This is a genomic window from Streptomyces sp. NBC_00568 (assembly GCF_026341855.1).
Taxonomy (GTDB): Bacteria; Actinomycetota; Actinomycetes; order Streptomycetales; family Streptomycetaceae; genus Streptomyces.
Window position 1 is genome coordinate 2,766,466 of the sequence record NZ_JAPENW010000001.1, and the last position, 458,236, is coordinate 3,224,701.

At 70.3% G+C, this 458,236-nt stretch carries 399 protein-coding genes, 10 tRNA genes, 6 pseudogenes and 1 riboswitch (2 of these 416 running past the window's edge); of the genes and pseudogenes, 181 read left to right on the forward strand and 234 right to left on the reverse strand.

All coding sequences use genetic code 11. The features are described from left to right. The 12 genes and pseudogenes from OOK38_RS11935 to OOK38_RS11990 form a co-directional block, all read right to left on the reverse strand. Positions 1–56 carry the 5' portion of a DNA cytosine methyltransferase gene (locus tag OOK38_RS11935; RefSeq protein WP_266761042.1) on the reverse strand. Its footprint begins 595 nt before the window's first position, so 56 of the gene's 651 nt are visible here — the first part of the coding sequence; its start codon is at positions 54–56; its stop codon lies beyond the left edge, outside the window. Continuing rightward, on the reverse strand, positions 53–712 hold the full coding sequence (locus OOK38_RS11940; RefSeq protein ID WP_266765782.1) for an SAM-dependent methyltransferase: 660 nt from the start codon (positions 710–712) through the stop codon (positions 53–55). Before OOK38_RS11940 ends, OOK38_RS11935 begins: the two co-directional genes overlap by 4 nt. A gap of 145 nt (positions 713–857) precedes the next feature. Beyond that, positions 858–1,463, reverse strand: a complete 606-nt coding sequence (locus tag OOK38_RS11945) for a hypothetical protein (RefSeq protein WP_266761040.1) — start codon at positions 1,461–1,463, stop codon at positions 858–860. Positions 1,464–1,472: 9 nt separating this feature from the next. Beyond that, positions 1,473–1,661 carry a hypothetical protein gene (locus OOK38_RS11950; protein WP_266761038.1) on the reverse strand — a complete coding sequence of 63 codons (189 nt, stop codon included), beginning with the start codon at positions 1,659–1,661 and terminating at the stop codon, positions 1,473–1,475. Positions 1,662–1,663: 2 nt separating this feature from the next. Continuing rightward, positions 1,664–1,957, reverse strand: coding sequence for a hypothetical protein (locus OOK38_RS11955; RefSeq protein WP_266761036.1), 294 nt, complete (start codon positions 1,955–1,957; stop codon positions 1,664–1,666). Positions 1,958–2,098: 141 nt separating this feature from the next. Next, complete coding sequence (locus OOK38_RS11960; protein ID WP_266761034.1) at positions 2,099–4,303, reverse strand: cell division protein FtsK; 2,205 nt, start codon at positions 4,301–4,303, stop codon at positions 2,099–2,101. Positions 4,304–4,399: 96 nt separating this feature from the next. Further along, a complete protein-coding gene (locus OOK38_RS11965) occupies positions 4,400–4,615 on the reverse strand; it encodes a hypothetical protein (protein WP_266761032.1) in 216 nt (71 codons plus the stop codon). Between the two features lie 28 nt (positions 4,616–4,643). Beyond that, a pseudogene (locus tag OOK38_RS11970) lies at positions 4,644–5,028 on the reverse strand (RRQRL motif-containing zinc-binding protein). Next, entirely contained in the window at positions 5,028–6,008 is a 981-nt protein-coding gene (locus tag OOK38_RS11975; RefSeq protein ID WP_266761030.1) for a DUF2637 domain-containing protein, read from the reverse strand. Before OOK38_RS11975 ends, OOK38_RS11970 begins: the two are co-directional and overlap by 1 nt. Next, positions 6,005–6,658 carry a GGDEF domain-containing protein gene (locus OOK38_RS11980; protein WP_266761028.1) on the reverse strand — a complete coding sequence of 218 codons (654 nt, stop codon included), beginning with the start codon at positions 6,656–6,658 and terminating at the stop codon, positions 6,005–6,007. Before OOK38_RS11980 ends, OOK38_RS11975 begins: the two co-directional genes overlap by 4 nt. Next, on the reverse strand, positions 6,655–6,945 hold the full coding sequence (locus OOK38_RS11985; protein WP_266761026.1) for a hypothetical protein: 291 nt from the start codon (positions 6,943–6,945) through the stop codon (positions 6,655–6,657). Before OOK38_RS11985 ends, OOK38_RS11980 begins: the two co-directional genes overlap by 4 nt. A 215-nt stretch (positions 6,946–7,160) precedes the next feature. Further along, positions 7,161–7,978, reverse strand: a pseudogene (locus OOK38_RS11990) (IS5 family transposase). A 283-nt stretch (positions 7,979–8,261) separates the two neighbouring features. Between OOK38_RS11990 and OOK38_RS11995 the strand changes: the two are divergent. Both OOK38_RS11995 and OOK38_RS12000 read left to right on the forward strand, forming a co-directional pair. Further along, positions 8,262–8,642 (forward strand): GntR family transcriptional regulator, encoded by a 381-nt coding sequence (locus tag OOK38_RS11995; RefSeq protein ID WP_266761024.1) that lies wholly within the window; start codon positions 8,262–8,264, stop codon positions 8,640–8,642. A 158-nt stretch (positions 8,643–8,800) separates the two neighbouring features. Continuing rightward, positions 8,801–10,048: an XRE family transcriptional regulator gene (locus OOK38_RS12000; protein ID WP_266761023.1), complete on the forward strand. Its 1,248-nt coding sequence runs from the start codon at positions 8,801–8,803 to the stop codon at positions 10,046–10,048. 65 nt (positions 10,049–10,113) lie between these two features. On the opposite strand, the gene OOK38_RS12005 is transcribed toward OOK38_RS12000, so the two are convergent. The 5 genes from OOK38_RS12005 to OOK38_RS12025 all read right to left on the reverse strand — a co-directional run bounded on the left by OOK38_RS12005 (position 10,114) and on the right by OOK38_RS12025 (position 15,844). Further along, positions 10,114–10,809 (reverse strand): ribonuclease D, encoded by a 696-nt coding sequence (locus tag OOK38_RS12005; protein WP_323178798.1) that lies wholly within the window; start codon positions 10,807–10,809, stop codon positions 10,114–10,116. Further along, a complete protein-coding gene (locus tag OOK38_RS12010; RefSeq protein ID WP_266761019.1) occupies positions 10,748–11,533 on the reverse strand; it encodes a hypothetical protein in 786 nt (261 codons plus the stop codon). The genes OOK38_RS12005 and OOK38_RS12010 overlap by 62 nt, the downstream gene beginning before the upstream one ends. 337 nt (positions 11,534–11,870) lie before the next feature. Then, positions 11,871–13,691: a DEAD/DEAH box helicase gene (locus tag OOK38_RS12015; RefSeq protein ID WP_266761017.1), complete on the reverse strand. Its 1,821-nt coding sequence runs from the start codon at positions 13,689–13,691 to the stop codon at positions 11,871–11,873. Further along, the gene (locus OOK38_RS12020; protein WP_266761015.1) at positions 13,692–15,107 is read right to left on the reverse strand and encodes a transcriptional regulator; all 1,416 of its coding nucleotides are present in this window, start codon (positions 15,105–15,107) and stop codon (positions 13,692–13,694) included. Between the two features lie 59 nt (positions 15,108–15,166). Then, entirely contained in the window at positions 15,167–15,844 is a 678-nt protein-coding gene (locus tag OOK38_RS12025) for a hypothetical protein (RefSeq protein ID WP_266761013.1), read from the reverse strand. A gap of 794 nt (positions 15,845–16,638) precedes the next feature. Between OOK38_RS12025 and OOK38_RS12030 the strand changes: the two genes are divergently transcribed. Next, a complete protein-coding gene (locus OOK38_RS12030; protein ID WP_266848394.1) occupies positions 16,639–16,866 on the forward strand; it encodes a hypothetical protein in 228 nt (75 codons plus the stop codon). A 211-nt stretch (positions 16,867–17,077) separates the two neighbouring features. Continuing rightward, positions 17,078–17,308: a hypothetical protein gene (locus OOK38_RS12035; protein ID WP_266761009.1), complete on the forward strand. Its 231-nt coding sequence runs from the start codon at positions 17,078–17,080 to the stop codon at positions 17,306–17,308. A 596-nt stretch (positions 17,309–17,904) separates the two neighbouring features. On the opposite strand, the gene OOK38_RS12040 is transcribed toward OOK38_RS12035, so the two are convergent. After that, a complete protein-coding gene (locus OOK38_RS12040) occupies positions 17,905–18,249 on the reverse strand; it encodes a DUF2750 domain-containing protein (protein ID WP_266761007.1) in 345 nt (114 codons plus the stop codon). A 223-nt stretch (positions 18,250–18,472) separates the two neighbouring features. Between OOK38_RS12040 and OOK38_RS12045 the strand changes: the two genes are divergently transcribed. From OOK38_RS12045 to OOK38_RS12055, 3 genes are all read left to right on the forward strand, one after another. Then, on the forward strand, positions 18,473–19,921 hold the full coding sequence (locus tag OOK38_RS12045) for an FG-GAP-like repeat-containing protein (protein ID WP_266761005.1): 1,449 nt from the start codon (positions 18,473–18,475) through the stop codon (positions 19,919–19,921). Positions 19,922–20,375: 454 nt separating this feature from the next. Further along, positions 20,376–20,450: transfer RNA gene (locus OOK38_RS12050), tRNA-Trp, on the forward strand. A gap of 525 nt (positions 20,451–20,975) precedes the next feature. After that, positions 20,976–21,067, forward strand: a tRNA-OTHER gene (locus tag OOK38_RS12055). Between the two features lie 137 nt (positions 21,068–21,204). Here the strand turns inward: OOK38_RS12055 and OOK38_RS12060 are convergent. From OOK38_RS12060 to OOK38_RS12095, 8 genes are all read right to left on the reverse strand, one after another. Beyond that, complete coding sequence (locus OOK38_RS12060) at positions 21,205–23,238, reverse strand: nitrate- and nitrite sensing domain-containing protein (RefSeq protein WP_266761003.1); 2,034 nt, start codon at positions 23,236–23,238, stop codon at positions 21,205–21,207. Positions 23,239–23,925: 687 nt separating this feature from the next. After that, positions 23,926–24,594, reverse strand: coding sequence for a dihydroxyacetone kinase subunit DhaL (gene dhaL / locus OOK38_RS12065; RefSeq protein ID WP_266761001.1), 669 nt, complete (start codon positions 24,592–24,594; stop codon positions 23,926–23,928). Positions 24,595–24,640: 46 nt separating this feature from the next. Further along, positions 24,641–25,633, reverse strand: coding sequence for a dihydroxyacetone kinase subunit DhaK (gene dhaK / locus OOK38_RS12070; protein WP_266760999.1), 993 nt, complete (start codon positions 25,631–25,633; stop codon positions 24,641–24,643). 61 nt (positions 25,634–25,694) lie between these two features. Further along, complete coding sequence (locus OOK38_RS12075; protein ID WP_266760997.1) at positions 25,695–27,380, reverse strand: phosphoenolpyruvate--protein phosphotransferase; 1,686 nt, start codon at positions 27,378–27,380, stop codon at positions 25,695–25,697. Further along, a complete protein-coding gene (gene dhaL, locus OOK38_RS12080) occupies positions 27,380–28,003 on the reverse strand; it encodes a dihydroxyacetone kinase subunit DhaL (protein WP_266760995.1) in 624 nt (207 codons plus the stop codon). The genes OOK38_RS12075 and dhaL (OOK38_RS12080) overlap by 1 nt, the downstream gene beginning before the upstream one ends. A 165-nt stretch (positions 28,004–28,168) precedes the next feature. Beyond that, complete coding sequence (gene dhaK / locus OOK38_RS12085; RefSeq protein ID WP_266760993.1) at positions 28,169–29,167, reverse strand: dihydroxyacetone kinase subunit DhaK; 999 nt, start codon at positions 29,165–29,167, stop codon at positions 28,169–28,171. Beyond that, positions 29,164–29,934: an MIP/aquaporin family protein gene (locus OOK38_RS12090; protein ID WP_266760991.1), complete on the reverse strand. Its 771-nt coding sequence runs from the start codon at positions 29,932–29,934 to the stop codon at positions 29,164–29,166. The genes dhaK (OOK38_RS12085) and OOK38_RS12090 overlap by 4 nt, the downstream gene beginning before the upstream one ends. Positions 29,935–30,292: 358 nt before the next feature. Beyond that, complete coding sequence (locus tag OOK38_RS12095) at positions 30,293–31,072, reverse strand: IclR family transcriptional regulator (RefSeq protein WP_266760989.1); 780 nt, start codon at positions 31,070–31,072, stop codon at positions 30,293–30,295. A gap of 60 nt (positions 31,073–31,132) precedes the next feature. Here OOK38_RS12095 and dhaM point away from each other — a divergent pair, with 60 nt between their 5' ends. From dhaM to OOK38_RS12110, 3 genes are all read left to right on the forward strand, one after another. Continuing rightward, positions 31,133–31,525 (forward strand): dihydroxyacetone kinase phosphoryl donor subunit DhaM, encoded by a 393-nt coding sequence (gene dhaM, locus OOK38_RS12100; RefSeq protein ID WP_266760987.1) that lies wholly within the window; start codon positions 31,133–31,135, stop codon positions 31,523–31,525. After that, positions 31,509–31,808, forward strand: a complete 300-nt coding sequence (locus tag OOK38_RS12105; protein WP_266760985.1) for an HPr family phosphocarrier protein — start codon at positions 31,509–31,511, stop codon at positions 31,806–31,808. Before dhaM ends, OOK38_RS12105 begins: the two co-directional genes overlap by 17 nt. A 76-nt stretch (positions 31,809–31,884) precedes the next feature. After that, a complete protein-coding gene (locus OOK38_RS12110) occupies positions 31,885–32,340 on the forward strand; it encodes an ATP-binding protein (protein WP_266760983.1) in 456 nt (151 codons plus the stop codon). A 433-nt stretch (positions 32,341–32,773) separates the two neighbouring features. Here the strand turns inward: OOK38_RS12110 and OOK38_RS12115 are convergent, their stop codons facing one another. Beyond that, positions 32,774–34,792, reverse strand: coding sequence for a fibronectin type III domain-containing protein (locus OOK38_RS12115; RefSeq protein WP_266760981.1), 2,019 nt, complete (start codon positions 34,790–34,792; stop codon positions 32,774–32,776). Between the two features lie 451 nt (positions 34,793–35,243). Between OOK38_RS12115 and OOK38_RS12120 the strand changes: the two genes are divergently transcribed. After that, the gene (locus tag OOK38_RS12120) at positions 35,244–36,617 is read left to right on the forward strand and encodes a transcriptional regulator (RefSeq protein WP_266760979.1); all 1,374 of its coding nucleotides are present in this window, start codon (positions 35,244–35,246) and stop codon (positions 36,615–36,617) included. Between the two features lie 167 nt (positions 36,618–36,784). After that, positions 36,785–38,785: an NAD-binding protein gene (locus OOK38_RS12125; RefSeq protein WP_266848396.1), complete on the forward strand. Its 2,001-nt coding sequence runs from the start codon at positions 36,785–36,787 to the stop codon at positions 38,783–38,785. Between the two features lie 285 nt (positions 38,786–39,070). On the opposite strand, the gene OOK38_RS12130 is transcribed toward OOK38_RS12125, so the two are convergent. After that, positions 39,071–40,900 (reverse strand): prolyl oligopeptidase family serine peptidase, encoded by a 1,830-nt coding sequence (locus OOK38_RS12130; RefSeq protein WP_266760975.1) that lies wholly within the window; start codon positions 40,898–40,900, stop codon positions 39,071–39,073. A 207-nt stretch (positions 40,901–41,107) separates the two neighbouring features. Between OOK38_RS12130 and OOK38_RS12135 the strand changes: the two genes are divergently transcribed. Next, entirely contained in the window at positions 41,108–41,482 is a 375-nt protein-coding gene (locus OOK38_RS12135) for a nuclear transport factor 2 family protein (protein WP_266760973.1), read from the forward strand. A gap of 49 nt (positions 41,483–41,531) precedes the next feature. Then, positions 41,532–42,356 (forward strand): SURF1 family protein, encoded by an 825-nt coding sequence (locus OOK38_RS12140; protein WP_266760971.1) that lies wholly within the window; start codon positions 41,532–41,534, stop codon positions 42,354–42,356. Between the two features lie 111 nt (positions 42,357–42,467). On the opposite strand, the gene OOK38_RS12145 is transcribed toward OOK38_RS12140, so the two are convergent. The 7 genes from OOK38_RS12145 to OOK38_RS12175 all read right to left on the reverse strand — a co-directional run bounded on the left by OOK38_RS12145 (position 42,468) and on the right by OOK38_RS12175 (position 49,063). After that, the gene (locus OOK38_RS12145) at positions 42,468–43,586 is read right to left on the reverse strand and encodes a hypothetical protein (protein ID WP_266760969.1); all 1,119 of its coding nucleotides are present in this window, start codon (positions 43,584–43,586) and stop codon (positions 42,468–42,470) included. Continuing rightward, entirely contained in the window at positions 43,583–44,158 is a 576-nt protein-coding gene (locus tag OOK38_RS12150) for a SigE family RNA polymerase sigma factor (protein WP_323178842.1), read from the reverse strand. The genes OOK38_RS12145 and OOK38_RS12150 overlap by 4 nt, the downstream gene beginning before the upstream one ends. 530 nt (positions 44,159–44,688) lie before the next feature. Next, complete coding sequence (locus OOK38_RS12155) at positions 44,689–45,750, reverse strand: aspartate-semialdehyde dehydrogenase (RefSeq protein ID WP_266760965.1); 1,062 nt, start codon at positions 45,748–45,750, stop codon at positions 44,689–44,691. Then, the gene (locus OOK38_RS12160; protein ID WP_266760963.1) at positions 45,747–47,039 is read right to left on the reverse strand and encodes an aspartate kinase; all 1,293 of its coding nucleotides are present in this window, start codon (positions 47,037–47,039) and stop codon (positions 45,747–45,749) included. The genes OOK38_RS12155 and OOK38_RS12160 overlap by 4 nt, the downstream gene beginning before the upstream one ends. A gap of 341 nt (positions 47,040–47,380) precedes the next feature. After that, the gene (locus OOK38_RS12165) at positions 47,381–48,040 is read right to left on the reverse strand and encodes a DUF5063 domain-containing protein (RefSeq protein WP_266760961.1); all 660 of its coding nucleotides are present in this window, start codon (positions 48,038–48,040) and stop codon (positions 47,381–47,383) included. Further along, the gene (gene recR / locus OOK38_RS12170; protein ID WP_266760959.1) at positions 48,033–48,632 is read right to left on the reverse strand and encodes a recombination mediator RecR; all 600 of its coding nucleotides are present in this window, start codon (positions 48,630–48,632) and stop codon (positions 48,033–48,035) included. The genes OOK38_RS12165 and recR overlap by 8 nt, the downstream gene beginning before the upstream one ends. Positions 48,633–48,718: 86 nt before the next feature. Further along, complete coding sequence (locus tag OOK38_RS12175; protein WP_266765781.1) at positions 48,719–49,063, reverse strand: YbaB/EbfC family nucleoid-associated protein; 345 nt, start codon at positions 49,061–49,063, stop codon at positions 48,719–48,721. Positions 49,064–49,353: 290 nt separating this feature from the next. Between OOK38_RS12175 and OOK38_RS12180 the strand changes: the two genes are divergently transcribed. Then, on the forward strand, positions 49,354–50,097 hold the full coding sequence (locus tag OOK38_RS12180; RefSeq protein WP_266760957.1) for an SLATT domain-containing protein: 744 nt from the start codon (positions 49,354–49,356) through the stop codon (positions 50,095–50,097). A 15-nt stretch (positions 50,098–50,112) separates the two neighbouring features. On the opposite strand, the gene OOK38_RS12185 is transcribed toward OOK38_RS12180, so the two are convergent. The 4 genes from OOK38_RS12185 to OOK38_RS12200 all read right to left on the reverse strand — a co-directional run bounded on the left by OOK38_RS12185 (position 50,113) and on the right by OOK38_RS12200 (position 55,131). Continuing rightward, positions 50,113–51,645 carry a substrate-binding domain-containing protein gene (locus OOK38_RS12185; protein ID WP_266760955.1) on the reverse strand — a complete coding sequence of 511 codons (1,533 nt, stop codon included), beginning with the start codon at positions 51,643–51,645 and terminating at the stop codon, positions 50,113–50,115. A 184-nt stretch (positions 51,646–51,829) separates the two neighbouring features. Continuing rightward, entirely contained in the window at positions 51,830–53,917 is a 2,088-nt protein-coding gene (locus OOK38_RS12190; protein ID WP_266760953.1) for a serine/threonine-protein kinase, read from the reverse strand. A 78-nt stretch (positions 53,918–53,995) separates the two neighbouring features. Next, positions 53,996–54,499: a MarR family winged helix-turn-helix transcriptional regulator gene (locus OOK38_RS12195; RefSeq protein ID WP_266760951.1), complete on the reverse strand. Its 504-nt coding sequence runs from the start codon at positions 54,497–54,499 to the stop codon at positions 53,996–53,998. Continuing rightward, on the reverse strand, positions 54,496–55,131 hold the full coding sequence (locus tag OOK38_RS12200) for a type 1 glutamine amidotransferase family protein (RefSeq protein ID WP_266760949.1): 636 nt from the start codon (positions 55,129–55,131) through the stop codon (positions 54,496–54,498). Before OOK38_RS12200 ends, OOK38_RS12195 begins: the two co-directional genes overlap by 4 nt. 622 nt (positions 55,132–55,753) lie before the next feature. Here OOK38_RS12200 and OOK38_RS12205 point away from each other — a divergent pair. From OOK38_RS12205 to OOK38_RS12215, 3 genes are all read left to right on the forward strand, one after another. Continuing rightward, on the forward strand, positions 55,754–57,109 hold the full coding sequence (locus tag OOK38_RS12205) for an aspartate aminotransferase family protein (RefSeq protein WP_266760947.1): 1,356 nt from the start codon (positions 55,754–55,756) through the stop codon (positions 57,107–57,109). 175 nt (positions 57,110–57,284) lie between these two features. Continuing rightward, a complete protein-coding gene (locus OOK38_RS12210; RefSeq protein WP_266760946.1) occupies positions 57,285–57,980 on the forward strand; it encodes a GntR family transcriptional regulator in 696 nt (231 codons plus the stop codon). Positions 57,981–58,187: 207 nt separating this feature from the next. Beyond that, positions 58,188–58,838 carry a hypothetical protein gene (locus OOK38_RS12215; protein ID WP_266760945.1) on the forward strand — a complete coding sequence of 217 codons (651 nt, stop codon included), beginning with the start codon at positions 58,188–58,190 and terminating at the stop codon, positions 58,836–58,838. 91 nt (positions 58,839–58,929) lie between these two features. Here the strand turns inward: OOK38_RS12215 and OOK38_RS12220 are convergent, their stop codons facing one another. Next, positions 58,930–59,220, reverse strand: a complete 291-nt coding sequence (locus OOK38_RS12220; RefSeq protein ID WP_266760944.1) for a DUF3303 family protein — start codon at positions 59,218–59,220, stop codon at positions 58,930–58,932. 478 nt (positions 59,221–59,698) lie between these two features. Between OOK38_RS12220 and OOK38_RS12225 the strand changes: the two genes are divergently transcribed. Beyond that, on the forward strand, positions 59,699–59,920 hold the full coding sequence (locus OOK38_RS12225; protein ID WP_266760943.1) for a hypothetical protein: 222 nt from the start codon (positions 59,699–59,701) through the stop codon (positions 59,918–59,920). 119 nt (positions 59,921–60,039) lie between these two features. Here OOK38_RS12225 and OOK38_RS12230 read toward each other — a convergent pair whose 3' ends face one another. Continuing rightward, positions 60,040–61,323 (reverse strand): adenylosuccinate synthase, encoded by a 1,284-nt coding sequence (locus tag OOK38_RS12230; RefSeq protein ID WP_266760942.1) that lies wholly within the window; start codon positions 61,321–61,323, stop codon positions 60,040–60,042. Between the two features lie 191 nt (positions 61,324–61,514). Between OOK38_RS12230 and OOK38_RS12235 the strand changes: the two genes are divergently transcribed. Then, positions 61,515–62,378 (forward strand): diacylglycerol kinase family protein, encoded by an 864-nt coding sequence (locus OOK38_RS12235; RefSeq protein ID WP_266760941.1) that lies wholly within the window; start codon positions 61,515–61,517, stop codon positions 62,376–62,378. Positions 62,379–62,612: 234 nt separating this feature from the next. On the opposite strand, the gene OOK38_RS12240 is transcribed toward OOK38_RS12235, so the two are convergent. Continuing rightward, the gene (locus tag OOK38_RS12240) at positions 62,613–63,110 is read right to left on the reverse strand and encodes a GbsR/MarR family transcriptional regulator (RefSeq protein WP_266760940.1); all 498 of its coding nucleotides are present in this window, start codon (positions 63,108–63,110) and stop codon (positions 62,613–62,615) included. A gap of 103 nt (positions 63,111–63,213) precedes the next feature. Between OOK38_RS12240 and OOK38_RS12245 the strand changes: the two genes are divergently transcribed. Both OOK38_RS12245 and OOK38_RS12250 read left to right on the forward strand, forming a co-directional pair. Continuing rightward, positions 63,214–64,203, forward strand: coding sequence for an ABC transporter ATP-binding protein (locus OOK38_RS12245; RefSeq protein ID WP_266848399.1), 990 nt, complete (start codon positions 63,214–63,216; stop codon positions 64,201–64,203). Beyond that, on the forward strand, positions 64,200–65,813 hold the full coding sequence (locus tag OOK38_RS12250; protein ID WP_266848401.1) for an ABC transporter permease: 1,614 nt from the start codon (positions 64,200–64,202) through the stop codon (positions 65,811–65,813). The genes OOK38_RS12245 and OOK38_RS12250 overlap by 4 nt, the downstream gene beginning before the upstream one ends. A gap of 114 nt (positions 65,814–65,927) precedes the next feature. Here OOK38_RS12250 and OOK38_RS12255 read toward each other — a convergent pair whose 3' ends face one another. From OOK38_RS12255 to OOK38_RS12290, 8 genes are all read right to left on the reverse strand, one after another. Then, complete coding sequence (locus OOK38_RS12255; RefSeq protein WP_266848403.1) at positions 65,928–67,148, reverse strand: cytochrome P450; 1,221 nt, start codon at positions 67,146–67,148, stop codon at positions 65,928–65,930. 202 nt (positions 67,149–67,350) lie between these two features. Continuing rightward, complete coding sequence (locus OOK38_RS12260; RefSeq protein ID WP_266760936.1) at positions 67,351–68,025, reverse strand: response regulator transcription factor; 675 nt, start codon at positions 68,023–68,025, stop codon at positions 67,351–67,353. Beyond that, positions 68,022–69,410, reverse strand: coding sequence for a sensor histidine kinase (locus tag OOK38_RS12265; RefSeq protein WP_266760934.1), 1,389 nt, complete (start codon positions 69,408–69,410; stop codon positions 68,022–68,024). The genes OOK38_RS12260 and OOK38_RS12265 overlap by 4 nt, the downstream gene beginning before the upstream one ends. A 585-nt stretch (positions 69,411–69,995) precedes the next feature. Then, positions 69,996–70,676 (reverse strand): response regulator transcription factor, encoded by a 681-nt coding sequence (locus tag OOK38_RS12270; RefSeq protein WP_266760932.1) that lies wholly within the window; start codon positions 70,674–70,676, stop codon positions 69,996–69,998. Then, the gene (locus tag OOK38_RS12275) at positions 70,673–72,214 is read right to left on the reverse strand and encodes a sensor histidine kinase (RefSeq protein ID WP_266760931.1); all 1,542 of its coding nucleotides are present in this window, start codon (positions 72,212–72,214) and stop codon (positions 70,673–70,675) included. Before OOK38_RS12275 ends, OOK38_RS12270 begins: the two co-directional genes overlap by 4 nt. Before the next feature lie 10 nt (positions 72,215–72,224). Then, on the reverse strand, positions 72,225–73,430 hold the full coding sequence (locus OOK38_RS12280) for an acyltransferase (RefSeq protein WP_266765780.1): 1,206 nt from the start codon (positions 73,428–73,430) through the stop codon (positions 72,225–72,227). Between the two features lies 1 nt (position 73,431). Then, a complete protein-coding gene (locus OOK38_RS12285; RefSeq protein ID WP_266765779.1) occupies positions 73,432–74,358 on the reverse strand; it encodes an alpha/beta hydrolase in 927 nt (308 codons plus the stop codon). A gap of 626 nt (positions 74,359–74,984) precedes the next feature. After that, positions 74,985–76,037, reverse strand: coding sequence for a S9 family peptidase (locus OOK38_RS12290; protein ID WP_266848405.1), 1,053 nt, complete (start codon positions 76,035–76,037; stop codon positions 74,985–74,987). Between the two features lie 193 nt (positions 76,038–76,230). On the opposite strand from OOK38_RS12290, the gene OOK38_RS12295 reads away from it, so the two are divergent. After that, positions 76,231–76,956, forward strand: coding sequence for a TetR/AcrR family transcriptional regulator (locus tag OOK38_RS12295; protein WP_266760927.1), 726 nt, complete (start codon positions 76,231–76,233; stop codon positions 76,954–76,956). 485 nt (positions 76,957–77,441) lie between these two features. Here OOK38_RS12295 and kynU read toward each other — a convergent pair whose 3' ends face one another. The 11 genes from kynU to OOK38_RS12350 all read right to left on the reverse strand — a co-directional run bounded on the left by kynU (position 77,442) and on the right by OOK38_RS12350 (position 88,790). Next, the gene (gene kynU / locus OOK38_RS12300; RefSeq protein WP_266760925.1) at positions 77,442–78,626 is read right to left on the reverse strand and encodes a kynureninase; all 1,185 of its coding nucleotides are present in this window, start codon (positions 78,624–78,626) and stop codon (positions 77,442–77,444) included. A gap of 10 nt (positions 78,627–78,636) precedes the next feature. Then, the gene (locus OOK38_RS12305; protein WP_266760923.1) at positions 78,637–79,482 is read right to left on the reverse strand and encodes a tryptophan 2,3-dioxygenase family protein; all 846 of its coding nucleotides are present in this window, start codon (positions 79,480–79,482) and stop codon (positions 78,637–78,639) included. Between the two features lie 166 nt (positions 79,483–79,648). Continuing rightward, positions 79,649–80,062 carry a DUF3151 domain-containing protein gene (locus OOK38_RS12310; RefSeq protein WP_266760921.1) on the reverse strand — a complete coding sequence of 138 codons (414 nt, stop codon included), beginning with the start codon at positions 80,060–80,062 and terminating at the stop codon, positions 79,649–79,651. 303 nt (positions 80,063–80,365) lie between these two features. Continuing rightward, positions 80,366–81,937 carry an MFS transporter gene (locus OOK38_RS12315; RefSeq protein ID WP_266760919.1) on the reverse strand — a complete coding sequence of 524 codons (1,572 nt, stop codon included), beginning with the start codon at positions 81,935–81,937 and terminating at the stop codon, positions 80,366–80,368. Between the two features lie 73 nt (positions 81,938–82,010). Beyond that, positions 82,011–83,033: a class II fructose-bisphosphate aldolase gene (gene fbaA, locus OOK38_RS12320; RefSeq protein ID WP_266760917.1), complete on the reverse strand. Its 1,023-nt coding sequence runs from the start codon at positions 83,031–83,033 to the stop codon at positions 82,011–82,013. Positions 83,034–83,219: 186 nt separating this feature from the next. After that, the gene (gene pyrE / locus OOK38_RS12325) at positions 83,220–83,768 is read right to left on the reverse strand and encodes an orotate phosphoribosyltransferase (protein WP_266760915.1); all 549 of its coding nucleotides are present in this window, start codon (positions 83,766–83,768) and stop codon (positions 83,220–83,222) included. Positions 83,769–83,778: 10 nt separating this feature from the next. Further along, positions 83,779–84,573 carry an aldose 1-epimerase gene (locus tag OOK38_RS12330; protein WP_266760913.1) on the reverse strand — a complete coding sequence of 265 codons (795 nt, stop codon included), beginning with the start codon at positions 84,571–84,573 and terminating at the stop codon, positions 83,779–83,781. A gap of 45 nt (positions 84,574–84,618) precedes the next feature. Beyond that, positions 84,619–85,698: a carbon monoxide dehydrogenase gene (locus OOK38_RS12335; protein WP_266760911.1), complete on the reverse strand. Its 1,080-nt coding sequence runs from the start codon at positions 85,696–85,698 to the stop codon at positions 84,619–84,621. Positions 85,699–85,765: 67 nt separating this feature from the next. Beyond that, positions 85,766–87,412 (reverse strand): polyamine aminopropyltransferase, encoded by a 1,647-nt coding sequence (locus tag OOK38_RS12340; RefSeq protein ID WP_266760909.1) that lies wholly within the window; start codon positions 87,410–87,412, stop codon positions 85,766–85,768. 177 nt (positions 87,413–87,589) lie between these two features. Continuing rightward, positions 87,590–88,120, reverse strand: a complete 531-nt coding sequence (locus OOK38_RS12345; RefSeq protein ID WP_266760907.1) for a DUF2617 family protein — start codon at positions 88,118–88,120, stop codon at positions 87,590–87,592. Between the two features lie 388 nt (positions 88,121–88,508). Beyond that, positions 88,509–88,790 carry a hypothetical protein gene (locus OOK38_RS12350; protein WP_266760906.1) on the reverse strand — a complete coding sequence of 94 codons (282 nt, stop codon included), beginning with the start codon at positions 88,788–88,790 and terminating at the stop codon, positions 88,509–88,511. A 405-nt stretch (positions 88,791–89,195) separates the two neighbouring features. Between OOK38_RS12350 and OOK38_RS12355 the strand changes: the two genes are divergently transcribed. Beyond that, positions 89,196–90,185 (forward strand): teichoic acid biosynthesis protein C, encoded by a 990-nt coding sequence (locus OOK38_RS12355; RefSeq protein WP_266760904.1) that lies wholly within the window; start codon positions 89,196–89,198, stop codon positions 90,183–90,185. Between the two features lie 125 nt (positions 90,186–90,310). Here the strand turns inward: OOK38_RS12355 and OOK38_RS12360 are convergent, their stop codons facing one another. Next, a complete protein-coding gene (locus OOK38_RS12360; RefSeq protein ID WP_266760902.1) occupies positions 90,311–90,760 on the reverse strand; it encodes a hypothetical protein in 450 nt (149 codons plus the stop codon). A gap of 256 nt (positions 90,761–91,016) precedes the next feature. Between OOK38_RS12360 and OOK38_RS12365 the strand changes: the two genes are divergently transcribed. Both OOK38_RS12365 and OOK38_RS12370 read left to right on the forward strand, forming a co-directional pair. After that, a complete protein-coding gene (locus tag OOK38_RS12365; RefSeq protein WP_266760900.1) occupies positions 91,017–92,228 on the forward strand; it encodes a pyridoxal phosphate-dependent aminotransferase in 1,212 nt (403 codons plus the stop codon). A gap of 130 nt (positions 92,229–92,358) precedes the next feature. Continuing rightward, positions 92,359–93,558, forward strand: coding sequence for a hypothetical protein (locus OOK38_RS12370; protein ID WP_266760898.1), 1,200 nt, complete (start codon positions 92,359–92,361; stop codon positions 93,556–93,558). A gap of 42 nt (positions 93,559–93,600) precedes the next feature. On the opposite strand, the gene OOK38_RS12375 is transcribed toward OOK38_RS12370, so the two are convergent. Both OOK38_RS12375 and clpB read right to left on the reverse strand, forming a co-directional pair. Further along, on the reverse strand, positions 93,601–94,131 hold the full coding sequence (locus tag OOK38_RS12375) for a YbjN domain-containing protein (RefSeq protein ID WP_266760896.1): 531 nt from the start codon (positions 94,129–94,131) through the stop codon (positions 93,601–93,603). A gap of 342 nt (positions 94,132–94,473) precedes the next feature. After that, entirely contained in the window at positions 94,474–97,086 is a 2,613-nt protein-coding gene (gene clpB / locus OOK38_RS12380; protein WP_266760894.1) for an ATP-dependent chaperone ClpB, read from the reverse strand. Between the two features lie 129 nt (positions 97,087–97,215). Between clpB and OOK38_RS12385 the strand changes: the two genes are divergently transcribed. Continuing rightward, positions 97,216–97,629, forward strand: coding sequence for a pyridoxamine 5'-phosphate oxidase family protein (locus OOK38_RS12385; protein WP_266760892.1), 414 nt, complete (start codon positions 97,216–97,218; stop codon positions 97,627–97,629). Between the two features lie 221 nt (positions 97,630–97,850). On the opposite strand, the gene OOK38_RS12390 is transcribed toward OOK38_RS12385, so the two are convergent. Beyond that, positions 97,851–98,186 (reverse strand): hypothetical protein, encoded by a 336-nt coding sequence (locus tag OOK38_RS12390; RefSeq protein ID WP_266760890.1) that lies wholly within the window; start codon positions 98,184–98,186, stop codon positions 97,851–97,853. A gap of 336 nt (positions 98,187–98,522) precedes the next feature. On the opposite strand from OOK38_RS12390, the gene OOK38_RS12395 reads away from it, so the two are divergent. Then, positions 98,523–99,515 (forward strand): helix-turn-helix transcriptional regulator, encoded by a 993-nt coding sequence (locus OOK38_RS12395; protein WP_266760888.1) that lies wholly within the window; start codon positions 98,523–98,525, stop codon positions 99,513–99,515. 36 nt (positions 99,516–99,551) lie between these two features. Here OOK38_RS12395 and OOK38_RS12400 read toward each other — a convergent pair whose 3' ends face one another. The 3 genes from OOK38_RS12400 to OOK38_RS12410 all read right to left on the reverse strand — a co-directional run bounded on the left by OOK38_RS12400 (position 99,552) and on the right by OOK38_RS12410 (position 103,092). Beyond that, a complete protein-coding gene (locus tag OOK38_RS12400; RefSeq protein WP_266760886.1) occupies positions 99,552–100,616 on the reverse strand; it encodes a helix-turn-helix transcriptional regulator in 1,065 nt (354 codons plus the stop codon). 458 nt (positions 100,617–101,074) lie between these two features. After that, positions 101,075–101,731 carry a M15 family metallopeptidase gene (locus tag OOK38_RS12405; protein WP_266848407.1) on the reverse strand — a complete coding sequence of 219 codons (657 nt, stop codon included), beginning with the start codon at positions 101,729–101,731 and terminating at the stop codon, positions 101,075–101,077. Positions 101,732–101,967: 236 nt separating this feature from the next. Beyond that, on the reverse strand, positions 101,968–103,092 hold the full coding sequence (locus tag OOK38_RS12410; protein ID WP_266760882.1) for a sugar ABC transporter substrate-binding protein: 1,125 nt from the start codon (positions 103,090–103,092) through the stop codon (positions 101,968–101,970). A gap of 281 nt (positions 103,093–103,373) precedes the next feature. Here OOK38_RS12410 and OOK38_RS12415 point away from each other — a divergent pair, with 281 nt between their 5' ends. After that, positions 103,374–105,074 carry a PA14 domain-containing protein gene (locus OOK38_RS12415; RefSeq protein WP_266760880.1) on the forward strand — a complete coding sequence of 567 codons (1,701 nt, stop codon included), beginning with the start codon at positions 103,374–103,376 and terminating at the stop codon, positions 105,072–105,074. 53 nt (positions 105,075–105,127) lie between these two features. Here OOK38_RS12415 and OOK38_RS12420 read toward each other — a convergent pair whose 3' ends face one another. From OOK38_RS12420 to OOK38_RS12440, 5 genes are all read right to left on the reverse strand, one after another. After that, positions 105,128–105,583 (reverse strand): helix-turn-helix domain-containing protein, encoded by a 456-nt coding sequence (locus tag OOK38_RS12420; RefSeq protein WP_266760878.1) that lies wholly within the window; start codon positions 105,581–105,583, stop codon positions 105,128–105,130. Positions 105,584–105,590: 7 nt separating this feature from the next. Beyond that, positions 105,591–106,778, reverse strand: a complete 1,188-nt coding sequence (gene dnaJ, locus OOK38_RS12425) for a molecular chaperone DnaJ (protein WP_266760876.1) — start codon at positions 106,776–106,778, stop codon at positions 105,591–105,593. A gap of 33 nt (positions 106,779–106,811) precedes the next feature. Further along, positions 106,812–107,471 (reverse strand): nucleotide exchange factor GrpE, encoded by a 660-nt coding sequence (gene grpE / locus OOK38_RS12430; protein ID WP_266760874.1) that lies wholly within the window; start codon positions 107,469–107,471, stop codon positions 106,812–106,814. Further along, entirely contained in the window at positions 107,468–109,312 is a 1,845-nt protein-coding gene (dnaK, locus tag OOK38_RS12435) for a molecular chaperone DnaK (RefSeq protein WP_266760872.1), read from the reverse strand. Before dnaK ends, grpE begins: the two co-directional genes overlap by 4 nt. A gap of 147 nt (positions 109,313–109,459) precedes the next feature. Beyond that, on the reverse strand, positions 109,460–110,575 hold the full coding sequence (locus OOK38_RS12440) for an MraY family glycosyltransferase (protein ID WP_266760870.1): 1,116 nt from the start codon (positions 110,573–110,575) through the stop codon (positions 109,460–109,462). Positions 110,576–110,841: 266 nt separating this feature from the next. Here OOK38_RS12440 and OOK38_RS12445 point away from each other — a divergent pair, with 266 nt between their 5' ends. The 6 genes from OOK38_RS12445 (at position 110,842) to OOK38_RS12470 (ending at position 120,774) form a co-directional block, all read left to right on the forward strand. Then, positions 110,842–113,133: a heterodisulfide reductase-related iron-sulfur binding cluster gene (locus tag OOK38_RS12445; protein ID WP_266760868.1), complete on the forward strand. Its 2,292-nt coding sequence runs from the start codon at positions 110,842–110,844 to the stop codon at positions 113,131–113,133. Between the two features lie 155 nt (positions 113,134–113,288). After that, complete coding sequence (locus OOK38_RS12450; RefSeq protein WP_266760866.1) at positions 113,289–114,584, forward strand: VCBS repeat-containing protein; 1,296 nt, start codon at positions 113,289–113,291, stop codon at positions 114,582–114,584. 155 nt (positions 114,585–114,739) lie between these two features. After that, positions 114,740–116,137 carry an FG-GAP and VCBS repeat-containing protein gene (locus OOK38_RS12455; RefSeq protein WP_266760864.1) on the forward strand — a complete coding sequence of 466 codons (1,398 nt, stop codon included), beginning with the start codon at positions 114,740–114,742 and terminating at the stop codon, positions 116,135–116,137. A gap of 334 nt (positions 116,138–116,471) precedes the next feature. Next, entirely contained in the window at positions 116,472–117,965 is a 1,494-nt protein-coding gene (locus OOK38_RS12460; protein ID WP_266760862.1) for an FG-GAP and VCBS repeat-containing protein, read from the forward strand. Positions 117,966–118,134: 169 nt separating this feature from the next. Continuing rightward, complete coding sequence (locus tag OOK38_RS12465; RefSeq protein ID WP_266760860.1) at positions 118,135–119,571, forward strand: FG-GAP and VCBS repeat-containing protein; 1,437 nt, start codon at positions 118,135–118,137, stop codon at positions 119,569–119,571. 183 nt (positions 119,572–119,754) lie between these two features. Beyond that, positions 119,755–120,774 (forward strand): Yip1 family protein, encoded by a 1,020-nt coding sequence (locus tag OOK38_RS12470; RefSeq protein ID WP_266760858.1) that lies wholly within the window; start codon positions 119,755–119,757, stop codon positions 120,772–120,774. A 212-nt stretch (positions 120,775–120,986) separates the two neighbouring features. Here OOK38_RS12470 and OOK38_RS12475 read toward each other — a convergent pair whose 3' ends face one another. From OOK38_RS12475 to dcd, 4 genes are all read right to left on the reverse strand, one after another. Then, a complete protein-coding gene (locus OOK38_RS12475) occupies positions 120,987–121,112 on the reverse strand; it encodes a hypothetical protein (RefSeq protein ID WP_266760856.1) in 126 nt (41 codons plus the stop codon). Positions 121,113–121,140: 28 nt separating this feature from the next. After that, positions 121,141–122,094, reverse strand: coding sequence for a DUF732 domain-containing protein (locus tag OOK38_RS12480; protein WP_266760854.1), 954 nt, complete (start codon positions 122,092–122,094; stop codon positions 121,141–121,143). A 163-nt stretch (positions 122,095–122,257) separates the two neighbouring features. Continuing rightward, positions 122,258–122,767 carry a phosphoribosyltransferase gene (locus tag OOK38_RS12485; RefSeq protein ID WP_266760852.1) on the reverse strand — a complete coding sequence of 170 codons (510 nt, stop codon included), beginning with the start codon at positions 122,765–122,767 and terminating at the stop codon, positions 122,258–122,260. 10 nt (positions 122,768–122,777) lie between these two features. Next, the gene (gene dcd, locus OOK38_RS12490; RefSeq protein WP_266760850.1) at positions 122,778–123,353 is read right to left on the reverse strand and encodes a dCTP deaminase; all 576 of its coding nucleotides are present in this window, start codon (positions 123,351–123,353) and stop codon (positions 122,778–122,780) included. A 589-nt stretch (positions 123,354–123,942) separates the two neighbouring features. Here dcd and OOK38_RS12495 point away from each other — a divergent pair. Then, positions 123,943–124,016 (forward strand) — tRNA-Gly (locus tag OOK38_RS12495). A gap of 225 nt (positions 124,017–124,241) precedes the next feature. Here the strand turns inward: OOK38_RS12495 and OOK38_RS12500 are convergent. Continuing rightward, positions 124,242–126,821 carry a hypothetical protein gene (locus tag OOK38_RS12500; protein WP_266760848.1) on the reverse strand — a complete coding sequence of 860 codons (2,580 nt, stop codon included), beginning with the start codon at positions 126,819–126,821 and terminating at the stop codon, positions 124,242–124,244. A 228-nt stretch (positions 126,822–127,049) separates the two neighbouring features. Next, positions 127,050–127,301, reverse strand: coding sequence for a hypothetical protein (locus tag OOK38_RS12505; RefSeq protein WP_266760846.1), 252 nt, complete (start codon positions 127,299–127,301; stop codon positions 127,050–127,052). A 124-nt stretch (positions 127,302–127,425) separates the two neighbouring features. Between OOK38_RS12505 and OOK38_RS12510 the strand changes: the two genes are divergently transcribed. Continuing rightward, the gene (locus OOK38_RS12510; RefSeq protein ID WP_266760844.1) at positions 127,426–127,803 is read left to right on the forward strand and encodes a hypothetical protein; all 378 of its coding nucleotides are present in this window, start codon (positions 127,426–127,428) and stop codon (positions 127,801–127,803) included. On the opposite strand, the gene OOK38_RS12515 is transcribed toward OOK38_RS12510, so the two are convergent. From OOK38_RS12515 to OOK38_RS12525, 3 genes are read right to left on the reverse strand one after another with little or no spacing between them, the layout of a single operon-like run. After that, the gene (locus tag OOK38_RS12515; RefSeq protein WP_266760842.1) at positions 127,738–129,057 is read right to left on the reverse strand and encodes an HTTM domain-containing protein; all 1,320 of its coding nucleotides are present in this window, start codon (positions 129,055–129,057) and stop codon (positions 127,738–127,740) included. The two genes, OOK38_RS12510 and OOK38_RS12515, sit on opposite strands and share 66 nt — an antisense overlap. After that, entirely contained in the window at positions 129,047–129,868 is an 822-nt protein-coding gene (locus OOK38_RS12520) for a DUF5819 family protein (protein ID WP_323178799.1), read from the reverse strand. The genes OOK38_RS12515 and OOK38_RS12520 overlap by 11 nt, the downstream gene beginning before the upstream one ends. A 30-nt stretch (positions 129,869–129,898) precedes the next feature. Further along, entirely contained in the window at positions 129,899–131,269 is a 1,371-nt protein-coding gene (locus OOK38_RS12525) for an ice-binding family protein (protein WP_266760840.1), read from the reverse strand. A 457-nt stretch (positions 131,270–131,726) separates the two neighbouring features. Between OOK38_RS12525 and OOK38_RS12530 the strand changes: the two genes are divergently transcribed. After that, positions 131,727–132,236 (forward strand): VCBS repeat-containing protein, encoded by a 510-nt coding sequence (locus OOK38_RS12530; RefSeq protein ID WP_266760838.1) that lies wholly within the window; start codon positions 131,727–131,729, stop codon positions 132,234–132,236. Then, the gene (locus OOK38_RS12535; RefSeq protein ID WP_266760836.1) at positions 132,137–133,177 is read left to right on the forward strand and encodes an FG-GAP and VCBS repeat-containing protein; all 1,041 of its coding nucleotides are present in this window, start codon (positions 132,137–132,139) and stop codon (positions 133,175–133,177) included. The genes OOK38_RS12530 and OOK38_RS12535 overlap by 100 nt, the downstream gene beginning before the upstream one ends. An 801-nt stretch (positions 133,178–133,978) precedes the next feature. Here OOK38_RS12535 and OOK38_RS12540 read toward each other — a convergent pair. After that, positions 133,979–134,611 carry a hypothetical protein gene (locus tag OOK38_RS12540; protein ID WP_266760834.1) on the reverse strand — a complete coding sequence of 211 codons (633 nt, stop codon included), beginning with the start codon at positions 134,609–134,611 and terminating at the stop codon, positions 133,979–133,981. 683 nt (positions 134,612–135,294) lie between these two features. Here OOK38_RS12540 and OOK38_RS12545 point away from each other — a divergent pair. From OOK38_RS12545 to OOK38_RS12560, 4 genes are all read left to right on the forward strand, one after another. Next, positions 135,295–135,498: a cold-shock protein gene (locus tag OOK38_RS12545; protein WP_103550103.1), complete on the forward strand. Its 204-nt coding sequence runs from the start codon at positions 135,295–135,297 to the stop codon at positions 135,496–135,498. Positions 135,499–135,991: 493 nt separating this feature from the next. Beyond that, complete coding sequence (locus tag OOK38_RS12550; RefSeq protein WP_266760830.1) at positions 135,992–137,488, forward strand: DEAD/DEAH box helicase; 1,497 nt, start codon at positions 135,992–135,994, stop codon at positions 137,486–137,488. A 181-nt stretch (positions 137,489–137,669) separates the two neighbouring features. Then, a complete protein-coding gene (locus tag OOK38_RS12555) occupies positions 137,670–137,957 on the forward strand; it encodes a CBS domain-containing protein (RefSeq protein WP_266760829.1) in 288 nt (95 codons plus the stop codon). A gap of 70 nt (positions 137,958–138,027) precedes the next feature. Further along, entirely contained in the window at positions 138,028–138,342 is a 315-nt protein-coding gene (locus OOK38_RS12560) for an SCO5918 family protein (protein WP_266760827.1), read from the forward strand. Positions 138,343–138,437: 95 nt separating this feature from the next. Here the strand turns inward: OOK38_RS12560 and OOK38_RS12565 are convergent, their stop codons facing one another. Continuing rightward, positions 138,438–138,812, reverse strand: a complete 375-nt coding sequence (locus OOK38_RS12565) for a hypothetical protein (RefSeq protein WP_266760825.1) — start codon at positions 138,810–138,812, stop codon at positions 138,438–138,440. Between the two features lie 441 nt (positions 138,813–139,253). Between OOK38_RS12565 and OOK38_RS12570 the strand changes: the two genes are divergently transcribed. The 3 genes from OOK38_RS12570 (at position 139,254) to OOK38_RS12580 (ending at position 141,374) form a co-directional block, all read left to right on the forward strand. Further along, positions 139,254–139,598: a MerR family transcriptional regulator gene (locus OOK38_RS12570; protein ID WP_266760823.1), complete on the forward strand. Its 345-nt coding sequence runs from the start codon at positions 139,254–139,256 to the stop codon at positions 139,596–139,598. 331 nt (positions 139,599–139,929) lie between these two features. Next, positions 139,930–140,277, forward strand: a complete 348-nt coding sequence (locus OOK38_RS12575) for a hypothetical protein (RefSeq protein ID WP_266760821.1) — start codon at positions 139,930–139,932, stop codon at positions 140,275–140,277. A 95-nt stretch (positions 140,278–140,372) separates the two neighbouring features. Further along, on the forward strand, positions 140,373–141,374 hold the full coding sequence (locus OOK38_RS12580) for an NAD(P)-dependent oxidoreductase (protein WP_266760819.1): 1,002 nt from the start codon (positions 140,373–140,375) through the stop codon (positions 141,372–141,374). Between the two features lie 338 nt (positions 141,375–141,712). On the opposite strand, the gene OOK38_RS12585 is transcribed toward OOK38_RS12580, so the two are convergent. Together OOK38_RS12585 and OOK38_RS12590 are read right to left on the reverse strand one after the other, a co-directional pair. After that, complete coding sequence (locus tag OOK38_RS12585) at positions 141,713–142,825, reverse strand: sensor histidine kinase KdpD (RefSeq protein WP_266760817.1); 1,113 nt, start codon at positions 142,823–142,825, stop codon at positions 141,713–141,715. Beyond that, positions 142,822–143,577 (reverse strand): response regulator transcription factor, encoded by a 756-nt coding sequence (locus OOK38_RS12590; protein WP_266760815.1) that lies wholly within the window; start codon positions 143,575–143,577, stop codon positions 142,822–142,824. Before OOK38_RS12590 ends, OOK38_RS12585 begins: the two co-directional genes overlap by 4 nt. Before the next feature lie 436 nt (positions 143,578–144,013). On the opposite strand from OOK38_RS12590, the gene OOK38_RS12595 reads away from it, so the two are divergent. The 3 genes and pseudogenes from OOK38_RS12595 to OOK38_RS34510 all read left to right on the forward strand — a co-directional run bounded on the left by OOK38_RS12595 (position 144,014) and on the right by OOK38_RS34510 (position 146,852). After that, positions 144,014–144,790 (forward strand): glycosyltransferase family 2 protein, encoded by a 777-nt coding sequence (locus OOK38_RS12595; RefSeq protein ID WP_266760813.1) that lies wholly within the window; start codon positions 144,014–144,016, stop codon positions 144,788–144,790. Beyond that, positions 144,787–145,392 (forward strand): annotated as a pseudogene (locus OOK38_RS12600) (DUF2064 domain-containing protein); the annotation flags it as partial. The gene OOK38_RS12595 and the pseudogene OOK38_RS12600, both read left to right, overlap by 4 nt. A 623-nt stretch (positions 145,393–146,015) precedes the next feature. After that, entirely contained in the window at positions 146,016–146,852 is an 837-nt protein-coding gene (locus OOK38_RS34510; protein ID WP_323178800.1) for a methyltransferase domain-containing protein, read from the forward strand. Between the two features lie 370 nt (positions 146,853–147,222). On the opposite strand, the gene OOK38_RS12615 is transcribed toward OOK38_RS34510, so the two are convergent. Next, positions 147,223–148,506, reverse strand: a complete 1,284-nt coding sequence (locus tag OOK38_RS12615) for a molybdopterin-dependent oxidoreductase (RefSeq protein WP_266760811.1) — start codon at positions 148,504–148,506, stop codon at positions 147,223–147,225. A gap of 305 nt (positions 148,507–148,811) precedes the next feature. Between OOK38_RS12615 and OOK38_RS12620 the strand changes: the two genes are divergently transcribed. Beyond that, positions 148,812–150,389 (forward strand): hypothetical protein, encoded by a 1,578-nt coding sequence (locus OOK38_RS12620; RefSeq protein ID WP_266849333.1) that lies wholly within the window; start codon positions 148,812–148,814, stop codon positions 150,387–150,389. Between the two features lie 51 nt (positions 150,390–150,440). Here the strand turns inward: OOK38_RS12620 and OOK38_RS12625 are convergent, their stop codons facing one another. Then, positions 150,441–151,706, reverse strand: a complete 1,266-nt coding sequence (locus OOK38_RS12625) for a threonine/serine exporter family protein (RefSeq protein ID WP_266760809.1) — start codon at positions 151,704–151,706, stop codon at positions 150,441–150,443. Positions 151,707–152,174: 468 nt separating this feature from the next. Between OOK38_RS12625 and OOK38_RS12630 the strand changes: the two genes are divergently transcribed. The 3 genes from OOK38_RS12630 to OOK38_RS12640 are packed head-to-tail and all read left to right on the forward strand — an operon-like array spanning position 152,175 to position 155,439. Continuing rightward, positions 152,175–153,644: an APC family permease gene (locus tag OOK38_RS12630; RefSeq protein WP_266760807.1), complete on the forward strand. Its 1,470-nt coding sequence runs from the start codon at positions 152,175–152,177 to the stop codon at positions 153,642–153,644. Next, positions 153,641–154,078: a hypothetical protein gene (locus OOK38_RS12635; protein WP_266760805.1), complete on the forward strand. Its 438-nt coding sequence runs from the start codon at positions 153,641–153,643 to the stop codon at positions 154,076–154,078. Before OOK38_RS12630 ends, OOK38_RS12635 begins: the two co-directional genes overlap by 4 nt. Then, positions 154,075–155,439 (forward strand): dipeptidase, encoded by a 1,365-nt coding sequence (locus OOK38_RS12640; protein ID WP_266760804.1) that lies wholly within the window; start codon positions 154,075–154,077, stop codon positions 155,437–155,439. Before OOK38_RS12635 ends, OOK38_RS12640 begins: the two co-directional genes overlap by 4 nt. Before the next feature lie 133 nt (positions 155,440–155,572). Here OOK38_RS12640 and OOK38_RS12645 read toward each other — a convergent pair whose 3' ends face one another. Both OOK38_RS12645 and OOK38_RS12650 read right to left on the reverse strand, forming a co-directional pair. After that, the gene (locus tag OOK38_RS12645) at positions 155,573–156,031 is read right to left on the reverse strand and encodes a (2Fe-2S)-binding protein (RefSeq protein ID WP_266760802.1); all 459 of its coding nucleotides are present in this window, start codon (positions 156,029–156,031) and stop codon (positions 155,573–155,575) included. A gap of 132 nt (positions 156,032–156,163) precedes the next feature. Further along, positions 156,164–158,248, reverse strand: a complete 2,085-nt coding sequence (locus OOK38_RS12650) for a xanthine dehydrogenase family protein molybdopterin-binding subunit (protein WP_266765776.1) — start codon at positions 158,246–158,248, stop codon at positions 156,164–156,166. Between the two features lie 162 nt (positions 158,249–158,410). Between OOK38_RS12650 and OOK38_RS12655 the strand changes: the two genes are divergently transcribed. Then, positions 158,411–159,004, forward strand: coding sequence for a hypothetical protein (locus OOK38_RS12655; RefSeq protein WP_266760800.1), 594 nt, complete (start codon positions 158,411–158,413; stop codon positions 159,002–159,004). Positions 159,005–159,110: 106 nt separating this feature from the next. Then, entirely contained in the window at positions 159,111–159,506 is a 396-nt protein-coding gene (locus OOK38_RS12660) for a molybdopterin-binding protein (RefSeq protein WP_266760798.1), read from the forward strand. 108 nt (positions 159,507–159,614) lie between these two features. Here OOK38_RS12660 and OOK38_RS12665 read toward each other — a convergent pair whose 3' ends face one another. From OOK38_RS12665 to OOK38_RS12675, 3 genes are all read right to left on the reverse strand, one after another. Next, positions 159,615–160,778 (reverse strand): NAD-dependent formate dehydrogenase, encoded by a 1,164-nt coding sequence (locus tag OOK38_RS12665; RefSeq protein ID WP_266760796.1) that lies wholly within the window; start codon positions 160,776–160,778, stop codon positions 159,615–159,617. 103 nt (positions 160,779–160,881) lie between these two features. Further along, positions 160,882–161,817, reverse strand: a complete 936-nt coding sequence (locus OOK38_RS12670; protein ID WP_266760794.1) for a LysR family transcriptional regulator — start codon at positions 161,815–161,817, stop codon at positions 160,882–160,884. Positions 161,818–161,956: 139 nt separating this feature from the next. Then, a complete protein-coding gene (locus tag OOK38_RS12675) occupies positions 161,957–162,454 on the reverse strand; it encodes a molybdopterin-dependent oxidoreductase (RefSeq protein ID WP_266760792.1) in 498 nt (165 codons plus the stop codon). A gap of 219 nt (positions 162,455–162,673) precedes the next feature. Between OOK38_RS12675 and modA the strand changes: the two genes are divergently transcribed. The 3 genes from modA (at position 162,674) to OOK38_RS12690 (ending at position 165,729) form a co-directional block, all read left to right on the forward strand. Next, the gene (gene modA, locus OOK38_RS12680; RefSeq protein WP_266760790.1) at positions 162,674–163,510 is read left to right on the forward strand and encodes a molybdate ABC transporter substrate-binding protein; all 837 of its coding nucleotides are present in this window, start codon (positions 162,674–162,676) and stop codon (positions 163,508–163,510) included. 130 nt (positions 163,511–163,640) lie between these two features. Beyond that, positions 163,641–164,534: an ABC transporter permease gene (locus OOK38_RS12685; RefSeq protein WP_266760789.1), complete on the forward strand. Its 894-nt coding sequence runs from the start codon at positions 163,641–163,643 to the stop codon at positions 164,532–164,534. 112 nt (positions 164,535–164,646) lie between these two features. Next, a complete protein-coding gene (locus OOK38_RS12690; RefSeq protein WP_266760787.1) occupies positions 164,647–165,729 on the forward strand; it encodes an ABC transporter ATP-binding protein in 1,083 nt (360 codons plus the stop codon). A gap of 92 nt (positions 165,730–165,821) precedes the next feature. On the opposite strand, the gene OOK38_RS12695 is transcribed toward OOK38_RS12690, so the two are convergent. Further along, positions 165,822–166,763: an FkbM family methyltransferase gene (locus OOK38_RS12695; RefSeq protein ID WP_266848410.1), complete on the reverse strand. Its 942-nt coding sequence runs from the start codon at positions 166,761–166,763 to the stop codon at positions 165,822–165,824. A gap of 81 nt (positions 166,764–166,844) precedes the next feature. On the opposite strand from OOK38_RS12695, the gene OOK38_RS12700 reads away from it, so the two are divergent. Further along, entirely contained in the window at positions 166,845–167,303 is a 459-nt protein-coding gene (locus OOK38_RS12700) for a cupin domain-containing protein (RefSeq protein ID WP_266760784.1), read from the forward strand. A 182-nt stretch (positions 167,304–167,485) separates the two neighbouring features. Continuing rightward, the gene (locus OOK38_RS12705; RefSeq protein ID WP_266760782.1) at positions 167,486–167,905 is read left to right on the forward strand and encodes an ATP-binding protein; all 420 of its coding nucleotides are present in this window, start codon (positions 167,486–167,488) and stop codon (positions 167,903–167,905) included. Between the two features lie 320 nt (positions 167,906–168,225). Here the strand turns inward: OOK38_RS12705 and OOK38_RS12710 are convergent, their stop codons facing one another. Together OOK38_RS12710 and OOK38_RS12715 are read right to left on the reverse strand one after the other, a co-directional pair. Beyond that, on the reverse strand, positions 168,226–168,429 hold the full coding sequence (locus tag OOK38_RS12710; protein ID WP_020871138.1) for a cold-shock protein: 204 nt from the start codon (positions 168,427–168,429) through the stop codon (positions 168,226–168,228). Positions 168,430–168,709: 280 nt separating this feature from the next. Further along, on the reverse strand, positions 168,710–169,024 hold the full coding sequence (locus OOK38_RS12715; RefSeq protein ID WP_266760780.1) for a MerR family transcriptional regulator: 315 nt from the start codon (positions 169,022–169,024) through the stop codon (positions 168,710–168,712). Between the two features lie 199 nt (positions 169,025–169,223). Between OOK38_RS12715 and OOK38_RS12720 the strand changes: the two genes are divergently transcribed. Next, the gene (locus OOK38_RS12720) at positions 169,224–170,072 is read left to right on the forward strand and encodes a hypothetical protein (RefSeq protein WP_266760778.1); all 849 of its coding nucleotides are present in this window, start codon (positions 169,224–169,226) and stop codon (positions 170,070–170,072) included. 103 nt (positions 170,073–170,175) lie between these two features. Here OOK38_RS12720 and OOK38_RS12725 read toward each other — a convergent pair whose 3' ends face one another. Beyond that, positions 170,176–172,014: an alkyl/aryl-sulfatase gene (locus tag OOK38_RS12725; RefSeq protein WP_266760777.1), complete on the reverse strand. Its 1,839-nt coding sequence runs from the start codon at positions 172,012–172,014 to the stop codon at positions 170,176–170,178. A 100-nt stretch (positions 172,015–172,114) separates the two neighbouring features. Here OOK38_RS12725 and OOK38_RS12730 point away from each other — a divergent pair. Next, positions 172,115–172,522, forward strand: a pseudogene (locus OOK38_RS12730) (TerD family protein); the annotation flags it as partial. 67 nt (positions 172,523–172,589) lie between these two features. Here the strand turns inward: OOK38_RS12730 and OOK38_RS12735 are convergent. From OOK38_RS12735 to OOK38_RS12755, 5 genes are all read right to left on the reverse strand, one after another. Next, entirely contained in the window at positions 172,590–172,811 is a 222-nt protein-coding gene (locus tag OOK38_RS12735; protein ID WP_037614735.1) for a hypothetical protein, read from the reverse strand. Positions 172,812–173,264: 453 nt separating this feature from the next. Continuing rightward, a complete protein-coding gene (locus OOK38_RS12740; protein WP_266760773.1) occupies positions 173,265–174,851 on the reverse strand; it encodes a transglycosylase domain-containing protein in 1,587 nt (528 codons plus the stop codon). Between the two features lie 212 nt (positions 174,852–175,063). Next, positions 175,064–175,801, reverse strand: a complete 738-nt coding sequence (locus OOK38_RS12745) for a hypothetical protein (RefSeq protein WP_266760771.1) — start codon at positions 175,799–175,801, stop codon at positions 175,064–175,066. Then, the gene (locus OOK38_RS12750; RefSeq protein WP_266760770.1) at positions 175,798–176,349 is read right to left on the reverse strand and encodes a SigE family RNA polymerase sigma factor; all 552 of its coding nucleotides are present in this window, start codon (positions 176,347–176,349) and stop codon (positions 175,798–175,800) included. Before OOK38_RS12750 ends, OOK38_RS12745 begins: the two co-directional genes overlap by 4 nt. A gap of 331 nt (positions 176,350–176,680) precedes the next feature. Further along, positions 176,681–177,637, reverse strand: coding sequence for a L,D-transpeptidase (locus tag OOK38_RS12755; protein ID WP_266760769.1), 957 nt, complete (start codon positions 177,635–177,637; stop codon positions 176,681–176,683). Positions 177,638–177,748: 111 nt separating this feature from the next. Between OOK38_RS12755 and OOK38_RS12760 the strand changes: the two genes are divergently transcribed. Both OOK38_RS12760 and OOK38_RS12765 read left to right on the forward strand, forming a co-directional pair. Next, entirely contained in the window at positions 177,749–178,306 is a 558-nt protein-coding gene (locus tag OOK38_RS12760; RefSeq protein ID WP_266760768.1) for a SigE family RNA polymerase sigma factor, read from the forward strand. Beyond that, complete coding sequence (locus OOK38_RS12765) at positions 178,296–179,015, forward strand: L,D-transpeptidase (RefSeq protein WP_266760767.1); 720 nt, start codon at positions 178,296–178,298, stop codon at positions 179,013–179,015. The genes OOK38_RS12760 and OOK38_RS12765 overlap by 11 nt, the downstream gene beginning before the upstream one ends. Positions 179,016–179,135: 120 nt before the next feature. On the opposite strand, the gene OOK38_RS12770 is transcribed toward OOK38_RS12765, so the two are convergent. Continuing rightward, positions 179,136–179,942, reverse strand: a complete 807-nt coding sequence (locus OOK38_RS12770; RefSeq protein WP_266760766.1) for an alpha/beta fold hydrolase — start codon at positions 179,940–179,942, stop codon at positions 179,136–179,138. Between the two features lie 249 nt (positions 179,943–180,191). Here OOK38_RS12770 and OOK38_RS12775 point away from each other — a divergent pair, with 249 nt between their 5' ends. Together OOK38_RS12775 and OOK38_RS12780 are read left to right on the forward strand one after the other, a co-directional pair. Continuing rightward, entirely contained in the window at positions 180,192–180,581 is a 390-nt protein-coding gene (locus OOK38_RS12775; protein WP_266765775.1) for a MarR family winged helix-turn-helix transcriptional regulator, read from the forward strand. Between the two features lie 11 nt (positions 180,582–180,592). Next, positions 180,593–180,871, forward strand: coding sequence for a ribosomal protein L7/L12 (locus tag OOK38_RS12780; protein ID WP_266760765.1), 279 nt, complete (start codon positions 180,593–180,595; stop codon positions 180,869–180,871). Positions 180,872–180,928: 57 nt separating this feature from the next. Here OOK38_RS12780 and OOK38_RS12785 read toward each other — a convergent pair whose 3' ends face one another. Then, positions 180,929–182,272, reverse strand: coding sequence for a helix-turn-helix domain-containing protein (locus OOK38_RS12785; RefSeq protein WP_266760764.1), 1,344 nt, complete (start codon positions 182,270–182,272; stop codon positions 180,929–180,931). 152 nt (positions 182,273–182,424) lie between these two features. Between OOK38_RS12785 and OOK38_RS12790 the strand changes: the two genes are divergently transcribed. Both OOK38_RS12790 and OOK38_RS12795 read left to right on the forward strand, forming a co-directional pair. Further along, on the forward strand, positions 182,425–182,598 hold the full coding sequence (locus OOK38_RS12790) for a hypothetical protein (protein WP_266760763.1): 174 nt from the start codon (positions 182,425–182,427) through the stop codon (positions 182,596–182,598). A 263-nt stretch (positions 182,599–182,861) separates the two neighbouring features. Beyond that, complete coding sequence (locus tag OOK38_RS12795; RefSeq protein WP_266760761.1) at positions 182,862–184,109, forward strand: amidohydrolase; 1,248 nt, start codon at positions 182,862–182,864, stop codon at positions 184,107–184,109. A gap of 13 nt (positions 184,110–184,122) precedes the next feature. On the opposite strand, the gene OOK38_RS12800 is transcribed toward OOK38_RS12795, so the two are convergent. The 3 genes from OOK38_RS12800 to OOK38_RS12810 all read right to left on the reverse strand — a co-directional run bounded on the left by OOK38_RS12800 (position 184,123) and on the right by OOK38_RS12810 (position 187,542). Then, entirely contained in the window at positions 184,123–185,571 is a 1,449-nt protein-coding gene (locus OOK38_RS12800; protein WP_266760759.1) for a hypothetical protein, read from the reverse strand. 124 nt (positions 185,572–185,695) lie between these two features. Continuing rightward, the gene (locus OOK38_RS12805; protein ID WP_266760757.1) at positions 185,696–186,874 is read right to left on the reverse strand and encodes a PP2C family protein-serine/threonine phosphatase; all 1,179 of its coding nucleotides are present in this window, start codon (positions 186,872–186,874) and stop codon (positions 185,696–185,698) included. A gap of 29 nt (positions 186,875–186,903) precedes the next feature. After that, on the reverse strand, positions 186,904–187,542 hold the full coding sequence (locus OOK38_RS12810; protein WP_266760755.1) for an NAD(P)-dependent oxidoreductase: 639 nt from the start codon (positions 187,540–187,542) through the stop codon (positions 186,904–186,906). Positions 187,543–187,746: 204 nt separating this feature from the next. Between OOK38_RS12810 and OOK38_RS12815 the strand changes: the two genes are divergently transcribed. Next, positions 187,747–188,181 carry a hypothetical protein gene (locus OOK38_RS12815; RefSeq protein WP_266760753.1) on the forward strand — a complete coding sequence of 145 codons (435 nt, stop codon included), beginning with the start codon at positions 187,747–187,749 and terminating at the stop codon, positions 188,179–188,181. A gap of 233 nt (positions 188,182–188,414) precedes the next feature. Here the strand turns inward: OOK38_RS12815 and OOK38_RS12820 are convergent, their stop codons facing one another. After that, positions 188,415–188,957 (reverse strand): SH3 domain-containing protein, encoded by a 543-nt coding sequence (locus OOK38_RS12820; RefSeq protein WP_266760751.1) that lies wholly within the window; start codon positions 188,955–188,957, stop codon positions 188,415–188,417. Positions 188,958–189,204: 247 nt separating this feature from the next. Between OOK38_RS12820 and OOK38_RS12825 the strand changes: the two genes are divergently transcribed. The 8 genes from OOK38_RS12825 (at position 189,205) to OOK38_RS12860 (ending at position 201,581) form a co-directional block, all read left to right on the forward strand. Next, the gene (locus OOK38_RS12825) at positions 189,205–190,104 is read left to right on the forward strand and encodes a hypothetical protein (RefSeq protein WP_266760749.1); all 900 of its coding nucleotides are present in this window, start codon (positions 189,205–189,207) and stop codon (positions 190,102–190,104) included. Positions 190,105–190,244: 140 nt separating this feature from the next. Beyond that, complete coding sequence (locus OOK38_RS12830; protein WP_266760748.1) at positions 190,245–191,255, forward strand: endonuclease/exonuclease/phosphatase family protein; 1,011 nt, start codon at positions 190,245–190,247, stop codon at positions 191,253–191,255. A gap of 38 nt (positions 191,256–191,293) precedes the next feature. Next, a complete protein-coding gene (locus OOK38_RS12835) occupies positions 191,294–193,228 on the forward strand; it encodes an FUSC family protein (RefSeq protein ID WP_266760746.1) in 1,935 nt (644 codons plus the stop codon). Positions 193,229–193,473: 245 nt separating this feature from the next. Next, on the forward strand, positions 193,474–195,126 hold the full coding sequence (locus tag OOK38_RS12840; protein WP_266760745.1) for a VWA domain-containing protein: 1,653 nt from the start codon (positions 193,474–193,476) through the stop codon (positions 195,124–195,126). 172 nt (positions 195,127–195,298) lie between these two features. Beyond that, positions 195,299–197,023, forward strand: coding sequence for a methionine--tRNA ligase (gene metG, locus OOK38_RS12845; protein WP_266760743.1), 1,725 nt, complete (start codon positions 195,299–195,301; stop codon positions 197,021–197,023). Positions 197,024–197,211: 188 nt separating this feature from the next. Further along, positions 197,212–197,577: a PH domain-containing protein gene (locus tag OOK38_RS12850; protein WP_266760742.1), complete on the forward strand. Its 366-nt coding sequence runs from the start codon at positions 197,212–197,214 to the stop codon at positions 197,575–197,577. Between the two features lie 226 nt (positions 197,578–197,803). Beyond that, on the forward strand, positions 197,804–200,836 hold the full coding sequence (locus OOK38_RS12855; protein WP_266848413.1) for an FG-GAP-like repeat-containing protein: 3,033 nt from the start codon (positions 197,804–197,806) through the stop codon (positions 200,834–200,836). 268 nt (positions 200,837–201,104) lie between these two features. Continuing rightward, positions 201,105–201,581, forward strand: a complete 477-nt coding sequence (locus OOK38_RS12860) for a hypothetical protein (RefSeq protein WP_266760740.1) — start codon at positions 201,105–201,107, stop codon at positions 201,579–201,581. Positions 201,582–201,613: 32 nt separating this feature from the next. On the opposite strand, the gene OOK38_RS12865 is transcribed toward OOK38_RS12860, so the two are convergent. Further along, positions 201,614–201,796: a DUF397 domain-containing protein gene (locus OOK38_RS12865; protein ID WP_266760739.1), complete on the reverse strand. Its 183-nt coding sequence runs from the start codon at positions 201,794–201,796 to the stop codon at positions 201,614–201,616. Between the two features lie 3 nt (positions 201,797–201,799). Further along, a complete protein-coding gene (locus OOK38_RS12870) occupies positions 201,800–202,651 on the reverse strand; it encodes a helix-turn-helix transcriptional regulator (RefSeq protein WP_266760738.1) in 852 nt (283 codons plus the stop codon). Positions 202,652–202,885: 234 nt separating this feature from the next. Between OOK38_RS12870 and OOK38_RS12875 the strand changes: the two genes are divergently transcribed. Continuing rightward, positions 202,886–203,311: an ATP-binding protein gene (locus tag OOK38_RS12875; RefSeq protein ID WP_266760736.1), complete on the forward strand. Its 426-nt coding sequence runs from the start codon at positions 202,886–202,888 to the stop codon at positions 203,309–203,311. A 47-nt stretch (positions 203,312–203,358) separates the two neighbouring features. On the opposite strand, the gene OOK38_RS12880 is transcribed toward OOK38_RS12875, so the two are convergent. Continuing rightward, positions 203,359–204,312 carry an intradiol ring-cleavage dioxygenase gene (locus tag OOK38_RS12880; RefSeq protein ID WP_266760734.1) on the reverse strand — a complete coding sequence of 318 codons (954 nt, stop codon included), beginning with the start codon at positions 204,310–204,312 and terminating at the stop codon, positions 203,359–203,361. 136 nt (positions 204,313–204,448) lie between these two features. Next, positions 204,449–206,212: an aspartate--tRNA ligase gene (gene aspS, locus OOK38_RS12885; RefSeq protein ID WP_266760733.1), complete on the reverse strand. Its 1,764-nt coding sequence runs from the start codon at positions 206,210–206,212 to the stop codon at positions 204,449–204,451. A 167-nt stretch (positions 206,213–206,379) separates the two neighbouring features. On the opposite strand from aspS, the gene OOK38_RS12890 reads away from it, so the two are divergent. After that, entirely contained in the window at positions 206,380–208,620 is a 2,241-nt protein-coding gene (locus OOK38_RS12890) for a SpoIIE family protein phosphatase (protein ID WP_266760731.1), read from the forward strand. Here OOK38_RS12890 and OOK38_RS12895 read toward each other — a convergent pair. The 3 genes from OOK38_RS12895 to OOK38_RS12905 all read right to left on the reverse strand — a co-directional run bounded on the left by OOK38_RS12895 (position 208,617) and on the right by OOK38_RS12905 (position 211,480). Further along, positions 208,617–209,714 carry an AI-2E family transporter gene (locus tag OOK38_RS12895; protein WP_266760729.1) on the reverse strand — a complete coding sequence of 366 codons (1,098 nt, stop codon included), beginning with the start codon at positions 209,712–209,714 and terminating at the stop codon, positions 208,617–208,619. The two genes, OOK38_RS12890 and OOK38_RS12895, sit on opposite strands and share 4 nt — an antisense overlap. Positions 209,715–209,849: 135 nt before the next feature. Then, positions 209,850–210,821 (reverse strand): pirin family protein, encoded by a 972-nt coding sequence (locus OOK38_RS12900; RefSeq protein WP_266760727.1) that lies wholly within the window; start codon positions 210,819–210,821, stop codon positions 209,850–209,852. 167 nt (positions 210,822–210,988) lie between these two features. Continuing rightward, positions 210,989–211,480 (reverse strand): SseB family protein, encoded by a 492-nt coding sequence (locus OOK38_RS12905; RefSeq protein ID WP_266760725.1) that lies wholly within the window; start codon positions 211,478–211,480, stop codon positions 210,989–210,991. A gap of 143 nt (positions 211,481–211,623) precedes the next feature. On the opposite strand from OOK38_RS12905, the gene OOK38_RS12910 reads away from it, so the two are divergent. The 4 genes from OOK38_RS12910 (at position 211,624) to OOK38_RS12925 (ending at position 217,047) form a co-directional block, all read left to right on the forward strand. Beyond that, on the forward strand, positions 211,624–213,450 hold the full coding sequence (locus tag OOK38_RS12910) for an acyl-CoA dehydrogenase (protein WP_266760723.1): 1,827 nt from the start codon (positions 211,624–211,626) through the stop codon (positions 213,448–213,450). Positions 213,451–213,640: 190 nt separating this feature from the next. Next, the gene (locus OOK38_RS12915; protein ID WP_266760721.1) at positions 213,641–214,936 is read left to right on the forward strand and encodes a M18 family aminopeptidase; all 1,296 of its coding nucleotides are present in this window, start codon (positions 213,641–213,643) and stop codon (positions 214,934–214,936) included. A gap of 131 nt (positions 214,937–215,067) precedes the next feature. Next, on the forward strand, positions 215,068–216,699 hold the full coding sequence (locus OOK38_RS12920; protein ID WP_266760719.1) for a hypothetical protein: 1,632 nt from the start codon (positions 215,068–215,070) through the stop codon (positions 216,697–216,699). A 102-nt stretch (positions 216,700–216,801) separates the two neighbouring features. Further along, entirely contained in the window at positions 216,802–217,047 is a 246-nt protein-coding gene (locus OOK38_RS12925; RefSeq protein WP_266765774.1) for a DUF6458 family protein, read from the forward strand. 6 nt (positions 217,048–217,053) lie between these two features. Here OOK38_RS12925 and OOK38_RS12930 read toward each other — a convergent pair whose 3' ends face one another. From OOK38_RS12930 to OOK38_RS12940, 3 genes are all read right to left on the reverse strand, one after another. Further along, positions 217,054–218,862 (reverse strand): NHL domain-containing thioredoxin family protein, encoded by a 1,809-nt coding sequence (locus tag OOK38_RS12930; protein WP_266760718.1) that lies wholly within the window; start codon positions 218,860–218,862, stop codon positions 217,054–217,056. 105 nt (positions 218,863–218,967) lie between these two features. Further along, positions 218,968–220,503 (reverse strand): FG-GAP and VCBS repeat-containing protein, encoded by a 1,536-nt coding sequence (locus OOK38_RS12935; RefSeq protein ID WP_266760717.1) that lies wholly within the window; start codon positions 220,501–220,503, stop codon positions 218,968–218,970. Between the two features lie 249 nt (positions 220,504–220,752). After that, positions 220,753–221,163 carry a cupin domain-containing protein gene (locus tag OOK38_RS12940; RefSeq protein ID WP_266760715.1) on the reverse strand — a complete coding sequence of 137 codons (411 nt, stop codon included), beginning with the start codon at positions 221,161–221,163 and terminating at the stop codon, positions 220,753–220,755. Between the two features lie 51 nt (positions 221,164–221,214). On the opposite strand from OOK38_RS12940, the gene OOK38_RS12945 reads away from it, so the two are divergent. Then, positions 221,215–222,306 carry a helix-turn-helix domain-containing protein gene (locus tag OOK38_RS12945; RefSeq protein ID WP_266760713.1) on the forward strand — a complete coding sequence of 364 codons (1,092 nt, stop codon included), beginning with the start codon at positions 221,215–221,217 and terminating at the stop codon, positions 222,304–222,306. Further along, the gene (locus OOK38_RS12950; RefSeq protein WP_266760711.1) at positions 222,266–222,760 is read left to right on the forward strand and encodes an LURP-one-related/scramblase family protein; all 495 of its coding nucleotides are present in this window, start codon (positions 222,266–222,268) and stop codon (positions 222,758–222,760) included. The genes OOK38_RS12945 and OOK38_RS12950 overlap by 41 nt, the downstream gene beginning before the upstream one ends. 169 nt (positions 222,761–222,929) lie before the next feature. Here the strand turns inward: OOK38_RS12950 and OOK38_RS12955 are convergent, their stop codons facing one another. Beyond that, a complete protein-coding gene (locus OOK38_RS12955; RefSeq protein ID WP_266760710.1) occupies positions 222,930–223,745 on the reverse strand; it encodes a carbon-nitrogen family hydrolase in 816 nt (271 codons plus the stop codon). Positions 223,746–223,899: 154 nt separating this feature from the next. On the opposite strand from OOK38_RS12955, the gene OOK38_RS12960 reads away from it, so the two are divergent. Then, positions 223,900–224,724, forward strand: a complete 825-nt coding sequence (locus OOK38_RS12960; protein ID WP_266760708.1) for a maleylpyruvate isomerase family mycothiol-dependent enzyme — start codon at positions 223,900–223,902, stop codon at positions 224,722–224,724. 184 nt (positions 224,725–224,908) lie between these two features. Here the strand turns inward: OOK38_RS12960 and OOK38_RS12965 are convergent, their stop codons facing one another. Together OOK38_RS12965 and OOK38_RS12970 are read right to left on the reverse strand one after the other, a co-directional pair. Further along, positions 224,909–226,207: a nitrate/nitrite transporter gene (locus tag OOK38_RS12965; RefSeq protein ID WP_266760706.1), complete on the reverse strand. Its 1,299-nt coding sequence runs from the start codon at positions 226,205–226,207 to the stop codon at positions 224,909–224,911. Next, complete coding sequence (locus OOK38_RS12970; RefSeq protein ID WP_266760704.1) at positions 226,204–226,878, reverse strand: GntR family transcriptional regulator; 675 nt, start codon at positions 226,876–226,878, stop codon at positions 226,204–226,206. Before OOK38_RS12970 ends, OOK38_RS12965 begins: the two co-directional genes overlap by 4 nt. Positions 226,879–227,080: 202 nt before the next feature. On the opposite strand from OOK38_RS12970, the gene OOK38_RS12975 reads away from it, so the two are divergent. Further along, entirely contained in the window at positions 227,081–227,980 is a 900-nt protein-coding gene (locus tag OOK38_RS12975) for a D-alanyl-D-alanine carboxypeptidase family protein (protein WP_266760702.1), read from the forward strand. 94 nt (positions 227,981–228,074) lie between these two features. Here OOK38_RS12975 and OOK38_RS12980 read toward each other — a convergent pair whose 3' ends face one another. From OOK38_RS12980 to pdhA (OOK38_RS12990), 3 genes are read right to left on the reverse strand one after another with little or no spacing between them, the layout of a single operon-like run. Beyond that, positions 228,075–229,535 carry a dihydrolipoamide acetyltransferase family protein gene (locus OOK38_RS12980; RefSeq protein ID WP_266760701.1) on the reverse strand — a complete coding sequence of 487 codons (1,461 nt, stop codon included), beginning with the start codon at positions 229,533–229,535 and terminating at the stop codon, positions 228,075–228,077. A 10-nt stretch (positions 229,536–229,545) separates the two neighbouring features. Continuing rightward, positions 229,546–230,526 (reverse strand): alpha-ketoacid dehydrogenase subunit beta, encoded by a 981-nt coding sequence (locus OOK38_RS12985; RefSeq protein ID WP_266760699.1) that lies wholly within the window; start codon positions 230,524–230,526, stop codon positions 229,546–229,548. Positions 230,527–230,528: 2 nt separating this feature from the next. Next, positions 230,529–231,755: a pyruvate dehydrogenase (acetyl-transferring) E1 component subunit alpha gene (pdhA, locus tag OOK38_RS12990; RefSeq protein WP_266760697.1), complete on the reverse strand. Its 1,227-nt coding sequence runs from the start codon at positions 231,753–231,755 to the stop codon at positions 230,529–230,531. 412 nt (positions 231,756–232,167) lie between these two features. On the opposite strand from pdhA (OOK38_RS12990), the gene OOK38_RS12995 reads away from it, so the two are divergent. Both OOK38_RS12995 and OOK38_RS13000 read left to right on the forward strand, forming a co-directional pair. Further along, the gene (locus tag OOK38_RS12995; protein ID WP_323178801.1) at positions 232,168–232,833 is read left to right on the forward strand and encodes a response regulator transcription factor; all 666 of its coding nucleotides are present in this window, start codon (positions 232,168–232,170) and stop codon (positions 232,831–232,833) included. 79 nt (positions 232,834–232,912) lie between these two features. Next, positions 232,913–233,365: a pyridoxamine 5'-phosphate oxidase family protein gene (locus OOK38_RS13000; protein ID WP_266760693.1), complete on the forward strand. Its 453-nt coding sequence runs from the start codon at positions 232,913–232,915 to the stop codon at positions 233,363–233,365. A gap of 110 nt (positions 233,366–233,475) precedes the next feature. Here OOK38_RS13000 and OOK38_RS13005 read toward each other — a convergent pair whose 3' ends face one another. Next, a complete protein-coding gene (locus OOK38_RS13005) occupies positions 233,476–235,035 on the reverse strand; it encodes a protein kinase (RefSeq protein ID WP_266760692.1) in 1,560 nt (519 codons plus the stop codon). 305 nt (positions 235,036–235,340) lie between these two features. Here OOK38_RS13005 and OOK38_RS13010 point away from each other — a divergent pair, with 305 nt between their 5' ends. Further along, a complete protein-coding gene (locus tag OOK38_RS13010) occupies positions 235,341–236,963 on the forward strand; it encodes a protein kinase (protein ID WP_266760691.1) in 1,623 nt (540 codons plus the stop codon). A 164-nt stretch (positions 236,964–237,127) separates the two neighbouring features. Here the strand turns inward: OOK38_RS13010 and OOK38_RS13015 are convergent, their stop codons facing one another. Then, positions 237,128–237,670, reverse strand: a complete 543-nt coding sequence (locus OOK38_RS13015; protein ID WP_037614800.1) for a bacterial proteasome activator family protein — start codon at positions 237,668–237,670, stop codon at positions 237,128–237,130. A 229-nt stretch (positions 237,671–237,899) separates the two neighbouring features. On the opposite strand from OOK38_RS13015, the gene OOK38_RS13020 reads away from it, so the two are divergent. Continuing rightward, positions 237,900–238,418 carry a hypothetical protein gene (locus OOK38_RS13020; RefSeq protein ID WP_266760687.1) on the forward strand — a complete coding sequence of 173 codons (519 nt, stop codon included), beginning with the start codon at positions 237,900–237,902 and terminating at the stop codon, positions 238,416–238,418. Here the strand turns inward: OOK38_RS13020 and OOK38_RS13025 are convergent. The 7 genes from OOK38_RS13025 to pdhA (OOK38_RS13055) all read right to left on the reverse strand — a co-directional run bounded on the left by OOK38_RS13025 (position 238,415) and on the right by pdhA (OOK38_RS13055) (position 246,975). After that, positions 238,415–239,395: an NAD(P)H-quinone oxidoreductase gene (locus tag OOK38_RS13025; protein WP_266760686.1), complete on the reverse strand. Its 981-nt coding sequence runs from the start codon at positions 239,393–239,395 to the stop codon at positions 238,415–238,417. The genes OOK38_RS13020 and OOK38_RS13025 overlap by 4 nt on opposite strands. Before the next feature lie 30 nt (positions 239,396–239,425). Beyond that, positions 239,426–240,523, reverse strand: coding sequence for a TrkA family potassium uptake protein (locus OOK38_RS13030; protein ID WP_266760684.1), 1,098 nt, complete (start codon positions 240,521–240,523; stop codon positions 239,426–239,428). A gap of 49 nt (positions 240,524–240,572) precedes the next feature. Beyond that, positions 240,573–242,021 carry a molybdopterin molybdotransferase MoeA gene (locus tag OOK38_RS13035; RefSeq protein ID WP_266760683.1) on the reverse strand — a complete coding sequence of 483 codons (1,449 nt, stop codon included), beginning with the start codon at positions 242,019–242,021 and terminating at the stop codon, positions 240,573–240,575. After that, on the reverse strand, positions 242,018–243,166 hold the full coding sequence (locus OOK38_RS13040; RefSeq protein WP_266760682.1) for a DUF6457 domain-containing protein: 1,149 nt from the start codon (positions 243,164–243,166) through the stop codon (positions 242,018–242,020). The genes OOK38_RS13035 and OOK38_RS13040 overlap by 4 nt, the downstream gene beginning before the upstream one ends. A 79-nt stretch (positions 243,167–243,245) precedes the next feature. Beyond that, positions 243,246–244,805, reverse strand: coding sequence for a dihydrolipoamide acetyltransferase family protein (locus OOK38_RS13045; protein WP_266848415.1), 1,560 nt, complete (start codon positions 244,803–244,805; stop codon positions 243,246–243,248). Next, complete coding sequence (locus tag OOK38_RS13050) at positions 244,805–245,809, reverse strand: alpha-ketoacid dehydrogenase subunit beta (RefSeq protein WP_266760679.1); 1,005 nt, start codon at positions 245,807–245,809, stop codon at positions 244,805–244,807. The genes OOK38_RS13045 and OOK38_RS13050 overlap by 1 nt, the downstream gene beginning before the upstream one ends. Then, a complete protein-coding gene (gene pdhA / locus OOK38_RS13055) occupies positions 245,806–246,975 on the reverse strand; it encodes a pyruvate dehydrogenase (acetyl-transferring) E1 component subunit alpha (RefSeq protein WP_266760677.1) in 1,170 nt (389 codons plus the stop codon). Before pdhA (OOK38_RS13055) ends, OOK38_RS13050 begins: the two co-directional genes overlap by 4 nt. A gap of 189 nt (positions 246,976–247,164) precedes the next feature. Here pdhA (OOK38_RS13055) and OOK38_RS13060 point away from each other — a divergent pair, with 189 nt between their 5' ends. Beyond that, positions 247,165–247,650, forward strand: coding sequence for an Lrp/AsnC family transcriptional regulator (locus OOK38_RS13060; protein WP_266765773.1), 486 nt, complete (start codon positions 247,165–247,167; stop codon positions 247,648–247,650). A 304-nt stretch (positions 247,651–247,954) separates the two neighbouring features. Here OOK38_RS13060 and OOK38_RS13065 read toward each other — a convergent pair whose 3' ends face one another. Together OOK38_RS13065 and OOK38_RS13070 are read right to left on the reverse strand one after the other, a co-directional pair. After that, positions 247,955–248,545: a TetR/AcrR family transcriptional regulator gene (locus OOK38_RS13065; protein ID WP_266760675.1), complete on the reverse strand. Its 591-nt coding sequence runs from the start codon at positions 248,543–248,545 to the stop codon at positions 247,955–247,957. After that, on the reverse strand, positions 248,542–250,056 hold the full coding sequence (locus OOK38_RS13070) for a 3-hydroxyacyl-CoA dehydrogenase (protein ID WP_266760673.1): 1,515 nt from the start codon (positions 250,054–250,056) through the stop codon (positions 248,542–248,544). Before OOK38_RS13070 ends, OOK38_RS13065 begins: the two co-directional genes overlap by 4 nt. A 148-nt stretch (positions 250,057–250,204) precedes the next feature. Between OOK38_RS13070 and paaN the strand changes: the two genes are divergently transcribed. Next, the gene (gene paaN / locus OOK38_RS13075; protein WP_266848417.1) at positions 250,205–251,917 is read left to right on the forward strand and encodes a phenylacetic acid degradation protein PaaN; all 1,713 of its coding nucleotides are present in this window, start codon (positions 250,205–250,207) and stop codon (positions 251,915–251,917) included. Between the two features lie 21 nt (positions 251,918–251,938). Here paaN and OOK38_RS13080 read toward each other — a convergent pair whose 3' ends face one another. From OOK38_RS13080 to OOK38_RS13090, 3 genes are read right to left on the reverse strand one after another with little or no spacing between them, the layout of a single operon-like run. Then, entirely contained in the window at positions 251,939–252,688 is a 750-nt protein-coding gene (locus OOK38_RS13080; protein ID WP_266848418.1) for an RNA methyltransferase, read from the reverse strand. After that, positions 252,685–253,917, reverse strand: coding sequence for an HTTM domain-containing protein (locus OOK38_RS13085; RefSeq protein ID WP_266848420.1), 1,233 nt, complete (start codon positions 253,915–253,917; stop codon positions 252,685–252,687). The genes OOK38_RS13080 and OOK38_RS13085 overlap by 4 nt, the downstream gene beginning before the upstream one ends. Further along, positions 253,914–254,960, reverse strand: coding sequence for a DUF5819 family protein (locus OOK38_RS13090; protein ID WP_266848421.1), 1,047 nt, complete (start codon positions 254,958–254,960; stop codon positions 253,914–253,916). Before OOK38_RS13090 ends, OOK38_RS13085 begins: the two co-directional genes overlap by 4 nt. A gap of 262 nt (positions 254,961–255,222) precedes the next feature. Between OOK38_RS13090 and paaA the strand changes: the two genes are divergently transcribed. From paaA to OOK38_RS13120, 6 genes are all read left to right on the forward strand, one after another. Then, positions 255,223–256,263, forward strand: a complete 1,041-nt coding sequence (paaA, locus tag OOK38_RS13095; RefSeq protein ID WP_266848423.1) for a 1,2-phenylacetyl-CoA epoxidase subunit PaaA — start codon at positions 255,223–255,225, stop codon at positions 256,261–256,263. Beyond that, positions 256,260–256,547, forward strand: a complete 288-nt coding sequence (paaB, locus tag OOK38_RS13100; RefSeq protein WP_266760661.1) for a 1,2-phenylacetyl-CoA epoxidase subunit PaaB — start codon at positions 256,260–256,262, stop codon at positions 256,545–256,547. The genes paaA and paaB overlap by 4 nt, the downstream gene beginning before the upstream one ends. Then, positions 256,544–257,263 carry a 1,2-phenylacetyl-CoA epoxidase subunit PaaC gene (paaC, locus tag OOK38_RS13105; RefSeq protein ID WP_266760659.1) on the forward strand — a complete coding sequence of 240 codons (720 nt, stop codon included), beginning with the start codon at positions 256,544–256,546 and terminating at the stop codon, positions 257,261–257,263. The genes paaB and paaC overlap by 4 nt, the downstream gene beginning before the upstream one ends. Beyond that, positions 257,257–257,790, forward strand: coding sequence for a 1,2-phenylacetyl-CoA epoxidase subunit PaaD (gene paaD / locus OOK38_RS13110; RefSeq protein ID WP_266848425.1), 534 nt, complete (start codon positions 257,257–257,259; stop codon positions 257,788–257,790). The genes paaC and paaD overlap by 7 nt, the downstream gene beginning before the upstream one ends. Continuing rightward, complete coding sequence (gene paaE, locus OOK38_RS13115; RefSeq protein WP_266848427.1) at positions 257,790–258,854, forward strand: 1,2-phenylacetyl-CoA epoxidase subunit PaaE; 1,065 nt, start codon at positions 257,790–257,792, stop codon at positions 258,852–258,854. Before paaD ends, paaE begins: the two co-directional genes overlap by 1 nt. Before the next feature lie 434 nt (positions 258,855–259,288). Beyond that, positions 259,289–260,422, forward strand: a complete 1,134-nt coding sequence (locus OOK38_RS13120) for an acyl-CoA dehydrogenase family protein (protein ID WP_266848429.1) — start codon at positions 259,289–259,291, stop codon at positions 260,420–260,422. A 55-nt stretch (positions 260,423–260,477) separates the two neighbouring features. On the opposite strand, the gene OOK38_RS13125 is transcribed toward OOK38_RS13120, so the two are convergent. The 4 genes from OOK38_RS13125 to OOK38_RS13140 all read right to left on the reverse strand — a co-directional run bounded on the left by OOK38_RS13125 (position 260,478) and on the right by OOK38_RS13140 (position 264,391). Beyond that, positions 260,478–260,807, reverse strand: coding sequence for a rhodanese-like domain-containing protein (locus OOK38_RS13125; protein WP_266765772.1), 330 nt, complete (start codon positions 260,805–260,807; stop codon positions 260,478–260,480). A 54-nt stretch (positions 260,808–260,861) separates the two neighbouring features. After that, the gene (locus tag OOK38_RS13130) at positions 260,862–261,920 is read right to left on the reverse strand and encodes a hypothetical protein (RefSeq protein ID WP_266760652.1); all 1,059 of its coding nucleotides are present in this window, start codon (positions 261,918–261,920) and stop codon (positions 260,862–260,864) included. 310 nt (positions 261,921–262,230) lie between these two features. Then, the gene (locus tag OOK38_RS13135; protein WP_266760650.1) at positions 262,231–263,808 is read right to left on the reverse strand and encodes a DUF2252 domain-containing protein; all 1,578 of its coding nucleotides are present in this window, start codon (positions 263,806–263,808) and stop codon (positions 262,231–262,233) included. 211 nt (positions 263,809–264,019) lie between these two features. Beyond that, complete coding sequence (locus OOK38_RS13140) at positions 264,020–264,391, reverse strand: helix-turn-helix domain-containing protein (protein ID WP_266760649.1); 372 nt, start codon at positions 264,389–264,391, stop codon at positions 264,020–264,022. Positions 264,392–264,655: 264 nt separating this feature from the next. On the opposite strand from OOK38_RS13140, the gene OOK38_RS13145 reads away from it, so the two are divergent. Next, entirely contained in the window at positions 264,656–265,309 is a 654-nt protein-coding gene (locus tag OOK38_RS13145; RefSeq protein WP_266760647.1) for an FMN-dependent NADH-azoreductase, read from the forward strand. Positions 265,310–265,564: 255 nt separating this feature from the next. Here OOK38_RS13145 and OOK38_RS13150 read toward each other — a convergent pair. Further along, a tRNA-Leu gene (locus OOK38_RS13150) sits at positions 265,565–265,651 on the reverse strand. Positions 265,652–266,227: 576 nt separating this feature from the next. On the opposite strand from OOK38_RS13150, the gene OOK38_RS13155 reads away from it, so the two are divergent. The 6 genes from OOK38_RS13155 (at position 266,228) to pknB (ending at position 274,379) form a co-directional block, all read left to right on the forward strand. Further along, positions 266,228–267,070 carry a DUF3662 and FHA domain-containing protein gene (locus tag OOK38_RS13155; protein ID WP_266760645.1) on the forward strand — a complete coding sequence of 281 codons (843 nt, stop codon included), beginning with the start codon at positions 266,228–266,230 and terminating at the stop codon, positions 267,068–267,070. A 10-nt stretch (positions 267,071–267,080) separates the two neighbouring features. After that, entirely contained in the window at positions 267,081–267,605 is a 525-nt protein-coding gene (locus OOK38_RS13160) for an FHA domain-containing protein (protein WP_266760643.1), read from the forward strand. Positions 267,606–267,725: 120 nt separating this feature from the next. Further along, positions 267,726–269,264 carry a Stp1/IreP family PP2C-type Ser/Thr phosphatase gene (locus tag OOK38_RS13165; protein ID WP_266760642.1) on the forward strand — a complete coding sequence of 513 codons (1,539 nt, stop codon included), beginning with the start codon at positions 267,726–267,728 and terminating at the stop codon, positions 269,262–269,264. Between the two features lie 26 nt (positions 269,265–269,290). Then, positions 269,291–270,739, forward strand: a complete 1,449-nt coding sequence (locus tag OOK38_RS13170) for an FtsW/RodA/SpoVE family cell cycle protein (RefSeq protein WP_266760641.1) — start codon at positions 269,291–269,293, stop codon at positions 270,737–270,739. After that, the gene (locus OOK38_RS13175) at positions 270,736–272,211 is read left to right on the forward strand and encodes a penicillin-binding protein 2 (protein WP_266760640.1); all 1,476 of its coding nucleotides are present in this window, start codon (positions 270,736–270,738) and stop codon (positions 272,209–272,211) included. Before OOK38_RS13170 ends, OOK38_RS13175 begins: the two co-directional genes overlap by 4 nt. A gap of 170 nt (positions 272,212–272,381) precedes the next feature. Next, complete coding sequence (gene pknB / locus OOK38_RS13180; RefSeq protein WP_266760639.1) at positions 272,382–274,379, forward strand: Stk1 family PASTA domain-containing Ser/Thr kinase; 1,998 nt, start codon at positions 272,382–272,384, stop codon at positions 274,377–274,379. Between the two features lie 251 nt (positions 274,380–274,630). Here pknB and OOK38_RS13185 read toward each other — a convergent pair whose 3' ends face one another. From OOK38_RS13185 to OOK38_RS13210, 6 genes are all read right to left on the reverse strand, one after another. Next, complete coding sequence (locus OOK38_RS13185; RefSeq protein ID WP_266765771.1) at positions 274,631–275,290, reverse strand: class E sortase; 660 nt, start codon at positions 275,288–275,290, stop codon at positions 274,631–274,633. 187 nt (positions 275,291–275,477) lie between these two features. Beyond that, positions 275,478–276,506, reverse strand: coding sequence for a class E sortase (locus OOK38_RS13190; RefSeq protein WP_266765770.1), 1,029 nt, complete (start codon positions 276,504–276,506; stop codon positions 275,478–275,480). A gap of 491 nt (positions 276,507–276,997) precedes the next feature. Beyond that, positions 276,998–277,636, reverse strand: coding sequence for an aminodeoxychorismate/anthranilate synthase component II (locus OOK38_RS13195; RefSeq protein ID WP_266760638.1), 639 nt, complete (start codon positions 277,634–277,636; stop codon positions 276,998–277,000). Further along, positions 277,633–277,794 carry a hypothetical protein gene (locus OOK38_RS13200; protein ID WP_266760637.1) on the reverse strand — a complete coding sequence of 54 codons (162 nt, stop codon included), beginning with the start codon at positions 277,792–277,794 and terminating at the stop codon, positions 277,633–277,635. The genes OOK38_RS13195 and OOK38_RS13200 overlap by 4 nt, the downstream gene beginning before the upstream one ends. Positions 277,795–277,825: 31 nt before the next feature. Next, positions 277,826–278,587, reverse strand: a complete 762-nt coding sequence (locus OOK38_RS13205; protein ID WP_266760636.1) for a class E sortase — start codon at positions 278,585–278,587, stop codon at positions 277,826–277,828. A gap of 68 nt (positions 278,588–278,655) precedes the next feature. Beyond that, on the reverse strand, positions 278,656–279,435 hold the full coding sequence (locus OOK38_RS13210) for a DUF881 domain-containing protein (RefSeq protein ID WP_266760635.1): 780 nt from the start codon (positions 279,433–279,435) through the stop codon (positions 278,656–278,658). 142 nt (positions 279,436–279,577) lie between these two features. Here OOK38_RS13210 and crgA point away from each other — a divergent pair, with 142 nt between their 5' ends. Next, positions 279,578–279,832, forward strand: coding sequence for a cell division protein CrgA (crgA, locus tag OOK38_RS13215; RefSeq protein WP_266760634.1), 255 nt, complete (start codon positions 279,578–279,580; stop codon positions 279,830–279,832). 291 nt (positions 279,833–280,123) lie between these two features. Here the strand turns inward: crgA and OOK38_RS13220 are convergent, their stop codons facing one another. Beyond that, on the reverse strand, positions 280,124–281,029 hold the full coding sequence (locus OOK38_RS13220) for a rhomboid family intramembrane serine protease (protein ID WP_266760633.1): 906 nt from the start codon (positions 281,027–281,029) through the stop codon (positions 280,124–280,126). A 152-nt stretch (positions 281,030–281,181) separates the two neighbouring features. Further along, the gene (locus OOK38_RS13225) at positions 281,182–281,715 is read right to left on the reverse strand and encodes a peptidylprolyl isomerase (protein WP_266760632.1); all 534 of its coding nucleotides are present in this window, start codon (positions 281,713–281,715) and stop codon (positions 281,182–281,184) included. Positions 281,716–282,108: 393 nt separating this feature from the next. On the opposite strand from OOK38_RS13225, the gene OOK38_RS13230 reads away from it, so the two are divergent. Continuing rightward, positions 282,109–282,810, forward strand: coding sequence for a DUF5324 family protein (locus OOK38_RS13230; RefSeq protein WP_266760631.1), 702 nt, complete (start codon positions 282,109–282,111; stop codon positions 282,808–282,810). 486 nt (positions 282,811–283,296) lie between these two features. On the opposite strand, the gene OOK38_RS13235 is transcribed toward OOK38_RS13230, so the two are convergent. Then, positions 283,297–283,369: transfer RNA gene (locus tag OOK38_RS13235), tRNA-Ala, on the reverse strand. A gap of 181 nt (positions 283,370–283,550) precedes the next feature. Here OOK38_RS13235 and OOK38_RS13240 point away from each other — a divergent pair. Beyond that, positions 283,551–284,099: a transcriptional regulator gene (locus OOK38_RS13240; protein ID WP_005482990.1), complete on the forward strand. Its 549-nt coding sequence runs from the start codon at positions 283,551–283,553 to the stop codon at positions 284,097–284,099. A 129-nt stretch (positions 284,100–284,228) separates the two neighbouring features. Further along, positions 284,229–286,337: a serine/threonine-protein kinase gene (locus OOK38_RS13245; protein ID WP_266760630.1), complete on the forward strand. Its 2,109-nt coding sequence runs from the start codon at positions 284,229–284,231 to the stop codon at positions 286,335–286,337. A 158-nt stretch (positions 286,338–286,495) separates the two neighbouring features. Here OOK38_RS13245 and OOK38_RS13250 read toward each other — a convergent pair whose 3' ends face one another. Then, positions 286,496–287,992 carry a hypothetical protein gene (locus OOK38_RS13250; RefSeq protein WP_266760629.1) on the reverse strand — a complete coding sequence of 499 codons (1,497 nt, stop codon included), beginning with the start codon at positions 287,990–287,992 and terminating at the stop codon, positions 286,496–286,498. 287 nt (positions 287,993–288,279) lie between these two features. Beyond that, a complete protein-coding gene (locus tag OOK38_RS13255) occupies positions 288,280–288,408 on the reverse strand; it encodes a DLW-39 family protein (protein WP_003999697.1) in 129 nt (42 codons plus the stop codon). Between the two features lie 327 nt (positions 288,409–288,735). On the opposite strand from OOK38_RS13255, the gene OOK38_RS13260 reads away from it, so the two are divergent. Next, positions 288,736–289,149, forward strand: a complete 414-nt coding sequence (locus tag OOK38_RS13260) for a DUF6344 domain-containing protein (protein WP_266760627.1) — start codon at positions 288,736–288,738, stop codon at positions 289,147–289,149. Between the two features lie 830 nt (positions 289,150–289,979). Here OOK38_RS13260 and OOK38_RS13265 read toward each other — a convergent pair. From OOK38_RS13265 to dnaA, 9 genes are all read right to left on the reverse strand, one after another. Then, positions 289,980–290,053: transfer RNA gene (locus tag OOK38_RS13265), tRNA-Ile, on the reverse strand. A 101-nt stretch (positions 290,054–290,154) separates the two neighbouring features. Next, on the reverse strand, positions 290,155–290,874 hold the full coding sequence (locus OOK38_RS13270) for a DUF3566 domain-containing protein (protein ID WP_266760626.1): 720 nt from the start codon (positions 290,872–290,874) through the stop codon (positions 290,155–290,157). Between the two features lie 18 nt (positions 290,875–290,892). Next, positions 290,893–293,484: a DNA gyrase subunit A gene (gene gyrA / locus OOK38_RS13275; protein WP_266760625.1), complete on the reverse strand. Its 2,592-nt coding sequence runs from the start codon at positions 293,482–293,484 to the stop codon at positions 290,893–290,895. 42 nt (positions 293,485–293,526) lie between these two features. Continuing rightward, complete coding sequence (gene gyrB, locus OOK38_RS13280; RefSeq protein WP_323178802.1) at positions 293,527–295,590, reverse strand: DNA topoisomerase (ATP-hydrolyzing) subunit B; 2,064 nt, start codon at positions 295,588–295,590, stop codon at positions 293,527–293,529. A 742-nt stretch (positions 295,591–296,332) separates the two neighbouring features. Continuing rightward, positions 296,333–296,908: a DUF721 domain-containing protein gene (locus tag OOK38_RS13285; RefSeq protein WP_266760623.1), complete on the reverse strand. Its 576-nt coding sequence runs from the start codon at positions 296,906–296,908 to the stop codon at positions 296,333–296,335. Continuing rightward, positions 296,905–298,029 (reverse strand): DNA replication/repair protein RecF, encoded by a 1,125-nt coding sequence (gene recF / locus OOK38_RS13290; protein WP_266760621.1) that lies wholly within the window; start codon positions 298,027–298,029, stop codon positions 296,905–296,907. Before recF ends, OOK38_RS13285 begins: the two co-directional genes overlap by 4 nt. Positions 298,030–298,159: 130 nt before the next feature. After that, a complete protein-coding gene (gene gnd, locus OOK38_RS13295; protein WP_266760619.1) occupies positions 298,160–299,035 on the reverse strand; it encodes a phosphogluconate dehydrogenase (NAD(+)-dependent, decarboxylating) in 876 nt (291 codons plus the stop codon). Between the two features lie 192 nt (positions 299,036–299,227). Further along, positions 299,228–300,358 carry a DNA polymerase III subunit beta gene (gene dnaN / locus OOK38_RS13300; protein ID WP_107020400.1) on the reverse strand — a complete coding sequence of 377 codons (1,131 nt, stop codon included), beginning with the start codon at positions 300,356–300,358 and terminating at the stop codon, positions 299,228–299,230. A 1,126-nt stretch (positions 300,359–301,484) separates the two neighbouring features. After that, entirely contained in the window at positions 301,485–303,584 is a 2,100-nt protein-coding gene (gene dnaA / locus OOK38_RS13305) for a chromosomal replication initiator protein DnaA (protein WP_266760616.1), read from the reverse strand. A gap of 399 nt (positions 303,585–303,983) precedes the next feature. Here dnaA and rpmH point away from each other — a divergent pair, with 399 nt between their 5' ends. The 9 genes from rpmH (at position 303,984) to OOK38_RS13350 (ending at position 311,084) form a co-directional block, all read left to right on the forward strand. Beyond that, positions 303,984–304,121, forward strand: coding sequence for a 50S ribosomal protein L34 (gene rpmH / locus OOK38_RS13310; protein WP_006381191.1), 138 nt, complete (start codon positions 303,984–303,986; stop codon positions 304,119–304,121). Between the two features lie 21 nt (positions 304,122–304,142). Beyond that, entirely contained in the window at positions 304,143–304,514 is a 372-nt protein-coding gene (rnpA, locus tag OOK38_RS13315) for a ribonuclease P protein component (RefSeq protein WP_266760614.1), read from the forward strand. After that, a complete protein-coding gene (yidD, locus tag OOK38_RS13320) occupies positions 304,511–304,864 on the forward strand; it encodes a membrane protein insertion efficiency factor YidD (RefSeq protein WP_266760612.1) in 354 nt (117 codons plus the stop codon). Before rnpA ends, yidD begins: the two co-directional genes overlap by 4 nt. A gap of 3 nt (positions 304,865–304,867) precedes the next feature. Continuing rightward, positions 304,868–306,169, forward strand: a complete 1,302-nt coding sequence (gene yidC, locus OOK38_RS13325; protein WP_266760611.1) for a membrane protein insertase YidC — start codon at positions 304,868–304,870, stop codon at positions 306,167–306,169. A 15-nt stretch (positions 306,170–306,184) separates the two neighbouring features. After that, on the forward strand, positions 306,185–306,694 hold the full coding sequence (locus OOK38_RS13330) for a R3H domain-containing nucleic acid-binding protein (protein ID WP_266760610.1): 510 nt from the start codon (positions 306,185–306,187) through the stop codon (positions 306,692–306,694). Between the two features lie 205 nt (positions 306,695–306,899). Next, a complete protein-coding gene (rsmG, locus tag OOK38_RS13335) occupies positions 306,900–307,616 on the forward strand; it encodes a 16S rRNA (guanine(527)-N(7))-methyltransferase RsmG (RefSeq protein ID WP_266760609.1) in 717 nt (238 codons plus the stop codon). A 361-nt stretch (positions 307,617–307,977) separates the two neighbouring features. Next, complete coding sequence (locus OOK38_RS13340; RefSeq protein WP_323178843.1) at positions 307,978–309,051, forward strand: ParA family protein; 1,074 nt, start codon at positions 307,978–307,980, stop codon at positions 309,049–309,051. Beyond that, complete coding sequence (locus OOK38_RS13345) at positions 309,048–310,139, forward strand: ParB/RepB/Spo0J family partition protein (protein ID WP_266760607.1); 1,092 nt, start codon at positions 309,048–309,050, stop codon at positions 310,137–310,139. Before OOK38_RS13340 ends, OOK38_RS13345 begins: the two co-directional genes overlap by 4 nt. Positions 310,140–310,466: 327 nt before the next feature. Then, positions 310,467–311,084: a GNAT family N-acetyltransferase gene (locus OOK38_RS13350; RefSeq protein WP_266760605.1), complete on the forward strand. Its 618-nt coding sequence runs from the start codon at positions 310,467–310,469 to the stop codon at positions 311,082–311,084. Between the two features lie 128 nt (positions 311,085–311,212). Here the strand turns inward: OOK38_RS13350 and trxA are convergent, their stop codons facing one another. The 7 genes from trxA to OOK38_RS13385 all read right to left on the reverse strand — a co-directional run bounded on the left by trxA (position 311,213) and on the right by OOK38_RS13385 (position 321,017). Continuing rightward, positions 311,213–311,545: a thioredoxin gene (gene trxA, locus OOK38_RS13355; protein ID WP_266760603.1), complete on the reverse strand. Its 333-nt coding sequence runs from the start codon at positions 311,543–311,545 to the stop codon at positions 311,213–311,215. Positions 311,546–311,588: 43 nt separating this feature from the next. Continuing rightward, positions 311,589–312,554: a thioredoxin-disulfide reductase gene (gene trxB, locus OOK38_RS13360; protein ID WP_266760601.1), complete on the reverse strand. Its 966-nt coding sequence runs from the start codon at positions 312,552–312,554 to the stop codon at positions 311,589–311,591. A gap of 249 nt (positions 312,555–312,803) precedes the next feature. Next, a complete protein-coding gene (locus OOK38_RS13365; protein ID WP_266760599.1) occupies positions 312,804–313,712 on the reverse strand; it encodes an anti-sigma factor in 909 nt (302 codons plus the stop codon). Continuing rightward, a complete protein-coding gene (sigM, locus tag OOK38_RS13370) occupies positions 313,709–314,440 on the reverse strand; it encodes an RNA polymerase sigma factor SigM (RefSeq protein ID WP_266760597.1) in 732 nt (243 codons plus the stop codon). Before sigM ends, OOK38_RS13365 begins: the two co-directional genes overlap by 4 nt. A 68-nt stretch (positions 314,441–314,508) precedes the next feature. Further along, complete coding sequence (locus tag OOK38_RS13375; protein WP_266760596.1) at positions 314,509–316,200, reverse strand: protein kinase family protein; 1,692 nt, start codon at positions 316,198–316,200, stop codon at positions 314,509–314,511. Between the two features lie 118 nt (positions 316,201–316,318). After that, entirely contained in the window at positions 316,319–318,565 is a 2,247-nt protein-coding gene (gene murJ, locus OOK38_RS13380; RefSeq protein WP_266760595.1) for a murein biosynthesis integral membrane protein MurJ, read from the reverse strand. A gap of 46 nt (positions 318,566–318,611) precedes the next feature. Then, positions 318,612–321,017, reverse strand: coding sequence for a DUF6049 family protein (locus OOK38_RS13385; protein WP_266760594.1), 2,406 nt, complete (start codon positions 321,015–321,017; stop codon positions 318,612–318,614). A 222-nt stretch (positions 321,018–321,239) separates the two neighbouring features. Here OOK38_RS13385 and OOK38_RS13390 point away from each other — a divergent pair, with 222 nt between their 5' ends. Continuing rightward, positions 321,240–322,706, forward strand: a complete 1,467-nt coding sequence (locus OOK38_RS13390; RefSeq protein WP_266760592.1) for a CCA tRNA nucleotidyltransferase — start codon at positions 321,240–321,242, stop codon at positions 322,704–322,706. Positions 322,707–322,814: 108 nt separating this feature from the next. On the opposite strand, the gene OOK38_RS13395 is transcribed toward OOK38_RS13390, so the two are convergent. The 4 genes from OOK38_RS13395 to OOK38_RS13410 all read right to left on the reverse strand — a co-directional run bounded on the left by OOK38_RS13395 (position 322,815) and on the right by OOK38_RS13410 (position 326,572). Continuing rightward, the gene (locus tag OOK38_RS13395) at positions 322,815–323,309 is read right to left on the reverse strand and encodes a hypothetical protein (protein WP_266760590.1); all 495 of its coding nucleotides are present in this window, start codon (positions 323,307–323,309) and stop codon (positions 322,815–322,817) included. Positions 323,310–323,421: 112 nt separating this feature from the next. Continuing rightward, complete coding sequence (locus tag OOK38_RS13400; RefSeq protein ID WP_266760588.1) at positions 323,422–324,684, reverse strand: MFS transporter; 1,263 nt, start codon at positions 324,682–324,684, stop codon at positions 323,422–323,424. A gap of 78 nt (positions 324,685–324,762) precedes the next feature. Further along, on the reverse strand, positions 324,763–325,845 hold the full coding sequence (locus OOK38_RS13405) for an inositol-3-phosphate synthase (protein ID WP_266760586.1): 1,083 nt from the start codon (positions 325,843–325,845) through the stop codon (positions 324,763–324,765). A gap of 43 nt (positions 325,846–325,888) precedes the next feature. Continuing rightward, positions 325,889–326,572, reverse strand: coding sequence for a PadR family transcriptional regulator (locus tag OOK38_RS13410; protein WP_266760584.1), 684 nt, complete (start codon positions 326,570–326,572; stop codon positions 325,889–325,891). A gap of 374 nt (positions 326,573–326,946) precedes the next feature. On the opposite strand from OOK38_RS13410, the gene OOK38_RS13415 reads away from it, so the two are divergent. After that, entirely contained in the window at positions 326,947–329,682 is a 2,736-nt protein-coding gene (locus OOK38_RS13415) for a transglycosylase domain-containing protein (RefSeq protein ID WP_266760582.1), read from the forward strand. A gap of 121 nt (positions 329,683–329,803) precedes the next feature. Further along, on the forward strand, positions 329,804–331,312 hold the full coding sequence (locus OOK38_RS13420; RefSeq protein WP_266760580.1) for a glycosyltransferase family 87 protein: 1,509 nt from the start codon (positions 329,804–329,806) through the stop codon (positions 331,310–331,312). A 90-nt stretch (positions 331,313–331,402) separates the two neighbouring features. Here OOK38_RS13420 and OOK38_RS13425 read toward each other — a convergent pair whose 3' ends face one another. From OOK38_RS13425 to OOK38_RS13435, 3 genes are all read right to left on the reverse strand, one after another. Beyond that, entirely contained in the window at positions 331,403–332,434 is a 1,032-nt protein-coding gene (locus OOK38_RS13425) for an alanine racemase (protein WP_266760578.1), read from the reverse strand. Positions 332,435–332,562: 128 nt separating this feature from the next. Beyond that, the gene (gene femX, locus OOK38_RS13430) at positions 332,563–333,684 is read right to left on the reverse strand and encodes a peptidoglycan bridge formation glycyltransferase FemX (RefSeq protein ID WP_266760576.1); all 1,122 of its coding nucleotides are present in this window, start codon (positions 333,682–333,684) and stop codon (positions 332,563–332,565) included. A 163-nt stretch (positions 333,685–333,847) separates the two neighbouring features. Beyond that, positions 333,848–334,159, reverse strand: a complete 312-nt coding sequence (locus OOK38_RS13435) for a hypothetical protein (RefSeq protein ID WP_266760574.1) — start codon at positions 334,157–334,159, stop codon at positions 333,848–333,850. A gap of 288 nt (positions 334,160–334,447) precedes the next feature. On the opposite strand from OOK38_RS13435, the gene rpsF reads away from it, so the two are divergent. The 4 genes from rpsF (at position 334,448) to rplI (ending at position 336,190) form a co-directional block, all read left to right on the forward strand. After that, complete coding sequence (gene rpsF, locus OOK38_RS13440; protein WP_017240415.1) at positions 334,448–334,738, forward strand: 30S ribosomal protein S6; 291 nt, start codon at positions 334,448–334,450, stop codon at positions 334,736–334,738. A gap of 77 nt (positions 334,739–334,815) precedes the next feature. Next, a complete protein-coding gene (locus tag OOK38_RS13445) occupies positions 334,816–335,430 on the forward strand; it encodes a single-stranded DNA-binding protein (RefSeq protein WP_266760571.1) in 615 nt (204 codons plus the stop codon). Positions 335,431–335,488: 58 nt separating this feature from the next. Then, on the forward strand, positions 335,489–335,725 hold the full coding sequence (gene rpsR / locus OOK38_RS13450) for a 30S ribosomal protein S18 (protein WP_003949403.1): 237 nt from the start codon (positions 335,489–335,491) through the stop codon (positions 335,723–335,725). 18 nt (positions 335,726–335,743) lie between these two features. Next, a complete protein-coding gene (rplI, locus tag OOK38_RS13455) occupies positions 335,744–336,190 on the forward strand; it encodes a 50S ribosomal protein L9 (protein WP_266760569.1) in 447 nt (148 codons plus the stop codon). Between the two features lie 152 nt (positions 336,191–336,342). On the opposite strand, the gene OOK38_RS13460 is transcribed toward rplI, so the two are convergent. Beyond that, positions 336,343–337,680: an MATE family efflux transporter gene (locus OOK38_RS13460; RefSeq protein ID WP_266760567.1), complete on the reverse strand. Its 1,338-nt coding sequence runs from the start codon at positions 337,678–337,680 to the stop codon at positions 336,343–336,345. A 459-nt stretch (positions 337,681–338,139) separates the two neighbouring features. Between OOK38_RS13460 and dnaB the strand changes: the two genes are divergently transcribed. Next, positions 338,140–339,615: a replicative DNA helicase gene (gene dnaB, locus OOK38_RS13465; protein ID WP_266760565.1), complete on the forward strand. Its 1,476-nt coding sequence runs from the start codon at positions 338,140–338,142 to the stop codon at positions 339,613–339,615. Between the two features lie 104 nt (positions 339,616–339,719). Here dnaB and OOK38_RS13470 read toward each other — a convergent pair. Beyond that, a pseudogene (locus tag OOK38_RS13470) lies at positions 339,720–340,210 on the reverse strand (dihydrofolate reductase family protein). 354 nt (positions 340,211–340,564) lie between these two features. Here OOK38_RS13470 and OOK38_RS13475 point away from each other — a divergent pair. Next, positions 340,565–341,950 carry a serine hydrolase gene (locus OOK38_RS13475; protein ID WP_266760564.1) on the forward strand — a complete coding sequence of 462 codons (1,386 nt, stop codon included), beginning with the start codon at positions 340,565–340,567 and terminating at the stop codon, positions 341,948–341,950. Positions 341,951–342,120: 170 nt separating this feature from the next. On the opposite strand, the gene OOK38_RS13480 is transcribed toward OOK38_RS13475, so the two are convergent. Together OOK38_RS13480 and OOK38_RS13485 are read right to left on the reverse strand one after the other, a co-directional pair. Further along, positions 342,121–342,573, reverse strand: a complete 453-nt coding sequence (locus OOK38_RS13480) for a GNAT family N-acetyltransferase (RefSeq protein WP_266760562.1) — start codon at positions 342,571–342,573, stop codon at positions 342,121–342,123. A 9-nt stretch (positions 342,574–342,582) separates the two neighbouring features. Further along, on the reverse strand, positions 342,583–343,071 hold the full coding sequence (locus tag OOK38_RS13485) for a MarR family winged helix-turn-helix transcriptional regulator (RefSeq protein ID WP_266760561.1): 489 nt from the start codon (positions 343,069–343,071) through the stop codon (positions 342,583–342,585). 141 nt (positions 343,072–343,212) lie between these two features. On the opposite strand from OOK38_RS13485, the gene OOK38_RS13490 reads away from it, so the two are divergent. After that, complete coding sequence (locus OOK38_RS13490) at positions 343,213–344,421, forward strand: MFS transporter (protein ID WP_266760560.1); 1,209 nt, start codon at positions 343,213–343,215, stop codon at positions 344,419–344,421. 99 nt (positions 344,422–344,520) lie between these two features. Continuing rightward, a complete protein-coding gene (locus tag OOK38_RS13495) occupies positions 344,521–344,943 on the forward strand; it encodes a heme-binding protein (RefSeq protein ID WP_266760559.1) in 423 nt (140 codons plus the stop codon). Between the two features lie 104 nt (positions 344,944–345,047). Here the strand turns inward: OOK38_RS13495 and OOK38_RS13500 are convergent, their stop codons facing one another. Then, complete coding sequence (locus OOK38_RS13500; protein WP_266760558.1) at positions 345,048–345,914, reverse strand: GNAT family N-acetyltransferase; 867 nt, start codon at positions 345,912–345,914, stop codon at positions 345,048–345,050. A 170-nt stretch (positions 345,915–346,084) separates the two neighbouring features. On the opposite strand from OOK38_RS13500, the gene OOK38_RS13505 reads away from it, so the two are divergent. Together OOK38_RS13505 and OOK38_RS13510 are read left to right on the forward strand one after the other, a co-directional pair. Continuing rightward, on the forward strand, positions 346,085–346,717 hold the full coding sequence (locus tag OOK38_RS13505; protein WP_266760556.1) for an HAD family phosphatase: 633 nt from the start codon (positions 346,085–346,087) through the stop codon (positions 346,715–346,717). Between the two features lie 406 nt (positions 346,718–347,123). After that, positions 347,124–348,728: a globin domain-containing protein gene (locus tag OOK38_RS13510; protein WP_266760554.1), complete on the forward strand. Its 1,605-nt coding sequence runs from the start codon at positions 347,124–347,126 to the stop codon at positions 348,726–348,728. A gap of 19 nt (positions 348,729–348,747) precedes the next feature. Here the strand turns inward: OOK38_RS13510 and OOK38_RS13515 are convergent, their stop codons facing one another. From OOK38_RS13515 to OOK38_RS13535, 5 genes are all read right to left on the reverse strand, one after another. After that, on the reverse strand, positions 348,748–349,230 hold the full coding sequence (locus tag OOK38_RS13515) for an NUDIX domain-containing protein (RefSeq protein WP_266760553.1): 483 nt from the start codon (positions 349,228–349,230) through the stop codon (positions 348,748–348,750). A gap of 183 nt (positions 349,231–349,413) precedes the next feature. Beyond that, entirely contained in the window at positions 349,414–350,319 is a 906-nt protein-coding gene (locus tag OOK38_RS13520; RefSeq protein ID WP_266760551.1) for a LysR family transcriptional regulator, read from the reverse strand. A gap of 214 nt (positions 350,320–350,533) precedes the next feature. Next, on the reverse strand, positions 350,534–351,733 hold the full coding sequence (locus OOK38_RS13525; RefSeq protein WP_266760550.1) for a cystathionine gamma-lyase: 1,200 nt from the start codon (positions 351,731–351,733) through the stop codon (positions 350,534–350,536). Then, entirely contained in the window at positions 351,730–352,221 is a 492-nt protein-coding gene (locus OOK38_RS13530) for a low molecular weight protein-tyrosine-phosphatase (RefSeq protein ID WP_266760548.1), read from the reverse strand. The genes OOK38_RS13525 and OOK38_RS13530 overlap by 4 nt, the downstream gene beginning before the upstream one ends. Before the next feature lie 9 nt (positions 352,222–352,230). Further along, positions 352,231–352,614: a phage holin family protein gene (locus OOK38_RS13535; protein ID WP_266760546.1), complete on the reverse strand. Its 384-nt coding sequence runs from the start codon at positions 352,612–352,614 to the stop codon at positions 352,231–352,233. 82 nt (positions 352,615–352,696) lie between these two features. On the opposite strand from OOK38_RS13535, the gene OOK38_RS13540 reads away from it, so the two are divergent. From OOK38_RS13540 to OOK38_RS13555, 4 genes are all read left to right on the forward strand, one after another. Then, a complete protein-coding gene (locus tag OOK38_RS13540; RefSeq protein WP_266760544.1) occupies positions 352,697–353,014 on the forward strand; it encodes a cupin domain-containing protein in 318 nt (105 codons plus the stop codon). Positions 353,015–353,178: 164 nt separating this feature from the next. Further along, a complete protein-coding gene (locus OOK38_RS13545) occupies positions 353,179–353,391 on the forward strand; it encodes a DUF5326 family protein (protein WP_266760542.1) in 213 nt (70 codons plus the stop codon). A 534-nt stretch (positions 353,392–353,925) separates the two neighbouring features. After that, complete coding sequence (locus OOK38_RS13550; RefSeq protein ID WP_266765767.1) at positions 353,926–354,684, forward strand: IclR family transcriptional regulator; 759 nt, start codon at positions 353,926–353,928, stop codon at positions 354,682–354,684. Positions 354,685–354,784: 100 nt separating this feature from the next. Beyond that, a complete protein-coding gene (locus tag OOK38_RS13555) occupies positions 354,785–355,222 on the forward strand; it encodes an SsgA family sporulation/cell division regulator (RefSeq protein WP_266760541.1) in 438 nt (145 codons plus the stop codon). Positions 355,223–355,306: 84 nt separating this feature from the next. Here the strand turns inward: OOK38_RS13555 and OOK38_RS13560 are convergent, their stop codons facing one another. Continuing rightward, entirely contained in the window at positions 355,307–356,824 is a 1,518-nt protein-coding gene (locus OOK38_RS13560; RefSeq protein ID WP_266760540.1) for a YibE/F family protein, read from the reverse strand. Between the two features lie 71 nt (positions 356,825–356,895). Next, positions 356,896–357,052, forward strand: a riboswitch (TPP riboswitch). On the opposite strand from OOK38_RS13560, the gene thiC reads away from it, so the two are divergent. Continuing rightward, positions 357,045–358,865 (forward strand): phosphomethylpyrimidine synthase ThiC, encoded by a 1,821-nt coding sequence (thiC, locus tag OOK38_RS13565; protein WP_266760538.1) that lies wholly within the window; start codon positions 357,045–357,047, stop codon positions 358,863–358,865. Its footprint overlaps the riboswitch before it by 8 nt. Positions 358,866–358,929: 64 nt before the next feature. Here the strand turns inward: thiC and OOK38_RS13570 are convergent, their stop codons facing one another. Next, positions 358,930–359,316 (reverse strand): VOC family protein, encoded by a 387-nt coding sequence (locus tag OOK38_RS13570; protein ID WP_266765766.1) that lies wholly within the window; start codon positions 359,314–359,316, stop codon positions 358,930–358,932. A 5-nt stretch (positions 359,317–359,321) separates the two neighbouring features. Next, entirely contained in the window at positions 359,322–359,684 is a 363-nt protein-coding gene (locus OOK38_RS13575) for a DUF1801 domain-containing protein (RefSeq protein ID WP_266760536.1), read from the reverse strand. A gap of 138 nt (positions 359,685–359,822) precedes the next feature. Here OOK38_RS13575 and OOK38_RS13580 point away from each other — a divergent pair, with 138 nt between their 5' ends. Both OOK38_RS13580 and OOK38_RS13585 read left to right on the forward strand, forming a co-directional pair. Next, positions 359,823–360,710: a LysR family transcriptional regulator gene (locus OOK38_RS13580; protein ID WP_266760534.1), complete on the forward strand. Its 888-nt coding sequence runs from the start codon at positions 359,823–359,825 to the stop codon at positions 360,708–360,710. 241 nt (positions 360,711–360,951) lie between these two features. Continuing rightward, a complete protein-coding gene (locus OOK38_RS13585; protein WP_266760532.1) occupies positions 360,952–362,430 on the forward strand; it encodes a VWA domain-containing protein in 1,479 nt (492 codons plus the stop codon). Positions 362,431–362,730: 300 nt separating this feature from the next. Here the strand turns inward: OOK38_RS13585 and OOK38_RS13590 are convergent, their stop codons facing one another. The 3 genes from OOK38_RS13590 to OOK38_RS13600 form a co-directional block, all read right to left on the reverse strand. Beyond that, positions 362,731–363,594, reverse strand: coding sequence for a hypothetical protein (locus tag OOK38_RS13590; RefSeq protein ID WP_266760530.1), 864 nt, complete (start codon positions 363,592–363,594; stop codon positions 362,731–362,733). A gap of 181 nt (positions 363,595–363,775) precedes the next feature. Continuing rightward, positions 363,776–364,918 carry a metallophosphoesterase gene (locus OOK38_RS13595; protein ID WP_323178803.1) on the reverse strand — a complete coding sequence of 381 codons (1,143 nt, stop codon included), beginning with the start codon at positions 364,916–364,918 and terminating at the stop codon, positions 363,776–363,778. A gap of 199 nt (positions 364,919–365,117) precedes the next feature. Further along, positions 365,118–366,230: a LacI family DNA-binding transcriptional regulator gene (locus tag OOK38_RS13600; protein WP_266760526.1), complete on the reverse strand. Its 1,113-nt coding sequence runs from the start codon at positions 366,228–366,230 to the stop codon at positions 365,118–365,120. 468 nt (positions 366,231–366,698) lie between these two features. Here OOK38_RS13600 and hisC point away from each other — a divergent pair, with 468 nt between their 5' ends. The 6 genes from hisC (at position 366,699) to OOK38_RS13630 (ending at position 377,455) form a co-directional block, all read left to right on the forward strand. Further along, entirely contained in the window at positions 366,699–367,775 is a 1,077-nt protein-coding gene (gene hisC, locus OOK38_RS13605) for a histidinol-phosphate transaminase (RefSeq protein WP_266760524.1), read from the forward strand. A 351-nt stretch (positions 367,776–368,126) separates the two neighbouring features. After that, positions 368,127–369,635 (forward strand): cytochrome ubiquinol oxidase subunit I, encoded by a 1,509-nt coding sequence (locus tag OOK38_RS13610; protein ID WP_266760522.1) that lies wholly within the window; start codon positions 368,127–368,129, stop codon positions 369,633–369,635. Positions 369,636–369,655: 20 nt separating this feature from the next. Next, complete coding sequence (gene cydB, locus OOK38_RS13615) at positions 369,656–370,663, forward strand: cytochrome d ubiquinol oxidase subunit II (protein WP_266760520.1); 1,008 nt, start codon at positions 369,656–369,658, stop codon at positions 370,661–370,663. Positions 370,664–370,723: 60 nt separating this feature from the next. Next, positions 370,724–374,245 carry a thiol reductant ABC exporter subunit CydD gene (cydD, locus tag OOK38_RS13620; protein WP_266760518.1) on the forward strand — a complete coding sequence of 1,174 codons (3,522 nt, stop codon included), beginning with the start codon at positions 370,724–370,726 and terminating at the stop codon, positions 374,243–374,245. Positions 374,246–374,569: 324 nt separating this feature from the next. Next, complete coding sequence (locus OOK38_RS13625) at positions 374,570–376,165, forward strand: GAF domain-containing protein (RefSeq protein WP_266765765.1); 1,596 nt, start codon at positions 374,570–374,572, stop codon at positions 376,163–376,165. A 246-nt stretch (positions 376,166–376,411) separates the two neighbouring features. Then, entirely contained in the window at positions 376,412–377,455 is a 1,044-nt protein-coding gene (locus OOK38_RS13630; RefSeq protein ID WP_266760516.1) for a M23 family metallopeptidase, read from the forward strand. An 89-nt stretch (positions 377,456–377,544) separates the two neighbouring features. On the opposite strand, the gene OOK38_RS13635 is transcribed toward OOK38_RS13630, so the two are convergent. The 7 genes from OOK38_RS13635 to OOK38_RS13665 all read right to left on the reverse strand — a co-directional run bounded on the left by OOK38_RS13635 (position 377,545) and on the right by OOK38_RS13665 (position 384,891). Continuing rightward, a complete protein-coding gene (locus OOK38_RS13635; RefSeq protein ID WP_266760514.1) occupies positions 377,545–378,432 on the reverse strand; it encodes a Cof-type HAD-IIB family hydrolase in 888 nt (295 codons plus the stop codon). A 98-nt stretch (positions 378,433–378,530) separates the two neighbouring features. Then, positions 378,531–379,433 carry an LLM class flavin-dependent oxidoreductase gene (locus OOK38_RS13640; RefSeq protein WP_266760513.1) on the reverse strand — a complete coding sequence of 301 codons (903 nt, stop codon included), beginning with the start codon at positions 379,431–379,433 and terminating at the stop codon, positions 378,531–378,533. Positions 379,434–379,514: 81 nt separating this feature from the next. After that, the gene (locus tag OOK38_RS13645; RefSeq protein WP_266760511.1) at positions 379,515–380,063 is read right to left on the reverse strand and encodes an RNA 2'-phosphotransferase; all 549 of its coding nucleotides are present in this window, start codon (positions 380,061–380,063) and stop codon (positions 379,515–379,517) included. A gap of 242 nt (positions 380,064–380,305) precedes the next feature. Beyond that, the gene (locus tag OOK38_RS13650; RefSeq protein WP_266760509.1) at positions 380,306–381,250 is read right to left on the reverse strand and encodes a MerR family transcriptional regulator; all 945 of its coding nucleotides are present in this window, start codon (positions 381,248–381,250) and stop codon (positions 380,306–380,308) included. Positions 381,251–381,275: 25 nt separating this feature from the next. Continuing rightward, positions 381,276–382,196 carry a metal-dependent hydrolase gene (locus tag OOK38_RS13655; RefSeq protein WP_266760507.1) on the reverse strand — a complete coding sequence of 307 codons (921 nt, stop codon included), beginning with the start codon at positions 382,194–382,196 and terminating at the stop codon, positions 381,276–381,278. An 86-nt stretch (positions 382,197–382,282) separates the two neighbouring features. After that, on the reverse strand, positions 382,283–384,052 hold the full coding sequence (locus OOK38_RS13660) for an SDR family oxidoreductase (protein ID WP_266760505.1): 1,770 nt from the start codon (positions 384,050–384,052) through the stop codon (positions 382,283–382,285). Beyond that, positions 384,049–384,891, reverse strand: a complete 843-nt coding sequence (locus OOK38_RS13665; protein ID WP_266760503.1) for a M24 family metallopeptidase — start codon at positions 384,889–384,891, stop codon at positions 384,049–384,051. Before OOK38_RS13665 ends, OOK38_RS13660 begins: the two co-directional genes overlap by 4 nt. A 252-nt stretch (positions 384,892–385,143) precedes the next feature. On the opposite strand from OOK38_RS13665, the gene OOK38_RS13670 reads away from it, so the two are divergent. The 6 genes from OOK38_RS13670 to OOK38_RS13695 all read left to right on the forward strand — a co-directional run bounded on the left by OOK38_RS13670 (position 385,144) and on the right by OOK38_RS13695 (position 389,444). Further along, positions 385,144–386,160 carry an ABC transporter ATP-binding protein gene (locus OOK38_RS13670; RefSeq protein WP_266765764.1) on the forward strand — a complete coding sequence of 339 codons (1,017 nt, stop codon included), beginning with the start codon at positions 385,144–385,146 and terminating at the stop codon, positions 386,158–386,160. After that, positions 386,150–387,055: an ABC transporter permease subunit gene (locus OOK38_RS13675; protein ID WP_266760501.1), complete on the forward strand. Its 906-nt coding sequence runs from the start codon at positions 386,150–386,152 to the stop codon at positions 387,053–387,055. Before OOK38_RS13670 ends, OOK38_RS13675 begins: the two co-directional genes overlap by 11 nt. Further along, a complete protein-coding gene (locus OOK38_RS13680) occupies positions 387,052–387,963 on the forward strand; it encodes an ABC transporter ATP-binding protein (protein WP_266760499.1) in 912 nt (303 codons plus the stop codon). The genes OOK38_RS13675 and OOK38_RS13680 overlap by 4 nt, the downstream gene beginning before the upstream one ends. Before the next feature lie 10 nt (positions 387,964–387,973). Then, on the forward strand, positions 387,974–388,693 hold the full coding sequence (locus OOK38_RS13685) for an ABC transporter permease (RefSeq protein ID WP_266760498.1): 720 nt from the start codon (positions 387,974–387,976) through the stop codon (positions 388,691–388,693). Positions 388,694–388,821: 128 nt separating this feature from the next. After that, positions 388,822–389,097 carry a hypothetical protein gene (locus tag OOK38_RS13690; protein ID WP_266760497.1) on the forward strand — a complete coding sequence of 92 codons (276 nt, stop codon included), beginning with the start codon at positions 388,822–388,824 and terminating at the stop codon, positions 389,095–389,097. Positions 389,098–389,357: 260 nt separating this feature from the next. Beyond that, positions 389,358–389,444: transfer RNA gene (locus OOK38_RS13695), tRNA-Ser, on the forward strand. A gap of 91 nt (positions 389,445–389,535) precedes the next feature. On the opposite strand, the gene OOK38_RS13700 is transcribed toward OOK38_RS13695, so the two are convergent. From OOK38_RS13700 to OOK38_RS13740, 9 genes are all read right to left on the reverse strand, one after another. Further along, complete coding sequence (locus OOK38_RS13700; RefSeq protein ID WP_266848431.1) at positions 389,536–390,390, reverse strand: HAD family hydrolase; 855 nt, start codon at positions 390,388–390,390, stop codon at positions 389,536–389,538. Next, the gene (gene serS / locus OOK38_RS13705) at positions 390,387–391,664 is read right to left on the reverse strand and encodes a serine--tRNA ligase (protein WP_266760493.1); all 1,278 of its coding nucleotides are present in this window, start codon (positions 391,662–391,664) and stop codon (positions 390,387–390,389) included. Before serS ends, OOK38_RS13700 begins: the two co-directional genes overlap by 4 nt. A 572-nt stretch (positions 391,665–392,236) precedes the next feature. Beyond that, positions 392,237–393,172 carry a prephenate dehydratase gene (gene pheA, locus OOK38_RS13710; RefSeq protein ID WP_266760490.1) on the reverse strand — a complete coding sequence of 312 codons (936 nt, stop codon included), beginning with the start codon at positions 393,170–393,172 and terminating at the stop codon, positions 392,237–392,239. A gap of 56 nt (positions 393,173–393,228) precedes the next feature. Beyond that, entirely contained in the window at positions 393,229–394,539 is a 1,311-nt protein-coding gene (gene efeB, locus OOK38_RS13715) for an iron uptake transporter deferrochelatase/peroxidase subunit (RefSeq protein WP_266760489.1), read from the reverse strand. An 8-nt stretch (positions 394,540–394,547) separates the two neighbouring features. Further along, positions 394,548–396,638 carry a copper resistance CopC/CopD family protein gene (locus OOK38_RS13720; protein ID WP_266760487.1) on the reverse strand — a complete coding sequence of 697 codons (2,091 nt, stop codon included), beginning with the start codon at positions 396,636–396,638 and terminating at the stop codon, positions 394,548–394,550. Between the two features lie 13 nt (positions 396,639–396,651). Then, positions 396,652–397,167, reverse strand: a complete 516-nt coding sequence (locus OOK38_RS13725; RefSeq protein WP_266760485.1) for a copper chaperone PCu(A)C — start codon at positions 397,165–397,167, stop codon at positions 396,652–396,654. Continuing rightward, entirely contained in the window at positions 397,164–397,817 is a 654-nt protein-coding gene (locus OOK38_RS13730; RefSeq protein ID WP_266760484.1) for an SCO family protein, read from the reverse strand. The genes OOK38_RS13725 and OOK38_RS13730 overlap by 4 nt, the downstream gene beginning before the upstream one ends. Positions 397,818–398,060: 243 nt before the next feature. Next, positions 398,061–398,813: a YcnI family protein gene (locus OOK38_RS13735; RefSeq protein WP_266760482.1), complete on the reverse strand. Its 753-nt coding sequence runs from the start codon at positions 398,811–398,813 to the stop codon at positions 398,061–398,063. Between the two features lie 216 nt (positions 398,814–399,029). After that, complete coding sequence (locus OOK38_RS13740; protein WP_266760480.1) at positions 399,030–399,866, reverse strand: hypothetical protein; 837 nt, start codon at positions 399,864–399,866, stop codon at positions 399,030–399,032. A 251-nt stretch (positions 399,867–400,117) separates the two neighbouring features. On the opposite strand from OOK38_RS13740, the gene OOK38_RS13745 reads away from it, so the two are divergent. Together OOK38_RS13745 and OOK38_RS13750 are read left to right on the forward strand one after the other, a co-directional pair. After that, positions 400,118–400,573: an ATP-binding protein gene (locus tag OOK38_RS13745; RefSeq protein ID WP_266760478.1), complete on the forward strand. Its 456-nt coding sequence runs from the start codon at positions 400,118–400,120 to the stop codon at positions 400,571–400,573. Positions 400,574–401,339: 766 nt separating this feature from the next. Beyond that, positions 401,340–402,182: a triphosphoribosyl-dephospho-CoA synthase gene (locus OOK38_RS13750; RefSeq protein ID WP_266760476.1), complete on the forward strand. Its 843-nt coding sequence runs from the start codon at positions 401,340–401,342 to the stop codon at positions 402,180–402,182. Positions 402,183–402,329: 147 nt separating this feature from the next. Here OOK38_RS13750 and OOK38_RS13755 read toward each other — a convergent pair whose 3' ends face one another. The 4 genes from OOK38_RS13755 to OOK38_RS13770 all read right to left on the reverse strand — a co-directional run bounded on the left by OOK38_RS13755 (position 402,330) and on the right by OOK38_RS13770 (position 408,592). After that, positions 402,330–403,817, reverse strand: a complete 1,488-nt coding sequence (locus tag OOK38_RS13755) for an MFS transporter (RefSeq protein WP_266760474.1) — start codon at positions 403,815–403,817, stop codon at positions 402,330–402,332. A 117-nt stretch (positions 403,818–403,934) separates the two neighbouring features. After that, positions 403,935–405,335 carry a PLP-dependent aminotransferase family protein gene (locus OOK38_RS13760; RefSeq protein ID WP_266760472.1) on the reverse strand — a complete coding sequence of 467 codons (1,401 nt, stop codon included), beginning with the start codon at positions 405,333–405,335 and terminating at the stop codon, positions 403,935–403,937. 163 nt (positions 405,336–405,498) lie between these two features. Then, on the reverse strand, positions 405,499–406,944 hold the full coding sequence (locus OOK38_RS13765; RefSeq protein WP_266765763.1) for an aminopeptidase P family protein: 1,446 nt from the start codon (positions 406,942–406,944) through the stop codon (positions 405,499–405,501). 136 nt (positions 406,945–407,080) lie between these two features. Then, positions 407,081–408,592 (reverse strand): PP2C family protein-serine/threonine phosphatase, encoded by a 1,512-nt coding sequence (locus tag OOK38_RS13770; protein WP_266760470.1) that lies wholly within the window; start codon positions 408,590–408,592, stop codon positions 407,081–407,083. A 483-nt stretch (positions 408,593–409,075) separates the two neighbouring features. Here OOK38_RS13770 and OOK38_RS13775 point away from each other — a divergent pair, with 483 nt between their 5' ends. Both OOK38_RS13775 and OOK38_RS13780 read left to right on the forward strand, forming a co-directional pair. Next, the gene (locus OOK38_RS13775; protein ID WP_266760468.1) at positions 409,076–409,741 is read left to right on the forward strand and encodes a bifunctional DNA primase/polymerase; all 666 of its coding nucleotides are present in this window, start codon (positions 409,076–409,078) and stop codon (positions 409,739–409,741) included. Positions 409,742–409,796: 55 nt separating this feature from the next. Continuing rightward, entirely contained in the window at positions 409,797–410,381 is a 585-nt protein-coding gene (locus OOK38_RS13780; RefSeq protein WP_266760466.1) for a hypothetical protein, read from the forward strand. 244 nt (positions 410,382–410,625) lie between these two features. On the opposite strand, the gene OOK38_RS13785 is transcribed toward OOK38_RS13780, so the two are convergent. The 3 genes from OOK38_RS13785 to OOK38_RS13795 form a co-directional block, all read right to left on the reverse strand. Beyond that, on the reverse strand, positions 410,626–411,594 hold the full coding sequence (locus tag OOK38_RS13785) for a DUF5926 family protein (RefSeq protein ID WP_266760464.1): 969 nt from the start codon (positions 411,592–411,594) through the stop codon (positions 410,626–410,628). A 129-nt stretch (positions 411,595–411,723) separates the two neighbouring features. Further along, complete coding sequence (locus OOK38_RS13790) at positions 411,724–412,353, reverse strand: ATP-binding protein (protein ID WP_266760463.1); 630 nt, start codon at positions 412,351–412,353, stop codon at positions 411,724–411,726. A gap of 127 nt (positions 412,354–412,480) precedes the next feature. Continuing rightward, complete coding sequence (locus tag OOK38_RS13795) at positions 412,481–413,290, reverse strand: glycerophosphodiester phosphodiesterase (protein ID WP_266760461.1); 810 nt, start codon at positions 413,288–413,290, stop codon at positions 412,481–412,483. A gap of 257 nt (positions 413,291–413,547) precedes the next feature. Between OOK38_RS13795 and OOK38_RS13800 the strand changes: the two genes are divergently transcribed. After that, positions 413,548–415,044: a S1C family serine protease gene (locus OOK38_RS13800; RefSeq protein WP_266760459.1), complete on the forward strand. Its 1,497-nt coding sequence runs from the start codon at positions 413,548–413,550 to the stop codon at positions 415,042–415,044. Positions 415,045–415,107: 63 nt separating this feature from the next. Beyond that, positions 415,108–415,192 (forward strand) — tRNA-Ser (locus OOK38_RS13805). A gap of 164 nt (positions 415,193–415,356) precedes the next feature. On the opposite strand, the gene OOK38_RS13810 is transcribed toward OOK38_RS13805, so the two are convergent. Further along, positions 415,357–415,929: a DUF4240 domain-containing protein gene (locus tag OOK38_RS13810; RefSeq protein ID WP_323178844.1), complete on the reverse strand. Its 573-nt coding sequence runs from the start codon at positions 415,927–415,929 to the stop codon at positions 415,357–415,359. Positions 415,930–416,092: 163 nt separating this feature from the next. Here OOK38_RS13810 and OOK38_RS13815 point away from each other — a divergent pair, with 163 nt between their 5' ends. Further along, positions 416,093–416,503, forward strand: coding sequence for a hypothetical protein (locus OOK38_RS13815; protein WP_266760457.1), 411 nt, complete (start codon positions 416,093–416,095; stop codon positions 416,501–416,503). A 275-nt stretch (positions 416,504–416,778) separates the two neighbouring features. Here OOK38_RS13815 and OOK38_RS13820 read toward each other — a convergent pair whose 3' ends face one another. From OOK38_RS13820 to OOK38_RS13830, 3 genes are read right to left on the reverse strand one after another with little or no spacing between them, the layout of a single operon-like run. Beyond that, entirely contained in the window at positions 416,779–417,555 is a 777-nt protein-coding gene (locus tag OOK38_RS13820; RefSeq protein WP_266760455.1) for an ABC transporter permease, read from the reverse strand. Continuing rightward, positions 417,552–418,538 (reverse strand): ATP-binding cassette domain-containing protein, encoded by a 987-nt coding sequence (locus tag OOK38_RS13825; RefSeq protein ID WP_266760453.1) that lies wholly within the window; start codon positions 418,536–418,538, stop codon positions 417,552–417,554. Before OOK38_RS13825 ends, OOK38_RS13820 begins: the two co-directional genes overlap by 4 nt. Before the next feature lie 12 nt (positions 418,539–418,550). Continuing rightward, the gene (locus tag OOK38_RS13830) at positions 418,551–419,219 is read right to left on the reverse strand and encodes a DUF4097 family beta strand repeat-containing protein (protein ID WP_266760451.1); all 669 of its coding nucleotides are present in this window, start codon (positions 419,217–419,219) and stop codon (positions 418,551–418,553) included. A gap of 242 nt (positions 419,220–419,461) precedes the next feature. Between OOK38_RS13830 and OOK38_RS13835 the strand changes: the two genes are divergently transcribed. After that, the gene (locus tag OOK38_RS13835) at positions 419,462–420,196 is read left to right on the forward strand and encodes a helix-turn-helix domain-containing protein (protein WP_266765761.1); all 735 of its coding nucleotides are present in this window, start codon (positions 419,462–419,464) and stop codon (positions 420,194–420,196) included. Positions 420,197–420,387: 191 nt separating this feature from the next. Here the strand turns inward: OOK38_RS13835 and OOK38_RS13840 are convergent, their stop codons facing one another. Further along, positions 420,388–421,263, reverse strand: coding sequence for a bifunctional DNA primase/polymerase (locus OOK38_RS13840; RefSeq protein ID WP_266760450.1), 876 nt, complete (start codon positions 421,261–421,263; stop codon positions 420,388–420,390). Between the two features lie 372 nt (positions 421,264–421,635). Between OOK38_RS13840 and OOK38_RS13845 the strand changes: the two genes are divergently transcribed. From OOK38_RS13845 to OOK38_RS13880, 8 genes and pseudogenes are all read left to right on the forward strand, one after another. Continuing rightward, on the forward strand, positions 421,636–421,947 hold the full coding sequence (locus OOK38_RS13845; RefSeq protein ID WP_266760448.1) for a hypothetical protein: 312 nt from the start codon (positions 421,636–421,638) through the stop codon (positions 421,945–421,947). A gap of 360 nt (positions 421,948–422,307) precedes the next feature. Then, a complete protein-coding gene (locus tag OOK38_RS13850; protein WP_266760446.1) occupies positions 422,308–423,504 on the forward strand; it encodes an acyl-CoA dehydrogenase family protein in 1,197 nt (398 codons plus the stop codon). A 62-nt stretch (positions 423,505–423,566) separates the two neighbouring features. Further along, positions 423,567–424,571 (forward strand): annotated as a pseudogene (locus OOK38_RS13855) (bifunctional MaoC family dehydratase N-terminal/OB-fold nucleic acid binding domain-containing protein); the annotation flags it as partial. A 337-nt stretch (positions 424,572–424,908) separates the two neighbouring features. Beyond that, positions 424,909–426,201 (forward strand): acyl-CoA dehydrogenase family protein, encoded by a 1,293-nt coding sequence (locus OOK38_RS13860; RefSeq protein WP_266760444.1) that lies wholly within the window; start codon positions 424,909–424,911, stop codon positions 426,199–426,201. Next, positions 426,198–426,668, forward strand: a complete 471-nt coding sequence (locus OOK38_RS13865; RefSeq protein ID WP_266760442.1) for a MaoC family dehydratase — start codon at positions 426,198–426,200, stop codon at positions 426,666–426,668. Before OOK38_RS13860 ends, OOK38_RS13865 begins: the two co-directional genes overlap by 4 nt. Next, positions 426,665–427,831: a lipid-transfer protein gene (locus OOK38_RS13870; protein WP_266760441.1), complete on the forward strand. Its 1,167-nt coding sequence runs from the start codon at positions 426,665–426,667 to the stop codon at positions 427,829–427,831. The genes OOK38_RS13865 and OOK38_RS13870 overlap by 4 nt, the downstream gene beginning before the upstream one ends. 459 nt (positions 427,832–428,290) lie before the next feature. Beyond that, on the forward strand, positions 428,291–428,884 hold the full coding sequence (locus OOK38_RS13875) for a SigE family RNA polymerase sigma factor (protein WP_266760439.1): 594 nt from the start codon (positions 428,291–428,293) through the stop codon (positions 428,882–428,884). Between the two features lie 112 nt (positions 428,885–428,996). Then, positions 428,997–430,640, forward strand: a complete 1,644-nt coding sequence (locus OOK38_RS13880) for a long-chain fatty acid--CoA ligase (RefSeq protein WP_266765760.1) — start codon at positions 428,997–428,999, stop codon at positions 430,638–430,640. A gap of 129 nt (positions 430,641–430,769) precedes the next feature. Here the strand turns inward: OOK38_RS13880 and OOK38_RS13885 are convergent, their stop codons facing one another. Both OOK38_RS13885 and OOK38_RS13890 read right to left on the reverse strand, forming a co-directional pair. Next, complete coding sequence (locus tag OOK38_RS13885) at positions 430,770–435,050, reverse strand: PAS domain-containing protein (RefSeq protein ID WP_266760438.1); 4,281 nt, start codon at positions 435,048–435,050, stop codon at positions 430,770–430,772. Positions 435,051–435,284: 234 nt separating this feature from the next. Continuing rightward, a complete protein-coding gene (locus OOK38_RS13890) occupies positions 435,285–435,893 on the reverse strand; it encodes an SSI family serine proteinase inhibitor (RefSeq protein WP_266760436.1) in 609 nt (202 codons plus the stop codon). A gap of 158 nt (positions 435,894–436,051) precedes the next feature. Here OOK38_RS13890 and OOK38_RS13895 point away from each other — a divergent pair. Next, positions 436,052–436,142 (forward strand) — tRNA-Ser (locus tag OOK38_RS13895). Between the two features lie 238 nt (positions 436,143–436,380). Further along, positions 436,381–436,453: transfer RNA gene (locus OOK38_RS13900), tRNA-Arg, on the forward strand. A gap of 91 nt (positions 436,454–436,544) precedes the next feature. On the opposite strand, the gene OOK38_RS13905 is transcribed toward OOK38_RS13900, so the two are convergent. The 7 genes from OOK38_RS13905 to OOK38_RS13935 form a co-directional block, all read right to left on the reverse strand. After that, the gene (locus OOK38_RS13905; protein ID WP_266848434.1) at positions 436,545–437,828 is read right to left on the reverse strand and encodes a tyrosine recombinase XerC; all 1,284 of its coding nucleotides are present in this window, start codon (positions 437,826–437,828) and stop codon (positions 436,545–436,547) included. Continuing rightward, entirely contained in the window at positions 437,828–438,010 is a 183-nt protein-coding gene (locus OOK38_RS13910) for a helix-turn-helix domain-containing protein (RefSeq protein WP_031041410.1), read from the reverse strand. Before OOK38_RS13910 ends, OOK38_RS13905 begins: the two co-directional genes overlap by 1 nt. Then, positions 438,007–439,470, reverse strand: a complete 1,464-nt coding sequence (locus tag OOK38_RS13915) for a replication initiator (protein WP_266848436.1) — start codon at positions 439,468–439,470, stop codon at positions 438,007–438,009. The genes OOK38_RS13910 and OOK38_RS13915 overlap by 4 nt, the downstream gene beginning before the upstream one ends. Before the next feature lie 151 nt (positions 439,471–439,621). Further along, positions 439,622–440,320, reverse strand: coding sequence for a DUF2637 domain-containing protein (locus OOK38_RS13920; protein WP_266848438.1), 699 nt, complete (start codon positions 440,318–440,320; stop codon positions 439,622–439,624). Positions 440,321–440,379: 59 nt separating this feature from the next. Further along, a complete protein-coding gene (locus OOK38_RS13925; protein WP_266848440.1) occupies positions 440,380–441,786 on the reverse strand; it encodes an FtsK/SpoIIIE domain-containing protein in 1,407 nt (468 codons plus the stop codon). Next, positions 441,783–441,983, reverse strand: a complete 201-nt coding sequence (locus OOK38_RS13930) for a hypothetical protein (protein WP_266848441.1) — start codon at positions 441,981–441,983, stop codon at positions 441,783–441,785. Before OOK38_RS13930 ends, OOK38_RS13925 begins: the two co-directional genes overlap by 4 nt. Further along, positions 441,980–442,330 carry a hypothetical protein gene (locus OOK38_RS13935; RefSeq protein WP_086749646.1) on the reverse strand — a complete coding sequence of 117 codons (351 nt, stop codon included), beginning with the start codon at positions 442,328–442,330 and terminating at the stop codon, positions 441,980–441,982. Before OOK38_RS13935 ends, OOK38_RS13930 begins: the two co-directional genes overlap by 4 nt. 171 nt (positions 442,331–442,501) lie before the next feature. On the opposite strand from OOK38_RS13935, the gene OOK38_RS13940 reads away from it, so the two are divergent. Continuing rightward, positions 442,502–442,993 carry a GntR family transcriptional regulator gene (locus OOK38_RS13940; protein ID WP_266848443.1) on the forward strand — a complete coding sequence of 164 codons (492 nt, stop codon included), beginning with the start codon at positions 442,502–442,504 and terminating at the stop codon, positions 442,991–442,993. 862 nt (positions 442,994–443,855) lie between these two features. Here OOK38_RS13940 and OOK38_RS13945 read toward each other — a convergent pair. The 3 genes from OOK38_RS13945 to OOK38_RS13955 all read right to left on the reverse strand — a co-directional run bounded on the left by OOK38_RS13945 (position 443,856) and on the right by OOK38_RS13955 (position 445,687). After that, positions 443,856–444,692: a protein kinase gene (locus tag OOK38_RS13945; protein WP_266848445.1), complete on the reverse strand. Its 837-nt coding sequence runs from the start codon at positions 444,690–444,692 to the stop codon at positions 443,856–443,858. Positions 444,693–444,762: 70 nt separating this feature from the next. Next, on the reverse strand, positions 444,763–445,206 hold the full coding sequence (locus tag OOK38_RS13950) for a hypothetical protein (RefSeq protein WP_266848447.1): 444 nt from the start codon (positions 445,204–445,206) through the stop codon (positions 444,763–444,765). Between the two features lie 250 nt (positions 445,207–445,456). Beyond that, positions 445,457–445,687, reverse strand: coding sequence for a hypothetical protein (locus OOK38_RS13955; protein WP_266848449.1), 231 nt, complete (start codon positions 445,685–445,687; stop codon positions 445,457–445,459). 119 nt (positions 445,688–445,806) lie between these two features. Here OOK38_RS13955 and OOK38_RS13960 point away from each other — a divergent pair, with 119 nt between their 5' ends. The 6 genes from OOK38_RS13960 (at position 445,807) to OOK38_RS13985 (ending at position 454,530) form a co-directional block, all read left to right on the forward strand. After that, positions 445,807–446,550 carry an XRE family transcriptional regulator gene (locus OOK38_RS13960; RefSeq protein ID WP_266848450.1) on the forward strand — a complete coding sequence of 248 codons (744 nt, stop codon included), beginning with the start codon at positions 445,807–445,809 and terminating at the stop codon, positions 446,548–446,550. Positions 446,551–446,552: 2 nt separating this feature from the next. Continuing rightward, positions 446,553–447,023, forward strand: coding sequence for an NUDIX domain-containing protein (locus OOK38_RS13965; RefSeq protein WP_266848451.1), 471 nt, complete (start codon positions 446,553–446,555; stop codon positions 447,021–447,023). Between the two features lie 239 nt (positions 447,024–447,262). After that, positions 447,263–450,826 carry a DEAD/DEAH box helicase family protein gene (locus tag OOK38_RS13970; protein ID WP_266848452.1) on the forward strand — a complete coding sequence of 1,188 codons (3,564 nt, stop codon included), beginning with the start codon at positions 447,263–447,265 and terminating at the stop codon, positions 450,824–450,826. A 14-nt stretch (positions 450,827–450,840) separates the two neighbouring features. Further along, complete coding sequence (locus tag OOK38_RS13975) at positions 450,841–452,250, forward strand: restriction endonuclease subunit S (RefSeq protein WP_266849335.1); 1,410 nt, start codon at positions 450,841–450,843, stop codon at positions 452,248–452,250. Next, positions 452,247–453,806 (forward strand): class I SAM-dependent DNA methyltransferase, encoded by a 1,560-nt coding sequence (locus OOK38_RS13980; RefSeq protein WP_266848453.1) that lies wholly within the window; start codon positions 452,247–452,249, stop codon positions 453,804–453,806. Before OOK38_RS13975 ends, OOK38_RS13980 begins: the two co-directional genes overlap by 4 nt. A 73-nt stretch (positions 453,807–453,879) precedes the next feature. Next, entirely contained in the window at positions 453,880–454,530 is a 651-nt protein-coding gene (locus OOK38_RS13985; RefSeq protein WP_266848455.1) for a hypothetical protein, read from the forward strand. A gap of 342 nt (positions 454,531–454,872) precedes the next feature. Here the strand turns inward: OOK38_RS13985 and OOK38_RS13990 are convergent, their stop codons facing one another. Next, positions 454,873–455,151 (reverse strand): hypothetical protein, encoded by a 279-nt coding sequence (locus tag OOK38_RS13990; protein ID WP_266760434.1) that lies wholly within the window; start codon positions 455,149–455,151, stop codon positions 454,873–454,875. A gap of 323 nt (positions 455,152–455,474) precedes the next feature. Between OOK38_RS13990 and OOK38_RS13995 the strand changes: the two genes are divergently transcribed. From OOK38_RS13995 to OOK38_RS14010, 4 genes are all read left to right on the forward strand, one after another. Beyond that, the gene (locus OOK38_RS13995; RefSeq protein ID WP_266760432.1) at positions 455,475–456,116 is read left to right on the forward strand and encodes a signal protein; all 642 of its coding nucleotides are present in this window, start codon (positions 455,475–455,477) and stop codon (positions 456,114–456,116) included. A 159-nt stretch (positions 456,117–456,275) separates the two neighbouring features. Beyond that, positions 456,276–457,190 carry a DUF2797 domain-containing protein gene (locus OOK38_RS14000; protein ID WP_266760430.1) on the forward strand — a complete coding sequence of 305 codons (915 nt, stop codon included), beginning with the start codon at positions 456,276–456,278 and terminating at the stop codon, positions 457,188–457,190. Between the two features lie 116 nt (positions 457,191–457,306). Then, positions 457,307–457,657 (forward strand): antibiotic biosynthesis monooxygenase, encoded by a 351-nt coding sequence (locus OOK38_RS14005; RefSeq protein ID WP_266848457.1) that lies wholly within the window; start codon positions 457,307–457,309, stop codon positions 457,655–457,657. Between the two features lie 97 nt (positions 457,658–457,754). Beyond that, positions 457,755–458,236, forward strand: the 5' portion of a protein-coding gene (locus OOK38_RS14010) for an amidohydrolase family protein (protein ID WP_266849337.1). Its footprint extends 403 nt past the window's final position; only the first 482 of its 885 coding nucleotides appear in the window; its start codon is at positions 457,755–457,757; its stop codon lies off the right edge, out of view.

A 458,236-nucleotide genomic window follows, 5' to 3' on the forward strand; every position in this document is an offset into this window, starting at 1 on the left:
AGGTCGAGCAGGCGCAGGCCGTTCGGGCGGCGCAGAGGCAGCATGCGGGCGTTCATGCCGCCACCCCCAGACGGATGGTGTCGAGGAAGGTTAGGGCGGCTTGGCCGATGTGTTCGGTGTAGGCGGGCGGGATGCACTCGCGGATGCCGTCCCGGTTCATCCACGGCACCCGGAGCACCTGGCGGGCGAGGGGGACTCCGGAGAAGTTGCCGACGAACTGGCCGTAGTGGCCGGGCGGGACGGGGCGGCCCATCTTCGCCTGCGGCACCGTGTGCACGGCATGCGCAGGCTGGACCAGGGTGAAGCCGCCGCCGGTCTCGAAGAACCGGTGCCGGTAGTTGGCCAGCCCGAACATCGTCGCGCACAGCATCACCGGGGCGTGCAGCTTCCGGACCGCGCCCCGGACGTTCTCCATCACCCACGGCCGCCCGGTCACCTCCAGGGCGGCGCGTGTCGGGGCGATCAGGTCGGGGTGTGTGTTGCCCTGGATGCGCTGGCACTCGCTGTCGTGCTGGCACGGCGGCGAGGCGTGTATGAAGTCGAACTCCGCACCGTGCTCGCGGATGAACTCCACCGCTTCGGCTTGGATGAAGGTGAAGGGGTAGCGCGGCTGCGGGTCCTTGTCCACGCCGGTCACGTCGAATCCGGCAAGGTGGTAGCCCATGCCGGCACCGCCTTGGCAGCAAAACGCGTCCAACAGGCGCGAGCGCATTCGCCTATTTGGAATGGCACGGACCGGATGGCCCTCGCCGAACGGCAGTCGTTGGGCCATGCTGAAGGTCTCCAGTTCTGAGAGGGACACGGAGAACCGGGGCGGGCGCAGGCTTGTGGTGAGACGGCGCCCGCCTCGGGTGTAGTTAGGCCGCGTCACGGTGGATCGCGGGCAGCTCGGGCAGACCTGCGGTGTGCAGGGCCTGGGGATCGAACCCCGGGAGCGCGGCGCGGGTGAGCAGGGCGGTGGCGAGCTGTTCCGCGTAGGCGGCGCCGGTGCGGGCTACTTCGATCTGGGCTCCGGCCTTGAGTGCTTCCACCCGTTCGATGTGGGCGTGTTCCTCGCGCTGCTCCCCCATCTGCCGCTGGTGAGCGATGAGTTCGCGGCGGTCGGTGCGCCAGTAGCGGGCGGCGAGTCCGTACGCGGCCGTGGTGGCGAGGACCCACAGCAGTAGAGGCAGGGAGAGTCCGTCGGCGTATCCGGCGACGCCCGCGAGGGCGAGTCCTCCGGTGGCGGCGAATGCGGCTCCGGCGATGACAGGGTCTCCGGCGCGGCCGATGCTCGCGCAGACGCCGGCCGCGCCGGCGGCGAGGGAGAGCGCGGTCATCAGGACGGCGTTGCCGATGCTGTGTTCGGCGCCGTTGGCGTTCCAGATCCGGGCCAGGATCAGCACGGTGGACGTGGCCACGGCGGGCGCGGCTTTGGGGGCGATGATGGCGAGCCAGTGGTGGGCCACGATCTGTTCGTTCACGTCGGTCTCCTAGATGTTGCCGAGGGCGTCGACGACGGCGGCGGTCAGCTCGGTCACGGGGCCGGAGGCGCCGGTGGAGGAGAGGTAGAAGCCGAACATCACGGCGATGAACGCGGAGCCGTAGCCGAGGGTCTTTGAGCGGAGCAGGAAGAACAGGACCAGGCCGAACAGGGCGCCCAGGGAGACGGTCACGGCCATCGTTATCCCTTCCGGGCGGGCCGCCGCGCGGCGGCGGGGGCGGGAGTGTCGGTGCCTTCACGGGCCACGCGCAGCCAGAGGTTGTAGAGGTGGCGCCCGGCGCGTATGCGTTTGCCGTGGCCCTTGCAGCGGCGGCAGGGCTTGCCGCGCTTGAGGCGGCCCTTGCGGTCGGTCTTCATGGCGAAGCCGAAGCCGCGGCACTTGCAGCAGTCGCCGTACGGGCTCGCCGCACACAGGCTCCAGTAACCGAGAGTGACGGCGAGTAGGCAGGCTCCAGCAAGGAGGAGGAGGGTCATGGGGTGCCCTTCCAGGCGGGTTTCCGGGTGTTCTCGCAGGTCGGGTGCTAGGTGCGAGGTTGCTGATCAGGGCCGGTTTGGGGTGCTAGCGGGTCTGCTAGGTCTAGCAACGGTGGGTGCTAGACCTAGCAGCGGTGCGCGTCAGTCTCCGGATCGTTTTCCGTCACGCTGGGTGATGGCGGTGGTGATGTCGGCGCGGGCGATGCCGCGGCGGGTGGTGCCCTTGCCCTTGTCGGTGGTGCCCCAGACGTCCTGCGCGGTGATGCCGTGGGGGCGCAGGTTCGTCGTGACCGTCTCGGCCTTCCACCCGCCGTAGATCTCCGGGCGCAGGGCGGCGAGGCGGGCGGCGACCTTCTCGTTCCACACCTTGTCCTCGTCGGCCGGAACGACGTTGAGGATGTCGGCGAGCAGGTCGAACGCGGGCTCGCCGCTCTCGGGGCTCTCGCCGATGGCGTGGCCGGTGATGTTGCCGTAGGCCTCGCGCATCTTCCGAGCGCGCACGACGACCTGTTCGGCACCGAGGGCATCGACGAACGCGGATGCGACGATGCGGGGGTCGTCGCCCTCGCCGGCCATCCAGCAGATGCCGCGGTCGGTGCGGGAGAACATCGTCGCCCGGTATCCCGCCTTGTACATCGAGGTACCGAGCACCATGTCGTTGGCAGGCTGGCCCATCACCTTCAGGCAGAACCGCAGCACGGCGTTGGCGGAGATGCCGGTGGGCAGCGACTTCGCGTCCGGGCGCTGGGTGCCGAATAGGGTCACCATGCCCAGCGCCGGACCGCGCTTGCCCAGGTCGGTCGCGATCTCCTCGATCTCCGCCCCGTACTTCTCGTGCTCGAACGGCACCTGGCACTCGTCGAACCCGGCCACGATCGGATGCAGCCCGAGCGACTTGTCGTTCGCCAGTTCCGGGGTGACCTTGGATTCGGGGCAGCGGGAGCGCGGCAGGGACTTGATGACCTTCGCCCTGCGGCGCAGCTCCGCCCGCAGCTCGCGCAGCGATTCGAGGACGTAGAGGATGTCTTCGTCCTCGTCTCCGGCCCGGTAGCGGTGGCAGACCGGCTCCAGGGCGCCGAAATCGCCGGTGCCCTTGAAGTCGAACGCGTACAGCTCCGCTCGCGGGTCCAGTGCGGCGATGAGCAGGAACAGTCGCATCAGGAACGTCTTTCCCATCCGCGGGATGGACCCGACCACGACCGAGGCGAACATCAGGGTCACGGCAACGTCGCCCATGCGCTGGTCGTTGCCGAACACGACCGGCCTGAACAGATCCACGCTGCCCGACTTCAGCAGCGGCCACGCGGGCTTGGTCGTCTCGTTCATCGGCTTGTCGCCCACCCACAGGATCAGCCGGCCCTCGTGCTCGGTCGGGTCGGCCGACGGCCACACACAGCCGACCTTGCGCCGCAGCCCCGACGCGAGCGGCTTGCGCGCCTCCATGATGTCCTCCGGGGTCACACCCCACGGCAGGTCCACATCGGCGCGGTAGCCAGGGCCATCCCGGGTGATCTCGGAAGTGAACCGCATCCCGTTCATGTCACCGCCCTTCTTAATGGCGGCCGACAGCTTCGCGTTCCCGATGTTGTCCAGCGCCCGCAGCACGATCGGACCGGTCAGTTTCTGGATCTCGGTTTTCAGCACGGCAGGGCCGATGACCGGGTGATCCTGCGGGGCACCCCAGAATCCGGCGACCAGCACCGCGGCCGAGGCGAGCACGCCTAACCACCCGGGGGCCAGCACGTACAGGGTCAGCGCGAACGCGGCGCCGAAGACCAGCGCCACCGTGCTGACCAGCACCCGCAGTCGCACGCGTCCGTCGCGCTGCCGGGACAGCTTCAGGTACTCGGCGGTGTTCTCCCTGCGTACCTCGTACTCGCGCAGCGGCGCACCCTCCGCGTCCCACACCCACCGGTTGCTGTCCCGCACGAACCGGGCCGCACCGCGCGGCGCGTGGAGCGTGAGCTGAAGGGCGTACCAGGGGGTGCGGATGCCGTGGAACGCCGTGGCGTAGAACGCGTTTCCGGCCGCCCGCTCGGCGGTCGCCACGAAGCCAGGCTTCGAGGTGAGCCACGTCGGCAGGATCGGCCGACGCTTGTACGTCGTGATCCCCGGCGCGGGAAGGTCGGGACGGTCGACCGGACGGGCGAGCAAGTCGCCCGACTCCTCGTCGTACGGGTCGGCCGACTCGGTGGGGCGGGAGTCGGGCAGCGGGGCGGCCGTCGGGGCGGCCGACCCGTCGCGGGCGGATCGGGCCTTGTCGAGGTCGACGACGTCCGCGTCGGGGCCGGCGGTCATCTCGGCTTCGAGCCGGTTGAACAGTTCGTTGTCGTCGGGCTGGTTCACTGAAGGTTCCTTCCAGATACGGAGGGGTGAGCGGGGTCCGGTCGACGCTGTGGAAGGTGGGCGGACGGACCCCGCGAGCAAGCGGTGAGCAGGGGGTCAGAGCCGGATGCGGGTGGCCCGGAACTGGGCCACCGCGCCGCGCAAGCCCTGCATGGTGAGCTGGTCAGTGGCCTCGAAGTAGGCGTCCGCCTTCTCGTAGCCGTCCGGGCCGGTGACGATCCCGGACACCGGGCGCCACAGACCGCCGACCAGGACCAGCGCGGACCAGCGGAACGCGACGGTGTGCGCGGGTGCCGAGGACGGGTCAGGCATGACGAACTCCTCGCGATCGGTGGGATATTCATGCGGCACACGGTGCGGCGGCCGGGTAGGCGCAGGGCACGCACATACCGAGCGAGGTCGGGATGACGTATCCGGCGTCCGTGGCACAGGCGGGGCAGGTGCGACGCGCACGCATGGCCTTGGCGAGTGCGGCCCGCTTGCCAGCCGTCATCGGTCGGACGGGCTTGGCACGGTCGACGCGGTAGAGGTAGGCGACCAGCGGGCCGCGCCGGTAGCGCGGGCGCATGAGCTGCGCCGCGATCGGCTGACCGCCCGGACGGAGCCCGCGGGCGCGCAGTTGGCGACGTGTGGCGAGCCCGGTCGGGGGCGTAACGCCACGGGTAGGTAGGGATGCCGTACTGGGCGCCGGTGGGGTCGTAGCACTTGCCGAACGACCCGGCCATCACGGAACGGCGTGCAGCGCCGGGGCTTGGGCACGCTCGGCTTTCAGCGCGTCCCGGAGCCTGCGGGCATTCGCCGCGGAGCAGCGCACTTCCGCGCGGATGGCCTCCGCGTTCAGACCGGCTTCGCTCCATGGTGCGGTGGCCGCGCGAGCCTCGATGAGCAGGCCCTCGAAAGAGCGTTGCGGCTTCCCTGCGACCCTGGCGGAGGTGCGGCGTGCCGTCCGCGCCTTGGGCACGGGCGGGACTGCCGGTGGATTGCTCGCCGGAGACGATGCGGGGATGCCCTGCTCGGTGGCGGGGGCGAGGTCGCCCATGCGCAGCATCACGCGCTCACGACGTGGGGTTTTCGAGCGCCAGCGCCATCCGTGCTGCTCGCGCAGGTCCGCGCGGGCCAACTGCCGTTCCTTCTCCAGCACCAGGGCCGTGCTGTAGGAGGTGACCTCCCACAGCGTCATACGGCGCCAGAGTGCGAACGTGGAGGAGAAGGCGAGCAGCCAGCGCGAGAAGCGGATCTTCTCCATGCGGCGGCCGGTGGCGGCGCCGATGCGGACGGCGTAGATGTGCGCGCCGATCTCGGAGAACACCACCCACAGCAGCGGCATCGTGCCGTGCGCGATCTTCGCGGACAGGGAGTGTCCGGCCGCGATGTTCAGCCCGCACGTAATGAGCGTGAGCACCCACGGCACGAACCGCACCCAGGCCAGCGCCATGTCCATCCGGATCAGGAGCAGGTTGGCGACGGTGAACACCGGGATGGACACGTCGATCCCGACGGGCAGCATCCACGGGGAGTGGAATCCCCAGTGCAGCGCGGCAACGGACACTGCGTCGAAGGAAGAGATCAGACCGAGCGCGCCGACCGCGGCAGCGGCGAGCGCGGCAGCGGCGAGCGCACCGATTCCGGCGAGTCCCAGCTCCGGACGCGTCAACGGCGGCACCCCAACGGAGGGCGCCTCAGAGGTGGGGGTGAGGGTGGTCATGCTGCGACCCTCGTTCCGCCGTGCGTACCAGAACGGCCAGCGCGGCGCCCGTGGACGTTCGGGCACCGCTTCTCGAGGCTCAGCGCGTTCGACCACGGGGCCTCACAGCGCCTGGCCCGGTACATCTGCTCATCCGCGAGCCGCAACAGGTCCGATAACACCACCTGCTCGGTGCGCGGATCGGCGCCGACCGCACCGATCGAGGCACTAACGTCCAGCACCAGGCCAGCCGTCTCCACCGGCGTCTCCAGCACCTCGGAGAGCCGGTGGAGCGTGTCGGTGAGGTGGTCGTGGCTTGAGACGGGCGCCATCGCGGCGAACTCATCCCCGCCGAGGCGTCCCACCACCGCGCCGTGGTCGACCGCCCACGCCGCGAGCCGTTCGCCGGTCGCGCGGATAACCGCGTCCCCGATGGCGTGCCCGTGCGTGTCGTTGATCTCCTTGAACCGGTTGAGGTCAACCAAGTAGACCGCGACCGGCCGGAAGCGCAGATGGCGTTCCGCGCGCTTGGTAAACGCATCCCGCGTCCACAGACCGGTCAGCGGGTCACGACGCGCGCTCTCGATACGGCGAGCCAGCCGCGACGCGTGCAGCGACCAACCGGCCGCCATCGGCACGCTGGCCGCGGCAGCGAACAGCAGCTCGTTCATGCCGCCACCCCCTTACGCGCCGTGCGTCGGCGCAGGGCCGGACGGGACAGCGGGATGACGTCGAACAGGTCGGGGTTCTCCTCGATGACCTGTGCCGCGATGCGGATCAGGTCGTCGGGAAGGTTCGGGTTGTCGGCGAGGATGTCGCGCGCCGCATCCAAACGGGCGGCGCGCTCTTCGTCGCTCTCCCCCTCGACTCCGAGCCACAGCTCAATCGGGGTGCCGAGCGCGAGTTCCGCGAAGTCTTCAGGGGAAATGGCCTGTTGGCGGCCGATGTACGTACGCATGGAAGGCTCCTGAAGTGGAGGGACAGGAAGCCGAAGCAGCCGCAGGCGTGTTGGTGAGACGGCGACTACTCCGGAAGAACCCAGGCCGCGAGCGCGGCACAGGTCGGTTCCGGGCGGTTCGTGTCTCCTTCATCGCGACCGCGCTCCCGTGTCAGGTAGAGCTGTCCGGCCTCGAAGTAGGCGTATGGAGACGTGACCTTTCGGTCTAAGAGGTCCTAACAAAGGCGTTGGACGTGTCTGTGGGTGATGAGGCAGGTGGCGAGGCCGAGGAAGGCTTCGTGGATGTCGTCGCGTCGTTCCCAGCGGATGCGTAAGCGGCGGAAGCCGTGGAGCCAGGCGATGGTGCGCTCGACGACCCAACGGAAAGTTCCCAGGCCGGAGCCGTGCTCGACGCCGCGTTCGGCGATGACCGGTCGGATGCCGCGCTGCCATAGCAGGCGCCGGTACTTGTCGTGGTCGTAGGCGCGGTCGGCGAGGAGGGCGTCGGGTCTGCGTCTGGGTCGGCCGACGACTCCCGCGACGGCCGGAATCTTGTCGATCAGGGGCAGGAGCTGGGTGACGTCGTTGCGGTTCCCGCCGGTCAGCGACACCGCGAGCGGGATGCCCTGGGCGTCGGTGACGACGTGGTGCTTGCTGCCCGGCCGCGCGCGGTCGACGGGGCTGGGTCCGCTTTTGGGCCCCGTCGGGCCGCCCGCACGTGGGAGGAGTCGATCACCGCCCGCGACCAGTCCAGCTTCTGCGCGGCCCGCAGCTTCCTCAGCAGCACCAGGTGCAGTTGATCCCACACGCCGGCTTCGTTCCAGGCGGCCAGGCGCCGCCAGCAGGTCATGCCCGAGCCGAAGCCCAACTCCTGTGGCAGGTACTCCCATTGGATGCCGGTGTGCAGCACGAACAGGATCCCGCACAGGGCCTGCCGGTCCGGCACCCGTGGTCTGCCCTCCACCAGTTTCGGTGCCGGCTCGGGCAGCAACGGCTCGATGAGTGACCACAGTTCATCCGACACGATCCACGGCCTCGACTGACGTGTTCCCACGATCAGACCAACGACCGTCCAAGCCGAAGGTCACATGATCAACAGCTTCTGTTAGGGCCTCTAAGCCCTCCGGTGAATGCCAAGGCGCCGGGTCGCCTCCCCCGTCCGATGCGGGGCTCCTGGTCGTGCGGTCTTGCAGATCAAGCACTTGCAGGCACAGCCGGCGAAGCCCTTTCGGGCTCGCCGCGCTAGTTCGTGACAGCATGTACTAGCACAAGCCATGGCGCAAGAGTCCGCATGGAATTCGTGCTAGGTCGTACTAGGGGTGGGTACGCTCGATGGCGTGACGAGCGCTGAAATCTCTAAAGATGACCCCAGACCGGAGTCCGAGCAGGCTGCCGACGTCCTGCGGCAGGAGATCTTGCGTGGCGACATCAAGCCGGGGGCTCATGTGGGCTCCGTACGAGACTTGGCCACACGGTTCAAAATCTCGGGAATGACGGTGCAGCGAGCTCTTGCGATCCTCCGTGAGGATGGGCTCATCTTGACCACGTCGCGTGGCAGCTACGCCCGTGATCCGCAGCAAACCCCCGAAGCCGGCGAAGCCAACGCAGTCGCCCTCCCCGAAGTCCTGCGCCAGCTCGAACATCTCACCTCCCAAGTCTCGGAACTTCGCGACAGGCTCGAAGCGCTCGAAAGCCGCTCCGCGCCGGGTGGTGCGTGATCTGCAACCAGCATGCGCGGAACGGGAGTTGAGAGGTAAGTGACAGCCAGGGGACGGCAGAGGAGGGGAGGGGACATGTCCGGTGACACCCGCCTGTCACCTTCCCTGTCCCCCCGGCTCACGCGCGAGACTCAGAGCAGGCACTCGGAGGAGGGCGCATGACCGACGACAGGCCCGCATGGGCGCGGCGTATCGCGGGTGAGCGAATGGCGCGCGACTGGTCACAACGGGACGCAGTCAGGGCCCTGCGAGCGCACGCTCCCACGGAGCTGCCCGCGGAAGAAAGCATGATTCGCCAGTGGAAGCGTTGGGAGTCCGGCCAGGCGCCGAACGACTTCTATCAACCGATCATCGCGGCCACCTTCGGCACCGTGACACACGCGCTCTTCCCTGCGCCGACACGGCGAGACGGAGACCGAGAGATCTTGGCGGCGAGCGGCATGGAAACGCTGGAGATCGTGAGCCGTCTCAACCGGTCGGATGTCGATGGCGCCACGCTCGATGCCCTGCGGATCACGACCGACCGACTGTGCTCGGAATACCCGTACATGCCGAGCGGGCAGCTCATCATCGAGGGGCGCCAGTGGCTGCGCCGTGTCGTCGAACTCCACACAAAGAGCCTCACACTTGCGCAGCACCGCGAGGTACTCGCGCTGTCCGGCTGGCTCGCCCTCCTGGTCGGCTGCGTCGAGTACGACATGGGAGACCGTCACGCTGCCGAGTCGACGCGGCGGGCGGCCCTCTCGCTCGCGACCGAAGCCGACCATCCAGAGATTGCCGGGTGGGCGCACGAGATGCGCGCATGGTTCGCGCTCACTACCGGCGACTACCGCGGCGTGATCTCGGCAGCGCAGGCCGGAGGCGAGGCGGCACCGCACCACAGCGTGGCCGTGCAACTCGCGGGCCAGGAAGCCAAGGCATGGGCGCGACTCGGAGACCGCCGACAGGTCGAGGTGGCCCTCGACAAGGGGCGGCGCCTACTCGAAGGGATGCCGCACCCCGAAAACCTGGACAACCACTTCGTGGTAGACCCCGCCAAGTTCGACTTCTACTCAATGGACTGCTATCGCCTGGTTGGTGAGGACAAGCTCGCGCACACGCTCGCCGAGGAAGTACTCAGGGCCGGCACGGACTTCGATGGACGCGAGCGCTCGCCGATGCGCAACGCGGAAGCCCGCGTCACGCTGGGGGTAACGGCGGCACGTGAAGGCGACTTGGAAGAGGCGCTCACGATGGGGGCCCGCGCGCTCGAAGGCGACCGGCAGTCGGTGCCGTCGCTCATCATGACCAGCCGCGAACTCGCCGCCGAGATGAAGCTCCGGTACAGCTCAGAACCGGCCGCACAGGAGTACCTCGCGCGACTCCACGCACTCGGCCAACAGAAGCCTGGGTTCCTGCCTCAATAGGCGCACTCGTAGCACGGCCACCCCACCCACTGCCTTCCTTCTGGAAAATTGCGCCAGCTACTGACCTAGTAGCTGAACGGATCAGCGCAACCATGAAGGCGCAAGCGGACATGCGCGGACAAGAACTCCGCACATTCTCCGTACAGCCCGTCAAGACCTCGCTCTTCCAACTTCCCCTTCAGGAGGTCATAGAGCTCCAACAGGCGAATGACGTCTCCCGTCGCGTATTGCAGTTGCTCCTCACTCAACGACTCGGACATCCAGTCCGTAAATCGAACCTTCTTGTCCAACACGAGTCCGAAATGACACGCCATCAAGTACTTCAACGAGTACTTTTCTGCCTCTTCTCCAGGCGCGAGTATCTTGGCGGCGATCTTGGTGCACGCAACATTGCACGGCTCGACACTCCATGCGTGCGCCATAAAGGACAGGTCAAATGGAGCGTGATGGAAGACTTTCACCACACGCGGATTCGCGAGGAGTCGCGTAAGCAGCGGCGGAACCCGACCTGCAACTCCCGTGACGATGAAGGTCCCGACCTCCGGCGAATGAATCTGGCATGTGCCAATCATCGCCTCTTTCGGATCTAGCCCATTCGTCTCGATGTCCCATGCCACACGTCCGCCCCCTGTCAACCGGTGGTAGGCATCAAGGGTTAGGTCGTGAGCCAGCACACGGACAGGTCCCGCAGCGGGAAAATCATGGGTAGACTTTGACGCTTGCACTGAGCACGCCCTCCAAATCATCCTCGAAGAATTCATAAAGAGATCCGCCCTGATGGCAAGTAAATGCCGGGACGGAACCACTACGACTGTCTTTGTGATGGTAGAGGGTGACCACAAAACGATTATCTATGCGATAAGCGGTGAAAGCCCTGAAAACAGGAGTCGTGTAGATCTCCACTCGGCCGCTACGACTGTTCCCATCAAGCTGTTTATACCCGTCGATCGCCTCGTTAAGCTTGGTTCGAACGTCAGCTGCGGACATGCTTTTGAAACGAGTGGCGAGCAATCTGACACACGCGGGATCGTTGGGGTCAGGGAGGCATACCCTGAGCTTTGCGTCACTCTGTGACACCAGGTTCTGAAGCTTCACTTGATTCGTGTTTCGCCACGTGGTCGCCCACGCAGCAAAGACGTCGACCTTCTTGGCCGAGCCCAAGCAGGCATCCCAGTCAACGACCTTGCTGTAGTCGGTACTGACGGACTCAAGGCCAGACAGATGGATGTCATGCTTCAGCTTGAGCACTTCTAGCATCTCGAGGAAGAACGACCGACGACCTACCAAGTCCCAGATTGTCGCTAGAGCAACCGAAGCGATCAAGAGGCCCCCCAGCTGGTTGGCGAGGGTTCCCAGCGACTCGTATTCCTTGAACCAGGCAACGCCTGACACGTACAGGAGTCCCACGCCAACTGCCGTGGTCACGCCAGCTACAAGCCAGTACTTCAGGTTTGCAACCAAGCGGTACACGTTGGGAGTCGCCATCCGTCGCCCTCTCTCATCTGAACAGACGCTATCTGCCGCCACTGACAACGAGGCCGGGTCGCCGCCCCCGTGGTGTGGAGCAGACTGTATCCGCGCGTGCTCAAGGCGCTCCTCGGTTTTGGCGATCACTCAGCCTCGCAGCGCAGGTGTGCAGACTGGCATGCTCCTCCGCGACGAGGGCGATATGGATGGCGCCCTCGCCTAGTGGCAACGCGCAGCAGAAGCCGGAGACAGGGGGCTGCAGCGCTGCTCAGCAGTCTCAACAGAGCAGACGAGTGACTGTCCTGTTGATGGTGGATGTAGAGACGGGGCTCTCTGAGCCAATATCTAGCCGAGGCTAGGCCACCCCTGTGCCGAGGTACTCCAGAAGTGCTCGCACGTCGGCAGCGTCCATACCCGCGGCAAGCGGCACCTCTTCCTCGGGATCGCCGAGCTGCTGCACCTCCGGGTCATCGAGAATCCGCCCCATGAAGTCCAGCTTCTCCGCCAGCCGATGGGCGACCACTTCATCGACGCTCCCCTCGGCCGCGAGCACTGTGACCCGCGTCTGCGTGCCCGGATCGAGGCCAAGGCGATGGATGCGGTCCAAACTCTGCAGGAACCGGCCCGCCTGGAAGTCACGGTCGACGTAAACCGCGTCATGACAGACCTGATGGAGACTGATGCCCTCGCCAAGAGTCGCCGGATTTGAGATCAGGACTGTGCAGTCCGGATCTTCCCGGAAGCGGCGGAGCTCAGCTTCCCGATCGGGTGTTCCACCGTGCACGGCCGCCGGCTGGAACGGGGCCAGTAGAGCTTGGAGTGAAGTGATGCTGCGGACAAAACTTGTCCACACCAGGGTCTTTCGTCCAGCGGCGGCGTTGGCAGAAACGATGGAGAGAGCCTCTTGGTACTTGGGCGGTAGCTCGTAGGAGGGGAGCTGCCGGAGGAGCATGGTGAGCGAGTCTCCTTCGGACGCCTCCAGCGGTGGGACGCGGAAGTGCAGCGGCTCGTGGCGTGTCGAGCCCGCCACCAGCAGGGCCGGACTGGTCGATGCCATCAGCAGGCGCAGCGCCGTCTTGCCGATCGTCTCGAAGTCAGTCCTGTCGGCCGCCGCCCTAGCCGAGAACTTACCGATGAGCGCGTCATAGATCTCGCGGTGCAGTGGCGGCATCGGGATGCGGCGTACCCGCGTCTCCACCGGGGGAAGCCCCAGCTCATCCTTAGTCGTCCGTGTGTACAGGGGCCGCAGCACCTGGCTGGCATGGGCGAGATCGCCGCCGTCGACAGCCTGTGTCACAACACGCCGCCCGTGCCCCGGCCAGACGAAGGAGAACAGGTTCTCCAGGTCTTTGGCGCCATTGGGTGCAGGAGTGCCACTGAGAATCATCCGGACTCGGCTGAGGGGACCCAGCGCCAAGCAAGCGGCACCGTACACTCCAGCGCCCCCGAGCTTCATACGGTGTGCCTCATCGAGGATGAGCATCGCCGGAGCCGCCTTCAACCATTGGGACAGCCCGGCCAGAGCCCGGTCCAAGCGCTCGTAGTTGACGAGGAGAATGTCTGCCGAGGCCGGCACCGCCTTGCCCAACACCTGCACGTCGAGCGGGGTGGAGAAGCACTGCTTGGCCTCCTCCTGCCATGCTTCATACGCGGACTTGGGACTCACCACGAGCATGCGGGCCACCGCTCCGCGTCGGCGGAGCGCAGAGAAGACCGCGAGGGAGACACGGGTCTTGCCGGCGCCCGGCACACTGAAGTTGGCTCCGTGGCTAACCGAGAGCAGTCGGGCTATGTCGCGGAGTTGGAACGGGGTGAGAGGGCCAGTCCAGTTGTCGCCCAGCAGGGCTGGAACCGAGTCCGGCTCGACGGTGTCTTCGGCGGGCGAACCGCTAAGGAGACGTTCAGCCGTGTCGGCCGTGTCGAGCATCTCCATGGCCAAGAGGCGAAAGTCTTCTTCCCAGTTGACGCTGTTCGGCCGCGGCCAGGTACCGAGAGCGCTGAGGCTGGCGAGGAAGCTGTCGATGGGGACAGTTGCCGAAAGCCTGTCTGTCATACGGCCGCTGGGGAAGTTGGCGACCAACTGCCCTAGCGCGCCGCGGCATTCAGGCACAGTACGCAGGGCAGCCTGGGTACGGGTGACGTCGAAGCCGATCGTCAGACTGGGCTCGTCGGCCACCTAACGCGCCTTACCGAACGTCTCGAGGAGCCAGGTCACGCCGTCGCCGGGGTGCTGCACAGTTCGCCTGGCCTCGATAGCGAGTTTCTCCAGCTTCTGTCTCAGGTCAGCGACGGCGTCGTCGAACAACTCCTCATCCAGGCTTCGCTGCGCGCGGGACATGACCAAATCGGTGACGCACTGCTCGATATCGCGGCCGGCATCGGCAAGGCGGGCAGGTGCTGCCTGCTTGCGTTTCTTAATACGCGCGTCACGGCCGACGTTGGTGATGGCCTCATCCATCGCCGCGTGTAGTCGTCGGATCTCGTTTTGGGCCTGCGCCGCAGCCTCTGGCGAGGCCGCGCTGCCCGGTTGGCTGACAGCTCGCGCGTGCAGGACGGAATCCGTCAGTGCCTTGGCTGCGCTGAGGGGGGCGGACGGACCCTTGACCGCACGCCCCAGACCAGGGATGGCCACAGTCGCCGAAGTCTCAGCTGGAACTTCGCTGGCTGGCAACTCCTTGGAGAGGTACAGGCCAGCGAAGTCGTGATCGATGAAGCGGACGTCGGTCTTGGCGAAGCCCAAGAGCATGGCTGCCAGCCGGTTCTCCAGCAGCAGTTCGGCCTTCTCAGGGTTGACCGCATACTGCTTGGCGTAGGCACGCTGCAGTTCGCGGAACTTCTCGGCCTGGTCCTCGAAAGCAACCAATGACAGCTGCTCGCCTGCCGTCTTGCTCCGTTCGATGAGTGACTGGATGCAGGCGAGCACCCACTGGTCCTGCCGACAGCGCTCTGCGGTCGTGCGGAAGGTAGCGGCGATGACGGCAAGGGGCGTGCCTTGATCCACTAGCTCCTGAACCGCGAGCAACCGGTTGATGTATGAGTAGTCCCGCCGGTGCTCCTTGCGCAGCTGGAGCGACAGTTCGATTGCGGCGATGTCCTGCCAGTCGCAGGAAGACGGCAGCACGGCTACACGCATGGCGTGGTTAGGGCCGTATAGCTGCATCAGAGCAGCACGACGGGTGTTGCCGTTGACGAGGATGCCTTCGTGAGTGATCAGGCCGGGATCCGTCTGCCCGTACTCCTTCAGGCTCGCTGTCAGCTCGTCGAACTCAGGATCAGTCCGGGCGGGGTCTGCTGGGAGTACTTGCAGGAGGCGGTCCAGGTATGCCTGGCTGTCACTGCTCCAGGGGTTGTCCGCGAGCGCTTCCGCCTGCTTCGGCTCGTGGCCGGCCTGCGCGCGGATGCGGTGGGTTGCCGGGTTGTAGTAGAGGTTGCCCACTGGCATCTGGATGACCTCCAGGTGCTCTGAGCCGCTCCTCCACTCGACAGTGAAGGTCTCGCGGGGGCCGCCGCCGACCGCGATCTCCTCCAACCGGGACCGGACGAGGGCGCGGTTCTCTTCGGCACCCGGCGGCAGACCGTAGCCCTTGGCCATGTACTCGCTCCTGCTTTCGTGCTTGTTCCTACGAGGGCTGTTCCGTGCTGTCGGGATACTCAGTTGAGTCCCAGTTCCGCCCGGAACTGTGTCCGTGACTCCTCGGGCAGAGAGCGGTAGTCACTCCAGATCTGCTCCAGGCGGCTGAACTCCCGCTGGTCGGCTGCCACCCAGTCGGACAGTACGCTGCGCTCTGCCGAGCCGAGGGCTGCGGCTGCCGTGAGCACCTTGTCCAGATCCGCCGCGAGCGACTTGCCTCCCACCCTGCACCGCTTGCACTCGGTAACCAGTTCCGTGGCCCTGGTGCCGTCCGGCTTCACTACTTCCCTGCGCGCGATGTCGAGCTGGGCTGCCTCGTAGGTGCCGGCGTAGGTCTCGCCGGGGGCGATACCGCAGGAGCGGCACATGTACCCGTCCCGAGCCAGCACCTCACGCCGGCGCGCTGCGCCGATCGCGATCGTTCCCGCCTTGCGGGTCGCGCGGCCCGGCTCCCAGACGGGGTCGCCAGGTTTCACGAAGCGCTGCTCGTGAGAGTCCAATCCCGCGTCCTCCCTGTTGGTGTCGATGCGCCAACCGAAATCCCGAAGGTCTCGCATGCGGCGGTCAACTTGGGACACCCCGGGGAAGGCGGCTCGCAGCTCCTCCTTAGTGAAGGTGCTGCCTTCGCCCACTTCGGAGACCAGCCACAGGGCGACGCGCTTCATCGTTCCAAGGCCGGCATCCTGCCAGGACGGCATGACATCTCCATTCGCGAGGCCTCCCGGCGGGAGACCAGGTGTACCACTGGTGAGCAGCAGACTATGAACATTCATTACTAGCACGGACCCGCGACCCCGTTCCAGCGGTTATCAATCTTTACTCGAACGAGTAAAGAAGAAGGCTCTGTAAAGATCCGTTTTGGTATTATTTGTCAGCATTAAAGGCAGTAAATCACTTCGCGGAAAGTAGTCACGAAAAAGCATGGAACCGTGCGCCGCCGAGCCGGTGAGTGGCTAGGCTTCAAGTCATCACCAGTTCCCCGCGGGTGATATCGAGCGAACAGAAGGGTTCGTTTGGCATGCCATCACTTGGATCGATTAGCGCCACCTGCGCCCCTGGGGCCACGGAAGAGGTCCGGGCATTTGCCCACGCCCTCAAACTCCTCATCCACCACATTCTCCCTGGTCACACCATGGCGCAGAAAGCAAAGGCGCTGCACATCTCGCCGCCGCTCCTCTCTCACTGGCTCAACGGGCGGCGGCTTCCGCGCCCGGTGGCAGTCCAGGAGCTGCACGGGTTAGCCCTGAGAGGGGTGACGCGCGATCGGGATATCACCGCACTGGCCCGCGAGTTCACAGCGCTCGAGTCGCTCCTCCGGGCCGCACGCCAGTCGGCCTGTCGCCGTTGCACGGGCGGCTGCGCCTGCAGCGAGACGGGGAACGGGAGGACCGGCGCAACAGTTCCAGCAATGCTCCCGCCGACGAGGGGGACCGGCGCAACAGGTCCAGCAATGCTCCCGCCGACGAGGGGGACCGGCGCAACAGTTCCAGCAATGCCGGATCCGGGTTCACCTGCACATCTGGCAACGATGACCGAGGCCGACCGTGTGACCTATCTGCAGACCCTGGGAGCAGCATTGACCGAAGGGGATATCGGCTTATATGCCGATATCCTTGCACGCGCAGGACTGAAGACCGAAATGGAAGCTTTGATCCGCTCAGCGAAAGCAGCCGGGAGGGACTCGGCAGAAATTGCAATCGCCCTCGGCGGACTCCGATAGCATCTTGAGCCATTGGCTCTCGCCCGAACCATAGACAGGTAACACTTGTGTCCGATGACAGGTGCGAGGAAATATCACGCCCTCTTAGCAGCTGCTGCCGCGAACCCCCCGGCAGTGCAGGGAAGGCTCGGCCTGAAGGGTCTGCAAACCGCGACCGAGACCTCCCCTGCCGGAACGCCCGTTAGATCGATGACCAACTAGGAGCTCCGTCTTGAATTGTAAGGCCCTCCTGGCCCGGCCGGCCAGGAAGATCAAGGCTGCCTACCTGCGGTTCTGTGCTGCCACCGACGGCACGGGACGCGTTGCTTCTCTGTGGGAGAAGACGCGTCGCCGACTCCGGTTCCTCCGCTGGACGCTGGTGATCCAGCTCCTCAAGGGAGCCGCCTTCGCCGGCGGCAGCATCATCATCAAGGCGGTGGTGACTCGGTTCTTCAGCGGCTGAGGAGCCGATTCGCTGGCTACCTCCACACCTGTCACAGAGGACCGAGGCCGACCACCGGTCGGCGTGTGGACTGCACCCTGCTGAACACCCAGGCGGTACGGCGACTGACCGTCCAGCAGCACTGCGGCGGGAAGGCGCCGGACGACATACGGACCTGGGAGAAACCTGGGAGAAGATCTTCTCCCGACGTTGTCCAGATACTGGCCCAAGCCAACGCGTACCAAGGTCGTGACCTGCGCACATATGACCTACGCCAAGTCTGAGCCTGGCCCGGACCTTATTCGGGACGAAGAGGTCGTGGGTTCAAATCCCGCCACCCCGACAGCTAGATAGCAGTTCAGAGGGCCCTTACCGCATCGGTAAGGGCCCTCTGGCGTTGCTGCGTGTCTAGCTGCGTGACTATCGATTCCTGAGTGCCTACGACCCGCGTCGGTCGGAGCCGAAGGTGCCGTCCATGACCACGGCACCGGTCTGGATCACGGGTCGGATCCGCTTCCGGTAGACCTCCTCGGTCACGGCGGTACCGGAGTGCTCACCCTCGGATGCGCACTCATCTGCCGGCGGCGACTGCGCGCTCTGGCGAGCGATGCCGTGGGCTAGTCAGCCGCCGCCAGTCGGTTGAGAACCTCCATGGGGGTGAAGCTCCAGCCGACCAGGCGCGGCCCGCTCCAGTTGATGCCGATCTTGTATCCCTCTCGGGCGGCGTCGGGCAGATCGCGATCACGCCAGGTGTCCAAGGGCATGGATTCAACGCGTAGCCCATGCCCCCAGATCTTCGCTGCCCTCTGGGCGCGGGCCGAGGTCGACCAGAAGGGAAGACTTCGCGTGCCGTCCGCAGCGAGGGGGGCCGGGCTTCCGTCGTCATCCCGGACAAGCCAGACCACTCTGCTTCGGCGGATGTCTCGGAAGAATGCTGCCGCTTGCGAACCACTCTGGCTCATGGCCGCCGAGCCTGGCGTTCCCCGCCACTCACTTCGTTAGGGGTTCTTAGGTCACTTACCCAAGTTTCTAGAAATCCCATACAACCCTTGTACCAGCTTGTTGGTCTTGGGGGCGCCGATCATCCTGTGGCCCCATGGGCAACTCCGGGCGAATACGGGAGATCCGGTCCCCCTCGTACGAGGGATGCCGTCCTGGCATCCCGCATGTTGCAGGAGAGTGTCGATGCATAAGAACCTCCGCACCGCCCTGGCCGCGGCATCGGTCGCCGCGCTGACGGGCGGCCTGCTGGTGGCCACAGCCGCGCCGTCGACCGCGGCGTCCGCCAAATACGCGGATGACTTCAATGGTGATGGCTATCGCGATCTCGCGGTCTCCGCACCGGGCACAGTCGTCGGAGGTCATGACCAGGCTGGAGCAGTGGTCATCACCTACGGCTCGTCCAGTGGCCTGCAGAGCAGCAGAACCCAGGTCGTCTCGCAGAGCTCCAGCGGGGTGCCCGGCGCATCCGAATATGCTGACCGTTTCGGTGAAGCCACCGCGTCCGGTGATTTCAACAATGACGGCTACGCAGACCTCGCTGTAGGAGCTCCCCTCGAAGACACCACCGCAGGCTCAAACAGCGGAGCAGTCACCGTGCTGTGGGGCAGCAGCGCGGGACTGGTCGGCGGCACCGCTTTGGAGATCCCTCCGCTTGGCTACGTGACCGGCTACGGCCAAGTCCTCACCACTGGTGACTTCGATGGAGACGGCTTCGACGACGACCTTGCGGTCAGCTCGAACGCGGACAACTCTGTCTTCTTCTACAAGGGCGGAACCACCAAAAGCAGCACTCTCGGGGGGCGGACGGGTTTCCCCGCGACATCTCTGACCGAAGTCATCTCGCTGGCCGCAGGTGACGTCAACGCTGACGGCATCGACGACATCGTGGTGGGCGGCCACGACAGCGACAGCCGAGAGCTCTACAAGCAGTCCCTGTATCTCGGACTCGGCTCCTCCCGGCCGCAGTACGCGGGCGATGTGGCACACGGCCAGACAGCAGCGGTCGGAGATGTGGACGGCGACGGGTACGCCGACATCGTGACCGGCCACCCGTGGGATCAGCGGTCGTCGATGGTGGGCACGAGCCTGGGAGGCAACGTCTCACTCACCTACGGTTCGGCCGGCGGCCGTGACACCTCGCGTCCCATCGTGACCATCACCCAGAACACCGACGGAATTCCCGGCGCGTCGGAGACGAACGACAACTTCGGGCACGCAGTTGCGCTCAACGACATCAATGGGGACGGCAGGGCTGACCTCGTTGTCGGCGCTCCGTACGAGTCAATCGGCGCAGCGGAGGCCACGGGCTCCGTCATAGCAATTCCTGGCTCCGCCAGTGGCCTCGCCACAACCGCGGCATACGCGTACAACCAAGGATCTACCGGCGTCCCGGGCGCGGCAGAGGGTGGTGACCATTTCGGGAAGGCCGTGGCGCTGACGGACACCAACGGTGACGGCATGGCAGACCTCGCCGTCGGCGCCTCTGGAGAGAACAACATGGATGGCGCTGTGTGGTCTCTCAAGGGACGTACTTCTGGGCTGACCACGACCGGTGCGGTGAGCTTCGGAGCGGGGACAGCCGGTCTGCCGACGAGCGAGTGGCCGGAGTTCGGAGTCTGGATCGCGGGGTGACGGTTGCGAAACACCACGAGTTTGGTCGTCCCGTGCCGACTCCCTGAAACCACCAGTACGCCTCCATCCCGTCCTGGTGCTACTTCCTTCTTGGACTGAACGGGGGTCGACTCAATTGATCGGAAGCACCGTCAAGTGCCACAGCACCGGCTGTGCTCAGGGAGAGCCCGGCAGGATCCGCCGGGCAAACCCTAAACCGTGTGCCGCCGTCTCAGTTTCCGTCTCATTCAGCAACGTTCACGGTCGTTCAGACAGAACCAAGGCCTGAGGGCCGACCGAAGCCCAGCCGCCGATGAACGCAGGTGAACGCTCCCGTACACAGCCCACCGCCACGCCAACACAGTTGGAAAGCTTGTGGGGGTCCTGCCGAAGAGGGCCCGTGCGTGTGGGGGTCCTGCCGAAGAACGCCAGTATGCCTCGCGCATGGGCGGCGGGACTAGGATCCCAGTCGGGCGAAGTCGTAGCGCAGAGGTAGTCGCACGCGGTCTCCAAAATCGCGAGGACGCCGGTTCGAATCCGGTCGGCTTCGTCCGCCCCAGCTGCGGCGTCCATGAACACGCCCCAAGGGCACCAAGAGGCCCGTCAGCGGTACGGGTCATGCGCGGCGTGGGGATCAGCTGAGTGTCCAACTGCGCTACAACGGTCCCGTACCAGGGCGCGTCAATCACTGACGCTCGCGGACGGTCCGCCGAGGTCACGACCGGTTTGGCCGCAGGTTGCACAGTCGCTGGCATTCCTTCGGGACGAAGAGGCCATGCTGCAAGGCCGCACGGTCGCCTTTCGTTAGGGTGCGCCGCATGATCAGCGATGTCCTGGCCTGTCCTGAGTGCAGCCAGCCGATGAGGTCTGGTGGACTCGTGCTCTCCGAGCGCGAGACGACGGTCGGCGGACCTGCCGATCGCTGTGGAGGTGTGCCAGCCGGCACGTCTGGTGGCTCTGGGCAGATCGGCCTAACGAGCCGTTGGAGATCTGCCCCCTGCCGGAACTGTTCCGCTGACATCCAACGCTGACATCAACGACGCCGAACGAGGGCGTACGCCAGCAGCTCTGTTCGGCCGCCACGCCAGGTGACAACACCAGCCGCAGCGGGCCCGGATCGAAGTCCTAAAACGGGTGTCGCAGGTTCGAATCCTGCCGGGGGCACCATGCAGGGAGCAGTGCGGTCTCGGTCGGGTTGCCCGGCGGTGAGAAGGCAGACCTGCCTCCGCCGCCCCGAGGACTGCAGCGGCGATCCCTGACTCCGTCCCGGGGCCCCCATGGCTGGGCGAAGATCGCGACAGCGGCTACTCCTTGCCGACCGAACGGGCGCCGTGACGGCGTGCCCGGTACGCGCGTTTGGCCAGCGTGCCCTCGTCGAGTTGCTCGGTCGTGTCGTAGTTGCACCAGCCGGTGAGGCGCCCTTCGGAGTTGTACCTGGCTGACAGTCCAGGAGGATCCATGTGATCTCCGTGTTCCCGGACCAATTTCTGGGGCAGCACGACCACTGCTGTGACGCCGTGCGGAGATGACCTGCGGAGCTGGACGCGGATGCCGTGGCGGCCGGAGAGCCGGCCGACGACGAACATACCCATGCGTCGCGCCACCGAGACGTCGACGACTGGCGGGTTCAGGAGCCTGTGGTTGGCTTCCTCAAGGTCCTTTGTGGTCATGCCGATGCCGCTGTCCTGAATTTCGATTTTCGCGCCGCCGCCGGACAGCAGCTGGCTCGTGACGAGCACCTCGGTGTCCGGCGACGAGAACGTGGTCGCGTTCTCCACCAGCTCCGCGATGAGGTGGACGATGTCGTTCACCACCCGGCCGTCGACGTCCGCGGTCACCAGTCCGCGCAGTTGCACACGCTGGTACTGTTCGATCTCGCTGATGGCGGCCCGGAGGACATCGACGAGCCGGACCGGGGCGCTCCAGCGGCGGCCCGCCTCCTCGCCGGCGAGGACAAGTAGATTCTCCCCATTGCGGCGCATGCGGGTGGCCAGGTGGTCGATCTTGAAGAGGCTGGCGAGCAGGTCGGAGTCCTGCTCACCGTTCTCCAGACGGTCGATCAGCTCCAGCTGCCGTTCCACGAGGTTCTGGCTGCGCTGCGAGAGATTGACGAACGTCGTGTTGATGCGGCCTCGCAGTTGCGCCTGCTCAAACGCCAGCCGTACCGAGTCGCGATGGACGTCGTCGAACGCGCGGGCGACACCGCCGATCTCGTCGGTCGAGTTGATGGCCGTGGGCTCGACCTCGATGGCCTCCAGTGGCGCGGCGCCGGAGCCCCGCAGTAGCCGGACCACCTCGGGCAGGCGGCGTTCCGTGATGTCGAGCGCGGAGGCGCGCAGTGTGTGCAGCGGGCCGACAATCGACTGCACGAGGACGTGCGTCACACCGCACGTGAGCAGAAGAATCAAGAGCACGACGAGCGAGGAGACGAACTCTGAGCGCTCGGCCTGGTGCTGCTCGCGCGCGCTCTCGTCTTCGACCGATCCGACGAGCCGCTTCTCTACCAGACGCATCAGCTGAATCTTGCTCGTCATGGTGTCGAACCACTCGTCGGCATCGAGGCGGAGCCGACTGGTGCCCTGCCCCGTCAGCGCCTGCTTCTCGAGCGTCTCAGCCCTGTTCACGTCGTTTCCGGTGAGGGTGCGCTCGTAGAACTGACGCTGGGCCGGCGGCGCACTGGACCGGAACTGGTCGATCAACGTCTGTTGCTGCCGACCGGCGAGGGTCAGTCCCTGGGCCTCATTCGCATCGACGTGTCCCTGCGTCAGCACCCCGCCCAGCAGCGCGCGTTGCCGGGAGACTTCCTCTGTGGCCTGTGCGAAGGTCGCGAGCGTACTGGCCCTCGCGGCAAGGGTTGGGTGGGCGATGTCCGGCGTGAGAAGGTCAAGGGCGTCGCCTAGCTCGGCGATCAGCGCCGTGTAGGCGTCGACCACGGACAGCAAGGTCACTTTCGAGTGGGCCGCCGTGTGGCGCAGTGACGCCACCTTCCCGCCAAAGGCGTTGAGCACCGCGAGCCGGGTGGCCAGGGCGGGGTTCGTCCCGCGGTGGACATGGGCGGCCCCGGTACGGACTCGGGCGACCGCCGCGTCCACTTTGGAGCGCTGATTGTCCAGTCGGCTCGTGTCGCCCGTACGCCCGGCCGCAACGTAGAGGGCGGTGACATCGCGTTCGTCCTCGATCTCCTCCAACAGCCCTGTGCCCTTGTCGACGATACGGACGAGCTGACGGACGTTGTCGATGTCCTGTGCGTTCTGCACGGCCGAGCCGATCCGCAGTCCGCCGAGTACGAGCGCGGTGATGATCGGGATGAGCACAACAGCCAGCAGCTGGGTGCGCACACTCCAGTTACTCGGGGCGAGCGCCGCCTGGCTGCTGCCCCGGTGCGGGCGACGGCCTCCACCCGCATGCACGGGGCTCGGATCGGTTCTGCCGTTGTCGGATCCGTTGTCCCTCGCCCCAGGCGACTGCACCGGTTCCGGCCCGTGGCGATGCACCGGGGGTTGTGTTTGCACTTGCCCTCGCTTCTTCCCGCCATTGCACGTGCGCGATTCAGGGGAGTGTCCGCGCATCGTGGACGCTCCGCTCATCGCGCGAGTGCGCTTGTCGTGGTGATGAATGAGGCCACGGCCTCGTGCGTCCCTGGCAGGTGCCTGCGGACGAGAACTACGCGCCGGTCCCGGATCTGTTCGAGGTCGCGACCATTTCGTAGACGGTGGTCGCTGCGGCGATCCGCTCTGCATGGGGGCGGCTCAGCCGTCCGTCGTCTGTGCCCGCCGGCGGGCAGGGTCTGGCATCGCCGACGAGGTCGCCCGCGGCACCGCGGGCCAACCGAACATGCATGAGGGGGATCACTGATTAGGGTCCGCGCCGACCCAACGCCTGACCGACACGGCCATGACCGACCCCGAGTGGCTGGAGCGTCCGCATCGCCAAGTACGAACGGGAGTACGCGGTCGAGGACCAGGTACCGGCGGATAGCGGGCACTCGCCCCTCTCGGTGCCGGTCCGCCGGCTGGATACCGCCCTCACGTCGCCGCCCCTGCGCCTGGCCACTCGCTCCTCCGCTCGCCCGCCGAGCTGACGGTCGCGAGCGCAGACATAATGAGCACGGTCGACGCCGCGCCAGGGTCCTCGTGGCCGATGGTGCGAGCGCCGAGATAGCTCGCGCGGCCCTTCCGGGCCTGCATACCGGCGGTCTGCTTCAGCCCCCGCACGGCGGCGTCGGACGCCGCTCGGGTGGCATTGGCCAGGTCGCCGCCTGTGTCGATGACGGCCTGGTAGGCGGTCACGGCCGGGCTGAGGGCGTCGATCATCGTCTTGTCGCCCTCGAGTGCCGCGCCGATCCGCTGGATGCCGGTGAGCGCAGCCGCCAACGCAGCCCCGAGTTGTGCCGCGGAGACGTCGGGATCCTCGCCGAGGGTTCCCGCGGCCTGCCGGAACCCGGTGCCGTACAGCGGTCCCGACGCCCCGCCGGTCTTGCTGATCAATGCCCGGCCGACCGTGGCGAGCACCGCACCGGGGGTGGACGGGTCAGTTTCGTCCAGCATTGCCACCGCCGCCTGCAGACCACGGCGCATGTTGATGCCGTGGTCGGCGTCGCCGACAGCGGAGTCGAGGCGGGTCAGATGATCGGCGTTCTCGGCCACCAGTCGGGCGGCCTCATGGATCCAGGCCCGGAACATGCGCGCGTCCATCGTCGCTTCTCCCCTCTTGGAGTTTGTCGTCGGTGTCCGAGGCCGCTCAGCGTCCCCAGCGCAGCGCGGGGGTCACGACCGGGGCATCCCACAGATAGGTGAGCTGTGGCGTGAGCCGGCACACCGTGATCGTGCAACCGGCCATCTCCAGGCTGGTCACGTAGTTGCCGACCAGGTTGCGAGTGATCCACACGCCATGGCCGGCGAGCCACTCGGCAACCGCGGCATACACCACGTACAGCTCGATCAGCGGGGTGCCACCCAGGCCGTTCACCATCACGAGCACTTCGCCTGAGAGCGGCATGTCGGTGTGGATGGCGTCCAGCGCGACACCGACGATCTCCCTGGCGGAGACGAGCCTGCCGCGGGCACGACCGGGCTCGCCGTGAATGCCGACGCCCAGCTCGATCTCGTCCTCGCCCAGCTCGAAACCGGGTTTGCCCGACGCGGGCACCGTGCACGGCGTGAGCGCCACCCCGAACGAACGGGACCGGTCGTTGACCTCCTGGCCCAAAGCCGCGGTCATGCCCAGGTCCGCACCGAGCTCGGCGGCCGCACCGACGATCTTCTCCACGAACACGGTTGCCCCGGTACCCCGTCGGCCCGCCGTCCACGTGCTGTTCTCCACGGCGACGTCGTCATTGACCACGACGCCCTCCACCCGCAGGCCGTCGTCGGCGGCCAACTCGGCGGCCATCTGGAAGTTCAGCACGTCGCCGGTGTAGTTCTTCACGATGTGCAGCACCCCCGCGCCGCCATCGACGGCCCGCGTGGCGGCGAGGATCTGGTCCGGCACGGGAGATGTGAACACCTCACCGGGACAGGCCGCATCCAGCATCCCGTACCCGACGAACCCGCCGTGCAGCGGCTCGTGCCCGGACCCGCCACCTGACACCAGGCCGACCTTCCCGGCGGTCGGCCCACCCGCGCGGACGATGTAGCGCTCGGACGTGTTGACCGTCAGCGAAGGATGCGCGGCGGCCACACCGACGAGGGCATCGGCAAGCACCTCATCGGGCGAGTTGATGAGCTTCTTCACGATTCAGCTCCCTTCTCAACTGGACAGGAACATCAGCGGAAATCGCTGTGCGTGGCTCTGGTCAGGACAGCGACGGCCGGCAGCACTGCTCGACAAGTCGCCAGACCTCTTCGGGGGTTCCCCGGGTGAGGGCGACGGCAGCCAGGGAGGCACAGGTGTCGTGGCGGAGCCGGCGGATACGGGCCCGGACCTCGTCGAGGGCGGCGGGGCCGACCGAGAGGCTGTCGCAGCCGACGCCGATGAGGAGGGGGGTCACGAGGGGGTGTGCGGCTGCGTCGCCGCAGACGGAGACCTGACGATGGTGGCGGTGGGCGGCGTCGACGACGCGGGTGATGGCGTCGAGTACGGCGGGATGTGCCGCCATTGCGGGGGTGGCAGTGGGGTCGCGCCGGTCCAGGCCCAGGATCTGGCAGGTGAGGTCGTTGCTGCCGATGGAGAAGAAGGAGGCTTCGCGGGCGAGTTCGTCGGCCGCGGCGACGGCTTCGGGGAGTTCCACCATGATGCCCAGCGGTGGCGTCGGGACGCCGACTTCGTCGGCTGCGGCCTGGAGGAGACGTCGGCAGGCGCGTAGCTCGTCGATGCTCGCGACCATGGGGATCATGATGCGCAGGTCGGTGTCGGCTCCCGCGCTGAGCAGGCTGCGGAACTGGTCGGCGAAAGCATTGGGTTGGGCGAGCATGAGGGGCAGGCCGCGGCCGATCCGCCCGCCCTGGAGGCGGGCGAGGAACGGCGGCAGTTTGTCGTCGGCGAAGTCGAGGGTGCGGGCCGTGACGACCTGCCCCGTGAGCGCACGCAGGACGGGGACGAGGGTGGCCGCGTGTTGATCGCGGGTGGGCCAGGCGGGATGGTTGAGGAAGGGCAGCTCGGTGCGGAGCAGGCCGATACCCTCGGCGCCCGTGGTCAGGGCTGCGCGGGCCTCGGCCGGGGTAGCCACGTTGGCCCGCAGAACTATGCGGTGCTCGTCCAGTGTCTCGGCGGGCAGGTGGCGCTCTTCGGCGAGGGCGAGCCTGCGGGTTCGGGCGTTCTCCATTGCGCGCAGAGCCCTGGTGCGTTCATCGTCGTCGGGGTGGTTGACCGCACTGGCCAGGTCGGCGTCGAGCAGGATCTCCTGCCCGTCCGGCAGCTCGAGCAGTTGGGGGTCGACGGCCAAGAGAAAGGGGATGCCCATCGAGCGCGCAACGATCGCAGCGTGGGAATTCGGGCCGCCGGTCACGGAGATGGCGGCTGTCACCGTCTGGCCGGGTTCCAGCAGGTCGGCGGCGCCGATCTCGTGGGCGACCAGGACGAGGGGCTGGTCGGGGGCAGGGCCGGTGTCGCCGTGCAGATGGGCCAGGACACGGCGGCCGACCTGCCGGACGTCCGCGGCGCGTTCGGCAAGGGTTGGGTCGTCCAGGGCAGCAATGGTTCCGGCGTAGGTGTCGACGGCCTGCCGGACGGCGACGGGCACCGGCTGGCCGTCGTTCGCCCGTTTGATGGCCTGGTCGCGCAGATCCGGGTCCTGCGCGATGTAGCTGTTGACTTCCATGATGTCGGCCTGTTCGTCCTTGCCCTGTTCGCGCAGTGCGGAGGACAGGTCGAGCAGGCTGGTGGCGATGGCGTCGAAGGCGTCAGTGATCTGCTGCGTGGGGTCGCCGCTGGTGCGCTGAGGGAGCACCGTTCTGGTGGGTGGCCGGTCGGTACGGTGGACGAAGCCGAGGGCTATGCCGGGTGCGGCGGTGTGCCCGGTGTAGGTACGGCGGTCGGTCATCAGGCCCCCACCGTCTCGGCGAGGGCGCGGAAGATGAGGGCGGTGGACGTGGCGCCCGGGTCCTGGTGTCCGATGCTGCGGGCGCCGAGATACGAAGCGCGGCCCTTGCGGGCCTGCATCGGGGTTGTGGCGCGCATGCCCTCTTCGGCGGCGTCGGCGGCGGCCACGGCTGCGGCTGCGAAGTCGGCTCCGGCATCGGCCTGTTGCTGGAAGGCTGCCAGTGCGGGCGCGTAGGCGTCGATCATGGTCTTGTCGCCGGGTGCGGCCGCGCCGAGCTTCTGGACGCTCGCCAGGCCGGCGGCGAGTGCGGCGGCGAACTGCCGTGTGTCGGTGGTGGGCGTTTCCAGGGCTTTGCCGATGGCGCGGAAGGCGCCGCCGTAGAGCGGGCCGGAGGCACCCCCGACGCTGGAGATCAGGGTGCTGCCCGTCTTGACCAGCACTGCCCCGGGGGTTTCTGCCTTGTAGTCGGCGAGTGCCATCCTGGTGGCGGAGAAGCCGCGGTGCATGTTGACGCCGTGGTCGGCATCGCCGATGGCAGAGTCGAGCTGGGTGAGGTGGTCCTTGTGCTTCTCCACCGCGGCGGCGATGGCCTGCACCCACGTACGGGCGAGGTCGGTGTCCACGGAGTCTCCGTTCCTGGTTGGGTTGGGTTGGGGCGTGGATGGCTGGCTGGCGTTGGGTGAGCCGGGGGCGGGGGCGGATGCGCGGGGATGCGGTCCGGGGAGAGCTGGCGCGGGAAGGCTCCGACCCGGCCCTCGCGTATTGCGCGGCCCCGCCCCCGACTCGGTTCAGGATCCCCAGCGCAGAGCCGGGGTGTTCACAGGTGCGTCCCACAGGGAGAGCATGTCGGCATCGGCCTTGCACACGGTGAGGGAAACACCGGCCATGTCCAAGCTCGTGACGTAGTTCCCGACCAGGTTGCGGGCGATGACGATGCCCTTGTCGGCGAGTGCGGTGGCGACTTCGTGGAAGACGACGTACAACTCGATGAGCGGTGTGCCGCCAAGGCCATTGACCATGACGATGGTCTCGTCTCCGGCGGCCAGCGGCTGGTCGGCGAGGATGGCATCCAGGGCGGTGGCCACGATCTCCTTGGCCGGGCGGAGCTTTTCCCTGCTGCGGCCTGGTTCGCCGTGGATGCCGACGCCGACCTCTATCTCGTCCTCGGGCAGGTCGAATCCGGGCTTGCCGGAGGACGGCGTGGTGCAGGCGGTCAGGGCGACGGCGAAGGAGCGGGAGGCCGCGTTCACGCGCTTGGCCATCTCGGCGACGGCAGCGAGGTCGGCGCCCTGCTCGGCGACAGCGCCGGCGATCTTCTCGACGAGGACGGTGGCGCCGGTGCCCCGGCGCCCGGCGGTCCAGGTGGAGTCCTGGACCGCCACATCATCGTCGACCAGCACGGTCTCCACCGTGATGTCCTCCTCGGCGGCCAGCTCGGCGGCCATCTGGAAGTTGAGGACGTCACCGGTGTAGTTCTTCACGATGAACAGCACGCCCGCGCCTCCGTCGACGGCCTGGGCGGCGGCGAGCATCTGGCCGGGGACCGGCGAGGTGAACACCTCCCCGGGGCAGGCCGCGTCCAGCATGCCCAGTCCCACGAAACCGCCGTGCAAGGGCTCGTGCCCGGAACCGCCGCCGGAGATGAGGGCCACCTTGCCGACTTTGGTGCCGCCCGCTCGGGCGATCACCTTGTTCTCGCCGTCGACCTTCAGGTCCCGGTGGGCAGCGGCGATCCCGGCCAGGGCCTCGTCCAGCACCGCCCCAGGATCGTTGATGAGCTTCTTCATGACAGGGCTCCTTCGGCATTGGCGGGCTGGGCGGCCCGGTTCTCGGCTGCGGAAGCTGCGTTGCGGTGGGCGTTGAGAGCGGTGTAAAGGACGCCGGCGGCGAGGGCGCCGACCACCTCGGCGGCCAGGTAGACGGGCAGCTGGTCCCAGTGGACCGTGCCGTCGAAAAGCTCGCCGGTGATCATCGGGCCGAGCGTCCTGGCCGGGTTGATGGACGCGGCGGTGGCGGGCGCCACCGGGATGATGATCGCGAACACGCCGAGGCCGATGGCCAGGCCCGCGAAGCCGCCGGCCGCGCGCCGGTCGATGGCCCCGAAGACGACGAAAGCGAGGATGAACGTGCCGACTGCTTCGGCGAAGAAGGCCTGCCCGGCACCGACACCGGTGCCGTAGGCGGCGATACCGAGGCCGACGTCGACCGCCTTCTTCCCCAGCACCCCGACGATCGCAAGCGCGCCCAGCACCGCCCCGGCCACCTGCGCCGCGATGTAACCAGGGACGTCCCGCCAGGGCATCTTCTTCGTGGCAGCGAGCGCCAGGGTGATGGCCGGGTTGATCTGGCAGCCGGAGATATGGCCGATCGCGTAGACCATGGCGATGACCGCGGTGGCGAAGGCCAGCGAGATCATTCCCAGCTGCGCCATGGTGAAGGGTGCGTCGCCGCCGACGATGAGCGTGGCGGGGACCGAACCGACGCCGATGAACACCAGCACCGCGGTGCCCAGCATCTCGGCGAGAAGCTTCTGTGGGTAGGTGTTTTCTTCCATTGATGGCGCCCAACACCAAGCGGTGTGGGCGTCTCACCTCCTCCGCGTGGAGCGGGCTGTGAAGGGAGGTGGCCGCCAGGTGGTCAGGGTCGGGAACAACCTGGCGGCCGGCTCAGGGGAAACCGGACAGCTTTAAGCAACCGGCTGCAAGAACGTTCATCATGGATGAACGTTGTTCCGGAAGTTAAGCCCGCGTTTCCTGCCTGTCAAGAGGTTCGGTGGCCATCGCGCTCCCTCGACAAGAGGAAGGCCCCACGGCGGCGTGCCGAGGGGCCTGGATCAGAGGGTGAGGCGCGGGAAGGAGGACAGCCGCTACCCGCCTGCAGGAGCAGGTCAGGTCAGGTCAGGTCAGGTCAGGTCAGGTCATCGTGGTGCGTGCGGACGCACTTCTGGGGGCGCCCAGGTCACGGGAGAGGTTGCGGGCGGTCTCCCGGACGGCGACCGCAAGCTCCTGACGTGCTGATTCGGCCAGCAGTCGCTCGACAGGGCCGACGACGCCGAGAGCGCCAACCACCTCACCGGAGCGGTCGAACACAGGAGACGCGATACCCGCGTCCCCGATGGCGGACTCCTGGTCCTCGATCGCGTACCCCGTCCTGAGGACCTCCTTCAGGTGGCCCGCCAGCTCCTCCGGGTCGGTGATGCTGGCGCCGGTGAGTACGGCCGGCTCGCCCGCGAGCAGCCGCTCGCGTTCGTCAGCCGGAACGAAGGCCACGATGGCCTTGCCCAGGGCACACGTGCTCCACGGGATGCTGGCGCCCACCTCGAGGATCTGCACCGCGCCCTCCGGCCGGAAGGCATGGTGCACCACCAGGACGTGGTCGCCGGTGAGCACGGCTACCCAGACCGCCTCGTTCGTCCGGTTCGCGAGCTGGTCCGCCCAGGTCAGCGAGCGGGTCCGCAGCTCCTGGGTGTCCAGGTAGGCGTTGCCCAGCTGCACCAGGTTCGGGCCGAGCTGGTACTTCGAGCTGTGCCGGTCCTGCGCCACCAGCCCCTCGGCCTCCAGCGTGCGCAGCAGCGCATGCACGGTCGGCTTGGCCACGCCCAGGCGGTCGGCCAGCTCGGTCACGCCCAGCCGGGGCCCGGTGGACGCGAGCTCCCGCAGGATCTGCACCGCCCGCTGTACCGCCTGAACCATCGAAAATTTCTCCTTGTTCAGTATTGATGAACAACGTTCCGAGATCTAAGGTAATTGTTCATGAGCACATCTGTCGGCATCGTACTCGTGTCCCACAGCGCCGAGCTCGCCGCGGGCCTTCGCCTGCTGGTGGAGCAGATCGGCTCTGACACGGTCCCCCTCGCCACTGCCGGTGGCACCGACGACGGCCGGATCGGCACCAGCTACGACCTCGTCCTGGCTGCCATCCGCAATGCCGACCGCGGAGCCGGCGTCGTCGTCCTTCCTGACCTCGGCAGCTCCGTCCTGACCGCCCGCACCGTCCTGGAAGACCATCCACGCCCCGACGTGCTGATCGTCGACGCACCCTTCGTCGAAGGAGCTGTCGCAGCCGTCGTCACCGCCGCATCCGGCGCCGACCTGAAGACCGTCGCCGACGCCGCCAAGGAGGCCCGCCATGTCCCCAAGCTCTGACCCCACCACCACGACCGCCACGACCACGCCCAAACACGAGACCGCCGTCGTCCTGCCCGCCAACCTCCACGCCCGCCCCGCAGGTCAACTCGCCCGGGCCGCAGCGGGATTCACCAGTGCCATACAGCTGGAGTACGCCGACCGGACGGTCAATCCGACCGGCGTCCTCGCCGTGATGGGCCTCGGTGCCACCGCCGGAAGCACCGTGACCGTCCGCGCCGAAGGCCACGACGCCGAACAGGCCGTCACGGCATTGGCCCAGATCCTCGCCGCCGCCGAGTAACCCGATCGCCACCAGCGGCACGGATCCAGTCGCCGCTCCTGACATGAGAAGCAAAGACCAGTGGAGGTGGCCGAGGATGAGCTTCCCCGCCCCCAGCACGTCTGACGCCGATATCGCCGCGCCCACGCGGGCCGAGCTCGTCTGCGCGCTGTCGCACATCCCCGAGGCCGTCTCCGCCGTACGCCGACGCGCACGCGCCGTCCTCGCCCAATGGCGCGTGCCCACCCCGACAGCCGACGACGCCCTCCTGGTGATCTCGGAGCTGACCACCAACGCGATCGTCCACGCACTGCCTCCAGCAGTGCTGCGGTTGTCCATGCCCGAGGTCGGCAGCCGCCGCGCCCTCCGCATCGAGGTCACCGACGCGGGGCCGGTACCTCTACGGCGCACGTTGCCCGACGGTCCCCACCTCGCCGAACACAAGGAAAACGGTCGCGGGACCGGCATCGTCGCGGCCCTCTCCACACGACACGGAATATCCCGCCGCCCAGAGAGGACCACCCGATGGGCCGATTTGCACATGGGGACTTGACCGCCGTGGCACAGCGGCCGCACGTCCCTGACGGACGTCACGGCAGGCACGAGGGACGGCCGAACCCCCGATGTGCAGGGATGGTGCCGCGACGCCATCCGTCAGACACCAGCACTGGGCGTGCCCGGTTCATCGACCCGGGCCGCGTGCACCGCTGCGGTCGTCGCTCAGAAGCCGGCCCGTTGCTGCGAAGCGGGCTGCGGGGTGGGGAACCGTGGTCGCCGGCGGGGAACGGCACAAACTGCGCCTGGCGCCCTGGGCAGACGTGCACCAGGCTGAGCCTGACGCAGGTCCGCCGTCTGCCCATGGGCGTGATCAGTGAGCCGGTGCAGCTCAGGCGTGTGCCGGGGCACGGTGTGGCCGCGCCGAGCGCAGTAACAACCCAACGGAACAAGTTGGCTTGACTCGTTGCGTGACTGGCTGGTGCCTGGCTTCAGTTGGCGCTCTCCGCGTCTGTGGCCGCGGCAGGAGCCGATTCTGTGCCGTTCGGCATGACCGCGGTGACCCAGTAGTGATGTGCAATGCCTTCAGGGGCGCTCGTGTCCGAGTAGAAGCGGGTGCCGGCGCTCAGTGGGACGCTTGTCAACCGTACGTACGACGAGGAGTGTCCGTCCCACCGATAGACGTGGAATCCCGTTGCGCCGGCGCAGTCCTCGGCGTGACAGCTCCAGGTCAGCTCCGCCCACGCTTCGCTGATCGACCTCGCGGTGAGTTCCAACGGCGCGCCGGGGGGCGTCGGAACCGTGGGGGTGACCAGGTCGAGTTCGGTCACGGTGACGAAGGAGAAGGTCTCGCCCGTGTCGAACCGTGAATTGCCCGACTCGTCGACGGCGACCACGGCGTAGCGCACGGTTTCACCGTCCGCGGGGGTCTCGTCGAAGTAGGAGGGGTGATCGCCGACGCTGTACCACTCTTCCCAGAGCAGGTAGTAGGTCCAGGTGCCATCCGCGTACTCGCCCTTGTAGACCTGGTACTGCGAGATGTCCTCGCTCTTGCTCGGCTGCCATGTGACCGCGACGCCGTCCTCTTGCGGGGTGGCGCTCACCCCTGCGACGGGAGCCGGTGCCAGTCCTTGACGCGGGGCTACGGCGGAGGCCTTCACGGACTTCACCGACTCGTTCGACTGGCTGTCCACGGCGGTGACCGTGTAGTCGTACTGCTCGTCGTGGAGCACGTACGGGTCGGTGTACGTGGCCGTCCGCACGTTGTCCTCCACGAGCCGGCCATCTCTGTACACGTGATAGTGATGGACGTCCTCGCTCGGCGAGGCGGTCCACTTCAGCACGATGCCGGTGCCGGACACGGGCGAGGCCGTGAGACCGGTCGGCGGGAGCGGCGGGTGGTCGCCGCGGGTAACACCGTCGACCGCTGACCGCGCGGACACATTGCCTGCCGCGTCCACGGCCGAGACGCGGTAAAGGTGGTGCAGCTGTTCCCGGGCGGTGGTGTCTGTCCAGGAGGCCGCGGTGACCGTGGCGACCTTGCTGTAGACGGGGGCCGAGTCGTCGTCCGTGATCTGGCTCGCCCGGTAGACGTAGTAGCGGGCGGCGCCCGTGACCGGCTGCCAGGCCACGGCGATGCCCGACGAGCGGTCCGTTGCGGTGAGCCCCGTGGGTACGGGGGGCGCGGTCCTGTCGGTGGTGGTGACGGTCTGGAGGGACGAGCTGCCGGATTCGTTGCCGGCCTTGTCCACGGCGCGTACGACGTACTGGTATCCGGCACCGGTGGCAGGCGGGCTGTCGGTGAAGGACGTCGTGGTGGGTGCGGCGATCCGGGTCCAGGCCGTGGCGCCGGCGAGACGCCGGTAGACGCGGTAGCCGGCAAGGTCCATTTCGGGGCTCTTCGCCCAACGGGTGGCGACCTTGAGGGTGGTGGGGTCGTAGGCCGCCGAGACTCCGGTGGGAGTAAGAGGCTTGACGGTGTCGACGGTCGCCGAAGTGCGGGGCGCATAGCCGAACTTGACGTTGGCGTAGCCCGTCCACGCGACGAAGTCGACGCGGATGCTGTGACGACCGCTCGGAATGGTGAGGTTGACGGTCCTGACCTGCGTCGTGGAGACGTTCTTCCACATGTCGACCTTGCGAGTGCCGTCGACATAGACGCGGATGCCGTCGCGGACGGCGATGGTGAAGCTGAAGGGTCCCCCGGAGCCGAAGTTGCGGGTGGTCTGCCAACGGACGCCGAAGTTGTCGCTGGGCAGTGTGACCCCCGCCGGGTCGCCGGTGCCGTAGTCCTCGTTGATCGAGGTGTCGCACGTGGTCAGCTTGGGCGTACCGCTGAAGGAGGTGTTCGGGTGGTACGTGGCCTTCCACACCCCATCCGCGCAGGTGGCGGCGGCGTGGGCGGTGGCCGGCAGGGCAAGTCCCGCAGTGGCCGCGGCGATGGCGGCGGCCGTGGCGCAGGAAGCGCGGAAACGCAGGTGCATGGGTATCGGTGAATCGCTCTCGGTCATGGGGGCGTGGAGGGCGGCGCCGGGCCATGGGGGGAGCACCGGCGCGAATGATCGCACGTCTGTGCGTTCGCTGTCAGCCCTTGACCATGAGCGGACCAGCCGCATCAACCTCACGTACGACAGGCCGCACAAGCAGTACAGCAGCGGAGTACAGCCGTGATCGCGACCGCGGTCGACCATGAGCAGCCGTCAACGGCCCATCGACCAGCCCGTTGGCCTTGGAGAAACGCCGACCGAGGGAGCAACGCGGGCCGCGCCGCGTCCGGTGCCCAGGCCCGGCTCGACCCGGTTCACACCTCCGCGATCCGCCGGGCGAACATGCAGCCCACGTTTCGCAACGCCGGAACCGTCCCAGCCGTATTGACGTGCAGGTACGAGGGAGCGCCTGGGATGCCGTCCCGGATCAGGGCAGGGCTGCGCAGGCCGACGGATGGATGCGAGTACGGACCACATGGATGCAATCCACGACGACGTAGCGGAGTTCGCGTTACTGCTGACGCGTCTGAAGAAGCGCACGGACCGCAGCTACGCGGCGCTGGCCCGCCGTCTGGGCATGACTGCCTCCACGCTGCACCGCTACTGCACGGGCGAGGCGGTCCCCCTGGACTTCGCCGGGATCGAGCGGTTCGCCGAACTCTGCGGAGCCTCCTCCGAGGAACGCGTGGAGTTGCACCGCCGGTGGATCCTGGCAGTCGCCGCACGGCAGCGACCACGCCCGTCCGATGCCCGGCGGGCACAGACGCCCGACGGCACCGCGAGCACCACGAGCACCACGAGCACCGCGGCAGCAGCCGCGTCCCCGAGCCCCAGCAGCCCGGCGGACGAGGCACCCGAGCCGATGTCGCCGTCCACCCCGGACTCCGAGCCGACGTCGCCGTCCACCCCGCGCCCGGGGCCGGCCTCCCCAGCCACTTCGCACCCGGGGCCGGCCTCGCCGGGCGACCCGAGTCCCCACGCCGGGCGGCCCCGACGACGGCCCGTGCGATCGATGGCACTGGCGGCCTCGCTCGCCGTCGCGCTCGCCGGCCTCACCACATCCGCTGCCGGACCCCCGTCCACCGGCGGTGGGTCGTCGGCTTCCGCCCGGACCACACCGAAAGCCTCCGCGTCGGCCACGCGCAGCGGCAACGGCCCGCAGGAGAACCGGACGAACGCCGGTACGGCCCCACTGTCGACCCCGCTCACCTGGACCGCCGACTCCCAGGTCTGGGGGGAACTCGAATGCGACCATAACTACGTCATCGCCAAGCCACCGCAGCAGGTCCCGCCGCCGCCGAACCCGGCGGACGCCGCGCCCTGGGCCGCGTCCCAGGGCGCGGTGCACGGGCGCGACACCAATGTGCGGATCACGGTGCAGGGACGCGGCTCCGCCGCCGTCGTCCTGGAGGCACTGCATGTGCGCGTGGTCAACCGCACCACCCCCACCGCCCGCCGGGGCATCGCCTACTCCACGGCCGATGGCTGCGGCGCCACCCTCCAGCCCCGCCACTTCTCCGTGAACCTCGACGCGCACCGACCCCTGACCCATGCCGTGCCGGCCGGCCGCCCGGACTCCCCGAGCTTCGCGGTCGACTTCCCCTACCGGGTGTCCCTGAAGGAGCCGGAGGTCCTGCTGGTCTCCGCGGGCACCGTGTCCTGCACCTGCGACTGGTACCTCGAGCTCGACTGGTCCTCGCAGGGCCGGAGCGGCACGGTGCGCATCGACGACCAAGGCCGCCCGTTCCGTACCACCAGCATCAAGGGGCTGCCTCACTACTGGTACCGCAACCCCGCCGGCTGGGTCCCCATGACCACCGCCGACGACAACGCGGAAACCGGCGACTGACGAGCGACGCCGGGTGAGTGTCCACCCGCTCCGTCTCCTCTCGGGTCGGGAGGGGCCTCCCGGATGCGCCGGGCTTCCCCACTGGAACCACCCGCACCTGTGCGGCAGTCTTCTTCCTCGTGGGGAATCTTCCGTCTCAGAGTGCGTCGATTGACGCCGGTGCGCACATGGTGGTGGCCGGGGACGACGCCCTGGCGCACCGGCTGGCCGCCGAGTTGCGTGGGGTGTACGGCGAGCGGGTGACCCTCGTGGTGCCGCCCGCGCAGCACGGTGTACGGCCGCCGGTCGTCGGGCGGACACGGGCCACCGCCCTGTTCGACCGGGTGTCCGCCGCGGTGAACCGGGCCTCCGGGAACGGGAACGGAGGCGGGGCCGGGGCCGGGAGTGGCGAAGCCGGGGGTGCCCGGACAGGTGAGGCTCCCGGTTCCGAGCTGGTGCTGGAGGCCGCCGAACTCACCGAGAGCGTGCTCGCCTACGCGGGTGTCGAGCGGGCCGCCGCACTCGCGCTCGTCTACGACGACGACGAGACCAACATCCGCGCCGCGCTCACCGCCCGCCGGCTCAACCCGCGGATCCGGCTGGTCCTGCGGCTCTACAACCGGCGTCTCGGGCAGCACATCGAAGCCCTCCTGGACCAGGCCTCGGCCCTGGCCAACGCCGCGGCCGCGGCCGACAGCGTGCTCACTGCCGGCGCCGACGCCGGGGCCGCTTCAGGGCCCGATGCCTCGCGGGCGGGCGGGAGCGCCGAGGCCTTCGACGCGTCCACCACCGTGCTGTCCGACGCCGACACGGCCGCGCCCGCGCTGGCCGCGACCGCCGTTGCCGGTACCAGCAAGGTCGTCCAGACCGACGGCCTGATGCTGCGCGCGGTGGAGCGGCCGCCGCCCGGTCCTGGTGAAGTCGCCGATCCCGGGCTGTGCACGCTGGCGCTGCTGTCCGCCACGACCAACGACCCCGCCGGCGCCGACGGTTCGGAGAGCAGCGGAGCGCAGGGTCCCCAACTCCTGCCCGACGAAAGGGCGGTGGCCGCCGCGACCGGACGCGGCACCGTCGTCCTGGAGAACGTGTCGTACTCCGGTCCCGAACTGTCCTCCGGGCGGGGCGTCGTCCCCTGGTTCGGTTCCGTGCTGTCGCGGCGGCTGCGCTGGTCCTTCGCGGGGCTCGTCGCCTGTGTGGTCGGGCTCGCCGTGGCGTCCGTCCTGGTCACCAAGGAGCCTCCGCTCCAGGCGACGTATCTGACACTGCTCGATCTCTTCGCCATCAACGATCCGGCGATCGGTCAGCCGCTCGGGCGGCAGATCCTCCAACTCTGCTCCGGAGTAGTCGGGTTACTGCTGCTGCCGGTGCTGCTCGCCGCCGTGCTGGAGGCGCTCGGCACCTTCCGCAGCGGGTCCGCCCTGCGGAAGCCGCCGCGCGGACTGTCCGGGCACGTGGTGCTGCTCGGGGTCGGCAAGATCGGTACGCGGGTGCTGGCTCGGCTGCGGGAGCTGCGCATTCCCGTCGTGTGCGTCGAGGCCGACCCCGAGGCGCGGGGGCTGGCGCTGGCTCGGCGGCTGCGGGTGCCCGTGGTGCTGGGGGACGTGACGCAGGAAGGTGTGCTGGAGGCCGCCAAGATTCATCGGGCGCACGCGCTGCTGGCGTTGACGAGCGCGGACACGATGAACCTGGAGGCCGTGCTGTACGCACGGACCGTGCGGCCCGATCTTCGGGTCGTACTGCGGCTGTACGACGACGACTTCGCGACCGCCGTGTACCGCACCCTGCGGGCCGCGCATCCCGACGCGCTCACCCGGAGCCGCAGCGTGTCCCATCTGGCCGCGCCCGCGTTCGCTGGGGCGATGATGGGGCGCCAGATCCTCGGGGCGATTCCCGTCGAGCGGCGGGTACTGCTGTTCGCCGCGGTGGACGTGGGCGGACATCCGCAGCTGGAGGGACGCACGGTCGGGGAGGCGTTCCGGGCGGGGGCGTGGCGGGTGCTCGCGCTGGACACGGCGCCGCCCGGAGAACGCCGGGCGGCCCCGGCGTCCGCCTCACGTGGCCCCGGGCTGGTGTGGGACCTGCCCTCCACGTACGTCCTGCGGGCCGAGGACCGCGTGGTGCTCGCCGCGACGCGGCGAGGGCTCGCGGAGCTGCTCGGCCGACGGCCTCGGCAGCGGGCCGGGGCGTAGGGCCGCGCCCGGCCTCGGCATTCGGCCCGCGCCGGGCCCCGGCCGACCTCGGCATTCGGCCCGCGCCGGGCCCCCGGCCCCGTCGGGCACAAGCCCTATGCGGGCCCTGCGCAGACCCAGCGCAGGACCGCGGAAGGGTCTGGGACCTCCCGGGGGGACGCGGCGCAGGGAGGGGACCTGGGCCCTCCCAGACCCCACAACCCTCCCCCTCCTCCCGTCCTCCCCTCCTCCCCCCTCCCAGATGGGGCTCGGGCGCCGGATGGACCCGGGTGGAGGGTGCCGGGGTTACTTCCCCAAGTGGCGCTCCGCGAAGTCCAGTTCCAGGCGGACCTGCTTGATGCGTTCGTCGACCACCAGGGAGCCGTGGCCCGCGTCGTAGCGGTACACCTCGTGGGCGGCTTCGCGGGCGGCGAGACGGTGGACGTAGTTGTCGATCTGGCGGATGGGGCAACGGGGGTCGTTGACACCGGCCGAGATGTACACCGGGGCCTTGACCGCGTCGACGTAGGTCAGCGGGGAGGACGCCTCGAAGCGTTCGGGGACCTCTTCCGGAGTGCCGCCGAGCAGCGTGCGGTCCATGGCCTTCAGCGCCTCCATCTCGTCGTGGTACGCCGTGACGTAGTCGGCGACCGGGACGGCGGCGATGCCGAGGGCCCACGCGTCGGGCTGGACGCCGAGGCCGAGGAGGGTGAGATAGCCGCCCCAGGAACCGCCGGTGAGGATCAGGCGGTCGGGGTCGGCCAGGCCGGACGTCACCGCCCACTCGCGGACCGCCGCGATGTCCTCCAGCTCGATGAGCCCGACGCGGTGCTTGAGCGCGTCGGTCCACGCGCGGCCGTAGCCCGTGGAGCCTCGGTAGTTGACCCGGACCACCGCGTAGCCGTGATCGATCCAGGCCGCCGGGCCCGCCGCGAACGAGTCGCTGTCGTGCCAGGTCGGGCCGCCGTGGATCTCGAAGACGGTGGGCAGCGGGCCGGTGGTGCCCACGGGCCTCTGGATCAGGGCGTGGACACGGCCGCCGGGTCCCTCGACCCAGACGTCCTCCACGGGGACCGATCCCGGAGACTTCAGGCCGGGCGGGTCCAGGACGATCTCGCCGGTCGTCGAACGGACGACCGACGGTTCGGCCGCCGAGGACCACAGGTATTCCACGGTCCCGTCCGGGCGGGCCGTCGCCCCGGAGACCGTGCCGGGCGGGGTCGCGACCTCGGTCAGCTCGCCGGAGGCGAGGTCGTAGCGCCACAGGTCGCTGCGCGCCTCGAAGCTGTGGGCGATGAGGAGGGCCGAGCCGTCCGGATACCACTCGGCGGCCACGTCACCGGGGAGGTCGAGGCGCAGGTCCGTCTGCTCGCCGGTCGTCACCTCCCACACCAGGGGCTCCCAGCGGCCGCGCCGCTGATGCCCGATGAGCAGCCGGCTGTCCCCGTCGACGGGGGCGAAGCCCAGCACCTCGAGGCCCAGCTCGACCGTGCCGCCCTCGGTGTCGTCGAGCTCGGCGACCGCCGAACCGTCCGGGCGCAGCACCCGCAGCGCCGAGTGCATCGCGTCGCCGTGCTCGGTGTGCTCGACGGCGATCAGCGAGCCGTCGTGCGAGAGGTCGCCGACCCCGGCCGACTCGCGGTGCCGGTAGAGCTCCACCGGGGCCTCGCCGGCGCGGGCCAGATGGATCGTCGAGCCGTCGTCGTCCGTCGAGCGGCCCACGACGGACGTACGCCCGTCCCGGCAGATGGCCAGGCCCGCCGGATAGGAGGGGTCGAGACCGGGGACCGCCGGCTCGTCGGTCTCTCCGTCGACCAGGGCGGCTCCGAAGGGGCGGCGGCGCCAGATGCCGAACTCGTCGCCGTCCTTGTCGTCGAACCACCAGATCCACTCGCCGTCGGGCGAGAGCACCCCGTCCGTCGTGCCGTTCGCCCGGTGGGTGACCTGGCGCTGCTCCCCCGTCGCGCGGTCCCACGCGTACAGCTCGTACGTCCCTGTCGCGTTCGAGACGAACAGGGAGCGGTGCGGGGCGTCCTCCGCCCAGTCCGGCAGGGACACACGCGGCGCGCGGAAGCGCTTCTCCCAGTCGGGCATGTCTGCCTGCTGCCGCTCGGTGGACCTGGTGCTCTCAGTCATGGCCCCATAGTGCCTGGCCCGCCCGGCCCGTGCCGACGAGGTCCCCGGCCTGTGGACAACTTCGCGGTTCCCGGGCACTCCGCCGCCCCGCGACCGGTGCGCGGAGCCGAGCCCGCGGTCGGCGACGGCGGGCCGGGGGCCGGTCTCGCCGCGGGGCAGGTGTGCAGGTCAGGGGCGATGTCAGTGCCGGGGTGCAGACTTTTTCGCATGACCGATCTGCGCAAGACCGTCGAGAGTTACTGGGCCGCCGCCAACGCCCGGGAGTGGGTCGCGTTCGCGGACCTGCTGGCCGAGGACGTCGTCTACACCCTGCCGCAGACACGGGAGCGCATCAGCGGCAGGGCGCGGTACGTCGAGTTCAACCGGGAGTATCCGGGGGACTGGCAGGTGCGGATGGAGCGGGTCGTGACCGAGCCCGGTCAGGCCGTCACCTGGACCCTCGTCACCGTGGGTCTGGAGAAGATGCACGCGATCACGTTCTTCACGGCGGACGAGGAGGGCCGCATCGCGACGGTGACCGATTTCTGGCCCGAGCCGTACGAGCCGCCGGCGGGCCGGGAGTATCTGGCCGAGCGCTACTGAGCGGGACCCACGGCCGAGTCCCGCACGGCCGCCCCGTACCGTGGACGGCGTGTACCGGTTCCTGCTGACGCCCCGATGGTGGGGGATCAACGTCTTCGTGCTGTTGGCCATCCCCTTCTGCGTGTTCATGGGGTCGTGGCAGTTGGGGCGCTTCGAGGACCGCGTGCAGGACCACCGGACGGCGGACAAGGCGGCTTCGGCGGCCAAGACGGACCCGGCCCGGCCGCTGGCCGACATGCTGCCCGTGACCACGGAGACGTCCGGCAAGCAGACCACCGCGAAGGGGCGGTACGGCAAGCAGCTCCTCGTGCCCGGCCGCGAACTGGACGGCAGGCGCGGGTACTACGTGCTGACGCTCCTGCGGGTCGACGGCGGCAAGGCGCTGCCCGTCGTCCGGGGCTGGCTGCCCGGTGACGCCGACCCGGCGAAGGCCCCGGCCGCGCCCGGCGGCGAGGTCACCGTCACGGGTGCCCTCCAGGCGTCCGAGAGTCCGGGGTCGAACGGTGTCAGCACGGCCGGGGGTCTTCCCCCGGGGCAGACCGCCGCGATCAGCTCCGCGTCGCTGGTGAACCTCGTGCCGTACGCCCCGTACGACGCGTGGATCACACTGGCCGAGGCCGACGCCGGGATGAAGGCGGTACCTCCGACCGCGCCGCAGAACACGGGCCTGGACCTCAAGGCGTTCCAGAACCTCGGCTACACCGGCGAGTGGTTCGTCTTCGCGGGCTTCGTCGTCTTCATGTGGTTCCGGCTGCTGCGCCGCGAGGTGGAGTTCGCCCGCGACGCCGAACTGGGGCTGCTCCCGGACCCGCCCGAGGGGCAGCCGGGGAACGACGACGCCACCACCGCGGTGACGCCGTCCGCCACTGCCTGACACCACCGCCGCCGGCACCACCGTCTGTCGGCGGGGGCCCGGGGCGAGCCCGATCTCCAGGCACCGCCCCTCGGCCACGCGCCGCGCAACGGTCGGCACGGCGTGCACGGGTCAGGACGCCAGGAGTCCCGTGTGGTAGACCGTGCCCGCGCAGGCGTTGGGGACGGTCACCGATGCCGCCGCGCCGCCCGTCGCCGCCGTGCTGGAGACGATGACGCTGCCGTCCTGCACACCGTCCTCGACGAGGAGCTGGGCCGCGGTGCCGCCGCCCGTCTCGGCCGAGGTGCCGCCGGTGTCGGTGGCGCCTTCCGTGGGGGACGGGTCGGGTGAGGGCTCCACGGTCGGGCACGTCTCCGAGGGCACCCAGGCGAACTTCACCAGATACGAGGCGCCCGGCTGGAGCACCAGGGAGGCGACCTCCGTGGAGGGGTCGGGCAGCCCGGTGGCCGCGTCGCCCGCCACATGCGTCGCCCTACCGACCTTGGCGCCGTCCGCCGCGCCCTGGGCGGCCACGTTGACGGTGCCGGCGCCGGTGACCGTACAGGCGGTCGTGGAGATGTTCGAGACGGTGAAGGAGCCGTAGACCGCGCCGATGGAGTCCGGGCCGGCGGCAACGCCGGAGGCTCCGCCGAGCTGGTTGATCGTGCAGGCCGTGGAGGCCGCGGCCGAGGCCGAGGGGTCGGCACCGCCGGTGGCGGCCCCGCCCGGGCCCGTGCCCTTGTCGCCCGGCTTCTTCGTCTTGTCGCCCGTGCCCTGGCCCTTGGACGTGCCGGCGGAGCCGCCCGTGTCCTTGCCGCCGTCCGTGCCCTTGTCCTGGTTCGCGCCGCCCTGGGTCTGCGCGGTGTTGCCCACCATGGACGGGTCGGCCTTCGACCCGGAGGAGTTGGAGACATGGATGAACGCCGGGATCGCCGTGCCGACGAAGAGCGCCGCCGCGGCCATGCCGACCACGGCCTGGCGCTTGCGGGCCCGTCGGGCCGGTACCGCGCGGCGCAGATGGTCCAGGGTGCCGTGGGAGGGTTCGATCTCCTCGACGGCCTGGTGCAGCAGTCGGCGCAGTGCCAGCTCGTCGGAGCCGAGGCCTTCGGATCCCAGTCCGTCCGTGCCCTGTGTGTCGGGCTGTTCGTCGGGGCCGTGGTTCACAGTTCCGTTCCCAGCGTGCGATTGCTTGTGCTCGTGTTCCGGGCGCCCCTGTTCCTCGGGGCGCCGCCCTTCGTCGTGCTCGCTCATGCCGAGGCCCCCATGGCGACGCGGAGCGCGGCGATACCGCGCGAGCCGTACGCCTTCACCGAACCCAGCGAGATGCCGAGCGTCTCGGCGACCTGGGCCTCGGTCATGTCCGCGAAGTAGCGCAGGACCAGGACCTCGCGCTGGCGGCGCTGGAGCCCCTTCATCGCCTTGATCAGCGCGTCGCGCTCCAACTGGTCGTACGCGCCTTCCTCGGCGCTCGCCATGTCGGGCATCGGCTTCGAGAGGAGCTTGAGGCCGAGGATGCGCCGGCGCAGGGCCGAACGCGAGAGGTTGACGACGGTCTGACGCAGATAGGCGAGCGTCTTCTCCGGGTCCCGCACGCGTTTGCGCGCCGAGTGCACCCGGATGAAGGCTTCCTGGACGACGTCCTCACAGGAGGCGGTGTCGTCGAGCAGGAGCGCCGCGAGGCCGAGAAGCGACCGGTAGTGCGCCCGGTAGGTCTCGGTGAGATGGTCGACGGTGGTTCCCGCCGCCAGGGTGTCCTCGGCGCCGTCGCGCTGGTTCGGGATGCGGGCCGGCCGCGCTGCGGGCATGGGCGCGATCACCGGCATGCCGCCGGGCACGCCGGGGCTGCGGAGTCGGCGGGGTGGACGCAGGGCCGTGCCCCTTGTCTGTACCGCGGTGAATTCGAGTACCTCTGCCACGCCTGTTGGACACACGTCCCCCCGGCAGGGTTGTACGCGACAGGCATCACATTCTCGCCGGGTGTCACATTGGCCGGAATCCCGTCCACGAGAACGCCGCCCGGACGGCCCGTCGGTACGCCGTTCAGCGAGCGCGACAGTGCACTAAATGCCCTCATGCGTAACAGCTCTTCCCCTATGCCCAATGCCCTGTCGCCCCCTGGAGCCGCTGAATGGCGACCGCAAAGACGCTCCCCGCCCTCCACGCGGTTGCGGAGAACGGGGAGCAAAATCTTCGAACGCCCACAGGGGTCCGTTCAAGTGGTCCGGACCATTAAATTGATCACTGGACCACCATAGATCCTACAAACCGATCACCCGCAGAGCACCGGGATTACGGTCGGCGTGCGCCGGGAGCGCAGAACCTGTGGCTCCGGTGCCCGTTCGGCGGACCGGTCCTAGGGGGTCCCGACGATCTCCGCCGCCACCAACTCCGCGATCTGGGCGGTGTTCAGGGCAGCACCCTTGCGCAGGTTGTCCCCGCAGACGAACAGTTCGAGAGCCGTCGAATCGTCCAGGGCCCGGCGGACCCGGCCCACCCAGGTCGGATCGGTGCCCACCACGTCCGCGGGCGTCGGGAACTCACCGGCGGCCGGGTTGTCGAAGAGCACGACGCCCGGCGCGGTGGCCAGAATCTCCCGGGCCTTGTCGACGGTCACCTCGTCCTGGAAGCGGGCGTGCACGGTCAGGGAGTGCGTGGTGACCACGGGGACGCGGACGCAGGTCACGGCGACCTTCAGATGGGGCAGCCCGAGGATCTTGCGGGTCTCGTTGCGTACCTTCATCTCCTCCGAGGACCAGCCGTCCTCGGCGAGCGACCCGGCCCACGGCACCACGTTCAGGGCGACCGGCTCCGGGAACGGGCCCGTGTCGTCGCCCACCGCCCGGCGTACGTCACCGGGGCTGGTCCCCAGTTCCGTACCGGCGACGAGAGACATCTGCCGGCGCAGGGTGTCGACGCCCGCCCGGCCCGCGCCGCTGACCGCCTGGTACGAGGAGACGACGAGCTCGCGCAGCCCGAACTCGGCGTGCAGGGCGCCGAGCGCCACGATCATGGACAGGGTCGTGCAGTTCGGGTTGGAGACGATCCCGCGCGGACGCACGCGGGCGGCGTGCGGATTGACCTCGGGGACGACGAGCGGCACTTCCGGGTCCATCCGGAAGGCGCCGGAGTTGTCGACGACGACCGCGCCCTTGGCGGCGGCGATCGGCGCCCACTGGGCGGCCACCTCGTCCGGTACGTCGAACATGGCGACGTCGACCCCGTCGAAGGCCTCCTCCGACAGGGCCACCACCTCGACCTCGACGCCGCGCACGGCCAGCTTGCGGCCGGCCGAGCGCGGCGAGGCGATCAGACGGATCTCGCCCCAGATGTCCGCGTGCTGGGACAGGATCTGGAGCATGACCGTGCCGACGGCCCCGGTCGCTCCCACGACCGCGAGCGTCGGTCGTCCGGTCATCGCCCGGTGCCTCCGTAGACGACGGCCTCGTCGCTGTCGGAGTCGAGTCCGAAGGCGGTGTGCACGGCGCGTACGGCCTCGTTGACGTCGTCGGCGCGGGTGACCACGGAGATACGGATCTCGGAGGTCGAGATCAGCTCGATGTTGACCCCGGCGTCGGTGAGCGCCTCGAAGAAGCCGGCCGTGACACCCGGGTTCGTCTTCATGCCGGCACCGACGAGCGAGATCTTGCCGATCTGGTCGTCGTAGCGCAGCGACTCGAAGCCGATCACGCCCTTCGCCTTCTCCAGGGCGTCGATGGCCTTGCGGCCCTCGGTCTTCGGGAGGGTGAAGGAGATGTCGGTGAGACCCGTGGTGGCCGCCGACACGTTCTGCACGATCATGTCGATGTTGATCTCGGCATTGGCGATGGCGCGGAAGATCGAGGCGGCCTCGCCCGGCTTGTCCGGGACACCGACGACGGTGACCTTGGCCTCGGAGGTGTCGTGAGCGACACCGGAAATGATGGCCTGCTCCACCTTCTGGTCCCCTTGCTGCTGTGTCTTTCGAACGGGTGGTGCGCTGCTGACCCAGGTGCCCTGAAGCCCGCTGAAGGACGAGCGCACATGGATCGGGATGTTGTAGCGGCGGGCGTATTCCACACAGCGGTGGAGCAGCACCTTGGAGCCCGAGGCGGCGAGCTCCAGCATGTCCTCGAAGGCGATCCAGTCGATCTTCTTCGCCTTCTTCACCACGCGCGGGTCGGCGGTGAACACGCCGTCCACGTCGGTGTAGATCTCGCACACCTCGGCTTCGAGCGCCGCGGCGAGCGCGACGGCCGTGGTGTCGGACCCGCCGCGCCCCAGCGTGGTGATGTCCTTCTTGTCCTGCGAGACGCCCTGGAACCCGGCGACGATGGCGATGTTGCCCTCGTCGAGCGCCGTACGGATACGGCCCGGGGTGACGTCGATGATCCGCGCTTTGTTGTGGACCGAGTCGGTGATGACACCTGCCTGGCTGCCGGTGAAGCTCTGGGCGCTGTGGCCCAGGTTTTTGATCGCCATCGCCAGCAGGGCCATGGAGATCCGCTCTCCGGCGGTCAGCAGCATGTCGAACTCTCGCCCGCTGGGCATCGGAGATACCTGCTCGGCGAGATCGATCAGCTCGTCCGTCGTGTCGCCCATCGCGGAAACGACCACGACCACCTGGTGGCCGTTCTTCTTCGCTTCCACGATTCGCTTGGCGACGCGCTTGATGCCCTCGGCATCGGCTACGGAGGAACCTCCGTACTTCTGCACGACAAGGCCCACGTGCGCTCCTCGCTCAATCCGTCTCTGCACCGCACTACTGCGGTCGGCTCAGTCTAACGAGCGGCCGGATTTCCCTTCCGAGGTATCGCATCGTGAGATGTCCCGCTCACGACGTGATCTCTCGGGATGTCAGGTCAGTAGGGACATCCGGCCGCTCCGAGACGGCACCTGCCCGTGCTGGGGCCCCGGCACTCCGAAAGTGCCCCGAGTCACACCGCAAACCTCTGCCGGAGCGTGCCCGACCGCCCCGCGAACCTCTCCCGGAGCGTGCCCGACCGCCCCGCGAACCTCTCCCGGAGCGTGCCCGACCGCCCCGGGAACCCCCGCCGGAGCGCGGTCGGCTACTTGACCGTGCGCAGGCCGAGCGGCCCGGCGATCTCCTCCGCCATCACCTTGCCGGCCTCCTCCGCGAGGGCCTCCTCACCGAGGTCCTGGTCGGTGTCGAGGCCGTCGAGCTCTTCGAGGGGCTGGTTCAGGCGCACGTGCGCGACCACGGACTGCAGGGCGCGCAGCGTCGCGGAGGCGGTGGAGCCCCAGTTGGAGAAGTAGGAGAACTGCCACCACCAGAGGGCTTCCGTGGTGCGGCCCGCGCGGTAGTGGGCCATGCCGTGGCGGAGGTCGGCCATGACGTCGGCGAGATCGTCGGAGATACGGGCCGGGACCGGGGCCTTGCGGGGCTCGTAGGGGTCGAAGACCTCGGAGTAGACGTCGATCGGCTCGAGCATCACCGCGAGACGCTCGCGGAGTTCGTCCACATCCGCCTCCGGGCCGAGGTCCGGCTCGTAACGCTCGTCGGGGACGATGTCCTCGTGCGCGCCGAGACGGCCGCCTGCCAGGAGGAGTTGGGAGACCTCCAGGAGGAGGAAGGGCACGGCCGAGTCCGGCTCGTCGCCCTTGGCCACCTCGGTGACGGCGACCAGGAAGCTCTCTACCTGGTCCGCGATCTGGACCACGAAGTCGTCGGGGTCAGGGCTGGTCGCGTGCAGCGTGGCGTCAGACATCTAGGAGTCGTCTCCCCTCGAAGGCGCGGCCGAGCGTGACCTCGTCCGCGTATTCCAGGTCGCCACCCACCGGGAGGCCGCTGGCCAGGCGGGTGACCTTGAGGCCCATGGGCTTGATCATGCGGGCGAGATACGTGGCCGTGGCCTCGCCCTCCAGGTTCGGGTCCGTGGCCAGGATGAGCTCGGTGACCGCGCCGTCGGCGAGGCGGGCCAGGAGTTCCCTTATCCGCAGGTCGTCCGGGCCGACGCCCTCGATCGGGCTGATCGCGCCGCCGAGCACGTGGTACTTGCCCCGGAACTCACGTGTCCGCTCGACCGCGACGACGTCCTTCGGCTCCTCCACCACACAGATCACCGAGAGGTCGCGGCGCGGGTCACGGCAGATGCTGCACAGCTCCTCCTGCGCGACGTTGCCGCAGGTCGCGCAGAAGCGGACCCTCTCCTTGACTTCCAGGAGGGTCTTCGCGAGCCGGCGGACGTCCGCCGGCTCCGCCTGCAGGATGTGGAAGGCGATCCGCTGCGCGCTCTTGGGACCGACGCCGGGGAGCCGCCCCAGTTCGTCGATGAGGTCCTGAACAACGCCTTCGTACAACGGATCGCCTTTCCGAGTGCCCTGGTACCGCCGGGTTCCGTCTTACGTTTCTTCCTGGTGCGTACGGTAGTTGGCCGCCACCGGTCTTAGAAGGGCAGACCGGGGATGCCGCTGCCGCCGCCGAGCCCCTGGGTGAGCGGGCCGAGCGTCTGCTGCTGGAGCGCCTGCGCGTTCTCGTTCGCCGCCTGGACGGCCGCGACGATCAGGTCGGCGAGCGTCTCGGTGTCCTCGGGGTCGACCGCCTTCGGGTCGATCACCAGGCCGCGAAGCTCTCCGGAGCCTGTCACGGTCGCCTTCACCAGGCCGCCGCCCGACTGGCCCCCGACCTCCGTCCGCGCCAGCTCCTCCTGCGCGTTCGCCAGGTCCTGCTGCATCTTCTGGGCCTGCTGCAACAACTGCTGCATATTGGGCTGGCCACCACCGGGAATCACGATCAGCTCCTGGTTTCGAGTACGGCTGTCCGGACCGTTTTTCCTGTCCAGCATGAGCCTACGTGGTCGACGGGCCCGTCGCCCAAGCACTCTTTCGAGTGACACCGTCGCGTCGCCTATACCTGATCAAGACCCTCTTCCGGGCGGAAAGGCATGGAAACCAGGTCCATCGCCACCCATTGGGCGGTAGGAAGGGGGCGGCGCATTTGCACCACGCGTCACAAGGCGTCACGCAACGTCAGTTTCATGACCATCGTCCGTCATCACCGTCGTCAGTTAGGGAGTGCCGGGTGAGTCAGCCGGAGATGCAGCCCGAGGGGCCGCCCCAGGACGGGCGGAGCGAGGGGGCGGCGGGGCTGCGGCCGGGTGACCTGACCGGTCGGCCGTTCCCGCTCGGCGACTGGGGGGAGCCGGCCGAGCGGCTCCATGAGCTCTACCGGTGGGTGGAGCAGGGGGCGCTCGACACGGCGGCCTGGTACCTGTCCGACCGCACGTGGAAGCGGTGGGGGGCGCGGCTGCTGCGGTGCGGGGCCGCGCTGGGAGCCGTCGCCGGGGCCGCGCTGCCGTTGCTCGACCTCACCGGGTCCGTGAGCGGTGCCGCCCCGTGGGGGTATCTGGCGCTGCTGTCCGCGGTCGCCTGCGTCGCCGTCGACCGGTTCTTCGGAGTGACCTCCGGATGGATAAGGGACGTGGCCACCGCGCAGGCCGTGCAGCGGCGGCTTCAGGTACTTCAGTTCGACTGGGCGTCCGAGAGCGTCCGGGAGGTCCTCGGGCCCACGGACGGGACGGCCAGCGAGGCGGCCGACCGGTGTCTCGGGGTGCTGCGGAAGTTCTCGGAGGACATCACGGAGCTGGTGCGCACCGAGACGGCGGACTGGATGGTGGAGTTCCGCACGGGACCGGCGCCGCTCGGGATCCAGTCGTCATCGGCGGGAGCCCCCCGGGTCGACGGGTCGCCCCTGAACGGACGCGTGCCGCTGCCGCCGGGAACCCGCCCGAACATGCCCCGCCAGCGCCCGCCGGAGCCCCGGTAGCGGCCCCGGGCGGCGTCATCCGGCGCCGCAGATCTTCAGCCCGACCGGCGTCCCGCACGGCAGATGGCCGTGGGTGCGGACGACGTCCTGGCCACTGCCCCGGCTGAGGTAGGAGAGGAAGCTGGAGGCGAGGGAGTCGGCGGGCGGCTGTCCGTAGGTGTAGGCGTACTCGATCTCGCGGTACGGGTAGTCCGAGGTGCCGTGCTCCAGGTCCTCGACGGAGGCGGTGTGACCGTCGAGGCCGATCCTGTGCAGACCCGTGTGGCCGCCCGCGCTGTTGAGTTCGCTGTAGCCGATCGCGCCGGGCAGCTTGGCGACCGTGTTCAGCACCTGCTCCGTGGAGTCGAGTTCGCAGCGGACCAGCGGTGCCGTCGCGTCGTCCTTGTGGACGCAGTCCAGCGAGGAGTTGGCGATCTCGCCGCGGCCGAGCACCCGCCGCTGGAACACCTGCCGGGTACCGGAGTTGGCGTCCCGGCTGACGAGCAGGACGGGCCGGTCGGGTCCGCCGAGCTGCTTCCAGTTCCTGATCTCACCGCGGTAGAGGCGTCGTACGTCGGTCAGCGACAGGTTCCTGACCGGGAGGCCGTCGTTGGCGACCAGCGCGAAGACCGACACCGCGATCCGGTTCTCCCTCAGCCGAGGGAAGTCGCCCGGCTTGGGGCCGTCGGAGAGGGCGACGACGGCCGGGGACCCGTTCTTCGACTCCCGCCCTGCCGCGTCGAGTTCGCGCACGCCGGCCGTGCTGCCGTGGGCGTCGACCGTGATGGCGGAGCCTTCGCAGTCCTGCTCGTACTTCTCGGCCAGTTCGCGCATCACGGGTTCGAACGCGGTCGAGCCCGTGACGGTCAGGGAGCCCCGCGCGCAGCCGATCGGCGGTCGCGAGTCGTCGCGCAGGACGACGAGCAGGGCGAGCGTCACGACGCACACCGTCAGCATCACGGTGATCAGCCGGGCGGCGCGGCTGAACAGCGGCGGCTGGTCGTCCGGTGTCGTACTGCGGTTGGGCCGGACCTCGCCGTCCCGCAGGCCGCCGACGATCCGGATCGGGCACCCCACGTCGCCGCCCGACAGCAGGACGAGCAGCTTGAAGTGCTCGCCCCGGTTGAGCGGGACCCGCGGGATGCGCAGCGTGCCGTCCGTGTAACTGAGACCGGCGGCCGGGGTGAAGTGGTCCATCAGGTGGTCGGTGCCGGGCGGCTGGGTCACGGACACACCGCGGATCGTGCGGTCGGTGAACACCGCGGTCAGACCGTGCCGTTCACGGCTCGTGTAGTCGTCCCCGGCGATGCTCTGCGAGCCGTCGTTCTCGATCCGCAGCAGCACGAGGGTGGCGTCGGCCATGCCGGGCGCCTCGTCGAACAGCCCGAGCCGCACGTTCGCGCGTCCCGAACGGACGTCGTCGCCTATCGGGTTGTCCATCTGGACGCGGTAGCCGACCTGTTTGCGACGCGGCACCCTGCGCTCGTACCAGACCATCACGGCGGAGGCGACGACGCCGATGACGGCGGTCCCGACGGCCACGACGTTCTCTGCGCTCAGCCACTCCACTGTGAGCCACTCCCCCGAGCCTGCGGTGCGGTCACCGTACGACTCCGGCCGGAAACAGCCCACATACGGGAAGTGAACTTCAACCACCTTGGCCGGCACGGCAGTCGGCGTGCCGACCAAGGGCCTCACAGGCCGCGGGACTCCTGGAGACCCGCGGTCCGTGGTCCGCGGTCCGCCAGCGGGCTCAGCCGCTCTTCGTGTAGGTGAGTGCCTCGCCCGAGTTGGTGTTCACCCGGCGCAGCCGGCCGTCCGACAGAAGGGTGACCTCGGAGGCGGCGCCCGGGGAGCACGAGGACGCCGGTTCGCCGGAGGTGACCTGGGAGGGGCCGATCTCCAGCGGTCCGCCGGCGCCGGGGGCCTCGGTCAGGGCGGCCTCGAAGACGCAGTGGTAGGTGCCGCTGCCGGCCGGGCCGTCCGCGGTGAGCGTCAGCACCGTGTCGCCGACCTCGCCCTGCTGGATGGTCAGCCGGCGGGTGTTGTGACCGGTGGCGTTGTCGATGCTGGAGTCCCAGGTGCCGAGGAAGGCCTCCGGGACGGTGCCGTCCGAGGAGGCCTCGGCGCTGGGCGACCCGGAGCCGGCGGACGGCTCCTGCGAGGTGCTCTGCCCCGGTGTGGTCTGCGCGCCGGAGGCCGGCGTGGACGCCTTGGGGTCGTCCTGGCCACCGCCCGTACCGCCCTTCAGCAGCGCGTACACGCTGCCGCCCGCGCCGAGCGCGACGACCAGGGCCACGGCGACGAGGAGGGCGGTGGACCGGCCGCTCCTGCGCTGGGGTTCGGGGCCGAGCGGGACGGCGGGGCCGTACGGAGGGGTCGGGCCGTAGGGCGGGGTGACGCCGCCGGGGCCGTACGGGCCCGTGGCGACGCCCGGTCCGTAGGGAGGGGTCGAGCCGTACGGCGGCTGCTGCTGGGGCGAGCCCCACCCGGCCTGCGGGTAGCCGTACGCGGGGTGGGCCGGGCCCTGGCCGGAGGGCTGCGGGTGCTGCTGCGGGTAGCCGTAGGCCGGGTGCGGGGCGGCCGGTGCCGCCGGGGGCGGCGTCTGGCCCGAGCCCGCGACGAGGGTGGGGAGATGGTTCACGGGGCCGGGCTGCCCGGGCGGAGGCGGGGTGGCGCCCTCGTCGGCCGGCGTGGGCGCGTGCTCCGGGGAGGCTTCGGCGGACGCGGCGGGCGTCGAGGAGGACGCGGACGGCGTCGAGGAGGAGGCCGAGGCCGAGGAAGCGGGCGCGGCGGACGGCGGCTTGGAGAGGTCCGGGGCGGGGACCGACGGTGCCGGGGCCGGAGGCAGGGCGGGCATCGCCGGAACGGGAGCGGCACCGGGCACCGGGGCACCGGACCCGGACTGCTCCTGCCCCTCGTCGGGGTTCTCCGTGTCGAGCAGTTTCACCGCGTGGCGGCCGAGCTGGGCCACCAGCGCGGCGGGCAGCCAAGGATCGAGGGCGCGCCCGTCCGAGACCGTGTCCTCCGCGCCCGTGCGCGCCAGGATCTCGTCGAGGCCGGGCCGGGCGTCGGGGTCCTTGCGCAGACAGGCGCGCACGAGATCGGCGAGGCCCTCGGGCACGCCCGTCAGGTCCGGGTCCTCCTGCGCGATGCGGAACATCATGGCGTGCACACCACTGTTGGCCGCCCCGAACGGAAGGGCGCCGGTCGCGGCGTACGACAGGACCGAGCCGAGGCAGAAGATGTCGCACGCGGGGGTGACCCGGTCGCCGCGCACCTGCTCGGGGGCCATGAACCCGGGCGAGCCGACGAGCGCCCCGGTGTGCGTCAGACCGCCGTCGGTCACCGTCTCCAGGGCGCGCGCGATGCCGAAGTCGATGACGCGGGGGCCGTCGATGGTGACGAGGACGTTCGAAGGCTTGAGGTCGCGGTGGATGAGGCCCGCGGCGTGGATGTCCTTCAGCGCGTGCGCGAGGCCCGCGGCAAGGATGCGCACGGAACGCTCGGGCAGTGCGCCGTGGTCGCGTCCCACGACGGCCTGGAGCGAGGGCCCCGCGACATAGCCGGTGGCCACCCACGGGATCGCGGCCTCGGTGTCCGCGTCCAGGACGGGTGCGGTCCAGAGCCCGCCGACCCGGCGCGCAGCCCGCACCTCCTGGCGGAAGCGGGCCCGGAACTCCTCCTGCTCGGCGAGTTCCGGACGGACGAGTTTGACGGCGACCGTACGTCCCCGGTCGGAGCGCGCGAGATAGACGTGGCCCATCCCGCCGGCACCGAGCCGCGCCAGCAGTCGGTACGCCCCGATCTGGTGCGGATCCCCTGCCCCCAGGTTCTCCATGGCTGCGCCCACCCTCCCCCGTATGCGTGCAACAGACCGAGGATAGTGCGCCGTACGGGGAGGTGGACGGGGCGGTGTCTACGGTTCCGTCACGGCTGGTGCCGTTTTCGTAACAGGTGCCGCCGGATCCGTGGTCTCCGGCGCCTCCAGATCGTCGAGGACGGCCGACAGTCGCTCCAGGACGCGGACGGTCTCGGCGAGCCCGTCAGCGCCGAGCGCCTCGGCGAGCCGGTCGGCGAAGGCGGCGTGGCCGGGGCCGATCTCCGCGACGGCGGCGCGGCCCCGCTCGGTCGGGGAGAGGAGCTTGGCGCGGCGGTGGGCGGGGTTGGGCTGGTACTCGGCGAGCCCTCGGTCCACGAGCAGGTCGGCGACGCGCTGCACGCTCTGCCGGGTGATGCCCATGACGCGGGCGATCCCGGAGACGGGCAGGGGTTCGCCGAGGACGGCGCCGAGCACCTGCCACCAGGCGGCGGTGATCCCGGCGGGCCGGGCCAGCTCCTCGGCCACGGAGAGGTACTGCCCGTTCAGCCGGAAGACCGCGAGGGCGCTGCGGCTGAACAGGTCCTGTCGCCGTCGGCTCACCGGCCCGCCTTCTCCAGTACGGCGTACGCCTCGGCGTCGGAGTCGTGGAAGAGCCGGTACCAGGCGTCCAGGACCTCGCCCTCGTAGACCCCGAGCAGCCGGAAGACCTCGCGGGCGAAGGCGACGGGTTCGGTGGGCCCCGCGGTGACGAGCCCACCGTCGGTGACGGCGTCGGCGTCGGTGTACCGCTCGCCGCCCCGGTACCCCGTGGCGGCGAGGTAGAAGGAAACGGCGCTGGTGTGGTCCCGGTCGTCGAGCAGCCCCTCGCGGGCGAGGCCGGCCGTCGCCCCGCAGATCGCGGCGACGGGGACACCCGCGTCGAGGAACGCGCGGGCGGTACTGGCGAAGGGCGCGAGGTCCTCGGAGGTGTCCCAGAGGTCGGCGCCGGTGAGGACGAGCAGCGAGCTGTCCTCGGGGCGGAGCTCGTCGAGCGCCAGGTCGGGCTGGACGCGCAGCCCTCCGATGGTGGTCACCGGCTCCCGGCCGGGGCCGACCGTGCGGATCGGGTAACCGGCTCGGGCGAGATAGGCCGTCGTGTGCCCCGTCTCCCAGTCGGCGAAGGTGTCGTAGACGGCGAGGTGGACGGGCTTGCGGGGTGTGGAACCCGTGCCGGCGTCTGCGGTGGTGTTCATGACTCCTCCTCGGCGAGCGGAAGCAACTTATGTAAGCATGCTGTCAATAAGACAGGATGCTGTCAAGTACTCGGTGAGCACACCGACCCCGCCCGGCCACCGCTCGGCCGGCCGGGCGGTGGCCCCCGGGGAAGGCACACGGAGCCCGCCCGGAAGCGCCCCGCGGGCCGAACGCGGGCCGAACGGAGGCAGCGTGGGACGGCCGGGCGGGGACCCCGTGAAGCCGCCCGGAGCCCACCGGAGACGGCCCGCGGCCCGCCGGAAGACGGCCCGGAGGTACCCGAGTAGGCCCGCCGGAAGACGGCCCGGAGGTATCCGGGTACGCCGGCAGTAGGCGGCCCGGAGATAGCCGGGTAAGCCGCCCGTGGACGGCCCGGACGCCGAGGCCGGACCGGGGAAGCCGTCGGCGGACCGGCGGAAGTCGACCCGAGGCCGAAGGAGGCGGCCGGACGCCGGACCCAGAGCCCCCGAGGCGGTCCGGGCGCCGAGCCGGGGACCCGTGGCGCTGCGTGTGGGCATCCCGCGCGCCCCGGCCAAGCCCGACAGACTGTCGCGGAAAGCTCCCGACCACAGACAGGACGCCGATACCGCGCCCGGTCCGTGGACATTTACGCTTCGCCGCATGACCCCTCAGCCCAACCCCCAGGCCGGCGCCGCCGTGAAGGCCGCGGACCGTGCGCACGTGTTCCACTCCTGGTCCGCGCAGGAGCTCATCGACCCGCTAGCCGTCGCCGGCGCGGAGGGGTCGTACTTCTGGGACTACGAAGGCAAGCGGTATCTGGACTTCACCAGTGGGCTCGTCTTCACCAACATCGGGTACCAGCACCCGAAGGTCGTCGCCGCGATCCAGGAACAGGCCGCGACCCTGTCCACGTTCGCGCCCGCCTTCGCCGTCGAGGCGCGTTCGGAGGCGGCCCGGCTGATCGCCGAGCGGACCCCGGGCGACCTGGACAAGATCTTCTTCACCAACGGCGGCGCGGAGGCCGTCGAGAACGCCACGCGGATGGCCCGGCTGCACACCGGCCGTCCGAAGGTGCTCTCCGCCTACCGCTCGTACCACGGCGCCACCTCCACCGCGATCAACCTCACCGGTGACCCCCGGCGCTGGCCGAACGACAGCGGCGCGGCCGGTGTCGTCCACTTCTGGGCGCCGTTCCTGTACCGCAGCCCCTTCCACTCCGACAGCGAGCGGCAGGAGTGCGAGCGCGCGCTCCAGCACCTGGAGGACACCATCGTCTTCGAGGGGCCGGCGACCATAGCCGCGCTCATCCTGGAGACGATCCCGGGCACGGCGGGGATCATGACACCGCCGGCGGGCTACCTCGCCGGAGTGCGGGAGATCTGCGACCGGTACGGGATCGTCTTCGTCCTGGACGAGGTCATGGCCGGGTTCGGGCGGACCGGCAAGTGGTTCGCCGCCGACCACTACGACGTCACGCCGGACCTGATGACCTTCGCCAAGGGCGTGAACTCCGGCTATGTGCCGCTGGGCGGTGTGGCGATCTCCTCCGCCATCGCCGAGACCTTCGCCAGGCGGCCCTACCCGGGCGGGCTCACCTACTCCGGGCACCCGCTGGCCTGCGCGGCCGCCGTCGCGACGATCAACGTCATGGAGGAGGAAGGGATCGTCGACCAGGCCGCGGCCATCGGCGAGACCGTCCTCGGGCCGGGGCTGCGCGAGCTGGCCGAGCGGCACCCGAGCATCGGCGAGGTGCGCGGCACGGGCGTCTTCTGGGCGCTGGAACTGGTGAAGGACCGGGAGACCCGGGAGCCGCTGGTTCCGTACAACGCCGCGGGCGAGGCGAACGCGCCGATGGCCGCGTTCGGCGCCGCGGCCAAGGCCCGCGGTCTGTGGCCCTTCATCAACATGAACCGCACCCACGTCGTGCCGCCGTGCAACATCACCGAGGCCGAGGCCAAGGAGGGACTGGCGGCCCTGGACGAGGCGCTGTCGGTGGCGGACGAGCACACGGTGTGAGGCCGTAGGGGATTCCCCGCCCCTGCGGGGGCCGGTCGCGCGGTTCCCGGCGCCCCCGCGGGGGTGCCGGGAAATCCGCTCACCGATTCCCCAGCGCGTATGGTGGCCTGCTCGACGAGATACGCGAGTAGATACGCGCACCTGACCCACGCGATGGGGGAGTGAGACGACCACCATGGCCGGCACCGGCGGCACGGGCGCCGTAACCCGCAGCACCCTGCGGCAGCAGATCGCGGACGCGCTCCGCGACGAGGTGCTCGGGGGTCGCCTCCGGCCGGGCCAGGAGTTCACGGTGAAGGAGATCGCCGAGCAGTACGGCGTCTCCGCCACCCCCGTCCGCGAGGCCCTGGTCGACCTGTCGGCCCAGGGCCTTCTGGACGCCGACCAGCACCGCGGCTTCCGCGTCCACGAGTACTCCGGCGCCGACTACCGCGGCATGATCGAGGCACGCAGCCTGATCACGGAGGGCATGTTCCAGCACCTCGTGGCCACCGGCATGCCGCAGGCCGACGACCCCCGCGCGCTCGCCGCCCTCGCGGCCGTCCGGCGCCGCGGCGAGGAGGCCCAGCGCGCGGCCGCCGCGGGCGACCTGAACATCCTCATCGGTTACGACCTCCGCTTCTGGCGCGAACTGAGCAGCCTCTTCGGCAACCCCTACCTCGGCGACTTCCTGCACCGGCTGCGGGTCCAGTCCTGGGTCTGCACGGTCCAGCACCTGCGCCGGGTCGCCGATCTGAGGGGCCAGCTGTGGTCCGGCCACACGGAGCTGGTGGACGCCCTCGCCCGCCGCGACCCCGACACCGCCCGGGCGATCGTGACGGCGTACAACGAGCACGCGCTCGCCCTCATCGAACGGCTCGACGCCACATGAGACCCCGGCCGGGACCCGGATCACCCCGGTCCCGCGTTTGAGGACACCCCCGCCGGGGATCGGGGGGTTGGGGGCGCGGTCCCCGAGCGGCGGGCCGACCCGGCCCACCCGGAGGACCTACTTGCGTACCGGCCTCTTCACAGGACCGCCACGCGCACTACGCTGCCCTGACCACCCTGCACCCCAAGGAGCAAGAGGAGCCGTCTGTTGGCCTGTGACCTGTGGTTGGTCCCGCTCGTCGACGTGCTGTGCCACACCCCCGACAACCCCTTCGCCGAGGAACTCGCGCTCTACGACAAGGTGCTCGCCGAGGCCGGTCTCCCACCGGTGCCGGTGTACGCGTACATGCCGGGCCTCTCGGGTGACGTCGCCCCGGTCGCCGGTTTCGACTACGACGCGCTGCACTTCCTGCGCCGCGCGTACCTCCTCCAGATGTGCGGGCTCGCGGTGACGCCGGTCGACGAACTGGGCGGCGACTACGAACAATTGCTGGAGATGTTCGAGACGAACGCCCAGCAGTCGCATCTGGTCTGGCACTACGACCACGCCGGCGCCTACGTACCCGTCGAGTTCCCGCACCCGCTGGCCAACGACGAACTCCTCGCGGGCGGCGGCCCCCTGGGCTCCTCCCAGGCCCTTCTGCGCGAACTCGAGTTCGTGGCCCCCTCGATCGGCATCGACCCGGCCAACCCCCCGGCGGCACCGCAGCCCCCGAACGCTCCCACGGAGCTGGAGGAGCCCGCCGCTCCCGCCCCCTACGACGCGAGCCCCTTCGCCCGCGAACGTCACGTCTGGCTGGGCCTGCACGCCGCGGCGACCCGGAGTCTCGCCCAGGGCTCCATGATCATCTTCAGCTGATCCGCCCTCCTGGTGCGGGGCCCGGCCACGTGGCCCCGCACCGACGGCGACGGGTCCCGCCCGGATGTGCGTACGCGCCCCCGCCCGGCCGTCAGCGCAGCTGGGCCAGGCCCTTCTGGAGATCCTCGCCGTTCATGATCGGGACGACCTCGACCTCCGCGTTGAGCTGAGTGAAGAACGGTTCGCCGACGGGCGGGAGTTCCGAGCTGTCCTGCATGTCGAACACGATGAACGCGGTACGGCGCCCGCCCACCGGGCCGAAGTACGCCGCCTCCGGCTTGATGCGATCCAGGGCCTCCTTCAACAGGTCCTGCATCTTGCCGCTGCGGATCATCTCGTTGGCCTTCTCCGTGTCCAGGGTCGCCTTGAGCATGACGCGCATCGCACTCACCTTCTCCGTCGGTCGACGCACGCGAATGCACCCGAACGTGCACATTCAGGCTATGCCCCCTATCCTCCGCATGCCCACTCCTGTGCCTCGATCACGAGCGCTGCGAGAGCTTGCGGACGAGGCGGCCGTCCGCGGCCGTCCGGTGCCGCCAACTCGGCGGCCGCGTCTGCCCGCTGAGGGCCGGCACGGGCCCGCGCGCGACGGGGTTCGGGCCCGTACGAGACGGGGTTCGGGCCCGTACGAGACGGGGGTTCGGGCCCGCCGTCGGACGCGTGACAGGTTCCTCTGTCACCGACATCCACGCCTACGAGCTGCGGAACGAGCCCGACGGGACCTGGGACACCGCGAACGCCCGTACGTTGGAAGCGGGTTGGACGCGGGTTGGAGCGCGTCTACGAGGAGGTCCGGGCCAAGGACGCCACCACGCTGGTCCCGGGGCCGAGCTCACTCGGCGTGGAACCAGAGCTGGATGAGCCGGTTCCTCACGGCCGCCAGGGCCGCCGGCACCGTCCCCGGCATCATCGCCCGGCACGAACTCCGGGGCTCCCAGGACATCGCGGCCCACGTCGCGGCGTACCGCTCCCTGGAGAGCGGCCTCGGCATCACGGACATGAGCACGGCCGCCGGTGGCACCGCGCTGGTCTGGGGGCAACGGCACCGCCGACCACTTGTGGAGACGGCCTCCCGCTGAGGCCGGCTCCCCAGGTACGGGTACGCCCCCGGATGTCGGCCGGGGGCGTACTCGTGAACAACAGCTTCCGGAACCGCGGCGGAGCTCGTTTCCGTCACCGCCGCGGACACCTCTCCGCGCTAGATGAACGAGTTGATCTCGATCGTCTCGTCGCGGCCCGGGCCGACGCCGATCGCGGAGATCGGCGCACCCGACATCTCCTCCAGCGCCTTCACGTAGTCCTGCGCGTTCTTCGGGAGATCCGCGAAGGTCTTCGCCTTGGTGATGTCCTCCGACCAGCCGGGGAGGGTCTCGTAGACCGGCTTCGCGTGGTGGAAGTCGGTCTGGGAGTACGGGAGCTCCTCGACGCGCTTGCCGTCGATCTCGTACGCCACGCAGACCGGGATCTCCTCCCAGCCGGTCAGGACGTCCAGCTTGGTGAGGAAGAAGTCGGTCAGACCGTTCACGCGGGTCGCGTAGCGGGCGATGACCGCGTCGAACCAGCCGCAGCGCCGGTCACGGCCGGTCGTCACACCGCGCTCGCCGCCGATGCGCCGCAGCGCCTCGCCGTCCGCGTCGAAGAGCTCGGTCGGGAACGGCCCCGAGCCGACACGGGTGGTGTACGCCTTGAGGATGCCGATGACCCGGCTGATCTTGGTCGGGCCGACGCCGGCACCCGTGCAGGCGCCGCCCGCGGTCGGGTTGGACGACGTCACGAACGGATACGTGCCGTGGTCGATGTCCAGCAGCGTGCCCTGGCCACCCTCGAAGAGCACGACCTTGTCCTGCTCGAGCGCCTGGTTGAGGATCAGGACGGTGTCCGCGACGTACGGCTTGAGCCGGTCCGCGTAGCCCAGCAGCTCCTCGACGACCTGGCTCGCCTCGATGGCGCGGCGGTTGTAGAGCTTGGTGAGCAGCTGGTTCTTGACCTCGAGGGCCGCCTCGACCTTCTGGGTGAGGATCGACTCGTCGTAGAGGTCCTGGATGCGGATACCGACGCGGTTGATCTTGTCCGCGTATGTCGGACCGATCCCGCGTCCGGTGGTCCCGATCTTCCGCTTTCCGAGGAAGCGTTCCGTCACCTTGTCGACAGTGACGTTGTAAGGCGTGATGATATGAGCGTTTCCGCTGATCAGCAGCTTGGAGGTGTCGACGCCGCGCTCGTTCAGTCCGTTCAGCTCGGAGAACAGGACGGACGGGTCGACGACGACTCCGTTGCCGATCACCGGAGTGCACTCCGGCGTGAGGATTCCGGAAGGGAGGAGGTGGAGGGCGTATTTCTGGTCGCCCACGACTACCGTATGGCCGGCGTTGTTGCCGCCCTGGTAGCGCACCACATAGTCCACGGATCCACCGAGCAGGTCGGTGGCCTTTCCCTTGCCTTCGTCACCCCACTGAGCACCGAGCAGCACAAGTGCGGGCACAGGCGTACACCCCTTCCGGGCGGGGCATGTCCAAGGTCGGGGACGTACGCGGCTGGTTTTCGATACGGCTGCGTACGCCGGCGACCACCTTTGGCCGCGACCGTCGGACCGGATGCCCCGGAATAGACGAAGCCCCTGGCGCAATAGCGCAAGGGGCTCTTGCACAAAGATGCTACCCGAGGAAGCGAGGCATGACCGAGGTGGCGGCTTCCGACCAGCTCCTGGTGGTCATCGACCCGGTCGCCCGACGGACGGACGGCGAGTCTGTACGGATCGCGAAAGACGTGCTCAGCGCGGGTGCGGCGACCAAAGTGTGCCTCCCGGAGGGGCCCGAGGAATTCGCCCGCGCGCTGATCCGTCGGGGTGCGCGCCGACCGGTCGTGATCGGTGACGACGGCGCCCTGCTGCGGGCGGTGTCCCTTTTGCACCGGCAGCGGGAACTGGCCGCGTGCGCGCTGTCCTTCGTGCCCGTGGGAGGCGTGCTGTCGCTGTCCCGCTCGCTCGGGGTGCCGATGGGGGCCGTCGCGGCGGCCAGGGCGGTCCTCGACGGGGCCGAGCGGCGGATGGACCTGCTCGTGGACGACAGCGACGGCGTGGTGCTCGGCGCACTGCGCATTCCCTCGCTGCCCTCCCGGCCGCCCGCTCCGGTGGGCGCGGGAGCGCCCGGGGAGGCCGGTGCGCATCCCTGGCTCCGCACCTGCCAGTCGCTGGTCAGGACCCTCGCCTCCCGGCCCTCCCGGCTCGCTCCCGGGCCCGGACCCGGGCCCTCCCGGCTGCGGATCGAGGTCGACGGGGTGTGCGTGGTGGATCTGGACCAGCCCGTGGAGACCGTGTCCGTGACGCCCGGGGCGTCGGGGACCGGGGCCGAGATCGAGGTCCGCTCGGTGTCCGTGGGTGCCGAGGCCTCGCCCCTGCGGCTGGTGGGACACAAGGTCACCATCTCCGGCGCCGACTTCCGCTACCGCGCGGACTCCGTGGTCGCCGGTCCGGTCCGCACCCGCACCTGGACCCTACGGGAGTCGGCCTGGGGCCTGACCCTGCCGACGCCACGGTGACCGACCGGACTCCGGGGCACGGTGACCGACCCGGGATTCCGGGGCACGTGACGGGGCGAAGGCCCAAGGGCACGGTGACGGACGGGTTCCGGGACACGGTGACCGACCGGGCTCCAGGGCTCGGTGACCGACCGGGGATTCCGGGACACGTGACGGGGCGAACGCCCAGAGGCACGGTGACGGGGCGGGTTCCGGGGCGCGGTGACGGGGTGGGCGTGCGGACGCCTCGCCCTGCTACCTGTCGCCGTACAGCTTCTCCCGGTGGGCGCGCCAGCGTTCCATCATCGCGGCGATCTCACCGTCGATGAACTCGAAGAACGCGAGGGTCTCGGAGAGCCGGTGCCCGGCGGGGGTCGCCGGACCGAGGGAGTCGACGCCCGCCCGCAGGGCGACTTCCCAGCGCTTCAGCACCGCGTCACGGTTGGTCAGCGCCTCGTACCACTGGTTGCTGTGCACCCGGTACCGCTCGCGCCGCGAGCCGGGTTCGCGCTCGCGCGAGACCATGTGCTGCTGCGCGAGGTAGCGCACCGCACCGGAGACGGCGGCCGGGCTGACCTGGAGCTGCTCGCCGAGTTCGGCGGAGGTCATGGCACCGGAGTCGGAGGCCAGCAGCGCGGCGAAGACCCGGGCGGGCATCCGCTGCATCCCGGCCTCGACGAGCTGTGCCGCGAAGCCCTCGACGAACTGAGAGACCGCCTCGGGATCCCGTTCCGCCGCAGTCCGTTCCGCCATCTGTCGATCATCTCCCCTGCTCGCGCATCACCGTCGAGTGTAGCCAGGGTTTATACGTTTCCTTAACTTCACAAATTTCTGAAAGAAGCGTACGTTCTGAATCATGACGAAGGCAATCAGCGTCGCCGGACTGCACAAGTCCTTCGGCACGACGCACGCGCTGGACGGCCTCGACCTGGAGGTCGAGGCGGGTGAGGTGCACGGCTTCCTCGGCCCCAACGGCTCCGGGAAGTCCACCACCATCCGGGTCCTGCTGGGCCTGCTGCGCGCCGACTCGGGCGCGGCACAGATGCTGGGCATGGACCCCTGGGCGGACGCCGTCGAACTGCACCGCCGGGTCGCCTACGTCCCCGGCGACGTGACCCTGTGGCGCAACCTGTCCGGCGGCGAGGTCATCGACCTCTACGGGCGGCTGCACGGCGGGGGCCGCGCCCGGCGCGGCGGACAGGCGGGCGAACGGTCCGGCGGCCTCGACCCGGCGCGGCGCGCCGACCTGATCGAGCGCTTCGAGCTCGACCCCACCAAGAAGGGGCGGACCTACTCGAAGGGCAACCGCCAGAAGGTCGCCCTCGTCGCCGCCTTCGCCTCGGACGTCGACGTGCTGATCCTGGACGAGCCGACCTCGGGCCTCGACCCGCTGATGGAGGAGGTCTTCCAGCGGTGCGTCCAGGAGGAGCGTGACCGGGGCCGGACCATCCTGCTGTCCTCGCACATCCTGAGCGAGGTCGAGGAACTCTGCGACCGCGTCAGCATCATCCGCAAGGGGCAGACCGTCGAGAGCGGCTCCCTCACCGATCTGCGCCACCTCACCCGCACCAGCGTGACCGCCGAACTCACGGGCCCGCCGAACGGACTGGCGGCCCTGCCCGGGGTCCACGACCTCGAAGTGCAGGACACCGGGGTCCGGCCGGACGGAGTCCGCTGCCGGGTCGAACTCCACGTCGACACCGACAAGCTGAACGCCGTGCTGCGGTCGCTGACCGACTCCGGCGTACGGTCCCTGACCTCGACCCCGCCGACTCTGGAGGAGCTCTTCCTGCGGCACTACCAGGAGGACGTCCGGGCCGGAGCCGAGGGGGCGACGGCACGATGACCGCCACGACCGCCGGCACCTTCGCCGCACGCGTCGGCGGCTCCCGCCCGCTGGCCGGCACCGGAACCCTGCTGAGGTTCGCACTGCGCCGCGACCGCGTGATGATGCCGCTGTGGATCGGCGTGACCGCTCTGATGGTGCTCTCCCTGCCGAGCTCCCTGAAGACCGTCTACAGCACTCCCGCCGAACGCGCAGACGTGGCACGGCAGATGCTGACCAACAGCTCCCTGCGCGCCACCTACGGGCCGGTGTTCAGCGACTCGCTCGGCGGACTCACCGCCTGGCGCATCGGCGGCTACGCCGGCGTGCTCGCCGCCGTCATGAGCCTGATCGTCGTCGTACGGCACACCCGGGAAGAGGAGGAGAGCGGACGGCAGGAACTCGTCTCCGCCGCGATGGTCGGACGGCGGGCCCCGCTGACCGCCGCGCTGCTCGCGGCACTTGTCGCGAACGGCGTCCTCGCCCTGCTCATCGCGGGCGGCCTGGCCGGACAGGGCGGCGCCGGGGCCCTGGCGCTGGGACTCGCGATCGGCGCGGTCGGGATGGTCTTCGCGACCATGGCGGCGATCGTCGCCCAGCTGACGGAGAGCGCACGGCTCGCCAAGGGGCTGACGGGCGGCCTGATCGGCGCCGCGTTCGTCCTGAAGGCGGCGGGCGACTCGGCGACCGACGACGGCTCGTCGGTGCTGACCTGGCTCTCCCCCGTGGGCTGGCTGGAGAACCTCCGCGCCTTCGCGGACGAACGCTGGTGGGTCCTGCCGCTGTTCGCGGCGGCGGTCGGCGCACAGGGCGCCGTCGCCTACGCACTCGCCGGTCGGCGCGATGTCGGCATGAGCTTCCTGCCCACCCGGCCGGGGCCCGCCACCGGCCGCCTCGGCACGGCCGGAGCACTGGCCTGGCGGCTGCAGCGCGGCGCGGTGCTCGGCTGGAGCCTCGGCTTCCTCGCCGCCGGCGCCGCGTTCGGCGGGATCACGAAGGGCGCATCGGACCTGGTCGGCGACAACGCCAAGACCCGCGAGATCATCGAGCGGATGGGCGGGCAGGCCGGCATCACCGACGCGTTCCTCGCCACCATGGTGAACATGCTGGGCATGGTCGCCGCCCTCTACATCGTCGCCTCCGTGCTCCGGCTGCACGGCGAGGAGACCTCGCAGCGCGCCGAACCCCTGCTCGCCGCCGCCGTCGGCCGACTGCGCTGGGCCGGCGGGCACCTGGCCATCGCCTTCGGCGGCACGGTCCTCATCATGCTGCTCGGCGGACTCGGCCTCGGTCTCGGCTACGGCTCCGGACTCGGCGCCGTCCTCGGAGCCTGCCTGGTCCAGGTCCCGGCGATCTGGACCCTGGGCGGCCTCGCCGTCCTGCTCCACGGCCTCTCGCCCCGCCTCGCCCCCGGTGCCTGGGCCACGGCCGGCCTCGCCCTGCTCCTCGGCTGGATCGGCCCCGCCCTGGACATCCCCCAGGCCGTCATGGACCTCTCCCCCTTCGGCCACCTCCCGAAGCTGCCGGGCGGCACCATGGCCTGGACTCCCGTCCTCGTCCTCACCGGGATCGCGGCGGCCCTGACGGCGGCGGGACTGACCTCCCTGCGGCGGCGCGACCTGACCGTGTGAGAGGCGGCGCCACCGAGCGGAGCGGCGGAAGAGCCGACGGCGTCCGTCAGCCGGAGCGGGCAGAACGCCGACGGCGTCCGTCAGCCGGAGCGGGCAGAAGGCCGCCGGCGTCCGTCAGACCTCGACCATCAGGCTCTCCAGCCCGCGGATCACGAAGTTCGGCTTGCGGACCGGCTCCTCGGCGAGCCGGAGAGCGGGGGCCCTGGTCAGGAGCGCGCTCATGGACGCCGCCAGTTCGAGCCGGGCCAGCGGAGCGCCGATGCAGTAGTGGATACCCGCACTGAACGAGATGTGCGGGTTCTCCGCCCGGGACAGATCCAACGTCTCCGGGGCCGCGAACACCTCGGCGTCACGGTTCGCGGAACCGAAGAGCATCGCGATCTCCGCACCCCTCGGGACCGTCGTACCGTCGATCTCGATGTCGTCGAGCACCCAGCGCTCGAACAGCTGGAGCGGGGTGTCGTAGCGCATCAGCTCCTCCACCGCCGTGGGGATCAGTGAGTGGTCCGCCCGCAGCGCCGCCAGCTGCCCGGGATGCCGGAACAGGGTCCACCAGCCGGTCACCGTCGAGTTGACCGTCGCCTCGTGCCCCGCGTTCAGCAGCAGCACGCACGTGGAGATCATCTCCTGCTCGGTGAGCCGGTCGCCCTCGTCGTGCGCCGCGATGAGCCCCGAGATCAGATCGTCCGCCGGCTCCTTACGGCGGGCCTCGATCAGCCCGCGCAGGTACTCGGTGAACTCCACCGACGCCCGCACCGCCTTACCCGCCACCTCCTCGGACGGATTCAGCTCGTACATCCCGCAGATGTCCGCCGACCAGGGCCGCAACGGCGCCCGGTCGGACTCCGGGATACCCAGCATCTCCGCGATCACCGACACCGGCAGCGGCTCCGCCACATCGGTCAGCAGATCTCCGCCGCCGGCTTCCACCAGCCGGCCGACCAGCTCACCCGCCAGCCCCTCCACATACGGCTTCAGCCGCTCCACCGTGCGCGGCGTGAACGCCTTCGACACCAGCCGCCTGATCCGCGTGTGGTCCGGAGGCTCCAGATCGAGCATCCCGTGATCGTTGAGCACATGGAACGGCTCCTGCTCCGGCGGCGGCGCCGTCCGCCCGAAGTCCTCGTGCGTGAACCGGTGCTGATACGTCCGGCCCAGCCGGCGGTCCCGCAGCAGTGCCGACACATCCGCGTGGTGCGGCACCAGCCACTGGTTCGTCGGCTCGTAGTAGTGCACCCGGCCCCGCGCACGCAGCTCCTGGTACGCCGGGTACGGGTCCGCCACGAACGCCGGATCCCACGGGTCGAAGGCCTGCGAAGTCTCCAAAGCTGCCATGAACGGACGCTAGCCCGACCCACCCCCCGCTGACCAGGGCAGTCCCGAACAGCGACCCCAGCGAGTGCAGCGACCGCAGCATCCTCCCTGTCACCTCGGTGCGGTCGCGGCGCGGAGCAACTTCGGTGCGACCGGCGCCGCACGGTCACTTCCGTCGCGAACCGTCGTGCCCGGTCCCCTCAGCGTGACCGGCCGCGCACCCTCACCTCGGAGTGACCAGTCGTGCCTCGTACGCGAACACCGCCGCCTGCGTCCGGTCCCGCAGGCCCAGCTTCACCAGAATGCGGCTCACATGGGTCTTGATCGTCGACTCCGCGACGACAAGGCGCCCGGCGATCTCCGCGTTCGACAGGCCCTGCGCGATCAGCACCAGCACCTCCGTCTCCCGGTCGGTCAGATCCCCGTACGCCGCGTGCGCCGTCGCCGACAGCCGGGGCGCGTCCGCGAGCTTGGAGAACTCCGTGATCAGCCGCCTGGTGACCGAGGGGGCGAGCAGCGCCTCCCCCGCCGACACCACCCGCACCCCGTCGGCGAGCTGGCGGGCCGAGGCGTCCTTGAGCAGGAAGCCCGACGCCCCCGCCCGCAGCGCCTGATACACGTACTCGTCGAGATCGAACGTCGTCAGCACCAGCACCTTCGCCGCGCCGTCCGCCGCGACGATCTCCCGGGTCGCCTCGATCCCGTTCATCTCCGGCATGCGGATGTCCATGAGCACGACATCCGGAGCCAGCTCACGGACCCGGTCGACCGCCTCCCGGCCGTTGACCGCCTCGCCGACCACCTCGATGTCCGGCATCGCGCCGAGCAGGACGGAGAAGCCCTCGCGGACCATCATCTGGTCGTCGGCGATCAGCACACGGATCGTGCCGCCCGTCATCCGGTCTCCTCCCCCGACGGCACCGGCACGAACACCGCCACCTCGTACCCTCCGTCGTCCGTGACGCCCGCCGTCATCTCACCGTCCAGCATCGTGACCCGCTCGCGCATGCCCGTGATGCCGTGCCCCGCGCCGTGCGTGGACTTCTCCAGGATCGTCACCGGCGCGGGGCCGTTGACTATGCGCAGGCCGAGCCCGCCGAGGACGTAACCGACCTCGACGCGGGCCGACGCGCCCGGTGCGTGCCGCAGGGTGTTGCTGAGGGCCTCCTGGACTATCCGGTACGCCGACAGCTCGACGCCCTGCGGAAGTTCGCGCACCGCACCGGTGACCGCCTTCTCCACGGTCAGACCCGCGTCCCGCACATTGGCGAGGAGCGCGTCCAGATCGGCGAGGGTGGGCTGCGGAGCGTCCGGGGCCTCGTAGTCCTCGGCCCTGACCACGCCCAGCACACGGCGGAGCTCGGTCAGCGCCGCCACCGCGTTCTCCCGGATCGTGACGAAGGCCTGCTCCAGCTCCGGGGGCGGATTCTCCACCCGGTAGGGCGCCGCCTCCGCCTGGATGGCGACCACCGACATGTGGTGCGCGACCACGTCGTGCAGCTCGCGGGCGATCGTCGTGCGCTCTTCGAGCAGTGTGCGCTTGGAACGTTCCTGAGCCGTCTCCGACTGGTGGGCCGTCACCTCCTGCTCGGCCTCCCTGCGGATGTTCAGGACCGTGACGACCAGGAGGGCCAGCGCGGAGACGAAGAGCAGCGGGAACGTGTTGACGCTGTAGTAGCCCGCTCCGAACAGGGTCTCGGTGATCAGGCCGTACGCCGCGGTCAGCAGCCACATCCACGCCGCGACGCGGGGGCGTGACCGCAGAGCCACGACCGTCAGCACCGTGACATGCGCTATGAAGCTGCCGGGCGCCCACGGCCAGTCGCTCCAGGCGCTGCCGAACATGGCGACGACCGGGGCCGCGGCTATCGAGAACCAGAAGGCGCCGAGCGGACGGACCAGGGTCGCCAGGACCGGAAGCAGGGCGAGGAACCCGCACAGCAGGGGTGCGATCGTGCCGCCGCCGGGGCCGAAACCGGACTCGGCGCTGTAGGCCGCGGCCATCGCCAGCAGGCCGGCCGCCGCCACCGCCGCGTGCGGGGTCCACGCCGCGTAGGCGCGCAGGGTCCCGGGGAGGCGGCGGGTGATGGGGCCGTCCGTGCGCATGCGGGGGAGGGGGCGGTAGGCGAAGGCGTCGTGGAACATGTCCTGCCGCAGGCCGCGCGCGGCGTCCGCGGCGAGGCGGTACTCCGGGCTGCGGGGCTTGGCCCCGGCGCCGCCGGGGCGCTTCCCGGCACCGCCGGGGGGCGGAGGTGTCGTCTGCGTCTGGGTCGTCTCGGTCACGTTCAAAACGGTAGGGCCGGGTGGGGGGTGCGGTCGTCACCTGCGAGGAGGGTTCCTGGGGGTCCGTCTCAGGTACTACGGGTAGGGGTTCGCTCGCGCTGGCGTTCCGGGTTTGGGTCTGGTGTCTGGGTCGGTCGGCTCCGGGCCGGTCCGGTAGGTGGGTCGGGGCCGTGACCGGCGCCGGGTGCCGTCCAGTGGGTGGGTCGGGGCCGTGCCGGTACATCCCAGTCCGTCGCCGCTGGATCAGACGTGGGCTACCTGTGCGAACTGCTGCTCGATCCGAACGTAAGCGACGGACATAGGGATGTACCGGCACGGCCCCTCCCGTGCGATCTCCGCTGCGGGTGCGTGGGGGCTTGGGGGGCGCCCCACCGGTGCACCTTTCGGCTGCGGGTGCGCTATCGCTTTTCAACCCCGGCCGCGGGGAATTCCTCTCGGCTCCGGGGCTGGGGCGGAGACCCAGGGGTGGGTCGGGTAGGGGTGGAGGGGGCGAAGGAAGATTGGGGCCGGGGTGGGTCGGGAGGGGGGCCGTCGGTGGGGAGGTGAGCGGTCCGGGGGTGGGGGGCGTGAGAGGGGCGGGGTGGGTCAGTAGCCCGTGGGGCGGATCAGGCCCGACTCGTAGGCGAAGACTGCTGCTTGGGTGCGGTCGCGCAGGCCCAGTTTGACGAGGATGCGGCCCACGTGGGTCTTCACGGTCTGCTCGGCCACCACCAGGCGTTGGGCGATCTCGGCGTTGGAGAGGCCCTGGGCGATGTGGGCCAGGACCTCCGTTTCGCGTTCGGTGAGGTCGCCGACGCGTTGTTTGAGGGGCGCGCGCGGGGTGGAGTCGAGGCGGGAGAACTCGGCGATGAGGCGGCGGGTGATGCCGGGGGCGAGGAGGGCGTCGCCGGCCGCCACCACCCGGACCGCCTCGGCGAGTTGATCTGCCGAGGCATCCTTGAGGAGGAAGCCGGAGGCGCCGGCGCGGAGGGCTTCGTAGACGTACTCGTCGAGGTCGAACGTGGTGAGCACCAGGACCTTGATGTGCGGAGTGTCGGTGGTGATGCGGCGGGTCGCCTCGATGCCGCCGAGTTCGGGCATGCGGATGTCCATCAGGACGACGTCCGGGGCGAGTTCGGCGACCTGGAGAATCGCGTCGAGTCCGTCGACCGCCTGGCCGATCACGTCGATGTCGGGCTGGGTGTTGAGCAGCACGGTGAATCCCTGCCGGACCATCTGCTGGTCGTCGGCGATCAGTACGCGGATGGTGCCGCTCACGGTCGTCATGGAGTCTCTTCTCCTGGGAGGCCTGCGATGGTGTCGTCGGTCCGGGCGGCGTCGTGGGTGGGAGCCGCGTCGTCGGGGGACGCGATGCCGTTGCGCGGGAGGAAGGCCGCCACCGCGAAGCCGCCGCAGGACGTCTCCGAGGTCACGAGGGTGCCACCGAGCATCGCGACGCGCTCCCGCATACCGAGCAGTCCGTGTCCCGCGCCCGGGGACGGCGGAGCGGGTCGCTCAGGACGTGAGTTGACGACCCTGACCTGGAGGCCGCGCGGGAAGTGCCAGAGCTCCACCTTCACCGCGGAACCCGGCGCGTGCCGCAGCGCGTTGCTCAGCGCCTCCTGGATGATCCGGTACGCCGACAGCTCCACGCCCGGCGCCAGGGGAAGCTGCTCCCCGGTGATCTCCGTGGTCACGTCCAGTCCCGCCGCGCGGGTGTTCTCGACCAGCCCCTCGAGGCGGTCCAGCGTCGGCTGCGGAGCGTCCGGAGCCACGCCCGCGCCCGCACCGAGGCCGTACGGGTCCTCCGGATTCTCCGACCGCAGCACACCGAGCACACGGCGCAGCTCGGTCAGCGCCTCCAGGGCGTTCTGCCGGATGCCCTCCAGGTTCTCCTTCAGTTCCCGCGTCGGGTTCTCGACCAGGTGCGGGGCGACCTGCGCCTGAATGGAGATCACCGACATGTGGTGCGCGACCACGTCGTGCAGCTCGCGCGCGATGCGGCTGCGCTCCTCCAGGAGGGTGCGGCGGGCGCGCTCCTCCTCGGTCAGGGAGGCCTGCTCGACCAGTTGCGTACGCGCCTCTCGGCGGCCTCGCAGCGCCGTGCCGAGAAGGACGACGGCGGCGAAGACGACCACCGCCAGCATGCCCGTCGAACGGTACGCCGGACCGTCCACCATGCCCGTGGGACGGTGCGACGGTCCACCCAGCAGGGCCGCCAGCACGTACGTGGCCGCAGCGGTCAGGGACAGTGCGCCGACGACGACGCGGGTGGGCACCCTGAGAGCCAGCAGGAAGAACACAAAGGCCTGCGCCGTGATCGCGGGCGTGCTCCACGGCCAGTCCGGTCCCTCGATGGGGAAGCCCGCCACCATGTGCGAGCGCGCCGCGGTGGCGGCCACCACGGTGGTGCCCAGCGACAGCCACCAGGCCGCCACGGGGCGCCACAGCGCGAGTGCGACCGCCGCTCCCAGCACGATGCCGCTCATCGTGCCCAGCGGAGAACCGAGTCGATAGCTGCCGCTCAGCTCGTCGGCGGCCGCCAGTGCGAGGCCGAGGGCGATCCAGCACAGCACGACATGCGGCAGCCGGCGCAGCCACCGGGGCCGGGACAAGGGAGGCAGCGGCGCGGCCGTCGGCAACGCGAGCTCGGCCAGGATCCCGCGCAGGAACGGAAGGAGGGCGAGGGCGCGTGCTCGCATGCCGGTGCCGCGCGGAGGGTTGCTTGCGGGCACGGTGGTGGCGGGGGGCTCGGACGGGCGTGGGGGGTCGTCAGGGAGCATGACGGTCTGGCTGTCCGGGGGCCGGTGCTCCTCACTGGTCACGTCGTCAACCCTAGGCACGGGGCGCCGCCTTGGGTGTGGCCGGTCCGGAGTCCCGGTGCACGCGGACGACCCGGGACGGCCGGCCGGTGGGGCGCCTGGGTCCCCGCTCGTGGACGCCGAAAGCGCACCAGCACAGGGCGAGGGCGCAGACGAAGACGGGCAGCCAGGCGACTCTCGCGGCCACCCACGCCAGGGTGTCGGGGGTGGTGTGCAGACCGGGGAGCCGGCCCGCGAGCAGGCCGAGGGCGGTGACCGCCATCAGGGACGTCTGGTGCCAGAGGAATATCGTCATCGCGGAGAGGTTGGCGAAGGCGATCCCCGCCCAGACCGCGGGGCGCCGCATCCCCCGGCGCAGCGGCTCGCGCAGCAGCAGCGCGAGTCCGCACTGGGCCAGACCGAAGGTGACCGCGGCCAGCGTCGGCGGGTTCAGGTTGGAGACCGTGGCCCCCGGTATGCCGACCATGGACGCCGGATAGCCGCCCCACGCCACCAGCACGACCGTCGCCACGGCTCCGCCGCCGAACAGCACCCAGCCCGCACGCCGCCGCTCCAGCTCGCCGCGCGTCCAGGCGGCGCCCAGGGCATAGGGCACCAGCCAGCCGGCCGCGACGTTCACCCAGCCGAGCCATGCCGGGCCGCCGAGGCCGAAACGGATGACGTCCACATGGAGAACGACGGCCAGCGGCCACAGCGGGTTGACGCGGGTCAGCAGCGGGGTCGCCGCCGTCAGTCCGGCGAAGACCACCAGGAACCAGAGCGGGGACAACGCCAGCTTCACCAATGTGTGCACCGTGCCGAGGTCCGCGCCGGACGCGAGCAGGCAGACCGTCGTCACCGCCCAGAGTGTCAGCACCGCGGTGACCGGCTTCAGGAGGCGGCTCAGCCGGGCGCGCAGCCACTGCCCGTACGTCGTGCCGCGCGCTCGCGCCGACGCATGGCTCTTCGTCGCCACATGGCCGCCCACCAGGAAGAACACGGCGAGCGTCTGGAAGACCCAGGAGATCGGGGCCAGCCACGGCATGGGCCGCAACGGGCTGGCCGCGCGCAGTGCGCCGCCGTCCGCGACCAGTGCCGTCACCATCCAGTGGCCCAGGACGACGCCCAGGATCGCGAGGGCGCGCAGGGCGTCGACAGCGCGGTCCCGCTCGGCGGGGGTGGCCCGGTCGATGCGGTGGATCGCGGTCCGTACGCCGGTCAGGGCCGTCGTGCCGGTCACTTCACGCACGGGTCACCTCCGAGGTGTCGCCGAGGACGATGCGGGCGAGGTTGGCCAGCGACACCGAGCCCGGTTCGAAGTAGTCGCTGTGGCCGTGGGAGCCCGCCCGGAAGACCCGGGCGCCGAAGGACGGGGAGACCGGGTCGGCGCCGAATCCGACGGTCGTCCCGAGGAGGCCGACGCTCGCGTGCGGGACACGCGTGATCCAGTCGGCGGAGCCGCGGGCCGCCCAGACGCGGGCGGAGGTGCGCAGCGCTGCGGCGGAGGACGCTCCGGTGCCGGGGCTGCCGATGAAGACGATGTCGCTCGCGTCCGAGCCCGGGGCCGCGCGGCCGCAGACCACCGTGCCGTACGAGTGGCAGAGCAGGGTCAGGTGCGCCGACCTGCCGACGACGCCGCGCAGTTGGCGCAGGAACGCCCGTAGGAGGGGAGCCGCGTCCTCCGCGCGGTCCGTCGTCAGGACCGTGGTGCTCACGGTGCCCGGCGTCTCGTACCCGAGCCAGGCGAGGACGGCCCCGCGCGGGCCGAGTCGCTCGCGCAGGGCGAGGGCACCGGCGCGGAAACGGTCGTACGTCTCCAGTGTGGTGTCCGAGCCCGGGACCAGGACGGCCACGCGGTCGGCGTGGGCGAGGTCGCCGAAGACCTCGACGGCCCGGCCGGGGCCCCGGCCGTCGAAGGAGAGGAGACGACGGGAGGGGGCGGCCATGGCACGGTCGGCGGCGGCGCGGGTGCGGTCGCCGTGGTCCGCGGCCATCCGGGCCGCCTCCGCGGCGTTGGCCCGGTTCGCCTCGTACGCCGCGTCCAGGGTCGCCGCCGTCGGCGGCGCGAGGGCCGCGGGCGCGGGTGCGGGGATCTCGGGCCGGGCGGCGGCGGACACGGGGACGACCACGGCCGCCGTGACGAGCGCGGCGAGCAGCGTCCGGCGCAGCCGGCGGACGAATCGGCCTCCGGCGCGGCGGCGGGGGCCGGGGCGAGGGTCGAGGCGGGGGCCGGGGCGGGGGGCTTCGGTCCGCGCGGTCGGCGCGGTCGGGGCAGTCGGCGAGGTCGGGTCGGCGTGCGCGGCGAGCAGCGTCCGGCGCAGCCGGCGGGCGAATCGGCCTCCGGCGCGGCGGCGGGGGCCGGGGCGAGGGTCGGGGCGGGGGTCTTCTGTCCGCGCGGTCGGCGCGGTCGGCCCCGCGGGTGCGGCGGGGGCGGTCGGTTTGCACCGGGGCCGGTGCGCGGAGACGTCCGCTCTTCCCCTGGCGGTCGCCTTCGGCCGGAATTCCATGATGTCCGTCCCTCCCCGTCCGCCCGTTCGTCGGGCGGCACTGGAAGGGAAATTACGGACCGTCACGTGTCGCCCGCGTCCCGCTGTGGAACTCACCTGGGAGGTAGCTCTCAGGTATTACGGGTATGACCGGGGTTCGGAAGAGTGCGGTCAACTGTCCCGAACACCAAGGTGGTTGATGACTCTTTCGACGACTCTCCTGATGGCCGGCCCAGCGCCCGATCGCCGGGCCGGGTGCCTGGCCGCATGACCGGGCCGGGTGCCTGGCCGCCGGGTCGGCTCCCCGGCTACCAGGCCAGTTGGGCGATCTCCTCCGCCACCACGGCGCAGGCGTCGGCGGCCGGGTCGATCAGGGGGAAGTGGCCGACGTCCTCCAGAAGCGTCAGCCCGACCACCTCGCCCGCCTTGGCCGCCGCGTCCGCGTACGACTCGGCGACCGCCTGCGGTACGACGATGTCGGTGCGGCCCTGGACCAGGGTGGTGGCGATGCCGGTCGGGAGAAGCCGAACCGGGTCGGCGTAGGGCAGACGTTCCGCGAACGTGCCTTCCCCGCCCAGGAATTGGCGGGAGGCTCCGCCGCAGACATCGAGCCTCTCCGCGACCTGGAAGTCCGCGATCGGGGCGAGGGCGACGACGCCGCGCAGCGGTGCGGGGCGCTCGGTGTACCAGGGCGCGTCGGCGGGCAGCAGGTGGCGGGCCGCCGCCCACAGGGCCAGGTGACCGCCCGCCGAGTGGCCGGTGACCACGATGCGCCGGGGGTCGGCCTGCGGGAGCGCCTCGCGGACGAGGGCGGGCAGCGCGTCGAGCGCGGCCGCCACGTCGTCGAAGGTGTCGGGCCACCGGCCGGCGACCGGACCTCCGGAAGAGTCCGCACCCTCCGGTCCCGGGGCCGCAGGGCCGCCCTGCGCGGGAATCGCGGACCCGCCCGGTGCGGGGGGCGTCGCCTCGCCGCGGCGGTACTCGACGTTCGCCACGGCGAAGCCGCGGCGGGTCAGGAAGTCCGCGAACGGGGTGATGTGGCGGCGGTCGTACGGGGCACGCCAGGCGCCACCGTGCAGAACGACCACGAGGGGGGTGAGGACCGCCGGGTCGGGATCGCGTGGGGCGTAGAAGTCGATCACCTGGTCGGGGTGGTCGCCGTACGCCATGGTGACGTCGGGGTCCACGGCCGGGTGCGAGAAGGCGGACGCCTCTTCGGCGGCATCGCGGGCGACGGCGGCCTCGCGCTCGGCGGCCTCGCGCTCGGCGGCCTCGCGCTCGGCGGCACCGTCGCGCTGTGCGCCGGCGCCGTGCCGTGCCGCGGCGTCGGCGCCGTCCCGGGATGCGGCGTCGTCCTGCATGCTCCAACCTCTCAGCGGTGTAACGGATTTGGCGGACCAGGGAAGATTCGGCCGTTGGCGGGGACGGTATCAGGCCGGTGACGTGCGTCGACACCGGGTTGTCACGCTCGGTGAGGGGTAAACGGTTCTGCTGTTTCGTTACGCTGAGGGTGGCGTCCAGCCGTCCGGAACGTGATCGACGAAGGAGACCGTCATGTCCGCCGAGTCCGCCGAGTCCGGCAGTGCACGGCCCGAGCCGGACGAGTCCGCCGAGCCCGGCAGCGTACGGCCCGAGCCGGACGAGCCCGCCGAGCCCGGCAGCGTACGGCCCGAGTCCGCCGAGCCCGGCACCGTGCGGCCCGGGGGGCGTACGGCGCGTGTCCGTGCGGCAGTTCTGCGGGCTGCCGGGGACGTGCTCGCCGAGGAGGGGTTCGCGCATCTCGATCTGGCCGATGTCGCCCGGCGGGCCGAGGTGGGCAAGACGACCGTGTACCGGCGCTGGGGGTCGGTGGCGGGGCTGGTCGCCGATCTGCTCGGTGACATGGCCGAGCAGTCGCTTCCGCGGGTGGACACGGGGAGCGTGCTCGGGGATCTGCGGGCCAACGCCGATCTCGTACGGCGGACGCTCGCCGATCCTCGGCAGGGGGCGCTGTTCCGGGCGGTGATCGCCGCGGGGGCGTGCGACGCGCGTACGGCGGAGGCGTTGCGGAGGTTCTACGAGGTGCGGGTCGCCGAGTGGGCACCCTGCGTGGAACAGGGGGTCGCCCGGGGGGAGTTGCCGGTGGGGACGGATGCGGTGGGGGTGGTGCGGGCGGTTTCGGCGCCGTTGTACTACGGGCTGCTCACCACGGGGGTGGTGCCGGGGGGCGCCGATGCGGAGCGGGCGGCGGAGGCGGCGGTTGCCGCTGCCGCGGCGGGGGTGTTTGTTGTCGCCGAGTGACGCTTCTGGCCGGGGGCCCGCACCGGGGAGTCTGCCCCGGCGTCGGAATCCGGTCCCCCGGTCCTGTTCCCGTGCCCCTGCCGGTTGCCTGATCGGGTCCAGGCCCCCGGCGTTGCCCGGCCGGGCCGGCGCACCGCGATCGGGGCGGCGCACCCCGGTCGGGCGGGGTCGGGGGAGTTTCGCCCCCTCCGCCCCTGCCCTTCCCGTACCTGGGGCTCCGCCCCAGACCCCGCTCCTCAAACGCCGGAGGGGCTGATTCTTTCCCCCGCCGGAACTGAAATCTCCGTGCGCCGGGAAGCCGAATCCGGCTCGCCCGGGAAGAGCCGGCTCCGGCTCGCCTGGGCCGAATCCGGCTCGCCCGGGAAGCCGGAACTCCCTCTCCCCGGAAGCCGGAACTCCCCCACCCGGGAAGCCGCAGCGCCCTCCCCCTCGAAGCCGGAGTCTTCGAGTTCCGGAGGGGGCGGAGCTGGGCCCGGTTGTCTGGGCTAGTTCAGGATGTCCGCCAGTACCCGTGCTGCGCGTTCCGTCTCGGCGAAGCCCACGTACAGGGGGGTGAAGCCGAATCGGAGGATGTCCGGGTGGCGGAAGTCGCCTACGACGCCCTGGTCGATCAGGCGCTTCATCACGGCGCCCGCGTCCGCGCATCGCAGGGCCACCTGGCTGCCCCGTTCCGCGTGGGCGGAGGGGGTCACGGACTCGACCCGGCCCTCGGGGACGTACGCGGAGACGCACTCCAGGAAGAAGTCGGTCAGGGCGAGCGACTTGGCGCGGACGCTGTCGATCGAGACGCCGTCCCACACCTCCAGCGCCGCTTCCAGGGCCAGCATCGAGAGTATGTCCGGCGTGCCGACCCGCCCGCGCAGCGCGCCCGGAGCGGGTGCGTACGACGGACTCATGCCGAAGGGGTCGGCGTGCGAGTTCCAGCCGGGGAGCGGGGAGTCGAAGCGGTCCTGGAGACCGGCGCGGACGTAGAGGTACGCGGGTGAACCCGGGCCGCCGTTCAGGTACTTGTAGGTGCACCCGACCGCCAGGTCCACGCCGTGCTCGTCCAGCCCGACCGGCAGTGCGCCCGCGCTGTGGCACAGGTCCCACACCGCCAGCGCGCCCGCGGAGTGGATCGCGGACGTCAGGGACGGGAGGTCGTAGCGTCGACCCGTGCGGTAGTCCACATGGTTGAGCAGCACCGCCGCCGTGCGGGAGCTGAGCGCCGAGGGCACCTCGTCGGGGTCGACCGGGCGCAGCTCGCAGCCGGTCAGACGGGCCGCGGACGCCGCGATGTACCCGTCCGTGGGGAACGTCGTCGCGTCGACGAGGATCTCGTCCCGCCCGTCGCCCGCCAGCCGTACCGCGCCCACCAGCGCCTTGAAGACGTTCACGCTGGTCGAGTCGCCGACCACGATCTGTCCGGCCGCCGCGCCGACCAGCGGGGCGATCCGGTCGCCGATCCGCTCGGGCGCGGTCCACCAGCCGCTCTCCTCCCAGCTGCGGATGCGGAGTTCACCCCACTGTCGGCGTACGACGTCCTCGACCCGGCCGGGAACCCCGACCGGCAGCGCGCCGAGCGAGTTCCCGTCCAGGTACACCACGTCGTCCAGCACGAACTGCTTGCGCAGCCCGGCGAGTTCGTCGGCGGCGTCCATTTCCGCCGCCCGCGCGGCCTGCGCGGACACAGAGCCTCGCTCAGACATAGGACCTCGCCGTCCACAGCTCGGGGAACACGTTCTTCTGCGCGCGCTTCTCGAGCCAGGCCACTCCGGCGGAGCCGCCCGTGCCGGTCTTCGAGCCCATCGCCCGCCGCGTGGCGACGAGGTGGTCGTTGCGCCAGCGCCACACCAGCTCGGCGACATCGGTCAGCGCCTCGCCGAGCCGCGCGAGCTCGTCGGTGTCGTCACCGGCGTACAGGGCCGTCCACGCGGCCTCGACCTCGGGCACGGGCTCGTAGCGCTGCGACACGTCACGCTCCAGCACCGCGGCCGGGATCGCGTGCCCGCGGCGCGCGAGCAGCCGCAGCACCTCGTCGTACAGGCTCGGCTCGTGCAGGGCCTTCTCCAGCTCGGCGTGCACGCGCGGCGCGCCCCGGTGCGGGACGAGCATGGACGCGGCCTTCTCGCCGAGCAGGAACTCCATGCGCCGGTACATCGCGGACTGGAAGCCGGAGCCCTCGCCGAGGGCCGAGCGGTAGGAGTTGAACTGGGCGGGGGTGAGCTGCCCGAGCGGGCGCCAGGAGGCGTTGAGCGCATCCAGCTCGCGTACGGACCGCTTCAGCGCGGCCACCGCGACGGGGACGTCGTCCGAGCGCAGGGCCTTGGCCGCCGTCTCCCACTCGTGGACGATGACCGTGAACCACAGCTCCATGACCTGGGTCGTCACCAGGAAGACCATCTCTCCGGGGTCGTCGGAGAGGGTGTGCTGGAGGTGGGTGAGCACGTCGGCCTGTACGTAGTCCTCGTACGGCGTCGTGCCCTGGAAGTCGAGATGCGGAGTCTCGGGCTCCTGAGCCTTCGTGGGCTGAGCCTGGTGGGACATCGCTGTCTCCTGCAATGTGCTCCGGGTAGCGGTCCGCCCCTGCCGTTACCGACACGGGGGCCCCGGTCCCCACCGGGCATCCAACACAATCGTCCCCCGAAACCGCAAGGTCCGCCTGGTCACACCAGGCGGACCCGCGTCACGGCCCCCGAAAACCGGCCGGTTTCTAGCCCAGGGTCTGGGCCGCCGTCGGCGAGGAGTCCTTCAGGAACTGGCTGCAGCGCTCGTACTCCTCCTGCTCGCCGATCGCCTGGGCGGCGCGGGCGAGGGCGTGCAGGGCGCGCAGGAAGCCGCGGTTCGGCTCGTGCTCCCACGGCACCGGGCCGTGGCCCTTCCAGCCGCTGCGGCGCAGGGCGTCCAGGCCGCGGTGGTAGCCGGTACGGGCGTAGGCGTACGACTCGACGACGCTGCCACGCTCGAACGCGTCGTCGGCGAGCTGCGCCCAGGCGAGCGAGGAGGTGGGGTACTTCGCGGCGACATCGGCGGGGGCCGTGCCGTTCGCGAGGAGCTCGCGCGGCTCCGGGTCGTCGGGGAGGTGGGTCGGGGGCGGTCCCCCGAGCAGGTTCTCGTGAATCGTCATGGGCTCCAGTCTGCTCCATCGCCCGTGATCGGAAACGGTTGCCCACGGCGTCCGGGGAGCGGCGCGTTCCGCGGCCACACCGCGTCCGGCCGATACCGAACGTGCTCACGACAACCGGAGATCATCATGCGGAGGCCGGACCCGCCCGTAGGGCACACGATCGGCCCGCGGCACGGGATACGGCGCTCCGGGACGGCACGGATCCAGGTGGACGGAGCCGGGGACCAGCCGGGGACCAGCCGGGGACGAACCGTTTCCACGCCACCCATGTGGACATGTGAACAGGCGGATCAGGGCTGCGCCTCAGCCCGCGGAACCCTTCGGGCCCTGGGCTCCCAGGACGCCCCGGGAGCGCTCGGGCTCCAGCGGGGGCGACGTCAGCCAGCCGTACGTACGGCACTCGGGGCGCGTGCAGTCGGGCGGCAGGCGCCGTACGGTCGCGAAGGCCACCACGGCGCCGAGCACCAGGGCGCCCGCGCACAGCGGCATCGCCCGGCTGAAGGCCGCGTCGAAGGCGTCCGCCGAGCGGTACGCCTCCTCCCCCATCCCGGTGAGCAGCGGCAGCGCGGCCACGGCGACGAGCCCGGCCGCGCGGGCCGCCGCGTTGTTGATCCCGCTGGCCAGGCCCGCCCGCCCGGTGTCCACGGAGGCCAGGACGGTGGCGGTCAGCGGCGCGACCAGGGTGACCATGCCGAGGCCCATCACCAGCAGCGCGGGCAGCACGTCGGCGACGTACGAGGCGTCCTCGCCCACCCGCAGCATCAGCAGCATGCCCGCCGCGCACAGCAGCGGTCCGACCGTCAGGGGGATGCGCGGGCCGATGCGCTGGGCGAGCTCGCCGGAGCGGGCGGAGAAGAGCAGCATCAGGACCGTGGTGGGCAGCAGCGCCGTACCGGCCCCGAGCGCGGAGTAGCCGGCCACGACCTGGAGCTGGAGCGCGGTGAGGAAGAAGAAGCCGCCGAACGCCGCGTAGACACAGAGGGTCACCAGGTTGACGGCCGTGAACTGGCGCGATCCGAAGATGTCCAGCGGCATCATCGGATCGGGCCGCCGTCGCTCGACGTACACGAAGGCCACCCCCGCGGCCACGCCGCCGACCGCCGCCACCCACACGAGCACGGAACCGCTCGTCGCCTCGATCAGGGCGTACGTCACCAGGGCGAGCGAGAGCGCGCCGAGGACGGCGCCCAGGACGTCGAACCCGCGGTGCGGCTTCCCTCCCCCGCTCCCGGCCTCGCCCGAGCGGGAGGTGCCCCCAGCGGACTCGGGGACGTGCCGCAGGGCGACCGGGGCGCAGAGCAGCGCGACGGGGATGTTCAGCAGGAAGACCCAGCGCCAGCCGGGCCCGTCCACCAGCCAGCCGCCCAGGAACGGTCCGACGGCGGCACCGACACCCCCGAAGCCGGACCACAGTCCGACGGCACGGGCCCGGTCGTCCGGGTGGAACGAGGCCTGGATGATCGCCAGCGACCCCGGGGTGAGCAGCGCGCCTCCGACGCCCTGGAGGACGCGGGCCGCGATGAGCACGCCCACGTTCGGGGCGAGCCCGCACAGCAGCGAGGCGGCGGCGAACCACACCACGCCGATGACGAAGACCTTCCGGCGCCCGAAGCGGTCCCCGAGCGAGCCGCCCAGCAGGATCAGCCCGGCCAGCGACAGCATGTAGCCGTTCACGGTCCACTGGAGGGCGGCGAGGCTCGCGTCCAGGTCACGGCCGATGCTCGGCAGGGCCACATTGACGACCGTCGAGTCCAGCATGGCCATGCTGGAGCCGAGGACGGTGGTCAGCAGGATCCACTTCCCGGTCGGGGAGGCGATCCGTACCGCGGGTCTGCCGTCCGACACGTCCGATGCGTCCCTCGCAGGCACGGCCATACCTCGGAGCATACGGAAGGGCCCGGCACCGAGGCAGGTGCCGGGCCCTTCCGGGGGTACCGCTCCCGGATGACTACTTGAGGCGGGTGCCCGTGGAACGCAGGGCGGCGCAGGCCTCGGTCACACGCTGGGCCATGCCGGCCTCGGCGAGCTTGCCCCAGGTGCGCGGGTCGTACTTCGACTTGGTGCCGACCTCGCCGTCGACCTTCAGGACACCGTCGTAGTTGCGGAACATGTGGTCCACGACGGGCCGGGTGAAGGCGTACTGGGTGTCGGTGTCGAGGTTCATCTTCACGACGCCGTTCTCCAGCGCGGTGGCGATCTCCTCGGCGGTGGAGCCGGAGCCGCCGTGGAAGACGAAGTCGAACGGGCTCGCCTTGCCGTACTTGGCGGCCACGCCCTCCTGGAGGTCCTTGAGGAGCTCCGGGCGCAGGACGACGTTGCCCGGCTTGTAGACGCCGTGCACGTTGCCGAACGACGCGGCGAGCAGGTAGCGGCCCTTGTCGCCCAGGCCGAGGGCCTCGGCGGTGCGCAGGGCGTCGTCGACGGTCGTGTACAGCTCGTCGTTGATCTCGTGGCTGACGCCGTCCTCCTCGCCACCGGTCGGGGTGATCTCGACCTCGAGGATGATCTTCGCGGCGACGGCCTTGGCGAGCAGCTCCTGGCCGATCGCCAGGTTGTCGGCGAGGGTCTCGGCGGAGCCGTCCCACATGTGGGACTGGAACAGCGGGTTCTCACCGCGGGCGACGCGCTCGGCGGAGATGTCGAGCAGCGGACGTACGTAGCCGTCCAGCTTGTCCTTGGGGCAGTGGTCCGTGTGCAGCGCGACCGTGATGTCGTACTTCGCGGCCACGATGTGCGCGAACTCGGCGAGCGCGACGGCGCCGGTCACCATGTCCTTGTTGTGCTGACCGCCCAGGAACTCCGCACCACCGGTGGAGATCTGGATGATGCCGTCGCTCTCCGCCTCCGCGAAGCCGCGCAGCGCAGCGTGCAGGGTCTGGGACGAGGTCACGTTGATGGCCGGGTAGGCGAACTTGCCTGCCTTCGCCCGGTCGAGCATCTCGTTGTAGACCTCGGGGGTTGCGATGGGCATCTGTCCGCTCCTTGTATGTGCGGGTCTGCGTACTGCTGCTGCGGTACGACGGGACTGGTGCTTATGGCCCTGACCTAGGGGGGCGACGTCATCGTCGGCCCCATCTTTCCAGACGTCGCCGGATGCTCCAGCCCCCCTGTCCGGCATGCGGGACCCGCCGTTCGGCGGGGTCCCGGGGGAGCATCGTCAGTCGAGCCCCAACTCGCCCTTGGAGTAGGCGAAGAGGTACGGGACGCCGGCTCCCGACTCGATCTTCTCGGCGGCGCCGGTGGCGCGGTCGACGATCGTGGCGACACCGACGACCTCGGCTCCGGCCTCCCGGACGGCCTGGACGGCCTCGAGCGGGGAGCCGCCCGTGGTCGAGGTGTCCTCGACCACGAGGACGCGCCGGCCCTTGATCTCGGGACCCTCGACACGGCGCTGCAGGCCGTGCGCCTTGGCGGCCTTGCGGACGACGAAGGCGTCCAGCCTGCGGCCGCGCGCGGAGGCCGCGTGCAGCATGGCCCCGGCGACCGGGTCGGCGCCCATGGTCAGCCCGCCGACCGCGTCGAAGTCCAGGTCGGCGGTGAGGTCGAGGAGGACCTGCCCGACGAGCGGGGCGGCCTCGCCGTCCAGCGTGATCCGGCGCAGGTCCACGTAATAGTCGGCCTCAAGACCCGAGGAGAGGGTCACCTTGCCGTGCACCACGGCCTTGTCCTTGATCTGCTGCAGCAGCGCGCCGCGTACGTCACTCATGGACGCCAGCTTAGAGCCGCCGCCAGCTCCAGGTCGTGGTGGCTTCGAGGGGCTCGATGGGTGTGACCAGCCGGGGGTGGGTGTTGAGCCCGTTCGGCGGACCGGTCTGCGGCTCGACGCACACGGCCGCCTCCTGCTCGTCGTAGACGACGACCCACTCCTCGCGGCTGCCGACCTTCAGCTCGAGCCGCCCCGGCCAGGTGAGCGTCACGTCGACGCCGCCCGGCATGCCGAAGCAGTCGTCCCAGGGGCCGGGCTCCGGGTCGAGGCGGCGGCCGGTGGGCAGATGGTCGTCGCCCCGCTCCTCCTGCCAGGCGGGCCGGAAATCGACGCGGACGTCCTCGCCGCCCTCCCCCAGGTTCCTGTTGAACCAGGGATGCCAGCCGATCTGGGCGGGGAACGAGTCCGCGTGCGCCTCCACGGACATGGTCAGCGTCAGCGCGTCCTCGGTGAGAGTGAAGGACTGGGTGACGCGGGCGGGATGCGGCCAGGGGTCCACCAGGTCGTACGTGATCACGGCCTCGCTCCCGGTGACGCGGGCCGTGGCCCAGGCGCCGTCGCGGGCGGTTCCGTGGATCGCGTGCGGCGGGGAGTTGAGCGGCATCTGCCGGACGGCGGCACCGTCGAGGAACCGGCCGTCGCGGATCCGCCCGCACCACGGGACCATCGGGAAGCACCCGAACTTCGCGCCCTGTCGCAGCAGTTCGACGCCGCCGACCCGCAGACTTCCGACCCGTCCGCCGTTCCCCGGCGCCACGGTCACCTCCGCGTCACCCGCGGTCAGCGTGATGTCTTCGTTACTCACGGAGTTGACCCTACTGGGGCGGGAGCGCCGCGTGGTTCCCCGCCCTCACCGGCGCTTGCGCAGCGCCCGGGTCACGGCGATCGCCGAGGCCAGCGCGAGGGCCGCCGCGGGGGCCGCCCAGCGGAGGGTGGCGCGGGCGGCCATGGCCTCCGGGGGCGGCACGGGGGCGTAGCGGCCACGCGGAGGAGCGTGGTCCACCTCCTCCGCGCTGCGCCCGATCATCGTCCGCCGCGCGTGCGCCGCCTCGGCCATCGCGTCCTCGCCCCCCAGCTCCTCGTCCTCCGCCACGAAGTCCTCCCCGTCGAACCCGCCGCCCCCGGCCGAGGAATCGAGCGAAGGAGGCGGCACCTCGGCCTCGAAGACGGAGGAAGCCCCGGTTCCGTGCCCGCCTTCGGACTCGGTCCCGGCTTCCTGCCCGGCTTCGGGCTCGGTTTCGGGCTCGGCTCCGGGCTCGGGCTCAGCGCCGGCCTCGGGCTCGGATTCGGCCTTGAGGTCGGGCTCGGACACGCCCGTGGACGTGGTGTCGGTCGAGGGGCCGGTGTCGGGGGTGGGGCCGGTGTCGGGGGTGGCGGCGGCCGGGGTCGCGAGGCCCGCGGCCAGCGCCTCGCCGAAGCGGGTCAGCAGGCGCAGTCCGGCCGAGGACACCGCGTCGTGCGGGAGTTCGGCCACGCGGCCGTCGCCGGAGGCCGTGCCGCCGAACGCGAGGGTGGTACCGCTGTCGGAGGAAACGAGCCGCAGGGTCAACGCCAGTTTCACGGTGCCCCCGCCGCGCACCTCCGTGGCGTCGCCCTCGACGGCGTACGAGCCCTCGTCCTGGGCGGTGACGCGGAACGCGCCGCGATAGGTGATCGTGTGCCCGGCGACGCGGACCTTCAGGCGCCCGGCGACCCGCGCGCCCGGCTCGCGGCCGGCTCGGGAGGACATGTCCGCGGCGTCCTCGCCGGTCCCGGAGACGGCGTCCTGCCCCGTCCCGGAGGCGGGCGGCGCACCCGTGTCCGCCGTGCCGTCGGAGACGGCCGACGCGTCCTGCTGGAGACCCGGGACCGCGCGGGCGATCCGGACGGGATCCGCCAGGGCCTCCCTCAGCCGCCCGGCCGGAAACGGAACGAACACCTCATGCTCCATGTCAGCCGAGCCTACCCAGCACGACCCGGACCGCACCCGCGTATCACGGGATTCCCGCGTCTCCGCCTCAGTCGGCGTACCGCGGATGCACCAGCGTGGAGGGCGGCAGGGGGTGGGGGACACGGCTTCGGTCGGCGGCGCGCGCGTCGGCCGTCAGGGCCGCCTGGGTGAGGGTGCGCAGGCGTGGACAGTGGGAGGCCAGCCGCAGGGACGCGGGCGTGCGGGAGGCCAGGATGAAGCCCCAGTCGCCGCCGGGGCCCGCCCCGCCGATGGTGCGGTCGGGACCGGCGGCGAAGCCGGAGTCCCGGCCGGCGACACGGTAGGGCCTGGTGAACAGGCCGGCCGCGCGGATCGTCGAGTCGACCGTCCAGAAGGCCCGGTGCCGGTCGGCCAGCGGGCCGGCGTGGACCACGAGCCGGCCGCCGGGGGCGAGGACGCGGCGCGCGAGGCCGTAGAACTCCTGCGAGTACATCTTGGTGCTCGCGGTGATGCCGGGATCGGGCAGGTCCGAGATGACGACGTCGTACGTCGAACGGGCGTCGCGCAGCCGGCTGAAGGCGTCCGCCGTCACCTCGTGTACCCGGGGGTCGTCGTACACATGACGGTTGAGGGCGGACAGCGCGGCGTCGTGGCGGGCCAGCCGGACCACGTCCGCGTCGAGTTCGACGACGTCGACGCTGCGCACCCCGGAGTGGCGCAGCACCTCGCGGGCGGCGAGTCCGTCACCGCCGCCGAGGATCAGTACGCGCGCGTGGGGGCCGTTCATCGCGGGGTGGACGAGCGCCTCGTGGTAGCGGTGCTCGTCGCGGCCGCTGAACCGCGCGCGGCCGTCGAGGAAGAGGTGGAGAGGGCGGCCGCGGGTGCCGCCGGTGAGGACGACCTCCTGGACGCCGGTGCGGAGCGCGACGCGCACGTCCGCCCCGTACAGCGCGTGCCGTGCGGCCCGTTCGAAGTCGTCGACCAGCACCGCGGCCGAGGCGAGGAGGCCGAGGACGAGGAGGTTGGAGACCAGCAGCGTCCAGCGCGCGCGGCGGGTCAAGTCCTTCCGGAACAGGCCGAGTACGAGGGCTCCGCCCGCCAGCGCGTTCACCGTCCCGGTCAGCAGCGCGCCCGTCAGCTGGCCGAACAGGGGCAGCAGCAGGAAGGGGAAGGCGAGGCCGCCGACGAGGGCGCCCACGTAGTCCGCCGCGAACAGGTCGGCCACCGCGCCGCCGGGGTCCTGGCGGCGGATGCGCTGTATGAGCTCCATGAGGAGAGGGACTTCGGCGCCGATGAGCAGGCCGATGGTGAGCGAGAAGGCCACCAGCAGATAGCGGGGGCCGTCCGTCCACAGGCCGCCCCAGCCGCCGGTCCAGGCGAACACCGCGTACAGGGCCATCGCACTGCATCCGCCGACCAGTGCGAGCGCCGCCTCGACCGCGCCGAAGCCGGCCGCGGCGCGCGGGCGGAGCCGTTTCGCGGCGAGGGAGCCGACGCCCATGGCGAAGACCATGACGGAGAGCACGACGGATGCCTGGGTGACCGAGTCGCCGATCAAGTACGAGGCGAGGGCGACGAGTTCGAGTTCGTACACGAGTCCGCACGCGGCGCAGACGAACACTCCCGCCAGGACGAGGAACCTGCCGATGCCCGGGCGGACGGGCAGCCGCGCCTGGCCCTGGACGCCCCTGGGCGGCGGCACGCCGGGGGGAGCTGGCGCGTGCGGTTCGATCACGCCGTGAACGCTACGTCACGCCGCCACTACGTCTCGTCACCCACACGTGTGGAAACCCTTGCGCTTCATGGCACATGGAGTTGACCTGGGCATCTTCCCGGCACACCGCCCGCGAACCCCACCATCCGCGACTCCCTCGCTCCGCCACGCTTCCGGTGTCCGATCGCGCGCTCGCCCTCAGACGCCGGACGTACTGAGGGCGTCCGTCCGCACGCCGACCCGCGTACGCGTCGCGACCAACTGGCCGTCCTGCGGATACGCGTGCCACGTACGCCAATGGACCTGGCCCTCGTGGCGCTGGGCGAGCATCGCGGTGAAGGCGTGCGGGCTGCCGGGGAAGACGCCGGCGAGTCCCTGGGGGTGGTCGGAGACCAGGGCCAGCAACTCCTGGGCACGGCCCGCGAAAGAACCGGGGGACAGGATTTCGACCCGGGCCGCGAACTCGTACTCCCAGTCGTCGAACCGCTTCGCGACGCCGAGCGGCAGGGGTGTGCTGCTGCCGGGGATGCACGCGACGGTCTCCGAGCAACTGCCCCGCTCCTCCTCCAGGAGTACCTGGTGGGATGCGCCGAGCAGCCTCAACTGCAGTTTTGCCCCGTCCAGTTCGAGGTCGAGTGCGGCGAGGGCCGGCAGCGGTTCGCGGCCCAGAGCCCAGGCGAGATCGGCCGCGCGCGTGTCGGTGTACGAGGTGTTCAGGGTCGTGAGCATGGGTCGGCTCCGCTAGCACGCAAAGGTGAGGTGGGGTTCCGGCGCACCCGGTCAACACCGGGGGAACGGCCCGGCCAGCCCGGCCGGAAGGGCATCCGAAGGACGCGTCCGATAGGACCATCCGATGGACTTCCGAGGCCTGTCGGCCCAGGGCTGCTTGGTGATGTACCAGGGCTGCTTTGGTGGTTTAGAGGGAATCATGAACTGTGGGGCCGCCACAGCGTTTTTACCCAACTTCGTGCGGTTTCCATCCCCCCGAGGGCTCCGCAGCTCAACTGTTCAACTATGGCGTGCGCCCCGCGCACGGAGGTGCCCGTCGGCAGTCGTCGGCCGACGGGCACCTCCGTGCGCCGGATGCGTTCCCCGCGAGGAGCTCAGCTGCCCCGTGTCAGCTGCCTCCGCCGCATCCGCCCCCGCCGCCGCACGAGGACCCGCCTCCGCAGGACGAGCCTCCGCACGACGAGTTGCCCCCACAGGAGTGACCCCCGTGGTGCCCGCCCGACGAACCGCCGGACGAACCGCAGGACACGGCGCCCCCCGAACCGCCGGCCCACCAGCTGCTGGTGCCTCCGCCACTGCTCCTGGAACGGCGGCGCCCCTTCTTGGCCCCGCCGACGACCTTCATGATCACAACGAGCAGGACGACCGCCAGGATGATGCCGATGATCATGGCGTCACCCTCCTTTCGTTCCCCCGAAGCGGCCCCCCGTGGGCCGTGCTTCTCGATTCCGGTCTTGCGTGACAGGGGGATGCCCGCACGCCTCCCGGCGCAAAGCAAAGTTGAGGAACTCCAGAGCTTCCACATATGGGGACGACCCCTGGCCTGCGCAGACTCATGCGCCCGAGCGATTGCGGCGTCGGCGGGTCCCTGGGCTCGTCCGGCACTCTCGAACGCCGTTGCTGTCCGCGCGTTCTCACGGAGCAGCCGACCGTTCCCGTTCGCCTCCGCCACGAGACCCGGACACTCAACTGCCCACCGGGGTACGGCACATCGCTCATCCTCCGCCCCTGCCTCCGCCCCTGCGACGGCTAACATCACGTGCCCCAGCCTTCCCCCACACCCCTGGAGTCCCCCATGAACCGCACCCCTGGCCTCCCCCTTTCCCGCCGCGGCCTCATACGCACGGGCGCCGGCGGCGCGCTCGCGGCGCTCGGGCTCGGCGTCGGCGCGCAGACCGCCTCCGCCGCGGTGGCCACCACCAAGCGGTTCGATCTCACGCAGCCCTCGTCCGACCTGTTCCGGTCCAAGACCACGCACGGTGTACGGGTCCAGCAGAGCTTCGCCTTCGACTGGGTGAACAAGTTCCTGTTCGTGGCGACCAAGCGGACCGACAGCCCCGAGTCCGCCGGTGACCTGTGCATCAACAAGATGGACTTCGACGGGAACTACATCTCGTACATGCACCTCAACGGCTTCGGCCACGGCGTCGCCTTCGCCGCGCTGCCGCACGGTTCCGGCACCGACCTGTGGATCGAGTGCGCCTCGGACGAGAACGCGAACGAGAACGGGTTCGGCACCGCGCTCACCCCTGTCCGTTTCACCGCCGACACCACCCTGAACTCGCCGGCTGCCTCGGCCGCCCACCGGCCGATCTCCGGGGCCACCGAGTACACCTGCTCCGCCGACCCGGTCTACCAGCGCATGATCGTGCGGTACCACACCAGCGGCGGCAAGCGCATCGCCGTGTACCCCCTCTCCGCCTTCGAGACGAGGACCTTCGGGTCGCCGCTGGTCGACTTCGCGCAGCCGACGATCTCCGGCACCGCGCAGGGCTACGCCCTCTACGGCTCGTACATGTACTTCCTGACGGGTGACCGCTACCCGGGCGACGGCAAGCCCGTCGGCGACGGCAACACCCACATCACCAGTATTGACATCAACACGGGCCTCGTGAAGCAGGGCCCCGAGCTCACCACGGCCGGCTCCACGCTCACGTGGCGCGAGCCCGAGGGCATGGCGATCTACCGCACCGACGCCGGCGAGGCCCGCCTGTTCTTCGGCTTCGCCACCGGCGAGGAGGGCGACCGGCGCTCCAGCATCTTCTACAAGAAAGCGCTGATCTGAGCCGTGTCCGCCGGGCGGCCGGTCGAACGCCGGAGAGCGTCCCGCACGAAGAAGGCCCCTGATCTGCTCACATCAGCAGGTCAGGGGCCGTCGAAGTCCCACCGGGCCGGACGGCCCGCGCGTGTTTACGCGTGGCCCTGGTACGCGATGCTGCACCACGCCCCGGTGCCCTTGACCGCACACACCTGGATGAAGACCTCGGTGCCCTCCGCCAGGTTGCCGGTGTTCCAGCCGCTCGTGTAGGGGGACGGCATCCCACGCGTGGTCGCGTAACGCCCCGTCGTCGGGTCGATCATGCGCGCCTCTATGCCGAACCCGTCGTCGTCGACGTCCTTCACCCGGAACGCGTCGCCCGGTTCGCTGCCCGAGGGATCGCCGTTCCACTCCATGGTGCCCGCGTGGTTGCCGAGGTAGTAGACCTTGACGTCGAAGCTCCCGTCGGCGGACACCCCGCCCTTCGAGAAAGTGAAGTCGGCCGCCGCCGCGTCGGTCGCTCCGAGCGTGAGGGAGGTTCCGACGACGAGCGCGCTGGTCGCCAGGAACGTCCCGACACGGTTTCTTGTCTTCTGATTCATCAGGTTCCCTCAAGTAGGTTGAAAAACAGCTGAGTTGATCGGTGATCATCACTCGCCGGACCGGTGCGGTCAACTCGTTTCGAGGGGGGTCCGGTCGGCGGCCACTGTCTCCGGTCGGTGTCGGCGGCGATGTCCACCGACTTTTCCGGGACGGAAACGGGCCCTCTGCGGGCGGACCGAAGGAGCCGTCCGAGAAGTCGTCCGAGGGGCCGTCCGAGGGGTCGTGGGTTGAGGAACTCCCGGGCCCGGGCGGAGGATGACCGGCATGACCTCCAGCGCGCGCCCCTTCCTGAACCGCCGGCTCGCCGAGTTCGGGACGACGATCTTCGCCGAGATGTCCGCCCTCGCGACGAGTACCGGCTCGATCAACCTCGGCCAGGGTTTCCCGGACACGGACGGCCCCGAAGAGATCCGGGAGGCGGCCGTACGCGCGCTGCGGGACGGGCGCGGCAACCAGTACCCGCCGGGTCCCGGCGTCCCCGAGCTGCGCACCGCGATCACCGCGCATCACAAGCGCCACTACAACCTGTCGTACGACCCCGACACCGAGGTCCTGGTGACGGTGGGCGCCACCGAGGCCATCGCCGCCGCCCTGCTCGCGCTCCTGGAGCCCGGCGACGAGGTGATCGCCCTGGAGCCGTACTACGACTCGTACGCGGCCTGCATCGCCATGGCGGGCGGGACGCGCGTGCCGGTGACGCTGCGCCCCGACGAGGGCACCCAGGACGGGGGCACCCATCGGCGCTTCCGGCTCGACCTCGATGAGCTGCGCGACGCCGTCACCGACCGGACCCGGCTGCTGCTGATCAACACCCCGCACAATCCGACCGGCACCGTCCTGACCCGCACGGAGCTGACGGAGATCGCGCGGCTCGCCGTCGAGCGGGATCTGCTCGTGGTGACGGACGAGGTCTACGAGCACCTCGTCTTCGACGACGCCGAGCACGTACCGCTGGCCGGTCTGCCGGGGATGCGCGAGCGGACGGTCACCATCGGCAGCGCGGGCAAGACGTTCTCGTTCACCGGCTGGAAGGTCGGCTGGGTGACCGCGCCCCCGGCCCTGGTCAGCGCCGTACGGTCGGCGAAGCAGTTCCTGACGTACGTGGCCTCGGGGCCGTTCCAGTACGCCGTCGCCGAGGCGCTCGCGCTGCCGGACTCGTACTTCGAGGCCTTCCGCGCCGACATGCTGCGCAAGCGGGACGTGCTGGCGGCGGGACTCACCGAGGCGGGCTTCGCGGTCTTCCGGCCGCAGGGGACGTACTTCATCACCACCGACATCCGGCCGCTCGGCGAGACGGACGGGTTCGCGTTCTGCCGCGCCCTGCCCGAACGCGCCGGGGTCGTGGCCATCCCGAACGCCGTCTTCTACGACCACCGCGAGCAGGGCGCGCCTTTCGTGCGGTTCGCGTTCTGCAAGGCGCCGGAGGTGCTGGAGGAGGCGTCCCGGCGGCTGAAGGCGGCCTGGTAGCCGGCGCCCGCCCCCGCCGTCTAACACCGGCCGCGCCCTCCGTACGGGCGACGCGCCGGAGGGCCCGGAACGGAACCCGCACGGACGAGCAGAGCTCGCGAAGGCCCCGCAGGGAACGCACAGTTCGGGTGTGACCCACCCGAGTACCCTCGCTCGCCCCGCCCTCACGGAGCCCGGCGACCGTGCCGTCCGACCGTCCCGCGCCGCGCACAGCCTGCCGTCCGCCGCGGTGACGGCGCTCGGGCTGTTCGCCGCCGTGCGCCTGGCCGGTCTCGTCGTGCTCGCCGCGACCGCCTGGGCCACCGGCAAGCACCCGGTCGCCCTGCTCGCGCGGTCCTGGGACTCGGCCTGGTACCTGGGGATCGCGGCGCACGGCTACGGCCGGACGCTCTTCTTCCACCCCACGGTCGTCCACAGCGACCTGGCGTTCTTCCCGCTCTACCCGGCCCTCGTGCGTGCCGTCACCGCGCTGACCCCGCTGAGCGGGGGCACGGCGGGTCTGCTGGTCTCCTGGCTCGCGGCGGCGGCCGCGGTGTGCGGGGTGTACGCGATCGGGGCCCGCCTGCACGGCCGGGCGGTGGGTACCGCGCTGGTGCTGCTGTGGGGTCTGCTGCCGCACTCGGTGGTGCTGTCGATGGCGTACACCGAGCCCGTGCTGACCGCGTTCGCCGCGTGGGCGCTGTACGCGGTGCTCGACGGGCGCTGGCTGTGGGCGGGCACGCTGGCCGCGCTGGCGGGGCTGGCCCGGCCGAACGGCTTCACGGTGGCCGCGGCGGTCCTCGCTGCGGCGGCGCACACGATCTGGCGGAACCGCGGAAAAGTTTCCCACAGGCTGTGGACGGGCGCCGCGCTCGCGCCGCTCGGCTGGGGCGGCTATGTGCTGTGGGTGGGGCACCGCAAGGGCGATCTGCTCGGCGGCTACTTCGAGGTGCAGCGGCTGTGGGGCTCGCGCTTCGACCTCGGCCTCGGGTCGCTCCGCTTCGTCAAGCACCTGCTGCTGCACGGGGACCGTTTCGTGTTCCCCATGACGGTGATGATCGTCGCCGCGGCCGTACTGCTGTACGCGCTGCTGATCGCGGACCGGGCGCCCCTGCCGCTGCTGGTCTACAGCGGCGTCCTGCTGCTGATCGCGGTGGGCGGCTCCGGGTTCTTCGAGTCGAAGCCGCGCTTCCTGCTGCCGGCGTTCCCGCTTCTGCTGCCCCTGGCCCGCGCCCTGGTGCGAACGGCGAGAGCCCGCCCCTGGCACGCGACCATGGTGGTCGGTGCCCTGGCCGGGCTCTCGTTCGCCTACGGCGCCTATCTGGTCGTGATCGCGCACACGCCGCTGTAACCGGCCGCGCGCGCCGCGAGGAACGCCGCTGCGAGGACGGCTCTACTCCTCGTCGTCCTCGGGCTTCTCCGCCTCGTTGATCTCCTGCTCCAGGCCGAGCTGCTCGACGAGCCACTTGTCGAACTCGATGGCGGCGCGCACCCAGCTGACCGTGGAGGACACGAAGTGCTCCAGGCTGACGCCGGTGCCGATCAGCATCTGCGCCTCGCCGATCAGGCGGACGGTGCCGTCGTCGTGGGTGTGGCTGTAGACCTTGGGCCACAGGGTGCGACGGTTCCAGTCGTCGATCGACTCGAGGAGCGCGGGCTTCTCCTCGAGCTGGTGCGGCCGGTCATAGAACGTCCGGACCGAGAAGACCTGCTGGTCACCCTCGCCGCGGAACATGAAGTACGTACGGAATTCCTCCCACGGCGCCGCGAGGTCACCCTCGTCGTCGACGACGTACTTCAGCTCCATCTGTTCCAGGAGCTGCTTCACGAGGTCCTGATCCGGGACCACGGGGCCCGCGGGGCCGCCGGACTGCGGCTCGGGCTGGCCCCCGAAGTTCGGAATCGAGGACGGGTCGATGCTCACCGTGTATTTCCCTTCGTACGGATGGTGCCATCCTCCCCCATGCGGGGCGGGGAGTGGCAACCTCTGGCGGAGCCTGTCCGCCGGGGGCTGACAAGATCCGGTCACGCGCGGGCATCGGGCCAGGTGGGGACGGTCCGCACGGACGCGCCGGAAGCCGCCCGGACAGCCGTGACATGAACATCCAGCGGTGACATGAACATTCATGAGCCGGCCGAGCGCGACGCGGCCGGCCGAAGCCGTCGCCGAAGCGACGGGTCCGGGCATGCGGAGGGCCCGCGGCGGGTGTGCCGCGGGCCCCTGCCGTATTCCGGCGCCGCTCACAGTGTCCTGCCGGTCCCCGGCCTACAGCGTCTTGCCCGTGGCCGGCCCCACGATCAGGCCGTCGCCGAAGGCGTCCACGCGGACCGTGTCGCCGTCCTTGACCTCGCCCGCCAGGATCTCCTTGGCCAGACGGTCGCCGATGGCGGTCTGGACGAGGCGCCGCAGCGGGCGCGCTCCGTACGCCGGGTCGTTCCCCTCCTCGGCGAGCCAGGCCAGGGCCGCGTCGGTGACCTCCAGGGTGAGCCGGCGTTCGGCGAGCCGCTTGGCCAGGCGGTCGATCTGGAGCCTGGCGATGCGCTCCAGCTGCCGCTGGTCGAGCGCGGAGAAGACGACGAGGTCGTCCAGCCGGTTCAGGAACTCCGGCTTGAAGGAGGCGCGGACGACGTCCAGAACCTGCCGCTTCCGGTCCTCCTCGGAGGACAGCGGATCGGCGAGACTCTGCCCGCCCAGGAACTGGCTCCCCAGGTTCGAGGTGAGGATCAGGATGGTGTTGCGGAAGTCGACCGTCCGTCCCTGACCGTCCGTCAGCCGCCCGTCGTCCAGCACCTGGAGCAGGATGTCGAAGACCTCGGGGTGCGCCTTCTCCACCTCGTCGAGCAGGATCACGCTGTACGGGCGACGGCGCACGGCCTCGGTGAGCTGGCCGCCCTCCTCGTAGCCGATGTACCCGGGCGGCGCTCCGACCAGCCGGGCCACGCTGTGCTTCTCGCCGTACTCCGACATGTCAATGCGGATCATCGCCCGCTCGTCGTCGAAGAGGAAGTCGGCGAGGGCCTTGGCGAGTTCGGTCTTGCCGACGCCCGTCGGGCCGAGGAAGAGGAAGGAGCCGGTGGGCCGGTCCGGGTCGGCGATTCCGGCACGGGTGCGGCGCACGGCGTCCGACACGGCGCCCACGGCCTCGGTCTGGCCGATCAGGCGGCGGTCCAACTCCTCCTCCATGCGCAGGAGTTTCTGCGTCTCGCCCTCCAGCAGGCGGCCTGCGGGGATGCCGGTCCAGGCTCCGACGACGTCCGCGATGTCGTCGGGCCCGACCTCCTCCTTCACCATGGTGTCCTTGCCGGCCTCCTCCTCGGCCTCCGAGGCGGCCTCCAAGTCCCTTTCCAGGGTGGGGATCTCGCCGTAGAGCAGCTTGGAGGCGGTGTCGAAGTCGCCGTCGCGCTGGGCCCGTTCGGCCTGGCCGCGGAGCTCGTCGAGCTTCTCCTTCAGCTCACCGACACGGTTGAGGGACTGCTTCTCCTTCTCCCAGCGGGCGGTGAGGCCGCGCAGTTCCTCCTCCTTGTCGGCGAGGTCGCGGCGCAGCTTGTCCAGCCGCTCCCGGCTGGCGGCGTCCGTCTCCTTGCCGATCGCCAGCTCCTCCATCTTCAGCCGGTCGACGACACGCTGGAGCTCGTCGATCTCGACCGGGGACGAGTCGATCTCCATGCGCAGCCGCGAGGCCGCCTCGTCGACGAGGTCGATGGCCTTGTCGGGGAGGAAACGGGAGGTGATGTAGCGGTCGGACAGGGTCGCGGCGGCCACCAGCGCCCGGTCGGCGATCTGGACCTTGTGGTGGGCCTCGTACCGGCCCTTGAGTCCGCGCAGGATCGCGATGGTGTCCTCGACGGTCGGCTCGGCGACCAGCACCTGCTGGAAGCGCCGCTCCAGCGCCGGGTCCTTCTCGATCCGCTCGCGGTACTCGTCGAGGGTGGTGGCGCCGACCATGCGCAGCTCACCGCGGGCGAGCATGGGCTTGAGCATGTTGCCCGCGTCCATGGCGGAGTCGCCGCCCGCGCCGGCCCCGACGACGGTGTGCAGCTCGTCGATGAAGGTGATGACCTGCCCGTCGGAGTCCTTGATCTCCGCGAGCACGGTCTTCAGGCGCTCCTCGAACTCGCCCCGGTACTTCGCACCGGCGACCATCGCGCCGAGGTCGAGCGAGACGAGCCGCTTGTTCTTGAGGGACTCGGGTACATCGCCCTTCACGATCCGCTGGGCGAGCCCCTCGACGACGGCCGTCTTGCCGACGCCGGGCTCTCCGATGAGGACGGGGTTGTTCTTCGTGCGGCGGGACAGGACCTGCACCACCCGGCGGATCTCGTGGTCCCGGCCGATGACGGGGTCGAGCTTGCCCTCACGCGCCGCGGCGGTGAAGTCGGTACCGAACTTTTCGAGCGCCTTGTACTGGCCCTCGGGATCCGGGGTCGTCACCCTGCGCCCTCCCCTGCTCTTCTGGAACGCGTCGAGCAGCTTTTTCGCGCCGGCGCCCTGCTGGGAGAGTACGTCGGCGATCTGACCGCCCTTCGCGGCGATCCCGACGAGCAGGTGCTCGGTGGAGATGAACTCGTCGCCGAGCTCCTTGGCGCGCTCCGCGGCGTCGGCGATGACGGCGAGCAGGTCGCGGTTGGGCTGCGGGGGCGCGACGGTGGAGCCGGTCACGCTGGGCAGGCCGGCGAGCACGCGCTCGGTGCCGGCGCGCACGGAGGCCTGATCGGCGTCCACGGCTGCCAGCAGGTCGATGATGTTCTCGTTGTCCTGCCCCTCCAGCAGAGCGAGCAGCAGGTGAGCGGGCGTGAGGTCCGGGTGCCCCTCCTTCACGGCGCGGTTGCTGGCCGCGTTGATCGCGTCCCGGCTCCTGTTGGTCAGCTCGGCGTCCACGTTCGCGTTCTCCTCCTCCTGGTGTCCTGACCGTTGCCTGACTGAAGCAACGTACACAAAGTTGAGTCTATTCCACTCAAGGCTGGAGTGGGGGCGGAACGGGCCCCGCGAGGCGTAGATTCGGGCCTCATGGCTTCCTATCCGGTGGACCCGCGGCAGCCCGACGCCGCCTACCTGAGCTTCTGGCGCGAGCGCCACCTGTGCACCCTGACGACACTCCGGGCCGACGGCTCCCCGCATGTGGTGCCCGTCGGCGTTACATACGACCCCGAGGCCGGTCTCGCTCGGGTCATCACCAACAAGTCCAGCGCGAAGGTGGGCCACGTGCTCGCGGCGGGGCCGGACGGGGCGCGCGTGGCGGTCTGCCAGGTGGACGGCCCGCGCTGGGCGACGCTGGAGGGGCTGGCCAGGGTCTCCACGGACCCGGCACGCGTCGCGGAGGCGGTACGGCGCTACGCGGAGCGGTACGAGCGCACGCCGGCGCCGAACCCGTCCCGCGTGGTGATCGAGATCGAGCTCACGGGCGCGATGGGCCGCGGATGAGACGGCGGGGGGCGGCAGCCGGCGGAGGGAGAGGCCGGGCGGCCCGCGGGGCGAGCAGCCCCCGGAGCCCCGGGGCGCCGCGGCCGGTTCCGGCCCGTGGCGCGACAGGGCGGAACCTGGATCTTTCCCGTAAAACTGCAGCGGCGTCACCGTGTTCAGGTCACGGTGACGCCGCTGCGGGGGGAAGTACCTGCGCGATCTACTACGACGGGGGAATCGCGTCAGGCACTGCGGGGGGTGGCTGCGATGGTCTCGATGTCCGGGACGTCCGGACCGGCCAGCCGGTGGTCGCGCTGGTCGAGGTTCACAAAGATCATTCCGTAACGGATGGCGCACCGTACCGGCTGTGGCGCCCCCCGAGGCCGCCGCAGACACCGGTAGGCCCGTACGTCCTCGTCGTCGTCGCGGGTGACGACCACGGGCTCCCCGAACACGGTCACCATCAGCGAGTCACCGCTGCCGGGGATGGCGGTGACCAGATCGATGAAGTGCCAGCCGGATCGGTAGGCGGTGGCCATTTCTCGGCGAAAGGAACGGTCGTCCGGGGGAATAGTCATGTCAAGCCCAGACACTGTCGTCAGTGCGGTCGGGAGACACCGGCCAAACGCTGTCGCCGGCTACCACGGTGACCGCGGCTGCCGCTGGCCAGACACTGTCTGCCCGAACGTCGCCCTTCGCATCGGAGAGGCCACTCAGCGCTCCGAAGGCCGTGACGGCGGAGAAGGCGGCGACAAGCACCAAGCGAAGCATTTTCTTACGCATAATCGGCTTCGTCCTCACTTGAAGGTCCCCTCTTCCCCCGTCGGATACGACGATGGCTCATTTGGGGAGGTCATGGCCACACAATCGATGCATCATGTTCCTGCACGTTCAGGACCCTGGGGGGTGGAGATTTGATAACCAATGGGACTAAAGCGACACATCCCCATGCGGTGACCGAGTTGTGTGGGGAAGGTGGCCGACTTTATGCGATCGCTCTCCGCACGGGACGTATCGCCCGTGCAGACGTGGAGAGTGCTCCCTGTTTGATGGAGTTCGCCCTTCTCCACCCGGATCCTGACGATGCGAACTGGCTGCGCCCCGTGCCCCCGTCGGCCGCCCTGGCCCAGCGGCTCAACGCTATAGAGCGCGAGATCACCGAGCGCAGACGGATGTCGATCGAACTGGCCGATGCTTTCGAGCCGTTCATGACCCTCAGCGCGCAGGCGGCCGCGACCACTCACTCGATCACAGTGCTCGAGGGCAACGACCGGATCAACGCGGCACTCGACCTGGCGACGGCCCAGTGCCAGACCGAGATGCTCACGGTCCAGCCGAGCGGCCCCCGCCCCGAACGCAACCTCATTCAGGGGCTGGAGCGGGACAGGCCTTTGATCGAACGTGGTGTGCGCATACGGACCCTCTATCAGCACACCGCGCGATACAGCCCCGAGAAACTGGCCTACGTGGACCAGCTCTCCAACGGCAAGGTGGAGCACCGCACCATCGACGAGCTGGTCGAGCGGCTCATCATCTGCGACGAGACCGTCGCCTTCATCCCCACCCGCGACGACCAGAAGGTGGCCCTCGAGCTTCGTCACCCGGGCCTCGTCCGCTACCTGATCAAGGTCTTCGAGTTCATGTGGGGCCGCTCCGTCCCGCTGAGCGCCGGCGCACCCTACGAAACCGCCCCCGACGGCATCACGGACATCCAGCACTCCATCGCGAAACTCCTCGTGGAGGGCCACGTGGACGAGGCGATAGCCCGCCGCCTCGGCATGAACGTCCGCACCTGCCGTGCCCACATCGCCAAGCTGGCCTCCGCCCTCGGCAGCGGAAGCCGTGCTCAACTCGGCTTCCTGATAGCCCAGTCGGGACTCCTGGACCAGCCCGAGGGAGGGGAGTGACCCCGGCGGCGGGAGCAGGGGCCCGGCCCGGCGGTGTCAACGGCCGCCCGGGGACCCCCGGTCGGGCACACCGGGGGCGTCAGGGGCCGCCTCCGCGACGGTGACGGTCTCCAGCTCCGGAGAGCGCTGGGGCCCGTCCAGGCCCGCCTGAGCGATCCGTACGCCCAACTGCGTCCGGCTCGCCGCGCCCAGCGTCTCCGACAGCCGGGCGATGTGCGCCCGGCACGTCCGCACGCTGATCCCCAGGCGTTCCGCGACGACCGCGTCCTGGTGCCCCTCGGCCAGCAGCGCCGCGATGGACCGCTCCCGGTGGGTGATGCCCTCGATGCCCGTCGAGGGGAGCGGCGAGGCCAGCGGGATCGCCAGCCGCCACAGCCGCTCGAAGACCGTCACCAGGTAGTCCACCAGCGCCGGGTGCCGCAGTTCCAGGGCGATCGTGCGGTCCGAGTTCGCGGGGATGAAGGCGACCGTGCGGTCGAAGAGGATGAGGCGTTCGACGACCTCGTCGAGGGTGCGGGCCTCGGCCGCGTCGCCCATCAACTCCATGTAGTTCAGCAGGCCTTGGCCGTGCCGTGCCACGTGGGTGTACAGATCGCGCATGCGCACCCCGCGCCGCCGCATCTCCAGCGCCCGGTGCAGGCCCTCCACGAGTTCGTCCTCGCGCCGGATGCCGCCCGGCTGCACCGTCAGCACCTCACTGGTGCACTCCGAGGTGGCCTTGTCCATGGCCGCGTGGATCCGCGGCAGCCCGTCGAGGACGCGGATCGCCACTCCCTCGGCCGGTGTCCGTACCCGGCCGCCGAGCCCCGCGTACCACTCGAAGGCCGACACCGCGTCGCCCACCCGGGCCTGGCTCGCGCTGACTTCCTCGTACACGCCCCGCAGGAGCCGTGTCATGACCTCCTGGGGCGAGGTCGGCACCAGCCAGCCCATGTCGTCGGGATCGGGGTGCAGCAGCGCCAGTTCCACCAGGCAGGGCACCGCCTCGGCGTCCTCGCGGGGCACCCGGCCACGCCGCACGGCCCGGGAGTACACCCGGTCGCCGGCCTCGCACAGTCGGTCAGCGCCGTGCGGATGCCTGTCCGTCCCGTGCCCGGCCATCTCCCACCCCTGGCTCCAGCTCCGTCCCCTGGCGTGAGCCCGCGTCAGGGCGTCCTCCGCAGCGCAACTATGCGCGGACGCGTCCGGCATCGCAACACGGCTGCGCCTCCCCCGGGCGTCTTTTCACCCCTGGTCATCCCGATAAATCCTGACCTCCGCCGCGCCCGTTGCAACAAGCTGAAGGGGGCGTCCCCCGGACGTCCGGGAGATCGCGGAACAGCCTCCCCGGGCCCGCCCGGCGCCCGTCCTGGCCTCGGCCGGCGGAAATCAACTCACGCCGCCCCCAACGGACTTGCGGCGAGGACGCGGCGCCCCTCAGGGGCGGAGGCCGGAGCGGAGACCGCTGCGGAGGAGAAGGTGGCAGGCGCCGGGGCGCAGGCCGCGGCCGAGATGTTTCGCGGGCGGGTGTGGTGGCAGCGGCCGGGGTTCCGGGCTCGGCGTCGAGTTCGCCCCGGAACTCACCCCTCGAGTTCGCGGGGCCCGTAGAGCGCGTGACCGGCGCCCGTGGCGAGCGCCCAGTAGCGGTCGCCGTACGACCAGTGCCACCACTCGGTGGGGTAGTTGACGAGGCCCGCGGCGGTCAGCGCGTCGGACAGCAGCCGGCGGTGGGCCCGTGCCGTCCCGCTGATGCCGTCCGCGGCGCTGTAGCAGGCGCCGTCGCTCTCCTCGGGGTTCGCGTTCACCGGAGTGCCCATGTCCAGCTCGCGGCCGTCGGCGTCGACGAGGGTGAGGTCGACGGCGGCGCCCGCGCTGTGCGGGGCGATCTCGGGCGGGGACACGTAACGGCTCGCCACGTCGCGCAGGCGCGCGGCGTCCCACTCGGGGTGTTCCGCACGCAGTCCGGCGGCGTACCGGTCGAAGTAGAGCCGCTGGAGCGAGGGCGGGCGGTAGCCCTCGACGAACAGCAGCCGTATGCCGTCGGGCAGCAGTTCCCCGGCCGCCACGAGCCGGTTCAGCACCCCTTCGCGCAGATGCGCGTAGGCCCCCGAGTCGTCCCGTCTGCGGGCGTCGAGGGGGAAGGGCTCCTCCGCCCGTACGTCGAGGAGCGGCTCGCCGCAGTCCACGACGGGTATCGCGGCGATCTTCGGGTCGGACATCAGCACGATCCTGGACATGCGGCGATCATGCCGCATCGCGGGGCTGACGACCCCAGGGCCTCAGGGGCCCCAGAGGCCCCAGAGAGGCCGGGCGGGGCCCGGCCGGGGCATCCGGGTGCCGGGCGGGCGGACCGCCGCCCAGCACCCCGGAAGGACCCTCCTCGCCGCCCGTCACGACGGCGAGGACCCGTACCGACCGCCTCGCCCCGAAACGGTGCGGTGAGCGCCCTGCCGGGGCGCCCCGGTCGAGCGACCTACTTGAGACCGATCGCGGCGCAGGCCGCCTTGTACGGTGCCGTGCAGATCTGCTTGACGGTGTAGATGCTGTCCTGGATGACCGTGTCCTCGATGTTGTCCGTGGTCAGACCCACCACGGGCACGAGCTGGGCCGGGATGTCCTTGTTCGTGGGGCTGCTGACCTTGTCGCGGGTGAGGGCGTCGAACTCGATCGAGCGGCCCTGGACCTTGGCGACCGCCATCTCGGCGGCGGCGCTGGCCTCCTGCGGGTACGACTTGTACACGCTCATGAACTGGTCGCCCTTGATGATCCGCTGCACGGCGACGAGCTCGGAGTCCTGGCCGGTGACCGGCGGCACCTTGCTGACACCCGCGCTCTTGAGGGAGTCGATGGCCGCGCCCGCGATGCCGTCGTTGGCGGAGTAGACACCGGCGATGTTGCTCAGGCCGACTTCCTGGATGGACTTCTCCATGTTGGCCTTGGCGTTGACCGGGTTCCAGTCCTTGGTGTCCCACTGCTTGGCGATGATCACCTTGTCCTTGAGCTCGCCGAGGGCGCCGGCCTTGAACTGCGCCGCGTTCGGGTCGGTCGGCGAGCCGTTCATCATGATGATCTTCTTCGAGGCGGCGTTGGCACCCAGCGCGCCGACCAGGGCCTTGCCCTGGACCTGGCCGACCAGCTCGTTGTCGAAGGAGATGTACGCGTCGATCGGGCCCTGCGCCAGGCGGTCGTAGGCGATGACCGGGATGCCGGCGTCCTTGGCCTTGCGCACGCCCTTCGCGATGGAGACGGAGTCCACCGCGTCCACCAGGATCACGTCGACCTTGTCGTCCACCATCTGCTGGAGCTGGCGGAGCTGCTTGGCGGCGTCCTGCTCGGCGTTGGCGTAGTCGACGGCACCCTTGCCCTCAGTGAGCTTCAGGACCTGCTCTCTGATGATCTTGTAGTCGAACTTCTCGTAACGGGTGTTCTCCTTCTCCGGAAGGAGCAGGCCCACCGTGATGTCGTCGCCCTTCGTGGGGCTGGCCTTGGTGTCGCTTCCACCGAGCCCGCCCACGCCGCAGCCGGCGAGTGTGATGGCCATGGCGGACGACGCCAGGGTTATGACGGTACGGCGGAGGCCGGTGTTACGAGTGTTCACATCAGGTGCCTTCCGGGCGAGGTTGCAGCGTTGCGACCCAGGTGGCTGAAAGCCAACGCGGCGATCACCTCAGCGTCAAGGAGTAACCACTTAACGAGATGGCAACGGCGTTTCGTGTTCCACAAGTGAACACGACGGGAAGAGACTACGCCCAACCTTCGAGCAATCCCCTCAGCTTCACCTTCTGTCATTCACGCGTACAACCAACTCCCGCTCCCGGGAGTCGTGATCGTCAACGGTTTTTAACCGCTGTTGACGATCGGGCAGACCAGAAGGAACGCATGAACAGAGCCATCAGCGCGAAGGGCACCCTCTCCTCGGCCCTCGTGCTCGCCACCGCGGGCGGACTGCTCACCGCGGCCGGCACCGCCGCCTCCGCAGTGACGAACTGCACATCGCCCGTTTATAAGCGGCAGTTCTATGCGAACACCACATTCTCGGGCACACCGAAGAAGACGGACTGCGACTCCGCGATCGACCAGAACTGGGGTTCCGGCGCGCCCGCCCCGGGTCTGCCCGCCAACGACTTCGGCGTCCGCTGGACCGTGACCCGGGATTTCGGCTCGGGCGGCCCCTTCACCCTTCCCGTCACGACGCAGGACGGAATACGGGTCTATCTGGACGGCGTGCGCAAGGTCGACCTCTGGAAGAACGTCTCGGCCACCCAGTCGAAAACGGTCAACCTCACCATTCCGCACGGACAGCACACTCTGCGCATAGATTTCGCCAATTGGACGGGCAAGGCAAATGTCACCTTCGCCTACAAACCCGTCACTTCCGCCACAACCGACAAGATCAAGCCACTTGTGCCGACGGGTCCTTCGGCGACGTACGACACCGCCACGGGCAAGGCCAAGGTCTCCTGGTCGAAGAACCAGGAGATGGACCTCGCGGGCTACCGCGTCTACCGCCGCCTCAAGGGCAGCACCACCTGGACACGGCTGACCACGACGACCGCCACCTCGTACACCGACACGACCCTCCCGGTGACCGGCGTGACCTATGAGTACGAGGTCCGCGCCTACGACAAGGCGGCCAACGAGTCCGCGGGGACGACGCCCCGCTCAGTGACCACCGCCGACCGGACGGCGCCCGCCGTGCCCACGGGCCTGACCGTCACCGACTCCTCCGACAAGGGCGGGCTGCGGACCGGCTGGAGCGCGGTCGCGGGGGCGTCCTCGTACCGGGTGTACCGGGCTGCGGCCGAAAACGGCTCCTTCAGCAGGATCGGCAGCACCGGAGAGGTCTCGTACCGCGACTCCACGGCCGAGCAAGGCACCACCTACTACTACCGGGTGACCGCCGTCGACGCGGCGGGCAACGAGTCCCCGCGGTCCGGCGCCGTCAGCGGCCGGCGCCGGGACGACACCCCGCCGTCCGCCGTCACCGGGCTGACCGCCACCCCGACCGGATACGGATTCGAGCTGAACTGGGACGCGAATCCGACGCCCGACCTGGGGCGGTACGTCGTCTACGCGGGCGAGCTGCTGGGCGACGAGGAGGAGCAGGTCTGCTCCGTCCACGAAGTGGAGTGGCTGTGGGCCGACACCACCTCGTACGCCTACCGCACCCTCCCGGACGGCGAGGAGCGCTGCTTCTTCATCGACGCCGTCGACGACGACTGGAACTCCCACTGGAAGTGGACCCACGAGCCGAACATCGTGCCCGCGACCGAACGCGACACGACGCCGGGCGTGGCCACACCCGGAGGTTCGCCGGTCGAGCTGACGGCGTCCACCGCCGAGAACGGCGCGGCACCCGTCTCGCTGTCCTGGGGCGCGGTGGCCGACGCCACCGGCTACCAGGTCTACCGCTGGAACCCGGGTACCGGGTCATACGAGAAGCTGGCGGCCACCTCACAGCGGTTCTACGAGGACACCACCGCCGCCAAGGGCGTCACCCACTACTACTGGGTGACGGCCATGCACGCCGACGGCACCGAGTCGGCGCCCGGCGCCGACTACGCGATCCTGGCCCCGTGAACGCGCGAAGGGGCCGGGAGGTCGTGAACCTCCCGGCCCCTTCGCGGGTGCGATCAGTCGGACTGCTGCCGCTTCGGTCGCCACACCACCAGCGCGCTGGTCTGCTGGACCTCCTGGTACGGGACCAGGTCGCGGCGGTACGAGGCGTGCACGGCGGCCTCGCGCTGCTGCATGGCGGCCGCGGCGCCGTCGAGCGCCGACTCCAGCTCCGCGACGCGGGACTGGAGCGCGGCCACCTGGTTCTCCAGCTCGATGATGCGCTTGATGCCGGCCAGGTTGATGCCCTCGTCCTGCGACAACTGCTGGACGGCGCGCAGCAGTTCGATGTCACGGGCCGAGTAACGGCGGCCCCGCCCGGCCGTGCGGTCGGGAGAGACCAGACCCAGCCGGTCGTACTGACGCAGGGTCTGCGGATGGAGTCCGGAGAGCTGGGCCGCCACCGAGATGACGTAGACCGGTGTCTCCTCGGTCAGTTCGTACGGGTTGCGCCGACGACCGGTCGTATCCATGGCTCCGTCATGCTCCCTTCGCGGCCTGGAACAGCTCCGCCCGCGGATCCTCACCCGCGGTCGCCTCGCGATACGCCTCCAGGGCGTCACGAGCCTTGCCCGACACGTCCTGGGGGACCGCCACTTCGACGGTGACGAGGAGATCGCCCCGGGTGCCGTCCTTGCGGACCGCGCCCCTCCCCCTGGCTCGCATGGTGCGTCCGTTGGGTGTGCCCGGCGGCAGCTTCAGGGTCACCGCGGGTCCGCCCAGCGTCGGCACCTTCACCTCACCGCCGAGCGCCGCCTCCGCGAAGGTGACGGGCACGGTGACGGTGAGGTTGTCGCCCTTGCGGCCGAAGACCGGGTGGGCGTCCACATGGACGGTGACGTACAGGTCGCCGGACGGGCCGCCCCGTTCGCCGGGCGCGCCCTTGCCGCGCAGCCGGATCCGCTGCCCGTCGGTGACCCCCGCCGGGATGCGGACCTGCATCGTGCGGGACGACTTGGCGCGGCCGCTGCCCGTGCACTCCATGCAGGGGTGCTCGGCGATGAGGCCGCGGCCCTTGCAGTCCGGGCAGGGGTCCGTCAGCGAGAACCCGCCACCGGAGCCCCGTGCCACCTGGCCGGTGCCGACGCAGGTCGGGCACACGCGCGGTGTGCCGTTCTTGTCGCCGGTGCCGGAGCAGGCCTTGCACGGCTGCTGCGAGGTCATGCGCAGCGGAACGGTCGCGCCGTCCACCGCCTCCGTGAAGGACAGCGTGACCTCGGTGTCGATGTCCTGGCCGCGCCGGGGCTGCGTACGCGTCCCCGTGGTGGCGCCGCCGCGGTTGAACAGGCCGCCGAAGACGTCACCGATGCCGCCGCCGAAGCCGCCGGCTCCTCCCGCTCCCTGGCCCTGGGCGCCGCCTCCGAAGAGGTCGCCCAGGTCGAAGTTGAAGTTGCCGCCGCCCGCGCCGGGACCCGGCCGGAAGCCACCGTTGCCGAAGAGGGCGCGTGCCTCGTCGTACTCCTTGCGCTTCTTGGGGTCGCCGAGCACGTCGTTCGCCTCGGAGATCTCCTTGAAGCGCTCCTCGGCCTTGGTGTTGCCCTTGTTGGCGTCCGGGTGGAACTCGCGGGCGAGCTTCCGGTACGCCTTCTTGATCTCGGCCTCGGTGGCGTCCTTGGGGACGCCGAGGACCTTGTAGAAGTCCTTCTCGATGAAGTCCTTGGTGCTCATCCCCGACGTCCCTCCTTCCTCATCCGGTCAAGCTCAGCCCTCGTCCGGGCCACCGCTCTCCTTGTCCTCGACCGCCTCGGCCGACTCCTCGGCCTTGACCGTCTGCGCCCCGGGCTGCGGTTCGGCGACGGCCACCCGCGCGGGGCGGATGGTGCGCTCGCCGAAGCGATACCCCGGCTGCAGAATCGCCACGCACGTCGTCTCCGTGACGTCCGGCGCGTACGAGTGCATCAGGGCCTCGTGGATCGTCGGGTCGAAGGGCTCGCCCTCCTTGCCGAACTGCTGGAGCCCCATCTTCGCCGCGACGGTCTCGAGGGACTCGGCGACGGACTTGAATCCGCCGACGAGCTCGCCGTGGTCCCGCGCGCGGCCGATGTCGTCGAGCACGGGCAGGAGCTCGGTCAGGAGGTTCGCCACGGCGATCTCCTTGACCGCGATCCGGTCGCGCTCGACACGGCGGCGGTAGTTCTGGAACTCGGCCTGGAGCCGCTGGAGGTCCGCGGTGCGCTCGGTGAGTGCCGTGCGTGCCTGGTCCAGCTGGGCCGTCAGGCCGACCAACTGTGCTGCTGCGTCCCCGTCCGGGGCCGCCGCCCCCTCCGCAGAGGGGGTGGCGGACTGCGGCTCGGCGTCGTCAGAGGTGGCGCCGGAAGGGACGTCGGGCTGCTCTTCGAAGCCCGGGGTCTCCTCCGTCACGCGGCACCGTCCTTGCGGTCCTCGTCGACGATCTCGGCGTCGACGACGTCGTCGTCGGCCCTCGGGGCCTCGGCACCGGAGGCGTCGCCGCCCGCCGCCTGCGCGGCCTGGGCGTCGGCGTACATGGCCTGGCCCAGCTTCTGCGAGACCGCGGCGACCTTCTCGGTGGCGGTACGGATCTCGGCGGTGTCCTCGCCCTTGAGCGCGGCCTTCAGCTCCTCGACGGAGGCCTCGACCTCGGTCTTGACGTCACCGGGGACCTTGTCCTCGTTGTCCTTGAGGAACTTCTCCGTCTGGTAGACGAGCTGCTCGCCCTGGTTGCGGGTCTCGGCGGCCTCGCGGCGGGCGTGGTCCTCCTCCGCGTACTTCTCGGCCTCCTGGCGCATCCGGTCGACCTCGTCCTTCGGCAGCGAGGAGCCGCCGGTGACGGTCATCTTCTGCTCCTTGCCCGTGCCCAGGTCCTTCGCGGTCACGTGCATGATGCCGTTGGCGTCGATGTCGAAGGCGACCTCGATCTGCGGGACGCCACGCGGGGCCGGCGGCAGACCGGTCAGCTCGAACATCCCGAGCTTCTTGTTGTACGCCGCGATCTCGCGCTCGCCCTGGTAGACCTGGATCTGGACGGACGGCTGGTTGTCCTCGGCCGTCGTGAAGATCTCGGAGCGCTTGGTCGGGATCGTGGTGTTGCGCTCGATGAGCTTGGTCATGATCCCTCCCTTGGTCTCGATACCGAGGGACAGCGGGGTCACGTCGAGGAGCAGGACGTCCTTGACCTCACCCTTGAGGACACCGGCCTGGAGGGCGGCGCCGATGGCGACGACCTCGTCCGGGTTCACACCCTTGTTGGCCTCGTTGCCACCGGTCAGCTCCTTGACGAGCTCGGCGACGGCGGGCATACGGGTGGAGCCACCCACGAGAACGACGTGGTCGATCTCGGAGAGGTTGATGCCGGCGTCCTTGATGACGTTGTGGAACGGCGTCTTGCAGCGCTCCAGAAGGTCGGCCGTCAGCTGCTGGAACTGGGCGCGCGTGAGCTTCTCGTCCAGGTGCAGCGGGCCCTCGGCGGACGCCGTGATGTAGGGCAGGTTGATCGAGGTCTCGGTGGACGAGGACAGCTCGATCTTGGCCTTCTCAGCGGCCTCGCGGAGGCGCTGGAGGGCCATCTTGTCCTTGGACAGGTCCACGCCGTGACCGGCCTGGAACTGCTTGACCAGGTAGTCCATGACCCGCTGGTCCCAGTCGTCACCACCGAGGTGGTTGTCACCGTTGGTGGCCTTCACCTCGACGACGCCGTCACCGATCTCCAGGAGGGACACGTCGAAGGTGCCGCCACCGAGGTCGAAGACGAGGATCGTCTGGTCGTCCTTGTCGAGGCCGTACGCCAGGGCCGCGGCGGTGGGCTCGTTCACGATGCGCAGGACGTTCAGGCCCGCGATCTCGCCGGCCTCCTTCGTCGCCTGACGCTCGGAGTCGTTGAAGTACGCCGGGACGGTGATGACCGCGTCGGCCACCTTCTCGCCCAGGTACGCCTCCGCGTCGCGCTTCAGCTTCTGCAGGATGAAGGCGCTCATCTGCTGCGGGTTGAAGCTCTTCCCGTCGAGCTCGATCTTCCAGTCCGTGCCCATGTGACGCTTCACGGAACGGATGGTCCGGTCCACGTTCGTGACCGCCTGGCGCTTGGCGACCTCGCCGACGAGCACCTCACCGTTCTTCGCGAAGGCGACGACGGACGGCGTGGTCCTGGCGCCCTCGGCGTTGGTGATGACGGTGGGCTCGCCGCCCTCCAGAACGCTGACGACTGAGTTAGTCGTGCCCAGGTCGATGCCGACCGCACGTGCCATTTCGATTCCTCCAGCAATGACTTGAGTGGAACGGACTCAAGTGTGCACGACGTCCGCCTCTCGGTCAACAGACCTGAGTCGTGGGGGCTCAACTCTTATCCGTTCCTTACACGCAGGTAGCCTCTGGCCTGCGGTTTTCTCTCAGAGTCAGTGCACCCTCACCGCGTCCGGAGCCGCCCGGCGGGGCCTCCCCGGCCGGTACGCGGATCTCGGGACGGGTCCCCCGGGGGAGGGAATCGCATGCGGAGGGGAACGGCGGGAGCGGGGCCCCGGACGAACGGCCCCCGCGACGGCGACCAGCGCCACGGCACCGGCCACCCACCAGGCGGCCCCCGCCCCCAGCCACCCCAGATCGATGAGCAGCCCGACGAGCGCACCCGCGAACGCGGCGAGCCCCGTCACGACCAGGACCCCCTGCCGGGTCAGCCCCGCCCGCCGCAGCCGGTGCACCAGATGGTCCGGCGCAGGCCGCAGCAGCGGTCTCCCCGCCCGCCGCCGCGACACGAGGACCAGGACGGCGTCGGCACTGGCCACGGCCGTCAGCGCGAACCCGGCGCCGAAGCCGGGCCCCGCGGGCCGCTCCGCGTGCACCAGCACGACCGCCGAGGCCAGCACGAACCCGGCGAACAACGACCCGCACCGGCCCGGAGCGATCCGGGCCGGCGGCCATCCGTGCATCAGAAGGCCGGTGAGGGCGGCGGCCAGCACACTGAGCAGCGCCGCGAGCCCGTCCATGACCTCGGCCGCCGCGCACCCGCTGAGCGCGAACGCGGTGATGACGCCGACCGTCCCCATCACCCCGTCGGCATGGTCGAGGGAGCGGAAGGCGTGCGTCACGAGGACGACCCAGACGACGGCCAGCACGCCTCCCGGCATGCCGAGTTCGTCATGGGGGACGGTCAGCGCGGCGGCCGCGGCGACTCCGGCCACGCACACGACCGGCGGCACGGGGAACAGATCGGCGGCCAGCCCGAGCAGGGCGACCGCGATCCCGGCGACCAGCAGCCGTCCGGCCTCCGGCCCGAGCGGGGCGACACCGGTCCAGTCGCCGGCCCAGCCGACGAACGCCGTCCCGCCCACCACGGCCACCCCTCCGAGCAGGGGGACCGGCCGCCCTCTCCCCGGCGCTCGCGGCCTGGCCCGGCGTGAGGGCGGCCCCGTCCCGTCGGCCACACCGAAGCGCAGGGAGAACGACCGCAGCAGCGCGGCGAGCGCGGCGGTGAGGAGCAGAGCGGCGGCGGCGGCCGAGATTCCGTACAGCACATCGCTAATTTAGGGGTAATTGTCACAGTATTGTGCGAATAACACGATCGGGTTTACGTGTCCTGTCGCCCCCGGGCCAAACGGACCTTCTGCCCGCCATCGGCGCGGTCGGTCAGGCTTCCCTCAGCGACGCAGATCACCGCACCTCTGGCTACAGTGCGGCGGAAGAAGTGGGTAGTCTCAGACGGACTGCATAAGTTACCGCTTAGTAATCACCTTCGAGGTCACCCTCGAAGCAACACCTCGCAGGCCCGAGGAGCCCCCGAATGCAACTCGCCGCGATCATTGTGTCGCTGGTCCTGACCGTGGTCGGCGTCGCGCTGCTCGCACGCGCCATCGGTCAGTTCGTCCAGTACTTCAAACTGGGCCAGCCGGTCCCGGCCGGTACGCGGACCGACAACCCCTACGCGCGCAGCGTGACGCTCGTCAAGGAGTTCCTCGGCCACACGCGGATGAACCGCTGGGGCATCGTGGGCTTCGCCCACTGGTTCGTGGCGATCGGCTTCCTGACCCTGCCGCCGACCCTGGCCCAAGCCTTCGGCCAGCTCTTCGAGGCCGACTGGACGCTGCCGGTCATCGGCGGCTTCCTGCCTTTCGAGCTGTACATCGAGTTCATCGGCGTGATGACGATCCTCGGTATCGCCGTACTCATCGCGATCCGCCTGATGAACCTGCCGTCCCGCCCGGGCCGCAAGTCCCGCTTCGCGGGCTCCAAGGCCGGCCAGGCGTACTTCGTCGAGTACGTCATCCTCACCATCGGCCTCGCCATCTACGTGCTGCGTGGCCTCGAGGGCGCCATCCACCACGTGGAGCACTACGAGGCCGCGTACTTCGCCTCGTACCCGCTGGTCCTGGCCTTCAAGGGGCTTGGCGTCACCACCCTGCAGAACCTGATCTACCTCACCGCCATGGTGAAGATCAGCACCTCGTTCATCTGGATGATCGTGGTCTCGCTGAACACGAACATGGGCGTGGCCTGGCACCGCTTCCTGGCCTTCCCCAACATCTGGTTCAAGCGTGACGCCAAGGGCGGGACCGCCCTCGGCGCGCTGCTCCCGATGACCAGCGCCGGCAAGGCCATCGACTTCACCGACCCCGGTGAGGACGACGTCTTCGGTGTCTCCCAGGTCGAGCAGTTCTCCTGGAAGGGCCTGCTCGACTTCTCCACCTGCACCGAGTGCGGCCGCTGCCAGTCGCAGTGCCCCGCCTGGAACACCGGCAAGCCCCTCTCCCCCAAGCTCCTCATCATGTCGCTGCGCGACCACGCGCACGCCAAGGCCCCGTACCTGCTGGCCGGCGGCGGCAAGAACATGGAGGGCGAGGAGAAGGCGTCCGAGGAGCAGCTCAAGGACGTCCCCGCGGCCGCCCTCGCCGAGGCCGAGCGCCCCCTCATCGGCACCGCCGAGGAGAACGGCGTCATCGACCCGGACGTCCTGTGGTCCTGCACCACCTGCGGCGCCTGTGTCGAGCAGTGCCCGGTGGACATCGAGCACATCGACCACATCGTCGACATGCGCCGCTACCAGGTGATGATCGAGAGCGCGTTCCCGTCCGAGGCGGGCACGATGCTCAAGAACCTGGAGAAGAAGGGCAACCCCTGGGGTCTGGCCAAGAAGCAGCGCCTCGAGTGGACCAAGGAGGTCGACTTCGAGATCCCCGTCGTCGGCCGCGACATCGAGGACCTGACCGAGGTCGAGTACCTGTACTGGGTCGGCTGCGCCGGCGCCCTGGAGGACCGCGCCAAGAAGACCACCAAGGCCTTCGCGGAGCTGCTGCACATGGCGGGCGTCAAGTTCGCGATCATGGGCGGCGACGAGAAGTGCACCGGTGACTCCGCCCGCCGCCTCGGCAACGAGCCCCTGTTCCAGGAGCTCGGCATGGAGAACGTCGCCGCGCTGAACATGGCGTTCGGCGAGGAGCTCGACGACGAGGGCAACGTCACCGCCGACTCGAAGAAGCCGCGGACGGCGAAGAAGATCGTCGCCACCTGCCCGCACTGCCTCAACACGATCGGCAACGAGTACCCGCAGATCGGCGGCGACTACGAGGTCATCCACCACACCCAGCTGCTCCAGCACCTCATCGACGAGGGCAAGCTGCTCCCGGTGACCCCGGTCGAGGGCCTCATCACCTACCACGACCCCTGCTACCTGGGCCGCCACAACAAGATCTACACGCCCCCGCGCGAGATCATGTCCGCCGTCCCGGGCCTGCGCCAGCAGGAGATGCACCGCCACAAGGAGCGCGGCTTCTGCTGCGGCGCCGGCGGCGCGCGGATGTGGATGGAGGAGCGGATCGGCAAGCGCATCAACAACGAGCGCGTCGACGAGGCCCTGTCGCTGAACCCGGACATCGTCTCCACCGCCTGCCCGTTCTGCCTCGTCATGCTGACCGACTCGGTCAACGGCAAGAAGAACGACGGCAAGGCCAAGGAGTCCATCCAGGTCGTCGACGTCGCCCAGCTTCTCCTGGAGTCCGTCAAGACCCCGGTCGACGACGAGCCCCCGGCCGGCGCGGCCGAGTCGGAGAGCGAGCCGGAGCCCGAACCGGTGAAGTAGCGGCACGAGCGGTCCGGCCGGCAGGCACAGCCGACCGGCCGGATCCGATCGGTACGACCGACACCCCCGTGCTCTCAGGAGCACGGGGGTGTCGCCGTATGTCGAACGCGTGCATCATTACCCAGTCGTTTTCAACGGGGCTGACGAGGTGAGCGGTGCGCGGGCGAATACGCGGGACACATACGGCGACGGCTCTCGGGTGCGTCCTCCTCCTCGCCGCCTGCGGCCCCACCGGCGGCGCCGCGGCCCCCGAGCACACACCCGTGCGGGTCGCCGACGCCCCGGCCCTGCTCCCCGTGCCGCACGGCAAGGGCAGCAAGGTCGCCGACGACTTCAACGGCGACGGGCACCGCGACCTGGTGATCGGTGACCTGGTCAAGGAGCAGAGCCACGCCGACGACGCGGGCATCGGGATCGTCTACGGCGGTGCGCGCGGACTCACGCCCGGGGCGCGGCAGTTGCTCGATCCCCGCAAGCAGGCCGCCGCGACCAAGGGCCGGCTCCCCGCCGTCTTCGACGCGGAGGAGAGCTGCGACCTGGACAAGGACGGCTTCACGGATCTCGTCGTGTCGACCGACCCGCCCTACGACGGCCAGGGGCAGCCCCCGGTCCCCCTCCAGATCCTCTTCGGCTCCCCCGACGGCCTGAACGGCAAGGGAGTGCGGCTCGTCATCCCGGCGCAGGCACGTTTCGGCAACGACTGGCCCGATCAGCCGGTCTGCGGCGACTTCGACGGCGACGGCGCGCAGGACCTCGTCGTGCACGCCTCCAACGGCGAACTGAGCTATCTGCGCGGCCCGTTCAGCCGCAAGGGCACCCCGCGCGCCGCGGGGAAGCCGCTCGCCTCTCCGGGCAATGTGCCGACCGGGCCCGCCGCCGACGTGAACCGCGACGGCTACGACGACCTCCTCGTCCGTACGGCGGCCGACGGCGCCGCCACCTCCGCCGTCGTCCTCGGCGGACCGGCGGGCCCCACCCGCACCGGGGCCACCCTGCCGGCCGGCATCGACGTGGCGTTCGGCCGCTTCGGACGGGGCAAGGCACTCGACGCGGCCGTCGGATCGATGGGCGGAACGTCTCTGCGCTACGACCTCCCCGGCGCCGCCCGCAGGACGGTCGCCATCCCGGGATCGGTCCTCGACGCGGGTGACTTCGACGGGGACGGGCTCAGTGAACTCGTCTCCAGCGGAACGGCGTTGCGCGTCCTCCGGGGCCGTGCGGCCGGACTGTCCGCGACCGGCACGGTGACCGTGAAGCCTCCCGCCGAGGGCACCACCCGCGTCCTGGCCGTCGCCGACTTCACCGGGGACGGGCGGGCCGACCTGGTGGTGCGGACGTTCCGGGGCGAGACACGGGACACGGTCGCGGTGTACCCGGGCGAGAAGGGTGGGCCGGTGGCCGCCACGCCCGACGTCACCTTCTCCACCGCCGCGTTCCTGCCCAAGACCTGACGGATCAGGACTTGTCGACGAGTTTCCCGACCGACGCGGGCAGGCCGCCGCCGTCGGGCACGTAGAACGACGGGCAACCCTTCGTACGCCTCGGGAGTCACTCCCCGAATTCCCCTGGTCGTCGTCCGATCCCCCGGTCCCCTTTGGAGCCCACCATGCGTACGCGCCACCGACCCGCCGCCGTCCTGGGTTGTGCCCTGCTGTTCGCGGTCGCAGGGTGCGGCGCGGACGAGCCCTCCGCCGGCGACCGCTCCTCCCGCCCCGGCGACTTCAACGGTGACGGCTACGACGACTTCGTGGACGTCGTGGAGTCGAAGTCCAAGGACGGCAAGAAGTACGCGGCGAACCTGGTCGTGGTCTACGGATCGCGCTCGGGCCTCGACACCGCCACGGCACAACGGACTCCGGCCGGCACCGAGAACGACGCGATGTTCATCACGGAGCCCCTGCGCACCGACCTCGACGGCGACGGTTTCACGGACCTGGTCGGCAGCCGCGGCGCGGGCGGGAGCGCACGCGAGTCCTTCGCGCTGTTCGGCGGCGCCCACGGGCTGAGCACCGCCCGCCGGCTCGATCTGCCCGACGGCTTCCGCCCGATGGCCGCCGCCGACTTCGACGGCGACGGCTCCGTGGACCTGCTCGACGGAGGCCACGGCGGCTCGACCGACCCCGACGCCACCGAGAAGGGCGCCGGCGGCCTGCTCCTGTACGGCCCCTTCGACCGCAAGGGGTCACCGAGCCGACAGGCCGTGCTCGACCTCAGCCAGCACGACTACGCCACGACCGACTCGGCCACCACCGGCGACTTCGACGGCGACGGCAGGGCCGAAGTGGTGCTCACCTACTCCTTCGACTCCGACGACGACGACAACGCGCCCACCGACCTGCACTCGGTCGGCGTGTACGAGGGCGACGAACAGGGGCTTGTGCGGGACACCCGTCAGGAGAAGGCCATCGAGGGCCTGACGGTGCCCGCCATCCCGGCCACCGGGGACGCGGACGGCGACGGCCTCCCCGACCTGCTCGTGCACACCCAGCTCACCGCGACCCCGACGGGCGCCGTGACGATCCTGTACGGGGCGAAGTCCGGTCTGGACACGGGCCGCGAGCGGACCGTGATCGGCAGCACGGACACCGCCGACCGGCACCCCACCGACTTCGGCTCGTCGCCCTCCGTCGGCGACGTCAACGGCGACGGGAGACCGGATGTCGTCGTGAACGCCCCGACCTTCCGCGGTCACGACGGCAAGGTGACACTGCTGCCCGGCGGGTCGGACGGGGCGCAGTCCCTCGACGGCGAGCAAGCGATCGACGTGGAGACCGACGGCCTGCCCGGCACCCCGAATCCGTCCTACTGGAACGTCTTCGACCACCGTCCCCCGCTGCTCGACGTCGACGGCGACGGCCACGCGGACGCGGTCGTCTTCGGACGGCGGTACGAGAAGCGGAAGGGCGCGTATCTGGTATTGCGGGGCACGGACCACGGGTTCGACCCCAAGAAGACACGGCTCTTCACGCCGGACGACATCGGCGTACCCCTGCGGCTGAAGTAGCGGCTGAGGCAGCTACATCTGAAGCAGCGGCCGAGGCAGCGGCTGCCGCGACGGCCGACACCTCGGGCCGGGGCCACGGCCCGAGGCACCCGGCGCACTCGCGCCCGGACGGGTGGGGCGCGTCCTTCCACGGGCGCGCCCCCTCCGCCTCGTGAGTCCCACCCAGCTCAAACGTTTTTCGAATTCTTGTACAACCTTCACCAACCTTCGCCGGTCTCCTGTTCGCAACCGCCCGGCCACGCCCGGAACAACTCCAGGCGAACACGGGTGGCACGGCAACCCATTGACTGTGGACGCGCTCCAGGCGTCCCCGCATGCCGCAGGAGAATCCCGCATGCACAAGCGTCACCCGCACCACGTGCGACTCGCCCTCGCGACGGCCACCGCTGCCGCGCTGACGGGCGGTCTGCTCACCTTCTCGGCCGCGACCGCGACCGCCGCGGACTCCGCCACGGTCCCGCAGGCCGACTTCAACGGCGACGGCCGCGGCGACGTGGCCTTCTCGGCGCACGGCGCCTACGTCAGCGGTCACGCCGGCGCCGGCCAGATCGTCGCCCTCTACGGCACCTCCACCGGCGTATCGTCCGCCAAGCGCTCCACGATCAGCCAGAACACCTCCGGTGTCCCGGGCACCGCCGAGGCCGGCGACGCCTTCGGCGCCGAGTCGGCGTACGCCGACTTCAACCACGACGGATTCGACGACCTCGCCGTCGCCTCCCCGTCGGAGAAGGTCGGCACCGACACCAACGGCGGCGGCCTGGCCATCCTCTGGGGCTCCGCGAGCGGCCTCACCGGCAAGGGCATCAGCGTCCCGGACCCGTCCCCCTCCTCGCACGACTACTGGGGCAAGGACCTGGCCGCCGGCGACTTCGACGGCGACGGCAAGGCCGACCTGGCCGTCGGCAGCTCGTCGAGCACGATCTACGTCTACAAGGGCGGCTTCAGCACGGCCGGCACTCCCGGCGGCCGTACGACGATCAAGCCCCCGATCGACACGGGCACCAACGACGTGCCCTACGGCCCGCTCAGCCTGACCGCGGGCGACGTGAACGGCGACGGCAGGACCGACCTGATCGTCGACGGCTTCGAGACGCAGACCGGCGACTACTGGAACACGAACTACTTCGTGCCCGGCACGGCGAGCGGCCTGAGCGTCGCGTCCGCGCAGGCCCTCAAGCCCGGCACGATCACCGGCATCGGTGACATCAACGGCGACGGCTACGGCGACATCGTCAGCGGCGCGGGCTGGGACGCCACCACGGAGGACGGCATCCCCGTCCCGGACGCCGCCGACGGCGGCAAGGTGAACATCACCTACGGCTCCGCGTCCGGCCCGGCCGGCACGTCCGGCATCACCCAGAACACCGGCAGCGTCCCCGGCACCTCGGAGGCGGGTGACAGCTTCGGCTGGGAGCTGGACATGGGCGACATCAACGGCGACGGCTTCCAGGACCTGGTCGTCTCCGCCCCGGACGAGGACATCGACGGCGTCTCCAACACCGGCATGGTCACCGTCCTGTACGGCTCCGCCGCGGGCGTCAAGGTCTCCTCCGGCGCGCAGTCCTTCTCGCAGAGCACGGCGGGCGTCCCCGGCACCGACGAGAAGAGCGACCTGTTCGGCGCGGACGTCAAGCTCGACGACGTCACCGGCGACGGCAAGGCGGACCTGATCGTCGGCTCGTACGAGAACAGCGGCAACGGCGCGGTCACCTACCTGCCCTCCAACGGCAGCGTGATCACCACGACCGGCTCCCGCACCGTCTCGCCGAGCACCTCGGGCGTCTCGACCACGGGCACCCCGCAGTTCAGCGCCGTCTTCGCCGACTAGCGGCCGGACAGCGGCCGGTCGGCGACAGTCCCGGCCGTTCTCGCGGCGTACTCGGCCCCGAGGCCGCCGAACGATCCGCCCGACCACCCCGACCTCCCGTCCCACCCCGCCGGGCCCGCGCACACGGGCCCGGCGGTGCCTCGTCCAACGACGTGCTGGAGCCCCCACCGTGCGCAACCGCACCCTCCTCCTGACCGCGGCCCTGACCACCGGCCTGCTCACCGCGCAGCCCGCCACCCCGGCCGCCGCCGCGCCCGCCCCCTACGCGGACGACTTCAACGGCGACGGCTACCGCGACCTCGTCGTCGGTGCCCCGGACGCCATCGTCTCGGGGAAGTGGGGAGCGGGCGCGGTGGTCGTCCTCTACGGCTCGGCGGCGGGCCCCGGCAAGGCCGGGAAACAGCTGATCTCGCAGAACACCGCGGGAGTCGAAGGGGCCGCGGAGACGAACGACGCGTTCGGCTCCTCGGTGGCCTCCGCCGACCTCGACGCCGACGGTTACGCCGATCTGCTCGTCGGCGCGCCCTACGAGGACGTTCCCGGCGCTCAGACGCGCGGCAGCGTCACCGTGGTGTGGGGCGGTGCGCGGGGCCTGCGGAACAGTGCCGTCCTCCCGGCTCCGAGCCCGTACGAGGACGGGGACGCCGGCGGCTGTTCGTACGGCACCGGAGTCGCGGCGGTCAATCCGAAGGCCGCCCCCGGCAGACCCGTGGTCTCCGTGGCGGGCTGGTGCGCCGGCATCGGCCTGACGGGCCCGTTCACCCGGAGCGGGAAGCCGGTCGGCATGTACCTGAAGATGGACACCCCGTCACTCGACGATGTCGCCCTCGGCGATCTCCGTCGTACCGGACACCCCGACGACATCGACATCAGCGTGGGGCTGTCCGACCACCCCTCGGGCGGCGTCTACATCAACGCCTCCGGGCCCAGCGAACCCCTGCCGACGGACGGCGACAACGTGGCCGTCGGCGATGTCGACGGTGACGGTTACGGCGACCTGGTCGTCGGCGACCCCTCCGACACCGTCATCGACGGGACCCCGCAGGAGGGCACCGGCCACAAGGGCGGGCAGATCGCCGTCTGGCGGGGCGGACCGAACGGCATCGGCGCCGCCGCCGAGCCGATCCTGATCCACCAGGACACCCCCGGCGTACCCGGTGCGGCCGAGAACAACGATTCCTTCGGCGCCGACGTGAGTGTCGCGGACGTCAACGGCGACGGTTACGGCGACATCGCCGTCGGCGTACCCGGCGAGAACCTCGGCTCCCTGCGGGACGCCGGCTCGGTGATCGTCGTCCCCGGCCGGGCGGGCGGTCCCACGGGCGCCGGTTCCACCAGCATCAGCCAGGACTCCGCCGCCGTACCCGGCACCGCCGAACGGGGCGACACCTTCGGTCGCACCGTGCGCCTCGCCGACCTCACCAAGGACGGCAGACCCGACCTCGTGGTCGGCGCGTCCGGCGAGAACAACGACACCGGCGGCATCTGGGTGTTCAAGGGCTCCGCCACCGGCCCGGCTACGAAGAACTCGTACAGCGTCATGGGCACCGCGGTGGGGCTCCCCGCGGAGCACTTCACCAACTGGGCCTCCGTGCTGGCACCTTGATCTCCGGTCCCGTGCCGACGCCTTGATCGTTCCGGCCTCCCGGAGGGGGACCGGAAGGGAAGCGGAGGGGAAGCGAAGGGGACCAGGACGGGAGGCGGGAGGGGAAGCCGTCTCCGGCCGGTTCGCCCCGTCCGGAGCCTCCCCTGCGAACCCGTAGGGGCGGACTCGCCTCTCCCGTAGGGGATGTCACAGCTCGGCCCCAATGCCGGGCCCGTTGCCCCGGGCCCGGCACGTCACTCTTCGGGACCAGGTACGTTCGATAACGTGGCTGGATTCAGGATCGGACGCGGCGGACGGGACAACCGTGCCCCGCAAGCGCGACCGCAACAAGGACCGTCGTACGGGCAGACCCCCCAGGGACGTGGGCAGCAGTCCCCCCAGGGAGGCGGGCAGCAGCCGTACGGCTATCCGCCCGCGCCGTCGCAGCCGCAGTACGGAGGACAGCAGCCGTACGGCGGACAGCAGGGCGGCTGGCCCCAGAGCGGCGGGCACGGCGGCGGGCACGGTGAGCCGGAGTACTTCGGCGACGGTCACCCGCAGCAGGGCCCGGACCCGTACGCGGCGAACAGCCCCGGGCACACCCAGGCCTTCTCGATCGGCGAGGACCCGTACAACCAGGGCGAGACCTACCGCGCGGGCGCGGCGGCCGCTCCGCCGGTCGGCCCCCGGCTGCACTGGAAGGACCTGCTCAAGGGCATCGTGACCGCCCCGAACCGGACCTTCCTCCAGATGCGCGACTACACGATGTGGGCCCCGGCCCTGATCGTGACGTTCCTCTACGGCCTGCTGGCGGTCTTCGGCTTCGACGGCGCCCGCGAGGACGCCATCAGCGCGACCCTCTCGAACGCCGTCCCGATCGTCCTGACGACCGCCGTCGCCATCGTCATCAGCACGTTCGTCCTGGGCGTGGTCACCCACACCCTGGCCCGCCAGCTCGGCGGCGACGGCGCCTGGCAGCCCACGGTCGGCCTCTCCATGCTGATCATGTCCATCACGGACACCCCGCGCCTGCTCGTCGCCATGTTCTTCGGCGGCGACGCGTCCTTCGTCAAGATCCTCGGCTGGGCCACCTGGATCGGCGCGGGCGCCCTGCTGACCCTGATGGTCGGCAAGTCCCACGACCTCCCGTGGCCGAAGGCCCTCGCCGCGTCGGCCATTCAGCTGGTCGCCATCCTGTCGATCATCAAGCTGGGCACGTTCTAGCGCGCTCCGCGCTCCGCGCTCACACCCGAGAGGGGCTCCCGGCACCGCGCCGGGAGCCCCTCTCGCGTTCTCCCGCCGCCCTTTTCGACCGACCCGTCCGCCGCTCTGGGCCGGCTCGGCGCCACGGCGGAAGGCCTCCGCGAGGGCCAGCACCAGGAACGCCATCGCCGGCCACCGCGACCGCCCCGGCCAGGCCGTCGAGCCGTCGTGGGTCACCGGCCCCGAAGGCCCGTCCTGCCGTCGATCGACGGCAGGATCCGGTGCAGCAGCAGGGCACCGGCGCCGACACACAGGGTGGTCACCACGGCACCGCCACGTGCCAGGAACTGCTCGGACACCGTGGAATCCCAGGCCGTGACTCTTTCGCTAATCCCCCGCGGCCGTATCGACGTCCGGCCCGGGGCCAGGCTGGTATCCGCAGCCGAAGAACACGAACTCACCGGGCTGGACGCGTACTTCGGTGCGGTCCCAGCGGTAGATGCCGCTCTGCTCGCCCTCGTAGGTGAAGGTCTCCCCGGCCTCGATGGTGACAACCGGGTCCTCCGTCGTCTCGCCGAAGGAGTTCCACACACCGTCGTCCAGGAATCCGTCGGCGAACCAGCGCTGCTGGAGCTGAGCGCGAACGCCGTACGAGGACGTATTGCGCACCTTCACCGTGTACGAGGCGGTGTGAAGAAATTCGTCGTCCGACCGTTCGCCGACCGAGGCCGTCATCTTCAGGGCGGTGGCCGCCGGACAGTCCTCCCTCTGCTGGGTGGGCACCGGCTTGCTGTAGACGCCGTCGGTCACCGCGGCCGTCTGGTCCGGACAGTAGAAGGTGACCGCCTCGACGATGAACGCGGCCTGGTCGATCGGATCGGTGAGGGGCAGCCCGACGGCGTCGGGCACATCGTTCATGTCCGTGCCGTCGGCAAGGGCACCGCAGACGGCTCTCGCGTCCTTGACCACGGCCGCGCGGAAGTCCGAGACATCGCTCCCGCCGGGTGCCGACGACATGACGCCGTACGACACGGTGCCACTCGGCCACGTGGTGAACCGCGCGACATCACCGACGAACGCCGTATCGCGGGCCGAAGGGGAACTGAACTCAGGAACAGCGGCATACGGCGGTCCGTCGTCAGGGGAGGACGAGCGACTGGACGCGGACTTCTCGGGTGTGACGGATACCGACTTGTGCTTGTCGGACACCGGCTTGCGCTCGTCGTCACCCGCCTGTCGCGCGACGACGACGGTGACGCCCACGACCAACGCGAGAAGAGCCGCCACGACCCCTGGGATCCGCCACCGCGAGGCCTTGGCGGCGGTTCCGGGCGTGGCCACGCCCGGAACAGGGTGAGGCTGTCCGCCCTCGTTCGTTCTGGGTGGCGTATCAGGCATGATCCGGGGTCCCCCATCACCCTCATGGCCATATCCGGCCGAAGGCGATCACTCTACGAGGTCAGCAGATCCCGCACCCCGGCGTTACGACAAGCACCACCACAGGTCAGAGGGCTTCCTTCGACGGAGTCACCGGCTGTCCTGCCCTGCGCACCGGCGGCAGGGTGCTCCACGGGAAGTTGATCCACTCGTCCGTGCGCTTCCACACGTACTCGCACTTCACCAGCGACTGGGTCTTCTCGTAGATCACGGCGCTGCGGACCTCGGCGACGGCGTCGACGCAGAAGTCGTGCACGAGCTTGAGCGTCTTGCCCGTGTCGGCGACGTCGTCGGTGATCAGGACCTTCTTGTCGGAGAAGTCGATCGCGTTGGGGACCGGAGCGAGCATCACCGGCATCTCCAGCGTCGTCCCCACCCCGGTGTAGAACTCCACATTCACGAGGTGGATGTTCTTGCAGTCGAGGGCGTAGGCGAGCCCGCCCGCGACGAAGACGCCGCCACGGGCGATGGAGAGCACGATGTCGGGCTCGTACCCGTCGTCGGCGATGGTCTGGGCGAGTTCGCGTACGGCGACGCCGAACCCTTCGTAGCTGAGGTTCTCGCGCACGGAAGACATGCTCCTCGACTCAGACCTGGGTGCGGTGGAAGTTCAGGAAGGACCGCGAGGCGGTCGGACCGCGCTGACCCTGGTACCGGGAGCCGTACCGGTCGCTGCCGTACGGGAACTCGGCCGGCGAGCTGAGCCGGAACATGCACAACTGGCCGATCTTCATCCCCGGCCACAGCTTGATGGGCAGCGTCGCGAGGTTGGACAGCTCGAGGGTGACGTGCCCGGAGAACCCGGGGTCGATGAACCCGGCGGTGGAGTGGGTGACCAGCCCCAGCCGTCCCAGCGAGCTCTTGCCCTCCAGCCGCGACGCGAGGTCGTCGGGCAGCGAGATGACCTCGTACGTACTGGCGAGGACGAACTCTCCGGGGTGGAGGATGAACGGCTCGTCACCCTCGGGCTCGACGAGCCGCGTGAGGTCCGCCTGCTCGACCGAGGGGTCGATGTGGGGGTAGCGGTGATTCTCGAACACCCGGAAGTAGCGGTCGAGCCGCACGTCGATGCTCGACGGCTGCACCATGAATTCGTCGTAGGGATCGATCCGGACCCGCCCGGCGTCGATCTCGGCCCGGATGTCCTTGTCTGAGAGAAGCACGCCCTGAGGATACGCAAGGCGCGCGGAGCCACCACAATCGCGGCGGCACCGCGCGCCCGTCCTACTCCGTCACTGCGACGGCGCCACTGTTCCGGCGCCCCTGTTTCTCCACCACTGCTCCGGCGCCCAGCTACTGCGCCCACTGCTCCGTCACTGCTTCTCCAAGGCCACCGACACCGGGACCGGCACCACACTGCGGAGCCGGGCACAGCGTGGACACCGGAGCAGCCGGCCGGGGCCGAGACGCTCGGCCTGCTGCATCGGGAACGAAGCGGTGCTGAACACGTGCCCCTCGGCACAACGGACGACGGTGCGCTCCATCAAGTCCCAGAGTCCCTTCCCCAAGAGCCGCGTCAGGCTGATGCCCTGACAACGAAAGCCACATTACGGGATGAAAGGGACGGCTCTCCAGGCGGCACTCCGATCCCGCCCGGACCCTCTTCAAGGCCACCACCGTACGCCCCAACTCCGGCCGCCCGCAGCCGCATCCACCCTCCGAAACGCGAGCGGGCCCCGCGGCTTCGACGCCGGGAGCCGGGCATGAGGTAGAGTGAGCGAGCATTCGGCACCGGCCCAACCGGCGTCTTACGCGGGTGTAGTTTAGTGGTAGAACATCAGCTTCCCAAGCTGAGAGTGCGAGTTCGATTCTCGTCACCCGCTCCATGTGAAACCCCCAGGTCGATGACCCGGGGGTTCTTTGTTGCCCAAACCAATGAGCGGGGCGCGCACCGCAACCGCACCATAAGGACCGGTCAACTGCCGGCGGGTCCTCTCGGTGGCCGGCCGCATGAGCGTCGTGGCGCCTGGGTGGCTCGAACAGCCGAGACACGCGTACGTGAACGCGTCCCGGCTGTCCCCAGCTTGTTTCGGGTTGCGACGGGCCGCAGGTCAGTTGGTGAAGTAGATGTACTTCCAGGAGCTGTAGGTGGTGGAGTTGACGTTGTCGCCGGAGGAGTCGTTGACGTAGGCCGACCGGACACGGACGCGGAGGCCCGCCTCGTCGGAGGCGCCGAGGTCGATGACGCTCTTGCCGTTGGTGCCCAGTTCGAAGAACTCCTCGTAACCGCGGTGCCACTGGCCCTGGACGTAGACGTCGATGTCCAGCCGGTGGTGGCGGCCCGTGTAGTAGCTCATCGTGGTGGTGAACAGCGGGCCGGTGTTCTTGCGGTACCAGTAGTACGTCGAGGAGTTCGCGCTGACCTTGCCCGTCTTGTAGTACTTCGCCAGAGAGGTGGAGACACTCACCTCGGCGTACGCGGTGACCTTGACCGACTTCGGGGCGGTGCGCGCGTCACCGGCGAAGACCGCGGTGACGGTGGTGTCCCGCTTCATGTCCACCACTGCGGAGACGTTTCCGCTGGAGTTGACGGTCGCCTTCTTCACCAGGACGTTGGGCTTGTCCGAGCCGTAGGGGTTGGCCCAGATCTCCACCGTGCGGTTCTTGTAGGTGGTGCCCAGGTGCGCGGTGAAGGTGACGTCCTTGCCGTACGAGTACACCTTGCCGTTGTTGTTCAGGCTCAGGGTGGTAGCGGTCCGGGAGACGGCCACCGTGTCGGAGCCCGAAGCCGCGGCACGGGTCGCGTCGCCCGCGTAGGAGACGGTGTACTTCACGTCGCCGCCGGCCGACGGGGTGTCGGTGAAGGAGAAGGTGCCGTCCGCCTTGGTCTTCACCGAGGCCAGCGCCTTGCCGGAGGGCGACTCCAGGTCCGTGCGCTTGACGGCGAGTGCCGTGCCGGCCGGCAGCGCTTCGGCGCTGACGACCTTGCCGGTGACGGTCAGCGACTTGGCACGGGTGGCCGTGGCGGGCGCGCTCACCGTCACCGTGGTGGCGCTGCGGGAGACGGCCACGGTCCGCGTGGCGGACGCCGGAGCGTGGCCGGAGTCGCCCGCGTAGGAGACGGTGTACTTCGCGTTGCCCTCGACGGGCGGGGTGTCGGTGAAGGAGAAGGCCCCGTCCTCGCCGGTCGTCACCGAGGCCAGGGCTTTACCCGACGGCGACTCCGCATCCGTACGCGTGACCGTCAGCGATGTCCCGGCCGGCAGCGGATCGCCGCCGCTGACCTTCCCGGTGACCGTCAGCGACTTGCCGGGGACGACCGAGGAAGGCGCGCTCACCGTCACGGTGGTGGCGCTGCGGGAGACGGCCACGGTCCGCGTGGCGGACGCCGGAGCGTGGCCGGAGTCGCCCGCGTAGGAGACGGTGTACTTCGCGTCGCCCTCGACCGACGGGGTGTCGGTGAAGGAGAACGACCCGTCCTCGCCGGTCGTCACCGGAGCCAGCGCCTTGCCCGACGGCGACTCCGCATCCGTACGCGTGACCGTCAGCGACGTCCCGGACGGCAGCGCGTCGCCACCGCTGACCTTCCCGGTGACCGTCAGCGGCTTGCCGGGGACGACCGTGGCGGGCGCGCTCACCGTCACCGTGGTGGCGGCCTTGGTCGGCGCGTTCAGCGTGTTGAGGCGGTACGTGCTGCCGCTGCCGGTGACCGCGAAGAGGTGGTCGCCGTCCGGCTCCCAGGCCAGACCGTCCGGAACGAGGGTGCCGGAGCCGGTGTCGGCGAAGTCGTACTTCCGGACCGGCTCGGTGGTACCGGGCTTGAAGATGTAGACGTCCGGCTCGTACAAGCCGTCGATGCCCGCGGCGACGGTGCCGTCCGCGGCGATGTCGACGGCGTTCGGGTAGGCGTCGGTCGGGTAGCTGCCGACTTCCTTCAGGTCGGTGGTGGACAGCACCTGGTGCCTGTAGGGCGAGCCGCTTGCCGTGACGACCTGGTCGCCGTCGGGGGTCACCGCGAGGTCGCGCAGGTTGCTGCCGGCCTGGCCCTGGGCCATGAGCTTGGGAGCGTCCGGGCCGGAGATGTCATAGGTCGCCACGGCGGCGGGGCTGATGCCCGGCTCGCCCGCGGCCAGCACACCGGGCGCGGCCGGGTTGGACGCCAGCCGGGGCGCGTAGTACCAGCGGCTGCCGCTGTCCTGGGCCACGGCGAGGACGGGTTCCGGGCCCGAGAGGTCGAGGGAGCCGATGTTCCCGTTGACCGCCGTGCCGTAGCCGAACCACAGCTTCCCGCCGGCGCGGGCGAGGGACACCGGGGCGTCGGCGCTGCCGGTCGAGTAGCGCGCGGACTCGGTGAGGGCGGCCGTGTCGATCGCCGCGATCTCGTCGCTGCCCGCGACGGCCACGTACAGGATCTGCGAGTCGGCCGAGAGTTCCAGGCCGTCTGCCTCCGGCAGCGAGCCGAGCGTCCCGACGACGTTGCCGCTGTAGTCGGTGGCGACGACCTTGCCGCCGGTCCGGTCGCTGACGAAGACGCGCTGGTGCACGCTGTCCACGACGACGTCGGCGACGGAGGCGACGGGCAGGAGGGCGTGGCCGTCGGCGTGGGCCGCCGTGGACCCGAGGCCCGTCAGCGCCACGGAACTGAAGAGGACGGCGAGTGCCGTCGCGGTCGAGATTCTGCGGTTGCGCAAGGTGGTTCAAACCCCCATGAGCCGTGGGAGGCCGCGCGTCACCGGAGTGGGAAGGCACCGGGCGCGGCATGTTTCGGATGCCTATGACACGGGTGTGACAACGGAGCCGCCGGAATGGTTGTGCGCGGGAAGTGCAGATTCCGGGGGCGGGGGGAACCCCGGGCGGCCGGGTGGCCCGGGGCTCTTCCCACCGCGAAGTCCGTGCCTCTCCGGCTCGGTTGGTGAAGTTCACAGGGCCGGCATCGTGCGCCCCCAGTGCGTTCCGTCGCAGGGGAAGGTGACCGGCCACGGCAGCTTCGGCCGCACCACCGAGACCGTCGCCGCCCTGGCCTTCGGCCCGAGGACGAGGAAGCCCTTCGTGGACGTGAACATCGACCAGAAGATCTCCGTATGGCCAGCAGGAGCATCCGCGACGAGCAGCAGAGCGGCGCCGGCCGGGCCCACGCAGAACTGAGTCAGCCCGGGCGTGACTCTTCTCAAGCACCTTTGGGGCGTGGGGAGTTCGCGACAGCAGCAGCTGTTCGCCCCGGTTACGCTCCCACCTTGCCGTGTCCGCTGCCACTCGCGGCCGGGTCGCACCATTTGCCGAGTTCTTGGAGGTTCGATGAAGTCCGTCATCCGGAAAGCCGCAGGCTTCGCGGGGGTTGCCGTGGCGGTCGCGGCCATGTCCGTGACCGGCGCGTCCGCAGCCCACGCGGAGTCCCCCACCCATGGCTGCCCGTACCCCTGGGTCTGTTTCTACGTGGACAACGCCGCCTTGAACGCGGGCACGCCGCTCTCGAAGTATCAGGACGTCACCAGTGGCTATCAGGCGGTCACGCCGCGGCCGCACTACGGGGTCGTGAACACCCGGAATGACGACGTGGTGTACCTGCGGCTCCAGAGCGGCGGCTCGATCTGCCTTCCGCCGAACAACTCAACCGTGTTCGCCGGCTCCGCCGTCGTCACCGGAATAAGGATTTCCAGCAGCTCCACGTGCTGAATCCGCTGGAACGGTCGGCGGCCGCGCGTGATCACGCCCGTCGCCGGCCGACGGACAGGGCTGCGTCGCTCTCGCGGATGCGACCGGTTCGATCACGGGATGCTCAGAGCAGCGGTACGGCGTCGGACGTACGGCTCCACGCTTCGAGCCGAGTGCGCCGAGTGTGCCGGGTCCGGCCTGCGGAGGTACCGTTCCGGATCCCGCCGCTCGCCCGAGTGCAGACCGCCGGCTGTTCCTCCCCTGCGCAGCGCGTCGGCAGAGGCGAGGCAGAAACGTGTAGAAGCGGTCGGGAAGGAACGCGGCGTCCGCGACGATCATCGCTCCGGAGAAGAGAGGCAGCCCCATCAGCACCGCGATGCCGATGTGCATGCCCAGCAGCATGACCAGCACGGGGTACTTGAGCCTGCCGAAGAGCACGAACGGGAAGGCCACCTGCAAGAGCACGGTCAGATAGCCCGCGATCGCGACCAGAAGCGTGTACTCGTCCACCACGTGGGAGAGCGCGGGCCAGGGCCGGAAGAGCTCGAGGTTCAGGACGTAGTGGAGAGCGGTGCCACCGCCCCAGGAAGCGCCCTGGACCTTGTACAGGCCGGCTGATCCATAGAGAAAACAGACCTGTGCCGCGATGACGAACATGCCGCAGTTGTGCACCACGGTGATCAAGGTGGTGCGGGACTCGTGGAGTTGCCGCGCGAGGAGGCTCCCCGCTGGTTCCGGCACGTTGTCCGTGCGGGGCGCCTTCAGCCGGGCTCTGCGCGCGTCCAGGGACCAGCGCCGGCCGCACGCGGTGAGGACGAGGTAGATGGCCATCAGCAGGACCAGATTGTCGCCCCCGTCCGTCATGAAGATCGCGCGGGCATGGAACGAGCACACCACGACGGCGAAGAGGACGGACATGACCCGGGTTCGCCAGCCCAGCAGGAACAGCGCGGACGTGACGAGGGCGAACACGTAGCAGAGCTCGAAGTAGGCGCGGCTGTCGGACAGGGTCAGGATGCTCATCCACCCCGTCTGCTCGAAGAGCTGCTGTGCCAGGGCGGGCGTCCACGGCGAGTCGGGGCCCCAGATCTCGGCACGGTGCGGGAACTCACGCAGCAGAAAGATCAGGTAGAGCAGCCCGTAGCCGATACGCAGCACCGACGCGGCGTACAGGGACACCGGCCGGCCGGTCAGGAGGTGCCACGCGGTGCTGATCCGGTCGGCGAGCCACCGCTCGGCACCGAAGGCCGCGGCCTTCCGCGTCTCACTTTGCATGGCGGGTCACCTTCCACCAGGGCAGGAGCCGGTTCTCGGCCGGCGTCGCCGGACGATCGCCGACCGCGGCGCCGGGCGCGGCGATGGGCAGGGTGACGACGCGGAGCTGAATGAAGTCGAAGGTGCCGCCCCTGCGGTCGGCGACGCGGTCCGCGGCGATGTTGCTCAGGTACTTCCGCATCATCAGGCCTCGTTCCGTGCGGGCCTTGTCGTCGCCTCCGTGCGAGTCGACGTAGCCGGCCCAGGCACGGCGCAACATGTTCTGCGCCGTGTGGCTCGGGAACACGTGATGCTCGACCGCGGAACTGTCCACGGCGCTCAGGTCGAACCAGGGGCTCACCTGGACCGGTCCGTCGCGTTCGGTGTGTGCGGTTCTCACCAGAATCTGCCGGTTGACGGATTCGGGGTCCGGGGCGAAAAGCCGCCAATTCTGTTCGAAGAAGGGGAACACCCATGCATTGATCTGCGGGCTGTATCGCTTGGACAGGGTGTTCGCCGGCGCCACATGAAGGAATACGAGAACCACGTGGACGACACTCGTCGCCAGGCACAGAACGACGGTCATGCGCAGCCCGGCTCTCAGCGCACGGACACTTTTCGGCAATGTGGTCGTCGCGGCCGTGACGTCAGGACGTTCCCGCACGACCGGACCTGATTCGGAGTGCTGAACTTCCTTCACATCCGCTGAGTCAATTCCGCTCGACACCGCGCACCCTGTCTTTCTCATTTCACCTGCTCGCTCCGCGTGCCGCGCCGACTGCCACCGACGGCGCGCGGCGGACTCGATGAGAATCCCGCCGCGCGCCGTCATCCGGTGAGCGGGCTGAGCGCGGTGCGCTGCCTAGCCCTCGTAGCTCTTGGAGTGGTTGTCGCCCTCGTAGCCCGTGGGCACGTCGTCGTAGCCGTAGTCCTCGTCAGGCTGCTTGCCGTGGTCCGGCTTGCCGTGGCCACCGTGGTCGGGCTTGCCATGACCGCCCTGGTCGGGCTTGCCATGACCGCCCTGGTCCGGCTTGCCATGACCGCCCTGGTCCGGCTTGCCATGACCGCCCTGGTCCGGCTTGCCATGACCGCCCTGGTCCGGCTTGCCATGACCGCCCTGGTCCGGCTTGCCATGACCGCCCTGGTCCGGCTTGCCATGACCGCCCTGGTGCGGCTTGCCCGGCGGGTAGCCGGGTCCGCCGGTGGTGTTCCCGGCGGTGTTGCCCACGGTGTTCCCGCCCGTGGTGTTCCCGGCCGTGTTGCCCGCGGTGTTTCCGGCTGTGTTGCCCGCGGTGATTCCGGACGTGTTGCCCTCGATGTTGCCCGAGGTGCCGCCCGTCGAGACGAGGGGGCCGCCCAGGAGGCCACCGGTGACGAGGCCACCACTGACGAGGCCGCCACCGAGGAGCCCCCCACCGGTGGTCGTGCCCGCGGTGGTTCCGGTCGTCGTGCCGGTGGTGGTTCCCGCCGTCGTTCCACCAGTGGTGGGGGACGCGCACGGGCCGAGGAAGATCCTGTTGTTGTTGAGGGTCACAGAGGCTGTCTGGGTCAGCAACCGGCCCTCGATGTTCGCCCCCTGGTTCGCGCCGATCGCGGTCCTGGCCATGAGAGTGCCCACGAAGCTGGAGGTGACGCCGAGCGTCGCCGATGCGCCGATCTGCCAGAACACGTTGCACGCCGAGGCGCCGTTGGTGAGGAGAATCCGGCTGGAGGTCGCCGTCGTCAGGGATTCAGGAATCTGGAACACCCAGACCGCGTCGGAGCTGCCCTGGCCGTCCAGGATCAGGTCGCCGGTGATGCCGACACCGGCGGTGGCGTGGTAGACGCCGGGAAGCAGCGCCGGGCCTCCGCCGATTCCCGCCGGAAGCGCGAAGTCCTGCGCCTGACCGGCGGCGTTGTTGTACGCCACGAGCAGGTCGGACTTGGCCTGGAGGGCCGCGGCGTCCGCCGCGTGCACGGCACCTCCCACCAGCCCGGGCGGGAATCCGGTGATGGCCGGATTCGGGTGTGTCCCGAGGTCGTGGGCGAGCACCGAGTTGCCGGTGTTGGTGACTCCTTGACCCGCCAGAACGGAGTAGCTGGCGGCTGTGCCCAGCGGTACGGGCAAGGCGATCGCCGACGCCGCAGTCGGCGTCAGGAAAACCATCGCAGCGGAGACTGTCACGGCGAGGGCCGAGGCCAGCAAGCCGGACAAAGTCCGGCGATGAGCTGCTTGGGGGATCTTCAGTTTCATCGAGGCCATTCCTGTGGGGGGCCGTGGCGAACCGGGCCCTACCGATCACCCGGTAAGCCTTGGTGTTGCTGCCGCCGCATATTACGCAGAAATATCTCGCGCCGAATCAAGCGGGAGCGGGGAGGAACGCCGACCATTCGATCGGCGCACAGCGCCACGGAAATACTCTTATTGCATTTCCGGCCATCGCTATTCCACCGAATGGGGAGGGTCGTCGACGACGCGATAAAACGCAGCCAGACACCGCGCAGATGATTCGCCGGTCAGGCCGTTGGATGCGGTTTTCGTGCGTGAGGGCGGGTGCCGTGCAGGCTTGAGGCGGCCACCACGACGACCGCGAGCGAGCCCGGCTCCGCGAAGTCGCGCCCCGCGCGTACTGTCCCTCGCCGGCACAACCCTCGGTGCCCTCCGGATGTCCCACAGGTGAACTCCACACCTCGGACACCCTGGAGCCCCCGTGCGCACACGGATACGGACGTACGCCACAGCTGCCGCCGTCGTCGCCGCGGCCACCGCCGGGCTGACCCTTCCGGCCTCGGCCGCCGCTCCCGCGCGGACCGCGAGCGACTTCAACGCCGACGGGTACGCGGACCTCGCCGTCGGCGTACCCGACGGCACGGTCGACGGCAAGGCGAAGGCCGGCTACGTCAACATCGTCTGGGGCGGCCCGAAGGGAATCGGTGCACACGGCAGCATCCGCGTCAGCCAGGCCACTCCCGAGGTGCCCGGCACCCCCGAGACGGGCGACCGCTTCGGCGCGTCCGTGGCCCTGGTGGACACCAGCGGCGACGGCGTCGCGGAACTCCTCGTCGGCGCCCCGGCGAGGACGTCACCGGCCGCGGCACGGACGCCGGCTCGGTCGTCGCGGTGGGCGGCGCCAGGGGCGGTCCGGGCCCGGGCTCCGTCGTCCTCAACGGCCCCTCCGCGTCCGCAGCGTTCGGCCTGGCGGTCGCCTCGGCCGACCTGACCGGCGACGGCAGCAGGGACATCGTGATCGGCGGCAAGGACAAGGTCGTCCTGCGCACCGCCGACGGCATCCACACCACCGTCGTCACCGCCCCCATGGGCGGCCACGCCCCCGTCCTCGCCGTCGGCGACTTCACCGAGGACGGCACGGCGGACCTGGCCGTCGGGTACTGGACGAAGACGCCCTTCACCCAGTCGCACGTACGCCTGTGGGCCTGGGACGCGACCGAGCAGGCCATGGTCAACACCTGGAACACCGACAACGCCGGCGTCTCCGCCCTCGCCGCGGGCGACTTCGACGGCGACGGCCACGACGACCTGGCCCTCGGCGAATGCCGGGAGATCGCCGACGAGAACATCGACGACCCGTGCGGCCCCGAGGAGACCGCCAAGGGCGGCGGCATCCACGTCCACTACGGCAACGCCACGCCCGGCAGCTTCGGGCACCGGCAGCAGACCCTCAACCAGGACACGGTCGGCGTGATGGGCGTCGCGGAGACCGGTGACCGCTTCGGCGCCGCCCTCGCCGTCGCCGACGTCAACGACGACGGCCGCGACGATCTGATCGCCGGCGCCCCCGGCGAGGCGATCGGCACCCGCGCCGGCGCCGGCGCCGCGACCCTCCTGTTCGGCGGCCCGACCGGCCTCGTCGACGCGTGGGGCGAGGGCCACTCCGTCGGGTACCAGCAGGACACCCCGCGCGTGCCGGGCGTCGCCGAGGCCGCCGACGCCTTCGGCGCCGCCGTCGCCACCGGCGACTACGACCACGACGGCAGGGCGGACATGGCGGTCGGCTCCCCGGGCGAGAACGCCGGCTCGGGCGGCGTGTGGCTGCTGCCCCGGGCGAGCGTCAACGGCTCCTCCGCCTTCACACCCGCCAAGCTGGGCCTGCCCTCCCCGTCGAGCGCACTCGCGTACGGCAGGTACCTCAGCAGCCAGTGACGGCCACCGGCAGGACCGGACGGAAAGTATGGAGACGAAACAGGGCGGGACGGAACGGGGCGGGACGGAACAGGTCGACAGGCAGACCATCGTCCACGGCGGCAGCCGAATGACCGGACCTCCGCCAGCCCGGCGGCGGTGAGGCCCACCGCTCCGTGACGCCCGGTTTCCCGTCGGGCGCCCCCTGAAGTCCCCCGTCGGCCACTCCGTCCGCGGCGTCCGTCCGGCCCTGGTGCGCGGGGCCGTTCGGCCCTATCCGGCCCGGTCGGCGCAATGATCTTCTGGCGCCGCGGCCGGGTGCCCCGCCTCCGTACAACTCCCGTTCCCCCGTACGGGAAAGGGGCCGGAGCACTCGGCACGCGCCATGAACGGCTCCGGCCGGTGCGGGCGGGGACCGGCCCGTACAGGTTTCCGGCGACCGGTCGGTCCTCAGGGAGGCTCAGTTGCGGCGTGGCATCGGCACGATCTTCATGGTGTTGGCGATCGTCGGCACGATCGGCTCACTCGCCTACCCGGTGTTCCACTCGTACCCTCACCGCTTCGAGACCCCGCCTCCGCCGCCACGGCGGCGGAGGGGCAGGGGTGGGTGCCCGTCCGGCTCGGCGCGGCGCGCCGGGTGCCGGTCACCTGTTCAGCCTTGGCGCGTTGCCCGGGGTCCGGGCGGCCTGTCGGCGCTCCCGCCGCCCGGCGCCACCTGCGGACAGGACACCCCGCCCTTCGCGGCGACGACGGCCACGCCGACCCGGACCACCGCGGACTCCGCGGCTCCCGGGCGCCTGTGACCAGGGCCGCACGGGCGGCTCAGCGCGCGACCGAGCAGTTCCTCCAGGCGGCGGCCAGGGTGTCGGGAATCGCCGGGATGTCTCCGCAGCCGTGCGGCCCGGCGGGGAAGCCGTCGCTCCCGACCAGGATCCAGCCGCCGCCGGAGTCGCGGAAGTACTTGGTGGCACTGCCCTCGTCCTGCATGCCCACGAGTTCCTCGTACGTCGCGCCGTCGAAGGGCTGGAAGCGGGTGGCGGCGTAACGGACGGTGCCGCACTGGCCGTAGAAGAAGCCGTGCGGCACCGGCTCGATGTGCGCGAAGTGGACTGTCTGCCGGTACGCCCGGGTCACGGCGGCCTTCACCTCGCCGCCCGCGGCCAGGTTGCGGCAGCCGGGGACGGCCGTGGGGGCGTGGCTGGTCGCGGCGGGAGCAGCTGGAGTGGCCCGGACCGGGGTGGCGGAGACATGCGACGGTGTGGGCGTGCCGGCAGAACTCGACGGAGGTGTCGTGGCCGGGGCCGAGCTGTCCGCCCGTACGGCCGCCGAGGCGGAGGCGCCCGGAGAGGAGGCGGCGGCGCCCGCGGCGGAACCGCCCGCCTCGTCCTGGCACCCCGTCAACAGCATGATTCCGCTTGCCAGCGCCATCACCGACGTACGTCTGAGACCGGGCATGACCCATCCTTTTCTCGACCGACGAAGTCACGGTCACGCCCCGCGTGACCTCGGCTTACGGCCACCGTGCACCCGGCCGTGAGCTCTGCCCCACAGGACAGCACGGGACGGCCCGGCAGTTGCAAAGAAGGGCATGCAGGACGGTCTCGATTCCGCATACGTGCCGTGTCGGCGCCGCCCCGCCGGTGACCACCACGACCGCCGCGCGACGCGGGGCCGGACCGGGCCGGGTCCGAGAGCGGGGGCGGGCCGAGGTCCGGGTGGACGCACGGCGGTCCGGCCGGCCGGCCTCGGCAGGAGCTGCGGGGCGGGTCTCGTCAGCCGTGCCGACGCGGATTCGGTTTTCGTCACATTTTCCGAACTGCGCCGCCCGATCCCCGGGCAGAAACGCTGCGACCCGGGCGGGCCAATATCTGTGGCGGCGACGTAAGAAATCGACGCCAGGCGCGATGAGGATTTCTTGATCGACAGGCGGAGTGAGATTTCCGGCCACGCACAATCGATCGTGCCGTGCTACTGTCGATAGCAGTTGCAGTTGTGGTTCCCAAAAACTTGTGAGCATCCACCCTGTTCTTGCAGGGTGGTGTTCTTTTGTATCCGGTCATTTCCGGCGGGGCAATCATCACGGCGACGCGGAGTCCGCACAGTGCGGATCCCGAGCACCGTCCCGAAGGAGAATTGACATGGCTACAGGCACCGTGAAGTGGTTCAACGCGGAAAAGGGCTTCGGCTTCATCGAGCAGGACGGCGGCGGCGCCGACGTCTTCGCCCACTACTCGAACATCGCCAGCTCCGGCTTCCGTGAGCTCCAGGAAGGCCAGAAGGTCTCCTTCGACATCGCGCAGGGCCAGAAGGGCCCGACGGCGGAGAACATCGTTTCCGCCTGACGCTGACACGCACGGCGCAGCTGGGGCCCGCACCTTGGGGTGCGGGCCCCGGCTCGCCGCGTTTTCGGCGCACGGCGCAGACGTCCCGGCAGTCCGCGGTGAGTTCGACCCGCGACCGCGCTTCCGGGTTTCAGGGTGACCTTTCCGGTTCTTTTCCTGACCTCCTGCCGCCGACGCCGCTCCAGATCCACTCCCGGTCCACGCCTGATCTGCTCCTGAGCCACGCCCGGTCCGATCCTGGCCCCCTGCTCCACGTCCGGCCTGTTCCCGCTCCTGGCCTGCTCCGGTCCTGCGTACGACCCCCCATTCCGCTTCACCCCCGTCATTGCTCATCATTCCGGGATATCGCCGTTTCTCAGGCACCACATCCCGCGAGAATTCTTCACCGATCCGATTCGGTGCTGAATTTCATTCGGCTCGTTCTCGCGATTCTCTGCGCTGCTCATTCGCTGCGGGAATTCCTTGATACGCGCCCGGTCAAGGAAGGTTCCGCATGAACCGCACGCGCTCGAACGATCGCTTCACCCGCACCCGCACAGAGGGCGCCGGCGCCAAAAGGGGCGGCAGCCGCTTCGGTGCCGCTTCCACCGGCCGGTCCGGCGCTCCCAGCCGGTCCAAGGGCTACGGACGCCAGCAGTCCTCTCCGCAAGGCGAGTTCGCACTGCCGGTGACGACCACGCCCGCTCTGCCGGCCGTGGAGGCGTTCGCCGATCTCGCCCTGCCGGAGCCGTTGCTCGCGGCGCTCGGCCACGAGGGCGTGTCCGTCCCCTTCCCGATCCAGGCGGCGACCCTGCCGAACACCCTGGCGGGCCGTGACGTACTCGGCCGGGGCCGCACCGGCTCGGGCAAGACCCTGGCCTTCGGCCTCGCGCTGCTGGCCCGTACCGCCGGGCAGCGCGCCGAACCCCGCCAGCCGCTGGCCCTGGTCCTCGTGCCGACCCGGGAGCTGGCCCAGCAGGTCACCGACGCGCTCACCCCGTACGCCCGTTCCTTGCGGCTGCGGATGACCACCGTGGTCGGCGGGATGTCGATCGGCCGGCAGGCCGGTGCCCTGCGCGGCGGGGCGGAAGTCGTCGTCGCGACCCCGGGCAGGCTCAAGGACCTCATCGAGCGGGGCGACTGCCGGCTGAACCAGGTCGCCATCACCGTCCTCGACGAGGCCGACCAGATGGCCGACATGGGCTTCATGCCGCAGGTCACGGCGCTGCTCGACCAGGTGCGTCCGGAGGGGCAGCGGATGCTCTTCTCCGCCACCCTGGACCGCAATGTCGATCTGCTGGTCCGCCGCTACCTGACCGACCCGGTGGTCCACTCCGTCGACCCGTCCGCGGGCGCGGTCACCACGATGGAGCACCACGTCCTCCACGTGCACGCGGCGGACAAGCACCGGACGACCACCGAGATCGCGGCACGTGACGGCCGGGTGATCATGTTCCTGGACACCAAGCACGCGGTGGACCGGCTGACCGAGCACCTGCTGAACAGCGGCGTCCGCGCCGCGTCCCTGCACGGCGGCAAGTCCCAGCCGCAGCGCACGCGGACCCTGTCGCAGTTCAAGACCGGGCATGTGACCGTCCTGGTGGCGACCAATGTCGCGGCCCGCGGCATCCACGTCGACCAGCTGGACCTCGTGGTCAACGTCGATCCCCCGAGCGACCCCAAGGACTACCTGCACCGCGGCGGCCGTACGGCCCGTGCCGGCGAGTCCGGCAGCGTCGTGACCCTGGTGACGCCCAACCAGCGCCGCGACATGACCCGGCTGATGGCCGCCGCCGGCATCACCCCGCAGACCAGTCAAGTGCGTTCGGGTGAGGAAGAGTTGAGCCGCATCACGGGCGCCCAGGCCCCCTCGGGCGTGCCGGTCGTCATCCGCGCGCCGGTGTCGGAGCGTCCCCGCCGTGGTGCCTCCGCCTCCTCCCGGGGCCGGCGTGGCCGCCCCGGCCAGGGCCGGTCCACCGGTACCGCCGCGCACCGCACGCCCCAGCAGTAGTCCGGGACCCGGCAGTGGCCGGGGGCCCGGCAGTGGCCGGGCCTCGGCCCGACGGCTCAGGCCCCCGGCACGCCGGTCGCCGGTCCCCTTCACCCGTGGCCGGTGAGCCGGGACCGGCGACCGGTCGCCGCACTCTCCACCGCACTCACCCCGCAGGAGACACCCTTTGACGCTCGTTCAGATGCAGCCGTTTTCCGCGGGACCCGTCCCGGCCGTCGCCGTCGACCTGAGGGACGCGTCCGGGCCCCGGGTGCGTGGCGACATGACCGTCGAGGTGGCCCTGTCCATCATGGCGGGCGCCGGTGTCGGGTATCTCCTCGTCTGCGACGAGGACGACCAGTGCACGGACTCGGTCACCGCGGCCCAGCTCGCCGCCGTCCGCGCCGGCTCCGCGTACTCGGACCGGATCCGCGTACGTGATGTCCTCGGCCTCCGCCGTACCACGGGCGCTCTCGCCCTCTCCCGCTGAGCGTCCCGCCGTCCCCGGCCGCTCGGCCCCGGACCCGCTCGGCCCGTTCTCCCGCTACCTGTGAGGCAACATGCGCTGTGTCATCGCCCGCTTCCCGTTCGACCTCTCCAAGAGTGGAGTGCTCGAATCGATGAAGGGGATCAAGCCCGAGCCCATCACGGGTGAGTCCGTGATCATCGGCCGCTGCCACTATCCCGTCAAGCAGGTGGGCGAGGTCATCACCCGCCAGGACCGCCGCGACTTCACGAGCGGGGAAGTGACCCGGGCCATGGCCCGTCTCGGCTTCACCTGCCGCACCCCGGAGGCGGCCGCGCCCCCGCGCGCGCTCAGCCCGCTCCAGAACGCCTCGGCGCTGCTCGGCAGCCCCGAACCGCTCGAACTCTGAGGACGTCCGCCGAGATCAGGACACCATGAGGGCCCCGCCGACACAGGTCGGCGGGGCCCTCATCGCGTGTCACCGGGCGAAGCCCTCCTGGCGTGTCACTGGTCGGAGTACCTGAAGTCGCCCACGGTCCAGGCGCTGACGTCCTTGATCGCGACGCGGTACATCCCGCCGGTCTCGGGAATCCCGACACTGCCCTGAAGGATGCGGGCGAGATGGAAGTGCAGATGCGTCGGCGCCCCGGCACGGTCACCCCGCTCCGCCACGCGGCCGGGAGCGAAGACGTCGGAGAACGGGCCGAGGAGGTCCGAGTCCTTCAGGACCTCCGACACCCGCTCCCGCCACACCGCTTCGGGAGCCAGCCGGCCGGTGATCACGGCACCGCCGACGATCACGGTCAACGACATCTGAGTGCTGTGCCCGGACTCCACCATGGCGGAGATGTCAACGAGCAGCTCGTCAGGGTTCGACATGGAAACCCATTCTATTCAGCGCTCCCGCCGGTCGCTGCGTGCCGCAGAATTTCTACGCCACGAACCACGCGAAATCTACCTTTGCCACAGTAGACATCGACCGCCGGCGTGATTAGGGTTTCTTGTGCAGACATCGTCGAGCCGGCGGAGTTCGATACCGGTTCGAATGGGATCGATCCAGCGGAAGGACGGAGGAAGCAGACGCCATCAGGATCGCCCGGCCCGCGACGTGTCCGGGCCCGGGTGCCGCAAGAGCCCGGAATGGAAGGTGGTTCCAGGTCACGCCTACGCGATCCCCGCTCACCCGCCCGTCGCTCGGGCCCGGTAGCGGAAACAGACGGTCGGCTCCGCAGTAGAGCCGGCAGATGGTGTTCAATTTCCTTCGGGGCCCTGGTGCCGTACGGCACCAGGGCCCCTCGACGCGTGCCATAACGAGGTGAAATGACAGCGGACACTCCACTCAGTGGTCGTCTCGACGACGACGACTACCCCGCGTACACGATGGGCAGGGCGGCCGAGATGCTCGGCACCACGCCGGGCTTCCTCCGAGCCATCGGTGAGGCCCGCCTGATCACCCCGCTCCGCTCGGAGGGCGGGCACCGGCGCTACTCCCGCTACCAGCTGCGGATCGCCGCCCGAGCGCGGGAACTCGTCGACAACGGAACCCCGATCGAGGCCGCTTGCCGCATCGTCATCCTCGAGGACCAGCTCGAAGAGGCCCAGCGCATCAACGCCGAGTACCGGCGCGCCGCGCAAGCGGCACCGGACGGATCCGGCGTCGGCTGACCGCGCCCGCGGCCGGACCGGCCGCCCCGCCCGCGCGGCAATCGACGCACCCGGGCCGACACCCCGATCGGCATACGTCGGTCGAGTGCGCCCGCGACCCGGTCGGGGATCGCGTTGACACGGGGGGTCGCCCGGCGTTGACTGACAGCCGGTGTACAGCCCACGCCTCCGGTGACCGTGGCGGCCGTGATCACAGCGGTGACGCCCCCTTCCGGAACGCCCCGCCCGATCGTCACCACCCGATCGTCAGCACCGATCGGACACCACCGGTCGTCGCCACCGGATCGCCCTGCGCGCCCGGCCGGTACGACGTACAGGAAGTGGCCCCACGATGATGTACGACCAGACACGCGCCCAGCAGCCCCCGGACAAGCAGCCCGGGTCCGCCGGGCGCCGTACGCCGGGCCCGGAGCCACTGCTCGGGTCGGACGAGCGGGCCGAAGTCACCCGGCGCCTCAACCACGCCCTCAACACGTTCGCGAACAATCCGCGTGAGGCGCTGGAAGAGGCCGAGACGGCGTTCGACGAGGCCGCGGCCCAGCTCATGAGCGCCCTCACGGAACGCCGGCGCGCCCTGCACGAGGGCTGGCACGGCCAGGACCCCGAGACCCAGGCCGACGAACTCCGCCACGCGCTGCGGCAGTACCGCGAGATCACCCAGCGGCTGCTGCGCATGTGAGCACGCGCCGCCACGTCACCCCAGGTCTTACGGAGCCGTGACGTGATGGGCGCGGTGATGCCGCCGGACGGGGTGGCGGTTCTAGCGTTCGGGTCATGCGTGTACTGGTTACCGGCGGGGCCGGGTTCATCGGAGGTCATGTCGTCGCGGCGCTGCGCGCGCGGGGGCACGAGGCGGCCGTGTTCGACCTGCGGGACGGGCTCGACGTACGGGACGCCGGGGCGGTCGCGGGCGCGCTGGACGGCGTCGACGCGGTGTGCCACCAGGCCGCGATGGTGGGCCTCGGCGTCGGGTTCGGCGACGCGGTCGAATACGTCTCGCGCAACGACCTGGGTACGGCCGTGCTGCTCGCCGGGATGGCGGACGCGGGGGTACGGCGGCTCGTGCTCGCCGGCTCGATGGTCGTGTACGGGGAGGGGCGGTACGCGTGCGAGCGGCACGGGGTGACGCGGCCGGGGCCGCGGACCGTGGCCGATCTGGGCGCGGGACACTTCGAGCCGCGCTGCCCGCGCTGCGGAGCGGAGTTGACGCCGGGTCTGGTCGGCGAGGACGCGCCCGCCGACCCGCGCAACGTGTACGCGACGACCAAGCTGGCCCAGGAGCATCTCGCGGCGGTGTGGGCCCGGTCCACGGACGGCTCCGCGGTGTCGCTGCGCTATCACAACGTCTACGGTCCCGGGATGCCCCGCGACACCCCGTACGCGGGCGTCGCCTCCTTCTTCCGGTCCGCGCTCGCCCGCGGTGAGGCCCCGCGCGTCTTCGAGGACGGCGGACAACGGCGGGACTTCGTCCACGTGACGGACGTCGCCGCCGCCAACGTGGCGGCCCTGGAGGCGGGTTCACGGGAGGGCGCCCTCACCGTCTACAACACCGGCAGCGGCGAGCCTCGTACGGTCGGCGAGATGGCGCGGGCCCTGGCGGACGCGTACGGAGGACCCGGGCCGGTCGTGACCGGGGAGTACCGGCTGGGGGACGTACGGCACATCACCGCCGACTCGGCCCGGCTGCGGGCGGAACTGGGGTGGAAGGCGGAGACCGGATTCACCGAGGGGATGCGGGAGTTCGCGGCGGCACCGCTGCGCGGGGAGCGGGCCTGAGAGGGAGGACGGAGAGCAGAGCTCCCGGAACCGGACGGCCCGGCCGGCCGGGGCGAGCGGTCGGGGCCAACGAGGCCGGGGCGGGAGGCCGCGGCTCAGCGGCCGGGGCCAAGTGGGGCCAAGGCCCAGCGGCCGGGGTCAAGCGGGGCCGGGGCTCAGCGGCCGAGGCCACAAGGCCGGGCCGGGGAAGGCGAGGCCCACAAGCCCGGGCGGAGGCCGAGGCCCGCGAGACCGGGGCGGGAGGCGGCGGCTCGGCGGCCGGGGGCAAGTGGGGCCGGGGCAGAGGGGTAGGGGGTCTCACACTCTCGGCATCGGGAGGGTGACGGGGTAGGGGGGTCTCACACTCTCGGCATCGGGAGGGTGACCTCGAAGCGGCAGCCGCCGGGGACGTTGTGGACGGCGGCCCTGCCCTGGTGGGCCTCGACGATGCCACGGACGATGGCGAGGCCGAGCCCCGCTCCGGCGGGTGGCGTGCGGGCGTGGGTGCCGCGCCAGCCGGTGTCGAAGACACGCGGAAGGTCCTCCTCCGGAATGCCTCCGCAGCCGTCGGTGACGGACAGGACGACACCGAAGTCCGAGCGTTCCGCGGCGACCGCGACCGTGCCGTCGGCGGGCGTACGGCGGATGGCGTTGACGAGGAGATTGCCGAGCACACGGCTCATCTCCTTGCCGTCCACCTCGACGGGCACCTGCTCGACGCGGTCGCCGATCAGACGGACCCCGTGCTCGCGCGCCAGCGGATCGGCTCCCGCGAGGGCGTCGCCGACGAGGTCGTACACGGAGACACGGGACGGGGACAGGGCGAGGGCGCCCGCGTGGATGCGGGAGAGCTCGAAGAGGTCACCGACCATGTCGTTGAGGCGTTCCACCTCCGTACGGATCTGGCGCAGGTAGCGGTCCGGGTCGGCCGCCACACCGTCCTCCAGGGCCTCGGACATCGCGCGCAGCCCGGCGAGCGGGGTGCGCAGATCGTGCGAGATCCAGGCCACGAGTTCGCGGCGCGAGCTCTCCAGCGCACGCTCGCGGTCGCGGGACTCGGCCAGCTTGCGGCTGGTGATCGCCAACTCACGGCTCAGCGCGGAGAGTTCGGCGGTCGCCGGGCCTTCGGGAGCCGCGAAGTCGCCGCCGTCACCGAAGGACCGGGCGGCGAGGGTCAGCGCCCTGCTGCCGGCCACGACCCAGCGGCCCAGCAGGAGCGCGGTGGCCAGCGAGACGACGGCCGCCATGGCGACGACCGTCGTGACCACGCTCAGGTCGTGCGGGGACAGGAACATCGCCCACGCCACCGCCAGCGTGCCCGCGAGCATCGCGCAGACGGCCACGGCGGCGACGACCGCGAGGGAGGCGGTGAGCGAGCGGCGCCGGAGCAGCCGGAGCGCGCCCGCCCCGAGCAGCCCGGCCGCGGCGGCGCCCAGGAAGGCGAACAGGGCCATGACCAGGATGTCGTTCACGGGCGGGCCTTCTCCTCGGGCGCGGGGTGGGCGGGTCCGGCGGCGGGGCGGGACGCCGTCTCCGTGTCGTCGAAGCGATAGCCCACTCCCCACACGGTCTGGATCAGCCGGGGCCGGGCCGGGTCGTCCTCGACCTTGCCGCGCAGCCGGCGTACGTGGACGGTGACCGTCGACAGGTCGCCGAAGTCCCAGCCCCACACCTCACGCATCAGGTCCTCGCGGGCGTACGCCCGGCCGGGGTGCCGGAGGAAGAAGGCGAGGAGATCGAACTCGCGCAGGGTGAGGGCGAGTTCGGCGCCGTCCTTGGTCGCACGGCGGGCCGACGGGTCGACGGTGAGACCGGCGGCGTGGAGCGGGCGCGCAGTGGCGGCGGGCCGGGTCCTGCGCAGGACGGACTCGACGCGCAGGACCAGTTCGCGCGGGCTGAACGGCTTGGTGACGTAGTCGTCGGCGCCGACCTCCAGGCCGAGGATCCGGTCGTCCTCGTCGCCGCGCGCGGTGAGCATGATGACCGGCACGGGGCCGTCGGCGCGCAGCCGGCGGCACACCTCCAGGCCGTCCATGCCCGGCAGCATCAGGTCGAGAACGACCAGGTCGGGCCGGTGCGAGGCGGCACGGCCGAGCGCGGCGGGGCCGTCCGCGGCGCGGTCGACGAGATACCCGGCGCGGTCGAGGTATCCGGAGACGACCTCGGCCACGGTCGGGTCGTCGTCCACGACGAGGACCCGGGTGGCCTCCGCGTGAGCGAGCACGGAGGCCACCCCGTGAGTGCTCCCGGCAGTCCCTGGGTGAGGGTTCGACGCCGTCCCGGGGCGGAGGTCTGGCGCCGTCCTCGGGTGAGGGTTCGGGGCCGTCCCGGAGTGGAGGTCGGGCGCCGTCCCTGAGTGAGAGTTCGGGGCCGTCCCGGAGTGGAGGTCGGGCGCCGTCCCTGAGTGTGGGTTCGAGGCCGGCCTCGGGTCGGGATTCGACACGGTCCGCGCGTCAGGGTCGGACGCGGCCCCCGGGTGTGGACCCGCGGCGGATCCCGGCCCCCCGTTCACGCTCGGGGCAGGTCCGGCACCTGGGGATTCGTGCGGCTGATGCATGCGCCCAGCGTCCCACCCGGCCCGGTCCGGCGCGGCTCGTCGGCACCGACGTCCGAGTTTCGTAAGGACATGAAGTCCGGTATATCCCTTTCGCGTTCGTAGGGTGAAGCCCGTGACCACCTCTCCCGTAGCGGACCCGGACGTCGACCTGGTCCTCCCCTGTCTGAACGAGGCCGGCGCCCTGCCCTGGGTGCTCTCCCGGATCCCGCCCGGCTGGCGCGCGCTGGTCGTGGACAACGGCTCCACGGACGGCTCCGCGGAACTGGCCCGCGGGCTCGGCGCGACCGTCGTGCGCGAGGAACGGCGCGGGTTCGGCGCCGCCTGCCACGCCGGGCTGACCGCCGCCACCGCGGACATCGTCTGCTTCTGCGACTGCGACGGCTCCCTCGACCCGGCGCTGCTCCTGCCGTTCGTCGACGAGGTCCGGGCCGGCGAGGCCGACCTCGTGCTCGGCCGGCGCCGGCCGAGCGGGCACGGCGCCTGGCCCGCGCACGCCCGTGCGGGCAACATCGCGCTGGCCCGGATGCTCCGGCGCCGCACCGGCCTGCGCCTGCACGACCTCGGGCCGCTGCGCGCGGCCCGCCGCGAGGCGCTGCTCGGCCTCGGGCTCACCGACCGTCGCAGCGGCTATCCGCTCCAGATGGTCGTCCGCGCCGCCGACGCGGGCTGGCGCGTCGCCGAGCACGACGTGCCCTATCTGCCGCGCACCGGCGTCTCCAAGGTCACCGGCACCTGGCGCGGCACATGGCAGGCGGTACGGGACATGCGCCGCGTCCTGGCCGAACCGCCCACGCCCTCCGGAGCACGGGACGGGACAGCGGCCCAGCCCCAGGGCCAAGCCACGGCCCAGCCCCCGTCCCGAGGAGGATCCGTCCAGTGAGCGTCACCCTGCTCGTCATCGCCAAGGAACCGCGGCCGGGGCGGGTGAAGACCCGGCTCACGCCGCCGTTCACTCCCCAGGAGGCGGCGACGCTCGCCGAGGCGGCCCTCGTGGACACCCTGCGCACGGTGGCGGCGGCGCCCGCGCGGCGCCGGGTCCTCGTGCTCGACGGGGCGCCCGGCCCCTGGCTTCCGGCCGGCTTCGACGTCGTACGACAGTGCGCCGGCACGCTGGACGAGCGGCTGGCCGCGGCGTTCGCGGGCTGTGACGGGCCCGCGCTGCTCATCGGCATGGACACGCCCCAGGTGACGCCCGCCCTCCTCACGGTGGACTTCGCGGACTGCGAGGCGTACTTCGGACCGGCCGAGGACGGCGGCTTCTGGGCTCTGGGCCTCGCCGAACCCGACCCGGGGCTGCTGCGGGGCGTCCCGATGTCCACCCACACGACGGGTGCCGTGCAGCGGGAACGCCTCGTCGGGGCCGGGCTGCGGGTACGGGATCTGCCCCGTCTGCGGGACGTCGACACGGCCGCGGACGCGACGGCGGTCGCGGTGACCGCGCCCGAGGGGTTCTTCGCGGCGGAGCTGGGACGGCTCGGGGCGACGGCGGGACCGGGTGCCGTCCGAACTCCCCGGCCGTCCGAGGGCGAGGCGACCGGGCCCGTCCCGGGTCAGGCCCCCGAAGAAGCCGCGGGACCCACCTCGAGACCGACGGCCGGGCAGACCTCCGGATTCACCGCCGGACTCAACGCCGCGCAGGCCGCCGGACTCGGCACCGGCCCGGTCGCCGGGCGGCGGGGTGGCGGGCGATGAGCGGCACACCCGGGACGGCCCCACGAGGGGTGACCGATGCACGGAGTCCCGTGCTTACCGCGAGGGCCGCGGCAGCGAACAGGACGAGGACCGGGACCGGGACCGGGGCAGAGACGGGGACCAGGACCGGGTCCGGGACGGAGACGAGGGCCAGGACCGGAACCGAACCGGTGACCGGGGGCGGGACCCGCACCGGAGTCGGAGCCGAGAGCGGGGGCGGAAGCTGGGGCGCGGCCGGAGGCAGGGCCGGAAACGGGAGCGGGAGCGGGACCGGAAGCGCGGCCGGAGGCGGGAGCGGAACCGGAGGCGGGAGCGGAACCGGAGGCGGGAGCGGAGCCGGAAACGGGGACGCGGCCGGAAGCGGGAGCGGGGCCGGGGCAAGGGGCGAGCCGGCGGTCGCGCGTGGGGCGACCGTGCCTGCCGGGGGCGGTGCGCGGTCCTGGTCCGCCGATCCCTACGCCGACGCGCTGGGCGCCGGGCGGGGGCCGCTGTTTCTGCGGCGGACGGACGGCTGGCTGCTCCCCCTGGAGGTGGAGCGCTGGTGCGCACACGCCGACGCGGTGGACCTGCAGGTGCTCGCGTACTGCGAGGGCGCCGTGCTCGACGTGGGATGCGGACCGGGACGGCTGGTGGCGGAACTCGCCGCGCGAGGACGGCCCGCACTCGGCATCGACGTCAGCGAGGCCGCCGTCGCCCGCACCCTGCGACTCGGCGGGCAGGCGCTGCACCGGTCGGTCTTCGAGCCGCTCCCCGGTGAGGGCCGCTGGGGCACCGCCCTCCTCGTCGACGGCAACATCGGCATCGGCGGCGACCCCGCCGCCCTTCTCCGCCGCACGGCCCAGCTCCTCGCCCCGGGCGGTCTGCTGATCGCCGAGACCGTCGCGGGCGCGGACGTCGACGAGCGCGTCGACGTCCGCATCGTCCGCGCCGCGCACACCGACGACGACCGCGCGGCCGAGGCCGGCCACGAGGCCGACGCCCAGGGCCCGTCGGCCGACCGGGCCGCCTTCCCGTGGGCCCGGCTCGGCACCCCGGCCCTGCTCCGGCACGCGGCGCGCGCCGGATGGCGCGCGGACGCTCAGTGGGCGGCGGGCGGACGTTCCTTCGTGGCCCTGCGCAACGGCCCGGGACGGGACGCCCGGAGGGACCGCAGCAGGAGCACCAGCGCGGACCCGGCGAACAGCACCGCCGTGATCAGCAGCCAGCGGGCCAGGAACGTGTCGCCGGGCAGGGCGGCGGCCGACCGGTAGTGGTCGGCCACCTGTCCGCTGATCAGCGGGAACCACACCAGCAGCAGGAGGCCGGAGAGGGCCGCCGGCACCCGGACGTAGACCGTCCGGTCCCGGTGGCCGGCCGCGTCCAGCGACACCGCGACGGCCCGGTCCGCGCCGGCGTACAGCGGCACCAGCACCAGGTCGTGCAGCACCGCCGCGCCCACGAACCAGAGCGCCACCCCGAACCAGTCGTCCGCGAGCAGCCGCACCCCCGCGTAGGCGGCGAGCGCGAACGTGCAGGCCAGCAGCAGGAGTTGGAAGGGGCTGCCGATCAGGTCCCGGCCGAGGCGCCGCCGGGACGCCGGCCGCCGCGTCCCGGTCCGGTGTCGCCGTCCATTTCGTCGCATCACAGATCTCCGAACGTCATCCGGGCCACCCACTTGGTGTTCAGCACGCCGGGCGCGGCGGGGACGATGACCCGCGCCGGGTAGCCGTGATCGGGGGTCAGGGCCTCGCCGTTGACGAACAGGGCGAGCAGCGAACGCGGATCACGCACCTGGTTGTCGCGCAGGGCGGCCATCCGGAACGCCCCGTGCCGCTGCAAGGACTCGACGAGCACATCGGGGGCCGCGTCCTCCTCGTATCCGACGAGCCCCGCCAGGTCCCGCAGCCGTACCCCCCGCCACCACTGGTCGGACGTCGACCAGCCCTCGACGCAGGCGATGGGCAACGCCGAGCTGTGAAGGGGCAGTCGGCGCAGTTCGGTGCGGCTCAGCCGGACCGTCCGCCCCTTCCCCGTGACGACCAGGCGCCAGGCCTCGTCGCTCGTCTCCGTGGCGGTGATGCCGCGTGAGGCGGCCGTCTTGTTGATCTGGAAGCCGGCGGGTCCCGAACCCGGTTCGGCGCCGCCGTGCGGGGTCAGCAGCGCCGTCTCCCGCAGCGGCCCGTCGAAGCTCCGGCCCGCCGAGGTGGCGGCCAGGAGCAGGGATCCTCCTCCGACGAAGGCGAGGGCCCCGCGCCGCGAGACGGTGGGCGGCAGCGGGTCCGGGGACACCGACTCGTCCTCGGGTCGGGCCGGTTCCCCCTCGCCGGGCAGCCGGCCCGCCTCACCCGGCGGCGGGCTCGGACGGCGGACGTGGCGCAGATTGCGCAGGGCCGTCGGCACCCGCAGGACCGCGTGCGTCACGAAGGCCGCGATGAACACCCAGGCTCCGTAGAAGTGCAGCGTGTAGAAGGAGCCGGGGAAGATGTAGTCGAGCTGGATGTTGAGCACGCCGGTGACGAACTCGAAGAGGGCGCCCCCGACCAGCAGCAGCAGCGAGAGCCGTTCCAGGGCGTGCGCGAGCGAGCGGGCCGGCGGCAGCGCGAACAGCTTCGGCACGACCGACCACAGCTTGGCCAGCAGGACGGGGATCAGCGCGAGGCCGAGCGTGACGTGGACACCCTGGGTGAGGCGGTACAGCCAGGGCGGATCGGTAGGCCAGGAGAAGAGGTAGAACCCGAGAAGCCCCTTGTCGGGGGTCTTGTCGTTCACCGGCGAGAGGTTCGGGTTGTAGGCGGCGTACGACAGGAGCCCGGTCACGAACAGCACCGTGATCCCGACGAGCAGCACGACACCGAGCACGGAGGTGAACCAGGGGCCGCGCAGCGGGCTGCGCCAGAACGCGGGTGAGGAGGGAGACCGTGGCATGCCCCGACCGTAGGCCGGGGGCACCCCCCGAACGGGTTCTCAAACCATGACGAAACTCTGACGTCCACCTCAGTGGCGGCTCCTGCCCGAGCCCCCCGGCCTAGCGTGCGAGGGTGAACCGCGATCTCCCCCGCGATCTGCCTCGCGAGCACCCCAGAGACTCTCCCCGGGACGGGGCCCGGGCTCCTTCCCGGGCCCCGTCCCGGGCTCCTTCTCAGGGCCTACCGGGGGCTTCCTCCCGGGCCCTGTCGAAGATCCTTTCCCGGGCCCGCTCCCAGGCCCGTTCCCCGGACCTTTCCCGCGCGCTGCTGGGCGACCGGCACCGGGACATCCGCCGCGACCAGTCCGCGGCCCTGGCCGCCGCGCTGCTCGTCCTGACGGCGGCGGTCGTCGGCTATGCCATCGAGCACCGGGACGGCACCCTGTTCGTCAGCGCCGCGCCGCTGTACGGGCACTGGGGGCCGCATGTCGGGCCCGGCACCGCGGCCGCGATCGCCGTGGCCGTCGCCGTCGTGGCGTACGGGCCGCTCCTCGCCGCCCGGCTGTCCTGGCGACGGCTGCTGCCCGCCGTATGGGGCACGGCGACGGTGTGGACGTTCTCGCTCGCGCTGATCGACGGCTGGGAACGGGGCGTGGCCCGGCGTCTCACCACGCGCTACGAGTATCTCCAGGTCATCTCCCCGGTCGATCGCTTCCATGACATCCCGGCCGCCCTGCGGGACTTCACCCACCACATCCTGTTGCACTCCCCCGACCACTGGCCCCCGCACATCGCCGGACATCCGCCGGCGGCCACCCTCACCTTCGTCCTCCTCGACCGGATCGGGCTGGGCGGCGGGGCCTGGGCGGGCGTGTGGTGCGTCACCGTCGGGGCGACGGCGGCGGTGGCGGTGCTCGTCACCGTGCGCGTGCTCGCCGGGGAGGCCCTGGCCCGACGCACCGCGCCCTTCCTCGTCCTCGCCCCGGCGGCCGTGTGGATGGGCACCTCCGCGGACGGCTACTTCGCGGCGGTCGCCGCCTGGGCCCTCGCCCTGCTGGCCCTCGCGGTCACGGGACACCGGCCGCGGACGACCGGCCTCGCCTCCGGGCTCCTCCTCGGCCTCACCGCGTATCTCTCGTACGGGCTGACCCTGATCGCCGTGATCGCCGGCGCCGTTCTGCCGCTCGGACGCCGGTCCCGGCTCCGCCCGCTGCCGTACGTCCTGGCCGGACTCACCGTCGTACCGGTGGTGTTCACGCTGCTCGGCTTCAACTGGTGGGAGGCCTATCGCGTGTTGGTCACCCGCTACTACGAAGGGGCGGGCGGGATCCGGCCGTACGGCTACTGGGTGTGGGCGAATCTCGCCTGCACGGTGCTGATCGTGGGACCGGCGACCGTGGCGGGACTGCGGAGGGCGGGGGCGGCGGTCCTGCGCATCGGGGCGGGCCTCGCCCCCCGGAGTCGCACCGCGCGGGAACACCTTCCCGGGACCGAGCGCGAACACCCTCCCGGCACCGCGCAGGAACTCCTCCCCGGCACGGAGCCGGGCGCGGAGCCGGGCGCGGAGCCGGGCGCGGAGCCGGGCGCGGAGCCGGGCGCGGAGCCGGGCGCGGAGCCGGGCGCGGAGCCGGATTCCGGCGTGGCCGACGCAGGCGTTCGCCCCGCCCTTCACCCCGGCCTCGGCACCGCCCCCCGGCTCGCCGTCCTCGTCATCGCGGCCCTGCTCGCCCTGCTCGTTGCCGATCTCTCCGGCATGAGCAAGGCGGAGACCGAACGCATCTGGCTGCCGTTCGCGCTGTGGATGCTCCCGGCGGCGGCGTTCCTTCCCCGGCCGCGCGCCTGGCTCGTCGCCCAGGCCACGCTGGCCCTGCTCCTCAACCACCTTCTGCTGACGGGCTGGTGAGCGTGGGGCCGGCCCCGGGCGCTCCGGGCCGGCCCGCGGCCGATCGCCTGCTCACGTCGACGAAGTCGAGGGTCGAGCCGGCCGTGCCCCCGCCGGCTGGGCGAGGGTCGCTCCGAAGACCAGGCCGACGGCGATGGCGGTGACGATCGTGACGAGTTTCAGCAGGTCGTGGAAGCCCTCGATGACATAGCCGCCGGCCAGGGTGGTCAGGCCCCGCATGCCGAGGGAGCCGACGGTGAGGGTGAAGAAGCCGGGCAGGAGCAGCACGAGCCGGGGTGGCTGGTCCGGCCGGAGCGTCAGCCGGGTCGCGACGGCGGCCAGGACGGCTGCCGCGACGAACGTTCCGCCGGTCTCTCCGATCGCCTTGGTGGCCAGGGACTGCACGCCCACGGTCACGTACACCAGGACGAGCAGGGGCAGCAGCAGCCGGAAGGGGATGGCGAACGCCAGCAGCGTGCCGACGGTGAAGACGATCCAGCTCAGGAAGAGGGCCCAGCGCGGCAGATCGGACGCGGCGGCGATGTCGAAGAGGGCGCGAGTGGAGGTGCCCGTGAGATACAGGCCCAGCAGGACGCCGACGTAGAGCTGGACGAGGAGGAAGGCCGCGTAGACGAGACGGATGGCGCCGGTGGTGATGTAGCCGGCGGCGAGTTCGGCCGCCGCAGCGCTCAGATAGTCGCCGGGGACGAAGAAGAAGAGCGCGGGCAGCATCAGCAGGACGGGACCGCCGTGCGCCGTGTCGCGGGCGAACACCTCGACGGTGACCACGGAGACGGCCGTCGACACGACCAGCGGGAGCACCGTGCCGAACCGGGGGACCCGGTCCGCCGCGACGGCCAGTGCGGCGGCGACGGTGCCGAGGACCGCGGTGGCGCCCACCTCGTACCACGTGGCCTGCATCAACGGCGCGAAACCCAGCGTGAAGAGCACGATGCCCAGCAGCTTGAGCCACCACGGATAGGGCGGCGGGGACGCCTCGATCGCGGCCAGCCGCCGGTCCGCCTCCGCCACGCCGATCCGCCCCGCCCGCACATCCTGGACGAGGGGTTTGACGGCGACCACCTGATCGAGCCGGAAGACCTCGGGGAAGCCCCGCAGGGTCACCGTCCGGGGGGTGTGGCCGCGGGTGTGGACGGTCAGCGCCGCGCCGTCCGGTACGAGGAGGACGGAGGCATCGGCGCCCAGCGCGCGTGCGGTGTCCCGGACGGTGCGTTCGATGAGGACGGCGCCCTCGCCGCTGGATCGCAGCATCAGCCCGGTCAACCGGGTGAGGAACGCGGCGACTTCGTCCGGGGCGGCCACCGTGTCCGGCTTCATCGGCCGCCTCCCCTCGACTGCCCTGGACGCCTGTCCCGACACCCGCCGGGACGGCCGCGCGGGGGCCACCACCAGCGTGCCGGGCACTCCGCTCCCACGGCGAGCGAAGCGGTCCGAACGGGTGAGGAGCGGAGAGACGAAGGGCACGGAAGAGAGCCCGCCCACCCGCCGTACCCGAGCCGGAGGGAGCGGAGGGAGCCCGCCGACCTGGTCCGCACCCGAGCCGAAGGAACGGGACGGAACCCGCTCACCCGCCGCACCCAGGCCGGGGGAAGCGGAAGGGAGCTCGCTCAGCGCCACGCGCCGTCACTCACCCGGACGGCTCACCGGCCGCGCGCCCCGGCTCACCCGGACGGCTCACCCGCCGCGCGCCCCGGCTCACCCGGACGGCTGACCCGCCGCGCGCCGACGCTCACCCGCCCGAAGGCTTGGCTCATCGCTTTCGACCCATGAACAGGGAGGGGTCCGATGAGCTCGATGGACATGCCCGCGGACGCGCCACGGCCGGCGGCACGGACCGCGCCGGCCGTGATCCCGGCGGCGCCGAGACTCACCTGGCTGACGCTGGCGCTGATGACGACGGCGTCGGTGGCGAGTCTGCGGGCCGCTCCCACCATGGCGGTGTACGGGCTGGCCTGCGTGTTCCTCTACCTGGTCCCGGCGATCGTGTTCCTGCTGCCGACCGCCCTGGTCTCCGCGGAGCTCGCCTCCGGCTGGAACGGCGGCGTCTACCGCTGGGTGAGCGAGGGCCTGTCCAAGCCGCTCGGCTTCCTCGCCGTGTGGTGCCAGTTCGCGATGACGATCTTCTACTACCCGAGCCTGCTGGCCTTCGTGGCGAGCACCCTCGCGTACGTCATCGATCCGGCCCTCGCCTCCAGCGGCCTCTACACCGCGATCGTGATCATGGTCCTGTACTGGACCGGCGTCTGGGTCTCCTCCCGCGGCACCAAGGCCCTGGCGGGACTGTCCAGTTGGGGCCTGGTCATCGGCACCCTCGTGCCCGGCACGATCCTCGTCGTGCTCGGCATGGTCTTCCTGGCCCAGGGCAACCCCTCGGCCGCGCCGATGACCGCCAGCCACCTGCTGCCGCAGTGGGCCGGACTGGCCAGCCTCGTGCTGATCGTCAACAACTTCCTCTCGTACTCCGGCATGGAGATGAACGCCGTCCATGTGTCGTCGCTGAAGAACCCGGCGAAGGAGTACCCGAAGTCGATGTTCCTGGCCATGGGCCTGGTACTGATGATCTTCATCCTGCCCGCGCTGGCCATCAGCTGGGTGGTGCCCGCCAACCAGACCAGCCTCACCGCCGGTGTGATGCAGGCGTTCGACGCGTTCTTCTCGTACTTCGACATCGGCTGGATGACACCGATCGCGGCGGTCATGCTGATCTCCGCGTCGCTGGCCGGCATGCTCACCTGGCTCGCCGGACCGTCCAAGGGTCTGCTGGAGATCTCCCGCAGCGAGGGCTATCTGCCGCCTTTCCTGCAGCAGTTGAACCGGTTCGGCGTCCAGCAGAACATCCTCGTGACCCAGGGTGTCGTGACCACGGTGATCGCGCTGGCCTACGCGTTCATCCCGAACGTCTCCAACGTGTACTGGATTTTCTCGACGATCACCACGCAGGTGTATCTCATCGTCTATCTGCTGATGTTCGTCGCGGCGATGCGCCTGCGGAAGAACCAGCCCGACCACCCGCGCGGCTACCGCGTCCCCGCCCTCAACGTGATGTGCGTCGTCGGTCTGCTGGCCTCGGCCGCGGCCATGATCATCGGTTTCGTACCGCCCTCGCAGTTCGGCGGCGGCAGCGTGCTGGTGTACGTCGTCATCATCGGCAGCGGTCTGGGCATCCTCGGCCTGCTGATCCCATGGGCCTTCCTGAAGTTCCGCAAGCCCAGCTGGCAGACGGAAGCCGCGCGCGAGGAGGAGGCGGGCGCATGAGTCCCACCCGGTTCGCATCCGAGCACAAGTGGATCTACATCGGCGCGATCGTCGTGCTGCTCACGTTCGTCGTGATCGGACTCGTGCGCTACGCGACCATCACGGCGAACAGCAAGGCCGTGAGCAAGGCCAACGAACTCGCCGACGCCGCCGAGGCGGCCGGCCTTCCCCGCCCCGACACCGACCTGATCGCGGGCCTCCTGGGCACCGACGGCGGCCTGGTCTGCGACGACCCCGCCAGCGCCCTCAAGTCGGCCCTGTGGAAGATCAACGTGTCGAACGGGGCCGCGTTCGTCGGCCAGCGGCCCGTCATCGGCGACGGCAGGGCCCTCAAGGCGGAGGCCACGATCCTGAAGATCTACTGCCCGGAGAAGCTGGACAAGATCCAGGACAAGCTCGACGACCTGAAGACCGACGACACGGTGAGGCGGTGACCGTGTCCGAACTCGCCGCGAAGGTCGCCGCGTTGATGGGGCGCGCCAAGACGGACCTGGCCGAGCTGGTCGCCATCCCGTCCGTGGCCGACCCGCGCCAGTACCCGCCCGAGGAATGCCACCGGGCCGCGCAGTGGGTGGCCGACGCCTTCACCGAGGCGGGGCTGCGCGACGTCCACCTCGCCGAGACGCCCGACGGGAGCCACGCCGTCATCGGCCACCGCCCGCCGCCGCCCGGCGCCCCCACCGTCCTGCTCTACTGCCACTACGACGTGCAGCCGCCGCTGGACGACGCCGCCTGGACCACCCCGCCCTTCACCCTCACCGAGCGCGACGGCCGCTGGTACGGGCGCGGCACCGCGGACTGCAAGGGCAACATCGTGATGCACCTGACCGCTCTGCGGGCGCTCGGCGACGAGATCCCGGTCGGCCTGAAGTTCGTCGCCGAGGGATCGGAGGAGCAGGGCACGGGCGGTCTGGAGCAGTACGTGGCCCAGCACCCGGAACAGTTCCTGGCCGACGCGCTGCTGGTGTGCGACACCGGCAACGCGGAGGTCGGCACGGGCACCGCCACCATCACCCTGCGCGGCCTCGCCAATGTCGTCGTCACCGTCGACACGCTGGCCGGAGAGGTGCACTCGGGCATGTTCGGCGGCCCCGCCCCGGACGCGCTCGCCGCGCTGATCCAGATCCTCGCCACCCTGCGCGACCCGGTCACCGGCGCCACCCGCGTCAACGACCTGGACTGCGAAGGAGGTTGGGAGGGTGTCGGCTACGACGAGGAGCAGTTCCGCGCGGACGCCGGGGTGCTGGACGGCGTCCGGCTCACCGGAACCGGCACGGTCGCCGACCGGCTGTGGGCCCGCCCCGCCGTCACCGTCCTCGGCATCGACTGCCCTCCCGTGGTCGGCTCAGCCGCCGCCGTCCCGGCCACCGCACGGGCCCGGGTGAGCCTGCGCGTCCCGCCCGGCACGGACCCGGTGGCGGCCCGTGCGGCCCTCACGCGGCACCTCACCGGGGCCGCGCCCTGGGGAGCGCGGGTCACCGTCGAGGACGAGAGCGCCGGCGCCCCCTTCCGGGCGGCCACCGACGGCCCCGCCTACAGTGCCCTCGGCCGCGCGATGAGCGAGGTCTACGGCAAGCCGATGGCCTTCCTCGGCCAGGGCGGCTCCATCCCGCTGTGCAACGTCCTCGCCGAGACCTACCCGCGCGCCGAGATCGTCCTCATGGGCGTGGAGGAACCCCGCTGCCTCATCCACGCGCCCAACGAGAGCGTCGACCCGGCCGAGATCGAGCACATGGCGCAGGTCGAGGCGCTCTTCCTGCGCGCCTACGCGGCCGCCGGGGGCCACGGCGGCTGACCCCGGCACGGCCCCACCCCGCGGGATCGCGGCCGTCGCCGTACGGCCGTGACCCGCGTACGGCCGTGACCCCGCGTACGGCCGTGATCCGCATACTGCCGCGATCCCCCGCTTCGGGCTGCGCGCGAACCCCTCAACCGCCTTGCGCGGAAGCCTTTTTGATCGCCTCGCGGATACGGGAGTACGTGCCGCAGCGGCACACGTTCTCGATGCGGTCGATGTCCGCGTCCGTGGGGTCCGCCGTCTTCTTGAGCAGGGCCGCGGCGGCCATGATCTGGCCGGGCTGGCAGAAGCCGCACTGGGAGACGTCGCAGTCGAGCCAGGCCTGCTGGACGGGGTGCAGACGGTCGCCGTCGGCGAGGCCCTCGATGGTGGTGACCTCGCGGTCCACGCAGTCCGCGATCGGGACGACACAGGGCTGGATCTCCGCGCCGTCCAGATGGCTGGTGCAGGCCCGGCAGACACCGACACCGCAGCCGTACTTGGGCCCGGTCACGTCCAGCAGATCGCGCAGCACCCACAGCAGGGGCATGTCCGCCGGTGCCTCCACGGTGACCTGCTTCCCGTTGAGGACGAAGGAGTAGGACGGCATCAGCACTGCCTCCGGAGCGGCATCGGTACCTGCACCTCTAACGGGTCTCGGAACGGGGTCGGACGGAGGTCTCGGAACGGGTCGGAAGGGGGTCGGAAGCAGCGGAGGGGTCGGAGAGGTCGGAGGGCGATCTCAGAAGTTGATCGGGAAGCGGCGGGGGCGGGTCCCCGTCGCACGGGCGTAGGCGTTGGCCACCGCGCCGGCCGCCGCCGGGACACCGAGTTCACCGGCCCCTCCGGGGTCTCCTCCGGAGGGCACGATGTGCGCCTCGAAGTGCAGCGGGGCGTGCCGCTGACGGGCCCAGTGGAAGTCGGCGAAGCTGCCCTCGCGGACGGCGCCCGCGTCGAGGTGCAGGCCGGCCGTGAGCACGGTGGAGATGCCGTCGATCGCGGTGCCCATGAGCTGGGCCTCGAGTCCGCGCGGGTTGACGGCCGTTCCGACGTCGGCGGCCATCACGACCTTGGTGACCCGCGGGTTCTTCGGGTCGACGGCGTCGATCTCGACCAGACAGGCCACGCAGGAGCCGTACTCCTCGTGCACGGCCACGCCCTGCGCGTGCCCGTCCGGCATGGTCCGGCCCCAGCGTCCGGCGTCCGCCACCCGGTCGAGCACGGCCCTGACCGCCTTGCCGCGCAGCGTGGTCCGCCGGAACGCCACCGGGTCCCGGCCGAGGCTCCGGGCGATGTCGTCGACGACGATCTCCTCCGCGGTGCGCATGGTCCCGGAGTCCACGGAACGCCAGGCGCCCAGCGGCATGGCGAGGCCCACCGATCCCGAATCGCCGGAGACACGGCCGAAGTTGTAGAGCCCGCTGTCGCTGGGCAGCGGGCCGCCGGCCCGGGCGCCCGTGGTCGTGACACCGCCCTGCGCGGTGACGCCCGGCTTCTCGTACGACTCGCTCACCGACGCCGTCATGTGCGTGAACGCCACCACCCGGCCGGCCGCGTGGCTGGCCCGGATGCGGTGGTGGCTGGCCGGGCGCATCCGGCCGTGCCGCATGTCGTCGTCGCGGCTCCACATCAGCTTCACCGGACGGCGGGCCGCCTTCGAGACGAGGGCGGCCTCGACGGCGGCGTCGTAGGTGAGCCGCCGCCCGAACGACCCTCCGCCGCGCAGGACATGGACCCGGACCTTCGAGGCGGGCAGCCCGGTCACCGAGGCGATCGTGTCGCGCGCGTCCATCGGCGTCTGGGAGGAGAACCAGATCTCGGCACTGTGCGCCCGTACGTCCGCGACCGCGGTCAGCACCTCCATCGGGGCGTGCCCGACGAACGCGAACTCGAACTCGCCGCCCACCTGCCGGGTGCCGAGCAGCGGAGTGCCGAGCGGCGGGACCGCGGCCCGCAGCCGGGCTCGTACCGCCGCGTCGGACAGGGCCGCGAGCGGGCCGGGGGACCAGGTGATCCGCAGGGCGTCCCGGGCCTTGAAGGCGTGGTGGAAGGTGTCCGCCACGACGGCGACACCTCCCTCGATCCTGACGACCGCGTGGACGCCGGGCAGCGCGCGGGCCGCCCGGTCGTCGAGCGAGCGGACCTTCCCGCCGAGCGTCGGCGGCCGGGCCACCACGGTCGGCTTCGCCCCGGCCACAGCCAGGTCGCCGGTGTACTTCGCCCTGCCGGTGACGATGTCCCGCGCGTCGATCCGGGAGGTCGGCCGCCCGATCACCCGGTGCCGGGAGGCCGGCTTGGGGTCGGTGGACACGGCGGGCCGGTGGATCCGGGCGGCTGCCGCGGTCAGCGATCCGAACGTGGCGGTACGGCCGTCGGGCGCGACGACCATGGTGTCCCGCGTGCGCAGCCTCTTCGGGGGTATGTGCCAGCGCCGGGAGGCGGCGGTCACCAGCTTGGCGCGCGCGGTGGCGGCCAGCGCGCGGGCGGGCCCGTACAGCGAACCGACCGAGTTCGACCCGCCGGTGAACTGGTTGCCGCTCCTCCGGGCCTCGGCGAGCGGGATCTCGACATCGGCGAGCCGGGCGTCCAGCTCCTCGGCGATCATCATGGCGACCGCGGTGGTGATGCCCTGGCCGACCTCGACCCGCGGCAGCCGGACGACGACCTTGTTGGCCGCGGTGACCTCCAGGACCAGCATCTCGTCGTCGGCGCCGGTCACCAGGACGTCGGAGGGTCCCGCGGCGGACTCGGCACCCTCCGCGGGGGAGGCGTCGCAGCCGAGCGGCGCGGCGACGGTCAAGGTGGACGCCGCCAGCGTGTGGACGATGAATCTGCGGCGGGACAGCTGACGGGCCAACAGAGGCTCCTCTCCGAGCCGTCCGGGAGCGTACGACTGGTAGGAGGGGCGGATCGGCCGTGCGGTTCCCGCTGAACCTATGCGGCCTCTGACGCGTCCCCGTACCACCGGATGGCGGACGGGGAGGACGACATGGACAAGCGAAGCAGGATCAGGGCGACCGGCGGCGGCGTGGCGGCAACTGCCGTGGCGCTCCTGGCGGTTCAGGGGTCGAGCGCCGACGCGGGAGGCGAGGAGACGCCCGTCGCGGAGCACACGACCGTGTGCGCCGGCACCCAGTCGGCGCACAGCCTGCCCGGCAGGGAGACCTCGTCGGCGCTCCGGCTGGCGATCTACACCGACAAGAGGGGCGGGACACGCCACAAGAGCGTCTTCACCAGCGTGTCGGTCGACGAGCGCGGGAACTCCCTGACCGTGTACCGCATCCCGTCCAAGGCGTTCGACGCGGACATCTGCGGCCACGCGGAGAAGGGGGTGAAGGTGCGGATCCACGACTCGGACGTCACCCGGCGGCAGCTCCACGCCATGGTCGACCGGGTCGGCGACGAGATGGACCGCTGGGACGGCCGGTTCGAGCTGTACACGGTGGGCCTCGACGGCAGTGGCCATGTGGTCTTCGGCGTCGACGACCGGGCGACGGCCGAGCCGGTACTCAAGAAGGCCTTCGGGAAGTTCTGGGCGAAGCACATCCTGGTCGAGCGCACGGGGCAGCCGAGGCTCGACTGACGGCGGCGACGGTCCGGGGCAGGGCCCTTCGCCCTGCCCGGGGTGGCCGGCGCCCTCCCGGGGCTCGGCTTGCAGGTGCGAGGACCGCCTGCCTATCGTCGCGCGTATGCAGTCCTACACCATCGGCCAGGCCGCCCGGCTCCTCGGGGTGAGCCCCGACACCGCCCGGCGCTGGGCGGACGCCGGGCGGGTGACCACGCACCGGGACGAGGGCGGACGGCGGCTCATCGACGGGCGCGATCTCGCCGCCTTCTCGGTGGAACTGGCCGGAACCGGCGGCGAGGAGGGCGTCACGTCCTACACGTCCGTCCGCAACGCCTTCCCCGGCATCGTCACCGCCGTCAAGCTCGGCGATGTCGCGGCCCAGGTGGAGATCCAGGCGGGACCCCACCGGCTGGTCTCCCTGCTGACCCGGGAGGCCGTCGAGGAACTGGGCCTGGAGGTCGGCATGGAGGCCACGGCCAGGGTCAAGTCGACCAACGTCCACATCGACCGCACCTGAGGAACGGCCGGGTTCCGCAGACCGTCGGCGGCCGGGTTCCGGCGACCGTCGCCGGCCGGTTCACGAGACCGCCGTCAGCCGGGTTCACGAGACCGTCGTCGGCCGGGTTCAGGAGACCGTCGTCGAGTACGAGTGGGCTCCCGTCCCCGCCAGCGCGCCCCCGTCGACGATCAGGTACTCGTCGCGGATCGGGGTGCCGTCCAGCCAGCACTCCAGGATCTCCCGGGTGCCCGCCGCGTAGCGAGCCTGCGCGGAGAGCGAGGAACCGGAGATGTGCGGGGTCATCCCGTGGTGCGGCATGCTGCGCCAGGGGTGGTCGGCGGGCGCCGGCTGCGGATACCAGACGTCACCCCCGTACCCCGCCAACTGCCCGCTGAACAGGGCTCGTTCGACCGCGTCCCGGTCCACGATCCGGGCCCGCGCCGTGTTGATGAGGTAGGCCCCGCGCTTCATCGTGGCGAGCAGCTCGTCACTGAACAGGCCCTCGGTCTCGGGGTGCAGCGGCGCGTTGACGGTGACGACGTCGCAGTGCGGGGCCATGTCGGCGGCGGTCGGGTGGAAGGTGAGCCCGAGCTCCCGCTCGACGGCCTCCGGCAGCCGGTGCCGGTCCGTGTAGTGGAGCTTCACGTCGAAGGGCGCGAGCCGCCGCAGCACCGCGAGACCGATCCGCCCGGCGGCGACCGTGCCGACGTGCATCCCCTCCAGGTCGTACGAACGGGCCACGCAGTCCGCGATGTCCCAGCCTCCGTCGAGCACCACCCGGTGCGAGGGCAGGTAGTTGCGGACGAGCGAGAGCGTCGTCATCACCACGTGTTCGGCGACGCTGATGCTGTTGCAGTACGTCACCTCGGCGACGGTCACACCGTGCTCGATGGCCGCGTCCAGGTCGACGTGGTCGGAGCCGATGCCGGCCGTGACCGCCAGTTTCAGGTTCTTGGCGGCGGCGATGCGCTCGGGGGTGAGGTACGCGGGCCAGAACGGCTGCGAGATCACGACGTCCGCGTCCGGCAGCTCACGGTCGAAGACCGATCCGGCGCCGTCCTTGTCGGAGGTCACGACGACGGTGTGGCCGCGCTCCTCCAGGAAGCGGCGCAGGCCGAGTTCTCCGGTCACGCTGCCGAGCAGCTGCCCGGGGGTGAAGTCGGTCCCCTTCGGGGTGGGCGCCGTCTGACCGCCGGGGTAGTGGTCGATGACGGGGAGGTCGTCCCGGGCGTACGTCGTCGGATATCCGTCGGCCGGGTCGTCGTACAGCACGCAGAGCACCTTGGCCATGTCGCGGCTCTCCTCAACTCCGTTGTCCGTAAGGTGCTTTCACCATCCTCGGAGCCAAATGCACTGGTCAAAGCGAATGTTGCTATGTGCCGATAGCCGGAGGCTATGAACTCCCCTCCGCCAGATGCTCCTTCAGCAGCGCGTCCAGCGCGTCGCGCACCCCCGCCTCCCGCGCCACCGCCAGCAGCGCCTGCGCCAGCACCGATTCGGGCTCGTGCCGCGCGACCACGATGCCGACCCGGGGCCCGTGCGCCGGACCCTCCAGCGGCACCACCCGCATCCCCTCCGGCACCCCGAACATATGCAGCCAGGCGTGCGAGATCACGCTCGACCAACGGCCCCCGGGAAGCTGCGCGTACAGCCCCGCGACGGTGTCCGACTCGATGGCCGGAGCCGCCCGCGCGCCGTCCGCGGCGAAGCACTCGTCGATGATCCGGCGGTTGCGCATCCGCGGGCTCAGCAGGCACAGGGGAAGGGCGGCCGCCTGTGCCCAGCGGGCGGTCACCGCGGTGGCCAGCGGACCGTCCACCGGGGTGAGGAGCACATACCGCTCCTCGTACAGCGGGAAGCGCCGTACGTGGCGCAGCTCGTCGTCGTCGAGATACGTCATCGCCGCGTCCAGCTCGAACTCGGCGAGCCCATGGGTGATCTGCGCCGAAGACAGCGACTCCAGGCTGACCCGGGCCCGTGTGTGGCGCTCGCAGAACGGGGTGGTGAGCAGGGACGCGGCGGGCAGCGCGGTGGGCACGACACCCAGCCGCAGCGTGCCGGTCAGGCCGCCGCGCAGCGCCGACAGCTCCTGGCGCAGGGCGTCCCGCTCGGCGAGGATGCGGTGCGCCCAGACCAGCACGACCTCGCCCTCCGGGGTCAGCCCCTCGTACCGTCTGCCGCGCCGCACGATCGGCACGTCCAGCTCGTGTTCGAGGCGGCGGATCGCGGCGGACAGCGAGGGCTGCGACACGAAGCAGGCCGCCGCCGCCCGCGCGAAGTGCCGCTCCCGGGCGAGCGCGACCAGATACTCCAGCTGACGCAGCAGCACGCGCCACCTCCCGTCGGCGGGCCAGGCTCGCAGACACCGGGCGCCCTGTCACGGCCCCTCGCACGCCCCGCACCGGCCGGCCCGCACCGCACCGGCCGGCGCCTCGCCGGGCGGGCACTCGCCGGGTCGGCGCGGAGGGTCAGCTCGGACCTTCGGCGGACCAGGACGGGTAACGGCCGTCCACCCGGATGGCGTTGATGCCGCTGATGTGCCGGGCCCCGCACCGGTCCTGCGGGAGGACCAGCTGCGGGCCCGCCCGGTCCAGCGGGGTGCCGTCGATGCCGACCGCGAGCAGCACCGGAGCGTCCGCGAAGTCGGGGTCGATCTCGGCCCAGGTGAGCAGGGCGTGATGGCCGTCCGCGCCCGCCACCGCGATGAGGAAGCGCAGCCGGTCCTTGCGGCGGGCCGGATCGAACCGGGGTCCGGCGTCCCGCAGCACATCGTGCAGCAGCGGGCCCTGGAAACCGTGGTGCCGTACGCCGCTCGTGGCGCACTCGAAGCTGACCCGGACCCGGCGCTGGGGCCAGGCGAACAGGTCGGGCACGGTCAGCCGGGCCGGCCGGGCGAGGTCGCCGGTCAGGGCGAGCTCCGCGAGCGGGGGAGCCGGTGGCGTCGGCTGTGTCAGGGACTGGCTCACTGGGCAGCACCTCCCGGAAGACCGTACCCGGCAGGCGGTCCCGTACAAACGCACATGCGGACATCCCAAGCCCGTACGCACAGCTCATGCGATACAACAGCGGACTTTCGGCTCGCATATGCGGAAGTATGATCGGCGTACGCAGGACGAGAGCCCATGACTGAAGAGCACGACGGAGGCTTCAGCGGGCTTCAGAGTTTCCGAGGGAGTAGATCCGTGATGACCCGATCCGCGCGCCGGACCCGCCGCACCACCCGGACCCTGCAGGTGGCCGGCGTCGGTGCCGCCGCGCTGCTGGCCCTGAGCGCCTGCTCCTCCTCCGACGACACGTCCGACTCCTCGGGCACGCCGAAGTCGTCGTCCTCGGCGAAGCTCTCCGGCACGGTGACCGTCTTCGCCGCCGCCTCCCTCAAGGAGAGCTTCACGACGCTCGGCCAGGACTTCGAGAAGGCCCACCCCGGCACCAAGGTCACCTTCAACTTCGGCGGCAGCGACACCCTCGCCGCGAGCATCACGGGCGGCGCCCCGGCGGACGTGTTCGCGGCGGCCAGCCCCAAGACGATGGCGATCGTGACCGGCAAGGACGACGCGGCGACCGCCCCCGCCACGTTCGTGCGCAACCAGCTGGAGATCGCCACCCTGCCCGGCAACCCGGACAAGATCGCCTCCCTGAAGGACCTCACCAAGTCCGGCCTCAAGGTCGTCCTGTGCGACAAGACGGTGCCGTGCGGCGCCGCCGCGCAGAAGGCCCTGGACGCGAGCAAGCTGAAGCTCACCCCCGTCTCCTACGAGCAGGACGTCAAGAGCGCCCTGACCAAGGTGGAGCTGAAGGAGGCCGACGCGGCGGTCGTGTACAAGACCGACGTGAAGGCCGCGGGTGACAAGGTGGAGGGCGTGGAGTTCCCCGAGTCGGCCGACGCCATCAACGACTACCCGATCGCCCTGCTCAAGGACGCGCGCAACGCGGCCGCGGCCAAGGCGTTCATCGAGCTGGTGCGGTCCCCGGAGGGCCAGAAGGTGCTGACGTCGGCCGGATTCCTCCAGCCCGCCTCCTGACATTCGCCTCCTGACATCCGGCTCCTGACATCCGCCGCCCGGCAGCCGGTTCCCGGCGCCCACGGCCCGGCACACACCTCGTGCCGGCCGGCCCTTGAAGCCGACGCCCCGAATCCCGTCTCCTGAAGCCATGAGTGATCCCGTGACCGCGTTCGACAAGTCCGACGCCCCGGCCGACACCCTGATGGGTGGGCCGCGGCGCGGACGCGGCCGGACACGGGTACGGCCGGGCGGCCGGATGCGGGGCGGGGCGCCGCTTCCGCTCCTGCTGCCGGCCCTCGTCGGGCTCATCTTCCTGCTGCTCCCGCTGGTCGCGCTGCTCGTCCGGGCGCCCTGGCGCAGCCTGCCGGAGCAGTTGGCCAAGCCCGAGGTCTGGCAGGCCCTCCAGCTCTCCCTGTTCTCGGCAACGGCGGCCACCGCGGTGTGCCTGGTGCTCGGTGTGCCGCTCGCCTGGCTGCTGGCGCGTACGGACTTCCCCGGGCGCGGGCTCGTCCGGGCCCTGGTCACGCTGCCGCTCGTCCTGCCTCCGGTGGTGGGCGGTGTGGCGCTGCTGCTGGCCCTCGGCCGCAACGGCGTCGTCGGGCAGCTGCTGGACTCGTGGTTCGGGATCACGCTGCCCTTCACCACGGCCGGGGTGGTCGTGGCCGAGGCCTTCGTGGCGATGCCCTTCCTGGTGATCAGCGTGGAAGGCACCCTGCGGGCCGCCGACCCGCGCTACGAGGAGGCCGCCATGACCCTCGGCGCCTCCCGCTTCACCGCGTTCCGCCGGGTCACCCTGCCCCTCATCGCGCCGGGCATCGCCGCCGGTTCCGTACTGGCCTGGGCCCGCGCGCTAGGCGAGTTCGGCGCGACGATCACCTTCGCGGGCAACTTCCCGGGCCGCACCCAGACCATGCCGCTCGCCGTCTACCTGGCCCTGCAGAGCGACCCCGACGCCGCGATCGCGCTGAGTCTCGTCCTGCTCGTGGTGTCGATCGCGGTGCTCGCCGGACTGCGGGACCGCTGGATGACGGCGGCGTCATGACGGACAGCCATACGATCATGACGGAGGTCCGGACGAGGGTGGCGGACGTCCGGACGAGGATGGCGGACGTCCGGGCGAGGGTGACTGGCGACGAGGGTGAGGTGATCGTGTGATGGCGGACGCGACCCCGGCGGCCACGGCAGCACCGTCCGACAAGGGCCTGGACGCCCGTCTCGTCGTCCGGCGCGGCTCGTTCCACCTCGACATCGAGCTCGCCGCCGCCCCCGGTGACGTCGTCGCGCTGCTCGGGCCGAACGGCGCGGGCAAGACCACCGCACTGCGGGCGCTGGCCGGGCTCACCCCCCTGTCCGAGGGCGGCCGGATGCGGCTGGACGGCGCCTCTCTGGACGCCACTCCGCCCGAGTCCCGCCCCGTCGGCGTGGTCTTCCAGGACTACCTGCTCTTCCCGCACCTCTCCGCACTCGACAACGTCGCCTTCGGGCCGCGCTGTCAGGGCGTGCCGAAGGCCGAGGCGCGGGCGCAGGCCGCCACGTGGCTGGAGCGCATGGGCCTCGCCGAGCACGCCGGGGCCAAACCGCGCCGGCTGTCCGGAGGTCAGGCGCAACGGGTCGCCGTCGCCCGCGCCCTCGCCACCCACCCCCGGCTGCTGCTGCTCGACGAACCCCTCGCCGCACTGGACGCCCGCACCCGGCTGGACGTGCGCGCCCAGCTCCGGCACCACCTGGCCGACTTCGAGGCCGTCGCCGTCCTCGTGACGCACGACCCGCTGGACGCCATGGTGCTGGCCGACCGGCTCGTGGTCGTCGAGCACGGCCGGATCGTCCAGGAGGGCAGCCCCTCGGACATCGCCCGCCGCCCGCGCACCGACTACATCGCCCAGCTGGTCGGCCTCAACCTCTACCGGGGCGAGGCCGAAGGCCACACCGTACGGCTGGAGGCGGGCCCGGCGATCACCACGACCGAGCGGCTCGACGGACCCGTCTTCGTGGCGTTCCCGCCGAGCGCCGTCACGCTCCACCGCGACCGCCCCACCGGTTCCAGCGCCCGCAACCTGTGGCAGTGCCGCGTGGGCGGTCTGGAGACCCAAGGCGACCAGATCCGCGCGGACCTCACCGGCGAACTCCCGCTCGCCGCCGACCTGACGACGGTCGCCGCGGCGGAACTCGACCTGCGTCCGGGCGCTGCCGTCTGGGCGACGGTGAAGGCCACCCAGACACACGCCTATCCGGCCTAGCCCCCCGTCCCCGGCACCGCCGGACCGACGGACCCCCAGATCCCCGCCCCCGGCCGACGGACCACGGGCCCCCGGACCACAGGCCCCCGGAACTACTCCCAGGACGAGCCGGGCGGGACGGCCGCCGCGCGGACCATCACGCAGTCGAACTCCACCACCCGCCCGGTCGCCGGCTCCCGCGTCACCGGGTACATGCCGGAGATCTCGAACCCGTTCTCCTCGTACACCGCGACGGCCTCGCTCATCCGGGGGCTGCCCTCGTACAGCCGCAGTGTCGCGACCTCCGACTGCATCCCGACGAACTCCGCGACACGGTCTCCGGCGCCCGCGAACACCTCGAGGTCGTAGCCCTGGGTGTCCATCTTCAGATAGGGGCGGGGGTCGGTGATCCCGGCGAGCGCCTTGTCCATCATCCCGTCGAGACGGCGGACCTCGATGTCCTCGGTACGGGTCCTGGCGAAGCGCTTGTAGCGCCCCTTGCCGTAATCGCTCGGCGGGAGAAGGGAGTTCATGCTGTTCCAGCCGACATGGATCGACCGGGTGGCGTCCTCCCGGCCGAGACCGACCTGGTGCACCTGCCACTCGGGATCGCCCTCGGCCGCCTGCTTGAGCTTGGCGAAGGCGTCCGTGGTCGGCTCGAAGGAGACGATCCGGCCGGTATAGCCGAAGCGGCGCAACTGGCGCCCGTACTGGCCGGAGTTGGCACCCACGTCGAAGACGCAGTTCACCGCGTACCGGTCGAGCAGGGCGGTGACGTGCTGGCCGCAGAGATGGGCCGCGGCCGCCAGCTGGAACTTGCGTTCGTCGGCCGCCGTCCCCTTCTCGTCGAGCAGCAGCCGGGCGCCGGTGTCTCCGAGCGGCACATGCCGGAAGGCAGCGGTCCGTCCGCTCAGCACCAGATCCGCGCCCTGGCCGAGCGCGACGCGTCTGCGTACACCGCGCCGGTAGACCACCGCGGCACCCGCACCGAGATCCAGCACCCGCACTCCGAGGCGGGGAAGCAGACCGAGCAGCTTTCTGTGAAGGGTCACCATGGCCCACACCCTTCCAGACTCACCCGGGTGTCCACCGGGTGTTGGTTGAACCCCTCTCAACCCGCGTGATACAGGCAGGGGGTGACTTCTCCTGAGACCGGGATTCCGGAACTGGCCGCCGCTCTGAACATGCAACCCCACCCGGAGGGAGGCTGGTTCGTCGAGACCTGGACCGCGCCGCAGGCCTTCCACCCCGACGGCTACCCCGGCCCCCGTGCCGCCGCCTCCGCCATCTACTTCCTCCTCACCCCCGGCGACACCTCCGCCTGGCACACCGTCCGCTCCGACGAACTCTGGCTGTGGCACCGCGGCGGCCCCCTCGACCTGCTGCTCGGCGGCGACGGGAACTCCCCCCAGTCCACCCCGAAAGTCGTCCGCCTCGGTCCTCGTGTCGAGGCCGGGGAACGCCCCCAGGCCCTCGTCCCCGGCGGCGTCTGGCAGGCCGCCCGACCGGCCGGCGACCAGGAGGTTCTGGTCAGTTGCGTGGTGGCGCCCGGGTTCGACTACGACGACTTCCACCTGCTGGACTCGGGGCGCTGACGGGCCCTCACGCGGACGTGTGGCGGCTTTGTGACGTAGGTCGTTGGTTGCGGATCGCCCGGGAGGGGCATCACCCGAGGGCAGGACCGGCCGCGCACCGACTCGCGCGGGGTCCCTGTCGACGGGGACGGAGCCGTCGGCCGGGTGCTGGTTGTCCTGGAGGGGGAAGAGAGGTGTCAGTCATGCGTGCGCACCAGCGCACCGTCCGGCCGACCGCCCGCGTGGAGTACACACTGCCGCGTACGGCCGTCTCGGCGGGCAGGGCCCGCAAGCTGACCACGGCGTTTCTGACCCGACCTCGACCACGGCTCGCGTCGCCGACCGCCGACCAGGTGGACGACGCCACACTGATCGCCTCCGAGCTCGTCGCCAACGCGGTGCGGCACGGCCGCAGCGGCTGCAGGCTGCGCCTGCAACTGGGGCACGGTCACGTGACGGTCGAGGTCCGCGACGACAGTCCCGGACGGCCGCAGGTCGGCTTCCTGGACGCGGAATCGGAGAGCGGCCGGGGCCTGGCGATGGTCCAGCAGCTCGCCCACAGCCTGGAGGTCGTCAGCACGAGCCTCGGCGGCAAGACCGTCCGCGCGGTCCTCGCGGTGTAGCGGGCTCACGCCATCGCCGTCACCGTCACCTCACGGTCGACAAGGTCCGTCACCATCGACAGCGACATGACATCGCCATCCGCATGCGCATCTACATCTGCATCGGCATGGGCGGGCATCGCCCTCGACGACCGTCACGATCGCCATCGGTCGGCGGGCATCGCTCGATTCGGTGCGGTCGAACCGAAGAGCTGAGTTTGGCGCCACGGAAAGTGGGCACGGGGCGCCGAAAAGTTCATCACATATTCAATGACCGCGAAAAAACAGATGGCCGGGGTCCACACCTTGCGGTGCGAACCCCGGCCACCCGGTGTCCCGGACTAGGCGGGGACGATGTTCTCCGCCTGCGGGCCCTTCTGGCCCTGCGTGACGTCGAAGGTCACCTTCTGGCCTTCCTGGAGCTCACGGAAGCCAGAGGTGGCGATGTTGGAGTAGTGGGCGAAGACGTCAGCGCCGCCGCCGTCCTGCTCGATGAAGCCGAAGCCCTTTTCCGCGTTGAACCACTTCACGGTGCCAGTAGCCATGTCAAATCTCCTTCGGGGCAAAGCTCGAAGGTCCACACTGTGTGGACCTGCGTCGCCGCAATGATTGCCCCAACCGGAATGCACCGGAAAAACTTTGGGAACCACAACTGCAACTGAAATCGACACTAGCACGCTACGAGCCTCGAAGGGGGCGCACTATCTCACCCCGGCGTGGGGAATAACAAAACCTCGCGGACCCGCGCACCAAATTCTGTATCGGCCGAAGCAGATATCCCCGGGCCCGGCGGAGAATCGGTCCAGGAGGGTGCCGGACTCCGGCTCAGGCGTCCTGCGGCGTCGACCCGCGCAGCTCCGCGTTGATCCGCAGGGCCTCGTCGAGACAGTCCTCCAGCGTGACGATGCGGCAGGCGGCCTCGACGGGGGTGCCCTGGTCGACAAGCTCCCGGGCGCGGGCCGCGACACGCAGCTGGTTGGCGGAGTAGCGCCGGTGGCCGCCCTCGGAGCGCAGCGGCGTGATCAGCCCCGCTTCCCCGACGGCCCGCAGGAACGCGGGCGTGGCGCCGATCAGCTCGGCGGCCCGGCCCATCGTGTAGGCGGGGTAGTCGTCGTCGTCGAACCGGTCGGTGGGGCTCATGGTGCTTCCCTGGGGCGCGTGCATCACCTTCCACTTTGGCAGATCCCGGTCCGGTACCGGCCGGGAGCACCCCGCATCGGCCATGACGTCCGCGCACCGCGCTCACCCGGACGGCCCGGTGCGCTGGTGGGAGGCCGTGGCCGGTGATGGCGTGGGAGGACACAGCCCGACCTCGGGACCGTCCTCGGGAGGCCCTCGCATGAGCATGAACCGTCCGTCCTGTCTCCTCGCGTCCGCCCTGACCGCGGGGATGCTGCTCTCGACGGCCGCCTGCTCGGACGCCGGCGGTGACGGCAGCGGCTCCGGCCGTACGGACGTCTCCGCGTCCCCCGTCTCCGCCTCCCCCGTCGCCGAGGAGCCCCGCGCCGCGTCGCCCTCCCCCTCCGCCTCCGCCGTCCGCACGCTCACCAAGGACGAGGCCCACACCGCGCTGATCACCAACTCCGACCTGGGGTCGCAGTGGAGCGAGTCGAAGGGCGTGGCGACCTGGCACGACGCGCTGCTCAAGAGCACGGTCGACCCGGCGGACTTCATCACCGACAAGGCGAACGCCACCCAGTGCCAGAAGCTGCTGGACGGTCTCTACACCGAGGATCTGCTGGGCGAGCCGAAGGGCGCCAGTGCCGTCACCGGCTTCGACGACAGCGACAACGACGCCCAGATGCGCTACGAAGTCGGCGCGTACGGGAAGACGGCGCTGGACGACAAGCTGAAGTGGCTGAAGACGCTGCCGGACACGTGCGACGAGTTCACGGCCGTCAACGGCAAGGGGGACCGGCAGACGGTCCAGGTCATCTCGACGGCTCTGCCCGATGCGGGGGACGCCCGGCAGGGACTCAGGGTGACGATGAAGGGTGAGCTGGAGGGCGATCCCGAGACCCTGACGCTCGACTTCGCCACCGTGCGGGTCGGCGACAGCGCCCTCTCCCTCACCAACGGCGGCCTCGACGGCACCGAGCACGACTCCACCGAGCAGGCGGTCGAAGCGGGCACCAAGCGTCTGCAGGACGTACTGGCGGGGAAGTCGCCCGCGCCGACACAGGGCTGAGCACCGGGTCGGCCCCGGACCGGTGCCGCCGCTCCCCGCTGTACGGGAGCGGCGGCACCGCGTGTGTCCGGGCGGACCGGCCGGAGAGACGCGGCGGGCGCCGTCAGGGCGTGACGACCGGGAACCCGGTGTCGGGTTCCCGGACGTACGAGACGAGGCGGGCCAGCAGGGCCGTGTCGCCGTCGCTCTCGATCCCCTCGAGGCCCCCGCCGGCCAGCAGGCCGAGAAGTTGCGGCTTGGTGAGGACGAGCGTCAGGTCGGCGTGCGGTTTCGGGGTGTGGTGGACCGGCATGGAGCGGTGCGTGAGGGCGCCGTTGTGCAGGTTGACGCGGTGACGCCGCGCCTCGTCGGTGACGACGAGGTCGAGGGTCAGCCGGTCGTCCCACGCGCGCGGTCCGTCGATGCGTACGGCCAAGGAGTCGAGGAGCATGCCCACGGTGAGGGCGGACGCCATCTCGGGGTTCGTGGGGTCGATGTCGTCGGCCTGGGGTCCCTCGCGCAGCTCCAGTGCCGCTGTCAGGTAGAAGTTTCGCCAGGTCGCGTTCTCGGCGCCGTGGCCGAGGCGGTCGTAGACACCGGCGAGGGCCTGCTTGGCCGCGGTGTCGTCCGGGTCGGCGAAGACGAGGTGGTTCAGGAGGGTGGCGGCGAACCGCAGGTCGCCGTCGGCCGCGTACCGCTCCGCCGTGCGCAGCGCCGCTTCCGGGCCGCCCGCCACCTCCACGTAGCGCCGTGCCAGCTCGACGGGCGGGTGCTCCCACAGATGGGCCGGGTTGCCGTCGTACCAACCCATGTAGCGCTGGTAGACGGCCTTCACGTTGTGGCTCAGGGAGCCGTAGTAGCCGCGGGCGTGCCAGGCGTTCTCCAGCGCGGGCGGCAGCCGCATCTCCTCGGCGATCTCCGGACCCGTCAGACCGTTGTTGAGCATGCGCAGGGTCTGGTCGTGGAGGTACGCGTACAGGTCGCGCTGCTCGGCGAGGAAGCGGACGACGTTGTCGCGTCCCCAGGTCGGCCAGTGGTGGGACGCGAAGGCGACGTCGTAGGTGTCGTCGAAGAAGTCGATGGCCTCGTCGAGGTAGCGGGCCCACTGGCGGGCGTCGCGGACCAGGGCGCCGCGCAGCGTGAGCAGGTTGTGCATGTTGTGCGTGGCGTTCTCGGCCAGGCACAGGGCCCGCCGGTCCGGGAAGAGGAAGTTCATTTCGGCCGGGGCCTCGGTGCCGGGGGTGAGCTGGAAGACGATACGGACGCCGTCGACCGTCTCCGTCTGGCCGGTGCGGGTGATGTCCAGGGTCGGCGGTAGGAGCGTGATGGTGCCGCTGGAGACCGCCGAACCGAGGCCCGTGCCGATCTGGCCGTCGGGTGCCTTGGGCAGATGGTCGCCGTACATGTAGCCGGCGCGGCGGATCATGGCGTTGCCCGCGTAGACGTTCTCGCTGACGGCGTGCTCGAGGAAGCCCTCCGGCGCGATCACCGGGACACCCTGCTCGGTGCCGTGCGGCAGCACCCCGCGGGAGCCGCCGAAGTGGTCGCCGTGCGAGTGCGTGTAGATCAGGCCGGTGACGGGGCGGTCACCGCGGTGGGTGCGGTACAGGGCGAGCGCGGCGGCGGCGGTCTCGGCGGAGATCAGCGGATCGATGACGATCACTCCGCGATCGCCCTCGACGATCGTCATGTTCGAGAGATCGAGGCCCCGTACCTGGTACACGCCCTCGGTGACCTCGTAGAGCCCCTGCCGCGCGCACAGCTGCGCCTGCCGCCACAGACTCGGATGCGCGGTCCCGGGACACTCCCCGTCGAGGAACCCGTACGCCTCGCTGTCCCACACCACTCGCCCGTCCTCCGTCCGGACCACGGCGGGTCCGAATGCCGCGAGAAAGCCCCGATCGGCGTTCTCGAAGTCGGCGACGTCATCGAACGGCAGCTCATCACGCGCGCGAAGTGTCATACGGCCAGCCTCGGCCGGGGCAGGACGGGGGGCATGCGGTGTGGGCCGTTCGAGGCCGGGAGCGATGCGGACGAAGCGGCACCGGTGATCCGGGCGCGGAGGCGTCCTCGCGCTCGGTGCGGACCTGCGCATCGGCGACCTGCGGACGTCCGTCGAGATCCCGGCGCCGGACCATGGCCATCAGCTCACCTGGGCCGAGCGGCTCGTGGGGCAACGTGCGGCTCGTGCCGCAGCTCGACGAGGCCCCGGCCGATCTGCGCGTGGAGACCTTCGTCGACGGGGAGACGGGCGGGCCGCGCGGCACCACTGGAGCGGCCGCGTCCCGAACCGGCGGACATCCTGCCCGCGAACGGCGCCCGGATCACGGCTTCCGGCTGTCCCTCTACCGGGGGACGCGGAACACCCGTGGCAACGCCGAATCGGGGCTTCATCCGCGGTGTCGACGACTCCGTCGACCGCTTCAGCACCCCAGGTGGTGGCCACCCTGGACCGCCGCACACCACGGCCCCGGCAACCTGTGGTGGGGGCTGCCGCGGGCTGGGGTGGCGGGCCGGGGTTGCTTCAGTGTGTTCGGATCAGAGCCGGTCCATCCGGGTGTAAGGGCTCAGGACGCGGACCTGGCGGGCGCCGAAGTCGACGAGCATCGCGATGCCCTCTTCGACGCCGACGATCGTGCCCAGGCCGTACTGGTCGTGGGAGACGCGGTCTCCGAGGCTGAACTCCTTGGCCACGGGGACGACGGGTGCGGCGAAGGGGCTGGTGGGCAGGTGGCGCCGGGGCGCGGAGGATTTACTCATCGTGATTCCAGTATGGGCCCTATTCCGGCGGGCGGTAGGGCTTGATGGTCTCGATCCCGCTCCGACTCGAGGTCCCGGACCGCTCCGGAACGCGGTGGGCCGGGACCCCGGTGAGCGGTCCCGGCCCGGCCCGCCTCGCGTTCCCGGAGGTCAGCCGTCGGGGTGGGCGTCGCGCGATCATCCCGGCACACGGAAACGTCCTCCGGACGGGCATGTCGTGGCCCGGACAGATCGCGTCGGCGGGTCACAGGCCCGACCTGACGCGGACCCGTCCCCCGGTCGGGGCCCGTCCCGGACCGGGTTCGCGGGCCGCCACCGTGGCGGAATCCGTGGGCGTACGCGGGCGCTCCACGGTCGACCCACGTGCGGACAGCGCGGACACCCGCGTGCCGCCCGGCGTGGGCGCGTCAGCCACCAGGAGGCCCACGCCGCCGCCGGCGACGCGGCTTCGCATCAGCCCCCGGATGACGGACCGGGGGCCCGGAGCGGCCACGCGGCGACGGGATCCAGACGGTTCATGACGCCCGCCACGACATCGGCGGCCAGCTCCGCCGCCGTGGAGGGGAGCTGGGCGGTGCGGGCCGGATGCCGGCCGTGGGCGGGATGCTGGGCGAACAGGGCGACCGTGGTGGACAGCTTCGCGTCGTACGTGGTCCTCCACAGGGTGCGGGTTCCGGCGCCACCGGTGAACACGCCCCGGGGTCCCGAGGCGGAGTGCAGGAGTTTGGTGACGAGCTGCGCGGAGAGCGGGTCCATCGCGGTGCGGGTGTGCGGGCGGGCCGCGTAGAGGGTGCGGCCGTCCCGGGTGATCTTCTGGACGGTGTACGGCTCTGCGTACCGGCCGCCGGCCGCCGCCGTGGCGTACGCGGCCGCCAGCGCGAGCGGGGAGGGCGCGGCGCGCTTCGGCAGCGCGGCCAGCGGAGGGCCGAGCTCGGCCCGCGTGAACGGCTCCATCGCCGTGCCCGCCTCCACCGCTCCGGCCAGCGCGTTGTTGAACGGCTGCCGGGCGTAGTCCGCACCGCCGTACAGGACCCGGACCGCGCCGTCGCCCGGCACCAGCGCGACCACCGCGGAGTGGAGCCGGGTGCCCTCGGCCGCCGCCGGGCCGGCCGCCGGTTCCGCCGCCGCGTCCTGGGCGGTGAGGTCGAAGGTGGTGCGGACGGTGTAGCCGCCGCGGGCCAGTTCGTCCTGGGTGATGCCGAGCCGGTCGGCGGCCTCCGCTCCGGCAGCGTCGATCAGATACTGGCGCTGGCCGTCCGTGGCCCCCGGCGGATAGAAGCGGAACGCGGGGAAGCGGGCCGCGGCGCGCTCGGCCGGTGTGATCGCCCCGCTGTCGGCCATCGCGTCCAGCACCCATTCCCAGCGGCGCGTCAGTTTCGCCGTCACCGCGGCGTCCGAACCCGCCTTCTCGTAGTACGAGGGGATGTTGACGACGGCGGCGAGGGCGGCTCCCTGACTGACCGACAGGCGGGCCGCGTCGACGCCGAAGTAGTTGCGGGCGGCGGCCTGGATGCCCGCGGCACCGCGGCCGAAGTAGACCGTGTTGAGGTAGCCCTCCAGGATCTCGTCCTTCGACCGGGTGCGGTCCAGCTTGATCGCGATCAACGCCTCCCGTGCCTTGCGGGACAGCGACTGCTGGGGACTGAGCAGGGCGTTCTTCACGTACTGCTGGGTGATCGTGGAGCCGCCCTGCCGGCCTCCGCCGCTCACCGTCGACCAGGCCGCCCGGGCGATCGCGGTCGGCGAGATTCCGGTGTCCGTGCGGAAGGAACGATTCTCCGCCGCGATGACCGCCTCCTGGACATGGCGCGGCACCTGGGCGAGCGGGACCGCCTGCCGGTCCACCGGGCCGCGCCGCCCCAGGTAGTCGCCCCGGGTGTCGAGGAAGACCGTGCTCTGCATCGCGGTCTCCGGGTGCGGCTCGGGGATCACGGTGAGCCGGTACGCCACCACCCCCGCGCCCACGAGCATGAGCACGAGGACCAGCAGGGCGATCAGCGCGCGGCGCAGCCGGCGGCCCCGGGTGCGGCGGGCCTTCACCCGGCGGTCGTGGAGGTACCGGCCGAGTCCGGCCCGGACGCGTGCGGCCGGGCGTACGCGCTCCGCGTGAGGGGCCGTCCCCCTCCCCGCCCGGATGCGGGACCGCCGCCGGGAGGCCGCCGTCCCCGTCAGGGTCCGGGTTCGCGTGCGCCGGCCCGGCACGGCCCGCGCGCGGCGCGGGGCCGCCCCGCGTGTCAGGGCACGTACGCCCTTCACGGCCGGTACCCCTGACGTGCGATCGCCCTGCCCGTGGAGTCGTACACCGTGACTCTCCACGGGTCGCCGGTCGAGGTCTCGTCCGGGGCCGGGGAGGCCGGTGTCGTCGTCACCGCGTACCAGGCCCCCCAGCCGGGCCTGCCCGCGAGGGTCAGGGCGGTGGCGTGGACGACACCCGTGGGGGTCGTGAGCTCGACGCGGGCCGGTTCACCCGTTCCGTGGAAGACCCCGGAGAGGAACCCGCGGCCGTCGCCCCGGGGGGACAGCCGGAACGAGACACCGGGGCCGTTCATGTCGAGGTTGCCGTCCACGACGCTGCTGGACTGGGTGGGCATGCCGGGTTCCGTCCAGTGCGTGCCGTCCTTCGTCAGCCACATCTCGGTGCCGGCCGTCACCCGCACCCGCTCGCCGGGTGCCACGACCCGCACCCTCGCGGCGCCCGTGGAGAGGGAGGGGCTCGCGCTGGAGCCACCACCCGCGGGCGGAGTCACCGGCCCCGCGGGACCGGAGGCCACGCCGTCGCGGAGTCCGACGACGGCGAGCGGCACCAGCAGCGCCCCGCAGGCGGCCCCCAGCACGGCGGTCCTGCGGCGCCGCCGGAGCCTCCGGCCCTCGCGTTCGATGGCGCCCAGCGGCACGGCGGAGGGCGTGACGTCGCACGCGGCCTCGGCGAACACCTCGCGCAGCCGCTCGGCCTCGGCCGACGTGCGCGCGGAACGGGACGAGTGGTTCATGGGCGGGCTCCGGAGACGGGGTGACGGCCGGTGAACAGGGGATGGGCCCGCAGCGCTGCCAGGCCGCGCCGGGCATGGGTCTTGACGGTGCCGACCGAGCAGCCGAGCAACTGGGCCGTCTCGGCCTCGCCCAGGTCCTCCCAGTAGCGCAGCACCAGCACCGCGCGCTGCCGTGCCGACAGTGCGGCCAGCGCCGTGTCCAGGGCGGCCCGTTGGGTGACGGCCTCCGCGTGTCCCGGCTCGCGCTGGTGGGCCCGCTCGGGAACGAACGGCATCAGCAGTTGGACGACCCGTCTCTTGCGGGTCCGGCTGATGTTGTTGTTGACCAGCGACCGGCGCACGTAGAAGTCGATGTCGTCGCCGGGGATGCGCCGCCAGCGGGCGTACACCTTGGCCAGGGTGGTCTGGACGAGGTCCTCGGCTTCGTGGAAGTCGCCGGTGAGCATGTGCGCGGTGCGCACCAGGCGGGGCCAGGCGGCGGTGGCGTACTCGGCGAAGTCTCCACTGTCCGTGTGGACTTCGGGGATGTCGGTGGGGTTGTGCGGCACGACCTGCGGTCCCTCGGGTCGGGTGCGTGGGGGGCGGAGGGAGGCGGCGGAGCCGGGACCTGAACGGCCCGGCGCCCCCGCCCACATGCTCAGTTCAGGTCCAGCCGGGAGTGCACCGTGCCCTCGGCGGCGTACACCGTGGGCGCTCCGACCGGTGCGGGGGCGACGACCGCTGCGACGGCCATGCACTTCTGCGTTCCTGCCATGAACGGACAACTCCTCTTGATGTACCCGGCGTTCGGACAGCGGGAGGGCACCCTCCCCTCCTACAAACTCCCGGCGCCCGTGGGCCGGATGACACCGGCCGGCGACTTTTTCGCGCGGGTGTACGTCAGTCGAGCGCGCTCGCCGCCCGCCACTGGTCCCAGGTCAGGTTCCAGTCGCCGTAGCCGTTGCCGACGGCGACCGTGTCGCGGGAGCCGTCGACCTTGACGACGTCCCCGGGGATGACCTCGTCGAAGAACCTCTTCGCCGTGCCGTCGGTGGCGAGTCCGACGCAGCCGTGGGTGACGTTCTGGTGCCCGCCGTAGGTGTTCGCCTTCGGGTTCTGGTGGAGGTAGGTGCCCGAGGTCGTGAGGTGGACGGCGTAGTAGTAATAGCCCGCGTACGCGTCGCCGAGGCCGACGGTCCGCGAGTCCATGAAGACCTTGGTGGCCTTGTCGGAGACGACCATCGTGCCGTTCCAGGTGTCCATGCCCGGCGCACCGGCGGTGATCGGCACGCGGCGCGACGAACCGGCCTTCTCCACCGTCATGAAGTGTGTACGGACATCCACCGTGGCGACGAGGGAGCGGCCCACCGTGAAATGCCTAGTGATTCCGGCCCCGGCCCGGACGGTGACCGCCGTGCCGGGCTTCCAGTACGCGCGCGGCCGGAAGTCGACGCGCTGCCCGTCGAACAGGTTGTGGCCCCTGACCCAGCCCCAGGAGCCCTCGACATCGGCGGTTACCTTCAACTGTCTTTCCACATCGGCTCGTTCGGACACCGGTATCGGGTGGTCGAAGGTCACCGATATCGGCATGCCAACCCCCACGGTCTGCCCGTCCGCGATGTTGATGTGCGCGCCCGTCAGGGACTTGAGCGGCGTCGCGGAGGGCTTGGGAGCCGCCTTGCCCGTCGGTTCGGCGGTCCCCCTGGCAGCCGCCCCGCCGGCCCGCCCCGCGTCCGTACCCCTGCCTCCGTCGGTCAGTGCCTGCGCCGAACACCCGGTGAGCGCGAGCGCGCACGCGGCCGCGGCGCTCCAGACGCCGGCCAATCGGCGGCGGCCGCTCCTCAGTCCCGTGGTCATGGTGATCCCCCTGTGGTGTGTTTCGATGTGCGACGTACGGGACCTGTACGCACGGCAGGGACGGCCGGGTTGCACCCGGGCGCCAAAACTCCGGACATTCGGGCGGGGGGCATGACCGAGGAAGAGTTCGACGCGTTCTACGCGACCGCGTTTCCCCGACTGACCGGCCAGCTCTACGCGTTCACCGGGGACCACGGCGAGGCGCAGGACGTCGTCCAGGAGGCGTTCGTCCGCGCCTGGGACCGGCGGCGGGACTTCCTCGCCGACGGGGCGCCCGAGGCGTGGATACGGACCGTGGCGATACGGCTCGCGGTGAGCCGCTGGCGCCGTGCGCGCCGCTGGCTGGAGCTGGTGCGGCGCACACCGCCGCCCGAGCACACCCCGGGCCCCGGCCCCGAGCGCACCACGCTGATCACCGCGCTGCGCACCCTGCCCGAAGCGCAGCGGATGGCGATCGTTCTGCACCATCTGTGCGACTTGAGTGTCGAGCAGGTAGCCTCCGAAACCGGTGCCCCCGTCGGCACGGTCAAGGCCCGGCTGTCCCGTGGCCGGGCCGCGCTGGCACGGGTGCTCTCGGAGGATTCGGCGGACTCGGCCGGCTCCGCGCGTCCGACGGGATCCGCGGGTCCGTCGGGCAGGGGTGAGAGGGAGGACGACCGTGTCCGATGAACTCACCTTCGACCTGCGGGAGCTGGCTGCCGAGGGCGAGAAGCCGCCCACGCTGACCGGTGCGGAGATCCGTGGCCGCGCGGTACGCCGCCGACGCCGCCGCCGTACGGCACTGGCCGCGGCCGGCACCTCCGTCGCGGGAGCCCTCGCCCTGGTGGTCGCGCTGAGCCTGGGCGGCGGCACGGACCGCGAGCTGCCCCCGGCCGCGAGCCCCACCGTCACCGCGAGCCGGTCGGCGACGCCGGAAGCAACGGTCGACCTCGGCCGGCGCGTGCTGTCGGTCGCGGGCCGTCAACTCACCATCAGCGCGGGCACGGTGAAGACACCCACGCCGACCGGCCGCATGACGGTCGTGAGGAAGAAGGCCGTCGATGTGCTCACCGCCCGGGACCTCGGATTCAGCGACAAGTACGACGTCAAGGCCCCCTGGGTGATCGTTCTCGGCGCCTCCGACGGCTCCGAGAACTTCATCGCCACCATGACGTTCGACGAGAAGGCCCCGGGCAACTACGACCGCACGAGCGGCTGGATCGGCCTGCGCCAGGCCGACGCCAAGTGGCTGTACCAGCAGCTCTCGCCGGGCGCGGTGGTCGACATCGAGGCTTCGGCCGGCACTTCTTCGCCGACTCCGACAGGGGTGGACGGGGGCGCGGCGACAGCGGGCACGGGCGCGGGACCGGGCGCGGGACCGGGAACCTCAGGCGGCTAGGGGGCGGCCGACGACCGGACGGCGGCCCGGGGAGCGGGGGCTTCGAGGGTCTCGGGCTCGGGAACGTTCGGCGACCGACGGTCCTGGGGGGAACGGTCGGTGGCCGGAGCGCCGGTGGCCCTATGCGTGGGCGCGGGCGTCGAGGTGAGCGTCGAGTGCGGCGAACGTCGCCTCGGGCCGCTCGATGTGCGGCAGGTGACCGGCCTCGGCGATCGGCTCGAACCGCCCCCGCGCGAACGCCTCCGCGTAGGCCCGCCCGTACGCGGGCGTCACGATCCGGTCGCTCTCGCCCCACAGCACGAGGACCGGGATCCGCACCCGGCCGAGCCGGTTCAGCAGCTTCGGATCGTGCATGTACGGGTCACCGGCCAGCACGCGCAGGGTGGCCAGGTCGGCCCGCTGGGCCGCGATCCGTTCCTCCGTGAGGGTGGCGGGGTCCACGGCGAACCGGGCCGGGTCGTGGAACGAGTACGTGGCGATCTCGTCCGGCCGGAGCGCGAAGATGTCGCGGACCGGCTCTCCCGGGACGGCCACTCCCGCCGCGTTGACCAGCACCAGCGAACCGATGACCGTGCCGTCGTCGCGGAAGGCCATCTCGGCACCGGTCCAGCCGCCGAGCGAGGAACCGACGACGAGGACGTCGCGGTGGCCCTCGTCCCTGAGCCAGTGCAGATAGGCGATCGCCAGGTCGTCGACACCGGTGAGCCAGCCGGGACGCCCGGTCCCGTTCCAGCCGGGGTGCGTGGGAACGACGGCGCGCATGCCGCGGGCGGCCAGATGCGCGGCGATGCCCTGGACGGTGGCCGGCCCGCCCCCGCCGTGCAGGACGAGCGCGACCCTGCCGTCGGCGGGGCCGGTCTCGGTGAGGGCGAGGGGAAGGTCGGGGCGCGGGAAGACGGTGCGGGTGCGGAACTCGGTGTCGGTCATGCGCCCCACGCTATCTACGCATACATATATACGCAAGCTTAGATAGTCGATTAGGATGCGGACATGACCGCGAACCATGAGGGACCCGGGCCCCGGGCGGCAGCCCCCACCCCTGTCCCCGATGCCGCCCCTGCCCCTGCCTCTGCCTCTGCTGCTGCTTCCGCTTCCGCAGCGGGCCTCGCCGCCTCCGTCGGTGTCGGCGCGGATCCGTCCCCCGGCCCCGTCGATGTCGAAGAGCTCGGGCGTGCCGTGAAGGAGGCGCAGTACCGGCATCACCGCACGCTCGACACGCGCCTCGCGTCGGTCGGCACGACGCTGGCGCAGTGGGACGCGCTGCGGGCGATCTCCCGTACGCCGGGTGCGTCCGCGCACGAGCTGGCGGTCGCGACCTTCCAGGGCGACCAGGCCTTCGGCACCCTCGCCTCCCGGCTCGCGGCCCAGCACCTCATCGAACGCCGGCCCGGTCGTGGCCGCCGTATCGAGCACCAGCTGACGGAGGCCGGGGAGCACGTCCTGACGGCAGGCCGTGCCGTCACGCGCGAGGTTCTCGCCGCGTCGTTCGGGCCGCTCGACGAAGGCGAACGGGCAACGCTGCTCGGCCTGTTGCGCCGCCTCGGCTCCCCGGGCGAGGCACTCTAGGATCAACGACCATGGAAATAACAGGTCTGTTCGTCCTCGCCGCGCTCGTGATCGCGGGTTTCGCCGGTCTGGAGAGCAAGCTCGGCCGCACCGACCGCAGGATCGCCCACGTCGAGCGCCGGCTCGACCTGATCCTGGACCACCTCGGCATCCGCGAGGATCCGCCGCACCTTCCGCAGGTCACCGCCTTCCTGCGCGACGGCAAGAAGATCCAGGCGATCAAGGCCTACCGAGAGGCCACCGGCGCGGGCCTGAAAGAGGCGAAGGACGCCGTGGAACGCATGAACTGACACCTCCGCCGCCCGCCTCCGGCGCCCGGTGCCGGAGGGGCGTGACGTCGGTGCGTGTCAGAGAGGCGGTTGCGCCGGGGCCGGGCCCAGGGTCGTCGTGCCCGGGGCCGTGCGATGGCCGAGGCCCGTGCGGTAGGCGTCCAGGGCGGCTTCCACCCGGCCCGTACGGCGCAGCAGGTCGCCCAGCAGCCGGCACAGGTCCGCCAGGTCCCCGGCCGCGCCCGCCCGCTCCAGCAGGCTCATCGCCCGCACATAGTGCTCCTCCGCCGCCTCGGTGTCCCGGGCGTCCTCGGCGATGATGCCGAGCAGGCGGTGCGCGGCCGCCGCGTGGATGGCACCCCGCTCGGAGTTCAGGTCGCCGAGCACCTGGTGCAGCAGGGCGGCCGCCTCGTCGGACTTGTCGCGCCGGTGCAGCACGTCGGCGAGCTCCACCGCGACCTGGCTGGTGTAGAGCGCGGCCCGCTTGGCGGACAGCATGGCCTGCGCCTCGCGCAACTCGTCCTCGGCACTCTCCAGTTCGCCGTTCTGCGCGTACAGGTATCCGCGCATCCAGTGGCAGTTGGCGAGCTCGGTGCGGATCTGGAGCTGCCGGTAGAGCTCGGCGGCCTTGGCGAGGGAGACGTCGGCCTCGGCGATCCGCCCCTCGGCGATCATCGTCCGCGCCACCGACCGGTGCATCCGCGCCACCAGGGCCGGATCGCCGACCTGCGGCGCGAGGGCGAGCGCGAACTCGGCCGCCTGGGCGGCCCGGGCGTGCGCGCCCATGTCCATGTAGGGCGCGATGACTCCCGTGTAGAGCAGGAGCAGCGCGTCGGGGTCGTGCAGGCCCGTCCGGTTGAGCTCGTCGAGGGTGGACTCGAACAGGTAGCAGGCGTAACGGAGTTCACCGGCGAGGTAGTGGGAGACCGCCCGGCCGCGCACGGCGGGGACCCGCTGCGGCAGCGGCGCGTCCCCCATCCGCTGCTCCGACTCCTCGAAGCGCCGCTGCGCCGTCTCCAGGTCCCCGATGTCCAGGGCGCATTCGCCGAGTCCGAGGAGCGCCGCGGCCTGCTCGGCGACCAGTCCGTGCGCCTCCGCCTCGGCGAGCAGCGCGGTGTAGACGCCGGCGGCCACCTCGGCCTCTCCGGTGGCGAGCGTGCGCTGCGCGTCGGTCAGCCGCAGCCGCAGGTCGGTGGCGAGGTGGGCGGGCCGCCCGGTGGCCAGCTCCTCGTAGGCGACCCCGAGCCGTCCGGCGATGTGCCGCAGCGCGGGTTCGGAGGCCCGCACCCGTCCGGCCTCCAGGGTGGAGATGTACGCGGGGGTGTACGCAGGCTCCGCCAACTGCTTCTGCGTCAGGCCGCGTTCCGTACGCAGCTGCTGCACCCTGCGCCCGATGATCTCCGGGTCGTCCCGCTCCGCCATGGGTTAAGCATGCCATTAAGCCGAGTTAAGTCCGGCCTGTTGTCGACTCTCGTCCAACTCTCCTTGGCCCTCTTGCGATGGAAGGACGAGAACCTCTACGTTAAGCGGCGGATTAAGCCTGCTTAATACGCCGCTGTTGTTGCGAGGTCACCGTGCTCCGACGTATTTCCGCGCGCTACTCCAGAGGGTTTCTCGCCGCCGTCATCGCGGTCGCCGCGCTGGTCACGGTGGCGAACGTCGGCCCCGCGAGGGCGGCGGGACCGGCCCCCGCCGCACACACCGCCTCGAAGGCGGCCGGGCATCAGGGACTCCCCGCGGGACGCTGACCCGACGCACCGCCGTCCGGGCGCGTGCCTCGCCACCGGGTCCTTCAGTGCCATTGCCGTCCCCGGCCGCCCCGTCCACACGCTGTGGACGCCGGACGCGCCCTGAGGGCGCGCTCCGCCGGTCGTGGACACGGTCGCCGGCCGGCAGCGGGTGACATCCCGCCCCGTCCCGGCCGTCCTGGGGATGACGGACGGCGGCGTCATGGCCGTACGGCCGCTCCGAATCCCCCGTACGAGGGACACCCGCCGCTTACGCTGGGCCCGTGACCTCTGCCGCCGCCCGCATCGCGCTGGACCTCACCGCCGACCTCCCGGTCCCCGCCCTGGAGGACTTCTACCGCGACCTGCACCGGCATCCCGAGCTGTCGCTGCGCGAGCACCGCACGGCCGCCGCCCTCGCCGAGCGGCTGCGCAAGGCCGGGTACGACACGACCGAGGGCGTGGGCGGCACGGGCGTCGTGGGCGTCCTGCGGAACGGGGACGGGCCCACCGTCCTGCTGCGCGCCGACATGGACGCGCTGCCCGTCGCCGAGCGGACCGGACTGCCGTACGCCTCACGGACCGACGGAGTCATGCACGCCTGCGGTCACGATCTGCACGTCACCTGGCTGGCCGGTGCCGCCGAGGCGCTCGCCGCCGGGCGCGACACCTGGTCCGGCACGCTGGTCCTGGTCGGACAGCCGGCCGAGGAGACGGGCGAGGGCGCCGCCCTGATGGTCGCCGACGGGCTCCACGAACGCTTCCCGCGGCCCGGTGTCCTGCTCGCCCAGCACGCGGCACCCGGCCCCGCCGGGCTGTACGCGCACTCCCCGGGTCTGATCATGTCCGCCTCGACGGACATCGACATCGTCGTGCACGGGCGGGGCGGCCACGGTTCGCGGCCCGAGGCGACCGTCGACCCGGTGGTGACGGCGGCGTACATCGTGACGCGGCTCCAGACGGTCGTCAGCCGGGAGGTCGCGGCCCGGGACTCCGCCGTGCTGACCGTGGGGCGGATCGAGGCCGGCACCCGGCACAACATCATCCCGTCCGAGGCCCGGATCTCCCTGAACCTGCGGACCCAGTCGCCGGAGGTGCGGGAGCGGATGATCGCCGCCGTGCGACGCGTCGCGGCGGGCGAGTGCGCGGCGGCCGGCTGCCCGGCCGAGCCCGGGATCACCGTGGGCAGCGACTTCCCGGTGACCGTCAACGACGCCGACACCGACCGGCGGACCGCCGCCGTGCACGGCGAGGTCTTCGGTGCCGGGACGATCCTCGACCCCGGTCCGGCCATGGGCAGCGAGGACTTCCCACGGCTCGCCGCCGGGGGAATCCCTTACTCCTACTGGTTCGTGACCAGCACCCCGGCCGACGTCTGGAACGCGGCCCCGGGCGGCGACGACCTCATGACCAGGCTCGCGGCCGTGCCCAGCAACCACAGTCCGCACTTCGCCCCCGACCTGTGCACGCTCGCGCCGGGCGTACGGACCCTGGTGTCGGGTGCGCTGGCGTCCCTGTCGGTCGGCGGCTGAGAACCTCCCGGCCTCACGCCTGCGTCTGCAACTGGCGCAGCTGCTCCTGGACGTGGTCCAGCGCGCCTTCCCGGCGTCCGGGCACGCGCAGCCTCAACCGCGCCAGTTCCGAGCCGAGTTCGCGGGCCCGCGCCGGATCGTCGACACGGCCCCACTGGTGGTGCGCGCGGTCCACCGCCGATTCCACCTCCGGGGTGTCCGCGGCCTGTCCCGCGTCCAGCCGGGCCACCGCGACCGCCAGCCAGGTACGGCAGCTGCGCTCCGGGTCCCCCGCGAACATCGCCAGATCCGCCCGCACCTCCATCCAGTGCAGCACCTGCTCGGAGCCGGGCCCGTACGCGCGCAGCGCCTCCTCCTCCCGGCGGCCCGCCAACCCGGCGGCCTCACCGTGCCGTCCGGCCCGGACGGCGGCGGTGATCTCCCCATGGGGATCGGAGGACGGTGAACTCTCCTGCTGAGTCGCCTGGTTGGGGATGGCCATCAGCATCGGCTGCGGCGGGGCGGGCGGTTGGGACCCCGGTGGGGTGGACGGCTCCACCCTGGAGGGTGCGCCGAGGGGCGGCTCGGGCGGCGTGAGCGGCGCGGGCGGCGCCTGCGGGGCGGGCGACGCGAACGGAGCGGGCGGCGCGAACGGCGCGGGCGGCGGGGCCTGCGGGAGCGGCGGAGGAGATGTCACGGTCGTGAACCCCGGTGCCGGGGGCCATGGTTGCCCGGCCCAGGACTGCCCGGGACCGGGCGGGAACGGCGGCGCGCCGGTCTCCGCGACCACCGCACCCGCAACCGGGGCGGCGGCGGAAGCGGGCGCGCCCGGACCGCCCTGCCCGGGTGCGAACAGCAGATCCGGCGTCCCCGGCCGGGCCGCCGCGTCCTCGCCCGTCGTCCTCGTCAGGGCCTGCTGGTGGAGCTGGAGGAGGGGAGGCCGGTGGCCACTGCGAAGGATGGTGGCGACGGCTCTCATGTACGTCGGCTGCGCCACCGTACGGCGGGGCGGGGGCGGGGCGACCCGGCCGTACAGGGCGGTCGCCGGACCCACCGCGAGAGGGCGCCCGGCGAGGTGCGTCCAGGTGTCCGCGTCCGCGTGCAGGTCGACGAAGACGCTCGTCAGGCCCGGTGGGCGCAGCCGGAGTTCCTCGGCGACCCAGTGCCAGGGGAAGGCCGTGTAGCGGACCGTCGCCGGAGTGGTGCGGGCCAGCGCGAGATGGGGGAGCCGCTGGCGGCGGTCCAGCTGGAGCTGCCCGGTCACGAACATCGTCAGTGGTCCGGGAGAGGTCGCGGCCGCGCGCAGCCGGGTCAGCACGGCCTGCGGCTCCAACGGGTCGGCCAGCTCCACGACGTTCGCGGTCTCGGTGCCCGAGAGCACCGACGGGGCGACGGCCGCGAGCACGGGGAGCACGGAGGCCGCGTCCACCAGACACCCCTTGCCCACCGGCGAGGCCGCGAGAAGCAGCACGGTTCCGGGCATAGGTTCCCTCCCCCATCGATCAGGTACGTCAGCACCGTAACCGCTGCGCATGCAAAGAGGGGACGCGCGGCGTGCGAACTCACCGCCGCCCGACGGGACCTGACGTCCGTGTCCGCCGTCCCCGCTACGCCCGCCGACCGCCGGGAGCCAGGCGCCGAACCGCGAAGATCGTCGTGTCGTCGGCGAGCCGGCCGCCGCAGTGGCCCAGGGTGCCGTCGCGGACGAACCGTACGAGGAGGCGCGGGTCGGCGGTGCGCCGGTCCCGGGCCAGTGCCCTCACGAGGGCGTCGCGGAGCGGGAAGAAGTCGCCGGCCGCGTCGCGGGCCTCCGTCACGCCGTCCGTGACCAGGAGCAGCGTCTCTCCGGGAGCCAGCGGAACCCGCAGCACCGGTGGCGGCTCGGACGTCAACTCGCCTAGTCCGAGCGGCAGTCCGTCCCCGAGCGGCAGACTCCGTACGCCGTCGGGAGTGACCACGAGCGGAGGTTCGTGGCCGAAGTTGATGACCTCGACGGTGGCCGCCGTGTCCTCGGGGAAGGCGACCAGGACGCCGGTCGCGAAACGGTCGCCCTCGTCGCGGCCGAGCGCCGCGCAGTAGCGGACGTGCCGCAGCATCCGGACCTCCAGCCGGGCGGCGACCGTGGCGAGGACCTGTTCGTGGTACGCCGCCTCGCGGAACGTGCCGAGCAGCGCGGCCGCCGCCTCCACCGCCGCCAGTCCCTTGCCCTGGACGTCGCCGAGCAGCAGGCGGGTGCCGTGCGGTCCGGGCTGGATGTCGTAGAAGTCGCCGCCGACGCGGGCCTCGCTGTCGGCGGTGAGGTAGACGGCGGCGTGGTCCAGGCCGCCCCAGCCCGGCGCCATCGGGCGCAGCACGGTGCGGCGGGTCGTCTCGGCCACGTCCCGCATGTGCAGCATGCGGCGCTCACCGCGCACCCGCACCGAGCAGGCGAGGACCGCGAGGACGCCGCCCGCCAGAACGAGGATGAAATCGGGCAGACCCGTCCGGTACTGGTGCGGCCACGACGTGTCCACGGCGCTGTAGGTGAGCAGCGACAGCACGGCGAACGCCGTCGTGCCCAGCACTCCGCAGAGCGCGGCGGCGATGGCCGGAACCAGCGCCACCCAGGAGATGATCCGGAATCTGCCGGAGGTGTTCGCGTCGAGCAGCGCGATGGCGACGAGCAGCAGCAGCGGCGGCACCCAGGCGATGCTGCGGCCGCGCGCACGCAGGGGTTTCTGCCGTTGGACATCGTCCGGCCGCCCGGCGCGCGGGAGTCCGCCGAGTACGGATCTACGGGCGGCCACCTCGCCGTACCGCCTCCCGTTCCCTGCTCTCAGTACGCGACCGACATCCGGCCGTTCGGGTGGACGGGCATCTCCAGCTGGTCGACGAAGGCCATCGCGTAGTCCTCGGCGCTGATCCGGCTCCGGCCCTCGGCGTCGGTGAGCATGCGGTCGCCGCCGATCCTGAATTCGCCCGTGCGTTCGCCCGGACCGATCTCCGCGGCGGGCGAGATGTACGTCCAGTCGAGGTCGTCGACGTAGGCCCGGTAGAAGGCGAGGGCGTCGCGGTGGGCCAGGGCCTCGGGAAGGTAGGTCTCCGGGAAGTCGGGCTGGTCACAGGCGGCCTGACCGGGCGCGACCTCCAGGGTGCCCGCGCCGCCGACGATCACGAGCCGCCGTACCCCGGCCGTCCGGACGCCGTCCACCAGGGACTGGTTGAGGACGAGGAAGGGTTCGCGGGGATCGGAGCCGTCCCGGGGCGGGACGCACGCAGACCCCACCGCGTCCGCGCCGGCCACGAGCTCGGCGACCTTCGCCGGGTCCGAGGCGTCGGCCGCCGTCGAGGCGACCCCGGGCACCGGGGACTGCCCGGACCGGCTGACCGCGACGACCTGGTGTCCGCGTGCCGACGCCTCCGTGGCGATGCGGCTGCCGACCATGCCGGTGGCGCCGAAGAGTACGAGCTTCATGCACCTCAGCGAAGCACGCGACCATGATCACCGCATCCCGGCGCGGCACGCGCCCATGATCGACGCGTCCCCGGCGGGCCGGCCGTCGGCGACCGGCGGACGCCCCTCGCGGAAGGCCTGCGACAGGCCTCCCGTCCCGACTTGCCAGGGGCTCCGGCGAGGTGTGACCTGGAAGGCGGGGGGCGAGCAGAGAGGAGTCCTCCCATGGCTCACGCCGCACCCGTTTCAGGGAAAGCGAGTACATCCGGATCGACCGACGTCTTCGGGGCGCAGACCCACACGATCGCGAAGTGGGCGGTGCCCGTCGCCGCCGGTCTCGTCTACGGCTTCTGGGCCGCCGCCATCAACCGGGACACCGGTGCGATCACGGGCTGGAACGTGCTGTTCGGCTTCGTGTGCGCCATCGCGTTCGCGGCGGCCTACATCGGCGTCCGCGCGCTGGCGCCGATGATGCGGCGCGAACTGCACGCGGTGATGTGGGCCGCGTTCGCGGGCTGTGCGTTCGGTTTCCTGTACAGCCAGACCGACGCGACCGTCCTGCGGTCCGTGTTCATGTCGCTGGCGGTCGCCGTGGGCGTGTTCGCGGTGGCCTTCTACCGCTACTACACACACGAGGACGCCGCGGGAAAGGCGGGCTGACGTCGTCCTGTGCCTCGTCCTGTGCCGTTCCGGCCTCGCGGGAGGCCGGAACGGCACACGGCTGACGTCACACCACAGCTGACGTCAAGCACGACTGACGCGTCACCACGGCTGACGTCACCACGGCCACGACTGACTCGTCATCACGGCGTACGGCCGACGCCACCACGGCATACGGCGCACGAGGCCCCGGCGGGCAGCCGGGGCCTCGTGCGTCTCCCTCACTCACCTACTCACCTACCACCTGGGACCCAGTCCCAGGAGTTCGAGGAGGAGCCGGACACGGTCCAGGTCCAGGAGCTGGAGACGCTGAAGCTCCAGGTGGAGCCGGTCGAACTCCAGCCGGGGTCGTTGCGCGGGTTCCGGTCGTTGTCCCAGTGCGCGTTGTGCCACACCCCGTCCTTCTCGCCGGGGCACGGGTCCGAGCAACTGGGCACCCACTGGCCGCCGGTGTCGACGAACGCGGCGCTCGCCCAGGCGTGGGCGCCGACGAGCCAGTACCAGTTGGTGTCGCCGAAGACGCTCTGTCCGGTCACCGCGCACTGCACGCGGTCCTGACTGCCCGGTGAGAGCGCGCCGACGACGGGCGAGTTCGTGCTGGGCTGGAGTCGCAGGTTCAGTTCTCCACGGGAGACGACGGTGCCCCAGACGGGACCGGAGCTGTCGGTGTGCGCCGACGGAGCCGCCGCCATGGAGGTGCCGGCGGCCGCGACGGTCAGTACACCGCCGCTGAGCAGGGCCGCGGCAAGAGTCCGCAGGGCCGGGGTGGTGCGCATATCGGCCTCCTTTTCCCCAGATCCAGGAAACACCCGTTCGGGTGAGGGCTCCACCGGAGCGGGCGGAGCCCTTGGGGCGACTGGGAAGCGCGGGGGTGGAAGGCGGCGTGGGGAGGCCGTCGAAGAGGGCCGGACGGGGGTCGGAAGCGGCTTCGCGGGCGTGGCGGCTCCCCGTTCGGCTTGTCATATGCGCCCATTTGCAGTCAACCCGCTCGCGGACAGCCTCCGGGAGGCCTTGCCTGAAGAGGTGTCCCCTCGTGTCCGGAGCGCTCTGTCGACCGTGCTGATCGGCCTCGCCTGCCTGCTCGCGCCGCTCGGCGCGCTGTCGACCTGGGCGATGTACGGGCTCGGCGATTCCGCGCGGTACGAGGCCACCATGGCGCCGCTCGCCGCCGACGCCGACGTACGGGACGCGATCGCGGCCGGCGTCACCGACGGCATCCTGCGCGAAGTCCACGTACGGCCAAGGCTCCAGGGGCCGGTGAACCATTTCGTGCGGGACGCGGTGCGCTCGTTCACCGAGACCGAGGCGTACCGCACGGCGTGGGAGGCCGCCAACCTGGCCGCGCACGAAGCCGTGATGCGGGCGCTGCGCGAGGACCGCGAGGGTGCGGTGACCGTCGACCTCGCGCCCGTCACCGAGCGGGTCAAACGCCGACTCGCCGACGACCACATGCCGTTGGCCGGCCGCATCCCCGTCGAGCACACCGAGATCACCGTGCTCGAGGCCGAGGACATGGCCCGTCTCCGGAAGGGGTTCCACGTGCTCGAAGTCGCCGGTTTCTGGCTGCCGGTGGCGTCGGTCGTCTTCGCGGCGGCCGGGATCGTCGTCGCCGTGTGCCGCCGCCGGGCGGTCCTCGCGACGGGCCTCGGCACCGCGCTGGGCGCCACGCTGCTCGGCGTCGCGATCACCGTGGGCCGCAGGCTCACCCTCGACGACCTGCCTCCCGACGTGTCCCGCACGGCCGCGGGAGCGGTGTACGACGCCCTGACCGAGACCCTCCGCTTCGTCTGCTGGCTGCTGCTGGCCATGGGTCTGACGGTGACTCTGACCGCCGTACTCGTCGGCGTCTTCACGCGCCACCGGCAGGCGGCCAGGGCGACCCGGCCGGCTCCCGCGGAGCAGTCGACACAGGTCGGCGTCTGACCCTGCCCGAGCGGACGGACGTCCGGCCCGCACCGGGGGCGCCCGGGGCCCGGACATCGCAGCGGGCAACCCTCCACCACCGCACCCCGTCTTCGGGGGAGGATTCGGACACCTCACCCGGACGAACGGAAGGCGGGGAGTTGGACACTGCGGCGGCGGAGTGGACGGGCGCGGAGGATCCGGCGTACCGGGAGCGGCGGGGTGGCCGGACCTTCGGGGTCTGGGTGGCCGGTCTGCTGCTGGCCGGGGTGAGCGTCGTCGTCGGATGCCGGGCGGCCGACACCGACGGGATCACACCCGTACCTCAACTGCTGGCGTTCCTGCCGTGGTTGCTCGTACCGACCGGTCTCGCCCTGCTGCTCGCCCTGCTCGCGCGCTGGCGGACGGGTCTGGTGTGGGGGGTCGCCCTCCTGGGGTTCGTCGCCTGGTTCATCGAGCCCTACGGCAGTGCCACCGAACCCGGCGGGAGTCCGCTCGCCGGGCTGCGGGTCATGACCTCCAACGTGGAGTTCGGGCGGGGGACCGGTTCACTGATCGAGGCCGTCCGGCGGCGCGGGCCCGACATCCTGTTCGTCGAGGAGTGCGACTACGGGTGTTCGCGGGCGCTGCAGGACGCCTTCGGGGGCGGCGAAGGCGTGTATCCGTACCGGGAGGCCGTCGAGGGGGCCGGGGCCGACGGATCCGTCGTCATGAGCCGGTTCCCGCTGAAGGGCGCCGACGGTGTGCGCGGAACCATGGGCATGCCGGGCGCCGTCGCCGACGTGCGGGGCCACGCCGTCCGGCTGCAGCTCGCCCACCCGATGCCCCCGCTCCCGGGCCAGATCGGTGTCTGGCGGCGCGAACTGGGCGAACTGCGCGACTACGCGGCGCGGTCCCGTGAACCCACCGTCCTCGCCGGGGACTTCAACGCCTCCCAGGACCACGCCGTCTTCCGCCGCATCCTCGACACCGGACTGCGCGACAGCGCCCGGCTCGCGGGCTCCCCGCGGACCCCGAGCTGGCCGGCCAGGACCACACCGGCGTTCGGCGCGCAGATCGACCACGTCCTCGTCTCGGCCGACTTCTCCGCGGACCGGGCCGCCTTCCTGCGGATCGGCGGCAGCGACCACCGCGCCCTCGTCGTCGACCTCACCCTCCACCAGCGGGACTGAGCCGGGAGCCGCCTTCCGGACACCCCCATACTTGGGACATGTCCCGCGAGTTCCCCATCGGCCTCACCCCTCCCGACTGGCTGGTCAGGAACCTCCAACCGCAGCGGGCACCCGTCAACCGGCCCGCCGCCGTACGCGCCGCCGTCGCCCTGTCGCTCCCCCTCGCCATCGGCCTCGCCTACGGCCGTCCCGCGTACGGCGCCCTCGCCTCCATGGGCGCGCTGTCCGGAGTCATCGGCGACACCGCGGACGCGTACCGCATGCGGATCTTCAACATCGCCGTCCCGCAGTTCTTCGGCGCGATCGGCGTCACCATCGGCGCCCTGACCTTCGGGCACGGCTGGGTCGCCGTCGCCGCGGTGACCGGGGTCGCCCTGGTCTCCGGGATGATCTCCTCGATCGGCGCCGTCGCCTCCGTCACCGGACTGCTGCTGCTCCTCAACTGCGTGATCGGCGCCGGACTTCCGCTGCCCGGCGCCTGGTGGCTCGCCCCGGTCCTGATGTCCGGCGGCGGGCTCCTCGTCCTCGCGCTGGCCCTGCTCGCCTGGCCGCTGCGCTCGGGGGTGCCGGAACGGTCCGCCGTCGCCGACACCTACCGCAAGGTCGCCGACCTGCTCGCCGCGAGCGGCACCGACGCCTACGAGGACCTCCGCGTCGCCGTCACCCAGTCCCTCAACCAGGCGTACGACCTCGTCCTCGCCCGGCGCGCCTTCCACCACGGCCGCAGCACCGACCTCGTCCGGCTGCTCGCCCAGCTCAACGCCGTCACCCCGGTCGTGGAGGCCGCCCCCGCGGCCCACCAGCGGGGCGCGCCGCTGCCCGCCGAGATCCCCGCCGCCGTCCGCCGGCTCGCCGAGGCCGTCGAGACCGGCGGCACCGGCCCCCTGGAACTGCGCCTGCCCACCCCGGTCGACGAGACCTCGCGTGCCGTCGACCACGCCCTGCGGCACGCCTCCGGCGTCGTCACGGACCGGTCCCCCGACGCGCGCGCCCTCGACGACCGCCTCGGCAGGCCCGCCCCGCTCCGCGTCCGCGCCGCCCGCGCCGGCCGCAACGTCCTGTTGTCCCCGGCCTCCTGGCGCTACGGCACCCGCCTCGCCCTGTGCATCGGCCTCGGCCAGGTGCTGGTCTCGACCGTCGCGGTGCCGCGCTCCTACTGGGTCGCGCTCACCATCACGTTCGTCATGAAGCCCGACTACGGCTCCGTCTTCTCCCGGGCGCTGCTGCGCGCGATCGGCACGGTCGCCGGGCTGGTGGTCGCGGCGGCCGTGCTGACCGTGGTGCCGCGCGGCTGGTGGGACGTGCCCGTGATGATGCTGCTCGCCCCGCTCATCCCGGTCCTGACCCCTCGCGGCTACGGCTATCAGACCGCCGCCATCACCCCGGTGATCCTGCTGCTGTCCGACAACCTCAACCACCAGGGCACCGGGCTCATCGTGCCCCGCCTCGTCGACTCCCTCATCGGCTGCGCGATCGCCCTGGTGGCCGGGTACCTCCTCTGGCCGGAGAGCTGGCACGCCCGGGTCGGCGACCGGCTCGCGGACGCGGTCGCCGACACCGCCGGCTATGTCGAGCTGGCCTTCGGGGACACCGCCGAACCAGCGGCCCGCGCCCGCAGCCGGCGCCGTCTGTACCGGGACCTCTCCTCCATCCGTACGGAGTTCCAGCGCGCCCTGACCGAACCGCCGCCGAACGGGCGCCGGGCCGCCGCCTGGATGCCGCTCGTCGTCGCCGTCGAACGGATCGTGGACGCGACGACCGCCGCGCGGGTCCACGTGAAACAGGGCGCGGCCGAGCCGTCGTCGGTCGAGATCTCCACCGTCGCGCTCCAGCTGCGGGAGCTGTCCGAGGGACTGCGCGAGACGGACGTGCTCGTCGCCGTCCGCACCGACCTCACCGGCCCTTCGGGCAGCGTGCTCGAACCGGTACGGCAGGAGGTCGCGGCGGCCAGGGCGATCGCCTCACCGCACTGACGCGCTTTACCTTCCCCTTGCGATCCCTTCACACAAGCGTGACACCAGGGAGAGCGCGCGGCGGAACGCAGAATTCCGACAAATCCCCGTGATAGGAAAGTGAACCCCTGGGCGCCGTAAGGGGGTTGACCTGACCGTCGTCCGGTGTGCCGCCCCTGCCGAAGATCACCTTCTGTGGCCGCTAACCTTACGTGTCCGTCCTGGCCAGGGATTGACGGGATCAACTCACGCGAAGGGTTGCGCACATGGGCATTCTCACTCTCCTGCGGAATGCGTTCGGCCGCTCACGCAAGGGTCGTGACGCCGACGTGGAGACCTCGCGAGAGGCAACGTCGACTCCGACGGTCCCGGCTCCCGCCACGGAGCCGGCGCCGTCCCCGGAGGCCGAGCCGGCCTCCGCCCGGGTGACGGAGGCCGAGCCGAAGATTCCGGCTCCCGCCTCCGAGCCCGAGCCCTCCGTGGTCGACGAGCTGGTTTCGGCCGCCTTCGACAACGTGACGGTGCCGAAGCAGACCTCGTCCCCCGCTTCGGAGGGGACCCCCACGGCAGAACAGCCGACGGAAGAGACCCCGGAAACGCCCACAGAGGCAAAGCCGGAACCGGCGCCGGCAGCAGAGCCGACGGCCGAGACCGAGACCGAGCCGGTCACCGAGCCCGAGGCGGAGCCGGCCGCCGAGGCTGAGCCGGTTGCTGAGCCCGTCGCCGAGGCTGAGCCCGTTGCTGAGGCTGAGCCGGTCGCCGAGGCGGAGGCCGAGCCCGCCGCCGAGGCGGAGCCGGTCGCCGAGGAGGCCGAGCCCGTCGCCGAGGCTGAGCCGACGGTCGAGCCCGAGGTCGCCGCGGTCGAGGCGGAAGCGGTCGTAGAGGCCGAGCCCGTTGCCGAGCCTGTCGCTGAGACGGAAGCCGAGCCGGTCGTAGAGACCGAGCCGGAGCCCGTGGCCGAGGCGGAGCCGGTCGTCGAGCCCGTTGCCGTGGTCGAGCCCGAGGCGGAGCCCGTCGTCGCCGAGGAGGTCACGCCCGTGGCCGCGCAGGTGGACGAGCCCGCGGCCGCCGACGGCGGCGAGGCCCCACAGGTGGCACCCGCAGCCGAGGTCGAAGGCAGCACGGGTGGTGCGGGTGGGAACGAGGACGCCGAAGGCGAAGCCGAGGCTGGGGCCGAAGGCGAAGCCGAGGCTGGGGCCGAAGGCGAAGCCGAGGCGGAGGTCGAGGCCGACGCCGAGGCGGAGGCGACCCCGGGTGTCTCCGCCGTCCCGCTGACGCGGGTCAAGTCCGAGGCCCCGGCCCTGGTCACGGCGTACAACGAAGCGGGTACCGCGCTCCAGAAGCGGGACCTCACCGGCACACGCGCCAAGATCTACCTCGTCCTCGACCGCTCCGCGTCCATGCGCGCGTACTACAAGGACGGCTCCGCCCAGGCCCTCGGCGAGCAGGCCCTGGCCCTCGCCGCCCACCTGGACCCGAACGCGACCGTCCACGTCGTCTTCTTCTCCACGGAGCTGGACGGCACCGGCGCTCTCACGCTCACCGAGCACGAGAACAAGGTCGACGAGCTGCACGCCGGCCTCGGCCGCATGGGCCGTACGAGCTACCACGCGGCGGTGGAGGAAGTCGTCACCCACTACCAGAAGTCGGACACCACCGACCCGGCCCTGGTGATCTTCCAGACGGACGGCGCCCCCGACGCAAAGACCCCCGCCACCCAGTCCCTCACCGACGCGGCGAAGGACCACCCGGGCGTCTTCTTCTCGTTCGTCGCCTTCGGCGAGCACGACAACAAGGCCTTCGACTACCTCCGTCGGCTGAAGACCGGGAACACGGCCTTCTTCCACGCGGGCCCGGCCCCGCGCGAACTGACGGACGTCGAGGTCTACGACGGCGTTCTGGAGAACTGGCGCCCGTAACCCCGTACGACCCGCACCTCGCACCACCGGGCCGCCCGCTTCCCACCCCTTAAAACGGGAAGCGGGCGGCCCACCCATGTCGGCTACGATTTCAAGGTTCACCGACGACGACCCGCCGACAGCGAAACCGACGCGATCGTCGCCCCACGTAGCGACTTGGGAGCAGCCCGCGATGGCTCGACACCTCATCACCAGCGCCCTTCCGTACATCAACGGGATCAAGCACCTGGGCAACATGGTGGGGTCCATGCTCCCGGCGGACGTGTACTCCCGGTACCTCCGCCAGCGCGGCCACGACGTCCTGTACATCTGCGCGACGGACGAGCACGGCACCCCCGCCGAGCTGGCGGCCAAGGAGCGCGGCCTGCCGGTCGACGAGTTCTGCGCGCAGGCGCACGACGCGCAAAAGGCCGTGTACGACGGCTTCGAGCTGGCCTTCGACTACTTCGGCCGCAGCTCCAGCCCGGAGAACCGTGAGATCACCCAGCACTTCGCGCGCCGCCTGAACGAGAACGGCTTCATCGAGGAGCGCGCGATCCGCCAGGTGTACTCGCCCACCGACGGCCGTTTCCTGCCGGACCGCTATGTAGAGGGCACGTGCCCGCACTGCGGTTACGACAAGGCCCGCGGCGACCAGTGCGAGAACTGCACGCGTGTGCTCGACCCCACGGACCTGATCAACCCGCGTTCGGCGATCTCCGGCTCGACGGACCTGGAGGTCCGCGAGACGAAGCACCTCTTCCTCCTCCAGTCGAAGCTCCAGCACGAGGTCGAGGAGTGGGTGGCCCGCCACGAGTCCGAGTGGCCGCAGCTCGCCTCCTCCATCGCCCGCAAGTGGCTGACCGAGGGCCTGCACGACCGCGCGATCACCCGCGACCTGGACTGGGGCGTCCCGGTCCCGTCCGACACGTGGCCGGAGCTGGCCGCCGAGGGCAAGGTCTTCTACGTCTGGTTCGACGCCCCGATCGAGTACATCGGCGCAACGAAGGAGTGGTCCGACCAGGACACGGAGAACCGCGACTGGAAGTCCTGGTGGTACGACGCGGACTCCGGCGAGAACCCGGTCCGCTACACGCAGTTCATGGCGAAGGACAACGTGCCCTTCCACACCGTCATGTTCCCGGCCACCGAGCTGGGCGTGCGTGAGCCGTGGAAGAAGGTCGACTACGTCAAGGCCTTCAACTGGCTGACGTACTACGGCGGGAAGTTCTCCACGTCCCAGAAGCGCGGCGTCTTCACGGACCACGCCCTGGACATCCTGCCCGCCGACTACTGGCGCTACTTCCTCATCGCCAACGCCCCCGAGTCGGACGACTCGTCGTTCACCTGGGAGCACTTCACGGCCACGGTCAACAAGGACCTGGCCGACACCCTCGGCAACTTCGTCAACCGCGTCCTGTCCTTCTCCAAGAAGCGCTTCGGCGAGGAGGTCCCGGCGGGCTCGGAGGCCGGCGAGGCCGAGGCGAAGCTGGGCGAGGAGATCGCGGGCCTGCTCGCGGAGTACGAGACCCAGATGGAGGCCCTCCAGTTCCGCAAGGCGGCCGCCGCGCTGCGCGCCCTGTGGTCGGCGGGCAACTCCTACCTGGAGGAGAAGGCTCCCTGGCTGGAGATCAAGACCAGCCCCGAGGGCGCGGCACTGACGCTCCGTACGGCGATGAACCTGATCCACCTGTACTCGGTGGTCTCGGAACCCTTCATCCCGGCGTCCGCCCGCGCGATGCGTTCGGCGTTCGCTCTCGCGGACGACTCGGCGACCTGGGTGACGCCGGACGAGGCCCGCGCCCTGTCCTTCCTTCCCTCCGGCACCCCCTTCACCGTTCCCCCGGTCCTCTTCGCCAAGATCACGGACGAGGACCTGGAGTCGTACAAGGAGCGCTTCGGCGGCTCGCCCGAGTAACGGCTGCCGCTCGACAGGAGCCCGGGAACGAACCAACCGTTCCCGGGCTCTTTCGCGCGTCGGGAACGGAACTTCCTCGTCCTCTGTGCTCCCGTTTTCGGGCGGGATACATTGCCAAGATCATGTGAAGCCGTTGGCTTCCTGGGACACGAGTGGGCAGACGAGTCCACTGAGTGGGGGGTTCATCCATGGCGCTCTTCGGAAACGCGCACACCATCGACCCGGCTACGGCGCAGCAGGACTTCGCCCGCCTGCTGGGTCAGAACGAGCAGGTCCACGCCGCGTACCAACTGATACGTGACACCATCCTGTTCACCGACCGTCGCCTCATCCTGGTCGACAAGCAGGGCATCACCGGCAAGAAGGTGGAGTACCACTCCGTCCCGTACCGGAGCATCACCCACTTCGCGGTGGAGACCGCCGGCACCTTCGACCTCGACGCAGAGCTCAAGATCTGGGTCTCCGGCACCGCGCTTCCCATCGAGAAGACCTTCACCAAGGGCGTCGACATCTACGAGGTCCAGGCGATCCTGACCCAGTACGTGGCGAAGTAGCCCCGCCCGCCGCAGCACCTCCGGACGCCGCCCGCCACGGGACGGCCGAACCCGGCTCACCTGCGGCGATACCGCACCCTCCCCGCGAGGCTCCCTGTCAACCCCTGCTAGCATCCGCGCACTTGTGCGAGGGCGGGGGCCCTCGCGGGGAGGGACAGTTCACGTGGGCAGACACGCCCCGAGACGGCGCGGCCTTGCCGCGGCCGTCTCATCCATAGCGGTCGCCGTGGCGGCCGCCACCATCGCCGTTCTGCCGCAGAACGGCGCCTCGGCGGAGCCGGCCGCACCGGCCGGGTCCACTTCCGAGATCACCCTGACCGACCCCGTCGGCACGCAACCGCGCGCCGACCGGCCGCTGGTGGCCGGCGCGAGCGGCTTCCTCCACCGGCAGACCGGGATCACCGGGCTGCTGTGGACGGACTACGCCGACGGCACCAGCACGGTCGTCCGGACCGCCGACGGCATGTACACGCCCGCGGGTGTGTGCGCGAGCCTCGGCTCTTCGACCTGCCCCACCGCCTGGTACGGCAGCGACGCCGACCTGGTCGCGCTGCCGTCGTCCGGCTCCGTCGCCCTGTGGGACCCGGCGACCCGGACGACGTCGTCGTTCACCTCCGACGAGGGGTACCGGGGGCTGGCCGGACGGACCGTCGTCACCGAGAAGTCACTGCACGACCTCGTCGACGGCACCTGGCGCTCCCGCGCCATCACACCCGACTGGATGCGGATCACCTCGGGCGCGGTCAAGGCCGCCGACGCGCACGGCGTGCTGTTCAAGGTCGACAGCTCCCTGTACTACCTCGACCTGGCCACGGCCACCGCCACTCCGGCCTCCTCCGGTCCGTACTCGCAGCAGTACGGCGTCCTCGACGACGACCGGATCGGCTGGTACGACTCCGCAGGCGCCGACCTGCACGTCAAACCGCGCACTGACCCGGGCGCCGACGAGCAGGTGATCGATCTGCCCTCGCCCGGTGCCCAGCTCGACGGCGCCCCGGTGCTCTCCGGCGACTGGCTGCTGCTCCCGCTGGACACCGGCACCGGCACCAGCGAGCTGCGGGCCGTCTCCCTGAAGGACGGTTCCTCACGCACCCTGGCGGCCAAGGCGGGGGCATACGTGGTCCGCGCGTCCGGCAACGCCGCCCTCGTCACCGGCGGCACCGGCGCGAGCGACTGGTGGGTGCGGCGCTTCACCGTGGCCGCGGACGGTACGCCCGGCCTGGAGCAGCTCGCCCAGATCCCGGCGACGGAGAACGCGAAGACCGGCCTGGCCCTCAGCCGCGGCGGCCTGCGCGTCGCCGAGGACGACCCGAGCGGCACCATGGACACCACCTCGCTGCGCACGCTCGCCGTGGCCGGCGGACAGCTCACCGCCTCCGCGCCCGAGGCCGGGGACAAGGTGCTCACGCGCTGCGCGTACACGGGCGTGGCCTGCTCGATGCTCTGGGGCAACCTCGGCAACAGCCCCCGGGACGCCTTCCTCGGCACCACCGGCACCGGTCTGACCGGTAAGGACCGGCTGGTCGCCATGCTGGACGGCTCCTCGGACTGGACCCTGGAGTTCGGCACCACGGGCGGCCACATCGTCGACGTCTCGGACAACTACGCGGTCTACGACTCCGGGGACACCTCCCCGATGCAGTACATCGGCGAGTTCGGCCAGGGACAGAAGCTGAAGCGGTCGGTGCGCGCCGCCGCGCTGAACGGCGCGACCCTCTGGAGCGCCTCGACGACCGGCAAGCTCACCTCGTACAGCCTGACCGAGGACAAGACCCTCGCGACGGTGACCGTTCCCGGCATGTCCTGCGTGCCGGGCGAACTCCAGGCGACGGGCCGCTGGGTGTACTGGGCGTGCGGCGACGGCTCGGCCGGCGTGTACGACACCAGGGCCGCCACCTCCCGGGCGGTGAACGGCGGCGACGTGCTGCTCGGCGACGGCTTCACCGTCCGCCACGACCGCGCCGCGGGCACCCTGGTCCTGACGGACGCGGCCACCGGCACCAGCCGTGTGCTCGCGACCGATGTCGCCGACACCGGCCTCGCCATGGACCGCCGCTTCAAGTGGACCGTGGACGAATACACGGGCCTGGTGGCCTGGACCGATCTGTACGAGCGGACGCACATCGCCAGGACCGGTGTCACGCCGTCGGCCGTCACGTCGCTCAAGACCGAGACATCGGACTACGTCTACGTCGGCTCCAGCGCGCCCTTCCACGGCTCCTGGCTGCTGTCCCGCCCGGTCACCTCCTGGTCGGTGACCTTCACGTCCGTCCAGAGCGGTGCGCGGGGCAAGGCGACCCGCACGGTCACCGGGGGCGCGTCCACCGCCTGGGTGGCCACGGACTGGTACGGCACGACGGTCGACAACGCCCGCTTCCCCAACGGGCAGTACACCTGGACCCTCAAGGCCACGGGCACCGGCACCGCCTCGGCGGTCACCGTCGCGACCGGCAAGGGCTTCCTGGAGGGAGGCGCGCCGGTCCGGCACGACTTCTCCAGCGCGGAAGGTCCGGACGGCCGCGGCGACCTCCTCACCTTGAACTCCTCCGGCGGTCTGACCTTCCAGTCGGGCACCGGCAGCGGCACGTTCGGCGACAAGATCAGCGGTTCCGGCTGGGCCACCAGCATCAAGGCCGTGCCGTTCGGCGATCTCAACGGGGACCGCTGCAACGACGTCCTCGTCCGGCTGAGCAGCGGCGCCCTGCGGGCGTACAAGCCGCACTGCGGCGAGGCGGTCACTCCGAAGACGTCGTACACCACCCTCGCGAGCAGCGGCTGGACGCAGTACGACGTGCTGACCTCGCCCGGCGACGTGAGCGGTGACGGCCGTCCGGACCTGATCGCGCGCGTCGCGTCCAGCGGGACCGTCTACCTCTACAAGGGAACGAGCACGGGCACGCTGTCCGCCCGTGTGAAGCTCTACGACAGCTGGAAGAGCTACAAGAAGATCGTCGGTGCCGGTGACCTCGACGGCGACGGCATCGGCGACCTGCTCGCGCAGGACACGTCCAACACCCTCTACCGCTACAACGGCAAGGGGGACGGAACCTTCGCCGCCCGCGTGAAGGTGTTCGGCGACTGGGGCAGCTCCTACAACGCCGTCGTCGGCGTCGGTGACATCACCGACGACGGCAGGGCCGACCTGGTCTGCCGCGACAGCGGCGGCAACCTCTACCGCAACAGCGGGGACGGCAAGGGATCGTTCGGTTCGCGCACGAAGATCGCCACCGGCTGGAGCGGATACCGGTCACTCTCCTGAGGCTCCGCACCTGAGGCGCAGCACCCGAGAAGGGGCCCGGGACCACACGTCCCGGGCCCCTCTTCGGCATACCCCGGGCCGCGCCCGCCGAGGCCGCCGACGAGGCGCCGGAGACCGGCTGGAGGCCTGGTGAGGGCCCTGTGGCGACCGGGCGACCAACCGGCGACGAGCGGGCGACGAGCCGGGAAAAGCCCCCTCTGTCCGGTCCCGCCGATCCGGAGTGGACCCCGGCTCCACAAGGCCCTCGATCACCCGTATGGTTTCCGCCATGGCAGTCCCCGAGGTCATTCCGATCGCCTACGAACCGAAGCACCGCACCGAGACAATCGGCCGGTTCGCGGACGGTCAGTTCCTGGCGTCGATCACGTACGCCTTCCCCGAAGGGTTCCGTCCCGACGACGGCTGGGAAGAGCACAAACGTCTGTACACAGTGCTCCACACCTTCGACTCCGAGGGCCGCTACCGCGACTCGGAGGTCTGGTGCGCCGGCACCTGGGCCGAGCAGCAGCGAGACCCGTACGGCGACAGCTCGGTGCTCTCACGTGCCCGCATCCACCTGGCGAAGCTGCTGCGCAGCCTGCCCCGGCGCTCGTACACGGACATCGCGATCCGGCCGTTCCAGCTCACCGTCGACGGCGTGCTGTTCGGCCTGCTGACCGGCGTGGACGAGGGCGAGGCCTGGGCCGAGCTGTACCCGGACCGCCTCGGCTTCTCCGAGCCGTGGGACGGCACGTACGACACCTGAGCGGTGCTCGATGCATCCACATCAGTGGACGATCACCCGGTACGGCTCACACGGAGCCGGCACAGCAGTGCGGCCAGCCCCTGCCGGGTGACGGCGACTATTCGTCCCGGATCATCGCTCTCACGGAGCAGCACTGTGTCCTCGACACGGGCGAGCTCCACGCACTCGTTGCCGTCACCGGGGCCGGAGAACGAGGACTTCTGCCACTGCGTCACGGCTCAGATCTCCTTCGCCAGTCGGTGCATGAAGTCCCGCGACTTGGCGGGCTCCAGAGAGGCCGACTCCACCTTACGGAAGAGTGTTCGCATGGCGAGGAGTTGAGCGGAGGCATCCAGGAAGACCGAGCCGTACGGCGCGTCCCGCTGCGCGGTGTCCAACGCGGTCACCTGACCGCCCGCGTACAACATCATCGAACTGGCTCCGGCGAATCCGTCGACGTCGAACGGAATCACTCGTACCGAGACGTTGGGCCGCTCCGACGCCCCCAGCAACTCGTCGAGCTGGGCACGCGCCACTCGTCGATCCGCCACGCGCGTGCGCAACGCGGATTCGTGTACCACCGCCTCGTAGCCAGGCGCCGCCTCTCGCGAGAGGGCCGACTTTCGGCGCATCCGGTGCGTCAGTCTGGGCTCCAACTCACTGTCCGGAAGCTCGGGAACCCGGTAGGAGAGCACAGCGCGGGCGTAGTCCTCCGTCTGAAGCAGACCGGGTACGTGCGCGGTGGCGATCACCTGCATGAAGCGCGCATGGTGCTCCAGCTCCGCCAAGTCGCCGAATACCGGCGGCAGTACCTGCGCATACTCTTCCCACCAGCCACGCGTCCGGTCTGCGGCCATGTCGACGAGGCCGTCGATCAACGCCTCGTCCGCGCAGCCGTAGTGCGCCGCCAGCCTGCGCAGGCGCTTCTCGCTGACCCCGGCGATCCCCGCCTCCATCTGGCTCATCTGCGCCGAAGTCGATCCCAGGAACTGGGCCACATCCCTAGCGGTCATTCCGGCAGCGTCACGCAGTCGTCGCAGCTCAGTGCCGAGGCGGACCTGACGAGCGGTCGGCTGACTCCTCGGTGGCATGCGTGCCCGTTCCTCTCAATGGACCTTGTACGAGCGCCGGTTGGTCTCGCTCGTCCGGAGTCAGATTACGCGAGCGGCTTGCACGGGCAGAAATTAATGCCCTACCGTCAGTGATGCGACGCACACTCTGCGGAACGCCGGAACCCCGGAAGCGCACCGCCCCGCCATGCCACGGCGGGGGCGACACTGCCACCGCCCGACGACCGCCATCCCCTCCCTGACCAGGAGTTCCGCATGCCCGAAACCGGCGAACCCGATGACGACCGCTGGGAGTACACCCTCTCCGTCCCCAACGACCCCCGTGCTGTCACGATCTGCCGCCGCGCCCTCCGCCTGATCCTCACCCTGCACGGCCTGCCGCATCTCGCGGAAGTGGCCGAACTCGTCGCAACCGAGCTGGTCACCAACGCCGTGCAGCACACCAAGGGCCCCGCGGCCATACGTCTCCGCTGGGCCCGCGGGGTGCTCCGCATCGGCGTGTGGGACGCGGACCCCACCCCGCCGGCCCCCGCTCCACCAGAGGCGCACGGCGAATCAGGACGCGGTCTCACCCTCGTACACGGATGCGCGGACGACTGGGGCTGGTACCGGCTCGGCGGAGCCCGAAGCCCCGGGGGCGCCGGCAAGTTCATCTGGTGCGAACTGACCGCGGCGGCGTGAACCTTCCCGCAGGCACCCCCGGAGCAGAGCCGATCGACTCGCGGCGGCTATGACGCCGAAGCGGACGCGTTCGGCTGGGTGTCCGTGCTGTCGTGGGTCTCGTCCGGGGCGACGCCCATCGTCAGGTGGGCGTGGACGCCCTTGGCGATGTGCTTCCTGCTGTACGAGAGGTACAGGAGCCCGCCCTCGTGACCGTTGTCCGGGTAGATCGTGTCCTCGTCCAGCGTCGTGCGGGTGGTGGTGTTCGTGGAGTACGGGGAGACCTCCGCCGACGCCAGGACCGCCTTCTCGTCGAAGAAGAGCTGGCCGGTGTGGCAGGTGTGGCCGCCCTCGTAGCCCGCGTCGGTCCATGTGCCGTCCACATGGACCTTCACGTGGATGTGGACACAGCGGCCCTGGTACCAGCCGGGGAACACCGTCCTGAAGGTGACGTAGCCGTGCTTGTCGGTCTTCCAGGTGCCGCGCAGATACCGCTCGTCGTCGGTGGGCTCGGAGTGGCCGCCACCGGTGCCTCCGGAGGGCCCGCCGGACGGGGGTTCGCCGGTCGGCGTGCCCGAGGGGGTGCCGGACGGGGCGTCCGTGGGCCCGCCCGACGGAGCGCCGCCGCCACCGCCGTTGCTCATCGCCTCGTAGCCGGAGTACACGCCCAGCGCCGAGCAGTGCCAGATGTCCACCGCGGCGTTCCTGACCGGCTTGCAGGTCTCCGCGTCGATCACCTTGAGCTTGAGGGTCAGAGGGATGCCCTCCTGGTCCTCGGTGATGTCCTGGCGGAGCTTGTCCGCGTCGATGTAGTAGGGGCCCTCGGTGGTCTCCGAGGTCAGCGTGTAGCAGGTCTCCGCGCCGGACGCGGCCGCCGCGCTGCCGGTCGTGACCTCGTCCGCGGACGCGGTCACGGCGATACCGCCGCCCACGCCCACGGCCGCCACGGCCGCTCCACCTGCGATGACGACCTTGCGCCGGGTCATGTTCCGTTTGTGCGCGGGTCCTTGAGTCTCAGTCATGCGCCGGACGATAGGGAGCCGTCCTGTCAGCAGCGTGGGTGCGGACTGTGGGTTCGCACCGCACATGAAAGTGGCCCGGAACCGTCGTCGGTTCCGAGCCACTTCAGTGAGCGAGGCCTACTTCGGCGTGCGAGGCCTACTTCGGCTGCGGCTTGCGCACCGAGAGGTGCAGCTCGCGCAGCCGGGTCTCGTCCAGCTCCGTGGGCGCGCCCATCATCAGGTCCTGCGCGTTGCCGTTGAGCGGGAACGCGATCGTCTCGCGGATGTTCGGCTCGTCCGCGAGCAGCATGACGATGCGGTCGACGCCGGGGGCGATCCCGCCGTGCGGCGGGGCGCCGAAGCGGAAGGCGCGCAGCATGCCGGCGAACTGCTCCTCGACGGTCTCCCGGTCGTAGCCCGCGATCTCGAAGGCCTTGAGCATGATCTCGGGCTCGTGGTTCCGGATCGCGCCGGAGGACAGCTCGACGCCGTTGCAGACGATGTCGTACTGCCAGCCGAGGATGTCCAGCGGGTCCTGGGTCTCCAGGGCCTCCAGACCGCCCTGCGGCATGGAGAACGGGTTGTGCGAGAAGTCGATCTTCCCGGTGTCCTCGTCCTTCTCGTACATCGGGAAGTCGACGATCCAGCAGAAGCGGAAGACGTTCTCCTCGAAGTTGCCCGAGCGCTTCGCGGCCTCGACCCGCACCGCGCCCATGATCTTCGAGACCTCGTCGAACTCGCCCGCGCCGAAGAACACCGCGTGACCGGCGGCCAGGGAGAGGCGCTTGGTCAGCTCGGCGACGTTGTCCTCGGTGAGGAACTTGGCGATCGGGCCGGTCAGCGAGCCGTCCTCGCCCACGCGCACCCAGGCCAGGCCCTTCGCGCCCTGCTCGACCGCGTAGTCACCGAGGCCGTCGAAGAACTTCCGGGTCTGACCGGCCACGTCCGGCACCGCCAGGGCGCGCACGTGCTTGCCCGCGAAGGCCTTGAACTCGGAGCCCTCGAAGATGTCGGTGATGTCGGTGAGCTCGAGCTGGGCCCGCAGGTCCGGCTTGTCGGAGCCGTACTTCAGCATCGACTCGCGGAACGGGATGCGCGGGAAGGGGGAGGTGACGTGACGGTCACCGCCGAACTCCTCGAACAGCTCCGTCATGAGCTTCTCGATGGGCTGGAACACGTCCTCCTGCTCGACGAAGGACATCTCGACGTCGAGCTGGTAGAACTCGCCCGGCGAACGGTCCGCGCGGGCGTCCTCGTCGCGGAAGCAGGGCGCGATCTGGAAGTAGCGGTCGAAGCCGGAGATCATCAGCAGCTGCTTGAACTGCTGCGGCGCCTGCGGGAGCGCGTAGAACTTGCCGGGGTTCAGCCGGGAGGGGACCACGAAGTCGCGCGCGCCCTCGGGGGAGGTGGCGCTGAGGATCGGGGTCGCCATCTCGTTGAAGCCCAGCGCCGTCATCTTGTGACGGATCGCGGAGATCACGGCCGTACGCAGCAGGATGTTGCGGTGCATGCGCTCGCGGCGCAGGTCGAGGAAGCGGTACTCCAGGCGCCGCTCCTCGTTGACCCCGTCCTCGGCGTTGATCGTGAAGGGCAGCGGCTGGGCGGCGCCGAGCAGCTCGACCTCGCCGACCTCGACCTCGATCTCGCCGGTCGGCAGCTCCGCGTTCACGTTCTCCGTACCGCGCGAGACGACCTTGCCGTCGACGCGGACGGTCGATTCCTTGGAGACCTTGTCGAGGGCCTCGTAGGCGGCGGTGCCGGGGCGGGCGACGAGCTGCGTGATGCCGTAGTGGTCGCGCAGATCGATGAAGAGGATGCCACCCAGGTCTCGGCGATTGTGCAGCCAGCCGCTCAGCCGGACGTCGCTGCCGACGTCAGAGGCGCGGAGCTCGCCGCAGGTGTGGGACCTGTACCGATGCATCGTCGTTTCATCCAGTCTTCGCGGATTGAGGGCGTGTTTCACGTGAAACACCCCCAGGGTACCGGGCAGCCCAGTACCGCCTCCCCATCATTAACCGCTCCGCCACGGCTCGGCGCCCTGGACGGCATCGGTGGCAGGCACCGATCACTCGTTCGTACAGTGGGCCCATGCGCACTGGTGAGCCCCTGCCCGCCGTGGGGGCCGTCCTGGCCACTCTCGCGACGGGCGTGTGGCGCTGGGACAACGCCGCGGGCCTCGTCACCTTCGACGCGGAAGCCGCACGGCTCATGGGCATGCCCGCGGAGCGGACGACGCTCTCCGAGGCGGGCACACGCTCCCATGTCCACCCCGTCGACTGGAACGAGATGGACGGGGTGGTGCAGCTCGCGGCCGCCGAGGGCACGCTCGCCGAGGCCCGGATGCGGATCATGGACGGGCACGGCCGGGTGCTCCGCACGGTCCGCAGCCGCTCGAAGCCGATCGTCGACCCCGAGACCGGTCAGTTCGAGCTGATCGGCACCCTTCAGGAGGTCAGCGAGCAGCCTCCGGACGCCGCCGCGCGCACCCCCGTGACCGGGGACTGGCGCCGCTCGCGGGAGGCGTTCCTGCTGGACGCGGGGCGGGCGCTGGCCGAGGCGCGGTCCACGGCGGAGGTACTGCGGGTGGCGGCGGGGCTGTCGATGCCCGGCTTCTCGCCGGACGGGCTCGCCGTCTTCGGCGCGGAGGGCGACCGGCTGACGATCATCGGCCATCACGGGCACCAACCGGGCGACGAGGGACCCTTCACCCACATGTCGCTGGTCACGGACTATCCGGCCGCCGAAGTCGTCCGTACGGGCCGTGCGGTCTACCTCTCGTCCCCCGACGACTACAAGGACCGCTACCCGGCCTCCTGGCCGCTCGCGCGGCACTTCGGGCGGCAGTCCTGGGCGTTCCTGCCGCTCACCGTCGCCGGCAGCACCATGGGCGCGTGGATGGCGGCCTTCACGTATCCCGTCACCTTCACTCCCGACGAGCGCTCGGTCCTCACGACCGTCGCCCGCATGCTCGCGCAGGCCCTCTCGCGCGCCGGAGCAGCCGAGACCGAGCGGGAGCTGACCGATGGCCTCCAGCGCTCGATGATGCCGACGCTCGGCCCGCAGATGCCAGGCATGAGCGTCGCCGCACGCTACGTCCCGACCGGCGGCGGCCTCCAGGTCGGCGGCGACTGGTACGACATGATCCCGCTGCCGGCCGGCCGCTACGCCCTGGTCATCGGTGATGTGCAGGGCCACGACGTCCGCGCCGCGGGCCTGATGGGCCAGCTCCGGATAGCCCTGCGCGCGTACGCCGCCGAGGGCCACCGCCCCGACGCGGTGCTGTCCCGGGCCTCGCGCTTCCTGTACGGGGTCACGGACTCGGTGACCTACGGATCGAGCGGCGGCGCCGACGAGGGCGAGGACCCGGCGGACCCCGGCGACGTGCGCTTCGCGACCTGTCTCTACGTCGAGGTCGACCCGGCGACCGGGACGCTCGACATCGCCCGCGCCGGGCATCCCGACCCCGCGATACGCATGGCGGACGGGACGGTGCTGATGCGGCCCACGGCGGGCGGACTGCCGCTCGGCATCGACCCGGACGCCGACTACCCCACCACCCGGCTCGTCCTGGAGCCGGGCGAGACCATGCTGGTCTGCACCGACGGGCTCATCGAGACCGGCGGCCACGACCTCGACACCGGCTGGCGCCGTATCCGCCGGACGCTCGAGGCCCACGACGGCGACATGGAGACCCTCGCCGACGCGCTCGTCCAGACCGTGCACGGGCCCTCCTCCCACCACACCACCGGTCCGCTGGCCGACCGGCGCGAGGACGACATAGCGGTGCTGCTGCTGTCCCGGCTGGGCGGGACGGGCGGCTACGACGACACGGCCCCGACCGTCCGGCCGATGGTGCGCCGCACGATGCTGACCGTGGCGCAGGCCGAGCCCGAGCGGATCGCGGAGGCCCGGCAGCAGCTGCGGGAGCTCCTGCACGACTGGGCCTCCGCCGACCAGCTCGACTCCGCGGTCCTGCTCGTCTCCGAGATGGTCACCAACGTCCTCGTGCACACCGATGCCGACGCGCTGCTCGTCGCCGAGGTGACGGGCGAACCGGGCAAGCGGCGGATGCGGGTGGAGGTCACCGACGGCAGCGACGACCTGCCGCACCGGCGCCATCCCGGGGAGCTGGCGTCGTCCGGACGCGGACTGGTGCTCGTGGAACTGCTCGCGGACGCGTGGGGGGTGGACCCGCGGGGTGAGGGCAAGACCATCTGGTTCGAGTTCTCCGAAACCTCGGACACGGATGCCGGGGAGCCCGGGGCCGTACAGGAATCCGCGGTGCTGGAGGCCTTCGATGCCTTCGGCGAGGCCGCGGACCTCGCTTAGGAGTCCTCGGAAGGCCCCGGCGCCCCCGGCACTCCGGGGAACCCCGGTGCCTCCGGCCCTTCCGGGCCCGGCTCGAAACGTGCACGGAGTTCATGCAGCACACCGAAGGCGGCGGCCGTCAGCGGTACGGCGAGCAGCATGCCGAGGACGCCCGCGACGGACGCGCCCGCCGTGATCGCCAGCAGCACCACCGCCGGATGCATCTGCACCTGCCGGCTCTGGATCATCGGCTGGAGGCCGTATCCCTCCAGGACCTGCACCGCGAGCACGACCCCGAGCACCCACAGGGCGATGACGAACCCCCGGTCCGCGAGCGCGACCAGCACGGCCACGGTGCCGGAGATGAACGCGCCGAGATACGGGATGTACGCCCCGACGAAGACGAGCGCGCCGAGCCCCACCGCACCCGGGACCCGCAGGACCAGGAGCCCGACGGTGATGCACAGCGCGTCGATGAGCGCGATGATCGTCGTCCCGCGCATGAACCCCTCGACGGCCTCGAAGGCGCGCCGGGCCATGGCCTCGACGATGTCGGCGGTTCCCCGGGGCGCGAGCGACCGCAGTGTTCCGGCGACCCGGTGCGAGTCCCGCAGGAAGAAGAAGACCAGCAACAGGGCGAGGAAGGCCATGGCGATGGCCTGGCCCACGATGCTGACGCCGCTGACGACATTGGACGCGGCCGTGCTGCCGAACTCGGTCAGCAGATCCTTGGAGTTGGCGGCGAGGTCGTCGAGCGAGGCCCCGGCCGCTCCGAAGTGCTCGGCGACGGACCTCGCGGCGATCCGGAGAGAGTCCACGATCTGCGCGCCGGTGTGGATGAGCGCGGCGACGACGATGTAGACGGCGCCACCGACCACGACGGCCACCGCGACGCAGGTGAGGGCGGCGGCCAGCGAACGGTTGACCCGCGCCTTCACCAGCCGCCGGTACAACGGCCCCAGCAGGGCGGTCCCGAGCAGCGCGAGCAGCACGGGCACCACCGCGGTGCGGAATTCCCCGCAGAGCAGGATGCCCACCCATCCCACACCGGCGGCCAACAGGATCACGGCACACCAGGCCGCCAACCGCCGGGCACCCTCGGGGAGTAGCTGCACCCTCCCAGCTGACCATGCGTCAGCCGCGTCGGCGCCCCCGCGCAGGCCGAACGGGGGAGAAGGCCTCGCGAGGGCGCCGGTCGAACGAAGGGGGTGATCCGCACGACACCCCCTGGACCTCGGGAAGGGGAGGGACTACAGCCCGCCCTCCGACATCCCGTGCACCGCCGGGATCGTCCCCAGGCGGCCCTTCTGGAAGTCCTCGAAAGCCTGCTGCAGCTCATCGCGGGTGTTCATCACGAAGGGGCCGTAGTGGGCCATCGGCTCACGGATGGGCTGACCTCCGAGGAGGACGACCTCCAGGTCCGGCGTGTTGGAGTCCTGCCTCTCGTCCGCGCGGACGGTCAGCGAGGAACCCGCGCCGAAGACGGCGGTCTGGCCGGTGTGGACCGGGCGGCGGTCCGCGCCCACGCCGCCGCGTCCGGCGAGGACGTACGCGAGTCCGTTGAAGTCCTCGCGCCACGGCAGGGTGATCTCGGCGCCGGGCCGCAGCGTGGCGTGGACCATGGTGATCGGCGTGTGCGTGATGCCGGGGCCCTGGTGGCCGTCGAGCTCGCCGGCTATGACACGCAGCAGCGCGCCGCCGTCCGGGGTGCTGAGCAGCTGCACCGTGCCGCCGCGGATGTCCTGGTACCGCGGAGCCATCATCTTGTCCTTGGCCGGCAGGTTCACCCACAGCTGGAGGCCGTGGAACAGGCCGCCGGACATGACGAGCGACTCCGGCGGCGCCTCGATGTGCAGCAGGCCCGAGCCCGCCGTCATCCACTGCGTGTCACCGTTGGTGATCGTGCCGCCGCCACCGTTCGAGTCCTGGTGGTCGAAGACGCCGTCGATGATGTAGGTCACGGTCTCGAAGCCGCGGTGGGGGTGCCAGGGGGTGCCCTTCGGCTCGCCCGGCGCGTACTCCACCTCACCCATCTGGTCCATCATGATGAACGGGTCGAGGTGCTTGTAATTGATCCCGGCGAACGCGCGGCGGACCGGGAAACCCTCGCCCTCGAAGCCACTGGGCGCGGTCGTCACGGCCAGCACGGGACGCTCCACGGCGTCGGCGGGCGCGGCCACACGGGGCAGGGCCAGCGGGTTCTCGACAGTCACTGCGGGCATGTCGGTACCTCCTTGTGCTTCGAGTTTAGTTGAGGATTGAACTTTCTGCTACCCGTAACGACGGACGCCCGGAGGGCATTCCCTCCGGGCGTCACGCGTGATTGAGGCACGCCGAGGCGCCTCGGCCGCGCGGGCGGCGGGGCATCGGCCGCGCCCGCGCCGGGCTGTCAGCCGTACATACGGCGCATCGCGAAGTCCACCATCTGCTCCACGGCCTTCGCGTCGAAGACCATCCGGTGCTCGCCCTCCATGTCGATCACGAAGCCGTAGCCGGTGGGCAGCAGGTCGATCACCTCGGCACCGGTGATCACGAAGTACTTGGACTCCTTGCCGGCGTACCGGCGCAGTTCCTTGAGCGAGGTGAACATCGGGATGACAGGCTGCTGAGTGTTGTGCAGCGCCAGAAAACCGGGGTTGTCGCCGCGCGGGCAGTACACCTTCGACGTGGCGAAGACCTGCTGGAAGTCCTCGGCGGCCATGGACCCCGTGGTGAACGCGCGGACCGCGTCCGGCAGGGACGGCGGGGACGGCTCGGGGTACAGCGGCGGCTGCTGGCCGTACCCGCCGGGCATCTGCCCGCCCGGCATCTGGCCGGGCATCTGCTGCTGCGGCGGGACGTACCCCTGCTGGGCGCCTGCGTTCTGCTCGTAGCCGTACATGCGTCAAAGAGTAGTGGGCCACATATGGCCCACTCGGGGTTGCTTCTTATTACTGGCGGGTAGCATTATCGAAGCTACTTGTTGGTACGTGAACCAAGTGCGAGGAGTCAGTGCCTCGCCGATCCCTTAACGGAGCCGTCGCCATGGGGCATTACAAGTCGAATCTCCGCGACATCGAGTTCAACCTCTTCGAGGTGCTCGGGCGCGACAAGCTGTACGGCACCGGCCCGTTCGCGGAGATGGACACGGACACCGCCAAGAGCATCCTCGAGGAGCTGACCCGCCTCGCGGAGAACGAGCTGGCCGAGTCCTTCGTGGACGCCGACCGCAACCCGCCGGTCTTCGACCCGGAGACCAACACCGCGCCGGTCCCGGCTTCCTTCAAGAAGTCGTACAAGGCGTTCATGGACTCCGAGTACTGGCGTCTCGGCGTGCCCGAGGAGATCGGCGGCTCCACCGCGCCCCGCTCCCTGATCTGGGCGTACGCGGAGCTGATCCTCGGTGCGAACCCGGCTGTCTGGATGTACTCCTCCGGCCCCGCGTTCGCGGGCATCCTCTTCGAGGAGGGCACCGAGGTCCAGAAGCACATCGCGAAGATCGCCGTGGACAAGCAGTGGGGCTCCACCATGGTGCTCACCGAGCCGGACGCCGGCTCCGACGTGGGCGCGGGCCGCACCAAGGCGGTCCAGCAGGAGGACGGCTCCTGGCACATCGAGGGCGTGAAGCGCTTCATCACCTCGGGTGAGCACGACATGGAGGAGAACATCCTCCACTACGTCCTCGCCCGCCCCGAGGGCGCCGGCCCCGGCACCAAGGGCCTGTCCCTCTTCCTCGTCCCGAAGTACGAGTTCGACTTCGAGACCGGCGAGCTGGGCGAGCGCAACGGCGCGTACGCGACGAACGTCGAGCACAAGATGGGCCTCAAGGCCTCCAACACGTGCGAGATGACCTTCGGCGACCGCCACCCCGCCAAGGGCTGGCTGATCGGCGACAAGCACGACGGCATCCGCCAGATGTTCCGCATCATCGAGTTCGCCCGCATGATGGTCGGCACGAAGGCGATCTCCACGCTGTCGACCGGCTACCTGAACGCGCTGGAGTACGCCAAGGAGCGCGTCCAGGGTCCCGACCTGGCGAACTTCATGGACAAGACCGCGCCCAAGGTCACCATCACGCACCACCCGGACGTGCGCCGCTCGCTGATGACGCAGAAGGCGTACGCCGAGGGCATGCGCGCCCTGGTGCTGCACACCGCCGCGATCCAGGACGAGATCCAGGTCAAGGAGGCCGCCGGCGAGGAAGCCGCCGCCCTCGAGGCCCTGAACGACCTGCTCCTGCCGATCGTGAAGGGCTACGGCTCCGAGAAGGGCTACGAGCAGCTCGCCCAGTCGCTCCAGATCTTCGGCGGCTCCGGCTTCCTGCAGGAGTACCCGATCGAGCAGTACATCCGCGACGCCAAGATCGACACCCTGTACGAGGGCACCACCGCGATCCAGGGCCAGGACTTCTTCTTCCGGAAGATCGTCCGCAACCAGGGCGCGGCTCTGAACTCCCTCGCCGAGGACATCAAGAAGTTCCTGGCGCTCGGCACCGGCGGCGAGGACCTGTCCGCCGCCCGTGAGCAGCTCGCGAAGGCGGCCGTCGAGCTGGAGGCCATCGTCGGCCTGATGCTGACCGACCTCGCGGCCACCGAGCAGGACGTCAAGAACATCTACAAGGTGGGCCTCAACACCACCCGCCTCCTGATGGCCTCCGGTGACGTGGTCGTCGGCTACCTGCTGCTGCGCGGTGCCGCCGTCGCCGCCGAGAAGCTGGAGACGGCCGCCGCCCGGGACAAGGCGTTCTACACCGGCAAGATCGCGGCCGCGAAGTTCTTCGCCGCCAACGTGCTGCCGGGTGTCACGGGCGCCCGCAAGCTCGCCGAGGTCGTCGACCTGGACCTGATGGAGCTGGACGAGGCCGCTTTCTAGGAGCCGGCCTCCAGGGGTCCGCCAGAAGCCTCCTCCCAGGAGGCCGACGGTCCCCGCGAAGCCGGACGGACACCGATCCGGAACCTGTCCATCCGGTCAGGTGCCCAAGGTGTCCGCCCTTCACATCCCCCTTACGAAGGCCCGCTCCCATCCCCGGGAGCGGGCCCTCGTGCGTCGTTAAGGTGAACCCATGAGTGCACCCTCCCGCTTCGACCGCGGCCACACCGACGACCTCATGTCCTTCCTCGCGGCGAGCCCCACGCCGTACCACGCCGTGGCGACCGCCGCCGAGCGGCTGGAGAAGGCCGGATTCCGTCAGGTCGCCGAGACCGACGCATGGGAGGGGACCAGCGGCGGGAAGTACGTCCTGCGCGGAGGGGCGATCGTCGCCTGGTACGTGCCGGAGGGCGCCGAGCCGCACACGCCGTTCCGGATCGTGGGCGCGCACACCGACTCCCCGAACCTGCGGGTCAAGCCGCTGCCGGACACCGGGGCGCACGGCTGGCGGCAGGTGGCCGTGGAGATCTACGGCGGTCCGCTGCTGAACTCCTGGCTCGACCGGGACCTGGGCCTGGCCGGGCGCCTCTCCCTGCGGGACGGCTCGACCCGCCTGGTCAACATCGACCGCGCCCTGCTGCGCGTGCCCCAGCTCGCCATCCACCTGGACCGGTCCGTCAGCTCCGACGGACTCAAGCTCGACAAGCAGCGGCACCTCCAGCCCATCTGGGGACTCGGCGACCCCCGCGAGGGCGATCTGATCTCCTTCCTGGAGGAGGAGTCGGGCCTGCCCGCGGGCGAGGTCACCGGCTGGGACCTGATGACCCACTCCATCGAGCACCCCTCCTACCTGGGCCGCGACAAGGAACTGCTCGCGGGGCCGCGGATGGACAACCTGCTGTCCGTGCACGCCGCGACGGCCGCGCTGGCCGCGGTCGCGTCGGCCGACGCCGGACTCTCGTACATCCCGGTCCTCGCCGCCTTCGACCACGAGGAGAACGGCTCGCAGAGCGACACCGGCGCCGACGGACCGCTGCTCGGCAGCGTGCTGGAACGTTCGGTCTTCGCACGCGGCGGCTCCTACGAGGACCGGGCACGCGCCTTCGCCGGAACGGTGTGCCTGTCCTCCGACACCGGCCACGCCGTGCACCCCAACTACGCCGAGCGGCACGACCCGACACACCACCCGCGCGCCAACGGCGGGCCCATCCTCAAGGTGAACGTCAACAACCGCTACGCCACCGACGGTTCGGGCCGCGCGGTGTTCGCCGCCGCCTGCGAGAAGGCCGGCGTGCCCTTCCAGAACTTCGTCTCCAACAACTCCATGCCCTGCGGCACCACCATCGGCCCCATCACGGCGGCCCGGCACGGCATCAAGACGGTCGACATCGGCGTGGCCATCCTCTCCATGCACAGCGTCCGCGAACTGTGCGGCGCTCAGGACCCGTTCCTGCTGGCCAACGCGCTGACGGCGTTCCTGGAAGGCTGAGTTCCGCCGTCCTGGCCCCCTCCACGAAACCGTTTGTTTTGAACCTGTTCAAAGATGGCTTCCTCAGCGTACGATTCGATCCGATCTTCAACGATCGACATCATGAAACAGTCTCGTGGGGGGACTCGCACGTGCGAAAAAGATCCCTGGCGCTCGCCTGCGCCTGCGTCGCGGCCGGCCTGCTGCTCGGCCCGGTACCCGCCGCGCACGCGGCGGTGGCGCCGGTGCTGTACGGCGTCGGCAGCGGTGCCCACCCCGGTGACGGCCTGGTGTCGGTGTCCGCCTCGTCCGACACCGCCATCACCTCGATCACCGCACACCTGTACGCGCCGGGCTCCGCCGCCGACGCCCCGGAGATCACCCGGGTCAGCGACTTCACCCCTGACTCCAGCACCGGCTTCGCGAACCTGTGGCGGACCACCACCCCGCTGCGCCTGGCCGACCTCGGCGCCTACCGTGTCGTGGTCGACCTGACCGACGCCGACGGGGACACCACCACCGCTCAGAACACTTACTGGTACGAGCTCGAAGCGAACCTCACGGATCTGCGGGTCACCCCGCAGAACCCGGACTACGAGCACCAGGACGTCACCGTCACCGGCGGCTTCACGGTCACCGACCCGCGCACCGGCGAGACCACGCCCGCGGCGAACGAGCCCGTGGACCTGGAGATCTCCGGCCCGAACGCGGAGACCAGGACCGGCGCCAACGGCCGTTTCAGCTACAGCTACCACGTCACCAGCGCGTCCAGCGACAGCGTCAACGCCTGGCTGCGGCCGGACGAGCCCTGGTACCAGTCCAGGGCCAACCAGAGCGTCGAGGTCAGGGCCGTGCAGTCGGACACGCGCGTGACCCTGGACGCCGCCGAACTGAACATCAAGGCCGGGCAGGCGGCGAAGGTCTCCGGGACCGCCGAGGTGTACGTCGGCGGGGCGTGGAAACCGCTGGCCGGAGCCACGGTGGACGAGACCTGGTCCGACGAGTTCGGCGGCGTGGCCTCGCGGCCCGTCACGGGCGCCGACGGCCGCTTCACCGGCGAGCTGAAGATGTCACGGACGGGGAAGGTGAACGTCTCGGTCCAGCGCGGCGCCTACCTCAACTCGAGCCCCGAGCGATCGGTCACCGTCCACGTCGCCCGCAAGACGTCGATCAGCGGCTTCACCGTCAGCCTGAACAAGTACGCCGAACTCACCGCCGCCGGCTACCTCCACACCGGGTCGAGCATCCCCGGCGACGCGGACAACCACGTACGGCTGCAGTACTCGGCCGACGGGAAGACCGGCTGGACGACGGTGAAGACGGTCACTCCCGGCAGCGGCGACCCGGAGACCGGCAGCCGGTTCAAGGGCACGTTCGACGCGCCCGCGAAGGGCTACTACCGGGCCTACTTCGCCGCGACCGCCAACTGGCAGGCGTCGTACAGCACGGTGCTCCACGCCGAACGCACGAAGACCCGTATCACCGACGCGAACGCGTCGCCCGAGCCCGTCACCAAGGGCCGGACCATCACCGTCAAGGGCACGCTGCAGCACTACACCTCGTCGGCGTGGAGGGCCTACTCCGGCCAGAAGGTGAAGATCCTCTTCCGTCCCAAGGGCTCCAGCACCTGGTACGACGAGGGCGACACCACGACCCGTTCCAACGGCTCCTTCAGCAAGCTATTCACGGCCCGGAAGGACGGCACCTGGGTCGCCGTGCTGCTCTACCCGAACAGCACCCACCTGGTGAGCTCCGGACGCGAGGACTACGTCGACGTGAGGTGACGCCAGGCCGTGAGGGATCGCCTCCGCATGGCTCGCGAGGTCCCGGGTACCCGGAACGGGCCCGGAATGACTCCGCGTTGCTACTTCAAGGAGGCGACACCCATGGGCCTGGGCGGATGCATCATCCTGATCGCCGCAGGGGCGATTCTCACGTTCGCGACCGACTGGGACATGCAGGGGGTCAACCTCCACGTGGTCGGCGTGATCCTCATGATCGCCGGACTGATCGGTGTGGCGACCTTCGGCAGCGTCGCCCGCCGCCGGCGGGTGGTCGTACCGCCGACGGCGACCGTCGTCGAGGAGGACCGCCACCAGCGCAACGGCTACTCCGACGGCTACGGCGTCTGAGCCGACTCAGTCGTCCATGCCCGCGAGGACCAGGGGCAGCCGGTCCGCACCGCCTTCGGTGAGGCGGACCGGCACCCCCCAGTCCTGCTGGTGGACATGGCAGGCCGGGTGCTCTCCCCCAGCCACATCGTCGTCGCAGGACGCCGCCATCGCCGAGACGTGCAGCACGCCCTCGGGGACGGCCGGGTTCAGCTCGACGACCCGGGAGAGATCGGTGCCGGCGCCCTCGCCCGCGAGCAGCAGCTCGGGCGGGGTGGCGGACACGAGGAGCCGGGTGGACGGGCCGTAGCGCGTGTCCAGCTTCTGCCCGGCCGGCGCCTGGAAGACGACGTCCAACCGGACGGCTCCCGGGGCGACTTCGGTGGCCTCTCGCCGAGTCCGGTGGGCGACCGACTCCACACGCACGGTCTCCTCGGGCAACCGCAGCCGGGTCAGCCGGTGGCGGGCGGACTCCACCACCACGATGTCGTCCCCGACGAGCACGGCGTCGCTCGGCTCCCGCAGATCCGTGGCCAGCGTGGTCACTTCACCCGTCGCCGGGTCGAAGCGACGCAGCGCGTGGTTGTACGTGTCGCTGACCGCGACCGACCCGTCGGGCAGCGCGGTGACACCCAACGGGTGCTGGAGCAGAGCCTGTTCAGCGGGCCCGTCACGGTGTCCGAAGTCGAAGAGCCCGGTGCCGACGGCCGTGTGCACGCTCCCGTCCTGGTCGACCCAGCGCAGCGCCGAGGTCTCGGAGTCGGCCAGCCAGAGCCGGTCCCCGGTGGCGGCGAGCCCCGACGGCTGCGCGAACCAGGCCTCGGGCCCCGGCCCGTCGACCAGCCCCTCGTTCGTCGTGCCCGCGGCGACCCCGACGGTCTCCGTCACCGGGTCGTACGCCCACAGCTGGTGCACACCGGCCATGGCGATCCAGACCTTCCCGCCGAACAGAGCCACGTCCCACGGCGAGGACAGATCGACCTCGAGCGCCGGTCCGGACGTCGGCGAACCCTGCCACCACTGGCGGCCGGTGCCCGCGAGCGTGCTGACCGCGCCGGTCGCGAGATCGACCCGCCGCAGGGCGTGGTTCACGGTGTCCGCGACGACGACCGCGCCCTCGTCGAGCAGCGCGAGCCCCTGCGGCTCGCTGAACCCCGCCGCCTCCGCGCTGCCGTCCACGCACCCGCGGACACCCGATCCGATGCGCCGTACGACCGTCTCGGCATCCTCCGCCAGCTCCACCAGCTGATGCCGGGTCGTGTCGCTGACCAGCAGATTCCCACTCGGCAGGGCGAGCGCCTTGCCCGGGAAACGCAACACGGTCGGCTCGGGCTCGGGCGCCACGTACGGGCCGTCACCGCGCCGCAGGGTGCCCTTGGCCGCGTGCTCGGCCTCCAGTTCCTCCACCAGCCGCTCGATGGCGTGGGCATGCCCCTCACCGGCGTGCTGCGCGACGACGTATCCCTCGGGGTCGATCACCACGAGCGTCGGCCAGGCCCGTACCGCGTACTGCTTCCAGGTCGCGAGCTCCGGGTCGTCCAGCACCGGATGCTCCACCCCGTACCGCTCCACCGCGTCGACGACCGCCCGGTGCTCCGCCTCGTGCGCGAACTTCGGCGAGTGCACCCCGACGATCACCACGGTGTCCCGGTGCTTCTCCTCCAACTCCCGCAGTTCGTCCAGGACATGCAGGCAGTTGATGCAGCAGAAGGTCCAGAAATCCAGGATCAACACGCGGCCACGGAAGTCGGCGAGCTTCAGATCCTTGCCACCGGTGTTCAGCCAGCCGCCCTTGCCGGCCAGCTCGGGAGCGCGGACACGTACGCGTTTGCTCATCCGTCCAGGGTCGCACGGCCACCGGACCCCGCCGCGGTCCCTCGGCGCGGGTGAACGACGAACGCCCCCGGATGTCCCGAGGGCGTCGTCCGTGCCGTCCAGCCGTCAGTAACCGAGCACCGAGCCGAAGGCCAGGCCGGTCGTGGGGGCGGGAAGTGCGAGCGTTCCCGCGGTGAAGCTGACCGCGCCGGTGCCGGTCGGGCCGGACGCGCCGGCGGTCAGGGTCCAGACGCGGCCGTTGTTGCCGTCCTCGCCCGGTGCCGCGACCGAGAGGTCGGCACGGCCGTCGCGGTTGAGGTCCCGCAGGAAGATCCCGTAGCCGTTCGTGCCGCCGAAGGAGTCGTCGGTCTCGTTGGAGCCGGGGACACCGGCGGTGCCTTGGTTGAAGCTCTGGGCGCCGGTGGTGGTCAGTCCGGAGCCCGAGCCGTGGAGCACGACGACGTTGCCGGTGTTGACGGCGGAGCCGATGTCCTCGCCCGGTGCGCCGATCGCGAGGTCGGCGGCGCCGTCGCCGTTGACATCCGCGGTCGAGAGGGTGTTGCCGAAACGGTCGTCGGTCTCGTCCGTGCCGGGAACACCGCCAATGCCCTGAACCAGGTCGACCGGGGGACGGGTGGCCGCCGGGCCCTGCGCACTGCCGTACAGCACGCGCACGGCGCCACCCTTGCGGGTGGGCAGCGGGTGCTGCGGGACCCAGGGCTCCTCGCTGTCGTAGGCGCCGAACGCGGCGTTGCCGAGGGCGAGGTCCGCGTAGCCGTCCTTGTCGAAGTCGCCGACGGCCACGGTGTTGCCCGTGGTCTCCCCGTACCAGGAGTCGGCGCGGACCAGCCCGGTGGAGGTGCCGCGCAGGTAGGTGGTGCCGCCGCCTTCCAGGCCGTTGTACGCGGCGGCCACGTCCGACCTGCCGTCGCCGTCGATGTCGCCGACCGCCAGGCGGATGTACCCGGTGAAGTGCGGGATGCCGGCGCCGGTGACGTAGGTGAGGGCCGCCGGGGTGGTGCCCGGCGCGAACGGACCGCGGGCGACGGAGACGCCGGAGGTCTCGTCACCCCGGTTGGCGGTGACGATGTCGGACTTCCCGTCGCCGTTGACGTCGGCGACGGCCAGCCCCGCGAACCCGGTGCCGTCGTACAGCGTGGAGCCCTTCAGGACGGTACCGCGGGTGAAGCCCTGCGGGCCGCTCCACAGGATGGTGATGCGGCCGGTGTCCTCACTGGTGGACGCGTCCTCACCGGGCGCCGTGACGACCAGGTCCGCGTAACCGTCGCTGTCGAGGTCCGCGCTGGTGATCCGGGAACCGAAGAAGTCGTCCGTCTCGGAGGTGCCGGGTATGCCGCTGGTGGACTGGCTGACGGTGTAGCGCGCCGAGGTCTTCGGTCCCTTCGCGGAGCCGGGCACGACGGCGATGTACCCGGCGCCCTTCTTGCCACCGGCCGTTCCCGACTTCACGCCGATCGCGAGATCGCGGTAGCCGTCGCCGTTGAAGTCGTACGCCTTGGCTGCGCCGGCCGCGGAGGCCGGGGCGGTGGCGATCGCCAGCAGGCCGCCGGTGAGGGCGGCTGCCGCGGCGGTCGCCAGGGTGACGCTGAGGCGGTGGTGCATGCGGTGGTCCTCCTGGGCATGCGGGGATGCTCGGGGCATCCACAGAGTGTGGGTCGCCGGTGCGCCACCCCGGGTTCACCTCGTGTCGGCGCGGGCGTGGAGCGGCGTTGGCAAAGAGCAGACCAACGGAGGGCGCCCATGGTTGCGCGGGGGACACGTTTTGCTCAGGAGTCTCTCCACGTCGCTGCTCGCACAGGGCTGTTGCGGACCGGTGCGCGCACGTCGGCGAACGGGACAGGGGCCGGAGAGCCGTCGCTGCGGGTCGTCGGCGGAGGGCCTGCCCGGTCGTCAGCGGAGGGTGTGCCCGGTCGTCGCGTCCACGTGGGCCGGGACCTCGTCGTGGCGGTCGCCGACCGTGAGGGTGCCGGTGGGCTCGAAGAGGAGGATCGCGGCGCCACCGGGGGCGTACGGCTTGTGCTCGGTTCCGCGCGGGACCGTGCAGACGGAGCCCTTGGGGAGGACGACGGTCCGCTCGCCGGCCGGCTCCCGGAGCGCGATGGTCAGCTCGCCCTCCAGGACCAGGAAGAACTCGTCCGTGTGGTCGTGCACGTGCCAGACGTGCTCTCCCTCGACCTTCGCGACGCGCACGTCGTAGTCGTTGACGGCGGTGACGATCCGGGGGCTCCACAGGTCGGTGAAGGAGGCGAGGGCGGCGGAGAGGGAGACGGGTTCGGCGCGGCGGGCGGATTCGCTGGTCATGCGCTCATCCTCGGCTCCGCGCGGAACGCCCGCGAGTGCTAGAAATCGCGTATGCCGCAAGGATCCTCGCAGCTGCCGCCCGCTCGGGAGCCCCGCACCGTGCCCGGTCGGGGGGAGCCGCCGCCGACCCGGCCGCATCGCGTCGCCGTGATCGTCGACGAGGGCACGAATCCCTTCGAAGTCGGTGTCGCGACGGAGCTGTTCGGGCTTCCGCGGCCCGAGCTGGGACGAGCGGAGCCGCTGTACGAGCTGACTCTGTGCGTGCCCACGCCCGGCGTCCGGATGAATCACGGGTTCTTCACCCTGAGCGGAGTGCCCGGTCTCGACGCGGTGGACGACGCCGACACCGTCGTCGTCCCCGGCCGTCCCGACAACGTCGTACCGCGCCGGCCCGTCGTCCTGGACGCCATCCGGCGCGGCCACGCGCGCGGGGCCCGCGTGGTGAGCTTCTGCACCGGGGCCTTCGCGCTGGCCGAGGCGGGACTGCTCGACGGGCGGCGGGCCACCACCCACTGGCGCTGGACGGACGCGTTCCGGGAGCTGCATCCGAGGGTGCTGCTGGATCCGGACGTGCTCTTCGTGGACGAGGGGGACGTGCTGACCGCGGCGGGCAGTGCCGCCGCCCTCGATCTCGGGCTGCATCTCGTGCGGCGCGACCACGGCGCGGAGATCGCCAACACGGTGTCCCGCCGGCTGGTCTTCGCCGCGCACCGCGACGGGGGGCAGCGCCAGTTCGTGGAACGGCCACTGCCCGACGTGCCCGACGCGTCGCTGACACCCCTGCTGGCTTGGGCGCAGGAGCGGCTCGGTGAGCCGCTGACGGTCGGCGACCTGGCGGCGAGCGCCGCGGTCAGCCCGGCGACGCTGCACCGCCGCTTCCGCGCGCAGCTCGGCACGACGCCGCTGGCGTGGCTGACGGCGGAGCGGGTCGCCCTGGCCTGCCGGCTCATCGAGCGCGGCGAGGTCCGGCTCGACGTGGTGGCGGACCGCAGCGGGCTCGGGACCGCCGCGAACCTGCGCGAGCGGGTGCGCCGGGCGACCGGACTCAGCCCGTCGGCCTACCGGCGGCGTTTCGGACCGCCCGCCGGGGAACCGGTGACGCATGAGATACCTCGTACGCGACCGGCTGCTCGGCTTCGGTGACGACTACTGGATCGAGGACGACCACGGCGACAGGGTCTTCTTCGTCGACGGCAAGGCCATGCGCCTGCGGGACACCTTCGAGCTGAAGGACACCCAGGGGCGCGTCCTCATCGACATCCACCAGAAGATGCTCGCGCTGCGCGACACGATGATCATCGAGCGGGACGGCGACCCGCTCGCGACCATCAAGCGCAAGCGTCTGTCCCTGCTCCGCAACCACTACCGCGTCTCCCTGGTCGACGGCACCGAGCTCGACGTCAGCGGCAAGATCCTCGACCGCGAGTTCGCCGTCGACTACGACAACGAGCTCCTCGCCCAGATCTCCCGCCGCCGGCTCCACGTCCGCGACACCTACGGAGTCGACGTTGTACGGGAGGACGCCGATCCGGCACTGCTGATCGCGGTGGCGGTGTGCGTGATCCACCTGGCGGAGAAGGAGCGGGGGGACGACTGAGAAGGGAACGGCGGCCGGCGGCGGGAGCGCTCGCGGGGTCCCCGCCCGGGAGGAAGGCGGGAAGTGGGGACCTGCGAGCGCGCGACACCCGGGGTGAGGACCTGCGAGCGCGCGACACCCGGGGTGAGGACCTGGAAGCACCGCGACGGGCGGGCTGCGGGGGCGCCGGTCAGCGGCGGGGAGTCTCCAGGCCCAGCAGCCGGTCCTTCAGGGCCGGGAACTGTTCCCTCGTCGTCGCGACCTTCGCCGGGTCGAAGTCCACCGTGAGGATCTCCTCGTCCGAGCCCGCCTCGGCGAGGATCTCCCCCCAGGGGTCGACCACGATCGAGTGACCGGCCTGGGGAACTCCCGCGTGCGTACCGGCCGTTCCGCAGGCGAGGATGTACGCCTGGTTCTCCACGGCGCGTGCCTGCGCGAGCAGGGTCCAGTGGGAGCGGCGCCGTTCGGGCCAGCCGGCCGGGACGACGAAGGTCTGCGCCCCCGCGTCGACGAGCCCGCGGAAGAGCTCGGGGAACCGCAGGTCGTAGCAGGTGGCCACGCCGAGGACGGTCTCCGGCAGCCGCACCGTCACCAGATCCGTGCCCGCGCCCATCAGTACGGCCTCGCCCTTGTCGAAGCCGAAGCGGTGGATCTTCCGGTAGGAGGCGACGAGTTCACCGGCGGGGGAGTAGACGAGGGAGGTGTTGTAGAGGGGGGCCTCGGACCCGGAACCGTCCTCGGACGCGGCGCGCTCGGGGATCGAGCCCGCGTGCAGCCACACGCCCGCGTCGCTCGCCGCCTTGGCCATCGCCTCGTGGGTCGGCCCCTCGAGCGGTTCGGCCCGGGCTGCGAACTCCTCGTAGGCGAAGGCGCCCGTGGTCCACAGCTCGGGGAGCACCACGAGATCGACTCCGGCTTGATCCCGTACCAGGTCCGCGACACGGCGTCTGCGAGCAGCGACCGATTCGTCGGCGTTTACGTCGATCTGGAGGAGCGAGGCGCGCACACTACCACCGTCCTGGCATTCGAGCCGTTGATACGGGCCTACGATCGTCACACGAAAGCACTGCCGGGGTGCCTCACAGCAGCGTAACTTAGCGTCCCAAGACACCCGCTGCCTGTGCACTGCCCGCGTCCAACCGCCCGAGGGGTCCCGTTCCGTGAGTCTGCATCCGAGTCTTCAGTCCTACGCCGACGCCTGGGCCCACTCGATCGAAGCGATATCCGAGCTGGTGCAGCCGCTTGTGGAGGGCGAGTGGAACCGGCGGACTCCGTGTCCCGGCTGGTCGGTCCGCGACATCGTCTCCCATGTCATCGGGCTGGACTGCGAGATGCTCGGCGACCCCCGGCCGATCCACACGCTCCCCCGCGACCTCTACCACGTGACGAACGAGCACCAGCGCTACATGGAGATGCAGGTCGACGTGCGCCGCCACCACACGGCGCCGGAGATGACCTCCGAGCTGGAGTACACGGTCATCCGCCGCAACAGGCAGCTGCGGAACGAGTCGCGGCAGCCCGACGCCAAGGTGCGCGGCCCCCTGGGCACCGAGGTCACCCTCGAACAGGCGATGCGCAACCGCGCGTTCGACGTATGGGTGCACGAGCAGGACCTGCGGGTCACGCTGGGCCGGCCGGGGAACCTCGACTCCCCCGGTTCGCAGATCGTCCGGGACGACCTGCTGGCCGCCCTGCCGAAGGTCGTCGCCAAGGACGCGGGGGCGCCGGCGAACTCGGCGGTCGTCTTCGACGTGCACGGCCCCGTCGAGTTCCTGCGGACCGTCCGCATCGACGCCGACGGGCGCGGCTCGATAGACGGTGCGCCGTCCCTCGGTCCCGCCGCGAGCCTCTCCCTCGACTGGGAGACCTTCGTCCGGCTCGCCTGCGGCCGCGTCCACGCCGATGCCGTGTCCGACCGCATCAAGACCGAGGGCGACCCGGAGCTGACGGCGGCGATCCTGCGCAACTTCACCGTCACGCCGTAACGGAGCGGGACGGGCGGGGCGGCTCGCGCCGCGCCGCCCGCACGTCCTCCGCCGCGGACCGGAACGGGCGGGGCGACTCTCGTCCCGCCGCTCACGCGTCCTCCGCCGCCCATGTCTCCCCCGTCGCCCACGCCGGTCCAGGCCGGGACGCGCAGGCGCGGGGGACCGGCATGGTCTGCGGTGGCTAGGCCGGCACGTGCACGGTCTCCACCCGGCTGGCCACCAGCCGCTCCCGCTCCCGGCGGGCCGCCTGCTTCCGCAGCCGGAAGATCTGGCTCAGCCCGGCCGCCTGGAGCACGAACACGGCGGAGAAGGCGACCCGGTAGTTGTCGTCGGTGGCGTCGAGCAGCAGACCGATGGCCAGCAGCGTCGTCATCGAGGCGACGAAACCACCCATGTTGGTGATCCCGGACGCGGTTCCCTGACGCTCCGGCGGATTCGCCGGCCGTGCGAAGTCGAAGCCGATCATCGAGGCCGGCCCGCAGGCCCCGAGCACCGTGCACAGCACGACCAGCACCCACATCGGCGCGTGCTCGCCGGGGTACACCAGCACTCCGGCCCACACGACCGCCGTCGCCGCGACCGTGCCCAGCGCCAGCGGCAGCCGTGCCGCGTGGTGCCGGGCGACGATCTGCCCGTACACGAGCCCGACGACCATGTTGGACAGGACGACGAGCGTCAGCAGCTCACCGGCCGTGGCCCGCGCAAGCCCCTGCGCCTGGACGAGGAACGGCAGCCCCCACAGCAGCAGGAACACCATCGCCGGGAACTGCGTGGTGAAGTGCACCCACAGACCGAGCCGGGTGCCGGGTTCCCGCCAGGAAGCGGTGATCTGCCGCCGGACGTAGGCGGCGCCCCGGTGCGGGAACGGCTCCGGTTCGTGGCCCTCGGGGTGGTCCTTCAGGAACAACAGCAGGAGGACGAGGACGACCACACCTGCGGCCGCGCTTCCGGCGAACGCCGTGGTCCAGCCCACTCCGTGCAGCAGCCGTGCGATCACGAGCGTCGAGACGAGGTTGCCCGCCATGCCGACCAGACCCGCGAGTTGCGCGACGAGCGGCCCGCGCCGGGCGGGGAACCAGCGGGTGCCGAGCCGCAGCACGCTGATGAACGTCATCGCGTCGCCGCAGCCCAGCAGGCCGCGCGAGGTGAGCGCCATGCCGTACGACGAGGAGAACGCGAAGCCCAGTTGCCCCGCCGTGAACAGCACCACGCCGATGGTCAGCACCCTCTTGGTGCCGAGCCGGTCGACCAGCAGCCCGACCGGTATCTGCATGCCCGCGTAGACGAGGAGTTGGAGGATGGAGAACGTGGACAGGGCGGAGGCGCCGACGTGGAATCGGTCCGCCGCGTCGAGCCCGGCCACCCCCAACGACGTACGGAAGATCACCGCGACGAAGTAGACGGAGACGCCGATGCCCCAGACGGCGATCGCGCGCCGGCCGCCGGGCGGATCGCCGGGCAGGGTGGCCGAGGAGCTCATCGGACCTCGCCCCGCGCCAGGTTGGAGAACCAGCTGACGTGTCCGTGGATGAGATCGACGACCGCGTCGGCGTCGCCGGAACGCAGTGCCTGGAGGATCTGCTCGTGCTCGACGAGCGTCTTGGTGATCCGGTCGGGGTGCGCGTGCATCACGGCGACCCCCATCCTCAACTGCCGGTCGCGGAGCTGGTCGTAGAGCCGGGAGAGGATCTCGTTTCCGCCGCTGCGGACGATCTCGGCGTGGAAGCAGCGGTCGGTGACGGCGGCGGCGGCCAGATCTCCGGCGGCGGCCTGCTCCTTCTGCCGGGCCAGCAGTTCTTCGAGGCGGACCAGGAGCTGCGGCGAGGCCGGTACGGCCTTGCGCGCGGCGTGCTCCTCGACGAGCTGGCGGGTCTCGACCACGTCCGCGATCTCCTGGGCGGAGACCGGCAGGACGAGCGCGCCCTTCTTCGGGTAGAGCCTGATGAGTCCTTCGACCTCGAGGCGGAGCAGCGCCTCACGGACCGGGGTGCGCGACACCCCCACGGCGTCGGCGAGTTCGCCCTCGGTAAGGAGGGTCCCGCCCTCGTAACGGCGTTCCAGGACACCCTGCTTGACGTGTGCGTAGACGCGGTCGGCGGCGGGCGGCTGCTTCACGGGAGGTCGCACCGGCGCGGGCGGGGCTGAAGGCATGCGCACATCATAGATACAACACGTACCCATGCCTTGAGTCATTTCAGCATGCGGACCCCAACTCCCTCTCGATGTAACCCACGTCACATAACTTTCATCCCTTCGCCGTACATCCCTTTGCGCGCCCCGGGAGTCCGTACGTGAGACGGCACTGCCATGTGTCGTTCTCCCAGGGGCATTTCGCGCATACGGAGCGTTCATTTTGATTACCGGCATTAAGGGCACGCGTTTCCGCAGGGCCGCCGCTGTGACCCTCACGACCGGCGCCGTGCTGGCCGCCGGCGGCTTCGGCGCCGCTCCCGCGGGCGCCGTTGCCACGCCCACCATCGCCGCCAAGGGCGGCTATGTGATGAACAACGGGACCGGTTCGACCCTCTACAAGAAGGCCGCGGACACCCGGCTTTCCACCGGCTCCACCACGAAGATCATGACGGCCAAGGTGGTGCTCGCTCAGCCGAACCTGAACCTGGACGCCAAGGTCACGGTCTCGAGCGCGTACAGCAACTACATCGTCGACAACGGTTACCTCTCTTCGGCGAAGCTGATCGTCGGCGACAAAGTCACCGTCCGCCAGCTGCTCTACGGGCTGATGCTGCCGTCCGGCTGCGACGCGGCGTACGCGCTCGCCGACAAGTTCGGCTCGGGCACGACGCGCGCCGCCCGCGTGAAGTCGTTCATCGGCAAGATGAACTCCGCCGCGACGAGCCTGCACCTGACGAACACGCACTTCGACTCGTTCGACGGCGTCGGCCACGGCGCGAACTACTCGACGCCGCGCGACCTGACGAAGATCGCCAGCAGTGCCATGAAGAACTCCACGTTCAAGACGATCGTGAAGACCCAGAACACCAAGCAGAAGGTGACGACCAAGAGTGGCGGCTACCGCTACTACTCGTGGGAGAACACCAACAAGCCCCTGCTGAGCGGCTACAGCGGCACGATCGGTGTCAAGACCGGCTCGGGCCCCGAGGCGAAGTACTGCCTCGTCTTCGCCGCCACCCGCAACGGCAAGACGGTCATCGGCACGGTGCTCGCCTCCACGTCGATCTCCGCTCGCACGTCGGACGCGAAGAAGCTGCTGAACTACGGCTTCGCCAGCTGAGGCACCCGGAAACGCGAAAGGGGCCTGCCGCGCATCGCGCGGCAGGCCCCTTTCGCGTTTCCGGGCCGGACTCAGAGCCCTCCGGCCGACCGGCTCAGGCCCAGGTGATCAGCCGCTTGGGCTGCTCCAGGACGGCGGCGGTGTCGGCCAGGACCCTGGAGCCGAGCTCGCCGTCGACCAGGCGGTGGTCGAAGGAGAGCGCCAGCGTGGTGACCTGACGGGGCTTGACCTTGCCCTTGTGGACCCAGGGCTGGAGCTTGATGGCACCGACCGCGAGGATCGAGGACTCGCCGGGGTTGAGGATCGGCGTGCCCGTGTCGACGCCGAAGACGCCGACGTTGGTGATCGTCACCGTGCCGCCCGACATCGCGGCCGGCGAGGTCTTGCCCTCGCGGGCCGTGGCCACGAGTTCGCCCAGCGACTCGGCCAGCTGCGGCAGGGTCTTGGTGTGGGCGTCCTTGATGTTCGGCACGATCAGGCCGCGCGGGGTGGCGGCGGCGATGCCCAGGTTCACATAGTGCTTCTGGACGATCTCCTGGTTGGCCTCGTCCCACGACGCGTTGACGGCCGGGTTGCGCTTGATCGCGACCAGCAGTGCCTTGGCGACGAGCAGCAGCGGATTCACCCGAAGCCCCTGCATGTCCTTGTCCTGCTTGAGCTCCTCGACCAGACGCATCGTGCGCGTCACGTCGACCGTCACGAACTCGGTGACGTGCGGCGCGGTGAACGCCGAGCCCACCATCGCGGTGGCGATCGCCTTGCGGACACCCTTGACCGGGATCCGGGTCTCGCGCGCGCCGTCGTACGACGCGGCCGGAGCCGGCGCCTGCGGCTGGACGGGGGCCGGGGCCTCCTGCGGGACCGGGGCGGCGACCGGAGCCGGAGCCTGTGCCGGGGCCGCGGCCGCGTGCACGTCCTCCCGCGTGATGATGCCGTCCGGGCCCGACGGGGTGACCGTCGCCAGGTCGACCCCGAGGTCCTTGGCCAGCTTGCGGACCGGGGGCTTGGCGAGGGGCCGCTGCTGGACGGCGTGCCCGTGGCCGTTGAGCTCGCCCTGGATCGCGGTGGCCGCGTACAGCGTCTCGCTCTGCTGCGCCGGGACCTCGGCGCCCTTGCGGGGACGGCGCTTGGTGGAGGACTCCGCCACGCCGTACCCGACGAGGACCGGCTTGCGGCCCTCGGGCTTGGCCTCCTCCTCGGGGGCCGCCTCCGCCACGGGAGCGGCGGGTGCGGCGGGGACAGCGGGTGCCTGCGCGGCGGCGGGGGCGGCCTGCGCGGGCGCCGCGCCACCGGACACGTCCACCGCGATGATCACCTGGCCGACGTCCACCGTCGTGCCCTCGGGGAAGTGGAGCTCGGCCACCACACCGTTGAACGGGATCGGCAGTTCCACCGCGGCCTTGGCGGTCTCGACCTCGCAGACCACCTGGCCGTCGGTGACCGTGTCACCGACCTGGACGTACCACTTGAGGATCTCCGCCTCGGTGAGTCCCTCGCCCACGTCGGGCATCTTGAACTCGCGGAGTCCCGACGCGTTCTCAGTCATCGTCGTCACGACTCTCTCCTCAGTACGCCAGCGAGCGGTCGACGGCGTCGAGCACGCGGTCCAGGCCCGGAAGGTACTCGTCCTCCAGGCGGGCCGGCGGGTACGGGGCGTGATAGCCGCCGACCCGCAGAACGGGCGCCTCCAGGTGGTAGAAGCACCGCTCGGTGATGCGGGCCGCGATCTCCGCGCCCGTCCCGAGGAACACCGGGGCCTCGTGCACCACGACCAGGCGGCGGGTCCTCTCGACCGAGGCCTGGATGGAATCGAAGTCGATGGGGGACATCGAGCGCAGGTCCAGGACCTCGATCGACTTGCCCTCCTCCTGGGCGGCCGCGGCGGCCTCCAGGCAGACCTTCACCATCGGGCCGTACGCGACCAGGGTGAGGTCGCTGCCCTCGCGCGCCACCCGTGCCTTGTGCAGCGGGCCGGGGATGGCGTCCTTGTTGACCTCGGCCTTGTCCCAGTAGCGGCGCTTGGGCTCGAAGAAGATCACCGGGTCGTCGCTCTGGATGGCCTGCTGCATCATCCAGTAGGCGTCGCCGGCGTTCGACGGGGAGACCACCTTCAGGCCCGCCACGTGCGCGAACAGCGCCTCGGGCGACTCCGAGTGGTGCTCGACGGCGCCGATGCCGCCGCCGTACGGGATGCGGATGACGACGGGGAGCTTGATCTTGCCCAGGGCCCGCGCGTGCATCTTCGCGAGCTGGGTGACGATCTGGTCGTACGCGGGGAAGACGAAACCGTCGAACTGGATCTCCACGACCGGGCGGTAGCCGCGCAGGGCCAGGCCGATCGCGGTGCCGACGATGCCGGACTCGGCGAGCGGGGTGTCGATGACCCGCTCCTCGCCGAAGTCCTTCTGGAGACCGTCGGTGACCCGGAAGACACCGCCGAGCTTGCCGACGTCCTCGCCCATGATGAGGACCTTGGGGTCGGCGTCGAGCGCCGTGCGCAGCGATTCGTTGATCGCCTTGGCCAGCGCCATCTTTTCCGTCGCCATGGCTACTTGCCCTCCCCTGCGTCCGCGAACGACGCCTGGTAGGCGGCGAACTGGGCGCGCTCCTCGTCGACGAGCGCGTGCCCGTCCGCGTACACGTTCTCGAAGATGGCCATGTGGTCCGGGTCCGGCATGGCCCGTACGACCTCGCGTACTCGTTTGCCCAACGCTTCGCTCTCGGTCTCGAGTTCCGCGAAGAATGCCTCGTCCGCGTACTTCGTCGACTCGAGGTACGCCCGCAGGCGCAGGATCGGGTCCTTCGCCTCCCAGGCCTCGCGCTCCTCGTCGGCCCGGTACTTGGTCGGGTCGTCGGAGGTGGTGTGCGCGCCCATGCGGTAGGTGTACGCCTCCACCAGGGTGGGGCCCTCGCCGTTGCGGGCCCGCTCCAGCGCCCAGCGGGTCACCGCGAGGCTGGCGAGCACGTCGTTGCCGTCCACGCGCACACCGGGGAAGCCGAAGCCCTGCGCGCGCTGGTACAGCGGCACGCGCATCTGGCGCTCGGTCGGCTCGGAGATCGCCCACTGGTTGTTCTGGCAGAAGAACACCACGGGAGCGTTGTAGACCGCCCCGAAGTTGAAGGCCTCCAGGACGTCGCCCTGGCTGGAGGCGCCGTCACCGAAGTACGCGATCACGGCCGAGTCGGCGCCGTCCTTGGCGATGCCCATGGCATAGCCGGTGGCGTGCAGCGTCTGCGAGCCGATGACGATCGTGTACAGGTGGAAGTTGTTGCTGTTCGGGTCCCAGCCGCCGTTGTTCACGCCCCGGAACATGCCGAGCAGGTTGGTCGGGTCGACACCGCGGCACCAGGCGACGCCGTGCTCGCGGTAGGTCGGGAAGACGTAGTCGTCGTCGCGCGTGGCGCGGCCGGAACCGATCTGCGCGGCCTCCTGGCCGAGCATCGAGGCCCACAGCCCCAGCTCGCCCTGGCGCTGCAGGGAGGTGGCCTCCGCGTCGAAGCGGCGGCTCAGGACCATGTCCCGGTACAGGCCGCGCAGCTCCTCGGGGGTGATGTCGGCGACGTACGGGTCGTACGTGGCGTCCTTGACCCGCTTGCCTTCCGGGGTCAGCAGCTGAACGAGCTCCGGCTCGCCGCCCGTCGCCCCGGGCGACTTCCTGGCGGGTGCGGTGCGCTTGCTCGCGGCGCTCTTGGTACCGGTCGTACTGGCGCTCGCCGCGCTCTTCGTACCGGCGCTGCGTCGCGGCTTGCGCGCGGCAGTGCTCTCCACGGTCACGTGTGCTCCTCCGTCGGTCCGGCCCCCGGGGTTGCCGGCAGGCTGGGGTCCCCCTCGCTCGCTGTTTGAGCTCGGGGGGCGGCTCGCCTGTTCCGGCACCCGTGCACGGGGTGGGTGCCACTCGGCCGGGAACAGGCGTGACAGGTGCCCCGGCGAGCGCCCTGCAACAGTCACGTTACCCAGTGCTTCACAATTCTGTGAAACCCCTCCTGACCTGCGATTTTGATAGGAAATCCAAGTACTTCGGAAGTTGGATTACCTACTAGATCGAGCGGGTCGGGAACAGTCGCTGGTCACAGCACTGGTCACAGCCTTGCAGGGGGCCGGAACACCGGCACGTTATCCCGGGCACCCCTGGCACGGGAAGAGTTCACCTGGGGCAATGCCCATGATCGTGTGTGACACTGACAGCGTGCGTGAAAACGGGAAAATCACCGTATTCCTCCTCGATGACCACGAAGTCGTCCGCCGCGGAGTCCACGAACTTCTCTCCTTCGAGGACGACATCGAAGTGGTCGGTGAGGCCGGCACGGCGGCCGACGCACTGGTCCGGATCCCGGCCACCCGCCCGGACGTGGCCGTCCTGGACGTGCGCCTCCCGGACGGCAGCGGGGTGGAGGTCTGCCGCGAGATCCGCTCCGGCGACGACGCCGTCAAATGCTTGATGCTCACCTCGTACGCCGACGACGAGGCCCTCTTCGACGCGATCATGGCGGGCGCGTCGGGCTATGTCCTCAAGGACATCCGCGGCACCGAGCTGCTCGCGGCCGTACGGGACGTCGCGGCCGGGAAGTCCCTGCTCGACCCGGTGGCCACCGCCCGCGTCCTGGAGCGGCTGCGGGACGGGGGCGGCGCCAAGAGCGACGACAGGCTCGCCCGCCTCACCGATCAGGAACGCAAGATCCTCGACCTGATCGGCGAGGGGCTCACCAATCGCGTGATCGGAGAGCGACTGCACCTCGCCGAGAAAACGATCAAGAATTACGTGTCGAGCCTGCTGTCCAAACTGGGAATGCAACGCCGGTCGCAGGCGGCGGCCTATGTGGCCCGTATCCAGGCGGAACAGCAGCACCACTGAACGATTCGGGACTTTTGGCCCCTCTTCGGGGGGCGGGTGCCTCTTTTTCCCGTCCCGCCGGTGCCGGAGATTGGGCGGTATGCCCATCGACGAACGCTCGACGACCGAGCGGCCCGCCGAAGAAGAGCTCGCCGTGGAACTCATCGGCCGCGCCGACTACGGCCGGGTGGCCACCAGCATGCGCGCGCTGCCCTTCCTCGGCCTCGCCCGCCACATCGTGGTGGCCGGCCGCATCCTGCTGCGCATGCCCCGCGCCTGCGGATACCACCGCGCGTGCGCCGGCAGCGTCGTCGCGTACGGCACCGACAACCTGGGCTCCGCGCGGCGGGGCGAGAGCCTGTGGACCGCGCAGGTCGTGGGCCAGTGCGAGCCCGTCGAGCCGACCGCCGCCGAACTGGAGCTCTTCGGTCCCGCGCCGCGGGTCGTGGACGGCGAGCCGTTCGAGCCGGTGTATCTCGGCATCGACCCCCAGTTCTCCAGCGTGCACTCCACGGACGGCGGCCAGGAACTCGGGCTCCGGCGCACCCGGTGACCCGCGGCACGCCCAACGCCACGCGCGCGTGAAGCCCGTGGTGGGCCGCACGCGCGCGTGGGTGAGTGGGTGTGCCGGGCCGGATCCGTTCGGATCCGGCCGGAACGCGGTCAGCCCTGGCTGTCAGCCTCGGGGGTGCCGGTGTCCACCGGATCGCTCGGCGTCGGCTCCTCGGTCGGAGGAGTCGGCTCGCCCGTCGGATCCGCCGTGGTCGGCGCCGTCTTCGTCGGCTTGTCGGTCGGCTCGTAGGACGGCGGCTGGCTGGTGGCGCTTTCGGAGGGCTTGTACGACGGCGGGTAGTCCGTGTCGTCGCCGGTGTTGGTCGAGTCGTCCGAGGTGTCGTCCGTGGAGTCGTCCGTCGCCTCGTCGCTGGGCTTCTCGCTGGAGTCGTCGCCCTTGTCGGACTGCTTGTTCGTCGGCGACTGCGTGGTGCTGGTCCCCGTGCCCCCGCCGCCACCGGTGTTGTTGAGCGCCAGCGCGACACCCGCCGCGATCGCGATCACGGCGAAGACCGCGAGGAGCCACAGCTTGCCGCGGCCGCCGCCCTTGTTGCCGTGCCCCTCGAAGCCGCCGTCGTCACCGCCGCCCCGGTAGGGCTGGATGAGCGGCGCCGGGATCTGCGTCGTCCCGGAGTCACCGGGGTGCGGCAGCGCGGCCGTGCCGGCGAAGCCGGAGGTCTGGCCGTGCGGCCCCTCGTGCAGGGTGACCGGGCCGGTGTTCCAGGTGCCGGTGTGGCTGCCCTGGTCGTAGAGCATCTGCAGCGCGTACTGGACGAGGCCGCGCATCTCCTCGGCGGTCTGGAACCGGTCGTCCGGATCCTTCGCGAGGGCGCGCATGACGAGCCCGTCGAGCTCCGGCGGGGCCCCGTCCGAGACCTCGGACGGGGGCACCGGAATGTCCTGGACGTGCTGGTAGACCACCGACAGCGGCGTCTCGCCGGTGAACGGAGGCCGCAGCGCGAGAAGTTCGTAGAGCAGACAGCCGGTCGCGTACAGGTCGGAGCGGTGGTCGACGGCCTTGCCGAGCGCCTGCTCCGGGGAGAGGTACTGCGGGGTGCCCATGACCATGCCGGTCTGGGTCATCGTCGACTGCGCGCCGTGCAGGGCGCGCGCGATGCCGAAGTCCATCACCTTGACCGCGCCGGTTTCCGTGATGATCACGTTCGCCGGCTTGATGTCGCGGTGCACGATGCCGTGCTGGTGCGAGTAGGCGAGCGCCTCCAGGACACCGGAGACGATGATCAGCGCCTGCTCGGGCCCGGGGGCCTCGGCGTTGATCAGCAGATCGCGGATCGTGTGGCCCTCGACGATCTCCATCACGATGTACGGGACGACGCCGTGGCCGACCACGTCCTCGCCGGAGTCGTACACGGCGACGACCGCGTGGTGGTTGAGCCCCGCGACCGACTGTGCCTCGCGCGTGAAGCGGGCCTTGGACACGGGGTCCTCGGCCAGGTCGGAACGGAGCAGCTTGACCGCCACGGTCCGCCCGAGACGCACGTCCTCGGCGGCGAACACCTCGGCCATGCCGCCCCGGCCGAGTCTGCGTGTCAGCCGGTATCGGCCGTCGCCGACCAGTCCGCCGTTGCCCCACATCTCCGGCGCATCTGACATACCGCCGCCAGTCGCCTCGGGGTCGGACGGGCCCTGAGCGCGCTGCTGCTGTGCCATCAGTCCTCGCCGTCGTTTCTGCCCGCGGTCTGCGCGGTGGTTGTTACGGTCTCCGTCGGGCCACGCTACAGGCTCCGCGCAGGGCGCCGGTCCGGGATGAGCGTGAGATGGACCGGTCATCAAACCCGTCACAGGTCCGTACGTGCAAATTCCGTGTACCGGCCGTACGCCACCTGTAACGCTTCCGCGACGCTTCTTTCGCAGACGGTCACGGATCGGGCACCGAGCTTGACGTGTCAGTGCCCTCGGGCAGACTTGGCCCGGAATAAGCCAATCGATCACCAAGGCCGCGGGGGACGCAGAAGATGAGCCAGGACGGCGCACAGGGCCGGTACGCGGGGCGTGCGGTCGCCGGCGGCCGCTACCAGCTGCGCGATCTGCTCGGCGAGGGCGGTATGGCCTCGGTGCATCTCGCGTACGACTCGGTGCTCGACCGTCAGGTCGCGATCAAGACCCTGCACACCGAACTCGGCCGCGAGCAGGCCTTCCGCGAGCGCTTCCGCCGCGAGGCCCAGTCGGTGGCCAAGCTCACCCACACGAACATCGTCTCGGTGTTCGACACCGGCGAGGACGACCTCGACGGCATGACGACGCCGTACATCGTCATGGAGTACATCGAGGGCAACCCGCTCGGCTCGGTCCTCGACACGGACATCCAGCAGTACGGAGCGATGCCCGCCGACAAGGCCCTGAAGATCACCGCGGACGTGCTGGCGGCCCTGGAGATCAGCCACGAGATGGGCCTGGTCCACCGGGACATCAAGCCGGGCAACGTGATGATGACGAAGCGCAACGTCGTCAAGGTCATGGACTTCGGCATCGCCCGCGCCATGCAGTCCGGCGTCACCTCCATGACGCAGACCGGCATGGTCGTTGGCACCCCGCAGTACCTCTCCCCGGAGCAGGCGCTCGGCCGGGGTGTCGACGCCAGGTCCGACCTGTACTCGGTCGGCATCATGCTGTTCCAGCTGGTCACCGGGCGGCTGCCGTTCGAGGCGGACTCCCCGCTGGCCATCGCCTACGCGCACGTCCAGGAGGAGCCGGTCGCGGCCTCCTCGGTCAACCGCTCGCTGCCCCCGGCCGTGGACGCGCTGATCGCCCGCGCGCTGAAGAAGAACCCGAACGAGCGCTTCCCGAGCGCCGAGACGATGAGGGACGAGTGCCTCCGGGTCGCCCAGTCGCTCCACCCCGTCGCGCCGAACATCGTGCCGGGCGCCCAGACGCCGAGCGGTTCCGGCGTCGGCTCCGCCGTGTTCCCGCCGGTCGACCAGGGAACCCCGGCGCCCGGCCCCGTGCAGACGCCGTACCAGCCGGGCCCGTACGGCGCGCCGACGCCCGCACCCGCGTACGGCTACCCGCAGCAGGGCGGCTACCAGACTCCGCCGCAGACCTCCGCGTACTCCCCGCAGCACGGCACGTCGACCCCGCCGCCCTACAACCTCTCGCCCCAGCCCACGACACCCGTGTCGGGCGGCTCCGGCGGCAGGAGCAGCAAGGGAGTCGTCATCGGCGCGATCGTCGTCGCGCTCCTCGCGATCGGCGGCCTGGTCACGGCGCTCACCCTGAGCGGCGGCGGCGATGACGACAACAAGGGCGGCGGCGGAGACGCGAGCAAGTCGCCCTCCGTGGTGGCGGGGCACCTGGGTCCGGACACGTCCAAGACGATCGACACCGACAAGTGCACCGACGCGTCGGAGTCGTACGACGACCCGGACAAGATCCAGGTCCCGGACTTCCACTTCAAGAACCTGACGTCGGTGAAGTCCTGCTTCCAGGCCGCCGGCTGGCAGATGAAGGTCACGCGCGTCGACGAGAACACGTACGGCGAGGACACGGTCATGGACCAGTTCCCCTCGGCGGGAACGGACGTCGACCCGAAGAACATGCCCGAGATCGAGCTCAAGGTGTCCTCGGGCGACCCCTCCTGAAGCATCCCTGGCATCGGCGCGGTCCGGGCACGCTCGGCAGCGGATTCGGGAACGGGCCCGGCACTTCGGTGCCGGGCCCGTTTCGGTCGGGGTGACCTTGATTCACTGGGTGACGGGACGGATCGTGGCCTGCGTGGTCAGGCGCGGATCGTTGACCTGCGTGGTTACAGGTACGGTCCGCCGGAACGGCCTCCCGTGCGAGGGTCCTCGTCGCCCTCCAGGCCGCCGACACCCGGCGGAAGGGCTCGGCGCATCTGCTCCAGCTGCGCCCTGGCCGCCATCTGCTGGGCGAACAGGGTCGTCTGGATCCCGTGGAAGAGTCCCTCGAGCCAGCCCACCAGCTGAGCCTGCGCGATACGCAGTTCCGCGTCGCTGGGGGTCCCCTCGTCCGTGAAGGGCAGGGAAAGCCGCTCCAGTTCCTCCACGAGCTCGGGGGCCAGACCGTCCTCCAGCTCCTTCACGGAACTCGCGTGGATCTCCTTGAGCCGGACCCGGCTGGCCTCGTCCAGAGGTGCGGCGCGCACCTCTTCCAGCAGCTGCTTGATCATGCTGCCGATGCGCATCACCTTGGCGGGCTGTTCCACCATCTCCGTCACCGGAATCTCGCGGGAGTCCTCGTCCCCGGTGCCACCGAGAGCCATTCCGTCCTGGCCGACAACCAGGATCTGAGGGTTCTCCGGCGACCGTTCGTTCCTCGGCATCTCCATGCCGCCATTCTCTCGCACGCCTGCACTCCATCACGGTGGTGCCCCCCGTACACGGTGATCCACCACGTACGACGGCACACTTCGCGATCCGAGGGTGGTTCGACGGCCTCCGACGTGCACGGACGGGGTCACTTTCTGTCGAGATGCCGGGATCACCACGTCATGTGAGGCTTGTTCCGTCGATCACGGCACCCGTCTTGGCGAACCGCACCGGGAGGGGGTCACCGGCGTGACTCCATGGCTCCGCACACTGCCCACGGCCGGGCTGCTGGCAGCCGCCCTGCTGAACGGCGCCGGCCACCTCGCGTACGCCGCACCCGCGCGCTCCGGGACCGCCTCGTACGTCTCCGCGCCGGTTCCGTCCGCCCGAGGGACCGCCGCCGCGGAGGCGGAAGGACCCGCCGCCACCGATCCGACGAGGCCCACCCCCACGGCGGACTCCTCCCGCGCGGGCAGCTTCGCGGGCGAGGGGCGCTCGCGGCCCGGCCGCACCGAGCCGGACCTCCAGGACACCCCGGACGCCGCGGATCCCCAGGACACCGATCCCGGCGCCGACGCCGGACTCACGGAGGCGAGCGTGGCCCCCGAGCCCTCGCGGAACGACGCGGTCCCCGTCCAGCAGAGCGTCGTGGGCCCCGCTTCCCCGCCCGAGCCGGTCCTGGAGATCCTGCCGCTGGGCAGTGGCCTGATCCTCATAGGCCTCGGCCTGGGAATGGCCTTCGTGGCCCTGCGGGTGCGACGCGGCTAGGGAGCGACCAGCAGCACCTTTCCGATGTGGCCGCTCGCCTCCAGTACCCGGTGTGCCTCCGCCGCGTCGCTCATCGGCAGCTTGCGGTCGACGACCGGACGCACGCGGCCGGAGTCGATCAGCGGCCACACGTGCTCACGCACCGCCGCCACGATCGCCGCCTTCTCACTGAGCGGCCGGGCGCGCAGCGAGGTCGCGCTGACGGCGGCACGCTTGTTCAGGAGGGTGGCGATGTTCAGCTCCGCCTTGATGCCGCCCTGCATGCCGATGATGGCGAGCCGTCCGTTGACGGCGAGGGCGCGCACGTTCCGGTCGAGGTACTTGGCCCCCATGTTGTCGAGGATGACGTCGGCACCCGCCCCGCCGGTGGCCCGCTCGATCTCCTCGACGAAGTCCTGCTCGCGGTAGTTGATCAGAATGTCCGCGCCCAGCTCCGCGCAGAAGTCGAGCTTCTCCTTGGTGCCCGCCGTGACCGCGACCTTCGCGCCGACGGCCTTCGCCAGCTGGATCGCCATGGTGCCGATACCGCTGGAGCCGCCGTGCACCAGCAGGGTCTCGCCGGGGCGCAGGTGGGCGACCATGAAGACGTTCGACCAGACCGTGCAGGTCACCTCGGGCAGCGCCGCCGCCTGCTCGACGTCCAGACCCGCGGGCACGGGCAGCAGCTGCCCGGCCGGAACGGCGACCTTCTGGGCGTATCCGCCGCCCGACAGCAGCGCGCAGACCTCGTCGCCGACCGACCAGCCCAGGACACCCGTGCCGACCTCGACGATGCGGCCCGCGCATTCGAGTCCGGGGTAGGGGGACGCGCCGGGCGGCGGGTTGTACAGGCCTTGGCGCTGCAGCAGATCGGCGCGGTTGACGGCGCCGGCCACCACCTCGACCAGCACTTCGCCCTCGGCCGGCACGGGATCGGGGACCTCGTCCCACACCAGCGCCTCGGGCCCACCAGGTTCAGGAATCGTGATCGCGTACATGGGAGGGACGCTACTCCTGGGAGCTGATCGCTACTCCTGCGGCAGGGGCCGGATGTCCGGTGTCACCTGGGTGCTCCGAGTGACCCGCGCGATCGTGATCAGCCGGTCCATCAGCTGCAGGGTGCCGACCTCCGGATCGTCGTACCCGAGCACGCGATGACCTCTTACGACGCTGACCACCAGGTCGGTGGTCTCGCGGACACCCTTGCCCACCTCGGCCTTTATGACCGGGCGCTCGACGATGTCGAGCCCGCTGCCCTGGTGGATCAGGTCCTCCATCACCATGCCCGCGGCGGGGCTGAGCACGGAGAGCCCGAGCAGCCGGCCGGCCGCGCTGGCGCTGGTGATGACCGCGTCGGCGCCGGACTGCTTGAGCAGCGGCGCGTTCTCCTCCTCGCGCACGGCGGCGACGATCTTCGCTGCGCGGTTGAGCTGCCGGGCCGTCAGGGCGACCAGGACCGCGGTGTCGTCCCGCTGGGTGGAGATGATGATCTGCCGCGCCTTGTGGACCTCGGCGCGCAACAGCACATCGCTGCGCGTGGCGTCGCCGATCACTCCCGCGTATCCGTCGGCCGTCGCCGCGTCCACCACCCGGGGGCTCGGGTCGACGACGACGACCTGCTCCTTCTTCAGCCCGGTCGCGCAGACGGTCTCGACGGCCGACCGTCCCTTGGTTCCGAAGCCGACAACGACGGTGTGATCCCTCAAGGCCGCCCTCCAGCGGTTCAGGCGCCACTCCTCACGGGTGCGTTCCGTGAGGACCTCCAGCGTGGTGCCGACCAGGATGATCAGGAAGAGCACCCGCAGCGGCGTGATGATCAGGATGTTGATGAGCCGGGCGATATCGCTGGTCGGGGTGATGTCGCCGTAACCGGTGGTGGAGAGGGTGACCGTCGCGTAGTAGAAAGCGTCGAGCAGGTCGACGCTTCCGTCCGAGTTGTCGGTGTAGCCGGCTCGGTCGAAATAGACGATGAGCGCGGTGGCGACCAGCACCAGCAACGCCATCACCAGGCGCTTGGCGACCTGCCGGAGCGGACGCTCCACGACCTTCCGCGGCAGTTTCACCTGGTGGGTCACGAGATGCTCGTCCGCTTGGCGGGCGATCGCATCCTGGCCCGGAAGTTTCACGTGAAACACACCCCGTTCGGATTCATGCCGCTCCCGTCCTCGGCCCGGCTCAGATGAAGCACGCGTCGATCCCCGCGGTGGCCCACGGCAGATCGATGAGTTCCAGCTCCTGGCCGGCTCGCGCACCACCCGGCGGTACGACCGCGAGCGCGTCGGCGGCGGCGATGCCCCGCAGCATCGCCGGGCCGTTGTAGTGCAGCGGCGCGGCCCGGTCGCCGCGCAGCGAGACGGGGACGAGCCGGGTGTCGTACGGGTGCCCCTGCACGGCTTCCTTGAGAGGCAGCGTGTACGACTCCGGGGCAGCGCGTCCGGCCAGGGTGCGCAGCAGCGGCTCGGCGAGCGTGAGCAGCCCGGAGACGGCGGCCAGGGGGTTGCCGGGCAGGCCGACGAGGTGCTGGTTCTCCTGGGTGCGGGCCAGCAGCATCGGATGTCCCGGCCGCACCTTGACGCCGTCCACCAGCAGTTCGGCGCCGATGCGGCGCAGCGTGGGGTGGACATGGTCGACGGGACCCGCCGCGGTGCCGCCCGTGGTGACGATCAGGTCGGCCCGGGAGCCGGTGATCGCCTTGTGCAGCGCCTTGGCGTCGTCGCCGAGCCGGCGCACCGCGACGACCTCGACGCCGAGGGCCCGCAGCCACGGCGGCAGCATGGGCCCGAGCGCGTCCCGGATCAGCCCCTCCTGGGGCAGTCCCTCGGTGAGCAACTCGTCACCGAGGACGAGAACTTCGGCGCGCGGGCGGGGAACGACGGCGAGCGTGTCGTACCCGGCGGCCGCCGCGAGACCCAGCACGGCCGGGGTGACCAGCGCTCCGAGCGGCAACAGCTGGTCGCCGCTGCGGCACTCCTGGCCGCGCGGCCGGATGTCCTGCCCGTGCGCGACCGCGCGGGTCCCCCCTGACCGGGCGGAGCCGGGTGTCTGAACGTCGCTCGCGTGCAGACGCCCCTTGGTGTCGAGGCGGCCGTGCTCGCTGCGCAGGACGGCGGTCGCGTCCCGCGGGACGCGCGCCCCGGTGGCGATCCGGACCGCCTCGCCGTCGGTGAGCCGCTCCGGCGACGCTTGCCCTGCGAGGACGCCGTGCTCCCGTACCTCCCATGGCCCGGGTCCGGCGACCGCCCAGCCGTCCATGGCGGAGGTGTCGAAGGAGGGAAGGTCGGTGAGCGCGGTCAGGGGGGCGGCGAGGACGAGGCCGAGAGAAGCGTCGAGGGGGACCGAGACGGGGGTGCGGCGGGGCACGGAGCGGGCGGCCCGCTCCGCGACGGCCCGGGCCTCGGGCCACGGAGTGGCCCGGTGATGGGTGTGCCCGCCCTTGCCGCCGTCCTGCGCGTTGGGCGCGGGAACCGCCGCCCGGTCGGTTCCCTGGAGGTCCGGGACGGCGCTGTCCGCTCGGCCGGGCTCACCGGGCGCGCGGGCACCGGCCTTCTTGACCAGGGCGAGCGCTTCCTCGACGTCGAAGTCGTCGGCGTCCTGGCTGTCCCGGGTGGAGCGGGCGGCGGTCATCCGGCGTCCGGTCCGGTGTCGGTGGCGGGCGTCACGCCGTCGGCGGCGTCCGGTTTCGCGTCGGGGGTGTCCTCGTCGGCCCAGCGGAGCGCGAGCGCCGTGGCCTTGCGGGCGGCCTCGGCGACCGCTTCCGGTCCTCCACCGGCCCGCGCCGCCGCGTATCCGACGAGGAACGTCGTCAGCGGCGCGGCGGGCCTGGCCACCCCATGCGCGGCGTCGCGGGCCAGGTCGAGCAGAACGCCGGTGTCGACGTCCAGGTCGATGCCCAGCTCGTCCTTGACTGCGGAAATCCATTCATCCAACACGTGCCCATGCTCCCTGATGCGTGCTCGAGCGGTTGCGATGTCGTCCCAGGTGTCGCAGTCGAAGGACGCGACGGGGTCGGAGAGACGGGTGAGGTCGAGGGCGGCGACGAGCCGTCGCAGCGGCAGTCCACCGAGTCCGCCGTGCGCGGCGGCGAGCACGGTCAGCTCACGGCGCAGCGCGTCCGCGCGGTAGACGGCCACGAGGGGCTGATCGCGCCCGTCGGGGTCGGTGAGGAGCACGCCGTCGGGGTGGCCGCGATGTCCGCCGGTCGTGCCGGGAGCCCCGACGGGTCCGGTCCGGACGGGCTCGCCGGTCTCCGGCACGGTCGCGGAGCCGGTCCGGGCACGGTCGGGGCCGAGGCCGGAGCCGGGGTGGTCGCCCGCGTGGTCCGGGCGGTCGTTCCCGGAGGCGGGCGGGGTGAGGTGCGTGCCGTCGTCCCGAAGGGTGTCCAGCAGGCGCCGTACCGTCCCCTCTTCCAGGAAGGGCAGGTCGGCCGAGAGCACGACGACGTACGGCGCCGCGGTGTGCCGCAGTCCGGCGTCCAGCGCGGCGAGCGGTCCGCCGCCCGGCGGGTCCTCCCGGGCCCACTCCACGGGGCGCGCGGTGCCCCTGGGCTCGGCCACGACCACCGTGCGGGTGGCACCTGCGCACGCGGCCAGCACCCGGTCCAGCAGTGCCCGGCCGCCCACCCGGACGCCGGGCTTGTCCGCGCCGCCGAGACGCCGGGCCGCACCGCCCGCGAGCACGACGGCGTCGTACACGGCATCGGCACCGGGGGTGCCCGGCGGGCCTGAGGCGCCCGGTCGCCCGGTCGCGCCCTCGGACTCGTACGCGGTCATCCCCCGAGTATGGGCGTCCGAAGGATCATTGCCACCCCCGGGCACAGCATGTGGACGGGGGTGATCGGACCGCCGGGAGCTACAGGGTGCGCAGCAGCACCGCCGGCTGTTCCACGCAGTCCGCCACATAGCGCAGGAAACCGCCCGCCGTGCCGCCGTCGCACACCCGGTGGTCGAAGGTGAGCGAGAGCTGGACGACCTGACGCACCGCCAACTCGCCCTGGTGCACCCAGGGCTTGGGGATGATGCGGCCGACGCCGAGCATCGCCGCCTCGGGGTGGTTGATGATCGGTGTGGAGCCGTCGACGCCGAACACGCCGTAGTTGTTCAGCGTGAAGGTGCCGCCCGTGAGGTCCGCGGGCGTCAGCTTCCCGGTCCGGGCCGCCTCGGTCAGCCGGCCGAACTCCGCGCTCAGCCCCTCGGCGTCCCGCGTGTGCGCGTCCCGCACGACGGGGACGACGAGCCCCCGTTCGGTCTGGGCCGCAAAGCCCAGGTGCACCTGGTCGAGCCGGACGATCTCGCGGGCGTCCATGTCGACCGTCGAGTTGAGCTCGGGGAAGCGGGCCAGGGCGGCGGTGCAGATCCGGGCCAGCAGGGCGAGCAGGGAGATCTTCGGGCCACCGGCCGCGTTCATCGCCCTGCGGGCCTGCATGAGTTCCGTCGCGTCGGCGTCCACCCAGCAGGTCGCGTCGGGGATCTCGCGCCGGCTGCGCGAGAGCTTGTCGGCGACGGCACCGCGGACACCCCGAAGGGGGACACGGACACCCTGCGGGGTGGCGCCCCGGGAGACATCGGCCGCACCGGGCACGACCGAGGTGATGTCCGCGTACGAGGACACCGAAGCGGGCGCGCTCTCCGCGAAGGCGGCGTCGGAGCCGGGCCCGGCCGCCGGGGTGTGGTGCGGCTCCACGGCGGAGGACGATCGCAGCCGACCGGTCGCCGCCGCGCGCAGCGCGTACTCGACGTCGGCCCGCAGGATGAGTCCCTCGGGGCCGGAGCCCTCCACCTCCCGCAGATCCACGCCGTTCTGCCGGGCGAGCCGGCGCACCAGGGGCGAGATGACCGGCACGGGACCGTCACCCCGCGTGGCGGCGACGCCGTTCCGGGCGGCCTCCGCCGGGCCCGCGGTGTCCGACGGCGCGGCGGCGACGGGCTCGGGGCGGCTCTGTTCGCGCCGGCCGGCCAGAGTGCTCGTGCCCGCGGGCGACGCGACCCCCGCCGGGGACGCAGCCCCCGCCGGTGCACCGGCCGCCCGTCGGCCACCGGCCACGGTGCCGCCGGAGGGCCGTACCCTCCGGCGCCGCGCCGGGGGCGCTGCCGTGCCGTAACCCACCAGCACGTTCCCGGAGCCCTCGTCGTCCTTGTCGTCCGTGGCGTCATCGCCGGTGTCCGGCGCGCCCACGGCGACGGTCAGCAGCGGTGCCCCCACGGGCAGTTCGGTGCCCTCCTCGCCGAAGCGGGCGGTGACCACGCCGCCGTAGGGACAGGGGACCTCCACCATCGCCTTGGCCGTCTCGACCTCGACGACGAGCTGGTCGACGGCGACGACATCGCCGACCTCCACCAGCCAGCGGACGATCTCCGCCTCGGTGAGTCCCTCCCCGAGGTCGGGGAGCTTGAACTCCAGAACCTGTGCCATCAGCTGTCCGCCTCCCACTGCAGACGCCCCACGGCGTCCAGGATCCGGTCGACACCGGGCAGGTGGTGCCGCTCCAGCATCGGCGGCGGGTACGGGATGTCGAATCCCGCGACGCGCAGCACCGGCGCCTCCAGGTGATGGAAGCAGCGCTCCATGACGCGGGCCGCGATCTCCCCGCCCGGGCCGCCGAACCCGCCCGACTCGTGCACGACGACCGCTCGTCCGGTCCGTCGCACCGACGCCGAGACCGTCTCGTCGTCGAACGGCACCAGCGAGCGCAGATCGACGACTTCGAGGTCCCAGCCCTCGGCCCGCGCCGCCTCGGCGGCTTCGAGGCAGACGGGTACGGACGGCCCGTACGTGATGAGCGTGGCGCTCCGGCCCGGGCGCCGCACCACCGCGCGGCCTATCGGCTCAACGGCCGGCGGCTCGTCCGGGTTCCAGGAATCCTTCGACCAGTACAGCCGCTTGGGTTCCAGGAAGACGACCGGGTCGTCCGAGGCGATGGCCTCGCGCAGCAGTCCGTAGGCGTCGGAGACGGTCGCGGGCATGACGACATGGAGACCCGGGGTCGCCATGTAGTAGGCCTCGGAGGAGTCGCTGTGGTGCTCGACGCCGCCGATGCCGCCGCCGTAGGGGACGCGGATCGTGATGGGCAGCGGCATGGCGCCCCGCGTGCGGTTGCGCATCTTCGCCACGTGCGAGATCAACTGCTCGAACGCCGGGTAGGCGAACGCGTCGAACTGCATCTCCACGACCGGCCGCAGGCCGTACATGGCCATGCCGACCGCCGCGCCGAGAATGCCCGCCTCGGCGAGCGGGGTGTCCGTGCAGCGGTCCTCGCCGAACTCCTTGGCGAGCCCGTCGGTGACCCGGAAGACGCCGCCGAGGGTGCCGACGTCCTCGCCCATGACATGGACGGCCGGGTCGGCGGCCATGGCGTCGCGCAGGGCGCGACCGAGCGCCTGCGCCATGGTGGCCGGTTTGAGGGCAACGGTCGTCATCGCCCGGCTCCTTCCGGGCCGTGCGGGCCCGCTCCGTGCGAGCCGTCCGCCTCGGCGTCCAGCTCCGCTCTCAGCTGGCTCTCCTGCTCAAGCAGTTGAGTAGTGGGTTGGGCATACACATGGGCGAACAGATCCATGGGGTCGAGCACCGGGTCCATGTTCATGCGCTCGCGCAGGTCCGCGGCCATCGTCTCGGCGTCGTCGCGCACCGCCTGCAGGGTGGCCTCGTCGAGCAGACCGCGCTCGGTCAGCTCGCGCTCCACAAGCACGATGGGGTCGTGCGCGCGCCAGGTCTCGACCTCGGAGTCACCGCGGTAGCGGGTGGCGTCGTCGGCGTTGGTGTGGGCGTCGATGCGGTACGTCACGGCCTCGACGAGGGTGGGACCGCCGCCCGCGCGCGCGTGGGCGATGGCCTCGCTCAGGACCTGGTGCACGGCCGCCGCGTCGTTGCCGTCGACCAGGCGGCCCGGCATCCCGTAACCGACGGCCTTGTGGGCCAGCGACGGGGCGGCGGTCTGCTTGGCGAGCGGGACGGAGATGGCGAATCCGTTGTTCTGCACGAGGAAGACGACGGGCGCCTGCCACACGGCGGCGAAGTTCAGCGCTTCGTGGAAGTCGCCCTCGCTGGTGCCACCGTCGCCGACCAGGGCGAGCGCGACCACGTCGTCGCCCTTGAGGCGGGCGGCGTGCGCGAGACCCACGGCGTGCGGGAGCTGGGTCGCGAGGGGGGTGCACAGGGGTGCGATGCGGTGCTCGTGCGGGTCGTAGCCGGTGTGCCAGTCGCCGCGCAGAAGAGTGAGGGCCTGGACGGGGTCCAGGCCGCGGGCGACGGCGGCGAGGGTGTCGCGGTAGCTGGGGAACAGCCAGTCGCGCTCCTCCAGCACGAGCGCCGCGGCGACCTCACAGGCCTCCTGTCCGGTGCTGGACGGGTACACGGCGAGACGGCCCTGCTTGGTGAGGGCGGTGGCCTGAACGTTGTAGCGGCGGCCTCGCACCAGCTCCGCGTGCAGACGGCGCAGCAGGGCCGGGTCGACCTGCGCGGCCGCCTCGGTGCCGAGGACGCGGTGGGGCAGCGCGTCGGGCAGCAGCGGCGCAGGGTCGGTGCGGGGCTGCCAGGCGGGCGGCGGCGTGGGCCGGTAGGCCCCTCGCTGCTCCATGACCGTCATGACGGCACCTCCTCGTGGGAGCGGCTTCGGACGCGGCACGGGTGTGACGTGTCCCACCTACCGATTGTTCGGTCGTCGGCACATTTTGGCTACAGGCACCGCCAGGCTGTGGACAAACGGTTCTGCAGAGCCTGAGATGGACGCAGTACGTCCATGGTAGGGAGGCGGGGGGACATGGCACCTGAACAAATGGCCGAGCCGCCGGAGGCCGGCCCCGTCGCGCCGCCCGCCCGTCCGCTCGACGCGATCGACCAGGACATCCTGCATATGCTCCAGGCGGACGGCCGCGCGTCCATCCGCTCCGTGGCCGAACGGGTCCATGTCTCACGGGCCAACGCGTACGCGCGGATCAACCGCCTCATCGAGGACGGCGTGATCCGCGGCTTCGGGGCCCGCGTCGACCACGAGCGCGCCGGTCAGGGCACGTCGGCGTACATCACCCTCAAGATCGTGCAGAACTCCTGGCGCACGGTGCGGGAGCAGCTGAGGGTGCTCCCCGGGGCCTCGCACATCGCTCTGGTGGGCGGCGACTTCGACGTACTTCTCCTGGTGCACACGCCGGACAACCGGGCGCTGCGCGAGCTGGTACTCACCCGCCTCCAGTCCATCCCTGAGGTGCTCAGCAGCCGGACGCTGCTGGTCTTCGAGGAAGAGGACCTGGAGCCGGAGGGCTGAGGCCGCCGGACTTGCGCGGGGCGGCACGACTCCTGCCGGAGCCCGGACCTGCCGAAGCCTGGACCTACCGAAGCCCGGACCCGCCGGAGCCTGGACCTGCCGGAGCCCGGACCTGCCGAAGCCTGGACCTACCGAAGCCCGGACCCGCCGGAGCCCGGACCTGCCAGAGCCCGGACCCGCCGGGGCCCGGACCTGCTGGGCTCGGGCTCCCGGCACCCTCACGAATCCGCCGGTGCCCGAAGCTCAGGCTCCCGGCACCTTCACGACTCCGCCGGAGCCTTGACCTGCCGGGCTCCTGCCACCCTCACGACTCCTGCCGGAGCCCTCCGAAGACCAGCACCACCACGGCGTCGGCCACTTCCCGCGCGCCCATGCCGCGCGCGTCGGGCCGGTACCACTCGACGAGCGAGTTGATCATCCCGAAGACCAGCCGGGTGGCGAGCCGGACCTCCACATCGCCGCGTACGTCCCCGTCGGCGGCCGCGGCCTTCAGGAGCTCGGCGACCCGGTGGTCGAAGTCGCGGCGCCGCTCCAGCGCCCACCGCTCGGTGCCCGTGTTGCCGCGGACCCGCAGCAGCAGCGTCACGTAGGGCAGCTCGGAGGTGAGCACCTCGACCATGCGCCGTACGACGTACTCCAGGCGCTCCACGGCACGCCCCACGCACGCGTGCTCCTCGTCGAGGATCCCGAAGAGGCCGTCCAGCGCCCGGCTCACCGCGCGCCGCAGCAGCTCCTCCTTGCCCGCCACGTGGTGGTAGATCGACGACTTGGAGATGCCGGCCGCCTTGGAGAGGTGCTCCATGGAGGTGCCGTCGTACCCGCGTTCGTTGAAGACCTGGACGGCGACCGAGAGCAGTGTCTCGGGGGTGTACGTGTCCCGCTTGGCGGTGGTCACGAAGTGCCCTCCCGCTTCTGGTCGGCGTAGGCGTGGCGGTAGAGCGCCAGCGACGGCGCGTAGCGCCCGGAGGGGTCGCGTACGTGCAGTTCGTCCAGGACGTCGTACGACCAGTTCGTGCCGAGCCTGCGGCTCCACTCGAAGGGGCCCAGGGGGTAGTTGACGCCGAGGCGCATCGCGGTGTCGATGTCCTCCTCGGTGGCCACGCCCTTGGCGACGGCGTCGTACGCGAGATCGACGATCCGGGCCACCGTGCGGGCGACGATCATGCCGGGGCAGTCGCCGATGACGCTGACGTCCTTGCCGAGCGCCTGGAAGAGGCCGATGGCCTCGGAGAGCGTCTCGGGAGCGGTGTCCTGGGACGCCGACAGGGCGATCCGGGTGGCCTTGCGGTAGTCGAGCGCGAGGTCGAAGTAGACGACGTCGCGGAACTCGACCGAGGTCTGGCCGTCGGCGAGGACCAGCTGGCCGCCGCTGGGCAGGACCAGGCGGGTGCCGTGGTCCTCCTCGTCCTCGCGGACCTGGATGCCCGCCTCGCGGATCAGGTCGAGGAGCTCGGCGGCGGGGCCCAGGTCGCCCTCCACGACCACGTACGCCGGTGCCTGCGCCTTCTCCGCGGTGTGCGGCTCGGCCCGCTCGGCATCGTCCCCGTGGTCGTACCAGCCGTGTCCCGTCTTGCGGCCGAGCCGGCCCGACTCGACGAGCCGGCGCTGGGCGAGCGAGGGCGTGAAGCGCACGTCCTGGAAGAAGGCCTGCCACACGGAGTGCGTGACGGATTCGTTGACGTCCTGGCCGATCAGGTCGGTGAGCTCGAAGGCGCCCATCCGGAAGCCGCCGGACTCGCGCAGGACCGCGTCGATGGTGGCGGGGTCGGCGGCCTGGGAGTCGTGGACCGCGAAGGCCTCGGCGTAGAAGGGCCGCGCGATGCGGTTGACGATGAAACCGGGGGTGTCCGCGCAGGCGACGGGAGTCTTGCCCCAGGCGCGGGCCGTCTCGTACGCGCGCGTGGCCGACGTGACGTCGGTCGCGAACCCGGAGACGACCTCCACGAGGGGCAGCAGCGGCGCCGGGTTGAAGAAGTGCAGTCCGACGAGACGCCCCGGGTTGCGCAGAGCGCCGCCGATGGCAGTGACGGACAGCGAGGAGGTGTTGGTGGCGAGCAGGCAGTCGTCCCCGACGATGTCCTCGAGGGCGCTGAACAGCTGCTGTTTAGCGTCGAGTTGTTCGAGCACCGCCTCGACGACGAGGACGCAGTCGGCGAGGTCGGTGAGGCTCGCGGCCGGGTGGAGCCGGGCGCGTGCGGCGTCCCGGTCGGCGCCGGTGAGCCGGTCCTTCGCGACGAGCCGGTCGAGACGGGCGCCGATCGCCTCGGCCGCCGCGTCGGCACGCCCGGGCGCCGCGTCATAGAGCCGCACGGGGTGGCCGGCCACCAGCGCGACCTGGGCGATGCCCTGGCCCATGGTGCCGGTACCGACGACTGCCACGGGGCTGCTGAGGTCGAGTGCTGTCATGTGCGCGATCCTCCCGCACGCCGATTTCCACAGATGCGGCGGCTCCCCTTGTCCCGACCGATCGTTCGGTTACTCTAACTCTGACTGTCCCTTCCTGCCCAGCTCGCGAGCCCGACGAAGAGCTCTTGAGACGAGGAGTTGGTCCTTGATGGCCGCCGAACTCACCGCCCACCAGCTGATCGCCCAGCACCGGCCCACCCTCGATCAGGCGCTGGAAGCGATCCGCACACGCGCGTACTGGTCCCCGCACCCCGAACATCCCAAGGCGTACGGCGAGCACGGCAGCCTGGGCATGGCCGAGGGCAAGGCCGCCTTCGACGCCCTCCTGGGCACCCGCCTCGACCTGGGCCAGCCCGGCACGGACGACTGGGTCGGCGGCGAGGTGTCGCCGTACGGCATCGAGCTGGGCGTCACGTACCCGCACGCGGACATCGACGCCCTGCTGCCCGCCATGCGCGCGGGGATGCGCGCCTGGCGCGACGCGGGCGCGGAGGTCCGCGCCGTGGTCTGTCTGGAGATCCTCAAGCGGATCAGCGACCGCACCCACGAGTTCGCGCACGCGGTCATGCACACCAGCGGCCAGGCCTTCATGATGGCGTTCCAGGCGGGCGGCCCGCACGCGCAGGACCGCGGCCTGGAGGCGGTGGCGTACGCGTACGTGGAGCAGGTCCGCACCCCCGACACCGCGGAGTGGACCAAGCCCCAGGGCAAGCGCGACCCGCTCGCGCTCACCAAGCAGTTCACGCCCGTCCCGCGCGGCATCGCGCTGATGATCGGCTGCAACACCTTCCCGACGTGGAACGGCTATCCGGGCCTGTTCGCCTCCCTCGCCACCGGCAACGCGGTCCTGGTGAAGCCCCACCCGCGCGCGGTGCTGCCGCTCGCGCTCACCGTGCAGGTCGCGCGCGAGGTGCTCACCGAGGCCGGCTTCGACCCGAACCTCGTGGCACTGGCCGCCGAGCGTCCCGGCGAGGGCATCGCCAAGACGCTGGCCACCCGCCCCGAGATCCGGATCATCGACTACACCGGCTCCACGGCCTTCGGCGACTGGCTGGAGACCAACGCCCGCCAGGCGCAGGTCTACACGGAGAAGGCCGGCGTCAACACGGTGATCGTGGAGTCGACCGGCGACTACAAGGGGATGCTGTCCAACCTGGCGTTCTCCCTGTCGCTCTACAGCGGCCAGATGTGCACCACCCCGCAGAACCTGCTGATCCCCCGCGACGGCATCGGCACGGACGAGGGCCACAAGTCCTACGACGAGGTGGTCGCCGATCTCGCGAAGTCGGTCGGCGGACTCCTCGGAGACGACGCCCGCGCGAACGGACTGCTCGGCGCCATCGTGAACCCGGACGTGAAGGCCCGCCTGGAGGCGGCCGCCGGACTCGGCGAAGTCGCCCTGCCCTCACGGCAGATCGACAACCCCGAGTTCCCGGGCGCCGTCGTGCGCTCCCCGGTGATCGTGAAGCTCGACGGCGCCCGCAAGTACTGGGAGAACGCCGAGAACGCCGAAGAGGCCGCCTACATGAGCGAGTGCTTCGGGCCGGTCTCCTTCGCCGTCGCGGTCGACTCGGCGGAGGACGCCGTGGAGCTGCTGCGGCGCACGATCAGGGACAAGGGCGCGATGACCGTCGGCGCGTACACCACCGACGAGGCGGTCGAGGGCGACATCCAGGAAGCCTGCCTGGAGGAGTGCGCGCAGCTCTCCCTGAACCTCACGGGCGGGGTCTACGTCAACCAGACGGCCGCGTTCTCGGACTTCCACGGCTCCGGCGGCAACGGAGCCGCCAACGCGGCGCTGTGCGACGGAGCCTTCGTGGCGAACCGCTTCCGGGTGGTCGAGGTGCGCCGCGAGGCGTGAGCCCTGACGCCCGTCGGGCGTCTACACCGGTGCGCCCCCACCGGCGCTCCAGTGGAACAACGTCATGGCCACACTGGTCGCGAGGTTGTAACTGGAGACCTGGGGGCGCATCGGCAGTGACACCAGGTGATCGGCCCGGGCCCGGAGTTCGGCGGACAGTCCGCTGCGTTCCGAGCCGAAGGCGAGCAGGGCGTCGTCGGGGAGCTTCGACCCGCGGATGTCCTCACCCTCCGGGTCGAGCGCGAACACCGGGCCCGTCGGCAGTTCGTCCACCGTCAGACGCTCCACGGCGGTCGCGAAGTGCAGGCCGGCCCCACCGCGTACGACCGTGGGGTGCCAGGGGTCGAGCGTGCCCGTCGTGACCACCCCGGTAGCGCCGAAGCCCGCAGCGAGCCGGATCACGGCGCCGGCGTTGCCCAGGTTGCGCGGATTGTCGAGCACGACGACGGGCGCGGTGCGGGGTGTGCGGGCCAGCGCCTCCAGGTGGGCGGCGCGCGAGGGCCTTACGGCGAGAGCGGCCACCGAGGTGGGGTGCGGACGCGGCACGAGAGCCGTGTACGTCGCCTCCGGGACCTCGGTCAGCAGCTCGTCGAGAACGGCGCGTACGTCGGGGGCCAGTTCGTCGGCCAGTTCCAGGGCCGCCCGCCGGTCGGTGGTGACGGCGACCGGGACGCGCGCCCCGAAGCGCACCGCGTGCTTGAGGGCGTGGAATCCGTCGAGCAGGACGGAGCCGTCGGCGAGCTGACGCCATGCGCGTACCGGGTCGTTCATGCCGGGAAGCCTACGTGCGTCTGCTCGGGCTCCTCCGGAACGCCCATCTCGGGAGCCCGGGGCCCCGGCACCGTACGGCCGCCGCCGGAGAACAGCCGGCCACGCACGCGTGCCACCCCTCCGCCGAGGCGCCGCAGGAAGGACGTCGGCAGGAACACGGCGTCCGCGGCGATCATCGCGAGCGAGAAGAACGGCAGCCCGAGGACCACGGCGATCACGGCGTGCTCGGTGATCATGGCCGCCAGCAGGACGTTCTTGACCCGCCGGTTGAACAGGGTGAAGGGGAAGGCGACCTGTACGGCGACCGTCCCGTACGTCACCAGCATCACGATCGTGCCGTGCGCGGACAGCAGCTCGGACAGGGCCGGCCAGGGCGAGAAGGAATCCAGGTGGAGCGGGTAGTAGACGGCGGTGCCGTCCTGCCAGCGCGAGCCCTGGATCTTGTACCAGCCGGCGGTCGCGTAGATCAGGCACGCCTCGGCCATGATGATCATCAGGGCGGCGTTGTGCACGAGGTTGGCGACGACGTCCAGCAGGATGCGCGGCTGGGCGGTGCGCGCGACCCGGCCGACGGTCCACCACAGGGCCTGCACCGCCCACAGCCCCCAGAAGACCGTGAGCCAGCCGCCCAGGAAGCCGGCTTCGATCCGGCCCGCGCCCGTCGCGGCGGCCAGCAGGACCCCGAGCACCCCCCACAGGGCGGGGCCCGCCCGGTCGGGCCCGGTCCATTCGCCACGCGCGCGTGCCTCGCCGGCGAGGCGGTCCCGCCGCGCGTCGAGGGACCACACCCGGCCGCAGCGGGTGAACACCAGATAGATCGACATCAGATGGAGGACGTTGTCCCCGCCGTCCCCGATGAAGACGCTGCGGTTCTGCAGGGACAGCACGCCGATCATGAAGAGCACGGACATCGCGCGGGTCCGCCAGCCCACCAGCAGCAGGGCGCCGGAGACGACGGCGAGCGCGTAGACGATCTCGAACCACACCTGGCTGTCCGACCACATCAGGGCCGTGAAGGCATGGTTGCTCGCGACGAGCTGCTGGGCGAGGTCCCAGCTCCATGGTCCGTCGGGCCCGTACATCTCCTGGCGGTGCGGGTACTCGCGCAGCAGGAACAGCAGCCAGGTGGCGGCGAAGCCGATACGGATCACGGCGCTCTGGTACGGACCGAGGGCGGACTCCGTGACACGGGCGATGCCCCGCGCGACCGTCGAAGCGATTCGGTTCATGGGGCGCTCGCCTCCGTCAGCCCGTCCGCGCGATCGCTCTCGGGAACGGCCCACCAGGGCAGCTCACGGACGACGGGCTGGTCGGACACCTTCTCGTCGCTCCACCGGGGAGGCGGCACGTTGGTGGTCTGGGAGCGGAGCTGGACGCGCTCGACGACGGCGCCCCGGCCGCCCGCGTGCTCGCGGTCCAGCCGCAGCACGGCGATGCGGCGCAGATAGCGCTCGGACAGGTCGCCGCGCAGGCCCGTGGGGCGGTTCTCGCCGTCGTGCGTACCGATGTAGAAGTCCCAGGCGCGGCGCAGTTCGTTCTGCTGGGTGTGGCTCGGCACGGGATTCCCGTCGATGGCGAGGCCGTCGAGCGCGGACAGGTCGTACCAGCCCGTCTCGCGACTGGTCCCGTCCTCGGCGCGGACCAGGGCGCGCACCTGGACCGTGATGTCCAGCTGCAACGGGTTGGGGGCGAAGAGCTTCCAGTTCTGCTCGAACTCGGGGTAGATCCACTCGTCGATCGCGTGCCCGTGCTGCTTGGTCACCGTGTTCGAGGGCGCGACGTGCAGGAACACCATGCCGAGATGCACACAGGAGACGACGGCCACGACGGCGAGGGCGAGGGCGGCGGCGATCTGATAGCGGAGCGAGAGCGCCGCCAGGCCCGCGGGCGCCTCGGCCTCCGGACAAGAGACCCCTTCGGTCCCGGCCTCCCCGGTCCCGGCCGCCCCGAACTCCGCAGGAGCGACCACCTCGGACTCGGTCCCCTCGGACTCCGGGGGAGCTACCGACTCGGTCACCGGCTCATCGGCCGCCGGATCGCCGGTCACCGGCTCATCGGCCGCCCGATCGTCGGTCACCAGCTCATCGGCCGCCCGATCGTCGGCCACCAGCTCATCGGCCGTCGGATCGTCGGTCATCGGATCGTCGGTCGGCTGCCTGCCGGGAAGCGACGTGCCGCCGGTGGCCCCGCCGGGAGCGGCCTCCTCGGCAGCGGTCCCCTCGGGCGCGACCGGACCAGGCTTCGGCTTCGAGCCTCCGTCGTTCGCGTCCATCCCGCCCCGATTCACGATCCCGAATCCGACTGCCGGCCGCCGGGTTGCGGGCACCGTACCGCCACGTCGCACCACACCACGACGTTCGCAAGCGAACCGTACTCAGACCCGCCCGCCCGGCACAGCCCCATGCGTCACAACGGCCACGCCAGAGCGCACGAGGTTATCCACAGCGGTTGACACCATACGGCGCTCGACCGACCATTGATGCGAGCGGACCGAACGATCGGTCGGTCGGGAATGAGAGGTCGAGGGGGACCGCATGGCGACAGCATCAGCGCACCACACGGCCCGCACACAGGCGGACGAAGCCGCCGACGAAGCGGCACGCACAGCGGCATACGAAGCCGTCTTCGACGCCGCAGTGGCGGCCGACGAACGCATCGAGCCCCGTGACTGGATGCCCGGCGCCTACCGCTCGACCCTGGTCCGCCAGATCGCGCAGCACGCCCACTCCGAGATCATCGGCATGCAGCCGGAGGCCAACTGGATCACGCGCGCGCCCTCGCTGCGCCGCAAGGCGATCCTGATGGCGAAGGTCCAGGACGAGGCCGGACACGGGCTGTATCTGTACAGCGCGGCCGAGACGCTCGGCACCAGCCGCGAGGAGCTGCTGGACAAGCTGCACTCCGGCCGCCAGAAGTACTCGTCGATCTTCAACTACCCGACGCTGACCTGGGCGGACGTCGGCGCCATCGGCTGGCTCGTGGACGGCGCCGCGATCACCAACCAGGTCCCCCTGTGCCGCTGCTCGTACGGCCCGTACGCGCGCGCGATGGTCCGCGTGTGCAAGGAGGAGTCCTTCCACCAGCGCCAGGGGTACGAACTGCTGCTGGCACTGAGCCAGGGCACCCCCGAGCAGCACGCGATGGCGCAGGACGCGGTCGACCGCTGGTGGTGGCCCTCCCTGATGATGTTCGGCCCGCCCGACGACGAGTCCTCGCACTCCGCCCAGTCGATGGCGTGGAAGATCAAGCGCCATTCGAACGACGAGCTGCGCCAGCGGTTCGTCGACATCGCCGTGCCCCAGGCCGAGTCCCTCGGCCTGACCCTGCCCGACCCCGATCTCGTGTGGAACGAGGAGCGGGGACACCACGACTTCGGCGCCATCGACTGGACGGAGTTCTGGGAGGTCCTCAAGGGCAACGGCCCGTGCAACGACCAGCGGATCACCCAGCGCCGGCGAGCCCACGAAGAGGGCGCGTGGGTACGGGAGGCGGCCGCGGCGTACGCCGACAAGCACACGAGCGGGACCGGCGGCTCCGCGAGCACGACCGGCGAGACAGGAGCGACCCGAGCATGACGAACACCGACTGGCCGCTGTGGGAGGTCTTCGTGCGCTCGCGCCGCGGACTCTCGCACACCCACGCCGGCAGCCTGCACGCGCCGGACGCCGAGCTGGCGCTGCGCAACGCGCGCGATCTGTACACGCGCCGCGGCGAGGGCGTCTCGATCTGGGTCGTCCCCTCCACCGCCGTCACGGCCTCCTCGCCCGACGAGAAGGACTCGTTCTTCGACCCGTCCGCGGACAAGCCGTACCGCCACCCGACGTTCTACGAGATCCCGGAAGGGGTGAAGCACCTGTGACTCTCACCGTGAACACCGCGGCCGCCCTGGCCCTCGGCGACGACGCCCTGGTGCTCTCGCACCGTCTGGGGGAGTGGGCGGGCCACGCGCCCGTCCTCGAAGAGGAAGTCGCCCTGGCCAACATCGCTCTGGACCTGCTCGGCCAGGCCCGGGTGCTGCTGTCCATGGCCGGTGACGAGGACGAGCTGGCGTATCTCCGCGAGGAGCGCGCCTTCCGCAACCTCCAGCTCGTCGAGCAGCCGAACGGCGACTTCGCGCACACGATCGCGCGCCAGCTGTACTTCTCCACCTACCAGCGACTTCTCTACACGCAACTGGCGGCCGGGGAGAGCGAGTTCGCTCCCCTCGCCGCGAAGGCCGTCAAAGAGGTCGCCTACCACCAGGACCACGCCGAGCAGTGGACGCTGCGCCTGGGCGACGGCACGGACGTCAGCCACGAGCGGATGAGCCGGGCGTGCGAGGCCCTGTGGCGCTTCACGGGCGAGATGTTCCAGCCGATCGAGGGCGTCGACCTCGACTGGGAGGGGATGCGGGCCGCCTGGCTCGAGTCCGTGGGAGCCATCCTGCGCCGCGCCACGCTGCCGGTCCCCGAGGGGCCGCAGTCCGGGGCGTGGACGGCGGGCGCCGGACGCCAGGGGCTGCACACCGAGTCCTTCGGCCGGATGCTCGCCGAGATGCAGCATCTGCACCGCAGTCACCCGGGGGCGTCATGGTGACGACGACCGCCCTCGAGGAGGAGCTGCGCAGACTGGCCGGCTCCGTGCTCGACCCCGAGCTGCCCGTCATCACGCTGGACGAGCTCGGCGTGCTGCGCGCCGTGCATGTCCTCGGCGCGGACTCCGTCGAGGTCGAGCTGACCCCGACCTACACCGGCTGCCCCGCCGTCGAGGCCATGTCCATGGACATCGAGCGGGTGCTCCACGAGCACGGCATGCGCGAGGTGTCGGTGCGTACGGTGCTCAGTCCCGCCTGGTCGACGGACGACATCTCGGACGAAGGCCGCCGCAAACTGCGGGAGTTCGGGATTGCGCCGCCACGCGGCGGGCGTCCCGCTGGCCCGGTGCCGCTCGGCCTGGGACCGACCCGGACGGCGGCCTCCGAACCGGAACTCGAGCCCGTCCGCTGCCCGTCCTGCGGATCGGCCGACACCGAGCTGCTCAGCCGCTTCTCGTCCACCGCGTGCAAGGCGCTGCGCCGCTGTCTGTCCTGCCGCGAACCGTTCGACCACTTCAAGGAGTTGTGATGGCCCGCTTCCACCCGCTCCCGGTGGCCGCGGTCGACCGGATCACCGACGACTCCGTGGCCCTGACCTTCGCGGTGCCCGCGGAGCTGCGCGAGGACTACCGGCACGCCGCCGGCCAGCATCTGGCACTGCGCCGCACGGTCGACGGCACCGAGATACGCCGTACGTACTCCATCTGTTCCCTGGCACCCGCGCCCGACGGCGAGGAACCACGCACGCTGCGGGTCGGGGTACGCCTGGTCGACGGCGGCGCGTTCTCGACCTACGCGCTCAAGGAGATCGCCGTCGGGGACGCGGTGGAGGTGATGACTCCGGCGGGACGCTTCACGCTGGAGCCGTCGGCCGGCCTGTACGCGGCGGTGGTGGGCGGCAGCGGGATCACCCCGGTGCTCTCGATCGTCTCGACGCTGCTGGCGCGGGAGCCGGAGGCGAGGTTCTGCCTGATCCGCAGCGACCGTACGTCGGCCTCGACGATGTTCCTGGAGGAGGTCGCCGACCTCAAGGACCGTTATCCGCAACGGTTCCAGCTGGTGACCGTCCTCTCTCGGGAGGAGCAGCAGGCCGGGCTGCCGTCCGGGCGGCTCGACCAGGAGCGGCTTTCCGGGCTGCTTCCGGCGCTCCTGCCCGTGGACCGGGTCGCGGGATGGTTCCTGTGCGGGCCGATGGGGCTCGTACAGGGAGCCGAGCGGGCGCTGCGCGGGCTCGGGGTGTCCCGGACGCGCATCCACGAGGAGATCTTCCACGTGGACGCGGCCACCACGATCGCCTCCGCCGTTCCGGCCCCCGCGCACAGCACGGTGACCGCGCGGCTCGACGGACGGGGCGGCACCTGGCCCGTCCAGGACGGCGAGTCGCTGCTGGATGCGGTGCTGCGCAACCGTCCGGACGCGCCGTACGCCTGCAAGGGCGGCGTGTGCGGCACCTGCCGGGCCTTCCTGGTCTCGGGCGAGGTGCGGATGGACCGCAACTTCGCTCTGGAGCCGGAGGAGACGGAAGCCGGGTACGTACTGGCCTGCCAGTCGCATCCGGCCACGGAAAAGGTGGAGCTGGACTTCGACCGCTGAGCCCGACGAACGGGACTCCGACCCACCGGGTCCGACGGTCAGGACATCGACCGCCGGGCCCGGTGGGCAGAACGTCGACCCGCTAGGTCCGGGGGCAGAACGTCGACCCGCTTGGTCCAGGGGCAGGACTTCGACGGCTGGACCGGACGGACAGACTCTCGACCGCTCTCGACCGCTGGGCCGGACGGGCAGGCTCTCGACCGCTCTCGACCGCTGGGTCCGGTGGCGGTGGGGCGGGTCACTGGCAGTTCACCGCTGCTGACGTCCGGCCGACAGCCCACCGCAGCACGCGGGTGATCGACAGCTCGGCCCCGCCCGCGGGTGACCGACCACTGGGCGTTCCCTTCTCATAGAACCTGTTCTATCTTGACGCACCGTCAGATCAGGCGTCCTGTCTGGTCGGTGGTCCGGCGCGTGTGCGGGAGGACGGGATCGTGGACTTCACCTTCACCGAGGAGCAGCAGGCGGCGGTCGAGGCGGCGAAGGCGGTGTTCGCCGGGGTCTCCCCGGACGGGGTGCCCAGTCCCGCGCTCACCGCGGGCGCAGTCGCCGAGGACTTCGACCGGGCCCTGTGGGCGAGGCTCGCCGACGCGGACCTGCTGAGCCTGCTGCTCGACGAGGAGGCCGGCGGGGCCGGCCTCGACGCGGTCGCGCTGTGCCTGGTGCTGCGGGAGTCGGCGAAGGTGCTGGCGCGGGTGCCGCTGCTGGAGAGCAGCGCGGCCACGGCCGCCGTGCGCCGATACGGCGGCGAGGAGCTGAGGTCGGAACTGCCGGCGCGAGCCGGCCGGGGCGAGCTCGTGCTGACCGTCGCCTCCAACGGCAGGACCGGTCACGACCCCGCCGAACTCGCCGTGACCGCGCGGCAGGACGGGACCGCCTGGGTACTCGACGGTGTGCAGACGGCGGTCCCGTGGGCCCACAACGCCGACTTCGTCGTCGTACCGGCGCACACGGACGCCCACCGGACCGTCCTCGCCCTGGTTCCCCGCGGCCACGAAGGGGCCGTACTCGCCGAGCAGATCTCCACGACCGGTGAGCGGCTCGGTGAGCTGCGGCTGGAGTCCGCGCGGATCGCCCCCCGCGATGTCATCGACGCGGAGGGGGCGTGGGAGTGGCTGCGTGAACTGCTGGCCACCGGCACGTGTGCGCTGGCGCTCGGGCTCGGGGAGGGGGTGCTCCGGATGACGAGCGAGTACACGAGCAAGCGGGAGCAGTTCGGGTTCCCGGTCGCCACGTTCCAGGCGGTCGCCGTGCAGGCCGCCGACCGCTACATAGACCTGCGGGCGATGGAGGCGACGCTCTGGCAGGCCGCCTGGCGGATCGGCACGGGAGCCGGGGGTGCGCTCCCGGCCTGCGGTGACGTGGCCGTCGCCAAGATCTGGGCGTCCGAAGGGGTGCGCCGGGTCGTGCAGACCGCGCAGCATCTGCACGGAGGGTTCGGCGCCGACACCGAATACGCGCTGCACCGGTACCACGCCTGGGCCAAGCACCTGGAACTGTCACTCGGCCCGGCGGCGGCACACGAGGAAGCTCTGGGCGATCTGCTGGCGGCGCACGTACTGGGGTGAAGCCCGATCGACCACAGGTGACGGGCTCCAGCGGCCGGACCGGAGCCGCGGCCCGCTACAGGACGAAGCCGGGCTCGCCCTTGTCGTTCACGACGGGGCGGCCCATGGCCTCCCACGTGTGCATGCCGCCTTCGACGTTCACGGCGTCGATGCCCTGCTGGACCAAGTACTGCGTGACCTGGGCCGAGCGGCCACCGGAGCGGCAGATGACGTTGACCCGGCCGTCCTGCGGGGCCGCCTCGGTCAGCTCGCCGTAGCGGGCGACGAATTCACTCATGGGGATGTGCAGCGCCCCCTGGGCATGACCTGCCTCCCACTCGTCGCCCTCCCGGACGTCCAGCAGGAAGTCGTCGACCGCGAGATTGCCGACCTCGACCGTGGGCACACCAGCTCCGAAACTCATGCCTCCGACGCTACCCGACCGCGCCGGCGGTGAAGCTCAGGGAGCCTGAGCGTTCAGCTCCGCCAGCTCGGTCTCGCGCTCGCCGACCTGCGTCAGCAGCTGTTCGGCGATCTCCTCCAGGAGACGGTCCGGGTCTTCCGGAGCCAGATTGAGCATGGCCCCGATGGCGCTCTGCTCCAGTTCGCGGGCGGCGAGCGTGAGCATCTCCTTGCGCTGGGCGAGCCACTCGAGGCGGGCGTAGAGCTCCTCGCTGCGGCTCGGCTTCCACTCCTCGGGCGTGGGACCGGCGGCCCACTCCTCGGCCAGCTCCCGCAGCATCGGCTCGTCGCCCCGGGCGTACGCGGCGTTCACGCGGACGATGAACTCGTCGCGCCGCTTGCGCTCGTCCTCGTCCTGCGCCAGGTCGGGGTGGGCCTTGCGGACCAGCTCGCGGAAGAGCTTGCGGGCCTCCTCGCTGGGGCGCACCCGCTGCGGGGGCCGCACGGGCTGGTCCGTGAGCATCGCCACGGCCTCGGGGAACAGGCCCTCCGAGTCCATCCAGCCGTGGAACAGCTCCTCGACGCCGGGCATGGGCATGACCCGCCCCCGCGCCTCGTGCGCCTTGCGTATGTCCTCCGCGTCGCCGGAGCGCGCGGCACGTGCCTCGGCGATCTCGGCGTCCAGCTCGTCCAGACGGGAGTACATCGGACCGAGCTTCTGGTGGTGAAGCCGGGAGAAGTTCTCGATCTCGACCCGGAACGTCTCGACGGCGATCTCGAACTCGATCAACGCCTGCTCGGCAGCCCGCACGGCCCTCTCGAGCCGCTCCTCGGGCCGAGCGGCCTCGGCCTGGAGCTCGCCCTGCCCCTCGGACCGGGCCTCACTCTGCCCGGCGGCCCGAGCCTCGCCGTCGGCCTCGCTCGGAGCCTCGGCGTGGACCTCGCCCGCGGCGAGATCTTCGGCGCCGGAGGTGACCCCCGCGCCCTCCGCGTCCGTGATGCCGCCGTCGTCGCCGAGGGAGGCTTGGGGCGTCTCGCCCTCCGGGGCACCGGAGTGTTCCCGGCCCCCCTCGGTGGTGGGCTCGGACTGACTCTGATCGGCTTCCGGGGTCGTCACCCGACCAGCGTAGGCCACACTCTCCCGCGGCTCACTGCCTTCCCCACCTCTACAGCCACCTGACCGGCCACAACGACCTCAATGACCCCAACCACCCCGATCCTCCCGACCGCCGGAACGGGCCGCCGGAGGTCCGACCGGAACTGGCGGCCGGAGAAGGCGGCCGGAGAAGGCGGCCGAAGGAGGCGACCGGAACCACCGCGATGGCGAGGAACGACACGAAGTCGGAGACCAAGGGGCCGGAGGGAGACCACGGGCCCGATGGGCCGCCCCTCCCGGAGGGGCGGGTACTCCCCCGGTCACTCCCCGGTCACACCCCCGGTTCGGAAGCGATCCGCCCGCTTCGGACCGCCGCCACCAGGGCCGCGTGGTCCGCCTCCGTGCGGTCCGCGTACGCGACGGCGAAGGAGGCGATGGCCTCGTCCAGCTCCTCCTTCTTGCCGCAGTAGCCGGAGAGGAGGCGCGGGTCCGCGCTGTGGCTGTGGGCGCGGGCCAGAAGGGCGCCGGTCATGCGGCCGTAGTCGTCGATCTGGTCGGCGGCCAGGGCGGCGGGGTCGACGCTGCCCTTGCGGTTGCGGAACTGGCGCACCTGGTAGGGGAGACCGTCGACCGAGGTCCAGCCGAGAAGGATGTCGCTGACGACCTGCATGCGCTTCTGCCCGAGGACGACACGGCGGCCCTCGTGGAAGACCTCGGGCATCTGGTGGCCGGCGGTCGCGAGGTGCGGGAGGAGCGCCGAGGCGCGGGCCTCCTTGACCTGGAGGACGAGGGCTTCGCCGCGATGGTCCAGGAGCAGCACCACGTACGAGCGGGTGCCGACGCTGCCGGTGCCGACGACCCGGAAGGCAACGTCGTGCACCGCGTAGCGGGCCAGCAGGGGGAGACGGTCCTCGGAGAGCGTCGTCAGATAGTGCTCCAGGGACGCCGCGACCGCGGCCGCCTCGTGGTCGGGAACGCGGCGCAGCACGGGCGGCGCGTCCACGAACCGGCGGCCACCGCCCTCCACCGCCTCGGTCGACCTGGCGGCGAACCGCCCGCTGGTGTTGGCCCGCGCCTTCTCGGAGACGCGCTCCAGCGTTCCGAGCAGATCATGGGCGTCGGTGTGCGAGACCAACTCCTCGTCGGCGATGGCGTTCCACGCGTCCAGCGCCGGCAGTCTGGCCAGCAGGCGCATGGTGCGGCGGTACGCGCCGACGGTGTCGTGCGCGGCGGCCCGGCAGGTGTCCTCGTCCGCTCCGGCCTCCCGGCCCGCGAGCACGAGCGAGGTGGCGAGGCGCTTGAGGTCCCACTCCCAGGGGCCGTGCACCGTCTCGTCGAAGTCGTTCAGATCGATGACCAGGCCGCCGCGGGCGTCTCCGTACAGGCCGAAGTTCGCCGCGTGCGCGTCACCGCAGATCTGGGCGCTGATGCCGGTCATGGGGGTGCGGGCGAGGTCGTACGCCATGAGGCCCGCGGAACCGCGCAGGAACGCGAACGGCGTGGCCGCCATCCTGCCGACCCTTATCGGGGTGAGCTCCGCGAGCCTGCCCCGGTTGGACTCCTCGACCGCGGTCACGGCGTCCGGCCGGTCGGCGTCCGCCGTCAGTTCGGCGTGCGCTTCGCGCGGCACGCGCAGGCGCAGGGCCTTCCCCTGTTCCTTGGGCGAGCCTTTCACCGGCCAGGCGGCGAACCCCGGAACGGCGAATCCCCGGGACCCGAACGCCTCGGCGGCCGACCGGCCCTCGGACGAAGACCGCACCTCGGACTCGAACCCGGCCCCGGGCCGCCGACCACCGACGTCCCGCAGCTGCTTCTCGGCCGACTCCACCGGACCGGCCTGCCCGGCCTGCCCGTTCGACGCCGCCAGGCGCTCCGCGCCCGCCGCACCCGCTGTACCGATCTCGGCCATCACGACCGCCTCCCCCGCACACGAACATCAACTCGTGCTGACCGTACAGCCGGTCGGGAAAACGCGTCAGACCCTGTGGACAACTGCACCGCCTCCGGAGAGAAAGCCGCATACGCAGCCGCGGACGGGACGTGAGGAGGTTCCACCGCCGGTGTCTCGGCACGGCCCGCGATGCGGTGCCACGAAAGGCTCAGGAGAGTTCGCCCCCGGGCTACTTCCGCAGCTGTCCCGGGCACGGTCCGCTCTCCGGCAGATACGTCTCCGCCCAGGAACCCAGCTCCTTGAGCGCGGGTTCCAGCGCGGCGCCCGCCTCTGTCAGCCGGTACGAAACCCGCAGCGGGGGACCCTCGTTGACCTCGCGCACGACCAGGCCGGCCGCACCGAGTTCGGTGAGCCGGTCCGAAAGCATCCGCTCGCTGATGCCGGGGATCGCTCGGCGCAGATCGGCGAAGTGGACGGGGTGCTGCATCAGAACCGCGACCACGAGACCCGTCCAGCGCTTTCCGAGCAGCGTGAAGACACGGGTCATGCCGTCGTCGACCTTCTGGCACGGCCCCGCGTCGTGGCTTCCCGGTTCTGGCATGAGCCCAGGGTACTGCGTCCACACAAGGGGATGAAAAAAAGTAAGTAGCTGTGTTATCTCTAGTTAGGAACGAAAGAGAAGCCCTCGACAGGGCGGCTCCCCTTCGGCAGCCCTGCCGTCGACCCGTTTCAGCAGCCCCACCCGGGCTCGTCAGCACGAGCCCCGCGAGGACGGACTCCGCCCAAGAGCCCGTACGAGCTCCGCCCACGGCCCTCCCCGGGCCCGGCACCCCGCCCGATACATCCCGTTCGTCTGGAGATCCCCATGGCCACCCTCCTTCACATCGACTCGTCCGTCTTCTCCGGCGGCGCCTCCACGTCCCGAACCGTGACGGACGCCTTCCGCTCGGCCTGGGAGGAGCAGCACCCCGACGGCACCGTCGTCTACCGCGACCTCGCCGAGCACCCTGTGCCGCACATCACCGCCGACGCCCACACCGCCGGTTTCGCCGCCCCGGACACGCACAGCCCCGAGCAGGCGGAGGCCTTCGCCGCGCGCGTGAAGCTCATCGAGGAACTGGAGAGCGCGGACGCCGTCCTGATCGGCGCCCCCATGTACAACTTCGCCATCCCCTCGACCCTCAAGGCGTGGCTGGACAACATCGTCCTCATTGGACGCACCGCCATGACCGAGGACTCGAAGATCAAGGGCACCCCGGTCACCATCGTCGCGAGCCGCGGCGGCTCGTACGCGCCGGGCACTCCCCGCGAGGGACAGGAGTACGTGCAGAACTACCTGGAGGCCGTACTGCGCGACATGCTCGGCCTCGACGTCGACTTCATCGTCCCGGAGCTCACCATGGCCCCGCACAACCCGGCGATGACCGAGCTGGTCCCGCTCTTCGAGGCGTCCCGCAGCAAGGCCCTCGACGACGCGGCCACCAAGGCCAAGGAGGTCGCGGAGCGCCTCGCCGCGTAACCACGACACCCGACCGCCGCCGCTCCGCCCGCCGGAGCCGGCCACGGAGCCCCGCAGGGCCGACCGACTCGCCCTGCGGGGCTCCGCCGCCTGAGAGCATCGTCACACTTCACCAGGGCCAAGGACCGCCCCCGTCACGCCCGCACTCCCCGTCGCGCGACAAGGCGCGGGAACGCGCGACCACGCGGGGACGGCGCCGACTCGCCCCGGACAACGTGAAAGCCCCTCAGGTCGGAGACCTGAGGGGCTTTCAGCTGGTGCGCGAGGGGGGAGTTGAACCCCCACGCCCTTTCGGGCACTGGAACCTGAATCCAGCGCGTCTGCCTATTCCGCCACCCGCGCATTGGGTGTGTCGTCCGTCTCCCACCGAGTGGTGCGAGCGCTTGCCGACATCCAGAAGATTAGCACGCGGTCAGGGGTGGAATCACATCCCTTTCCTCCGCCCCCGGCACCCGGCATTCCCCGCCCGCGCACCCGGCATCCCCAGGCCCGCGCCCTTGCCCCGCCCGGGCCGACGGCCCGCTCGGCATCGGCCGCCGGGCCGGCCTTCTCCCTCACGGCACCCCGCGCGCATCACACGTCTCAGACAGAACCGGTTCACGTATCAACCTCGTACCGGTCCTGCGCATCTCCCCAGGAGCAGGACGGGCCGCACAGTCAGGTGCGGGACACTGGTCGCGGGGCGCCTCTACGATCCATGGCAGGAGTAGTGCCGGGAAGAGTTCGAAGAGGGCCCTCTCAGGGAACGTGCGGAGGGACTTCGGAAGGCAGTCGACAACCCGTCGACCGGGCCGACAGGGGGAACCAGCCGATTTCCCGACGCGTGGATACGATCAGTAAGCAGTACCAGCAAGGCCAGCAGGATCAGGTGGACGACAGCAAGCTGTACCAGGACGGCTACGCAGGAGGAGGTGCCCCATGGGAGTCCTGAAGAAGTTCGAGCAGCGTCTCGAAGGTCTGGTCAACGGCACCTTCGCCAAGGTGTTCAAGTCCGAGGTCCAGCCCGTGGAGATCGCCGGAGCGCTGCAGCGCGAGTGCGACAACAACGCCACGATCTGGAACCGCGACCGGACCGTCGTCCCGAACGACTTCATCGTCGAGCTGAGCACGCCGGACTTCGAGCGCCTCAGCCCCTACTCCGGCCAGCTCGGCGACGAGCTCGCGGGCATGGTCCGCGACTACGCCAAGCAGCAGCGCTACGCCTTCATGGGCCCCATCAAGGTCCACCTGGAGAAGGCCGACGACCTCGACACCGGTCTGTACCGGGTGCGCAGCCGTACGCTCGCCTCCTCCACCAACCAGCAGTCCCCCGAGCGCGCCCCCGCGGGCCCTTCCCCCTCGGCTCCCCGCGGAGCCCAGGGTGGTTACGGCTACCCGCCGTCGGCCGCTCCCCCCATGCCGTCCGCGCCGCCGCCCGGCGGCCGTCCGGGCGCGGCACCCATGGGTGCCCGACCCCCGGCCGGCCCGGCGGCGGGTGGCCGTATGCGGCACTGGGTCGAGATCAATGGCGCACGCCACCAGATCTCCCGCCCGACGCTGGTGCTGGGCCGCAGCACCGAAGCCGACGTGCGGATCGACGACCCCGGCGTATCGCGCCGGCACTGTGAGATCCGGACCGGAACGCCCTCGACGATCCAGGATCTCGGGTCCACCAACGGCATCGTGGTGGACGGGCAGCACACCACCCGCGCTACGCTCCGCGACGGCTCGCGGATCGTCGTGGGCAGCACCACCATCATTTACCGGCAAGCCGAAGGGTGAAGCGGGGGCAATGTCAGAGCTGACCCTCACGGTCATGCGGCTGGGTTTCCTGGCCGTACTGTGGCTGTTCGTGATCGTGGCCGTGCAGGTCATCCGCAGCGACCTGTTCGGAACGCGCGTCACACAGCGCGGCTCCCGCAGGGAGGCCGCGAGGCCTCAGCAGGCCGCGCGGCCTGCCGCGCCTCCGCAGCAGCGCCAGCAGCAGCCACCAGCCGGTGGCGGCGGCCGGCAGCGCCGCGGTGCCCCGTCCAAGCTGGTCGTCTCGGAGGGCACCCTCACGGGAACGACCGTCGCGCTCCAGGGCCAGACCATCACCCTGGGCCGCGCGCACGACAGCACCATCGTGCTGGACGACGACTACGCGTCCAGCAGGCATGCCAGGATCTACCCGGACCGGGACGGCCAGTGGATCGTCGAGGACCTCGGCTCCACCAATGGCACGTATCTCGACCGGAGCCGACTGACGACTCCCACGCCCATTCCGCTGGGCGCGCCGATCCGCATCGGCAAGACCGTCATCGAGCTGCGGAAGTAGTACGACAATGAGCGAGCGGAGCGAGCACGCAGCGGCGGTCCACACGACGGACCCCGGCGCGCTCCCGACCGGAGGGTGGGCACCGTGCGGATGTACCCGGAGCCGACGGGCGAGGTGCGCATGAGTCTGTCACTGCGCTTTGCCGCCGGATCGCACAAAGGCATGATCCGCGAGGGCAACGAGGACTCGGGCTACGCCGGTCCTCGCCTCCTCGCGATCGCCGACGGGATGGGCGGGCAGGCGGCCGGTGAGGTCGCCAGCTCCGAGGTGATCTCCACCATCGTCGCGCTCGACGACGACGTACCCGGCTCCGACATCCTCACCTCGCTCGGCACCGCCGTGCAGCGTGCCAACGACCAGCTCCGGCTGATGGTCGAGGAGGACCCGCAGCTGGAGGGCATGGGCACCACGCTCACCGCCCTGCTGTGGACCGGCCAGCGCCTCGGCCTCGTCCACGTCGGCGACTCCCGCGCCTATCTGCTGCGGGACGGCGTCCTGACGCAGATCACGCAGGACCACACCTGGGTGCAGCGCCTCGTCGACGAGGGGCGCATCACCGAGGAGGAAGCCACCACCCACCCGCAGCGCTCCCTGCTGATGCGCGCGCTGGGCAGCGGCGACCATGTCGAGCCCGACCTCTCGATCCGCGAAGTCCGCGCCGGCGACCGCTACCTGATCTGCTCCGACGGCCTCAGCGGCGTCGTCTCCCATCAGACGATGGAAGACACCCTCGCCAGCTACCAGGGCCCGCAGGAGACCGTGCAGGAGCTCATCCAGCTCGCGCTGCGCGGCGGCGGCCCGGACAACATCACCGTCATCGTGGCCGACGTCCTCGACATCGACTCCGGGGACACCCTCGCCGCACAGCTCTCCGACACCCCTGTGGTGGTCGGCGCGGTCGCCGAGAACCAGCTCCAGCTGCACGACAACGGCGCCATGCAGACCCCTGCCGGCCGCGCCTCCGGTCTCGGCCGGCCCGTGCCCGGACAGGGCGGCGGCGAGTTCGGCCCGCCCGGCAGCGGCGACACCACCGGCTATGTGTCCACCGGCGGCTTCGGCGACTACTCCGACGAGGACTTCGTCAAGCCGCGCACCGGGCGCAAGTGGCTGAAGAGATCCTTCTACATCGTCCTGACGCTCGCCGTCCTCGGCGGCGGCCTGTACGGCGGCTACCGCTGGACGCAGACGCAGTACTACGTCGGCACCAAGGGCGAACACATCGCGCTGTACCGCGGCATCAGCCAGGACCTCGGCTGGGTCTCGCTCTCGAAGGTGGAGAAGGATCACCCCGAGATCGAACTCAAGTACCTGCCGCCGTATCAGCAGAACCAGGTCAAGGAGACGATCGCCGAAGGCGGCCTCTCCGACGCCAAGTCGAAGATCGACGAGCTCGCCGTGCAGGCCTCCGCGTGCAAGAAGGACGCCGCTCGCCGCGCCGCCGAGAGCGAGAACAACGCGAAGACCGGTGAGGGCGAGGCCGGTGGGACCACGGGAACCACAAAGACCTCCCTGACGTCCAAGGCCACGTCCACCCCGAGCCCGACCCCGTCGAACTCGGCACCTTCGTCCTCCAAGTCCACGACCGCACCTACTCCCACACCCGGCCCCAGCCTCTCCGACGAGGAGCAGAAGCTGGTCTCGCTGTGCGGTAAGCAGTAAGAAGCCGTGAGGGGCCCTGTCACACGATGAGCAGCAGTACGAACACGCCGACGCACCACACGTCCACGATCGGATCGATCGGCGCACCGAGCCGACGTAATACCGAGCTGGCCCTGCTGGTGTTCGCCGTCGTCATCCCGGTGTTCGCCTACGCCAACGTGGGCCTCGCCATCGACGACGCGGTACCCGCCGGCCTCCTGAGTTACGGCCTGGGCCTCGGCCTGCTGGCCGGCGTCGCCCACCTCGCCGTACGGAAGTTCGCCCCGTACGCGGACCCGCTGCTGCTGCCGCTGGCCACGCTCCTCAACGGTCTCGGCCTGGTGGTCATCTGGCGGCTGGACCAGTCCAAGCTGCTCCAGTCGATCAACCAGGCGGGCAACGCGGCACCGCGCCAGCTGCTGTACACCGCGCTGGCCATCGGCCTGTTCGTCGTCGTGCTGGTCTTCCTCAAGGACCACCGCGTCCTGCAGCGCTACACCTACATCTCCATGGTCGGCGCCCTGGTCCTGCTGCTGCTCCCGCTGGTCCCGGGTCTCGGCGCCGACCTCACCTACGGCGCCAAGATCTGGATCTCGGTCGCCGGATTCTCCATCCAGCCCGGTGAGTTCGCGAAGATCGTGCTGGCGGTCTTCTTCGCCGGCTACCTGATGGTGAAGCGGGACGCGCTGGCCCTCGCCAGCCGCCGCTTCATGGGCCTGTACCTGCCGCGCGGCCGCGACCTCGGCCCGATCATCGTCGTCTGGGCGATCTCGATCCTCATCCTGGTGTTCGAGACCGACCTCGGTACGTCGCTGCTGTTCTTCGGAATGTTCGTCATCATGCTGTACGTCGCCACCGAGCGGACCAGCTGGATCGTCTTCGGTCTGATGATGTCCGCGGCCGGCGCCGTCGGTGTGGCCAGCTTCGAACCGCACGTCCAGACCCGTGTGCAGGCCTGGCTCGACCCGATGCGCGAGTACACGCTCAGCCAGGCCGGGGTCCAGGACGGTGTTATCCACTCCGAGCAGGCCATGCAGGCACTGTGGGCGTTCGGCTCCGGCGGCACCCTCGGTACCGGCCTCGGCCAGGGCCACTCCGAGCTCATCCGCTTCGCCGCCAACTCCGACTTCATCCTCGCCACGTTCGGCGAGGAACTGGGCCTCGCCGGAGTCATGGCGATCCTGGTGCTCTACGGCCTGATCGTCGAGCGCGGCATCCGCACGGCCCTCGCGGCCCGCGATCCCTTCGGCAAGCTGCTCGCCGTAGGCCTCTCCGGCGCCTTCGCGCTCCAGGTCTTCGTGGTCGCCGGTGGCGTCATGGGCCTGATCCCGCTGACCGGTATGACCATGCCGTTCCTGGCGTCCGGCGGTTCCTCCGTCATCGCCAACTGGGCCCTGATCGCCATCCTGATCCGCATCAGCGACACCGCACGCCGGCCGGCCCCGGCGCCCGCCCCGAACCCCGACGCCGAGATGACCCAGGTGGTCCGCCCGTGAACAAGCCCCTGCGCCGGATCGCGATCTTCTGCGGGCTGCTCGTCCTCGCCCTGCTCATCCGCGACAACTGGCTCCAGTACGTCCAGGCGGACGAGCTGCGGACCGACACGGCCAACCGCCGTGTGAACATCGAGCGGTACGCCACCCCGCGCGGCAACATCATCGTGGACGGCAACCCGATCACCGGGTCCGTGCAGTCCAAGACCGGCGACTACGAGTACAAGCGCACGTACAAGGACGGCGCGATGTGGGCGCCCGTCACCGGCTACGCCTCGCAGGCCTTCGGCGCCAACCAGATCGAGAAGATCGAGGACGGCATCCTCACCGGCAACGACGACCGGCTCTTCTTCCGGAACACGCTCGACATGATCACGGGCAAGAAGAAGCAGGGCGGCAACGTCCTCACCACCCTCAACGGCGCCGCCCAGAAGGCCGCCTTCGAGGGCCTCGGTGCCAAGAAGGGTGCCGTCGCGGCCATCGACCCCAAGACGGGCGCGATCCTGGCGCTGGCCTCGACGCCGTCGTACGACCCGTCGTCGTTCGCGGGCAACTCCACGTCCACGGACTCCAAGGCCTGGAACAAGCTCCAGAAGAAGAACAACCCCGACGACCCGATGCTGAACCGGGCGCTGCGCGAGACCTACCCGCCGGGCTCCACCTTCAAGGTCGTCACGGCGGCCGCCGCCCTGGAGAACGGGCTCGTCACCGACGCGGACACCAAGACGGAATCGCCGGACCCGTGGATCATGCCCGGCACCACGACCAAGCTGCCCAACGAGGGCAACCTCCCCTGCAAGAACGCCACCCTGCGCGTCGCGCTCAAGGTCTCCTGCAACACGGTCTTCGGCAAGGTCGGCGCGGACCTCGGCAACGGCAAGATGCTGGAAGAGGCCAAGAAGTTCGGCTTCGGATCCGAGCAGTTCACGCCGATCCGCTCCAGCTCCTCGGTCTTCTCCGACGGCATGAACACGTCGCAGACCGCGCTGTCCTCGATCGGCCAGTACAACACCGCCGCCACCCCGCTCCAGATGGCCATGGTGGCCTCCGCGGTCGCCAATGACGGCACCCTGATGAAGCCGTACATGGTCAGCGAGCTGAGCACGCACAACCTGGACGTCATCGAGCACACCGACCCCGAGAAGCTGAGCCAGCCGCTCTCCAAGGAGAACGCGCAGGTTCTCCAGTCGATGATGGAGACGGTGATCAAGCCGGGCGGCACCGGTACGAAGGCAGCGATCGACGGTGTCACCGTCGGTGGCAAGACGGGTACCGCCCAGCACGGCGTCGACAACAGCGAGAAGCCGTACGCCTGGTTCATCTCCTACGCGAAGCTCTCGGACGGCAGCTCGCCCGTCGCCGTCGCCGTGGTCGTCGAGGACGGCAGCGCCAACCGCGGCGACATCTCCGGTGGCGGTCTCGCCGCCCCCATCGCAAGGGACGTGATGAAGGCAGTCATCGACAGTAAGAAGTGACCCCGCTCACGTCCCCTTCACATCGGTGCACGTTGCGATACCGGTCCTGTCACGGGTGACGGTCTTGGCCAGGTCACAGAAGCTGATCCGGGTACGGTATGCCCGGACAGCACACCGCCGGACCACACAAAGGTGCGGTCGGGACCGACGGAGAGGGCTGGTAGGTAGCTATGGAAGAGCCGCGTCGCCTCGGCGGCCGGTACGAGCTGAGCCACGTGCTCGGCCGTGGTGGCATGGCAGAGGTCTACCTCGCGCATGACATCCGGCTCGGCCGTACTGTGGCGGTGAAGACGCTGCGGGCAGACCTCGCACGCGACCCGTCGTTCCAGGCCCGGTTCCGCCGGGAGGCCCAGTCCGCCGCCTCGCTCAACCATCCCGCGATCGTCGCCGTCTACGACACGGGTGAGGACTACATCGACAACACCTCCATCCCGTACATCGTGATGGAGTACGTCGACGGGTCCACACTGCGTGAGCTGCTGCACTCGGGCCGCAGGCTGCTGCCCGAGCGGTCCATGGAGATGACCATCGGCATCCTCCAGGCCCTCGAGTACTCCCACCGTGCCGGCATCGTCCACCGCGACATCAAGCCCGCCAACGTCATGCTGACGCGCAACGGCCAGGTCAAGGTCATGGACTTCGGCATCGCCCGCGCCATGGGCGACTCCGGTATGACGATGACGCAGACGGCCGCGGTCATCGGCACGGCCCAGTACCTCTCGCCGGAGCAGGCGAAGGGCGAGCAGGTCGACGCCCGCTCGGACCTCTACTCCACCGGCTGCCTGCTCTACGAGCTGCTGACGGTGCGCCCGCCCTTCGTGGGCGACTCCCCGGTGGCCGTCGCGTACCAGCACGTCCGCGAGGAGCCCCAGCCCCCGTCGGTCTTCGACCCCGAGATCACGCCCGAGATGGACGCGATCGTGCTGAAGGCCCTCGTCAAGGACCCGGACTACCGGTACCAGTCCGCCGACGAGATGCGCGCGGACATCGAGGCCTGCCTCGACGGCCAGCCCGTCGCGGCCACCGCCGCCATGGGCTCGGTCGGCTACGGCGGCTACGGCGACGACCAGCAGACCACGGCCATGCGCTCCTCGGACGCCCAGCCCACGTCGATGCTGCCGCCGATGAACCCGGACGACGGCGGCTACGGCTACGACGACCGCCCTGACCGCCGCCGCCAGAAGAAGAACAACACCTCGACGATCCTTCTGGTCGTCGCGGGCGTCCTGGTGCTGATCGGCGCGATCCTGATCGGCAAGTGGGCGTTCGGGGGCGACGGAGTGAGCGACAAGCCGTTCGCCGCACCGAACTTCGTCGGGCAGACGAAGAAGGACGCCGACCAGATGGCCGAGAACGTCAACCTGACACTCGCCGTCACCAAGAAGCCCTGTGAGAGCGAGAAGACGGGCAACGTCTGCAGCCAGGATCCGAAGGCCGGCACGCAGGTCAACAAGGGCGACACGATCAACGTCGTGGTGTCGACCGGTGCGCCGAAGGTGGTCGTTCCGAACGTCACAGGCAAGCAGCTGGACAAGGCCACGCAGATCCTCGAGGCCAGCAAGTACGACTTCGACGTCAAGACGAAGTACGAGGAATCGACGGAGACAGAGAACAAGGTCCTGGGTCAGGACCCGGAGCTCGGTGCCGAGGTGCAGAAGGGGTCGACGATCACCCTGACCGTCGCCAAGGCCAAGAAGCAGTCCACGGTCCCGGACGTCTCCGGCAAGACCTGCGACGAGGCCAAGGCGCAGATGACGGCCAACGACCTCGTCGGCGAGTGCGTCGAAGTGGAGACAGACGACCAGAACCTGGTCGGCAAGGTCATTCAGACGGCGCCGTCGGCCAACAATCCGGCGGACCCCGGCTCCAAGGTGACGATCCAGATCGGCAAGGCCAAGCAGCAGCAGCAGTCGAACGTGCCGAGCGTCGTCGGCCAGACCGTGAAGCAGGCGAAGCAGACCCTGCAGCAGGCTGGCTTCAACGTCCAGTTCGCCAACGGCAGCGATCAGAGCGACAACGCCCTCGTGGCCAGCCAGGACCCGGCCGGCAACAGCCAGGTCGACAGCCCGGACAACACGACGGTCACGCTCACGACGGTCAGCATCGGCGGGAACAACAACGGCGGCAACAACGGCGGCGGCGGCTTCTTCGGCGGCAACAACGGATAGGCCCCACCAAGGATCGCCGTCGGGCGACCGACGGAAAGGGCCCCGGCACTCGGTGAGTGCCGGGGCCCTTTCCGTCCATCTGATCGAGATGGCTGACCTGATCGAAGTGGCTGACCATCCGGCAGGCGGCTGACCTGCCGGCAGGGGGCTGGCCTACCCGCCGGGGCCTGGCCTACCCGCAGGGGGGTGGCCTACCCGCCGGGGCCTGGCCTACCCGCGGGGGCTGAGCCCCTCGAAGCAGGACCGTCGTCTCAGCGCAGTTCCTTCGGAGGCGTCCGGTCCTCGTCCACCTTGTCCACCCGCTCCAGTTCGCCCCACACGACGTAGCGGTAGCGGGAGGTGTACACGGGCGTGCAGGTCGTCAGGGTGATGTAGTGGCCGGGCTTCTGCTTGCCGGACTGCTTCGGGACCGTCTGAAGGACCTTGACGTTGTACTTCGAGGTCTCCGGAAGGATGCCGAAGACCTTGTAGACGTACCACTTGTCCTTGGTCTCGAAGACGACCGCGTCGCCCTTGCCGATCTTGTCGATGTTGTGGAACTTGGCGCCGTGGCCGTCCCGGTGGGCGGCGAGCGTGAAGTTGCCGTTCTTGCCGGTCGTCGGCAGGGACGACTTGACGGGGTCCGTGTAGTAGCCGGCGACGCCGTCGTTGAGGACCTTCGTCGACGTACCCTTCTCGACCAGGACCTCGCCGTTCCTCATCGCCGGAACGTGCAGGAAACCGATGCCGTCCTTGGTGTCGAGGACGCCCGGACCACCCCGACCCTGCGCCCAGTTGTCGCGGACCTTGTCACCCTGCTTGTGCGCCTCGCGGTCGGCCACGACGTTCGTCCACCACAGCGAGTAGACGACGAACAGGCCGAGCACCAGCCCCACGGTGATGAGGAGTTCGCCGAAGACGCTGACCGTCATCGCGAACCATCCGATGCGCCGGCGCCCCACGGGCGCGTCACCGGCGGCTGCGGATCCGGCTTCCGATGCGGCGCGCTCGTCGTGGTCGGTCCTCGCTGCCACTGTTCATCTGCCCCGTCTGGTCTGTCTCAGGTTGTCTCACGTGCCATGACGCGTGCACGCTGCGCGCGTGCGTCCGCGCCTGTCCTCAGCCGACCAGCGCGTCCGGTTTACCCTTGCTGCGTGGCCGGTCCTCGACCATCTTGCCCCAGACGATCATCCGGTACTTACTGGTGAACTCCGGTGTGCAGGTGGTCAGTGTGATGTAGCGGCCGGGTCCGGTGAAACTCGAACCCTTGGGGATCGGGTCGAGGACGCTCGTGTTGCTCGGACTCGTCACCGGCAGGATCGACGCCATCTTGTAGACGTAGTAGTCGTCCTGCGTCTCGACCACGATCTCGTCGCCCGGCTCGAGCCGGTTGATGTAGCGGAACGGTTCACCGTGGGTGTTGCGGTGCCCGGCGAGCGCGAAGTTGCCCGTCTTGGCGTCCGGCATCGCCGTCTTGAGGTCGCCCTCTCCGTAGTGGCCGACCATTCCGCGGTCGAGCACCTTCGTCTTGCTGATGCCCTCCGCGATCGGCGCGACCACGTCCAGCTTCGGAATGTGCAGGATGGCGAAGCCCTGGCCGGGCGAGAACGTCCCCGGATTCCGCTTGCCGTTCGCCCAGTCCTGCTGGAGGTGGTCCGCGGCACTGCCCGCCTGCTGGTGCGCCCGCACGTTCGACCACCACAGCTGGTAGGTCACGAACAGCAGCATCAGGACGCCGGTGGTGATGAACACCTCGCCGACCATCCGGCTCGCGAGAACACCCGCGCTGGGCTTCCGGGCCCGCGCCGCCCGCCGGGCTCCCATCCGGCTCAGAGGGGCCTCAGCGGCCCCCTGAGGCGTCTCCTGGGGCTCGTGGGGCTCCTGCGCGCTCCCGTGCCGTCCCTGGCGTCTGGCCGCCTTACGACGGGCCGCACGGCCTCCGGACGCGGGCCCGGCCGCGCTCCGTTCTTCCCTCCGGGGCGGTTCCTGGACGCGGAACGCGATCGTCTCGTCGTCCAGCGGCAGGCGCGCGGCGGCCTGCGCGGCCCGGGGAGCGGCGACGGGTCCGGCGTACGGGGCTGCCGGCGACCCCTGGTACGGGGCGGCCACGGGCTCCTCGTACGGCGCGGAGTACGCCCTCTCGTACATCTCTGCGTACGACGGTGACGGTGACGACGCGGAAGGCATGGCGGACGTCTGGGCCTGTGCCCGGGCCGCCTGCGCCTGAGCTGCGGCCTGCACTTGGGCCGCCTGCGCCTGAGCTGCGGCCTGCACTTGGGCCGCCTGCGCCTGAGCCGCCTGGAAAGCCTGTGCTTGGACCGCCTGGGCTTGGGCGGCCTGTGCCTGGACCGCATGCGCCTGAGCGGCCTGTGCCTGAGCCGCCTGGAAAGCCTGTGCTTGGGCGGCCTGGGCCGCGTACCAGTCGGGTCCGTACCCTTCGGCGCCGTACCCCTGCTGCGGTACGCCCTGTCCCTGGCCCGGCAGCGGATCCGTCAACGGGTCCGCGAGCCCCCCGACCGCCGCCTCGAAGGCACCCTCGCCCGTATAGGCCTGGGCACCCGCGCCCTCGAACGCCCCGGCGCCCCCGTAAGCGGCCTCGCCGCCATAGGGGGAGCTGTCGCGCTCGGGGCGCAGCGCGGTCACGCCGTGGCCCTGCCCACCACCGGGGCGAGCCCCGCCGACCTCGCCACCGCCACCTTGTCTCCGCACTCGAGCAGCCAGTTGGCGAGCATCCGGTGACCGTGTTCGGTCAGCACCGACTCGGGGTGGAACTGCACGCCCTCGACGGGTAGTTCACGGTGTCTGAGGCCCATGACGATTCCGTCGTGCGTACGGGCCGTGACCTCCAGCTCGGCCGGGACCGTCTCCGGTTCGGCCGCCAGCGAGTGGTAGCGGGTCGCCGTGAAGGGCGACGGCAGGCCGGCGAAGACGCCCTTGCCCTGGTGCTCCACGAGCGAGGTCTTTCCGTGCAGCAGCTCGGGCGCGCGGTCGACCACACCGCCGTAGGCCACCTGCATCGACTGCATCCCGAGACAGACACCGAAGACGGGAACCCCGGTCGCGGCGCAGTGCCGGACCATGTCGATGCAGACCCCGGCCTGTTCGGGAGCGCCGGGCCCCGGGGACAGGAGCACACCGTCGAAGCCGTCCTGGGCGTGCGCGGTCGACACCTCGTCGTTGCGCAGCACCTCGCACTCGGCGCCCAACTGGTACAGGTACTGGACCAGGTTGAAGACGAAGCTGTCGTAGTTGTCCACAACGAGGATGCGCGTGCTCACTGGTTGTCCACCGTCACATCGTTGAAGGGCAGCAGCGGTTCGGCCCAGGGGAAGATGTACTGGAAGAGCACGTAGACCACTGCCAGGACGAGCACGAGCGAGACCAGCGCCTTCACCCATACGCTCCCCGGCAGATGCCGCCAGATCCAGCCGTACATGCCGTCCCTTCCGTCGCCGTACGCCAACAGACTAACGGCGCAGAGCCGCCGGTTTCCCTGCCTCCACGGGCTGCGTGGAATCAAGGTGTGCCCAGACGATCAACCGGTGACTGTGGCCCCACTCCGGATCGCACGTGGTCAGCGTGAGATAGCGCCCCGGACGCGTATACCCGGACTTACGTGGCACAGGGTCGATCACCTCAATGTCGGAGGGCACCGTTTTGTAGGGGCCTTTGTCGACCCGATAGGTGAACCAGGTCGTCCCGTCCGTCAGCACCACCGCGTCACCTCGGCGAAGCTCGGGAAAGTCCTTGAAGGGATCGCCGTACGTACGCCGGTGACCTGCGACCGAGAAGTTGCCCTCCTGGCCGAGCTGGGCGGTGCCCCGGTAGTGGCCGAGCCCCTTCTTCAGCACCTGCGTGGCGGTGCCTTCGAGTACGGGCTTGTTCCACGTGAAACCAAGCCGCGGGATGTACATGACCGCGAACGGTCCGCCGTACTTGTAGGGGCCCGGCGCCTTCGGGCTCTTGGTCGCCGGGGCACCGGTGCCACCCGGGGCGCCCGAGGCGCCTGCCGTGCCGGAGGGGTCCGATGGTCCCGGGGAGTCCGGCGGGGCCGTCGACTCCTGGGCCACCGCTCCCCTCGACCACTGCTTCTGGAGCACATCGATCTGGTGGTCCATGGCGCTGTCGGCCTTCACTCCGGTCCAGAACAGCACGTAGATCACGAAGAGCACGATCAGGGTGCCGGCGGTGACGCACAGCTCACTGATCGTCCTGACGACCACTCGCACCGACACAAGGTCCCCCCGGCGGCAGCTCGCTCCACAGGCTTCGCCCACTGTCCCGCGAAGTCAGGCGCTCACTCCACGGGCTTCGCGTAGTGGAGATCCACTGTGCCCGAGTAGCCGGGAAGAGTCACCGTCCCGTCCTCCTCGACTTTCCAGCCGAGCCCGTAGACGTTGACGTAGACCATGTAGTTCTGGATCGCCGGGGAGGCGGCAAGCGCCTTCTGGAGCTTCTGCGGGTCACCGATGGCGGTGATCTTGTACGGAGGCGAGTAGACACGGCCCTGGAGAATCAGGGTGTTGCCGACACAGCGCACCGCGCTGGTGGAGATCAGCCGCTGGTCCATCACCTTGATGCCCTGGGCACCGCCCTGCCACAGGGCGTTCACCACCGCCTGAAGGTCCTGCTGGTGGATGACGAGGTAGTCGGGCTGTGGCTCGGGGTAGCCGGGAAGCTTCGCCGTCGCGTTCGGCGGGGCGTCGTTGAGCGTGACCGTGACGGCCTTGCCCTTGAGCTTCTGGGTGCCCGCGTTCTTCTCCAGCGCCGCGAGCTTGGCGTCCTCGGCCTCGCTGCTGCCGTCCTCGCGACCCGCGAGGGTGTCCACGTCGTCGCGCAGGGTGCCGTTGGACTCGTCCAGCGACGCGTTCTTGTGGCTCCGCTCCTGAATCAGGTCGGAGAGCTTCAGCATGGACGCATCCGTCCGGATGTTCGTACCCTTGGCCGTATCGAAGCTCATGAAGAAGATGAGACCGGCGAGGGCGAAGACGGCGGCCGTGAGTACACGTACGGGCCGGAAACGGCGCGTACCGCCAGGACTGGAATCCGTCCTGGGGGAGTCGGCAGAATTGCTCAACGTACCCTTATCTCCTTCGGCGCCGCGGAAGCACTACGCTAACGGACGCCCGGGGGAGCACTCAGTGTCCCCTTGTACGCTGCCCCGGAGCCCGCCCCAGTTCCCTGCGCGGCCACGCAGCGCATCGACAGGAGAGACCCTCGTGCCGAAGTCACGTATCCGCAAGAAGGCCGACTACACGCCGCCCCCGGCGAAGCAGGCGTCCAACATCAAGCTGACCAGCAACACCTGGGTCGCCCCGGTCATGCTGGCCATGTTCCTCATCGGTCTCGCCTGGATCGTTGTCTTCTACGTGACGGACGGTTCACTGCCGATCGACGCGCTCGACAACTGGAACATCGTGGTCGGATTCGGCTTCATCGCGGCCGGATTCGGCGTCTCCACGCAGTGGAAGTGACCGTCTTCGCTCACCTGGGAACAGCCGGGCCGGCAGCTCTGCCCACGGTTTTCCACTGAGTTATCCACAGCAGTTGTCCACAGGTGGAAAAGAAAGACGATCTGTGGATAACTCATCCGCGGTTGACGCCGGTGTGACTGATCTAACCGGCAACCGCAAACCTGTTCGCCCCCTGTCCGACCTGGGAAAACTCGGGTCAGTGACAGGGGGCACAGCTGTTCCCGCACAGGGTGCACAAGATCCGCCACGGTCTGTGGACAACATCACTTCTCAGGTGAGTCCACCGCGTCCTCAGGTGAGCTGAGCGGTCCTGATCAACGTCGTGGCGACCACCGCGACCAGCATCAGCGCGCACACCCCGTACTGGACGAGGTTCCGCCGCTCGCGCGGCGCGTGAACCATCGCGTAGCCGACCACCACACCGGCGACCAGGCCGCCGATGTGCGCCTGCCAGGCGATGTTGCTCCACCCGAAGGTGAAGATCAGGTTGATCACCAGCAGGGCGATGATCGGGCGCATGTCGTAGTTGAGCCGGCGCATCAGCACCGCGGTGGCGCCGAACAGGCCGAAGATCGCGCCGGAGGCACCGAGCGACGGCTGGTTGGCGTCGGCGAGGAGGTAGCAGAGCGCGCTGCCCGCGAGACCCGAGATGAAGTAGAGGGCGATGAACCGGGCGCGGCCGAGAGCCGCCTCCAGGGGACCGCCGACCCACCACAGGCTGAGCATGTTGAAGATGATGTGCATGGCGCTGCCGTGCAGGAACATCGACGTCAGCATCCGGTACCACTGGCCTTCGGCCACGCCCTGGATATCGCCGGAGAGCCAGGCACGGCCGAACAGGGTGAAGCGGTCGGTGAAAGCGTCGCCCACCGAGAGCTGGACGAGATAGAAGGCCAGGTTGAGGCCGATCAGCACCTTGGTGACGAGCCGGGGGTCCGAGGCGACCGTGCCGCCCGCGAGAGTGCGGGGCTGGGTGGCCGCCGGGGCGTGACCGGTGCCGGAGCCGCCGCGTACGCAGTCGGGGCACTGGAAGCCGACGGAAGCGCTGACCATGCACTCGGGGCAGATCGGGCGCTCGCAACGGGTGCAGCGGACGCCGGTCTCACGGTCCGGGTGCCGGTAGCAACCGGGCAGGTTCTGGGCGTCCTGCGGTCCCTTGTCCCGCGGGCCCTGCGGGCTGCCGGGCGGCTGGTCCATGGGGTCCCCTCAATCTCCGTACGGCGGCTCGCACGCGCTCACACCGGGTCCGGGTGCGCAAGGCACCGCCCCGTCCATCCTTACGGATGAACGGGGCGTTTGGTTCCCTGCGGGACCCTTCGGACTCACGGACGAAAGAGCCCGGCGCGGGCTCAGCCCTCGCGGGTCTCGACGACGACCGACTCGATGACGACGTCATTGACCGGACGGTCGGTGCGCGGGTTGGTCTGGGCGCCGGCGATGGCGTCCACGACCTTCTGGCTGGCCGCGTCCGTGACCTCACCGAAGATGGTGTGCTTGCGGGTCAGCCAGGCCGTCGGGGAGACGGTGATGAAGAACTGCGAGCCGTTGGTGCCCGGGCCGGCGTTGGCCATGGCCAGCAGGTAGGGCTTGTTGAAGGCGAGGTCCGGGTGGAACTCGTCCTCGAACTGGTAGCCGGGGCCGCCCGTGCCGTTGCCCAGCGGGTCACCGCCCTGAATCATGAAACCGCTGATCACCCGGTGGAAGACCGTGCCGTCGTACAGCTTGTCCGTGGACTTCACACCCGTCTCAGGGTTGACCCACTCACGCTCCCCCTTGGCAAGCTCGACGAAGTTCCGGACCGTCTTGGGCGCGTGGTTCGGCAGGAGCCGGATTTCGATGTCGCCTTGGTTGGTCTTCAGGGTGGCGTAAAGCTGCTCGGCCACGATCTGCCTTCCGTTGCCTTCTCTTGACGCTCCGATCCTCGCACGGACCGGCCTGCTCAGCCCCTGACCGCCACCTCCGCACGAACATGCGGACGTCGCCTTTCGAGAAAACCGGTCGAGTCGCTCCGCGACGGGGGCGGGCGGAGGCGATCCGTGGCATTGTCGACGACAAGCTCCCGTTGCCCCGTATTAATCCGCTATCTCACTTGATCGACACCTGACCGGCTCCGTCTCGGGAGTCCCCGGGAGTCGGCACCCGTGACACGGATGCCCGCCCTCACATGCCCCGGATCACTTGGGCGGGCATGATCCCCATAGGGGTGGAAAGGTGAACTCTGTGTCTTTGGGGGTACATGGAACCCCCGACGTACGCCACCGAGGAGGAGGAAACCCGTGACCCGCATCGACAGCGTGCGCGCCGCGACCGGCTCGGCGAAGGACAGCGTGCTGCACGCCGCGGAAGTGGTGGCGCCTTACGCCGACACGGCCAAGGACAGGGCTTCGTACTACGCGAGCGAAGCACGCGTACGGCTCGCGCCGAAGGTGTCGCAGGCCGCCGAACAGGCCCGCGTCCAGTACGACGCCTATCTCGCGCCGCGCCTTGAGCAGGCCCGTACTCATGTGCCGCCGAAGGTCGACCAGGTCGCCCAGGAGGCGGCCGTCCGCACCCGTAAGGCGGCTCGTCAGGCAGCCGACTATTCCAAGCCGAGGATCGAGCAGGCGGTGGCCGCGGCCCAGCCCGTTCGGGAGGAGGCCGCGGCACGCGGTGTGGCGGCCATCGCCGCACTGCGTGGCCAGGTCTCACCGCAGGAGATCCAGAAGCTGCTCCGCAAGCACGAACGGCGGGCGAGGGCCGGCCGTCTCGTGAAGGGGCTGGCCGTGCTGGGGATTCTGGCGGGCGGTGCTTTCGCCGCCTGGAAGTGGTGGGACAAGCAGGCCAACCCCGACTGGCTCGTCGAACCGCCGGCCGCGACCGAGGTGCCCGAGACCGGGCGTCTCACGTCGGTCGACGGCAGCGGCCAGTCCGCTCTGGACCCCGAGGTCCAGGCCAAGGAGGCCGAGGAGGAAGCGGCGGAGCGCGACGACCGCCGCTGAACCCAGCCCAACATCGCCGCGGGGCAGGAGACTTGACGTCTCCTGCCCCGCGGCGATGTTTCACGTGGAACGACGGAGCGAGGGGTCGCGAACGCCCCGGGGCGGATTTACCCGCACGGCTCACGATGACGTTTGCAACGGTCCTGGTGTGCAGCATCGGTGGAGATGTTGTTGACGGAATGCGCCGAACCGGTTACTCGGCAGCCCGCACGGCAGCTCACGCAAGGGCCCCGGCCGACCTCTCGGCCCATCGGCGGCGCTCCGGCCGCCCGCACAGCGGAGCCACAGGCCTCGCTCCGGCCATCTGTTTGCGCAAAGGACTGCAACGCCTGCAAAGCAACACCCTGTGACACACGTCACCGGCGGCGCGCACGCCGGCTTTCGTCCTGCCCGGAACCACCTCACGGCAGGCCCGCGCACGGACGAAACAGGGACATACAAAAACCGGCCAGCCGCCGTTGTCGGGCGTCTGGCCGGTTCGAGGTGTGGAGCCTAGGGGAGTCGAACCCCTGACATCTGCCATGCAAAGACAGCGCTCTACCAACTGAGCTAAGGCCCCGTAAGAGGAGCGTCCGACCACAGGATCCATCTGTCGACGGGCGCCGCAGACCAGAGTACCGGGTCACCCCCGGGATCTCGCAAAAAGATGGGGGTCCCCGTGGACGACCACTCTCCGTAAGATGCTCGACGTGGTTCGCTGTCGCGAACCGCGGTACTTGGGGAAGCGATGGGGAGACGCAATGGACGCCGCACAGCAGGAAGCAACCGCGAGAGCCCGGGAGCTGCAGCGGAACTGGTACGGGGAGCCGCTGGGGGCGCTCTTCCGTAGGCTCATAGAGGACCTGGGTCTGAACCAGGCGCGTCTTGCCGGGGTGCTGGGCCTGTCCGCACCCATGTTGTCGCAGCTGATGAGCGGTCAGCGTGCCAAGATCGGCAATCCCGCGGTGGTCCAGCGCGTACAGCTCCTGCAGGACCTGGCGGGGCAGGTCGCCGACGGGAGCGTCAGCGCCGCCGAGGCGACCGAGCGGATGGACGAGATCAAGAAGTCCCAGGGGGGATCGGTGCTCAGCAACACCACGCAGTCCACGACCAGTTCGGGAGCCCCGACAGTCAAGCGGGTGGTCCGCGAGATCCAGTCGCTGCTGCGCTCGGTGGCAGCCGCCGGAGACATCATCGAGGCGGCGGACACCCTCGCCCCGACCCACCCGGAACTGGCAGAGTTCCTCCGGGTCTACGGCGCCGGCCGTACCTCTGACGCGGTCGCGCACTACCAGTCCCACCAGAGCTGAGCCGATCGCCCGGCCGCCGACCGCCCGGCGCTGGAAGCCTGTGACACCTTCCAGCCGCCACACGTCAGGCAGCCGGGCGCCTCGGAAGAGGTCTCCGGACCGACCGCCGAAGGGGAGCGACGCACGACCATGGGTGAGGTCTTCGCAGGCCGGTACGAACTGGTCGACCCGATCGGGCGCGGGGGAGTCGGTGCGGTGTGGCGCGCCTGGGACCACCGGCGGCGCCGCTATGTGGCCGCCAAGGTGCTGCAGCAGAGCGACGCGCACGCGCTGCTGCGATTCGTGCGGGAGCAGGCGCTGCGGATCGACCATCCGCATGTACTGGCTCCCGCCAGCTGGGCCGCCGACGACGACAAGGTCCTGTTCACCATGGACCTGGTCGCCGGGGGCTCCCTGGTCCACCTGGTCAACGACTACGGCCCGCTGCCTCCCTCCTTCGTCTGCACGCTGATCGACCAGCTCCTGGCAGGCCTCACCGCCGTGCACGCGGAGGGGGTCGTGCACCGGGACATCAAACCCGCCAACGTGCTCCTCGAAGCGACCGGCATGGCACGGCCGCGGCTGCGTCTGTCCGATTTCGGCATCGCGATGCGGCTGGGCGAACCGCGCCTGACCGAGACCAACTACGTGGTGGGAACGCCGGGTTACTTCGCCCCCGAGCAGATGCTGGGCTCCGAACCCGACTTCCCCGCCGACCTGTTCGCCGTGGGTCTGGTCGCCCTGTACCTCCTGGAAGGCGCCAAGCCCGACGCCAAGGCGCTGATCGAATACTTCGCCGAGCACGGCACGCCGTCCGCCCCGCGGGGCATACCCGAGCCTCTGTGGCAGGTCGTGGCGATGCTCCTCCAACCGGATCCGCACGCTCGCTTCCGCACCGCCACAGGGGCGCGCAAGGCTCTTGCCGCAGCCGTCGAACTGCTCCCCGAGCCCGGACCCGACGACGAACTGATCGAGGTCTTCGACCAACTCGGTCCGCTGCCTGAGGGGTTCGGTCCGACGGGCCCCTTGGAGCCGGGGACCGCTTCGGGCCGGAGCGCACGGACTCTGTCCTCCCGCGGACATCCGGACAGCACAGCCGCTCACCCCGGGCCCGGCTCGGACAACACACCTTCCTGGCCCGACACCGACTCCGGCACCTTCACGGACACGGACCCCGACTCCCCACACGATTCCGCTCCGATCAGCGGCATCGGCAGCGGCACAACCGGCGGCAGCGGCACGAACATCGGCACCGGTGCCGATGCCGACCCAGGCCCAGGCTCCGACCTCGGCCCCAACTCCCACGCCGGCTCCGGCACAAGCCTCGCCCCCGACCCCCGCTCCGGCCCTGGCTCCTTTCCTGCCTCGGCCTCTGGGCTCACCTTGGGCGAGGCATCCGGCTCCGACCTCGGCTCGGGAGGGCAGGGGCCCGTCTCAGGGAGCGTCCTGCCTGGTCTCGGTGCCGACGGTGCATATCCGGACCTCGAGACCGGGGACGTACTCCCGGAATCCCGTTCCCGGGACGGCAGGCAAGGCTCTGCCCAGGACGCCCTGGGCCCGTGGCCCGCTCAGGACGGCGTACGGTCTCAGCCCGCCTCCGAGGCAGCGCAAGCCCAGCCTGGCCACGAGCGCGGGCGACCGACCGCCGGGGAAGGCGTACAGGCTCGGCCCGCCTCCGAGGACGCGCGATCTCTTACCGCCTCCGACGACGCACCTCCGGACCCTGCCGACGGGCTTCCTCCCCAGCCGTCCTCGATGTCGGACACCGGCAGCTTCCATCTGCCGCCGCCGCAGCCCGCTGCCTCCACCGACTCCCAGCGGCGGGAGCAGGCCGAGGTTCCACCCCACCAGCCGCAGTACCCACCGGAACAGCAGTCCCATCAGGCGTGGCGGGAGACACAGACGCCCACTCCCCCCACCTCGGTGCGTCTCCCCCTGCCGACGTCGGCTCCGCTCTACCCCCAGTCGTTCGACCCGACCCCGACGCCTACGCCCCCGACCACACCCACTCCTACGCAAGTGCCCTCCCCCGATCGGCCCCCGGTCCCGTCCGCCGCGATGCCGCAGCACGCGTACGCCTCTACTGCTTCATACACCGCTCGGTCCGTCCAGGTTCCGCCTCGGACGGGGGCGGTTCCGGTGCGCCACGGAAGGCGCGCACGGCCTCGCCCGGGGCCACCCGCCAAGGTCGCGGTGCCGATGCTGTTGCTGGCGCTGGCCTGTTTCGCGGTGGGGTTCTGGGCACTGAGCCAGGTCTGATCCGGGTACCGGCACAAGTCCGAGAGGCGGCGCGAGCATCGCGGGCGCGACGGCCACCGCAGCCCGCGCGAGAGGCCTCGGCCCAGAAGAATCCCTGCCCCACCCGTCCGCGATCCGGGAGAGAAGCGCTACCCGCCTCGCGATCCGGGCGAGGAGCGCTACCCGCCCCGTGTCGCCCCGTGCTCCCAAGGTGCCGGCGCCGGTGCGGGCAGCTGGGCCGAAGCGGTGTCCGCGTCTTCCGGTGCGGTCCTGACGGTCCGCGCCGCCCTGCGACGCGCGGCCACGGTCCACATCCCGAGCGTCAGCATCAGCAGGCTCCCCGTCCCGATGCCACCCGCGGCGATCAGTTTCATGGTGCCGCTCCGGCCGTCGTCGCCGCTGCCACCGGCGCCTGTGCCGGCCGTCCCGCCCGCCGTACGGTCGTCGGTCGCGTCGTCGGAGTCCCCCGCCGGAACGTCGAAAACGTCTCGGGGGTTCGCCGCCCCCGCGTAAGCGGGCCCAGTCCCCGCCGATCCGGCCACGCGCACCCGCAGGGTCAGCCCGAAGGGCCCCTCGCCGAAGCGGTCGGCGACCTGCGCGGCGAGATGGACCACAAGGTAGTAGGAACCCGCGAACCGCATCCCGCTCACACGGTCGTTGAGGGCGAAGCGGTTCTCGTAGGCGACGGGAGGAAGGGGGTCGAGCGCGGCGGAGCGCTGCCTGCCGTCGTATCCGGCGCCGACGTCGTCGACGAAGCCGCGCACGGGGTTGTAGAGAGACATCGTGAGGGCGGTGCCCACATTGCCGTCGCCGCGGCCCGAACTGCCCAGGTCCGCGGTGGCGTAGAACCGCTGTCCCCAGTCGACCGGCACCTTGTAGAAGCGCGTCTGCCCGGGGCTGATCTCGTCGTCCCAGACTCCCTGCCTCAGAGAGCGGGCCCTGCTGAACCCGGCGCCGCCGCTGCGGTGCTTCGAGGCCCCCGCAAGGGCTTCGGGCGACGCGGAGTTCCAGGCTTCCGGGGCACTCGTCGAGCCGGGAGCCTTCTTCAGACCGGGCTCCGACACGTAGCTGAGCTCCAGGTCCCAGGCACGGGACGAAGAAGGCGCCGTGGCGGCCGGATCCGTCGCCCTCGACGCACCCGACGCTCCTGAGCGTTCGATGACCACGTAGTACGTTCCCGCCGTCCGGCACGCGTACTGCTTGCCGCCCGTTTCGCGGGACGCCCAGGCAGCGATGGGGTGCGGGCTCTGGGTGGCGCCGAAGTGGGCGGTGCCGGAGGAGGAACAGTTGCGGCCGTTGCTGTCCTGCAGGGAGACCTTGAGGCCGTCCGAGTAGGAGACCGTCGCGCCGGGCCGGGGGACGGCGGTGGCGGCGACGTACGCGCTGGAGTCGGCGTCGAGTTCGAGACGGTAGTAGAGCCTGCCGTCCCTGCCCGCGGACCCGATGGAGCTCTTGTACGTGTGGCCAGGCTCGAGTCGTACGGAGTAGGTCGTGTCCGCGGTGCCTTTGACGGTGGTGGCGTCCTCCGCGAAGGAGTACGGCCCCGGCGTACCGTCGGCGGCCGTCCTCGCGTCCTCCGCGATGGTTCGGGCGGCGGCTGGCTCGGAAGCGGCGGCCGGGCCCACGGGCGCGAGGCTCACGCACAGCGCGGCCGCTGCCGCCGTGGCCGTGAGCATCCGGCCGTGCCACGACCTCGCGCACCGGCCCTGGACACGCCCGCCCTCCCTGCGCCGCCCCATCACGCGCCACCCCTCGTCGTAGCCCCCTGGCGCGGACCATCCTGCCCCGTCGGCCACCGCGGCACCCGAGCTATCAGAGGGAGCGGCCGAAAGGCAGCGGCTACAAGGCCATCATTTTGCCCGTGCAACCGATTCGCTTGCTTCCGTGAATCCAAGGGGCTCCGGGAAACACAAAACCCCGACCGCGAGGCGGCCGGGGTCTGCTCCGAGACTGTTGTCGGTACTCACGAACCCGTGGGCACGGAGTCAGTCGCCTCCGTCCACAGATCCTGCTCGGCGCGATCCGCCTGGATCTGGCGGTACACGAGGAGCCCGCCGATGGCGGCCAGTGCGACCAGGAGAAGCTTCTTCACCGCGCGACCTCGTCTTTCGTTGACGTAGGGGACCTCTGGCGCCCGACTATACACACCGACCGATATCGATCGGTGACCTGGATCGGCCCTCAACTGCGGCCCCGCACACAGCAGTAGAACGGGATGCGACCACTCCGATCTCAGGGTGATCACACATCACAGACAGCGACTTTCGAGGGCATCTGCGGACTTTTCCGGCCTCTTGCGGCCATCCGGGTGGTGTTCATCTGAACATCAACGCGCCACGGGCGTTGATCCACCACTTCGCGGCCCGCATACACATCATGAGGAAAGTACGCAAATCGCCCGACCCGAAAGTGAGGGGCCGTGACCCAGAACAAGGTCATGAAGCTGTGGACCGCCGTCATCACCGCCTTCCTGGCGCTGTGCACGACGCTCGGACTCATCACGACCACCGCGGCCGCCGCGGTACCGCAGGCCGGCTCGGCCCGCAACACCGAGACGTCCGTGACGGCCCCGGCGACGGCCCCCTGGGCCTGGGCCTGGTCCTACAGTCGGGCCCTGCCTCCCACGATGAAGCAACGCATCCGCGCCGAGGCACACGGCTCCTCGCCCAGCTGCCGCCACCGCGCACCGGCGGACGACGAGACGACGGATCCCGCTCTCGGCGATCCTGAAGGCCTGGCCGGCCCCGGCGCCTGTTCGGAGCCCGAGGCCCTCTCGGCGCCCGACACGGAGCTCCTGACGCCCCTCACGGCCGTAGTACCGCTCCAGCGCTGAGACGCGCGGGGAGCACCGCACGAGGAGTCGACGTCGGTACAGGCCTGGCGGTGAGTACGGAACCCCGCCCCTGGCTCAGTACCGGTGACTGGCACAGAACGCCGGCCCCGGCACAGTTCGGACGGCCGGCACGGGACCTCGTCCCTGGCCGAGTACGAGTGGCCGGCAGGGACACCCTTCCCTGCAGAGCACGAACCGCACGGGACACCGACACCGTCCCCGGAGCACGGACGGAAAGCACCCGGAATCACCCCCGGCACCTTCCCGAACCTGCGCCCCCTCGCGCCTCCTCCTCGCACACGCGCCCCTTTCGCGTGGTCCTTCATGGGCCCTTCGCGCAACCTTCAACCCCTCACAGACACCCTGACGTAGCGGCGAACTTGCGTACAAAGCACCCAGGGCAAAGGCCCGGCGACTCGGACGAGTCGCCGGGCCTTCGACGTTGCACCGCCGCGAACCGCCCGCAGTGGGCCTTCCGCCGCGCCAGGCATCGCGGACCGGATCCTTCGGCAGGACGCCTGTAGGGCGCGGTGAAGGCGTGCGTCACGAGCGCCCGCGGGCACGAGCCTCGGCGCCTTCACCTGCTCCGGCGGCCGAACGCCCGCCCCCGCGCACCGTCCGAACCCGGCATCCGGGATGCGCGATCCCCGCGAACAGGATCCGCCACATGGACGGCCCCGTCCGGCTTCACGCGTTCCCGGGGATCGTCATCGTGGCAGCGGATCCCGCCGGACCGTTCACGGCCGGCCAAGGCACCCGCACCTCGGAATGGCCACCGCGCGGGAAACGCAAAGACCCCCAACCGGAATCGGTTGGGGGTCTTCATGCTGTGGGGCTAACAGGATTTGAACCTGTGGCCTCATCCTTATCAGGGATGCGCTCTAACCAACTGAGCTATAGCCCCGCCGCGCTTTGCGGTGTGTGTCCCGCGCGCTGACCTCTGAAGATTAGCGCACGACGCGGCCAGTCCCAAAATCGATAGTCAGAGGCCGTTTGAGCGGGCGCTCACTCGTCCTCGGCGAGCGTCAGCTCGACGCCGCCGACGAAGCCGGCGGAGAGGTTGTAGATGAACGCTCCGAGCGTCGCCAGAGCGGTCGCGAGGACCACGTCGATGACCGCGATGACCGACGTGAACATCAGGACGTGCGGGAGCGAGAGGAACGACTGCAGGTCGAAACCGTTCGACTCGTTCGAGCCCGTCGCCTCGGAGATCGTGCCGCCGACGGTCGAGAAGACGCCCATCGCGTCCATGACCATCCACAGCACCGCGGCCGCCACGATCGTGCAGATGCCGAGCGCGATGGAGAGCAGGAAACTGACCTTCATCACCGACCACGGGTCGGCCTTGGCCACCCGCAGCCGCGCCTTGCGCGTGCGCGGCGTCGTCCGCGCACCGGTGCGCGGTCGGCGGACCGCGCCCGACGGCGGCTGCGCCGGATACGCCTGCGGCGGGTGGTACGGCTGCGCGGGCTGCTGTCCCGGCCGCTCGCCGGGCAACGGCGATGCCGGCGCCGCCGGGCCCGCCGACGGCGCGCTCGGTGCCGCGGGCGCCCCGACCGGGGCCGCCTGCCCGCCCGCGTACTGCTGGGCCTGCTGGCCTCGGGTGTCCGTCACAGTTCCCCCCTGGGATCCATGAGAATCATGGGAGTCAGTCTCATCCATGGCGGTGCCACGGCCGCCGTCCGTTTCCGTACCGGTCGATCCGGCGCCCGTGGCTCCGCTCACGACGACTCACTCCTCGCGCTACTCGGCCGAGGACGACTCGCCCTCTTCCGTACCGATGGCCTCGACGCCTTCGGCGGTCTCATCCACGACGTCCACGCCGTCGACTTCCTCCGCCTCACGACCGGCCTCGGCGTTACGAGCGATGCCGACCACGGCATCGCGCTTGCCCAGGTTGATCAGTTGGACGCCCATGGTGTCACGGCCCGTCTCCCTGACCTCGTTGACTCGCGTACGAATCACACCACCGGACAGTGTGATGGCGAGGATCTCATCGGTCTCCTCGACCACCAGCGCGCCGACGAGAGAACCGCGGTCCTCGACGATCTTGGCGGCCTTGATACCGAGGCCGCCGCGACCCTGGACGCGGTACTCGTCGACGGCGGTCCGCTTCGCGTACCCACCGTCTGTGGCAGTGAACACGAACGTACCGGGTCGAACAACATTCATCGAGAGCAGCTCGTCGCTCCCGCGGAAGCTCATGCCCTTGACGCCCGAGGTCGCACGGCCCATCGGTCGCAAAGCGTCATCCGTCGCGGTGAACCTGATCGACTGCGCCTTCTTGCTGATCAGGAGCAGATCGTCCTCGGCGGATACGAGTTCGGCTCCGATCAGTTCGTCGTCGGATCCGTCCTCCGTCTCACGAAGGTTGATCGCGATGACGCCGCCCGCGCGGGGCGAATCGTAATCCTTGAGCGGTGTCTTCTTGACCAGTCCGCCCTTGGTGGCCAGCACCAGATAGGGCGCCGCCTCGTAGTCGCGGATCGCGAGGATCTCGGCGATCGCCTCGTCCGGCTGGAAGGCCAGCAGGTTGGCGACGTGCTGGCCGCGCGCGTCCCGGCCGGCGTCCGGCAGCTCGTACGCCTTGGCGCGGTAGACGCGGCCCTTGTTGGTGAAGAACAGCAGCCAGTGGTGCGTCGTCGACACGAAGAAGTGGTCGACGATGTCGTCCTGCTTCAGCTTCGTGCCGCGGACGCCCTTGCCGCCCCGCTTCTGCGAGCGGTAGTCCTCCGTCTTGGTGCGCTTGATGTAGCCGCCGCGCGTGATGGTGACGACGATGTCCTCTTCGGCGATCAGGTCCTCGATGGACATGTCACCGTCGAAGGGCACCAGCTTGGAGCGGCGGTCGTCGCCGAACTTCTCGACGATCGCGGCGAGCTCCTCGCTGATGATGCCGCGCTGGCGCACCGGCGAGGCGAGGATCTCGTTGTACTCGCGGATCTTGGCCTGGAGCTCGTCGTGCTCCTGGATGATCTTCTGGCGCTCCAGGGCGGCCAGTCGGCGCAGCTGCATCTCGAGGATCGCGTTGGCCTGGATCTCGTCGATCTCCAGGAGGCCCATCAGGCCCTCTCGCGCGATCTCCACGGTGTCACTGCGCCGGATGAGCGCGATGACCTCGTCGATGGCGTCCAGCGCCTTCAGGAGGCCGCGCAGGATGTGCGCACGCTCCTCGGCCTTGCGCAGCCGGAACTTCGTACGGCGGACGATGACCTCGATCTGGTGCGTCACCCAGTGGCGGATGAACGCGTCCAGGGAGAGGGTGCGCGGCACACCGTCGACGAGCGCCAGCATGTTCGCGCCGAAGTTCGTCTGCAGGTCGGTGTGCTTGTAGAGGTTGTTCAGGACGACCTTGGCTACGGCGTCCCGCTTGAGCACGATCACGAGCCGCTGGCCGGTACGGGAGCTGGTCTCGTCCCGTACGTCCGCGATGCCGCCGACCTTGCCGTCCTTGACCAGGTCGGCGATCTTCTGGGCGAGGTTGTCGGGGTTGACCTGGTACGGGAGTTCGGTGACCACCAGGCACTGGCGGTTCTGGATCTCCTCGACGTCGACGACCGCGCGCATCGTGATGGAGCCACGGCCCGTGCGGTACGCCTCCTCGATGCCCTTGCGGCCCACCACCAGTGCGCCACTCGGGAAATCGGGGCCCTTGATGCGCTCGATCAGGGCGTCCAGAAGCTCCTCGTGGGAGGCCTCGGGGTTCTCCAGGTACCACTGGGCGCCGGCCGCGACCTCGCGCAGGTTGTGCGGCGGGATGTTGGTGGCCATACCGACCGCGATGCCCGCCGAACCGTTGATCAGCAGGTTCGGGAACCGGGCCGGCAGGACCGTCGGCTCCTGGTTGCGGCCGTCGTAGTTGTCCGTGAAATCGACGGTCTCCTCGTCGATGTCGCGGACCATCTCCATGGACAGCGGCTTCAGCTTGCACTCGGTGTACCGCATGGCGGCGGCCGGGTCGTTGCCGGGAGAGCCGAAGTTGCCGTTGGAGTCCACCAGCGGCATCCGCATCGACCACGGCTGCGCGAGGCGGACCAGCGCGTCGTAGATCGAGGAGTCGCCGTGCGGGTGGTAGGTGCCCATGACGTCGCCGACGACGCGGGCACACTTGTAGAAGCCCTTCTCGGGCCGGTAGCCGCCGTCGTACATGGCGTACAGGACGCGGCGGTGGACGGGCTTGAGACCGTCCCGTACATCGGGCAGCGCACGCGACACGATGACGGACATCGCGTAGTCGAGGTACGAGCGCTGCATCTCGGTCTCGAGCCCGACGGGCTCGATGCGCATGGCGATGTCGCCCGCTTCAGGGTTGATCGGCGTGTTCTCGTCGGTCATTGCTGGTGAAGATCCTTTCTGACGCGGTCAGCTGAGACCGACTCAGATGTCGAGGAAGCGGACGTCCTTGGCATTGCGCTGGATGAACGCGCGGCGCGCCTCGACGTCCTCGCCCATGAGGACCGAGAACAGGTCGTCGGCCTGGGCGGCGTCGTCGAGCGTGACCTGGCCGAGCACGCGGTGCTCCTGGTCCATGGTCGTGATGCGCAGTTCCTCGGCGTTCATCTCACCGAGACCCTTGAAGCGCTGGATCGAGTCCTCACGGACGCGCTTGCCCGCCTGACGGCCGAGCTCGATCAGCGCGTCGCGCTCGCGGTCCGAGTACGCGTACTCGAAGTCGTCCCGGCCCCACTTGATCTTGTACAGCGGCGGGCGGGACAGGAAGACGTGCCCGGCCTCGACCAGCGGCCGCATGAAGCGGAACAGGAAGGTCAGCAGCAGAGTGTTGATGTGCTGGCCGTCGACGTCGGCGTCCGCCATCAGAATGATCTTGTGATAGCGGAGCTTCTCGATGTCGAAGTCCTCGTGGACTCCGGTGCCGAAGGCGGAGATCAGTGCCTGGATCTCCTGGTTCTGCAGGATCTTGTCGATCCGCGCCTTCTCGACGTTGAGGATCTTTCCTCGGATCGGGAGGATCGCCTGGTACTGCGGGTTGCGGCCGGACTTGGCCGAGCCGCCGGCGGAGTCACCCTCGACGATGAAGATCTCGCACTTGATGGGGTCGTTCGACTGGCAGTCGGAGAGCTTGCCCGGCAGGGACGCCGACTCCAGAAGACCCTTGCGGCGGGTGAGGTCACGCGCCTTGCGGGCCGCCACGCGCGCGGTGGCCGCCTGGATGGACTTGCGGATGATGTCCGCGGCCTCGACCGGGTTGCGGTCCAGCCAGTCGTTGAGGTGCTCGTAGACCGCCTTCTGGACGAAGGTCTTCGCCTCCGTGTTGCCCAGCTTGGTCTTGGTCTGGCCCTCGAACTGAGGCTCGCTCAGCTTGACCGAGATGATCGCGGTCAGACCCTCGCGGATGTCGTCACCCGTGAGGTTGTCGTCCTTCTCGCGAAGCAGCTTCTTGTCGCGCGCGTACTTGTTGATGAGCGAGGTCAGCGCCGCACGGAAGCCTTCCTCGTGCGTACCGCCCTCGTGGGTGTGGATGATGTTGGCGAAGGAGTACACGCCCTCGCTGTAGCCGCTGTTCCACTGCATCGCGACCTCGAGGGACAGGCTCTTGTCCTTGTCCTCGGCTTCGAGGTCGATGACGGTGGGGTGCACCGCTTCTCCCTTGCGGGAGTTGAGGTACTTCACGAAGTCGACGATGCCGCCTTCGTAGTGGTACGTGACGGTCTTGACTTCGTCCTTCTCGTCGGCGCCCGCCTCGTCCGCCCCGGCGACGGCCTTCGCCGAATCGCGCTCATCAGTGAGTTTGATCGTCAAACCCTTGTTGAGGAACGCCATCTCCTGGAATCGCCGCGAGAGCGTCTCGAAGGAGTACTCCGTGGTCTCGAAGATGTCCGCGTCGGCCCAGAAGGTGACCGACGTGCCTGTCTCGTCCGTGGCCTCGTGCTGGACCAGCGGGGCGGTCGGTACGCCCATCTTGTAGTCCTGCGTGTGGCGGTGGCCGTCCGTCTTGACCTCGACGGAGACCTTGCTCGACAGGGCGTTCACGACGGAGACGCCGACGCCGTGCAGACCACCGGAGACCGCGTAGCCGCCGCCGCCGAACTTGCCGCCCGCGTGCAGGACGGTCAGCACGACCTCGAGGGCCGGCTTGCCCTCGGACGCGACGATGCCCACCGGAATGCCGCGGCCGTTGTCGACGACGCGCACGCCGCCGTCCGGGAGGATCGTGATCTCGATCGTGTCCGCGTGGCCGGCCAGCGCCTCGTCGACCGAGTTGTCCACCACCTCGTACACGAGGTGGTGGAGTCCACGCTCACCGGTCGAACCGATGTACATGCCGGGTCGCTTGCGGACCGCGTCCAGACCCTCGAGGACGGTGATGGCACTGGCGTCGTACGAGGCTGTGACCTCGCCGTTTGCGCCGACGTCGGTGGACAGGATGTTCTCGTTGGGGTTGCCGGAATCGGCCACGAAGCGCCCTTTCTGGCACAGCACAAGCCAAACTCCCGGCGGGTGGCCGGAGCGGCTGCGGCGTGTTGCGTTGGTAAGCCTTGGTCAGCGTTGCTCGGTGCGTCCCACAAGTGGGGCGGGATTAGCTTCCAGTCTACCGGTAGCGCCGACAGTGATGGGGGTTTGCCGGTACCTGAGTCCGCATGTGCCGCCCTGAAGAGGTCTCGCCCGACTCCCCATATGCGGACCCGGCCCCAAAGAGGCTCACAGCGGCACTCAGCGCTTCCGGGTGTCAACCCTTGGCTACTGACGAGTCAGGTCGATGTCCGCCACCGTGAGCGGTTGCTCGCGGTGGCCGACCGGAGCCCGGTGCAAAGGCTCCTGCCGGACGGCCGCAGCGGACTCGGGCCAGGACGTGATCGGCCTCTGACCAGGGAAGATCGACGGGTCACCGCATCAGCGAGCAGGGGCGGCCGGGAGGCCGGGAGGGCCTTGGGCGTCCGCGCGGCGGACCCGAGAGAACAGCGAGTCACCCACGAACGGGGGCGGCGCGGGGCTCGAGGGCGCTGCGAACAGCCGTCGCCTCGTCCGTGGGTCGGCGGCGCGCACCGCGATCTTCGGCGCGACGCGGCCCGATGCGGCGGCGGGCGACTGCCCGAACATGTTCACCAACGGCTGGATTTCGCGGCCGGGCGCGGTCACGATCACCGGGCTCGACGGCCCGGCGGTCACTGGGGTCGGCGGCCGGCACCCCGGTGGGTCCGCCGCCCGACCCGTCGTATGCCGGTCACCCGTAGGTGTCGCCGGGGCCCGTGCTGCCCGGAGCGCGCAGGGGCCCGAAGCGGCGTGGGGGGCCCGCGGGGCCCTGGACCTTGATCAGGCGCACCGTGCCGTGACCGAGGTCCTGGTTCAGCCGTGCGACCAGCTGAGGTGCCAGCAGGCGCAGCTGGGTCGCCCAGGCGGTCGAGTCGCACTGCACCGTCAGCACCCGCTCGGCCGGGTCGTCGTCGTAGCGCAGCGGAACGCAGTGCTTGGCCAGGTCGTCCCCGACGATCTGCGGCCAGCGGCCCATCACACCGCCCACCGCGGCCGGGGTCTCCCAGCCGCGCTCGGTGAGCAGCCGGTTGATGGCGGCACCGAGCGCCATGGGGTCACGGCGGTCGGCACCCGAACCGGAGCGCAGGCCGCCGCCGCGCCGTGCCTGCTTCTTCTGCTGGGCCGCGTCCCCGCGCGCGCGTGCCTGCTCCTTGGCGGCGCGCAGCGCCACCCGCGCGAGGTCGACGCCGGAGGGCTCGGGGGTCTTCTTCAGGGGTGCGGCGCCGGAGGTGCCCTCCGCACCGGGTCCCGGTGTGTTCTCCGTCATACGCGCTCCACCGTGCCGTCGGACACGGAGTACCGCGCCCCGGTCAGAACATCCGGTACGTCGTCGTCCACGGCGGCCGTCACGAGCACCTGCTCGCCGGGCGCGACGAGCTCCGCGAGGCGCTCCCGCCTGCGGCTGTCGAGTTCCGCGAAGACGTCGTCGAGGACCAGCACCGGCTCGTTGCCCTCGGCCCTGAGCAGGTCGTACGAGGCCAGGCGCAGTGCCAGCGCGTACGACCAGGACTCGCCGTGGGAGGCGTATCCCTTGGCGGGCAGCTGACCGAGCTTGAGGACCAGATCGTCCCGATGGGGTCCTACGAGGGTCACGCCGCGCTCGATCTCGGGCTTGCGGGCCTCTTCCAGGGCGGTCATCAGCTGTGCGTAGAGCTCCTCGCGCGCGTGGCCGGTGATGCCGGGCGAGGACGCCTTGTACTCCAGGGCGATGGGCCCGCCGCCGGGCGCCAGCTGCTCGTAGGCCTTGTCGGCCAGCGGCTGGATCGCGGCGACCAGTTCGAGGCGCTGGGCCAGCAGTTCGGCGCCCACGCGCGCGAGGTGCTGGTCCCACACGTCGAGCGTGGACAGGTCCATGGTGCGGCCGCCGTGCCGGCGCGCCAGGGCGGCCGACTTCAGGAGCGTGTTGCGCTGCTTGAGGACCCGGTCGTAGTCGGAGCGGACGCCCGCCATGCGCGGGGAGCGGGCGGTGATCATCTCGTCCAGGAAGCGGCGCCGCTCTCCGGGGTCGCCCTTGATGAGGGCGAGGTCCTCGGGCGCGAACAGGACGGTTCGTACGATGCCGAGTACGTCACGGGGCCTGACCTGCGACGACCTGTTGATGCGGGCGCGGTTGGCCTTGCCGGGGTTCAGCTCCAGCTCGATGAGCTGCTGGCGCTCGCCCTGGCGGACATTGGCCCGGATGATCGCCCGGTCGGCGCCCATGCGGACGAGCGGCGCGTCGGAGGAGACGCGGTGGCTGCCGAGGGTGGCGAGATAGCCGACGGCCTCGACCAGGTTCGTCTTGCCCTGTCCGTTGGGGCCCACGAACGCGGTGACGCCCGGGTCTAGCGGAACCTCGACCCGGGCGTACGAGCGGTAGTCGGCCAGCGACAGATGCGTGACGTGCATGGTCGTTCGCCGACCTCCCCCAGCGTGGTGTTCCGGTTCTCCCCGGGGTCCGGGTGGGCCCCGGTCCTCAGGTTTTTCCCCGGCTGTGGACAACCGGGTCACCCCGGGTGTGGAGAACCCGGGGCGTCGATCAGGCCTTCTCGACGGCGTGGCCGCCGAACTGGTTGCGCAGCGCCGCGATCATCTTCATCTGCGGCGAGTCGTCCTGCCGCGAGGCGAAGCGGGCGAAGAGCGACGCGGTGATCGCGGGAAGCGGCACCGCGTGGTCGATGGCGGCCTCCACGGTCCACCGGCCCTCGCCGGAGTCCTGTGCGAAGCCCTTGAGCTTCTCCAGGTGCTCGTCCTCGTCCAGCGCGTTGACGGCGAGGTCGAGCAGCCAGGAGCGGATGACCGTGCCTTCCTGCCAGGAACGGAAGACCTCCCGCACATCCGTGACGGAGTCGGCCTTCTCGAGCAGCTCCCAGCCCTCGGCGTAGGCCTGCATCATGGCGTACTCGATGCCGTTGTGGACCATCTTCGCGAAGTGGCCCGCGCCGACCTTGCCGGCGTGCACCGCTCCGAAGTCGCCCTCGGGCTTGAGCGCGTCGAAGATCGGCTGCACCTGGGCAACGTGCTCGGCATGGCCGCCGTACATCAGCGCGTAGCCGTTCTCCAGGCCCCAGACACCGCCGGAGACGCCGCAGTCGACGAATCCGATGCCCTTGATGCCCAGCTCGACGGCGTGCTTCTCGTCGTCCGTCCAGCGCGAGTTGCCGCCGTCCACGACGACGTCGCCCGGCTCCAGCAGGGCGGCCAGCTCGTCGACGGTGGACTGGGTCGCGGCGCCCGCGGGGACCATGACCCACACCACGCGCGGGCCCTTGAGCTTGCCCACAAGTTCTTCGAGGCTGTGGACATCGGCGAGGTCCGGGTTGCGGTCGTATCCGATGACGGTGTGACCTGCGCGGCGGATCCGCTCGCGCATGTTGCCGCCCATCTTGCCGAGGCCGACGAGACCGAGCTCCATCAGTTGTTCCTTAGGGGTTGCGACGTGGCGTGAGGGCACTCTCGTACCTGGGTCCGAGCCTAGACCTGGGGGTACCACCCACGCCTTTCGGGCACCGGGGGAACTCACGCACATCTGTGGGCATAGCCGCTCAGACGTATGCCCGCCCACGGTGCAGCCCGCCGGGCCCTGGGGACCGGCGGGCTCCGGGGGTCAGCCCGACAGGCGCACCGGCATGATCAGGTACTTGTAGGCCTCGTCCGCCTCGGCGTCCAGAGCGGGCCTGCCGCTCAGCAGCGCGGGCTTCGTGGACGTCGTGAAGGAGAGCTGGGCCACCGGCGAGTCGATGGCGCTCAGGCCGTCGAGCAGGAACGTCGGGTTGAAGGCGATCGAGACGTCGTCACCCTCCAGCTGGGCGTCGACCCTTTCCACAGCCTGTGCGTCGTCGCTGGAGCCGGCCTCCAGGATCAGCACGCCCTGCTCGAAGCTCAGGCGCACCGGGGTGTTCCGCTCGGCGACCAGGGCCACACGCTTGACGGCCTCCACGAAGGGGGCGGTCTCGATGACGGCGATGGAGTTGAACTCCGTCGGGAACAGCGAGCGGTACTTCGGGAGGTCGCCTTCGAGCAGACGGGTGGTCGTACGCCGCCCGGCGCCCTCGAAGCCGATCAGGCCCTCGCCCGCACCGGAGCCGGACAGCGCCAGGATCACGCTGTCGCCGCTCGTGAGGGCCTTGGCGGTGTCCAGGAGCGTCTTGGCGGGCACCAGGGCGACCGCGGACGCCTCGGGGTTCTCGGGCTTCCACAGGAACTCGCGGACCGCGAAGCGGTAGCGGTCGGTGGACGCCAGGGTGACCGTGTCGCCCTCGATCTCGATGCGCACACCGGTGAGCACCGGGAGCGTGTCGTCGCGTCCGGCCGCGATGGCCACCTGGGCGGCGGCCGAGGCGAAGACCTCACCGGGGACGGTGCCGGTCGCCGACGGCATCTGCGGCAGGGCCGGGTACTCCTCCACAGGCAGGGTGTGGAGTGTGAACCGCGAGGAGCCGCAGACCACGGTCGCCCGTACACCGTCTGTGGAAATCTCCACCGGCCGGTTGGGAAGTGCGCGGCAGATGTCCGCGAGGAGGCGGCCGGACACGAGGACCGTGCCCTCCTCGTCGATCTCCGCGTCCACGGAGACCCTCGCCGAGACCTCGTAGTCGAAGCTGGAGAGGCTCAGGGCGCCCTCCTCGGCCTTCAGGAGCAAGCCGGCGAGCACAGGCGCCGGCGGACGGGCCGGGAGGCTGCGTGCCGCCCAGGCCACTGCCTCCGCGAGTACGTCGCGTTCCACCCGGATCTTCACCGTTGCCGCCTCCGTCTGTTGCCGGCGCTGTCGCCCTGCTGGCCTTCGTCGTCTGTCTCGGTGTCGCTAGGTCCTGTGAGGGGAAGGACACCGGGGACCAGTCTGACGCACCGCGCTGACAGTCGGTGCCCCTCGGGGTCAAGTCGTGCCGAGCGGCACCTGAGCCTCCGAGAGCGAGTTGTGCACAGCCCCGTCTTCGAAACGTTTCCCAGACTCTCTCTAGTTGGTCTTAGTAGTAGGGCCTGTGGAAACCGTGGATAACCCCGTTTTCGCAGCTCAGAGGCGTTTTTTTGTCCACCGACCCTGTGGGCGGAGACGGTGGACAACCGGGGTTCTCTGTGGACGGCGAAAAGTTCTGCACACTCGATGCACAGGCTGAGGCCACTTCTCCCCAGCGCCGTCCCCAGCTTTACCCCCGTTCCCCACAGCCCAACCTGGCACCTTGGTGTGACGCCTTTCACTCGACGCGGTGAGACGGCGCGTTGGGTTGCCGAACAGTGGACAGAGGTGTGGAGAAGCTCTGGATCACTGGGGACAACCGGCTCCGGCCTGTGGGTCACCGGTGGACAACTTCGTGCACACCCTGTGGATCTTTCCTTCGTCCACAGTCTGTGGAGAATCTTCATCCACGAATCCACAGGCGGTTGACCTGGTCTGATGGTCTTTCAACAGTGCTGCCTGTGGACACGATCTGGACAACTTCCCAGTCCCCAGGATGTGGACGCCAGAAAGTCACCACATCTGTGGAGAGTGGCCGTAACCAAGCCCGGATTCGAACAGCAGGTGTCGGACCGGTAGCGGTGAAAACGGCGCGGGAGCCCTCGGAACGGGTGCCTGACCCCCTCGGGGAGCGCCTCTGAACCCCTCCGAGGGGGTCTTCGAACCTCTCGGAGCGCGCGGCTGAGCCGTTTTGAGCGCAGGCACGGACTTCTCGGAGAGTCCGGGCCTGCCCGCTCCGAATGCCGTCCTGGGCCCCTCTATGCGCGTGCGGGACCCCTCGATGCGCGGGTGCCGGGGCGGGAACGCCGAAGGGCGCCCCGGGACGATGTCCGGGGCGCCCTTCGGCTTGTACAGCCGTTGCATCTCTGACCGAGTTTGCCGTCCGTGCTGCCGGCGCAGGCCTTGGTCAGCCGTTCTTGATGCGGTTCGTGAGCTCGGTGACCTGGTTGTAGATGGAGCGGCGCTCGGCCATCAGCGCGCGGATCTTGCGGTCGGCGTGCATCACGGTCGTATGGTCGCGGCCGCCGAACTGCGCGCCGATCTTCGGGAGTGACAGATCGGTGAGCTCACGGCACAGGTACATGGCGATCTGCCGTGCCGTCACCAGGACGCGGCTGCGCGAGGACCCGCACAGGTCGTCCACCGTGAGCCCGAAGTAGTCGGCGGTGGCCGCCATGATCGCGGTCGCGGTGATCTCGGGTGCCGAGTCCTCGCCGCCGGGGATCAGGTCCTTGAGGACGATCTCCGTCAGACCGAGGTCCACCGGCTGCCGGTTGAGCGACGCGAACGCCGTCACCCGGATCAGCGCGCCCTCCAGCTCGCGGATGTTGCGCGAGATCCGGGACGCGATGAACTCCAGCACCTCCGGCGGGGCGTTGAGCTGCTCCTGCACCGCCTTCTTGCGAAGGATGGCGATACGGGTCTCCAGCTCGGGCGGCTGGACGTCGGTGATCAGCCCCCACTCGAAGCGATTGCGCAGCCGGTCCTCCAGGGTGACCAGCTGCTTGGGCGGCCGGTCGCTGGAAAGCACGATCTGCTTGTTTGCGTTGTGCAGCGTGTTGAAGGTGTGGAAGAACTCCTCCTGCGTCGACTCCTTGTCCGCGAGGAACTGGATGTCGTCGACGAGCAGGATGTCCATCTCCCGGTACCGCTTGCGGAAGCTGTCGCCCTTGCCGTCGCGGATGGAGTTGATGAACTCGTTGGTGAACTCCTCCGAGCTCACGTACCGCACCCGCGTGCCCGGGTAGAGGCTGCGCGCGTAGTGCCCGATCGCGTGCAGCAGGTGCGTCTTGCCGAGTCCCGACTCCCCATAGATGAAGAGGGGGTTGTACGCCTTCGCCGGAGCCTCGGCGACGGCCACGGCGGCGGCGTGCGCGAAGCGGTTCGAGGCACCGATCACGAACGTGTCGAAGAGGTACTTCGGGTTCAGCCGTGCGGTGGGCTCGCCCGGACCCGACGCCGGCGCGGGCTGCGCGGCCTTCGCCCCGGGGGCGCCGCCCGCGGACGGGCCGCCCCGGCGCACCTGACCGCTGCCGGACGGGTCCTGAAGATCGCGGCGGTCGGGACGCTGGTCGTAGTCCCCGCGCGACTGGTCGTAGTCCTGGCGCTGCTGCTCGTAGGGCGAGCGGTCCATCGGCTGCGGCCGGTAGTCCTGCGGAGGCGAGGCGTAGGGGTCCCGCTCCGGGAAGCCGAGCCGCTGCTGCTGCCAGCCGTAGTCGTCCTGGGAGTGGCGCGGCCAGGCCCCGGGCTCCGGGCGCTGGTAGTCCGGGTACGCGGGACGGGCGGTGGGCAGCTGGTCGCCCGGGGCACCGGGAAGGGGTTCGGAGCGGCCGCCGCGGTGGTCGTCGGCGCGGTGGCGGCCGTACCCCTCGTATCCCTCGCGTCGCTGGGGGTCGTAGGGGCTGCGGTCGTCGCGCGCCTGCGGCTCGTACGTGCCCCGGTCGTCGCGTCCCTGCCCGCCTCCGTCGTAGCCGCCGCGGTTGTCACGGCCGTCACGGCCTTGACCGTCGTACGCGTTCCGGTCGTCCCGTCCCTGCCCGTCGTACGCGTTCCGGTCGTCGCGGCTCTGTCCGCCCTCGTACGTGCCGCGGTCGTCGCGTCCCTGTCCACTGCCGTCGTAGGCGTTGCGGTCGTCGGGGCTCTGGTTCTCGTAGGACTCACGGCCCTGGCCGGCTCCGCTGGAGAGCTCGGGCTCCTCGTAGCGGGGCGGCGCGGGGGCGGAGGGCTCGCCGGCGGAGTCGTCGACGGTGATGGCGATACGGATGGGGCGCCCGCACTCGCGGCTCAGCGTCTCGCTGACGATCGGCGCGAGCCTGCCCTCCAGTACGTTCTTCGCGAATTCGTTCGGGACGGCGAGCAGGGCGGTGTCCGCGACCAGCGCCAGGGGCTGGCAGCGTTTGATCCAGTGCTCGTCCTTCGCCTCGACACCCTGCCCGCGGCCCTCGCCGAGAAGTTGTTCCAGTACGCGTGGCCACACTGCGGCAAGATCGGCAGGTACGTCAGCCACAGGGCACGCTCTCTCACGGGTCCCACGAACGTGTGGTTCTGGGAACAGGGTCGGTAAGTCAGTCGGGTGGGGCGGGGGGAACAAAACCGCTGGGGCGGTGGGAAGGGAACGAATCGGGGTCCAGCCACGGTAGTCAGGGCGACGGGTGCGGTTCAAGTTGTTGTCCCCAGCCTGTGGATAGTGTCTCCTGGGAGGGACTGGTTTGACCGGATGGCGTAGCCGCGCGTACCGTAACCAGGTCGAGTTGTCGATGGCTGCTGCCGCCTGCCTCCGATGGGCACAGATCGCGAAGAGTGATCGGGAAGCGGTGCACTCGGGCGTAATGCGAGTTTCCTCGTGGGCGCACGGTGACAGCCAGGACGGCACCCCGCCACCACCGATTCTTTCTGGAGCCCCCTAGTGAGCAAGCGCACCTTCCAGCCGAACAACCGTCGTCGCGCCAAGACCCACGGCTTCCGCCTGCGGATGCGCACCCGTGCCGGCCGCGCGATTCTCGCGAACCGCCGTGGCAAGGGTCGCGCCAGCCTGTCCGCCTGATTACTTACAGGTCATGATCTCGTGCTGCCTACCGAGCATCGGCTGAGGCGGCGCGAAGACTTCGCGACCGCGGTACGCCGAGGACGCCGGGCCGGACGCCCGCTTCTCGTCGTCCATCTACGTAGCGGTGCACCGGACCCGCACGCGCCTGGGGAGAGCGCTCCCTCGACGCGTGCGGGTTTCGTCGTGAGCAAAGCCGTGGGCGGAGCGGTCATTCGCAACAAGGTGAAGCGCAGGCTTCGCCATCTGATGCGGGACCGAGTCACCCTGTTGCCCCCCGGTAGCCTGGTAGTCGTACGAGCGCTGCCCGGTGCGGGCGACGCCGACCATGAACAGCTGGCCCGAGACCTGGATGCCGCCCTGCAGCGGCTGCTGGGAGGGGGCGCGCGATGAAGTACCCACTGCTTGCTCTCATCAAGCTGTACCAGTGGACGATCAGCCCGTTGCTCGGGCCGGTCTGCAAGTACTACCCGTCGTGCTCCCGTTACGGCTACACAGCCATCGACCGGCACGGTGCGATCAAGGGAACGGCACTCACCGCCTGGCGCATCCTCCGGTGCAATCCGTGGTCGCTGGGCGGTGTGGACCATGTTCCGCAACGCAAGCGTCCGCGGTGGCACGAATTGCTGCGTAACGCCTGGCGTGCACGCAAGGGCGGGACCTCCGCCGCCGAACCGGCCACCGGGGAGACCACTGCCCCGGGCCCGGCCGCCGAGACCCCGTCCCATGCTCAAGGAGCCTGATTAGTGGACACGATTGCCGGCCTTTTCAGCTTCATCACGACACCCGTTTCCTGGGTCATCGTCCAGTTCCACGCTGTGTACGGGAAGATCTTCGGTCCCGATACGGGCTGGGCCTGGGGCTTGTCCATCGTGTCCCTGGTGATCCTGATCCGTATCTGCCTGATCCCGCTCTTTGTGAAGCAGATCAAGGCCACTCGGGCCATGCAGACGCTGCAGCCCGAGATGAAGAAGATCCAGGAGCGCTACAAGAACGACAAGCAGCGCCAGTCCGAAGAGATGATGAAGCTGTACAAGGAGACGGGTACCAACCCGCTCTCCTCGTGCCTTCCCATCCTGGCGCAGTCGCCGTTCTTCTTCGCCCTGTACCACGTGCTCAACGCCATCGCGACGGGCAAGACGATCGGCGTCATCAACGACGATCTGCTCGCCAGCGCCCGTGACGCCCACATCTTCGGTGCCCCGCTCGCGGCGAAGTTCACGGACAGCGCCGAGACGGTCACCGCGCTCGGTGCCACGCTGACCGATGTCCGTGTCGTCACCGCGATCATGATCGTGATGATGTCGGCTTCGCAGTTCTACACCCAGCGTCAGCTGATGACGAAGAACGTCGACACCACGGTGAAGACGCCCTTCATGCAGCAGCAGAAGATGCTGATGTACGTCTTCCCGGTCATGTTCGCCGTCTTCGGCATCAACTTCCCGGTCGGTGTCCTCGTCTACTGGCTGACCACCAACGTGTGGACCATGGGTCAGCAGATGTACGTCATCCGCAACAACCCGACCCCGGGCTCGAAGGCTCAGGCCGCTTACCTGGAGCGCCTGCAGAAGCACGTCACGCAGCACGGCAAGACGCGCCGCCGCAGCGAGAAGGCCATCGTCAAGGCCATCGTCGCCAAGGGCCGCGACCGCAACGAGTTCGAGCGCAAGTTCATCAACGGCCTGACTAAGGCGGGCCTCGTGGCCCAGCCGGACGGGCTCGTGGTGAAGGGCGAGAGCACGACGGTCGTCGAGGCCGAGGACGGCACCACGACCACCGCGGCCGCCGCTCACAAGCGTCAGCAGCCGAAGCGGCAGTCGAAGTCGCAGCGCCAGTCGGGCACGACGGCGACCGGCGCGGCCAAGCCGGCGGACGAGTCCGAGCCGAAGACCTCGCTGACCAAGTCCGACGAGCCGCAGGACGCCAAGCCCTCCGCCGCACAGCCGGCCACCGGAAGCGGGAGCAAGCCCGGCGCCGGTACCCGCAGCAAGGCCCAGTCCGGACAGCGCAAGGGTCCACAGCGGCCCAAGTCCCCGTCCAAGAAGTAAGAAGGAGTCCATCCCGTGACGGAAGGCACCACCTCCGCCGCCGCTGAGGGCGACACCCTGACCCGCCTGGAGCAGGAAGGCGAGATCGCGGCGGACTACCTCGAAGGTCTGCTCGACATCGCCGACCTCGACGGCGACATCGACATGGACGTAGAGGCCGACCGCGCCGCTGTCTCGATCATCAGCGACTCTGGCGGCCGCGACCTGCAGAAGCTGGTCGGCCGGGACGGCGAGGTGCTGGAGGCGCTCCAGGAGCTCACGCGCTTGGCCGTGCACCGGGAGACCGGGGACCGCAGCCGGCTGATGCTGGACATCGCGGGCTTCCGCGCCAAGAAGCGCGAGGAGCTCTCCGAGCTGGGTGCCAAGGCCGCCGCCGAGGTCAAGAGCTCCGGTGAGCCCGTGAAGATGGACCCGATGACGCCCTTCGAGCGCAAGGTGGTCCACGACGCGGTCAAGGCCGCGGGCCTGCGCAGTGAGTCCGAGGGCGAGGAGCCGCAGCGCTTCGTCGTCGTGCTCCCCGCCTGATCGGTACGTACGTTCCTTCGGCCCCGTCTGTTGCGCAGGCGGGGCCGAACTTTGTCAGCCTGGTAGTCCCCACAGCTGTGGTCCCCGACCTCGATCACTGGCCGCGGTTCCCGAACCCTCCCTCGGTCCTCGACAGCTGTCGGTCCCTGATAGTCCTGGTGATCAGCGCTCAGTGCGCCTATGCGGTACGGAAGGACGGTCCCCCGTGACGGAGGAAGCGGAGCTTCCCCCCGCGCCCGAGCAGGCGCGCGAGGTATTCGGTGATCGCTTCGCGGACGCGGTCCGGTACGCGGAACTGTTGTCCGAGGCGGGAGTGCAGCGCGGGCTGATCGGTCCCCGTGAAGTGCCCCGGCTGTGGGAGCGGCACCTGCTGAACTGCGCGGTGCTCTCCGAGGTCGTGCCCGAGGGGGTGACCGTGTGCGACGTCGGTTCCGGTGCGGGGCTGCCCGGTATCCCGCTGGCGCTCGTCCGGGAGGACCTCAAGATCACGCTGCTCGAGCCGCTTCTGCGCCGGACCACCTTCCTCACCGAGGTCGTGGAGATGCTCGGCCTCGACCATGTGACCGTCGTCCGCGGCCGCGCCGAGGAGGTCATGGGGAAGCTGCAGCCGGTTCATGTGGTGACGGCCAGAGCGGTTGCCCCGCTGGACCGGCTGGCGGCTTGGGGGATCCCGCTGCTGCGCCCGTACGGCGAGATGCTGGCCCTCAAGGGTGACACCGCCGAGGAGGAGCTGAAGGCCTCTGCCACGGCGCTGAGCAAGCTCGGAGCCGTGGAGACGTCCATCCTGCACGTCGGTGAGGGCGTCGTGGACCCGCTGTCCACCGTGGTGCGGGTGGAGGTGGGCGAGAGCCCCGGCGGGGTGCGCTTCGCGGCGAAGCGGGCCAAGGCCGCCAGGACGGGCCGGACGCGTCGCCGACGCTGAACCTGGGCGATGTGAGCATCGTTACTCCCGGCTCCCGCACGACGGGGCCGGGAGTTTCTCCGTTCGAGGCCAGGAGTTCTTTGTCACTCCGACGAATCGGCCCTGAGGGTGAGCCGTACTCCACATAAGGTGCCAAACCTGTGTATATCGGAGTGTCGCGCCACGGCGACCCGAGTAGCTGGGCATCGTGTTTCACGTGAAACGTCGCTCACTGTTGCACGGCATCATCAGTCGCGGCCGCGCTGCGGCCGAACCTCGCGACCGGAGGCCCCTCGGTTCACTCGGAGGGGGTGCGGAGTTGTCCACAGAGGTGGATTTCTCCACAGAACAACGGGCCTCGCTGGTTCACCACCCCGATGGCATGGGAGGCTCTGTTCATTGCGAGCCTGAAGTCGAGGAGAGTGAATCCTTGCGGTCCGACGCCAACATCGCGGGACCGATGACCGATCCGGTCCCCGGTCCCCGTACCGAGTCGATGGGGGAGGATGTTTCACGTGAAACACCGCCCCCGATGGACGACACTCCCATTGGTCGTGCTGCCCAACTGGCTGTGGAGGCGCTAGGTCGCGCCGGTGAGGGCCTGCCACGGCCCGAGCAGACCCGAGTCATGGTGGTTGCCAACCAGAAGGGTGGTGTGGGTAAGACCACGACCACGGTCAACCTTGCCGCCTCGCTGGCCCTGCACGGCGGCCGGGTCTTGGTGATCGACCTCGACCCTCAGGGCAATGCCTCCACCGCGCTGGGGATCGACCACCACGCCGAGGTTCCCTCGATCTACGACGTGCTGATCGACAGCAAGCCGCTCTCCGAAGTCGTTCAGCCGGTCCCTGATGTCGAGGGCCTCTTCTGCGCCCCCGCCACGATCGATCTCGCCGGTGCGGAGATCGAGCTGGTATCGCTGGTGGCCCGCGAGAGCCGGCTGGAGCGAGCGATCCAGGCGTACGAGCAGCCGCTGGACTACATCCTCATCGACTGCCCTCCGTCGCTCGGCCTGCTGACGGTCAACGCGCTGGTCGCCGGAGCGGAAGTTCTCATCCCCATCCAGTGCGAGTACTACGCACTGGAAGGCCTGGGACAGCTCCTGCGGAACGTCGACCTGGTACGAGGGCACCTCAACCCCAACCTCCACGTCTCGACGATTCTGCTCACCATGTACGACGGCCGGACGCGCCTCGCGTCCCAGGTCGCGGAGGAAGTACGCAGCCACTTCGGCGAAGAGGTGCTGCGGACCAGCATTCCCCGCTCGGTCCGTATCTCGGAGGCTCCGAGCTATGGGCAGACGGTCTTGACCTACGATCCGGGTTCGAGCGGTGCTCTCTCGTATCTTGAGGCCGCGCGCGAAATCGCCCTCCGGGGAGTCGGAATGGCGTACGACGCGCAACATGCCCACGTGGGCGCACAGAACGATCAGAACATGGTGGAGGGGATCCAGTGAGCGAGCGACGACGGGGGCTGGGGCGGGGCCTTGGTGCGCTGATCCCTGCGGCTCCGACAGGTGAGCGTCCGGGTGTTTCGGCGAGTGGGTCCTCCTCGCCGGGTGCTGCACCCGTACTCACAGCGGAGCGCGGGGTGGCGGCGGCCAAGGTGACCACGCTGCCGCCTGTTTCACATGAAACGGAGGAGCCGTCGTCGAGCGGAGCCCTTGAGGTGCCCCCGGCGCCTGTCGGTGCTCACTTCGCCGAACTGCCCCTCGACTTCATCACGCCGAACCCGCGCCAGCCGCGTGAGGTCTTCGACGAGGACGCTCTCGGCGAGCTCGTCACCTCCATCAAGGAGGTCGGACTTCTCCAGCCGGTCGTCGTGCGACAGGTGGGTCCGTCCCGCTACGAGCTCATCATGGGTGAGCGGCGCTTCAGGGCCTGCCGCGAGGCGGGGCTCGAGGCCATTCCTGCGATCGTGCGGGCGACGGAGGACGAGAAGCTTCTCCTGGACGCGCTCCTTGAGAACCTGCACAGGGCGCAGCTGAACCCGCTGGAAGAGGCGGCCGCCTACGACCAGCTGCTCAAGGACTTCAACTGCACGCACGACCAGCTGGCAGACCGGATCGGACGGTCGCGTCCGCAGGTCTCCAACACTCTGCGTCTGCTGAAGCTCTCGCCGTCCGTGCAGCGCCGGGTTGCCGCCGGGGTTCTCTCCGCAGGGCATGCGCGGGCGCTGCTCTCCGTCGACGACTCGGAGGAGCAGGACCGCCTGGCCCACCGCATCGTCGCCGAGGGGCTCTCGGTGCGGGCCGTCGAGGAGATCGTCACCCTCATGGGGTCGCGTCCGCAGACGGCTCAGCGCTCCAAGGGCCCGCGGGCCGGCGGTCGTGTCTCTCCTGCTCTCAGCGATCTGGCCACGCGCCTCTCGGACCGTTTCGAGACGCGGGTGAAGGTCGACCTGGGTCAGAAGAAGGGCAAGATCACTGTCGAGTTCGCTTCGATGGAAGACCTTGAGCGCATTCTCGGCTCGCTCGCCCCGGGCGAGGGACCGGTTCTTCAGAAGAGCCTTCTGGACGACGACTCCGACGACGCGGAAGCATGAGGCGGCTGCTGGTGGACTGATCTCCCGATCCGAACACCAGCAGAGCGGGCCGTGTCCGGTGTGTACCGGAACACGGCCCGCTCTTTGCTTTCTGGCGGTATCGATGGAATCGCATCGTGGATACGATGCGATGGGTATGGCGCATCCACCTGGCAGCACCTTCATCGGGGAGGCGGGGGCCATGCAAACCGTGAGCCGTACCGGACTGGTGACCGCAGGCCTGGGCCTGGGAGCGGTCGGCGGGTTCGTCGGCAGCCTGCTCAGGGAGCGGAGCCATCTGACAGCCGCCCGTGACGCCGCGGGCGAAGGAAGCGAGGAACATCCTTCATGGGGCGTCGGCTCGTACCGCTCACGCTGGACAACCTTCCGGACCTTCCCAAGCGCTGTCGCGCGTGTGTCTTCTGGGAACTGGATCCCGTCAGCAGTGAAGCCGCGGTAAAGGCAGGCACACCCGCGCTGGAGAAGGAAGCCTGGATCTCCTCGGTTCTGCTGGACTGGGGATCCTGCGGCCGGGTCGTCTATGTGGACGACGTACCGGTGGGCTTCGTGCTCTACGCGCCGCCGGCCTATGTCCCCCGCTCCACCGCATTCCCTACAAGCCCGGTGTCGCCGGACGCTGTTCAGTTGATGACCTCGTTCATCATGCCGGGCTATCAGGGTCAGGGGCTCGGACGGGTGATGGTTCAGACGGTTGCAAAGGATCTGCTCCGCCGCGGATTCAAGGCGATCGAGGCTTTCGGCGACGCGCGCTGGAAGGAGCCCGCCTGTGTGCTCCCCGCAGACCATCTACTCGCGGTGGGCTTCAAGACCGTGCGGCCTCACCCCAGATACCCGCGTCTGAGGCTGGAACTGCGGACGACGCTCTCCTGGAAGGAAGACGTGGAGATGGCGCTGGACCGCCTTCTGGGAGCGGTACAGAAGGAGCCGGCGCTTCGTCCTCTGTGACGGTCGCCGATCGCTAGGCCGTGATCTGCGATCGGCGTTTCCTCAGCCAAAAAGAATGGGCCAGCCCGACCGGGCTGGCCCATTCGTGTTTCACGTGAAACACACGCCGCGCGTGCGGCGGACATCGACTACTTGGCGATGAAGTCCTCAAGGTCGCGCACGATCGCGGCCTTCGGCTTCGCACCGACGATGGTCTTCGCGACCTCGCCACCCTGGTAGACGTTCAGGGTCGGGATCGACATGACGCCGTACTTGGCGGCCGTGCCCGGGTTCTCGTCGATGTTGAGCTTGACGATCTCGATCTGGTCGCCGTACTCAGCGGCGATCGCCTCGAGGGACGGAGCGATCTGGCGGCAGGGTCCGCACCAGGCGGCCCAGAAGTCCACCAGGACGGGCTTGTCGCTCTTGAGGACGTCCTGCTCGAAGGAGTCGTCGGTAACGTTCTTCAGGGTGCCGGCCACAGCGGGCTCCTTAACTTGTTGGTGCGGTGGGGCGGACGGGGGATCAGACGGTGGCGGCCGCGGCGGCGGTCTCGCTGTCCGCGAGGGAGGCGAGGTAGCGCTCGGCGTCGAGGGCGGCGGAGCAACCGGTACCGGCAGCGGTGATCGCCTGACGGTAGGTGTGGTCGACCACGTCACCGGCGCCGAAGACACCGGTGAGGTTCGTGCGGGTAGAAGGCGCGGCGACCTTCAGGTAGCCCTCTCCGTCCAGGTCGAGCTGGCCCTTGAAGAGCTCGGTACGCGGGTCGTGGCCGATCGCGATGAACAGACCGGTCACCGGCAGCTCCGAGGTCTCGCCGGTCTTGAGGTTGCGCAGCGTCAGGCCGGCCAGCTTCGGGTCGCCCTTGATCTCGGCGACCTCGCTGTCCCAGACGAACTTGATCTTCGGGTCGGCGAAGGCACGCTCCTGCATCGCCTTGGAGGCGCGGAGGCTGTCCCTGCGGTGGACGATCGTGACGGACTTCGCGAAGCGCGAGAGGAAGGTGGCCTCCTCCATCGCGGTGTCGCCACCGCCGATGACGGCGATGTCGTGGTCCTTGAAGAAGAAGCCGTCACACGTCGCGCACCAGGAGACGCCACGACCGGAGAGCGTGTCCTCGTTGGGCAGTCCGAGCTTGCGGTGCTGCGAACCCGTGGTGACGATCACGGCCTTGGCGCGGTGGACGGTGCCCGCTGTGTCCGTGACGGTCTTGATCTCGCCCGTCAGGTCGACGGCGACGACATCGTCCGGAACGAGCTCGGCACCGAAGCGCTCGGCCTGGGCGCGCATGTTGTCCATGAGCTCGGGGCCCATGATGCCGTCCTGGAAGCCAGGGAAGTTCTCCACCTCGGTGGTGTTCATCAGCGCACCGCCTGCGGTGACGGCGCCTTCGAAGACCAGCGGCTTCAGCGACGCGCGCGCGGTGTAGAGCGCCGCCGAATAGCCGGCGGGCCCAGACCCGATGATGATCACGTTACGGACGTCGCTCACGGCTTGATTCCTCGTCTCTGGAGACTGCTGCGTACCGGTGGGAGCCTCTCTCAGTACTCTCACCCCACCCAACGGATCCTAAGGGGCTTCAATTCCCGCTGTGTCAGGGCACACGGAGACCGGGTGCCGGACAGAGATGCCGTGCGGCGTCTGGGCAGGACACCACCCGGCGTCGAAGCGTCAGGGCGCGCGATCGAGAGGGCCGGGATCGTACCCGCCGAGGTGCTCAGAATCCTGAGGACGACGTGTTCAGGACCGCGCGTACGACCGCGTCAGCAGGAGCTTGCCGGGGGACGAGGAGGCCTGCTTCGCACAGGCCGATTCGACGATGTAGGCGGTGACCTTCGTGTTGTCCGCGTCATTGGACAGTACGAGGAGGTAGACGCCGGTCCCCTGGTACGTGCCCTCCTTGGCGGCGAGAAGCGTTCCCTCGTCTCCGGCCCCCTGCGTGACGCACTCGGGAACGCTGGGTGTCGGGGAGAGCAAAGTGCTGACCCCGCCCGAGTCGGTTCCGGTGCCCTGGGATGCGACACCCCAGGGCTTCGCGCTACCGGAGTGCTCTCCCGACTTCTTGGTCTTCGTGAGAAGACCCGAGACCTCGCTCTGCAATGTCTTCTCGGAGAAGGTGCTCCGTGCTCCCGTCTCCTGTCCCGTCGCGGTCGGAGGGCTCTTGTCGGAGCTGTCGCCGCCGAACGACTGGACGAGGATCGCGCCCACCCCCAGGGCGGCGGCCGCGAGGGCGGTCGTGAGCAGTACCGTCCTGCGGCGCCCACGGCGTGCTCGGTGAGGACGGCCCGGTCCGCCGGCCGCACGCGGATGTCCCGTCGGGCGATCGGCAGCCGACGTTTCACGTGAAACATGAGTGCGGTCGCCATCAGCACCGGATGTCTCATCGGGTGCCGTGGCACTCAGCAAGGCCTCGGCGGCCAATGCGGCATCGATGCGTCCGGCCACATCGTCGGGCATGCGAGGCGGACCCGGCAGAGTGCCGAGCAGGCCGCGGATCTCCTCCAGGGAGTCGTGGACGTCGGCACAGAGTTCGCACGCATCGAGGTGCCGGCGTACGTCCTCGGTGCGGGATGGCGAGAGCAGACCCTCGGTGAGGTCGGAGATCTCCGCGACGTCCGGGTGTCCGGCCTTGCCCGTCGTGGATGTCACGCTCGCCCACCTCCGCCCTTCAGAGCAGTTGAATCGCTTGGCCCTGCGTCACGGGATCCCGCCTCGCGCGGTCCCGCTGCGGGTGGGACGGATGTCCCCTGCGTCCGGTTCCGTCCGCCACCCGACTTCTTCCCCTCCTCGTCATCCGAGTTCTCCGTACGGAGATGGGTGAGAAGGGGAAGGAGTCTGGCTCTGCCGCGTGCGCAGCGGCTCTTCACCGTGCCGGTCGGCACATCGAGGATGCGGGCCGCCTCGGCTACGGGGTAGCCCTGCATGTCCACCAGGACGAGGGCGGCGCGCTGGTCGGCCGGGAGAGTGCCCAGGGCGTCGATGAGCTCCCTGTGGAGGTCATTGCGCTCAGCCGGAGCGGAGGCTGACTCGTGAGGTTCGAGGAGCTGTTCCAGGCGCTGCGTGTCATCGACGGGAGACGTCCTTCTGGAGGCCGCCTTGCGGGCGCGGTCCAGGCAGGCATTCACCGTGATGCGGTGCAGCCAGGTCGTGACGGCCGACTGGCCCCGGAAGGTGTGGGCGGCCCGATAGGCCGAGACGAGTGCGTCCTGGACCGCGTCAGCGGCCTCCTCGCGGTCTCCCAGCGTCCGCAGGGCCACGGCCCACAGGCGGTCGCGGTGACGCCGTACGAGCTCACCGAAGGCTTCGGGATCGCCTTCGACGTGGCGGGCCAGGAGGTCCTGATCGCTTGCGTCGCCGTACGCGGCTTCGTCGGCCATCGGACCTCCCTCCCCTCCGTCGACGAGCGTCAGCCGGTGAACTTCACATCCGTGATGGCCAGGGTGTTCTAGCTGGTCACCTTGATGTCCACCACTCTGCCCCGGTAGGTGCCGTCATCCGTTTGCGGCAGCTGTGTCAGCCAGACCAGCAAGTACCGTGTCTTGACGGGTTTGACGGGCTTGAGTGACACGGCCGTACCCGAGCCGTTGGCGACCTTGGAGTAGCCGTTGAAGGAGAGCGGCTCCTTGGCTGTGTCACCTGAGGCGGCGCGCAGTTCGACGGAAGTGGCCCCCACGAAGGAGACGGTCACCTTCCCGACTTGCTGGACCTTGCCGAGATCGAGGATGACGCCGAGCCCTGGCTTCAACCGTCCGAAGTCCGCGCTCTTGTAGAAGTCCGTCTGCCAGTACGTGCCCGAAGCGCTGTCGTAGACCTTGTCTATGTCGGAAGGCTTTTCGGAACCGTCGCCGAACGGGTCGAAATCGCGCGCACCGCTGATCGCGATCGGCTTGACCGGCTTGGTCTTGTCGCCGGTCTTGTCGTTGCCGTCCGTCGTCTGGGTCTGCTTGGTGTCGTCGGACTTGCCGTGATCCATCAGAGCGTCCGCGAGCTGCCAACTGCCCAGGCCCAGAGCGGCGATGAGAAGCGCCGAGACGGCCCACTTCAGCGCCTTGCCGGTACGGCTCTGCAGCGGGGGCGGCGGAGCCTGCACAGGCTGGGGGACGCCCGGACGCGCCGACTGGCGGCCGTAGGTGCCCTGCTGGTACGTCGTGCGCTGATACTCGGGCGGTGCGGTGAACACGGGCTCCGGCGGGCGGATGCGCGGCATCTCGCTGATCGCCTTCACGAGCTCCTCAGGCGTGGTGCACGGGGACTCGTGGCGGGAGGCGGTCGCGCCGTCGTTGGCGAGCGCGCGCATGGCGAGCTCCGACAGACCTCGGTGGACACCGGCGCGCACCTGGTCGGGCGCGATGAGCCCGACGCCCTTGGGGAGCCCCGACAGGCCGTAGGCATCGTTCTCGTACGGCCAGCGCTGGGTCAGGGAGGCGTACAGGAGTGCCCCGATCGCCTCCGTGTCGGAGCGCTGAGGAGTGTCGGAACTGATGCCGCGGAGTGCCGCGTTCACGGCGAGCCCGCGGATGCGCCACTGGCCGGACGACGTGCGGAGCACGGCGCCGGGGGTCAGCTTCAGGTGCGCGAGGCCCTCGCGGTGTGCGGCGGCCATCGCCTGGGAGACCTGACTGACCATCTGGTAGGCCTCGTGCACCTCCAGGGGGCTCGCGGCAAGGAGCGCCGTGAGCTCCGTGGCGTCCGGCAGCCACTCGTGCACCACATAGACAAGGTCGTTCTCCTCGACCGCGTCCAGGACCTGGACGAACCGGGGATCGCCCAGCAGGGCGGAGGAACGGGCCGCCGCCAGTACCGAGCGGGCCCGCGGATGATCGGCGGGCAGCAGGTGCACACCGACGGCACGACGAAGCTTCTCGTCCATCGCGCGCCAACTGCTGAAACCGTCCAGACGGGTGACGCACTCTTCGAGGCGGTAGCGCCTGGCGAGTTTGTGACCACTGTGCAGTTCGGGCGGTGAGGCCTTTCCGGGACTCTCGGTCCCGCCGCTCCCCTGTGCCTCTTCGCTGTCCGTTTCCCGCTCCCGGTTTTGGGCCACCCCGTCGGACGTGGTTTGGTCCGCCTTGGCGGTCAGCGGTTCGTCACCGCTGTTGTCTGCCACGTCGACGGCAGCCGTGCTCCGTTCCGCCACCGTCGTCCCTGCCTCCCCATCCGTTGCGCGCTGTCCGACGCAGAAACCAATTGTGCCCACAGTCCGGCGCTATGCACGACACACGGCGACAGACGATGGTTGTGCACGTACCCCCGCCTCAGCGCCCCAGGCGCCCGCGGACCATTCCGACCATTGAGTTGAGTTCTTCGATGCGCATCTTGCGCGCGGCGATGTAGAAGACACCGAGCAGGGCGATCGATCCGACGACGAGCGCCGCGATCGAACCGAACACCCCGTGCCCGAGGGCCTGGGTGATCGCAAAGCCTACGGCGCCGCCCACCACGGCGCCCGGGATGGACGCCAGGCACAGACGCGCGTACGTGCGCATCACGCGGGCGCCGTCCAGGTCGCCGCCCAGCCGCCTGCGCAGCCGCTGCCAGGCCACTCCGACGCCCACGGCGTACGCCAGTCCGTACGCGCCGGCCATGCCGACGACCGCCCACTGTGCGGGCAGCACCACGTAACAGACGGCCGACGCCGCCGCGTTGACGGCGGCCACGATGACCGTGTTGTAGAAGGGGGTGCGGGTGTCCTCGTAGGCGTAGAAGCCACGCAGGACCACGTACTGCACCGAGAAGGGGATCAGGCCGAGCGCGAAGGCCATGAGGACATAGCCCTGTGACTGGGCGGCCTGGAGGCCGCTGGAGCCGAAGAGCAGGGTGCACATGGGGATGCCGAGCGCGACGAACATGAAGGCGACCGGGACGATCGCCACCGCCGAGGTCCGCAGACCCTGGGAGATGTCGTCACGAACGGCGCCCGGGTCACCGTCGTGGGCCGCTCGCGAGATCCGCGGAAGCATGGCCGCCATGACGGAGACCGTGATGATCGCCTGCGGCATGCCCCAGATCAGCTGGGCGTTGGAGTAGGCCAGGATGCCCGCTCCGCTCTTGCCCGACGCCTTTTGCGCGGCGGTCGCCAACTGCGTGACGACGAGGACGCCCGCCTGGTTGGCGAGGACGAAGAGCACGGTCCACTTGGCGAGCTGGACGGCCTTGCCGAGGCCGTGGCCCCTCCAGTCGAAGCGCGGACGGAACCGGAAGCCCGTCTCGCGCAGGTACGGAACCATCGCCACGGCCTGCACGACCAGGCCGAGCAGGGTGCCGATGCCCAGCAGCCGGAGGCCGTCCGGCGGGATGTTGTTCACCGACATGCCGGAGTGCCGGGCGGTCCCGTAGACCCAGAGGAACAGGCCGAAAGTGGAGATCATGACGATGTTGTTCAGGACCGGAGTCCACATCATCGCGCCGAACTTCCCGCGGGCGTTGAGGATCTGGCCCATGACCACATGGACGCCCATGAAGAAGATCGTGGGCAGGCAGTACCGGGCGAAGGTGACGGCCACGTTGTTGGCCGCCGGGTCGCTCGCGATGGCGTCCGACATCAGCTGGATCAGCAGCGGTGCGATAAATACCGCGGCGGTGACGATCACAGCGAGGGCGACCATGACCAGCGTCAGCAGACGGTTGGCGTACGCCTCGCCACCGTCGTCGTCCTCCTTCATGGACCGCACCAGCTGGGGCACGAAGACCGAGTTGAGTCCGCCGCCGACGGTCAGGATGTAGATCATCGTCGGCAGGGTGTACGCGACGGTCCAGGCGTCACCGAGCGTCGCCGCCCCCAGAGCGGCCGTGATGATCATGGTGCGTACGAAGCCGGTGAGACGGGACACCAGCGTGCCCGCCGCCATCACGGCACTCGACTTCAGCAAGCCGGAGGCACGGCCGCCGGACTTCGCCGGAGCGGCCGCGGGCGCTGATACCGGAGCCTCGGCGGCGGCCGGAGCCGGCTCAGGCGCCGGCGCCGGAACCGCGGGGGAGGCATAGGCGTGACGGACGCCGCCCTGCTGCTGGTCGCGGAAGAGGTGAGCGAAGGCGTCTGGCTCATGCTGCTCCTCCCCGGCCTGGGTGACCAGGTCGTCCACCCCTACGTACTGGGTGGTCCGGGCGTCGTCGCCGTACGGCAGGTGCCGCGTCGGCCCGGCCGGCTCCGGAGGGGGCGTCTGGGCCCACACCCGCGGGTCGGGGGCGTACTGCGGCGTGGGCGGCTGGGAGTAGAGCGGCTGCTGGGGCGCGTACGTCCCGGGCGCCGGCGGAGGGTGCGCGGCACGGTCGTAGAGCGCCTCCGCCACCGGATCCTGAGCCGAGAGGTCCTGCGCCCGGTAAGGATCCTGGTTGTAGGCGTCCTGGAGGTACATGTCCGCGGGAGCCCCCGGCGGCATCTGGCCGGGCTCCGGCGTGCCCTCGGGGTAGCCGGAGCGGCCCGCGTCCTGGTCCGGGTAGTCCTCGGGGTAGCCCGAGGATCCCGCGCCCTGGCCGCGGTCACCGTCGTACGGCGCGTTCATGGTTACCCCACCTCATCGTCCCCGGGCCCACCGGCCACGACATCGCTCAACGGTCCACTCTCTCACCCGTGCCGGACGGGTCGGCGCTTTCCGATGCGGTGTCCGGTGTCGGGTCACTCGGCTGCTCCGGGTCGTCTGCCCCGGACACCGAGCCGGAAGCCCGTTCGGGACCGTCCTCGGAGTCTTCAGTGTGCTCAGTGTCCACGGTGCCGTCCGTGTCCTTGCGCACACCCCCCGCCTCGGGACCGTCCTCCTGCTCTCCCTCGGCCTGCCGGGCCGCCGCGCGCTTACGCTGCGTGTACATCCGGAAACCGGCGAGTACGAGAAGCAGGACACCGCCGCCGATGACGAGCATCACCGTGGAGGTGATCTCGGTGACCTTCACCTCGAAGGAGACCGCATCGCCGTACGGCTGCCCGTCCTCCGTGTAGAGCTGGGCGGTGACCTTGACCGGACCGTTGGCCTTGGTGGAGGTCGTGAACTTCACCGACTGACTGTGCTCGCCCGCGACCTGGATCGGCTGCGGGCCATTGCCGATCTTGAGGCGGGTGGGCTGCCCCGACGTGAGGCGCAGCACCAGATGGTCGACGCCCTGCACGAGGTTGTTCTGGACCGTCACGGGGATCGTGGCGCTGCGCCCCGAGAGCTTCGCGTCCGACTTCTCGATGAGATGCACCAGGCCCATGAGCCCGTCGAGGTAATTGTCCACACCTGTGCGGAAGGCCTTCGCCTCCGTCGGGCGACCACGCCAGGACACGGACATCCCCCGGTCTATGGCCCGGCCGAACGGTGTGACCACACGGGACTCGTCGGTGAGGATCAACCGGAACTTGTCGAGCTTGCTCTGCGTCTCCTGGATCCGTGCGAAGGCCTTACTCGGCAGTTCCCGGTGGCGCAGTGCCGTCGGGTACGAGGACGTGGGCGGCACCTTGGTGGTGGCGCCGGGGTCCGGCTTGGCCTTGGCGGCCTCGGCCAGCCCCTGGGACTCCGACCAGGTCCCCTGCTGGAGCACCCGCAGCGCCTCGGCCATGGACTGCGCCTGACTCGCGGTGGGCATCCGCTGCGGGGCGACGACGATGCTGCGCTCGTCGTCCGACTGCTGGTTGATCATCAGGCTCTGGGCCAGGAACTTCTGGACGGCGAGCGTGGAGTTGTCGGCCTTCAGCATGTCGCCCTGGAACGCGGTGGAGAGCCGCTCGTCCGCGACCACCGCCGTCGTCCCGCCACCGATGGGGCGTGCGGCGCTCGGCGTGTACGACAGGCCACCCGTCTCCCGGAGGCTGTCGCTGCGGGCGATCACCTTGTCCGCGCCGGCCGAAGTGGCCACCTTCACGATCGACGGGTCCACGGCTCCGTCCACGGGCCAGGCGAACTCCGTGCTCGGCTTCACGTGGACGATCGTCTCCACCGTGTCTGCGGCCACATCGGTGGCGTCCTTGAGGTGGCTCAGGGAACCGGTGACCACCTTGCCGTGGTGGGCGAGTGAGGCGAGGTCGGGGTCGGCGAAGGGGAGCGCGACGACGTTCTGGTTCTGGACCGCCTTCTCCAGCTTGTTGAGCCAGGCGTTGGCCACCGCCCGGTTCTGCCCGGCGACGGTCGTGCCGTCCTCCTGCTGGATCCGGTACCCGCCTCCCATGGCGTCGACGGAGGCCAGCAGGTCCGGGTCAAGGACCCAGGTGACATCGAGTCCGCTGCCGAGCGACAGGAGCTGGTCCAGGCGCCCGCCCGGGGCGATCTCCGCGGCCAGGTCGTCGTTCTTGAAGACGGGCGTCTGCTGTTCGTCGGAACCGGTCTCCGCCGTGAGGTGGACGGTGGAGATGAGCGGCCAGAGGTAGGTCGTCCTGGTTTTCGTGTCCGCAGCGTCGGGCTGCCAGGGCAGGAACGTCCGCTCGATACCGAGGACCTGGTCCCACTGCTGAGCGGTGGTCCGGCCCGTGAGCGAGACTCCGAGCTGATAGACGCCGTCGGCTCCGAGGTCGAGCTCCTTGACGGGCACCGAGATGCTGAAGTGCTGCGAGCTCCCGGAGGCGAGCTTGGCGACCTTCGCGACGTACTTGCCCCCGACCTCCGCCGCGTCGAGGCCCGGCTGGAAACTGGTTCGCTTCGCGACGGTGTCGATGGCGGAGCGGGTGTTCAGGGACGGCCCGACGCGGATGCCTACGTGGGCATCCGTGACGGTCTGCCTGCTCTTGTTGGTGACCGAGCCGGAGACCGTGATCGTGTCGCCGTCAGTGGGGGTGCTGGGGCTCAGCGAGTCGAGGCTGATGTCGACCGTGCCGGACCCCGTGGCATCGGCCACAGAGGCCCGCTCAGCGGCTTGAGAGGGGGTACTCAAGGGCAGCTGGAGCAGCCCGGCCAGCAGCGGCGCCCCGGCCAGCAGTGCACCGCTGCGCCGGAGCCACCGGCGGGCAGGTGAGGGACTCGTCCCTTGGAAGTCTGCCGCCTCGGCCACGCGCTCGCCCGTCCTCGTCGTCGTCAGTGGTCGTCGGAATGTGCGTCCACGCATGGTAACGATGTGCGCTGAGAGGAAGTGCCGCGGAGTGGTCCACAAGATCGGGGGACAGCTCCGACTGTCCTGTATGTGCGCGTATTGAGGCGGCGAAGAGAGAAGGGGCACGGAAGTGAGATTTATCGGGGCGCCCCCGGGGGCCTCGGCCACGTACCCTTTTCTGTTGTGCCGAACGCCAATGAAGACAATTCCAGTGCCCTGAGCCAGGTGCAGCGCCGCGCGGTGAGTGAACTGCTGCGGGTCTCCCCTGTCGCCGACGAGCTCGCCCGCCGTTTCCAGGAGGCGGGATTCTCGCTCGCCCTGGTCGGTGGCTCGGTCCGGGACGCGCTCCTCGGCCGGCTCGGCAATGACCTGGACTTCACGACGGACGCCCGACCCGAGGACGTGCTGAAGATCGTCCGGCCCTGGGCGGACGCGGTGTGGGAGGTCGGGATCGCCTTCGGCACGGTGGGTGCGCAGAAGGATGCCCGTGTGGGCGATGTGGAGCAGTCGTTCCAGATCGAGATCACGACGTACCGCTCCGAGGCGTACGACCGGACCTCGCGCAAGCCGGAGGTGTCGTACGGCGACTCCATCGAGGAAGACCTCGTGCGTCGTGACTTCACGGTGAACGCGATGGCGGTCGCGCTGCCGGAGAAGGAGTTCATCGACCCGCACGGCGGTCTGGACGACCTGTCCGCTCGCGTCCTGCGCACCCCGGGCACCCCGGAGGCGTCGTTCTCCGACGATCCGCTGCGGATGATGCGGGCCGCGCGGTTCGCCGCGCAGCTCGACTTCGAGGTGGCACCCGAGGTCGTCGCCGCCATGACGGACATGGCCGGGCGTATCGAGATTGTCTCGGCGGAGCGCGTACGGGACGAGCTGAACAAGCTGATCCAGTCCGCCCACCCCCGCAAGGGGCTCACGCTGCTCGTCGACACCGGGCTCGCCGACCATGTGCTCCCGGAGCTCCCCGCGCTGCGGCTGGAGAGCGACGAGCATCACCGGCACAAGGACGTCTACGAACACACGCTGATCGTTCTGGAACAGGCGATGGCCCTGGAGGAGAACGGGCCCGATCTGACCCTCCGGCTCGCCGCGCTGCTCCACGACATCGGCAAGCCGCGGACGCGTCGCTTCGAGCAGGACGGGCGGGTCTCGTTCCACCACCACGAGATGGTGGGCGCCAAGATGACCAAGAAGCGTATGACGGCGCTCAAATACTCGAACGATCTCGTGAAGGACGTCTCACGTCTGGTCGAACTCCATCTGCGTTTCCACGGGTACGGCACCGGCGAGTGGACGGACTCCGCCGTTCGCCGCTACGTCCGGGACGCGGGCCCGCTGCTTGACCGTCTCCACAAGCTGACCCGCTCCGACTGCACCACGCGCAACAAGCGCAAGGCGACCGCGCTCTCCCGTGCCTACGACGGCCTCGAGGATCGCATCGCCCAGCTCAAGGAGCAGGAAGAACTCGACGCGATCCGTCCCGACCTCGACGGCAACGAGATCATGGGGGTCCTGGGTATCGGCCCGGGCCCCGCTATCGGTCAGGCGTACAAGTTCTTGCTGGAGCTCCGACTGGAGAACGGCCCGATGGAGCACGACGCCGCGGTGGCGGCGCTCAAGGAGTGGTGGGCCGAACAAGGCTGAGGGACGGGCGACGGCGTCGATGTTTCACGTGAAACATCGACGCCGGGCGACACGAAGGGGCGGTGTTTCACGTGAAACACCGCCCCTTCGCACATCTGGTTCTGCCGGCTACTTGTTGTCCCCCAGGCAGAGGGTGAAGGAGTCGCCCGTTTCCTTCCACGTCAGCGTCGCCGTCGTCCCCGCGACGCTCTGGCACGTCAGCTGGGCCAGTGAAGCGCCGTCCGCCTTCTTGAGGACCTTGTGCGTGGCCTTGGAATCCGTGCATTCAACCTGCACCACGTCCGGGTCGTTGTCGGAGCCCTTGTTGTAGAGGCAGTCGCCGACGGCCAGCTTCTTGGCGTCCTCGCTGTCGCTGAACAGCCAGCCGCCCACAATGATGGAGACACCCGCGATGGCCACGATTATGCGCAGGTACTGCTTGAAGCCCCGCTTCGGGCGCTCCGGCGGGACCGGGGCGTACCCAGCGGTCGGCTGCTGCGGGAACCCGGGCTGACCCGGCTGCTGCGGGAATCCCTGTGGGGGCTGCTGGCCGTACGGGTTCTGGCCCTGGGGCGGCTGGCCCTGAGCGAACGGGTTCTGGCCCTGGGGCGGCGGAGTTGTCACTTGGGGGTCCCCCTGGAACGTAGGCACGTGACGCGAATAAGACCCACATAAGCTATCGGGACCCTGTGACAACGCAGTAGTCGGGATTGGCTCTGTGGCACTCATGTGACACTTACTGACGTTCAAAGCTGGTCATAGTGGCCGCAATTGACGCGTAGACCGCCGCCACGGTCACGACGAGGGAAACCGACCGTCCGTCAGAAGGCAGTATCAGAGCGGCCACTGCGGCCGCCCCGACGAAAGCGACGTTGAAGAGCACGTCGTAAACGGAGAAGATTCGGCCGCGGAAGCCGTCGTCGACGGAGGACTGCACGATCGTGTCCGTGGCGATCTTCGCGCCCTGCGTGGTCACGCCCAGCACGAATGCGGCCATCAGCATGGGCGCGGGGGCGAACGGGAGACAGAGCGCGGGTTCCAGGATCGCGGCGGCTCCGGCACATACGGCGATCCAGCGGCCGGAGCCCAGTCGCCCCGCAGCCCAGGGCGTCACCACGGCCGCCACGAAGAAGCCTGCTCCGGAGACGCCCACGGCCAGCCCCAGGAGCGCCAGCCCGTCGTCCGAGCCGGCTGCCCAGGCGTAGCGGCAGAGCATCAGCACCATGACCGTCAGAGCGCCGTAGCAGAAGCGCATCAGCGTCATGGCCATCAGAGCCCAGGCCGCCTCCCGCCGTCGGCGCTCCGCGAGATGACGTACGCCCGCCGCGAGGCCTCGCGCGGTGCCGGCGAGGGCAGTGGCCAGATGAGGGTGGACCAACTCCTGTTCGGGCCCGAGGAGGTCCGGGGCGATGCGCAGGGAGGCGAGGGCCGCGCAGAGGTACAGCGCCGCTCCTACGAGGACCACCGCCGCGTCGGAGTCCGCGACGACCAGCCGTACGGCGAACGCGAGACCTCCGCCCAGAGTCGCGGCGAGCGTTCCGGCGGTCGGTGAAAGGGAGTTGGCCAGCACGAGACGGTCCGCGTCGACGACACGGGGCAGTGAAGCCGAGAGCCCGGCCAGGACGAATCGGTTGACCGCGGTGACGGAGAGAGCGGAGGCGTAGAAGAGCCAGTCGGGGACGTCGCTCAGGATCAGAACCGCGGTCACGCATGCCAGCGTCGTGCGCAGCAGGTTGCCGTACAGGAAAACCTGCCGACGCCGCCAGCGGTCCAGCAGGACACCCGCGAAGGGACCGATGAGCGAGTACGGGAGCAGCAGCACCGCCATCGCGGAGGCGATCGAGGCCGCCGAGGTCTGCTTCTCCGGTGAGAAGACCACGTAGGTGGCCAGCGCGACCTGATAGACGCCGTCGGCGCCCTGGGACAGCAGCCGCACGCCGAGCAGGCGCCTGAATCCCTGGAAGCGCAGGAGGACGCGCAGGTCACGCACGACGGCCATGGGGCACAGCCTCACATACGAGGAGGGTCCCCGGGCGCAATGCCCGGGGACCCTCAACAGCAAGCACGAAGCTGTGCTTTAGCGCTCGACCTCGCCCTTGATGAACTTCTCGACGTTGGCGAAGGCCTCGTCGTCGAAGTACTGGACCGGCGGGGACTTCATGAAGTAGCTCGACGCGGAGAGGATCGGGCCGCCGATACCGCGGTCCTTGGCGATCTTCGCGGCGCGCACGGCGTCGATGATGACACCGGCCGAGTTCGGGGAGTCCCAGACCTCGAGCTTGTACTCCAGGTTCAGCGGGACGTCACCGAAGGCGCGGCCCTCGAGGCGGACGTACGCCCACTTGCGGTCGTCGAGCCAGGCCACGTAGTCCGAGGGACCGATGTGGACGTTCTTCTCGCCCAGCTCACGGTCGGGGATCTGCGAGGTGACGGCCTGCGTCTTCGAGATCTTCTTGGACTCGAGGCGGTCGCGCTCCAGCATGTTCTTGAAGTCCATGTTGCCGCCGACGTTGAGCTGCATGGTGCGCTCAAGACGGACACCGCGGTCTTCGAACAGCTTCGCCATCACGCGGTGCGTGATGGTCGCGCCGACCTGCGACTTGATGTCGTCGCCGACGATCGGGACGCCCGCCTCGGTGAACTTGTCCGCCCACTCCTTGGTGCCGGCGATGAAGACCGGGAGGGCGTTGACGAAGGCGACCTTGGCGTCGATGGCGCACTGGGCGTAGAACTTCGCCGCGGCCTCGGAACCGACGGGCAGGTAGCAGACGAGGACGTCGACCTGCTTGTCCTTGAGGATCTGGACCACGTCGACCGGCGTCTCGTCGGACTCCTCGATGGTCATGCGGTAGTACTTACCGAGACCGTCCAGGGTGTGACCGCGCTGGACCGTGATGCCCTTGTTCGGGACGTCGCAGATCTTGATGGTGTTGTTCTCGCTGGCACCGATGGCGTCGGAGAGGTCGAGACCGACCTTCTTCGCGTCGACGTCGAACGCGGCGACGAACTCGACGTCACCGACGTGGTAGTCGCCGAACTGGACGTGCATCAGGCCGGGGACCTTGGTCGCCGGGTCGGCGTCCTTGTAGTACTCGACGCCCTGAACCAGCGAGGCGGCGCAGTTGCCCACGCCGACGATGGCTACGCGAACCGAACCCATTCCGGTTGCTCCCTGTGTGTATCGGTGAAACCCCGGATGGGTCTCACGTGGCGGTGTCGTCGGACGGATCCGGCCGGGTGCTGTCCCGGTGCCGGGGCAGGCCGCCCGTCTCTCCAGATGTGATGTCCTGCTGAGCGGAGCCTTCGGAGGCGGACTGCTTGATGTCCCGTCCGGCCCGCTCGCTCTCGATGAGCTCGTTCAGCCAGCGCACTTCGCGCTCCACGGACTCCATTCCGTGGCGCTGGAGCTCAAGCGTGTAGTCGTCGAGGCGCTCCCGGGTGCGCGCCAGCGAGGCGCGCATCTTCTCGAGGCGCTCCTCCAGACGGCTGCGGCGACCCTCCAGTACGCGCATGCGTACATCGCGTGACGTCTGCCCGAAGAAGGCGAAGCGAGCAGCGAAGTGCTCGTCCTCGTACGCGTCGGGACCCGTCTGCGCGAGAAGTTCCTCGAAGTGATCCTTACCTTCGGCCGTCAATCGATAGACGATCTTGGCGCGACGCCCTGCGAGCGTTGCCGTGAGGGCGTCTTCAGGTGTGGATCCTGCTTCCTCGATCAACCAGCCGTTGGCGACCAGCGTCTTGAGGCAGGGGTAGAGCGTTCCGTAACTGAAGGCACGGAACACGCCCAGTGACGTATTGAGTCGTTTGCGCAGTTCATAGCCGTGCATCGGGGACTCGCGGAGCAGGCCGAGTACAGCGAACTCGAGAATCCCGGAACGCCGGCTCATCGTCGCCTCCTCCCTGTCGCTGCCTCGTCGGCACGGTCTTTATGTCGTGCTGATGTATCGACTCGATACATCAGCACGATAGAACGCCCCTGCGGTTGCGACAAGAGGGGACAGGGTGAACGGCGTCACATCACTGATTCATACGAAGCAAGTTGCCTGATTTGGGGTGAACTTCGGTGCTAGGCAGGTTTTGACGGTGCGTAGTCTGTGCGGCATGCACACCACCGGGAACCGAGTGACGCCTGAGAACGTCAACGTCTTCGGTGCAGTACGGGTGAATGCGCTAACGACCGCATCCGTACTTCGGGGGGACCGGAAACCAGCCGCCGTTTCCAGGCGCGCAAAGGTGCGCCTGCCCGAGGAGTAATCGTTCGATGAGCGAGCACCGTCGCAAACCGCCGCAGCCGCAGGGTGGCGGACGTGCCGCGGCCCGGCGCGGCCAGCCACAGCCCGGGCCGTCCGCAGGCCGCCGGGAGACACCGCGAGGCGCCACCGGGTCTCCTTCCGATTCCTATGACTCGGGGGGCGCAGAGAGCCCGTTCAGCAGCCGTGCCGAGGCACGGCGGGCCACACAGAGAGGGAGCGGCGGAGGTCGGCGCAGAGCCGCCGACGGCGCGGGACACGGTGGCCCCGGAGGAGGGGGCGGCCGACGTGGTGGTCCTCCGGGCCCGAACGGGCCAGGACGCGGCCGAGGCCGCGCTCCCGAGCCTGCCCGCAAACGCATCATCGACTACCCGCGCGCCGGCAAGTACGGCGCCGCGCGCTGGGTGCCGTCCTGGAAGCTCGTGACGGGCCTGTTCATCGGCTTCTGCGGCAGCCTGGTCGCGGCCGCTAGCGTCGCGTACGCACTGGTGGGCATCCCGGAGGTCGGCAAGACCGCCAACGCGCAGAACAACGTCTACTACTGGGACGACGACACCCAGATGGTCGCCTCGGGTGGTGAGACCAACCGCCAGATCATCAGCTACGCGCAGATCCCCAAGGAGATGCGGTGGGCCGTCATGTCGGCCGAGAACAAGACGTTCGAGACCGACAGCGGCGTCGACCCGATGGGTATCGCCCGCGCCTTCGTCAACATGGCCAAGGGCGGTCAGACGCAGGGTGGCTCCACCATCACCCAGCAGTACGTGAAGAACGCGATGCTGGAGGACCAGTCACAGACGGTCTCGCGCAAGCTCAGGGAGCTGTTCGTCTCCATCAAGGTCGGGGCCAAGATGCCCAAGGACGAAATCATGGCCGGCTACCTGAACTCCGCGTACTACGGGCGCAACGCCTACGGAATCCAGGCCGCGGCGCATGCCTACTTCGACGAGCCCGCCCAAGAACTGGACGCGAGCCAGTGTGCCTTCCTGGCGGCGGTGCTCAAGGGTGCCACGTACTACGACCCGGCAGGGGCTGTGTCGATCGACCCGGCCGCCACGGCTGATGCCAACCGTAAGCGCGCCGAGGATCGCTGGCGGTGGATTCTCAGCGAAGAGGTCAAGGACGGCCGCCTGACCCAGGCGGCTCGGGACAAGTTCACCAAGTTCCCCAAGATCAAGAGCCCGCGGTCCAATGCCGCGCTGAGCGGGCAGGTCGGCTATCTCGTCGACCTGGCCAACTCGTACCTGATTCAACACAGCGACGAGACCGGGATCTCGGAGACCAGGCTTCGGCAGGGTGGCCTCGAGATTCACACGACCTTCAACAGGAAGAAGGTCAACGCGCTCGAGGCCGCGGTGAAGAAGGTACGGAAGGCCAACATCAAGGAAAAGCTGCGACCGAAGACGGACAAGTATGTCCAGTTCGGCGGAGCCTCCGTGGACCCGGCCAGTGGTCAGATCAAGGCCATCTACGGCGGTGAGGACGCGACCAAGCACTTCACCAACAACGCCGACCAGACCGGCGCCCAGGTCGGTTCGACGTTCAAGCCCTTCGTCCTGGCGGCCGCCATGTCCTGGGGTGCCAAGAACCCTGATGGGGACCAGGAGCAGGCGCAGGACGAACGCACCATCGTCTCGCCGAAGAGCTTGTACAGCGGTAAGAACAAGCTCAAGATCAAGGACTACAACCACACCGACTGGACGGACGACAAGGGCAGGGAGTGGCTGCAGCAGAACGACGGCCAGCGGTCCTACAACCCGCCCAGCTACAAGATCGACCTGCGTGAGGCGATGCGGGAGTCCGTCAACTCCGCCTATGTCCAGCTGGGCATGGATGTCGGCCTGGACAAGGTCAAGGAAGCCGTCCTGAGCGCGGGCATCAAGGAGTCGAGCCTCGCCAGTTCGAGGTTCCCGTCGTTCTCGCTCGGTACGTCATCCCCGAGCGCGATCCGTATGGCCGGTGCGTACGCCACCTTCGCGGCCAGCGGCAAGCAGCGGGACCCGTACTCGGTCGAGAAGGTGACCGACAAGAACGGCATGGTCTTCCAGCACGACAAGATCGCGAAGACCAAGAACGCCTTCACCCCGCCGGTCGCCGACAACGTCACCGACGTCCTGAAGACCGTGGTGGAGAAGGGCACCGGCACCAACGCGCAGCTGAGGGGCCGTGAGGTGGCCGGCAAGACCGGTACGACCGACGGCAACAAGTCCGCTTGGTTCGTCGGATACACCCCGCAGCTGGCCACGTCGATCGGCATGTACCGCCTGGACGACGACGAGACCAAGAAGAACCGCGAGTTCCTTCAGATGTACGGCACGGGTGGCGAGAAGACCATTCACGGTGCCTCGTTCCCGTCTCAGATCTGGCGGGACTACATGGAGGTGGCGCTCAAGGGCGAGAAGGCGGAGCCCTTCCCGAAGCCCGAGGACATCGGTGTGGTCCTCAACGACACCCCGAGCCCGACGCCGACGCCCTCGGTCACCGAGAGCGCGTCCGAGAGCCCGACGCCGACTCCCACCCCCAGCGAGACCCTGACGTCCCCCTCGCCCTCGCCGAGCGAGACCTGCAGGAAGTTCGACTTCGAGTGCCAGAACACCGGTGGGACCGACACCGGCGGTACCGATACGGGTGGCACCACCGACGGAGGAGTGAGCGCCTCACCGACGGAATCCGCCTCTACCGGGACCACTAGAGGCAACGGCAATGGCAGCAATAGCGGAGGCCTCTTCGGAGGCCCGGGCGGATAGCAGCCGCCTCCGTGTGTGTTTCACGTGAAACACACCGTTTCACGTGAAACGAGGGCCGCCACACCGACCGGGTGGGGCGGCCCTCGGCCTATTCCTAGACGCGTACGGCAGGATGTGCGGCATGCCCAGTGCAGAGACGACGCGAGCGAGCGTGCACGAGCCGGAGCTGGTGCGGCCGACCAAGGATGACGAGGTCGCCGCCAGCGGCAGTGAGCTGATCGGCGGCCCCATCGGGCGGCGGGCCCTGCTCGGGACGTCCTGGTGGACGCCCGTGCGGGTCGTCGCGCTGATGGCGATCGGCATGTTCGCCCTCGGTATGGTCCAGAAGCTGCCTTGCTACGACGGCGGCTGGTTCTTCGGAGCCAGCTCGCAGTACACGCACGCGTGCTACTCGGACATCCCGCACCTCTACCAGGGGCGGGGATTCGCCGACGGCCTTGTGCCGTACTTCGACAAGATCCCCGGCGACATGGAGTACCTCGAGTACCCGGTGCTGACCGGTGTGTTCATGGAGGTCGCGGCCTGGCTCACTCCGGGCAGCGGAAGCATCCAGGACCAGGAGCAGATCTACTGGATGGTCAATGCGGGGATGCTGATGGTGTGCGCGGCGGTCATCGCCGTATGCACCGCGCGTACCCACCGTCGTCGGCCCTGGGACGGCCTCCTGGTCGCTCTCGCGCCCGCCTTCGCGCTCACGGCCACCATCAACTGGGATCTCCTCGCCGTGGCCCTGCTGGCCGCCGCGATGCTCATGTGGTCGCGGGGGCGTGCTCTGGCGTTCGGCGTCCTGATCGGGCTCGCCACGGCCGCCAAGTTCTACCCGTTCCTGGTGCTCGGGCCGCTCTTCCTGCTCTGCTGGCGGGCCGGCAAGTGGCGTGAGTTCGGAACGGCGCTGCTCGGGGCCGTCGGTGCCTGGCTGGCCGTGAACCTTCCGGTCATGTACTTCGCGCCCGAGGGGTGGGCGAAGTTCTACAGCTTCAGCCATGACCGTGGCGTCGACTTCGGTTCGGTCTTCCTGTTCATCTCGCAATGGCTGAAGATCACGATCACCCCCGACGCCGCCAACGCGTGGGCGCTGATCATGATGCTGATCATCTGTGCGGGTCTGAGTGCCGTCACGCTCACCGCCCCGCGCCGCCCCCGCTTCGCTCAGCTCGCCTTCCTGATCGTGGCGGCCTTCATCCTCACGAACAAGGTCTACTCGCCGCAGTACGTGCTGTGGCTCGTCCCGCTCGTCGCGCTGGCCCGGCCGCGCTGGCGGGACTTCCTGATCTGGCAGGCGTGCGAGGTCGCGTACTTCCTGGGCATCTGGATGTACCTCGCGTACACGACCAGTGGGGACGCCCACAAGGGCCTGCCGACCGATGGATACCAAGTCGCCATCGCCGTCCATCTGTTGGGGACGCTGTACCTGTGCGCGGTGGTCGTACGGGACATCTTCATGCCGGAACGCGATGTGGTGCGCCGAGCAGGGGACGACGATCCGTCCGGCGGGCTGCTGGACGGCGCCGAGGACGTCTTCGTTCTCGGGGCGGCCGCTCATCCGCCGCGGCACGCCGCCCACTTCGACGGGCTCCCCCAGGTCGACTGGGGCGGCTCGAGCGCGCCGCCCGAAGACCGTTCGCTCTGAGCGAACAGGGTGGGGAAGACGTACGAAAAAGGCCGTACACGGTTTCCGTGTACGGCCTTTCGGCTGGGGCGGAGAGGCTGAACCCGGGGCTCAGCGCTCGACGACGCGGTCGAACTGCGTGGTGGTGTGCCGCAGATGGGCCACCAGTTCGTCGCCGACCTTCGGCTCCGAGGCGTCGGAGGGCACAAAGAGGATCGAGACCTGCATGTGCGGGGGCTCGGCGAACCAGCGCTGCTTGCCCGCCCAGACGAACGGAGAAAGGTTCCGGTTGACCGTCGCGAGGCCGGCGCGTGCGACGCCCTTGGCGCGCGGCATGACGCCGTGCAGCGCCTTGGGGGCCTCCAGGCCCACCCCGTGCGACGTACCGCCTGCCACGACCACGAGCCAGCCGTCTCCGGCCGCCTTCTGCTGCCGGTAGCCGAAGCGGTCGCCCTTGGAGACGCGGGTGACGTCCAGGACGGCCCCGCGGTACTCGGTGGCCTCGTGGTCCCCCAGCCACAGCCGCGTGCCGATACGCGCGCGGAAGTGGGTCTGCGGGAACTGCTGCTGAAGGCGCGCGAGTTCCTCGGCCTTGAGGTGGCTGACGAACATCGTGTGCAGGGGCAGGCGGGCCGCACGGAGACGGTCCATCCAGCCGATGACCTCCTCGACGGCGTCCGAGCCGTCGGTGCGGTCCAGCGGCAGGTGGATCGCGAAGCCCTCGAGCCGGACGTTCTCGATGGCGGAGTGCAGGTGAGGCAGCTCCTCCTCGCTCACGCCGTGCCGTTTCATCGAGGACATCACCTCGATGACGACACGGGCGCCCACAAGGCCGTACACGCCGTCGATGGACGATACGGAGCGGATGACACGGTCGGGCAGCGGTACGGGCTCCTCGCCCCGCCTGAACGGCGTCAGGACCAGCAGATCGCCGCCGAACCAGTCCTTGATCCGGGCTGCCTCGTACGTGGTGCCGACCGCGAGGATGTCCGAGCCCAGGCGGGTGGCCTCGTCCGCGAGCCGTTCGTGGCCGAAGCCGTAGCCGTTGCCCTTGCAGACGGGGACCAGCCCCGGAAACTGCTCGGACACCTGCTTGTGGTGTGCCCGCCAGCGCGCGGTGTCGACGTAGAGCGTGAGCGCCATGGCCGGTCCCGGAACCTTTCTCGTGGCTGCGGTGTATCAGAGGTATGAAAGGGAATTGTCGCCGATTTGCCGGACCGATGGGGCGATGCCGGGCTGGAACAGCGGCTCGGCATGCGGATCGGTACGGCTCAGCGGCGCGACATGTAGATGTCGAGCGCCTTGTGGAGCAGCTTGTTGAGCGGGAAGTCCCACTCGCCGAGGTACTCGGCGGCCTCTCCGCCCGTGCCCACCTTGAACTGGATCAGGCCGAAGAGGTGATCGGTCTCGTCCAGCGAGTCGGAGATGCCACGCAGGTCGTAGACCGTGGCTCCCAGGGCGTACGAGTCGCGCAGCATGCGCCACTGCATCGCGTTCGAGGGCCGGTGCTCGCGCCCGATGTTGTCCGAGGCGCCGTAGGAGTACCAGACGTGTCCGCCGACGACGAGCATCGTCGCGGCCGACAGGTTCACTCCGTTGTGACGCGCGAAGTAGAGCCGCATGCGGTTGGGGTCCTCGGTGTTGAGGGCCGTCCACATGCGCTGGAAGTACGACAGCGGGCGGGGCCGGAAGTGGTCGCGCACAGCGGTGATCTCATACAGCCGCTGCCACTCCTCCAGGTCCTGGTATCCGCCCTGGACGACCTCGACGCCCGCCTTCTCGGCCTTCTTGATGTTGCGGCGCCACAGCTGGTTGAAGTTCCTGTGGACCTCTTCCAGGGAGCGGTTGGCGAGCGGCACCTGGAAGACATAGCGGGGCTGGACGTCGCCGAAGCCGGCACCGCCGTCCTCGCCCTGCTGCCAGCCCATGCGGCGCAGCTTGTCGGCGACCTCGAAGGCGCGCGGCTCGATGAAGTCGGCCTCGATGTCGCGCAGGCGCTTCACGTCCGGGTTCTGGATGCCGCCCTTGATGGAGGTGGCTTCCCAGCGCCGGATGATCACCGGCGGGCCCATCTTCACCGAGAAGGCGCCCTGCTGCTTGAGGTGCGCGAGCATCGGCTGCAGCCAGTCGTCGAGGTTCGGCGCGAACCAGTTGATGACCGGGCCCTCGGGCAGGTAAGCCAGATAGCGCTTGATCTTGGGCAGCTGGCGGTACAGCACCAGGCCGGCGCCGACCATCTGGCCGGTCCTGTCGTCGAACCATCCGAGGTTCTCCGAGCGCCACTCGGCCTTCACGTCTGCCCAGGCGGGGACCTGCATGTGACTAGCCGCGGGCAGGCTCTGGATGTATGCCAGATGCTGCTCTCGGCTGATGGTCCTCAGGGTCAGGCTCATTCGGGGCGCTCCTCGGGCTGGTGTGTCCCCATGGGTACAGGGGCTCCGGCTCTCGCGCCGAAGCCTACTGCGCCCTGCGAGCGCCCCGTCTGGCCGTATGGAACCTGGACCCCGGGGACGGCGTGTGAAGCGTTCCGAGGTCAGGGGAAAACGGACGTTCGACTCAGATCACACCGCCAAAGAGGCCGCCGTGAGCCAGGCCGAGGTAGAAACCGACGCCCGAGAGGCCGAGTCCCACGATCAGTCCGAAGCGCTCCCGGGTCGTCTCGGAGATGAACTGTCCGTAGGCGCCGGCCAGGATCCCGACAAGACCGGCCCAGGAGCTGAGCAGGTGGAGGCTGTCGAACATCGACGTGACGAAGGCCAGGACTCCGCACACCAGGGTCACCACGAGCAAGGTGTCCTGGAGCGGATGAGGCTTGCCGTCCGTGGCGAAGAGTGAGCCGGTGGTGTTGGGTCGCAATACCTGTGCCATAGGGCACCTCCTGCGGAAGGCGGCGCATCGTAGCGCCATACACACCCGATGTGTACAGATTGACGGCCAACCCGGCCGGATTTCAACCGGAAGCCGGTGTGCAGGTAGTCTGTACCCTCTGCACCGGTGTCTGCCCAGGCTCATGGCCAGGTCACGACAGGGATTGCCGCTCGGTTCACCGATCGGCGGACCCGATTGTCAGTGGCGGCCGATACCGTTGCGAACGCATCACAACCCTCCTGCCACGGAACGACCGTGGCCGCTGAGTCCAAAGGAGGTGGGTTCCACATGCGTCACTACGAAGTGATGGTCATCCTCGACCCCGATCTGGAAGAGCGCGCTGTCGCCCCCCTGATCGAGAACTTCCTCTCCGTTGTCCGTGAGGCCAACGGCAAGGTCGAAAAGGTCGACACCTGGGGCCGTCGTCGTCTCTCGTACGAGATCAAGAAGAAGCCCGAGGGCATCTACTCGGTCATCGACCTGCAGGCCGAGCCTGCGGTCGTCAAGGAGCTCGACCGCCAGATGAACCTGAACGAGTCGGTCCTCCGGACCAAGGTCCTCCGTCCCGAGACCCACTGAGCTTTCCAGCTCAGCTGATCTCGGGCATCGAGTAGCAGCACCAGCAGCCAGCAGCAAACCCGCCGAGAGGTTCCCCCATGGCAGGCGAGACCGTCATCACGGTCGTCGGCAATCTTGTCGACGACCCCGAGCTGCGCTTCACCCCTTCCGGTGCGGCGGTCGCGAAGTTCCGTGTCGCGTCCACTCCCCGCACCTTCGACCGTCAGACGAATGAGTGGAAGGACGGCGAGAGCCTGTTCCTGACCTGCTCGGTCTGGCGTCAGGCGGCGGAGAACGTCGCCGAGTCGCTTCAGCGAGGCATGCGCGTCATCGTGCAGGGCCGGTTGAAGCAGCGGTCCTACGAGGACCGTGAGGGCGTCAAGCGCACGGTCTACGAGCTGGATGTAGAGGAAGTCGGCGCCAGCCTGAAGAACGCCACGGCCAAGGTCACCAAGACCACGGGCCGAGGCGGACAGGGCGGTTACGGCGGCGGCGGTGGCGGCGGCCAGCAGGGCGGCGGCTGGGGCGGTGGCTCCGGCGGTGCTCCGCAGGGCGGCGGCGCTCCTGCCGACGATCCCTGGGCAACCGGCGCTCCCGCCGGCGGCAACCAGGGTGGCGGCGGTGGCGGCGGTGGCGGCTGGGGCGGAAGCTCCGGCGGCTCCGGCGGCTCCGGCGGTTCCGGCGGCGGCTACTCGGACGAGCCCCCCTTCTAGGCCCTCAGGGCCGAGGGTGGGCCGTACTCCCACTTCTTGATCACACAGGAGATACACCATGGCGAAGCCGCCTGTGCGCAAGCCGAAGAAGAAGGTCTGCGCGTTCTGCAAGGACAAGGTCACGTACGTGGACTACAAGGACACGAACATGCTGCGGAAGTTCATTTCCGACCGCGGCAAGATCCGTGCCCGCCGCGTGACCGGCAACTGCACGCAGCACCAGCGTGACGTCGCCACGGCTGTGAAGAACAGCCGTGAGATGGCGCTGCTGCCCTACACGTCCACCGCGCGATAAGGGAAGGGTGACCGACAGATGAAGATCATCCTCACCCACGAGGTCTCCGGCCTCGGTGCCGCGGGCGACGTCGTTGACGTCAAGGACGGTTACGCTCGCAACTACCTGATCCCGCGGAACTTTGCGATCCGCTGGACCAAGGGTGGCGAGAAGGACGTCGAGCAGATCCGTCGTGCTCGCAAGATCCACGAGATCGCGACCATCGAGCAGGCCAACGAGATCAAGGCCCGCCTCGAGGGCGTCAAGGTCCGTCTGGCCGTTCGCTCCGGCGACGCCGGTCGGCTCTTCGGTTCCGTCACCCAGGCCGACGTCGCTTCGGCGATCAAGGCTTCCGGTGGCCCCGAGGTCGACAAGCGCCGCATCGAGCTGGGCTCGCCCATCAAGACCCTGGGCGCCCACGAGACGTCCGTGCGTCTGCACCCCGAGGTTGCCGCCAAGGTCAACATCGAGGTTGTCGCTGCCTGAGTGCAGCGCTCGGCATAGCTGAGAGAAGGGCCGCACCCCTCGGGGTGCGGCCCTTCTGTGTCTCACGAGCGCGCTCTCTCGCGTTCTCCATGGATGACCGGGCTCGTCGTTTCACGTGAAACCCTCGTTTCACGTGAAACGGTCGGCGTATGTCAGCGCGTCGCGCCCGTGACGATCCAGCGGCCCGAGCGAGAGCGTAGCCACAGCGTCAGCATCCGCACGGTCATCATCAGCGTCATCGCTCCCCAGAGCGCGGTCAGCCCGCCACCGAGGAGGGGAACGAGCAGGGCGACGGGGATGAAGACAGCCAGCGTGATCAGCATCGCCCAGGCCAGGTAGGGCCCGTCTCCCGCACCCATCAGGACGCCGTCCAGGACGAAGACGATCCCGCAGATCGGCTGGGAGACGGCCACCATCACCAGAGCCGGCAGCGCCGCGTCCTGCACGCCCGAGTCGCTGCTGAACAGCGGAAGGAACAGGGGACGAGCCGCTAGGACCAGCAGACCGAGCACGACTCCGGTGACGACACCCCACTGCACCATGCGGCGACATGCCTCACGGGCGCCCTGGGCGTCGTCGGCGCCGAGATAGCGCCCGATGATGGCCTGGCCCGCGATGGCGATGGCGTCGAGCGCGAAGGCGAGCAGGCTCCACAGCGACAGGATGATCTGGTGTGCCGCCATGTCGGCGTCCCCGAGCCGGGCGGCGACAGCCGTGGCGATCAGCAGGATCGCCCGGAGCGACAGCGTACGGACGAGAAGAGGAGCTCCGGTCTGAGCACTGGCTCGGATCCCGGTGGCATCCGGCCGCAGGGAGGCGCCGTGCTTCCGGGCTCCGCGGATGACGACGTTCAGGTAGACGGCGGCCATGCCGCACTGAGCGATGACGGTGCCCCAGGCGGAGCCGGCGATGCCGAGATCGGCGCCGTAGACAAGGACGACGTTGAGGACCGCATTGGCGACGAAGCCCCCGATGGCGACGTACAGAGGGGTCTTCGTGTCCTGGAGTCCGCGCAGTACTCCGGTGGCGGCCAGCACGACGAGCATGGCGGGAATGCCGAATGCCGAGATCCGCAGATAGGTCGTCGCGTACGGAGCCGCGGTGTCGGAGGCGCCGAACAACTCCATGAGGGAAGGCGCCGTGGGCAGGGCGACGGCTATGACGACCGCGCCGATGAGCAGGGCGAGCCAGATGCCGTCCATGCCCTGGCGGATCGCGGCGCGCAGATCGCCGGCGCCGACTCGGCGGGCGACTGCGGCCGTCGTGGCATAGGCGAGGAAGACGAAGACTCCGACGGCCGTCATGAGGAGGGCCGAGGCGATGCCGAGTCCGGCCAGCTGAGCCGTACCGAGATGACCGACGATCGCGCTGTCGGCCATCACGAAAAGAGGCTCGGCGACGAGTGCGCCGAAGGCCGGAACGGCCAGCGCGACGATCTCTCGGTCGTGCCGGCGTCGGGCGGCCTTGGGTACCGCGGGAGCCTGTGTCATGAGCACCAATCTAATCTTCCACAGGTAAGAGATGCAATGTGCTAAAGACCCTTACTCTCTGTTGGGTGGGGCGTGTCGCGGCGCACTGTTTGCAGCGATCTTGATCCGACTGGGGAAGTTTTTCTTCTGCACAGCCGGTGGATGGGAAAAGACCAGGTCAGAACAGGTTCCTCGGAAGAGGTGAGGGCTTGTTCACAGGGCTGTCCACCGGGTCGTGCACAGGTTTTGTGGGGTTCTCCACAGCATCGGGGCCGTCGTCCACATGGCCTGTGGATAACCAGATTGGCTGACGGTGCCCGCGGGCCTAACGTGGTGCGGCGCCCGTTCTCTCCTCCGTCCTCGGAAACCACGCAAAACCGACGCGTGAGAACCGGAGTTGGGCAGCTCAGTTGTCAGTGCCGTGCCGTAGAAATTAAGGGCACTGCTAGGTCCGCTCCGCGGACGGGAGGAGGTGGCTCGGTGAGTATTTCCGAGCCCTTGGACGACCCCTGGGCGGACAGTGGTCCCAGTGATCGTCTGCCCTCGTCCCGCCGGCGTGGGAGTGGCGGCCGCGGCCGTGACGAGCAGCACGACCGTGACCGGGACAACGGCTCATGGGAAAGCGGCGGCTCGTCGTTCGAACGGGTACCGCCGCAGGACCTCGACGCCGAGCAGTCCGTCCTCGGCGGCATGCTCCTGTCGAAGGACGCCATCGCCGATGTCGTCGAGGTGCTCAAGGGCCACGACTTCTACCGGCCGGCGCACGAGACCATCTACGGAGCGATCCTCGACCTGTACGCGAAGGGCGAGCCGGCCGACCCCATCACGGTCGCGGCCGAGCTCACCAAGCGGGGCGAGATCACCAAGGTCGGCGGCGCGCCCTATCTGCACACGCTTGTGCAGACAGTCCCGACCGCGGCGAACGCCGAGTACTACGCGGAGATCGTGCACGAGCGCGCGGTCCTGCGCCGCCTGGTCGAGGCGGGCACACGCATCACGCAGATGGGGTATGCGGCCGACGGCGACGTCGATGAGATCGTCAACAGCGCCCAGGCGGAGATCTACGCGGTCACCGAGCAGCGCACCACCGAGGACTATCTGCCGCTCGGCGACATCATGGAGGGCGCGCTCGACGAGATCGAGGCGATCGGATCGCGTTCGGGGGAGATGACCGGCGTACCGACCGGCTTCACCGACCTCGACTCGCTCACCAACGGCCTGCACCCCGGCCAGATGATCATCATCGCGGCTCGTCCCGCCATGGGTAAGTCGACGCTGGCCCTGGACTTCGCCCGAGCCTGCTCCATCAAGCACAACATGCCCAGTGTGATCTTCTCGCTCGAAATGGGCCGCAACGAGATCGCGATGCGCCTGCTGTCGGCCGAGGCGCGCGTGGCCCTGCACCACATGCGGTCCGGCACGATGACCGACGAGGACTGGACCCGGCTCGCCCGCCGTATGCCGGACGTCTCGGCCGCCCCCCTCTACATCGACGACTCCCCGAACCTGTCGATGATGGAGATCCGTGCCAAGTGCCGCCGCCTCAAGCAGCGCAGTGACCTGAAGCTCGTGATCATCGACTACCTCCAGCTGATGCAGTCGGGCGGCAAACGCTCCGAGAGCCGCCAGCAGGAGGTCTCGGACATGTCGCGAAACCTGAAGCTGCTGGCCAAGGAGCTGGAACTGCCGGTGATCGCGCTGTCGCAGCTCAACCGTGGTCCCGAGCAGCGCACGGACAAGAAGCCCATGGTCTCCGACCTGCGTGAGTCCGGCTCGATCGAGCAGGACGCGGACATGGTCATCCTGCTCCACCGCGAGGACGCCTATGAGAAGGAGTCCCCGCGTGCCGGCGAGGCCGACATCATCGTCGGCAAGCACCGTAACGGCCCGACGGCCACGATCACGGTGGCCTTCCAGGGGCACTACTCACGCTTCGTGGACATGGCACAGACCTGATCCGGAGCCGTAGGGTCTCGCGGCTGATGTCGTAATCTCACGGGCCGTGTCGTACCGATGTCGTATACGGCATCACCGTGAGACCAGCGCGTGGGTGCTGCTGCTCAGCGCCTCGTCTCGTACCTGGTCAGGACCACGCCGCCGGGAAACGTCCGCGTCTCCACCAGGTTCTGGTTCACCCAGCTGTCCAGCGCGGTGAAGAACGGCGTGCCGCCGCCCACCAGGACCGGATGGGCGGCGATCGCGTACTCGTCGATCAGCCCGGCGCGCATGGCCGCCCCGGCGAGCGTTGCGCCGCCGATGGTCATCGGGCCGCCGTCCTCGGACTTGAGCCGGGTGATCTCGGCGATCGCGTCGCCGGTGACCAGGCGGGTGTTCCAGTCGACCTTGTCGATCGTCGAGGAGAACACCACCTTCGGCGTGTCCCGCCAGTTCCGCGCGAACTCGATCTGCGCATGGGTGGCGTCGGGCTGCTGGTCGCCGGTCGGCCAGTAGGAGCTCATCGCCTCCCACAGAACAGCTCGTCGTTCGGCGGTCCGCTCCAGCCGATGTCGTCGCCGGCCGCGGCGATGTAGCCGTCCAGGGTCAGGTTCATGCTGTAGATCAGTTCCGCATGACTCAGCCTTCCGTTCGTGGATGTCCGGCGTACAGACCAGCGCGGCGCGGGAAACTCAGCGGTGCGCGATCCGGGCTCGCCGGTAGCCCTCGTGCTCGGGGCTCAGCGTGGTGCACTCGGCCGACTCGGACAAGCCGCCTGATCTCGACCCCGCCCTCGCGAGGAAATACCACGGAATTGAGACTGATCATGGGTGACAAGGCCGTGAGGCAGCCAAGAACGCCCAGGTCACGCAAGATCGACATGTCACGAGCGGCGAGACCCTACAGCCCTGCGGGGCCGCTCCGGGTTAATCCGCTCGACGTTCGGTGGCGGGACGGGTGGACTGGTGTCATGACGACACCCCACGATGATCTCCTTCCCGGCACACGCCGAGCCCTGCTGCACCGTATTGCCGTCGCGCAGAGCGAGGGACGGGCACCGTCCCTCGCCGCGACGGTGGTCCGGGGCGGGAAGGCGGTCTGGAACGGGGCGCGGACCTCGGTGGACGGTCACGGGCCGGACGAGAACGTCCAGTACCGGATCGGCTCCATCACCAAGACCTTCACCGCCGTTCTCGTACTGCGGCTGCGCGACGAGGGCGTCCTGGACCTCGCCGACCCGCTGGAGAAGCATGTGCCCGGCACCGGCGCGGGGGAGGCCACCATCTCCCAACTGCTCGCGCACACCGGAGGACTGGCCGCCGAGTCGCCCGCGCCGTGGTGGGAGCGCACACCGGGCTCGCTGCGTCCCGAACTGTCCGATGTACTGGGCGAGCAGCCGTTCCGGCATCCGGTCGGCCGGCGGCACCACTACTCGAACCCCGGCTACACGCTGCTCGGAGCGCTGGTCGAGGAGCTGCGCGGCGCCCCTTGGGAAGAAGTGCTGCGCCGCGAGGTTCTGGAACCGCTCGGCCTGCACCGTACGAGCGGTCACGCGCAGGCGCCGCACGCGGGGGGATGGGCGGTCCACCCCTGGGCGGACGCGATGATGCCCGAGCCCGCGGAGGACCTCGGGCGGATGGCTCCGGCCGGGCAGCTGTGGTCCACCACAGGTGACTTGGCCCGCTTCGCCGTCTTCCTCATCCAGGGCGACGACCGAGTGCTGAGCGCGGAGTCCGTGAGGGAGATGCGTGCGCCCGCCGCGCCGCCCGAGACCGCGGAACTGGCTGCGGGGTCTTCCTACGGGCTCGCCCTGCAGATCGCGCACCGTGACGGCCGAACCCTCGTAGGACACGGTGGCTCCCTGCCGGGCTTCGTCGCCGGATTGGTGATCAGCGTGGAGGACGACGTGGCGGCGGTGGTGCTGTCCAACTGCACCTCAGGTCCGCCCGTGTTCAGCGTCGCCGCCGATCTGGTGCGGATCGTCGCGGAGGCGGAGCCCCGGATTCCCGAACCCTGGCGCCCGATGACCGAAGTCGACCATGACGTCTTGGAGTTGGCGGGTCAGTGGTACTGGGGGACTCAAGCCTTCGGGCTGCGGCTGCCGGCCGATGGGGGGCTCGTGCTGGGCCCGCTCTCGGGTGTCGGCCGGGGTGCGCGCTTCAGGGCGAACGGGGACGGGACGTGGACGGGACTCGACGGCTACTACGCGGGCGAGCTTCTGCGGCCCGTACGGCGGCCTGATGGCTCGGTGAGCCATCTGGACCTCGGGTCGTTCGTGTTTACGCGTCAGCCGTACGACGAGGAGGTTCCTGTGCCCGGTGGAGTGGACCCTGAAGGCTGGCGAGGCATTCAGTAGGCGACACCGGAGCCGGAGGCGGCCTGTTTCACGTGAAACAGGCCGCCTCCGCTGTGCGGAGAAGCAGCGCGGAGAAGGCCGCCCCCCGGAGTGCCGCTGCGGTGCGTCGCGGGCGGCAGGAAGGGCGGGGCGGCAGGAAGGGCCGAGCGACGAGTGGTCAGCGGCTTCCGTCAGAGCGGGAGCTTGAAGCCGACGTGTGAGGCCTCGAAGCCCAGCCGCTCGTAGAAGCGATGCGCGTCGGTGCGGGAGGCGTCGGAGGTCAGCTGGACCAAGTGGCAGCCCTGGCGGCGGGATTCCTCGATCGCCCACTCGATGAGCTCCGTCCCGAGACCGCTGCCACGTTCGTCGCCGTGGATACGTACGGCTTCGATGATGGAGCGCGTCGCCCCCTTGCGGGACAGTCCGGGAATCACGGTGAGCTGCAGGGTGCCGACAACGCGGTTCTCGCGCACGGCGACGACCAGGTGCTGGTTCGGGTCCCCGCTCAGACGCTCCAGGGCGCCCAGATACGGGGTCAGATCGTCGGGCGATTCCCGTTGGGCACCCAGCGGGTCGTCGGCGAGCATCGCGACAATGGCGGGCACGTCGTCGGCGACCGCCGCTCGTATCTCAAGATCTGCCATGAGCGCACCCTACGAGGGCACGCCCACCGAGGGCACGGGCTGTACGGGCACGCTGGCGGACTCCACGACCCGGACCAGGGGGGCCAGCTCAGGGTTCACGGCCGCCTCGTCGAGTGCCTCGCGCAGGGCGGCGTCATTGGTGGGCCGCGCCTCGGCGAGGAGCTCCAGGCCGGCCTCGCTGACGTTCGTGTAGATGCCGCGGCGGTCGGTCGGGCAGAGATAGCGGGCGAGCAGCCCTCGGTCCTCAAGACGGGTGACCAGCCGTGTGGTGGCGCTCTGGCTGAGGACGACCGCGTCCGCGACCTGCTTCATCTGGAGATGGCCGCCGTCGCCGTCGTGCTGCCGGCTGAGCACGTCGAGCAGGGAGTACTCGCGCACGCTGAGCCCGTGCCTGGACTGTAGGGCCCGCTCGATGTGGGCCTCGATCCTCCCGTGCAGCAGGGAGAGTGCGCACCATCCCTGAGCGAGGGCGGTGAGCGCGGGGTCCGTGGCTGTCATGGCGTTTCCTCCGTCCCGGAGCGGCTGAAACCCAGGATAGAGCACAGGCGCAATAGCCCGCTGTTGCGTATAGCCCGCGTCTGCAACTATTGTGAACGCAGGCAAAGCGCCCATGCAATCTCCTGGAAGGTGTACTCCACCATGCCTCTCGCGCTTCTGGCCCTCGCGATCGGGGCCTTCGGAATCGGAACGACAGAGTTCGTGATCATGGGCGTCCTGCCCGAGGTCGCCGGAGACTTCGGTGTCTCCATCCCCACCGCCGGACTACTGGTGACCGGCTATGCCCTCGGTGTGGTGATCGGCGCGCCGATCATGACCGCGCTCGGCACGAAGGTCTCCCGCAAGCGGATGCTCATGGTGCTGATGGGTCTGTTCGTCGTCGGCAATCTGATCTCCGCCCTGGCTCCGGCCTTCTGGCTGATGTTCGTGGGCAGGGTGGTCGCCTCTCTCGCCCACGGTGCCTTCTTCGGCATCGGGTCGGTGGCCGCCGCCGAACTGGTCGCGCCCGAGAAGAAGGCCGGCGCCATCGCGATGATGTTCAGCGGGCTCACGATCGCCAATGTCGTCGGCGTCCCGCTGGGCACGCTGATCGGACAGTCCGCGGGCTGGCGCGTCACCTTCGCGGGGGTCGCCGCGCTCGGCGTCATCGGGCTGCTGGGCATCGCCAAGCTGGTGCCGGAGATGCCGAAGCCCGAGGGCGTGCACCTGCGCCATGAGCTCGCCGCCTTCAAGAACGTCCAGGTCCTGCTCGCGATGGCGATGACGGTGCTCGGCTTCGGCGGTGTCTTCGCGGCCATCACCTACATCGCGCCGATGATGACGCACGTCGCGGGCTTCGCCGACGGGTCGGTCACCTGGCTGCTGGTCCTCTTCGGCCTCGGCATGGTCGGCGGAAACCTGGTCGGCGGCAAGTTCGCCGACCGCGCGCTGATGCCGATGCTGTACGTGTCTCTGGGCGGCCTCGCCGTCGTGCTCGCCCTCTTCACCGTCACCGCGCACAACAAGATCCTGGCGGCGGTCACGATCGCCCTGATCGGCGCTCTGGGCTTCGCGACCGTGCCTCCGCTTCAGAAGCGCGTTCTCGACCAGGCGCACGGCGCGCCCACCCTGGCCTCGGCCGTGAACATCGGCGCCTTCAACCTCGGCAACGCCCTCTCGGCCTGGCTCGGCGGCATCGTGATCGCGGCAGGCCTCGGCTACACCGCCCCCAACTGGGTCGGTGCGGTTCTCGCCGCGAGCGCGCTCGTTCTGGCCGTCCTCTCGGCCGCTCTGGAGCGCCGCACGGCCCTTCCCGGCTCCGTGGTCGCCAGTGGCACCCCGGCCGAGCGGCGGACCGCCGTCCACCACTGACCGGAATCGGGCCCGGTGCGGGGCCAGGGCCGTCCCCGCACCGTCCCGACCCGGCACGTCCCCCACTCGAAACAGCACCCCCACAAGGAGAAACCCCTGATGAGCACCACCACCGCCGTTGCCCCCCTGACCATCGAGGACGCCGAGGTCCTCGTCACCGCGGCCCGTCACGCCGCCGAAGCCACAGGCGTTCGGATCAGCGCCACCGTCCTCGACGCGGGCGGCCACCTTCTCGCGTTCCGGCGCGACGACCAGGCTGTGCTGATCTCGGGAGAGACCAGCACGCGCAAGGCCTACACGGCACTCCAGCTGAACGCGGCAACCGCCGATCTCGTCGAGGCGGTGCAGCCCGGTGGTCTCTTCCACACCCTGCCCACCGCGCTCGACCGCCCCCTGCTGTTCATCGCGGGCGGCGTGCCGGTCCACCGTGACGGCCGTCTGATCGGTGCGATCGGGATCGGTGGCGGCATGCCCGACCAGGACCACGGCTTCGCCGTCACCGCCGTCGCATCGCTCGTCTGACGCTCGGCAGCCACGGCACCCGCCCGACGTACGACAGTCCAGAAGCGCCGGTCTCCCACCGTGTCCCGGGGGACCGGCACTTCGTCTGTCGGCGTGGCTGAGCTCTAGCCGGCGGCGACCGTCAGCGGCGCGAAGCGGCGAGTCCAGTCGCCGGGCAGTTCCGGGATCCCGTACGTCATGACCGAGTTGAAGGCGACGGAGGCAAGCCCGCGCTCTGTCAGCCAGGCCAGCAGGTCTTCGTGCCGCACGTCGATGTCGGTGCGCAGCGGTCGGTCGGTGTGAGCGGCGAGCGAGGAGACGAGCGCCTTCGCCGTCTCCGTGTCCCGGGCGATCAGCGGGCCGACGACATGGTCGGTCATGTTGGGCCAGGCGGCCGCGTAGCCGATGATGCGGCCGTTCTCCTCGGCCACGCGCAGCTGGTCGGAGAAGGCGGGCAACCGCGTGATCATGTGGGTGCGGTCGGTGCCGAAGACCTCTTCGTCCAGCCGGAGGATGGTGGCGAGGTCCTCCGCCGTGGCCGGGCGGGTGGACACCTCGGGCTCAGGGCCGCCAGGAGTGAACACCCCACGGAACATCTCGGCCCGGCCGCTGACCTTGAATCCCAACTCCTCGTAGAGCGGGCGCCCGTACTCGGTCGCGTGCAGGGTCAGTGGGGTGCTGCCCATCTCTTCGACGACGTGCCGCATCAGATGACGGCCGACACCCTGGCGGGAATGCCGCTCGGCGACGAGAACCATGCCGATCGCACCCAGCTCGGGGCAGTCACGCGGTCCGTATTCGGTCACCACGCACGCGGTGACGAGACCGCCGGCGGGGTCGTCGATGCCGTATCCGTTCCCCGCGGTGAGCAGCAGACCCCACTTGTGTTCCTCACGGGGCCAGCCCCGGTCTTCGGACAAGTCGGCGCAGGCGGCGAGGTCGCGAGGCGTCAGACGGCGAACGGGCAGAGCGGTGAGGGATGGTGTCGACACGCACGTCAGGCTGTCTGACACGTGCCGCTGCCGTCCACCGTTTTCCAGGCAGCCCTACCCTTTTTCGACCATGCTCTGCGCCGCCCCACGGCGAGCGGACAGCAACGGACAGCTGTTTCACGTGAAACCCCGGCCCCTGACCGTCGACTGCCCCAGTAGCCTCGGCGGACATGGCGAGACTTCATCTCTTCGACCTCGACGGGACGTTGCTCCACGGCAGCACCGCACCGTTGGAGATCTCCCGGCAGCTCGGGCTGGAAGCCGAGACCATGGCGCTGGAGAAGGCCATTTCCGCGGGGCTCATAGGTCCTCCCGAGTACGCGACACGGGTGCATGCCCTATGGACGGAACTCACCGAGGCGCATGTGACGGCGGCTTTCGACGGAGCGCCATGGATGTCCGGCATCGAAGACGTCTGGAGGGAGATCCGGGAAAACGGCGACTACTGCGCCGTCGTCTCGTTGTCGCCCTCGTTCTTTGTGGAGCGTCTGATGTCGTGGGGAGCGCACGCGGCTCATGGCTCGCGCTTTCCCGCCGTGCCGTTCGCGGAGCCGGTGGATCCGGCGGGTGTACTCAGCGGCGCGGCAAAGGTGCAGATCGCGGACCGGCTCTGTGAAGAGTTCGGGGTGAGTCGGAGCGACTGTGTCGCCTATGGCGACTCCCTCTCGGACAAGGACCTTTTCCGCGCTGTGCCGGTGTCCGTCGCGGTCAATGCGGACCGGCATCTGTGCGGCCTGGCCACCTACTCCTACGTGGGACGGGACCTGTGGGATGCCTATCAATTGGTTTGCGGGGCAAGGTAATTCACGTTGTCGGCAGGCCGGTGCCGCGCTCATTAGCCTTGAGGGAAGAGGGCACTTGTGCCGAGGGCCGCTGCCGGTATGGTCGACTCCGGTTCGCGTCCGCCGAAGTGTGCGCACGTCCCGCCGACGCGGGCGCCCGGCAACGCAGGCCAAAGCAGCCTAACGGGACGGAGAGATCGAAGACCCGCATTTTCCGTTATGAGGCCGGGCGTTGACCCCGGGTGGGATGCTCGACGAGAGCGCTGCGGCCAATGTCACATTCTCGCCTTACTTGTCCGTACGGGGTGGGAATCCGGCCCAATGCGGCCGCATTGGGCCGACGGGACTGAACCGGGAAAGAGAGCAAGCCGTCTGCGGGGGAAAGCAGGCATCTTCCGACTGCGGAGGTGCGCAGACCGACCGAAAGATGTTCGAGGCGAGGCAGACCATGGACGCTCCGACCACCACGTCGGCCGACAACGGCACTTCAGGCGGAAACGGCGGGGGCGGCTGGTTCACGCCGCACAAGGAGCCGCCGACTCCCAGCGGTGATCAGGGGCCATCGGACGGCCGTCGGCTGGCCGCGTTGCGCCCGGTGGGCCGGTCCGCGGCAACGCAGGGGGAACCCGGCCAAACCACCCCTGAGCAAGCGGCTCCCGGGCAGGGAACACCCCAGCAGGAACGAATATCCCCGGTCGCCGAGGCGCCCAAGGCCTCTCGTCACTTCGAGCCGGAGCCGGCCCACGAAGCCGTGCGCCCGCAGTCGGGCCCCGGGCAGGCGCAGTTCGGCCCTCCGCGGCCCTCACAGGCCTCCGCGACCGAGTACGGGCCCCGGCAGCCCCACCGCGGCTCTCCGGGGCCTGAGGCCCGCCCTGAGCCGCATGGGACGGTCCGGCCGCCGGCCCCCGCCCCCAAGGCGTCTCCCGACGCCGTGCTGATCCGCCGGACCATGGCCGAGGTCGGTGACATCGCCGACAAGGTCACCTCCTACTTCTACGCGCTTCTCTTCGTACGCCACCCGGAGCTGCGCTCGATGTTTCCCGCCGCGATGGACACCCAGCGGGACCGGCTGCTCAAGGCGCTGCTGACCGCCGCCGAGCACGTCGACAACACCGAGGTCCTCGTCGCGTATCTGCAGAACCTCGGCCGGGGACACCGCAAGTACGGCACCCGGCCGGAGCACTACCCGGCCGTCGGTGAGTGCCTCATCGGCTCGCTCAGCCGGTACGCCTCCGCGATCTGGGACGCCGAGATGGAGGCGGCCTGGGTGCGCACGTACACGACCATCTCCCAGGTCATGATCGACGCCGCAGCCGCCGACGAGCTGCGTGCTCCGGCCTGGTGGTACGCCGAAGTGGTGTCCCACGACCTGAGGACGCCGGACGTCGCTGTCGTCACGGTCCGGCCCGACCAGCCGTACCCGTTCCTGGCCGGGCAGTACACAAGCCTGGAGACACCGTGGTGGCCACGGATCTGGCGGCACTACTCCTTTGCCTCGGCGCCTCGCTCGGACGGGCTGCTGACGTTCCATGTCAAGGCGGTTCCGGCGGGCTGGGTCTCCAACGCACTGGTGCACCGCGCCCGGCCCGGCGATGTCATCCGGCTCGGACCGCCGTCCGGCTCCATGACCGTCGACCACACCACCGACAGCGGACTGCTCTGTCTGGGCGGCGGCACCGGCATCGCACCCATCAAGGCCCTGGTCGAGGACGTCGCCGAACACGGGGAGCGCCGACCCGTCGAAGTCTTCTACGGGGCTCGCACCGATCACGACCTCTACGACATCGACACCATGCTGCGGCTCCAGCAGAGCCACCCCTGGCTCGCGGTACGCCCCGTCGTCGACCAGCAGGCCCATCTCCAGCTGCCGGACGTCGTACGCGAGTACGGGCCCTGGAACGAATTCGACGCGTATCTCTCGGGGCCGCCCGGCATGATCCGCAGCGGTGTCGACACGCTCAGGGACATAGGCATCCCGTCGGACCGTATCCGCCACGACTCGGTGGAAGAACTCGTCGCGGCCGGCGACTGACCCGCGGTTTCCCTCGGCGTCAGCCCAGGTCAGGTGCGTGCATGGCCCGTACGCCTTCGATGTTGCCGTCGAGATAGTGCCTCAGCGAGAGCGGTACGAGGTGGACCGAGGCGATCCCGACCCGGGTGAACGGGACGCGGACGATCTCGTACTCACCGCACGGTTCGTCCATCTCGGGGCCGTGCCGCAGGGCGGGATCCATGGACTCCAGCCGGCAGACGAAGAAGTGCTGGACCTTCACGCCGGTCGCGCCGCCGTCGTCGCCGATGTGCTCGACGGTGTCGACGAAGCAGGGCACCACATCGACGACCTTGGCTCCGAGCTCCTCGTGCACCTCACGATGGAGTGCTTCGACGACAGTCGTGTCCTCCGGTTCGACCCCGCCACCCGGTGTGAGCCAGTAGGGATCGACGCCGGGCTTGGTGCGCTTGATCAAGATCAGGTCGTCACCATCGAGCAGAACGGCACGGGCGGTGCGCTTGACCACGGGTCGGACGGTCATGGGAGAAATGTGGCCCGGCTGGTTCCACGTGAAACATCACCCGGCCGGGATTCCGTGTGAAACGTCCTGGAGCCCGCCCTGGGGTTCCGAGAAGGCGGGGGCGGCCTTCGCCCGAACCGCCGGCCTTCGGTCCCCGGCGGCAGGCCCTGCCACTGAGGATCTCGGTTCCGATCCGTGCCCACCTCAGCCCCAGTCGGCGGCCGCTCGCAGCAGCCATTCGTGCGCGCGGGCGATGTGCGGCATCGCGAGAGTTCCGGTCCGGACGACAAGGAAGTACGTACGCAACGGGGGCACCGCAGGGTCGAGGAGCGCCACGACGTCTCCGCGTTCGATGGCATCGGAACAGAGGTATTTGGGCAGGACGGCGAGCCCGGCGCCCGCGGAGGCACAAGCGAGGACCGCCCGCAGATCCGGGACGACGACCGTGCCGGAGGCGGCCGGGCGGCAGTCGAAGACCGAGGCCCAGTACCGGGCGACGAGCGGCAGCGACTCGTGGACCTCGACGATGGGGAGGTCCTCGAGCGCGTGGGCGCCCTTCCGGCGGAGTTTGCCCGGCCCGACTTCGGCGGCCCAGCGCGGAGAGGCGACCAGGACGTGCTCTTCGTCGCAGAGCGGAGTCGCGGTGAGGAGCGCACCGCGTGGGCGGGCCGTCGTCATGGCCAGATCATGATGTCCGGCGGCGAGCCCCTCCAGCGTCTCCTCCGCGTTGCCGAAGGAGGCGCGCAGCGTGAAGCCCTGTCCGTCGTCGCCGGTCAGCTCCGTGAGCGCGGGCAGTGCGCGCTCCGCGGTGAACTCCGGCGGCCCCGCGAGATGCAGGGTGCGCAGAGAGGAGTCCTCGTCGAGACCGGTCTCGGCTATCTCAACGAGAGCGTCGAGATGCGGCGCCGCCTTGTGGGCCAGCTCGTCGCCGATGGTCGTGGGGGTCACCCCGCGCGCCTGGCGAAGAAACAGGGGCCGCCCCAACTGCCGCTCCAGTGTGCGGATCTGCGAGGTGACGGCCGGCTGGGAGAGTCCGAGCAGCGCGGCAGCGCGAGTGAAGGAACCGGCCCGGTGCACTGTCACAAAAGTGCGCAGCAAGGCCAAGTCCATGGTGCCCCTCCCCTTTCAGCACCCCCGCGCGAACCCCAACTATAAATAAGTCGATAGGTCTCTGTCGCTACGGTGATTGGACACTGACACAGAGTCAACTAGCCTTGTCTGCGCGGTTCTTCGCGCGCGGAACCGGGACGGTCCGAGCCACGAGGGGGGAGGCTCGGACCGTCCGTTGTACGTAGCGGGGTACTGATCCCGGCGCCTTGGCCGCCTACTCCGCGGAGGCGTCGAGGGCCCGCAGCACGTCCGCCACCAGGTCCTCGGGATCCTCGGCACCGGCGGAGAAGCGGATGAAGCCTTCCGGGACCGCGTCCCCGCCCCAGCGGCCGCGCCGCTCGGCCGTGGACCGCACCCCGCCGAAGCTGGTGGCGTCGTCGACCAGGCGCAGCGCATCGAGGAAGCGCTCGGCACGCGCGCGTGTGGGCAGCGTGAAGGAGACCACGCATCCGAAGCGGCGCATCTGCTGTGACGCGATCTTGTGCGACGGGTCGTCGGGCAGCCCCGGGTAGCGCAGCCCCGTCACCTCGGGCCGATCCCGCAGGGCCTCGGCGATCGTCCTGGCGTTGGCGGTCTGCCGGTGGGCCCTCAGCTGGAGCGTGGCGAGCGAACGGTGGGCGAGCCAGGCCTCCATCGGGCCGGGGATGGCTCCGACGACCTTCCGCCAGCGTCGTACGGGAGCCATCAGCGCGGCGTCCCGCCCGGTGACGTATCCCAGGAGGATGTCGCCGTGCCCGGTGAGCATCTTGGTGCCGCTGGCCACGGAGAAGTCGGCACCCAGCTCCAGCGGGCGCTGTCCGAGCGGGGTCGCCAGCGTGTTGTCGACGGCGACGAGCGTGCCCTGCGCGTGTGCGGCAGCGACGAGGCGTCGCAGATCACAGACGTCGAGGCCCGGGTTGGACGGCGTCTCGATCCACAGCAGCTTCGCGCCGTCGAGGACCTCCAGCTGGGCATCGCCGGCGGTGGGGGCGGTGCGCACCTCGATGCCGTACGCGGTCAGCTGCTCGCGCACCAGCGGCAGCACCTGGTAGCCGTCGTCGGGCAGGACGACGATGTCGCCGGCGCGCAGTTGGGAGAAGAGCACCGCGGAGATGGCGGCCATGCCCGAGGGGAAGGCGAGCGTTTCCACGGAGTCCTGGCCGGGCGCTTCCAACTCGCCGATGGCGCGCTCCAGGAGCGTCCAGGTCGGGTTCTCGTCACGGCCGTAGGTGTACGGGCCGGTGGGCTCGCCGGGCAGATGGAAGTGCGCGGCGAAGACCGGGCCGGGAAGGGTCGGCTCGTACTTGACGGGCTCGGGCAGCCCGGCTCGCACCGCGCGGGTGCCGTCGCCCCGCACCGTCGCGCGCGTGTCCTCGCTCCGGCCCGCCGGGCCCGCGCCCTCACCGCTCGCCGTGACGGAATCCCCTGACGTCATGCCTCTCGTCCTCCCACTTGCTCTCGTACCGCGGCGAGCAATCCGGGGCTCGCCGCCTCCACCATCTCAAGACATTCCTCGAAGCCGTCCATATGTCCGTAATACGGATCGGGGACGTCCAGATCGTCGCCCGCGGCGGGGTCGTACGAGCGCAGCAGCCGGACCTTCGCCGCGTCCTCGGCAGTGGTCGCGAGCCGGCGCAGGGCCTTGAGATGGCCGGTGTCCAGGGCGATGACGAGATCGAGACGGGAGAACCACGAGGCCTGGAACTGCCGGGCCGCGTGGTCGCTCTCGTAGCCACCCGCCTCCAGCACGGCGACGGTGCGCTCGTCCGCGCCGTCGCCCTCGTGCCAGCCGCCCGTCCCCGCGCTGTCGACCTCGACCAGCTCGTCGAGTCCGGCTTCCGTCACATGGGCGCGGAAGACGGACTCGGCCATCGGCGAGCGGCAGATGTTGCCGGTGCAGACGAAGCAGACGCGATAGGGCATGGAGCTCTCTCAGTCGTTGTCGCCGTCGGGCAGGACGACGTTGAGCGCCCAGGAGACGACGGAGATGATCAGGCCGCCCAGGACGGCGGTCCAGAAGCCCTCCACATGGAAGCTCAGGTCGAGTTCGTCGGCGAGCCAGGAGGTGAGCAGCAGCATCAGGGCGTTCACCACGAGGGTGATCAGGCCGAGCGTGAGGATGAAGAGCGGGAAGGTCAGTACCTTCACGATCGGCTTGACCAGGAAGTTCACCAGTCCGAAGACCAGCGCGACGAGAAGGAGCGTGGCTATCTTCTTGCCTGTGCTGTCGCCCGTCAGGGTGATCTTGTCCAGGAGCCAGACGGCGACGGCCAGGGCCCCCGCGTTGGCGAGCGTCTTGACTACGAAATTCTTCATGTGTCTGATCGTGGCAGAAGAGATCGACTGGCAAGAAGGGGCTGTGGACACAGCCTGTGGCGTACGAGAGCGGACGAGGGCGATGAAGGCATTCCGACTGGATGAGCTGGAGGCGGAGCGCGCCGCCAACGATGGCGCCTACCTGCAGTTTCTGCGCGAGCGGAACATGTCGGTCGGGCTGTACGCGCTCGACGCGGGCGGGCTCGACCCGCAGAAGCCGCACGCGCAGGACGAGGTGTATTTCGTGGTGAGCGGACGTGCGGCGATCACGGTCGGCCTGGAGACCACCCAGGTGGCGCGGGGCAGTGTCGTGTACGTACCCGCGGGGGTCGCCCACAAGTTCCACCACATCACGGAGGATCTGCGGGTCCTGGTGGTGTTCTCTCCGCCCGAGAGCTGACCTGCGTCTCAGGGTTCCCTAGGGGGACGGTCAGGGGAGGACAAGGGGTGCGGGGCCACCGCACGGCCCCCTCTCCGACCTAGCATCGGATGCGAGACACAAGAGAACCCGGAATCGGTGTCCCGGTGTTGGGGCCACGGGCGAGGAGAGGTAAGGACAGGGCGATGCGAGAGATCTTCAACGGTATGCCGTGGTGGGTGAAGTGGGTCGCGGTGCCGGTCATCGCCCTGGTGGTGTTCGGCGGCCTGATAGCGAGCGTCGTCAGCTTCGTCGTCCTCGTGCTCTTCAAGGTGCTCATCTTCGTGGCGCTCGTCGGCGGGCTGATCTACATCGTGCGGAAGTTCATGTCGAGTTCGTCCTCGCGCAGCGACTGGTGAGGCGCGAGAGGGTGAGCGGGAGGTAACGGCGAAAGGGGAAAGGGAACCCAAGGTTCCCTCGGGCGAGGGAAGTTTTCCGGCGAGGCCGTATGTCGGCCGTGACTGGCGGTTAAAGTCCGGAATTCGACGCGGGGGTCGACCCCCGCGGGCAGCGCACAGCCCCCTCCCGTGTTCCCCGCACGGGCGGTCCTCCTCGCGCTTCGGGAGTGCCCCTTGGCCACGGTTGACACCGCACCCGCACCATCAATCGCTCCGCCCTTCCGGCGATCGGGCATGCCAGCGGCGGCACGCGTTCCACCGGTCCAGCCGCGCACCTCGCCGGGGGAGCCGCCTCCTTCACGTTCCGCGCCGGTTCCGCCGGCGGAACCGGCGCCGCCGCTGACTACGACGGTGGAGACACCCACGCGGCGCGCCCTGCCGGCGGACGGGCTCACCGGGCGCACACTGCCGTCGGTGACCCGCAGTCCGCGCTCTCCGGCCTCCGGGGCGGCACGGCTCGCCCGAACCCTTCCGGCGGAGTCCGAAGCCACCCCGCTGGATTCCCACTCCACCACGCTGATCGGCTCGGTGCAGCGGGCGATGCGTCTGCTGGAGGCCGTCGCCTCGCGGGAACAGGGCGCACCCGCCAAACAGCTCGCCCGGGAGGCGGGACTCGCGCTGCCGACCGCGTACCACCTGCTACGCACCCTTGTTCACGAGGGCTATCTGCGCCGGGACAGAGGGCTGTTCTACCTCGGTGAGGCCGCCGAGCGGCTGAGCAGCAGCGGAGCCCAGCAGAAACGTCGCAGCACGGTGAGTGACACGCTCGCGCACTGGCGCGACGCGATCGGCGCCCCCGTGTACTACGCGATCTACCGCGAGGGCGAGATCGAGGTCGTGTGCGTCGCCGACACTCCGGCGAATCCCGCGGTCGTGGAGTGGGCCGACTTCCGGGAGACCGCGCACGCCCATGCGATCGGCCAGTGTCTGCTGTCCCAGCTGGACGACAAGTCCCGGCGGGACCACCTCGATCGCTACCCGGTGCAGTCGATCACCCCCTACACGGTGCGTGACAAGGACCGCCTCCTGCGGCGCCTCGAACGGACGGGGCGGATGGAACCGGTGGTCGAGCGGCAGGAGTACGCGCTGGGCGCGGTCTGTGCCGCGATCCCGATCACGGCGGGCAGTACCGCCGCGACCATGGCCATTTCCTTCCCGTCCCACCAGGTCGACCGGCTGCTTCCCGCGGCACACAAGTTGCAGAGCGAGATCGGCAGGCTGCTAGGGACACTCGCCATCTCTATCAGTATCTGAAAACTCACTCCTTGTGATCTGTCGTGCACGTTGAGCAAGATTTCCAGCAGTGTCAGGGGGACGATTCCTGGCCAGTCGAAGGCAAACGACGGGGTAGGCGATGCGCGAGTCGGTGCAGGCAGAGGTCATGATGAGCTTCCTCGTGTCCGAGGAGCTGTCCTTCCGCATTCCGGTGGAGCTGCGATACGAGACCTGTGATCCGTACGCGGTGCGGTTGACCTTCCACTTGCCCGGAGACGCGCCCGTGACCTGGGCGTTCGGGCGGGAGCTGCTGATCGACGGGGTGGGCAGGCCATGTGGCGACGGGGATGTGCACATCGCTCCGGCCGACCCGGAGGCGTTCGGTGAGGTGCTGATCCGGCTTCAGGTCGGGGGAGATCACGCGCTGTTCCGGTCCGGGGCCGCGCCGCTCGTCGCCTTCCTCGACCGTACGGACAAGCTGGTGCCGCTCGGGCAGGAGCGATCCCTCGCCGGTTTCGACACATCTCTCGACGAAGCGCTCGACCGCATCCTGGCGGAGGAGCAGAGCGCGGGCTGAAGCGCCCCCGTGCCCCTGAGCGGAGTAACGCTTCCTCAAAAGGGTCTCGTGTGGCGCACGGTTCCGGCGCTTCCGGCGGACGGCTCAGTGCTTGCGGCGGCGGCCCTTCCCGCTCCGTGCCGGTGTCAGGGCACCCGCGGGCGCGACGGGGCCGGTCGCGGTCCCTTCACGGTCCGCGGCGACCACGAGGGCGGCCAGCGCGGTCGTCACCGGCACGGCGGCGACCAGGCCGATCGATCCGACCAGGGTGCGCACGATCTCCTCGGCGACCAGTTCGCTGTTGGCCACGGTGCCCACGCTGCTCTGCGCGATCGAGAAGAGCAGCAGCAGCGGCAGTGCGGCGCCCGCGTAGGCCAGGACGAGCGTGTTGACGACCGACGCGATGTGGTCGCGGCCGATCCGGATGCCCGCGCGGTAGAGGCCACGCCAGCCCATCGTGGGGTTGGCCTCGTGCAGTTCCCATACCGCGGACGTCTGCGTCACCGTCACATCGTCGAGAACACCGAGCGAACCGATGATGACTCCGGCCAGCAGCAGACCGCTCATGTCGATGGACGGGTACAGGCCGTGGATCAGACCGGTGTTGTCGTCCGTGTTGCCGGTCAGCACGGCCCAGTCGATGAAGACCGAGCCGAGAATGCCGATCAGCACGAGTGAGAGCAGGGTGCCGACCACCGCCACGGATGTCCGGGCCGACAGACCATGGCACATGTAGAGCGCGATCAGCATGATCGCGCTGGACCCGACGACGGCCACGACCAGTGGGTTCGAGCCCTGCAGGATCGCCGGCAGGATGAAGAAGTTCAGGATCATGAAGCTGATGGCCAGGGCGATCAGTGCCATGACGCCACGCATCCGGCCGACGACCACGACGACCACGGCGAAGATCCCGGCGAGCAGCGTCAGGGGAAGCTTCCGGTTCGCGTCCGTGACCGAGTACTGGAGGTCCTTGGGGGCGGAGGGCTCGTACGCGACGACGACTTTCTCGCCCTGGTGCAACTGCCGTGACTGGTCCGGCTGAACGATCTCGGTGAACGTGCGGCCCTTGTCCTTGCCGGTGTCGATCCGGATCGTCGCCTTCTTGCATTCACCCGTCGCCTGCTGCTGGGCGGAGGAGCCCTCGGCGGTGGAGGTGTCGCCCGTCGGGGTCTCCCCCGAGGCGTTCACGGACTTGCAGTCCACCTGGTCGATCCTGGTGACCGTCGCCTGCTGGGTCTGCCGGTCGAAGCCGACACCGGTGCGCTCGTGGGAGGGGGCACCGCCGGGCCACAGCACCACGAGACCCACCGCGACCGCGGCCGCGAAGGGGATCAGTACCGCGGCGATGACCTTGCGCAGGTGCTTGGACACCGGTGCGGCAGGGCCGTGGCTGTGCGAGTGCCCGTGCCCGCCGCCCTGACCTCCGCCATGTCCGTCGCCGGCGCCCGGCCCGCGTTCGCCGCCATGACCGTTTCGACCGCCGTCCGGTCCGGAACCATGGCCACCACCCGGCCCGTGCCCGTGTCCATGCCCGTTGCCGGAACCATGTCCGTGGCCGTCGTCGGAGCCCGGACGGCGCGGAGGATCGGACGGTGGGAACGGGGATCGCTGGGGTGCTGTCACCGACCGATCATCGCAAGAACGACAAGGGCCCTCTGTTCACCGCGCCAAATATGACGCTAGCGTGGAGGCACCTTTGCACACGCGGGAGCTCGGAGCACCGGGCTGAGAGGGCGCTGACCTCCGTCTTCGCGATGTTTCACATGAAACATCGACGAACGGAAATCGCTGCGTCGACCGCTGAACCTGTTACCGGGTAATGCCGGCGTAGGGAGTAGGTCTCATGACCAACAAGGACGTACGCACGCCTGCCTCCAGCCAGACGGACGGGGCCGCTTCACCGTGTCTGAACGGGGAGGCCGGGAAGTCCATCGGCTGGCACAAGGCGTACGTCGGGGGTACGCGTCCCGATCTGCGGGTGCCGGTTCGTCAGGTGCACCTGACCAACGGGCAGTCCGTGACGCTGTACGACACCTCCGGCCCGTACACCGATTCCACCATCGACACCGATGTGCGCAGGGGGCTGGCCCCGCTGCGCGAGAACTGGATCATCGCCCGCGGAGACACCGAGGAGTACGCGGGCCGTCCCGCCCGCCCGGAGGACGACGGGATCAAGCACACGTCCCCGCGCGGCGGGCTGCGCAACCTGGACGCGGTTTTCCCGGGGCGGCCGCGTCAGCCGCGCCGGGGGCGCTCCGGGCAGGCGGTCACCCAGCTCGCCTACGCGCGCCGTGGCGAGATCACGCCCGAGATGGAGTTCGTGGCGCTCCGGGAGAACGTCGACCCCGAAGTCGTACGCGAGGAGATCGCCGCCGGCCGCGCGGTGCTGCCCGCCAACGTCAATCACCCGGAGATCGAGCCGATGATCATCGGCAAGCGGTTCCTGGTGAAGGTCAACGCCAACATCGGCAACTCCGCGGTCACTTCCTCCATCGAGGAGGAGGTCGAGAAGATGACCTGGGCGACCCGCTGGGGCGCCGACACGGTCATGGACCTGTCGACCGGCCGCAACATCCACACCACCCGCGAGTGGGTGCTGCGCAACTCCCCCGTCCCCATCGGCACGGTGCCGCTCTACCAGGCGCTGGAGAAGGTCGACGGCCGTGCCGAGGAGCTGACCTGGGAGATCTACAAGGACACGGTCATCGAGCAGGCCGAACAGGGTGTGGACTACATGACGGTCCACGCGGGCGTGCGCCTGGCGTACGTGCCGCTCACCGCGAACCGCAAGACCGGCATCGTCTCGCGCGGCGGCTCGATCATGGCGGCCTGGTGCCTCGCGCACCACAAGGAGTCGTTCCTGTACGAGAACTTCGCGGAACTCTGCAAGATCCTCGCCGCGTACGACGTCACCTACTCGCTCGGCGACGGTCTGCGGCCCGGCTCCATCGCGGACGCCAACGACGCCGCGCAGTTCGCGGAGTTGAGGACACTCGGGGAACTCAACACGGTCGCGAAGAGTTTTCAAGTACAGACGATGATCGAAGGCCCGGGACATGTCCCGATGCACAAGATCAAGGAGAACATCGACCTTCAGCAGGAGATCTGTGATGAAGCTCCGTTCTATACCCTCGGCCCGCTGACGACGGACATCGCGCCTGCGTACGACCACATCACCTCCGGCATCGGTGCCGCGATGATCGCCTGGTGGGGCACGGCCATGCTCTGCTACGTCACGCCCAAGGAGCATTTGGGCCTGCCCAACCGTGACGACGTCAAGACCGGCGTCATCACCTACAAGATCGCCGCACACGCGGCCGATCTCGCCAAGGGGCACCCAGGTGCACAGGACTGGGACGACGCACTCTCCGACGCCCGCTTCGAGTTCCGGTGGGAGGACCAGTTCAACCTGGCTCTCGATCCGGACACGGCACGGGAGTTCCACGACGAGACGCTGCCGGCCGAGCCCGCCAAGACAGCCCACTTCTGCTCCATGTGCGGGCCGAAGTTCTGCTCGATGAAGATCAGTCAGAGCATCAACGAGCGGTTCGGCGGTGACGCGGCCGAAGGCGCTTCCGCGGAGGAGATCTCCGAGGGCATGCTTCAGAAGTCCCGGGAGTTCGCGGAGGCGGGCAACCGCGTGTATCTGCCGCTGGCCGACTGAGTCGTTCCACAGGGGCGCGGTCCGGGGCACGGAACGCCCGGACCGTCGCCCTCGGCCCGCCCGGTCACGCCGCGGCGTCCTGTGGGTACCAGCGCAGTTCCACCGTGTTGCCGTCCGGGTCCTGGACGTAGACCGAGGTGGCGGAGCCCCGCGCGCCGAAGCGTGCGACGGGACCCTCAAGCACGGTGAGGGATCCCGACGCGATGACCTCGTCCCAGTCCAGCGGTTCCACGGTGAGACAGATGTGGTCGACGTTGGACTCCCCTCGGGGGCCGTCCACCAGGTCGATGATGGTTTCCGCGGTGATCCGCACCGACGGGAACGGGACCTGGCCGGCTCGCCACTCGGCGAGGCGTACAGGTGCCAGCCCGAGAAGTCCGGTGTAGAAGCCCAGGGACCGTTCGACGTCCTCGACGTTGAGGACCAGGTGGTCGAAGGCCTTCACGCGCAGCGCGGTCACTTCGTCTCCAGGGCGACGGCGCGGCGGAGCCACTCACCGAAGAGGACGGGGTCGACCTCGTCGGTACGGCTGAGCTTCACCGAGGCCATCTGGCGGGCTCCGGCGATCAGTCGGCCCGATGGATCGGCCACCTCCTGGCCGCGCCAGAGGCCGAAGGTGACGTAGGACGTGTAGCCCTTGAGCAGGCAGACCGGTGTCTGACCGGGCTTGGCTCCGAGGCTCCAGGTGGGATGGCCGTGCCAGAGCGCGCCGGAGTCGTCGGGGAGGGCCGAGTCGATGACAGGCCGGATCTTCTCGCCGATGTCGCGCAGCGGGCCGTCGAGCCCGTTCAGGTAGGAGGTGATGTCCGAGGCGTTCATGTGAGTCCTGTTCAGGAGGGGTGTCCCGGTCTCTCCAAGAGGGCCGGTTGGACGCCTTCTACGATCCGCCGCGTCACCGAGGCCATCAAGGCATGATCGACGTACGACCGTTGAGCCAGATTTAACGCCGGGGGATTCATGCTGGAGCGGCTGGAGATCGAGAGCTTCCTGACGCTGGCCGAGGAACTGCACTTCGGCCGGACCGCAGAGCGGTTGCTGATCACGACCGGGCGGGTCAGCCAGGTGATCAAGAAGCTTGAACGCAGGGTCGGCGGGCCCTTGTTCGAACGCAACAGCCGTTCCGTCCGGCTCACTCCGATCGGCCGGCAGTTGGCGGACGACCTGGTGCCGCTGGTCGCCGCGATGGAGACGGCGCTGCGAAGGGCGGCCGATGCCAGTCGTGGGGTCACCGGAGAGCTGCGGGTCGCCTTCCTCGGCGAATGGACGGCACCCGCGCTGCTCAGGGCGGTCGGTCTGTTCGGTGAGCGGCACCCCGATTGCCGGGTCGATGTACGGGAGGTTCAGCTGTCCAACTCCCGCGCGAGTCTGGTGGACGGCTCGATCGACATCCTCCTCGCCTCGTTCCCCTTCGACGGCATGGCCTGCGGCCCGGCGCTGCTGCGGGAGAGACGGGTACTGGCCGTGGCGGCCGGTCATCCGCTCGCCGGCGAGGAGCGGGTGTCCGTCGAAGTACTCGCGGAGCACCCCGTGGTGCAGTACCCGGCGGTGACCTCCGCGGGCTTCAAACGGGACCGCACACCGGACCGCACTCCTTCGGGCAGGCCCGTTCCCAAGGGCCCGGTCGGCGGGTCGTTCTCCGAAATGCTGACTCTGGTCGCGATGGGCCGGGGTGTCCTCCCGGTCGGGGAGCACTCCCGCCAGTACTACCCCCGGCCCGATGTCGCGTACGTGCCTCTTCACGACGCGCGGCCGATCGAACGGGGACTGGTGTGGAGGGAGGGCAACAGCACCGAGCGGGTGCGCGAGTTCGTTCGGGCCGCTACGGACGCGACCGGCTCCGCCTGAACCGGAGCCGCGAGCCGCGAGCCGCGAGCCGGGAGCCGCGAGCCGGGAGTCGGGAGCCGCGAGCCGGGAGTCGGGAGCCGCGAGTCGGGAGTCGGGAGCCGGGAGCCGGGAGTCGGGAGCTCGACCCCATTCGCCGGGTGGTCCGTTTTCGGGGGCGGGAGCGGGGGGCTTGGGTCCGTCCGATGGGCGCGGATGCGTATCGGACGGTTCCGGTGCCGGGTTCTCTAGGCAGACTGGGCGCATGACAGCGACATCGATGAGCAAGGGCGCCAACCTTCCCGTCGCGGCGCAGGAGGTGCGGGTCGTGCTCGGCTGGTCCGGGGGCCCCGGTGCTCCGGACGCCGATGCCTCGGCTCTGCTGCTCCGTGCGGACGGACGGGTGCGGGACGACGGTGACTTCGTCTTCTACAACCAGCCGAGACACGCCTCCGGGGCCGTGCGTCACCTGGGGAAGCGGAGGGAAGGCGGCGGGACGACGGACACCGTCGGGGTGGATCTGCGCACCCTGGAGCCGGAGATCCAGCGCGTCGTCCTGGGCGCCTCCGCCGACGGGGGCACCTTCGGCGGGCTGACGGGTCTGAGGCTGACGCTGCTCGACGCCGGGACCGGGCAGGAGCTGGCGCTCTTCGAGATGGAGGCGACGACGGAGACGGCATTCATCGGGGGTGAGCTGTATCTGCGGGGCGGCCAGTGGAAGTTCCGCGCGGTGGGCCAGGGGTACGACTCCGGACTCGCCGGCCTGGCCACCGACTTCGGGATCAGCGTCGACGAGGAGCCGGGTGCGTCCGGGAGCACGGGCCCGGGGAGCACGGGCTCAGGGGGCGCGGCGCCGGGATTCGCGGGCTCCGGAGGTTCCTCGCCCGGTACGGCCGCGGCTCCCGCGGCCACACCCGCTGTTCCGCCTCGGCCCACGATGCCGCCCCCGTCCGCCCCGGCGCCGCCTTCCGCCCCTCGCCTGATCAAGGGCGAGGACCAGTTGCCCGTGGACATGCGCAAGCGGCTCTCCCTGCGAAAGGAGCAGGTGGCGGTCAGTCTGCGCAAACACGGGGCGGTGGGTGTCAGGGCCCGCGTCATCCTGGTGCTGGACGCCTCCGGGTCGATGTCGTTCCTGTACTCGAAGGGCGTCGTGGCCGATGTGGTGGAGCGGATGGCCGCGGTGGCCGCCCAGTTGGACGACGACGGCGAGATGCAGGCGTGGACCTTCGCGTCGAACCCGGCCCGGCTGCCGGACCTCGCCGTGGGGGACCTGCCGGAGTGGCTGGAGCGCCATGTCCGGGTCGGTGAACTGACCCTCTTCCGGCGGAGCAAGAAGCCTCGGAAGGGGATGCTGCCCGGACAGGTGGACATGCGGGCGGTCGGCATCCAGAACGAGGAGCAGAAGGTGATCGCCGAGGTCCGGACGTACGTCCGTGAGTACCCGGCCGCCGATCCCACGCTGGTGCTCTTCTTCTCCGACGGGGGTGTCTACCGCAACAAGGAGATCGAGAAGGAGCTGCGGGAGGCGGTGGACGAGCCGATCTTCTGGCAGTTCGTCGGACTGGGGCGCTCCAACTACGGCGTACTGGAGCGGTTCGACACGCTGCCGGGCCGGCGCGTCGACAATGTGGGGTTCTTCGCGGTCGACGACATCAGCCACGTACCGGACCCGGAGCTCTACGACCGGCTGCTGTCCGAGTTCCCGTCGTGGGTGAGCGAGGCACGGCGGCTGGGCATCTTCTGACCGCCCCGATCCCGGGGGCAGCCGACGACGTCTGCGGTCCCGCACCCGGGGTAGCCCGTACGGGCCCGCTCCCGAGCCGGTCGTACGGAGCCGAGTCCGCGGCGGCCGTACGGACCGCGAGCCGTGGGGCGTACGAAATCCGGAGCCGCGGCGGGCCCTGGAACCGCTCCGGCGGCGGGCGTCCGGGACCGCGCCCCGGACGGCCGCGGCTGTCGTACGGGCCCGCTTCCGCAGCCGTACGGGCCCGCGCGCTCGCGCGGGCCCCTTTCCTCCCGTGAGCCCGGCCGTCGGCCCGGCCGGTCACTCGGGCTGGTGTTCCGGTCCCCCGAAGTCCGGGCTGCTGAAGTCCGGGCTGGAGAAGCTCGGGCGCGGGCCGGCCGCGGGTCCGCCGTCGGGGCTGCTGAACCCCGGTCGGCCGTAGCCGAGATGGGGGATGCGGCTGGGGGCCGGTGCGGCCCGGCCCAGTGCCGCCGAGCCCGGGTCCGCGAGAGCCTCCCGGAGGAACGGCAGGATGCCGCGCTCCAGCAGGGCGTCGTGCCAGGCCTGCCTGGCCCGGGCGACCTGTTCGGACAGTTCGCCGCCCGCTCCGGCCCGGAGCGAGGACGAGCTGTTGCGCAGCGCGGTCAGCAGCAGTCCGGCCGCGGCGACCAGAATCGCGGCCGCCGTGATCGCGCCGAAGACCCATCCGGTGGTCAGAAGAGTCGTGGCGATGACCGGCTCGGGGTCGAGCATCTTCAGGACGTATCCCACGAGCAGGAATATCGCCGCGGCTGTCCCGGCGAGGACGGGAGCGAGCACCGCGACGACCGCGACCGCGCCGGCGCCGGCTGTCTCGGTGACCTCCCCCACGGTGGTGGCGAGCCCCATCGCGGTCGTACCCGGCTCCGTGGAGCCGACTTCCTCGCTCATGACCGCGGTGGACCGTGCCGGGCGGCGCAGTTCCTCGCGGGTCTTCACATAGTGCGCGTACTCGTCCGCCGCGGCCGTCGTGATGAGGGCCGTGGCGTTGAGCGCCATGGTGCGCAGTTGTTCGAGGTTGAGCCGCTGGCCGACAGCGGCGAGTTCCGGGCGGTGTGGTGCGGAGCGCAGCGCCTCATCGAGGATCCGCTCGTAATCCTGGCGGTCCTCGCTCAGCAGGTGCTGCGGAACGCTGTTCATCTGCATCCCCCGATGCTCCGTAGGGCTGGTGGCTCGCACGCTGACGAGCCGTCGGGCAGAAACGGAGGGGAGCCTGCTACGGATAAGCCGATGGTAGAGCGGTGACGGCACGCCGTGACAGGGGGTTTCCAGAAATTGGCCCCTGGCCGACGCGGTCCGCCCGGGTGGACGCCTGCCCGGCGAACGCTCAGATATCCAGCGGAAGTTGTTGGACCAGCAGCTTTCCGGCCATGGTCACCCCGCCGTCCATGGCGATGGCCAGCCCGTCGGCGTAGAGGTGCGGTCCTTCGACCACGGGGCCCGCGCTGTTCTCGCCTTCCTCGCCGACCTCGCCCAGCAGATACGGAATGGGGCTGTGACCGTGGACGATGCGCGAACCGCCGTAGGCGCCGAGCAGTTCGCGGACGGCCTCGGCGCCACCGTCGTCGCGGAAGGCGAAGCGCTTGGTGAACTTGCGGAAGAGGTCCCAGCACTCGTCGGCGTCGTTGCGGGTGAGGGTTTCGCGGACGGTGTCGTTGACCGCTTCGATGGAGTCGCCGTAGTCGAGGTAGGCCGTGGTGTCGGAGTGCACCAGGAGGTGTCCGTCGACCTGTTCCATGGCGTCGAGGCGGGCCATCCACTGCAGGTGGTGGTCCTGGAGGCGGTCCATGTCCGTCTTCTGGCCGCCGTTGAGCAGCCAGGCGGCCTGGAAGGTGGCGGTGCCCGCGCCGGAGTTGACGGGGGTGTCGCCGAACCGCTTGGCGCCGAGCAGCAGCAGCTCGTGGTTGCCCATGAGCGCCTTGCAGTAGCCGCCGGCCGCGGCCGCCTCGGCGGACAGCCGCATCACGAGGTCGATCACGCCGATGCCGTCCGGGCCGCGGTCGGTGAAGTCTCCGAGGAACCACAGACGCGAGGTGCCGGCCGACCAGCTGCCCGCGGCGTCGACGAGGCCCTTCTCCTGGAGCGCGGCGACGAGCTGGTCGAGGTAGCCGTGCACATCGCCGACGACGTACAGCGGCCCGGGGCCGCCGCCGGGAGCCGGGGCGGGCACTGCGACGGGGTCGACGGCGACCTGAAGAGTGTCACCCCGATGGATGACCGGCAGATCGCGCTGTGTGGGGGTGTACCCCTCGGAGAACTCCCCCGGGAACTGCTCGGAGGAGTCCACGGACGCGTACGGGGAGGACTCTCCCGACGCGTACCGCGCAGCCTCCCCCACGGGTCCTGCGCTCTCGCCGTGAGGCGTGTTCTGCGCATACGGACCGGTCTCGTGGACGTACGCGGGTACCCGGAAGTCGCGCAACGTCGCCGTCCGCACCACCTCGGGTCCCTGACCGGCCCCCTGAGTCATCGACCCCTCCACCATCGCGCCGCATCTGCACCCGTTCGGACTGCCTGGTCGCAGCGGCCCGCGGTGTCGTCCGCCCATCATAGGAATGCGGATCGCGCCATGTGATGACCCAGGGGTGGTGAATCGGAACAGGAGCCCAGTTCACCGAGGTTTTCGCCCGAATTGGGCGGGGCTTGCCCCGCCCATGCGGTCTCGGACGTCAACCCGCCTCGGGTGATCGGGGCGGACTGACCGTCGTACGGGGCGGACGGCGTTCCGACGAGGTCCGCACGATCAGCTCCGTCGGTATCACCTGCTCGACCGGTTGGTCCGATTCGACCCCCTCGATGGCGTCGATCAGCAGCTGGACGACGGCTGTGCCGATTCGGCGCGGTTTGAGGGAGAGGGTCGTGACGGGCGGCTCGGTGTTGGCGTAGACCGTGGACTCGCTGCAGCAGACCAGCAGCAGGTCCTCGGGGACGCGCAGACCGTAGCGGCGGGCCGCGGCCAGCAGATCGGTGCCGTTCGGGTCGAAGAGGCCGTAGACGGCGTCGGGGCGGTCGGGCCGGGCGAGAAGCCGGTCGGCGGCGACGGCTCCCGCGCACGGATCGTGCGCGGGGTAGGCCTCGTACACAGGATCCTGGCCCACGCGCTCGCACCAGCGCAGGTACGCGGTGGTGGACAGGTGGGTGTACGTGTCCGTCGTGGTGCCGGTGAGGAGGCCGATGCGGCGCGCTCCCGCGGCGGCCAGGTGGTCGAGGATGCCGAGGACCGCGGCCTCGTGGTCGTTGTCCACCCAGGCGGTGACCGGGAGCGATCCCGCGGGGCGGCCGTCGGAGACGACCGGCAGACCCTGGCGGACCAGTTCGCTCACGACCGGATCGTGGTCGGACGGGTCGATGACCACGGTTCCGTCCAGGGCGACGTTCGACCACACGTCGTGGCGGGAGGTCGCGGGAAGGATGACCAGGGCGTATCCCCGGGCGAGCGCGGCCGAGGTGGCGGCTCTGGCCATTTCGGCGAAGTACGCGAACTCGGTGAAGGTGAAAGGTTCATCCCCGTACGTCGTCACGGTCAGGCCGATCAGGCCCGACTTGCCGGTACGGAGGGTTCGGGCCGCCGCCGACGGGCGATAGCCCAGCCGGTCGGCGACTTCGCGGACATGGCGTCGGGTGGCGTCCGGGAGCCGGCCCTTGCCGTTGAGGGCATCGGACACAGTCGTGATGGAGACCCCTGCTGCCGCGGCCACGTCTCTGATGCCCGCCCGGCCCGGCCGACCGCCTCGGCGGGAGGTCTCCGCCCGGCTCACCTGGTGCTTCCCTGCTGCTGTCATGGCGAGCCGATAGTAGGGCTCATGCGGTGGGGTAGTGCGGACGCATATGCACGCGTTGACAGGCACGTTTCTGCATGATCGAGATGGGCTAACTCCCTTTGAAGTGAAGGCAGTTGAACGATCCAATGCCAGGACGTGACTTGTCGGCACGCATGGGCCTGCCAACTGGGCCATGTTTCGAAGAGGTCTCAACTCACCTGTACGAGGGATGCGCGCCACGGCGTGAGCCACCGGCGCATGTGACGGCTGTCGGCGCGCCCCCTTTTCGTACGACTTCGTACGCGGATGACCGCCGGTCGTGCGACGCGGACGGCCGGGTCCCGCGTATGTGAATGATCACCTGGTCGGACACAAGGTGGTGTCCGGTTGTCCACAGGCCATTCGCAGGAGCGCCGAATCCTCATAAGGTGAGAAGCATTGGTAGCCGGTGGTGGTCATGAGCCGCTGGTGGTCACGAGGAGGACTGCGGTGAGCGAGACGAGCCCCAAGCTGCGTGCGGAGCTGGCGGGGATCCCCACCTACAAGCCCGGCAAGCCTGCCGCGGCCGGTGCCGTGGCGTACAAGCTGTCCTCCAACGAGAACCCGTATCCGCCGCTGCCCGGGGTGATCGAGAGCGTCACGGCGGCGACCGGGTCGTTCAACCGTTACCCGGACATGGCGTGCACCGGGTTGATGAACGAGCTGGCGGACCGGTTCGGCGTCCCGGTCTCCCACCTGGCGACCGGCACCGGCTCGGTCGGTGTCGCGCAGTCGCTGCTGCAGGCCACGAGCGGTCCCGGCGACGAGGTCATCTACGCCTGGCGGTCCTTCGAGGCGTACCCGATCATCACGCAGATCAGCGGGGCGACCTCGGTGAAGGTGCCGCTGACCCCGGGCGATGTGCACGACCTGGACGCGATGGCCGAAGCCATCACCGAGCGGACCCGGCTGATTTTCCTCTGCAACCCGAACAACCCGACCGGCACCGTGGTGCGCCGGGCCGAGCTGGAGCGGTTCCTGGACCGGGTGCCGAGCGATGTACTGGTCGTCCTGGACGAGGCGTACCGCGAGTTCATCCGTGACGTCGAGGTGCCGGACGGTGTGGCGATCTACCGTGACCGGCCCAACGTCTGTGTGCTGCGTACCTTCTCCAAGGCGTATGGACTGGCCGGTCTCCGGGTCGGCTTCGCGATCGCTCATGAGCCGGTGGCGGCGGCGCTGCGCAAGACGGCGGTGCCGTTCGGCGTGAGCCAGCTGGCCCAGGACGCCGCCGTGGCGAGCCTGCGCGCCGAGGACGAACTGCTCGGCCGGGTCGGCTCGCTGGTCTCCGAGCGCACCAGGGTGGTCGACACGCTGCGCGATCAGGGCTGGACCGTGCCCGAGACGCAGGCCAACTTCGTATGGCTGCGGCTGGGGGAGCGCACCCTCGACTTCGCCGCCCACTGCGAGCAGGCCGGTGTCGTCGTGCGTCCGTTCGCCGGCGAGGGAGTCCGCGTCACCATCGGCGAGACCGAGGCGAACGACATCTTCCTGAAGGCGACCGAGAGCTTCCGCAAGGAGCTGTAGTCGTCCGGCGGAGCGCCTGCCCGGGGTCTCCGGGGCGTCCGCCCGTGAGCCGGAAAGGGCCCCGTACGCGTTCCCCGCGTACGGGGCCCTTCGGCGTGTGTGCGATCCGGGAGATCACGGGCGGGAAGAGCCGGGAAGCCTCGCGCACGCCATGGGGCGACCGGTCCCTACCTTTTGGGGCCCATCGGTCCCGCTGAGGGACCCCCCACCCTTCACCCGTCGAACGGGTATGCGTCATAATTGCTTGTGAATGTGAACGCGTTCACAAGCGTGTCCTGTTCCTCCCGTGATGTCTGCGATAAAGCGGGCAAACTGCCGCTGTGACCACGGCGACGTAAGGAGACTGACGACGTGGAATTGGCTTTGGCGCCGGAGACTCTGGCGCGATGGCAGTTCGGCATTATCACCGTCTACCACTTCCTCTTCGTTCCCTTGACGATCTCGCTCGCCGCGCTCGTCGCCGGCCTGCAGACAGCCTGGGTGCGTACGGAGAACCAGAAGTACCTCAAGGCCACCAAGTTCTGGGGCAAGCTGTTCCTGATCAACATTGCGATGGGTGTCGTCACCGGCATCGTGCAGGAGTTCCAGTTCGGTATGAACTGGTCCGCCTACTCGCGGTTCGTCGGCGACATCTTCGGAGCCCCGCTCGCCTTCGAGGCTCTGATCGCCTTCTTCTTCGAGTCCACCTTCATCGGGCTGTGGATCTTCGGCTGGGACAGGCTCCCGAAGAAGCTCCACCTCGCCTGCATCTGGATGGTCTCCATCGGCACGATCCTGTCGGCGTACTTCATCCTCGCGGCCAACTCGTGGATGCAGCACCCGGTCGGCTACCGGATCAACAAGGCGAAGGGGCGCGCCGAACTCACCGATTTCTGGCACGTGCTGACCCAGAACACCGCGCTGGCCCAGGCGTTCCACACCCTCACGGCGGCCTTCCTGACGGGCGGCGCCTTCATGGTGGGCATCGCCGCGATCCACCTGGCCCGCAAGCGGCATGTGGCCGTCATGAAGACCTCGCTGCGGCTCGGCCTCATCACCGTCATCATCGGCGGTCTGCTCACGGCGATCAGCGGCGACACCCTCGGCAAGATCATGTTCAAGCAGCAGCCGATGAAGATGGCCGCCGCCGAGGCGCTGTGGGACGGTCAGGACTCCGCGCCGTTCTCGATCTTCGCGTACGGGGATGTCAGCAAGGGCCACAACACCGTCGAGCTGTCCATCCCGGGGATACTGTCGTTCCTCGCCGACGACAACTTCAACTCGTACGTCCCCGGCATCAACGACACCAACAAGGCCGAGCAGGAGAAGTACGGCCCCGGCGACTACCGCCCCATCATCCCGGTCACCTTCTGGGCGTTCCGCTGGATGATCGGCTTCGGGATGGCGTCCTTCCTGATCGGCATCGTCGGGCTCTGGCTGACCCGCAAGAAGTTCATGCTGCCGCAGCACCTGAGGGTCGGCGAGGACGAGGCACCGCATCTGGTCCTGTTCAAGAACAAGGCACTGGGCCCGAAGCTCACCAAGTGGGGCTGGCGCATCGCCATCTGGACCCTGGGCTTCCCGCTGATCGCCAACTCCTGGGGATGGATCTTCACCGAGATGGGCCGCCAGCCGTGGGTCGTGTACGGCGTTCTGCAGACCCGGTTCGGGGTCTCCCCCAGCGTTTCGCAGGGCGAGGTCATCACGTCGATGACCGTCTACACGCTGCTCTACGCGATTCTCGCCATCGTCGAGGTCAAACTCCTCGCGAAGTACGTCAAGGCAGGGCCACCCGAGCTCACCGAGTCCGACCTCAACCCGCCCACCAAGATCGGCGGCGACTCCAGTGACGCCGACAAGCCGATGGCTTTCTCCTACTAGGCTCAGGGAGCTGCTGAGTCATGGAACTTCACGACGTCTGGTTCGTACTCATCGCGGTCCTCTGGATCGGCTACTTCTTCCTGGAGGGCTTTGATTTCGGAGTCGGCATCCTCACCAAGCTGCTGGCCCGCGACCGCACCGAGAAGCGGGTGCTGATCAACACGATCGGTCCCGTGTGGGACGGCAATGAGGTGTGGCTGCTCACGGCCGGCGGCGCGACCTTCGCGGCCTTCCCCGAGTGGTACGCCACGCTCTTCTCGGGCTTCTATCTGCCCCTGCTGATCATCCTGGTCTGTCTGATCGTGCGCGGTGTCGCCTTCGAGTACCGGGCGAAGCGCTCCGAGGAGCACTGGCAGCGCAACTGGGAGACGGCGATCTTCTGGACGTCCCTGATCCCGGCGTTCCTGTGGGGTGTGGCCTTCGGCAACATCGTGCGCGGAGTGAAGATCGACCGGAACTTCGAGTACGTGGGCAACTTCTGGGACCTGCTCAACCCGTACGCGCTTCTCGGCGGGCTGGTCACGCTGACGCTGTTCACCTTCCACGGTGCCGTATTCGTCGGCCTCAAGACGGTCGGCGACATCCGGGAGCGGGCGCGGAAGCAGGCGCTTCAAGTCGGCCTGGCCACGGCCGTGCTGGCGCTGATCTTCCTGCTCTGGACCCAGGTCGAGAACGGTGACGGCGCGTCACTGGTCGCGCTGGTCGTGGCCGTGGGAGCCCTCGTCGGGGCGCTGGTGGCGGTCAACGGCGGGCGTGAGGGGTGGGCCTTCATGCTTTCGGGGGTCACCATCGTGGCCGCCGTCGCGATGCTCTTCCTGTCGCTCTTCCCGGACGTCATGCCGTCCTCGCTCAACGAGGACTGGAGCCTCACGGTCACCAACGCCTCGTCGAGCCCGTACACCCTGAAGATCATGACCTGGTGTGCCGCGATCGCCACGCCGATCGTCCTGCTCTACCAGAGCTGGACCTACTGGGTGTTCCGCAAGCGCATCGGCACGCAGCACATCGCCGTGGATGTGTCGCACTGATTCCGACGTAGCGGCATGTTTCACGTGAAACATGCCTGATGAGCCAGGGGTGTGTTTCACGTGAAACCAATCGATCCGCGTCTGCTTCGGTACGCCCGAGCCACCCGCCTCTTCCTCGGGGCGGTTGTGGGGCTGGGTGTCGCCGGGGCGGGGCTGATCATCGCCCAAGCGATGCTCATCGCCGAAGTGGTGGTCGGCGCCTTCCAGCACGGTCTCTCCGTCACCGAACTCCGCACCCCTCTGACGCTGCTGGCGATCGTGGCGATCGGGCGGGCGGTGGTGGCCTGGCTCACCGAGCTCGCCGCGCACCGGGCGAGCGCCGCGGTCAAGTCGGAGTTGAGGGGGCGGCTGCTGGAGCGGGCCGCTTCCCTCGGGCCCGGGTGGCTCAGCGGCCAGCGCACAGGCTCGCTGGTCGCCCTCGCGACGCGGGGAGTGGACGCGCTCGACGACTACTTCTCGCGCTATCTGCCGCAGCTGGGACTCGCGGTGGTGGTTCCGGTGGCCGTGCTGGCGCGAATCGTCACCGAGGACTGGGTGTCGGCGGCGATCATCGTCGGCACCTTGCCGCTGATTCCCCTGTTCATGGTGCTGATCGGCTGGGCCACCCGCACCCAGATGGACCGCCAGTGGCGGATGCTGTCCCGCCTCTCCGGGCATTTCCTGGACGTCGTCGCGGGACTGCCCACCCTCAAGGTGTTCGGCCGGGCCAAGGCGCAGGCCGACTCGATCCGGAAGATCACCGGCGAGTACCGGCAGGCGACCATGCGGACGCTGCGGATCGCCTTCCTGTCGTCCTTCGCCCTGGAACTGCTCGCCACCATTTCGGTCGCACTGGTGGCGGTGACCATCGGAATGCGGCTCGTCCATGGCGAGATGGACCTGTACGTGGGGCTCGTCATTCTCGTGCTGGCACCCGAGGCCTATCTGCCGCTGCGCCAGGTGGGAGCCCAGTACCACGCCGCCGCCGAGGGGCTCGCGGCGGCCGAAGAGATCTTCTCGGTGCTGGAGACCCCGGCACCGAGGTCCGGTTCGCTGCACGTGCCCGTGGGGGAGATCGCCTTCGAAGGCGTGACCGTGCGGTACCCGGGGCGCTCCGCGGACGCGGTCTCGGATGTCACCTTCACGGTCGAACCCGGTGAGACGGTCGCCCTGGTCGGGCCCAGCGGGGTGGGCAAGTCGACGCTGCTGAACGTCCTGCTCGGGTTCGTGGAGCCCACCGGGGGCCGCGCCCGGGCCGGGGGAGTCGATCTCGCCGAGGCCGATCTCGCGGAGTGGCGCTCAAAGATCGCCTGGGTGCCGCAACGACCGCATCTGTACGCCGGAACCATCGCCGAGAACGTACGGCTGGCGCGACCCGACGCGGACGACGCGGCGCTGCGCAGGGCCCTCGTCGACGCGGGCGCGGCCGGATTCGTCGACGCGCTGCCCGACGGGGCCGACACGGTCCTCGGCGAGGACGGCGCCGGGCTGTCGGCCGGTCAGCGCCAACGCCTCGCACTCGCCCGGGCGTTCCTCGCGGACCGGCCCGTGCTGCTTCTCGACGAGCCGACGGCCTCGCTCGACGGGGCGACCGAGGCCGAGGTCGTCGCGGCGGTGCGGCGGCTCGCCGTGGGGCGGACCGTCCTGCTGGTCGTACACCGGCCGGCGTTGCTGGGGGTGGCGGACCGGGTGGTGCGCCTGGAAGCCGCTGCGTCCGCAGCGGGGCTGGAGCCCGCGCTCCCGGTCCAGCCCGCGGAACCGGGCCGCACACAGCCGCCGCGGGGGGTCGAGCCGGAAGGCCCGCCTTCGGCCGGCGGCGAAGAACCCGCTCCGACGTCCCGGGGCCGGGCCGGAGTGCTCGCCCGTGTCCGGGCCATGGCGGTTCCCCGGCGGAGGCCGCTCGCGCTCGCGGTGGTTCTCGGCAGCCTCGCGCTCGGGAGCGCCGTCGGTCTGATGGCCACCTCCGGATGGCTCATCTCGCGGGCATCGCAGCAGCCGCCGGTGTTCTATCTGATGGTGGCGGTGACGGCCACCCGGGCGTTCGGCATCGGCCGGGCGGTCTTCCGGTACACGGAACGGCTCGTGTCGCACGACGCCGTGCTGCGGATGCTGGCCGATACGCGGGTCGCCGTCTACCGGCGTCTGGAACGGCTCGCGCCCGCCGGACTGCGGGCCACCCGGCGCGGCGATCTGCTGTCGCGGCTCGTCGCCGACGTGGACGCCCTTCAGGACTACTGGCTGCGGTGGCTGCTGCCGGCCGGAGCCGCGGTCATGGTGTCCGCCGCCTCCGTCGGATTCACCGCCTGGCTGCTGCCCGAGGCCGGTGCCGTGCTCGCCGTCGGTCTGCTGGCGGCCGCCGTCGGCGTTCCGTCGGTGACCGGCGCCGTGGCGCGCCGTGCCGAGCGACGGCTGGCGCCCGCACGCGGCGCGCTGGCGACCCAGGTGGCCGATCTGCTCACCGGGACCGCCGAGTTGACCGTCGCGGGCGCACTGCCCACCCGTATCGCGGAGACACGGCGGGCCGACAGCCTCCTCACCCGCATCGCCTCGCGAGCCGCCACCGCGACCGCCCTCGGTGACGGACTCACGGCGCTCGTGTCCGGGCTCACCGTCACCGCGACCGCCTTCGTGGGCGCCCAAGCGGTCGCCGCCGGGCGTCTGAACGGTGTGGTGATGGCCGTCGTCGTCCTCACTCCGCTCGCCGCCTTCGAGGCCGTCATGGGGCTGCCGCTCGCCGTCCAGTACCGGCAGCGGGTGCGCAAGAGCGCGGAGCGTGTGTACGAGGTGCTGGACGCCGCCGATCCCGTACGCGAACCCGAACAGCCGCGACCGGCGCCCGTGTCGCCGTTCCCGCTCCGTGTGGAGGGGCTCCGGGCCCGTCACGCGGGACAGGACCGGGACGCGCTGGCCGGCCTCGACCTGACCCTTGAGGAGGGCCACAGGATCGCCGTGGTCGGTACGTCCGGGGCCGGCAAGACGACGCTCGCGCAGGTGCTGCTGCGGTTCCTGGACACGGAAGCGGGGGCGTACACGCTGGGCGGCGCGGACGCGTACGCGATGGACGGGGACGCCGTGCGCCGACTGGTCGGACTGTGCGCCCAGGACGCGCACCTCTTCGACAGCACCGTGCGCGAGAACCTGCTGCTCGCCTGCAAGGACGCGACCGAGGGCGAACTGCGCGACGCGCTCGGGCGGGCCCGGCTCCTCGACTGGGTGGACGGACTGCCCGACGGGCTGGACACCCTGATCGGTGAGCACGGGGCACGGCTGTCGGGCGGCCAGCGCCAGCGGCTCGCGCTGGCTCGCGCGCTGCTCGCCGACTTTCCCGTCCTCGTTCTCGACGAGCCGGCGGAACATCTCGACCTGCCGACGGCCGACGCGCTCACCGCGGATCTGCTGGCCGCCACCGAGGGCCGTACGACCCTGCTGATCACTCACCGGCTGGCCGGGCTCGACGCGGTGGACGAGGTGATCGTGCTCGCGGAGGGGCGCGTGGTCCAGCGTGGAGCGTTCGCGGAGCTGTCGGCCGTCGAGGGACCGCTGCGGGAGATGGTCGAGCGGGAGACCGCGGGAGATCTGCTGGTGGGCGCGGCGGCTCGCTGAGCGCGGTACGGGCGGTCGTGGGTGATGAGCTCGCTGGGCGACGCGCGGTAGGCGGTAGGCGATCCGCCATGGGGCATGCGCGGCGGGGCAGGGACGGTCGGGCAGGGGCGGTCGGGCAGGGGCGGTGGGCAGGGGTTCCGGGCTCTGTCCTCTCCCAAGGCCCGACTTTCCCTTGCAAATAGGACTAACTAGGCTCTAGGTATGTCAGCAGCCCCAGACTCCCCCGCCCCGGGCGGCGGCACGGGGGCGGCGGACCCGGTGGTCCGTGGCCTGCGTGGGCTGCCCGTCGAGCTGACCGCCCGGGTGCCCCGGTTGCTGGAGGCGATGCGATCGGTCGGATCAGGACTGGAGCTGCACTCCACGCTGAACCGGATCTGTGAGACCGCGGCCGAACTCACGGACGCGCGATACGCGGCCATCGGGGTCGTGGCCGAGAGCGGGGAGGCACTCGCGGACTTCGTCCATCACGGCGTCGACGAGGCAACCGCCCGACGGATCGGACGGATGCCCGACGGCCACAAGGGGCTTCTGGGGGCGCTCATCCGGACCTCGGATCCGGTGCTGCTCACGAACCTGACCGACGACCCGCGGTCCTGTGGGTTCCCGGCCGGACATCCACCGATGCACAGCTTTCTCGGAGTGCCGATCCGGGTGCAGGGGGAGATCTTCGGCAATCTGTACCTCGCCGAGAAGCGTGACGGCGGGACCTTCGGCGACTACGACCTCGACATGCTCCGGGTGCTGGCCGCGGAGGCGGGCATCGCCATCGGCAACGCCCGTCTGTACGAGGCGGCGCAGCAGCGTGAGCGCTGGATCGACGGCTCGGTGGCCGTCACCACCGCGCTTCTGGCGGGCGGCGACACCGAGGAGGCGTTGCAGGTCGTCGCCGAACAGGCGCGCCGGCTCTCCGGTTCCGCGGCCGGGATCGTGCTGCTGCCCGCCGAGGAGGGCGGCCTGGAGATCGTCGCGGTCGCCTCGGAACACCCTTCGAGGGTGCTCGGCGTGGTCGTCCCGCCGGAGAGTGAGCTGGTCGCCGAAGTCTGCGACGGGCGGCCGGTGTTCGTGGAGGACGCGGCCGTCGACCCGCGCATGCCCTTGGACCTGGCCCGCGCGTACGGGCCCGTCATGATGCTCCCGCTGCAGAGCGACGGCCGGGTTCTCGGGGCCCTCGTCACCCCGCGCACCCGGGAAGGACGCCCCTTCACGGAGACCGAGCGGACCCTCGCCGCGCAGTTCGCCTCGCAGGCCGCGCTGGCGCTGATGATGGCCGAGACACAGCGCGACCGGGAACGGCTCGCGGTGTACGAGGACCGCGACCGGATCGCCCGCGACCTGCACGACCTGGTCATCCAGCGGCTGTTCGCCACCGGGATGATGCTGGAGAGCGCGCAGCGCCGGTCGAACGTGCCCGAGGTGCGGCGGGGCGTCGGCAAGGCGGTCGACGAACTCGACGTCACGATCCAGGAGATCCGCACCGCGATCTTCGCGCTCCAGCAGGATCCCGCCGAGGTGCCGTCCGGGCTGCGCACCCGCGTCCTGCGCGAGATCAACATGGCCGCCGTTCCCCTCGGCTTCAAGCCCGGGCACCGCTTCACCGGGCCCATCGACACGCTGGTCGGCGAACTCACCGGCAAGAACCTCATCGCCGCGCTGCGCGAAGCCCTCTCCAACGCCTTCCGGCACGCGGGGTCCTCCCGTATCGAGGTCTCCGTCGACGCGAACGTCCTCCTGCCGGACAGGCGGCCGGGCGTGCGCCTCACCGTCGCGGACGACGGTGTCGGCATCCCCGACGGCGGCCGGCGCAGCGGCCTGAAGAACCTCGAGCGGCGTGCCGAGTCGCTGGGCGGCGCCAGTTGGTACGGGCCGGGGATCGGCGAGGGCGGCGGCGGTACGACGGTGGTGTGGCAGGTGCCGCACTGAATCCCCTTGTGCAGGGGGTCTGTTCGGCGTTTCTCGCGCAAGCCCCGGCCGGGCGTCTTCCGCGGTCGGTGCGAAGGCCCCTGGTCCGGTCCGCCCCGCCGTTGCGGGAACCGCCTTAGGGGGACCGACGCCACGGGCCGCCGTGACGGGCCGTTCGGCCCGCCCCTGGGCCATTCGTGACGTCCCGTCCCCCAGGTGCACCCCTTCAACAGGCCGGGTCCGAAAGCGCGGGTCACGATCGCTGTCATGCGCTCTTCTCGTCGCCACCCCCTGTTCGTACCGGCGCTGTTGTGCGCGCTGGTGGTCCTCGTGGCCCAGCCGACGGTGGCCGAGGGCGACGGCGCGGACCCCGGCATCAGCACCCAGGTGGCGCGGTTGTACGAGGACGCCTCGGTGGCGACGCAGCAGTACGAGGCGGGGCGGCGGGATGCCGAGGCGCAGCGCGGCCGGGCCGAGCGGACCGAGTGGCTCCTCACGCGGGAGCGGCAGGAGATCGCGGTGCTGCACCAGGACCTGGGCCGTATCGCGCGGGCCCAGTACCGGCAGGGTGGCGGGCTGCCGTACACGGCTCAGATCCTGTTCGCGCAGGACCCCGATGATCTGATGCGTGGTCAGCGTGCCGTGTGGAGAGCGGATCTGGCCGTCGCCAACGCGGTCGCGAAGAGCCGGCGCGCCGAGGACCGGCTCGCCGCGGACGAGGCGAAGGCCCAGGCGGAGTGGCAGGCGCTGGAGAGGCGTAACGGTGAACTCGCCGAGATCAAGAGGACCATCGACGCGAAGCTCGACGAGGCGCGGTCGGTGTTGCAGAGCCGGGCGGACGCCTCGGTGGCGGCGGGCGCCTGCCGTGGTGCGGTCCGTCTCGACCAGCCGCCGCTGGACTCCACGCGTGCGTGGGTCGCGCCGGTGGAGACGTACGAGCTCTCCGCGGGCTTCGGCAGCGGGGGCGAGCGATGGGCGCACCGGCACACCGGGCAGGACTTCGCGGTGCCCATCGGCACACCGGTGCGGGCGGTCGGGGCGGGCCGGGTGGTGAAGGTGTCCTGTGGTGGTGCCTTCGGCATCGAGGTCGTGGTCGAGCACCCCGGCGGCTACTACACGCAGTACGCGCATCTCGCGGCCGTCACCGTCGACCAGGGGCAGCGGGTGTCGACGGGGCAGTGGATCGGGCAGTCGGGCACGTCCGGCAACTCGACCGGCCCGCATCTGCACTTCGAGGTGCGGGTGACGCCGGAGCTGGGATCGGCGATCGACCCGGTGCCGTGGCTCGCGGAGCACGGAGTCGACGTATAGGCCCACGGGGATGCACGGCGGTGCCGGGGGGCGCCGCCGCGGGGCCTGCGGCGGGTGTGCCGGAGGCCCCGGGGTCGGGTGTCGGGTGGCTACGCCCGGTCTGCCACGATCTGCTCGATCACGACCGCCACCCCGTCCTCGTTGTTGGCGACCGTGCGACCGGAGGCGGCGGCGATCACGGCGGGGTGGGCGTTGCCCATCGCGTACGACCGGCCGGCCCAGCTGAGCATCTCGACGTCGTTCGGCATGTCACCGAAGGCGACGACCTCCTCGGGGGAGATACCGCGCTCGGCGCAGCACAGCGCGAGGGTGCTGGCCTTGGAGACGCCGGGGCCGCTGATCTCCAGAAGGGCGCTGGGGCTCGACCGGGTGACGTTGGCCCGGTCGCCGATGGCCGGGCGGGCGACGGTGAGGAAGTCGTCCGGGTCCATGTCCGGGTGGAACGCGAGCACCTTCAGCACCGGCTGATCGGCGTCCAGAGCGTCCTCGGCGAGGAGCTTCTCGGCGGGCGCGACGATCTCCGGCGGCTCCATGTGCATCAGGGGATAGCCCGGTTCGAGGTGGAGGCCGTACGTCCGCTCGACGGCACACACGGTGCCGGGCGCGGCGGCACGCAGCACCTGGATGACGTCGAGGGCGATGTCGGGCGCCAGTTCGCGGATCTTGACGAAACGGTGGGCGCCGGGGCCGCCGTGCAGGTCGACCACGGCGGCGCCGTTGCCGCAGATCGCCAGGCCGTGCCCGTGGACGTGGTCGCTGACGACGTCCATCCAGCGGGCCGGGCGGCCGGTGACGAAGAAGACCTCGATGCCGGCCTGTTCGGCGGCGGCGAGGGCGGCGATCGTGCGGTCGGACACCGATTTGTCGTCGCGCAACAAGGTGCCGTCGAGGTCCGTGGCGATCAGCCGGGGCGGGACGGTGGAGGCCGGGGTCTCGGGCCGGCGAGTCGCTGAGGTCACGTGCTCATTCTCCCGCATATGCGCGCACGGCCGTGCGGCGGTCCGCACACTTGAGTGGTTACCGTCCTCACCAGCGCCGTTACACCCCGTCGAACCCGGGCTCGCGGCGCCCGGTCTCACGTCAGCTGGGAGACCGCCTCCAGAGCGATCCGCTCGAAGACCTTCTCGTCGGCGGCGAAGTCCGAGTCGGGGATCGGCCAGTGGATCACGATGTCGGTGAAGCCCAGCTCCTTGTGCCGGCCCGCGAAGTCGACGAACGCGTCGAGGGACTCCAGGGGGTGGCTCCGGTCGGGAGTGAAGCCGGTCAGCAGGACCTTGTCGAGCTCCGCGGCGTCCCGGCCGATCTCGGCACAGGCGTCGACCAGCTTGGCGACCTGCCCGCGAATGGCTTGAACCGACTGCTCGGGGGTGCCCGTCTCGTACAGCTTCGGGTCGCCGGTCGTCACCCACGCCTGCCCGTGACGGGCGGCGAGCCGCAGTCCCCGCGGGCCGGTGGCGGCCACCGCGAACGGCAGCCGGGGACGCTGGACACAGCCCGGAATGTTGCGGGCCTCGTGCGCCGAGTAGAAATTGCCGCCGTACGAGACGGAGTCCTCGGTGAGGAGCCGGTCGAGCAGCGGGACGAACTCGCCGAAGCGGTCGGCGCGCTCACGCGGGGTCCACGGGTCCTGGCCGAGCGCGGTGGCGTCGAAGCCGGTGCCACCGGCGCCGACGCCCAGCGTGATCCGGCCGTTCGAGATGTCGTCGAGGGAGATCAGTTCCTTGGCGAGGGTCACCGGGTGCCGGAAGTTCGGCGAGGTCACGAGCGTGCCGAGGCGCAGCCGGTCGGTGACGGCGGCCGCCGCGGTCAGGGTCGGTACGGCCCCGAACCACGGGCCGTCGCGGAAGGTCCGCCAGGACAGATGGTCGTAGGTGAACGCGGTGTGGAAGCCGAGCTGCTCCGCACGCTGCCACGCGGAACGCCCGCCCTCGTGCCAGCGGACGTACGGCAGGATCACGGTGCTCAGACGCAGACTCATGTATCGAGCGTAAGCGGAGCCGGAGCGTGGTCGTGGCCCGCCTCGATGCCGTCCCCGCCCGGCGGCACCGGTACCCCCGGATCAGTGAGGCGCGGGAAACCGCAGGTACCGCGGGGGTACGGCCTCCGTCAGCCAGACGCCGTTGGCGCTGACCCGGAAGACATGGCCGTCGCGGTGCATGGCCGCCGCGTCCACGGAGAGCACGACCGGGCGGCCGCGGCGGGCGCCGACTCGGGTGGCGGTCTCCCGGTCCGGCGACAGGTGTACGTCGTGCCGGTTCATCGGCTTCAGGCCCTCGGCGCGGATCGCGTCCAGGTGGGGGGCCACGGTGCCGTGGTAGAGGTACGCCGGCGGGGTCGCCGGGGGCAGCCCGAGGTCGACCTCGACGGAATGGCCCTGGCTGGCCCGGATCCGGGTCCCCTCGACGGCGAAGCGGCGCTTGTCGTTGTGGGCCACCACGTGATCGAGCTCGTCGCGGGTGAAATGAAAGCCGTGCGCGGCCGCCGCGGCGATGAGTGTGTCGATCTCGACCCAGCCGCCCTCGCCGAGCGTCAGGCCGATCCGCTCGGGCTGATGCCGCAGATGCTTCGAGAGGTACTTCGACACCTTCACGGTGCGTCTTTCGTCCATCCGATCATCCGTCCGTACGGTCATCCGCTCATCCGCCTGCTCATCCGTCCGCCCCTCGGTCTGTCCCCGAGTCTGTCCTCGAGTCCGTCCCTGCGTCCGTCCATCCGTCTGTTCCTTCATCTCCCCAGCGTGCCTGGCGAGAGACGGATCACGCATTTGATTTTGATCCCGAGGTTTGGTCCACAGCCAAGTCCTGTTATCCACAGGGGAATTGGCGAATCTGTGGACAACAGACATGCGCTTTACGGTATTTCGTCAACAATGCTGCGTTGGGCGCTGTTTGCGGCCAGCCGGTCCAACGTACGTGCCTGCAGCTCCCGTTCGGCGGCGGCGGTGACGAACTCGGCGGCGTGCTCCGCGCCAACCAGGCGTTCCACGGCCCGCATTGTCCCTGCGGGAACCTCCACCGTTCGCGCGTTTTCCTGGTCCGTCGGAGGCGGCCCCGCCGCGAGGTGCCTGCTCAGATGGCGGGTGGCGAAGAGCCGCATGGCGCGGGCCAGTTCGGCGTCGACCGTCTGCTGTGCGAGCGGTCGAAGCCGCCGGACGAGCGAGGCCGCTTCGGTCGCTTCCGCGTCGCTCGGCGGATGTTCTCCGAGATATCGCGCGAAGACATGCTCGGTGGTGAACTCCAGGAAGCGGGAGGCGATGTGCTCGACCTGACCCCTCAACTCCCTGAGATGGCCGGAGATCGCGGACAGCGGGACGCCCGCCGTGTACAACTCGACTGCCGCAGACAGCTCTTGAGGACTCGGAACGACGAAGGTGCCCTCCTCGCCCGGAATCGGCTCCAGCACGCCGAGCTCGACCGCGTCCGCCACCGCGGCGTCGTCGGGGCGGCCGCCGAACCGTTCGTCCAGCTCGGCCCGGGAGATCCGGGCGGCCTCCTCGTCGGTCCACGGGCCGTCGACCTCCGCGACCAGACCGAGTATCCCGCCGAGGCCCCGGCCCGCGTCCCAGGCCTCCAGGAGTTCCTTGATCGAGGCCAGTGTGTAGCCGCGGTCGAGGAGATCGGCGATCTGCCGCAGCCGCGCCAGATGGGCGTCCGCGTACACATTGGCGCGGCCGCGGCGTTCGGGGCGGGGCAGCAGCCCGCGGTCCTGGTAGGCGCGGATCGTCCGGACCGTGGCGCCGCTGTGGTGCGCCAGGTCCTCGATGCGGTACGCGACTCCGCCCGGCTCGTCGCTCATCTCTCCCGCCCTCCCGCTCTCGGACCTATGAGGCCGCCGCCCGCCCGATCGCCCCCACCGCCGACCGCGCCGCGGGTGACTGCGCCAGATACTCGACGGCCCTGAGCAGCGAGCCCTCCTTCGACGGATGGTACGACCGTCGCAGATAGCGCGGTATGGCCGCGCCGAGCTCCTTCCAGGTGGGCAAGAGCCCTTTGCGTACAGCCTTGTTGTGGTCGCTGAGCGAGTAGCGCAGACGGCCGTCGAGCCGAGGGTCGTTACGGATCAGATAGGCGGCACCCCACGCCCACATGTACAGCATCATCGGCACGGTGACGGCCATGCCCGCGAGCCGCCGGGCGTATCGGGGCGCGCCCTCGCCGCCGCAGTGCTGGTACATGTCGAAGGCCACCGCGCGGTGCTCGACCTCCTCGGCGCCGTGCCAGCGCAGCAGGTCCAGCATGACCTCGTCGGCGTCGGCGAGATCCAGGCCCTCGGCCGTCAGCACCCAGTCGCCCAGGACCGCCGTGAACTGCTCGATCGCCGCGATCACCGACAGCCGGAAGCGCAGCCACTCCCGGGCCGGGACCGGTACGCCCAGGGGCGGTTCGTCACCGAGCAGCTTCTCGAAGAGGAAGTCGACGTGCCTCGTGAAGTCGGCGGTGTCGAGCCGCTGCGCGGCGAGGTGGTCGAGGACGTACGCGTGCTGCACGCTGTGCGTGGCCTCCTGGCCCATGAACCCCTTGACGTCCTTGAGGAGTCCGGGGTCGCGGACCAGCGGCAGGGCCTCCTTGAGGACCCTCACGAACCACCGCTCCCCGGCCGGCAGCAGCAGGTGCAGCACATTGATGACGTGGGTGGCGGTGGGCTCGTCCGGGATCCAGTGCAGCGGGGTGTCCTCCCAGTCGAAGGACACCCGTCTCGGGACGATCGCGTGGTGCCCCCCGCTCACAGAACTGTCGCTCAAGGATCCCCCGCTCACGGATCCACTGCTCACGGATCCGCCGGCCGCGGAGGTGCCGGCCGCGTCCGTCGCGTCGCTCGGCTGCCCGGTCACAGCTTCGGCTCCATCCGGGCGATGGCGCGCAGTGCCCTGGGGGCGAAGCGGTGCATGAGGTGGGCGCCGCGCGCCTCCGGGGTGACCGGCACGAGCGCCTCGTTGCGGACGACCGCGCGCAGGATCGCGTCGGCGACCTTCTCCGGCGGGTAGTTGCGCAGCCCGTACAGCCGCGCCGACCGCTTCTGGCGCCGTTTCTCCTCGGTCGCGTCGACCCCGGCGAAGCGGGCGGTCGAGGTGATGTTGGTGTTGACGAAGCCCGGGCAGATCGCCGAGACGCCGATGCCCTGCCCGGCCAGCTCCGCGCGCAGACACTCGCTGAGCATCAGGACGGCCGCCTTGGAGGTGCTGTAGGCGGGCAGCGCCTTCGAGGGCTGGTACGCCGCCGCCGACGCGGTGTTGACGATGTGGCCGCCCTGCCCGCGCTCGGCCATCTGCCTGCCGAAGAGCCGGCAGCCGTGGATCACGCCCCACAGATTGACGTCCAGGACCTTCTTCCAGTCCTCCGGTGTGGTGTCGAAGAAGGAGCCGGACAGTCCGATCCCGGCGTTGTTCACCAGCACGTCCACCACGCCGTACTCGGTGGCGACCTTGTCGGCGAGCTTCTCCATGGCCTGCTCGTCGGAGACGTCGACCGTCTCGGCCCAGGCCGCGGGTGAGCCGATCAGCCGGGACATCTCCGCCGTACGGGCCGCCGCCTCGCCGTCCCGGTCGACGGCCACCACGCGCGCGCCGGCCTCGGCGAAGGCGAAGGCGGTGGCCCGCCCGATGCCGCTGCCCGCGCCGGTGACCAGCACCAGCTGTCCGCCGAACCGGTGGACGTACTTGCCGGTGGCCGTCGGCTCGGGGCCGGGCATCCCGGCCTCGCGGCCCTCGTTGGCCGTCACGAACTCGGATATCCAGGCGGCCAGTTGGTCGGGGCGCGTCCGCGGGACCCAGTGCTTGGCCGGGAGGGTGCGGCGCACCAGCCGCGGGACCCACGTCTCCAGCTCGTCGTAGAGCCGCTCGGAGAGGAACGCGTCCCCGAGGGGCGTGACGAGCTGCACGGGCGCGTGCGCGAACGCGTCCTCGCGGGGGCGGGCGATCCGGGGCCGTACGTTGTCGCGGTACAGCCAGGCGCCGTGCGCCGCGTCGGAGGGCAGCGACGGGGTCGGGTACGCGCCCGCGGGCACCTTCTCGATCCGCTGGAGGATCTTCGGCCACTGCTTGCCCAGGGGGCCGCGCCAGGCCAGCTCGGGCAGCACCGGCGTGTGCAGCAGGTACACGTACCAGGACTTGGCGCCCTGGCCGAGGAGCTGGCCGATCCTTCGCGGGGTGGGCCGCTTCGCCCGCTGCTTGATCCAGTGGCCGAGGTGGTCGAGGGACGGCCCGGACATCGACGTGAAGGAGGCGATCCGGCCCTCGGCGCGCGCGACCGTGACGAACTCCCACGACTGCACCGAACCCCAGTCGTGGCCCACCAGGTGCACCGGCTCGTCGGGGCTGACCGCGTCGATGACCGCCAGGAAGTCGTCCGTCAGCTTCTCCAGGGTGAACCCGCCGCGCAGCGGCTGCGGCGCCGTCGAACGGCCGTGTCCCCGGACGTCGTACAGCACGACATGGAAGCGGTCGGCGAGCCGGACGGCGACCTCGGACCACACCTCCTTGGAGTCCGGATAGCCGTGCACGAGCACCACGGTCGGCTGCCTGTCGTCGCCCAACTCGGCGACGCACAGCTCGACTCCGCCCGTCCGCACCCAGCGCTCGCGCGCGCCCACGAGACTCACTTGTCCTCCGCCCAGCGCCGCACGTGCGGCAGATCGTCGTCGAGCCAGAACGCGCTCTGTTCGGGGTCCTTGGAGTCGGTGACGACCAGGATCTCCTCGAACTTCGCGCCCGTACCCCGGAATCCGAGGTGCGGTTCGACCGCCCACAGCCCCGGCCGGGGCGGGTGGTCGGAGAATGTGTACGGCGACCACAGGGGTGACCAGCCGTCCCGGTGCCCGTGCAGCGCGTCGCTCGCCAGCCCCTTCAGGGACTGGGTGCCGAACCCGAACAGGCGCGGTGACCAGGACCGCTCCGTCACCCGGTCCACCTTGTGCGCGATCACGCCGAACGGATACGCGCGGTGGCGGTTGGCATAGCCCTGGCGGGTCATGAGCCGGTCGACGTCCTCGTAGATCTCGCGCAGGGACCGCCGCTCACGCACCTCGCGCAGGATCAGCTCGCGGTGCGCCTCCAGATCGGCGAGCAGCCTGTCCTGCACGGGGTTCAGACCGAGCGAGCCCGAATAGCCCACGTCCGCGGTACAGCCCTTGTACACGGGTGCCATGTCGAGGATGAAGGGCATCCCCGGCTCCAGAAGGCGGTTGGTGGGGAAGAACTGCAGCGGGATCCGGAAACCGGCGAAAGCCGTGCGGTCACCGAACCAGGCGAAGGGCAGGTGGAACCAGTCCCGCACCCCGCGCTCACGCAGCCACCGGCGCTGCATGCGCGCCGCCTCGCGCTCGGTGACGCCGGGCTTCAGCTGTGCCGCGACCGCCTCCGCGCACTCGTACGCGAGGCGCTGCACCTCTCTGAACCCCCGCAGTTCCGCGGAGAGTTCGCCTGCCACTGCCGTCGTCATGCCACCGCCCCACCCTGTCCACACCGACTGCGGTACGTGTCCGTAACTTGACACTGGCGAATGTGACAGTTGTTAGAGGCGGCGTCAATAGGTCCGTGGGCAACCTGTGGACAACCGGTCGGACCGGGAGGTCTCCCGGCCGGTGTACCTGAGGGGGACCCCTACGGGCCCGTACGACTCGAGGCTGACGCGGATCCACCTCCGTGGGTTGACGACCCCTGTGGTGTGCGCCACTACCTTCGAATCGTGACTGTGATCGCGACCGAAAGCCTGAGCAAGCGGTTCCCCCGGGTGACCGCGCTTGACCGGCTCTCCGTGGACGTCGGGCCCGGTGTGACCGGACTCGTCGGAGCCAATGGAGCCGGCAAGTCCACACTGATCAAGATCCTGCTGGGTCTGTCCCCCGCCACCGAGGGCCGCGCGACCGTGCTCGGCCTCGACGTCGCCACCGAGGGCGGCGCCATCCGCGAGCGGGTGGGGTACATGCCCGAGCACGACTGCCTGCCGCCCGACGTCTCGGCCACCGAGTTCGTCGTCCACATGGCGCGGATGTCCGGGCTGCCGCCGGCCGCGGCCCGCGAGCGCACCGCGGACACCCTGCGCCATGTCGGCCTGTACGAGGAGCGCTACCGCCCCATCGGCGGCTACTCGACGGGCATGAAGCAGCGCGTCAAACTCGCGCAGGCCCTCGTCCACGACCCCCGGCTGGTCTTCCTGGACGAACCGACCAACGGCCTGGACCCGGTCGGCCGCGACGACATGCTCGGACTGATCCGCCGCATCCACACGGACTTCGGCATCTCGGTCCTGGTCACCTCGCACCTCCTGGGCGAACTGGAGCGCACCTGCGACCACGTCGTCGTCGTCGACGGCGGCAAACTGCTCCGCTCCAGCTCCACCACGGACTTCACCCAGACCACCACGACCCTGGCCATCGAGGTCACCGACACCGACGAGCACCCGGACGGCACGGCCGCGGTGCGCGAGGTGCTCCACGCGCGCGGTATCGAGACCCACGACGGCAGCGGCCTGCCGGGCGCCGGACACATCCTGCTGCTGACCACCGAGAGCGAGGACACCTACGACCTCGTCCGCGACGTGGTCTCCGACCTCGGTCTGGGGCTGGTGCGCATGGAGCAGCGCAGGCACCACATCGCCGAGGTCTTCAAGGACAGCGACGAGCAGCGCACGAAGGACGAGCGCGCGGCGAGCACCGATCCGCGCACCGGCGACGAGCAGCGGAAGGAGGCGGTCGGCCATGGCGGTTGAGCAGCCCCTCACCCAGCGCGGTGAGCAGTCCCGTATCCACAACATCGGCTACCGCAACTACGACGGCCCGCGCCTCGGCCGCGCCTACGCCCGCCGTTCTCTCTACTCGCAGTCCCTGCGCGGCTCCTACGGCCTCGGCCGCTCGGTCAAGTCCAAGGTCCTGCCGATGCTGCTCTTCGTGGTGATGTGCGTCCCCGCACTGATCATGGTGGCCGTGGCGGTCGCCACCAAGGCGAAGGACCTGCCCGTCGACTACACGCGCTACGCGGTGATCATGCAGGCCGTCATCGGCCTGTACGTCGCCTCGCAGGGCCCCCAGGCGGTCTCCCGCGACCTGCGCTTCAAGACCGTGCCGCTGTACTTCTCGCGCCCCATAGAGACCAGCGACTACGTGCGGGCCAAGTACGCGGCGCTGACCTCGGCGCTGTTCATCCTCACGGCCGCCCCGCTGATCGTGCTCTACGTGGGGGCGCTCCTGGCCAAGCTCGACTTCGCCGACCAGACGAAGGGCTTCGGGCAGGGGCTGGTCTCCGTGGCACTGCTCTCGCTGCTCTTCGCGGGCATCGGCCTGGTCATCTCGGCGGTCACCCCGCGCCGCGGCTTCGGCATCGCGGCCGTCATCGCCGCCCTGACCATCTCCTACGGAGCGGTCTCCACCGTCCAGGCCATCGCGTTCGAGCAGTCCAGCGGCGACGCCGTCCCGTGGCTCGGGCTCTTCTCGCCGATCACGCTCATCGACGGAGTGCAGACGGCCTTCCTCGGCGCCTCCTCCGCCTTCCCCGGAGAGGTGGGCCCCTCGTCCGGGCAGGGCGTCGTCTACCTCATCGTCGTCCTGGGTCTCATCGCGGGCTGCTACGGCCTCCTGATGCGCCGCTACCGAAAGGTCGGGCTGTGACCACGCTCAACATCGACCACGTCTCGCGCTGGTTCGGCAACGTGGTGGCGGTCAACGACATCACGATGACGATCGGCCCCGGCGTCACCGGCCTGCTCGGCCCGAACGGCGCCGGCAAGTCCACCCTCATCAACATGATGGGCGGCTTCCTCGCCCCCTCGACGGGCACCGTCACCCTCGACGGCCGGCCGACCTGGCGCAACGAGGACATCTACCGGCACATCGGCATCGTCCCCGAGCGCGAGGCGATGTACGACTTCCTCACCGGGCGCGAATTCGTCGTCGCCAACGCGGAGTTGCACGGCCTCGGCGCGAGGTCCGCCCAACGGGCCCTCGCCACGGTCGAGATGGAGTACGCGCAGGACCGCAAGATCTCCACGTACTCCAAGGGCATGCGGCAGCGCGTGAAGATGGCGTCCGCGCTGGTCCACGACCCGTCGCTGCTGCTGCTCGACGAACCGTTCAACGGCATGGACCCGCGCCAGCGTATGCAGCTCATGGATCTGCTGCGCCGCATGGGCGACGAGGGCCGCACCGTGCTGTTCTCGTCCCACATCCTCGAAGAGGTGGAGCAACTGGCCGCCCACATCGAGGTGATCGTCGCCGGACGGCACGCGGCGAGCGGCGACTTCCGGCGCATCCGCCGGCTGATGACCGACCGCCCGCACCGCTACCTGGTCCGCTCCAGCGACGACCGGGCCCTGGCCGCCGCGCTGATCGCCGACCCGTCGACGTCCGGCATCGAGGTCGACCTCGCCGAGGGCGCGCTGCGCATCCAGGCAGTCGACTTCGGCCGGTTCACCGTCCTGCTGCCGAAGGTCGCGCGTGAGCACGGCATCCGGCTGCTGACGGTGTCGCCGTCCGACGAGTCCCTGGAATCCGTCTTCTCGTATCTTGTCGCGGCGTAGGAGGCCGAAGATGTACGACCCCACAGTCGCCCGGCTCACCTATCGGGGCCTGCTCGGCCGCCGCCGGGCCCTCATCCTCGGCATCCTGCCCGTCCTGCTCATCGTCATCTCCGTGGCCGTCCGGAGCTTCTCCGGAGCGGACGACCAGGTGGCCTCGGACCTGCTCGGCGGGTTCGCGCTCGCCACCATGGTGCCGATCATCGGTGTCATCGCCGGTACGGGAGCGATCGGGCCCGAGATCGACGACGGCTCGGTGGTGTATCTGCTGGCCAAGCCCCTGAAGCGGCCCACGATCATCTTCACCAAGCTGATCGTCGCGATCGCCGTCACCATGGCGTTCTCGGCGGTGCCGACCTTCATCGCGGGCATGATCCTCAACGGCAACGGCCAGCAGATCGCCGTCGCCTACACCGTGGCCGCCCTGGTCGCCTCGATCGCCTACGCCGCGATGTTCCTGCTCCTCGGGACCGTGACCCGGCACGCGGTGGTCTTCGGACTCGTCTACGCGCTCGTCTGGGAGGCCCTGTTCGGGTCACTGGTGTCCGGCGCGCGCACGCTCAGCGTCCAGCAGTGGGCGCTCGCCGTGGGCCACAAGGTGACCGGCGGGGACCTCGTCACCTCGGACGTGGGCCTGCCGACCGCGACGGTTCTGCTGATCCTGGTCACCGTCCTCGCCACCTGGTACGCCGGGCAGCGGCTGCGGTCGCTGAAGCTGGCCGGCGAGGAGTGAGCGAGGGCTCTTCGCGCGCGGCGCCGCTCACCGGGCACGCGCGCGAAGAGCCCCTTTTTCTTGACAGCGGCTTCATCCCTGTCCGGGCACACTGGCCGAACGGGGACGCACGGCCAGGAGGAACGGGGATGGCATCCGAGGAACCACGGGGTGACGGCCGCGAAGAGGCCGGGGACGCGTCAGGGGCCAGGTCCGGGGACACGGCCGGGGAGCAGTGGGACGAGCTCGTCCTGGACGAGAACTTCATACGGTCCGCGGAGACGGCCGAGCCGTCGGCCCGCGCGCGCATGCTCGCCGCCCGTTGGCGCGAGGGAGGCCCCGATCCACAGCCCTGGCGCTCGGACGAGCCGCCCGCTGGGTGGTTCTTCAGCAAGGGGCGTCGGCGCAGATGGCGCCGCAAGTGAGGGCCCACGGGGGCGGCCTTTAATCAGTGGCGCCCAAGTCGGCGTACGGGCACAGTGGTTGTGTCCACCCCGCCGGATCGAGCCGGCGCCACGTTCTGGGAGAGGAGCGCGACGATGTTCATCAGGAGCAGTACGTCGAGCTCCCGACAGGGCAGCCCGCGGCGGGTTCCGGAGTAGTTACCCCTCCGCCGAACCCGCTCGCACGGGGAGCTGCCCGGGGCGGCCGCTTCGAGCGCGCGTCACGCGCGGGCCGCCCACCCGGAGGATTGGCCGAGTGGAAAGGCACCGGCTTGCTAAGCCGTGGTCGGGGGTGAAACCCCGCGCGCGTTCGATCCGCGCATCCTCCGCAAGACGCTCGCACGCGACCAGCCGGCCGACGGCTCGGTCCGGTTCCTGCCCGGCGGCGGCCACCAGCCGCCGCTGCCGCCACGGCGACCGCTACGACTGCGCCAGCAACCGTTCCAGCACCACCGCGATGCCGTCCTCCTCGTTCGAGGACGTCACCTCGTCCGCGATCGCCTTGAGGTCGTCGTGGGCGTTGGCCATGGCCACCCCGTGTGCCGCCCAGGCGAACATCGGGAGGTCGTTCGGCATGTCGCCGAAGGCGATGGTGTCCGCCGCCTTGATGCCGAGGCGCCGGGCCGCCAGGGACAGTCCCGTCGCCTTGGAGAGGCCGAGGGGGAGGAGTTCCACTATCCCCGCGCCCGCCATCGTCACACCGACCAGTCCGCCCGCGACCTCCACGGCCACGGCCGCGAGCTCGTCGTCGGAGAGCGTCGGGTGCTGGACGTACACCTTGTTCAGAGGGGCCGACCAGAGGTCCGCCGCGTCCTTGATCGGGACGACCGGCAGCGCGCCGTCCAGCCTGCGGTAACCGGGGCCGACCAGCACCTCGCCTTCGAGCCCGTCCCGGCTCGCTGCCAGCAGCAGCGGGCCGACCTCCGCCTCGATCTTGGCGAGCGCGAGACCGGCCAGCTGCCGGTCCAGCGTCACCGAGGTGAGCAGCCGGTGCTCCCCCGCGTCGTAGACCTGCGCGCCCTGACCGCAGACCGCGAGGCCCTGGTAGCCGAGGTCGTCGAGGATGTGCCGCGTCCAGGGCACCGCGCGCCCGGTGACGACGATGTGGGCCGCGCCCGTCGCCGTCACGGCGGCGAGCGCCTCACGCGTACGGGCCGAGACCGTCTCGTCGGGACGCAGCAGCGTCCCGTCGAGATCGGTCGCGACGAGCTTGTACGGGAACTCCCCCGGCCCGGTGGCCCCGGACGATCCGGTCGACCCAGAGTTGCCGGTCACTTGGAGATCGGCTCCAGAACCTCACGGCCGCCCAGGTAGGGCCGCAGCACCTCGGGAACGCGTACCGAACCGTCGGCGAGCTGGTGGTTCTCCAGGATCGCGACGATGGTGCGCGGGACGGCGCACAGCGTGCCGTTCAGTGTGGCGAGCGGCTGGACCTTCTTGCCGTCGCGCATACGGACGGACAGGCGGCGGGCCTGGAAGCCGTCACAGTTGGAGGCCGAGGTCAGCTCGCGGTACTTGCCCTGGGTCGGGATCCACGCTTCGCAGTCGAACTTGCGGGAGGCCGAGGAGCCCAGGTCGCCGCTCGCCACGTCGATCACCTGGAAGGGCAGTTCGAGGCCGGTCAGCCACTGCTTCTCCCACTCGAGGAGCCGCTTGTGCTCGTTCTCGGCGTCCGCGGGGTCGACGTACGAGAACATCTCGACCTTGTCGAACTGGTGCACGCGGAAGATGCCGCGGGTGTCCTTGCCGTAGGTGCCTGCCTCGCGGCGGAAGCACGGCGAGAAACCGGCGTAGCGCATCGGCAGCTTGTCGGCGTCCAGGATCTCGTCCATGTGGTACGCCGCGAGGGGTACCTCGGAGGTGCCGACCAGGTAGTAGTCGTCCTTCTCCAGGTGGTACACGTTCTCCGCGGCCTGGCCGAGGAAGCCGGTGCCCTCCATGGCGCGCGGGCGGACCAGCGCGGGGGTCAGCATCGGCGTGAAGCCGGCCTCGGTGGCCTGCGCGATCGCCGCGTTGACGAGGGCGAGCTCCAGGAGCGCGCCGACGCCCGTCAGGTAGTAGAAACGCGAGCCGGACACCTTGGCGCCGCGCTCGACGTCGATGGCGCCCAGCGCCTCGCCGAGCTCCAGGTGGTCCTTGGGCTCGAAGCCCTCGGCGCCGAAGTCGCGGATGGTGCCGTGCGTCTCCAGGACGACGAAGTCCTCTTCGCCGCCGACCGGGACGTCGGGGTGCACCAGGTTGCCGAGCTGGAGGAGGAGCCGCCTGGCCTCCTCGTCCGCCTCGTTCTGTTCGGCGTCGGCGGCCTTGACGTCGGTCTTGAGCTGCTCGGCCTTCTTCAGCAGTTCGGCGCGCTCGTCCGGGGAGGCCTTGGGGATCAGCTTGCCGAGCGCCTTCTGTTCGGAGCGCAGCTCGTCGAAGCGGACGCCGGACGACCTGCGCCGCTCGTCGGCGGAGAGGAGGGAGTCGACGAGCGCGACGTCCTCTCCACGGGCGCGCTGGGAGGCGCGAACACGGTCGGGGTCCTCACGGAGCAGGCGAAGGTCAATCACCCCTCAAGGCTACCGGTGCGGGCTTCCGGCCAACGACTCGATATTCCGGAGCGTGAGGGCTGTCACGGTATGAGTGAAATGCCGGACTGAATCCCTTGATCACCGATCGACGTCAAGGAAAAGGGTCCTACTCCCTGAAACGGGGCAGGCCGCGCCTCGCCGGTTGACTGGATTTCCTTGCGGGGGACGGGACTTGCGAACCGGGTTGTCCACAGGAATCCGCCTCCTCGGATAGTTATCCACAGGCTGTGTGGAAGATCTGTGGATGTCGGAATTGATCATTCCGAGTACCCTTCGGCGGCTGAGGAATTCCCGGTTCAAACCCTCCGTACACCCACTTTCGGGTGTAAATGATTCGCTCCATAGGGTTGATCAATGGAAAAGGGTAGACGAAGGGTGACGTACGAGGGTGTGGAAGGACTTGGGTCCAGTAGCCGATTTGTCGATGATGTAGTGCTTCGTTGTCGACTTGTCCCCAGGTCGAGAAGCACACCTGTGGATAACATCTGTGGATGACGAAAATCAGCAGGTAGGACCGTGGGGAAACGCTCGGACGGGTGTGGACCCGCCGCTCAGAACCGGCCGTCCGCGCAGCGCGCCAGCCAGTCCGACGCGGCGGAGAACGCGTCGTCCGACGTCCCGGGCCGCAGCGGCCGCACATCCTCCAGGCCGACACCCGCCCGCGGATAGGAACCGAGGAAGCGCACCTGGGGGCAGATCCGCTTGAGACCCATCAGGGCCTCGCCCACCCGGCGGTCGGTGATATGACCCTCGGCGTCCACCGAGAAGCAGTAATTGCCGATGCCCTGGCCGGTCGGGCGGGACTCGATGCGCATCAGGTTGACGCCGCGCACGGCGAACTCCTGCAGCAGTTCGAGCAGTGCGCCGGGGTGGTCGTCGCCGAGCCAGATGACCACGGACGTCTTGTCGGCGCCGGTCGGTGCGGCCGGCCGGGCCGGGCGGCCGACCAGCACGAAGCGGGTCTCGGCGTTCGCCGCGTCGTGGATCTCGGTCACCAGGGGCTCGAGACCGTACGTCGCCGCGGCGAACTCACCCGCGAAGGCCGCGTCGAAGCGGCCCTCCTGGACCAGCCGGGCGCCGTCCGCGTTCGACGCCGCCGACTCCCACAGGGCGTCCGGCAGGTGCGCGGCCAGCCAGTTGCGGACCTGGGGCTGGGCGACCGGGTGTCCGGTGACCGTCTTGACGTCCTTCAACGCCGTGCCGGGCCTGACCAGCAGGGCGAAGGCGATCGGCAGCACGACCTCGCGGTAGATCATCAGCTGGTCGCCCTTGGCGAGCTCGTCGAGCGTGGCGGTGACACCGCCCTCGACGGAGTTCTCGATCGGGACGAGCGCGCCCGCGGCCTGGCCGCCGCGCACCGCGTCGAGCGCGGCCGGGACGGACACCATGGGCACCAGCTCCCGCGTCGCGGCCTCGGGAAGCGTGCGGAGGGCGGCCTCGGTGAACGTTCCCTCGGGGCCGAGATAGGTGTAGCGCGTCGCCGACATACCGTCACCCTAATGGGCTCTGCCCCACGCGGCGCCCGCCCGCCGGCGCGGGTGCCCTAGCCCTCCAGCAACCGCTGTCCCACGTACTCCCCCTCCGCCGCGCCGCCCGGAACCGCGAACAGTCCGCTCGACTCGTGGCGGATGAACGTCGAGAGCGCGTCGCCGCGGTCGAGTTTGCGCTGGACCGGGACGAAGCCGCGCACCGGATCGGCCTGCCAGCACACGAAGAGCAGGCCGGCGTCGGGCACCCCGTCGGAGTCGATGCCGTCGTGGAAGGAGAAGGGGCGGCGCAGCATCGCGGCGCCGCCGTTCTGGTCGGGCCGGGTGATCCGGGCGTGCGCGTTGATGGGGACGACCAGGTTGCCGTCGGCGTCGGTCCTGTCCAGGTCCATCGCGGTGGTCTCGGTGCCGCCGCTCAACGGCGCCCCGGTGGATTTCCTCCGCCCGATGACGTCCTCCTGCGCCTTGCCCGAGAGCTTCTCCCAGTCGTCGAGCAGCATCCGGATGCGGCGGACGACGGCGTACGAACCGTTCGCCATCCATTCCGGGTCGCCGGAGGCGGGCACGAAGACCCGCCCGTCGAAGTCGGGCTCGGACGGCTTCGGATTGCGGGTGCCGTCGATCTGGCCCATCAGGTTGCGCGCGGTCATCGGCTCGGCGGTGGCGCCGGGCGAGCGGTTGAAACCGTTCATCTGCCAGCGCACACGGGCCGCGCTGCCCGCGTCCTTCTGGATCGCCCGCAGGGCGTGGAAGGCGACGAGGGCGTCGTTCGCGCCGATCTGCACCCACAGGTCGCCGTTGCTGCGGGCCTTGTCGAGATGGTCGGAGGAGAAGTCGGGCAACGGGTCGAGGGCGACCGGACGCCGCTTCTCCAGGCCGGTACGCGCGAAGAAGCTGTGTCCGAAGCCGAAGGTGACCGTCAGGGACGACGGTCCGGCGTCCCGTGCGACATCCGTGTCCTCGTGGGCCGCGGCCTCGCCCGTCATCAGCCGCCGGGCCGTCTCCGACCAGCGGCGCAGCAGTGCGGCGGCCTCCCTGCGGCCCGAGCCGGCCGCCAGGTCGAAGGCGACGAGGTGGCCGCGCGCCTGGAGCGCGGTGGTGATGCCGGGCTGATGTTTCCCGTGAAACATCACCGCGTCCGTGCCGACCGAGGCCAGCGGGGTGGCCTTCTCGGCCGAGGGCGCCGCCGTGTACCCCACGGCCGCCCCCGCCGCTCCGAGGGCGAGCCCGGTGGCGCCCGCCGTGCCGAGCAGCCGGCGCCGCGACATGACCCCCTTCGGGGCGTTCGAAGACGTGACGTCGGGGGACGCCTCGGGGGAGGGGGTCTCGTGGGCGGAGGAGGTCCCGGGGGTGGACTGGTCAGCCATGGTCAGGTTCAGCCGATCTGCGCGTTCTTGTTCACGGTGGCCTGGTCGATGTCCGAGGTGCGCACGGTCACCGCGATCTTCCAGTCACCCGCCATGGGGATCTGCACCCCGCTCGCCGTCCAGTGTCCGGTGGCGATCCGGTCGGGAGTCACGGGCAGCGGGCCGACGTCCTTCGAGACGAGCGTGAAGGCGACCTTCACCTCGGGGACGTCGAAGGCCTTGCCGTTCGGCCGGACCACGAAGACATGCATCTCGTTGCCGCCGACACGGGCCGGGTCGAGGGTGACCTCCACCGTGCCCTTGCCGTCCTCGCCACCGGTGTCGAACGGGATCTTCAGCGACAGCGGCCCGGACCGCTGCGAGGCGGACGCCGTGGCCTGCTGGGCCGCCTCCTCCGTACGCCCCGGCTCGGTGGCCGTCAGCGCGGTCGTGACCGCGAGCAGGACGACCGCGACCCCGGCCTCCGCCAGCACCGAGCGGCGCAGACCCGAGCGGTGCGGGTCGGCGTCGCGGACCCGCTTGTCGCGCGCGGAGGCCACGGCGGCCTGCTGCCGGGCGAGCTGTGCGGCGCGCCGGGAGTCGGCGGGGACGGTGGCGGGCGTCCTGCGCGCCGAGCGCTGCTCCACCAGGGCTGCCGCCACGGCCTCGGGGGCCGGTGCCTGAGCCAGCTGGGCCGTCCAGCGCCGTGAGATCCACGCGATGCCCACGAGGAGTGCCACCAGGCCGATCTTCACGAGCAGCAGCTGCCCGTACGTCGTGTCGGTGAGCGCCGACCAGGAGCCGACCTGCCGCCACGACTGGTAGATCCCGGTCGCGACCAGGACGAGGACACCGCCGAACGCGAGGCGGGAGAACCGGCGCACGGCCGCCGCCTCGATCTGCGCTTCCGCCGGCGCCCGGAACAGGGCGACCAGCAGCGTCGACAGGCCGCCGAGCCAGACGGCGACCGCCAGGAGATGCAGGACGTCGACGGGCATCGCGATGCCCGCCTGGACGCCGGTCGAGGCGTGCTCGGCCATCGCCCAGGTCGCGGCGAGGCCGGCCGCGACGACCGCGCCACCGATGGCGAGTCCGAAGGTGAGGTCCTTCTTCTCCGCGGCCAGATCGTCGGCGTCGGGGGCGCCGTCGGGCCCGCCGTCCGAGGCCTCGCCCGATGCCGTGGTCAAGGCCTCGGCCGACTCCACGCCCGCGGTCTTCGCGGTGGTGGCCGCCTTCGCGCCGGCGGCCGTCGCCGCGACGGTCGCCTTCGCACCGGTCGCCGTCGCGACGGCGGTGTTCCCGGAGGTGGACTCGGCCGCCGCCCGTTCGTCCTCGTCCCGCTTGGCGTACGCGCCGAAGAGCACAGCGATGAACAGCGCCGCCGCGGCGAGCAGCAGCAGCCGGGACACCAGTGCCGCGCCCGACTTGGTCTGCAGCACCTGACCGAGCAGCGTCAGGTCGAAGATGTCGCCGACCTTGCCGGAACCGACGTACGAACCGCGCAGGAGCAGCAGAGCGAGCGTGGAGGCGGTCAGTGTGAGCCATCCGGAGACCACGAGCCGCTGCACCGGCCGGACACCGGAACCCCGCTGCCAGCAGGCCAGCACGAAGGCGGCGCCGCCGACGAGCAGGATGAATCCGGCGTACGAGAAGTAGCGCGCGGCTCCGTAGAGGAAGCCCACGACGCCCCCGCCCACCGCCTGGTCGGACAGGGCGACGGAGGTCTGCGAGGGGGCGCCGATGGAGAAGGTGAAGGCGCCGGAGACGGGATGGCTGTCCGCCGACACCACTTGGTAGGTGACGGTGAACGTGCCGTCGGGCAGCCCCGCGTGCAGCTTCACGCCGTACGTGGTGCCGCCCAGGTTGCTCGCGCCGCCGGCGTCGACCCGCTTGCCCTTGGGGTCGAGCACGCGGAGCGCGCCGTCGCCGAGCGAGACCTGCTCGGAGAAGGTGAGCGAGATCTGGGTGGGTGCCTTGTCGACCACCGATCCCTGCTTCGGGTCGCTCCCGGTCAGCGCGGCGTGCGCGGAGGCGGGCGCGGCGCCGGCCAGGAGCGCGCCGGTGACGGCGAGGAACAGCAGCAGGAGGGTCCGGAAGCGGGAGGCGACGGTCAGTGTCACGGTGATGCCTCCCTCAGTGCCCGGTCTTCGGGTTGTACGTCGCGGACTTCACCGGCATGGAGATCCTCACCGTGCCGGACTTGGCGAAGTGCAGTTCCACGGACACCTTCTCGCCCTGCCGGGGCTTGTGGGTGAGCTTTGCGAACATGAGGTGGTTGCCGCCGCTCGCGAAGTCCAGGGTGCCCTCGGCGGGCACGGTGAAGGACTTCTCCTCCTGCATCGCGCCGTCCTTGGTGGAGTGCAGCGTCACGTCGTCCGAGAGGTCGCTGGTGACCGAGGTCAGTGTGTCGGTGCCGCCGGAGTTGGTGACGGTGAAGAAGCCCGCCGCCATGGTGTCCATGCTCGGGGCGGGCATGTAGGCGCCGGTGACCTCGAGTTCGGGTCCGGCCGCAGAGGACGAGGAAGAGGACGACGAGGAGCCCGGGGAGCCGCCGTCGTCCGAGGCGCAGCCCGCCAGCGTCCCGGCGGCGGCCAGGACCAGCGCGCCGACGGCGAGGAGCCCGGCGGGACGGCCTGGACGGTGCCTCACGGGGTCTTCCCCTCGGCGATCTTGGGAAGGTCCTTGGTGTAGTCGTCGACGGTGGCGTCCTCGCCGTACAGCACATAGCCGCCGTCGGTCTTCGGCGAGAAGGCGATGACCTGCGTGCCGTGCACGGAGACGACCTTGCCGTCCTTGTCCTTCGAGGTCGGCTCGATGGAGATGCCCAGGGTGCGGGCGCCGGCCTGGATCGTGTCGAAGTCGCCGGTCAGGCCGATGAAGTCGGAGTCGATGCCCTTGAGCCACTTGCCGAGAGCAGCGGGGGTGTCGCGGTCCGGGTCGGTGGTGACGAAGACGACGCGCAGCTTGTCCTGCTCGGCCTTCGGCAGCTGCTTCTTGGCGACCGCGAGGTTGTTCATCGTCAACGGGCAGACGTCGGGGCAGTGGGTGTAGCCGAAGTAGACGAGCGTCGGCCGGCCCTTGGTCTGCGCGCGCAGGTCGTACTTCTCGCCGGTCGTGTCGGTGAGCACGAGGTCCGGCTTCTCGAAGGGCTTGTCGAGGACCGTCGCGGCCTTGCCGGAGCCGGCCTCGGCGGACACGTCGGCGACCGGCTTGTTGCTGTCGTCGCCACTGCCGCAGGCGGAGAGGGTCAGAGCGGCGGCGGCGAACAGGGCGGCCACCGCGTACGTCTTCTTGCGCATAGAAAAATGTCCCAGATGTGAGCGCTCCGGTGTGCACCGGGGGCCGTACGAGGCCGAAGGGCCAGGTCGGACGTGACCGGGGCGGGTCCGGGCCGGACCGAGTCGAACGGGTCCGGCCCGAGGCGCGAGCCGGACCGGTCCAGCCGGGTCCGGTCCGGTCCTGCCCGGAGAGCCGCGTCCTGCGGCCCTCCGGTGCCCACCGGGAGCGGGTGTGTCTCAATACCTCAGGTGCCGTGCGGCACCTCAGGCGTTCGTACGCCGCCGACCGGCCAGCACGCCGTAGGCCACGCCCGCCAGGCCGACGACGATGCCCACGACGCCGAGCACGCGCGCGGTGGTGTCGCTGCCGTCCGTGGAGGAGGCCGCCTCGGTGGTCTCCTTGGCGGTCTTCTCGGCGTCCTCGGCCTTCTCGTCGTGCGAGGCCTCCTCCGCGGCGCCGGCCCCGTGGTGGCCACCCTCGGCCGCGGCCGAGAGCGCGAGCACCGGAGCCGGGTTCTCGGGCTCCTCCGCGCCCTCCTTCTGCGGCTCGATCCAGCGCACGACCTCCTTGTTGGAGTACGTCTGGACGGCCTTGAAGACGAGTTCGTCGGTGTCTTCGGGCAGCGCGCCGATGGAGAGCGGGAACTTCTGGAAGAAGCCGGCCTCGATGCCCTTGCCGTCGGCGGTCCAGGTGACCTTGGTGACGGCCTCGTCGATCTTCTTGCCGTGCGCGGTGATCGGCTCGGCCAGCTTGGACTTGGTGACCTTCACGCTCCAGCCGTCGAGCGGCTGCGGCATGACGGAGGAGAGCGGGTGGTCGGCCGGGAAGCTCACCTCGAGCTTGGTGGTCGAGGCGTCGTCGCGCTCGTTGGGAACCTTGAAGTTCACGACGGCGTAGTCGCCCTTGGCCGCCACGCCCTCGGGCTGCACGCTGACGTGCGCGAACGCGGGGGCGGAGACGGCGAGAACGGCCGAGGCGGCGACGGTGCAGACGGCGGCGATGCGAGAAGCCTTCATGGAAGAGAACACTCCACTTTCAGTCCGGTGACGAGGGGATGCGCGTGCGCTTCGGTGTCCCGGGAGAGGGGTGCATCCGTGTCCGGGGGAGACCGGGCGGGCACGCGCGCGTGCGGCACGACCGCGTCCCCTCCGGGAAGGCCCGTGAAGTCCGAGGAGGTCCGTGAAGGCATGGACTCCGGGGCTTGCGTGGATTCCGTGAAGCGGCGCGTCGTGTCAGGCGGCGAGGACGAGTGCGGAGGCGGGCGGCCCGCGCCGGACGACCGTGTGCTGGAGGGCGGTCGTCCGTGGAGCAGGGGTCGCGAGCAGCGCGGTGCGAGGCGTGCGCGCGATCTCGGGCGCCCCGGGAAGTCCCGTGCGCAGGGCGCGTACGAGAGTCAGGGCGGCGCGCAAGGACCGTACGAGCGCCCCTTCCGCGACTCCCTGCGCCGACAGGCGCATGAGACGCAGGAGCGCGAGATCGCCGCGGCGCAGCACCCACCCGGCGGCGACGGCCGCGAGGACGTGGCCGAGCAGCATCGGCAGGGAGGGCACCACCGACATCGGGGTGCCCGCGGCGGCCGGTACGGCGTCGGCGGCATGGTGCATGGACGACGCCATGTCCGTCATGCCCGTGTCGATCCGCGCGTCGGCGAGGATCTTCTGGGCCTGTACGGGGCTGATCGCCGCCGCGGTCGTACCGCACACCAGGCGGGCGGCCCGGGCCACCAGGGAGGCGTCGGACATCGACATCCCCGAGGCCATCGAGCCCATGGACCCGGTGGCCGTCGTACCGGCGTGCAGGCCGAGTCCGAAGAGGGTGTGCAGCACGGTCTGGCCGAACGCGAGGACCGCCACGATGCCCGGAAGCGTGCGTTCCCGTCCCGCCAGTGAGGCGGCGACGGCGAAGACCGCGAGGAAACCGGCGCCCAGTGTCCACAGAGGGACCGTGGTGCAGGAGGCGATCCCATGACCGGCCGCGGCCAGCACGACGCAGACCGCGGCGAACACCGCGGCCCTCAGGGTCCGGAGGCCGGCTCCGGAGCGCGCCGAACGCTGGTGGGGGGCAGTCATGGCGGGCTCATCATCGCACTGGGCCCACCCGCCACGGACGGCAGGTCCGATCGATGGCATGCGGCCGGTCCGTCCGCAACGCGGCGTACGGCCGAAAGGTCGTCGTCCGGCCGCGATTCGCCCGCGCATACACCGCCCCCTCATGTGAGCGCGTCCGCCGTATGGGCGGCATCACGTCCCGTAGGCGATTGCGCACGGGTGGTTGCGGCAATACGTAACGGTATGTCGAGCCGCGCCCAGGAGGCTGGAGCATGAGCATCTGGTGGTCACTCCATTTGCGGCGCGAGGCTGCGAGTGTTCCGCTCGCCAGACGTCTGCTGCTCGGCACGATGGAGAGCGCGGGTGTCGACCCGGACATCTCGTACGACCTCTCCGTCGCCCTCACCGAGGCCTGCGCCAATGCCGTCGAGCACGGCGGGGACGCCGTGCCGGGTACCTCCTGCGAGGCGTACCGCGTGACGGCCTACCTCGACGGTGACCAGTGCCGCATCGAAGTCGCGGATTCCGGCCCCGGCTTCCCGGCCGGGAACGCCCGCACCCTGCTCCGCCCGGCCGGGGAGGACGCCGAGCACGGCCGCGGTCTGTGTCTCATCCAGGAGCTCGCCGACCACGTCCACATCGGCAACAAGCCGGGGCGGGGCGGTGCGGTGGTGAGCTTCGACAAGATCCTCAAGTGGAGAAAGGTCCCCTCGCTGCTGCCGGCTTGACGCTCTGGGTGGTGGCGGCGACGTCCGTCCGACGGCGCGGGCGCCGTCCGCGGCGCCCTGAAATCACCGCGCTCGTCTACCGTCTACGGCGCGATCCTCACCCCGCGCGACGGCTGGACCGCCCTCCGGCTCTCGCTCACCGGCCTCGCCTTCGGCCGCGCCGTCGTCCGCACCACTGTGCCGCCTCCGCCCGCCTCCGCCCGCCTCCGCCCGCCTCCGCCCGCCTCCGGCCCCCTGTGCCGCCTCCGCCGTCGGCTTCGCGCCGCCCCTCCCCGAAGCCCGGCTCCCGTCACCACCGGGCCCACCGCGCCCACCGCGTCCTCGGGCCGACCGGATTCCGGCGTGATGCGGCTTAGCCGTCTCAGGGCTCACAGGTTCGTCACAGCGCGCACCCACGCTCCTGAGGGCTGACGTTCCTAGGTTTCCCGGCATGACGGGAAGCCACAAGGACACGACCGGCGCGGGCGGTGGCGGCGGCACGCCCCCGAGCGGCGCGCCGGGTGACGCCCCCACCGGGCACGCCGCCGAGCGACGCCCCGAGCGACAGCGCGGGCCCGTCGGCCCCCGCGTCCTCGTGAACCCGCCGTCTTCCCTCACGGCCGCCCCCGTCAGTAACCTCCTTCGCCCCGACGTGCTTTGTCTCAACGTCCCGTGTCCGTGACGTCCTGTGTCCGTGACGTCCTGTGTCCGTGACGTCCTTCGCTCGTAGCCGAGTTCGTCCCTGGGCGCCTTAACCGTCGGCGTCCTCACAAGAAGGGGTACGTCCATGAGCAGCCGCGAGGACGACGAGGCGCTGGCGCGGGCCGCCGTGGCCGCGCTGACCCGGCAGTTGGAGCTGGCCCCCAAACCCGGACTGCCCGACCCGCGCGACCTCCGCGCCCGCGCCACCCGGCGGGATCTCGGCTCCCTGCGCTGGTCCGCCAAGGCGCTGGCACCCGGCCTCGCGGCCATGGCGGCCGCCGCCCGCCGCACCGGCCGGGCCACGCCCGGACTCCGCGCGGAACTGGGCGCGATCGGCCGGTGCACCGAGCACTCGGTGGCCCTGACGGGCGGCGGCCACCGCGGTGCCCTGTGGGCGCTCGGCTTCCTCGTCGCCGCGGCCGCCCTGGACCCCCGGGCCACCGGGCCCGACGTCACCGCGACCGCCAAGCGGATCGCGGCACACACCGACCGCCGGGCACCGCGGCGGCCCTCCCGCGGCTCGTCCGTCTCTGCGAAGTACGGGGCGGCCGGTGCGCGCGGTGAGGCGCGTGCCGGATTCCCCCACGTGCGGCGGGCCCTGGACGCGCTCGCCGCCGCCCGCTCGGCCGGGGTGCCCGAACCGCGCGCCCGCCTCGACGCCCTCCTCACCGTCATGTCCACCCTCCAGGACACCGAGTTGCTGTACACCGCCGGGCCCCACGGCCTCCGTCACGTCCAGGCGGGCGCCCGGGGGGTGCTGGAAGCGGGGGGCTCCTCCACGGAAGCGGGGCGCGCGAGCCTGTCCGCCCTCGACGACGATCTCCACGCGCGTGCGTGGAGCCCCCGGGGAAGCGGCGCCCTGCTAGCCGGGGCGCTGTTCGTGGATTCGCTGCCGGTGCGGACCGGCCCACCGGCCCGCGTCGCCTGAGACGGCGCGACCTGTGCCGGTCCGTGTCGCGTCGAACGGCGCGACCCCCATGCCCGTCCGTGCCGGTCCGCGTCGCCTGAGACGGCCGAAGCCGTGCCGGTCCGCGTCGTTCGAGGGGACCGAACCGGCATCGGCGGGCTTCGAGGCTCAGTTCCGGGTGGCCGCGGTGACCGGCGTCCGTCGGGCTCCGCCGTTCCGGGGACGGACGTCGGCCCGGTGACCCGCGGCCCCCGTGTCGCGGGAGGCCGCCCAGCGCGCCGCCGGTCCCATCGCGTACGACGCCCCGGCCATCAGAGCCCCCAGAAGCAGCCATCCCGGTGTCCCCCAGCCCACCAGCAGCGCCGTCAGAACGAGGGGGCCCATGGTGCGGGCCACCGTGACCCCCGTACCGAAAAAGCCCTGGTACTCGCCCATACGGTCGGACGGGGCCAGGTCGAAGGCCAGTTGCCAGGAGCCGGCGGACTGCTGCATCTCGGCGACGACCTGGAGGACCGCGCCCGCCACCAGGACGGCGGCCGCGACCCAGGGGGAGGCACCGGACGACAGGGCGAACACCGCGCAGGACGCCGGCATCACGATCCCGGAGCGGCGAATGGTGCGGGTCGCCGTGGGAAGGTCCGTGACACCGCGGGCCATCGGCACCTGGAAGGCCATCACCGCGACGGTGTTGAGCACGAACAGGGCGGACACCAGCCAGGCGGGCGCCTCGGTGCGCTCGGTGATCCACAGCGGTATGCCGAGGCTGAGCAGCGGCATCCGCAGCAGCAGCACGGTGTTGAGAAACGTGACCAGCACGTACGGGCGGTCCCGCAGCACGCCGAGTCCCCGATTCCCCTTCCGGTCCCCGCGGGTCGGCGGCACCGACGGCAGCCGCCACAACAGCGCCGCGCACACCAGGAAGCCCACCGCGTCGAGCGCGAACACCCCGAGGTACGCCGACCGCGTCCCGGCGTGCAGCGCGAGACCGCCGAGGCCCGCGCCCACCGCCAGACCGGCGTTGAGCGTCGACTGGAGATGAGCGAGCAGCCCGGTGCGCTCGCCGGCCGGTATCAGCGCCGCGAGCAGTGCCTGCCGGGCCGCCCCGAGCCCCGACTGCGCGGACGCGTACGCGCAGGCCGCGACGACGAAGGCGACGAAGCCCTGGACGACCAGGAAGGACGCCACCGCCGTCGCGGTCGCCAGCGCCAGCAGCACCGCCGTGCCGCGTGGTCCGCGACGGTCGGCGAGCCCGCCCAGCGGTACACCGACCAGCGAGCCGATCGCCCAGGCGACGGTCAGTCCGAGCCCCACGCGCCCGGGAGACAGTCCGACGACGTGCGTGAAGTACAGCGCGGACGTCGCGTAATAGGCGCCGTCCCCCACGGAGTTGCTCAGCTGCGCGAGCGCGAGCACCCGCTGCGGACCGGAAGGCGGGACGAGGCGGCTCGCCCGGGCCGAGCCGCGCGGCGTACGAGCGCCCGCGAGGTCACGCGCCGCCGCCACCGGTGAAAGGGCCTCGTGCGAAGAGGCCGCATGGGCGGAGACCTCGTCCGCGGAGACCTCGTCAGCGGAGGCCGCGTACGGGGTCTTCCGCGAGGAGGTCTCCGGAGCGTTGCTCCGCGCGAGCTCTGCGGATCGTGCGGCGCGATGCGTCATGGCTTCGACGCTACGAGCCGGATGGGCCGATCGGCAGGCCCATTCACCGAGCCTTTCGATGGTCCAATTCAGGCCCCGATTCTTGTCCGGACCGCCCGTCCGGCGGCCCGCTCCGGATCACATCGGCCCGCCCCGGCGCCCTTCGGCCCCCTCCAGCACCCGCCCCAGCACCTCCAGGGCCTCGGGATACATCCGCTCGCGCGGCGTCCCGTACCCGACGACCAGCCCCTGCGGCCGTCCGTCGCCCGGTGTGTGCCAGTGGTCGCCCAGCCGCCCGACCGCGAGCCCCTCCTCCTCGGCGCGCGCCAGCACCCGCGATTCGTCCGCCACCTCGACCAACGCGTGCAGCCCCGCGGCGATCCCCCGCACGCTCCTGCGCGCCCCCACCCGGTCGAGGAGCTGGTCGCGGCGGCGCCGGTAGCGCAGCCGGCTCGCGCGCACGTGACGGTCGTACGCGTGGCTCTCGATCATCTCGGCGAGCGCCAACTGGCCGATGGACTCGGTGTGGTGGTCGCTGTGCAGCTTGATGTCGGCGACCGGTTCGACCAGGTGAGGCGGCAGCACCATCCAGCCGAGGCGCAGGGCGGGGCCGAGTGTCTTGGAAGCCGTGCCGACGTAGACGGCGTGCGCCGGTGCCATTCCCTGGAGGGCGCCGACCGGCTGCCGGTCGTAGCGGAACTCCCCGTCGTAGTCGTCCTCGATGATCAGCCCGTCCCGTGTACGTGCCCAGTCGGTGAGCGCCCGCCGCCGCTCGGGGTGGAGCGTGACACCGGTCGGGTACTGGTGCGCGGGGGTGACGACGACCGCGTCCGCCCCGAGCGCCGCCAGGCCGTCGGCGCGGGCGCCGTGTCCGTCGACGGCCAGCGGCACGACGTTCCCGCCGCTCTTGCGCACCACGTCCCGGTGGAACGGCAGCCCGGGGTCCTCCATGGCCACCGTCCCGCCGTCCAGCACACGGGTGAGGAGGGCGAGCGCCTGGACGTAGCCCGAGGTGATGACGATCCGCTCCGGCGGCGCGATCACCCCGCGGGCCCGCCCGAGGTAGCCCGACAACGCCGTCCGCAGTTCGATCCGGCCGCGTGGATCCCCGTAGTCGTACGCCAAGGAGGGCGCCGTCGCGATGGCGCGGCGCAGCGCCCGCAGCCACGCCGCCGCCGGGAACGTGCCGACGTCCGGGCTGCCGGGGCGCAGATCGAAACGGGGCGCACGCGCGCGCGGTGCCCGTACGTCCGCCGCCGCGCCGTCGGCCGGGAGCGGGGCCACCTCGGTGCCCGAGCCCTGCCGTGCCGTCAGATAGCCCTCGGCGATCAGCTGGTCGTACGCCGCCTTCGCCGTGCCCCGGGAGATGCCGAGTTCGGTGGCGAGCCGCCGGGTCGCGGGCAGCCGGGTGCCCGGGGTGAGCCGTCCGGTGCGGATGGCGTCCCGGAGAGCCCGTTCGAGCCCGGCTCTGCGCCCGGCCGACGCGTCCGGTTCCAGATGCAGGTCCACTCCGACGCCGGACCAGAAGTCGTCGTCCACGAAAAGCCGCCCCCCAGGCACACCGAAAACCCGCGGGCGCGCCGCCGGGCCCGCGGGCACGCCGACGTCCGGGGGCCACCGCCGCCCCCTGGACACACCGATGGCCGGGCGCCCTGGAGGGCACCCGGCCATCAGTCTCGTATCAGCCCTCGCGGGCACTATGTCAGCCCTTGAGGGACGCCATCCAGGCCTCGACCTCGTCCGACCGGCGCGGCAGGCCGGCCGACAGGTTCCGGTTGCCGTCCTCGGTGACGAGGATGTCGTCCTCGATGCGGACGCCGATGCCGCGGTACTCCTCCGGCACGGTCAGGTCGTCCGCCTGGAAGTACAGGCCGGGCTCGACGGTCAGGCACATGCCCGGCTCCAGCGTGCCCTCGACATAGGTCTCGGTGCGCGCGGCGGCGCAGTCGTGGACGTCCATGCCGAGCATGTGGCCGGTGCCGTGCAGGGTCCAGCGGCGCTGGAGGCCGAGCTCCAGGACGCGCTCGACCGGACCCTCGACGAGGCCCCACTCGACGAGCTTCTCGGTCAGCACGCGCTGCGCGGCGTCGTGGAAGTCGCGGTACTTGGCGCCCGGCTGGACGGCCGCGATACCGGCCTCCTGGGCCTCGTACACGGCGTCGTAGATCTTCTTCTGGATCTCCGTGTACGTGCCGTTGACGGGCAGCGTGCGGGTGACGTCGGCGGTGTAGAGGGTGTGGGTCTCCACGCCCGCGTCCAGCAGCAGCAGATCGCCGGAGCGGACCGGGCCGTCGTTGCGCACCCAGTGCAGCGTGCAGGCGTGCGGGCCGGCGGCGCAGATCGAGCCGTAGCCGATGTCGTTGCCCTCGACCCGCGCGCGCAGGAAGAAGGTGCCCTCGATGTAGCGCTCGCTGGTGGCCTCGGCCTTGTCGAGGACCTTCACGACGTCCTCGAAGCCGCGCACGGTGGAGTCGACGGCCTTCTGCAGCTCGCCGGCCTCGAACTCGTCCTTGACGAGCCGTGCCTCGGAGAGGAAGACGCGCAGCTCGTCGTCGTGCTCGCGGGTGACCTTGTCGGTCAGGGCGGCCTCGACGGCGGCGTCGTAGCCGCGCACGACCCGGACGGGACCGGTGGCTTCCTTCAGCGCCGCGGCGAGTTCCCGGACGTCCGACGCCGGGATGCCGTACAGCTGCTCGGCCTCGGTGAGGGAGTGCCGGCGGCCGACCCACAGCTCGCCCTGCCCGGACAGCCAGAACTCGCCGTTCTCTCGGTCGGAGCGCGGCAGCAGGTAGATCGTCGCCCGGTGGCCGTCGGAGACCGGCTCCAGCACGAGGACGCCGTCCTCGGTGAGGTTGCCGGTGAGGTACGCGTACTCGACCGAGGCACGGAAGGGGTACTCCGTGTCGTTCGAGCGGGTCTTCAGGTTGCCCGCCGGGATCACCAGGCGCTCGCCCGGGAAGCGCGCCGAGAGCGCGGCGCGGCGGGCCGCGGTGTACTCGGCCTGCGCGATCGGGGTGAGGCCCCGCAGCTCGGTGTCGGCCCACCCGGACTTCATGCTGTCGGCCAGCTCGTCGGACACGCCCGGGTACAGGCCGTTCTTACGCTGTTTGATCGGCTCTTCCTCGCCGTCAGCGGTTTCGTCGAGCACGGCTTCCGGGGTCTCCGGGGTGAGCGCCTCCGACACGGTCTGCCTCCTAGATACGACTGTGGACCGCCTCCCATCGTACGGTCGTACTGAAGGGGGCCCAGGGCCGGAAGGCCTGTTACACGAGGTATCCGTTCCCTCACTCGAAGCGGGCGGCCAGCAGGACGATGTCCTCGTCGCTGTCCGACTCGTCGAGGCCGTCCGGCAGCACACAGCGCAGGACGTGGTCGGCGATCGCGCCGGGGTCGTCGCGGACGGCCTTCGGGACACTCGCCGCCGCCGCGTGCAGCCGGGCGAAGGCACGGTCCATCGGATCGCCGGTGCGGTGCAGCAGACCGTCGGTGTAGATCAGCACGGTCTCGCCGGCCTCGGCGGTCAGTTCGACGCTGGGGGCCTCCCAGCAGGCGAGCATGCCCAGGGGAGCCGACAGCGAGGTCTCCACGAACTCGGTGCGCCGCGGGCCGATCACCAGGGGCGGGCTGTGTCCGGCACCGGCGAGGGTGAGCTTGCGCAGGGCCGGCTCGCAGTAGGCGAAGAGGGCGGTGGCGGAGCGCGCCGGTTCGGTCAGCCGCAGCAGCAGTTCGAGGTCGGAGAGCACGGCGACGGGGTCCTCGCCCTCCATGACGGCGTAGGCCCGCAGGGAGGCCCGCAGCCGGCCCATGGCGGCGATCGCGCTGGGGCCGGACCCGCTGACGGAGCCGACCGCGAGGCCGAGCGCGGCGTCGGGCAGCGGCAGCGCGTCGTACCAGTCGCCGCCGCCGCGCGGGCCGGTGCGGTGCCGGGCGGCGAGCTGGACGCCGGAGACCCGGGGCAGCCGCGGGGGAAGCAGCTCGGCGGAGATCGTCGTCATGGCCGTGCGCGTGCGTTCCAGTTCCAGCAGCCGCGCCAGGTGTTCCGTGGCGTACCGGACGTACAGGCCGATGAGGTGGCGCTGGCGCTCCACCGGTTCGGCGGGCTCGTCGTACAGCCAGACGGCGGCACCGAGGCGGCCCGCCGCCTCGGTGGACAGCGGCAGCGCGTAGCTCGCGGCGTAGCCGAGACGGGCGGCCACCTCGCGGTGGCGCGGGTCGAGCCCGTCCTCCGAGAGGAGGTCCGGCTGGGTGATCTCGCCCTCGCCGCCCGGCAGCCCGTCCAGGATCCTCCCGTAGGACATGGAGCTGCGCGGGACGGTCTCGATGTGGCCGAGATCCGCTCGGGCGAGGCCGAGTCCGATCGTGGTGTCGGGACCCAGTCCGTCGCCGGGTTCCATGACGACGAGACCGCGCCGGGCGCCCACGAGGGCGGCTCCGGCGCGCAGCAGTTCCTGCAGTGCGTCGCTCAGTGTCGCGGTGCGTGCCAGGCGCTCGGTGAGTTCGTGGAGCGTGGTGAGATCCGAGACCCAGCCCGCGAGACGATCTTGGAGAACGGCCCCGGGGTCCACCGGGGAGACGGCCGAGGAGGCCCCCGCGGGGGCAGGCGTCGGCGCGACAGTGTGTGCGGGCGAAGGAACCGTTGAATCGATTCCAGCCACTTTCGGAAGGTGAGGGGCGTTCATGACGTCCGGCTTTCCGACCGGTGCGTATTGCTCAATAGCATCGCAAACCCCCATGTCGTTCTGCGCCGCTAGCGGTGTCTCCACATGTACACGTACTCGTGAGGGGATGTCCAGCATTGTCCTGCTGGGATTACTGGTGTCCGTGAGACCGTCGGTAACCCTTGCGGGAAAACAAAGTTGGCCTAAAACTGACTCGGGCAACGGCTTATTGAGGTCGACTGGCCTCGTTCGACGGAGCGTCACAGCGGTCGTGATGGGTACGTACTCGGTGAAGGCCAGGGGTGGTTGAGATCCGCCCGGAACCTGGCGACGGACCCGGGCGTCTTAACCACCGACGACCGTGCCCCATCCTCCCCGTGGCGGAGGCGGCAAGAAATACGCGGGACGCAAAACGCCAGGCGCCGCCACCCCACGCCATGCCCATGCTGTCGGTACACGCAGTACGGGCGCGGACGCAGCCACATGCTCGGCCCAGAGGGGTTCCCCTTGTCTCCGACAGGGGTGTGATGCGCCAGCAGGTACGCACAGTGAAGAGATCGACACATGGTGTGATGTGATCCTCGGTGTTGCCAGGCGTGCAACGGAAAGGAACGAGCGCTCATGCGCGAGATCCTCGGAAGGCGACGCAGGCTCCTGTCCAGGCGAAACAACGGGAGGCCTGAGATGCTCAGCGCGGCCCTGACCTTCGCGACCCAATGGCGGTGGCCCGTACTCCCGGGTGTGGCGGCCGACCCGCAGGGGCGTGCCCGCTGCGGATGCCCCGACCCGGAGTGCACGGTGCCCGGCGCCCATCCCTTCGACCCCGGCCTCCTCGCCGCCACCACCGACGAGCGCATGGTGCGCTGGTGGTGGACCAACCGGCCGTCGGCGCCCATCGTGCTGGCCACCGGAGGCGGCGCCCCATGCGCGGTGAGCCTGCCCGCCCCCGCGGCGGCCCGCGCTCTCGACGCCCTCGACCGCGACGGCATGCGCCTCGGCCCGGTCGTCGCGTCCCCCAACCGCTGGGCGATCCTCGTCGCCCCGTACTCCATGGAACAGCTCGGCGAGCTCCTCTACGCGAAGGACTTCGTTCCCGGTTCCCTGCGCTTCCACGGCGAGGGCGGCTACATCGCCCTGCCGCCGTCCGAGACGGGCCAGGGCCAGATCCGCTGGGAGCGCGCTCCGCTGCCCGGCTCGGCCGCCCCCTGGGTGCCCGATGTGGAGGCCGTGGTGGACGCCGTGGTCGAGGCACTCACTCGTACGGGTGTGAGCGCGCCCGAGTTGTAGGGGCGTCCGGCGCGCGGTGAGCCGCGCGCCCGCCCCCGCTCGTTATCGTCCGCGTATGCAGCGTCATTCTGGGGGGCCCAGCGCCTCATCGCCGCCGCCCGGCGGGCCGGACCCCCGAAGAGTTCGACTGGTGGCGCTGGCAGGTGTCGTGGCGTTCGTCCTCGCCCTCCCGCTGGCCGTGGCTTCGGCCGGCTCCGTGGGCGACGACGACTCCACGGCCGTACGCGAGACGGTTCGCGCGGACGACCGGCCGCCGGCGCCCGAACCCGGGCGCTCTCCCCGGCTGCTCGGCCTCGGTCTCGCGACCGCCGCCCGGTGCGGTCCCGAGCTCTCCTCGCCCGACGGCGTCGAGGCGCAGACCTGTGTCATGGCGCAGGGCGAGGAGACCTGGGCGCGTACCTACTACCGCAACGCCACGGGCGACGCGCTGAGCTCCGTACTGAGTCTGATGGGCCCCGGCGGCCGCACGGTGCAGATGAACTGCGCGGTGGACGCGGACGACGATCCGGGGGTGTGCGAGACGCCCAGGGAACGTACGGCGGGGGCTGCGGGGGCGTACACCGCGGTCGCGGAATTCGCGAAGGGCACCGGCTCCGCCGGGCCGCTGCTGCTGCGCTCGGGGAGCAACTCGGCCCAGTAGCAAGGCCGTTGACGCCGTACGGGATTCCGCACATGGAAAGACCCGGTTGCTGGCGACGGGGGATGCACCAGCAACCGGGCTACTCGAACGGTAACAAGAGATCGGCGGTTCGCAAATTCGATCTCGGCTATTCGGACACGGATTTACCTGTCACAACGGGGAGTTGTGACAGGAGTCACCCGATTCCGAGGCCCTGACCAGCTGACCGGTCGGTCAGTCCGCGGACCTGTGGATCCGCTGTGTGTCAGCTGAGCGTCACCTGTCGGTTGGTGAGCCCCCCGCGCGCGCGGCGCTCGTCCGCCGTCAGCGGCGCGTCCGTGGCCAGAGCGGTGGTGAGGCGCTCGGCGAACTCGGCCGCCGGCTTCTCGATGTCGTCCGCCGTGACACCGGTCGGCAGGTCCCAGACCGGCACCGTGAGCCCGTGCGCACGGAAGGAGCCGACCAGCCGGGTGCCCTCGCCGAGGCTCGAACGGCCCGCCGCGTGCAGTCGCGCGAGGGCGTCCAGAAGCTGCTCCTCCGCGTACGGCATGACCCAGCGCAGGTGGTTCTTGTCGGGCGTCTCGCACCAGTAGGCGGCGTCGACCCCGGAGAGCTTCACGGTCGGGATGGCGGCGGCGTTGGCCCGCTCCAGCGAGGCGGTCACCTCGGCCGTCGCGTTCTCCGCGTCGGGGACCCAGAATTCGAAGCCGCTGTGCACAACTGGCTCGAACGTGCCTTCGGGGTCGAGCAGGTCCTGGAGCCGCGGACCGCCGGCCGGGGCGCGCCGGCCTTCGACCGGGGTGCCGGGCGGCGCGGTGAGCGCGCGCTGGAGGGTGTCGGCGAGGTCGCGGCTGATGTCGCCGGACGCCGTGTCGTTCTGCAGGCCGAGCAGCACCGAGCCGTCGTCGCGGCGCAGCGCGGGCCACGCCATCGGCAGGACGGTGGCGAGGGTGACCGAGGGGACCCCCTCGGGCAGGCTCTCCTTGAGCTTGAGCTCGACCGTCGCGGCGGGCACCAGCTCGCGCAGCGCGATCCAGTCCCCTTCTCCCGGCAGGCTCTCGAACGGGCGGTGCACCAGCTCGGTCACGGCGTGCGCGGCAGCTCGGCCGTGGCAGGCCTTGTAGCGGCGGCCGCTGCCACAGGGGCAGGGCTCGCGAGCGCCGACAACCGGGATCTCGCCGCCGTCCTTCGGCTGCGGCTGCTTGGCCTTCGTCTGGGGTCGCTTCTTGGCCATCGTGGGTGTCTCCCGATCACGGCTCGTCTCGTACTGGCGCGAGCCTAGCCGTTCGTACGGGGGCCGACGGGATCCTGTGGACAACGCACCGCGTCGTCCTGGAACCCGGCGCTTCGGTCGGCGTGCGCCTCAGTCCAGATCGTCGAAGGCGTCCGTGAAGTCCAGGTCGGATATCCCGGACACCCTCGGTGACGCGACGCGCGTAGCGAAGTCGTCGTGCCGGCGCGCCGTTTCCACGTCGTCCTGGATGACCACCCACACCGTGACCTCGCCGTGGATGTCGTCCCGGACACCCCAGTCCTTGGCCAGCGCCGTGATGATGTTCAGCCCGCGGCCGCCGCGTGCGGTGACCGAGGGCGTGGCGGGAACGGGGCGGGTCGGACCACCGCCGTCCGTCACCTCGACCGTCAGCCGTCCCGCCGGGTCGACACGCCACGTCGCGCGCACATCGCCGTCGCCCGCCAGGGCGTCGCCCAGGGGCCTGCCATGTCGGCAGGCATTGCTGAGCAGTTCGGAAAGGATCAGTACGGCGTCGTCGATGACCGTTTCCGCCACACCGCCGGAGCGGAGTTGATCACGCATCCGGTGTCTTGCTTCCCCCACGCCCGCAGGGCCATGGGGTACGGCCATGCTCGACGACGTGGGCACCTCCTGTGCCACCACCAACGCCACCCCCGAGACCTCCTTTGCCCCACGCCACGGTGTGAATGCCCCTTTGGACTGGACCGGAAACCGGCCAATCAACGTCTGCTGACGCACTCGTAACGATCGAATGCGGAACGAACGCGCCGGAGCACTCCCTGTGATCGGGTGGCCGATTCTCGATGGTTTTCGAGGGGCGATCCTGGTGCTTTCCGTGGGGTGCCCGCCCTGCGGCAAGGCCAGGTCAGCGGCCCAGCTGACGCAGCACGGCGCGCGGGCGGTTGGTGATGATGGCGTCGACGCCCAGTTCAACGCAGAGATCGACGTCCTCGGGCTCGTTGACGGTCCAGACATGCACCTGGTGTCCGGCTCGTTTCAGTCGTTCGATGTACCCGGGGTGACTGCGTACGATCCGCATCGAGGGGCCCGCGATCCGGACACCCGCGGGCAGTCGTCCGTCCCGCAGCCGGGGTGAGACGAACTGGAGCAGATACACCGTCGGCAGGGTCGCGGAGGCCGCCCGGACGCGGTGCAGCGAGCGCGCCGAGAAGCTCATGACACGCACCGGGGAATCGTCGGCGGACTCGGGGGCGTCCAGGCCGAAGCGCTTCAGCAGGTGCAGCAGCCGCTCCTCGACCTGGCCCGCCCAGCGCGTGGGGTGCTTCGTCTCGATGGCCAGCTCGACGCGGCGGCCGGCGTCGGCGACGAGCTCGAGCAGTCTCTCCAGGGTGAGGACGGAGGTGTCCTCGAGACCGCCGGGGGCGTGTTCCCAGTCGGGCGACTCGTCGCGGTTCTTCCACGATCCGAAGTCCAGGGCGGCGAGTTCGGCGAGCTCCAGGGCGGAGACGGCCCCGCGGCCGTTGGACGTCCGGTTCACGCGGCGGTCGTGGACACAGACGAGATGGCCGTCGGCGGTCAGTCGTACATCGCACTCGAGGGCGTCCGCGCCGTCCTCGATCGCCTTCTTGTACGCGGCCAGAGTGTGCTCCGGGGCCTCATCGGAGGCTCCGCGGTGGGCGACGACCTGAATCGGGTGCTGTCGTGCGAGGGTCACCGCGTCATGGTGCCACCGTCGCGGTGCGGGCGTGAGGTGAGATACGTCGCACTTCGACCCTTTTGGTGTTAAAGGTCCGTTATAAAGGATGGTCTTGGACGCACAGCCACCGCTTATGGTGCCCTGACGCCTCGTGGGAAAAGCTGACGGCGTACAAAAGCACATGCACAGCTGCATCGCGCCGGGCCATCGACAAGTGTGAGTGGGCGTGACCGAGTGCGACCGAGAACAACAGCCGTGGATCGAGGAGAAGAGCTGTGAGCACCGAGAACGAGGGCAACGCAGTACCCCCGGCCCCGTCCGCACCTCCTGTGCCGGTGGAAACTCCCGCTGCTTCCGCGCAGGGCGCCTCGCATACGGGGAGCGAGCCGACGGCTCCGATCCCCGCGGTGCCCAGCGCCCCCGGCGCACCGGAGCACGCGTCGGCGCCCGCCGGCATGCCGGCGTACGCGTCGGCCGGAGCCGGCCAGGGGCATGACCCCTACGGGCAGCAAGCCGGGGTCCAGGGCTCCGCACCCGAGGCGGGCTGGCCGCCTCCGCCGCCCGCCACTCCTTCGTACGCCGACGGCGGCGGCTCGGGAGCCGGCGGCTGGGGCTCCTCCTACCAGCAGCAGCCCGCGCCGAAGCCGAAGAACGGGCGCGGCGGCCTGGTCGCGGCGATCCTGGTGGCCGCGCTGGTCGCCGGCGGAGTGGGCGGCGGCCTCGGCTACTCCCTGGCCAAGAACAACGACGACTCCACCGACTCGACGACGGTCTCCGCCCCGAGCAGCAGCGGCGAGGTGAAGCGGGCCTCGGGCACGGTCGCCAACGTGGCCGCCCAGGCGCTGCCGAGCACCGTCACCATCGAGGCCCAGAGCAGCAACGGCGAGGGCGGCACCGGCACGGGGTTCGTCTTCGACAAGCAGGGCCACATCCTCACCAACAACCACGTGGTGGCGGACGCGGTCGACGGCGGCAAGCTCACCGCGACCTTCTCGAGCGGCAAGAAGTACGACGCCGAGGTGGTCGGCCACGCGCAGGGCTACGACGTCGCGGTCATCAAGCTGAAGAACGCGCCTTCGGACCTGAAGCCGCTCCAGCTCGGCGACTCCGACAAGGTGGCCGTCGGCGACTCCACGATCGCGATCGGCGCGCCCTTCGGCCTCTCCAACACGGTGACCACGGGCATCATCAGCGCGAAGAACCGTCCGGTGGCATCCAGCGACGGCAGCTCCGGCAGCAAGGCCTCGTACATGAGCGCCCTGCAGACGGACGCCTCGATCAACCCGGGCAACTCCGGCGGGCCCCTCCTCGACGCCTCGGGCGCGGTCATCGGCATCAACTCCGCGATCCAGTCGTCGAGCAGCGGCGGACTCGGCGGCTCCGGCCAGTCCGGTTCCATCGGCCTGGGCTTCGCCATCCCGGTCAACCAGGCCAAGTACGTCGCCCAGCAGCTGATCAAGACCGGCAAGCCGGTGTACGCGAAGATCGGCGCCTCCGTCTCTCTGAACGAGGGCACGGGCGGCGCGGAGATCACCGAGCAGGGCGCGAGCGGCTCGGCCGCCGTCGAGTCCGGCGGCCCCGCCGCCCAGGCGGGTCTCAAGCCCGGCGATGTCATCACCAAGCTCGACGACATGGTGATCGACAGCGGCCCGACCCTCATCGGCGCGATCTGGACCCACAAGCCCGGCGACACCGTCAAGCTCACCTTCACGCGCGACGGCAAGACCCACACGGCCGACGTCACCCTCGCCTCCCGAGAGGGCGACAGCTGACCCCCGCGCCGGGCATCCGACCCGTTACTCTTGTCCCCGCGCCATCGATCACCGGTGGCGCGGGGTGGGTTGCCCGAGCGGCCTAAGGGAACGGTCTTGAAAACCGTCGTGGCGCGAGTCACCGTGGGTTCAAATCCCACACCCACCGCGTAGCAGTTCAGAAGGTCGCAGGTCAGAAGGGGTGCCTCTCTCCGGAGGGGCACCCCTTCCGCGTTCAGGTTGTCGCCCCCCGACTCGTCTGCTCCTGAAGGACCGGACGACAGACTCGCCCCCACCGACACGGCCACCGACACGGCCGCGGCTCGGTCAGGGTCAGCCCGGGTACAGGGCGGTGAGCCGGGGCAGCAGGGCGGTCATACGCTCACGGTCGTCGAAGTCGAGGTCCGGACCGACCGCGGGGCGGTTCAGAGTGAAGGCGCTCTCGGGCAGTTCGGCGCCGGTCGCCCTCTCGTAGGCGTCCCGGGCGATGCCGAGGATCTCCTCGCCGTCGGGTTCGATCTCCTCGGGTGCCGACGCACGGATCTCCGGGAGCTCGGCCAGCCGGTCGGCGTCCGCGACGGCGCCTTCGAAGACCTCGCGGCCCTGGGCGATCAGCCATCCGCGGAAGTAGTCGAAACCCTCGTCGAAGCAGGGGCCGCCGCCGCTGATGACCCGGGCCGCGGTCCAGAGGGGAGCCCGGTCGGACGCGGCCATCAACTCCTGAAGGACCCGCTCGGCGTCGAGGATGTCCCGGGGGGCGTACCCGGCCAGTAGCGCGGTGGCCTGCTCGGCGATGTCCTGGGCGTCGGCCAGGTCGGCGGCCATGCCGCGGGCCCGCTCGATCAGGTGGGAGCGTCGGTGGGACCCCGCCCTTGCCGTGCACCGCCCTCCGCTGCCTCTCGTCACCTTCAAGGCCCCAGCTGAATCGGTCAGATGGGCCCTCGCACGAGGAGACTCCCGTTCCGCCCGCGGTCCAGCCGGATGATCTTGGAGGCTAGGATCGGGCACAACCCCTCACCTGACCCGAGGGGTTCACGCTGCGATGCGTGACGAAGGAACGGGGTGCGAGATGAAGAAGACCATCGCCAGAATCGCCATAGCTTTCGCCGTGGCCGTCGGCGGCGTGGTGGCCACCAGTGGTACGGCGAGCGCGTACGGCACCGGGGATTGCACGTACTCGAAGCAGAGGACGGCCTCGGGCAGCGGGGACACGGTCATCCTTCAGGTCTGGCGGTGCCCGGACGGGCACGACTACGTCAAGGGGATCATCTCCGGCAGCGCCAGCGCCTCCCGCGCGCGGGTGTGGCTGGACGACTCGATCAACGGCGGGAGCAGCTGGACCGCGCGCCAGTACACGACCAGCTCGTCGAGGTCGACGCAGACGCCGCAGAACAACCTGCTGTACGACGGCTCGCCGCACAAGGTGCGGGCATGTGGTGACACCAGCGGTCACCGGACCATCTGCAGTGCCTGGTACTGACCCGGCCGGGCATTGACCCAGCTGGTACCGACCCCGGCCGGGTGACCGACCGGAGCCGGTCCGCGTCACGGAGCCGCCGCCCACTTCCCGTGGGCGGCGGCTCCGTGCGTACGGGGCAGTGGTGTCACCGTGGGTTCACGTCCCACACCCGCCGCAGCGGGTCAGAAGGTCGCACGTCGGAAGGGGTGCCACTCTCCGGAGTGGCACCCCTTCCGCGTGTCCCTGTCTCTGTCTCTGTCCCTGTCCGCGGGCGGCGGGACGCGTTGTCATGTCGGCTACTTGGGGTCGCGGTCGAACTGCGCCTTCGACCAGCGGTGGCCGAGGACGCTCAGGGCCAGGCACCAGGCGAGGGCGATCCAGCCGTTGTTGCCGATCTCGGTGCCGAGGAGGAGTCCGCGCAGGGTCTCGATGGCGGGGGTGAAGGGCTGGTACTCGGCGATCGGCTGGAACCAGCCCGGCATGGAGTCCAGGGGGACGAAGGCGCTGGAGATGAGGGGCAGCAGGATCAGCGGCATCGCGTTGTTGCTGGCCGCCTCGGCGTTGGGACTGCCCATGCCCATGCCGACCGCGATCCAGGTGAACGCCAGGGCGAAGAACGCGAGCAGCCCGAACGCCGCCAGCCATTCCAGAACGGTGGCGTCCGTGGAACGGAAGCCCATGGCGACGCCGACCGCGCCGACGAGGACCACGCTCACGATCGCCTGCAGCACGCTGCCGACGACGTGCCCGAAGAGCACGGAACCGCGGTGGATGGCCATCGTGCGGAAGCGGGCGATGATGCCCTCGTTCATGTCGGTGGCAACGGACACCGCGGTGCCGACCACGGTGGAGCCGATCGTCATCAGCAGGATGCCCGGCACGATGTAGGCGATGTAGGCGGAGCGGCCCGCGCCGCCGCTCATGGTGTTGCCGAAGATGTAGACGAACAGCAGCAGGAGCATCACGGGGGTGAGCAGCAGGTTGAGGGTGAGGGAGGGGTAGCGGCGGGCGTGCAGGAGGTTGCGGCGGAGCATCGTGGTCGAGTCGCGTACGGCGAGGGAGAGGGTGCTCATCGGACGGTCTCCTTGGGCTGGTTCGGCTGCTGGGTGGGCTGCTGGGTGGGCAGGGTGGTGCTGCCGGTCAGGGCGAAGAAGACGTCGTCGAGGTCGGGGGTGTGCACGGTGAGTTCGTCGGCTTCGATGCCGGCGGTGTCGAGTCGGTCGAGGATGGTGCGCAGGTCGCGTTGGCTGCCGTTGCTGGGGATCTGCAGGGTGAGGGATTCGTCGTCGCGGGTGGTTTCGTCGAGTGCGTGGGTGGCGGACTGGTAGGCGGCGGGGTCGGTGAAGCGGAGGCGGACGTGTCCGCCGGGGACGAGGCGTTTGAGTTCGTCGGCGGTGCCTTCGGCGGCGATCTTGCCGTTGTTCAGGACGGCGATGCGGTCGGCGAGTTCGTCGGCTTCGTCGAGGTATTGGGTGGTGAGGAAGACGGTGACGCCGTCGGTGACGAGTTCGCGGATGATCTGCCACATGTTGTGGCGGGAGCGGGGATCGAGGCCGGTGGTGGGTTCGTCGAGGAAGATGATCCGTGGGTTGCCGACCAGGGTCATGGCGATGTCGAGTCGGCGTTTCATGCCGCCGGAGTAGGTGGAGGCGGGCTTCTTCGCGGCTTCCGTGAGGTCGAAGCGTTCCAGGAGTTCGGTGGTGGTCTGTCGTCCCTCGGCGCGGGAGAGGTGGTGCAGGTCGGCCATGAGGAGCATGTTCTCCTCGCCGGTGATCAGGCCGTCGACGGCGGAGAACTGGCCGGTGACACCGATCGCGGCACGGACCGCCTGGGGGTCCGCGGAGAGGTCGTGGCCGCCGATCCGGATCTCGCCGGAGGCGGGGTCGGGGGAGATGAGCGTGGACAGGATCTTCACGGCGGTGGTCTTGCCGGCGCCGTTCGGGCCGAGCAGGGAGAAGACCGTTCCTTCGGGGACGGCCAGGTCGACGCCGTCGAGCACGGTCTTGTCGCCGTAGGACTTGCGCAGCCCGTTCGCCGCGATGGCCAGGTTCGTCATGATCGGTGCTCCTCAGAGGCTGCGGGCGGCGATGTCGCCGTGGGCGGTGGTCGCGTGGATGGTCAGGCCGGGGGTGCCGTCGGTGTTCTTGAGCGTGTTGTTGATCCGGCCGTGGCTGGTGCCGGCGTCCAGGGCGGCGGAGACTCCGCGGGCGGCACCGACCGACACATCGCCGGACTCGGTGCGCAGTACGACCGCGCCGCGCACGGCCTCGGTGATCCGGATGTCGCCCTTCGCGGTGCTGATCTCCGCGGGGCCGCCCAGGCGGCCGACCGAGATGTCACCGGCGAGGAGGGTGAGGCGGACGCTCGCGGTCTCGTCGAGCTTGACGGAGCCCTGGGCGCCCTCGAAGGTGACGTCGCCGAGCCGTCCGACGCCCCGGAACTCGGCCATGGCCGCCTTCGCCTCGACCCGGGAACCGGCGGGCAGCTGGACCGTCACCTCGACGGACCCGGAAGCGCCGAGGATCCGGTTCTTCGCCCGTGAGGTCTCGATCCGCAGGACACCGTCGCCGTACTCGACCGTGGTCTGCTCCGCCGCCTTCACGTCGCGGCCCTTCGAGGCGTCCGCGGGCAGGACCTCGACCGTGGCGTCGGTGCGGTCGGCGGCGATGAAGCGGATGTGCCCCGCGGGGATGTCGAGGACGGCGGAGATCGGGGCGGTGGTGTCGAACTTCTGCATCGTGCGCTCCTTCTTCTGCCGCGTACGCTTCCGCGGCCCGCTGTTTCTGATGATGGAAACGCTACGTTGCATTCATAGGTGCGGCAACGGTGTCGTTGCGTATTAATCCCATCAGTGCAGGTGGATGCAGAGAATTCATTGCAATGGTTCTGAATCTAATGCAACAACTGGGCATAGTTCGTTGCAATGATTTGGAAGTGAACGCTATAGTGGAGACACCGAAGACCACGAAGGAGGCCGCGATGCCGGGAGGCAGGCTCACCCAGCAGGAACGCCAGCAGATCGCGCTGGGGCTGGCCGACGGCCTCGCCTACGCGGAGATCGCCAGAAGCCTCGACCGTCCGACCTCGACGATCACGCGCGAGGTGATGCGCAACGGCGGCCCCACCGCCTACCGCGCCGACCTCGCCCATCGCGCCACCGAACACCGCGCCCACCGCCGCAGACAGGCCGCACCCCGGGGGGCGGAGGCGCCCCCGCAGGCCCACGGACGCGACGCCGAGGCGGTGCGCGAGTACGAGGAGACGTTCACCACCGTCATGATGGCTTCGGGCGCGCCCAAGATGATGTCCCGGGTGATGGCCTGCCTCACCCTCACCGACGCGGGCAGCCTCACGGCGTCCGAACTCGTCCAGCGTCTCCAGGTCAGTCCGGCGTCCGTCTCCAAGGCGATCGCGTTCCTCGAGAGCCAGGGCCTCGTCCGCCGGGAACGCGACGAACGCCGCCGCGAGCGCTACGTCGTCGACGACGACGTCTGGTACCAGTCGATGATGGCCAGTGCCCGGTCCACCGCCCGACTGGTCGAGACCGCACGGGAGGGCGTCGGCATCCTCGGCCCTGGCACCCCGGCCGCCGCCCGCCTCGAGAACATCGCCCGCTTCCTCGACTTCGTCTCCGAGAGCATCGCCCGCGCCGCGGAGCAGGCCCGCGAAATCCTCCACACGAAACCTGAGACGACCTCGGACGACCCTGCCTGAGCCGGTTTCGGATCGCGACGAGACAGCCGCCTCGCCGGGCGCGGCGTATGGGCCTCGCGCCGGATCCCGCGATCCGGGCCGGCCCGGTGCCACGCGCGGCGCGGATGAACGGCCCCTGACCGGGTTTCCGGGTCAGGGGCTGTCCGCGTCTCGGTTGCCGGTTGCGGATGGCCCGCTGTCCGTCGGCTTCCTCAGGGCTGTCGGGACGGCGGGGCTGTCATCCGGGCCGCGGAGGCGATCGTCGAGCGGGCCTCGCGTTCGGTGAGGCCCGTCCGGACGGCGGCCTGGACGAGCGGGGTGATCAGTTGGGGGCCGATGCCGTTCTCGTAGGCGCGGCAGGCGGCCCAGAAGAGGCGGGTGTTGCGCTGGCCCGCGTGCGCGGCGAGGACGAACTGGACCAGCCCCTGGCCCTGCCGACCGGTCGCGGAGGGTGCCGGATGGCTCGTGCGGGCCGGGGGCAGCAGCAGACGCAGGAGTTCGGACGGACAGGGTGCGGGCGCGAGTCGGGCGGTGCCTGGGGCCGTTTCGTACACACCGTGTTCGGTGCGTGAGCCGGGGCCGACGAGGTAGCCGCCGGCGCCTCGGATGTCGATGCCGGGGGCGAGCCGGCTCGCCGAGTTGGGGACGACGACGTCCGGCGGTCCGCTCAGCCACAGGTGGCGGCCGCCGCTGGGGGTCAGGACGACCACCGTGTCCGGAATCGTGAAGAGATGGCGCAGCGCCAGTTCGCGCAGGGCCGCCGAGGAGTCCGTGGCGGACTTGGTGTCGAGGTCGATGCCGATGAGGTGGTGCGGGTGCAGCCCACAGGCGATGCCGTAGCCGGTGGCCCAGGGGGCGGCTGCGAAGAGCGCGCGGATGCGCCGGGGCTCGGTCGAGGCGTCGTACACGCCGTGCCCGAAACGGCCGCATTCGCCGTGGCAGGGGGTGGGATCGGGGTCGTCGCGGTGGGGGGAGCGCAGGGCCGGGAGCTTCGTTCGGGACAGCGGGATCACCGCGAGTCCGCGCTCGGCTGCGGACAGGGCGTGGGCCAGGGCCAGGGTGGTGGCCCGCCGGTCGATGGTGGCCATGCATCCATGTTCGTACGAGTGTTCGAAAAAGGGAAGGGCTCTCCGGGTGGGCAGGGGCGCCGGGCGGCCTACGGGCGAGATCGGCCGAAAATGTGCCGTAACGCTTCAGCTGTTGCGGCATCTGGGATTGAGCGGTCGGCAACGGTCTGAGCAGGGGTTTTGCGGGCGTGGAGGTGGTTTATCGACATGTCCTCACGCTTGAGGGGGAATCGCGGCTTCCGGGGTGGTTCGCCGGTGATCCGGTGGGCAACCCTGGACTCGCGACGTCGTGACCAATGCCGGGGTGGTCGGCCAACCGCCTTGGAACAAGCCGTATTTCGCGTACATCCCGGTTCACCGCCGGTGCGTACAACCGGTTCTGGAGGAATTCACATGGCAAGCATCCGTACCGCTCGCGTCCTCGCCGCCGTCGCGGCCCTGCCCCTGGCCGCCGCCCTCTGCTCGGGTGTCGCGACGGCGGACAACGGCGCCTTCGCGGACAGCGGATCGAACGCGGGAGTGGCGACCGTCGGCGGCAGCGGGGTCGGGCACGACAACCACGGCAATTCCTCGACCACTCAACAGCAGGCGGTCGGCTCAGGAGCCTCGAATCAGAGCAATACCGCGCAGGTGAACGGTTCCGCGTTCACGGTCATCAACCAGTCCAGCGACACCGTCCGCGTCAACTTCGTCAACCTCTGGTGAGCCGGGGGCCGGTGCGCTGTCATCGGCCCGGGGTCTCCTGCGTGGGGTAGTGCTCTGTGGGGGTTTCACAGCGTCTGCGCGACGGTGCTCCGGTGCCGTCGCGCAGATGTGTTCGGGGGTGTCGCGCAGAACCGGCGGGGGCGTCGCGGCGGCCTGCTCGCGGGTGTCGTACGGGTTCGATCCGAGGCGCCGTACATGGGGTGCCGCGAGAGGAAGTGCCGGGGGTGGGGTCGTCGGAGGGGCGGCTCGGCCGGGTGGGCCGCGGACGGCCGGGGGCCTTGACCGTGACCTTGACAGTCGACGGTATCTGACGGACAGTCAGAAAACCTTGTTCGTACGAGGTCCGGGAGGGCCGCCGCCGTGCACCTCGCCCCCACCGAGCGCCAGCAGCGGCTGCGCGCCGAGCTCCGCACGTACTTCCGGGACCTGATGCCGGACGGGCCACCGCCCGCCGACGATCCCGAACGCCAGCGGGCGCTGCTGCGCCGGATCGGCGCCGACGGCCTGCTCGGGCTCGGCTGGCCGATCGCGTACGGGGGGCAGGGTCGCGGGGCGGACGAGCAGTTCGTCTTCTTCGACGAGGCCTACCGGGCCGGTGCGCCCGTCTCGATGGTCACGCTGAACACCGTCGGGCCGACCCTCATGAAATTCGGCAGCGAGGAACAGAAGGCCTTCTTTCTGCCGCGCATCCTGAGCGGGGACCTCGTCTTCGCCATCGGGTACTCGGAGCCGTCCGCCGGCACGGACCTCGCCTCCTTGCGGACGCGCGCCGTGCGGGAGCCCGGGGGGAGCGCGGGACCGGCCGGCGCCGGGGACGGGCACTGGCGGATCGACGGGCAGAAGATCTTCACGTCCAACGCCCAGAACGCCGACTGGATCTGGCTCGCCTGCCGGACCGACCCGGACGCGCCGAAGCACCAGGGCATCTCGATCCTGCTCGTCCCCACGGACGCTCCCGGCTTCTCGTGGACACCGATCGAGACGGTGGGCGGCCAGACCACCACGGCGACCTACTACGACGGGATCCGTGTCCCGGCCGGGAACCTGGTCGGTGAGGAGAACGGCGGCTGGGGGCTCATCACCAACCAGCTCAACCACGAGCGGGTCGCCCTCGCCGCGATCGGCATGCAGGCCGAGGACTTCTACGCGGCCGCGCTGGAGGCGGCCAGTACACCTGATCCGGTGACTGGGCGGCGCAGGGTTGACGAGCCGTGGGTGCGTTTCCAGCTGGCCGAAGTGCATGCCCGGCTGGCGGCATCACGCCTGCTCAACTGGCGTTTGGTGGGGGATGTGGGAGCCGGTGGACCGGCGCCGGGAGACGCGAGCGGCGTGAAGGTCGTGGGAACCGAATCCGCGGTCGCGGTGTACCGAATGTGTCAGCACATCGTGGGAGCGGACGCACTGGTCCGCTCCGGTTCGCCGGGGGCCTTCGGGGCCGGCGAGCTGGAGCGGATGAACAGGGCGGCGCAGATCAACACGTTCGGGGGCGGGGTGAGCGAGGTGCAGCGGGAGATCGTCGCGACGATGCGGCTCGGCATGAAGAGGGGGCGGCGGTGAGCGGCCGTGCAGCGGGCGGCGAGGGGGCTGCCGTGAGGGGCGGCGCCTTGCATGACGGTGCCGTGTCCGGTGGGGACGACCTGCCGGCGCGACTGAAGGGGTACGAGGGGCGCGCGGCCACCGTCGGGGGTGTTGGCAAGGACCCGGTCAACGCTCCGATGATCCGGCACTGGTGCGAGGCGATGGGGGACACCAACCCGGCGTACGACGGGCCGGACGCCGTGGCCCCGCCCACCATGCTCCAGGCGTGGACCATGGGCGGTCTCGGCGGGCACCCCGGCCGCTCCGGGGTGTACGACGAGCTGCTCCGCCTGCTCGACGGCGCGGGGTACACCTCGGTGGTCGCCACCGACTGCGAGCAGGAGTATCTGCGCCCGCTGCGCCCCGGGGACCGGATCACCTTCGACGCGGTGATCGAATCCGTCTCCGAGCGCAAGACGACGAAGCTGGGCACGGGGTTCTTCATCACGACGCGGATGGACATCCGGGCGGGGGGCGAACTCGCCGGGACCCACAGGTTCCGCATCCTCAAGTACGTTCCGGCGCACCGGAATCCGAAGGGCCGGGCGGGGGCGAGGGACGCGTCGCGCACCGCGGAGCCGCGCACCCCGGAGCCGAGCACCGTGGAGCCGAACGCCGCCGAGGCGATCAGCGCGGGGGCGAACACCGGGGAGGCGAAGCGCCGGCGCCCGCGCCCGGTGATCAACCGGGACAACGCCGGGTTCTGGGAGGGCGTCGAGCGGCACCGGCTGCTGATCCAGCGCTGCACGGCGTGCGGAACGCTGAGATTCCCCTGGCTGCCGGGGTGCGGTGCGTGCGGCAGCCCGGACTGGGACACCGTCGAGTCGGGCGGTGAGGGGACCGTCTATTCGTACGTCGTCATGCACCACCCGCCGTTCCCGGCCTTCGACCCGCCCTACGCCGTCGGCCTGATCGAACTCGCCGAGGGCGTACGGATCGTGAGCAACGTGGTGGGCGTACCGCACGACCAGGTGCGGATCGGGCTGCCGGTGCGGCTCGAATTCCAGCGTTACGACGAGGAGTTGGAGCTGCCGGTCTTCCGGGCGGCGGACGGGTCCGGCGACGGGAGCGACCCCGGCACCTCGGCGGCACGTGAACCCGTGGGGATCGGCGGCTCGGCGGCGCGCGAGCCTGTCGGCTCCGGTGGCTCGGCGGCGCGCGAGCCTCTCGGCTCCGGTGGCTCCAGGGGTTCGGCCGCGCGCGAGCCTGTCAGCTCCAGGAGTTCGGCCGCACGCGAGCCCGTCGGTTCCAGCGGCTCGGCGGCGCGCGAACTCCGAGGTCCCGCCCGCTCCGCAGCGCGCGAACCCGTCGGTTCCGGCGTTTCGGCCTCCTCGGGCCTCTCCGACGGCCCTTTCGCCGGGCGCTCGGGTGAGGGGAGCTGACATGGACTTCACGCCCACCGAGGAGCAGGCGGCCGCCCGGGACCTGGCCGCGCGGATCTTCGGCGATCTCGCCACCCATGAGCGGCTCACCGCGGCCGGGACGGGCAGCGACGCCGGACTGTGGAAGGAGTTGTGCGCCGCCGGGCTCGTGGCGGCCGTCGAGGACACCGGGCTGCTCGGCCTCGTCCTGCTGCTGGAGGAACAGGGGCGCACCACGGCGCAGGTGCCGTTCGCGGCGAGCTGTGTGTACGGGCTGCTCGCGGTGGCGGCGCACGGTTCGCCCGAGCAGCGTGAGCGGCTGCTGCCGGGGATCGCCGACGGGACGCTGGTGGTGGCCGGTGCGATCTCCGGATCGATGTCGGGGTCGACACCGGGGCAAGGGCCGGGGGCGGGCTCCGCTGTTCGGGCCGAGGCCTGGGCCGCTCCGGATCTCCGCGGGGCGGCTGCGGAGATCGCCCTTTCCGGGCCGGAGACCGTCGCGTCCGGTTCCGAGGCCGTCGCGTCCGGCCCGGAGGTTGCTGCGTCCGGTCCGGAGGCCGTCGCGTCCGGTTCGGAGGTTGCTGCGCCCGGTCCTGGGTCCGGGGGCGCGGGGTCCGGTTCTGGGGTCGCCGGGTCCCTTCCTGTGCGGGAGCGGGCGACGGGAAGGCTGACCGGGGTCGTTCCCGCGGTGCCCTGGCTGCGCGACGCCACCCATGTGCTCGTCGCCGACGACCGCCGCCGGCTCTGGCTGGTCCGCACCGCGGAGGCGGCGAGCGAGCCGGTCGAGCTGACGGCGCCCTGGTCGGCGGGACGTCTGACGCTGGACGGGACGCCGGGCGAGGCGCTGGGCGGCGAGGGGGCGTTCGACGACCTGCTGGCCACCGCCCGTACCGCCTTCGCCGGACTCCAGGCCGGGGTGTGCGCGGGGTCGCTGGCCCGGGCCGTGGAGTACACGAACGCGCGCGAGCAGTTCGGGCGGCCGCTCGCCGCCAAGCAGGGCGTCCAACTGCGTGCCGCTGACGCGTACATGGACACCGAGGCGATACGGGTGACGGCGTACGAGGCGGCATGGCGGCGCGACGAGGGGCTGCCGTACGCGACGCACGCGCTGACGGCCGCCTGGTGGGCGTCCGAGGCGGGGCAGCGGGTGGTCCACACGGGCCAGCATCTGCACGGCGGGGCGGGAGCCGACATCGAGCACCCCGTGCACCGGCATTTCCTGTGGGGCCGGCAGCTGGACGCGTATCTGGGGTGCGGGGGCGAAGTGCTCCAGGAGTTGGGGGAGTTGATCGCGAACGGGGAGGTGGGGACATGAGGGTGGGCGACGCACTGCCGCCGCTGGAGATCGAGATCACCCGCACGCTGGTCGTGGCCGGGGCGATCGCCTCACGGGACTACCAGGACGTGCACCACGACGCGGACCTGGCGAGGGAGAAGGGCTCGCCGGACATCTTCATGAACATCCTGACGACCAACGGCCTGGTCGGACGGTACGTGACCGATCACTTCGGCCCGGACGCCGTGCTGCGCAAGGTGGCGATACGGCTGGGAGCTCCCAACCACCCCGGAGACACCATGGTGTTGACCGGTTCGGTCGAGGAGGTCGACGGCGGCACGGTCACGGTGAGGATCCTCGGCGCCAACGGCATCGGACGGCACGTCATGGGCACCGTGACCTTGACCGTCCCGACCACGGAGGCGGCGCCCGGCCCTGCTTCGGCAGCCGCAGCCGCAGCCGCAGCCGCAGCCGCAGCCGCCTCGGCGGAGGGCGGTGTCGCATGAGCGTGCGGAAGAGGGACGGACTCGGCGGGCGAGCGGCGGTCGTCGGGATCGGGGCCACCGAGTTCTCCAAGGACTCGGGGCGCAGTGAGCTGCGGCTGGCGGTGGAGGCGGTGCGGTCCGCGCTCGACGACGCGGGACTGACGCCGGCGGACGTGGACGGGATGGTGACGTTCACGATGGACACCAGCCCGGAGATCACCGTCGCGCAGGCGGCCGGGATGGGGGAGCTGTCCTTCTTCTCGCGCATCCACTACGGCGGCGGGGCGGCCTGCGCGACGGTCCAGCAGGCGGCGCTCGCGGTGGCCACCGGGGTGGCCGAAGTCGTGGTCTGCTACCGGGCGTTCAACGAACGGTCGGGCCGCAGATTCGGCTCGGGCGTGCAGCGGCGGGAGCCGTCGGCGGAGGGCGCGGCGCTGGGCTGGGCGCTGCCGTTCGGGCTGCTCACCCCGGCCTCCTGGGTGGCGATGGCGGCCCAGCGGTATCTGCACACCTACGGGCTGACCCCCGAGGCGTTCGGTCATGTCGCTGTGGTGGACCGGAAGTACGCGGCGACGAACCCGGCCGCCTACTTCCACGGCAGACCGATCACCCTCGCCGAGCACGCGGCCTCGCGGTGGATCGTGGAGCCGCTGCGGCTGCTGGACTGCTGCCAGGAGACCGACGGCGGCCAGGCGCTGGTGGTCACCTCCGTCGAGCGGGCCCGCGATCTTCCGCACTCTCCGGCGGTGATCACGGCCGCCGCCCAGGGCGCGGGCCGGGCGCAGGAGCAGATGACCAGCTTCTACCGGGACGATCTGACGGGACTTCCGGAGATGGGCGTGGTGGCCCGGCAGCTGTGGCGGACGGCGGGGATGAGCCCGGCGGAGATCGACGTGGGGATTCTGTACGACCACTTCACACCGTTCGTGCTGATGCAGCTGGAGGAGTTCGGGTTCTGCAAGCCGGGGGAGGCCGCGGACTTCGTCGCCGAGGAGCGACTGCCGCTGAACACGCACGGGGGGCAGCTCGGGGAGGCGTATCTGCACGGGATGAACGGCATAGCGGAGGCCGTACGGCAGCTGCGGGGCACGTCCGTGAACCAGATACCGGGCGCCGGGCGCGTCCTGGTGACGGCGGGTACCGGGGTTCCCACGTCGGGGCTGATCCTCGGGGCCGACGGGTGAGACCGCCGTGCCGGCCCCGTCATGCGCCGGCCGGCACCCCCGCCCGGGGGTCACCGCCCCCGAGCACCTTCCGGTACCTCCGGCATGCTGCTGCTCGTACGGCGCCGCGTGTTGCTCCTCGTACCGCGTCCGCGTGTTGCTCCTCGTACCGCGTCCGCGTGCTGCTCCTCGTACCGCGTCCGCGTGCTGCCCGTCGTACGGCGCCGCTCGCTGTCCCGGTACCGCGCCCGCGTATTGCCCCGTGCACTCCATCCGCGTACCGCCTCGCGGACCGCGCCCGAACACCGCTCCCGAGTACTCCCCCGGTGGTCGTCTCTCAGGGGTGAACCCTCAGGGGGCGGGCCCCGCTCGTCCACCTTCAGGAGGTGAGGGCAACCCCACTCCTACAACCTGAGGCGGACATGGCTTCGGGACCTGCGGCCGATCCGCGGGAGGAGGGGGCGAACCTAGCGTGGAGCCATGACCACACTCGTCTGCACGAGCGCCTCGGACGCCGCCACAAGGGCGACGCAGACCCGTCCGTACGCGTCGTTCTCGTCGTACATGAAGGCCCGCCAGTCGGCGCTGCTGCGCACCGCCCGGTCGCTCACCGCGAACCCGAGCGACGCGGAGGACCTGCTGCAGACGGCGCTGGCGAAGACGTATGTCGCCTGGGACCGGATCGAGGACCACCGGGCGCTGGACGGCTATGTGCGGCGGGCGCTGCTGAACACGCGGACGTCGCAGTGGCGCAAGCGCAAGGTCGACGAGTTCGCCTGCGACGAGCTGCCGGAGCCGGAGGGGCTGCCCACCGCGGACCCCGCCGAGCAGCAGGCGCTGCACGACGCGATGTGGCGGGCGATCACCAAGCTGCCGGCGCGGCAGCGGGCGATGGTGGTGCTGCGCTATTACGAGGATCTGAGCGAGGCACAGACGGCGGAGGTGCTCGGCGTCTCCGTCGGCACGGTCAAGTCGGCGGTGTCCCGCGCGCTGGGCAAGCTGCGCGAGGACCCTGAGCTGATCCCCGACCGTCAGGAAGCGCCCCGACAGGTCGCCGAGCAGGCCCTTCGCTGATCGATCATTCCTGCCCCTAGTGACATACCGCGCGGTATGTGCGCAGAATCAGCGCAACCCATTACTACCGCGTAGGCAATGTCGCCCCCGGGAGGACGCCGTGCTGAGCACGATGCAGGACGTACCGCTGACTGTGACCCGCATTCTCGTGCACGGGGCGCTGGTGCACGGAGGTTCGCAGATCACGACTTGGACGGGAGAGGGCGAGCCGCACCGCCGCAGCTTCCGCGAGGCCGGGGAGCGCGCGAACCAGCTCGCCCACGCTCTGCGTGACGACCTCGGCGTGACGGGCGACGAGCGGGTCGCGACCCTCATGTGGAACAACGCCGAGCATGTCGAGGCGTACTACGCGATCCCCTCCATGGGCGCGGTGCTGCACACGCTGAACCTCCGCCTCCCGGCCGAGCAGCTCGTCTTCATCGTCAACCACGCCGCCGACCGCGTGGTCATCGTCAACGGCTCGCTGCTTCCGCTGCTCGCGCCGCTCCTCCCCCATCTCCCGACGGTGGAGCACGTGGTCGTCTCGGGACCCGGCGACCGTTCGCTGCTCGACGGGGCGAGCGTGCGGGTGCACGAGTACGAGGAGCTCATCGCCGGGAAGCCGACGGTCTACGACTGGCCGGAGATCGACGAGCGGCAGGCCGCGGCCATGTGTTACACCTCCGGGACCACCGGGGACCCCAAGGGCGTCGTGTACTCCCACCGTTCGATCTACCTGCACTCCATGCAGGTGAACATGGCCCAGTCGATGGGGCTCACCGACCAGGACACCACCCTCGTCGTGGTCCCGCAGTTCCACGTCAACGCCTGGGGCCTGCCGCACGCGACCTTCATGTCGGGCATCAACATGCTGATGCCCGACCGTTTCCTCCAGCCCGCGCCGCTCGCCGAGATGATCGAGAGCGAGCGCCCGACGCACGCCGCCGCCGTCCCGACCATCTGGCAGGGCCTGCTCGCCGAGCTGACCGCCAAGCCCCGCGACGTCTCCTCCCTCACCCAGGTGACGATCGGCGGCTCGGCCTGCCCGCCCGCGCTGATGGCCGCCTTCGACGAGCTGGGCATGCACGTCTGCCACGCCTGGGGCATGACCGAGACCTCCCCGCTCGGCACCATCGCCCGCCCGCCGGCCCACGCCGTGGGCACGGACGAGGAGTTCGCGTACCGCCTCACCCAGGGCCGTTTCCCGGCGGGCGTCGAGGCCCGGCTCACCGGCCCCGGCGGCGAACGGCTCCCGTGGGACGGCGAGTCCGCCGGCGAGCTCGAGGTCCGCGGCCCCTGGATCGCCGGTGCCTACTACGGCGGCGACGGCGCGGAACCGCTGCGCCCCGCCGACAAGTTCAGCGAGGACGGCTGGCTCAAGACCGGTGACGTCGGCACGATCAGCTCCGACGGCTTCCTGACCCTCACCGACCGGGCCAAGGACGTCATCAAGTCGGGCGGCGAGTGGATCTCCTCGGTCGACCTGGAGAACGCCCTCATGTCCCACCCGGATGTGACCGAGGCCGCGGTCGTGGCCGTCCCCGACGAGAAGTGGGGCGAACGGCCGCTGGCCACCGTCGTCCTGAAGGAGGGCTCCACCGCCGACTTCGAGACGCTGCGCGCCTTCCTCGCCGAGGAGGGCAAGATCGCCAAGTGGCAGCTCCCCGAGCGCTGGACGATCATCGAGGCGGTCCCGAAGACGAGCGTCGGCAAGTTCGACAAGAAGGTGCTCCGCAGGAAGTACGCGGAGGGCAGCCTGGACGTGACCAAGCTCTAGAACGCCACGGGGCGGCCACGGCCGGCCCCGAGGACCGTCACACGTACGCCGGGCGGGCGCCCCACGGCCCCCGCCCGGCGTACGCGCGTTTCATGGCCGTAGGCGCCGTCCGTGCCCGGACGGCGCCCGCTAGTTGGTGCCGATGCGGGCCAGCAGGTCGACGATCCGGTCCTGGACCTCGTCGCTCGTCGAGCGCTCCGCGAGGAACAGCACGGACTCCCCCGCGGCCAGCCGCGGCAGTTCGGCCGGGTCGACGGCGGCGGTGTAGACGACGAGCGGAGTGCGGTTCAACTGCCCGTTCGCCCGCAGCCAGTCGACGATTCCGGCATGCCGGCGCCGTACCTGCAGCAGGTCCATCACCACGAGGTTCGGCCGCATCTGCGAGGCCAGGGTGACGGCGTCCTCGTCCGTCGAGGCGCGCGCGACCTGCATCCCGCGCCGCTCCAGCGTCGCCGTCAGCGCCAGTGCGATCTCCGCGTGCTCCTCGATGAGCAGCACCCGCGGCGGGTGCTGCTCGGAGTCGCGGGGCGCGAGCGCCTTCAGGAGTACGGCGGGGTCGGCGCCGTACGCCGCCTCGCGCGACGCCTGTCCGAGCCCCGCCGTCACCAGGACGGGCACCTCGGCGGCGACAGCGGCCTGGCGCAGCGACTGCAGGGCCGTGCGGGTGATCGGGCCGGTCAGCGGGTCGACGAACAGCGCGGCCGGGAACGCGGCGATCTGCGCGTCGACCTCCTCGCGCGAGTTCACGATGACGGGCCGGTAGCCGCGGTCGCTCAGCGCCTGCTGGGTGGTGGCGTCGGGCGCGGGCCACACGAGCAGCCGCCGCGGGTTGTCCAGCGGCTCCGGGGGCAACTCGTCGTCCACGGGCCGCGGCTGCGGCTGGTCGGCGACCTCGACGGCACCGCCGGGACCGTCGAGCGGCTCGGGGCCCTCGGCGGCGTTCTCGTCCGGTGCCCCTATGGCGTACGACCGTCCGGCGCCCTCGGTGGCTCCGGGGAGCCGGGAGCCGGGACCCGCCGGGCCGCCCTGCGGGAGCGAGCGCGCGGCCGTCTCCGGCTGTTCGACGACGGGCTGGGGCGGGGTGCCGAGCTTGCGGCGGCGGCCCCCGCCGTTCGCCTGGTGCGGGGGAGGCGTCGGGGCCTGGACACCGCCACCCGGCTGGGCCGCCGCGACCTGGCGGGCGAACGGAACGCCCTGGCCGAGCGTCCGCACACTTATGGCACGGCCCTGCGTCCCATGGGAGTCGGCCTGAGCGGACGCGGGCGTCGCCTCGGCGGGCAGCGGCTGGGCGACCCGCGGCGCCGGGCGCTCCGGGGGCAGCGGGGCGGGGATCGGCTGGGCCGGGGCCGCCGCGTTCGCCGCCGGGAGCGCGGGCTGCGCGGTGCCGGGCGGCACCGGGCCGCCGGAGGCCGGGGCACCCGTGCCCGAGGCGTTGCCGGCGCCGGAAGCGGTGTTCGCGTCGGGCCAGGGCTGGGGAGCCGGAGCGGGCGCGGAACCCGGAGCCACGGGGACGGCACCGGCCTGCGCGGCGACGGCGGGCTGCCCCGGGGGAACGGGCTGACCGGCGGTGACCCCGCCCGGGACGCCCTGCGCGGGAATCCCCTGAGCGGGAAGCCCCTGTGCCGGAACGGTCTGGCCGAGCGCCGGGACCGCCTGTGCGGGCACCGGCTGTCCGGGAACGGCCTGCGCCGGGAGCGCCTGCGCGGGTGTCCCGGCCGACTGGTCCGGGGCCGCGAGCTGACGGGCACGCCGACGGCCCGTCGGGGCCGACACGGGGTGCGGCTGCGGCGGGGTGTGATCGTCGTCGGGGCTGTGCCGCATCGCGTCATGGCGGCCGTCGTCGGCCTGACTGTGACCGGACGCGCCCTGGCCGCCGGACTGCTGAGCCAGCGCGACCTGGGCCTGCGCCGTCTGAGCGGCCTGCGCCTGAGCCGCCTGCACCTGGGCTGCCTGGGCCTGAGCCGCCTGGGCCTGGGCGGCCTGCGCCTGGGCCTCGGCCTGGACGTACTCCGGCGAGCGGTCCGCCTCCGCCGGCGGCAGGGCGAACACCGTACGGGAGCCCGTCTCCTGCGCGGCGGCGGCACGCTCGGCCGCAGCGGCCAGCGCACGGCGGCGCCGCCCGGTCGGCTGCCCCGCGTCCGCGGCGGCACTGCCGTCCTCGGCGCCGTCCGGCGCGGTCTCCACCGCGCCCGGAGCGGCCTGTGCACCGGGCGCGGCCGGCAACGCCGCGGGCAGTGCGTGCTGTTCGCCGTCCCGGCGCGCGCGTCGTCCGGAGGGCACCGGCACCCCCTGCGGAGGCACCGTCCCGCCCAGCCCGGTTCCCACGGCCGCGGTCCCGGCCCCGTGCTCGCCCGCCATCACGACCGCGCCCTCGGAGACACCGTCGGGCATGCCCGGTGCCACGTCGTCGCCCGCGCCCTCGACGGGACTCGGCCGGCCACGACGCCGCCCGGTACCGCCGGAGCCGTCACCGGAGCCCTCGGCCGCCGGCCCCTGCGCGGGAACCGCCTGCTCGCCGGCCGCCTGCTCCTCGGCGGCACGTCGTCGACGGCGCCCGGTGGGAGCGGCCGCACCGGCTCCTGCGGCCTCGAGAGCCTTCGGGCCGGACTCCCCCGCCGACTCGCTCTCCAGGAAGGCGTCCACGGAGGACCGCCGGGCCCGCCGCCTGCCACCGCTCTGCTGCGCTGCCTGCTCGGGAAGGGCGACCTCGGTGGAGACCGCCGGTCCGGTGGCGGGCGGAACCGCTCCGGCCCCGTCCCCGATGGGCACCTCGAGGACGAACGCGCTGCCGCTCATCCCCGGCACCTCGTGCGTCTGGAGCACACCGCCGTGCGCGCGCACGATCCCGCGCACGATCGGCTCGTGCACCGGGTCTCCCCCGGCGTACGGCCCGCGCACCTCGATACGGACGACCTCGCCGCGCTGTGCCGCCGCCACGACGACCGTGTTGTCCATGTAACCGCCCGCCGACACCGGCGCGTTGCCGGTCGCGTCGACTCCCGCGACGTCCGCGATGAGGTGGGCGAGGGCGCCCGCGAGACGCTGCGGATCGACCTCGGCCTCGATCGGCGGCGCGTGCACGGCGAACTGCACACGTCCGGGCCCGATCAGGTCGACGGCCCCGTCGACACCGGCCGCGACGACGGCGTCGAGCATCACGTTCGTACGGACGATCGTCTCGGCCCCGGAGTCCAGCCGCTGGTAGCCGAGGACGTTGTCGACGAGCGTCGTGATGCGCGAGTAGCCGGCCGCGAGGTGGTGGAGCACCTGGTTGGCCTCCGGCCACAGCTGCCCCGCGTCGTCGGCGGCGAGCTTGGAGAGTTCGCCGCGCAGCTGGTCGAGCGGCCCGCGCAGGGACTGGCCGAGGACGGCGAGCAACTGCTCGTGCCGGGCGGTCAGCGCCTCGTACCGGTCCTTCTCGCGCTCGCCGAGTGCGGCGTACCGCTCGTCACCGGCGGCGAGTTCCTCCTCGTGCCCCTCGCTCAGCTCGGAGAGCTCGGCGGCGTGCCGCTCGCGCAGCTCCTTGAGTTCGGCGGTGTGCTCCTCGCCGATCCGTTCCAGTTCCTCGGCGTGCCGGGTGGCCGCGGCGTCCTTCTCCTCGACCAGGGTGTCGTACGGCCGCCGGTCGGTGAAGGTCATGACGGCGCCGACGAGCAGGTCCCCGTCCCGCACCGGAGAGGTCGTCAGATCGACCGGCACCTTGTCCCCGGACTTCGACCACAGCACCTGCCCGCGGACCCGGTGCTTGCGCCCGGAACGCAGGGTGTCGGCGAGCGGCGACTCCTCATAGGGGAAGTCCTCGCCGTCCGCCCGCGAGTGCAGGATCAGGGCGTGCAGGTCCTTGCCGCCGAGGTCGCTGGCCCGGTAGCCGAGGATCTGGGCGGCGGCGGGATTGACGAGAACGACCCGTCCCTCCGTGTCCGTCCCGACGACACCCTCGGCCGCCGCGCGCAGGATCATCTCGGTCTGGCGTTGCGAACGTGCGAGCTCGGCCTCGGTGTCGACGGTGCCCGAAAGGTCGCGTACGACGAGCATGAGCAGCTCGTCAGGGGTGGGGCCGTGGTTGTCGTAGGCCTGCTGGCCGTCCTCCAGATTCGCACTGGTGACCTCGACCGGGAACTCCGTGCCGTCGGTCCGCCGCGCGATCATCCGGGTGGGCTTGGTCCGCCCGCGCTCGTCGGTGGTGTCGGGCCGCCGCATGGATCCGGGGATCAGCCGCGAGTCGAACTCGGGCAGCAGATCGAGCAGCCCGCGCCCCACCAGAGCCGTGCCCGGGGTCTCGAAGGCCTCCAGGGCGATGCTGTTGGCGTTGACCACGGTCCCATTGGCGTTGACCAGGACCAGCGCATCGGGCAGCGCGTCCAGTATGGCTGCGAGGCGAGCAGCGCCTCGGGATGGCCTGCTGCTCACGAGACGCTTCCTCCCTGTTACCGCACCTTGCCGACCGCGGATGCCATCTTGCCAACCGGCCCGCGGCGTGTCACGCGAGGGAGTCTACGGGCAGTGGTTGCGCTCGCGACGCCGGATGAGAGGGAGGTCGCACACAGATGAGACGCAGAACAGGCGGAGAACCTGTGACCACGCATTTCAGCCCGCGGAACCGTGAGACCACCGTGACTTCGCCGTGTCCTGAACGGGTCCGCGCTATGAGCGGGCGCCGGGCAGCAGCGGCACCAGGGCGTTCCAGCGCGAGATCTCGCACCCGTCGGAGCGGTCGTAGCGGGCGTCGACGGGGCGCCCCGCCCAGGTTCCCGTGACATGCGCGGTGGCCGGTCCCCCGTACTGCATCGTGCACAGGGTGTCCGGCGGGACCGGGGCGAAGGGGTCCTTGCCCCAGGTGGTCTTCCGGTCCAGCCGGTCGCAGGCCTCCGCCGCGTCCGGATGGCTCCCGCCCGCGGGGTGGCACGCCAGCTCGAACGTCCCGTCCGCGGCGCCGCCCGCGCCGTGGACCGTCACCGTCAGCCGGTCCACGGAGTCGTCGGGGCGGGCCGGCGGCGGCATGAGCGCCGGCAGGGCGACGCCGTACGCGGCGGCGGACAGAGAGGACGGTGCGGCGGGGAATGCCGTGGGTACGAGGGAGGTCGCGGGTACGGGGGACGCCGCGGGCAGCGGGGAGGCCTCGGGCAGCGGGGAGGCCTCGGGTACGGCGGAGGGGGTGCCGGCGATGGAGGGGGTGCCGGCGATGGCGCTGGGCACGGCGGAGAGCGCGGCCGTGGCGGACACGGCGGCGGTGAGGAGCAGTCGGCGCAACATGACCTGCCTAACGCGAGGCACCCCGCCCGGTTGCGTGCCGGTGGGGGGCTTTGCCCTGTGGCCTGCCTGCCTAGTACCGTGGGGGGCGATTGGTGACACCGCGCTCGACTGTGTCATCATCTGCACGCACCACTCGCGCTCGCGTGAGCGGTTGTGCGGGAGGCGTCGCCTAGTCCGGTCTATGGCGCCGCACTGCTAATGCGGTTTGGGCCTTCAAGCCCATCGAGGGTTCAAATCCCTCCGCCTCCGCGCGAAGATCCGAAGCCCCGGTCCGATGGACCGGGGCTTCGGCGTTCCGGGGGTCCGTGAGTGCCGCGGAATGCGTCGGCGTCCAGGGTGTCCGCGAGCGCCCAGAAGTGCGTTTTCCCAGCTCACAAGGGGCGAGGCAAACGGATTTCACATGGCGGCGGCAGTCATGTAATGTTCTTCCTGTCGCCGCGAGCGGGGCAAAAGCCCGGGGAGCGAAGACAGAAGCACAACAGAACAAGCACTCGTAGCTTAACGGATAGAGCATCTGACTACGGATCAGAAGGTTGCAGGTTCGAATCCTGCCGAGTGCACAGCAGACCAGAGGCCCTAAGGATCACTCCTTAGGGCCTCTGGCTTTTGCCTTGACGGCAGCGTTTGACGGCAACCGCCTTTGCGAGCCGATCAGACGGTCATTGGGACACCGGCCGCGCCGTCGTCATCCTCCGGATCGTTGCCGTTACCCCTCAGGGCATCCCCCACCCGATCGAAGGCCGAACGCTGCGAGTCGAGTCGGACGAAGGTGTAGATGTCCATGGTCACGCGGATCGAGCTGTGGCCCAGGACTTCCATGATCATGCGGGCATCCGCGCCCTGTTCATGGAGGAGCGACGCGCACGTGTGGCGCAGGTCGTGAAAGCGGACCTTGCGGACGCCGGCCCGGATGGACAGCGCCTCGAAGGAACGGTTGAGGTTGCGCGGCTCGATGGGTGTCCCGTTCCGGGTCGTGAAGACGAGGCCCTGGCCCGTTCCCTTCCAGTTGTTCCCCGCTCCCTTTCGGTCGGCGATCTGCTGGGCGCGCTGAGCCCGGAGGGCGGTCACGCACTCAGCGGGCAGAGCCACACGGCGAGCCGAGCGCTGTGTCTTCGGCGCGACTATCAGCAACTCGCCGCCGACCCGCTGAAGGGCCTGGCGGACGGTGAGAACGCCTTCGTGAAGGTCGACGTCCGACCAGCGGAGCCCGAGGAGCTCCCCGCGCCGCAGGCCGATGCGGACCGCCAGCTCGTAGGCGGCCCACAGTCGGTTCTCCCGAGCCGCCGTCAGGAGCAGACGCCCCTCATTGACCGTGAGCGGTTCGATCTCGCGCTTCGTTCCCATGCTCAGCTCCACGTTCCTGGCCACGTTGCGGGGCAACTCGTCCTCACGAACGGCGTGCTGGAGAGCGGCACGCATGATCACCAGCAGGAAGCGCACGGTCCGGTCGGACGGGAGCTTCTTGCAGCACTTGCCGAGGGCGCAGCAGCGCCGCTTGTGTTCCGGCCGCTTCTTGTCCTTGCCCTGCGCGCAGCACTGGCAGGTGGCGGCCGTCTTCGCGAGGAAGGCGCGGATGTCGCGGGCGGTCAGTCGGACCAGCTTCTTCCGGCCGAACTCCGTGGTGACGTAGTTACGAACGAGGGATTCGTAGTTGACGTAGGTCGTCCGGCGGACCTTGCCCTGCGCGACGTTTGTCAGCCAGTAGGCCAGGTACTCGGCGATGGTCATCTTGTTGGTGGCGACCGGTAGGCCGCTGAGTGAGTTGGCCTTGAGCCTGGTGAGCTTCTCATGGGCGTCGTCCCAGGACTTGCCGTAGACGCTGCGCCGCTTGTAGGTGCCGTCAGTCGTGAGGACGTACGCGCTTCCCTCCCAGCGGCCGTCCTTCCGGAGGTAGATGGTCCCCTCGTTGTTGGAGTTCTTCTTCGGCTGGGCCATCAGGCGGCTTCCTGTTCGGTGCGGAGGGAGATGTACGAGTCCACGGCGGCTTCGCTGATGCGTCGGCAGCGGCCGATCTTGAATGAGGCGAGTTCGCGGGAGCGGATCAAGTCGTGGACCTTCCAGCGGCTGATGCCAAGACGCTCGGCGACCTGGTCCACGGTGAGCACGGCCGTCGTCATGCAGGCAGCAGCCCTTCTTGTTTGGCGCGTTGGGTGTGGGCGATGTCGTGGCGGACCTGGGCGGCGAGGAGTTCTTCGCCGGGGCGGTAGCCGCTGCTGAGGTAGGTCCAGGAGGAGGCGGTGACGAGGGTGGTGTTCTCGTCGTTCACGGGGAGGCCGGCGCGGATGCGGGCGGCTTCGGCCTGGGCGGTGCGCCAGGCGCGGCGTACGTCGCGGAGTGCGCCGAGGGTGGTCGAGTAGGCGCGTGACTTGCTGGAGAAGTGGCCGCGGAAGCCGAGCATGTGGGCCCACTTCCAGAGCTTGAGGTGGGCGAACTCCGGGAGGTGGCCGAGGGCCCAGGCAGTGCGGATCATCTGCCGTGCGTGCTGCTGGACGGGAAGGTCTGTGAGGGGTTCGGCCTGGCCGGTGCCATCGCAGTCGGCGCAGAGGTCGCGGAAGCCGTCAGGGCCTCGTACTTGGCCGCGTCCGGCGCAGGGGCGGCATACGAGGGTGCGATCCACGGTGCCCGCGCCCTCGGCGTTCTTCGTGGCGTACTTGGCCACGTACCCGGCGACTTTGGCATCCGTGAGTTCGCCGTCCCCCAGGGCGGAGATCTGGTCCACCTTGAAGCGGTCGCCCCACCGGATCACGCGATCACCGACGGCGTCCGACTCGACTGTGAGCCGGGCGCGCTCGACCGCCAGGCCGACGGCGATGCGGAGGGCATCGAAGGTGGCCCAGGGCGGGGCTGAGGTGGCGTGGCCGTCGGGACCGTCGAAGCGGACGACCGCGTGGAAGTGGACCAAGCCGCGTTGCTGGTATTCGGCGACCTTGGCGAAGGAGACGCGGAGGGCCGCGTTGAGCGCCTTCTGTGTCATGCCGAGGTGCTCGGCGAGGGCGCGGCGCAGGTAGGTGGTGAAGCGCGCCCATAGGGCTCCGGCATGAGCGTTCCAGAGGACGGCGCCGGTGTAGTCGTAGCTTGCCGGGCGGAGTGGGGTGCCGAGTTCCGGAGCGTCCTGGGGGTGGCTCTCGCCGCACAGGCAGGGGCGGGGCTTGCCCGCGTTGGTCGTGGGGCGGTTGTGGACGGGGCCGAAGGACGGGGCAGTGAGGGTGACGAAGGCGCGGGGGTGGTCGCGGACGGCTTCGCCGACGTTCTTGCCGCCAGACAGTCCGGCCTTGATCAGGTGGTAGGTGTCGGCCGCATAGAGACGGGAGCAGGAGGGGCAGCGGGAGGCGCGGCGGTTGCCACAGGTGGTGAGGAGGCGACCGGAGGGTTCGTCCTCGGAGCGGTAGGAGCGGACCACTTGCTTGGTGGTCTGGTCGGTGGTGACCGTCCAGCCGTGCAGGTTGACGGGGCTGGTGCAGCCGCGAAGGTCGCGGACCTGTTCGGTGACGCGGTCGAAGTCGTCGGTGTTGGCCAGTTCGACCAGGTCCCGCAGGCCGGGGCTGATGACGTGGCGCAGTTCGAGGGGGCGGCGCATGGGTGGCGGGGTGTCCCTTCTGGCGCGAGGGTGGGGACCTGCGGGCAGCAGCGATTCAGTGCGCTCGGGCTGCTGCCCGCAGGCATGACAGGTCGGGCCCAGGGGCGGGGCATCGGTGGAGAGTGCCGGGGAGGCCGGCGGAGGAATGGCCCTACAGGGCGGCGTGCAGCGCGGTGGCCATGGGCAGGCCGATCCCGAGTCGCGTCTTGAGCTGGGCCGCCGTGATCGGTTCGCCGTGCTCGGTGTGGTGGGACGTCGAGATGGAGCGTGCTTCGGTCAGCAGCGGCTCAGGAACCTTGACGGCAGGCGCAGCGGGAGCCGGTGCGATCTGAGGAGCGATCGGGGCCGGGGCCGGAAGGGTGAGGGGCACCGAAGGACGGGAGGCCTCCGTTGCCGTCTCGGACTGCGGGTCGATCTCGTCCAGAACGGGTTCCGAGACGGCGGGGCGCGCAACGGCGTGGAAGGCGCGTAGGAGTTGCGGGCCAACGGAGCCCCAGCCGAGGAGGAGAAGCGGGGCGACCGCGTCGACGGCGGCGCGGCCGTAGTGTCCGGCGACGATCGGTTCTGCGACGTTGAGGGCGAGGGTCAACAGCCCGGAGAAGTGCATAAGGCGGGTGGCAGCCGTCATCTGGTCGGCGGGCAGGCCGCGCAGGGAGAGGTAGCGAAGTGCGACCAGGAGTCCGACCACGGACAGATCCACCATCGGGGCGATGAGCGGTGCGATCGGACCAGGGACGCCGAGGCGCAGGGCGAGGGACCAGACGTTGCCGAAGGAGAAGACGAACGCCAGCGCGGCAATGACGATCATGACGACGGTAATGGTGCGCTGCGTGATCCGGTCTTCTGTCATGAGTGTTTACCTCCTCTCCTGGGGTGTCGGGAACGTGCGAGAGCGGTAGGGCGGGCTGCTCAGACGTCGAGCTTGGTGAGGTCCACGTCCGCCATGCGAAGGCCGAGGAAGGCTTCCAGGAGGACGGAAGGGTCGGCGGTGAGATTGGCCGTCTGTTCGGCGACCTGAGCCGCTTCCGCGTCGAGCACGTAGGGCGTGCGGATGCGGGTGAAGCCGGGTTGCGACTGGTGGTTCATCGAGGCGACGCCGACGTAGGTGGGGTCCTGGAGGTTGATCGGGTTGGCGTCCGGCCATTCCCGGATCTCCTCGCCAAGCGCGGCCACGGATGCTTCGGCGGTCTTCTGAGCGAAGCTCAGACCCACGGGGCACACGTCGCGGATGAAGGTGGGGATCGCGTCGCCGGTGGACTTCTGAGTGGTGAGGATGACGAGCAGCCCCACGGACCGGCCCTTCTTCACCAGGTCCTCTACGAGCCGGGCGTTCTCGGCGGCGAGCGCGGCCAGCTTCTTCGTCTGCTGGTCGCTGCCCTTGTGGTCGCGGAAGTAGGTGTGGGCTTCGTCGATGATCAGCACGATCAGGGGCCAGTGTTCGGATGGGCCGACGTCCCACATGGACTTCACGCCCAACATCTGGCGCACCGAGGCCGACCGGGTGCGACGGAGCTCCACCAGATGCCGGAACAGTTTGTTGGCCTCTTCCAGGTCATCGCCCACGAAGGCGAACATGCGCTGCACCCAGTCCGCGTAATCACCCTCGTACGCAGCCGACACCTTGCCGTCCGCGCAGGCGAACTGCACTGCGGGCGAGGGCGCCCAGTCAGAGAGAAGCCGGTTGATCAGGCTGGTCTTGCCGAAGCCCGGAAGGCCGGCCACGGTCACGCCGGGCACCTGCGTGAGGTTCACGGAGACGGGTTGCGCGTACTCGTCCAGGCCCAGATCCCACCGGGCTGTCTCTTCCGGTGGCTCACCAGTGGGGTGGTGCTCGGTGGGGAACTTCAGCGGGTCCAGTCGCACACCCCGGATGAGGACCTGCCCAGGCTTGTCCTGGGTGACCGCGACCCGTGTGCACCGCCAGGCGTCCGCCAGATGCGGGCCCGCCTTTTGGAATTGCTGGAGCCCGACGCCAGGCAGGCACTGCGCTCGCGCGATCACTCCGTAGGCGTCGTGCTTCACCTTCAGGGTGGGGATAAGGACGCGGGGCTTGATGGGCCTGCCGTTCGTGTTCGCCAGCGACGCCAGCGCGGTTGGGGTCTTGTCCGTGGCCGACAGCTTGAGCATCGGTGCGAGTCGCTTCCAGCCCCACCGCACGCGTATGGCCTGCCATATGGACTGCCGGGTCATGGCGTCGGCGCGAACGTAGCGGGCCACCCACCAGACCGCCCATCCGACGAGCACGGCGAGCACTAGGGCGACGACGAGCGGGACGTGACCGAAGATGCCTTCCGCCGGGGCGTTCGGATCCTTCATGGGCGTATCTCCAACGGGTAGTAGAGGAAGGCCCCGAGGGCCGATTCGAGGGCCGCCCGATCCGCCGAGCAGCCGATGCGGGCGTAGCCGTAGCCGACGAGCACGGCCGCCACCGATTCGGTGAACCGGGCACCCGGCCCGGCGTGAGGCAGCGAGTAGCTGCGCTCAGCGCCGGACCAAAGATGGGTGTTGCTCACGCCGCCTCAGTGGCCGGGGCCACCAGGTCCAGCCGCCCCGCGCGGTAGGCGATGCCGTCCGAGAGCGAGCCGTTGAAGATGCGCGCCCACGGCGTGGCGAACAGCTCCACCGGCATGACCGGGACACCCGGCCGGAGGCCGTTGGGGAGACCGGTCTCCGGAACGGTGATCTTCAGAGCCTCGGCACGGTCCTCCTCCATGAAGAAGAGGGTGATCGTGTAGAGCTTCGCGCCGGTCTCACGGTCGGTGGCGAACTGCGTCTTCTCCTGGTCCGCGTACTTGGGCACAGGCAGGGTGCCGACCATGAACGAGGAGGTGGGGAGCAGTCCAACACGGATACGCGCCATGGGAGTTGGGTCCTTTCGATTGCGCTCCGCCAGGGCAGCGGGGGGCGATCTCTATTGAACATAGCTGACCTAGCAGTGTCAAGTGAATCGGGTGAGCTAGGTATCAGCTGACATAGGCCACCTATGTCAGTGGGGTGTGCTAGGGGTGCTAGAAATCGCTACTCTTGGGCCATGAGCCCCGCGCCAGAGAGCAAGCAGGACCGTCGGCCGCCGTATCAGCACGCTGCCGACGAGCTTCGGCGCGACCTCTTGCAAGGACGGATCAAGCCTGGCGAGCAGATGCCGTCCATTCGCGAGCTACAGGAACGCTTCGGCGTGGCCAACATGACCGCCAGATCCGCGCTCAACGTGCTACGCGACGAGGGCTTGATCTACACGATCCATGGGCGGGGCAGCTTCGTCGCGGACCACAACGCCGGCGGGGAGCTCTCAGCCAACTACACCGCTCCAGCCTGGTACTTGGCGAACAAGAACGAGGGCTCCGACCAGGCAGGGCAGGGGGAGGGAGAGCCCGACGGCGCCGAAACTGTCGATGCTGCCGGGACCACCCTTGCTGAAGTACTCGCCGCACTACGTGACGAGATCCGTGTTCTCAGCGCTGATCATCAGGAGCTGCGGCGCGAGGTCGAGGAACTGAAGGCAGCTCAGCAGCCGAAGCTGTAGTCCTGAACTGGGCCACTTCCTCTCGCAACTCCCTGGTCTCCTTGCTGAGGCGGGTGACCATGGCCCGCATCTCTTCGATCAGTGCGACTACCTGATCCGCGTCCCCGACCTGAATGCTGGTCGACCCCATTTCGTTGTCCGGTGTGTACTCGGTCATCGCTTCCCGCCTGCCGCCGTGCCGCCGTTCCGTGCCGCACTTGCTCGAACCGTCGGGGCTCGCCCACGGCATCCGTGTCTCTCCCCGGTCGATCGACTACTGGCCTGCGGTGCTGTTCAGAGTTTCTTTACTGGATCAAGGCGGCCCGCCTACGGCGGTCCGCGCGCGCTGGCGGCCGGGGGCCGCCGCCGCTCCCTGTCTCCGCCACCGCTGCGCCGGCCCCCGGCCACTCAGTGCGCAGCACCGACGAGGCAGACAGCCAAGCCAGGCAGAGGCTCGCCCAGCCCGAGCACCAGGACCACGACCAGGTCCAGGCCGAGCAAGTACGATCCCGCCGTCCGGATGGCCGCCGTTTCGAAACCGGGAAGCGTGGCTGATGCCGGTACGGGGTTGCTGGAGACATACGTGACGGGTGCTCGTTCGGCGCACGCGCTGCCGTGGCTGACTTTCGGTGGCACAGGTCGAACAGTGCTGCCTATGTGTGGACTTCCACCGCTCTCTCCTCCAACTCGACGACAGACAACAGGGGTTGTAGCCGCACCCGAATCCGAGCACGCCGACCGCCCCGGTACCATCGGCACCGGGGTCCTGATCAGGGCTTCCGCGACCGGACCACCCGGAATGCTGTCGAGGCTGAGGGGTGGTCCGGTCTTTTGCTGTTGTCGTCCGCGTACGTGCGACGCGAGACGGGTTGGGGTTTCGAGGTCAGATCAAGGCCTTGCCCACCTCGTAGATGGTGGGCCGGTCCCCCGGCCCGTGGCTGAGCATCGCGTCGACCAGTTCGCCCAGCTCACCGGGCACCTTCACGCGCCGACGCCGACCGTTGGCTACTGCCTCCCGCTGCACGGGGCGCGGAGCGTCGTCCGGGTACTCGACCGCCCGCCAGCCCGTGGCGGAGATGAGCAGCGAGGCCCCGAGAGCGTAGATATCCGCTTCCTGAGTCGGCTCCGCTTCCCCAGTGTTGAGCACGCTGCGCGCGATCTCCGGCGCCTCGTAGTGGACGAGGCAGCCGCGGAACGGGAAGTCGTACCCCTGGGGCACCTGTCCGCCCCGGGCCAAGGCGAGATCGATGAGGTGCGTCCGTTCCGGCCCGATGATGAAGTGGGCAGGCTGCACATCACCGTGAGCCCAGCCCCGCACGTGGAGATCAGCCAAGGCTTCAACACATCCCAGCGCCACGCTGGTGTGGGCCTTGATGGACGAGCCCGCCTTACGGCATGGCTCCCACAGCCTGTAAAGGTCTGGCCCTTCGTGCCACGGCTGAAAGTTCCACCAGCCGTGCTCCCATTCGCCGTACGCGACTTGGTCGACGCCGAGGCGATGCAGGACCGCACCCTCGCGTGCGGGCGCGAGCGCTGTCCAGGGCTGGGCAGGCCACTCGGCCGTGGCCTCGATCGGATATCCGAGCTTCACAGCGAAGTGGCCCCGATGGCTCTCCACCTCCCAGACCGCGGAGCCGCGACGATTGATGACCAGTTGCTGCGACGTGGGCATGAGCGCGTCGAGCACCACGATCGGCAGTTCAGAGGTTGGGCCGGACAAGATCTCTTCTCCCTCCGAGCGAACGCGGCCGACCACGAGTCGAGGCCGGCCGCGTCGCTTTTGTCGTGAGCTACGCCTGACCGTACGGTCGACCACAGTCCGAGTCGCACTGCGCCAGGTTCGTGCCGTCCACGGTCCACAGGTCATCGAAGACCACGAACCCGGCCGCCTTCATGGCGCGAGCAGAGGCAGCGACCTTCTCCAAGTCGCGGCCCCCTCCACCGGGCATCGGGTTGTGGTGCAGGAACCGGCCCGCGTGCCGCGCGCACAGCTCGGCGTACTCCTTCGTGTGCAGGATGAGCGCGTGGAGCCCGAGGTCGACGTCGTCGGACGGGACCATGGGAACGGTGGCTGTGGCCGCCGTGACCAGGAAGGCGACCGCCTGGTCCGCGATCCGCTCAGCGCGCTCGGGGGACTGCCCGTCGTGGACCGCCACGAAGCGGGCCAGGCTCTCGAACAGCACTTCACCAGCTGCCGTGCGACCGGTCTTCTGATCGTTCGCTGTTGCCGTCATGTGCAATCTCCTCAGGTGAGGTGGTGCGAGGCATGTACAACCCGTCCCGATCGGCGAGCTCGGCTCAGAGACGATCGGGAAGCGGGCTTGGAGGCCGGCCCCGGACGGGGACGGGGGAGCCGGGCGGTCGGCACCCGTCCGGGGCGGCCGGTCTACTGGCTGGTCCCGAGGGCCATGCCGATCACCAGACCGCATGAACCGCTGATGCAGATGATGAAGAGGACCCCGGCATACCGGCCGATGGCGCGCATCACAGCCCGGCCCCACTGTTGCCGTTCCTCGCGCCCAGACGCTCGCTCAACTCTTCCCGAGCGCTGAGTGCGACGACGCCACCCGGCATGGCATCCCACTCCCGGCCGCCACGGATTGGCCGCATCTGCACGCGACCGCCGATCTCCCCCATGACGACGCCGATGCGTCCGCTGGCACTGTCCTTCGCCAGTTCGCCGATGCCTGGCCTGGTCTGCTGGTTGCTCGCCATGCCAACGAGCTTCCTGCTGACCACCAGGACGCCGGAACCATGGGCAAACCCCACTTCGGGACGTCCCGCGTCGGGTAGAACGTCCCTAGTGCCGTCCCCGGTTGGTAGGAGAGATTGAAATGGCAAACGAGAGATTACGTGCGGCCATGGCGGCCGGCGGCTGGACGTACAACGCCCTCGCGGACAAGGTCGAAGTCGACCCCAAGTCCGTCGAACGATGGGTCAACCTGGGGCGTACGCCGCGCCGAGCCACGGCCATGTTGGCAGCAGAAACGCTAGGAGAAGACGTGCACGCTCTATGGCCATCGCTCAGGCAGGCACGCCCCGCCCGCGCCGTCAGCCCGGAACTTGTGGCCCTCTACGACCAGCGGGCGGACATCCCCGTCTCCACCTTCGTGGACATGCTGACCCAGGCGCGCGAACAGATCGACGTCTTGGTGTACGCCGCCGTCTTCCTGCACGAGGCGTACCCGAGACTCAACGAGCTCTTGAAGGAGCGAGCAGCCGAGGGCTGTACAGTCCGGATCGCAGTCGGCGACGCGGACAGCTCCAACGTTCAACAGCGCGGCGAAGAGGAGAAGTTCGGCCACGGGATCCAGTCCCGTTGCCGCCTCGCGCTGATGCACTATCGCCCCCTGATGGGGGTACCGGGCATCGAGGTACGGACGCACGCCACGACGCTCTACAACTCGATCTACCGGGCCGATGATCAGGCACTGGTCAACGCCCATGTCTGGGGCGTGAACGCCTATAGCGCCCCTGTCTGGCACCTGCGCAGAAATGGAGAAGGCGGCATGTTCGACACCTACGCCGACAGCTTCGGCGCAGTGTGGGCGACCGCGACGCCAGTACGAGAGAAGTGATCATGGCACGCACCGAGTACTACGACGACCCAGATGCCCCCAAGCCGAACAGTCTGGTCGTCGCCGCGTCCGCGGTGGTCACTGACGACGAGGGACGCATCCTCCTACAGCGCCGGCGGGACAACGACCTCTGGGCGTTGCCCGGCGGCGGCATGGAAATGACCGACTCCCTGCCGGGCACTGCCGTCCGCGAGGTGAAGGAGGAGACGGGCCTGGACGTGGAGATCACCGGGCTCGTAGGGACGTACACCGACCCGCGCCATGTCATCGCCTATACGGATGGCGAGGTGCGTCGGCAGTTCAACGTCTGCTTCACGGCGAGGGTGGTCGGTGGCCGACTGGCCATTTCGGACGAGTCAACTGAGCTGCGGTTCGTCCAGACGGGGGAGATTGATCAGTTGCCAATGCACCACACACAGCGACTCCGGGTCCGTCACTTCTTGGAGCACCGTCAGCGTCCCTATCTCGGCTGACCCCGAAGGTGCACGTCTAACGCTCGCTGTGTCTGCCACCTCTCAGGGCAACGGGACCCGGGCTGCCATCGGTCAGCCCCTTGTCGTACGTCGGCCGCCTGTGCGGGCAGTGACCGAGAAGCTCCCCATCTGTTCCGGTAGGGGGTAGTTGCTGAAGCGACGATACCCAGGCATTCCTATGCTGCGCTGCGTAAGCTGGATCACCAATCAGTGAGGCGCGTGCGCGGGGATGGGGCAGCATGGACGATCGGCTTCGCGACTTTGCTAAGGCCTCACCCAACTTCGGGGTGCTGTATCAGCACCAGCCGCTGCTCTCCCTGTACGGGGCTTCCGCCGAAGCGACCGTGTTCACGAACCCCAATTCCTCCCTGGTCCAGGCGGGCCAGTTTGGCGAGGTCCTCGCCGAGGAACTGGTCGCCCGTATCGGGATGCGGATCGAGGGCGATCGGCAGATCGACCGGCTGACCGCTCTGACCAGGGCCGGAGTGCTTGTACCGGAGATCCGCGACGACTTCGATCGGCTGCGCCGCGACCGGAACAAGGCCGCCCACAGCCACCTCTTCGACACGGCGCGGGCTCTGGCCGCCGTTCGGATCTGCTACCGGCTCGGTCTCTGGTTCCACGATGCGATCGATGGCCGGCGGACCGTCGCCGAGTTCGTGCCGCCCACGGACCCCGGTGACAGCGCTCAGATCACGGACCCGGCCGAATTGGCCGAGCTGCGCGAGGCACTCGACGGCCACCGTCAGGCGCTCACTCAGGCCCGCACGAGGCTCGCCGAGGCCGACGACACGTTGGAGGCCGAGCGCAGGGCGCGGGCCGAGGCCGAAAAACTCATCGCCAGCGCCGACGCGAACAAGACCGAACTGCTTTCCAGAGTGGAGCAGTTGAGCGGCCAGATCGAAGAGCTGCGCGCCGCCCAGCAGGCGAAGTACGAGGCCGCCCGGAGGCAGCCGCGTCAGGTCGACGCCAAGCGACGCGAGGCGATCATCCACCGTGCGCAGCGGCCCGCCGCGCTCAACGAGGTGCAGGCTCGCGAGGCCATCGACGAGATGCTGCACGCAGCGGGATGGGTCGTCCAGGACCGCGACCAGATCAACCCGGGAGAGAACCAGGGCGTGGCAGTACGGGAGTTCACGCTGGCCACCGGCCGCGCGGACTACGTCATGTATGTCGACGGCAGGATTGTCGGTGTGATCGAGGCCAAGCGGGAGGGCGACCACCTCTCTAGCGCCGTGGAGCAGAACGATCGGTACGCGGCCGGTGTCCTTAAGGAGCACCGGCTCGCCGTCTGGCGGGCGGCGGAGCCGTTCGCGTTCCGCTACGCGACGACCGGCACCGAGACCTATTTCATCAACCGCCTCGACCCCGACGCCCGCTCCCGAGAGGTGTTCTCCTTTCACCGCCCCGCGACGGTGGCGGCCTGGATGCGTCGCGCTGATGAGGCACCGGCTGTCCCGACGTTCCGGGCCGCCATGCGCCGACTGCCCGTGCTGGAACCGAACGGGTTGCGGCTTGCCCAGATCGACGCCATCAGCGGCCTGGAGAAGTCCCTGGCAGAGGACCGGTCGCGGGCCCTGATCCAGATGGCGACGGGCGCGGGCAAGACCTTCACCGCCGTGGCGCAGACCTACCGGCTGCTCAAGCACGCCAAGGCGCGTCGGGTTCTGTTCCTCGTCGACCGCAACAACCTGGGCAAGCAGGCCTATGACGAGTTCCGCAAGTTCACGACACCGGACGACGGCCGCAAGCTGTCCGACATCTACAACGTCGACCGGCTCGGGGCGGCGGGCCTTCAGGACACCTCGTCGGTGGTCATCTGCACGATCCAGAAGATGTACTCGCTGCTGCGTGGGGAGACCCTCGTCGATGACGAGCCTGCGGACGAGGCCTCTGACAGTACGGCGTACGAGGACACGTACGCGACGGACCAGCCCATCGAGGTCTCCTACAACCCGAAGGTCCCGATCGAGTCCTTCGACCTGATCATCGTGGACGAGTGCCACCGCTCGATCTACGGCCTGTGGCGGGGCGTGCTGGAGTACTTCGACGCACACCTGGTCGGCCTGACCGCCACCCCCACCCTCCAGACTCTCGGCTTCTTCGGCCGTAACCTGGTCTCCGAGTACACCTATCCGCAGGCCGTCGCGGACGGGGTGAACGTCGACTTCGACGTCGTGCGGATGCGCACCGACCTGCGCGAGAAGGGTGCCGCGACCATCGAGTCGGGCACGACGGTGCGAGTCAAGGACCGCAAGACGCGACGGCAGCGCTACCAGGAACTGGACGACGACTTCACCTACACGACCGGGCAGATCGGCCGCTCGGTGGTGACGGTGGATGAGATCCGGGCGGTGCTCACCGCGTACCGGGATAACTGGCGGCGTTGGTTCCCCGGCCGTACCGAGCTTCCGAAGACCCTGATCTTCGCGGTCGGCGAAGACCATGCGGAAGATGTCCTCGCCCAGGTTAAAGAGGTCTTCGGGCGCGGCGACGACTTCGCGAAGAAGATCACGTACAAGAGCCGCCAGGCCGGCGAGGATCCGGACGAGTTGATCCGAGCGCTGCGGACCTCGCCTCAGATGCGGGTTGCCGTCACCGTCGACATGATCGCGACCGGTACGGACGTGAAGGCCCTGGAGTGCGTGATCTTCCTGCGAGAGGTGCGCAGCGCCGTCCTCTTCGAGCAGATGAAGGGCCGCGGCGCTCGCACCATCGACGCGACAGAGCTCCAGGAGGTCACACCGGATGCGGACGCCACGGTCCGCAAGGACCGGTTTGTGCTCGTTGACGCGGTCGGGGTGACGGACTCCCCGCTGGTGGATGCCAAGCCGTTGGTGCCTGCGGGCGAGCGGCAGGTCTCACTGGCCAAGCTGCTGGACAAGGCAGGCACGAAGTCGATCAGCGCGAGCGAGGCCGAGATCCTTGCGGGACGGCTGGCGCGGCTCAACCAGCAGTTGACGGAGGAGGAGCGCGAGCAGCTCACGCGCGCCTCGGGCGGGCGTACTTTGTCCGAGATCGCGGGCGCCATCGTGAAGGCGGTGGACCCAGACCGGCAGGAACGGGCCCTGGAACAGGGCGGCCAGGCGGAGGCCAGGAGGATTGTGGAGGACGCGATCGCTCCGCTGACGGAGTACCCCGATCTTCGGCGGCACATCATCGAGATCCGGCGGGACAAGGATTACCTCTTCGACGAGTTCACGGCCGTCGAGGTAACGGACGTCGACGAGATCCCGCGCGAGGAGCGGGCCCGGGAGCAGGTCAGCCGATGGAGCCAGCTCCTTAAGGACGAGCGCGACCGTATCGCGGCGGTCAGTATCGCCCTGACGAGCCCCCGATCGGTTTCACCTGCGGAGACGTACGCCGCCTTGAAGGAACTGGCCCTGGAGATCCGCCGCCCGCAGTTCGCCTGGACGCCGCAGGCCCTGTGGACGTATTACGAGGATTTGGGCGCTGCGGTCCACTCCGACGGTGGCCGGGAGGCGGGAGTCCCTGATTTGATCTCGCTCATTCGGTACGAGCTCGGGGTGGACGAGGAGCTGCGTCCATACCGTGAGACGGTGGAAGAGCGCTTCGAGGGGTGGCTGCTCAAGCAGCAGCAGGCGGGGGCGGACCTCTCCGAGGAGCAGCTGTGGTGGCTGCGGTCCATACGGGACGTGGTGGCGAGCGACGTCGGGATCAGTACGGCGGAGTTCAACGCCGAGCCTTTCAAGGGAAAGGGTGGCGGGCGGGGGTTCGCGCACGCGTTTCCGGGGCGGGATGTACGGTCGTTGTTGAGTGAGTTGAATCGAGAGTTGGCTTGAGCGGGTTGAGTAACGTGGAACTTCCAGCGGGCTGGGCAGTAGCCGAACTCGGGGATTTGCTTCGCGAACCACTGCGAAACGGCCACTCGGCACGCGCCACGAAAGAAGCCAATGGGATTCGAACCCTGAGTCTAACTGCTGTCACCCTGAACGACTTCAGTGACAAGAACACAAAGATCACTTCGGCGGAACCAGGGCGTGTTGAAGGCCTCTGGCTGGAACCCGGAGACATTCTCATTCAGCGGTCCAACACGCCTGAACTTGTGGGGACCTCGGCCCTGTATAAGGGGCCGCGAAAATGGGCGATCTATCCGGATCTTCTAATTCGCGTGAGGGTTAATTCCTGCATCCTCCCCGAATTTGCAGCCCTCATGCTACGCAGTAAAGGTATTCGCGACTACTTTAGGTCGAATGCGAAAGGGTTGGCGGGGTCGATGCCCAAGATCGACCAGTCGACGATCGCGGGTGTCAGAATGCCGGTGCCGCCGCTTGCGGAGCAGCGTCGCATCGTCGAGGCCCTCGAAGATCACCTTTCCCGCCTTGACGCGGCAGGGCGGGATCTGGAGACCGCACGGAAGAAGATCGGATCGTTTCGTAAGTCCATCTTCCTGTCGCTGGTACCTGAATCCGTTCCCGCTTCGTGGGAGATGAGCACGGTCGGGGACGCGGGCACGGTCGGGCTCGGGCGGCAGCGCCACCCCGATTGGCATTACGGCCCGGAGATGCACCCTTACTTGAGGGTGGCCAATGTCTTCGAGGATCGCATCGATACTTCGGATGTCATGGAGATGGATTTCTCAGGAGTCTTCGACAGATATCGTCTTGAGATTGGTGACGTTCTCCTCAACGAGGGACAGAGCCCACACCTAGTGGGGAGGCCGGCGCTCTACCGAGGAACCCCGCCAAATGTGGCCTTCACCAACAGTCTTCTGCGGTTCCAGGCGCGCCCCGATGTGCTGCCAGAATGGGCCCTGTTGGTTTTCCGTCGTCATCTTCATGCTCGACGATTCATGCGTGAAGTGCGCATTACTACCAATATCGCCCACCTTTCGGCAAAGCGCTTGAAGCCTATCGAGTTTCCCATTCCTCCTCTTGAGGAACAGAAGCGGCGAGTGCAGGCCTGTGACGAATCGATGAGCTACGCCGATGCGATGGAGCGCGCTTTGAAGCGCAGCCTCGTACGTGCAAATCACCTCCGGAGTGCGGTATTGGAGCGCGCATTCACGGGCCACCTCATTCCTCAGGATCCCGCCGACGAGCCTGCCTCCGTCCTCCTTGACCACATCCGCTCCGAGCGCGAGGCCCAGGGCGACAAGACCAAGCCAACCGTCCGGCGTCCCCGGAAAACAGTCACCGCAGGTTCGCCGCCCCCGCCCCCCACCCCATCCCCTAATAACGCTGTTCAGCAGGAGCTTCCGCTGTGAACCCCGCACCCCCCGCTCTGGCGCACACGCAGACCAATACCTTGGTCGCCAAGCTCTGGAACTATTGCAATGTCCTCCGGGACAACGGCCTGTCCACCATCGAGTACGTAGAGCAGCTCTCGTACCTGCTGTTCCTGAAGATGGCCGACGAGATCGCCACCGACCCCTTCACCGAGGATGAGGCCAAGGCCGTCGTACCCGCCAAGTACGACTGGCAGGCCCTCGCTCGCCTCAAGGGAATCGACCTCGAAGTGCACTACCGCAAAACTCTCGAAGCGCTCGCCAAGAACCCCGGCACCACCCTCGGCACAATCTTCGCGAAGTCCCAGAACAGGATTACCGAGCCCGCTCTGCTCGAAAAGCTGGTCGTCGAACTGATTGGCAAGGAGGACTGGACGATCCAGGGGACGGACCTCAAGGGCGATGCCTACGAGGGGCTGCTTGCCAAGGGCGCAGAGGACACAAAGACGGGCGCCGGCCAGTACTTCACCCCCCGCGCGCTCATCGACGCCATGGTCGACGTGATGCAGCCGAGGCCCGAGGACACGATCACCGACCCCGCCTGCGGTACCGGCGGCTTTCTTATTGCCGCGCACAGCTACATCCGTAAGCACCACATGCAGCACCTGTCGCGGGAACAGCGTCTCGCGCTCGGGTCCGGCAAGATCTGGGGCAACGAGCTGGTCACCGGCACTGCCCGTCTGGCCGCGATGAACATGCTGCTGCACGGCATCGGTGACGCTGACGGCGAGTCGCTCATCACCGTGGGTGACGCGCTTGCCGACAAGCCTGAGCGCCACGCGTCGCTCATCCTCGCCAATCCGCCCTTTGGCAAGAAGTCCGCGATCACGATCGTCGGCACTGACGGCAAGGCCGAAAAGGAAGACATCTCGTACGAGCGGGACGACTTCCGCGCCACTACCACTAACAAGCAGCTCAACTTCCTGCAGCACATCATGTCGCAGCTGGAGATGAACGGCCGCGCGGCTGTCGTCCTGCCGGACAACGTGCTTTTCGAAGGCGGCGCGGGCGAGAAGGTACGCCGTCGCCTGCTGGAAGAGTTCGATCTGCACACGGTCCTCCGCCTGCCGACCGGCATCTTCTACGCGGGCGGCGTCAAGGCCAACGTCCTGTTCTTCGAGAAGAAGCCGCCCCGCAGTGGGGGCGCCCACAACACCTCAAAGCTCTGGGTCTACGACTTCCGCACCGCCAAGCACTTCACCCTCAAGCAACACCCGCTGACCCGCGCGGCTCTGGACGAGTTCGTCGAGGCGTACCTGCCCGGCAAGCCGCGCAGCGAACGGGTTGAGTCCGAGCGCTTCAAGTCCTTCGACTACGCCGAGCTCATTGCCCGCGACAAGGTGAATCTGGACATCACCTGGATGAAGGACCCGGCACTCGACGACGCCGACAGTCTTCTGCCGCCCGAGGTGATCGCCCAGGAGATCGTCGAGGATTTGCAGGCCGCGCTGAGTGAGTTCGCGGCTATTGCGGAGGCCCTCGGTGGTGAGGTCTCAGCCGACACCGACGCAATTGAGCCAACTGAGACTGGCTGATCCACAACCGGGTTGCCCCACCCCCGTCACGCCGGAATCCTGAGTTCCCAGACCAGCGAGACGGGGGAGTTTCATGCCGGCCGCACAGCCGCAGACACGCGAGTTCCGGGCGTTCCTGACCAACCTCGAGTACGCCCGGAAGATGATCATGGCGGGTCAGAGCCTGGCTGCCTTCCAGTCCCCGGTTATAGACATCGGTGATTTCTACCGAGCCGCTTGGGTGCAGGCCGTCAGCGCCATCGACCACTGGTTCCACGAGGAGCTGTACCGGCGCGTCGCCGAGTTGGCCGCCGCGGACAGCCCCGGAATGCCCTACCAGCTGACGAAGTTCGAGCTGCCCCTGGTCAAGGTGGAGGAAGTCCGGCGCGGTACGACGACGCTCGCTGATGCCGTCTCCGAGCATGTCAAGGCGAAGTGGGGCAACGCGGCACTGCAGAACCCTCGCAAGATCAGCGAGGCACTGAAGCTGGTGACGGAAGAGGACATCTGGGCCAAGGCTGCCGTCCAGCTCAACGAGTGGAACCACGGCCGTACGTCGATGAACGCGCAGATGCTGAAGCAGAAGTACAACTCGATCACCGATCGCCGCAACAGGATCGCCCACGACGCGGACCTGCTGGACGGCGACCTCAAGCGTCGTCGCCCCATCTCCGACGCTGACGTGACTGACGCAATCGACTGGATCGAGCGAATCGCCCTCGCCATTGCCACCGTGATGGGATGAGGCGACCTCTCAGGCACCGTCATCGCGGCTACGCCATCGTTCGAAGTTGACGGCAGCCCTGACGGCAACGACGGCACACAGACGCGCATGATCGCCATCCTGAGCAATTGCAGCAGAAGGCCGCAGGCACTCTACGTCATGTGCTGCCCGATCCTACGGATCAGAAGGTTGCAGGTTCGAATCCTGCCGAGTGCACATAGCTCAAAGGCCCCGCCGGTCGAACCGGCGGGGCCTTTGACATCTGCGGGTGACATCAACGCACCCAGGGAACGCTCAGCGCTTGTGTCTGACTCCGAGCGCATGGGGCCATCCCTGAACAGGGGCAGGCCCCGGATTGCCGGCTCAGCCGCCCAGGATGCCGTCGGGCAGGATCGAGCTGACCGTGCCCGAGGGATTGGCCAGGAGCTGGTTCACGACTCCCGAGGCATTGGTCAGGAGCTGGTTCACGACTCCCGAGGCATTGCTGAGGGGAGCCGGGACCACCGCAAGGGGGTCCGGAGTGTCGGCGGCTTGAGCGCTGACGACGCCCAGGGTGAGGAGTCCCGCGGTGACCGCGACGACTGTTGTTGTGCGTACCGCGGTCCGCCAAACGGTGGTGGGGGTGGTCATCTGTCTGGTCATCTGTCCTCCACGTTGTTGCGGTTCACGGGCGGAGCGTCTCCGCCCGCTTGATCAACCCGACAACGGCGCGGCGCGCCAAGGGTTACTCCGGACCCCGATCCGCGCGGCTGAACAGCCCCGCCTCGTGGGTTCGTGATGCGGGGCCGGCGCCCGGCTCTTGCGTTTTGCGGGCGCACGGCAGAAGTACGGCAACGGGCCGCGGCAATGGGCCGCGGAAATGGGCCGAGGGCCGTGTGCCACCGGGCTCGTGGTTAGGGTGTCCCCGCATGTCGCACGTCGACCGGGGGGTCGAGAGATCGGTGCGACACCGGGGAGGGACGGTCATGAAGGTCAAGGTCGCAAGAGCGGCGCTCACCGGGGTGGTGCTGGCCGCGCTGGTGGGATGCGGGGCCGGAAACGGGGACTCTCGGACGAGGGAGCGCGAGACGACTCCCTCTTCTCCGGTGCCGCCCTCTGCGGCGGGGCGTCTCTCCTCCGCGGATCTGCAGAGCCGGTGGTGGACCTGGGCGGCGTCGGAACCCGAGCGGACGAATCCCGTCGCCGATCAGGACGGGAGTTCGTGCGGGCGCAACCAGGCGCGGGACGTGTGGTTCCTGGCCGGCTCTTTCGGCGGTCGGGTCAAGCGGACGTGCAGTGTCCCCGGCGGAGTGCCGCTCGCTTTCCCCCTCGTGAACTTCATAGGTGAGCCCTCGGACTGCGCGGGCTTCATGGAGGTCGCCAAGGGGTCCGCGGTGCTGGACGGCGAGAAGGCCGAGACGGAGGAACACCGAGGGACGTCGGTCTCCGTGCGGGGCGCCGCCGACAACCCCGTCACCGGATCCGGGGGAAGCTTCACCGCCACCGGATGCGGCCTGTGGGTCCAGCTGGAGCCACTGGAACCCGGGCCGCACACGCTGACGATCCGCGGCGAGTCCGCCGACTTCTCCGTCGGGGTGGACTATTCCCTCGACGTCACGAGCCCTTAGTCAAGGGCGGCCCACGAGGGCCGGTTGCTCCCCGGGAGCAACTCCGTTCGGGGCCGTGGCGGGGCGGAGCGCTCCGCCGACCGCGCTCGGTGCTCGCGGCACCGTGGCTGTTCCCACTGGGCAGGGGCTTTTGTCAGTGGGGCGTTCTAGTGTCGTTGTGTGCGGCAGGCGTGGACGTGTTCGGGGTTGCGGTGGTCGGGGGACGGGCCCGTGCTCGTGTGGGGCGGGGGGCGGCGGAGTCCGCTGGCACGGGGGAAGCGGGTGGCGTTCGGCGTGGTGGCCGGGGGTGTGCGGACGTGCGTCGGGGCGCGGGGCAACGCGTGTCCCGTGCGGGCCGTCGTGTCGCCGCGCGGTACGGGCGCGCGGTGTGAGGAGTGCGCGCGCCTCGACCGGGCGCACTCCGTGGCCGCCGACACGATGGCTGACGATCCGCGGCCGTACCACGTGTATCTCGCGTGGTTCGGGCCCGGCATGGTGAAGGTGGGGATCACGGGGGTCGAGCGGGGTTCCGCCCGCCTCCTGGAGCAGGGTGCCGTCACCTTCAGCTGGCTGGGGCAGGGGCCGTTGATGGCGGCCCGCAGGACCGAGGAGCTGTTGCGGGCCGCGCTCAAGGTGCCGGACCGGATTCCGTACGCCGACAAGCGGGTGGTGCGGGCGGAGCTGCCGGGGCCCGCGGAGCGCATCGCCGAGATCCGGGACCTGCACGCGCTCGCCGGACGGCTCCACGGCTGGCCGGAGTCGCTGCGGCGCGAGCCCTTCGCACCCGTCGACCACACGGACGTGTTCGGGCTCGCCGGACTCCCGCCCGCGCAGGGAGTCGTGAGCGAACTGGTCGCGGGAGGGGTGATCGACGGCGAGCTGTGCGGTGCCGCGGGTCCTGATCTCCATCTCGCCACCGGGCGGGGAGTCGTCGTTCTCGACACACGGTTGATGACGGGGTGGGATCTGACCGGCGTCGGGGGCGGCGGCAGGGACGGCCACAGGGACGGGGACGGGGACGGGGACTTCGGGGTCCCCTTTCCTGTGCGGGAGTTGAGGGTCGAGGACCTCGGTGTTCAGGACGGGCTCTTCTGAGCGGGCCGCGTGAGGGGCCGGGGTGCGGGGTGGAATGGTCAAGACTTGGATCCCTTTGGGATCCCGTTCGGAAAGGTGCTGGACGACCCTGGACGCCCGGACGGAGAGTGGCGGACATGAGCGATCACGATCACGCGCCTGTCGCAGCCCACGAGCCGCCCTACTACGTCGCCGTGTTCACCTCCGTACGGAGGGAGGACGACGCCGGGTACGGGGAGACCGCCGAGCGGATGGAGGAACTGGTGCAGCAGATCCCGGGCTACCTGGGAATGGACTACGCGCGGACGCCGGGCGGACTGGCCATCAGCGTCGGGTACTTCCGGGACGAGGACGCCATCAAGCAGTGGAGTGCGCACGCCGAGCACCTGGCGGCACAGCGGCGCGGCCGGGACGAGTGGTACGAGCGGTACACCCTGCACGTCGCCAAGGTCGAGCGGAGCCATGGGTTCGAGCGTGCCCGCGGCTGAGCGGGAGGGCGCGGCCGGCGTCGAGAAGGTGCCGGGCGAAGGGCCCAGGGAGGAGCTGGGCGAGGTGCCCAGGGAGGTGCAGGGCGAGGAACCCCTGCTGACTCCGGGCGAGGCGTCGGAGGTGCGGGGGTTCTGGGAGGGGCTCGGGCTGCCCGGACTCGTCGACGTCCACACGCACTTCATGCCCGAGCGGGTGCTGCGCAAGGTCTGGGACTACTTCGACGGGCTCGGTGAGCTCACCGGCGGCGTCGAGTGGCCGATCACCTATCGCGCGGACGAGGACGAACGGCTCGCGCTGATCCGGGAGTTCGGGGTACGCGCCTTCACGGCGATGGTGTACCCGCACAAGGCGGGCATGGCCGAGTGGCTCAACTCCTGGGCCGTCGACTTCGCCCGCCGGACCCCGGACTGCCTGCACACCTCCACCCTGTTCCCCGAGCCGGGCGTCGAGCGGTACGTGCGCGAGGCGGTGGAGGCGGGTGCGCGCGTCTTCAAGGCGCATGTGCAGGTGGGGGCGTACGACCCGGGGGACGAACTCCTCGACCCCGCCTGGGGATTGCTCGCCGAGGCGGGTGTTCC

Coding starts and splice junctions, on each gene's coding strand:
- OOK38_RS13530 (WP_266760548.1), bottom strand. CDS start 352,221: ATGCCCTATCGCGTCTGCTTCGTCTGCACCGGCAACATCTGCCGCTCG.
- OOK38_RS13515 (WP_266760553.1), bottom strand. CDS start 349,230: ATGACCGTCCGACCCGTGGTCAAGCGCACCGCCCGTGCCGTTCTGCTC.
- OOK38_RS13520 (WP_266760551.1), bottom strand. CDS start 350,319: ATGGACTTGGCCTTGCTGCGCACTTTTGTGACAGTGCACCGGGCCGGT.
- OOK38_RS13745 (WP_266760478.1), top strand. CDS start 400,118: ATGAGCATCTGGTGGTCACTCCATTTGCGGCGCGAGGCTGCGAGTGTT.
- OOK38_RS12940 (WP_266760715.1), bottom strand. CDS start 221,163: ATGACCAGCGAATCCGCCCGCCGCGCCGAACCCGTCTCCCTCTCCGCC.
- OOK38_RS13505 (WP_266760556.1), top strand. CDS start 346,085: ATGGCGAGACTTCATCTCTTCGACCTCGACGGGACGTTGCTCCACGGC.
- OOK38_RS13240 (WP_005482990.1), top strand. CDS start 283,551: ATGGACGCCGCACAGCAGGAAGCAACCGCGAGAGCCCGGGAGCTGCAG.
- OOK38_RS12665 (WP_266760796.1), bottom strand. CDS start 160,778: ATGGCCAAGGTGCTCTGCGTGCTGTACGACGACCCGGCCGACGGATAT.
- OOK38_RS13965 (WP_266848451.1), top strand. CDS start 446,553: ATGGCACGCACCGAGTACTACGACGACCCAGATGCCCCCAAGCCGAAC.
- OOK38_RS13190 (WP_266765770.1), bottom strand. CDS start 276,506: ATGTACGAGAGGGCGTACTCCGCGCCGTACGAGGAGCCCGTGGCCGCC.
- OOK38_RS12135 (WP_266760973.1), top strand. CDS start 41,108: ATGACCGATCTGCGCAAGACCGTCGAGAGTTACTGGGCCGCCGCCAAC.
- OOK38_RS12355 (WP_266760904.1), top strand. CDS start 89,196: ATGAACCGCACCCCTGGCCTCCCCCTTTCCCGCCGCGGCCTCATACGC.
- OOK38_RS12970 (WP_266760704.1), bottom strand. CDS start 226,878: ATGCCTTCAGCCCCGCCCGCGCCGGTGCGACCTCCCGTGAAGCAGCCG.
- recF (WP_266760621.1), bottom strand. CDS start 298,029: ATGCACGTCACGCATCTGTCGCTGGCCGACTACCGCTCGTACGCCCGG.
- OOK38_RS12165 (WP_266760961.1), bottom strand. CDS start 48,040: ATGTCTGACGCCACGCTGCACGCGACCAGCCCTGACCCCGACGACTTC.
- OOK38_RS13045 (WP_266848415.1), bottom strand. CDS start 244,805: ATGGCACAGGTTCTGGAGTTCAAGCTCCCCGACCTCGGGGAGGGACTC.
- OOK38_RS13580 (WP_266760534.1), top strand. CDS start 359,823: ATGCTGGAGCGGCTGGAGATCGAGAGCTTCCTGACGCTGGCCGAGGAA.
- sigM (WP_266760597.1), bottom strand. CDS start 314,440: ATGGCCGACGAAGCCGCGTACGGCGACGCAAGCGATCAGGACCTCCTG.
- OOK38_RS12515 (WP_266760842.1), bottom strand. CDS start 129,057: ATGCAAAGTGAGACGCGGAAGGCCGCGGCCTTCGGTGCCGAGCGGTGG.
- OOK38_RS12550 (WP_266760830.1), top strand. CDS start 135,992: ATGAACCGCACGCGCTCGAACGATCGCTTCACCCGCACCCGCACAGAG.
- OOK38_RS12010 (WP_266761019.1), bottom strand. CDS start 11,533: ATGGCGACTCCCAACGTGTACCGCTTGGTTGCAAACCTGAAGTACTGG.
- OOK38_RS13435 (WP_266760574.1), bottom strand. CDS start 334,159: ATGGCACAGGTATTGCGACCCAACACCACCGGCTCACTCTTCGCCACG.
- dhaK (WP_266760993.1), bottom strand. CDS start 29,167: ATGAAGAAGCTCATCAACGATCCTGGGGCGGTGCTGGACGAGGCCCTG.
- OOK38_RS12025 (WP_266761013.1), bottom strand. CDS start 15,844: ATGCCGTCCTGGCAGGATGCCGGCCTTGGAACGATGAAGCGCGTCGCC.
- OOK38_RS13070 (WP_266760673.1), bottom strand. CDS start 250,056: ATGACAGCACTCGACCTCAGCAGCCCCGTGGCAGTCGTCGGTACCGGC.
- dhaM (WP_266760987.1), top strand. CDS start 31,133: ATGAGCACATCTGTCGGCATCGTACTCGTGTCCCACAGCGCCGAGCTC.
- OOK38_RS13135 (WP_266760650.1), bottom strand. CDS start 263,808: ATGGCCGAGATCGGTACAGCGGGTGCGGCGGGCGCGGAGCGCCTGGCG.
- OOK38_RS12005 (WP_323178798.1), bottom strand. CDS start 10,809: ATGAATTCTTCGAGGATGATTTGGAGGGCGTGCTCAGTGCAAGCGTCA.
- OOK38_RS13775 (WP_266760468.1), top strand. CDS start 409,076: ATGCGCGAGATCCTCGGAAGGCGACGCAGGCTCCTGTCCAGGCGAAAC.
- OOK38_RS12220 (WP_266760944.1), bottom strand. CDS start 59,220: ATGCGCGTCATGCTCAAGGCGACCCTGGACACGGAGAAGGCCAACGAG.
- OOK38_RS13005 (WP_266760692.1), bottom strand. CDS start 235,035: ATGGCACAGCAGCAGCGCGCTCAGGGCCCGTCCGACCCCGAGGCGACT.
- OOK38_RS12735 (WP_037614735.1), bottom strand. CDS start 172,811: ATGAGTAAATCCTCCGCGCCCCGGCGCCACCTGCCCACCAGCCCCTTC.
- OOK38_RS12875 (WP_266760736.1), top strand. CDS start 202,886: ATGCCCGAAACCGGCGAACCCGATGACGACCGCTGGGAGTACACCCTC.
- OOK38_RS12820 (WP_266760751.1), bottom strand. CDS start 188,957: ATGCGCACCACCCCGGCCCTGCGGACTCTTGCCGCGGCCCTGCTCAGC.
- OOK38_RS12565 (WP_266760825.1), bottom strand. CDS start 138,812: ATGTCGAACCCTGACGAGCTGCTCGTTGACATCTCCGCCATGGTGGAG.
- OOK38_RS12560 (WP_266760827.1), top strand. CDS start 138,028: ATGCGCTGTGTCATCGCCCGCTTCCCGTTCGACCTCTCCAAGAGTGGA.
- OOK38_RS13845 (WP_266760448.1), top strand. CDS start 421,636: ATGGCAAGCATCCGTACCGCTCGCGTCCTCGCCGCCGTCGCGGCCCTG.
- OOK38_RS13755 (WP_266760474.1), bottom strand. CDS start 403,817: ATGACGCATCGCGCCGCACGATCCGCAGAGCTCGCGCGGAGCAACGCT.
- OOK38_RS11980 (WP_266761028.1), bottom strand. CDS start 6,658: ATGAACGAGCTGCTGTTCGCTGCCGCGGCCAGCGTGCCGATGGCGGCC.
- paaB (WP_266760661.1), top strand. CDS start 256,260: ATGACGAACACCGACTGGCCGCTGTGGGAGGTCTTCGTGCGCTCGCGC.
- OOK38_RS13665 (WP_266760503.1), bottom strand. CDS start 384,891: ATGACGACGGCAGTGGCAGGCGAACTCTCCGCGGAACTGCGGGGGTTC.
- OOK38_RS12130 (WP_266760975.1), bottom strand. CDS start 40,900: ATGACTGAGAGCACCAGGTCCACCGAGCGGCAGCAGGCAGACATGCCC.
- OOK38_RS13590 (WP_266760530.1), bottom strand. CDS start 363,594: ATGCAGATGAACAGCGTTCCGCAGCACCTGCTGAGCGAGGACCGCCAG.
- OOK38_RS12715 (WP_266760780.1), bottom strand. CDS start 169,024: ATGAGCCCCACCGACCGGTTCGACGACGACGACTACCCCGCCTACACG.
- OOK38_RS12685 (WP_266760789.1), top strand. CDS start 163,641: ATGAGTGATCCCGTGACCGCGTTCGACAAGTCCGACGCCCCGGCCGAC.
- OOK38_RS13925 (WP_266848440.1), bottom strand. CDS start 441,786: ATGAAGGATCCGAACGCCCCGGCGGAAGGCATCTTCGGTCACGTCCCG.
- OOK38_RS13910 (WP_031041410.1), bottom strand. CDS start 438,010: ATGACGACGGCCGTGCTCACCGTGGACCAGGTCGCCGAGCGTCTTGGC.
- OOK38_RS13830 (WP_266760451.1), bottom strand. CDS start 419,219: ATGCAGAAGTTCGACACCACCGCCCCGATCTCCGCCGTCCTCGACATC.
- OOK38_RS13415 (WP_266760582.1), top strand. CDS start 326,947: ATGAGCGAGCACCGTCGCAAACCGCCGCAGCCGCAGGGTGGCGGACGT.
- OOK38_RS13630 (WP_266760516.1), top strand. CDS start 376,412: ATGCGCTCTTCTCGTCGCCACCCCCTGTTCGTACCGGCGCTGTTGTGC.
- OOK38_RS12105 (WP_266760985.1), top strand. CDS start 31,509: ATGTCCCCAAGCTCTGACCCCACCACCACGACCGCCACGACCACGCCC.
- OOK38_RS13425 (WP_266760578.1), bottom strand. CDS start 332,434: ATGGCGCTCACGCTCTACGTCGACACCGCGCGCTGGCGGGCACACCAC.
- OOK38_RS13970 (WP_266848452.1), top strand. CDS start 447,263: ATGGACGATCGGCTTCGCGACTTTGCTAAGGCCTCACCCAACTTCGGG.
- OOK38_RS13085 (WP_266848420.1), bottom strand. CDS start 253,917: ATGAACCGAATCGCTTCGACGGTCGCGCGGGGCATCGCCCGTGTCACG.
- paaD (WP_266848425.1), top strand. CDS start 257,257: ATGGTGACGACGACCGCCCTCGAGGAGGAGCTGCGCAGACTGGCCGGC.
- OOK38_RS13675 (WP_266760501.1), top strand. CDS start 386,150: ATGGCGGTTGAGCAGCCCCTCACCCAGCGCGGTGAGCAGTCCCGTATC.
- OOK38_RS12250 (WP_266848401.1), top strand. CDS start 64,200: ATGACCGCCACGACCGCCGGCACCTTCGCCGCACGCGTCGGCGGCTCC.
- OOK38_RS13525 (WP_266760550.1), bottom strand. CDS start 351,733: ATGACGTCAGGGGATTCCGTCACGGCGAGCGGTGAGGGCGCGGGCCCG.
- OOK38_RS12345 (WP_266760907.1), bottom strand. CDS start 88,120: ATGCTCACGACCCTGAACACCTCGTACACCGACACGCGCGCGGCCGAT.
- OOK38_RS12470 (WP_266760858.1), top strand. CDS start 119,755: ATGTCACAGCTCGGCCCCAATGCCGGGCCCGTTGCCCCGGGCCCGGCA.
- OOK38_RS13950 (WP_266848447.1), bottom strand. CDS start 445,206: ATGACGGCAACAGCGAACGATCAGAAGACCGGTCGCACGGCAGCTGGT.
- OOK38_RS13920 (WP_266848438.1), bottom strand. CDS start 440,320: ATGACAGAAGACCGGATCACGCAGCGCACCATTACCGTCGTCATGATC.
- OOK38_RS12510 (WP_266760844.1), top strand. CDS start 127,426: ATGAAGTCCGTCATCCGGAAAGCCGCAGGCTTCGCGGGGGTTGCCGTG.
- OOK38_RS13880 (WP_266765760.1), top strand. CDS start 428,997: ATGCAGGACGTACCGCTGACTGTGACCCGCATTCTCGTGCACGGGGCG.
- dnaK (WP_266760872.1), bottom strand. CDS start 109,312: ATGGCACGTGCGGTCGGCATCGACCTGGGCACGACTAACTCAGTCGTC.
- OOK38_RS12210 (WP_266760946.1), top strand. CDS start 57,285: ATGGCCGGCACCGGCGGCACGGGCGCCGTAACCCGCAGCACCCTGCGG.
- OOK38_RS13155 (WP_266760645.1), top strand. CDS start 266,228: ATGGGAGTCCTGAAGAAGTTCGAGCAGCGTCTCGAAGGTCTGGTCAAC.
- OOK38_RS12630 (WP_266760807.1), top strand. CDS start 152,175: ATGAGCTCGATGGACATGCCCGCGGACGCGCCACGGCCGGCGGCACGG.
- OOK38_RS12935 (WP_266760717.1), bottom strand. CDS start 220,503: ATGCCCCGAGCATCCCCGCATGCCCAGGAGGACCACCGCATGCACCAC.
- OOK38_RS13485 (WP_266760561.1), bottom strand. CDS start 343,071: ATGACAGCCACGGACCCCGCGCTCACCGCCCTCGCTCAGGGATGGTGC.
- OOK38_RS13540 (WP_266760544.1), top strand. CDS start 352,697: ATGAAGGCATTCCGACTGGATGAGCTGGAGGCGGAGCGCGCCGCCAAC.
- OOK38_RS13640 (WP_266760513.1), bottom strand. CDS start 379,433: ATGAGTCTGCGTCTGAGCACCGTGATCCTGCCGTACGTCCGCTGGCAC.
- OOK38_RS12950 (WP_266760711.1), top strand. CDS start 222,266: ATGAGATACCTCGTACGCGACCGGCTGCTCGGCTTCGGTGACGACTAC.
- OOK38_RS13835 (WP_266765761.1), top strand. CDS start 419,462: ATGCCGGGAGGCAGGCTCACCCAGCAGGAACGCCAGCAGATCGCGCTG.
- OOK38_RS12150 (WP_323178842.1), bottom strand. CDS start 44,158: ATGCCGGTGATCGCGCCCATGCCCGCAGCGCGGCCGGCCCGCATCCCG.
- OOK38_RS14005 (WP_266848457.1), top strand. CDS start 457,307: ATGAGCGATCACGATCACGCGCCTGTCGCAGCCCACGAGCCGCCCTAC.
- OOK38_RS13690 (WP_266760497.1), top strand. CDS start 388,822: ATGGCATCCGAGGAACCACGGGGTGACGGCCGCGAAGAGGCCGGGGAC.
- OOK38_RS13460 (WP_266760567.1), bottom strand. CDS start 337,680: ATGACACAGGCTCCCGCGGTACCCAAGGCCGCCCGACGCCGGCACGAC.
- OOK38_RS13770 (WP_266760470.1), bottom strand. CDS start 408,592: ATGCTGGACATCCCCTCACGAGTACGTGTACATGTGGAGACACCGCTA.
- OOK38_RS12870 (WP_266760738.1), bottom strand. CDS start 202,651: ATGCCACCGAGGAGTCAGCCGACCGCTCGTCAGGTCCGCCTCGGCACT.
- OOK38_RS12860 (WP_266760740.1), top strand. CDS start 201,105: ATGGCAGTCCCCGAGGTCATTCCGATCGCCTACGAACCGAAGCACCGC.
- OOK38_RS13860 (WP_266760444.1), top strand. CDS start 424,909: ATGGACTTCACGCCCACCGAGGAGCAGGCGGCCGCCCGGGACCTGGCC.
- OOK38_RS12270 (WP_266760932.1), bottom strand. CDS start 70,676: ATGACGACCGTGAGCGGCACCATCCGCGTACTGATCGCCGACGACCAG.
- OOK38_RS12635 (WP_266760805.1), top strand. CDS start 153,641: ATGAGTCCCACCCGGTTCGCATCCGAGCACAAGTGGATCTACATCGGC.
- OOK38_RS12905 (WP_266760725.1), bottom strand. CDS start 211,480: ATGTACGGCTACGAGCAGAACGCAGGCGCCCAGCAGGGGTACGTCCCG.
- OOK38_RS13405 (WP_266760586.1), bottom strand. CDS start 325,845: ATGGGTTCGGTTCGCGTAGCCATCGTCGGCGTGGGCAACTGCGCCGCC.
- OOK38_RS12800 (WP_266760759.1), bottom strand. CDS start 185,571: ATGCCCGGAACCGTGCTGCTTCTCGCGGCCTCGCCGGTGGGCAAGGGG.
- OOK38_RS13170 (WP_266760641.1), top strand. CDS start 269,291: ATGAGCAGCAGTACGAACACGCCGACGCACCACACGTCCACGATCGGA.
- OOK38_RS12945 (WP_266760713.1), top strand. CDS start 221,215: ATGCCGCAAGGATCCTCGCAGCTGCCGCCCGCTCGGGAGCCCCGCACC.
- OOK38_RS12575 (WP_266760821.1), top strand. CDS start 139,930: ATGATGTACGACCAGACACGCGCCCAGCAGCCCCCGGACAAGCAGCCC.
- OOK38_RS12360 (WP_266760902.1), bottom strand. CDS start 90,760: ATGAATCAGAAGACAAGAAACCGTGTCGGGACGTTCCTGGCGACCAGC.
- OOK38_RS12315 (WP_266760919.1), bottom strand. CDS start 81,937: ATGGCCGTGCCTGCGAGGGACGCATCGGACGTGTCGGACGGCAGACCC.
- OOK38_RS11950 (WP_266761038.1), bottom strand. CDS start 1,661: ATGGCCGTGACCGTCTCCCTGGGCGCCCTGTTCGGCCTGGTCCTGTTC.
- OOK38_RS13250 (WP_266760629.1), bottom strand. CDS start 287,992: ATGCTCACGGCCACGGCGGCAGCGGCCGCGCTGTGCGTGAGCCTCGCG.
- pdhA (WP_266760677.1), bottom strand. CDS start 246,975: ATGACGGTCATGGAGCAGCGAGGGGCCTACCGGCCCACGCCGCCGCCC.
- OOK38_RS12645 (WP_266760802.1), bottom strand. CDS start 156,031: ATGCCGTCCTACTCCTTCGTCCTCAACGGGAAGCAGGTCACCGTGGAG.
- OOK38_RS12725 (WP_266760777.1), bottom strand. CDS start 172,014: ATGACACTTCGCGCGCGTGATGAGCTGCCGTTCGATGACGTCGCCGAC.
- OOK38_RS13815 (WP_266760457.1), top strand. CDS start 416,093: ATGAAGAAGACCATCGCCAGAATCGCCATAGCTTTCGCCGTGGCCGTC.
- OOK38_RS12290 (WP_266848405.1), bottom strand. CDS start 76,037: ATGCAGGACGACGCCGCATCCCGGGACGGCGCCGACGCCGCGGCACGG.
- OOK38_RS12760 (WP_266760768.1), top strand. CDS start 177,749: ATGACCGAGGAAGAGTTCGACGCGTTCTACGCGACCGCGTTTCCCCGA.
- dnaJ (WP_266760876.1), bottom strand. CDS start 106,778: ATGAGCACCAAGGACTTCATCGAGAAGGACTTCTACAAGGTCCTCGGC.
- OOK38_RS12020 (WP_266761015.1), bottom strand. CDS start 15,107: ATGGCCAAGGGCTACGGTCTGCCGCCGGGTGCCGAAGAGAACCGCGCC.
- OOK38_RS12335 (WP_266760911.1), bottom strand. CDS start 85,698: ATGGAGCATGAGGTGTTCGTTCCGTTTCCGGCCGGGCGGCTGAGGGAG.
- OOK38_RS13685 (WP_266760498.1), top strand. CDS start 387,974: ATGTACGACCCCACAGTCGCCCGGCTCACCTATCGGGGCCTGCTCGGC.
- OOK38_RS12120 (WP_266760979.1), top strand. CDS start 35,244: ATGGATGCAATCCACGACGACGTAGCGGAGTTCGCGTTACTGCTGACG.
- OOK38_RS13585 (WP_266760532.1), top strand. CDS start 360,952: ATGACAGCGACATCGATGAGCAAGGGCGCCAACCTTCCCGTCGCGGCG.
- fbaA (WP_266760917.1), bottom strand. CDS start 83,033: ATGCCCATCGCAACCCCCGAGGTCTACAACGAGATGCTCGACCGGGCG.
- OOK38_RS11985 (WP_266761026.1), bottom strand. CDS start 6,945: ATGCGTACGTACATCGGCCGCCAACAGGCCATTTCCCCTGAAGACTTC.
- OOK38_RS13410 (WP_266760584.1), bottom strand. CDS start 326,572: ATGAGCCGGCGTTCCGGGATTCTCGAGTTCGCTGTACTCGGCCTGCTC.
- OOK38_RS13000 (WP_266760693.1), top strand. CDS start 232,913: ATGCCCATCGACGAACGCTCGACGACCGAGCGGCCCGCCGAAGAAGAG.
- paaA (WP_266848423.1), top strand. CDS start 255,223: ATGGCGACAGCATCAGCGCACCACACGGCCCGCACACAGGCGGACGAA.
- OOK38_RS13780 (WP_266760466.1), top strand. CDS start 409,797: ATGCAGCGTCATTCTGGGGGGCCCAGCGCCTCATCGCCGCCGCCCGGC.
- OOK38_RS11975 (WP_266761030.1), bottom strand. CDS start 6,008: ATGACCACCCTCACCCCCACCTCTGAGGCGCCCTCCGTTGGGGTGCCG.
- OOK38_RS13510 (WP_266760554.1), top strand. CDS start 347,124: ATGTTCGAGGCGAGGCAGACCATGGACGCTCCGACCACCACGTCGGCC.
- OOK38_RS12780 (WP_266760765.1), top strand. CDS start 180,593: ATGGAAATAACAGGTCTGTTCGTCCTCGCCGCGCTCGTGATCGCGGGT.
- OOK38_RS12125 (WP_266848396.1), top strand. CDS start 36,785: ATGGTGGTGGCCGGGGACGACGCCCTGGCGCACCGGCTGGCCGCCGAG.
- OOK38_RS13015 (WP_037614800.1), bottom strand. CDS start 237,670: ATGGAGATGCCGAGGAACGAACGGTCGCCGGAGAACCCTCAGATCCTG.
- OOK38_RS12900 (WP_266760727.1), bottom strand. CDS start 210,821: ATGCCCGCAGTGACTGTCGAGAACCCGCTGGCCCTGCCCCGTGTGGCC.
- OOK38_RS13035 (WP_266760683.1), bottom strand. CDS start 242,021: ATGACCGCCGCCCGCTCCACCCGGGACAGCCAGGACGCCGACGACTTC.
- OOK38_RS13935 (WP_086749646.1), bottom strand. CDS start 442,330: ATGGCGCGTATCCGTGTTGGACTGCTCCCCACCTCCTCGTTCATGGTC.
- OOK38_RS12705 (WP_266760782.1), top strand. CDS start 167,486: ATGCGTGCGCACCAGCGCACCGTCCGGCCGACCGCCCGCGTGGAGTAC.
- OOK38_RS13420 (WP_266760580.1), top strand. CDS start 329,804: ATGCCCAGTGCAGAGACGACGCGAGCGAGCGTGCACGAGCCGGAGCTG.
- OOK38_RS13475 (WP_266760564.1), top strand. CDS start 340,565: ATGACGACACCCCACGATGATCTCCTTCCCGGCACACGCCGAGCCCTG.
- pyrE (WP_266760915.1), bottom strand. CDS start 83,768: ATGAGTGACGTACGCGGCGCGCTGCTGCAGCAGATCAAGGACAAGGCC.
- OOK38_RS12110 (WP_266760983.1), top strand. CDS start 31,885: ATGAGCTTCCCCGCCCCCAGCACGTCTGACGCCGATATCGCCGCGCCC.
- OOK38_RS13160 (WP_266760643.1), top strand. CDS start 267,081: ATGTCAGAGCTGACCCTCACGGTCATGCGGCTGGGTTTCCTGGCCGTA.
- OOK38_RS13595 (WP_323178803.1), bottom strand. CDS start 364,918: ATGACTCAGGGGGCCGGTCAGGGACCCGAGGTGGTGCGGACGGCGACG.
- pheA (WP_266760490.1), bottom strand. CDS start 393,172: ATGTCGGCGACGCGCTACACCTATCTCGGCCCCGAGGGAACGTTCACC.
- OOK38_RS12555 (WP_266760829.1), top strand. CDS start 137,670: ATGCAGCCGTTTTCCGCGGGACCCGTCCCGGCCGTCGCCGTCGACCTG.
- OOK38_RS13985 (WP_266848455.1), top strand. CDS start 453,880: ATGCCGGCCGCACAGCCGCAGACACGCGAGTTCCGGGCGTTCCTGACC.
- OOK38_RS13490 (WP_266760560.1), top strand. CDS start 343,213: ATGCCTCTCGCGCTTCTGGCCCTCGCGATCGGGGCCTTCGGAATCGGA.
- OOK38_RS13545 (WP_266760542.1), top strand. CDS start 353,179: ATGCGAGAGATCTTCAACGGTATGCCGTGGTGGGTGAAGTGGGTCGCG.
- OOK38_RS12850 (WP_266760742.1), top strand. CDS start 197,212: ATGGCGCTCTTCGGAAACGCGCACACCATCGACCCGGCTACGGCGCAG.
- OOK38_RS12390 (WP_266760890.1), bottom strand. CDS start 98,186: ATGACTATTCCCCCGGACGACCGTTCCTTTCGCCGAGAAATGGCCACC.
- modA (WP_266760790.1), top strand. CDS start 162,674: ATGACCCGATCCGCGCGCCGGACCCGCCGCACCACCCGGACCCTGCAG.
- OOK38_RS13040 (WP_266760682.1), bottom strand. CDS start 243,166: ATGACCGCGTACGAGTCCGAGGGCGCGACCGGGCGACCGGGCGCCTCA.
- OOK38_RS13010 (WP_266760691.1), top strand. CDS start 235,341: ATGAGCCAGGACGGCGCACAGGGCCGGTACGCGGGGCGTGCGGTCGCC.
- OOK38_RS13825 (WP_266760453.1), bottom strand. CDS start 418,538: ATGACGAACCTGGCCATCGCGGCGAACGGGCTGCGCAAGTCCTACGGC.
- OOK38_RS12460 (WP_266760862.1), top strand. CDS start 116,472: ATGCACAAGCGTCACCCGCACCACGTGCGACTCGCCCTCGCGACGGCC.
- OOK38_RS11955 (WP_266761036.1), bottom strand. CDS start 1,957: ATGACCCTCCTCCTCCTTGCTGGAGCCTGCCTACTCGCCGTCACTCTC.
- OOK38_RS13600 (WP_266760526.1), bottom strand. CDS start 366,230: ATGACAGCAGCAGGGAAGCACCAGGTGAGCCGGGCGGAGACCTCCCGC.
- OOK38_RS13645 (WP_266760511.1), bottom strand. CDS start 380,063: ATGGACGAAAGACGCACCGTGAAGGTGTCGAAGTACCTCTCGAAGCAT.
- thiC (WP_266760538.1), top strand. CDS start 357,045: ATGACCAACAAGGACGTACGCACGCCTGCCTCCAGCCAGACGGACGGG.
- OOK38_RS12305 (WP_266760923.1), bottom strand. CDS start 79,482: ATGTCCCACCAGGCTCAGCCCACGAAGGCTCAGGAGCCCGAGACTCCG.
- OOK38_RS13140 (WP_266760649.1), bottom strand. CDS start 264,391: ATGCCAGAACCGGGAAGCCACGACGCGGGGCCGTGCCAGAAGGTCGAC.
- OOK38_RS12930 (WP_266760718.1), bottom strand. CDS start 218,862: ATGAGCAAACGCGTACGTGTCCGCGCTCCCGAGCTGGCCGGCAAGGGC.
- OOK38_RS12255 (WP_266848403.1), bottom strand. CDS start 67,148: ATGGCAGCTTTGGAGACTTCGCAGGCCTTCGACCCGTGGGATCCGGCG.
- OOK38_RS12545 (WP_103550103.1), top strand. CDS start 135,295: ATGGCTACAGGCACCGTGAAGTGGTTCAACGCGGAAAAGGGCTTCGGC.
- OOK38_RS12910 (WP_266760723.1), top strand. CDS start 211,624: ATGGGGCATTACAAGTCGAATCTCCGCGACATCGAGTTCAACCTCTTC.
- OOK38_RS12235 (WP_266760941.1), top strand. CDS start 61,515: ATGACCGAGGTGGCGGCTTCCGACCAGCTCCTGGTGGTCATCGACCCG.
- OOK38_RS13785 (WP_266760464.1), bottom strand. CDS start 411,594: ATGGCCAAGAAGCGACCCCAGACGAAGGCCAAGCAGCCGCAGCCGAAG.
- efeB (WP_266760489.1), bottom strand. CDS start 394,539: ATGGCTGACCAGTCCACCCCCGGGACCTCCTCCGCCCACGAGACCCCC.
- OOK38_RS12615 (WP_266760811.1), bottom strand. CDS start 148,506: ATGCCACGGTCTCCCTCCTCACCCGCGTTCTGGCGCAGCCCGCTGCGC.
- cydB (WP_266760520.1), top strand. CDS start 369,656: ATGGAACTTCACGACGTCTGGTTCGTACTCATCGCGGTCCTCTGGATC.
- OOK38_RS12690 (WP_266760787.1), top strand. CDS start 164,647: ATGGCGGACGCGACCCCGGCGGCCACGGCAGCACCGTCCGACAAGGGC.
- OOK38_RS13730 (WP_266760484.1), bottom strand. CDS start 397,817: ATGCGCAAGAAGACGTACGCGGTGGCCGCCCTGTTCGCCGCCGCCGCT.
- OOK38_RS13915 (WP_266848436.1), bottom strand. CDS start 439,470: ATGCGCCGCCCCCTCGAACTGCGCCACGTCATCAGCCCCGGCCTGCGG.
- OOK38_RS13820 (WP_266760455.1), bottom strand. CDS start 417,555: ATGAGCACCCTCTCCCTCGCCGTACGCGACTCGACCACGATGCTCCGC.
- OOK38_RS12710 (WP_020871138.1), bottom strand. CDS start 168,429: ATGGCTACTGGCACCGTGAAGTGGTTCAACGCGGAAAAGGGCTTCGGC.
- OOK38_RS13575 (WP_266760536.1), bottom strand. CDS start 359,684: ATGAACGCCTCGGACATCACCTCCTACCTGAACGGGCTCGACGGCCCG.
- aspS (WP_266760733.1), bottom strand. CDS start 206,212: ATGCATCGGTACAGGTCCCACACCTGCGGCGAGCTCCGCGCCTCTGAC.
- OOK38_RS12455 (WP_266760864.1), top strand. CDS start 114,740: ATGCGTACGCGCCACCGACCCGCCGCCGTCCTGGGTTGTGCCCTGCTG.
- OOK38_RS12000 (WP_266761023.1), top strand. CDS start 8,801: ATGACCGACGACAGGCCCGCATGGGCGCGGCGTATCGCGGGTGAGCGA.
- OOK38_RS12840 (WP_266760745.1), top strand. CDS start 193,474: ATGGGCATTCTCACTCTCCTGCGGAATGCGTTCGGCCGCTCACGCAAG.
- OOK38_RS12540 (WP_266760834.1), bottom strand. CDS start 134,611: ATGCCCGGTCTCAGACGTACGTCGGTGATGGCGCTGGCAAGCGGAATC.
- OOK38_RS12310 (WP_266760921.1), bottom strand. CDS start 80,062: ATGACGATTCACGAGAACCTGCTCGGGGGACCGCCCCCGACCCACCTC.
- OOK38_RS12915 (WP_266760721.1), top strand. CDS start 213,641: ATGAGTGCACCCTCCCGCTTCGACCGCGGCCACACCGACGACCTCATG.
- OOK38_RS13750 (WP_266760476.1), top strand. CDS start 401,340: ATGAGCAGCCGCGAGGACGACGAGGCGCTGGCGCGGGCCGCCGTGGCC.
- OOK38_RS13285 (WP_266760623.1), bottom strand. CDS start 296,908: ATGACGGAGAACACACCGGGACCCGGTGCGGAGGGCACCTCCGGCGCC.
- OOK38_RS12890 (WP_266760731.1), top strand. CDS start 206,380: ATGCGCACTGGTGAGCCCCTGCCCGCCGTGGGGGCCGTCCTGGCCACT.
- gnd (WP_266760619.1), bottom strand. CDS start 299,035: ATGGAGCTCGGTCTCGTCGGCCTCGGCAAGATGGGCGGCAACATGCGC.
- OOK38_RS12365 (WP_266760900.1), top strand. CDS start 91,017: ATGACCGGCATGACCTCCAGCGCGCGCCCCTTCCTGAACCGCCGGCTC.
- OOK38_RS13625 (WP_266765765.1), top strand. CDS start 374,570: ATGCGATCGGTCGGATCAGGACTGGAGCTGCACTCCACGCTGAACCGG.
- OOK38_RS13200 (WP_266760637.1), bottom strand. CDS start 277,794: ATGTACGGCTGGATCTGGCGGCATCTGCCGGGGAGCGTATGGGTGAAG.
- rplI (WP_266760569.1), top strand. CDS start 335,744: ATGAAGATCATCCTCACCCACGAGGTCTCCGGCCTCGGTGCCGCGGGC.
- OOK38_RS12485 (WP_266760852.1), bottom strand. CDS start 122,767: ATGTCTTCCGTGCGCGAGAACCTCAGCTACGAAGGGTTCGGCGTCGCC.
- dhaL (WP_266761001.1), bottom strand. CDS start 24,594: ATGGACGCGCGCATGTTCCGGGCCTGGATCCATGAGGCCGCCCGACTG.
- OOK38_RS12810 (WP_266760755.1), bottom strand. CDS start 187,542: ATGAAGCTCGTACTCTTCGGCGCCACCGGCATGGTCGGCAGCCGCATC.
- OOK38_RS12075 (WP_266760997.1), bottom strand. CDS start 27,380: ATGACCGACCGCCGTACCTACACCGGGCACACCGCCGCACCCGGCATA.
- OOK38_RS12090 (WP_266760991.1), bottom strand. CDS start 29,934: ATGGAAGAAAACACCTACCCACAGAAGCTTCTCGCCGAGATGCTGGGC.
- OOK38_RS13220 (WP_266760633.1), bottom strand. CDS start 281,029: ATGGACCAGCCGCCCGGCAGCCCGCAGGGCCCGCGGGACAAGGGACCG.
- OOK38_RS12695 (WP_266848410.1), bottom strand. CDS start 166,763: ATGGTGACCCTTCACAGAAAGCTGCTCGGTCTGCTTCCCCGCCTCGGA.
- OOK38_RS13400 (WP_266760588.1), bottom strand. CDS start 324,684: ATGGCCGTCGTGCGTGACCTGCGCGTCCTCCTGCGCTTCCAGGGATTC.
- rpsR (WP_003949403.1), top strand. CDS start 335,489: ATGGCGAAGCCGCCTGTGCGCAAGCCGAAGAAGAAGGTCTGCGCGTTC.
- OOK38_RS12405 (WP_266848407.1), bottom strand. CDS start 101,731: ATGTCCAGGATCGTGCTGATGTCCGACCCGAAGATCGCCGCGATACCC.
- OOK38_RS12040 (WP_266761007.1), bottom strand. CDS start 18,249: ATGAGCCAGAGTGGTTCGCAAGCGGCAGCATTCTTCCGAGACATCCGC.
- OOK38_RS13245 (WP_266760630.1), top strand. CDS start 284,229: ATGGGTGAGGTCTTCGCAGGCCGGTACGAACTGGTCGACCCGATCGGG.
- OOK38_RS13650 (WP_266760509.1), bottom strand. CDS start 381,250: ATGAGCGACGAGCCGGGCGGAGTCGCGTACCGCATCGAGGACCTGGCG.
- OOK38_RS12835 (WP_266760746.1), top strand. CDS start 191,294: ATGTCCCGCGAGTTCCCCATCGGCCTCACCCCTCCCGACTGGCTGGTC.
- OOK38_RS13090 (WP_266848421.1), bottom strand. CDS start 254,960: ATGGACGCGAACGACGGAGGCTCGAAGCCGAAGCCTGGTCCGGTCGCG.
- OOK38_RS12660 (WP_266760798.1), top strand. CDS start 159,111: ATGCAGTCCTACACCATCGGCCAGGCCGCCCGGCTCCTCGGGGTGAGC.
- OOK38_RS13555 (WP_266760541.1), top strand. CDS start 354,785: ATGCGCGAGTCGGTGCAGGCAGAGGTCATGATGAGCTTCCTCGTGTCC.
- OOK38_RS12415 (WP_266760880.1), top strand. CDS start 103,374: ATGAACAGAGCCATCAGCGCGAAGGGCACCCTCTCCTCGGCCCTCGTG.
- OOK38_RS13990 (WP_266760434.1), bottom strand. CDS start 455,151: ATGACCAGACAGATGACCACCCCCACCACCGTTTGGCGGACCGCGGTA.
- OOK38_RS12655 (WP_266760800.1), top strand. CDS start 158,411: ATGGACAAGCGAAGCAGGATCAGGGCGACCGGCGGCGGCGTGGCGGCA.
- OOK38_RS13165 (WP_266760642.1), top strand. CDS start 267,726: ATGAGTCTGTCACTGCGCTTTGCCGCCGGATCGCACAAAGGCATGATC.
- OOK38_RS13050 (WP_266760679.1), bottom strand. CDS start 245,809: ATGACGACCGTTGCCCTCAAACCGGCCACCATGGCGCAGGCGCTCGGT.
- OOK38_RS12570 (WP_266760823.1), top strand. CDS start 139,254: ATGACAGCGGACACTCCACTCAGTGGTCGTCTCGACGACGACGACTAC.
- OOK38_RS12965 (WP_266760706.1), bottom strand. CDS start 226,207: ATGAGCTCCTCGGCCACCCTGCCCGGCGATCCGCCCGGCGGCCGGCGC.
- OOK38_RS12400 (WP_266760886.1), bottom strand. CDS start 100,616: ATGGCCGGGCACGGGACGGACAGGCATCCGCACGGCGCTGACCGACTG.
- OOK38_RS12815 (WP_266760753.1), top strand. CDS start 187,747: ATGGCTCACGCCGCACCCGTTTCAGGGAAAGCGAGTACATCCGGATCG.
- OOK38_RS12625 (WP_266760809.1), bottom strand. CDS start 151,706: ATGAAGCCGGACACGGTGGCCGCCCCGGACGAAGTCGCCGCGTTCCTC.
- OOK38_RS13185 (WP_266765771.1), bottom strand. CDS start 275,290: ATGACGGTCAGCGTCTTCGGCGAACTCCTCATCACCGTGGGGCTGGTG.
- OOK38_RS12385 (WP_266760892.1), top strand. CDS start 97,216: ATGGCTTCCTATCCGGTGGACCCGCGGCAGCCCGACGCCGCCTACCTG.
- OOK38_RS11965 (WP_266761032.1), bottom strand. CDS start 4,615: ATGCCTGACCCGTCCTCGGCACCCGCGCACACCGTCGCGTTCCGCTGG.
- OOK38_RS12095 (WP_266760989.1), bottom strand. CDS start 31,072: ATGGTTCAGGCGGTACAGCGGGCGGTGCAGATCCTGCGGGAGCTCGCG.
- OOK38_RS13145 (WP_266760647.1), top strand. CDS start 264,656: ATGGCCACCCTCCTTCACATCGACTCGTCCGTCTTCTCCGGCGGCGCC.
- OOK38_RS12580 (WP_266760819.1), top strand. CDS start 140,373: ATGCGTGTACTGGTTACCGGCGGGGCCGGGTTCATCGGAGGTCATGTC.
- paaE (WP_266848427.1), top strand. CDS start 257,790: ATGGCCCGCTTCCACCCGCTCCCGGTGGCCGCGGTCGACCGGATCACC.
- OOK38_RS12770 (WP_266760766.1), bottom strand. CDS start 179,942: ATGACCGACACCGAGTTCCGCACCCGCACCGTCTTCCCGCGCCCCGAC.
- OOK38_RS12520 (WP_323178799.1), bottom strand. CDS start 129,868: ATGACGGCGCGCGGCGGGATTCTCATCGAGTCCGCCGCGCGCCGTCGG.
- OOK38_RS12260 (WP_266760936.1), bottom strand. CDS start 68,025: ATGACGGGCGGCACGATCCGTGTGCTGATCGCCGACGACCAGATGATG.
- pknB (WP_266760639.1), top strand. CDS start 272,382: ATGGAAGAGCCGCGTCGCCTCGGCGGCCGGTACGAGCTGAGCCACGTG.
- OOK38_RS13480 (WP_266760562.1), bottom strand. CDS start 342,573: ATGGCAGATCTTGAGATACGAGCGGCGGTCGCCGACGACGTGCCCGCC.
- OOK38_RS12115 (WP_266760981.1), bottom strand. CDS start 34,792: ATGACCGAGAGCGATTCACCGATACCCATGCACCTGCGTTTCCGCGCT.
- OOK38_RS13740 (WP_266760480.1), bottom strand. CDS start 399,866: ATGACTGCCCCCCACCAGCGTTCGGCGCGCTCCGGAGCCGGCCTCCGG.
- yidD (WP_266760612.1), top strand. CDS start 304,511: ATGAAGTACCCACTGCTTGCTCTCATCAAGCTGTACCAGTGGACGATC.
- OOK38_RS12145 (WP_266760969.1), bottom strand. CDS start 43,586: ATGAGCGAGCACGACGAAGGGCGGCGCCCCGAGGAACAGGGGCGCCCG.
- OOK38_RS12155 (WP_266760965.1), bottom strand. CDS start 45,750: ATGACCGGACGACCGACGCTCGCGGTCGTGGGAGCGACCGGGGCCGTC.
- OOK38_RS13840 (WP_266760450.1), bottom strand. CDS start 421,263: ATGGCCACCATCGACCGGCGGGCCACCACCCTGGCCCTGGCCCACGCC.
- OOK38_RS12190 (WP_266760953.1), bottom strand. CDS start 53,917: ATGGAGAACCTGGGGGCAGGGGATCCGCACCAGATCGGGGCGTACCGA.
- OOK38_RS13060 (WP_266765773.1), top strand. CDS start 247,165: ATGGCCGAGCCGCCGGAGGCCGGCCCCGTCGCGCCGCCCGCCCGTCCG.
- OOK38_RS12045 (WP_266761005.1), top strand. CDS start 18,473: ATGCATAAGAACCTCCGCACCGCCCTGGCCGCGGCATCGGTCGCCGCG.
- OOK38_RS13995 (WP_266760432.1), top strand. CDS start 455,475: ATGAAGGTCAAGGTCGCAAGAGCGGCGCTCACCGGGGTGGTGCTGGCC.
- OOK38_RS12350 (WP_266760906.1), bottom strand. CDS start 88,790: ATGATCATCGGCATCATCCTGGCGGTCGTCCTGCTCGTTGTGATCATG.
- OOK38_RS12295 (WP_266760927.1), top strand. CDS start 76,231: ATGTCCGCCGAGTCCGCCGAGTCCGGCAGTGCACGGCCCGAGCCGGAC.
- OOK38_RS12245 (WP_266848399.1), top strand. CDS start 63,214: ATGACGAAGGCAATCAGCGTCGCCGGACTGCACAAGTCCTTCGGCACG.
- paaN (WP_266848417.1), top strand. CDS start 250,205: ATGGCCGCCGAACTCACCGCCCACCAGCTGATCGCCCAGCACCGGCCC.
- murJ (WP_266760595.1), bottom strand. CDS start 318,565: ATGAACGCGCCGTACGACGGTGACCGCGGCCAGGGCGCGGGATCCTCG.
- gyrA (WP_266760625.1), bottom strand. CDS start 293,484: ATGACCGACGAGAACACGCCGATCAACCCTGAAGCGGGCGACATCGCC.
- OOK38_RS12225 (WP_266760943.1), top strand. CDS start 59,699: ATGAGCCGGTTCCTCACGGCCGCCAGGGCCGCCGGCACCGTCCCCGGC.
- OOK38_RS12420 (WP_266760878.1), bottom strand. CDS start 105,583: ATGGATACGACCGGTCGTCGGCGCAACCCGTACGAACTGACCGAGGAG.
- OOK38_RS12745 (WP_266760771.1), bottom strand. CDS start 175,801: ATGAACCACTCGTCCCGTTCCGCGCGCACGTCGGCCGAGGCCGAGCGG.
- OOK38_RS11940 (WP_266765782.1), bottom strand. CDS start 712: ATGCGCTCGCGCCTGTTGGACGCGTTTTGCTGCCAAGGCGGTGCCGGC.
- OOK38_RS13735 (WP_266760482.1), bottom strand. CDS start 398,813: ATGAAGGCTTCTCGCATCGCCGCCGTCTGCACCGTCGCCGCCTCGGCC.
- OOK38_RS12985 (WP_266760699.1), bottom strand. CDS start 230,526: ATGGCGACGGAAAAGATGGCGCTGGCCAAGGCGATCAACGAATCGCTG.
- OOK38_RS13445 (WP_266760571.1), top strand. CDS start 334,816: ATGGCAGGCGAGACCGTCATCACGGTCGTCGGCAATCTTGTCGACGAC.
- OOK38_RS13890 (WP_266760436.1), bottom strand. CDS start 435,893: ATGTTGCGCCGACTGCTCCTCACCGCCGCCGTGTCCGCCACGGCCGCG.
- OOK38_RS12925 (WP_266765774.1), top strand. CDS start 216,802: ATGGGCCTGGGCGGATGCATCATCCTGATCGCCGCAGGGGCGATTCTC.
- OOK38_RS13870 (WP_266760441.1), top strand. CDS start 426,665: ATGAGCGTGCGGAAGAGGGACGGACTCGGCGGGCGAGCGGCGGTCGTC.
- femX (WP_266760576.1), bottom strand. CDS start 333,684: ATGAGCCTGACCCTGAGGACCATCAGCCGAGAGCAGCATCTGGCATAC.
- OOK38_RS13865 (WP_266760442.1), top strand. CDS start 426,198: ATGAGGGTGGGCGACGCACTGCCGCCGCTGGAGATCGAGATCACCCGC.
- OOK38_RS13635 (WP_266760514.1), bottom strand. CDS start 378,432: ATGCGGGAGAATGAGCACGTGACCTCAGCGACTCGCCGGCCCGAGACC.
- OOK38_RS13940 (WP_266848443.1), top strand. CDS start 442,502: ATGAGCCCCGCGCCAGAGAGCAAGCAGGACCGTCGGCCGCCGTATCAG.
- OOK38_RS12030 (WP_266848394.1), top strand. CDS start 16,639: ATGCCGGATCCGGGTTCACCTGCACATCTGGCAACGATGACCGAGGCC.
- OOK38_RS13340 (WP_323178843.1), top strand. CDS start 307,978: ATGGGAGGCTCTGTTCATTGCGAGCCTGAAGTCGAGGAGAGTGAATCC.
- OOK38_RS12755 (WP_266760769.1), bottom strand. CDS start 177,637: ATGACCACGGGACTGAGGAGCGGCCGCCGCCGATTGGCCGGCGTCTGG.
- OOK38_RS13875 (WP_266760439.1), top strand. CDS start 428,291: ATGACCACACTCGTCTGCACGAGCGCCTCGGACGCCGCCACAAGGGCG.
- OOK38_RS12720 (WP_266760778.1), top strand. CDS start 169,224: ATGAGCATGAACCGTCCGTCCTGTCTCCTCGCGTCCGCCCTGACCGCG.
- OOK38_RS12200 (WP_266760949.1), bottom strand. CDS start 55,131: ATGAACACCACCGCAGACGCCGGCACGGGTTCCACACCCCGCAAGCCC.
- rpsF (WP_017240415.1), top strand. CDS start 334,448: ATGCGTCACTACGAAGTGATGGTCATCCTCGACCCCGATCTGGAAGAG.
- OOK38_RS12880 (WP_266760734.1), bottom strand. CDS start 204,312: ATGACTGAGACTCAAGGACCCGCGCACAAACGGAACATGACCCGGCGC.
- OOK38_RS13535 (WP_266760546.1), bottom strand. CDS start 352,614: ATGAAGAATTTCGTAGTCAAGACGCTCGCCAACGCGGGGGCCCTGGCC.
- OOK38_RS13955 (WP_266848449.1), bottom strand. CDS start 445,687: ATGGCGAGCAACCAGCAGACCAGGCCAGGCATCGGCGAACTGGCGAAG.
- OOK38_RS12525 (WP_266760840.1), bottom strand. CDS start 131,269: ATGAAACTGAAGATCCCCCAAGCAGCTCATCGCCGGACTTTGTCCGGC.
- OOK38_RS13495 (WP_266760559.1), top strand. CDS start 344,521: ATGAGCACCACCACCGCCGTTGCCCCCCTGACCATCGAGGACGCCGAG.
- OOK38_RS13960 (WP_266848450.1), top strand. CDS start 445,807: ATGGCAAACGAGAGATTACGTGCGGCCATGGCGGCCGGCGGCTGGACG.
- OOK38_RS13025 (WP_266760686.1), bottom strand. CDS start 239,395: ATGTACGCGATCACGATTCCTGAACCTGGTGGGCCCGAGGCGCTGGTG.
- OOK38_RS12445 (WP_266760868.1), top strand. CDS start 110,842: ATGCAACTCGCCGCGATCATTGTGTCGCTGGTCCTGACCGTGGTCGGC.
- OOK38_RS13905 (WP_266848434.1), bottom strand. CDS start 437,828: ATGGCCCAGCCGAAGAAGAACTCCAACAACGAGGGGACCATCTACCTC.
- metG (WP_266760743.1), top strand. CDS start 195,299: ATGGCTCGACACCTCATCACCAGCGCCCTTCCGTACATCAACGGGATC.
- OOK38_RS13080 (WP_266848418.1), bottom strand. CDS start 252,688: ATGAACGACCCGGTACGCGCATGGCGTCAGCTCGCCGACGGCTCCGTC.
- OOK38_RS12785 (WP_266760764.1), bottom strand. CDS start 182,272: ATGGCGGAGCGGGACGACCCGGAGATCATCGGGCGCAGGGTGCAGCAG.
- OOK38_RS12205 (WP_266760947.1), top strand. CDS start 55,754: ATGACCCCTCAGCCCAACCCCCAGGCCGGCGCCGCCGTGAAGGCCGCG.
- OOK38_RS12240 (WP_266760940.1), bottom strand. CDS start 63,110: ATGGCGGAACGGACTGCGGCGGAACGGGATCCCGAGGCGGTCTCTCAG.
- OOK38_RS13350 (WP_266760605.1), top strand. CDS start 310,467: ATGGGGCGTCGGCTCGTACCGCTCACGCTGGACAACCTTCCGGACCTT.